This is a genomic window from Phytohabitans houttuyneae (assembly GCF_011764425.1).
GTDB classification, from domain to species: Bacteria; Actinomycetota; Actinomycetes; order Mycobacteriales; family Micromonosporaceae; genus Phytohabitans; species Phytohabitans houttuyneae.
Genome location: NZ_BLPF01000001.1, coordinates 1,305,214 through 1,766,586 on the forward strand (window position 1 = coordinate 1,305,214; position 461,373 = coordinate 1,766,586).

Genomic DNA, 461,373 nt, shown 5'->3' on the forward strand with positions numbered 1-461,373 from the left:
ACGACGCTACGTTACGCGGCCACCAGGACGGCCGGACGAGACGCCGGCGGCGCGGGCTGGCGTGCGGTGCGGGCGGCCCAGCCGGCGACGATCATGGCCTGGCCGAGCAGGTACGTGGCCATCACCAGTGCGGCGCGTCCCGGCACACCGGCGGCCCCGGCCAGGCCGACGCCGATCAGCGTGTCCGACACGAGAAGCAGGCCACCGCCGACGCCGACCCGCCGGCCCCACGCGGTCGAGGTGGCCGCCATCAGGGCCATCAGCGCGGCGTACCCGGCCATCGGCCAGGCCACCCCCTGCGCGTGCAGGCCCGGCCACAGCCAGGCGAGCGCGCCGGTGGCGGCGGCACCGTACCCGGCGAGGTAGAGCCACCGGCGACGGCGGCGGAAGGCGCCGGTGCGGATGAACTCGGCGGCGTAGATGCCGTACGCCACGGCGAAGAAGAGCATCCCGACGATCAGCGCGACCGTGCCACCCAGCTCGAGCGTCACGTCGCCGGCCCACGCGAACGCGAGCGACAGCAGCAGCCGCCGGTCGACCCGGGCACCGCGCTCCCGGTGTGCGGCCACCGCGTACAGGGCGAGCAGCGGCATCAACAACGGCTTGGTGAGGTCGTCGACAAGGTCGTTGTGCACGGCCGCGCCGGCCACGTGGACGGCGCCGGCCGCCGCGTAGAGCACCGCCGCGTGCCGGGAACGGAACATCACCACACTATGACAGCCGCGCGCCTGTGATCATGGTGCTTCGATCGCACCGTCCGGGCGGCGTACCCGCGCGGCCCACCGCTCGTGGCCGTACCGCTTCGGCGGATGCTTGGCGGCCTGCGCCTCGTCGAGGTCGATCCCCCAGCCGGGCGCGGCCGGCGGCTCGATGTACCCGTCGCGCGGCCGCGGCGTACCCGGGAAGACCTCGTGCACGACGTCCGGGTACACGTGGCCTTCCTGGATCCCGAACGCGGGGCTTGTCACGTCCAGCGCGAGGTTGGCGGCGAGCCCGATCGGCGACACGTCGGCCGGACCGTGCCACGCCGTCTGTACCCCGGTCAGCTCGCACAGTGCGGTCAGCTTGCGCGCCGGCGTGAGGCCGCCGACCGCGGACACGTGCAGCCGCAACAGGTCCACCCCGCCGCCGGTGACCAGGCGGGCCGACTCGGCGACCGAGCCGAGCTGCTCCCCCGCCGCGATCGGCACCGGCGACGCCGCGCGCACCTCGGGCAGCCGGTCGTAGTGCTCGGGCGCCACCGGGTCCTCGACGAAGAAGAGGCGGTACGGCTCCAGCGCGCGGCACAGCGCAATGGCCTGCTTCGGCGTGAGCCGGCTGTGCACGTCGTGCAGCAGCGACACCTCGGTGCCCAGCTCCTGCCTGGCGGTCGCGAAGAGCTCGGGCGTGACCGCCAGGTACCGCTGGACGTCCCAACCGTCGGGGTACGGCGCGCGCGGGTAGCCGCCGGGCGTGCCGGGTGCGCCGTACGTGCCGAGGCCGGGTCCGCCGGTCTGCAGCCGGATGTACCGGTAGCCCTGGTCGATCAGCGACCGCGCGTGCGCGATCGTCTCCTCGACGGTGGCGCCGGCCGCGTGCAGGTAGAGCGGCACCGCACCGCGCACGCGGCCGCCGAGCAGCTCGTACACCGGGACGCCGAGCCGCTTGCCGAGGATGTCCCACAGCGCCATGTCCAGGCCGGAGAGCGCGTTGTTGAGCACCGGCCCGTTCCGCCAGTACCCGGACAGGTGCACCATCCGCGTGATGTCCTCGATGTCGCCCGGATGCCGGCCCACGACAAGCTCGGCGAGGTGCTCGACGGCGGCGGCCACGGCGTCGAAGCGCTGGGTGAAGGTGGCGCAGCCCAGCCCGTACAGGCCGGGCTCGCTGGTGTCGACCCGCACGACGACGAGCGTCACGTCGGGCGCGGTCACGATCGGCCGGACGCCGGTGATGCGCAGGCCGTCACGCGGCGCCCACGGCGGGAGGAAGTCACCCATGTCGGCTCTCCAAAGGTGCAGGTCAGCGTGATGCAAATCGTTAAGAATCTACCCGCCGCGCCGACGAAGTCAAGGTCGTTTCTACGCCGACTGGCGGCGCACCAGGCGGGCCGGGATGATCACCTCGGTGGACGGCCCGGTGACCGTGCCGGAGATCCGCTCCAGCAGCAGGCGCGCGCAGGCCCGGCCGATCTCGCGGGCCGGGTTGGCCATCGTGGTGAGCTGGGGCGTGACAAGGCTGGCCGCCTCGATGTCGTCGAAGCCCATGACCGCCAGGTCCTCCGGCACCCGCAGGCCGCGCTCCCGGGCCGCGTCGACAGCGCCGATCGCCATCATGTCGTTGGCGCACATCACGGCGTCGGGCGGCTCGGGCAGCTCCAGCAGCCGCCCCACGCCCGCGGCGCCGCCCGCCCGGCTGAACTCGGTGTGCGAGATCAGCCGCGGGTCGACCTCCACCCCGGCCTCGGCCAGCGCGGCGCGGTAGCCCGCCACCCGCTCGGCCGCCGGCCCTTCCGCGGCCGGACCGCAGACGAAGGCGATCCGCCGGAAGCCGCCGCGCAGCAGGTACCGCGCGGCGTCCGCGGCACTGCCCTCGTCGTCGCTGTGCACGAGGTCGACGCCGGGCTGCGCCTGCCGGCCGCCGAGCCGCACGATCGGGATGCCGGCGTCGATGACCGGGCGCAGGTCGTCGGCGTGCGTGTGGAACACCGCGAACGCGATGCCGTCCACCTGCCGCGAAATCATCTTGTCCAGCGCGAGCCGCTCAAGCTCGCGCTCGCCGTTGGTGTTGGTGACGATCTCGTCGTAGCCGGCCGGCCCGAGCACGTCCTGCAGCCCGCGCGCCAGCACCGGGTAGAACGGGTTGGTGATGTCCGGGATGACGAGGCCGATCGTCAGGCTCCGCCCGGCGCGCAGCCCCGCGCGACGACGTTGGGCCGGTAGCCCAACTCCTCGATCGCGTCGAGCACGCGCCGGCGCGTGGCCTCGGAGACCGGACGCCTTCCGTTGAGCGCGTGCGAGACGGTCGTCGCGCTGACCCCGGCCAGCGCCGCGACCTGGCCGATCCGTGGCCGGCCGCCGCGAGACGCCACCTGCGCCCCCTCTCCCGGCGGGGTCGTCGGCCTGTCCCGGCCGCCCCGCTGAGCGGGATGCTACTCCTTCACCCCCAGCAACCCCACGGTGGTTGATCAGGGACCTTGTGGACGAACACGCCGCACGCCACGCCCACCAACTTCCCGATCAACGCGCAGAGGCGGTGGGCGTGCGTTGGCGGGAGAACAGGACCAGCGCGATGAGGAGGCCGAGGAGCACGGCCCCACCGGCCACCCACCAGCGCCACGCGCCGCCGCTGGCGTCCTGCGACGGGTCGGCCTCCGGCGGCGGGGCCGTTTGTGCCACCCGGGCCTCGACGGTCACCTCGGCCTTGCCGGGGTTGGGTTCGGGCGAGGTCACCGTGATCGTCCACTTGCCGGGGGTCAGGACGGCGCCGGTCGTGTAGAAGCCCTGGCCCTCGTTGGACGGGTTGAGCTGGACCGGGCCGACCTTGCGCCCGCCATCGGCGGTGGCGTTGAGCACCAGGCGCAGCACCTGGTCGTCGACCGGGTGACCGTCCTTTTTGTACGTCGCGCGCACCGTGACGCCACTCGCGCCGTCGCCGGCAGCGTCCAGCACCAGCGGGCCGCCGTGCGCGGCCGCCGGCGCCGCGGGCCAGAGCGCCAGCAGGGGTACCACCGCGAGTGCGGCCAGGATCCTGCCCACAAGCCGTCGTGCCATGTTCACTTTCCTTCCGGTGCGCCGTCGGCGGTCAGCGCCCCCTGCCCCGGCGCCGCCGGCAGGAAGACGTGGGCGTGGCCGTTGCCGGAGTCGACGTTCAGCACGTCCAGCTGGGTGGCCGCCGTGGACCAGGTGGCGACCGCGATGTCGCGCTGGCGCCCGGCGAGTTCGAACAGCGCGGCCCGGCCGGCCGCCGGCTGGGCCAGGGCCGCCGCGTACGTGTCCACGGCGGCATCCAGGGAGCGGACCGCCGCCGCGAGGCCGGACCGGGCGATGTTGACGCCGGTACCGCCGGACGGCGGGTTGGCGAAGTCTTCGACCGCCTTGCCGGTGACCGTCTGCCAACCGGCCACATCGGACTGACTGGCCGCGGGGCCGGCGGCCTTGCCCGGCGGTACCGCCGCTGCCAAGCCGTCGAGGACCGGTACCAGCGTCTGCTGTACCTGCCGCGCCTTGGCGGTCAGCTCGACGATCTGCGCGGAGTCCCGCTTGGCCTCCTCGGCCTGCAGCGCCGCGACGCGGTCGTCGGTGGACTGGGAGGTGGAGTCGCCGGCCGCGAAGGCGCCGATCGGGCCGGCGAGCAGCGCGCCGACCGCGAACGCGATCAGCACGGGGGCGATCCGGCGAGCGGGCGACGAGGCCGGCTGGACAGCGCGCGCTGATGGCCGTACCCGAGTCTTGTTGCTCATCGCGGATCGCCTCTTCCGAAGGTGGGGCCGTGGGGCCGGCAGCGAGGCCGGCCCCACGGCGGGTTGCGGTTAGAGCGTGCCGCCTTCCGGCACCCTTGTCGCGTCACCCTCGACGCGACCGGTACCGGCCAGCGACTTGTTCTCGTTGGCCTTCTTGCCGGCCGCCGACGCCTGGCCGCCCAACCGGACGATCATGGCGTTGGCGTCGCGGACCAGCACGCTGCGCACGTCCGCGTCGGTGACCAGCGCCGGATCCGACGCCAACGCGATGAACGCCTGCAGCTGCTGCACCGCGCGCTTGTCGTTGCCGGTCGCCTCGGACACCCGCGCCGCCTCCAGCTTGTTGGACAGCTGGCGGTGCGCCTTGGTGGACAGCTGGCTGGTCGCCTTGAACCGGTCGATCAGGCCCTGCATGTCGCGGAACGAGGTGGTGACGAAGAACCGCACGTTCGCCGTCGTCTCGTTGCCCGCCTTGTCGGTGGCCGTCACGACGAGCTCGTGCAGTCCGAGCGTCAGGTCGTACATGACCTGCAGCGTCCCGGACTGGTACGGCTTGCCGTCCAGCTTGCCCACCACCGACTGGATGCCGGAGGTCGGGTCGACCGCCTGGAACGTGACCCGCACGTCCTGGCTGTCGCCGTAGAGCTGGCCGTCGGCGAGACCCGAGACGAGGACCGTCGGCTTGTCACCGTCGATCCGCAGCACCGCCGACTTGAGCGTCTCGGCGTTGCCGGCCTTGTCCGTCGAGCGGTACAGCAGCTCGTGCTCGCCGTTGCCGGACACGTCCACCGGCTGGGTGTACGGCGTCCACAGGCCACCGTCGAGCGACCACTCCACCTTGTCGACGCCGGAGCCCGCGTCGGTCGAGGTCAGCGTCACCGGGATGACCCCGGCGTGCCAGCCACCGTCCGACGGCGGTGCGAACGTCGCCGTGGTCACCGGCGCGGTCGTGTCGATCTTCACCGTGGCCGTCTTGGTCGCCTCCACGTTGCCGGCCTCGTCGACCGAGCGGAAGCGGACCTCGTGCGTCCCGTCACCGGTCACCGCGATCGGCTCCGTGTACGCGGTCCAGGTCGTGGCACCGTCGAGCTGGTACTCGGTGCGGGCCACCCCGCTGCCGCCCTCGTTGTCCGTGGCGGCCAGCGCGACCGTCGCGGGGCCGGTGTACCAGCCCCCGACCGCCGTGCCGGACACCGTGGCCACCGTCACCGGCGCCGTCTCGTCTTCCTCTTCCTGCTCGGTGGTGAGCCGGAAGTAGTCGAACGAGACGGTCTTGCTGGCGGTCTGGTTGCCGCTCAGCGAGAACACGCCGACCTTGGGCTCCGCGCCCATCGCCGCGTTGGTCAGCGACTCGAGCGCGGTCCAGGTCTGCCCGTCCGCCGAGTACGAGGCGGTGTAGACGTCGCCGACCTTGGCCAGCCGCAGGTACCACACGGCTGTCGTCAGGCCGGTCGCGCCGGGCTGCGGGTTCTGGATCGTGCCGGCGATCTCGCTGCGAAGCTCGATCCGCCGCGACACCGCCGAACCGGGCGAGTTGTCCACGACGAAGTCGAACTTCAGGTAGTTGTCGTCGTCGCCGTACACGATCAGGCCGCCCTGCTGGTACTGCTCGTTCAGCAGGCTGCCGTCCACCTTCGTCTCCATGGTCCAGTCGCCGGACGGGGCGTTCTGGAGGATGAAGTTCGTCGGCCCGGAGTTCGGTGTGGTGTAGATGTCACCGTTCGGGACGTCGATGTACAGCTGACCGTTCTGCACCCGGTACGCGGCCGGGTCCTCACGGAGGATCGCGTCCCAGCGGCACTTGTCCAGGCTGGTGCCGTCGAACTCGTCGGACGGCGTGACGTCACCCGCCGGCTCGTCCGGCGAGATCTGGAACCAGTCGAACGTCGCGTCGACAACCGGTGCGGTGCCGCCACCCTGGAGGGCGAACAGGCCCACCTTCGGGTTGGTGATGCCGGCCAGGTCGGCCGCCCGGCCCACCGGCGTGAAGGTCTGGCCGTCGGCGGACATCGCCGCGGTCAGGTTGGTGCCGTCACTCGTCAGGCGCAGGTAGATCGTGTCCGAACCGGCCGGTGCGGCGGCGCTGTCGGCACCCTCGTTGCGGGGTGTGCCGGCCGTCTCCCGGATGAACTCGACCCGCCGGCTGCCCGAGTAGAGCACGTCGAGCTTGGCGTAGTTCTGGTCGTCGCCGTACACGATCAGGCCGGCCTGCTGGTAGTTGACCGCCGCCGCGAGCGACACCTTCGTGGTGGCCTGCCAGGCACCGCTCGGCGCCGGCTGGAGCACCAGATTCTCCGCGGTGTTGGTACCGCCGTAGAGGTCACCCACCGAGGTGGGCAGGACCAGCGACCCACCCTGCACCGAGTAGAGCTGGTTCTCACGGACCACGGTGGACCAACGGGTCCTGTCCAGGGTCGTGCCGAGGAAGTCGTCCGAGCGCGCCCCGAAGCAGGACGTGTTCGGCGCCGCCACCTTGATGGAGGCGGTCCCGTACGCCTTGGCGCCCCGGCTGTCGGTCACCGTCAGCGTGGCGGTGAACGTACCCGGCGCGTTGTACGTGTGAGTGGCGTTCAGCGTGTTCGCCGTGCCGCCGTCGCCGAAGTCCCACGCGTAGGTCAGCGGCGTGTCGCCCTCGGTGTCCGTGGCGGTACCGGTGAACTCGACGACGAGTGGCAGGGTGCCCGTGGTCGGGGTCGCCGACACGCTCACCACCGGCGGCGCGTTGTCCGTCACGCCCTTGCCGAGGAAGTCGACCCAGTTCACGTTGAACAGGCCGCCGCCGCCCATGTCGCCCGGGTTGTTGCGGGCCACGAAGTACAGCGGTCCGGTCGTGGTGTTCGGCGCCGGGAGGTTCACGGACACGTCCGTGTACGTCTGCCACGCCCCGGTCGTCGGCACTGTGGCGGTGAGCAGCAGCGGGCCGTCGACCGAGCCGGTGCGCACCTGGATCGTGCCGCCGTTGCCGCCGGAGGCGACCCGGAAGCGCAGGGTGTCGATGCCGGTGAGGTTGGTGGGGTCGAACGTCCACCAGTCGCCGTCCTCGATGAACCCGATGTTCTGGAAGCCGCCCGCGGTGTCGGTGGTGGCCTCCCGCACCACACCGGGGTCGCCGGTGCCCAGGCCGTCCGGCGCCTTGCCGGTCTCCGCGAAGTACTCGGCCTGCTTGCGCTTGGGCTGCAACTGCTCGATCGCCCGTCCGGTCAGCGCGTTGGAGCCGCCGGCACCGCCCTCGTCCGTGTACGAGGCCTCGAAGACAGCGAACACGTTCGCATCGGCGCCGTGGCCGGAGGCCAGCGACGTCTGCACGCTGCCCTCACAGCCGGTGTACGACTGCAGCGGGTGGGCGTGCTCGTCGTGCCCGAGGAAGTACTGCAGCGTCACCTTCGAGCAGTCGATCGTGCCGTCCTCGGGGTCGGTCACCTTGACCGTGTACTTGACCTGGTCGCCCCAGTCGAAGAAGCCGCCCTGCGGCGGGAACTCGATGGTCACGGTCGGCGCGGTGTTGCCGACGGTGATCGGCACGTTCGCGACGGCCGTGCGGCCCTTGGGGTTGGTCACGGTCAGCTGCGCGGTGTAGTTGCCGGCCGCCGTGTACTGGTGGGACGGGTTCTGCTGGTCCGAGGTGCCGCCGTCGCCGAACGTCCACGCGTACGTGAGCGCGCCGCCGTCCGGGTCACGCGAACCCTCGCTGGAGAACTGCACGGTCAGCGGTGGCTGGCCACTCGTCGGCTCGGCCGAGGCGACCGCGATCGGGGCCCGGTCGGCCGCGATGTAGTCGATCCGGTAGACGCCGGAGTTGTCGTTGTTGCCACCGAAGCCGGTGCCCCACTCGATCATGTAGAGCGCGCCGTCCGGGCCGAACTCGAAGTCCATCGGCCGCAGGAACGTCATGCCGGTCAGCAGCTGGTTGATGTCCACAAGGGACTTGCCGTCGTCGTCGAGCTGGAACGTGTACATCTTGTTCTGGTTCCACTCGCCGAACATCGCCTTGCCGTCGAAGTACGCCGGCCACTTGCGGTCCGAGGCGAGCGCCGCGTCGTACCGGTACACCGGGCCGCCCATCGGCGCGCCGCCGCCCCGATCTCGGGGAAGAGCGGGTTGCCGCTGTAGTCGTAGTCGACGGTGGCGGAGATCGCCGGCGGCAGGTTGGTCAGGCCGGTGTTGTTCGGCGAGTTGTTGACCGGCGCCGCGCAGTTGAACTTCGCGCCGCTCGGGCCGGACGGGAACGTGTAGTCGTTGTACGCGTAGTTCGCGCCGTGGCAGTACGGCCAGCCGTAGTTGCCGGGCGTGACCACGTTCCACTCCACCGTGCCCTCAGGCCCCCGGTCGGGGTTGGCAGCGCCGGCGTCGGGGCCGTAGTCGGCCACGTACAGCGTGTCGGTCTGCTTGTCGATGCCGATCCGGAACGGGTTCCGGAAGCCCATCGCGAAGATCTCCGGCCGGGTCTGCGCGGTGCCCTGCGGGAAGAGGTTGCCCGTCGGGATCGTGTACGTCCCGTCGTCCTCCGGGTGGATCCGGATCACCTTGCCGCGCAGGTCGTTCGTGTTGCCCGACGTGCGCTGCGCGTCGTAGTCCTGGCGGCCGGCCCGCTCGTCGATCGGGGTGAAGGAGTTGGACTCGAACGGGTTGGTGTTGTCACCCGTGGCCAGGTAGAGGTTGCCGGCGCTGTCGAAGACCATGCTGCCGCCCGCGTGGCAGCAGGTGTTGCGCTGGGTGGTCACCTCGATGACGACCTTCTCGGTGTTCAACGCGATCGAGTCGCCCGACACCGTGAAGCGGGCCACCCGGTTGCGGGCGATCCCGTCGTTGGGTGCGTAGTAGAGGTACACCCAGCCGTTTGTGGCGAAGTCCGGGTCGAGCCGGATGCCGATGAGACCGTCCTCGTTGCCGGTGAAGACGTCGAGGTCGACGGCGGTGACCGTGGTGCCGGTGTCCGGCTTCACGATCTGCACCCGGCCGTCGCGCTCGATGTAGAAGACCCGGCCGTCCGGCGCGATGTCCAGCTCCATCGGGTTCTGGGTGTTGCTGTCCAGCGTCACCTTCTCGAAGCTGCTGGTCTGCGAGGCAGCGCAGTCGGCGTCGACCGCGCCGGCCGCCGTCTGGATGCCGCCGAGCAGGTGCGCCAGGAAGTTGGCCTCCGAGTACGACTCGATGGTGTGGCCGCTGCCCGTGTACCAGGAGCGCCCGCCGTCGTAGTCGTGGCACCACGCGGTCGGGTGGTCGGCACCCATGGCGCCCGAGCCGGGCGTGTAGGTGCGCTCGTCCAGGCTGGCCAGCACGTGCACGTCGGCGCGCGGGTTGGTCTGGAAGTTGTACCACTCGTCGAAGCGGCTCCACTTGGCCGGCAGGTGCGCCGTGGAGGGGTGCGCCGGGTCCTCGACCTTGATGGTCGCGGTCTGGTTGGCCGGGTGCGCGGAGAAGTACGCGCCGACCAGGTCCCCGTACCAGGCCCACTGGTACTCGGTGTCGGAGGCGGCGTGGATGCCGGCGTAGCCGCCACCAGCGCGGATGTACCGCTCGAACGCGGCCTGCTGGTCGGCGTTGAGGACGTCGCCGGTGGTCGAGAGCCAGACCACCGCCGCGTACTTGTCGAGGTTGGCGTCGGTGAACGCGCCGGCGTCCTCGGTCGCGTCGACCGTGAAGCCGTTGTCTGCGCCGAGCTGCTCGATCGCGGCGATGCCCGCGGGGATCGAGTCGTGGCGGAAGCCCGCGGTCTTGGAGAAGACCAGGACGGAGAACGGCTCGGCCGCGGCGGCTTGCTGCGCCACTGGTGCGGCCTGGACCGGTGCCGGCCCCGCGACCAGCGCGGACGCGCCGGCGAGGAGGGTACTTGCGGCGAGAAACAAAGTGCGTCTGACAGCGCCGCGTATACCGCGGCGTCGGCGAACTGCTGGCACGAAGGAGCTCCTTCGCTGGATGGGAACAGCGGGAAGACTCGCATCGGCTCGCCGAAGATCCGGTGCGCGTGGGGGGGTAGGTACGGCACCGACCCGCCGAGGTCGCCGCCGTGATTTGTTATCTGACTGAACGAATTCAAGCCAAGGAGAACCTTCGATGGCAAGTCACGTTCAGGTAACACAGCCCGGCCGTTCGGACGAATCGCTCGTCGTCACGGCCGGGCTGTCCCCTGATTCACGCCTCGGGTCGGGTTCAGCAGAGCAGTTCGGCGACCGCCTCGTCGGCCCGGTGGTAGATGGCGAGCGCCTCCTCGTCACCGGCAACTCGCGTGTGGATGGCCAGCACGACCGCGCGCCTTCCGTCGCTGGTCACGCCGTTGACGGTGCTGGTGCCGGGCACGTCGCCGCCGTGGCTCCAGTAGCCGCCGCAGGAGGTGGGCGACCACATCACGCCGAGGCCGTACCGGGCGCCGGGGAAGGCGTCCTGGAACGTCACGGCCAGCACCGTGCGGCGCATCTCGGCCATCTGTGCCGGCCGGAGCAGGCGTCCGGCCTGCAGCGCCTGCCAGAAGCGCACCAGGTCGGTCGGCGTCGTGACGAGGTCGCCGGCGGTCCAGCCCCAGCTCAGGTTGAGCAGGGTGGTGTCCAGCAGCGGGCCGCCCGGCTCGAACTGCTGGTACGCCTTCGCGTGCGGCCGGGGCAGCGTGGGCACGTCACCCGGCGAGTAGGTGCGGGTCAGGCCGAGCGGCCGGGTGATCCGCTCGCGGACGACCGCCGTCCACGGCTTGCCGGTGATCTTCTCGACGACCATGCCGGCCAGGACGTAGTTCGTGTTCGAGTAGTCCCAGCTCGTGCCCGGTGCGAAGACGGGCTCGTGCTTCATCGCGACCGCCACGAGCTCCTCCGGGTCGAGGTGCGCGAAGCGGTGCTCCAGGTACCCTCGGGCGAGGCAAGCCCCGGCAGGTCGCTTGTGTAGTTGTAGATGCCGCTGGTGTGCTGCAGCAGCTGCCGCACGGTCACCCGCCGCCCGTCGTTGCCGTTGCCCGCGACGACGCCGGGCAGCCACCGCTCCACAGTGTCCTCCAGCGACAGCCGCCCCTCCCCACGAGCTGGAGCACGACCACCGCGGCGAACGTCTTCGTGTTGCTGCCCATCCGGAAATATCCGTCTTCGGGCACGGGCGCGCCGGTGCGGATGTCGGCAACACCGGAGCGCACCGTGCTCGTGCGGCGCCCGTCGGCGGCGATCCCCTGCACGCCGGTGATACCGAGCGCGAGAAGGTCATCGGCCGCGACCTGCAACAGCCGCCGATCGCCACCCGCCGGCACCGCCCCCGCGGCGGCGCCGGAGACGGGCGCGACGACCAGGGTCACGGCCAGCGCCGCCCCGACCACCGCCCGACCTAGCTGGAAACGCATACTTCCCCCTTCGTCGGGCCACATGTCCTATGTGCACCCTACGAAGCTGGTCTATGGCTGAACATCCGTGTTCGCCCCGACAACCACCCCTACGGGACGCCACTCCCCGCCGCGGTGGTGGGAGGCTCTCAAGCTGGGCGCAGCAATGCGCCCTGCGCCCGGGTTTGGCGCGACCGCGGCCGCGCGCCCGCACGCACGCCCAGGCCACCGCCCAACCGGCAAGGGCCGGCCCGAACGGCCGGGTCAGCCGTCAGTTGTCGCGCAGGGTGCCGGCCAGCACGCCGCGCAGGAAGAACCGCCCCAGCAGCAGGTAGATGGCGAGCGTGGGCAGGCTGGCCAGCAGCGCGCCGGCCATCGCCTGGCCGAAGGGGATCGACTGGCCGCCGGCGACGTTGTTGAGCGCGACCGTGATCGGCCAGGACTCGCGGGTGGTCATCATGGCGCCGAACATGAAGTCGTTCCAGGACGCGGTGAACTGCCAGATGATCGACACGGCGAACGCCGGGCGGGCCAGCGGTACCGCCACGTCCAGGAAGGTCTGCAGCACGCCGGCGCCGTCCAGGCGGGCTGACTCCATCAGGGAGTCGGGGAGGCCGACGAAGTAGTTCCGGAAGATGAGCGTGGTGATCGGCAGGCCGTAGATGATGTGGATCAGCGTGAGGCCGGCCAGGCCGCCGGTGCGGTCGGCGCCGCCGCGCAGGCCGAGGTCGGTCATGGTCTGCGCGAGCGGGATGACGATGGCCTGGTACGGCACGAAGATGCCGAAGAGGATCAGCGGGAAGACAACGTTGGCATAGCGGAAGCGGACCTTGGCGAGCACGAAGCCGTTGGCGCAGCCGAGCAGCGAGGAGAGCAGGCTGGCCGGGATCGACAGGCTCAGGCTGTTGCGGAAGCTGTTGGAGAGCTTGGGCCACACGTCGGTGAAGTTGTCCAGCGAAAAGCTGCTCGGCAGCGCGAAGATGCCGGTGACCGTCACGTCGCCCGGGTCCTTGAACGCGGTGACCAGCAGCACGTACACGGGCATGAGGAAGAACGCGACGAGCAGCCACAGCCCCACGTACCGCAGGGCCGTCAGCCAACTCGAGGTGCGCCGCGACTTGAGAGCCGCTCCCGGCGGCGTGGGCGCGGGCTGGTGCACCGGCCGCGGGATCGCCGTCCGCGCGGGTGCCGGTATGCCGGCGGTGCCACGTACCGTCATCGCCGCTCCGTCCGCAGCCAGTACCGGATGTACGGCCCGATGATCAGCGCGACGCCGATCAGCAGCACCGTCGCGATCGTCGCGCCCCGGTCGTAGAAGCCGCCGTCGAACGTGGTGAACCACATGTACAGCGACGGGGTGTCGATCTTCAGGTTGCCCTGGTCGAGCGCGTAGATGAGGTCGAACGTCTTCAGCGAGATGTGGATCAGGATGAGCACCGCGCTGAACGTGACGGGGCGCAGCGCCGGCCGCATCACGTACCAGAGCACCTGCCACTCGCTCGCGCCGTCGATCCGCGCCGACTCGCGGAACGTGTTCGGTATCGCCCGCATGCCGGCGAGGAAGAGCGCCATCACGTACCCGGAAAGCGCCCAGCCGGCGGGGAGCGCGACCGCCGCGATCGCCCACGACGAGTCGGACTTGTGCCAGTCGCTGCGCAGGAATCCCAGGCCCAGGTCGGCGAAGAGCTTGTTGAGGCCGGCGGTGTCGGCGCCCGAGCCGTTGTCCAGCAGCCACCGCCACACGATCGCGGTGGCGATGAACGAGATGGCCATCGGGAAGAGGAACACCCCGCGGTAGAAGGCCTCGCCCCGCGCGCCCTTCTCCAGCAGCAGCGCCATGAGGAAGCCGAGCGCGAGCGCGCCGACCACGAACACCGTCGTGAAGACGAGTATGTTGCGGGCGTCGGTGCGCCAGCGAGCGTCGTTCCACAGTGCGGTGTAGTTGTCGAGCCACACGAAGTCGTAGACCGGCCTGAGCCCCTGCCAGCTGGTGAACGAGACCCGCACGTTCCAGCCGATGAAGCCGTAGATGAAGACGCCGACGAGGATCAGCGACGGCGACATGAGGCCGAGCCCGGCCAGCCAGCCCGGCACCCGCCGCATCCGCGCGGAACGGCGCACCGGCTCCGGCGGCTGGTGCAGCCAGTCCCCCTCCACGCCGGCCTGCGCGTGGCGGGGGCGGTGCGCCGGCGTCGTACCGATCAGCTCGAGACCGTGCGGCCCTCAGCCGGGCTCACCGGGTTGCCTCATAGGTGCGGTCCAAGGTCACGGCCAGCCCGTTCAGGTCGCTGTTCTGGTTGAAGAGGCCGAGGGCCGAGTCGATCTCGGCGTTGTAGGCGTTGTTGGCGACGACGCCGTGGGCGAGCGAGCCGACGATCCGGGTGCGCGGGTTGCGCCACTGCCCCAGCGCCCACCCGAGGTACCCGTTGTAGAGCTTGGCGTCCGCGTCGACCCGCGCGGGGATCGAGCCCTTCTTGGGGTTGAAGAGGTTCTGCCCTTCGGTGGAGCCGCACTCGACGAGCCACTTCTCGGCCATCTCGGGGTTGCGGGCGCCGGTGGGCAGCGTGAACGCGTCGGACAGGAACGAGTAGACGCCGTCGCTGCCGGGCGAGGCGACCGCCGCGTACCCCTGCTGCCACCGCTGCTTCTTGGTGCCCTCCAGGTAGCTGGAGGCCCAGTCGCCCATCACCGCGTACACGGCGGTGCCGGCCACCACGCGGTCGATCTGCGGCTGCCAGTCACCCGACGCGGAGCGCAGGTCGGAGTAGGAGAGCACCTTCTGGTACGTGGCGAGCGCCGCCTCCACCTCCGGCGAGGACCAGCGCAGCGAGCCGGCGAAGAGCTGCTCGTACCGGTCGGCGCCCAGCTCGCCCAGCAGCACGGTCTCGAACAGGTGCTTCTGCGTCCACTGTGGACCGATGGCGAGCGCGGTGCGGCCGGCCTGCTTGATCCGCTCGGCCTGGTCGAGGAACTCGGCCCACGTCTTCGGCGGCCCGCCCAGTCCCAGCTCGTCGAGCGTCGCCGGGCGGTACCACATGAGGTTGGCGCGGTGGATGTTCACCGGCACGGCGTAGATGCGGCCGTCGATCGTGAGGTTGTCGAGCAGGCCCTCGGGCAGCACCTCGCGCCACCCCTCGCGGTCGTACAGCGCGCTCAGGTCCTGCACCTTGCCGGAGCGCACGTCGTCTTCGAGCTCCAGCCCGGCGTGCCGCTGGTACGAGTCGGGCGGGTCGTTGGCGAGCAGGCGGCTGGCGAGGATCGCCTTGGCGTTGGAGCCGGCGCCACCGGAGACGGCCGCGTTGACGAACGTGACGCCCGCGTTTTCGTCCTGGAACGCCTGGACCATCGCGGCCAGGCCCTCTTCCTCGCCGGGCCCGGTCCACCATGAGTAGACCTCGAGCTGGTTGTCACCGCCGCCACCGCCGGCGGCGCACATGGGTATGCCCGCGAGGATGGCGACGAATACCAGCGCCAGGACCCCAATCCGTCCTTGCCACATTCCGCTAAAGCCTCCCTCGCGTGCGGCATAACGTACGCCTCGATCACAGAGGGCGATTCGCCCAGTTGAGGGAGGCCACCCTGACCGGACAGTCACTGTCCGCATCCGCCGTAAAGCTATGGTCGCCTTGCGTAATCAGCCTTGGACAGGGCGTGGATTTGGGAGCGCTCCCGTTCTGGGGCGCTTCCGTTTTGTTACGGTGTCAACGTTGGCTCAGCTTCCGGAAATGTTGCGGAGAGTATCGACCATCGCCGCGGTCCGGGCGGCCGCCTCGAAGACCGCGTCCGGGCGGTGGCGGTCGCCGTCGAGGTGGCTGAGCGTCTCGATCCCCATGTAGTAGGCGACCGCCGCGGTGGCCAGCTCGCGCAGCGGCAGCAGCGACTCGATCGGCGTGCCCGCCACGTACCGGCGCAGCACCGCCGCCGCCAGCTCCTCCCACCGCTCCACCTCGACGAGCGTCTGCGCGGCGAGCTTCGGCGAGCCCTTGGCCCCGGCGACCATCGCCTGCACCGCCGCGATGTGGCCGGTGTCGGCGTCCTCCGCGTAGAGCTCGCGCAGGGTCGCCACGAGGTCGGCGAAGCCACCGACGGCCGAGGTCCGCTCCGTGTAGCGGGCGATGCGCTGCTCGCTCGTGTACCGCATGGTCGCGACGAGCAGGTCCTCCAGGTCGTCGAAGTGGTAGTAGATGACGCCCGGCGCGAAGCCTCCGGTGGTCGCGATCGCCCGTGCGGTGGTGGCGCCGAAGCCCTGCTCGGCCAGGGTCCGTACGGCGGCGCTGAGCACCCGGTCGCGGGTCTGCGTCTTCGGCGGCATGCCCCGATCAGATCACCCGGCGCGGCACCACGCCGGAGCGGGTGAGAAACGGGTCGAGCCGCCGCGAGAGCCGCGCCAGGTGGTGGCTGGGCACCTGCGGGTAGAGGTGGTGCTCCAGGTGGTAGGTCAGCTCCAGGAACACGGCCGGGATCACCCGCCCGCGCAGCGTGCGCGTCTGGTCGAGCGGGTCGTCGCCGTAGTGGCGGTGCGGCAGGTGGACGGTGAGCAGCGGGTACACCCAACTGCCCGCGATCGCCATCAGCACGTACCAGAGGACCGCCGGCGTGGCGGGCCACAGCGCGATGCCGGCGGCGACGGCCGCGAACGGCGCCGCGCCCTCCACCGCGAGCCACCCGCGGTCCCGCGGCGCCCGGCGCCACGCCCACCACCACAGCCGGGCCAGGAAGACCGGTCCGTAGGCGAGCGCGCCGAACGCGCTGAGGTTGGCCGGGTACCCCTCCGGGTCGTCCTCGTGCGGGAACAGGCGGTGGTGCTGCAGGTGGGTGGCGCGGTAGGCGTGGCCACTCTCCAGCAGCACCAGCCCGAGCGCGAACAGCGCCCACTCGCTGCGCCGCGCGCTCAGCCCGATCGCGCGGTGCACCACGTCGTGGGTCACCGTCACGACCGACACGAAGATCCCAAACATGATCACGGGGGTCACCCACCACCAGCCCATCCAGGCCGCGGTCGCGAAGGCCACCATTCCCAGGTACGGGCGGACGAGCGCGAGCCTCCGCTGCCGTGGGCTCGTCGTGAGCAGATCCGCGCCGAGCTCGGCGAGTGAGGGCTTCATGCGACCTTCTCCGCCACGATGCGGCTGCCGAGCACGCACGCGACGGTGCCCAGCCCCGGCCAGGTCGAGTCGCCGACCAGCCAGAAGCCGGGCACCCCGACGTCGTGCGGCACGGCGTGCTGGTTGGCGTTGCGCGTGGTCTGCCGCACCCCGCCGACCGCGCCGCGCGGGCGGAAGGCAAAGCGCTCGTACGCCCGCGGGGTGCCCACCTCGTACACGACGGGCCGCTCCCCCAGCCTCGGGTACGCGCGGCGGGCCAGCGCCACGAGCCGGTCGCCGAGCCACTTGGCGCGCGCGTCGTGCGCGGCGTCGTCGAGCCCTTCCCACGCCGCCAGCTCGGTGTGCGTCGAGAGCATCACCGCCCGGTGTCCCGCGGGTGCGCTGTCCAGGTCACCCGGCGCGGAGACGGAGACGAACATGTTGTTGCCCTCGCCCAGCGGCGCGCCGTAGTCCTCCAGGATCTGGTGGTGGGTGAGCCCCTGGCCGTCCACTTCGGACTCCGGCACGCCGAGGCAGACCACCACCGCCCCGCCGTGCGCGTCGCCGTCGCGCGCCAGATAGGGCGCCAGGCGCCGCCCGACCGCCGGGTGGAGCGCCGCGGTGGTCGCCGCCGGCAGCGCGCTGACGACCCGCCGCGCCGTGACGGTGCCCCGCTGGGTGTGCACGCCGAACGCGCCGGCGGACCCGGTCACCCGGGCGACCCGGTGCGCGGTGCGCAGGTGGCCGCCGAGGCCGCGGTAGTGCGCGACGAGCCGGCGCCAGAACCCGCGCATCCCCCGTGCGCCCGGGTCAGCCCGGCCCCCGGATCGTGATGCCCAGTGCGGCGTTGATGAGCGGCGCGCGGTCGATCGAGCTGTGCACGGTGTCCTCCACCAGCACCGAGAGCAGCGCCACGAGCGGCACGTCGCCGCGCAGCCCGTAGCGGCGCAGCGCACCGCCCATTGTCGCGTTGAGGTGGCGGGCGGCCGGCAGCCCGCGCAGCCCGACGGCGCGCAGGTCGTGCCACGCGTCCGCGGGCGTACGCACCGGGAGGCGCACCCCCGCCCGGCTGGCCCGCCAGAACGTGGCCGCCAGCCCGTCCAGCAACGCCCAGAACCGCAGGTGGCGGTCGCTGTCGCCGAGCACGCGCAGGCGCTCCGCGCGCCACGCCGCGGGGTCGCGGTGCAGGGTGACGGCGCGGTCCGGCAGCCACACCCGGTAACCCGGCAGGGCCTCGCCGGGGACGGCCGCCATGCCGGTCGCGTCGAGCAGCTCGGCGCCCACCCCGCCCGGCTCGAAGTCGACGAGCGTGGTGGCGCCCACGTCGAAGGAGAAGCCACGCCGCCGGTAGTAGCCCGCGCACCCGCCGGCGTGCCCGTGCGCCTCGAACACCACTGTGGACCGCCCCGCCGCCTGCAGCCGCATCGCGGTCGCCATGCCCGCGAGCCCGCCGCCGAGCACGGCCACGTCATAGTCCTGAACATCTGTTCTGAACACATGTTCAGACTAGGGCGTGACGGACCGCCGGTAAAGAGCGCCGTCGCTTCTTAGGCGGCCACCTCGGGTACCAGCTCTGCGGGGTGCGGCAGCGCGGCCATCTCGTCGCGGACCTCGCCCGCCGCGGCCGCGAGCTTGTCATCCGTGACGAGGCGGCGCAGCGCGGCCGCGTCGATCTGGCGGACCTGCACCGCCAGCCCGGCGCCGCGGGCGGCGACAAGCTCGGCGTTGCGGCGGCGGTCTCCCGGGCCGGGCACGACGATCTGCGGCACCCCGGCGGCCAGGGCGGCGAGCAGCGTGCCGGCACCGCCGTGGTGCACGACGCCGGCGCACGTGGACAGCGCCTCGGCGAGCGGCGTCCAGCCGACCGCCCGCACGTTTTCCGGCAGGTCGCGCGTGCCGTCCGGGCGTACCAGCACGACCTCGGCGTCCACACCGGACGCCGCCGCCACCGCGGCGCCGATCAGGTCGCCGCCGCCCGGGCCGGGCACCGTGCTGTGGGTGACGAGGATGCGCGGGCGGCCGCCCGCCGGTGGCTCGCGGAGCAGGTCGGGCAGGTCACCCTCGCCGCCGTACGAGACGAAGCGCATCGGGCGCACCGCGCGCTCGCCGACCAGGCTGGGCGGGGCCACGCTCAGCACGAGGCGGTCGGCCGGCAGCCCGCCCGGGTGCTTGTGCCGCATCGCGGCGGTCGTGACGCGCACCAGCTCGGCCTCGTCGAAGAGCGTGTTGCCGTGCAGCACGGCCGGCACGCCCACCTCGGCCGCCGCGTGCGCGCCGGCGCCGGCCAGCGGCTCGTACACGACGAGGTCGGGCGACCACTCGCGGGCGATCCGCAGCGTGCCGGGCAGCAGCTGGTCGTTGACCGCGCCGAAGAGCAGCGCCACGCCCCGGGTGCCCGCCTTGCCGGCCAGCTCGGCGCGGCCGATGAGCGGGTGGCGCAGCAGCACGCGGCGGGCGATGCGGCTGAAGTCGAAGCCGGGTACCACATCGTCGACCTCGAGTCCCGCGGGCCGCGCGGCGGCCGCGTCGCCGCCGGCCGCCACCCGCACGTCGTGCCCTGCCTCGCGCAGCGCGGCGGCGAGCGGCACCATCGGGAAGAGGTGCCCGATCAGCGGCGCCGATACGAAGAGAATGCGCATCAGGCGACCATAGCCCTGGTCAGGCGCGGTACCTGGCCTCGGGCGGGCCGGCGACCGGGCCCATCGTGCCGGCCAGCCAGCGGTTGTAAATTTCCATCCAGCCGCCGCCGGCGCGGAGGCGGTCGAAGACACCGTTGACGAAGCGGACGAGGTCGGTGGCGCCGCGGGCGAACGCCAGGCCGTGCGGCTCGTCGGAGAAGCGCGGCCCCACGATCTTCGTGGTGGGGTCTTGGGCCGCCAGGCCGGCCAGCACGTTGTCGGTGGTGGAGATGGCGTCGACCTGGCCCTGCTGGAGCAGCACGAGGCAGTCGGTCCAGTCGACGGCAGAGACCGCGACAGGATTCGACGGCGCATCGATGATCGCCTGGATCGACGTGGTGTTGGCCGCCGCGCAGACCCGCTTGCCGCCGAGGTCGCCGATCCCCTTGACCGGTGAGGTCTCCGGCACCAGCACCCGCTGCCCCGAGTCGAGGTAGTTGGTGGAGAACTCGACGAGCTCGCGCCGCCCGCACGTGATGGTCATCGAGTTGGCCACGAGGTCGACCTGCCCGTTGACGGCGGTGAGCCGCTGGGCCTGGGTGACCACCACGTACTGCACGCGCTCCGGGTCGCCGAAGATGGCCTTCGCCACCTCGCGCACCAGGTCGATGTCGAAGCCCTCCAGCCGCCCGGTGACAGGGTTGCGGAAGCCGAACAGGTAGTTGTTTTGGTCGATGCCGGCGATCAGCCGTCCGCGCTGGCGAATTTTGTCCATTGTGGAGCCCGGCGGCATCCGCCCCGGCTCGGGCAGCGCGGCGGGCGGGCGGAGGCTGGCACGCGGGTCACACACGGGCTCGACGGGCACCGCGCTCGGCGCCGCAGCCGGATCGTCGACACCCTGCGGCAGCGGCGCCTCGGCCCGCACCACGCCGTCGGCAGGATCGGGCAGGCCGGGCGAGCAGCCACCGAGCAGCAGCACGGCCATCGCCGCGACCGCGGCCCGCCCCCGCACCCGAAAGCCGCCCCGCATAAGTCCACACCCTAAAGTGCGCGGGCAAGTGGGCCCGGCCTGTGAAACGATCGCCTTCATGCCGATCGACCAGCAGCTGCTAGTGGCCTTCACGGTCACCACACTCGTGGCGATGGTGACCCCCGGCCCCGACATGCTCTTCGTGCTGGGCTGCGGGATGCGCGGCGGCCCCCGCGCCGGCCTGCTAGCCACGGCCGGGGTCGCCACAAGCGAGGCGGTGCACATCGTGGTGGCGGCGATCGGCCTGGCCGCACTCTTCGCCGCGGTTCCGGTCGCCTTCACGGTGGTACGCGTCCTCGGCGCCGCCTACCTCGTCTACCTGGGCGTGCAGATCATCCGCCGCCGCGGCGGCGGCCCCGGCGACATGCCCGTGCTCGGCGGCGGGATGTCCGGCCGCAGGGCCTACCTCAACGGCCTGGTGACCAACCTGCTCAACCCGAAGATGGTGACCTTCACGATCGCGTTCCTGCCCCAGTTCATCGACCCGGCGCTGGGGCAGGTGTGGCTCCAGTTCGCGATCCTGGGCGCCATCCTGGTCACGCTGGAGTTCATAGTGGACGGCACGGTCGGCGTGCTGGCCGGGCGCATCGGCGGCTGGCTACGCCGCCGCCACGCCGCCCGCCGCCGCGTCGACGTAGCGACGGGGGCATTTTCATCGGTCTCGGTGTTCGACTGGCCGTCGACCGCTGACGGCGCCCGGCGTCACTCGCCTGGCCTCGCCCGGCCCGCTCTCCCGGCCCAGCCCCGCCAGCCCGCTCGCCGCCAGGCCCGCGGGCCCCACCCGGTTCAGCCCCGCCCGATCCAGGCCCGCCCGATCCAGGCCCGCCCGATCCAGGCCCGCCCGATCCAGGCCCGCCCGATCCAGGCCCGCCCGATCCAGGCCCGCCAGCCAGGTCGCCCGCCCCGGGCCAGCCTTGGTCGCCCCGCCCGGGCCAGCCTTGGTTGCCCCACCCAGCCCAGCCTTGGTTGCCCCATTAGGCCCGCTCCTTCCGGCCCGCCGGCCACGCCCCACCTGGTCCGCCGCCCTCGCCCGGCCCAGCCTGGTCGCCCGCCAGCCCGGTCGCCCCGCGAGGCCCGCCCGGTTTCAGCGTGGTCGCCCACCAGGCCCGGCCGACTCGCTTTCGTCCGGCCCAGCCCGGTCGCCCCGCCCGACCCGGCCCAGCCCGACCCGGCCAGCCTGACCCAGCCCGGTTGCCCCACCAGGCGCGCCCGACCCCACCTGGCCCGTTGCGGTGATCATGGTTGGCGACGGTGACCATGGTTTGCGCAGCAGAATTCGGGCGATTTGTCACTGCTCGACTTTCGGAGTTTCGTCGTCTGATGAGAGCTGCCGCTGTACCCGCGGTGCCGCCTCACCCTCCGCGGTCGCCTGCTCAACCCAGGAGCCCGCTCCGGCAGATCTTGGCAAGTTAGCGTCGAAATAACGCGCAAACTCACCAAGATTCGAAGCTCACACCGCCGGCACCTGATCGACAGTCACAGACCGCGACGGCGGCGCCGGACTGCGGGCGGACTCGCGCGCAGACGCCGTGCTGGGAGGACACCGAAGCTGTCGCACGGGAAGGAACCCCGACTCCGAAAGTCGAGTCACAGCAAACAACCATGATCACACCGAAGGGCACGAGCGAGGCGCACTCGACGGTGTGGCGTGGCCCGTGGTCCGCGGGCCAAGGGTGGACAGCCGGCCGCCTTCGAACCTCTGGCCCCGCCCGGCGGCGTCCCAGTGATCTTCGGTTAGAGAGGAGCGCAGGGCTGGCCGTTCAGGCGGATCGCCGTCGGTGGCGCCGCCGGGCCGGACGTGATGATTTGGAACGTGCGGGTGCCGCGGCCCAGGCCGCCGGCCCAGCCTTCGTACCACAGCACGACCTCGTTGCCGACCTGGTGCCAGGCCAGGTCGAAGCTCAGCGTGAACGTCTGGCCCGGCGCCAGCGTGAACCTGATCGTGTAGACGTCGAGGCCCACGCCGGTGTTGCTGAGCGTGATGGTCGTGGCCGTGGAGCGAGCCGCGCAGGTGGTCAGGGGGTGCGGGGGTGTACGGAAGGTGACCGGCGGGGAGGGTGCCGACACGTTGCCGCTGTGGTCCTGCGCCACGATGTGGTACCGGTAGTCGAAGTCGGGCAGCAGCCGCTCGCGGGTCCACTGTGTCTCGGTGATCGTCCCACCGGCGCTCTCGACCCGGCCGTCCTGGCGCGTGCGGTAGACGTTGTACGCAGCGATGCCGAAGTTGTCCGTGGACGGTGACCAGGCGAGCGTGGCCCGGTTGGCCTCGACCGACGTCGCCCTGAACGCGCCGGGCGTGGTCGGCGGCGCGGTCTCGGCCGGCGCGCGCGGCGTGCGGAAGGTCAGGGCGGGCGAGCGGACCCCGTTGCTGGTCTGGTCGCCGGTCTCCACGAAGTACGTGTACTGCGTGTCGGGCGTGAGCAGCGCGAGCATGATGGACGTGCCGTAGCTGGCGTTGACGAAGGTCTCCTGCCCGCCGCTGACCCGGTAGATCCGGTAGTACGTCACGAGCGGGGTGGTGTTGGGCGGCTGCCAGGTGAGCGTCACCCGCGTCGGCCAGACGTCGACCACCGTGGGGGGACCGGGGAAAGTGACCGGCGACGCGGCGAGAGCCGGGGCCGGCACCGCGAGTGCGAGCGCGAGCGCGAGGAGCACGCTGAGACGGCGAGCCATGTCCACCATCATAGATGAGCATCAATGGGGCGGGACGGCCGCCGCGACACTGCGGCGGCCGTCCCGGGGTGGGGTGAGAAAGGTCAGCTCGGTATCGTCCACCGCTGGCTGGCGGCGGTACCGCAGGTCCACAGGTGCACGACCGTGCCGTCGGCCGAGCTGCCGCCGGCGATGTCGAGGCACTTGCTCGAGCTCGCGTTCACGAGCGTGCCGTTGGCCTGCGGCGCCCAGTTCTGCGCGCCGGTACCGTTGCACGTCCACAGCTGGATCTTCGTGCCATCGGCGGTGCCCGAGCCGGAGACGTCCAGGCACTTGCCCAGTGCCCGCAGCGTCTGCCCGTTCCGGGTGAACGCCTGCGCCGTCCCGCCGTTGCAGGTCAGGATCTGCATCTGGGTACCGTCGGCGGTGCCGCCACCCCGCACGTCGAGGCACTTGCCGCCCAGGCCGACCACCGCTCCGGTCCCGGGGTTGGGGTTGGCCGACTTGACGAACGTGAAGTCGTCGACGTCGAAGAGGCCGCCGCCCGCGCCGGTGAAGGTCAGGTACACGTTCGCGTTGCCGGTCGGCACGCCCGACAGCGACGTGCTCACCGTGGCGAACGTGTTCCACCCGCCAGTGTTCGGCACCGCGACCGACCCGAGGATCGGCCCGGTGGTCGAGCCGGTGCGCACCTGAAGGGCGCCGCCCGGCCCGCCGGACACCACGCGCGCCCGCAGCGAGGTGGCGCCGCCGACGTTCACGTTGTTGTACGCGGCCCAGTCGCCCTGCTCGATGTACCCGAGCGTCTGTCCGTTGTTGGCGCCCGTCTTGCCGACCGCCTGCACGCCGCTCTGTGAGCTGAACGACTCGGCCTGCACGGTCACGTCACCACCGACCGGAGGCGTGCCGAGGTCCTTGATCCGGATGTTGCGGAACGACACGTCGTCGCCGGTGCCGTGGTTCTGGATGCCGATGTAGCCGTCCAGGTTGCGGGTCGCGGTGGTGTTTGTGAAGTCGTTGACCAGCGTCCCGTTGAGGTACACCCGAAGGCGCTGCCCCTCGACGAGGATCTCGTACGTGTTCCACTCCCCCGCCCGGTTGAGCGCGGCGTCGCGGGCGGCGAGGTTTGCCGACTGGAAGCCGTAGATCGCGCCGGTCGTGCGGTCGGCGGCGTCGGTCGGGTCGATCTGGATCTCGTACCCGTTGTTGACCGCCGAGTTGGGGTCGGTGGAGGACGGGAAGCCGACGAAGATGCCGGAGTTGTCGTCACCGGCGAGCCGCCAGTCCAGCTTCAGCGAGTACGACGTGTACTGCCGCTGGCTGTACCAGAAAAGGCCCATGCCCCCGACGGAGGTCAGCGTGGCGTCGGAGTTGGTGAAGCTGCCCGGCCCGGCCTGCGACCACCCGGCCGTCGATCCATTGTAGAGGGTGGTGTAGCCGGTCTCCGGGCGGCAGTCGGCCTGCGAGCGGCCGGCCGCGTACCGGATGCCGCCGAGCAGATGTGCCCGGAAGTTGGCCTCCGCGTAGGAAGCCTGCGTGTGGCCGAGGCCGGTGTAGAAGGAGCGGCCGCCGCCGAACGTCTTGCACCAGGTGATCGGGTGGTCGGCGCCCATGCCGCCACCGGAGTACGAGGACTCGTCGAGGTTGGCGAGCACCTTCGCGCTGGTGCGGGGGTTGGTGCGGTAGTTGTACCACTCGTCGGTGCGGGTCCAGGTCTGCGGCAGGTGGCCGGTGGCCGCGTAGCCCCGGCTCTCCACCCGGATGTTGGCCTGCTGGATCGCCGGGTGGGAGGCGAAGTAGCCGCCCACGAGGTTGCCGTAGAACGGCCAGTCGTACTCGGTGTCGGCGGCCGCGTGGACGCCAACGTAGCCCTTGCTGGTGGCGATGTACTGCTCGAACGCCGTCTGCTGGGTGGCGTTGAGCACGTCGCCGGTCGTGGAGAGGAAGACGACCGCCTCGTACTGCGCGAGGTTGGCGGTGGTGAACGCCGCCGCGTCCTCGGTCGCGGTCACGCTGAAGTTGTTGGCCGCGCCCAGGTCCCGGATCGCCTGGATCCCCTGCGGGATCGAGTCGTGCCGGAAGCCGGCCGTCTTGGAGAAGACCAGCACGTCGTAGCGGGGGTCGGCCGGGTTGGCCACTCCCGGGGTCGCCGGGGTGGTGCAGGCGATGACCGCGAAGAGCGCGGTCGCCGCCCCGATGAACGTCTTACGCATCGCCACTCCTAAGAAGGCAGGGTCCACTGCTGGTTGGCCGCGCCGCTGCAGGTCCACAGGTGTACGACCGTGTTGTCCGCCGAACCGGTGCCGGAGATGGTCAGGCACTTGCTGGAGTTCGCGTTGACGAGCGTGCCGTTGGCCTGCGGTACCCAGTTCTGCGCGCCGGTGCCGTTGCAGGTCCAGAGCTGGATCTTCGTGCCGTCCGCCGTACCCGCGCCGGAGACATCCAGGCACTTGCCGAGCGCGCGCAGCGTCTGCGCGCTGCGGGTCCACGTCTGCGCCGCGCTGTTGTTGCAGGTCAAGATCTGGATTTGGGTACCGTCGGCGGTGGCGCCGCCGCGTACGTCCAGGCACTTGCCGCCGAGGCCCGTGATCCGTGAGCCGCCGGTGCTGCCGCCCGTCACGAACGTGAACGAGTCGACGTCGAACAGCGCGCCCGCCCCGCCGGCGAAGGTCAGGTACAGCGTGGTGGTACCGGCCGGCGGGTTGCTGATCGTGCCGCTGACGTTTGCGAACGTGTCCCAACTCCCCGTCGACGTCACCGTGGCGGAGCCGAGCACCGTGCCCGTCGGCGAGCCGGCCCGCACCTGCAACGTGCCCCCGGCGCCGGCGGAGGAAACCCGCGCGGTGAACGAGGTGGCGTTGCTGATCCGGTACGGGTCGAACGCGATCCAGTCGCCGTTTTCGATGCTGCCGACCGTGTACCCGCCCTCGGCCGTGGCCTTGGCGTGGGTACCGATGCCGGACATCGTCTTGAAGTGCTCCGCCTGCCGCTTGCGCGGCTGGAGGACGTGCTGGGTGTGCGTGGTGATCCCGCCGTTGTCGGTGTACTCGGCGTCGAAGATCCCGAAGATGTTGGCGGCGTCGTCGTGCTCGCCGTCGACCGGGATCGTGATCGAGCCGGTGCAGCCGGTCTGCGAGGTGATCTGGTGGCCATGGCTGTCGTGGCCGAGGACGTAGGTCATGCGCACCCGCGCGCAGTTGATCGTGCCGTCCTCGGTGTCGGCCACCGAGATCGTGAACGGCACCGTGTCGCCGAACGAGAAGAGCTGCCCGTTCGCCGGCGTGGAGATGGTGACCCGCGGCGCGGTGTTGCCCACGGAGATTGTCACGCTGTCCGAGCCGGTGGCGCCCTGCGGGTCACGGACGGTGAGCGTCGCCGTGTACGTGCCGTTCGTGCTGTAGGTCTTGCTCGGGTTCGCGGCCGTCGAGGTCGTGCCGTCGCCGAAGGCCCACGAGTACGTGATCGCGCTGCCGTCCGGGTCGGACGAGCCCGCCGACGAGAACTGCACGGTCAGCGGCGCCGCGCCCGAGGTGGGGTTGGCGGTGGCGTTCGCGATCGGCGCGCGGTTGCCGCCGGTACCCACGTAGTCGTAGCGGTACAGCGCCGAGTTGGCGTCGCCGCCGAACCAGCCGGTGCCGTAGTCGAGGACGTAGAGGGCGCCGTCCGGGCCGAACGCGGAGTCCATGATCTGGGTACCGGTCCACGGGAACGTCTCGATCCCCTGTATCGCGCCGGTGGAGCTCACGTGGATCGGCTTGATCCAGCGCCGCCCGAACTCGGTGGCGAAGAACTGCCCGTCGAACCCGGAGGGGAACTTGGTCGTGGACGGGTTGGCCGCGTCGTACCGGTAGACAGGTCCGGCCATCGGCGACTCGGAGCCACCGCCGAACTCGGGGGGCGTGCCGGCGTCACCCGCGTACCGGATCCAGGCCGCGCGGGCGGCCGGGAGCGTGCCCTGCCCGGTGTTGCGGAACGAGTTGTTGGTCGGGCCGCCGGTGCAGTTGAACTTGGGCCCCGTCGCGTTTGTCGCGAAGTTCCACTCGTTGTACGTCTCGGTGGACGTGTTCGTGCCGGTGCAGTAGGGCCAGCCGTAGTTGCCCGCCGAGGTGACCCGGTTGAACTCGACCTGGCCGCTCGGCCCGCGCGTGGCGCTCGTCGTGCCGGCGTCCGGACCGTAGTCGCCGACGTAGACCACGCCGGTCGCCTTGTCCACGCCGATCCGGAACGGGTTGCGGAAGCCCATCGCGTAGATCTCGGGACGCGTGTTGGGCGTGCCGGGCGCGAAGAGGTTTCCGGCCGGGATCGAGTACGAGCCGTTGGCGTTCACCTTGATCCGCAGGAGCTTGCCGCGCAGGTCGTTGGTGTTGCCCGCGGACCGCTGCGCGTCGAAGACCGGGTTGCGCTCGGTCCGCTCGTCAAGCGGCGCGTAGCCGGCCGAGTCGAACGGGTTGCTGTCGTCCCCCGTGGACAGGTAGAGGTTGCCCGCCGCGTCGAAGTCGATGTCGCCGCCCACGTGGCAGCACATGCCGCGGTCGGCGGCGACGTCCAGGATGTTCACCTGGCTCGCCATGTTGATCGTGTTGTTGCTGTTCAGCGTGAACCGCGACAGCCGGTTGACCCCCTGCCACGTCGCCCACGTCGCGGCGGTACCGCTCGCGGGCGCGTCGCCGGCCGGGGTGGACAGCGGCGGCGCGTAGTACAGATAGATGAACCGGTTGGTGGCGAAGCCGGGGTCGACGCCGACGCCCTGCAGCCCTTCCTCGTCGTGCGTGTACACGGGGATGGTGCCGATCACGCTGGTGTTGCCGGCCGCGTCGGTGCGCCGGACGGTGCCGTTGCGGGCGGTGTGGATGACCGAGCGGTCCGGGAGCACGGCGAGCGTCATGGGCTCGCCGACCTCACCGACGCCGCTGGCCAGCGTCACGCGCTGGAAGTCCGCCGCGTTGATCGGGTGCGCCTGCGCCGGGGCCGCGGTGGTCGCGACGGAGATCGCCGCGCCGGCGGCGACGAGAAGAGCGGCGGAGCCGGCCGCCTTGAGTCTGGTGGCCGTGCGCGCGCGGCGGTGCCTCCGGGCGCGCGGGATCGACGGCGCGGGGCGGCGCCGGAAGTCCAGGATGGACATGGTGGTGGGTTCCCTCTCCTGACGTTTGCCAGGCAAGGGCGCGCGCCGTCGCGCCGGATGCCGGTGGGGGCGGTGGGCCGACGCGAGCACGGTCGCTCGCGCCGTGAGGCTAACCGCGCCGTCGGTTACCTCGGCGAAACAGCTGTGTCGTGGTCGTCACATTAATTCGTAAACCTAGATGTGTCCATACTTTCCAGTGCCACGACCCATACTTTCGCTCGTACGGCGAAAAGTTCCGCTCCCAGCGGCGCTGATCTCGTCGGGCGCGGTGCCCGCACACAACGACGGGAGCCGCGCCTGGCAAGGCGCGGCTCCCGTTTACCCCCGATCGCTACCGGGCGTGCGCCGCCACGGGCTGCCCACGCACCGGCGCTTCCTGACGCGCGCGGCGGGCGCGGCGCGCCCGGCGGGCGGTGGCGAGCAGGCGCTCGCGGTCTGCCTCGGCGATCAGCTCACGCTGGCGGTCGTGGGCCTGGGCCAGGACGAGGTCCGGGTGCATCATCATCGCTCTGTCTCCCTTGTGTTCACTGCTTTCCGCTGATAGATCAATCTTCGGCGGACGAGGCAGCGGCCACATCGGGAGCGCTTACCTATCTTGAGCGGCCCGGGACCTTACGTACGCCCCGCAATGCCTTACGCACGTGCCCCGGACCACATAGGTATACCTACAGCCCACCCGCGATTGCACTCGAGCCGGACGTTTTGCCCAGCGCGCTCAGCGCCCGCGCGTCGCGTTCAGCCAGCAGGTGCCGACTCCTCGATCGACGTCAACCTCGGGCATCGGCGAGTCGACCGTGGCGTTTGTGAGCTGCCGCTGTGCCTGTTGCCGCTGTGCCCGCGGTTGCCGCCTCACGCTCCGCGGTCGCCCAGCAGGGCGCAGGCGAGGTTCGCGAAGGCTGGGAAGTGATCGGCTTTGCGGTCGTAGCGACCAGCAGCCGGATCAGGAGCTGGGAGTCGTGGGTGTCGCGGCGGAGATCAGGCAGGCCAGCGGCACAGCGCGGCGGTCACACAGTACGTGGATCTTGCTGCCGGATTTGCCACGGTCGACCGGGTTTGGCCCATTCAGATCCCTCTTTTGCGCCCGGACCGCGATCGAGTCCACGATCGCCCTGGACCAGTCAATCTCGCTGACCAAGCCCAACCTATGCAGAAACTGCTGATACAACTGTTCCCACAGCCCAGCGGCCGTCCACTCAGTGAACCGGCGGTGCGCCGTCGAACGGGAGATCCCGAACACCCGCGCAGGCAGCTTCCACCACGAACAGCCCGCCGCCACCCTGCCGACGCGGCGCCTTGACCGGGATCAACGGCTGCGCGACTTGCCAGAAGCATCCGGCGCCCAGGTACGGACCATCTCCTCCACCGTGGAAGGAAGATCATGCCGCAGGTCACACCACTATCCATCTAGGACTCGGTCTTAGATGTGAGCTATCGCCATGCTCGCGGTTTGCCGCCTCACCTTCCGCAGTCGCCCGGCTCAGGCCAGGAGCCAGTTCCGGCAGATCTTGGCAAGTTAGCGTCGAAATAGCGCGCTAACTCACCAAGATCTCGAAGCTCACACCGCCCGCACCTGATCGACAGTCACAGACCGCGACGACGGCGCCGAACTGCGGGCGGACTCGCCTTACCCCGTAAAGCCGGCCACTGCGGCGCGGACACCGTGAGGTGGGAAGACACCGGAAGCTGTCGCACGGGGAAGCAATCCAACTCCGAAAGTCGAGTTGCCCCTGGAAGGGCCAAAAGAGTCCACGATCGTCACGGATCAACTCGATCATGGGATGAGAACCGATTGGACCGGGCCTGCTGGGTGGTGAGGTGGTCGCGGCGGTCCGCGCCGAAGACGCGTTCCTTGATCACTGTCAAAGTAGCCAGTCATCCCGCTTGCACCTGGTGCATCGCACGCCCACGAGCACCCACCCGACGAGCGGTAGAGCTGGGCGCATTAGTGCGCCCAGCTTGAGAGGCTCCCGCGACCGCGGAGGGTGAGGCCGCGGGAGCAACGGTCCGGACCACCGCGGACATCGCGGTAGCTCAAAATCTGGTGAAAGCCCCCCGACGCCCGCGACGAAAAGCGGCGGTCAGTCGCGGTAGCGCGGTGTCGGGGCGGTCTCGGCGGTGCCGAACCAGCGGCGGTAGCTGGCCGTCCACGTGCCGTCGGCGCGCATGCGGTCGAGGACCGCGTTGACGAAGCGGACCAGGTCGTCTGCGCCCTGGGGCATCGCGATGCCGGCCGGGTCGTCGGTGATCCGGTCGCCGACGATCCGCGTGTTCGGGTCCTGTACCGCCAGCGTGGCCAGCAGCGTGTCGATGCTGGAGATGGCGTCCACCTGATGCTGCTGGAGCAGGACGAGGCAGTCGACAAGCAGCTGCGACGACACGGCGATGGGGCGGGACGGCGCGCGCTGGAGGTTGGGGATGCTGCTGCTGCCGCTTGTCGCGCAGACCTTGCGGCCGCCCAGGTCGGCCAGGCCGCGGATGCCCGAGCCCTCGCGCACGAGCAGGCGCTGGCCGGACGAGAGGTACTCGGTGGAGAAGGAGACCTGGCGCCAGCGCTCGCAGTTCATGGTCATGGTGCGGATGACCATGTCGACCTCGCCGCGCTGGAGGACGGGGACCCGGTCGGCGGTGGTGATCGCGCGGAAGTGGATCGCGTCCGGGTCGCCGAAGAGGGCGGCGGCGACTCGCCGGGCGATGTCGATCTCGAAGCCGACGAGGTTGCCGGTGATCGGGTCGCGGTAGCTGAACCGGTAGGCGTCCTGGTCGATGCCGACGACGAGCCGGCCGTCGCGCACGATCCGCGCCATCGTCGAGCCCGCCGGCATGCGACCGGGCGGCGGCAGCGCACCGCGCGGCCGGAGGCTGGCCCGCCGGTCGCAGCCGATCGTGGCGTCGGCGGCCGCGCTGGCCGGTGGGGCCGGGTCCTGGATGCCGACGGGGCGGGGCGCGCCGGCGTCGACCTCGGCCGACCGCGGGCCCGGTGCGGCCGCGCAGCCACCGAGCAGGGCGGCCACGAGCAGCGGTACCAACCCGGGGGCGCGCACGCCGACATCGTGCCAAAGGCGGTCCACTCCGGCCGCCCCCGTGGCGCGGCCGGAGTGGGGTCTCGGGAGGGTCAGCTCGCGTACGCCTCCAGCTCGAAGATGCGCGCCGCCCGGTCGCTGTCGTTGGTCGGCGTGATCACGTTGACCCGGATATGTCGCGCGCTCACCGGCGTGATCGTGTGCGTCGTGACGTTGGCGGTGTTGCCGCGCACGGTCGCCACCGTCGACCAGGTGTTGCCGTCCTGGCTGACCTGGATGTCGAAGTCGCGGGTGTTCCAGGCCGCCTTCTCACCGCCCGCGCCCGAGTGCCGCACCACGAACCGCCCCACCGTCTGCGCGGACTGCAGGTCGACCCGCAGCCACTTCGTCGCGCCCAGCGAGCACCACTTGTCGGCGGTGCCGCCGCTCCAGCTGCCGTTGACCGCCTTGGCCGGCGCCTCGGCCGTCGCGCACTGGCTGTCAGCGGTGGCCGGCCGGTTCAGCGCCAGGTTGGTGCCGCCGGACGGCGACGGGACGTACAGCCGCACGTCGGTGAGGCTCGCGCTGCCCTCGTACACGTTCGTGTAGAGGTCACCGATCACGAACCAGTCGGGGTACGCGGAGCCCGCCGGCCACTGGTTGGGCCACGTGGTGCTGCCGTTGTAGTCGTTCTGCACAAGGTTGCCGTTGAAGCGGCCGTCGTACTCGCTCGCCTTCACGTTGTAGTGCCAGATCGGCGCGTTGTTCACCACGAACGGGCGGTGGAAGCGGATGGTCTTCTGCCCCACGCGGGCGAAGTTGCCGCTCGCCTCCAGCACGTATCCGGTGGCGTCCCGCTCGATGGCGAACGTGTAGAACGTGTTCGGCATCAGCTCGGGCTGCAGCTCGGCCGCCGAGGAGAGCTGCTGCTCGGCGACGCCGCCCGAACAGTTGGTCATGAACCACTGGGAGTTGCCGGCGAGGCTGCCGCGGCCCGGGTTCCAGTTGGGCATGCCGCTGATCCACATGTTGAGCGTGTTGAAGTTGCTGTCGCGGTAGTTGTAGTACGTGTTCGCGTTGGAGTCGCACACGCGGCCGCCGGTGCCGCTGCCCACGCGGTCGGGGTGCTGGGAGAAGGAGTCCATCAGCACCTTGCGGCGGTAGTGCCAGAAGTGGTTGTTGCGCGGCGCCGGGTTGGCGAAGTCCACGATGGATAGGAAGTGGAAGCCGTTGTACCCGTACGTCCCGCGCCGCACGTCCTGCCACTCGCAGTACGGCACGGAGGCGTCGCCGCTCCACCCTGGACTGTCCGAGCCCTCACCCCACGGGTGCTGGGTCTTGCAGCCGGTGTTGGAGTAGCCGTTGGTCCGCCCGTTGTACTCGATCGTGCCGTTGCGCTTGCCGCCGAAGTCGAGCGTCTTGAGCTTGTACTCGACGCGGTAGTAGTCGGGCAGCTTCTGGGTGGGGCGCAGGATGACGCCGCCGGTGTGGTCGGGCACGTTCATGCGGGCCACGAACTCGCTGCCCAGCGCCTCCCGGGTCAGCGAGGGCGGCGACTCGATGACGCCGTCCTTGTTCCAGTCGCGCGCGGACAGCGAGGCGGTCAGCCACCCGTTCTGGCCGATCTGAAACTCCTTGCGGTACGTGTGGAACGAGTCGAACGCGGTCTGCCACGCCGGCCCGTAGTCGTTGCGGTACCACTGCCCGTTGTCGTCCATGACGGTGTCGAACGGGTTCGCGTACGTCTCGCGCACCCACGAGGAGCCGGTCGGCAGCGCGTTGGCGAAGTTCTCGCTGTACAGCAGCGTCCACCCTGGACGGACGGGGTCGTCGGCCGAGGCCGGTGTCGGCGCGAAGAGGCACGTGGCGAGCAGCAGGAAGACAGCCAGCCGGGCGCGCATCAGAAGGCACCGTTCGGGTCGAAGTACTGTGACGCGTTCTCCTTGGTGACGCGCGGCGACGGTACGACGGTGTCCTTCTCCACCTGCTTGCCGTCGAGGATCTCCACCGCCCGGTCCAGGCCCATGCTGCCGATCTGGTCGGCGTCGTTGAGGCCGGTGACGACGAAGTTGGTGCCGTCCATGATGGCCTTGAGCGCCTCGTTCTGGCCGTCCACGCCGGCGATGATGATCTGCTTCGCCTTGCCCGCGTCGGCGATCGCCCGCTGGGCGCCGAGGCACATCGCGTCGTTCTCGCAGAAGACGGCGGCCAGGTCGGGGTTGGTGGCGAGCAGGCTCTCCATCACGGTCAGCCCGCCGTCGGAGCCCCAGTTGCCGAAGTCGGGCGCCTCGACAAGCGTGATGCCGGCCTTGCCCTGCAGCACGCCCTTGACGCCGTTGGTGCGCGCGAGGCCGATGCTGTTGTCCGCCGGGCCGCCCTTGATGATGCCGACCTTGCCGCCACCTGCCAGCTTCTCGGCCAGAAACTCGCCGTCCTGCCGCCCGATCGCCTCGTTGTCCGGGCCGATCCAGCTCGTGTACTCGCCGGTCGCGAACTTGCGGTCCACGAGCACGGCCGGCTTGCCCGCCGCCTTGATGGAGTTGAGCACGGCCGGCGCGGACTCCAGGGGGCCGCCGGAGATGATGACCGCGTCGACGTTCTTGCTGAGCAGGTCCTCCACATTGGAGGCGAGCTTGGCCGCGTCACCGTTCGCGTCGGTGCTGATGATGTCGACGTTGCCCTTCTTGGCGGCCTGCGCGGCGATCGCCTTGTCCATGCCGCTGAAGTACGGGCCGCTGAGCATGTAGTTCGCGACGCCGATGGTGTAGCGGCCGTCGTCGCCTCCGCCTTCCGAATCGGACGTGCAGGCGCCGAGCACCAGCGCGCTGCTAACGAGCACCGCGCCGAGCCATTTGCGTGGTGTCATGTCAGGTTTCTCCCGGGGGTTCGTGACGTGCGCTGGACGAGAATCACGGCGATGATGATCAATCCCTTGAGAACCTGCTGCCAGAAGCTCTGCACGCCGTAGAGGTTGAGCAGGTTGTTGATCACCACCAGGACCAGGACGCCGCCGAGGGTCGCCTTCGCGGACCCGCGTCCACCGGCGAGGCTCGCCCCGCCGATCACGCACGCGGCGATCGCGTCGAGCTCGAACGCCACCCCCACGCTCGGCTGGGCGATGCCCACCCGGCTGGCGAGGATGACGCCGGCGAGCCCGGCGCAGGCGCCGCTGATGGTGTAGGCGAGGATCACGTACCGCCGAACGTTGATCCCCGCCAGCCGCACCGTCTCGGCGTTGCCGCCGATGGCGATGATCGAGCGGCCGGCCGGGGTGCGCCCGAGGAACACCCCGCCGGCCAGAAACACGGCCAGCATGATGAGCGTGCTGACCGGGATGGGGCCGAGCAGCGCCGAGCCGAGGCGGAAGAACGCCGGGTCCTCGGGCGCGATCGGCACCTCGGAGTAGACGAACGCGAGGCCCCGGATCGTGGTGAGCGCCGCCAGCGTCACCACGAACGGTGCCAGCCCGAAGCGGGCCACCAGCGTGCCGTTGATCAGTCCGAAGAGGATTCCGCTGGCGACGCCGACCGCCATCGCGGCCGGGATCGGCAGGCCCGACACGAGGCCGGCCGTGACGATGCCGGCGAACGCGACCACCGAGCCGACCGACAGGTCGATCCCGCCGGTCAGTATCACCACCAGCATGCCGAACGCCAGCAGCCCGGTCGTCACCATCTGCTTGAGCAGGTTGGTGAGGTTCGTCTGGGTGAAGAACGTGTCGGAGGTCAGGGCCGCGACCACGAGCAGGACCCCCACCAGCGCCGCGAAACCGGCCTCCGCGGTGACGTCACGGCCGCGGATCCTCAGGCGGGGCATCCGGTACGCGCGCCGCGGCTCGCCCTCCACGGACCGCGACTGCGCTGTCGGGGTGAGCTGGTCTGTCATGCGGCCTGTCCGATCGAGTACGCGAGGACCTCGTCCTCCGTGGTGCGGTCCGGGTCGAGCTCGCCGGTGATCCGGCCCTGGTTCATGACCAGCACGCGGTCGGTGGCGCCGAGCACCTCGGTGAGGTCGGAGGAGATGAGCAGCACCGCGAGGCCGGCGCGGGCCAGGCCGTCGACGATGCGGTACAGGTCGACGCGGGTGGCCATGTCGACGCCGCGGGTGGGCTCGTCGAGGATCAGCACCCTCGGCTCGCGCAGCAGCCACTTGGCGAGCACGGCCTTCTGCTGGTTGCCGCCGCTGAGCGTGGCGACCGGCATGGCCGCGCAGTGCGGCGGCTGGATGGCCAGCCGCTCGATCATGCCGGTGACCGCGCGCCGCCGCCGGCCTGCGTCGATGAGCCCCGCGCGTGTCGTGGTGTGCATGGTGGCGAGCGCGATGTTGTCGCGCACCGACATGCCGGGGACGAGGCCGGTGCGCTTGCGATCCTCGGTGACCAGCGCCATCCCGGCGGCGACTGCTCTCCTCGGATCGCGCAAGCGCACCGGGCGGCCCTCCAGCCGCACCTCCCCGGCGGCCGGCTGGGTCGCGCCGAACAGGCACTGGGCCAGTTCGCTGCGCCCCGAGCCGACCAGCCCGAAGAGGCCCACGATCTCCCCCGCCCGCAGGGTGAGCGACACCCCGCGGAACTCACCCGGCCTGCTCAGCCCGCTCACTTCCAGCCGGGCGGCGCCCGGTGCGGGCCGGCGGTCCGGGTAGATCTGCTCGAGCCGGCGGCCGGCCATCAGCCGGATCAGCTCGTCCTCGCTCGTCCGCGCCGGCACGGTGGTGGCCACCACCCGCCCGTCCTTGACGACCACCACCGACGTGGCCAGCTCAAGCACCTCGGCGAGCCGGTGCGAGACGTAGATGACGAGCGTGCCGCGCGCGGCCAGGTCGTGTACCAGGGCGTAGAGGCCGTCCAGGTCGCTGCCCGCGAGCATGGCGGACGGCTCGTCGAGGATCAGCACCTTAGGCTCGCTGACCAGGGCCTTCGCGATCTCGACCATCTGCTGGCGCGCGACGGTGAGGCGGCCGGCGGGCGTGCGCGGGTCGATCGCCCCGAAGCCGATCCGCGCCAGCAGCGCGCCCGCCCGCGCGTGTGCCGCCGCCCAGTCGATCAGGCCGGCGCGGCGCGGGAAGTCCCCCATCAGCAGGTTTTCCGTGACGGACAGCTCGGGCACCAGGCTCAGCTCCTGGTACACGGTGCGGATGCCGTGCGCGTGCGCGTCGTGCGGCGAGCGCAGCTCCACTGTGGAGCCGTCGAGCCGCAGCTCGCCGGCGTCCATCGACTCGGCCCCGGCGAGGATTCTGATGAGCGTGGACTTGCCCGCCCCGTTGGCGCCCACGACGGCGAGCACCTCGCCCGGCCGCCCGTCGAGGTCGACGCCGTGCAGCACCTCGACCTCGCCGAAGCTCTTGCGGACGCCCCGAAGCGACAGGCTCATGCGAACGCGTCCATCACGACGATGGTCTTCTGCCGGGTCAGGTCGAGGAGGGTGTCGTGCAGACCCTCGCGGTACCCGCCGGTGTCCTTGGTGCCGCCGAAGGGCAGGTTTTCCGCGCGGAGGGCGGTCGAGCCGTTGACGATCACGCCGCCCACGTCGAGCTGCCGGGCCAGCGTGAACGCGCGTGAGATGTCCCGGGTGAAGACGGCCGCCTGCAGCCCGTACGGCGACTCGTTGGCCATCCGCACCGCCTCGGCGGGGTCGGTGAAGCGGGCCACCGGCGCGACCGGCCCGAAGATCTCCTCGGCGAACGCGGGGCTGCGCGCGGGCACGTCCACCAGCACCACCGGGTCGACGAACGCGTCCCGCCGCCCGCCGCCGGCCACCAGCCGCGCCCCGTCGTCGACAAGGCGGCCGACCGCCACCGCCACCCGCTCGGCGGCCTCGGTGGCGATGAGCGGGCCGACGTCGGTGGACTCCAGCAGCTGGTCGCCGACGCTCAGCTTCGCGGCCTGGTCCACAAGGGACGCCACGAACGCGTCGTGCACGCCGTCCTGCGCGTACACGCGCTTGACGGCGCAGCAGATCTGGCCGTTGCCGCGCGCCAGCCGCCCGAGCACCACGGCCCGCGCGGCGGCGTCGACGTCCGCGTCGTCGCAGACGATGAGCGCGTCGTTGCCGCCCAGCTCCAGCAGCACCTTCTTGAGCGTGTCCGCACCCCGGCGGGCGATCTCCCGGCCGGCGGCGGTGCTGCCGGTGAGGCTGACCGCGGCGATGCCGGGCAGCTCGGCGAGGAGCTGGGAGACCTCGACGCCACCGGGCACCAGCTGGTGCGCACCCGCGGGCGCGCCGGCCTCGGCGACGATCGCGGCGATCCGCACCAGCGCGAGCGGGCAGCGGGCCGGCGGCTGCACGAGCACCGCGTTGCCGGCGGCGAGTGCGGCGGCGGCCTTGTGCGCGTACAGCTCGACCGGGTAGTTGAACGGGACGAGCGCGGCCACCACACCCAGCGGCTCCCGCACGGTCACGGCGAGATGGCGCTCCAGCCCGGGCACCGCGTCGAGCGGCACCTGCCGTCCGAAGACCCGGGTGGCTTCCCCCGCGTACCCCCGGAAGATCCGGATGGCCGCGTCCACCTCGCCGAGGGTCTGGAGGATGGGCTTGCCGTTTTCGGCGGCGAGCAGCCGCGCGAGGTTGTCCCGCTCCCCCTCGATGGCCGCGGCGATGCGGGTGAGCAGCGCGGACCGTTCGTGAGCGGGCAGCGCGCCCATCTCGCGCTGCCCGCGTCCCGCGGCCTGGACGGCGGCGGCGACCCGCGCGGCGTCGAAGGCCTCGATCTCACCCAGCACCTCCCCGGTGCCGGGATTGCGCACGGTGATGGTCTGCTCGGCAGGCATGGTGAACTCCTCGGCGTGATGGGGCGGTGGTGGCTCGTCAGCGACGGGCCGGGTACCCGATGCGTCGGCCGATCTCGGCCGCGATGGCCACCGCCCGAGGCACCAGGCGGTGACAGTCGTCGATGCTGAAGCGGTGTGCCGGCGCCGAGACGCTGAACGCGCCCACCGGCTGCCCGAGGGCGCTCAGGATCGGCAGGCCGACGCAGCGCACCCCCAGCTCGTTCTCCTCGTCGTCGATCGCGAAGCCCTGCTCGCGCACGCGGGCCAGCTCGGCGAGGAGCGCCGCACCGGTCAGCGTGTACGGCGTGTGCCGCTCCTGCGGGCCCGCGAGGATCTCGGTCCGGCGCCGCTCGTCGAGCACCGCGAGGACCGCTTTTCCCATCGAGGTGCTGTGCATCGACGCGCGGCTGCCGATCCGCGAGACGAGCCGCACCGACTTGGCGCTCTCCACCTTGTCCACGTAGACGATCTGGCCACCGACCGGGATGCCGAGGTGCACCGTCTCGCCGCTGATCTCGACGAGCTCGGCCAGGTAGGGCCGCGCCGCCGCGCGCAACCCGTCTTCGTGCAGGTGCTGGCCGGCGAGCGAGATCAGCGTGATGCCGAGGTGGAAGTTGCCGGCCGCGTCCCGCTCGAGCACGCCGAGCTCGAGCAGCGTGGTCGCGTACCGGTGGGTGGTGCTCACGGCGATGCCGGCACGCCCGGCCAGCTCGCCCAGGGTGACGCCGGCACGCCCCGCTTCGGAGACGGCGCCGATCAGCTCGAACGCCTTCTCCACACTGGACGATGTACGGCCGCTCTTCATCCGAGTAACTCGAATCCATTTCGATGCGTGCATGCGGGTACCGGCGATGTTGCGCCGCGCAAAACGATTTGTCAATCCATCCGATGTTTGGCAGAAATCCCGCGATCGTCGTCAGTCCTGCCACTGTCCCGAGGGCTCGACCGGGGCAGGCTTGACCCATGATCAGCGACCGCCCGCGAGCCGCCACGGCGAGCTGGACGGTGCTGCACACCGGGTACGGCGAGCGCGAAGTGGCCGCCACCGTCGGCTTCGTCCGGGACGGCGACACGCTCGTCGTGACCGACCCGGGCATGGTGCGGGACCGCCGGCTCATCCTCGACCCGCTCCGCGACCTCGGCGTGGCGCCCGAGGACGTGACGGACGTCGTGTTCAGCCACCACCACCCCGACCACACGCTCAACGCGGCGCTGTTTCCGGCCGCCCGCTTCCACGACCACTGGGCGATCTACGCCGGGGACCGGTGGGAGTGGCGGGACGCCGAGGGGTACGAGCTCACGCCGGCCGTCAAGCTGATCCGCACGCCCGGCCACACGCCGGAGGACATCACGACCCTGGTCGGCACCGCGGACGGCGTGGTCGCCTTCACCCATCTGTGGAACACCGCCGACTCGGCCGGCGACCGCCACGCCACGGACCTCACCGCCCTGCACGCCGGCCGGCGGCGCGTCCTGGGCGTGGCCGGCATCCTGGTGCCGGGCCACGGCCCGGCTTTCCAGATTGGACAGTCATGATCTACGAGTTGCGCCAGTACACCCTCTGGCCCGGCGAGCGGGAGACGCTGATCGAGCTGTTCGACCGCGAGTTCGTGGAGAGCCAGGAGGCCGCCGGAATACGGGTCGACGGCCAGTTCCTCGACGAGGACCGCCCGGACCACTTCGTGTGGGTGCGCAGCTTCCCCGACATGGGGCGGCGCACCGCCGCGCTGACCGCCTTCTACGGCGGCCCGGCGTGGCAGGCCCACCGCGACGCCGCCAACGCCACGATGGTCGACTCGGACGACGTGCTGCTGCTCAAGCCCGCCGGCCCGGTGTGGGAGCTGCCCGCCGAGCGCCGTCCACAAGGGACACCGGCGGTCCTCACCGCGTCGATCGCGCACCTGCCGTCGCCCGTGACCCAGGACTTCCGCGACTTCTTCGCGGCCGAGGTGGCACCGCTGGCGCCGGTCATCGCCCGCTTCGAAACCGAGTACGCCGAGAACACCTTCCCCGACCTGCCCGTGCGGACCGGCGAGCACGTCTGGGTCTGGTTTACCCGCGGCGACGTCTCACCGGGCGTGCCGGCGCTGGAGAAGTGGCTCACCGGGCCCGTGCAGACCCTCCGCCTGACCCCGACCGCCCGCTCACTGCTGCGCTAGGACGCGGTCGCGGGGCGGCGGGTGGCGGTGATGCGGGCCATGTGGCGGTCGCCCCAGTCGCCCAGCGGCAGAAGGGCCTTGTTGAGCGACTCGCCGAAGTCGGTCAGCGAGTACTCCACGCGGGGCGGGACCTCGCGGTAGATCTCGCGGTGGACGAGGCCGTCCGACTCCATCTCGCGCAGCTGCTGGATGAGCACCTTTTCGCTCACGCCCGGCAGCGACCGGCGCAGCTCGGCGAAGCGGTGCACGCCCGCGTGCAGCTCCCACAGGATCAGCGCCTTCCACTTGCCGCCGACCAGGTCGACGGCCGCATCGAGACCGCAGCTGTACGGCCCGCGCTCCTTCGCCACACTTACCTCCAGGTAAGTACCCCACAAATTTGTCAGTACTTGCGGATTCTACCGCCACGACGAAGCCTGGGTGGGTGACCAAAAACCTCACTCCCGTAACCGTGGTCGGGCTCGGCGACATGGGGCGCGCGCTCGCGGCGGCCTTCCTCGACGCCGGCCATCCGACCACCGTCTGGAACCGCACCCCGCACCGCGCCGACGACCTCGTCCGCCGGGGCGCCACCCGCGCGGCCACCGCCGCCGACGCGGTGCGGGCGAGCCGCGTCGTCGTGGTCTGCCTGCTGGACTACCCCACGGTCCGCGAGGTGCTCGCCCCAGCCGGTGGCGAGTTGGCCGGCCGCACGGTCGTCAACCTCACCAACGGCACCCCCGCACAGGCCGCCGAGGCCGGCGACTGGGTGCGCGGGCTCGGCGCCGACTACCTCGACGGCGGCATCATGGCGATCCCGCCGATGATCGGCCAGCCCGGCGCGCTGATCCTCTACAGTGGATCGAAGGGTGCCTACGAGGCCGAGCGCGAGCTGCTGGAGCGGCTGGGCGGAAGCCGCTTCCTCGGCACCGACCCGGGCGCGGCCGCGCTGCACGACCTGGCGCTGCTCGCCGGCATGTACGGGCTCTTCGGCGGCTTCCTCCACGCGGTGGCCATGGTGGACGGTCCGGCGCGCGGGTTCACCGACGAGCTGCTGGTGCCGTGGCTCACCGCGATGACCGGGGTGCTGCCCGAGCTGGCCGACCAGATCGACGCGGGGAAGTACACGGCGCAGAGCGCGAACCTCGCCATGCAGGCGGTGAGCCTCGCGAACATCACCACGGCCACGGTGGACCGCGGCGTCGACCCCGCGCTCCTCGCGCCACTGCGCGCGCTCGCCGACCGCCGCGTCTCCGAGGGCAGCGGCGGCGACGACATCTCCACGCTTGTCGAGGGCCTCAGGGTGGGTGCCCGATGACACGGTTCGAAGGGGTGCGGGCGGTCGTGACCGGCGGTACCCACGGCATGGGCCTGGGTGTCGCGGAGGCGCTGGCCGCCGGCGGCGCTCAGCTGGTGGTCACCGGGCGCGACGAGGCGAGGCTTGACGCGGCCCGCCGCTCGCTCGGCGGTGCCCACCTGGTGCGCAGCGACGCCGCCAGCCTGGCCGACATCGACGCGCTCCGCGAGACGGTGGCGCGGGCGCTCGGCCGGATCGACTTCCTCTTCGTCAACGCGGGGGTGGCGACGCTGGAGCCGTTCGAGGCGGTGAGCGAGGCGTCGTACGACCGGATGTTCGCCGTCAACGCCAAGGGCGCGTTCTTCACGGTGCAACGGCTCGCGCCGTTGCTGCGCGACGGCGGGTCCATCGTCTTAACCTCCTCGGTGGCGGACGAGGGCGGCGAGCCGGGCATGACCGTCTACTCAGGATCGAAGGCGGCGCTGCGCTCGTTCGCCTCTGGCTTCGCGGCCGAGCTGATGCCGCGCGGCATCCGGGTCAACGTGGTCAGCCCCGGCTTCATCGACACGCCGACGATGGGCGTGGCGTCGGCGACGCAGGAGGAACGGGAGGCGTTCCGCAAAATCGGCGACGAGGTGACGCCCATGCGCCGCCACGGCTCGGTCGCCGAGGTGGTGTCGGCGGTGCTGTTCCTCGCCTTCGACGCCACGTACACGACCGGCGCCAAGCTCCGCGTCAGCGGCGGCCTGGGCGAAGGCATCACCTAGAGACTTTCGCGGTCAGGGTGAGCTCTTCTGGAAAGTTCAACTCGAACGAGATGTGAGCTGCCGCGATGTCCGCGGTGGTCCGGACCGTTGCGCGGGGCCCCCGGGGAAACGTGGAGCGCAGCGGAGCGTTTTCTTGGGGTGCGTTCCCGCGGCCTCACCCTGCGCGGTCGCCAGGCTCAACCCAAGGGCCTGCTCCGCATCGACCGTCACGGACCGCCGCGCTGAGTCCGCCCACGATGCGGCGCCGTCCTGGAGGGCTTACTACCGTCAGTGACCATCCGTCGGACGCAAGCGGCGCCGCAGCCGAGACCTTGGTGAGTTGGCGCGTTATTTCGACGCTAACTTGCCAAGATCTGCCGAAGCGGGGCTCCTGGGTTGAGCTCGGCGACCGCGGAGGGTGAGGCCGCGGGAGCAACGGTCCGGACCACGGCGGACATCGCGGCAGCTCACATCTATCGTTTTGGGTTGGATCTTTTGAAGGCCGCCCCTGACCGCGAGAGACTCCCGCGCTAGCCGGCGGCGAAGGCGCGGCGGTACTCGCGGGGTGGCACGCCGCGGTGCTTGAGGAACTGCTCGCGGAGGACGGTCGCGCTCGCGTAGCCCACGCGGCGCGCGACCTCCTCTATGGACAGTGAGGTCTCCTCCAGCAGCTCCTCGGCCCGCGCGAGCCGCTGCCGCAACAGCCAGGCGTGCGGCGTGGTGCCGGTCGACGCCTTGAAGCGCCGCGCGAACGTGCGCGGGCTCATCAGCGCCCGCGCCGCCAGCTCCTCGACCGGCACCGTGCGGTGCAGGTTGTCCGCGGCCCACGCGAGGGCCGCCGCGAGCCGGGCGTCGTCGCCGCTCTCGGGGACGGGCGCCTGGATGTACTGCGCCTGGCCGCCGTCGCGGTGTGGCGGCACCACCATGTCGCGGGCGATCGCGTTGGCCAGGGCGGCGCCGTGCTCGCGGCGGATCAGGTGCAGGTAGAGGTCGGTGCCCGCGCCCGCGCCCGCGCCGGTGATCAGGCGGCCCTCGTCGACGTAGAGCATGCCCGGCTCGACGCGCACCTTCGGGTACCGCGCGGCGAACTCCCCCGCCAGCCGCCAGTGCGTGGTCGCCCGCAGCCCGTCGAGCAGGCCGGTGGCGGCGAGGATCCAGGAGCCGACGCAGTGGCTGGCGACGATGGCACCCCGCGCGTGTGCGGCGCGGACCGCGGCCTTCACCTCGGCGGACGGCTCGCCGCGGAACGAGTCACCCGGCAGCAGCAGCACCAGGTCGCCCGCGGCGAGCCGGTCGACGCCGTGCTCGACGGTTAGTCGCAGCCCGACGTCGGTGGTCACGCTACCCGGGCGGTCGGTGCAGAAGGTGAGGTCGAACGCCGGCAGCCCAAGGTGTGTGCGGTCGCCGAAGACGGCCGAGAGCAGGCCGAGCCCGAGCGTGCTGGCCTGCTCGGGCACGAACGCGGTGATCGACCGGAAGCCGCCCATCGGTCAGAGCGGCTGGTACAGCAGGTCGGCGACCTGGTCGGGCACGTCGATCACGATCGTGTGATAGGTCTCGATGCGCGAGACGACGTCTTCCCGCGGGCCCTTGTGCCACGCGTCGCCGCCGTAGAACGCGTCCTCCAGCGCCGCCCGCTCCTCGACCGAGGCGAAGCGCCGCACGAGGAACGCCTCCTCGTGCCCCTCCTCGTCGACGAGCGACGGCCCGAACCGGACCACGCTGATCCCGTGCTCGCCGAGCAGCGGCAACGCCACCTCCCGCATGACCCGCAGGAAGTCGTCGCGGGTGCCTGGGACGAGCCGGTAGGTACGGACCTCGATGATCGCCACGTCCCCGAGCGTAGGCCGCCCCGCCGACGAAAACCGGCCCGGCGCGGCGCAGATCACGCCCAGAGGTGTGGGGTGCGGGTCCGCGGGGTCGAAGCGGGGCCAGCCGGGGTCGCCGGCCGCGGCGAAGGACGTCCACGAGGCGCGCACGCGGGCCGACAGCTCGGCGAAGTCCGGGGGCGGCGGGGAGCCGATCAGCCGCGCGGCGTAGCGGTTGTCCGCGTCGGTCGCGCCGGGGCTGGCGGAGCGGTACGCGGCGCGACGGTACACCGGGGACCGGATGCCCCGGCTAGTCTTGGGGCCTGTGACGGCAGCGCGGTTGCACTACCGAAGCTGGGGTTCGCCCGAGAGCGAGCCGATCATCCTTCTCCACGGCGGCGCCACCGACTCCTCCACCTGGGGCGGCACGGCCGCGATCCTTTCCAAAACATGGCGGGTGTACGCGCCTGACCTGCGCGGCCACGGCAAGAGCGAGTGGCCCGGCGAGTACTCGCTGGAGCTGATGCGCGACGACGTGCTCGCGCTGATGGACGAGCTCGGGCTGGCGCGGGCCTCGTTCGTCGGGCACTCGATGGGCGGCGCGGTGGCGTACCTGATCACGCTGGACCGGCCCGAGCGGGTGAGCCGGCTTGTGCTGGAGGAGGCGCCGCCGCCGGTGCCGCTGGGTTTGCCCGTGCCTGCGCGGCCGGACGGCCCGCTGCCCTACGACTTCGCCGTGCGGCCCGCGATCATCGGCCAGCTCAACGCGCCGGACCCGGACTGGTGGACCCGGACCGAGGAGGTCACCACGCCCACGCTGGTCATCTCCGGCGGCCCGGCGAGCCACCTCCCGCACCGCACGATGTACGAGTTCGCCGCGCGGATGCCCGGCGGCCGCCTGGTCACGATCCCGGCCGGGCATCTGGTGCACGCGACCGAGCCGGACCGCTTCCTCGAAGCGGTGGCCGGGTTCTTCGACGGGTGAGGCGCGCGCTCGTGGCCGTGGCGGCGGCGGTGGCGCTGGCCGCCTGTGACCACACGCCCGCGGCCGCTCCCTCGCCCCGCGCCACCCCGCCACCCGCGTCCGGCGCCCAGCCCGCCACCGGCCCGATCACCCCGCAGCAGTTCCTGCAGCCCGAGGACATCGGCTCGGGGTACCGGATCGCGGCCGCCGCCGGCTCGGGTGACTGGACCGTGGAGGCGAGCGCGTCGCTGCTGCACTGCCCCGCCGGTGACGGCACGCCGGAGCCGGCCGACAAGCACCAGCGCAGCCTCGTGCGGGGCAGCCCGCAGGCCGGCGACAGCGTGCTCCAGTACGTGGCCCGCTACCGCCCCGGCGACGCGGCCCGCTACCTGCGCCGGCTGAGCGAGCGGATCGGGGCGTGCCGGCCGGCGACCGGGCGGTCGATCAGCGTGGCGCGGCACGGGTTCGCCGGCGACCAGGCGCTGCTCGTGGCGGCCTACTTCGGCGGCGGCTCGGCCGTGACGCACGTGCTGGTGCGGCAGGGTGACCTGGTCACCGAGTTCGTCGTGAAGGCGGGCCGGGGCCGCTCGATCCTCCAGCGCCTCGGCCGTACCGCCGCCGAGCGGCTCTGCGACGGCGGCCGCGCCTGCTGAAACGGCGGCCGGCCCCCGTGTCGTGATCAAGGCATGCGGGGTGGGCGGATCGCGGTGGCCTTGGTGGCGTGCGGCGCGGTGCTGGCGGGTGTGTTCGCGGTCCGTGCCGGGATGCCCGGGCGGGCGATACCGTCCGCGGCGCCGGCCACGCCGCCACCGCCCACGCACGCGCCGAGCCCGACCGGGTCGCCCTCACCGCCACCACCGCCGCCTGAGATCACCTACGTGGCGCGCGGCGAGGGGACGTGGCGCTTCGCCGCCGGCGGCGGCCCGGTCGCGGGGCGGTCCGGCCAGCTGATGCGGTACCGCGTGGCGGTGGAGCGGGGCATCCGGAACATCGAGCCGGACGCGTTCGCCGCCGAGGTGACGCGCACGCTCTCCGACCCGCGCAGCTGGACCGGAAACGGCCGGTGGCGGCTGCAGCGCGTGGGCAGCGGCTCGCCGTACGACTTCACCGTCTACCTCACCACACCCGGCACCCGCGACGCGCTGTGTCCCGGCGACGACGGGTACACCTCATGCCGCAACGGCGAGCGGGTGGTGCTCAACGTCGCGCGGTGGGTGCACGGCGTGCCCCGGTACGGCGCTCCCCTCGACGCGTACCGGCAGTACCTGGTCAACCACGAGGTGGGTCACCGGCTCGGCCACGGCCACGAGAAGTGCCCGGGGCCGGGGCGGCCCGCGCCGGTCATGCAGCAGCAGACGCTCGGCCTGCACGGCTGCGTCGCGTACGGGTGGCCGCTGCGCGCCGGGCGGCTCTACCAGGGCCCGGCGGGCTCGTACGACGACCCGATCCCCGAGGGACCGTAGTGCCCTTGACCTGCGGATTGAAACCGATCGGGCGCCCCGCCGCGTGTACCGGTGGGGAGGGCGATGATCTCGTTCGACGAATTCGTGACCGCACGCGGCCCGGCGCTGCTGCGGTTCGGCTACCTCATGTGCGGCGACCGGCACCTGGCCGAGGACATCCTCCAGGAGGTGCTGGCCAAGGTGTACCGCCGGTGGAGCCGGATCGCGCGCACCGAGCCGCCGGAGGCGTACGTGCGGCGCGCGATCCTGCACCAGTACCTGTCGTGGCGCCGCCGCCGGGCCAGCACCGAGGCCGTCGTCGCGGACGTGCCGGAGCACCCCGACCCGGGGCTGATGGCCGAGCACGTGGCGGTGCGCGACGAGATGTGGGCGCTGCTCGGCACGCTCCCCCGCGTGCAGCGGGCGGTACTCGTCCTGCGCTACTACCTCGACCTGCCCGACCCGGAGATCGCCGACCTGGTCGGCTGTGCCCCGGCGACCGTGCGCGTGCACGCGTTCCGCGCGCTCGGCGCGCTGCGGGCGCGGCTCTCCGAGCACCTGACCGCGGAGGATCGCAGTGGATGACATCGAGCACCTCGTCCGGGTGACGCTCACCGACCGGGCCGCCGCGGTCGCGCCCCCGACCGACCTGGTACGCACGGCACGCGGGCGGGCGCACCGGGGGCGCCGGCGCGCGCAGGCGGCCGGTGTGGCGGTGGCGGCCGCGGCGGTGCTGCTCGCGCTGCCCGCCGCCGCCCGGCTGTGGACGCCCGCGCCGCCGTCCGCTGTGGACGCCGGTGCACCCTCGGCCGTGGCGCCGGCGGTGCCGCCGTTCCCGTTCACCCCGGGGGTGTCGCTGCCCGGCTACGGCGCGCCGATCGCGGAGCTCTCCGCCGGCGTGCCCGGCCTGCGCTTCGACGGCGGCGCCGGGCGGTGGCTCACGGTCGCCGTCCACGACGAGCGCCCGGCTCCGCCCGAGTGGGACGTGCCGCCGAAGTTGTTCAACGTGGTCGTGGGCGACCGGAAGGCCACGCTGGAGCTGGGGCGCGGCGGCTGGACGGTCACCTGGCAGGCGGCGGGCGGGCGGTGGCTGCGCGTGGAGGCCGACGGGGAGGCGACCCGCGAGGAGGTGCTGCGGTTCGCGGCCGGTCTCGTGCCCGGCGAGGTGGCGGTCAGGTGGCCGTTCACGTTCGAGTCGGTGCCGCCCGGCCTGGTGCCCGACGTGGTGAGCCGCCCGGCGGTCTCGTTCCGCCCGGAGCGCGCCGCGCCGAGCCACGGCTTCGCCGGCAAGCTGACCGTGATGCTGTCGGACACCGCCGAGACGGCGGCCGGGGGTGGCCGGCAGGTGGCGGTGGGAGCGCGCCTCGGCCGGCTCGCGGTCGGGTCCGGCGCGTCGATCCTCACCGTCGACCTCGGCGACGGCCGCACGCTTGTCGTCCAGGCGGACGCCGCGCTCGGGCTGGGCGATGCGACGCTCGCCGCGTTCGCGGCCGGGGTGCGGGTGACCCCGGACGCGGTCGTCGGGCAGGGCTGAGGTCCCACGGTCGCCTCACCTCCCACGGCGGTGAGGCGACCCGGCACTTCCCGCGCGTCTATTCGATCTCAGGAATAGGACTTGGTCAATTGGTGAGGCTGCACACCGGTGCGGGCGCCGGCCGGCGGTGCGGGCTAGGCTGATGGACGGCGGCGCCATTTCGCGACCGTCCCGGACGAGAGCGCTGCCGTACCCGGCCCGGCAAAGACGGCGCGCACACGACTATGACTCTCATCGATCTGATCGAGATCGGCGGCTCGCTGCTGATCCTGACCGCGTTCGCCGGTGCGCAGATGGGTCGCCTCGACGGGCGCTCCCGGCCGTACGTCATCCTCAACCTCGCCGGCTCCGCCGTCCTCGCGGTGATCGCACTCAGCCACCAGTCCTGGGGTTTCCTCCTGCTGGAGGGCACCTGGGCGGTGGTTTCCGCGATCTCCCTGGCGGCGGTGCTGCGAAGGCCGGCTACCGCACCTCCGCGAGGGCATGCACACTGACCGCGGCCATCCGCGGGTTGTCCGCTGACTGCGCCCCGATCGCCGTGCCGAGGTTGAGCGCCCAGCCGCGGGCGCGTACCCACGTGTCCGGGTCCATGCCGGTCAGCGCGTCGTAGCGGGCGCGGAAGGCGGCCCGTCCGGCCGCGTCGAAGGCCAGCCACGCGACGGCCAGGTCGGTCGCCGGGTCGCCGGCGGTGAGGTCGCCGAAGTCGATAACCGCGGCGAGCCGGGCCGGCGCGGAGGGCGCCAGCACGAGGTTGCCCGGGTGCAGATCGCCGTGCAGCCAGTACGGCGGGCCGGCCCAAACCGGCGCGGACACGAGCCGCTCCCAGAGTGCGAGCAGGTCGGGCCGGCCGGCGAGGCGTTCGCGGACCGCCGGGTCGCGGGCGGCGAGTGGCACACCGCGCCACGGGTTGGCCGGCGCGCCGGCGGGCGCTGGCCCGTGCAGCCGGGCCAGGAACTCGGCCAGTTCGGCGGCGGCCGGCGCGCGCTCGGGCGGCGGCACGTCCACGGCCGGCCGCCCCTCGAACCACGGGCAGATCGACCACGGCCACGGGTACCCCTCGCCGGGCACGCCGGCCCGGACCGGTGCGGGTACGACCGTGCCGGTGCGCGCGGCGAGGGCGGGCAGCCAGCGCTGCTCGTGGCGGATCAGGTCGACGGCGACGGCCCGCCGCGGCAGCCGCACGCACAGGTCGGCGCCGAGCCGGTAGATGACGTTGTCCCACCCGTTCGCGACCAGTCGCAGCGGTCCGTCGAGGTCGGGATGCTGCGCTCGGACGAGCCTGTGCACGAGTGTTGCGTCGATGTCGACCTCAGCCGCCGGTGTGTCCACGCCCACATCCTGCCCTTAGCGCGGAAATCGGCGACAACCCGTCGGACGGGCTGGGGCGTCCATCAGAAAGACGGCAGGAGCACCTGTCCCCATAGACCCCACAAACCCCATAACGCCCGCCCGCTGCGCCAGATACCCCCCTGCGCGGCGCGGACAACTGCGGGCTGAATCAGGAAGGAGTCGACAGGATGCACAAGATGCATCGGTCGAAGCGCGCATTCGCGCTCACCGCCATCGCGACGGTGTCGCTTGTCGCGGCGGGCTGCAGCGGTGGTGGAGATGAGGATACCGGCAACGAGGACGCCACGGCCAACGCTTCCATCACCATCAACGGCACGCAGCCGGAGGTCGGTCTCGTGCCCGGCAACACCAGCGAAACCGGCGGTGGCAACATCGTCGACCACCTCTGGACCGGCCTGATCACGTACCCGCCGGGCGGGGGCGAGCCGGAGAACGCGGTGGCGGAGTCGATCGACACGACCGACTCCCAGAACTACACAGTGAAAATCAAGAAGGGCACCAAGTTCCACGACGGTACCGAGGTGAAGGCGAAGAACTTCGTCGACGCGTGGAACTACACCGCACTCTCCACAAACGGGCAGCAGCAGGCGAGCTTCTTCAGCGACATCGAGGGTTTCGCCGACGTGCACCCGGAGGACCCGGACGGCGAAGGGCCGCAGGAGGCGCCGGAACCGAAGGCGCAGACGATGTCCGGCCTCGCCGCGGTGGACGACTACACGTTCACCATCAAGCTCCAGGCACCGTTCTCCATCTTCAAGAGCAAGCTGGGCTTCGCGGCGTACTCGCCGATGCCAGACGTCTTCTTCCAGCAGGGGCCGGACACCTTCGGGCGCAATCCGATCGGCAACGGGCCGGTCAAGTTCGTCTCCTGGCAGGACGATGTGGACATCCGGCTGGCCCGGTTCGACGAGTACACGCTCGCCGACAAGGTCAAGGTCAAGGAGGTGACGGTCAAGCTCTACCAGGAGGACACCGCCGCCTACGCCGACCTGCAGTCCAACCACCTCGACTTCATGCAGCAGGTGCCCGTCGTGAGCCTCGCGGGTGAGAAGTGGAAGTCCGACCTCGGCGACCGGGCGATCGACATCGCGATCCCGGTGCAGCAGATGATCTCGTTCCCCATCTACGACGCCCGGTTCAAGAACCCCGACCTGCGCAAGGCCATCTCCCTCGCCATCAACCGCGAGGAGATCGCCTCCAAGGTCTTCTTCAACAGCCGCAAGCCGGCCACGAGCTGGGCCGCACCCGGCACTCCGGGCGCCGAGCAGTTCGCCTGCACCGCCTGCTCGTACAACAAGGAGGAGGCTGTGGCGCTGCTGCAGAAGGCGGGTGGCTTCAGCGGCCGGCTGGTGTTCTCCTACAACGCCGACGCCAGCCACAAGGACTGGATGGAGGCGGTCGCGCAGAGCGTGAAGAACACATTGGGCATCGACGCGGTGGCCCAGGGCGTACCGACGTTCAGCAACTTCCGCCAGCTGATCAACGCGCGCAAGATGACCGGGCCGTACCGCGCCGCCTGGCAGGCCGACTACCCGAGCGCGGAAAACTGGGTCGGCCCGCTCTACGTCAAGGGCGCCGCCTCCAACGACGGCCAGTACGACAACGCCGACGTCAACCGCCTGTACGGGGAGGGCACGAAGGCGGCGACGGTCGAGGAGGCGTACGCCAAGTTCGCCGAGGCCATCAAGATCGTGGACGCCGAGGTGCCGTCGATGCCGATCGTCGCGGTCTCCCAGCAGTCCGGCATCTCCGACCGGCTCAAGCCCATCAAGACCGACTGGGTCGGCGTCATCGACCTCTCCTCGGTCGAGCTGAAATAACCCAACGGGGGGTGGGCCGGGCCGTGCGGAAGCCTCCCCGCACGGCCCGGCCGTGCCGGCCGCCACCTTCTGGGATGATCGCGCCCGTGGACGCCCGCACCCTGCTCCTGGAGACTCTTGCCGGCCGCGTGCTCGCGGTGGCGCGGCCACATCCCGTGCGCGTGGCGGTCGACGGCTGCTCCGCCGCCGGCAAGACCACCCTCGCCGGTGAGCTTGCCGCCGCGCTGCGCACCCGCACGACCCGCCCGGTGCTGCGCGCCAGCGTCGACGACTTCACGAAACCGGCGGGCACGCGCACGGCGTACCCGCCGCACACGCCGGAGAGCTACTACCTGGACACCTGGGACCCCGCCCAGATCCGCGCCGACCTGCTGCTGCCGCTGGGCCCGGCCGGCGACGGCCAGTACCGCACCGCCCCCGGCGCACCCACGACCCGCGCGCCCGGCGGCGCGATCCTGCTCGCGGACGGCATCTTCCTGCAGCGCCCCGAGCTCGACCCGCACTGGGACCTGCGGATCTACCTGCACGTCGGCTTCGACGTGGTCCTCGAGCGCGGCGTGGCCCGCGACCACCAGCGGATGGGTGGCGCGGCCGAGGCGGAACGCCGCTACCGGACCAAGTACCTGCCCGCCGAGCGCCGCTACGTCACGGACGTCCGCCCGGCCGAACGCGCCGACGTTCTCGTCGACAACACCGACCCCGCGACGCCCGTACTGCTGCGCGACCGGCTATCTAGACACCGTTCGCGGTCAGGGTGACTGCGAACGTCAGGTTCACATTGAGATAGATCCGGGCTACCGCGATGTCCGCGGTAGCCCAAATCTCTTGGAATGACCGTCGAGATCTCGACGGTGAACGCCGCCCGCACCAGGCCGCGTCGGGCGGTGCCGCATTGAGGACGGACCTGCGCACCCCGACCCTGAAAGGTCTCTAGACTCGGCGGATGACCATCCGACCTGCTGAAGCCTGCGACGCGGGCGCCGTGGCCGAAATCTGGTACCACGGTTGGCGCGACGGCCACCTCGGGCACGTGCCCGCCGCGCTGGTCGCGATCCGCACGGAGGAGTCGTTTCACAAGCGGGCGGTGCAGCGCGTGGGCGACACGACCGTGGCGTTGCGCGGCGGTGAGGTGGCCGGCTTCGTGATGGTGGTGGGCGACGAGGTGGAGCAGGTGTACGTCTCCCGCGACCACCGTGGCAGCGGCGTCGCCGCCGACCTGCTCGGTGCGGCCGAGCGGCTCGTGGCGGCCGGTGGGCACGCGCGCGCCTGGCTCGCGGTGGCAACGGGCAACGCGCGTGCCCGGCGCTTCTACGAGCGGTGCGGCTGGACCGACGAGGGGGCGTTCGACTACCCGGCGGCGAGCGAGGACGGGCCGATTCCGGTGCCCTGCCACCGATACACGAGGGACGTGCGCGAAAAAGCCCGCTAGGCCGTTGCGTACGGCGGAAATTTTCACTGGGGGGCCTTGCCTCGTTCATCCATGCCAATCAAAGTCATGGCATGAGGAAGCTCTCCCGTCGCACCCTCGTCCTCAGTGGCCTCGCGGTCGCCAGCGCGACCACCCTCCCGACCCGATCGGCAGTCGCCGCCGTTCCGTACCCGTTCCGGCTCGGCATCGCGTCCGGCGAGCCGGCGCCCGACAGCGTCGTGCTCTGGACCCGGCTGGCCCCCGTCCCCCTCAACGCCGACGGGCAGGGAGGCATGGCCAACGCCGACGTGGTCGTCGACTGGCAGGTGTCGACCACTGACCGCTTCACCACGCTCGTGGCACAGGGCTCGGTGACCGCCCGTTACGCCGACGCCCACTCGGTCCACGTCGTCGCCGGTGGGCTGGCACCGGACGCCGACTACTTCTACCGCTTCCGGGCGCAGGGGCACGTCTCGCCGGTCGGTCGCACGCGCACCGCGCCGGCGGCCGGCACGTTCGGGCGTGACCTGGTGATGGCGTTCGCGTCCTGCGCGCACTACGAGTCCGGCTACTACACCGCGTACCGGCGGATGGCCGAGGACGCTCCCGGCCTGGTGCTGCACCTCGGCGACTACATCTACGAGGACGCCACCACGGCCGGCTCGATCCGCGAGCACGCCGGCGCGGAGACCGTGTCGCTGGCCGACTACCGGCGGCGGTACGCGCAGTACAAGTCCGACCCCGACCTGCAGGCCGCGCACGCGGCCGCGCCGTGGCTCGTCGTGCCCGACGACCACGAGGTGGAGAACAACTTCGCCACCAACACGCGCGCGGACAGCAGCCCGGCGCTCACCGCGGCACAGTGGACGGCACGGCGCACCGCCGCGTACCGCGCGTACTACGAGAACATGCCGCTGCGCCCGTCCGCGGCGCCGAGCGGCAACAGCATCCCGCTGTACCGGCGTGTCCACTGGGGACAGTTGGCGACGTTCCACATGCTCGACACCCGCCAGTTCCGCTCGGACCAGGCGTGCGGCGACGGGTGGAAGGTGTGCGCCGACGCCGACCTCGCCTCCCGCTCGCTGACCGGCTCGGCGCAGGAGACGTGGCTGCTGAACGGGTTGGCACAGCGCTCCGCCACCTGGGACGTGCTGGGACAGCAGGTCTTCTTCGCCCGCCGGTTCGACGCCGCGGGAGCGGCCAGCATGGACGGGTGGGACGGCTACCGGGCGTCCCGCTCGCGGATCCAGCAGGGCTGGGTGCAGCGCGGTGTGCGCAACCCGCTGGTGCTCACCGGCGACGTGCACCGGGCGTGGGCGAACGACCTCAAGGCCGACTACGCCAACCCGAGCTCGGCGACGGTCGGCACCGAGCTGGTGTGCACCTCCATCTCGTCGGGCGGCGACGGCTCCGGCAGCACCACGATCCCGGATGTGGCGACCAACCCGCACCTGCGCTTCTACTCCGACCGCCGCGGGTACACGCGCACGACCGTCTCCCGCACCCAGGTGCGGGCCGACTTCCGCACGGTGGGGAGCGTGACCGAGCACGGGGCCGCGGTCTCCACGCTGCGTTCGTTCGTCATCCTCGACGGCCAGCCCGGCCTGCAGGCGGTGTGAAATGTCGATCATCTCAGTCGCGACGGCGATCCTGATGCTCGGCGTGGAAAGCGTCACCTGGTCGGCGGCGAACAGCGTCGCCACCGGCGACCAGGACGTGCCCTCGATCGCGGCCAACCGCAACGGTCACGTGGCCGTGGTGTGGGAGGACGACCGCGACACCACGGCGCCCGCCGACGACGCGCACTCCGAGATCTTCCTGCGCCTGTACCGCAACGGCACGTCGGTGTACGAGCTCAAGCTCTCCGGCGGTGGCACGAGCGGCGTGGCGTGGAAGCACGTCACGCCCGACGTGGGCCTCGACGACCGGGGCAACGCGGTCGTGGTGTGGGCCGACGACCCGGACGGCAACGGCTACTACAACGTCCCGTACCGCGTGGTCTCCCCCACCGGCACCGTGCTCGCCTCCGGCCGCGCCAACGCCAACACCGACGGGCAGCAGGTCTTCCCGAAGGTCTCGGTCGACCCGGACGGGGTGCCGGGCAGCACGAGCGCGGTCGCGTTCACGGTCGTGTGGGAAGACATCCAGGGCACAAACCCGGCCACGGTACGCGCCGCGGGTTACACCGCCGCCGCGACGAAGGCGTACGAGGTGGTGGCCAGCCAGACCACGGGCGACCACCGGCGGCCGGACGTGGCCGCGCTCCCCTCGGGCGAGGCGCTGGTGGCGTGGGGCAACGCGGGCGACATCGGCCTGGTGAGGCTGGCGCGGGCCAACGGCGCCGTGACCCTGTCCCGGCGGCTGGCCAACGCACAGACCGCCGGCCAGCAGCAACGGCCCGCGGTGGCGGCCAACTACGCCGGCGACTTCGCGGTGGCGTGGGAGTCGGCCGGTGTGTGGGTGCGATCGTTCGCGGCGGCCGGGAGCCCGCGCCACACCGACCTGGAGGTGGCGTCGAGCGGGGTGGCGCCCGGCATCGGCATCGACGACCAGGGCAACGTCGCGCTGGCGTGGTCGGTCGGCGGCACCGACCCGCAGGTGTGGATCACCGGCCGCAACCCGGACGGCACCGGCACCGGCCGGCTGGGCGCGCAGGTGCTCAGCCAGGCCACCGCGGGCCGGCAGGAGCAGATCGCGGTCGCGGCCTCGCCGTGGTCCGAGGTGAGCGTCGCGTACACCGACGACAACGACGGCAACCAGTTCGACCAGATCATCTTCGGCACGGGCGTGACGAACTCGACCTGGTAAAAATCCAACCCAAACGAGACGTGAGCTACCGCGACGCCCGCGGTGGTCCGGACCTGCTTCGAATTGGACCTTCTGAAACGGCTAGCACGGTCGCACCTCGCCCCGACCGCGAAGATGGCTAGCCCGCGACCATCCGCAGCAGCTGCTGGATCTGCGCCCGCACCGTCTCGTCGGTGCGGGCGGCCAGCGCCTTGACCTGTGGGTTCTGCCCGCCGGTCACCTCCATGCGGGCCAGCTCGACGGCACCGTGCTGATGCCCGATCAGCATGTTCAGGAACGCGGTGTCGAAGTCGGCGCCGGGCATCGTGCCGAGTTCGGCGATCTCCTTGTCGCCGAGCGCGGGCAGCCCGCCGTGCGCCGCGTGCGCGTCGGCGTGGGCGGTCGAGACGAGCGGCTCGCCCCACGCCCGCAGCCACCCGGTGATCGTGCGGGCTTCGGCGGCTTGCGCGGCGGCGAGCTCGGTGGCCAGGCCGCGCACCTCGGGGCGGGTCGCCTTGCCCTTGCCGAGCGCGAGCAGCGCGGTGGCCGGCTCGTGATGCGCGAGCATCATCTGCAGGAACATCGTGTCGGTCGCGTTGTGCGCACCGTCCACAGTGGCCGGCAACGCGGCCGCGCTGGTGGCCGCCGGCGCGGGAGGCGTCGCCGCCCCACCGGTGGTGGCCTCCGCGCCACACCCGCCCACCGCCAGAACCACCACAAGCGCAAGCGCTCGCATCCCGCCTCCACTCGGCACCTGCGGTTGATCAGGGAGTTCGTGAGGCGGCGCGCCGGAAGACACGCCCACGAACTCCCTGGTCAACTCGGGGGAAGGGTCGTCAGCCGCAGGGGCCCTGGTCGCGCCAGACGCCCCACTGGCCGGTGGTGCCGGGCGTCTCGCCCTGCGTCCACCACTGCGCCTGCCAGCGGCGGCCGTTGTGCGAGACGATCGCGCCGCCGGTGTAGACCGCGCTGGCGCTCCACGGCGTGCCGCACGCGGGAGCGGGCGGCTGCGTGGTCGGCGGCGGGTTGCCGCCACCGCTGCCGACCTGCAGGTCGACGCAGGCGTAGAACGCCATGGCGGTGTCGGCGATGTTCCACCGGGCGAGCACCGTGATCCGGCCGGAACGCCCGCCCAGGCTCACGTTGTGCGAGACGTTCGCCGCAGGCTGGCGTCCACCGTCGTCGAACACGGCTATGCGCGTGCCGCCGACGAAGTACTCCCACGTGCTGGTGGCGTGCCGGGCGGTGAGCACCCAGCTGAACGTCACGCTCTGGCCCACGGACGTCGCCGGCCAGTTGCGGCTGTTGTCGTTCAGCACCGCAAACCGGCTGCCGCCGCCGTTGCACTGCATTGAGCCCTTGGGCGCCTCGACGCTCTGCGGCTCGTAGACGATGTCGCCGCAGTTCGCGACGCGGCCCTGGGCACACATCGCCTGCCGGCTGGGCGGCGAGGAGATGTACCCATGCGCCTGCGCCGGCGAGATGCCCACGAGGAGCGAGGCCACGATCGCGGCAACGGTGAGCAGGGGAGGGTGATGCGTCTTCGCATGAAATCCTCCTTGTTTCGGGGGATCCGCTCGGGTTGGTGCCCATCAACATAAGGTAAAGAAACCTTACAGTAAATAGGCTTAACCAAATCTTTCGATGGATGTGCTAAGCAGTCCCGGATCGACAGCCGTCAGCGGACCGCGTAGTCGCGGAGCCCCGTCTCCAGGAGCGCGAAGGCCGCTTCGCCGCGCGCGCGCACGTCGGCGGCTAAGCGCAGGACCTCGTCGTCGGCGAGCACGCGGCGGCGCACGTACTCGATCAGCGTGCGGTGGACGCCCACCAGCGCGTTGGCCACCACGCGCGCGGTGAGCTCGTCGCCGCCCTCCGCGGCCAGCACCTCGGCGAGCCCGTCGGCGATGGTCGCGAGCGCCTCCTGCTCACGGGCGCGCAGGCGCGGGCTGCCGGCGACCATCGCCATCACCGAGCGGGCGCGGGCCAGCGCCTCGGCGTCACCCTCGGCGACCCGCGCGAGCATGCCCTGCGCGCCGAGCACGAGGCGGCGGAACGCCACCAGCGCGGACTCCCCCGCCGCGCGGTCGCGCACCGCGTCGACGAGCTCGGCGCCGAACCCCTCCAGGCCGGAGTAGAAGAGGTCCTCCTTGGTCCGGAAGTAGTTGAACACCGTGGTCTCGGCGACCTGCGCCTCCCGGGCGACCTCCGCCACCGACACCTGGTCGAAGCCGCGGTCGGCGAAAAGGCGCCAGGCGGTCTCGGTGATCAGCCGCCGGGTCTGCTCCTTTTTCTGCTCGCGCAGTCCCATCGCCCTCGCCAAATCTTGAGGCAGCCCCAAATTTGGCGTCACTATAGCGCGGGAGCCAGACCGGATTCCGACCGATCCTAGAGTCCATCGAACTAGGCTCGTCGATCGCTGGGCGCGCACGGCTAGCGAGAGGGCGGGTGCACATGGGTGGGTTCCGGTTGAGCGTTGTCGTGCCGGCGTACGACAACGCTCCCCTGCTGGACCTGACGCTGGGCGGCCTGGCGCGGCAGACGATGCCCGCCGAGGACTTCGAGGTGATCGTCAACGACGACGGCTCACCGGTGCCGCTGGCGCCGGGCGTCGACAAGTACGCCGACCGGCTCAACGTGACCTGCGTGCGCGCCGAGCGCAACAGGGGCCGCTCGGCCGGGCGAAACGCCGGCGCGGCGCGGGCCACCGCTGACGTGGTCGTGTTCGTCGACGCGGACACTGTCGCCCATCCGGCGCTGCTGGAGCGGCACGCGGCGTACCACGACCGCCGCGGCGGCCGCCCCGGCGTGCTGCTCGGCGAGCGGTTCGACATCGACTGGGCAGGCGCGGGCGCGCTGCTGCGCGGCCAGACGCCCACCCCGGCGATGCTCGACGCGTACCGCGGCGACCCCCGCGACGGGCACACCGCGCACCCGCAGCACCGCCTCGACTTCGAGCGCGCGCCGTGGCTGCTCGGCTTCACCCACAACACCTCGCTCGACAAGGCCACGTTCGACGCGGTGGGGGCTTCGACGAGGCGATCGTCAAGTGGGGCCTGGAGGACAGCGAGCTGTTCTACCGCGTCTTCCACCACCACGGCTGCCCGCCCGACCTCTTCGCCCGCGACCCGCAGGCGATCGCGTACCACATGCCGCACTACCGGCCGACCGGCGAGCTGCTCGGCACGCTCGACAACATCCGGTACATCGCCCGCAAGCACCCCCGCTACGACCTCGAGGCGATGCACAGCCCCGCCACACTCGGCCAGGTCATGGGCAAGGTGCGGCTGTACTCGGACGCGGTGGCCGCCTGCCGGAGCGCGGGGCTGGGGCGCCCGGACGTGCTGCCGGCCGACGTCCGCACGGGCATCGGCGAGCGCGCTCTCGTCGCGGGGTACGGGGTGTCCCGCCTGCCGCTCGGCCCGGGCTCGCACACCTTCGACCACGACGCGCCGATCAGCGAGACCAACTGGCACCGGCTCGGGCTGATGCTCCAGGACTTCCGCACGGGGCAGTTCGCCCAGTTCGTCAACGTCGACCTGTGGCGCTTCCTCATGCCCGAAGACCTGAGCCTGCTGGTCACCAAGGGACTGCGCAAGGCCGACCGGATCGTGCTGGTCGCCTCGCACGCCGCGCCCGACGCGGCGTCGATGCTGCCGGTGCCCTTCGTCGACGACGTCGACTACGTGGCGCGGATGCTCGGGGCCCGCTTCGACGTGTCCACAGTGGTACACGAGGAGGCGACGGTGCTCACCGTCAGATGAGGCGCCGCGGCAGGCCGCCCGCGGGCTCCGAGCGCCGGTATGCTGTTACACCATGAAACAAAGCGGTGTAACGCGAGGCACCCGCGTCACGGTGCGGGACGTCGCGGCCGAGACCGGCCTGTCCATCGCCACGGTGTCCCGGGTGATGAACGGCCGGTCGAACGTCGCACCGCACACCCGTGACCTGGTGCTCCGCGCGATGGGGCGGCTCGGCCAGCACACGCCGCGCCGCCGCGCCGACGCCGAGCCCGCCGGCGGAGCCGTCTACGTGCGCTGCCCGTACGTGCTGACCGACTACTTCGGCATCATCGTCTCCTCGGTCGCCGAGACCCTCGAGGTGCACGGCCGGCCGCTGGTGCTCAACGCCGGCGAGGCGGCGCAGCACGCCGAGGTGCTGCCCGGCCTGACCGATCGCACGGGTGTCGGCGGCGCCATCCTGATCCTGCCGCCGGAGCCGGGCGAGGCGCTGGAGCGGCTGCGCGACCAGCGGTTCCCCTTCGTCGTCGTGGACCCGCGCACCCCGCCGCCGCGCGACGTGCCCGCGGTCTCCGCCGCACACTTCGCCGGCGCGCGCCGCCTGATGACGCACCTTGTCGAGCTGGGCCACCGCCGGGTCGGCATCATCGGCGGGCCACGGCACTGGCTGGTCACCGACCACCGGCAGGCGGGATACGTGGCGCCGCTCGCCGACGTCGGCGTGCTGCCCGCGCCGGAGCTGGTCAGGTTCGTGGTGGAGCCGACCACCGAGCACGGCTACCGGGCCGCGTGCGAGCTGCTCGACCTGGCGCGGCCGCCGACGGCGCTGGTCGCGTTCAACGACAAGATGGCGGTGGGCGCGCTGCGCGCGGCGGCCGAGCGTGGCCTGCGCGTGCCGGACGACCTGTCGGTGGCCGGCTTCGACGACATCGAGGTCAGCCGCGCCACCCAGCCGATGCTGACCACGGTCCGCCAGCCGCTGGAGGAGATGGGGCGGATGGCGGTCAACCTCCTGATCCGCCTGCTGGACGCGCACAAGCTCGACGCCCTGCATGTCGAGCTGGCGACCGAGCTGGTCGTCCGCGGCTCGACGGGCCCCGCGCCCGCGCCCGCGCGGAGTTGATCAGGGACTTGGTGGGCGCGGCGCGCCGGCGACACGCCCACCAAGTCCCTGATCGACAGCCGGCACCCCACGGCTGTTACATATTGACACTCATGCCACAGTAGGTGTTTCATTTCCGTTACCGCTGTCGCGTCACCGGGTTTTTCGCGGCAGCGGGCGCTGGACCCACCCGAGGCCATCGCCGCGCCGCTGCACCGGGCCGGTGAGGGGGTCTGACGCCGCACACCCATGTCCGGCGTCGCCTGGCGGGAGCGCCAGGCGAGACCATCCCTAGCGAGGGAGATCCCTTCATGCCCAGAGCAGGAGTCCGCGGGCGGCGGATGTTCGCCGCCGCCACCGGCGCGGCCACGCTCATCGCCGCCGTGGCCGGCACCGTCGTGCTGTCGCCGTCCGCGCACGCCGCAGGCGAGCAGGTGAACATCTGGTTGACCACCACCTCCGACGGAGGCGGCCGCAGCGTCACGCGCGGCCTGCAGCAGCAGGCGGCCATCGCGTTCGGGCCGGCCGGCGGTTCGGCCAACCAGACCATCACCGTGAACGAGAACGTGCGCTACCAGACCTTCGAGGGCGGCGGCGCGTCGATCACCGACACGACGGCGTACCTCTTCCGCGGCGGCCCGATCAGCGCGGCCACCCGTGACGCGGTCATGCGCCGCCTCTTCCACCCCACCGAGGGCATCGGGCTGTCGTTCGTCCGCAACCCGATCGGCGCCTCCGACCTGTCCCGCCCCGGCAACGTGTCGCTCGACGACACCTGCTGCGACCTGAACGACTTCGGCGCCAACGGCTACGACACCAACGTGCGGCTGCTCACCCAGCAGGCCAAGCAGCTGAACCCGGCGCTGCGGGTCAAGGGCGTGCCGTGGAGCGCACCCGGCTGGATGAAGGACAACGGCCGCATGGACCAGATGGGCTGGCTGCGCGCGGAGTACTACCCGATGTACGCCCAGTACTTCGTCAGGTACGTGCAGAGCTACCAGGCCGCCGGCATCCCGGTCGACTACGTCTCGGTGCAGAACGAGCCGAACTGCTGCCAGGCCGGCAACCCGACCGCCATGAACTACCCCGGCATGAGCTGGAACGCCTCCGGCCTCACCGAGTTCACCAAGAACCACCTCTACCCCGCGTTCCGCGCGGCCGGCATCACCACCAAAGTGCTGATCCACGACTGGAACTACGGCGACTACGGCCAGATCGGCTCCGGCATCCTCGCCGACGCGGCGGTCCGCAACGACCCGCTCTTCGGCGGCATCGCGTGGCACGGGTACTTCGGCGACCCCGCGGTCGGTACCCAGGTGCGCAACCAGTACCCGAACGTCCGCCAGTTCTCGACCGAGCACTCCGGCGGCACGTGGGTCGGCAACCAGCACAACGAGGACCTGAACGACATCGTCAACTACGCGCGTAACTGGAGCGGCAGCCTGGTCAAGTGGAGCCTGGCGCTCAACCAGAACATGGGCCCGCACAACGGCGGCTGCGGTACCTGCACCGGCCTCGTCACCGTCCAAGAGGGAGGGTCGCGGGCCGGACAGGTGGACAACACGATCGAGTACTACACGACCGGCCACCTGACCAAGTTCGTACGGCCGGGCGCGCAGCGGATCGACTCCAACAACACAGCCGTGCAGAACGTGGCGTGGCGCAACACCGACGGCTCCAAGGCGCTGATCGCGCACAACGGCGGCACCGGCTCGCAGTCGGTCCGGGTCAACTGGGGCAACCAGTCGTTCACGTACACGCTGCCCGCCCGCACCACCGCGACGTTCACCTGGACCGGCACCCAGTCCGGCGGCGGTGGCGGCGGTGGGAGCACCGGGCAGATCACCGGCCTGGCCGGCAAGTGCGTCGACGTGGCCGGCGCCTCGACCGCCAACGGCGCGGCGGTCCAGCTGTACACCTGCAACGGCACCGGCGCGCAGCAGTGGACCCGCGGCACCGACGGCACGATCCGCGCGCTGGGCAAGTGCCTGGACATCGCCGGCCCGAGCACGGCCGACGGGGCACAGACCCACCTGTGGGACTGCCACGGCGGCGCGTCGCAGCAGTGGACGTACACGGCGGGACGCGACCTGACCAGCGTGTACGCCGGCAAGTGTCTCGACGCCACCGGCAACAACTCGGCCGACGGCACCCGGCTGCAGATCTGGACCTGCACCGGCGCCGCCAACCAGAAGTGGAACGTACCCGCCTAACGAATGACGGCCGCCGCTACTCGGGCGGCGGCCCCGGGCGTACATCGGCGCGGCGACCGGCGCACGCCCACGGGAAGCCGGCACCACCCGGGGTGCCGGCTTCCTGCCGCTGCACGCGACCCGGGGTCAGGGCTCCGATCGTGCGGGACCGCAGCAGCCGGCCTGGTCTTCGGTGCTCGGCACGACGGCGAGGCCCTCGAACGGCAGCGGGCAGCCAGACGCCTCCGCGCAGGCGACCAGGTCGTCGCAGCCGGCCGTGACCGCCTCGCGGAGGGTGTCGCGGATGACGAGCAGCTCCGCGATCTTCCGCTCGACCTCGGCGAGCTTGACCTCCGCCCGGGCCCGCAACCCCGCCTCGGCCGGCGGCCGCGTGCCGGCCCTGGCCCGCGAACCGGAAACCGCGCGTGGCCGGTGGCCGTGGCGGTGGGTGGCGGCGTCGAGCAGCTCGGCCACCTCGTCGAGCGTGAAGCCGAGCCGCTGCGCCGTCTTGATGACCCGGAGCAACGTCACCGTCTGCGGCGGGTAGAGCCGGTGCCCGCCGTTGGTCCGGGCCGGCTCGGTGACCAGGCCGCGCCGCTCGTAGTACCGCAGCGTCTGCAGGTTGACCCCGGCCGCCGCCGCCACCTGTCCGGACCGCAGTCCCATGCTCATCCCCCGACCATAAACCTGTACCCGGGTACCGGCTGCAAGCGTGACCGCCGTCATGCCGCCGCGGTGCCGATCACCTCGATCGCCCGGCGCCGGGTGGCGGCGCGTGCGGTGACGGCCGTGACCGGACCGACGATGAGGAACGTGGCCGCCGCCACCGCCAGGTACACCCAGATCGGCCCGCGCGGGACCCAGGTGCCCAGCGCGACCGCCATGGGCAGCACCGTGAACGCCGAGATCACCGTGCCCAGCCCCACCGCGAGCGCCGCCAGCAGCGCGGCCTCGGCCAGGAGCATGCGGCGCACCTGGCGGTGGGTCGCGCCGGCCAGCCGCTGCACCGCCAGCTCGCCGCGCCTCGACAGCACCGCGACCGCGATGGTGTTGACGGCGGCGATGGCCGCGTACGCGATGGCGAGCAGCGCGACAAGGTAGCTGATCCAGCCTTGCACGTCGAGCCCGGCCTCGAAGGACGTACCGAGCGCGCCGCCATCGTCCACTGTGGTGCCCGGCCAGTCCGGAAGCGAACCGGGATCACCCTGGACGAGCAGCTGGCTCGGTGCGCCGGCCGTGGTGTGCGGGGCGAGCAGCTCGGGCGGCACCACCATGCCGGCGTAGTGCGACGGGCTGTCCAGCAGCGCGACCACCGTGACCGGCACGAGGGCGCCGTCGCCGAAGCGCATCGTCACCCGCTCGCCGACCGCGACGCCGAGGTCCTCGGCGCGCTTCTGGGGCAGCGCGACCACGTCACCGCCGAACCCGTCCAGGCTCCCGGCCACCACCGGCACGTCGAGCGCGGAGGGGCCGACGCCGAGGATGGTGGAGGGGTCGCTGCCCTTGCCGTCGTACGGCGCGTCGAGCCACCCTCGGCTGGTCACCAGCGGGGTCGCCGCCTCGACACCCGGCGTGCCGCGCACCTTGTCGACGAGGCCCGGTGCGATGCCGCCGGACGTGGAGGTGAGCACGGTGTCGGCGCGGAGCTGGTCGGTGTAGGCGGCGGTGGCGGCCGCCTCGTAGGTGGTCTGCGCGTACACGTTGCCGAGCGCGATCGACACGCCCACGACCAGCGGGGTGAGCACGGCGGTGAACTGGGCCGCCCGCGCGCGGAGGTTGATGGCGGCCAGCCCGCGGGGCAGCGGGAGCCGCGCGACGAGGCGGTCGATCAGCTCGGGGCCGAGCAGCGCGACCGCGATCGAGCCGGTGAGCACGGCGGGGCCGCCGATGGCCAGCGCGATCTCCGGGCCGAGGAACATCGTGGTCGCCGCCAGTGCCACAGTGCCACCCGCGAACACCAGCGCCAGGACCCGCCGGATCGGTGCCACCGTCGCCGCGGGGATGGCCGCCTCGGCGAGGGCCTGGATCGGCCGGGTGCGTGCGGCCGGCAGGGCGGCGAGGTGGGCGGTCACCCGGGCCATCACGAACGCCACGACCACGGCGCCGGCGAACGGGATCGGCCCCAGGCTGAACACCAGCGCCTCGGGCACCACGCCCCGCGCCTCGCTGGCCGCGAAGATCCGGCCGGCGAGGAGGGCGCCGAGGCCCGCGCCGCACGCGATGCCGAGGACCGCGACGGCCATCGTCTCGCGTACCACCATGCGGTGCACCTGCCGCGGCGTGGCACCACCGGCCCGCAGGAGCGCCAGCTCGCGGCGGCGCTGCCGCACGGTGAGGCTGATCGTGGCGGAGACGACGAGCGCCATCACCACGACCACCATGCCGCCGAAGATGGCCGCCACGAGGATCAGCGGCAGCCGGCTGGCGCCGATCCCCGCGAACTCGCCGGCGCCCCGGTCGGCGCCGGTCAGCACGGTCAGCTCCGGCGGCAGAGCCGCGTCCACCCGCTTGGCCACGTCGCCGGCCTCCGCACCCGGCGCGAGGAGCACTCCGATCGCGTCCACAGTGCCCGGTCGCGGCGCGAAGCGGGCGGCGTCGACGGTGGAAAAGAACAGCGCGGGCGCGTCGACAGCACGCTCGGACCGGGCCAGCCCGACGACGGCGAAGTCGTGTGGCGTACCGGCAATGGTGATTTTCATTCGCTGGCCCACGACGGCGCCGCCGGTTTCCAGCACGACCTCTCCCGTGGCGCTTGGCGCGCGACCGTCCACTATGGTGTATGGGGTGAGTGCCGCGGACGCCCAGTCGTGGCCGGCGAGGACCTCACCGGGCGTGAGCGCCGCGGGAAACGAGACGTCCGGGATCGCGCGGGCCACACCGGGCACGGCCGCGACGGCGGACACGAGGGTGGCGTCGACCCGGGAGCGCTCGGGGTACGCGACCCGCTCGTGCTCCTGGTCCGGCAGCTTGAAACCGGACTCCCCGGCGACGATGACCGGCGCGCCGGCCAGCCGCTGCGCGGTGGCGTCCAGGCGGATCGCGGTCTCGAAGAGGCCACCGCAGGTGACCAGCAGCGCGGTGCCGAGCAGCACCGCCGCGAACGTGGCCAGCGAGGCCGCCGCGCGGTGGCGGAGGCTCGCGAGCGCGAGACGGTTCACAGTGCACCCTCCACAGTGGTCCCCACACGCGCGAGGCGCTCCGCCACCGCTGCCGCCCGCGGCCGGGCGAGCTCGTCGACGATGCGGCCGTCGACGAGGAAGAGCACGTTGTCCGCGTACGAGGCGGCGACCGGGTCGTGCGTGACCATCACGATGGTCTGGCCGGTGTCGGCGAGGTGCCGCATCAGGCCGAGTACCTCGGCGGCGGTGCGCGTGTCGAGCGCGCCGGTCGGCTCGTCGGCGAACGTGACCGCCGGCCGCGCCGCGAGTGCCCGCGCGATGGCCACCCGCTGCTGCTGGCCTCCGGAGAGCTCGGCCGGGCGGTGCCGCAGCCGGTCGCGCAGCCCCACCCGCTCGATGACCTCCGTCGCCCACCGCTTGTCGGTGCGGCGGCCGGCGAGCAGGTCGGGGAGCGTGACGTTCTGCCACACGTTGAGCGCCGGCATCAGGTTGAAGGACTGGAAGACGAACGCGACGCGGTCGCGCCGCAGCACGGTCAGCCTCGTCTCGTCGAGGCCGGTGAGCGGGGTGCCGGCGAGGGCGACCTCGCCCGAGGTCGGTGCGTCGAGCCCGGCCGCGCAGTGCAGCAACGTGCTCTTCCCCGAGCCCGATGGCCCCATGACGGCGGTGAACGTACCGGCCGGGAAGTCGACGGTGACCCCGTCGAGCGCGGTGACCGCGCCGCCTCCCTTGCCGTAGGTCTTGCGGACCGCCGCCAGGCGCACCGGCGGCTGCGCGGATGCGGTCACGGCGTCCACCGGCTTTCCCGCGCCAGCGCGCGGCGGGCGGCGTGCAGCGCCCCGGTGACCCACCACACGGCGAGCACGACGGGCGCCCCGGTCAGTACGGTCCACAGCCACCACGGCGTGACCAGGTCGCCACCGATGACGACGATCATCGCCCACACGACGAACTGCACGGCGCTCGCGACGATCCACACGACGGCGGTGATGCGAGCGGCGAGCAGTGCGGCCGGCTTGTTCATTGTCTTCCCCTCCCACTGGCTGACTCCGCTTTCGAGCCTGCGGCCCGGGAAGGGGTCGGGGCAGTAGGGCTAAGCCCCCTATCGGGGTAGGGCTTGGGTAGGAGTTCGCACCGCGTCCGCGTCGCCGTGGGCACATGTCGCGCGTCAGACAGTGATGTGTCTGTTGCGATAGTGTGTGGCACACAGTATCGTGTGAGGCATGCTCGACGATGAACTGCTCATGACGCACCAGCAGGAGCTGCGTCGCGGCACCGTCGTGCTCGCCTGCCTGCTGATCCTGCGCAAGCCCAACTACGGCTACGCCCTGCTCGACCTGCTCGAGCGCAGCGGCTTCGCCGTCGACGCCAACACGCTGTATCCACTTCTGCGCCGGCTGGAAAAGCAGGGCCTGCTCACCAGCGACTGGAACACCGACGAGTCCCGGCCGCGCAAGTTCTACCGCACCAGTGACCTGGGCGAGGAGCTTGCCGAGACCCTGAGCCACGACTGGGACGAGCTGCACGCCGCGTTCCACACCCTGAAGGGCGAGTCATGACGACCACGACCACCTCTCTCACCGACCGCTATATCGAGGCCACCCTCCGCCGCGTGCCCGCCCGGCAGCGGCCCGACATCGAGCGCGAGTTGCGTACCTCCATCGCGGACGCGGTGGACGACCGGCTCGAAGCCGGCGACGAGCCCGCGGAGGCCGAGGTGGCGGTGCTCACCGACCTGGGCGACCCGACCCGCCTCGCCGCGGGTTACGCGGACCGCCCGCTCCACCTCATCGGCCCGGCGCTGTTCGTCGACTACACCCGCCTGCTCAGCGCGCTGCTCGTCACGGTGGTGCCCGCCGTGGCCGCGATCGTCGGCGTGGTGCAGGCGATCGACGGCGACAGCGCCTCCGGCATCGCCCGCGACGCGATCTACGCGGCGATCACCGCCGGCTTCCAGGTCGCCTTCTGGACGACGCTGGTCTTCGCGCTCCTCGAGCGCTTTCCGGGGCCGAAGCTGCCCACCCGGCAGTGGACGCCGGCCGCGCTGCCGGAGCCGGTGGGGCGCCGCACGCGGTACGCGGAGCTGATCGCCGAGACCGTGGCGATGGTGCTCTTCACCGCGCTCATCCTGCTCTCCCCCGTGCTGCCCATCCAGAAGGACGCGAACGGCGACCCGATCGGGGCGCTCGACCCGTGGCTGTGGGACAACGGCGTGATCTACGTCTTCGTCGGCCTGCTCATCACGAGCCTGAGTTTCGCCTTCGCCAAGTACTACGCGCGCCCCTCCGTCCCGTTCGCGATCGGGCGGGCGGCCGCCGACATCGCGACCGGGCTCACGCTGCTCTGGGTCGCGGCGAACGACCACATCCTCAACCCCGCCTTCGTCGAGGCGGCCGGCTGGTCGTCCACGACGCCCAAGTGGACCAACGGGATCGTGGTCGCCGTCTGCGTCGCCTCGCTGGTCAGCGCCGTCGTCAACGGCCTGCGCGACTACCGCCAGCGCTGAGCCACCCCTCACCGTCCGAAGGAGACAGTCATGAAGGCGATCGTCTACGACCGGTACGGCCCGCCCGACGTCCTGCGCTACGCGGACGTGGAGCGCCCCGCCTCCCCCGGCGCCGGCCAGGTGCTCGTCAAGGTGCACACCGCCTCCCTCAACTTCGGCGACCGCGCCGTGATGCGCGGCGAGCCCGGCGCGATCCGGCTCGGCATGGGGCTGCGCCGGCCGAGGGCAAAAATCCTCGGCAGAGCGGTCGCCGGCACCGTCGAGGCGGTCGGGCCGGGCGTCACCCGCTTCCAGCCGGGCGACGACGTGTTCGGTGAGGTCAGCCAGAACGGCTTCGCGGAGTACACGCTGGCCAAGCAGAAGCACCTGGCCGCCAAGCCGGCCGGCGTGACGTTCGAGCAGGCGGCCACGCTGCCGGTCGCGGCCAACACCGCACTGCAGGGCATCCGCCTGGGCGAGGTCGGCCCGGACACCCGCCTGCTGGTCAACGGCGCGTCGGGCGGGGTTGGCACGTTCGCGGTGCAGCTCGCCAAGGCGCTGGGCGCGCACGTCACCGCGACCTGCAGCGGACGCAACGCCGACCTGGTCCGCGCGATCGGCGCGGACGCGGTCATCGACTACACGACCGGTGACGTCACGAGCGGCGAGGCCCGCTTCGACGTGGTGTTCGACCTGGTCGGCGACAAGCCCTTAGCCGCCATGCGCCAGGTCCTCACGCCCCGCGGCATGTACATCGCGTCGTTCGGCGGCGGCGGCAAGGTGCTCGGCCCGATGCCCCGCCTGCTGGCCATGATGGTGAGGGCACCCTTCGCGTCACAGCGCCTGCGCCCCCTGGTCGCCACCCCCAAGGGCGCCGAGCTGGCCGAGCTCGCCGAGATGGTCGCGGCCGGCACGCTCGACCCGGTGATCGAGCGCTCCTGCCCCCTGAGCGAGACCGCGGACGCGATCCGCTTCATCGAGGAGCACCACGCGCAGGGCAAGTTCGTCCTCACGGTGTGAGCGCACCACCGTCCACCGAGGACACGGGCCCGCGAGGGCGAACCCCAATGAAGATGTGAGCTGCCGCGACGTCCGCGGTGGTCCGGACCGTTGCTCCCGCGGCCTCACCCTCCGCGGTTGGCGGGGAGCCTCCGGAGCTGGGCGCACCAATGCGCCCAGACTTCGGCCCGAGGACCGAGGTCGGGGTCGGGGTCGGAGGTCGGCTTTCACCCTCGCCCAGGTCGTCCCACAGCGCGGCGGCGGCGTCACCATCGCAGGACGGCAGAAGCGGGAAGCCGACAACCGGGCAAGGTCCGTCCGTGGAAGCGACCAAGCCGTCCTCAGGTCAAGGTCTCGCGCTGATGACGCTTGCGATCGTGGACGTGCGGTGCCCTCCATGGGGCAGCAAACGTCCACGATCGGCCGGCCGCCCAGCGTCCCTAACGCGACCGCCCCTGGATCGACCCAACCATGATCGCCTGGCTCGGTGTCCACACCGCCAGGCGGTTGTTTCTGCCGGTTCCCCGTCCCGGTGGGCACCGGGGCGCAGGCTGGATGCGTCTGACAGAGCGAGCAGTCCACGCTGACCGCCGCCGCGTCCCGGCCCGCACGCGCTGGCGGTTCCCGTCGATGATCTGCCGTTCGGGCACTCGGGCGGACGAGATTGGCGGGGTCAGTCCGTGATAAGGCGCCGTCGTGGTGTCACGTGGGGTCGATCATGGGGCGGGACATTCGTTGAACAGATGGGGCCGACCCGCACGTATCAGTGTTCAGGGAGTGTGAACCTGGTGACGATGACGACGACCGCGGCGGCGACCGCGCCGGAGCCCGCGCGGGAGCGGTGGGTGGTGCCGGCGCGTCTGCGGCGCTGGCTGTACCCGCTGGTCGTGGCCCTGCTCCTCGGGCAGATGGCGGTCGCGATGGTGACCGCGGCCGTCCAGCAGACGCCGACGATCGACGAGCCGGTTTACGTGGGCGCGGCCGTCTGGCAGACACAGGAGCACAGCCTCCGGTACAACCCGGAGCACCCGCCCCTCGGCAAGCTGCTCATCGGCGCGGGGCTGGCGTTTTCCGGCGCCGAGGTCGACCCCGGCTTCCAGGGCGACCAGACCGCGCTCGGCCGCCACCTGCTGTACGAGTCCGGTCACGACCCGTGGCGCCTCATGTTCCTCGCCCGGCTGCCGGTGATCCTGCTGACGCTGCTGTTCGGGCTGGTGGTGCTGGCGTTCGCGCGGGACGTGGCGGGGGCGGCGGGCGGGCTCGTGGCCCTCGCCCTGTACGCGTTCTCGCCGGACGTCATCGCGCACGGTTCGCTGGCGACGCTGGACGTTCCGGTGGTGGGGTTCCTGCTCACCTCGGTGTGGCTGGCGTGGAGGGCGCGGCAGCGCCCGCGGCTCTACGCGCCGCTGGCAGGGCTGGCACTCGGGGCGGCTCTGTCCGTGAAGATGAGCGCGCTGCCGGCCGTACCATTGCTGCTTTTATTGATCTTTTTGTCGGTGTGGGCGGCGGCCGGTCGGACCTGGCGTGCCGCGGCCTGGGGCCTGGCCGCCGCGGTGCTCGCGGTGGCCGTGGTGTGGGCGTCCTACCTGGCGGTCGACCCGCGGCTGGAGTGGGTGCCGCCGCCGGACGTGCCGGCCAGCGGCGGGTGGCGCGGGTTGGTGGCGCGGGTGCTGCCGTTCCCCGCGGCGTACGGCGACGGGCTGCGCATGCAGTTCGGCTTCGAGGGCGCGCGGTGGACCGGCTTCCTCTTCGGCGAGGTGTACACCGGCGGCCGCTGGTACTACCTGCCGGCCGCGCTGCTGGTGAAGTCGCCGCTTGGCGCGATGGCGCTGTGGCTGGCCGGCGCGGTCGCGCTGATCGCCACGCCGCGGCTGCGGGCGGCCGCGCCGTACGTGCTGGCGCCGGCCGCCCTGCTGCTCGCCGTCGCGATGACCGGGTCGCGCGACTTCGGCACCCGGTACGCGCTGGTGGTGCCGATCTTCCTCGCCGTCGCCGCGGCCGCGGTGATGACGGTGCGGTGGCGGGCGTTACGGATCGTGGCGGTGGTGCTCGTGGGTTTGGTGGCGGCGAGCTCGCTGCGCACGTTTCCGTACTACCTGCCGTACGCGAACGAGGCTTTCGGCGGGCCGGCCCGTACGCACGAGCACCTGCATGACTCCAATGTGGACTGGGGCCAGGATCTGGGGCGGCTGGCCGATCGGCTGCGGTCGCGCTACCCCGGTGAGCGGGTCTGGCTGGTTTACAAGGGCAGCGGAGTGCCGTCGTGGTACGGCATCGAGGCCTCGGACCCGCTCGCGCTGCCGGCGGGTGAGGTGCGCGGGCTGCTCGTCGTATCGGACAGTTCCGCGGCCAAGGCCACGGGCCCGCTGGCCGACCTGATCCGCACGAGCGACCCGATCGACACGGTGGGGCACTCCATCACGATCTACCGCCGGCCGTGAGTCCCGGTTTCGAAAACCGGGCGGGGCCGTGGAACCGATCGGTGGGCTGGCGCGACCAGGTAGCGTGACACGGACCGCGGTAGAGGAGCCCCAGACGGGCGGGAGCGCGTTGGACGACTTCGGCGCGGCGTATCGGGCGCACTACGACGGCATGATCCGGCTCGCCTTCGTTATCACCGACAGCATGGCGGCGGCCGAGGACATCGTGCAGGAGTCGTTCGTCGAGTTGTACCGGCGCTGGCCCACCGTCCGGGACCCGGAGAGCTGGCTGCACACCGTCGTGGTCAACCGGTCCCGGTCGTGGTGGCGGCGCCTGCTGGTGGCCCGCCGCCACGTGGCGCGCGGCTCACCGGCCGAGTCCACGCCGTCAACGGAGGACGGCACCGCCGTGCGGCAGGCGCTGCTGGCGCTGAGCCGCCGCCAGCGGGCCGCCGTCTTCCTCCGCTTCTATCTTGACCTGCCCGAGCTCGCCATCGCCGAAGCGCTCGGCTGCCGCCCCGGCACCGTGAAGTCGCTGCTCCACCGCGCGCTCGCGACCCTGAGGGAGCACCTCGATGAAGATTGAGTCACCCGGCGACCGGGACGAGCGGGTGCGTGCCGCCGTCCGGAGCCACATCGCGACACTGCCGGTACCCCCGCCTGACCTGGCCCGGATCGTGGCCCGCGCGGAAGGCGTGGCCCGGCCACGACGGCGGTCGGGATGGGTCGTCCACGCGGTGGCGGCCGCGGTGGCCGTGGTGGTCTGCGGCACGGTGACCGCCGTGGCCGTGAGCCGCGGGGAGACGCGGTACGACGTCGCGCCGGTGTTCTCGCCCGGCCGGATCCCGGACTTCGCATCGCTGCCGGGGCCGGAGGTGGTGTGGCCGCAGGCGGTCCGCGAGCTGCCGCGCAAGCTGCCCGACGACTCGTCGTACCGGATCGCGGACACCACGGACGGCGACGACCTGCTTGTCGTCTCGTCGGGTCGCGAGACGGGACCGCTGCTGTTCAACCCGGACAGCGGGTCGATACGCCCCGTCGCCACCGGGGCCATGAGCGACGGCCTGGCCGCGCCGAGGGTCTCGACGGCGCTGGTGGCCGGCGACCGCGTGGTCTGGTTCGTGTCGGGGCGGCGGCAGGGCAGGGCGGTCCGCGAGGCGTGGATCGCGCCGCTCGCGGGCGGTGACGCGACAAAGCTGGCCGACCTCCCGGCGAGCGCGGTCGACGGGCGGGGCGTGCTGGCGGGCGAGGCGGTGCTGTGGGAGCAGTACGGGCCGGGCGACGGCCAGGACGACGTGGTCGTCAAGCGGTTGTCACTTCGCGACGGGCGGATCGCGGACGTGCCGGGCTCGCGCGGGTACTGGCTTTCCACCGTCCCCGGCTGGATCACGTCGCAGTATGGCGGGACGCCGTTCGGGGAGCCGGAGCGGAGCGGAACGCTTGTCGAGGTAGCCACGGGGCGGAAGGCGCGGTGGTTGGCCAACGACGAGATGGAGGCGACCGTCGCGTGCGGGCCCGAGTGGTGCACCGGCTGGAACGTCGCCGGCGACGCCGCCATCCAGAACCTCGACGGCAGCGGTTACGTCGACCTGGGCCGGAACGGCGGCCTCTCGCCGCGCCTCGAGGGGCGGCTCGCGATCGGCAACCTCGACACGGCGAACGTCATCTGGGACCGGGGCAGCGGCCGCGCCGCGGTGATCGCGGCGCCGCCACCGCCCGCGCGTGAGGGCATCGACTCCGGCGACCCGACGGTCTTCCAGCTCGACCGCGACAACGAGGCGGCGGTGTACTCCTGGCGGGCCGCCGACGGCACCCGCATGATGCTCGACCTCAAGCGCCTGTGGTGAACCGTGTCTTCCGGCCCCAGGGGCCGGCGGGATCCGGTCCGAGGAGCGCAGCGACGAGGTCGGATGGCGGCGGCTTCCCGGGCCTCAGCGAGCGGGGCCTCAGCGAGCGGGGCCTTGGCGAGCGCAGCGAGCGCGGTTGGCAGGGCCCCGCCCGCGGGACCTCGGGCGGGGCCGGAACAGCGGCGGTCAGCGAGGGTTGGCGACCTCGATCTCGTTGACCTGCTCACCAGTGAGAACGTCGAAGGCGCGCACGACGGTACGGTCCTCGTACACGGCCACGGTCAGCACGGCCGGCGACTCGGGCCGGTCGGTGGCGGAGTCCTCGTCCCACGGGTCCTCGGGGCTCGGCGCGAACTCCATCGCCAGCGCACCCGTGTTGATCGCGGTGTAGCCGTCCCGGTGCCCGCCCGGCGTGACGACGCGGGCAGCCCAGTCGCGGCGGTACGGCGACCAGTGCGTGTGCCCGCTCAGGAAGATCACATTGGGGTACCGGCCGACGATCGCCTCGATCTCGAAGTCGCGGGGGCCGTTCTCGTAGAAGTTGCCGTAGGTGCCGGAGACCGTCCACTCGAACGGGTAGTGCCGCAGCACCAGCACCTGCTTGCCCTTGGTGGACCAGTACGCGAGCCGCTGCGTCAGGAACGCCAGCTGCGCGTCGCTGACGTCCTGCTTCTCGTCCTCCGGTACGCCACCCTCCTCGCCGAGCACGAGCAGCGGGACGCCGCCGACCACCTTCTCGTAGTACGGCTTGTCGATCCGCGCGCCCCACTGGTTGGCGAACGTGAGGAAGTTGGCGACCTGCTGCTCCTTGGTGAGTACCCGGCTGCGCACGTCGTGGTTACCGATGGCCGGGTACACGGGCGGGAGCCGGTGGCCGGCGAAGGCGGCGCTGACGTCCGCGTACTCCTGGACCTGCTGCTCCTGGGTCTGCTCGCGCGGCCCGCTGATGATGTCGCCGACGAGGAGCAGCCCCTTCGCGGCCGGTGCCTCGCGGCGCAGCAGGTCGAGCGCGCCACCGGTGTACGGCAGCCCTTCCACCTGGATGTCGCTCAGCACCTGGAACGTCACCGGCTTCGCACCGCGCGGCAGCGCCGGCAGCGGGGTGCGGACCACGACGTCGTCCACCGCCCAGAACAGCTGCGGCCGGCTGCTGGCGTACCCGAATCGGAACACGGCGGTGCGCGCCCGGGAGGGCACGTCGACGCGGATCACCTCCTGGCCGGAGATGACGTCGCCGCCGCCGTTGGCGCTGACGCGGGCGGCCGAGTAGCGCAGCAGCTCCCGCTCGGCGCCGCCGTCGAACGCCACCGTCACCCGGCCGACCGCCTTGTGCGCCTGGCGGTAGTGCGAGGAGAAGACGAGCTCGACCGCGCGCTTGCCGGCGACCGGCACGCCAGGGCTGGCCAGCGTGCTGTTGACCGGGTGGTCCCCGTCGACGACGGCGCCCTTGGCGGCCGCGACGCCGTTGTCGGCGACCGCGAGCACACCCCGCGAGCGGGAGAACTGCTGCCGCCCGTCGAGGAAGCAGCGCTGGTCGAGCGGCCGGTCGTGCTCCGGGTCGCAGCCGACTCCCGCGGGCGCGGCGGCCGCGAACCAGTCGTCCCGCTGCGTGAACGTCCAGCCACGCCAGCCGGCCGCCGCGCCCTCGGTCTGTACGGACCAGGCCGCGTGTGCACCGTCGAAGTCACCGCGCCACAGCGTCTGCTGCCCCGGCTGTCCGTGTCCGGAGCCGCCGGCCTGGGCGGCCGCGGTGGGCAGGAGCACGAGCGCCGCGGCGGCCGCGGCCAGCAGAAATCGGGTCCTGGGTACGAGGTTGGCCATCGCGTCTCCCTGACGGAGGGGAACAGGTAGGCACACCCTGGCCACGTTGATCAAATCCACGGTGAACGCCACGCCCCGGCCGGATGATCTCCGTACGTCGGGCACGATGGTGCGGTGGAGCTTGATGGGTTTCTCACCGCCGCCGAAGAGCTGCTCGCCGTGCCGTCGACCGCGGACCGGCCGGAGGAGCTGCGGCGGGCGCTGGAGCTGGTCGTCGACTTCGTCGGGCCGGGCTTCCGGGTCGAGTGGTTCGAGTCGAGCGGCGTGCCGAGCGCCCTGGTCCACCATGGACCCGAGGCGCGCGACTTCCGGGTGGTGCTCAACGCGCACCTCGACGTCGTGCCGGCGACGCCGGAGCAGTTCCGGCCGCGGCGGGACGGTGACCGGCTGTACGCGCGCGGCGCGCAGGACATGAAGATAACGGCGCTGGCGCAGGCGCTGGCGTTCCGGGAGACGGCGGCCGCCCTGCCGTACCCGCTGGCGCTCCAGCTCGTCGCCGACGAGGAGATCGGCGGGCGCAACGGCACGCGCCACCAGGTGGAGTGTGGCGTCACGGCCGGGTTCGTGGTGATCGGCGAGCACAGCCGCCTGGACATCGTCGCCGACTCCAAGGGCCTGGCGCACGCGCGGCTCCACGCGACCGGTCACAGCGGCCACGGCGCGTACCCGTGGCTCGGCGACAACGCGCTGCTCAAGCTCGTGCGCACGATCGGCCGCCTCACCGAGCGCTACCCGGTGCCGGCCGAGGAGGCGTGGCGCACGACGCTCAACCTGGCGAGGATCGAGACGCCCAACCGCGCGTACAACCAGATCCCGGCCGAGGCGGAGGCGTGGCTCGACATCCGCTTCCCCACCGAGGACGCCGACTGGGCCGGCGCCGACGCCGAGCGGATCACCGCGCACCTGGCCGCCTTCTGCGAACCCGGCGTGACCGTCACCGTCGACCACGTCGACGCGCCGCACCACGCCGACCACGACAGCCCGGAGATCGCGCACCTGCGCGCGGCCGCCCGCGAGCAGGGCTACGGCGGCGAGTTCCTCTACAAGCACGGCGCCGGCGACGGTCGCTTCTACTCAGCGCGCGGCATCCCGGCGGTCGCGTTCGGCGTGGGCGGCCACGGCCAGCACGGCCCGGAGGAGTACGCCGAGGTCTCCACGATCGCCCCGTACCACGCCGCCCTCGTCTCGTTCCTCCACCGCCTCGCGCCCTAGCCGCGCAAGGTGAGGCGCTGAGGGCGGCGGCCGCTGAGAGCGTCTTTACGTCGCCACCTGTCCGATCGGAGGGGTGCTCGTTCGTCGTGGTGGTATGGCAACCCCTTCACGTGCCCGCTGGGCGATCACGGCGGTCTTCGGCGGCAACGGCCTGCTCATCGCGAGCCTTGTGGTGCGTACCCCGCAGCTCAAGCTCGACCTCGATCTCTCCCCCGCCCAGCTCGGCCTGGTCAGCGCGGTGTTCGGCGTCTCGGCGGTACTCGCCATGCAGGTCGCCGGCGCGCTCGCCGCCCGGGTCGGCAGCGGGTGGGTGGTCCGCGCGGCGATCCTCGTGCTGCCGGTCGGGATCGCCGGGATCGGCGCCGCACCGACGCTGGCGGTGCTGCTGGCACTGCTGCTCGGCTTCGGCGCGGCGCACGGCCTGCTCGACGTCTCCATGAACGCACACGCCGTCGCCGTCGAACGCGCCCTCGGCCGCCCGATCATGAACGGCTGCCACGCCGCGTGGAGCATCGGCGCCGTCGTGGGCTCGCTGGCCGGCTCGGCGGCGGCCCAGGGCGGGATGTCGCGGCAGCTGCACTACGCGGTACTCGCCGTGGCGCTGCTGCCGGCCGCGCTGGCCTGCGGCCGCCTGCTCCTTCCCGGACACGCGGACCGCCGCGCCGCCTCACCCGCACGGGCCCGCGCGTCGTGGCGGGCCGGCTGGTCCCGGCGGATCGTCGCGTTCGGCGCGATGGGTGCCACGGTGCTCACGGTCGAGGCGGCGGTGGCCAACTGGAGCGGCGTCTACCTGCACGAAAACCTCGGCGCCTCGCTCGGCGCGGCCACGCTCGGGTACGTGGCGTTCACCGCCTGCCAGACCGCGGGCCGGCTGGTCGGCGACCGGATACAGGCCCGCGCCTCCGCGTCCCGCCTGGTGGCGGCCGGCACGCTGGTCGGGTCGGCCGGGCTGGCCGTCGTGGTCCTCAGCCCGTGGCCGGCGCTCGCGGTGGCCGGGTTCGCCGTGGTCGGCATCGGGCTGGCCACCCCGCTGCCGGTGCTCTTCGGCGTGGTCGGCCATCTGGGCGCCTCAGGCGCGGGCGCCGCCACGACGGTCGCCCGCTTCAGCACGATGACCTACACCGGCATCCTGATCGCGCCGGCCATCATCGGCTGGGTCACCGAGCTGATCGGTCTCACCTGGACACTCGCCACCCTGATCCCGCTGCTCGCGCTCGTCGCCCGCGCCGCCGCCCCGACCATCAGCCCCACGCCCGCCCGCGCCCCCGAGCCCGCGGTGGCGTAGCGCAAAGGACTCAAAACAGACAGATTTGAGCTACCGCGATGTCCGCGGTGGTCCGGACCGTTGCTCCCGCGGCCTCACCCTCCGCGGTGGGTGGGCCCGGACCATCGCGGGCGTCGCGCGCTCAACTCCTGGCCTTGAGGCCCCGGTAGTGGGCGCGGCGCTCGGGGTCCAGGCGCTCGATCGCGTAGCGCAGCATCGTGCGCGGCATCGTGGCCGCGTGCCGGTCGAGGAAAGCGGTCAGGCGCGCGGGGTCCTTCTTGCCGGCCTCCCGCACCCAGCCGCCGACCGCCTTGTGTATCAGGTCTTCCGGGTCGGCGACCAGCAGCTCGGCGATCCGGAACGTGTCGGCCGTCTCGCCCTGGCGGATGAAGTACGCGGTGGCGACGATAGCGGTGCGGCGCCGCCAGATGTCGTCCGAGCCGGCCAGCTCGTCGAGGATGTCGCGGGGCTTGCCGGCCAGGTGCGCGCCCACGACGTACGGCGCGGCCAGGTCGACGAGGTCCCAGTTGTCGATGCGGTCGTGACGGCGCAGGTAGAGCTCGTACAGCTCGGCCCGCCGCTCCGGCGGCGTCCGGCGGGCACGGCCCTGCTTGTCCATGATGCTCAGCGCGCCCGCGCGCACCTCGTGGATCGGGCTGTCGAGCAGCTTCCCGAGCTCAGCCGGCGCCATGCCCACGCACTCCTTGGCGAGCGCGAACACGTCGCCCATGCGCACGCCGGCGAACGTGTCGTCGCCAGGCTTGAAATAGCGCCGGTACTCCGCCCGCTGCTCCTCGGTGGCGAGGGCGAGCAGGCGCTCGGTGAACTCCTCCGCCGTACAGGTCACCGCCATTGGATCAGCTCCACCGCGTTGCCGTCCGGGTCGCGGACCAGAGCGGCTCGCACGCCCACGATGTCCAGGTCGGTCGGCGGGAAGAACGCCGGGACGCCGTCGGCCGCCAGCGCCGCGACGGCGGCGTCCACGTCGTCCACCTCCAGCGCGAAGTGGCGGTACCCGGTGATCTGGTACTCCTGCTTCGGATCCGCGGCGACCGCGTGCTCACCGGCCTTCTCGCCGTCGCCGATGATCTCCATGTGGAAGTCGCCTTTCCGCAGGTAGCACATCCGCGCGCCGGGCAGCATGTCCGGCGCGCTCCACTCCTGCGCGACCGCGAAGCCGAAGTGCTTGCAGTACCAGCTCACCGTCTCCTCGTAGCTCCTCGCGATGATCGCCAGGTGGTGAAACCGGAAGTCCTGCGCCACGCTTGCCTCCTCCGCGAACCGCCTGTCCAGGCTGGATACATTAAGTGATGATCCTGATTCCGCCCGGCACCGTCTCGCTGGCTGACCGGCGCACCCGGCAGAGGTGGGCCGTCGACGTGGCGCCTTTCCTGCTGGCGCCGGTGCCGGTGACCCAGGCCCAGTACGCGGGTGTCACCGGCGATCGGCCGAGTGCGGCCGGTACGGGCGAGCGGCTCCCCGTGGACAGCGTGTCGTGGTGGGACGCGGCACGGTTCTGCAACGCACTGTCCACACGGGACGGCCTCGCGCCGGCCTACCGCCTGCTGGCCGGCGACGAGGTCGAGTGGGACCGCGACGCGGCGGGATACCGGCTGCCGACCGAGGCCGAATGGGAGCACGCCTGCCGCGCCGGCACGACCGGCCCGCGCTACGGGGCGCTCGACGAGATCGCCTGGTACCGCGGCAACTCCGAGGGGCGGGCGCGCGAGGTGGGCGGCAAGCGCCCCAACCCGTGGGGCCTGCACGACATGCTCGGCGACGTCTGGGAGTGGTGCTGGGACGTGTACGACCCGGAGGTCTACGGCACGTACCGGGTGCTCAAGGGCGGCGGGTGGTTCGACGAGCACTGGAGCTGCCGGGTCTCGGTGCGCCGCCGCAGCCACCCCACGCTGCGGATCGAGGATGTCGGCTTCCGCGTCGCCCGCTCGCAGCCCGCGTAGGGCACTGCAACATTTCTGCACATCGATTTCTATTGACCTCAGGAAAGGGCTTTCCTAACGTAATCCCAAAGCGGTTGAGCCACGAGACAGGAGGCGCGCCCATGCCCAGAAAAGGTCGGAGGGCGCTGCTCGCCGCCGCCCTCGCCGGCGCGGTGGCCACCGCGCTCGTGTTCGTCGGTGTGCACTCGGCACAGGCCGCCACGCTCTTCAGCACCGACTTCTCGGCCGGCGCCGACGGCTGGACCCGCTCCGGCGGGAGCTGGGCGGTCGTCACCGACGGCTCGGCCGTCTACCGCCAGTCCGGCACCGGCAGTGACGCCCGCGCGCTGGCCGGCTCCACCTCGTGGGGCAACTACGCGGTCGAGGCACGGGTCAAGCCCACCGCCTTCAACGGCGCCGCCCGCCACGCCGGCATCATCGCCCGCGCGCAGAGCACGAGCAGCTACTACTACCTCGCGCTGACGAACACCGGTCAGGTGCAGCTCGGCCGCCGCGGCTCCGGCGGCCACACCGCGCTCGCGTCGGCGTCCGCGACGGTGTCGCTCAACACGTGGTACCAGCTGCGCCTGGAAGCCTCCGGCAGCACGCTGCGCGGCTTCCTCGGCGGGCAGCTCGTGGCGACCGCCACCGACAGCGCGTATACGTCCGGGCGGGTGGGCCTCGCCACGTACTACTCCAGCGCCTCCTTCGACGACGTGCTCGTCACCGACTCGGCGGGCCCGAGCCCGACGACGACCGCACCCACGCCCGGCGTCACCACCTCGCCGCCGTCCCAGCCGCTGCCCGGGCAGCCCGACGGCCACGCGACCGGCACGACCGGCGGCGCGGGTGGCCCCACCGTCACCGTGACGAGCGCGGCGGAGCTCGCCCAGTACGCGGGCGCCAACACCCCCTACACCATCCGGGTCTCCGGGCGGATCGCGGTCGACGACATGATCACGGTGGTGGCCAACAAGAGCATCGTCGGCGTGGGCTCCACCGCCGAGATCGTGGGCGGCGGCCTCCAGCTGGGCACCACCACGCGGCCCGGCAACAACGTCATCATCCGCAACATCACCTTCCGGGACGCGTCGGACGACTCGGTGAGCGTCCACAATGGATCGCACCATGTGTGGATCGACCACAACGACTTCCACCCCGGCTTCGACGGCTCGGTCGACGTCAAGCGCCAGTCGACGAACGTGACGGTCTCCTGGAACAGGTTTCACGCCACGGACAAGAGCATGCTGCTCGGCCACTCCGACTCGTTCCCGGACGACATCGGCTACCTGAAGGTCACGTACCACCACAACTACTTCGACGGCTCCAACCAGCGCCACCCGCGGGTGCGCTTCGGCGAGCCGGTCCACGTGTACAACAACTACTACCGCGGCATCGGCCTCTACGGCGTGGCCTCCACGGAGAACGCGGGCGTGCTCGTCGAGGCCAACTACTTCGAGGACGTCGCCTTCCCGTGCCACTCGGTCAGCGGGTACGCCGACTCGGCGCCCGGCCGACTCGCCGAGCGGGGCAACGTCTTCGTCCGCTCCGGCGTCTGCGAGAGCGGTGGCACGGTCGCCGACCCGCGGTCCTACTACTCGTACACGCCGGACAGCGCCGCCTCGGTACCGTCGCTGGTCACGGCCGGCGCCGGTGCGGGGCGCATCCCCGGCGCCTGATCCGGCGGCCGCCCCGGCCCGCGCTTTCCCACAGCGCGGGCCGGGCACGCGGTCGAGCCGGTTGACGCACGCCGGCTACGCGCGCGTGGCCTCCGGGTCCGGCAACCACGCGCCGTCCGGCCGGTGGAGCCAGCCTCCGGCGGCCGAGAGCTTGTCGACGGCGGCGTGCAGCGCGGGCAGGCCGGGATGGTCGAGGTCGGCGCGCCAGAGCATCGCCCAGGGATAGAGCGCCACCGGCCGTACCAGTGGGCGGCTCACCGCGCCCTCCACCGCCGGCTGCGTGCTCAACGTCAGGATGGGCGCGTCACGCAGGTGCAGGTGGTGGGCGAGCTCGTCCGCGCCGTGCACCGGCGGGTGGGCCAGTGCCGGGTCTATCCCCAGTGGACCGAGCAGCTGGTGCATCGCCTCGTCCCAGTCCTGCGTGACATGGTCGCCGGCGCGGAAGCACACGCCGCTGCCCTCCAGCTCGGCGACCGGGACCGCCGGCTGGGCGGCGAGCGGATGCGCCCGCGGCAGCAGCACCATGATGGGTTCGAGGCGGACCGTGCGGTGGCGCAGGCCGGCCGCCCGCGCGCCGGACGCGGTCCACCGGCCGAACGCCACGTCGATCCGCCCACCCCGCTCGGCCCGGCCGCTCAGCGTGGTGACGGCGCCGTCGAGGCCTTGGCGTTCGCGGGCGAAGAACTCGACGTCGCGCACGAGACCGCGGGCCTCCGCGAGCGCCAGCGACGGGGTCAGGCCCGGCCCCACCACATCGACAAGCAGCGGCTCCGGCTCGCCGCGCAGCGCGTGCAGGGCCTTGTCGTGGAGGGCGAGCAGGCGCCGCGCGTACCCCAGAAGCTCCTCACCGGCCGCGGTGAGCGCGACCTGCCGCGTCGTCCTGGTGAACAGCGGCCGGCCGACCCGGTCCTCCAGCCGCTGGATCTCGCGGCTCAGTGCCTGCTGCGCCACGAAGAGTCGCTGCGCCGCGCGGCTGAAGTGCAGCTCCTCGGCGACGACGACGAACGACCTCAGCATCCGGATCTCCAGGTCGCCGCCCACCCGTTCATTATTCACACGCCACCTGTGTAGATCATGGCGCAACCGCTGTTGGATCTCGCCGGGTGGCCGCCGCGAGCATCGAGGGACGGCGGCGAAAGGAAGACGAGGCCATGTTGCGGATCTGCGCCCTCTACGGCGCTGCCGGTGCCCTGACGGCCCTCTGGGGTGCCACCCTCCCGGCCACCGACGCCCGCCTCGACCTCGGCGCCGGCCGTCTGGGCGGCGTGCTCCTGCTGCTCGGCGCGGCGGCGCTCGTCGCGATGCCGGCCGCGGGCTGGTGGGCCGACCGGTGGGGCGCGGTGCGGCTGCTGCGCTGGGTGGCGCCCGGCTGCGCGCTCACGGCGGGGCTGGCGGTGCTCGCACCGACGTTCACCGTGCTCGCCTGCGCGGCCACCGCCCTGGGCCTGCTCATGGGCGCGCTCAACGTCGCGCTCACCGTCGCCGCCACCGCCGTGGAAGCCGGGGGCGGGCGGCCGGTCATGTCCACGGTCCACGGCACGTGGAGCCTCGGCGCCGTCATCGGCACCGCGGCCACCACCGGCGCGGTCGCCGCCGGGGCGCCGCTGCCGCCGGTGGTCGCGGCGCAGGCTCTCGCCCTCGCCGCGGCCTTCGCCCGGCTCTGCCGCGACCTGCCGGCCACGGCGCCGCGGGTTCCGCGGCTCCAGCCGCAAGCGGGGGCGGCCACACCGGCGATGGGGGTACTCGTCGTGCTCGGGCTGGTGGGCGGCGCCGCTTTCCTCGTCGAAGGGGCGGCCACCGACTGGGCCGGGGTGCACGCGCGGCGGGTGCTCGGCGCGGACACCTCGGCCGCCCCGCTGGTGTACGCCGCGTTCCTGGCCGCGATGACCGCCGCCCGCTTCGCCGGGGACCCGGTCCGGGCGCGGCTCGGCCCTGTCCGGACGCTGCGTGCCGCGGGTGTCACCGCGTCGGCCGGGTACGCGGTCGTGCTCGCGGCGCCGGCGCTCGGCCCGGCGGGATTCGCGGCGGCGGTGGCGGGGTGGCTGCTGACCGGGGGCGGCATGGCGCTCGTCTGGCCGGTCGTCGCGAGCGCCACCGGCTCCGCCACCGCGCAGAAGGCCAGGCGGCTGTCCGTCGTGGCGACCGTCAGCTACGCGGGCGCGCTCGCCGGGCCGGCCGTCATCGGGTACGCCGCCGAGGTCACCTCGCTCGCCGCCGCGATGGTCATCCCGGGGGTGTTCGCGCTCGCCGTCGCCGTACACGGCCCTCGGGCGGTCGCGGCGCTGCGCGCCGGCGCCACGCGCACCGATCAGGCGGCGACGGCCAGCGGGGTGTGCTCCACCGGCACCGTCTCGGTCTCGCTCAGCGGCCCGGGCTCGCACCCCTCGCCGAACGGCCGGCCGCCCAGCGCCTCGCGCCCGTGCGGGGTCAGCCACCCTGACAGGTCCGGGCCGGCGGGCACGATCCCGGTCGGGTTGATGTCGCGGTGGACCTCGTAGTAGTGGCGCTTGATGTGGTCGAAGTCGACCGTGTCGCCGAACCCGGGTGTCTGGAAGAGGTCCCGCGCGTACGCCCACAGGACCGGCATCTCGCTCAGCTTCTCCCGGTTGCACTTGAAATGCCCGTGGTACACCGGGTCGAAGCGCACCAGCGTCGTGAAGAGCCGCACGTCCGCCTCGGTGATGGTGTCACCGACCAGGTAGCGGCTCGCCGCCAGTCGCTCGGAGAGCCAGTCGAGCCGCGCGAAGAGGCGCCCGTACGCCTTCTCGTACGCCTCCTGGCCGCCGGCGAAGCCGCACCGGTACACCCCGTTGTTCACGTCGGCGAAGACCACCCGGTTGACCTGGTCGATCTCCGCGCGCAGGTCCTCCGGGTAGAGGTCGGGCGCACCCGGCCGGTGGTACGCCCGCCACTGCGTCGACATGTCCAGCGTGATCTGCGCGTAGTCGTTGGTCACCACCTGCCCGGTGCGCACGTCCACGATGGCCGGCACGGTGATGCCGCGGTCGTAGCCGGGGAAGCGGGCGAAGTACGCCTCCTGCAGCCGCTCGATACCCAGCACCGGGTCGCGACCGCCCGGGTCCAGGTCGAACGTCCAGCTCCGCTCGTCGTGCGTCGGCCCCGCGATCCCCATCGACAGCACCGTCTCGAGCCCGAGCAGCCGCCGCACCACGACGGCGCGGCTCGCCCACGGGCACGCGCGGCTGACGACGAGCCGGTAGCGGCCGGGCTCCACCACGAACCCGTCCCGCCCGTCCGCGGTGATCCGGGTGGCGATGTAACGCTGGTCGCGGGTGAACTCACCGGAGGAGCTGACGTAGGCCATTGCACCCTCCTTCCCCACCCGGCAGAAATCCACACACGTCGCGATCCGGCCAGGCCCTGTTTCGAAACGGCTTTCAGGCGCGCACAAGCGCGGACAGCAGAGTCGCGAGGGCCTCGACCTCACCGTGCAGGATGCTCCAGAAGTACTGCCAGCCGGCGATCTCGGCCTGGCGGTCGGTGTACGTGGAGCGGGCGTGCATCAGCACCCCGTCGGCCGCGGCGATGAAGCTGCGGGCGCGCAGCGAAAGGGCTGCCGCGTCCTCGGGCGTGACCGTGCCGGCCAGGCCGCTCAGCCCGCCGATGATCGCGCTGATCATGGACTCCAGCTCGACCGGGTCGGTGGCGGCCAGGGAGATCGGGCGTTCGCAGAGCACGCTCAGGGCTCGCAGGTTGACCGCCAGGCTCTCGACCGGGCCGTGTGGAGAGGCGGTGAGCAGGGAGATGCCGAGGTCGTCGACGAGGTGCGCGCGGCCGCGTGCCACTCCACCGGACCGCGGGTGCCCGCCGCGCGGTGCCAGTGGTGGGGTCTCGGCGAGCAGTCCGCGCAGGTACGCGGCGGCGGCCAGCGCGGCGTAGCGTCGCCACGTCGCCTCCGTGCCGCTGTCGCCGTGGTCGCTGATGCCGCGGATGACAAACCACTCCAGCCCGTTCAGCGAGCTGCTGCGGCCGATGCCTTTGCCCTCCATCTCCAGCGCCCGCAGGTTGTGCCGGGCCGCGAGCGCGTCGCGTACGCGGGCGTCGCGCAGGGACCGCTCGGAGCTGCCAATCAGTCCATAGTGGACTCGTGGCAGCGGCTGGCCGCCACGCCCGGCTGGCACCTCCAGGCGCGCCACCTCGCTGCCGGGGGCGCCGGCCAGCGCCACCGCGTTGTCGACCTCCGCCGGGCGGCCGTAGCCGGGCAGCGCGGGCGATCCGCCGAGGTCCAGCCACTGCGTCCAGGTGCCCCGACCGGTGTACTCCCGCGCCTCGATCAGCGCCGCCCGCTGCACGAGCAGCGGTGACGGCACCGGAAAGCCGTGGCGGAGCCGGGGACCGTCGGCGAGCTGGTCGACGTGGTCGAAGCCGATCACGCCCCAGGAGGCGACGACGACGTCACCCAGCCGCACGTGGCGCTCGGGCTGGTCCGGGCTCGGCACGCCCGCGGCGATGCCGACCATCACCACGATGTTGGTCGAGCGGAAGGTGCGGGCGAGGTTGGTACAGGCCGTGGCCGCGGCGTCGTTTCCCGCGTCGCCGATGATGGTCAACGCCACCTGATGTGGACGGCCGGGCACGAGGCTGGGCAGCTCCCCCGCGATGTACGGCGCGCGGTCGTCGTCGACGGCGACAGCGGCGGCCCCGTCCAGCAGCGCCTCCATCGCGGCGAACTCCTCGGGTAGCGCCGTGACTATGCCGATCGTGGGGGCGAACACCATCAGTCCTCGCTTCGGGCACGGGATACGGTCACGGCTCAGGCCGGCTCCACCGCGTACGTGCGAAGCAGCTGCCCGACAAGTTCGGTCAGCGCCGCCTGGGCCGCCCAGGCCCGTACCTCGGCGCGGCTGCCGTCCGGACCTTTGAGCGTGATCGCACGCGTGCCCGTGGCGTCGGCTATCCCGACGTGGAGCATCCCGACGGGATTGCCGTCCTGCTCCGTCGGACCGGCGACGCCCGTGGTGGCGAGCCCCATCGAGGCGCCGAACACGACGCGCACCCGCGCCGCCATCTGGCGTGCGACCTCCGGGCTCACCGGGCCTTGCTCGCGCAGCACGGCGGGATCGACACCCAGCACGCCGCTCTTCGCCTCGGTGGCATACGTGATCATGCCGCCGACGTAGAACGCCGACGCACCGGCGACGGACGTGACGAGCTGCCCGACCAGCCCACCGGTCAGCGATTCCGCGGTGGCCAGCGTCAGGCCGTACCGGCTCAGCAGGGTCGCCGCCGTCAGCGCCTGGCGGGCTCCCATCGTCTCTGGCGTCATTCGAAGATTCCCCTGCCGTTGTTTTGGATGAGCCGGACGAGGTCGGCGGTGTCCTTGTATTCGTACTTACTCGTGCGGGGCAGCTCCGGATTGGTCGAGTTGGCCGCGCCTTCGAGCGTGAAGGGCAGCTTGACACCCGGCCGCTTGAAATAAAGCGCCGGCTTGTTCAGCACGATCGCCATGCCGGCCTCGACGAGAACGCTCGACACCAGCGTCTCGGGAAATACGAGCAGGAAGTACCTGCTCTTCTTCAACGCCTCCATGTCATTGCGAAGTCCGACGTCGACGGCCTCGAAATGGTCCAGCGTCGGCCGGTTTCTTCCCGAGTAGTAGCACTTGAACTTGCAGCGCAGCTCGATCGTCCGGATGAACTTGAGGATGTCCTTGCGGTGCGCCTCGTAGGACTCCTGGGTCAGTGCGGTCATCGGCGAGGAGATGAACACGTCGTACTCGTACGCGACGGGCTTCGGATCGGGGGCGGCCACCGGCGCGAGCACCGGCGTCCGGTGGCTCACGCCGAGCAGTGCCGGCCGCACGATGGCGACGACGGTCGCGGCCAGGACGATGAAAGCGATAACGGCGACCAGGATGACGAACGCGCGGTCGGCGTCCTGCACCGCCCTCGCGAGGAGCAGCAACGCTCCCTCGATGACGAGCAGGGAAATCGTGAGAAATCCAAGGAGAGTCCGGACGCTGCGCACGGAGGATGCCCTACCAGCGATCTTTCTCACCGCCTTCGGTCTGCGCGGCCATTTCGCGCAAGCCCCCCGAAAATGCGCTGTCCGCTGTATTGCCGACGATTCTAGGTGCCGCCACGGCGGGCCGCCGATGCCTCGGGCTGTCATGTATCGGTCATTGCTTTCGGTGACAGCCGAAATGATTGAGCCGACCGGCCGGCGGAGCGCACCGTATCGGGCGAGAGCCGGTCCGCACGGGGGACCGGCCGTTCCTTCCGGAGGTACCCGATGAAAAGACGCACGATGCTGGCCGGCGCCGCGGGAATGACCGCCACGGCGGCAGTCGCCCTTCCCGGCCGCGCGGTGGCCGCCACCGACCCGGCCGCCCGGCGGGTCCTGCTGGTCGGCGCCAACCCCGGCGTCAGCCTTTTCACCGGCGAGCAGCTGACCGCGTTCGCGTCGGTGTGGATCGTGCGGTGGTCGGAGCGCGGCAGCGGCCGTGCCATCGTCGTGTGGCACGACGGTCGGGTGCGGGTGCTGGCGACCGACCGGGAGCTGGGTTACTGGCTATCGCAGTACTTCACCCGCAACTTTCCCGAGGTCGCGGGCGTGCCGTGGCCCGAGCCGGAGGTGCGGCGCGCGGACGTCGACGTCACGCTCGACCTCGCCACCGGTCTCGACGCGCGGGCGCGGGACGTGCGGGTACGGATGGAGGGCGTGCTGCACCGGCGCACGTTCAGCACGGACGAGTTCGACCTCGCCGGCACGCCGCACTCGCTGAGCCTTGTGCTCGCGCCCATGCGCACCGCGCGGATCACGGTCGGCGGGCTGGCGCTGCCGGGCGAGGTCCAGCTCGGCGGCACCCCGGAGCGTCCCGGCTCGTCGGCGTTCATGGCCGAGGCGGAGGTGTGGCGGGTCTGACCCGCCAGGGCCGCTGGGTCGGCCGCGGCGCGGGCGGTGTCATCGGGTGCGGGTGCGGTGCAGCAGCTGGGCGCCGAGCGGGGTGAGCCAGTGCTGGACGCCGCGGCCGGCGCGGGTGGTCGCGACGAGGCCGGCGGCGCGCAGCGCGGCGGCGTGCTCGGAGGCGGTGGCCGGGCTGGAGCTCACCCGCCGGGCCAGCTCGACGGTGCCGCATCCGGTGCCCACCGCGCGCAGGACGGCCGCCCGGGTGCCGCCGAGCAGCCGGGCGAGCGCGTCGTCCGGTGCCTCGCCGTCGCGGCTGGGCAGCGGGGTGCCGGTCGAGGCCGGCGGCCAGATCGCCACAGAGCGGCTGCACGAACGAGCAGGTCGGGCCGGACGGTGGGGTGAGCGCCAGCAGCGGCCCGGCGCGGTCGCCCAGTGCCGGCCGGGTGGCGGCGTGCCAGTGCGCGAGCGGCGCGGCGGGCGGGCGCCGCAGCGCGCGGGCGGCCAGGCCCGCGTCGGCCATCGGCCCGGGATCCGCCTCGAACCGCACGCTCGCGAGGTCAGCCGGGGTCAGCACGATCCGGAGCACCCTCACATCCTGCCCCGGAATCGCGCGCCACGCGCCCCGCGGACCGTGGCCGACGACATACTGTGGACGCGCCGGAGACCGCGACGAGAAGAGATGCGCCCGATGGAATCGACCGAATACGACCTCATCGTGCTGGGCGCCGGAGCGGTGGGCGAAAACGTCGCCGACCGCGCCGTCCAGGGCGGACTGACCGCCGTGCTCGTGGAGCACGAGCTCGTCGGCGGCGAGTGCTCGTACTGGGCCTGCATGCCGTCAAAGGCGCTGCTCCGCCCGGCACAGGCGCTGCGCGCCGCGCGCCAGGTGGACGGCGCGAAGGAGGCGGTGACCGGCGCGCTCGACGTGGCGGCGGTGCTGGCCCGGAGGGACTCGTTCACCCACAACTGGAACGACGAGAGCCAGGTCCAGTGGGCCGAGGGCACGGGCATCGCGGTCGTGCGCGGCCACGGCCGCCTCACCGCGCCCAAGGAGGTCACGGTCACCACGCCGGACGGCGGCGAGGTCGTGCTGCGCGCCCGGCACGCGGTGACCATCTCCACCGGCTCCGACCCGCTCATCCCGGACATCGACGGCCTCCACGACGCCGACCCGTGGACCAGCCGCGACGCCACCAGCGCCAAGGTCGCGCCGGAGAGCCTCGCGATCATCGGCGGCGGCGTGGTCGCCACCGAGATGGCCACGGCGTACGCGAGCTTCGGCACCCAGGTCACGCTGATCTCGCGCGGCGGGCTGCTGGCCGGCATGGAGCCGTTCGCCGGGGAGATGGTCGCAGAGGCGCTCCGCGACCTGGGCGTCAAGGTGCTGCTACAGACCGCGACGACCGGCGTGCACCGCACGGACGACGGCGTCACCGTGACGACCGGCGACGGTGGCACGGTGACCGCGCAGGAGGTGCTGGTCGCGACCGGCCGCACGCCGCGCACCACGGACATCGGCCTCGACGTGATCGGGCTGACACCGGGCGACTGGCTGGAGACCGACGACACGATGCTGGTCAAGGGCTTCGACTGGCTGTACGCGACCGGCGACGTCAACCACCGCGCGCTCCTCACCCACCAGGGCAAGTACCAGGCGCGGGCGGCCGGCGACGTGATCGCCGCCCGGGCCGCCGGCCGGCCGGTCTCGGACGGCCCGTGGGGCACGCACGCGGCGACGGCGGACCACGAGGCGGTACCGCAGGTGACGTTCACCGACCCGGAGGTGGCGTCGGTCGGCCTCACGCTGAAGGCGGCCACCGACGCCGGCTACCGGGTCCGCTCCGTCGACTACGAGATCGGAAACGTGGCCGGGGCGAGCGTCTACGCGGACGGGTACAAGGGCACCGCCCGCATGGTCGTCGACGAGGACCGCAAGGTGGTGCTCGGCGTGACGTTCGTGGGACCGGACGTGAGCGAGCTGCTGCAGGCCGCGACGGTCGCGGTGGTCGCCCAGGTGCCGATCGACCGGCTGTGGCACGCCGTGCCGGCGTACCCGACGATCAACGAGATCTGGCTGCGCCTGCTGGAGTCGTACGGCCGGCCCTAACCGCGCGTGATCGCGCCGTGCGGGAGTACCGCATGCGCGCCGACCACCTGGTTGACGATCTGGGTGACGCGCAGGTCGACCGCCACGCTGGCCAGCGCGATCGCGTCCCGGCGGGAGACGTCGAGCAGGCGCTGGAGCAGGGCGAACATGCCTTCAAGCGCCGCGTACGCCGCGTCGTCGAGCGTGTCGCCGAGCCCGAGCGTGAGCCAGTCGCCGGACGGCGTGCGCGCCGCCGGCGCGGCCAGCTCCCAGTCGTCCCGCAGCCCGAACGTCAGCTCGACCCGCTCCATCGGGCACTCGATGGCGGTACCGCTGACCTCGCCGTCACCCTGCGCGGCGTGCCCGTCACCCGCGGAGAAGAGCCCGCCCGCCACCGGTATCGGCAGGTAGAGCGTGCTGCCCGCGACGAGTTCCTTGCAGTCGAGGTTGCCGCCGTGCGCGCGGGGCGGCGTGGTCGAGTGCTCCCCCGGCTCGGCCGGCGGCATGCCCATCACGCCGAGGAACGGGCGCAGCGCCACCGTGTGCCCGTGCTGGTTGCGGCCGGTCATCGCCGTCGTGTCGAGGTCCCACGTCTGGCCGGTCATGCCTTCGACCTCGCCGTACCGCTCGTTGAACACGCTCGGCCACCCACCCGCCACGGTGGTGCCCCAGGGGCCGGGCACGACCGTGTCCACGCGCACCTCGAGCACCATGCCCGGCTCGGCGCCGCGGATGGCGATCGGGCCGGCGAGCGCGTGGCCGTACCCGTCGCGGTGGTGCTCGCTGCGCGGCCGGTCCTCCAGGCTCCCGCCCGTGTACGGCCCGGTGAACCAGAACGCGTCCAATGTGGAGAAGCGCACCGTGTCGCCGGGATCCACGGTGACGATGGGCGCGTAGTCACGGGAGAAGTAGCCGTGCGGGGTCGGTCCGCCGAGTTCGATCGCGTGCGATATCCCCATGGCCCGCACTATCGCCCACGCGCGGCGGCGGCGCAAAGCCTTATGCCGGTCAGGCGGCGTCGCGCTCCTAGACGATCTATTCCAAGGGGTCAGTGGTCGTAGGCGGTCAGTGAGCGCATGATCGGTTGGCCGGTGTGCCAGTTATGCCAGATGGCTGCGGTCAGGGCGAGGAGGCGTTGCAGGACGCGGATGGCGACGCCGGCGGGGGTTCGGCCGCCGTGGCGTTCGAGGTTGAGTTGGTCTTTGAGGGTGTCGTTGACCGACTCGATGTTCTGCCGGACGGCGCGGAGCAGGGTCTTTCCGGGTCGTGGCGGGTCGGTGCGGTACGCGGGCCGGATGACCTCGATGGTGGCTTCGTTGAGCCAGTCTTCGGTACGGCGGTCGCGGTAGCCCTTGTCCACGACCAGGATCAGACCGTCGGGGTGGTGGAACATGGCCGGTTGCAAACAGATCAGGTCGACCAGTACGTCACGCTCGTCGGCCTTCGGGTTGGTCAGGGCGAATGCGACGGGTAGGCCGTGCACGGTGGTGACCAGGTGTAGGCGCAGGCCCCAGAATCTGCGGGAGTGGGAGGCGCAGTAGCCGTATCCGGCCCAGCCGGCCAGGTCGGAGTTTTGGGTGGTGGTGCGGGAGGTGCCGCACTGCACTGGGGTGGAGTCGGCCAGGCGGATCGGGTGGTGCCACAGGTCGGTGTCGGCGGCCAGCAGCGCGATCAGGTGTGCCAGTTGGGTGGTCAGGGCACGTAGGCGTTTGTTGTAGCCGGGCTGTTTGGGCAGGTACGGGAACAGGTGCCCGATGTCCTTGCGGGCCCGGCGTAGCCACCGGGTCTCGTGGTGGTGGCCGAGCAGCACCTGCAGCACCGCGACGGTGATCAGTTCCGCATCGGTGATCTTCGGGTCGATGCCGACCGTAGGTCGGTACCGGTTGAGCTGCGGGGACGCCTTCAACTCGTCGTCGATCTTCACGTACAGTGCGGTGGCGAGGGTGTCCAGATCGACGTGCACGTGGCCTCCATGGTCATCGTTGCTCAGCAACGTCGATCATGGACGCCCTCGTCTTCGCTTGCTGCCCCGTACCCCCCTTGGAATAGATCGTCTAGGGTGCGAGCGTGGGCAGCACGCCCGTGACGTCGAGGACGCGGGCGACCGCGCCGTGCGGGTTTTCCACCCGGTACCTCAAGCCGGCGGCCGATGCCTCGCGAAAGCCGCCGACAAGCGCGCCGATGCCTGTCGAATCGAGGAACGTCACCCGATCGAGGTCGATGACCACACCGTGCAGCCGCTGGGTCGCGGCCCCGGCTAATGCCTCACCCTGGCCTTTGAGGAGCACGTCGATGCTGGACAGATCGATCTCACCGGCGAGCGCCAGCCGAACGTAGCCAGAGGCTACACGGACGGTGGTCGTCAGCTGAGTCATGTGAAGACCTCCAGCCCCTACCCTGCCACACACGCCACCGGGCCGGTATCCACCGCAGGACTAGGATCACCGTGACCGGGACTCGGCTTTACGCGGTGGGACGTGGGTGACTGGTGCGATGGAAGCGGCGCGGCTGACGCAGGTCGACCTCGGCGATCACGCCTGCCTCACGTTCACCGACGCGGAGGAGCGGCTCGACCTGCTCGCCGCGTTCGTCCGTGACGGGCTGCGTGCGGGTCAGCGAGTCCTGTGCTGGACCGACCAGCTGCCGCCGGCGGCGCTGGCCGCCGAGTTCAGCGCCCGCCACGTGCGGGGCGCGGCCGCGGGCCGCCGGGGCCAGCTCACGATCGCCTCGGTCGAGGCGGCGCTGCTCGGCGGGCGCGGGTCGGCCGCCGCGATGGTGGAGGCGGTCGCGGCGGAGGTCGACGAGGCGGCCCGCCAGGGGTACACCGGTCTGCGGCTGACCGCGGACATGTCGTGGGCGACCCGCCCGGCCGGCGCGGAGCAACTGCTCGGCTTCGAGACGGAGATGGCCGACCTGTTCAGCGACGGGCGCCTCTCGCTCATCTGCCAGTACGACCGGGACCGCTTCGACGCGGTCACGCTCGCTTTCGCCGCGACCGCGCACACCAAGACGGTCGCCGCGCAGGTCTACCACGACGGGCCGCTGCTGCGGATCTGCCGGCAGTACAGCCCGACCGGCGTGCGGGTCGCGGGTGAGCTGGACTTCCGCCACCAGGCCGTGCTGGAAAAGGCACTTGCCGAGTCGCGCCGGCTGGACCGCCACATGTCCGTCAACCTCTCCGCCCTGTCGTACATCGACGCCGCCTGTGCGACCGCGATCGTGCAGGCGGCGATGCGGCTGCCGGCCTCGCGCAGGATGACGGTCACGTGCCAAGGTCTTGTCGCGAAGATGCTGGATCTCGTCGGCGGGCGTGACACGCCACGGCTTCGGGTAGTACCCGGCGATGACCAGCGCTGACCTGCCCGCTCGGGACCGGGCCGGGCCGGCGCCGACAACGGTTCCCGAGGCGGTCGCCGTGGACCACCAGTTCGACGCGGACGGGCTGTACGCGTTGCGCGCCGCGCTGGCCGCGCACGCCGACCACCTGGGTGCCTCGCGCGAGCAGGTGGAGCGGCTGCTGATCGTCGGCGGTGAGCTCGCCACCAACGCGATCCGCCACGGCGGCGGCTCGGGCCGGCTGCGGCTGTGGCGCGACGGCGAGCTGCTGCGCTGCCAGATCAGCGACTGCGGCCAAGGCATGCGGGACACCGCGGCGGGCTCGCGCCAGCCGGAGCCGACCGCGCTCGGCGGGCGAGGGCTGTGGATCGTACGGCGGTTGTGCACGGACGTGGTGATCGAGACCAGCCCGAAGGGTACGACCGTCACCGCCGCGATCCCCCTCAACGGCGCCGCCACCGCGTAGCGCGGGATCGCCGCACACCGGTCGACCATCGCTCGTACGGCCGATTCATCCGACCCCGCGCGACCGTAGGGTGACCCGGTGACCGTCCCGCGGGCGAGCCGCCGCCGCGCACAGCCCCCGGCCGACCGGGAGCCGATCCTGCGCGCGGCGACACACCTCTTCCGCACGCACGGCTACGCCGCCACGTCGATCGCGCGGGTGGCCCAGGAGGCGGGCGTGTTGCCGCCGGCCGTGTTCGCGGCGTTCACGTCGAAGGCCGGCCTGCTGAGGGCGGCGGTCGAGGCCGCTGCCGCCTTCGACGACCGCACGGCGCTGAGCTGGGTGCACGACGCGCCCTCCGCCGCCGAGGCGCTGCGCCGCTACGCCGGCACGATCGCGGCGGTCGCCCAGCGGGCGTACCCGATCCACGCGGTCGCGCAGGCCGCGGCCGACGCCGACCCGAAGGTCGCCGAGCTGGTCGCCGACCTGGACCGGCAGCGGCTCACCGGTGCCGGCTACATCGCCACGGCGGTGGCGGCCAAGCGTGGCGACGCCGACCTGTCCCGGGTCGGCTTCCTGCGCGACACGATCTGGGCGCTCAACTCGCCGCTGCTCTACGGCCTTCTCGTGCACCAGCGCGGCTGGACCGTCGCGGCGTACCGGGACTGGATCGCCACCGCGTTGACCGCGCTGGCCGTACCGTCACCCCGTCAGTGAGCGGTCCGGCTGGTACGCGTACGCCGCCTCGCGCACGGTCTCGTCACTCTCCAGCCCCGCACCGAGCGCACCGCCCAATGTGGCCAGCGCGCTGACCAGCCAGGCCAGCTCCACCTGGTCGGAGAAGCCGGTGGGGTGGTCCAGCGCGGCGGCGTGCAGCCCCGGCGGCACCAGCAGCAGCACGCTGACCAGCGACAGGACGAACAGCGCGCAGTAGAGCGCCAGCACGCCGATCACCAGCGTTGTCACGGTGACGGCGTTGAGGAGGACGACCTGCTCGCGGGTGGCGCGCACGACTTCGGGGTCGCGCTGCGGCGGCGCGCGTTCCCACAGGTCGGCGCCGAGCAGCAGGGTGAGTACCACCGCGAGGACCGAGCCCGCGCCGACCAGCGTCTGCCGCAGCCAGCCGAGGTTGTCGGCGAGCAGCCAGATGTCGTTCGTGACGAGCGCGAAGACGCCGGCCGCGACCGCGGCGACAAGCGCCCGGGACAGCTCGACCGCCAGCCGCCACGGGCGGTTCGCGCGCAGCATGCCGATCAGCAGCCGCAGGTTGCCGGTGATGACGCCGGTGACAAGGCCGGCGCCACGGTCGTCGCCGGCCACGGTGCCGAGCTCGCGCAGGCGGCGCAGCAGCGCGTCGCGGTGCTTGCCGCCGCCGTCATCCCCGGAGGGCTTGACGTCGACCGGCGCGTCGCCGCCGCCGACCAGGACCGCCACCAGCCGGACGATCGCCTCGTCCGCCCGCCGCTCGACACCGACCGCGCCGAGCGCGGGCAACGAGAGCACGGCGACACCGTGCGCGCTGCTGGCGTGCGCGACGACCGGCCGCCGGGCGGTCTGCAGCGGCAGGTCGGTGAGGAACACGGCGAGCTGCCATCCCCCGTCCAGCAGGCGCCGCCGGGTGCGCGCGACAAGCTCGTGCAGCGGCGCCGGCCCGCCGACCAACCGGTCGGCCACCACGCGGACAGACCACCTGGCGCCGGGCAGCCGCTCGCCCATCTGCCTGGCCAGCCCGCCGACCAGCGCCTCGGCCATCTCCGCCGCCGGCCCCGGCGACGCGATGAGGCCGACCACGACCGTCGCTGGCTCCTCCCCCACCGCGAAATCCTTGGCCCGCACGGGGTGGCGCGCCATCACCAATTCCAGGTGACTTTGAGCTACCGCGACGTCCGTCGTGGTCCGGACCGTTGCTCCCGCGGCCTCACCGTCCGTCGTGGTCCCGCGCGGGTTGATCAGGGACTTCGTGGGTGGACACGCCGGCAGACACGCCCGCCAACTCCCTGATCAACGGGGAGAGGCGAGGGCTAGAGGGAGATCCAGCAGTAGAGCTGGTCGCCGGCGGCGCGGGCCCGGCGGGCCAGCGCCACGAGGCGGGTCATGCCGTCGCGGAGGATGTCGATGCCCTCCGGGTCGTCGATCGCCAGCTCCTCGATGGCGGCCCAGCGCTCGGCCAGCTCGGGCAGGCGGGCGTCGTCGACGCCGGCGAGCGCGTCGCGGGCCGAGGTGTGTATGGCCTGGACCCACGGGCCGGCGCCGGGGTCGCCGGGTGGCCACACGAGGTCGCCGCCGGAGATGTCGGTGTCCCACTCGACGTCGAGGATGAGGGCGACGAGCTTGCCCAGCGTGACGTTCGGCTCGATGCCCTTGGCGTCGACGCCGTCGGCGGCCGACGCGTCGCCGTGGACGATGACCGGGCCGCCGTCGGTCGCCTCCATCAGCTTGGCCACCGCGGTGTCGTCCGCGGCCCGGAAGTAGTCACACAAGACGCCCATTGCCACTCCCCTGTGTCCGCTCGAGCGGCGCACAGCCTAGCCGAGGCCGCGGACACCGTGCTTGCCAAGCGACGGCGCTCGATCGATACTGCTATCGGTTCAGAGCCGGACATGGTCGCGGGCAGGGCAACCTTCGACCGTTTACGACCGATGCGTCATGTCCACGGAGTGTCTGAACTATGAGATATCGCAGAGTCCGCCGCACGGCGTCCGCCGCTGCCCTCCTCCTCGCCACCGGCGTGCTCGCCGGCATCGGCCAGCCCGCCGCCCAGGCGGCCGCGACCCCCACCACCGTCACCGTCAACGCGCGGGCCGGCCTCGCCACCATGCCCGCGACCGGCCTCGGCATCAACGACGCCATCTGGGACCAGGAGCTCGGCACCAACGCGGTGGCCGACCTGCTCAAGTCGGCCGGCGTGACGATGCGCCGCTATCCCGGCGGCTCGTACGCGGACATCTACCACTGGGAAGACCACACCGCGCCCGGCGGCTACGTCGCGCCGAACACCGGCTTCGACACGTTCATGGCCGGCGTGCGGCGCACCGGCGCCACACCAATGATCATCGCGAACTACGGCACCGGCACCGCGGCGGAGGCCGCCGGCTGGGTCCGCCAGGCGAACGTCGTCAAGAAGTACGGCGTCAAGTACTGGACGGTCGGCAACGAAAACTACGGCAACGGCCACTACGGCGCGGCCTGGGAGGCGGACAACCACCCGGACAAGAGCCCGCGGCAGTACGCCACCGAGGTGGTCGCCTACGCCGACGCGATGAAGGCCGTCGACCCGACCATCAAGGTGGGCGCGGTGCTCACGATCCCGGCCGGCTGGCCGGACGCCGTGGTCGCCGAAGGTGACGCGGGCAGTTGGAACCAGGTGGTCCTCTCCATCGCCGGCCCGAAGATCGACTTTGTGGACGTGCACTGGTACCCGGGTGGGGCGACCGCCGCCGAAGGGCTGGCGAAGACCGCACACCTCCCCGACGCGCTCTACATCCTGCGGCAGCAGATCGCGAAGTACGCCGGCCCCGGCTCCGAGCGCATCGGCATCAGCCTGACGGAGACCAACGTCGACATCGGGCGCAACACGCAGCCGGGCGCCATCTTCCTCGCCGACACGTACGCGTCCCTGCTGGCGAACGGCGTCTTCACCGTGCAGTGGTGGAACGTCCACAATGGCATCGGCGACATCTCCACAGTGGCCGGGCAGACCGACTACGACGACTTCGGCATCCTCTCCAGCGGCAACTGCACGTCAGACGGCACGACCTGCCAGCCGGCGCTGAACACGCCGTTCGCGCCGTACCACGGCCTGTCCATGATGAACAAGCTGGCCCGCCCTGGTGACCAGTTCATCCGCGCGGCGGCCGACGACCCTCTCGTCACCGCGCACGCGGTGCGGCGGTCCAATGGGGACGTCAACGTGCTGCTGCTCAACAGCGACCCCGACAACGCCCGCGACGTCACCATCGACTACGCCGGCTTCGCACCGGCGGGCGGCGCGGTGACCGTCCACACGTACGCGAACGGCGCCACCGGCATCGCCACCGCCTCGGCGGGCACCGCGACGAGCCAGACGCTGCCGCCGTACTCGCTGACCGTCGTGCAGGCGCGCAACTCCCGGCCCATCGCCGGACTGCCCGCCGCGCCCGGCCAGCCCGCGGCGAGCGCGGTCACGGACCGTACCGCGACGATCAGCTGGCCGGCGGGCCGAGCCGGCGCGCACCCGATCGCCAAGTACGAGGTGTACCGCCAGCACGGCGCGGTCAGCGAGCAGCTCGGCGAGACGCCGGGCACCTCGCTCACCGTCAACAACCTGCGGCCGGGCAGCCGGTACACGGTGAACGTGCTCGCCCGCGACACCGCCGGCAACGTGTCCTGGGCGTCACCGCCACTCTCGTTCACGACCGGCACGCCGGCGCAGAGCGCGTGCACGGTCAAGTGGACGTACACGGCCGACTGGTCGAGTGGCTACGTGGCCTCGCTGGACATCGCGAACACCGGCACCCGCGCGCTCACCAGCTGGACGCTCACGTACGAGTGGCCGACCACCTGGCAGCAGATGAACGGCGGCTGGAACGCCAACTGGACCGCGACCGGCCGTACCGTGAAGGTGACCAACTTGGACGGTGCCGGACTCGACGTGGGCGCCACTGTCAACGTCGGCTTCGTCGGCGGCTACAGCGGGCCCAACGTGACGCCCGCCGTCTTCACGCTCAACGGCAACGTCTGCACGACGCTATGAGGCGCATCATGATCTCCGCGCTGGCGGCGTCGCTGGCGCTCGTGGCCGCGTTCGCCGTCGTGCAGCGCCCGGCCTCGGCCGCGGCGGCGGTGCGCGTCATGCCGCTCGGCGACTCCATCACGGCGGGGCCGGGCTGCTGGCGCGCCTACCTGTGGGACCGTCTACAGAGGAGCGGCTACACCGACGTCGACTTCGTCGGCACCCAGTCCGGCGGCGGCTGCGCGGTCCCGCTCGACCCCGACCACGAAGGCCACGGCGGCTTCTCGGCCACCGGCATCGCCGACCAGAACCAGCTGCCGCCGTGGCTGTCCGCCACCAACCCGGACGTCGTGCTCATGCACCTCGGCACGAACGACATGTGGGGCGGCTACATCCCGACCGACAACAAGATCACGGCGCTCACCAAGCTGGTCGGCCAGATGCGCGCAAACAACCCCAACATGAAGATCATCGTGGCGCAGATCATCCCGATGGGCGCCAACGCCTGCGCCACGTGCCCGGCCGACGTGATCGCGTACAACAACCGGATACCGGCCTGGGCGGCCGGCCTCACCACCGCCCAGTCGCCCATCACGGTCGTCGACCAGTGGACCGGCTTCAACACGGCCACGGACACCGGCGACGGCGTACACCCGAACGACGCCGGCTTCCAGAAGATGGCCGAGCGCTGGTACCCGGCCCTGGTGCGGGCGCTCGGCGGCACCACACCGACCACGCCGCCGGTCACCACACCGCCGGTCACCACGCCGCCGGTCACCACGCCGCCCGTCACCACACCGCCGCCCACGGGTGGCGCGTGCACGGCGACGTACCGGGTGGTGAGCCAGTGGACGGGTGGCTTCCAGGGCGAGGTCGCCGTCCGCAATACCGGCACCACCGCCAGGTCGGCCTGGACCGCCACGTTCAGCTTCGGCGGCGGCCAGCAGGTCACCCAGGCCTGGAACGCGACGGTCACCCAGACCGGCGCCGCGGTCACCGCGCGAAACCTCAACTGGAACGGCAGCCTGCCGGCCGGCGGGGGCACGACCTTCGGGTTCCTCGCCAACTGGACCGGCGGCAACCCCGCCCCGGCGGTCACCTGCACGGTCTCCTGACCGCGCGCCCGGCCGGCCACGCCCGCACTGTGGCCGGCCGGGCACGCACCCCCGACCCGGTTGATCAGGGACTTCGCGGGTGGACACGCCGGCTGAGACGCCCACCAACTCCCTGATCAACCGCGTGGGGGGTGGTGCGGATGGCGACGCCGCGGGGCGGGAGGACGTCGCCGCCGAGTAGGGGGTGCCAGGCACTCCGGACAGTTCGATGGGCTCGTCGGTGCGGTTGACCAGGAAGTGGTGCGTGCCGCGGATGGCCAGCTCGACGCGGCCGCGCAACGGATCGGGCAGTTCGCTGTGGACGCCGGCGGCGTCCGCTAGCTGGGCTAGCACGGGTGCCAGGCCGGCCGGGCCGAGCCGGGTGGAGACGTAGCTGGCCGATCCGGTGCCGGCGGGGCGGCGGGTGACGGCGGGACGGCCGGCGTACTCGCCGGTCTTGTACCTGGCGAGCACCTCCACCGCCGGGTCGGTGATGTCCACGCGGTCGGTCCAGAGCGTGCCGGTCACGCCGGTGTCCAGCGCCACGCTGTCGCCGTCGAGCAGCGGGCCGAACTCCTCGACGCGGATGCCGAGCAGCTCGCGCAGCGCGCCCGGATAGCCGCCCAGCCACACGTGGTCGTTTTCGTCGACGATCCCGGAGAAGTACGTGGTGACGAGGTGGCCGCCGCGCGCCACGTACTCCCCCAGCCGAGCGGCGAGCCGCGCCGGCACCACGTGCAGGATCGGCGCGACCACGAGCCCGTACCCGTCGAACGGCGCGGCGACGGGCAGCACGTCGGCGCGGATCCCGACGGCGAGGAACGCCGAGTACCAGTCGAGCGCCTCCTGCCGGTACCGCAGCCGCGACGTCGGGTGCGAGTCGAGCTCGCTGGCCCACCACGACTCCCAGTCGAAGAGGATCGCGGCGGGGGCCGGCAGCCGCGGCACCCCGGCGACCGGGGCGAGCCCGGCCAGCGTCCGCCCCAACTCGGACGCTGACCGGAAGACCTCGCTCCGCTCACCCGCGTGCGGCACCATCGCCGAGTGGTACTTCTCCGCGCCTGCCGCGGACTGCCGCCACTGGAAGAAGCAGACCGCGTCCGCGCCGTGCGCCACGTGGGTCAGCGAGTCGCGGGCCAGCTCCCCGTCGCGCTTGGCGAGGTTGACCGGCTGCCAGTTGACCGCGCTGGTGGAGTGCTCCATCAGGTACCACGGCCGCCCGCCGCCCAGGTTGCCGGTGAGGTTGGCCGAGAACGACAGCTCGTCAAGCCCTTGCGGGCCCGGCAGTACATAGTGGTCGTTGGCTACGAAGTCCACTTCGGACGCCCAGTCGGCGAAGTTCATGCCGGCCGTCTCGCCCATCACCATGAAGTTCGTGGTGACCGGCACGTCCGGCGTGGCCGCGCGCAGGATCTCGGCCTCCGCGCGCAGGTAGTCGCGGAGCGCGTCGGAGGAGAACCGCTTGAAGTCCAGCTGCTGGGTGGGGTTGGGATACGAGGCGGCCTGCCGGGGCGGGAGCACCTGGTCGAACTCGCCGTACCGCTGGGCCCAGAAGGCCGTGCCCCACGCGGCGTTGAGCCCTTCGACGGTGCCGTACCGGGCGCGCAGCCAGTCGCGGAAGGCGCGTGCGGCGTCGTCCGAGAAGTCGTACACGTTGTGGCAGCCGAGCTCGTTGTTGACGTGCCATGCTGCCAGCGCCGGGTGTGCGGCGTACCGGCCGGCCATCGCGCGCACGAGGCGCAGCGCGTGCGATCGGAAGACCGGCGAGGTGGGCCGCCAGTGCTGCCGGCCGCCGGGCCAGAGCGTGGCGCCGGTGCGGTCGACCGGCAGGATCTCGGGGTGTTTGGTGCTCAGCCAGGGTGGCGGCGAGGCGGTCGCGGTCGCCAGGTCGACGGCGATCCCGTTGCGGTGCAACAGGTCCATGACGTCGTCGAGCCAGGCGAAGTCGTACTCCCCCTCGGCCGGCTCGATCCGCGCCCAGGAGAAGATGGCGAGCGAGACGATGTTGACCCCCGCGCTCCGCATCGCCCGCACGTCCTCGTCCCACACGTGCCGCGGCCACTGCTCGGGGTTGTAGTCGGCGCCGTACGCCAGCCGCGGCCCGCCCCCGTCCGGCCACCGCAGCCAGCGGTGCGTGCGGCCCGGCACCGCGAGGGCGCCGGGCCGCGATGGCTCACTTGACACTGAATCCCTGGTCCGTTCCGTACTTGGCGCAGGTCTGCTGCCAGCTGTTCAGTCCATCTTGGAGCGTCGTGCCGGAGACGTACGCCTTGCCGACCGTGTCGTTGAAGACGCTGTTGGCGTACACCTGGAAGGGCAGGTAGGACCAGCCGGAGACGACCTGCTCGGCCGACTTCGCGAAGATCTCGTTGGCCTTCTGGCCGCCGAAGTACGGAAACTCGGTGCCCAGGAACTTTTCCGACTTCAGCTCCGCCGTCGTGGCCGGGAACGCGCCGCCGTCGAGGCGGATCTGCACGCCCTCACCGGCGTTGGCGTACTTGATGAAGCCGTACGCCAGCTCCTTGTTGCCGCCCTTGACCGGCATGGCGAGCGAGCTGCCGCCGTTTTCCGCACTGGCGTTGCCGCCCGCCTGCCACTGCGGCATCGGCGCGACCCGCCACTTGCCGGAGGCGCCCGGCACGCCGGTGACGAAGTTGGCCGGCATCCACGCGCCGGTCGCCAGCGTCGCGATCGTACCGTTGCCCAGCCCCTGGTACCACTGGTCGCTCCACCCGCTGATCGGCGCGAGCAGCTTCTCGTTGATCAGCTGCTGCCAGGTGGAGACGAACTCCTTGGAACCGGCGTCGGTGAAGTCGATGGTGACGTTGGTGCCGTCCACCTTGTAGGGCTTGCCGCCCGCCTGCCAGATGAGGCTCGTGGTGAAGCCCGCGTCGCCGGTGTCGCTGGTGATGTACGCCTTCGGGTCCGCCTGGTGCAGCTTGCGCGCCGCGTCAAGGTACTCCGCCCACGTGGTGGGCACCTTGATGCTGTGCTTGTCGAAGACTTCCTTGTTGTAGAACAGGGCCATCGGCCCGGAGTCCATCGGGATCCCGTAGATGCCGCCGGCCGGGCTCACCGAGGCCCACGGCCCGGGGGTGAACGTGCCGTTGAGGCTCTCCGCGCCGTACGCCTTCAGGTCGTCCACGGACTTGGCGAGGGCGAACTGGGGCAGCGCGTAGTACTCGATCTGCGCCACGTCCGGCACGCCGCTGCCGGCCGCGATGGCGTTCTGCAGCGCGGTGTACTGGTCGTTGCCGGTGCCGGCGTTGACCAGCTCGACCTTCACGTTCGGGTACTTCTGCTGGAACTTGGTCACGACCTCCTTGAGGGTCGGCTCCCAGGCCCAGACCTTGAGGTTGCCGCCCTTGTCCAGCGCGGCCTGCACGTCCGCGTCGGTGACGGTGCTGCCGCCGCCGCTGGCGCCGCCATCCGAGTCGTCGTCGCCGGAGCCGCAGGCGGCAAGGGCGACAAGGGCCGCGGTGGCGAGGGCGGCGAGCCGCAAGGGTCTTCTTCTCATGGGGGATCCCTTCGTAGGGCGTTATTGCTTGACGCTTCCGGCGGCCAGGCCCGACTGCCAGTAGCGCTGCAGCAGCAGGAACGCGGCCAGGAGCGGGAGGATCGTGAGCAGCGAGCCGGTGATGATCAGGTTGAAGACGGGTTCGCCGCCGGCGGTCTCGGCCTGTTCGTTCCAGCTGTTGAGGCCGACCGTGAGGGGGTACCAGTCGGGGTCCTTCAACATGATCAGCGGCAGGAAGTAGTTGTTCCACGTCGCGACCATGCTGAACAGCAGCACGGTGACGATCCCGGGCGCGAGCAGCGGCAGGCAGATCCGGAAGAACGTGCCCAGCTCGCTCGCCCCGTCGACGCGCGCCGCCTCGAGCAGCTCGTCCGGGATCGCCTCCGCCGCGAACGTCCACATCAGATAGAGGCCGAACGGCGTGACGAGCGACGGGATGATGACCGACCACGGCGTGTTGGTCAGCCCCATCCGGCTGAACATCAGGAACGTGGGCACGGCAAGCGCGGTGCCGGGCACGGCCACCGCGCCGATGACGACGGCGAAGACGGCCCGCTTGCCGGGGAAGTCGAACTTCGCCAGCCCGTACCCGCCGAGGACCGCGAGAAAGGTGGCGCCGCCGGCGCCGACCAGCACGTACAGCAGGGTGTTGCCGAGCCAGCGCAGGAAAATGCCGCCGTCGTAGGTGAGCGTGTCGGCGATGTTGCCGAACAGCGCGAAGTCGCCGTGGAACCACAGGCCGAAGGAGTCGAAGAGGCCGGCCTGCGTCTTTGTCGAGTTGATGAGCAGCCAGACGAGCGGGATGAGGCTGTACACCAGCATGACGCCGGTCAGGACGGTGAGCGTGACGCTGCGGCGGCGCCTCATCTGTCTTCGCTCCGCATCCCGCGCAGCTGCACGACGTACGCGATGACCATGGTGACCACGGCCATCACGATCGCGACGGCGGCCGAGTAGTTGTACTGCTGGCCGGAGAAGGACAGCGAGTACGCGTAGAGGTTGGGCGTGAAGTAGGTGGTGATCGCGTTCGGCGCGAGGTCCTGCAGGATGCTCGGCTCGTTGAAGAGCTGGAAGCTGCCGATCACCGAGAAGATGGTCGCGATCACCAGCGCGCCGCGGATGGCCGGCAGCTTGATGGCCCGGATGATGCGGAGCTGGCCGGCGCCGTCGATCTCGGCCGCCTCGTAGAGCGAGGCCGGCACGACCCGCAGGGCCGCATAAAAGATCAACATGTTGTACCCGACGAACTCCCAGGTCACGATGTTGCCGATCGAGGCGAGCACGAGGTCCGGGGAGAGCGGGTCGGGCAGCGTGACGCCGAGCGCCTCGTTGATGTTGCCGATCAGGCCGAAGCGCGTGCCGTACATGAAGCCCCACATCAGCGTGGCCACGACGGCCGGCACCGCGTACGGCAGGAAGATCGTCACGCGGAAGAAGCCCTTGCCGTACAGCCTGCCGCTGTCGATGGCGAGCGCGACAAGCAGCGCGAGGAACAACATGATCGGCACCTGGACGGCCAGGAAGAGCGTCACCCGGCCCAGCGCCGACCAGAAGTCACCGTCCTGCAGCGCCTGCGTGTAGTTGTCGAGCCCGACGAAAGAGTTGCCGCCGATGAGGCGGTTGCGGAAGAGGCTCAGATAGATCGCGTAGCCGATCGGGGCGAGGAACACGAGCGCGAAGACCGCCAGGAAGGGTGCGACGAAACCCCATCCCGCCAGCGACCTCCGCCGCGACCCGACCATCCGAACTCCTACGTCCGACGTCTATGTTTACGCAAACATGATGCTGGAATGTTTGCGTAAACATTTCGCGTGATACTGTCACCGCCGTCAACTGACCGTCAACCCCGGAGGCCTCGTCGGTGACGGAGGAGCCCTCGCGGCCGCGGCAGCGGCCCAAGCGCGGCGTGTCGATGGCCGACGTCGCGCGGCTCGCCGGCGTCTCCTCCCAGACGGTCTCCCGCGTCTCCACCGGACACCCCGGCGTGGTCGGCTCCACGCGCGAGCAGGTGCTCGCCGCGATGAAGCAGCTCGGCTACCGGCCCAACAGCGCGGCCCGGGCGCTCAAGCGGGGCGAGTTCCGGACCATCGGAGTCATCCTCTTCACGCTCGCCACCACCGGCAACAGCCGCACGGTCGAGGCGATCGCCAACCACGCCGCCGAGGAGGGGTACGCGATCACGCTGATCCCGGTCGCGTCCCCACGCAGGACGGCCTGCTCGGCGCGTTCACGAGGCTCGGCGAGCTGGCCGTCGACGGGGTCATCGTGATCATGGAAGTCCACCTCCTCGACGCCGCCACCGTGAGCCTGCCGCCCGGCGCCCAGGTGGTCGTCGTCGACTCGGACGCCGGCGACCGGTACACGGTCGTGGACACCGACCAGGCCGACGGCGCCCGCCAGGCGGTGCGGCACCTGCTCGACCTCGGCCACCGCACGGTGTGGCACCTGACCGGTCCGGCCGGTTCGTTCGCCAGCCAGCGCCGCGCGGACGCGTGGCGGGCCATCCTGACCGAGGCCGGCCGCCCCGTCCCCGAGCTGCGGCACGGCGACTGGTCCGCCGAGTCGGGCTACCGCGCCGGGCTGGAGCTAGCGGCCGAGCCCGAGTGCACCGCGGTCTTCGCCGCCAACGACCAGATGGCGCTCGGCCTGCTGCGCGCCTTTCACGAGCGCGGCCGCCGGGTGCCGGACGGCATCAGCGTCGTCGGCTTCGACGACATCCCGGACGCGGCCTCGTTCATCCCGCCCCTGACCACCGTCCACCAGGACTTCACCGCGGTGGGGCGGCTCTGCGTGCGGGCCGTCCTCCGCCAGATCCGCCACGAGATCACCGAGCCCGGCACGACGCTGGTGCCCACCCGGCTGGTGGTCCGCGCGAGCACGGCGCCGCCACCGCCCGCTTGACGCCGCGCGATCCCGAGCTTCGGCGGGTCGACGACTAGTGGCGCCCGGCCGGTCACGCGGCTTGATGTCCGACATCGGCCGGCCGGGTATCGGCCAGAGATCCGCGGCCGTGGCGACTCCTCGGCCGGCGTGGTTTCGTCCCGGGCTGAGGTGCGGCGGTTGGTTGCCCTGCATGGGCGCATCGGTGCGCCCAGCTTGAGAGCGCCCGGCAGCATGCCCGTCACCTAGTGAGTCCCCAGCCAGGGACTCCTTGGTCGCTCGGCCAGGGTGTCGCTTGCCGCCGATGATCCGGGTGTTGTCGCCGAACCGGCGGACCGCCGATAAGAGTGGGGTGCCTGCCGGCAGCCCGATGCTCAGACCGGCCGCCGAGGCGACAACGAGCCGGCCGCGGGCGAGCCGGACCCGCCAACAGCAGCCCACCGGCCAGCGCCACCCCGAACGTGACAAGCGGCCCCCCACCCACCGAGGCGACGGTGACCGACAGAGGGCCGCTATCTCTGTACGGTGTACGATATTCGGCATGAAGATCACCTCATCGGCTGTCTCGCTCAACGTCGACGACGTCGGCGCCTCCAGCGCGTTCCTCGTCGAGCACTTCGGTTTCCAGGAGGTGATGGCCGCCGACGGCTTCGCCTCACTCGCGCGTGACGACGCGGGGATGAACGTCGTCTTCCTCCGCCGCGGCCTCCCCTCCCTGCCCGCCGACCAGCGCGACGACCACGCGCGCGGGCTGATCCTCGCGTTCGTGGTCGACGATCTGGAGGGTGAGCTGGCCAGACTCCAGTCCGAAGGCGTCGCGATCACGATGCCGCTGACCGTCGAGGAGTGGGGCGAGCGGGCCTTTCAGGTGCGCGACCCCAACGGGGTGATCGTGCAGCTCGTTGACTGGAATGGGCCGGTCTGATCTGTCACATCGGCGGCGGGTAAGCGCGATCGCCGCCGAGCCGTTGTACCCGGTATGAAGATCGGCATCATCGGCTCCGGCAACATCGGCGGCACGCTCACCCGCCGCCTGCAAGCCATCGGCCACGACGTGACGGTCAGCAACTCGCGCGGCCCGGACACGCTCGCGCCCCTCGCCGCGGAGACCGGCGCGACCGCCGGCACCGCGCGGGAGGCGGCCGAGTCCGCCGACCTGGTGGTCGTCGCGACGCCGCTGCGTGCGGTGCCCGACCTGCCCGCGGACGCGATGCGGGGCAAGGTGGTCGTGGACGCCGACAACTACTACCCGCAGCGCGACGGGCAGATCGGCGCGATCGACGACGGCTCGGAGACGTCCAGCCGCTGGACGGCCGACCAGCTGCCAGGCGCGACCGTGGTGAAGGCGTTCAACACGATCCAAGCCGGCCACCTGCTCGCCGAGGGCCGGCCCGCCGGCGACCCCGCGCGCATCGCGCTGCCCGTCGCCTCCGACGACGCGGACGCCAAGCGGATCGTGATGGCGCTGATCGAGGAGCTCGGCTTCGACCCGGTCGACGGTGGCGGCCTCGACGACAGCTGGCGGCAGCAGCCAGGCACCCCCGTGTACGTGGCCGACCGCGACGCGGCCGGCGTACGCGACGGGCTGGACGCGGCACGCCGGTAGCGCCGGCTCAGGACCGCACGAACTCCTCGCCCAGCAGCGCGCGCAGCCGGGTCAGCGCGCGGGCGCTCTGCGTCTTCACCACCGAGGCGGAGACGTCGAGGATCTCGGCGACCGTCTCCACGCTGTGGTCCTCCCAGTAGCGGAGTACCACGATCGCCTGGTCGCGTACGGGCAGGGTGGCGAGCGCCCGCATCAGCGTGACGTGCAGCTCGGCCGCCTCCTCGGCGGGACGCTGCACCGTGTCGGGCAGCTCGGCGAGCACGACCTCACCACTGCTGCGGCGCTTGCGCTGGTCGAAGATCGCGTTCATGAGCACGCGGCGGCTGTACGCGTTGAGGTTTTCCGCGCGCCAGATACGGTTCCACGACGCGTACATGCGGGCGAGCGCCGTCTGCGTCAGGTCCTGGGCGAGGTGCCAGTCGCCGCACATGAGGTAGGCGGTGCGGCGCAGGCGGTGCGCTGTCGCCGCCACGAACGCGGTGAACTCCTCGTCCCGCTGCGCCCTCTGCCTGCGCCGCGCCTGGCTCCAGCGCGCGATCGGGCCGGGTGACGGCGTCACTCGCCCTCCCCGGGCGCTGGCCGTCGGGACACCCGCCGCCCGCGACGGACTCGACGCCGGCCCGCTTCTGCGTGTCCTCTTGCAGCGCGAGCCGCGGCGCGCCCGGTACGACGTCGACGTGAAACGCCTCGGGCAGCTGCCCCGGCTTCACGGCGGCGACAAGGTCGGGCGCGTCCCGGTACAGCTGCCGGAACTTCTCGTACGCCGCTTCCTTGCTCTCGTACCGCACCTGTTGAACGCGCGGATCGTGCCGCAGCCACTGGTCGAGCGCGGCGCGCTGCTCGTCGGTGATGTCGTTCTCGAGGAAGACCGCGAACGAGGTCTCCAGCAGGGGGCACTCGGGCCGGGTGGCGACCGACATCGCGGTCTGGTTGGCCGGCTCGGTGGCCGTGACGTTCAGGGCGAAGGTGGCGGCGAGCGCGGCGACCACGCCGGCCGCACCGCCGACCGCGAGGTGACGCCGCCGGCGGCTCCGGCGACCGCCGGCCATGGCCTGCCGCGCCAGGTCACCCGGCGGCGGCAAGGGCTCGTCACCGATCGCCCTCTCGAAGAGCACTTTCAGGCTCTGGTCCACGGCTCGCTCCTGTCATCTGAGTGGCTTCCCCCTCTATGACTGGGTGAGCCGGTGGTTCGGTCGCAGCCGCCCGCCCGAGCGCCCGCGGCACCGTGACGGCGACAGCGGCCGCCGCCGCGAACATGGCGGCCGCTCCCACCAGACCGGCACGGTACCCCGCCACCAGCGCCGACCCGCCGAATCCGCTGGCCACCGCCGCGAGCACCGAGAGGCCGACCGCGGCGCCGATCTCCTGCGCCGAGTTGACCAGCCCGGAGGCCGCACCCTGCTCGCCCCGCGCCACGCCGGTGGAGGCCGCGATGTAGGTGGGCGCGTAGGCAAGGCCGCTCCCCAGCGCCAGCAGGATCATGCCGGGCAGCACGTCGGTCCAGTAGTCGCCGCCCGCCGGAAGACGCGCGAGCAGCAGCGCGCCGGCCGCCAGCAGCGCGAGCCCGGTCGTGAGCAGGCGGCGTACGCCGAAGCGGGTGGTGAGCTTCGCCGCGCGCGGGGACAGCAGCAGGATCAGCAGCGTGACCGGCGCGAACGCGGCGCCCACCGCCAGCGGCGGATAGCCGAGCACCACCTGCAGGTAGAGCGTGAGGAAGAACAGCGTGGCGCCGAGCGCGCCCGCGTTGAGCAGGAGCGTGGCGTTCGCCGCCCGTACTCCCGGCAGGCGGAGCAACGCGAAGCGCAACACGGGCGCGGGCTGGCGGCGTTCCACGATGGCGAAGGCGGCGAGCAGCGCGGCCGCCGCGGTGGCCGCGGCGAGCGACCGCCCGCGCGCGCCGCCCTCCGCCAGCCAGCTCAGGGCGAGGATCGCGGCGGCCAACCCGGCGGCCAGGAGGAGGGCGCCGCCAAGGTCCATGCGGGGTCGTTCTCTTTCCCGGCGATGAGGTACGAGCCATGCCAGCGCGACCACCACGGACAGTCCAATGGGGACGTTGATGAAGAAGATCCATCGCCAGCCGAGAAACTGCGTGACGGCCCCACCGACGAGCTGGCCGGCGATCGCGCCCGCCGAGCCGACCCCGGCCCACAGCCCGAGCGCCCAGTTGCGCTCCGTCCCTTCGGCGAGGCTGGCGGTGATGGCGGCGAGCGCGTTCGCCGAGACCATGGCCGCGCCCACGCCCTGCAGCCCGCGCGCGGCGAAGAGCTGCCAGTCGCTCTGCGCGGCGCCGGCCACGATCGACGCGACGACGAAGACGCTCAGGCCGGCAAGCAGGAGCCGCCGGCGGCCGAGGATGTCGCCGGCGCGGCCGCAGACGATGAGGAGGCTGCCGAACGTCACCGTGTACGCGGCGGCGGTCAGCTGCACGCGGCTGTCGAGCAGCCCGAGGTCGCTCCGGATCGACGGGATGGCCACATTGATGATCACCACGTCGAGGATCAGCACGAACTGCGCCGCGCAGAGCGCGATCACGGTCCAACGGGCGCGCGTTCCCATGCAGGGTCCTCCAGTTTCCTACGCCGTAGGATTTAAACCCTACGCTGTAGGATGAGCGCGTGGCAACCGCACCCACCCGCCGCCCCGGCCGGCCCCGCCCGGGCGAGCCCGCCCTCACCCGGGACGCGATCCTGGCGGCCGCCCTGGCCCTCGTCGACGAGCAGGGCATCGAGGCGCTGAGCATGCGCAAGCTGGCCGCCCGCCTCCAGGTCGACCCGATGTCGATCTACCACCACGTGCCCAACAAGGCGGCGCTGGTCTCCGGCCTGGTGCACGCCGTCTTCGCCGAGATGGCGCCCTTCCCGGCCGCTGCCGGCCCGTGGCAGGAGCGGGTGCGCGCGTGGGCCCGCGCCTACCGCGACCTCGCCCTCGCCCACCCCAACCTGGTGCTCCAGATCGTCACCGACGCCGCGGCCGCCTCGGCGGCGGCGATCCAGGTCAGCGAGCCGCTCTACGCCGCGCTGGCCTCCGCCGGCCTGGAGCCCCGCGCCGTCGTGCACGCGGCCGGCACGCTTGTCGACTTCGTCAACGGCTACGCGCTGGGCGCCTCGGCCGCCACGCCCGCCGCCACGGGCGACCACCTCGCCGCGATGGACCCGGCCGTGGTGCCCACGATGCACAAGGTCCACGAGGCGGTCGCGGGCAAGCCGTCCGGCGGCGGCTTCGAGGCCGGCCTGGACATCATCGTGCGCGGCGTCGCCCGATGACGCCGGACGAGCTCGTGGCGGCCGCGCTGTCCGTCGCCGAGGAGGGCCTTGCCGCCGGCGAGCAGCCGATCGGCGCCGTGGTGGCACTGGGCGACGAGATCGTGGGCCGCGCGTACACCCAGGAGAAGGCCCTCGGCCGCCGCCTCGTCCACGCCGACCTGCTCGCGATGCTGGAGGCCGACGCCGCGCTGGGGTGGCGCTCCCGCCCCCATCCCCTGCGCCTCGCGGTCAACCTCGAGCCGTGCCTGATGTGCATGGGCACCGCGATGGCGTTGGGCGTGCGCGAGGTCTACTTCGGACTGGCGTCACCGTCCGACGGCGGCGCGGCCGCCATCGCGGCCTGGCACTCGGACCCGGCGACACCGTGGTTCGCGGCGCCGCTGGTGACCGGAGGCATCCGCCGCGACGAGAGCCGCGAGCTGTTTCGCCGCTGGTGCGCCACAGTCCCCGACTCCCCCGCCCGCCGCTGGGCCCAAACCCTGGCCGATCCCACCTGAGCCCGTGGCAGGTGCTTGAGCATTGTCCCGAAACCTGCGCGACACGCCGGCCGTAGCGCGGTTTTCGGGACAACGATCACCCCGCCTCGGGCTTGTCCCGCGGACGGTCAGTGCAGTGGGTTCCAGCCGTCGGTGCCGGCCAGGTAGCGCCGCGCGGTGTAGTCGGGGGCGGACTCGGGCGCGAGCTGGGGGCGGTCGGGCGTGAGCGTCGCGCCGGGGCCCTTGTTGCGGTATTCGGCGAAGCGGGCCTCGCGCCACGAGAAGCCGGACATGTCCGTCCAGGGGGCGTCCTTGATGTGCGGGCCCATCGCCGTGTCGCGGTAGAGGACCTGCGCGATCGCGTCGAGGGCGCCGCTCGGGTGCCACGGGCGTCCAAGGTGGACACTCTGGTCGGCCGTGCCCGGCGCGGCGGTCAGGCGGCAGCGGGTGAAGAGGTAGCCGTACGGGTTGGTGATCGTCGTGGAGGCGGCGGTGACGTAGCCGTTGTTCGTCGCCGAGCCGCGGTTGAGCGAGCGGATCTCGCACCGGTCGAAGACCGCCGTACCCCGCCCGAAGATGAAGTCGACGTCGCCCTCGATGTAGCAGTCGCGGTAGTAGGCGCGGCTGACCGTCGCCGCGTTCGGGCTGCTGGGCTGCAGGGTGTCCTGGTTGCCGAGGAACCTGACGTTGTCGAAGACCAGCCGGTCGCCGCGGGTGGTGACCGCGACCGCCTGCTCGGCGCTGTACTCGTGTGCCGCCTCGTCGAAGGAGTTGGCGAACGTGAGGTGCTTGGCCACGAAGTCGTTGCCGTCGACGAAGACGGACGAGCTGCCGGTCGTGCCGTAGTTGCCGGTGCCGTCGGGCTTGGGGGTGCCGCTCGCGTTGTCGTATGTGATGACGACGTCGGTCGCCCGCCCCGTGGTGCCCACCAGCGAGACGAAGGGCTTGGTGGCCGGCACCGTGACAAGCTCCCGGTAGGTGCCGGGGCGGACGCGGATGGTCACCCGCGACGTGTTGCCCACCGGCACCGCGTCGATCGCGGCCTGGACCGTCGCGTAGTCGCCGCTGCCGTCCTGCGCCACGACAAGCGTCGGCGGGCACGCGGCCGACGCCGGCGGGACCACGCCCACCGCCGCCACCACCGCACCGGCAGCCGCCGCGAGGCCGAGGCGCGCCCGATGGAGGACGGTGAACATAGAGGGTTGCCCAGGCATGAGCGTCACCGTCCTCCACAGAGCGAAACTGGCTCAACCTCCCCGGAGTCAGTCGGGCCAGCCATGCGCGGAAAGCACAGGAAAGCGCTTTCCGATGACGGACGCTACGCGACGCCGACGTACATGTCAATCAATGCGAGCCCGTCACAGCTCCCCGTTGAACGCCTTCCGCATCTTGGTGAAGAAGCCGTCCTCGACCTGGGTGGTCGGCGCCTCGCCGCGGAGCGCGGAAAAGTCGCGGAGCACCGCCTCCTGCGCGGGCGTGAGGTGGGACGGCACCGTGACACGGACCCGGACGTTCGCGTCGGCGGGGGTCCCGGCGCCGAGCCGCACGCGCTTGAGCCTGAGCGTCAGGCCGGGCTGGGCGCCCGCCGGCACGTCGACCTGCCGCGGTCCGTCCTTTGTGGGCAGAGTCAGCTTGGCGCCGAGCGCGGCGAGGGCCATCGGCACGGTGGCCACAAGCTCCAGGTCGGACCCCGGCGCGGCTTCGGACACCACCTCGACGCTGCCCAGGTCGGGTCGAAGCCGCTGGAACCGCTCCATCAGCTCCCGTTCGACCTTGTTCAGCTTGGCAGGCGTGCGCGCGTCGAGGTGGACGTAGAGGTCACCGCGACCCGTGCCGCGCAGGTGGTGCGCACCGAAACCACGCAGCCGGAGCTGGGCGCCGGGCTGCGTGCCGGGCTTGACGTCGATCTTCTTCTCACCGTCGAGCGTCTCGATCGTCAGGCGGGTGCCGAGCGCGGCGGCCGTCGTCGGCAACATGACGCGGCAGTGCAGATCGTCGCCCTTGCGGGAGAACACGTCGTGCGGCCGCTCGTGGATCTCCACGTAGAGGTCGCCGGCCGTGCCGCCGCCGGGGCCGACCTCACCCTGCTGGGCCAGGCGCACACGCGTGCCGTCCTCGACTCCGGGGGGCACCTTGACGGTCAGCGTGCGGCGGGTGCGGACCCGGCCGTCGCCGCCACAGGTGGCACAGCGGTGCGGGATGACGGTGCCGTACCCCTCGCAGGCGGTACAGCGGCGCGGCGTGACGATCTGGCCCAGGAAGCTGCGCTGCACCGACTGCACCTCGCCGCGCCCGTCGCACCGGTCGCAGCTGACGAGCTGGGTCCCCGGTGCGGCGCCGGCGCCGGCACAGGTGGTGCACAGGACTGCGGTGTCCACCGTGATCGGCACCTCGACCCCGAACACTGTCTCGTGCAGGTCGAGCTCCAGCCGCAGGATCGCGTCGGCTCCCGGCCGGGTGCGCTCGCGCGGCCCCTGGCTCTTGCTTCCGAAGAAGGCGTTCATGATCTCGTCGTGCGAAGCCTGCGAGCCGTCCGCGGGTGGAGCGTCGGGCACGGCGTGGCGCCCCACAAACCGTTCTTCCGGCTCCGGCTCGGCGGCGGCAGGCTCCGCCTGCTCCGGCGCGTCCGAGGGCGCGGAAGGCGGCTCGGGTTCGGCGGTCTTGTGTCCCAGCAGCAGGGCCTGGCCACCGGTGAGCACGAGGATGTCGCCGGCCGGCGTGGTCGCGACCCGCTCGACCGGCGCTGGCATCGGGATGGCCGCGACCAGCTGGCGGCTTGCCGCGTCCCACACCACAAGCTCGGGCTCCGCCGCCCCATCCAGAGTGGACGATGAGCCGTCCACGGCGAAGGTCGAACCGCCCAGCGTGAACGTCGAGCCGCCATCGGTGGCAGCCCCGGCCAACGAAACCAGGCGACCGTCCATGATGGCCATCTCCCCGGACGAACCACCGGGCAGATGCGCATCTTCGCCGGTCACCAGGTCGGTGAGGATCACCTGGTCGGCGTTGCCCGCGGCCACGAACACGCGGCCGGCGAAGGTGAGCAGCTCCAGCGAGGTGCAGGGCGCGGGACGCCCGGCCCAGGCAATGTGAAGGCAACGGCCGGTGGTGCCGTCCCAGAGGCGGAATCTTCCCTCGACGTCGCTGGACAGCAGCGCCAGCACGCCGCCTACCGTGCCGAAGGCGAGGCCGTCGATCGGCGCCTCGTGGCCGGCGAGCGGCGGCAGCAGCGCGGTGCCCCGGTAGCGGTCGTGCAGCACGATGCTCCCGGCCGCGTCGCCGGTCGCGACGACCTCGGGGCCGGCGGCGCAGGCGATCGCGCTGATCTCGCGGTCGGCACCCGCGGTGGACCACAGCGGCTGCCAGGGCAGGGCCGGCTGCCCGGGCGGGTTGGCCAGGCGGTAGGCGGTCCGGTGGTCGTGCTGCCGCGCCGCGTACAGGGCCAGCAACTGCCGCCTGCTCTGGCTGGAGCGGCCGACAAGCGCGGTGTATTCCGCGGCGCTCAGCGGCGGCCGCGCGGAGGCGTCGAGGAGCGGGGCGACGTAGGCGGGGTCGGCGTACACGAGGAACTCGGGGTCGGCGACCAGCTCACCGACCAGGCCGGCGTCGGCGGCGTGCTGCACCGCGTGCCGCAGCAGGTACGGCTCGGCGACATCCCACCGCCGGCCCGACCCGTCGGCGCTCTCCAGCGGTGCCACGAGCGCGGCCAGCACCGCTCGCGGGTCGATGCGGTCGCGGCGGGTGCGTTCGACGGGGTGCTCGACAAGGTAGTCGGCGAGGCCCTGGTGGAAGAGGCGGTAGAGGGTGGTGCCGTCGACGTCAGTGGTCTGGCGCAGGTAGAAGCGGGCCGCCTTCAACGCCTCGGCGACCTCGTGCCGCGCCGGGCCTCCGCCGGCGGTCTTGAGGCCGGTGAAGACGACCGACAGGTGCCCCGCCACGCGGGCCGGCATGCCGTCGCCGCGGGTGTGCGCCAGGGCGGCGAGCAGCGGCCGCAGCCAGTGGCTGCCGGTGCGGGCGGCGAGGTCGATCTCCAGCAGCTCGGGCAGCGTGCGCGGAGCGCGCCAACCCAGCTCCTTGGCGTCGCCGACGTCGCTGATCGGGCCGTGCGCCGTGACCAGGTGGTGCGCGTACAGGCCGGCGACGAGGAACTCGCCCCACGCCTTGCGGCCGGCGACCGCGCCCGGCTCCTGTCCCCCGCCGCTCAGTGAGCCCCCGGTCAGCGCGGTGGCGACCGCCGCGGCGAAGGTCTGCCGGGCGCCCGCGTACGCCACCTCATCGTACGGCGGGTGGCAGCGCACAAGATCGCTGACGTAGTTTTCCAGGTCGTAGCGGACCTGCGTGAGCGGCACGTAGTCGAGGTCGATGAGGCCACCCGCGGCTTCGGCGGCGGCGCGCAGGTGGTCGAACTCTTTCCAGGGCCGCATCGCCACCAGCAGCCGGCAGGCGGGCCGTCCGTCCGGGCGGCTGGCGGCCGCGAGCGGCAGGAGCAGCTCGGACACGATGCGGGCGGGATCCGCGGCCTCGTCCAGCGCGTCGACCACGAGGGTGGGCTGCCGCGAGCGGGCCGCGACAAGGTCCACAAGGCCGGAGCCGTCGATGCCGAGCTGCCGGCGCAGCGAGCCGACGATGTCGTCGAACGACCGCTGCCGCGCGTGCACGGCGACGAGGTCCGGATTGCGCTGCGGCCAGCGGTCGACGTGGTGCCAGATGGCCTCGGTCGGCTCGCGCAGCACGGGGTGCGCCGCGCAGATGAGCACGCCGAGCAGCGCGGACTTGCCCACGCCGGGACTGCCGGTCACCACGCGCAGCGGCACCTCGTCGTGGCCGTCCAGCCAGGCGGAGAGGACCTGCAGCTCCCGCCGCCGGCCGCTGAAGCAGCCAACGCCGGGCCCGCCGGCGAGCGAGCCGTGGCCGGACGCCCGCTCCATGAAATGGCGCGGGTCGAGGGTCTCGTCGACGTCGTCCAGGAAGGGGCGACGCCGACGTCGACCTGGGGCCGGACCCGCGTGCGCGGGCTCTCCAGGAAGCCGGGGTTGGGAAAGAACGGCAGGCTCGGCGGATCCACCGAGATGTCGACGAGGCTGCCGGTGACCTCCTGCGGGAGCGCGCCGTCGGCCTCGGCCAGGCGCTTGACCTCGCGGCGGATCTCCCGGGCGACCGTGGCCAGCGGGATGTGGCGGCGGGCCGGGTCGATCGCGATCTCGCGGTCGGCGAACGCGCGCAGCACGTTTACCACCGCCTCGCTGAACCGCCCGTTGAACGCGCCCTCGCTCGGCCCGCACGCGGCGATCACCCAGGCCCGGCCGGTGCCGTCGGCGAGCGCCGGCTGCCAGGGCAGGCGGGCGGCGGTGCCGGCGTGGCAGAGGTCGAGCAGGAACAGCGTGCGCGGGTGGTGCTCGAAGTCGGCTACGTCCTGCAGCCACCGCCCGACGTCGGTGAGCGGGTGGTGGCAGCCGTCGGCGCCGACCGCGAAGAGCGCACCGCTGCGGGTGACGATGCCGTGGCTGATCACGTGCACGACCAGGACGCCGTCCCGGCCGGCGGCGCGTGCGGCGTTCCAGATGCCGCCGGAGAGGCTCGCGGCGGCAAGCTCGTCGACCTTGTCAAGCGCCGCGCTGTCGTACCCGAAGCGCCCCATGATCTCGGCGACGGCACGCGCCCGGTCCGGCGCGAACGGCAGCGCGTCGAAGGCGGCGGGCAGCCCCTCCTCCTCCGGCTCGGCTCCGGGGCCGAAGCGGCTGACCCCGATGCTGAGCGCACGCCGGTCGCCCACCCCATGCATGGCCAGCAGACTAGCGGGTGGCCGGCAGAGATCGTGCCCCAGTCGCGTTGACGACTGCGCGGACGCCGTCCGGGCGGGAGGCTCCCCGCCCGGACGGGTCGTTCTCACCCCAATAGAGTGACCAGCGCGAGCGCCGGCCTGAGCACCGCGTCACGTGCCGCCCGGTCGGCCCGGATGTCCCTGTAGGACACGGCGACGACCAGCAGGAGGTGCACGGCCGCCGCCGCCTCGTTGCCCGCGACGCCGTGCCGCTCGGCGCGCAGGAGGCCGCGCGTGAGGTCCGCGCCGGTGCGGGCGGGAATGCGGCCGGCGGCCACGTAGTCCCCACCAGCTCCCGGATGTCCGAGTACCAGGCGGGGTCGCGGGTCACGTCCCGCGGCACGTAGCCGGCCCGGATCGCCGCGCGGGTGGCCGAGACCGACTTGTCCACATAGGAGGCGAGGTCGGGGTGGAGCGTGGCGAGCTGGGCGTCGGTCAGCGGCAGCGAGCTGCCGTCGAGGAAGCAGAAGCCCGGCCCGGTGTTGGTGCCGCTGTTGATCCGCAGCGGCGCCTCGTGCTGGGCCAGCCGGATGCCGCCGAGCGCGAGGCCCAGCCCGTCCCGCGCGATCGCCGGCGGTGTCGTGCCGGTCATCTGGATCTTCGGAGCGGTCGGCGGCTGCTTGCCGTACGCCACCCACTCGACCGTGTGGTCGTACACCGCGTTCTGCACCATGTGCTGCGGCACCCGCGACAGCGACGGCAGCGTGCAGATCTGCGGCTCACCCGGGTAGCCGCCCGGGTACGTGCCGATGTCCCGCTTGCGCAGCGGGCCGTAGTCGGTGATGAGCTTCCAGTCGCCGTGCGACGCGCCGGCCACCTCCCAGGCCCGCAGCACGGGCGATTCGGCCTGCGCGCGGGCCGCCGGGGGAGGATACTCGTGGCGATGTCACCCTCCGAGTTGATGCGGAAGACCGGCGTGGCCAGGTCCGTGCGGAGCACGCCACCGCCGCCGTGCAGAACGACGGCATCGAGTACGTTCGCCAGCGGCTGGATCCCGTTGTAGTAGTTGGCCAGCCGCCCCGCCGACTGCGAGTGGCCGGTCGCGATCACGTAGCTCGGCTCCGGCAGCGTGCCGAGCGGGTCGGCGCCGGCCGGCCGCCGCACCGCCTTGACGGCCTGGCTGAAGACGTCGTACGAGAGCGTGTCGTCGAGAATCGCGCCGCCGGCGGTGAGGTCGAGAGCGCCGTACCGCGCCGGGCTCCACGCCCTCAGTCCGGTGGCCGAGTGCAGGCCGGCGCGCTGCGCCGAGACGCCGACCCAGGCGTACCCCTCCTGGATCAGGTGCTCGTGCGTCTGAAACCAGTCGACCTCCTGGTCCCACTGGTTGCTGACGTTGTACCACTCGGCGATCACGACGCCGTTGAACTTCTTCGCCGAGGTCGGGCGGCGCACCACGACCCGCGTGCTGTACGGGTGCCCGGTGCTGGTCACGGTCGCGGTGCCGGTACCGCTTGTCGCGTAGCGGGTGGCGGTGCCGGAGATCGTGTACTCGTGCTCGACGTACCCGGCCGCGGCAAGGTCCACGTCGGTCGCGAGGAAGGGGTAGCCGTGGGCGGGGTCGCCCACCGGTGAGGTGCTGACGACCGGGCCGCTGACCACCGGGTCGGCGACGCTCGCGCCGGTGGCGGTCGACGGGCGGGGACGGTCACCCCCGGCGCTCGCGGGAGCGGCGAGCCCGAGGGGACGGTCAGGGCGCCGGCCAGGCCGAGCGCGACGAGGCGGCGATACGAGGGCAGGATGGACACGACTCACCTCAGGTGACGGGTCATGTCCCAGCGCCGCCGACACCGGGCCGGTGTGCAAACACTGCGTGCACCACACACTCAGGCGTGCGCACGGTGCCACGCGTGCCACGCCTGGGCATTGAGGTTACTAGATCGCCGCGGCCTTGGCGACCTTCCACTCGCCGCCGACCGGCACCATCGTGAGCACGACGCGGTTCTGGTCCACCTTCTCGCCCGCCGTGTTCACGTTGCGCCGGTACTGGTTGAGGTAGAGCAGCAGCTCGACCCGGTCGCCGCCGGCCTCCACCACGCCGGTCGCGGAGACCTCGGCCACGACGACGGCCTGCTCCTTGACGGCCGTCTCCTTGAGCGCCGACGTGGTCTGCGCGTACTCGTCGGCGAACGCCCCGGTGACGAAGAGTCGCCCGTTGGCGACGCTCGTGTCGAACGTGCGGTAGTCGTACGAGAAGATGGCCTTTGCCGCCGGCGTGGCGGCGGCGAGCGAGTGCCGCACCGCGGCCTCACGCTGGTCGGCCCGGTGATGGCTCCAGAAGGCGGCACCGGCGACACCGGCCGCGAGCGCGGCGGCGACGGCCAGCGCGGGGAGCAGCTTGAGTCTCATGTAGACCGTCCTCATCCGACGAACTGCAAGCGGGAGACGAGCCAGGCGCCGCCTTCGCGCGTGACGTCCACCTGGATGCGGTAGTGCGATGGCCGCCCGTCGGGCGCCTTGACGTTCTTCACGGTGGCATCGACCGCGACGAGCACCACCGCCGAGCGGCGGTCGCCCGAGACCAGGCCGGCGCGGAGCACGGTGCCGACCGACTCCACCTTGTTTTCCACGATCGCGGCCCGTACCTGCGCCTGGCCGCGCACGAACTCGTCCTTGAAGTCGCCGGTCGCCCCCGCCACGATCCGCTGGAGGTCACGGTCCACACTGGACGCGCTGACCGAAACGAAGTTGACGGCGGTCTGCCGGGCGGCGGCGAGCGCGCCTTCGTGGGCGCTGTCCAGCGCGCGGTCGCCGTACCACCGGTAGCCGCCCAACACGGCGGCGGCCAGGGCGGCGGCGAGCACGGCGGCCAGGGCGACGACCTTCCACCGTGGACGGCGATCGGCCGCCGGCTCCGCGCCCACCGGCTCCTCGTCCAGGCGGCCGAGCAGCTCGACCGGGTCCTCCTCCACCCGGGGCACCCGGCGCACCACGGCCCGCCGGCGGGTCACCGTGCCGCCGGTACCCTTCACCAGCTTGAGCGTGCGCTCTTCGCGCGTGGGCATGAGAGCCTCCCTGACGAGAAATGGCTACGGTGCGAGTCCCGCGAGCAGCAGCTGCTTCCAGGACTGTTCGCCGGCGAGCCGCCCCTGCCCGCCGGTCGTGCCGAACCGCAGCGGGCTGCCGTCCGCCGCGGTGACGAGCCCGGTGGCGGGGTCGTACCCGGCCGGGGTGCCGGTTCGGCGCCGCCCGGGCGCGGGGCGTTGGCGGTGCTGCGCACGCCCGAGCCGCGCGCCCGGTCGGCGGCGGTGCACTTCGTGGACGTGCCGTACTTGCAGGACGGCGGGTCGTCGACGTTGACGACCAGCCCGAGGTGCGCGGTGCCGTCGCCGGGCGTAACGGTGAAGCCGCCGGCGACCGCGAGCGGGTACACGACGAGGATCTGCTCGATGCCGGGCAGCCGGCGGGCGGCGACACCGTTCACCGAGACGAGGTTGCCCAGCAGCGTGCCGATCGCCGGCTCGAGGTCGCGCAGCAGCGTGACGAGCTCCGCGGCGGCCGGCGGGGTGACGGCGAGGAGCCGGCGCAGGTCGGCGTCGGAGTCGCGCAGCGTCTCAGCGAGCTTGGCCAGCCCGTCCGCCCACTCGCGGATGGCACCTGCCGAGTCGGCCTGCGCGGTGAGCGCCGTGCGACCGTCCCGGATCAGCGCGACGGTCTCCGGCAGGCTCGCGGCGGCGTCGGTCAGCAGCGCGTCGCCGGCGTCGAGGATCGTGCGCAGCGCGGTCTCGTTCCCCTCGAACGCGGTGCCCAGCTCGTCGATGACCACCGCGAGGTCGTCCGGGTCGACCGAGCGGACCAGCGCGTCGAGGTTGGCCAGCAGCGTCTCGGCGGCGATCGGGGTGCCGGTGCGGTCGCGCGGGATGACCGACCCGTCGGTCAGGTACGGGCCGGTGTCCCGCTCGGGGCGCAGGTCCAGGTACTGCTCGCCGACCGCGGAACGCTGCGTCACCACGGCCCGGAGCGCGTCCGGCACCCGCACGTCGCCGTCGAGCCGCATCCGCACGCGCACCCCGTCGCCGTGCAGCCGCACCGCGGTCACCCGGCCGGCCGGCGAGCCGCGGAAGGTGACCGGCGCGTTCGGGAAGATGCCGCCGGCCTCGGCGAAGTCGGCCTCCACGAGGTACCCGCGGCCGAGCAGCCGATCGCCGAGACCGACGTAGGTGACCGCGACGTACGCGATGCCGAGCACGCTCACGACGAGGAACGCGAGCACCTGGAGCTTCGTACCCGTCCGGATCATGGTCAGCCTCCCCCGCCGAGCAGGTCGCCGACGCCGCCGACGATGCCCTCGACGGCCCCGGTTACGGGGTTGAGCAGGCACTGCACGGTCAGGATCGTGCCCGCGGCGAGCTTGGTGCCGGCCGGGAAGACCGTGCCCTGCGGCAGCAGTCCGTCCTTCGGCACGACGAGCGCGCCGAGCGGCAGCGGCGAGCCCGGCTTGAGCAGCTTGCAGCCCTCCGGCAGCTCGCACTCCTTCGGCGGCACCCACTGCGGCGGCAGGATCCCGTCGAGCGGGAGGCACAGCGGCGGCAGCTGTCCAGGGAGCGCCGGCTTCGCGGGCGGCGCCTTCGACGGGCCGCCGCCGCCTGACGGCCCGGCCGATCCCGGAGCGGCGGGGCCGCGCGGGGCCACCGGTCGGGGCGCGGCCGCCACCAGGTTGGACAGGATCGTGGCGGCGTCGAGGTCGGCGGTGATGGAGAGGTTGACGAAGTCGCCGACGATCGCGCCGGTCACGTTCGGCGGAAACGGGTACGAGAGCATGAAGTCCAGCGACTTCGGCAGCGCGTCGCCGGCCTCGGCGAGCCGCTCGAGGATCGGCTGGAGCGCGCGGAGGCTGGCGACCGTGTCGTCCTTGCTCGCGGTAATCACGCGGCTGCCGACCTTGCCCAGCTCGCCCAACGCGTTCAGCGCGGCGGTGAGCTGCTCGCGCTGCTCGGCGAGGACCGTGATGCCGGGCGCGAGCACGTCGACCGCGTCGCCGATGACCGCCTTCTGCTTGTCGAGGCGGCCGGTGAGCCGGTCCAGCGCGTCGATCGCGCGCACCAGGTCGGCCTTCTGCGCGTCCAGGCCGCCGACGAACGCGTCGAGCTGCCGCAGCGCGTCCTTCGCCTCGGCCTCGCGGCCGTCGAGCGCGCCGCCAAGCTCCTGGCTGATGGTCTTGAGCTGGGCGAGGCCGCCGCCGTTGAGCAGCAGGCCGAGTGCGGCGAGGACCTCCTCGACCTCGGCGCCGCGCTTCGTCCGTACCAGCGGAATGGTGGCACCGTCGGTGAGCGTGCCCCGCGCCGCCTCGGTGACCGGCGCGGACACCGCGACGAACTTCTCCCCCAGCAGGCTTGTCTGCCGCACGGCGGCGGTCGCGTTGGCGGGAAGCCGCACGCCGCGGTCGAGGCGCAGCCGCACCTTGGCGGTCCAGCCGTCGAGCGAGATGTCCTCGACGCTGCCGACGGTGACGTCGTCGACCTTCACGGCGGCCCGCTCGACGAGGTCGAGCACGTCGACGAACTCGGCGGTGACGCGGTAGCCGGGGCCGGACGGCGCGCCGCCGGGCAGCGGGACGTCGGCGAGGCTGGGCAGGCCGCACCCGCCGGCCAGCAGGACCAGCGCGAGTGCCGCCGGGGTCAGGGTCGCGGGGGCCCCGGGAAAACGTGGAGCGCAGCGGAGCGTCTTCTTGGGCTGCTGTTTCATGAGGTACCTCGCAGGATCCCGCCGAGCGTGCGGTCCACTGTGTCCACGGGCTCCGGCTGGGGCGCCGGTGCCGGTGCGGGCGCGGGGGTCTTGGCCGCGGGCGGGAGCTTCAGCAGCTTGCGGAGCTGGTCGGTCATCGGCAGCTTCTTCGCCTGCAGCGTCTGCGCGAGCTGGAAGCACTTGCGCGCCACCTTCTGCGCCGGCAGCAGGTCGACCATCAGCGAGCAGACGAAGCTCGCCGGGTCGTACGGGCCGAGCAGGTTGTCGCGAGTGTCCAATGTGCCTGATCGCGGGTTGTACGCGAGGTTGAGATTGGACAGTGCGAGCGGCGCCACGTCCAGGATCTCGATGAGCGAGCGCTGCTGGCGCACGAGGATGCCGGTGACGTCGGCGAGCGCGTCCACGTTGGACGCCAGCGCGGTGCGGTTTTCCCTGACGAAGGTGGTCACGTCGGCCAGCGCCGTCGCCAGGTTCCGCAGCGCGGCGGCCAGTTCGTCGCGCTCGCCGGCGAGCTGCTGCGCCACCCCGGCGAGCTGCGCGTTGAACGAGCGGACCTGCTGGTCGCTGCGGGCCAGCGCGGTGGTGAACTCCTGGAGGTTGCCGACCGTGCCGAAAAGGTCCTGCCGCCCGTCCGAGAGCGTGTCGAGCGCGCGGGACAGCCCGTCGAGCGTCTCGCCGAGCGCTTCACCGTTGCCTTCCAGGTTGGCCCGGCCGGCGGCCAGCAGGTCGGTCAGCGCGCCGTCGGCGTTGGCGCCGCGCGGCCCCAGCGCGCGGTTGAAGTCGTCGAGCGCCCGGTAGATGTCGTCGACCTCCATGGGCGCGGCGGTGCGCTCCACCGGCAGCTCGGCGCCGTCGGCGAGGACCGGACCACCGCCGTACGCGGGGGTGAGCTGGACGTACCGGTCACTGACCACGCTGGGCGGGACGATGACCGCCTGCGCGCCCGCCGGCACCGGCCAGTCGCGGTCGTAGCGCATCTCGACCCGCACGGTGCGCCCTTCCGGCTCCACGGCGACCACCCGCCCGACGCGGACGCCGAGCACACGGACGTCGGAGCCGGGGTGCACGCCGACCACGCGGTCGAAGTGGGCGACGAGCCGCCGCTCCGGCTCGTCCCGCACGACCGCGCACGCCGCGACGGCGACCACTGTGGACACCGCGAGCGCCAGCGGGACACGCCACCGCATCAGCCACCCCCGACCGATGGCTGGTACGGCTGGAGAAGCCCGCGGACGTACGAGTCGAACCACCGACCGTTGCCCACCACGTTGGCGAACGCGTTGACGAACGGCGCCATCCCCTCGATGGTCGCGGTCAGGTTGTCCCGGTTGCGCTGGAGGGTCGCCACGACGCCACGCAGCTGGTCAAGGGCCGGGCGCAGCCGCTCACGGTTGTCGGTGACCAGGCCGGACAGCTCGGCGGCGAGCTGGTTGGTGCCGGCGAGCAGCTCGTGGATGGCGTCCCGGCGGCGGCTCACCTCGCGCAGCAGCGCGTCACCGTCGGCGACCAGCTTGCGAAACTCCTCGTCCCGCTCGGCCAGCACCGCGGTGACCGTGCGCGCGCGGCCGAGCAGCTCGCGCAGCTCGGCGTCGCGGCTGGCGACGGTCCGGGAGAGCCGGGACAGCCCGGACAGCGACGACTCGACACTCGCCGGCGTGTCCGCGAACGTCTGCGCCAGCGTGGTGAACGCCTCCCCCAGCTGCGCGGAGTCGATGTCGTCGACGGTCTCGGCCAGCCCGGTCACCGCCTGGATCACGTCGAACGGCGCGGCCGTGCGGTCGAGCGGGATCTCCGCGTCCTCGGGCAGCCGGCCCGGCCCTTCGGGCGCGAGCGCGAGGTACTTCTGGCCGAGCACCGTCTTGATGCGGATCGTGGCGCCGGTCCGCTCGCCCAGGCGCACGCCTTCGTCGTCGAGGCGGAAGCGCACCCGCACGTACGGGCCGGCTGGGCCGCGCGCGAGGCCGACCTCGGTCACCTTGCCGACGCGTACGCCCGCGACGCGCACCTCGTTGCCGGGCGCCAGGCCGCTCGCGTCGCGGAAGGCCGCCCGGTAGGCCGGGTCGCCGATCGAGGTGATGCCGTCGAGCCGGAACGCGGCGAGCACGAGCAGGGCCAGGATGGCGAGACTTACCGCGCCGGTGACGCGGGGGTGCCGCTTCATCGGGCGCCTCCCGAGGTGTCGCAGCGGGCCGCGGGCGAGTTGAGGCCGGCCGGGGTGACCGCGCCCGCGCCGGGCAGGGTGACCCGGCCGTCGAAGTCGCAGAGGAAGAAGTTGAACCACGAGCCGTACGACGCGACCCGGGTCAGCGACTCGTACCTCTCGGGAAGCGTGCCGAGCGTGCGGTCGATGACGTCCGAGTTGCGGTTGAGCGTGCCGGCGACCTCCTCCAGCGCGGCGACGTCGGAGCGGATGGCCGGGCGGGCGTCGGTCAGCAGGTCGGCTGTCGCGCCGGTCAGCTCGCCGAGGTTGGCGACGGCCTCGCCGATCGCCAACCGGTCGGTGGAGAGCCCGCTGACGAAGCTCTGCAGCTGGACGATCGTGGTGTCCAGGCTCTCGTCACGATCGGCCAGTGTGGACAGAACCCCGTTGAGGTTGGTGACCACCCGGCCGATGACCTCGTCGCGGTCGGCGAGCGTGTTGGTCAGGGAGGCGGTGCGCCGCAGCAGGCCGCTCACCGTCGGTCCCTCGCCCTGCAGCACCTGGATGATCTCGTACGCGAGCTTGTTGACGTCGTCCGGCGACAGCGCGGTGAACAGCGGCCGGAACCCGTTGAACAGCGTGGTCAGGTCGAGCGCCGGGGTCGTCTGCGCGAGCGGGATCAGGCCACCGGCGGGCAGCGGCCGGCTGTCGCCGGGGCCCTCGCTGAGCGCGACGTACCGCTGGCCGACGAGGTTGCGGTAGCGGATCTTCGCGCGGACGCCCGTCGCGAGCGGGATGTCGCCGTCCACGGTGAACGCCACCTCGGCGACCGTGTTGTCGACGACCTCGATGCCCTCGACCTGCCCCACCCGTACGCCGGCGATCCGCACGTCGTCGCCTTCGAGCAGGCCGGTCACGTCGGTGAACCGGGCCCGGTACTCGGTACCGCCGCCGGTGAACGAGCCGAGCGTCTGCGCCAGCATCGCGGTCAGCACCACCGTGACGGCGGCGAACGCGACAAGCTTGATCAACGGTCCACGCACGCTCATGGCCGTCCTCGCTTCGCTGCGGGCGGCCACGAGGCTCCAACCGCGCTGCGCCTACCGATTCGCTCGCTCCGCTCGCTCATGGCGCGTTCACCACCGCTCCGCGCAGCAGCGGTCCCCACAACAGCACCGCGATGTCGGGGACGGTGGCCGGCAGGACGCCGGTGACGGCACCGATGATCGGCTTGATCAGGTCGCGCTCCGCCGCGGTGCCGGCCGAGCCCATGTCGCCGGGTGCGTCCGGCGGTCGCGTGCCGGCCGCCGCCTGGGTCGTGGAGGGCAGGCCGATCGGCAGCTTGGGTGAGCTGCGGTCGGCGCCGTAGTCGTAGCCGTCGTTGATGGCGTGGCCGGGCGCGGGCACCCCCGGGCTGGGCAGGCCGCGGCACTGCGGACCGTCCTTCGCGCCGTACACCGGCTCGTCGCGGCCGCGCTCGTACTTGCCGCCGTCCTTCGTTATCTCCAGCGTGATGTGGAACTTCCCGCCTTCGAACGACTCCTCGACGCGTGGCTGGAGCGCCACGAGGCCGCGCATGAGGCACGGGTACTCCGGCGCGTAGGCGGCCAGCAGCTCGAGCACCGGCCGGCTCACGTCACCGAGCCGGATCAGCTGGTCGTCGTGGCGGTCGAGGAAGAGGCGGGTGGTGTCGGCGGCGCCGGTGGCACTCGCGAGGAACGCGGACAGCTCGGCCCGCTGGTCGACCACCGTACCGGCGGTGACCGTCACGTCGCGCAGGATCGAGAGCAGGTCGGGCAGGGCCGCGTCGTAGGCGCCGAGCACCGTGGACAGCTTGCGCACGTCCTCGGCGATGACCGGCATCTGCTTGTTCAGCTCGCCCAGGTACGCGGCGGTCAGCTCCAGGTTTCGGCCGAGCTGCTCGCCCCGCCCGTCGAGCGCGGCGGCGAGCGCGCCGAGCACCGCGGCGAGCCGGTCCGGCCGGATCGACTGCAGCAACGGCAGCGCCTCGTCGAGCACGCGTTCCAGCTCGACGCCGTTCTGGCTGCGGTCCTGTGTGATGACCGCGCCGTCGTGGATCGGCCGGCCGCTGGCGCCGGGCGGGGCGACGAGTGCCACGTACCGCTCGCCGAACAGCGTCTTGGGCAGCAGCCGCGCCGTGACGTCGCCGGGCACCTGGCGGGCCAGGTCCGGGTCCAGCGCGAGGCGCAGCCGCGCTCCCCCGCCGTCGCTGTCGACCGACCGCACGTCGCCGACGACCACGCCGCGCAGCTTGACGTCGGCGCCGGTGCTCAGCTGCATGCCCGCCCGCTCGGCGCGCAGCGTCACCCAGGTGACCGGCGTGAACGCCTTGCGGTACTGGAGCACGGAGGCGGCCAGCCCGGCGACGAGGATCAGCACGAACGCGATGCCCAGGACCCGGTGTCTCATGTGCGGCTCACCCCGCGATCCGCACGGTCGTGGTCGCGCCCCAGATGGCCAGCGACAGGAAGAAGTCGACGATGTTCACCGCGACGATGGACAGCCGCACCGCACGGCCCACCGCCACGCCCACGCCGGCCGGCCCGCCCGTGGCCGTGTAGCCGTAGTAGCAGTGCACGAGCACGACGATGACCGCGAAGACGAGCACCTTGGCAAAGGACCACAGCACGTCGACCGGGGGCAGGAAGAGGTCGAAGTAGTAGTCGTAGGTGCCCGCCGACTGTCCGAAGTAGAAGACCGCGATCGTGCGGGTGGCGAAGTAGCTGGAGAGCAGGCCGATCACGTACAGCGGGACGACGGCGACGAACGCGGCGATCATCCGGGTGGTGACCAGGAACGGCAGCGACGGCACCGCCATCACCTCGAGGGCGTCGACCTCCTCGGAGATGCGCATCGCGCCGAGCTGGGCGGTGAAGCCGCACCCGACGGTCGCGGAGAGCGCGAGGGCGGCCACGAGCGGGGCGATCTCGCGGGTGTTGAAGTACGCCGAGACGAAGCCGGTGAACGCGCTGCTGCCGATCTGGTTCAGCGCCTGGTAGCCCTGGAGCCCGACCTCGGTGCCCGTGAAGAAGGTGAGGAAGCAGATGACGCCGACGGTGCCGCCGGCGACGGCGATCGCGCCCTTGCCGAAGCTCACCTCCGCCAGCAGCCGCACTATCTCGCGCTTGTACCGGTGCAGCGTGCGCGGTGTCCAGGCGAAGGCCCGCAGGTAGAAGGCGAGCTGCGCGCCGAGCGTGTCCAGCATCTCAGGTCCCCTTCTGCGGGATGACCTGGAAGTAGATCGCGGTGATGACGAAGTTCAGCGCGAAGAGCAGCATGAACGTGATCACCACGCTCTGGTTGACGGCCTCGCCGACGCCTTTCGGGCCGCCCTTGGCCGTCATCCCCTTGTACGAGGCGACGAGCGCCGCCACCGCGCCGAAGACCAGCGCCTTGATCTCCCCCACGACGAGGTCGGGCAGCTGGCCCAGCGCCTGGAAGCTGGCCAGGTAGGCGCCCGGCGTGCCGCCCTGCAGCACGATGTTGAAGAAGTAGCCGCCGCCCACCCCGACGACGTTGACCAGCCCGTTGAGCAGCACCGCGACGAGCATCGAGGCGAGCACGCGGGGCACGACGAGCCGGTGGATCGGGTCGATGCCGAGCACCCGCATGGCGTCGAGCTCCTCGCGGATCTTCCGCGCGCCGAGGTCGGCGCAGATCGCGGAGCCGCCGGCGCCGGCGATGATGAGCGCGGTGACGATCGGTCCGGCCTCGCGCACCACGGCAAGCACCGAGGCGGCGCCGGTGAACGACTGGGCGCCGAGCTGGCGGACCAGCGAGCCGAGCTGCAGCGCGATCACCGCGCCGAACGGGATCGAGACCAGCGCGGCCGGCAGGATCGAGACCGAGCTGATGAACCACGCCTGCCGCACGAACTCGCGCACCTGGAACGGCCGCCGCGAGAGCCCGCGCAGCGTGTCGAGACCGAACGCGACGAAGTTGCCGGTGGCGGTGATCATCTGACGCCCACCGCCTGGAAGGAGCCGGCCGGCGGCTCCACGCCGTTGGCGATGCACCAGGCGCCCGGCGGGTGCTCCGCGGGGCGGGGCCGGCCGTCGGAGGGGCGCAGCTGGAACGGGATCGGCGGCAGCGGCGGCAGCTCGACGCCCGCCTCCGCCTCGGCGCGCAGCTCGTCGGCGTCCTTCTCCTCGGCCATGCCGATCGGCCCGACCCGCTGCGCGTTCAGAAACTGCCGCACCACCGGCTCGGTGCTGGACAGCAGCATCTCCCTCGGCCCGAACATGGCCAGGTGCCCGTGGTAGATCAGGCCGATGTTGTCCGGCACCGTGCGCGCGGTGTTGATGTCGTGCGTGACGATCAGGAACGTCGCGCCGGTCTGCTGGTTGAGGTCGATGATGAGCTGGTTGAGGTACGCCGTGCGGACCGGGTCGAGGCCGGAGTCCGGCTCGTCGAAGAGCACGATCTCCGGGTCGAGCACCAGCGCCCGCGCGAGCCCGGCCCGCTTGCGCATGCCGCCGGAGATCTCGCCGGGCAGCTTGTCCTCGGCACCGACGAGCCCGACCATCTCCAGCTTCTCCCGCACCACGTCCCGGATCTGCGACTCGGAGCGGCGGGTGTGCTCGCGCAGCGGGAAGGCCACGTTGTCGTAGATGCTCATCGAGCCGAAGAGCGCGCCGTCCTGGAAGAGCACGCCGAAGAGGCGGCGGACCTCGTAGAGCTTGCGCTCGGAGAGGCGGGTCAGGTCGTGGCCGGCGATCCAGATCGCGCCGCGGTCCGGGCGCAGCAGGCCCACAAGTGTCTTCAAAAAGACCGATTTGCCGGTACCGGACGGGCCGAGGAGCACCGAGATCTCGCCGGTGGGCAGGGTGAGGCTGACGTCCGACCAGACCGGCTGGCGGCCGAACGACTTGGTCAGGCCCTCGACCCGTACCTCGACTCCCACGTCTGTTGCATCGCTGCCGCCGGGCTCGGCGCAACAGCGAATTTCCTCAAGTGGCCATTTGGTCTGACCGCCGGTACGGTGCGTTAATCCCCGGTACCGAAGGTGTGTTCCCCCACGTCATGACGGCAACGATCGATCCGGAGCTCGTCGCTCGCGCCGCGAAGCGCGATTCCGCGGCGACGTCTGCGCTGCTGGCGCAGTTGCGCCCCGGGCTGGTCAGGTACTGCCGGGCGCGGCTGGGCCGGATCGGCGGCGCGTACACGACGGCCGACGACGTGGCACAGGAGGTCTGCCTCGGTGTGCTGCGCGCCCTGCCCCGTTACCGGGACGAGGGTCGCCCGTTCTCCGCTTTCGTGTACGCCATCGCGGCCAACAAGGTCGCCGACGCCCAGCGCGCCGCCATCCGCGACTCCTCCGCGGTGGCCACGTCCGACGAGGTGCTGGACCGGCCGGACGCCGCGCCGGGACCGGAGCAGCAAGCCGTCTCCACCGACCTGGCCCGCCGGCTCTCCGCGCTGCTCGACCGCCTTCCACAGGCCCAGCGCGAGATCATCCTGCTGCGCGTCGCGGTCGGGCTGCCCGCCGAGGAGGTCGGCGAGGTCATGGGCATGTCCGCGGCGGCGGTCCGGGTCGCGCAGTCCCGCGGGCTGGCCCGCCTGCGTACGCTGGCCGGGAGTGCGCTGGACGAGGTGAGCGCGGCATGAGCGACCAGCGGAATAATGCGGACAAGCCGGTCTCGGTGGCACAGATCGCCGCTGACGACCGGCTGCTGGACGCGCTCGGCCGCGGCGAGCCCTTCGACGTCGACACCTCGACCGATCCCGCCGCGGAGATGCTCGCGGCCTGGCGCGCCGACCTCGACGACGACGGCGCCGACGTCATGCTGGACGAAGCGTTCTGGGACGCGGTCGAGCAGGACGAGCCCGCGCCGGTGCCGGCCGGCGACCCGCGGCGCAAGCGCCGCCTGGTCCAGGCCATCCTGGGCGCGGCGGCAGCGGCGGTGGTGAGCGTCGGCCTCGGGGTCTCCGCACACCAGGCCCAGCCGGGCAGCATCCTGTGGCCTGTGTCCAAAGTGGTCTATCCACAGCGCGCCGAGGTAAAGGCGGCGGAGAAGGCCATCGCGGACGCGAAGGTCGCCTTCGCGGAGGGCCGGACCGCCGACGCGCAGGCGCTGCTGGCGACCGCGCTGGAGCACATCGCCCGCATCGACGACGAGGACACGGCCGCGCGGCTGCGTGCCGAGGTGGAGACGCTCCTGCGCACCCTGAGCGCCGCGACCACGCCGCCGCCGGCACCCACCCCGTCGGCACCGCCGCCGACCACCCCGGCGCCGCGCACCACCCGGTCCGCGCCCGGCGGTTCGTCCGGCTCGGATCCCGCGCCTCCGCCCGCGGGCGGCGATCCGGCGCCCGAGCCGTCGAAGTCGTCCGGCGGCCTGCTCCCCGACCTCCCGCTGCCGACGCCGCTGCTCCCGCTGCCTCCGCTCCCGCTGCCCACGCTTCCCCCGATCCTCCCGGGCGGCGACTGACCCCACGGGAGGGGTACCCGCGGCGTGACCTATCGGCCGCCTTCACCGTTTGGGTATCCGTGGAATCCGAGCGCACGCCCACGCCCTCCCCCGCGCGCGCCGGGAGCGTGTTCCTGCGGCACTACGACCGGCTGGCGCGGATCGCCTTCCTGGTCGGGCCGTCCGGCCGGGCACCGCAGGCCAGGCTCGTGCGCGCCCACCGGGACGTGCACCGCGCGCTGCCGTGGCGGTCCGGGCGCGAGCTCACGTACCCACAGATGCGCCGGCGCGTGCTGCGGGCGGCGACCCGGCGGCGGCTGGTGCGGCTGCCGGTCCTGATCACGTGGGCCTGGCACACGACGGTGGGTGGGAGTGCCGCGCACCGCACCGTGGCCGAGGGCCTCGCCGGGCTCGCACCGCACGCCCGCGCGGCATACGTCCTTGTCGTGGTCGAAGGCCTGACCCGGGCCGACGCCCTCGCGGTCATGCGGGACCTGGGCTGGGCCGACGCGGACGCCGCGATGGCCGCGGCGGCCAAGCTCGTGACCCGGCTGCGGGACGACCACCGCCTCAGCGGCGGGCAGCAGCGGGCGTTGCTGGCCGAGTCGCCGGCAGACCCGACCGTGGTACGCCTCCGCGCGCCCGACCCGCTCGGCGTGCGACTGCTGCGTACCGGCCGCGTCGCGCTCGTGGCCGCGGCGTTGTCGCTGGTCGCCGGCCTGCTCGTGGGCATGCCGGAGAGCGCGCCCGGCGGCGGGGGCACGGTCGGCGTACGGCTTGTGGGGCCCGCGAACGCGGTGGCCCGGGTGCCCGCCGACGCCTGGACCGGCACCAGCGAGCTCACTCTGTCGGCGTGGCCGAGTCGCGGCGCCCGGGCCGGTGACGACGCCCTCGTCGGTGCGGCCGCCTCGGCGTGGCAGGTGGGCGGGGCCGGCGACCGGGCCGTGACGGTCACCGCGCAGGGCGGTGCGGTGACCGACCCGCCGGTCGGTACGCCCGCGCTCCTGTTCGCCGGGACGGTCGACGGCGGGACGGTCGTGGTGCTGGCGGACGCCACGCGCGTCGCCACGTACGCCGAGCGGGCCGGCGAGCGCACGCTCATCGTCCAGCCGGCGCCGGAGCACGACGAGTACGCGACAAGTGCGCTGCGCGTCCCCGCCGGTGCCGGCAAGGCGCGCTACCTGCTGGCACCGTGGGCCGCCGCGCCGCAGACCCGCGCCCTGACCGGCTCGCGGTGGCGCGGGCTCGCCGTCCGGGACGGGCTCACCGAGGCGGTGGCCACGCCGGCGGGTGAGCGGTGCTGGAACGGGCCGCTGCTGCGCCTGGAGTCCACATTGGTCGGTCACGGGCTGCCGTACACGCTGGGCGACTTCGGAAACGCGGGCCTGGCGCACCTCATGTACATCCCGCCGCGCGTGCCCGGCCCGATCAGCCGGCCGCACGAGCTGGACGCCACCGGAGGTCCGGCCGCGTGGTCACGCCTCGGCTGCGCGCTCGCCGGCACCCGTGGCCGCAGCCCGGGTTCGGTGACGGCGTGGGAGCTGTGGCGCGGGCGGCTTCCACGGGGCGCGGCGAGCCTTGTGTGCCTGCGCACGGCCGAGCCGGGCAGCGCCAACCAGGTGGCCGCGGTCGCCACGGCGGGCGAGCCGGCGGTGGTGGCCACGGCGTCCGGGACGCGGCTGTGCAGCCGGTACGCCCAGGACGTCGTGGTGTCGTGGTGGACGAGCGACGCGCGCGGCCGGTGGTACCACGTCGCGGCGGGCAGCCACGCCGTGCGGCGGATCAGCGTGCGGACGCCGGCCGGCACGCGGCAGGGCACCTCGCCGGTGGTGTCCGGCCCATTCGCCCGGCGGCCGGCGGGCAAGGTCACCGTCACGGCGACAAACGACGACGGCGCACCGGTGCCCGTGCTGGGCTGACTCAGCGGGGAGCACCTCCGGCCGCGTCGCGTCGACGAGCGTGGCGTCGATCGTCCGCGAGAAGTCCGACCACTGCCGGGCCCAGCCCTCCAGCGCCTGGCGGCCGGCCCCGGTCAGCCGGTACACCTTTCGGGGCGGCCCGCTCGGGCTGGCCTGGACCTCGTCGGCGACGAGCCCGAGCCGCCGCATGCCTAGTAGGGCGACTTGATGGTCTTCATGGTGAAGTGCGAGTTGAGCCGGCCCACGCCTGGCGCGGCGAGGAGCACGCTGGTCAGCAGCCGCTCGTACGCCGCGAGGTCCGGCACCGCCACCTCCAGCACGTAGTCGGGTGAGCCGAACATCCGCCGCGCCTGCACGATCTCGTCCACCGTGCCGACCCACGCCTCGAAGCGCTCCACCGCCGCCCGGTCCTGCACGGCCAGGTCGACGAAGACCATCACCTCGAAGCTGCGCCCGACGGCGGCCGGGTCCACGCGGGCGTGGTACCCGCTGATCACGCCGGCCTCCTCCAGCCGCCGCACGCGGCGCAGGCACGGCGACGGGGTGAGCCCCACCCGGTCGGCCAGTTCGGTGTTCGTGAGGCGGGCGTCGCGCTGCAACTGCGCGATGATTGCGCGGTCAAGTCGGTCCACGGCACAATCGTCCAATCTGGCGCGCTCAGAGGCAACAAGTGGCAATCGCATTGCCGGGCGTCGTTGTTACGGTCAGGCCGTGACACTTTCGATATCCGCTCCCGCCGCGGACTTCTGGCGGGCCGCCGACCGGCACCTGATCCGCTACGGCGGGCCGTTCGTGCCCGCGATCGTCGAGCGGGCCGCCGGCTCGTACGTGTACGACAGCGACGGCCGCGCCATCCTCGACTTCACGTCGGGGCAGATGAGCGCGCTGCTCGGGCACAGCCATCCGGCCATCGTCGACGCGGTGCGCCACTCAGTCTCCACATTGGACCATCTCTTCAGCTGGATGCTCAGCCGCCCGGTGGTGGACCTCGCGTCGGCGCTCGCCGAGTCGCTTCCCGACCCACTGTCCAAAGTGCTCCTGCTGAGCACCGGCGGCGAGTCGAACGAGGCGGCCGTGCGGCTGGCCAAGCTCTACACCGGCGGGCACGAGGTGGTCGCGCTCAGCCAGTCGTACCACGGCGTCACGCACGCCTCCGCCGCCGCGTCGTACAGCGTGCCGCGCCGCGGGTACGGGCCGGTCATCCCCGGCAACCTCGTGATACCCGCGCCGGACGCCTACCGCCCGACGGTGGTGAAGGACGGGCGGTTGGACTGGCGGACGCAGCTCGACCAGGCGTTCGCGATGGTGGACGCGCAGTCGGTGGGCAGCCTCGCCGCCTGCATCGTCGAGCCGATCCTGAGCACCGGCGGCATCATCGAGCTGCCATCCGGCTACCTGGCCGCGCTCAAGGCCAAGTGCCACGAGCGGGGCATGCTGCTGATCCTGGACGAGGCGCAGACCGGTCTGTGCCGCACCGGCGACTGGTACGCGTTCCAGCGCGACGGCGTCACCCCGGACATCATCACGCTCTCCAAGACGCTCGGCGCCGGCCTGCCGCTCTCCGCCGTGGTCACCTCCGCCGAGATCGAGGAACGCTGCCACGAGCGCGGCTTCTTCTTCGCCACCACGCACACCTCCGACCCGCTCCCCGCCGCCGTCGGCCTGGCGGTGCTGGAGACGCTGCGCCGCGAGGCGCTCGACGAGGCCGCCCGCCGGCTCGGCGACCGGCTCCGCGCCGGCCTGCTCGACCTGCGGGGGCGGCACGAGGCGATCGGCGATGTACGCGGGCGCGGGCTCCTGCAGGGCATCGAGCTGGTCACCGACCGGCAGAGCCGGACGCCGGCGAACGCGCTCGGCACCGCGGTCACCCGCGCCTGCCTCGACCTCGGCCTGCACCTCAACATCGTGCAGCTGAGCTCGGTCAGCAGCGTCCTGCGCCTGGCCCCGCCGCTGACGATGAGCGACGCCGAGCTCGACCTCGGACTGTCCATCCTGGACGAGGCACTGGCGAAGACCCGTCCGCCCGCGTGACGCCGGGCCGCGAGGGGTAGAACCGACGCGTGGACGCGACGATCACCCCGGACCTGCGCTACGCCGCGCCCTGCCGATCGTCACGCTGCTGCTCGCGTCCGGTGTCCTGCTGGGCGGCGCCTCACCGGTCGAGGCCGGCGCGGCCCAGTTGCTCGTGCTGGTGGGCCTGCTCGCGGTCGAGGCGACCGCGGTGATCGTGGTCGTGGAGTTGGTCGCCCGCAGGCTCATCCCCTGGCCCGCCCGTTGACGCGGGCGGGAGGCTCAGCGCTTGGGCCACTGCCAGGCCGGCTGGTCGAAGCGGCCCTGCCCGGCCACCCGCGTCTCGCCGAGGTCCTTGACCAGCTCGATCCGGGTCAGGTCGGGCTCGTCGTGTGCGAGCGCGTCGATCAGCGGGCGGCTGTGGCTGACGACCACCACCTGGGTACGCGCCGCGCCGCCCGCGATCAGCGCGGCCAGCGGCCGGATCAGCTCGGGGTGCAGGCTTGTCTCCGGCTCGTTGAGCACCAGCAGCGCCGGTGGGCGGGGGCTGAGCAGCGCGGCTGTCCACAGTAGATAGCGCAGCGTGCCGTCGGACAGCTCGGCGGCACCGAGCCCGCGCAGGAGGCCGGGCTGGCGCAGCCGTACCTCGAAGCGCCCGCCCTCGACCGCGACCTCCAGCCGGCTGCCCGGAAACGCGGCGTCGATCGCGGCGTCCAGCGCGGCACCCTCGCCGATCTCCCGGATCGTCTGGAGGGCGGCGGCCAGGTCACCGCCGTCGTGGGCGAGCACCGGCGTGCGCGTGCCCACCCGCGCCTCGCGCGCCGGCGCCGCCGCGTCGGTGCGGAGCTGGTCGTAGAAGCGCCAGGACCGGACGCGCTCGCGGAGGGTCAGCAGCTCGGGGGCGCGCTGCGGGTCCGTGTACTCGCTCAGCATGCTGTCGAACGGCCCCACCGCGTCCGCGAACGCCGACCACGCGCGGTCCTCGCGGATCCGCAGCGCGGTGCCGCCGCGGTCGACCAGCGCCGTCGCCGGCCGCAGGATCGGCCCGGCCCAGACCACTTCCCGCTTGACCTGCGGATCGAGCTGGAAGGCGGACTCCTTCGGCTCGTTGGGCAGGCCGAAGTCGATCGCGTACCCGAGGTCGTCGCCTGCGAAACCGAGCTTCAGGCTGACCGGGCCGCGCCGGACCGTGCCCTGCACCGGGTACTCGCCGGCCCGCACCGCCTTGCCGATCGTCGCCGGCCCCGCCCACAGCGTGGAGGGAAGGCCGCCCTCGCGGGCGAGCGCGGCCACGGCACCGTTGCGCGCCGAGTCGGCGAGCAGGCGCAGCGCGCGGTACAGGCTGGACTTGCCGGTGCCGTTGGCCCCGGTGACCACGGTGAGCGGGCCGACCTCGACGACAAGGTCGCGCAGCGAGCGGTAGCTCTGCACGGCCAGCGTGGTGATCACCCTGGTCAGGCTACCGAACCAGGGACCCGCCGGGTGGGTGCCGGTGCGAGAGGGCGTCGCCGGCCGCGGTGCGCAGGTGCAGGACGGTGCGGCCGGCGCGGCTGGTGGTCACCAAACCGGCGTCGCGCAGGACCGCGAGGTGCTGGGAGACGGCGCCGGGCGTCACCGCGAGCCTGGTCGCCAGCTCACCGGTGGTGGCCGGCGCGGCGAGCGCGACGAGCAGTGCCGCCCGGGTGCGACCGATCAGCGCCGCCAGCGCGTCCGGTGCGGGGGTGCCCGGCTCCCAGATCGCGGCGACGCCGCGGACCGGGTAGCGGAGGATGCCGTCGGCGCGCGGGCGGACGTCGGTCCAGGTGCGCGGCCAGGCGAACGCGCTCGGCGACATGAGCAGCCCCCGGCCGGTCAGGTCCACTGTGGTCGGAGGGTGGGGGCGGTCGCGGCGCAGGAGCAGCTCGCCGTCGGCCCACGCGACCTCGGGGTGCAGGTCGGCGAAGACGCCTTCGATGCCGCCGCCGGCCAGGATCGCGGCCCGGTGCGCGATGTCGGCCTCCAGCACGCGGGCGACGCGCGGCCAGTACGGCGCGACCAGCACCTCGTGGCACGAACGGATCGCCGCCACCACCCGGGCCAGGCCGGCACGCGGGTCGGCGTGCAGCTCCCGCAGCTCGCGCGGGCGCCGGCCCTCCCGGCGGTCGAGGTCGGCGCGGACGGCCGCGGTGGTCGCCGCCCGCACGCGGCGCAGCTCGGCGGCGAGGTCGGGCATGCGGTCGTCGGGTACCGGCATGAGGTAGGCGGGCTTGATGTCCCCGTCGACAAGGGCCCGCAGCAGGGCCAGGTCCGCGATCCGGTGCAGCCGCGGCCGTGCCCACGAAACCCACGGCAGGTGTACGGCGTGTGCGCCCGGCCGGCACAGCACGTCCACTGCCATCACGGTCTCGAAGACCGGCGAGACCGCGAACCGCACGCGGGCCAGCGCCGTGCCGGCCAGCCGGATCCGGATCGCCATCCGCGCAGTTTAGCTCCAGTTAAATCCTGGACGCGGACACCCACCGGCCGCGACGGTGGTCCGCATGAGGATGATCCTGGGCGGGGACCTGCCCGTAAACCGGCTCGGCTTCGGCGCGCTGCGGCTCACCGACGGCTGGACCGGCGCGCCGCGCGGCGGGCGGGACCACGCCGTCGCGGTCCTGCGGCGGGCGGTGGAGCTGGGCGTGACGTTCATCGACACCGCGGACTCGTACGGGCTGGGCGCCAGCGAGGAGCTGATCGCCGAGGCGCTGCACCCGTACCCCGACGGGCTCGTCGTGGCCACCAAGGCGGGCCAGAGCCGTCCCGGCCCGGCGCTGTGGCAGCCGCTGGGCCGGCCGGAGTACCTCAAGCAGCAGGCCGAGCTGAGCCTGCGCCGGCTGCGGGTGGAGCGGCTCGACCTCTTCCAGCTGCACCGGGTCGACCCGCTGGTGCCGCTGGCCGATCAGGTCGGCGCGCTCAAGGAGCTGCAGGACGAGGGGAAGGTGCGCCACATCGGACTGTCCGAGGTGGACGCCGACCAGCTCGCGGCGGCGCGTGCGGTGGCCGGCGTCGCGAGCGTGCAGAACCTCTACCACCTCACCGACCGGCGCCACGAGGCGGTGCTGGAGCGGTGCGCCGCGCACGGGATCGCGTTCATTCCGTGGCTTCCGGTCGCCAGCGGCCGGCACGCGCGGCCCGGCGGCGTGCTCGCGGAGGTCGCCGCCGAGCTGGGCGCCAGCCCGGCGCAGGTGTCGCTCGCCTGGATCCTGCACCGCGCCCCGGTCACGCTGCCGATCCCGGGCACCGGCTCGCTGGAGCACCTGGCCGAAAACGTCGCGGCCGCCGGCCTGACACTGACCGGCGACCAGGTCAAGCGACTCGACGACGTTCAGCCGGCCTGAGCCAGCGCCAGGTAGCCGTCCTCCAGCGTGGGCGCCACCGGCTCGGCGCCGGGAGCCGGCGGGGTCGGCGCGACTACCCGGTACCGCAGCCCACCGTCGGCGGGCAGCGCGGACACGACCGTGCCGGCGGTCGGAGCCGGGCCGGCGGTGACGACCGACCACACTCGACTGTCGGCGCGGCGGGTGAGCTCGTCGACGGTGCCGCGGAAGACGAGCCGCCCCTTGGCCAGCACCGCCAGCTCCCTGCAGGTCTGCGCGATGTCGTCGACGATGTGCGTGCTGAGCAGCACGGTCCGCTCCCCCGCGAGCTGGGACAGCAGCGTGCGGAAGCGGATCCGCTCCTCCGGGTCCAGGCCGGCGGTCGGCTCGTCGACGATCAGCAGCTGCGGGTCGGCGAGCAGGGCCTGCGCGATGCCGACGCGGCGGCGCATCCCGCCCGAGTAGCCGCGCAGCCGCCGGTCGGCGTCGCCGGTGAGAGCGACCACCTCCAGCAGTTCGCCCACCCGGCGCCGGCGGGTGGCGCGGTCGTCGATGCCCTTGAGCAGGCCGACGTAGTCGAGGAACTCGCGGGCGCTCAGGTCCGGGTACACGCCGAGGTCCTGCGGCAGGTAGCCGAGCACGCGCTGCACCGCCTGCCGCCCGGAGCGCGCCGTCACGTCGTTCCCACCGATCCGCACCTGGCCAGCGGTCGGTCGCAGCAGGCCGGCGAGGATCCGCATCAGCGTGGTCTTGCCGGCGCCGTTGGCGCCGAGGAGGCCGAACATGCCGGTCGGCACGAGCAGGTCCAGGCCGTCGAGGGCCGGCCCTTTGCCCTTGTACGTCTTCGTGAGGCCGGAAATCTCGATCCGCAACGGACTCTCCTTATCGGATGGTGCGGGCGCGCAGCGCGGGCGCGGCGGTGAGGACGAGGGCGGCGATCGCGAGCAGGACGCCGATGGACAGCCACGCGGTGGCGGCGGTCGCCTCCGGGCGCAGGAAGTTGAGCGTGGCGCCGGGCGCCGGACCGGCGATCCGCACGCCGTCGTCCGGTGCGGGGTAACCGAACAGCTCCTGCAAGGGGTAGCTGCCGAGCGGCGTGACGAGGCTCTGCGAGAGCGTGGGCATCAGCGAAGGGCTGATGGCGTTGCCCCAGAACCAGTAGCCGACGAACAGCACGCGGAACAGCGGCGCCGGGATGAGCAGCGGTACGACGAGCGCGAACGCGCCGACGAACAGTACCGCCGGCGCGATGACCGTGGCGAAGAGCGCCGCCGCCCAGGCGAGCGCGACCGGCTGCCCGGACACGCCCGCGTAGAGCACCGCGAATCCAAAGTAGACGATCGCCGGGGTATCGTCGCGACGGCGCACGACCCGAGGTACTTGCCGGCCAGCCGGGCGGCGGCGGAGCCGGGCGTGGCGTCGAGGATCGCCGCGACGCCGAGCCGGTTGTCCCGGACCAACCGGTCGGCCAGGAAGCAGCCGTAGACGATCGGCAGGACCAGGTTTACCAGCACGGCGGTGGAGGCCATCGTCTCCCTGGCCGACGGGTCGTCCAGCACGTCGCCGAGCGAGCGGGCGCTGACAAGGCCGAGCAGCGCCACGATGACGCCGTTCGCTATCCACATCGAGCGCTTGCGCGCCTGCATGAGGAACTCGTACCGAAACGCCGCTCTCACTCCGCCTCCCCTGCCAGCAGTCGCTCGGTGCGCCCGAGCAGCAGCCAGCCCAGCGCGCCGAGCACGAGCGCGATCGCCACGAGCGTCAGGCGGTTGGCGGTCCAGGCCGCAGGATCGGCGCCGCGGGTGGTGGCGAAGAGGTACAGCAGCCGGGCCCAGGCGCTGTCCTGCACAAGGCCGGGGAAGACCTGCTGCACGATCCAGCAGGTGGCGACGATGCCGCCGGCCGCCGCGGGGCTGCGGAACGCCGCGCCGGCCAGGAACCCGAGGCCGCCGAGGGCCAGCGTCGGCGCCAGCCACACGAGCTGGCCGAGAAGCGGGCCGTGGCTCGCCGGCCACCGCTCCCACCACCCGGTGGCGACCAGGCCGGCGACCACGAGCACGGCGAGCAGCCCCGCCCAGCCGAACGTGACCGCCAGTCGGCGCAGCAGCGTCGACCGGTACGCGGTCGGCATGGTCAGCTGGAGCTCGACGGCCGGGTCGCGGCCCACCAGCGACGCGGCACCCACGCCGGCGGCGAGGGGCATCGCCATCTCCAGCGCGGCGAGCAGGTTTCGCGCTGTCGCGCGGTCGGTGGCGGTCCCGGCGTCGATCAGGGCGATGAGCACGAGGGCGGCGGTCGCGACGGGCGGGGTCAGCAGCGCCGTCCAGCCGGCGCGGCGCACCTCGTACCGCCAGAGGTCGATTGGTCTCACGTGGGGTGGGTAGCGCGGTGGCGGCGGATCGGTTCACCCCGGCCGGCGAGAAAAACCGCGAGCGCGGTGAGCGCGGCGGCGGCCAGCACGGTGCCCGCGTTCGTCGACCACACAAGCCCTACGGCGTCGAGCGCCCAGCCGGCGTCCTGGAAGAGCCCGCCGGCCAGGACGCGCAGCGACCACAGCACCACCGCCACGCCGGCCGCCGCGTCGGCGCCGATCCACACCGCGAGCACGAGGCTCAGCGCGGACAGCAGCGCCATCGGCCCGAGCCACGCGTCGACCAGCGCGAAGAGTCCGCCCGCATCACCGCCCAGCGCGGCTAGCACGCCCGAGGCGGCGAGCGCGAGCACCAGGTCGTACCCGAAGACGAGCGCGATCCGGGTGAGCAGGATCAGAGCCGGCGCGGTCGGCGTCGCGGCGACCACCTCGAAGGCCGGGTCACGCCTCGGCCCGTACATGCCGGCGATGCCGAGCGCCGCCACGACCGGCGCCACGAGCGCGAGCACCTGTCCGCCCGAACCCGCGGCGGTGGCGGCGACCACCACACCGAGCGCCATCACCAGCGCGGAGGCGATCGGCACCGCCGGGCGTACGAGCCGCGCCTCGGCCCGCAGCAGCGCGAGGGAAAACCACGCCGGCCGCCGGGTGGGCGGCGGCGGCCCGGAGAGCGCGCTGCGCAGCAGTACCCGGTGGACCATGTCCGGCCCGGGCGGGTCCGGATCGCGGCTTGTGTCGCCGAGCACGCGCCAGGCCGCCACGTCGGCACGGCACTGGGCGCACTCCGCCAGGTGCGTGTCGACCTCGGCGTGCTCGGTGGGGTCGAGCGCGCCGGTCGCGTACTCCAGAAGCCTGTCGTTCATTCCGGCACCCCCTGGGTGGCGAGCGTGCGGGCCAGCGCGGCCCGGGCGTGGTGCAGCCGGCTCTTGACCGTGCCCACCGGTACACCGAGGACGGCGGCCGCCTCGGCGAGTGGCAGCCCGGCGACGAAGACCAGCGCGACGACGTCCCGCTGGTGGTCCGGCAGGTCGCCGACGGCGCCGGCCAACGGGCTGCCACCGGCGGCGGCGATCGCCAGCTCTTCCGGCCCGGGTGCCGGGTCCGGACGGTCGACCGCCTCGTACGGCGCGGGTGGTGGCTGGCCGCGCAGCCGGTAGTACGCCTGGCGGCGGGCGATGCCGAACAGCCACGTCGAGACCGCCGACCCGCCCGCGAACCCGCCGGCCGAACGCCAGACCGCCAGCATCGTGTCCTGCAGGATCTCCTCCGCGACCATCCGGTCACCGGCCAGTCGCAGCAGGTAACCGAAGAGGCGGCCGGCGTACGCCTGGTACAGCCGCGCCAGCGCGCCACCGTCACCACGCGCCACCAGCGCGAGCAGGGCCGCGTCGTCGTCCATCGTCTGTTGGTAGCAGCGGGTGGGCGGAAAGGTTCACCGGCTCTAAGCGTGCTCACAGGGTCGGTTGAAGCCGGTTTGAAGTACCGCCGTGTTTTCATCCTGAACATGACGGACGTGGGTGCCCAGCGACAAGCCAGGCTGACCGACCGCTGGCCGACCGCGCTGGCACTGGTCACGGTGGCGTTCGCGATCGGGCTGATGGCGCTGGTGGACAACGAGGCCGAGCTCTTCGGCCCGAGCGTCTCGGTGATGGCCGGGATATACCTGCTGGCCTACGTGCTGGGCCGTCCGTGGACCGCCTGGGTGGCGTTCGCGGTGATGAGCGGCGTGATGTCGGTACTCCAGGTGCTGCACACGCTGGACGTCGGGTGGTCCGACCCGTTCATCGGGATCGTGGTCGTCGTGGCGGTGCTGTGGCTGGCGGCGGTCGCACGGCGGCGGTTCGCCGATATCGACACGTTTTCGCTGCAGACCGCCGGCATGGTGGTGTTCGGCGTAATCACACTGGTGTCCGCCGCGACCTCGCCGCGCCTGGGCGCCGCGGTGGCCGGCGCGGGCTTCCTGGCGCACGGCCTCTGGGACGCGTACCACTTCAAGATCAATAAGGTCGTGCACCGCTCGTGGTCGGAGTACTGCGCGGTCATCGACATTCCCACCGGTATCGCGCTGGTCGTCGTCGCGTTGGCCTAGGGTTTGGACCATGCCCGCCCCGCATCGGCAGACCGCCGACCTGAGCGGATACCCCGATCTCGTGGTGATCCTCCTCGGCATGCGCGCGCACACGCTGCGCGGCATGCGCACCCTCTTCAGGTACGGGCCGCGCATCCGCGCCTCGGTAGCGGCCAAGCCCGAGGGCCTGTTGTGCCACGAGATGGTGATGTGGGGCATGGACCCGCGGCACCCGGGCATGCGCCAGTACTGGCGGGACTTCGACTCCCTGGAGCGGTGGGCGCGCACCGACCCGCACGCCTCGTGGTGGCGCGACCTGCTGTCGGACATGGCCGGCACCGGCTTCTGGCACGAGACGTACTTCATCAGGGGCGGCATGGAGTCGGTGTTTCTGGACATGTCGTCCATCGGCTTCTCCGCGTTCGCGCCCGTGGTCGACGCCCGCACGTCGCTCTTCTCCGCCCGCCGCCGCATGCGCATGGCCGATACGCGAGACAGCCCGGCCCAGCCGGTGACCGAGGCCGAGCTGTATGGCGAGTAGCCGAAATGGCGAGTAGCCGGCCCGCGACGCCCGCCGACCTGCCGCTGCTGCGCGAGATCGAACGCGCCGCCGGTGAAGCCTTCCGCACGGCCGGCATGCCCGAGATCGCCGACGACGAGCCGCCCTCACTCGACACGCTCGCCGGCTACCAGCGGGCCGGCCGCGCCTGGGTGGTCGACGGCGACGAGGGCACGCCGGTCGCGTACCTCATCGCGGACGTGGTCGACGGCGACCTCCACATCGAGCAGGTCTCGGTCCACCCCGACTACGCCCGCCGCGGCCTCGGGCGCACGCTGATCGACGAGGCCGCCGCGCACGCCAAGGCCCGCGGGATGGCGGCACTGACGCTGACGACCTTCGCCGACGTGCCGTGGAACGCCCCGTACTACACCCGCCTGGGCTTCACGGTCGTCGAGGACCCGACCCCCGGCCTACGCGAGATCCGCCGCCGCGAGGCCGAACACGGCCTGGACCGCTGGCCCCGCGTCTCCATGCGCCGCCCCCTCTAGACACCTTTCGCGGTCAGGGTGAGTGCGAACGTCAGATTCACATTGAGATAGTTCCGGGCTACCGCGATGTCCGTGGTGGTCTGGACCGTTGCTCCCGCGGCCTCACCCTCCGCGTTCGGTTGCGGTCACCCCGAAGAGCCAGCTCCGGCAGACCGGTCCCATGGGGTTGCCGGGAGTGGCTCTGAAGCTGGGCGCACGAATGCGCCCAGGAACCAGCGGCGCGCCAACGGGCCAGCGCCGTTAGCCGCGCGCTGCCACGGGCTGGGTGTCTGAGGGGGCTTGGTCGCTACGGCTTTGCCGTGTCGCCGGGCTGTGCAGGGCCTGGCCCCGCGCGGGTTCGTCGCAGACCTGGGACCCCGGGCCTGCCATTGCCGGTCCTTGGTCCATGGGTAGCCGGTCCGTCCGTGGGCAGAAAGAGGGGTGCCCGCGAGGGCGAACCCGTGAGTGAGGCAGCACCGTGCTGGCGGTCCGTGACCATCGATCAAGGGCAGGCGATGTGAGGGTCGCAATTTAGGGGGGTTGGTGCACTATTACAGCACTAACTCCCGTAGGTCTGCGGGAGCACGCTTGTGGGGGTGAGCTGGGCGACTGCGGAGGGTGAGGCCGCGGGAGCAACGGTCTGGACCACCGCGGACGTCGCGGTAGCCCACATCTCTTGGGATGACCGTGGAGATCTCGACGGTGAGCGCCGCCCGCACCGGGCCGCGTCGGGCGGTGCTGCACTGTGGACGGACCTGCGCACCCCAACCGAGAAAGGTCTATAGCCCCGCCCCTCCCTCTCTTGTGCCGTTGATCAGGGAGTTGGTGGGCGTGGCGTGCGGCGTGTCGCCCCACGAACTCCCTGATCAACCACCGCCACCCGCGGTCCGTCTGCTAGTGCGGTGACCACTATGGTTCGCCGGGTTCCCCGGCGAACCAGGCCCTGCCGGGCGCAGGGTTTCGGGGTCCGCCCGCTGCGCGGGCGGACCCCGAAACGTCAGTGGTCACCGCACTAGCGCAGGTCGCCGCGGGCGCGGAGGTGGTCGAAGATGATCTGGTCGACGGGGGCGACGCGGTGGCGGTCTTCGTGCGTGAGCCACACGAGCTCGGCGATCTCGCTGCTCGCGCGCAGGACGCCGCGGTAGCCGGCCGAGTAGCACGTCATCCGCACCAGCGTGCCGGTGGCGTGCCCGTGTGCCTGCGCCTCGAAGGTCCCGACGTGCGTGGCGCTCGCCGCCTCGATCGCGACCTCCAGCTCCTCGCGGATCTCCCGGACCAGCGTGTCGACGTCGCTTTCGCCCGGCTCCCGCTTCCCGCCCGGGATGTAGTACACGTCCTTGCCTATCGAACGCGTGCTGAGGATCTCCCCCTCCACGAGATGGATCCAGGCGATCTTGTCGATGACGTCCATCCCCCATCCTCGCCCAGCCCCTGACCGCCGCCCGGGAGCTGCCCCTGGCCGCCGCCGAGCGGCGGCCGCGGCGTCACTCGCGGGCCGCCACGAGGCGGATCGCCGGTGTGCGGGTCGCCGAGAGCGTGGTGAGCACGCTCGCCGCGGCAACGATCAGCGTGGCGCCGGCGGCGACCGCGCCCAGCAGTGCCCACGGCGGGCTGGCCGCGCTGATCCCGATCATGTCCTTGATGGCGAACGCGATGCCGACGACCGTGCCGGCGGCCGCGAGCGTGCCCAGCAGCAGCCCGATGGCCACCACGCCGAGCGCCTCGCCGAGGGCCGTGCGCACCACCTGGCCGCGGGTCAGGCCGGTGACCCGGGCGGCCGCGAACTCGCCGCGACGGTCGGAGGCGGAGATCACCACGGCGTTGACCATCGCGATCACCGTGTACAGCATCGCCATGCCGAGGAGGGCGACCATCACGTCGACGCTCTGCCGCTGCTGCTCGTCGGCGTTCGCCTCGATCCACTGCCGCGCCGTGGTCACCTCGCCGAGCCGCCCGAGCCCGGCCGCGGCGGCCGCCGGGTCGGAGGCCTGCACCAGGTAGCGCGGCGGGCCCTGCTCCGCCGTCAGGTCCCGGGGCACCAGGAAGAACGGGCCGGCGAGCGTGTCCGGCAGCAGCGCCACGACACGAAGCCGCGCCGGGCCGCCCTCCATGCGCACCGGCAGCGTGTCACCGACCCGGAAGCGCAGCTCGGGCGCGTAGCTGGGGCTCACCGCGACCGCCGCGCCGCGCAGGTCGGCCAGGTCACCGGCGGTCGGCGCCAGCCGGTGGGTCCGCGCGTACCCGGCGGGGTCGACCGCGAGCGCGTCGACGCCCTCGTAGGTGAGCTCGCCGTCGCCGTAGTCCAGGCCCATGTCCACAGTGACCGGTGCCTCCTCGGAGACCGCGCCGACGCCCGGCACCGCCGCCACCTGGTCGCGGATCGGCCGTTCCGCGGTGAGTACCAGGTCGGCGCGGACGTCGCGGGCGACCTCCTGGCGGCTGGCCTCGGTGATGGTGGCCATCGTGCCGGCCATGCCCACCACGAACGCGACCAGCACCATGATCGGCGCGGCGGTGGAGGCGCTGCGCCGCACGCCGGCGCGCAGGTTGGCGTGGGCCAGCACGCCCAGCCGGCCGCGGAAGAGCAGCCCGAACGGCAGGCTCACCAGCGGCACGACAAGCGGGGCCAGTGCGGTGAACGCGATCACCAGCGTGAACGACACGAAGATGGACAGCGGCAGCGCGGCCTCGCCGCCCAGCACCGACACCAGGACGACCAGCGCGATGCTCCCGGCCAGGAAGAACATGCCGACCACCCACCGGGACGCGGTCATCACCCGCGCCGCGCCGCCGACCTCGCGGAGCGCCTCCAGCGGCCGCACCTTGGCCGCGCGGCGCGATGCGGCGAGCACGCCGAGCACGGAGATGCCGATGCCGGTACCCGCCGAGACGTACAGCACCCAGGACCGCCACTCGCCCACGAAGCCCGCCGGCACGAACCCGAAGCCGTCCAGCATCGCGCCCTGCAACCGCATCACCGGTACGCCGGCCAGCGCGCCGAGTGCGGAGCCGAGCGCGCCGAGTAGCAGCGCCTCGCCGACGAGCAGCGTGCGCACCTGCCGCCGCCCCGCGCCGGTGAGCCGCAGCAGCGCGAGGTCGCGGCGGCGCTGCGCGACCGTGAAGGCGAACGTCGAGCTGACGATGAAGATCGCGACGAACGCCGCGAGCCCCACCGTCATGCCGAGCAGCGCGACCGCCCCGTCGTACCCGTCGCGCAGCTCGCGCGCCTCGGTGGCACTGAGGCCCGCCGGGATGTCCGCGGTGGCCGCGGAGACGAGCGTGAGCAGCGACGACTGGACGAGCGCCACGCCGAGGCAGACCGTGACGATCGCGCCGACGAAGACCTGCCACCGGTCGCGGAACGTGCTCCATGACATGCGCAGCACGACCTACTCCTCCCACCGGGCCAGCAGGTCGGCGACCTGCCGCGTGGTGGGCCGCTCCAGCCGGTCGACCACCCGCCCGTCGCCGAGGAAGACCACCCGGTCGGCGCTCGCCGCGGCGGCCGGGTCGTGGGTGACCATGACGATCGTCTGCCCGCCGTTGTCGACCATCGCGCGGAGCAGGCCGAGCACGGTGCGCGCCGACTTGGTGTCCAGCGCGCCGGTCGGCTCGTCGGCGAAGAGCACGGCCGGCCGGGTGACCATCGCCCGCGCGATCGCCACCCGCTGCTGCTGGCCGCCGGAGAGCTCGCCGGGGCGGTGCCGGGCGCGGTCGGCGAGGCCCACGGAGGCCAGCACGTCGCGCACCACCCGCCGCGGCGGCCGCTGCCCGGCCAGGCGCAGCGGCATGGCCACGTTCTGCTCGGCGGTCAGCGAGCCGATCAGGTTGAAGCTCTGAAAAACAAAGCCCATCACGGTACGGCGCAGCCGCGTGAGCTCGGCGTCGGACGCGTCGGTGATGTCGCGCCCCGCGACCCGCACCCGGCCGGAGGTCACCTTCTCCAGGCCGGCGGCGCAGTGCAGCAGCGTCGACTTGCCCGAGCCGGACGGCCCCATCACCGCCGTCCACGAGCCGGCCGCGAAGGCGATGTCCACATTGTCCAGTGCGCGCACGGCGGCGCCGCGGGTCCCGTACACCCGGCTCACACCGCTCAGCTCCACCGCCGCGGCCGTCACCCCGGGCGCGTCCACAGGCTGTTGCGTGATCTGCGTGTCCACGTATTTCATTGCAGCCGCCACCGGCCCGCGGCACAGTAACGCCCTCTGGAGTCTTCGTGGTAGTGCTGGCGGTACCCCTAAGGCGAACCCGTCAGGGACGCCGACCAGGTCGCCGGCCGCTCGCGCTCGGCGCCGGGGACGCGGACCAGCCCGTCCGCGATCAGCTCGGCCTCCGCCCTGCCGTACCTGCCCCGCACGCTCACCCGCGCCCGGACACCGCCGAGGTCGTACACGACGAGGGTTTTCGCCCTGGCGGCCCAGGCGGTCCGGCCGCCTTCCATCGGCACGAGGTCCTCGGGGAAGGTGAGGGGCGCCGCGGGGTCGCCGCCCAGAAACAGGTCGATGCCGGAGGTGCCGTCGACGAACCGGAGCATCACGCCGGGCTGCCACTCCGGCTCGTACACCACGGACGGGCTCAGGCCGCAGCTGATCAGCTTCGCGCCGGGTGGCAGCGCCGTCACCCGTACCGGCGTGAGGCAGCGGGCACGGCGGTCGAAGCGGACCGCCTCGGCGACCGCGAGCGTGTCCGCCGCCGTGAGCCCGTCGCCGAGCACGGACGCCTCCATGCCCTCGGCCGGCGACCAGCGCGGCTCGTGGCTCCTGCCCTCGGCGTCGAGCGGGGTGAGCCAGCCGGGCCGGCCGTGGACGCTGGCGGCGGTCGGCGTGGCGACGTGGTCGCTCGGCGCCGCCACCACGAGTTGCGGGCGTTGACCAGCATGCGCCGCAGGTAGAGGTCCGGCTGGTCGGCGCGGCTGATCCGCGACCACCGCGGTACGCCCTGGCCAGCACGTCCTGGACCAGGTCCTCGGCCCGGTGCACGTCGCCGACGAGCAGCCGCGCCAGCCGGACCAGCGCAGGCCCGCGCGTGAGGACGTACTCCTCGAACGTCACACCCTGACAGACGCACCGGAACACCCCACCCGTTGACGCGGGGATGGGATCGGTCAGAAGGTCTTGGCAAGGTCGCGGGCGCGCGCGTGGGCGCTCCGCCGCCCGGGGTCGGCGTCGGCGACCGCCAGGTTGGGGCGGAAGAAGATCTCTTCGACGTCGGTGATGCCGGCCCAGCGCAGCCAGCCGCCGAAGTAGGGCGCCTGGAAGTCGTTTCCGAACGAGGGCGGGCGGCCCTCGCCGTACACCGCGCTGGTGTAGATGACCGCGGCCTTGCGCCCGGTCAGCAGCCCGGTGTAGCCGCGCTCGGGGTCGAACGAGAACACCATGCCGGGCTGGCTGACCACGTCGATGAGCTGCTTGAGGATGTACGGCACGCCGGCGTTCCACATCGGCACGCTGAAGAGGTAGCGGTCCGCGGCGGCGAAGCGCGCGAACGTCTCCCCGGCCCGCCGCCACGCGACGGCCTGGTCGCCTTCCGGGTCCGCGCCCGCGAAGACCGCCATCTTCGCGGCGGCGGCGTCGGGCCCGAAAGGCGGCAGGGCACCCTCGTCCCACAGGTTCCAGCTCTCGACGTGGTCGTCCGGGTGGCTTTCCCGGTACGTCTCGAGGAACGTCTCGGCGATCGCGAGGGACTCGGACCGGGCGCCACGGGGTGACGAGGAGATGTGCAGAAGGGTGGTCATCGCGCGTCCTCCACAGAATTGGACTACAGTCCGGTTATGGCTTCGGACGCTACCGGACCGCAGTCCGTTTCCGCCAGCGGCGTGGACGAGCTGCACGTGTTGCGCTCGTCACCGCCCCGCGAGCGGGCCGACGCTGCCCGCAACCGCGCGGCCGTGCTGGACGCCGCGGCGACGCTCTTCCGCGAGCACGGGGTGGCCGCGGTGTCGATGGACGCGGTCGCGGCGGCCGCGGGCGTGGGCAAGGGCACGCTGTTCCGGCGGTTCGGCGACAAGGCGGGCCTGGCCGTCGCCCTGCTCGACGCCCGCGAGCGGGAGCTGCAGGACGCGATCCTCACCGGCCCCGCCCCGCTCGGACCCGGCCGGCCCGGCGACGAGCCGGCGCGCGGCGAGCGGCTGGCCGCGTTCGTCGAGGCGTACCTCACGTACGCCTTGGACCACCTCGACCTGCTCCGGATGTCGGAGACCGGTTCGGCCGGCGCGCGCTACCGGATCGGGGCGTACCGCTTCTGGCACCGCCACGTGGCGCTGCTGCTGGCCCACCGCGCCGACCCGGACGCCGACGCCCACACGCTGCTCGCGCCGCTCGCCGCCGAGCACCTGCGCGCCGTCGTGGCCGAGGTGGGCGCCGAGCGGGTGCGCGGAGCGATGCGCGCCCTGGTCAGAGACATAGCCTGTGCCGCACCTGGGTAGTTGCTGGCCATGACCGCAAAGCAGAGGACAGACCTACCAAAGAGCGCGTACGCGTTTCCGCGCGTCCGCAAGGAGCCGCTCAACGACGCCTCACACGTCCGCAACGCGATCGCCCGCTTCGACCAGGTGCAGGACGTGACGGACGAGGAGCGCCGCGAGGCGTTCGAGCGGATCCAGCGAGCGGCGAAGAAGTTCGACATCGAGATGTCCGCGGAGCGCTGGCAAGAGCTCGGCAAGCCGTCAAAGAACTGATAATCACCGGACCACGCGGTACCGCAGGTGGGTGACGCCCGGCGCGTCGACGACCCGTACGAGGTCGAGCTCGACGCGCTCGGTGCCGAGGTGGTCGAAGAGGCGGACGCCGGCACCGAGCAGTACCGGCACGAGGTGGATCTGGATCTCGTCCAGCAAGCCCTCGCGCAGGCACGCCTGCGGCGCGGCCGCGCCCATCAGGCTCACGTGCCGGTCGCCGGCCACCGCCTTGGCCTGCTCGACCGCGCTGGCCACCCCGTCCGTGACGAACGTGTACGCGCTCTCCCCGCTGGGCACGCTGTCCGGCACGCGGTGGGTGACCACGAAGAGCGGCACGCCGGGCACCGGGCCGTTGCCGCCCCAGGCGCCGGCGATGTCGTACGTGCGGCGCCCCGTCACGACCGCGCCGCCGGACTCGGCCAGTTCTTCGAACACCTCGGCGCTGGCGGCGGAGAGCGCGAACGGCGGCACCCGCACTCCCCGCGCGGCCGCCTCCGCGTACGGGCGGATCGGCCGGTCACCGTCGAAGTACCAGTCGAACAGCCGCGCGCCGCCCTCGCCGAGCGGTAGGTCCTGCCCGTCGTTCGCGCCGGCGATGAAGCCGTCCACCGACATCGTCAGCGCGACGATCACCTTGGCCATCGTCTTCTCCTCTCGACCTCATCCTCACCCGGTACGTCGGAGCCGGCGGTGGGCAACGGACATCGCGGCGGGAGAAAATCGGCGGATGGCTGGCCGATCGTGCACGAGTTTCTGCGCCGCGCCGCGCCGCAGGGCGTCAGCGGCGCGCCACGAGGCTGAGTGAGCGGTCAGCCAGGCCGATCCGCAGGCGCTGCCCCCAGCCCAGCTCCAGATGGTCGCTCTCCAGGCCGTCGGCGAACGCGACGAGCCGCTCCGACTCGCTGGTCAGCTCCAGCCACTCCGGACCGGCAAGCAGCCCGCGGGTCAGCGTGGTGCCGGTGGCCGGCGAGGGCCACGCCTCGCGGATGAACCAGCACAGCGCGGTCTCGGTCGGCCCCGGCAGCGCGGGCGCCCCGGCCAGCGCACGCGCGATCGACGCGCACCACCCGGTGGCTCCCGTGCCCGTGCCGACGACGACGCCGGAGGAGGACTGCCGCTCGCAGTCGCCGCCGGCCGTGCCGAGCACGTAACGCGCGGACTGGTGGCTCGGGTGTCCGATGTAGACCTCGTTCAGCCCGTACAGCCGCTGGCCGTCGTCGAGCTCGGCGACCACCATGGCACGGTGCTCGACCGGCAGCTCGCGGCGCAGCAGCGCGGCCACGGCGGCCGGCGGGTGCTGGGCCAGCACGCCGGGGTTGCGCTCCGGCTCGGGGTTGACGCCGATGACGGGCTGGCCGTCCAGGTACTTGGCGACGTTGGCCACCAGGCCGTCCTGCCCCACGGCGAGCACCACGTCCTCCGGTCCGAAGAGGAAGCGCGGCAGGTCGTCGCGGTCGACGTGGCCGCGGCGCCAATCGGGTGGTACGGCCGCGCCGACCGTGGTCAGCGCGGCCGCCTGCGCCTCGTGCCGGCGCCGCACCTCGGCGAGGTCGCGGCCGCGCTGGCGCAGGAAGTACCCGGCCGCGCCGAGGGTGCCGTGACGGGCCAGCAGCTCGTCAAGCTCGCTGCGGCGCGTCACGGTCACCACCCGCGGCGGGAGCGTCATCGCTCGCCGTGCCCGTTGGCCAAGCGGCCGACCAGCTTCGTCACCACGTCCGGCGTGATGGTCAGCTCACCGATCTGCGGGAGCTGGCCGGCCAGCTTTTCCAGCGCGAGGGCGTAGAGGACCGACTCGGGGACGTCGCGGTAGGCGGCCAGCCGGGCGACCTCCGCCTCCGCCGAGGCGAGGCCGACCGCGCGGAGACCGTCGGCACGGGCCTGCTCGCGCACCCGCTCCGAGTCGGCCGCGAGCCGTGCGCGATCGGTCTGCCCCTGGCTGGTGACGAGCTTGGCCGCCGACTCCAGCTCGGCCGTGCGGCGGTCGTTGGCGCCGCGCTGCTCGACCAACTGCTGCTCGCGGCGGGCCAGCTCGATCTTGCTTTGCAGCTCGTTTTCCGCGATCGCCCGCTCCTGCTCGACGGCGATCGCGCGGCGCGCGTAGGTGGCCCGGTCGGCCTCCTGCTGCACCGACTCCCGGGTCGGCGTCTGCAGCGCCCGCTCGACGTCCGGCTCGGGGCGGATCGCGACCACCCGCGACGAGACCACGCTCGTGCCGATCTCGGCGAGCCGCTGGTCACCGGCGAGGGCCGACGCCACCGCCTCGCGGAGGGTGGCGATGTCAGCCAGCGCCTCGGTGAGCGGCACCCGGGCGAGCAGGTCGAGCGCGGGCTGCTGGGCCAACTCGGCCAGCAGCGTGGCGACCTGGTCGAGCGGCTGTCCGCGCCACCCGCCGCGGAGCGGGTCGATGGAGAAGTCGAGCCGGGTGGCGGCCAGCGCCGGGTCGCCCATCCGGTAGGTGACCGTGGCCTGCACGGTCACGTCCGCGAAGTCGGCCGTGCGGGCGTGGAACAGCAGCGGCAGCTCGCGGTCGTCGACCGGCACCTCGGAGATCACCGCGTTCAGCGGCCGGTACCAGAACGACGTGCCCACTCCCTCGTGCCGCACCCGCCCGCGGACGACGTGCCGCACGTAGGCCGTCGGCGCCCCGCGCAGGTGCCGCAGGAACAGTCTTCTCGTGATGTCGGCCATCCCGACCCTCCTCTTTATCGTCGCCATGACGATAAGCATCGAGGAGACTTTTCGTCAAGGTGGCGATAATCTCCATACGAAACTGGCCGGGCCTCTCTCCGGGGGGAGTGGAGAGGCCCGGCCAGGGGTCTGGTTATGCGGAGAGGGTCAGCTCTTCCAGTGCTCGGCCACGATCTTCGCGGCCTGCGACTCCCACTGCGCGTAGTGGAACGGGAACGCCGACACCTGCACCGCCTGCGCGGCGTCGGTCAGCGGCATGTCACGCCAACCGTCCACGTTCTTCAGCGCGGACAGGAACGCGATCGTCGCGTACTCCGGATCGGTGATCTGCGACACCGAACCCCAACCCGCCGACGGCCGCTGCTGGAACAGCCCCTGCGAGTCATGGTCGTTCAGCTCACCCAGATGACCCAGGTTCTCCAACTTGGACTCCTGCAACGCAGTGGCGATCGCCACCACAGCCGCACGCTCGTCCAAGCCAGCCTTCTTCGTCGCCGCCATAATCGCCTTCGCGTTCGTCACCTGCTCACCCGAAAGCCCGATGTACGACTGCTTGCCCTGCACACCGTGCGGGATCAGCTTCGCCATGCTCGGCTTGTCCGAACCGACCTGCGCCACCGCGACCATCGGCGACTTCGCCGCCTGAGCCGGCTGCGCCGGCGAAGCAAGCGCGGCCGTCGACGGACCGATCAGCACGCCACCGGCGAACGCGAAACCCGCGACCGCGGTAACCGTCTTACGCAGCATCGTGTTCATGCTCGACAACTCCAATCCAGGGGGATGCGCACACGCGCACAGCACCTTGTGGGTGCCTCGGGAAAAGGGGATGTGGACGCACATCGGCGCCGGGGATTGTCAACGACCCCTACTCGCGGGTAATTCCGCCGGATGGTGGCCGTCACATGACCGGGCGCCGCTCGTCCGTGAGCCGCCTGCATAACGACGCCGGGCCGCGCGCCATTCCGCCGGACAACCGGATTGTGGCCCCACGCAACGCTTTCACGCCGGAACCGGACGCCGGGCGCGCCGCGGACATCGGCCGCGTGACGTCAGCGCAGGGTCATGCGGAAGGCGGAGCCGTTGCCTTCCGGGCCGGGTGAGGTCACTGTGACATCACCGCCGTGCGCCCGCGCGATCTGGCTGGCTATCGGCAGTCCGAGGCCGGTGCCGGACTCGCCGCCGCTCCAGAACCGTTCGAAAATCCGCTCCTGCTCGGCGGCTGGTACGCCGGGGCCGCGGTCGGTGACGGTGACGGCCACCCGATCGGGTTCCTGCTCGATGTGGACGTCCACTGTGGAGCCGGCCGGTGCGTGGCGGGTCGCGTTGTCGAGGAGGTTGGAGATGGCACGCCGTACCGTCGGCTCGTCCACCCGGCACACGACGGCGGGCGGGCCGGCGACGGCGACCGTCACACCGCGGGCCGCCGCCACCGCGCCGGCGTCCACGACCACGCCGCGCACGACGGACATCAGGTCGACCGGCCGGCGGTCGAGGGTGCGCGCCCGACCGCGCGCGTCGACGAGCAGCTCCTCCACCGTCCGCTGTAGACGGTCGGCGGCCGCCTTGGCGCGTTCGAGCCCTTGGCGGTAGACCTCGACGGTGGGTGCCGGGTGGGCGAGCAGCACCTCCGCGTTCGTCATCAGGACCGACAGCGGCAGGCGCAGCTCGTGGCTTGTCTCCTCGACGAGGTGCCGCTGCACCCGCGCCGCGGCCTCGAGGCGGTCGAGCATCGCGTCGAAGGCGGCGGCGAGCGCGGTGACCTCGGCCGGGCCCTCGGCCAGGCCGATACGGCGGCTCAGGTCGGTGGCCTCGATGTCCTCGGCGACGGCCCGCACCCGGTGCAGCGGGCGCACGGCGCGACCGGCCCACCACCACGCCGTCGCGGCGGCCACCGGGCCGAGCGCGAGCAGCGTGGCGAGCGGCCAGCCGGCGAGGTGGCGGGTCGAGGTCGCCGGCTCACCGGTCTCCACCGTGACCTCGGTGTCGGTCGCCAGGATGACGCCGAAGAGCAGCAGCGCCGGCAGGTAGATGGCGAGGAAGCCGAGGGTCGCGAGCCGCACCCGCAGCGAACGCCACACCCGCGTCACGGCTCGTCCCGCAGCCGGTAGCCGGCGCCGGCGATCGTGACGATCAGCGGAGGATCGCCCAACTTGCGGCGCAGGCGGCTGAGGATCACCCGCACCGACGCGGTGAACGGGTTGGCGTGCGCGTCCCACACATGCTCCAGCAGTTCCTCGGCGGACAGGACGCGCCCAGGGTGGTGCATGAAGTATCGCAGCAGGGAGTACTCGCGGGCGGTCAGCTCCAGCTCGGCGCCGGCCCGCCACGCGCGGTGGGTCGCGAGGTCGAGCACGAGCTCGCCGACCCGCAGCGTGGTGCCGTGCTCGTCCACGCGGCGGGCCAGCGCGCGGAGCCGGGCGGTGAGCTCGGCGAAGTGGAACGGCTTGACGAGGTAGTCGTCCGCGCCCGCGTCGAGGCCGGCGACCCGGTCCGCGACGCCGTCCCGCGCGGTGAGCACCAGCAGACGGCGGGGGCGGTGCAGGTCCGGGTCCCGGCCGATGCGGCGCACGAGGTCGAGGCCGTCGCCGTCGGGCAGGCCGAGGTCGAGACACGCGACGTCGTACGCGGTCGTCCGGAGGTGCTCCTCCGCGCCGCCGCTGGTGCCGGCGACGTCGACCGCGTACGACTCGTTGCGCAGGCCGAGCGCCACGACCTCGGCGAGGTCGGCGTCGTCTTCCACCAGGAGGATGCGCACGTCAGCCCGCCCGCCGCGCGGTCGCCGCCCCGGCCGGCCCGGTCACCGTCATGCGGTCGCCGGCGAAGGCCACCGTCACCGCTGGGCCCGCGCCGGCCGGGTCGTCCGGGTGGTAGCGGCCCTCGCCGGACGGGAGCAGCTGGAGCGTCGGCGGCTCGCTGGCCGGCACCTCGGCCGCCTCGACGCCGCCCGCCTCGTTCAGCGCGTACCAGCCGAGCACCGGGCCGCGGCCGCCGGTGATCGTCACGTAGGTGCGCAGCTCGCCGCCGCTCGTGGTCGTGCCGGCCATCGCCACCCCCTCGATCGGCCCGAAAGCGGACTCGAACGCCTCCCGCTCCTGCCGCCCCTCCCGCGTGCGCCCGGCCAGCAGCTCGCGCACCGCCTCCTCGTGCCGGCGCAGGTCGCCGTCCGAGACTCCCTCGCGGGGCGGGAAGAGCGCGGCCACCGCGTCGGTGCCGGTCGCGACGACGGCGAGGCCGCCGTCGCGGGCGGAGACCCGGAAGGAGCCGCCGGTACCCAGCGTGTACGTGCCGGCGGCCGCGGTGAGGTCGCCCCGCACCGCCTCGGCGCTCGGCGTGGGCAGCGGCTTGCCCTTGACCAGCGCCGGGCCGATCGCCTCCAGCAGCCGCTCGGCGGAGACCTTCGGCTTGTTCGACGCGATCGCGATCGTGCGGCGCTGGCCGGGCAGCCACACGACGACGGCGTTGTGCCCGACGTCGCCGCCACCCCCGGCGGTGGCCAGGAACGGCTCGCCGTACCGCGAGGCGTCGAACGCCACCCAGCCCGGCGCCTCGCCGCGCCCGCCGCCCAGGTCGCGCCCCGGCTTCGCGATGGCCGCGGCGGAGCCGGCCGACACCACCGCGCCGGTGAAGAGCGCGTGCGTCCAGGTCGCGAGGTCTTTCATCGTCATCGCGAGGCCACCGTTGCCTTCCACCGCCCAGTGCGGGCCGGCGAAGTCGCCGCGCTCCCCCGTGCCGCCGCCGTCCAGGTAGCCCACCGCCCTCGGCCCGGGCGCCGCCGGCTTGCCGGCCCAGAATCCGCCCGCCCGCCGGCCGTCCGGCAGCGGGAGGATCCGCGACGCGATGTAGTCCCGATAGCTGGCACCCGACACCTTGTCCACGATCAGGGCCAACAGAGTGTAACCAGCGTTGGAGTACAGGTACCGCTTTCCGGGCGCGGCGACCAGCTCCAGCTCGCCGATCGCGGCGATGGCCGCCTCGCGGCTCAGCGGCTCGGTGTCGTTGCCGTGCGTGCCGTTCAGGCCGCTGGTGTGCAGCAACAGCTGCCGTACGGTCGCCTCGCGCACCGGCCCGCGCAGCTCGGGCAGTAGCGCGCCGGCCCGGTCGTCGAGCCTGAGCCGGCCGTCGTCGACGAGGTGGTAGATCGCCGCGGCCGTGAACGCCTTGGTGATCGAGCCGATGCTGAACACGGTCGCGTCGGTGTTGGGGGTGGCGGAGGCGTCGTCGGCCGAGCCGTACGCCGCGAGGCAGTCGAACCGCTCCCCCGTCGCGACCGCGATCGAGCCGCTGAACCCGGCGCCCGCCCACGCGCTGAACGCCGCGTCCAGCTCGCGCGGGCAGGCACCGCCACGGCTCGGCTCGCTCGGTTGTGGACTGTCCTCAGTGCACGCCGCGGGCAGTAGGAGCGCCACCGCGGCCAGGATCGCCAGATGCCTCTTCATGCCGCCGAAGCTAGGAGCGGCGTGGTGAACGAGCTGTAAACGAGCCCAGCGCGACCACGATGCCCAGGATGGCGAGCGCCGCGCCGAGCAGCAGCACCGCGTCGGCGCCGTGGGCGGAGAAGCCCGCGCTCTGCCCGTCCGGCAGCATGCTCGACGCCGCGGTGATGCTGGCGGCCACGCCGAGCGCGGCGCCGACGTACCGCGCGGTGTTGTTGGCGCCCGAGCCCATCGCGACCCGGTCCGCGGGCACGCTGGCGACGGCCATCCGGGCGAGGGCCGCGTTGAGCAGCCCGCTGCCCGCACCCGAGAGCAACAACCCCGGGATGGTACGCAGCCACGAGCGCGCGTCCGCGTACCCGAGCATCGTCACGTAGCCGACCGCGGTGAGCGCGAAGCCGAGCGCGAGCTGGCGGGCCGGCGCGACCCGCGTGCCGAGGCGGCGCATCTGGTTGCTGACCACGAACGAGGCGCCCGCCCACACGAAGGCCAAGCCGGCCGCGCCGAGCGCGCTCACCCCGATCAGCCGCTGCACCAGCGTCGGGAGCACGGTGCTGGGCCCGAGCGCGGCGAGCCCGGTGAAGAGCGCGCCCAGCGTGGCGATCCGGAAGTCCACCCGGCGGAAGAGCGCCAGGTCGAGCATCGGCGCCCGACCGCGCGCCTGCACCGCGACGAAGGCCGCCAGCAGCACCGCGGCCAGCGCCAGCGGTACCAGCGTCGCCGGCCGCAGCCAGCCGGTGCGCCCGGTGGTCACGGCGACGAGCAGCAGCGCCAGGCCGGCACCGAGGGTCAGCACGCCGGGCACGTCGACGCGGGCGGCTCGTGCGGCGCGTGACTCCTCGAGCAGCGGGCCGCCGGCCAACGCGAGCACCGCGGCGAGGGCCGCGAGGATGACGTAGAACCAGCGCCAGCTGCCGACCGCGGCGAGGGCGGCCGAGGCGAGCGGGCCGATCGCGATGCCGGCGCCGAGCATCGACGCCCAGCGGGCGGTGGCGTGCGCGCGCCCGGCCCCGGTGTGGAACGCGTGCCCCAGCAGCCCCAGCCCGGCGGCGAGGATGGCCGCGCCGGCCACACCCTGCACCACGCGGGCGGCGATGAAGGTACCGGCGTTCGGCGCGACCGCGGTGGCGGCCGTGCTCACCGCCAGCAGCGCGAGGCCGATCCGGAAGACGCGGCGGCGCCCGAAGTCGTCGCCCAGGCTGCCCGCCACGAGCAGGGTGGCGGCGAGGCCCAAGGTGATCGCGTTGATCAGCCAGGTCTGCGTGGTCAGGCCGGCACCGAGGCTGCGCGCGGTCTCCGGGAGCACGGCGACCGGCGCGGTGTAGTTCATGAGGACGAGCAGGGTCGCGGCGCAGACCACGAAGAGGGCGCGGGACCCGGACCGCGTCTCGTCCCGGGGCGGCGCCAGCACGGCTGTTGTCGACATGCGCGGATCTCCCAGCTTCGGTCACAAAGGTTCAATGAACGAACTGACCCTAGCAAGGTCGGTTCGTTGAATGAACTGAGCTGGGGGTAGGATCACACTCGTGGCGCTGGGCAAAAACTACGAAGGGCAGAACTGCTCACTGGCCAGAGCGCTGGAGCTGGTCGGCGAGCGCTGGACGCTGCTCATCGTCCGCGACGCCTTCTACGGCGTGCACCGCTACGGCGACCTGCTGGCCCACCTGGACATCCCGCGCGCCGTCCTGGCCGACCGCCTGGCCACGCTGGTCGAGGCCGGCATCCTCGAGCGCCACCGCTACCAGGACTCCCCGCCCCGCGACGAGTACAAGCTGACCGCCCGCGGCGTCGAGCTCTGGTCGGTGATCTTCCCGCTGATGTCCTGGGGCGAGCGCCACTTCGCCACCGGCAAGCCCTTGCGCACCTTCCGCCACGCGAAGTGCGGCACCGAGATCGACCCGGCCAGCCGCTGCCCCACCTGCGGAAACACCGACGTCCCGCCGGCCGACATCGAGTCACACCCCGGCCCCGGCAAGCCCACCCACCCGAGGCAGGACCCGGTCAGCGTCGCCCTCCGCGCCGGCCCGCACCGCTTGCTCCAGCCGGTGCTCTAGCTCGCCCTCGCGGGCCTCCAGCCCCGTTGATCAGGGACTTCGTGCCTGGAAACGCCGGCAGACACGCCCGCCAACTCCCTGATCAACTGCGATAGCTGCCGTCCCTGCTCAGGCGAGGGGGTACCGCGTCGGTTGGGTGGGTTGCCAGGTGCCGGCGTGTTCCTCGCGGGGGGTGACCTCTATCGTGCCGGCGTCTATGCGGATGAGGGTCCATGAGCGGGGAGTGCCGCGGACCCGGCGGCTCGTGGCGGTGCCCGCCACCACCTCGACCACGGCGTGCCCGCCGGCAAGCGGCACGCGCCTCGACCGTGGCACGTGCGTGTGGCCGGCCAGCACAAGGTCGACGCGGGCGGCGGCCAGCGCGTGTTCCAGGCGGTTGCGGCCCACGATGCCGGCGGCGCCGGTCGCGAACGGCGGGTGGTGCAGGGCCAGCAGCCGCACGCCGGGCGTTGCCGCGCCGAGGTGGTCGACAAGGGCACCGGCCTGGGTGCCGGTGACCGCGCCGTTCTTCCACCGCCAGCGTGGCATCGAGTTCAGGCCGAGGGCGGTCAGGCCGGGCGTGCGCACGAGCGGATCCAGGTCCGCGCAGATCGCGGCGCGATAGCGGGTGTACGGCCGTAGTGCGCGAGCCGGCACCGACAGCGGCACGTCGTGGTTGCCGGGCACGACGAGGCGCGGGGTGGGCAAGCGGTCGAGGAGGGCGGCCGCCGCCCTGAACTGGCTCGGGCGGGCGCGCATCGTGCAGTCGCCGGTGACCACGGTCAGCGTGGGCGTGGCGGCGGCCACGTCGGCGGCCAGGGTTCGCACCGCGAGCGGGTCGTCGGCGCCCAGGTGCAGGTCGGAGACGTGCGCGATGACAAGTGGCGGCACGGTCACCGGCCGGCGGGGAGGGCGAGCCGGCCGAGCCGGGCCCAGTCCACGGAGGGACGCGGCGGCGGCACGCCGGGGCGGTGTCGCGGCACCCGGACCCGCAGGGCCGCCCGCTGGATCGTGCACGACACCGGCGTCGGCAGCGATACGGCCTCGCCGTCGATGCCGACCGGGACCAGCGGCGTGTCGGCCTCGACGACCACCCGGTCGACGGTCGTGATCGTGAGCACCTTCGAGCGCAGCCCCCGCACCAGCCGGGTCGCGTCCATCGCGCCGCGCACCTTGACCGCGAGGACGCCGAGCACGCCACGGTCCAGCCGGGGGCGGCGGCCGAGGCCGGCGATGTCGTCCGCGTCGTACGGGTTGTTGCTGACCAGCACCGCCTGCGGTCCGGCGAGCTCGATGTCGCCGACCCGTACCCGCAGATGCGCCCCGCCCTCCTCGGCCAGCAGGTCCGGCAGCAGGTCCAGCGTGGTGCCGGCCTTGTCGTCGCGGTAGGCGGGGCTCTTGACCACGGCCGCGTACGCGCCGAACGAGGCGTTGTTGACGAACGTGCGGTCGCCGATCCGGCCGAGGTCGACCCGCACCTCGACCCCGTCGGTGAGCGCGTCGAGGCAGGTCGCCGGATCCTGGCGGTCGAGGCCGAGGTCGAGCGCGAAGTGGTTGCGGGTGCCGGCGGAGATCACCATGAACGGGACGCCACGCTCCGCCGCCACGCCCGCCACCAGCGCCTGCGTGCCGTCGCCGCCGGCCACGCCGAGCAGGTCGGCACCGCTGTCGAGGGCGCGCCGGGCGAGCGCGACGACGTCGGTCGGCCCGTTGAGGAGCGCGACGTCGGCGCCGAGCGCGCGGGCCCGGTCGGCGAGGTGGAAGCGCTCGACCTTCCCGCCGCCGGAGCGCGGGTTCATGATGAGGAACGGATGGCGCGGCGGCGGCGTCTCGTACTCGTGCGGCTTGATCGGCGCGACGAGCGCGGCGCGGCCGGCGGCGAGGGCGGCTGACCACAGCACCACGGTGACCACGACGACCCAGAGCAGGTGCGCGCGGAGGTACATCACGGCGACCGCGACCGGCGCGGCGACCAGCACCACCGCGGCGAGCCAGCGCACCAGCCCGCGGCGGGCGAGAAACCACCAGGCGGCCGCGAGTGCCACCGCGACGCCGGCGAAGCCCACGAGGATCAGCAGCAGGCTCCCGCGCAGGCCGGCGGCGGCGAGCGGAAACACCGCCGCGGCGAGCGCCAGGACGATCGCCAGCCGGGCCAGCCAGTTCGGCGTCACGCCTTCCTCGGACGGAACGTGCCGAGCTCGTCGGCACCCTTCTGCACGACCAGGTAGCTGGACTCGGGTATCGGCAGCCACGCGTCCCTCAGGTCGGCGATCGGCTCGGAGACGACGAGGCGGGTCTCGTCGGACACGCGCTGGAAGACCTCGTTCTCCGGGTACAGCTCGCGCAGCGCTCTGATCTCGGTGCTGTAGGACAGCGACCGGCTCTTGCCTTCGGTGGAGTACCGGAACGCCCACAGCCGGTTACCGTCGGTGGTCGCCACCGTCATCTGCATCGGCTGCGCCACGCCGTGCGCGCGCCCGACCTCCTCGACGAAGCCCACCATCCGCTCCACCGCCGCGACCGGCTCGTCCTTCAGCCCGAAGGTGAGCGCGAGGTAGAACATGACCTCCGAGTCGGTCGAGCCGGCGATGGACGGGTACAGGGCGGGGTCGACCGCGAACACGAGGTCGCGCTTGAGCTTCGCGAACTCGTGAATCGCTCCATTGTGGAGCCAAAGCCAGCGCCCGTCGCGGAACGGGTGGCAGTTGGTCTGCTGCACCGGCGTGCCGGTGCTCGCCCGGATGTGTGCCAGCAGGAGCGGCGAGGAGATCGCGTGGGACAGCTCGCGCAGGTTGTGGTCACCCCACGCGGGACCGATGCCGCGGAAGAGCGCCGGCGAGGGCGGACCGTCCACTCCGTACCATCCGATGCCGAAGCCGTCGCCGTTCGTCGTCTCCACGCCGAACTTGGCGTGCAGGCTCTGGTCGATGAGCGAGTGCTTCGGCTTGTAGAGCAGTTCCTCGAGCAGGATCGGCGTCCCCGAGTAGGCCAGCCAGCGACACATCGTGTCTCCCCTTCCCTTCAGATCCCGGTGATGACCGGAATCCGCCCCGCTCTGGCGGCCGCGGCGAGCGCCGTGTGGTCGTCCTCGCTCTGGTCTGCGTAGCGCTCGCTGAACTCCAGCAGCGCCCGGTCGAACGTGTCGTCCTCACCGAGGTACGCCGCGATGGCCACCCGGTCGCCGGTCCGCGCGTGTGCCCGGGCCAGCACCCACCCGCAGAGGTCGCCGTAGGCCCGCATCGTCGCCGCGTCCATGCCCTCGATGACGGCGGACTGCTTCCAGTCCCGCAGCTGCCGTACGTAGAAGTCGCGCACCTGGCCGTCGATGCCCTCGGCGGTCTGCCAGCCGAGGAAGATGTCGCTGACCGCCTGCATCAGCCGCTGCCCCGCGACCACCCGCTCGCCGCAGTGCCGCACGCACGGCAGCACACCACTGTCCATGATGTACGGTGCGAGGACGGATACCTGCGCCTCCTTGACCTGCAGCAGCAGCGCGTCGGAGTCGTCGCGGCCGCGCAGCAGCACGATCCAGCACCGGGTGCCGACGCTGCCCACACCGACCACCTTGCGGGCCATGTCGACGAACTCGAACGAGTCGAGCAGGTGCCGGCGGTCGTCCGGCAGCGTGCGCCGGTAGCCGCGCAGCAGGCCCCGCAGCTGCTCCTCGAGGAGCTTGCGCTCGATGTCGGGGAGCAGGTCGTGCACGGGTACCACGAGCGGCGGGTCGGCGATTATCCGCCGCTGCCCGTCGACGACGCCGGTCAGCTTGCGCAGGGCCTGGAGGCTGTCGTGGGTGCGCGCCTTCGCCTGCGCCCGCTGAAACCGCTTGAGGGTGCGCTTGGACGGTGTCGTGCTGATGATGCGGGAGACCGCGCTCGCGTCGGCGTGGGCGTACCAGACGGCCAGCTCCCCCATCCCCGCGAACGTCGCCATCGCGTTGCGGTAGCTGCTCAGTGTGGTCTTCACGATCGCGGCCCGCTCCTTGCGGCCGAAGCCGTTGTCGCGCGCGGCGATGACGAAGCTGGCGGCGAGCCGCTTCACGTCCCACTCCCACGGGCCCGGGAAGGTCTCGTCGAAGTCGTTGATGTCGAAGACGAGGTTGCGCTCCGGCGACGCGTACCCGCCGAAGTTGGTCAGGTGGGCATCCCCGCACAGTTGGGTGACGAAGCCGGACACCGGGGTCGAAGCGAGGTCACCCGCCATGACGGCCGCGGCGCCGCGGTAGTACGTGAACGGCGAGACGAGCATCCGGCCGTGTCGGATCGGTACCAGCTCCGGCAGGCGCGAGGCACCTTGCGCGATGAGCACGTCGACCGGGTCCGGCCGGTCCTTGGCCGGCCGCCACTCGGCGTGGCTCGCGTGGGGCACCTGTTTCCGGGCGGCCCGCCCTTCTTTCGCGCGCGCTTTCGGGTCACGTCGCTGCTCGCTGCCCGCCCCTATGAACGGCAGGTGTGCGGCCGTCGTCATCATGGCTCACCCCCGCTGATCATGTGATCGTATAGCGGTCCAGGTGCGGAATGAGCCGATTCGCCACCTTCGCTCAGCGGGCGGTGGCCGCCGGGTCCGCGTCGTACATGTCCTCGCGCAGCCGCTCCTCGGCGGTGTGCTCGACGCGCGCCATCGCGAGGCGGAGCACCGGCGGCGCCATCAGCGAGGTGACGACGGCGACGAGCACGATGACGGTGTACATGGCCGGGGTCAGCACACCGAGCCGCAGGCCCACCATCGCGATGATCACCTCGATGACGCCGCGGGCGTTCATGCCCGCGCCGAGGGCCAGCGCTTCCCAGCGCGAGAGGCGGCTCAGCCGCGCGCCGATGTACGCGCCGGCGAACTTGCCCAGGATCGCCGCGGCAAGGATGACGACCCCGGTGAGGAGCACCTCCGGGTCGGTGAGCGCGGTCAGGTCCATGCGCAGCCCGGCCGTGGCGAAGAACAGCGGCGCGAGTACCGCCATCACGGTGACGCGCAGCGGAGCCAGCCGGGACAGGTCGACCGCGCCGGTGCCGGTGACGAGCATCCCGGCGACGAGCGCGCCGAACACCGCCTCCAGCCGCAGTGCCTGCGTGGCGGCGGCACCGAGGATGACGAGGACGACCACCACGGCCAGCAGCGGCCCGTTGTCCGGCGTGCGGGAGGCGCGCCGCAGGACGGCACCCACGGGCCGGCGCAGCAGCCGGGCGAGCAGCATCACGCCGACCAGGCCGCCGACCGCGAGCAGGAGGTCGCCGCCGCGTACGCCGACGGTGGCCATGGCGGAGACGACCGAGAGCAGGATCCAGCCGATGAAGTCGTCGACGATCACGGCGGAGAGGATCAGCTGCCCGATGTTGCGGTGCAGCAGCCGCATCTCCAGCAGCGTCTTGGCGATCACGGGGATGGCGCTGACGCCCATGGCCACGCCCAGAAACAGTGCGAACGTCGTACGGTCCGCCGAGTCCGGCACCTGGCTGACCGGAAGCAGGAAGCCGATCCCCACGCCCAGGCCGAGCGGCACGGTGACACCGGCGATGCTGATCTTCGCGGCGGTGGTGCCGCGCCGGCGTACGAGGCCGAGGTCCATGTGCATCCCGGTGATGCCGATCAGCAGCAGGACGCCGAGCTGTCCCACCGCGTCGAGCATGTGGACCTGAGCGGGGTCGCGGGGAAACAGCCACGCCGAGACGCCGGGCAGCGCGTGCGCCAGTACGGACGGTCCAACGAGGACGCCGGCGGTCAGCTCGCCGACGATCGCCGGCATGCCGAGCCGGATGGCCAGCCGGCCGAGGGCGAGAGCGAGCAGCAGCAACAGTCCTATTTGGAGCAGCAGGACGAGCAGCGGATGGGCTCCGATGGGCGCGGTTGGGCTCACCGCCAGCGACATCGTTTCTCCTCCCACCGGGCGGATGATCGCTCTGGTGGAAGGCTATGACCGGAATGGTGCTGCGAGATCTCCCAGATTGCGGTGTTTCACGGCGAAGGGCCGGCACGCCGAGAGCCGGCCCTTCACCGCGTCCGCGCGTCAGCCGCCCGACGTGTAGAGCTGCGCGACCTCGGCCGCGGACAGCGCGCGGTCGTAGACGCGCACCTGGTCGAGCGCGCCGCGCCAGTGGTCGACCGGGTTGCCGTTGAACTTGCCCCGGCCGATGACCGTGTGGCCGCTGGACCGGTCGCCGAGGCAGGCGTTCGCGGTGCCGGCCCGCTGGCCGTCGACGTAGAGCGTCAGTGACCCGGTCGTCAGGTCACGTACCCCGGTGAGGTGGTACCAGCGCCCCGTCTCCGGCGCGGCGGGCGCGAGCGCGCGGATGCCGGCGAAGCTGAACGCGAACCGGTTGTCGGCGCCGGAGTACTGCAGGAAGAACGCGCTGTGGCTGTCGCCGTCCTGGCTGACCGCGGTGGCGAAGCCGCCGAGGCTGTCCAGCCGCACCCACGCCGACGCCGTGTAGCCGGCCGTCGTGTCGAGGATCGCGGCACCGGTGTCGACGTACTGGTTGGCGCCGTTGAACTGCAACGCGCTGCCGCTCCTGCCGGGTGTCCACGTAGGACCGTTGACGAGCGTGCCGTCGTGGTCGCCGGCCGCGTCCGCGGTGACCGTGCCGCTCCCCTCGTCCATCGGCCAGTAGCCGACGCCGGTGAGGCCGGGGGTGCCGGGTGGCGGCTGGGGCACGTTGGCACCCGAGCCGTCGACCGACCTGATGACCGCGAGGTTCACGTCGCGCACCCGGTCGAAGTCCATCTTCTCCACCTGCCGGTCGTAGGTGTAGAAGCCGTTGACCTCGTGCTCCACGTCGGTGATCTGGGTGTAGACGCCGGCGGAGAGGCCGCACCTGTTGGCGATCGTGAGCAGGTCCCGCTGGTTCTGGACGTAGCGGGCGGTCAGCGTGGCGCTGTCCGGCGTCATCTCGTACCCGTGGCCCTCGCCGAACCACATGTGCCCCTCGACCTCGAGGCCCAGGCCGCCGTGCTCGCCGTCGGCGGCCACCCGGTCGCCGCTGGGCACCGGTGACGCGGGTCCGAGGTACTGGTGGTAGTCGAGGATGTCGCCGCGGCCGGAGTCGCCGTGCGAGTTGCAGCAGTTGACGCCGCTGTGCGCGTTGACCAGGCGGCTCGGGTCCTGCGCCTTGACCGCGTCGGCGATGCGTCCGGTCGCGACCCGGTCCCACTCGCCCCAGCCCTCGTTGAACGGCACCCACACGGTGATCGACGTCCAGCTGCGGTGCTCCTCGACGATCTCGTGCAGCTGCCGCTCGAACTCCTGCCGCGCCTCCTCGGGCGGCGTACCGCCGGTGCGCATCGACGGCATGTCCTGCCACACCATGAGCCCGAGCTTGTCGGCCCAGTAGTACCAGCGGTCCGGCTCGACCTTGATGTGCTTGCGGATCGTGTTGAAGCCCAGCCGCTTGTGCTCGGCCACGTCGAAGCGCAGGGCCTCGTCGGTGGGCGCGGTGTAGATGCCGTCCGGCCAGAAGCCCTGGTCCAATGTGGACATGTTGAACAGGATGTCGCCGTTCAGCGTCATGTACGGCTTGCCGTCCGCGCCCCGCTTCGTGCCGACCTCGCGCATGCCGAAGTACGACGTGACGATGTCGACCCGGCGCGAGCCGTCGAAGAGCTTGACCGTGAGGTCGTAGAGGAACGGCGAGTCCGGCGACCACAGCTTCGGGTTGCGCACCGGCAGCCGCAGCTCCGCGCCGGCGGCACCGCTGACCCGGCCCACGACCCGCGAGCCGTTGTACGCAGCCGCCTCGACCCGCAGGTCGCTCCCGCCCTCGGCCAGCGCGGTGAGGCGGAGGCTGCCGTCAGCGAGGTCCGGCGTCAGCTGGAGCCGCTCGATGTGGCCGGCCGCGACCGGCTCCATCCACACGCTCTGCCAGATGCCGGATGCCGACGTGTAGAAGATCCCGCGGTCCGGCACGTTGCGCTGCTTGCCGACCGGCTGCCAGGTCTGGTCGGTCAGGTCGGTGACGCCGACGATCAGCTCCTGCTGCCCGGCGGGGCGCAGGGCGTCGGTGACGTCCACGCTGAAGCCGTCGAAGCCGCCGCGGTGTGTGGCCACGCGCGTGCCGTTGACCCACACGACGGCGTCGTGGTCGACGGCGCCGAAGTTGAGGCGGAGCCGCTGCTCGCCGCCGACCTGCCAGCGGGTCGGCACCCGGAACGCGCGCTTGTACCACATGCGGTCCTCGCGGCGCTGGATGCCGGAGAGCGCGGACTCGATCGGGTAGGGCACCAGGACGCGCTCGCTCAGCTCGTCGCCGAACGGGGGTGCCTCGCCCTCGGCGGCGCCGGCGAACTGCCACACGCCGTTGAGGCTCTGCCACTGGTTGCGGACGAGCTGGGGGCGCGGGTACTCGGGGAGAGCGTTGTCCGGGCCGACCTCGGCGGTCCACGGCGTGCTGATCGGGGGTGTGCCCGGCTGCCACTGGGCGGGGGCGCTGCCGGCGTGCGCCACACCGGGAGCGCTCGCAGTGGCGGCCACCAGGCTGAGCAGAGCGGTCAGGGCGGCGGTGCGTCTCATGGAACCCTCCTGAAATCCACCCGGAACTCCTCGGACCCAACCAAGCACTCGTCACGATCAAAGTCAATATCAACCGATCAGATTCGGTCTCGCATCCGATCAGAACCGGTCGCACCGCAGCCCAGTGGCGGGCGAGCGATGCGGAGAGCGCGATCAGATTCGTTCACCGACGCATTGACAAACGTCCACCCGAACAGTAAAGGTTCCTTCCAGAGAGCGCTCTCGCGCTCTGGGGAGGTTTCCGATGGTCCGACATGCCCGTGTACTCGTCCTCACTGCCGCGCTCGTCCTCAGCGCGGCCACCCCACCGGCGGTAGCCGCCGCCGCACCCGCCGCCGACCCCGCCGCGCCGTCGGCCACCGTCCGCACCGGCCTGCCGGCGGGCCAGCTCGCCGCCCTCCGCCGCGACCTCGGCCTCGACGACGCCGAGATCCACGAACGCCTCGTGGTCGAGGCGACCGCACCCTTCGTCGAACGCCGGCTCCGCACCGAGCTCGGCTCCACCTACGCCGGCGCCTGGGTCGCCCCGGACGGTGCCTCGCTCGTCGTCGGCGTCACTGACGAGGCGCAGGCTTCCCGGGTACGCGCTGCCGGCGCCCAGCCGCGGCGCGTCGACCGCAGCGCGGCCGAACTGGACCGCGCGAAGGCCGCCCTGGACAGCCGCACCTCCGCGGCGGGCAAGGCGGTCCACTCCTGGTACGTCGACCCCGCCACCAATAGCGTGGTCGTCGAAGCGTCCACCGTGGCCGCCGCGGAGAGCTTCGCCCGCGCGGCCGGCGTCACGGTCCGCGCCGTCGCGACCGCGAGCGCCTACCGTCCCGTGTACGACACGCGCGGCGGCGACGAGTACGTCATCGACAACCGTGTCCTGTGCTCGGTCGGCTTCGCCGTCTCCGGCGGCTTCGTGACCGCGGGCCACTGCGGCGGCGTGGGCAGCAACACCAGCGGCAGCGGGGTGGCCCAGGGCACGTTCCGCGGCTCGTCCTTCCCGAGCAACGACTACGCCTGGGTGCAGACCAACGCCAACTGGGTGTCCCGCCCGGTCGTCAACACCTGGAACGGCGGTACCACCGGCGTCGCAGGTTCGACCGAGGCCGCCGTGGGCAGCTCCGTCTGCCGCTCCGGCCGCACGACGGGCTGGCGCTGCGGCACCATCACCGCCAAGAACGTGACCGTCAACTACTCGGGCTCCTATGTGTACGGTCTCGTCTCCAGCTCGGCCTGCGCACAGCCCGGCGACTCCGGCGGCTCGTTCATCAGCGGCAACCAGGCGCAGGGCGTCACCTCCGGCGCCGGCGGCAACTGCAGCAGCGGCGGGACGACGGTGTACCAGCCGGTCAACGAGATCCTCGGCGCGTACGGCCTGTCCCTGACCACGTCCGGCGGCGGTGGCGGCACGAGCCGCATCATCGGCTACGCCGACAAGTGCATCGACGTGCCGAACAGCAACGGCGTCGACGGCCAGTACCTGCAGCTCTGGACCTGCAACGGCACGGCCGCGCAGAGCTGGACCTTCCCCGGCGACGGCACGATCCGCGCGCTCGGCCTGTGCATGGACGTCGCGTGGGGCTCGACAGCGCCCGGCGCCGTGATCCAGCTCGCCGGCTGCAGCGGCAACCCGGCACAGCAGTTCGTGCTGACCGCCGCCGGCGACCTGGTCAACCCCCAGGCCAACAAGTGCGTCGACGTCTCCGGCTGGAACTCCGCGGACGGCGCCCGCCTCATCACCTGGGACTGCCACGGCGGCGCCAACCAGAAGTGGCGCCGCGGCTGACCGTACGAGGGTGTGACGGGCGGGACGAGCCCGCCCGTCAGAACCCCCCCGCGCGGGCCATCATTCACGGATGTGAATTAATCAGTTAACATCATCGGCGGGAGCCACAAGCCGTACGCGCGGGCAGTCTTCCCTTGCCCGCTTCCTCGACGTCTCGTACGTCACCGTCGTGTGTCCTCGACGCGCCAGCGTGCGCGTCGGCGCCGCACGCCCGAGTTAGGAACGGCTGGAACTTCATGAAAGCCTCAAAGCGAGCCAAACAGCTGGTATTCGGCGCTGTAGCCCTCGTGGTAACCGCGGCCACGATGGTCGTCATCGGCCAGGCCACTCCCGCGTCCGCGCACGGTTCGGTCACCGACCCGCCGTCACGCAACTACGGATGTTGGGAGCGCTGGGGTGACGACCACCTGAACCCCAACATGGCGCAGACCGACCCGATGTGCGCCCAGGCATGGCAGGCCAACCCCAACACGATGTGGAACTGGAACGGCCTGTACCGCGAGAACGTGGGCGGCAACCACCAGGCCGCGGTGCCGGACGGCCAGCTCTGCAGCGGTGGCCGCACCCAGGGCGGGCTGTACGCGTCGCTCGACGCGGTCGGCGCGTGGGTCGCCAAGCCGATATCGAACAACTTCACGCTGACCATCACGGACGGCGCGCGGCACGGTGCCGACTACCTGCTGATCTACATCACCCGGCAGGGCTTCAACCCGGCTACCCAGCCGCTGACCTGGAGCAGCCTCGAGCTGATCCAGCGCACCGGCAGCTACCCGACCACCGGCCTCTACCAGGCCCAGGTCAACGCCGGTAACCGCACCGGCCGGCACGTCATCTACACGATCTGGCAGGCGAGCCACCTCGACCAGCCGTACTACCTCTGCAGCGACGTGATCTTCGGTGGCGGCGGCACCCCGCCGGTCACCACCGCGCCGCCCGTGACGACCCCGCCGGTGACCACGGCTCCCCCGGTGACGACGCCGCCGCCGGGCAACGGTGGCTGCACCGCGTCGTACGCCAAGAGCAGCGAGTGGAGCGGCGGCTTCAACGCCAACGTGACCGTGACCGCCGGCAGCAGCGCGATCAGCGGCTGGACGGTGCGGTGGACCTGGCCCAACGGGCAGAGCATCACAAGCTCGTGGAACGCGTCCGTGTCCGTGAGCGGCTCCGCCGTGACAGCCGCGAACGCGGCCTACAACGGCCGGTTGAACGCCGGCCAGAGCACCAGCTTCGGCTTCACCGGAAGCTGGAACGGTACCAACACCGTACCGACGCTGAGCTGCACGGCCAGCTGAGGTAACCAGCGGGGCGGCACCATGGCGGTGCCGCCCCCGCGCCGTGTCACCCCGGTGGTGCGGCCACGTAGGCGGTGGCCTGGATGGTGTAGAGGCCGGCGTACCGGCCGCCCGCCGGCGACCGGCGTTCTACCTCAGAACGCCACGCGGTCGCGGACGGCCGGTGACAGCTCGTCGGCCGAGATGACCACGACGAACGAGTGAGCGATGTCGCCGTCCGAGCCGTCGCCGTCGAAGTGCGGCACCGAGACCGGCTCGTGGTGCCCTGTGCGCAGGTCCACCGCGATGTACGTGGCCGGCTCTACGGTCGGCTCGTGCGCCGGCGGCGCCGTGCCGATCTGCGTCCTCGCATAGGGATCCGGACCGGTCTGTACGAGGATCTGGTCCTCACCCCGCCAACTCACGAACACCGCCCACGGTTTCCCGCACCTGTCGAGCTGCTTGCCCGTGTTCGGCTCGCACGTCCAGTCACCGGGGATCTTGCCGTACCGGATGGCGCCGGCGCTGTCCACCACCGCGTAGTCGGTGGCGGCGAACCCGGTCCGGATCAGGTTGCCGGCACCGCCCCGGTGGACGCTGACGATCGCCGTCTCATCGGGCCGCGCCAGGTCGCCGGTCCGCCGGCCGTCGAGGTCGGTGACGGCACCGCCGAAGACGAGATGGCGGCTGTCGGGGCTCCAGGCGATCTCCGGTGTCCGCTCGTCGAACATGGCGACGCCCAGGCGGGGCAGGGTGGGCTTGGTCCTGTCCGGCCCGGATGGAGGCTCGGCGGTCGCGTAGAGCTGCGCCGTGTCGAACCGCCGCACCTGGCCCGTGTCCAGGTCGACGACGGCGATGTCGGCCGCCTGCACGGCGTCGAGCCAGCCGCGCGCGGCGAGGTACCGCCCGTCGGGCGAGATCGTCACGAAGTCGGGCCGGAACGGGATGTCGTACCAGCGCAGGGCACCGGTCGTCGTCTCGTACCGGCCGACCTTGTTGGGCACCAGGTCGCCGTCACCCTTCGGGAGCACCGCGGCGTACCGCAGGTCCACCGTCGGCTCGGACACCATCTTCACCATCACGTCGCGGTACCGGCCGGTCTCGGGGTCGAGCACCTCCCACCGGTGCACGTCCGACTCCGCGGGCGACGGGGCCAGGTACTCCGTGTGGCGCACCGCGAAGAGCACGTTCTCCGGTCCGGAGGCACCCGGCGTGGGCGCCTCGCCGCCGCTCAACACCGCGAAGGGCACCACCAGCGCCGCGCCCGTGACCAGGGCGGCGGCCGCGACAAGCGCCGAGCGCCGCCGCCGGCGCCGCCTACCCGCCACCATCGCCCGCTCGCCGATCCCGGACGGCATCTGCGCCGTGTCCGTCAGGTCGGTCAGGCTGTCGCGTACCAGGTCTGGAAGGCTGTTCATCCGACACTCTCCCGAAAGGTGTGGAGCCCGGCGAGCTCCGGTGCGATCTCGCGGAGCCGGGCCAGCGCACGGTGGGTCTGGCTGCGCACCGTGCTGGCCGAACACCCCAGCACGTTGGCGGTCTCCACATCCGAAAGGTCCTCGAAGTAGCGGGCGACCAGCACCGCCCGCTGTCTCGGTCCCAGCCGCATCAGGGCCTGCCGCAGCTGCAGCCGGCTGTCGGTGGCGGCAGTCTCGTCCCGCGGGTCGGCCCGGTCCGGCACGTTGCCGGCGGGCACCTCCCGGAGCCGGCTGCGGCGGCGCCACACCGTCACCTGGCTGTGGTACATCGCCCGCCGCACGTACGCCTCCGGGTCGCCCCGCACGTGCCGCCACCTCGCGTACGTGCGCGCCAGCGCGTCCTGGAGCAGGTCCTCGGCCGCGTGGTGCCCGCCGGTCAGCGCCAGCGCGACCCGGAACATCCGGTCGCCGCAGCCGGCGACGAAGTGCTGGAACTGTTCAGTCTCGGAATCGCTCACGGTCCCTCGCCCTCACTCCGCTTCACCCTCAAAGACGAGTGGAGGGCGCGCACCGCTGCACCCAGCTTGACGCTTCCGCTACCAAGCGGCGACCGCCCGGCGGAGCCCACCAGCATGAACGGCCGGACCACCGTGGGCCTCAGTCGGGCTCGGCGCGGATCAGGGCGGCGGGGGTCAGGTCGGTGAGGCTGCCGCGGCCGAGGAGGGTGAGGATGGTCGTGATCTCGGCGCGGAGCAGCTCGAACACGCGGCACAGCCCGGCCTCGCCGCCCGCCGCGAGGCCGTACACCGCCAGGCGGCCGAGGACCACGGCGTCGGCGCCCAGCGCGATCGCCTTGACCACGTCGGCGCCGTTGCGGATGCCGCTGTCCAGCGCCAGCTCGACAGCGGGGCCGACGGCGTCGCGGATCTCGGGCAGCGCGTCGAGTGAGGCGCGCTGGCCGTCGAGCTGGCGGCCGCCGTGGTTGGAGACCACCAGCGCGCTCGCGCCGGCGGCGACCGCCGCGCGGGCGTCGTCGGCGGTCATGATGCCCTTCGCCATCCACGGCAGGCCGACCTGGGCGAGCAGCCCGCCCAGCCGGCTCCACGGCCAGACCGGGGTCTCCCGCTCGATGAGCTGGCCGAGCTGGCGGAACGCCTCGTCGATCGTCGCGTAGTTGCCACCGAACAGGGCGTAGTCCGGCAGGTACCGGTTGCGCAGGTCGCGCTCGCGCCGCCCCATGATGGGCACGTCGCAGGTGACACAGATCGCGCGGTAGCCGGCCTCCGCGTACCGGCGCACGATCCTCAGGAAGCCCTCGTCCGTCCCCAGTGGATGGACCTGCCCGAAGGCCGCCGCGCGGGGTGCGGCCGCGGCGATCCGTTCCAGCGAGTGGCTGCCGGCCTCGGGCACGATGCTCACCGTGCCGGTGGCCGCGTTGGCCCTGGCGACCGCGACGTGCCCGTCCGGGTGGAAGAGCCCGTCGGCGCCGAAGGGCGCGGTCAGGATCGGCAGCGCGAGCTCGACGCCGAGAAAGCGGCTCGCGGTCGCGGGGGTGGGCTGGCCGCTCATCACGCGCGGCACGAACGCCCACCGCTCGAAGGCCCGCCGGTTGCGCCGGAGCGTCGTCTCGTCGCCCGCCCCGCCCTCCAGGTAGTCGCTCGCGGCGTCCGAGAGCTTCCCGAGAGCCGCCTCGCGGATCTCGTCGAGCGTGGCGAACTCCGTCGCGCCGTTGTCGTCGCTTTGTCGCATGGTGGACAAGGTTGCGCCGACCCAGCGGGTCGCCGCATCGGGACATCGCCCAGGCATCGCGGGTCAAAACCTTAGAAACCCATCCGCGGGTACTTAGAGCCGCGCTTGACCGGAGCGATGGTGGGCGATTTGCTGGCGGCGTGGGGGTGAGACGTCTCGTCGGCCGGGAGGGTGAGCTGGCCCTGATCGCGGCCGCGGTCCGGCAGGCGCGCCGGCTGGTCCTGGTGACCGGCGACGTCGGCATCGGCAAGACGCGGCTGGTCACGGAGGCGGCGCGGGCGGTCCGGAGCGAGGGCGCGGTGGTGGTCGAGGCGGCGTGCCTGCCGCTGGACGTGCGCCTGCCGCTCCTGCCCGCGATCGACATGCTCCGCGGCCTCGACAAGGCACTGGGCCGCCAGGCGTTCGCCGAGGTCCTCGCGGCGCTCCCGCCGTACTCAGTGGATGAGCTGGCCCGGCTCGTGCCGGAGGTGGTCGGTCGCCAGGCCGGCCCCGACGCGGTCCCGGAGGGTGAGTGGAAGCGGCAGCGCATGTTCGCGGCCGTCGAGCAGGTGCTGGCCCGCGCCGCCCGTGGACGCCCCGTCGTGGTGGTGGTCGAAGACCTGCACTGGGTGGACGGGGCGACCCTTGACCTGCTGACCTACCTGCGGGCGTCGGCGAGCGGCCCGTTCAGCCTGGTCGTGACCTGCCGCAGCGACGAGGCCCACCTCGATCCGGCGGTCGCGCGCTGGGTCGAGCAGGCCCGCCGGCCCGAGACGGTGCGGCTGGAGCTGGCCGGGCTGTCCCGACCGGCGATGGCCGAGCTGGCCGGGCAGATCCTGGACGGGCCGCCGCCCGAGGCCATGGTCGACGGGCTGCACCGGCGGACGGAGGGCAACCCGTACTTCGCGGAGGAGCTGATCGCGGCCGCGGTCGCCGCCGGCGACGGGAGCCAGGAGGTGGCGCTGACCCGCGAGCCGCCCCGCGCGCTGGCCGAGCTGCTGGTGGCGCGTTCGCGGCGGGTCAGCGGGCCGGCGCGAGCGGCGCTGGCGGTGCTCGCCGTGGCCGCCCGGCCCGTCCCCGAGAGCGTGGTCGCCCAGGTCACCGGGATGGCGGCGGCAGACGTCGCCGCCGCGGTGCACGAGCTGGTCGACGCCAAGCTCGCGCTACCCGACCGCGCCCGCCCGGAGTCCGGCTGCCGGGCGCAGCACGCGTTGCTGGCCGAGGCGGTGGCCGGCGACCTGCTGGCCGACGAGCGCCGCGGCGTGCACGCCGGGATCGCCGCCGCGCTGGAGGCGATGGCGGACCCGGCGCTCTCGGCCGAGATCGCCGGTCACTGGTCCGCCGCCGGCCGCCCCGACGACGAGCTGCGGTGCCTGCTGGCGGCCGCGGAGCACAGCCACCGGATGCGCGCGTACTCGCCGGCCGCCGACCTCTGGCAGCGGGCGACCGCCATCCTGGAGCACCGCACCGGCGCAAACGGCGAGCCGGAGGTCGAGGCGGGCTGGCTGCGGGTCCGGACGATCGACGCGCTGCAGGCCTGCGGCCGTGACCTGGAGGCGGAGCTCCTCATCGAGGACGTCTACGCCCGGCACCGGGACACGACAAGCGGCGCGCTGCGCGCGGCCGTGCTGCACCGCACCGCCTGGAGCCGCGGCGTGGTCGGGCAGCGCGAGCCGCCGCCGAGCACCGCCTACGCCCTCTTCGAAGAGGCGACGCGCATCCACGAAGGGCTGCCGCCGTCGGCCGAGTACGCCCGCCTGCTCGCCGACTACGCGGCCTTCGTGTGGATGGACAGCTGCGACAGCCGCAGCGGAGCCATCTACCGCGACGCGCTCGACGCCGCCGAACGCTGCGGTGCCACGCTCGTGGCCGCCCAGGCGCTGATCGGACTCGCCGAGGTCACGCTCCTGCACGGCGCGCCGTCCGAGGGTTTCGCGCTGCTGGACCGCGCCCGCGAGCGCGCCCGGTCCGGGCCGCACGGCGAGCTCGGCTTCCGGGTGGGCTTCCTGACCGCTGAGTACCACAGCAACGCGCTGCTCAAGATGGGTCAGCTGGCGCAGGCAGAGCGGATCGCGCGGGACGGCCTCGACCGCACCCGCGAGGCCGGCGCGGTCCACGGCCACGGGGCGGCGGTGCTGCACCACAACGCGACCGAGTCCCTCCTGGAACGTGGCCTCGTCGACGACGCCGCCGCGCTCATCGCCGGGGCGGGCGACGGCGAGCCACGGCTGGACGACTGGAACCTGCACCTGTGGCGGGCACAGATCGAGATCTGCCGCGGTGACGTCGAGGCGGCCGCCACCCGTTCCGCCGCTGTCGCCGCGCTCGGGCTGGCCGGTCCCCGCCTGTGGCTGTACGAACGGCTCCGGCTCCTCCCCCGCGCCGCGCTGTGGGCCGGCGACCCCGCCACGGCGCTCGGCTACCTGGAGCCTGGGCTCGACGTGCTGGGCGGCTGCACGCTGGAGAGGTACTGCGGCGAGCTCCTCGCACTGGGCGCCCGCGCCGCCGCCGACCTGGCCGAGACCGCGCGGGCCCGCCGCGACCGCGACGCGGAGCTGGCCGCCGGCGCCGCCGTCGACCGCCTGCAGGCCGCTGTGGAACTGATGGACGGCCGCCCGTTCGTCGACCACCATTTTCTGGCGACCATCCCGGGCGACCGGGCCGACTGGCACGCCGAGCTGGGACGTGCCCGTGGCCGGCGCGACCCCGACGCGTGGGGCGAGGCGGCCGCCGCCTGGGAGCGCCTGGGCCGCCCGCACCGCCGGGCGTACGCGCTGCTGCGGCAGGCGGAGGCGCTGCTGGCCACGTCCCGCAACCCGCTGACCGCCGCCGAGCCGCTGCGCGCGGCGGCCGGAGCGGCGAGCGGGATGGCGCCCCTGACCATGGCGGTACACCGGCTCGCGAGCAGGTCCCGCATCCCGCTCGACGCGGCGCCCCCGCCGGCACCACCGCCTACAGTGGACCCTTACGGCCTGACCGACCGGGAGCGGCACGTGCTGCGGCTGCTCGCCAAGGGCTACACGAACGCGCAGATCGGTGCCGAGCTGCTGATGAGCCCGAAGACCGCGAGCGTGCACGTGAGCAACATCCTCCGCAAGCTCGACGTCACCAACCGCGCCGAGGCGGCGGCGGTCGGCGTGCGCGCCGGCCTGACCGACTCGTAAGCCAGGAGGTACCCGCCGTCATGCATCCCGGTCCCGGTCCTGGCCCTGGCCCTCACATGATGCGCGGGTTCGGGGCCGACCCGTCGGTGACCAAGCAGCGGGTGCGGCGGGGCACGATCGCCAGGATCGCGAGGTACGCGCGCCCCTACCGCTGGGACCTGGCGATCTTCCTGCTGGCCGCCGCGCTGTCCGCGCTGATCATTGTGGCGATCCCGGTGCTGCTCGGGGTCGTCATCGACCGCGGCGTCCTGCCGAAGCGGGTCGACGTCGTGGTCGGCATCGCCGCCCTCGTCGCCGGCCTCGCGATCCTCGACGCGTTCCTCAACTTCGTCCAGCGCTGGTACACCGCCCGCGTCGGCGAGGGCCTCATCTACGACCTGCGCACGCAGGTGTTCGCCCACGTGCAGCGGCAGCCGATCGCCTTCTTCACCCGGGCACACACCGGCTCGCTGGTCAGCCGGCTGAACGGCGACGTGATCGGCGCGCAGCAGGCGCTGACCACCACGCTCGTGTCCACAGTGTCCAGCGCGCTGCAGGTGATCCTCGTGCTTGTCGCGATGGTCTACTTCTCGTGGCTGGTCACGGTCGTCGCGCTCGTGCTGATCCCGCTGTTTCTGCTCCCGGCGCGCCTCGTCGGGCGCCGGCTGCAGCGGCTGAGCCGGGAGTCGATGCAGCTCGACGCGGCGATGGGGTCGACGATGACGGAGCGGTTCAACGTCGCGGGGGCGATGCTGGCGAAGCTGTTCGGCCGGCCGAGGGAGGAGCTGGGCCTCTTCGCCGGGCGGGCGGCCAAGGTGCGGGACGTGGGCGTGCAGCGGGCGATGTACGGCAGCTCGCTGTTCATCTCGCTGACCCTGCTCGCCACCCTGTCCACGGCGGTCATCTACGGCGCGGGCGGTGCGCTCGTCGTGCACGGCACCTTCCAGGTCGGCACCATGGTCACCCTTGCCCTGCTGGTCAACCGCCTGCACGGCCCGATCACCGCACTGTCCAATGTCCAGGTGGACGCGATGACGGCCCTGGTCAGCTTCGACCGGGTCTTCGAGGTGCTCGACCTGCGGCCGCTGATCGAGGACCGGCCGGGCGCGGTGCCGATGCGGCTCGCCGGGCAGGACGGCGGGGCGGCGGCGGACATCGTCTTCGACCACGTGACCTTCCACTACCCGGCCGCCTCCGAGGTCTCGCTCGCGTCGCTGGAGTCGATCGCCCTGCCAGTGCCCGAGCGCACCGGGGTGCGGATGAGCGTGCTGCACGACATCAGCTTCACGGCGCCGGCCCGGCAGCTCACCGCCCTCGTCGGCCCGTCGGGAGCGGGCAAGACGACGATCACCCACCTTGTGACCCGGCTGTACGACCCGAGCGAGGGCGTGGTGCGCGTCGGCGGGTACGACCTGCGGGACGTGACGCTGGAGTCGCTGCACGACGCGGTCGGGGTGGTGACCCAGGACGCGCACATGTACCACGACACGATCCGGGCCAACCTGGTGTACGCCCGTCCCGACGCGACCGAGGCCGAGCTGGTCGAGGCGTGCGAGGCCGCCCGCATCTGGGGCCTGATCTCGGAGCTGCCCGACGGCCTCGACACGATCGTGGGCGACCGCGGGTACCGGCTGTCCGGCGGCGAGAAACAGCGGATCGCCCTGGCCCGCCTGCTGCTGAAGGCGCCGGCGGTGGTGGTGCTCGACGAGGCCACCGCGCACCTGGACTCCGAGTCGGAGGCGGCCGTGCAGCGCGCGCTCAAGACCGCCCTGTCCGGCCGCACCTCGCTCGTCATCGCCCACCGCCTGTCCACCATCCGCGAGGCCGACCAGATCCTGGTCATCGACGAGGGCCGCATCCGCGAGCGCGGCCGGCACGACGAGCTGCTCGCAGCCGGCGGGCTGTACGCCGACCTGTACCGGACCCAGTTCGCCCGTCAGGAGCCGGTCGACGTGGGCCGGCGGCCGGGCCCGCCGGGCAGGCACCTCCCGCCGCCGCACGGGCATCGCCTGCCTCCGCCGGGAGGCCCCCGCCACGAACATCCCGGTCCCGCCTGGTAGTGCGCTTTCCCACCGCGAAGGGTGAGGCCGCGGGAGCAACGGTCCGGACCACGGCGGACGTCGCGGTAGCTCAAAGCCTTTGTTTTGTGGTGTCCTCGCGGTGCAGCCACTCCCGCATGCCGGGCGGGGCGAGGCGGGCGGCGCGTGCGTGGTAGGCGGCCAGCTCGCCGGCGCTGAGGATCTCGCGCGCGGCTCCCGACGTGCCCCGGCGGAAGAAGCGGGAGGGTTCGGGGACGATGCCCGGCGGCGGCGGGACGAGGATGTCCTTGCGCTCCCTCATCCGCGCGAACGTGGCCGCACCGGCGAGCGCCGGCCACGACCGCTCCGCGACGGCGGTGCCGAGCCTCGCGTCGAGCCGGCGCATCTGGCCTTCGAGGTCGGTGAGCAGGTCGTCGTAGTGCACCAGCACCACGTTCGGCTCGTCGCGCCTGCTCCACGCCTCGGTCAGGTGCCGCATCACGTCGGGCAGGGCGCCCGCGGGCGCGCGGGGGCGGTCCTCGCCGGCGATCCACGCGACGAGGGCCTCGTGCAACCGCTCGGGTGAGACCGCCTCCGGCCCGCGGGGCGTGGGCGGCGGCCCCGGGGGCGGCAAGAGCCACGGAGGTCCGGGCGCTTCGGGCTGGCCGGGCGGCGGCGGGCCCGGTGGGGGGCCGATCATCTGATCCTGGTGGTACAGCGACACGAACGCGTCGAGCGGGTGCCGCGCGGTCACGATGTAGGTGACCTCGGGGTGGGACGGGATCTCGCGCAGTGGAGCGTGTGTCTTGATGAAGCGCCGGTGCCGCTGCGCGGCCAGGTGGGCGTACACGTGCTCGCGCGGCGCGCCCGGACTGTCGAGCCACGGCGAGAGGCGCCACAGCGGCTCCGGCAGGTCGGGCGACTGAAAGATCAACAGCGCGCAGATCATCTGCATCCAGGTCGTCCCCGACTTGGGCGGCGTGCTGATCACGATGTCGCCGGCCCGGAAGCGGAAGCCGAGCCACCGCCCGCCGTCCTCGCCGGGTGGCTGAAAGCGGATCGGGGTCGAGGCCACGCGGTGAGCGTAGCGGGGTCCGTCACTGCCCAGGTGGCGAGACGATTGGCGTACAGCAATGGCCGAGCGGAGCATGTTGCCTCGGTCGACCGCATCGTACGCTGGCGCCGTCCGGGTGCCTGAGGCCCGGCCATCGACACGGGGGAAGACCTTTCCATGCTGACTCATGGCAGCACTCGTTACCCGCCTTCTCTGGGGGCGGGACAGCGGTTATCGCTGCCGTCGGGAGCGCATTTCCAGACCGATCCTATTCGCAGGAAGAGGTCGGCGAGCTGCTCGGCCTGGAAAACCGCGCCGTCAAAAAGCTCCTCGGTTCCGCACACATCCAGCGGCGGCATCTCTACCTTCCGGAAAAGGACCCGCGCACCGGTCGCGCGCGGGCCGAGTCCGCGGCTGAGCTGCACGCCAAGTTTCGCGACGGGTCGCTCGAGATCGGATCGCGGGCCATCCACGACGCGCTCGACGCGGCGTCGCTGTCGCCGGCCGACGTCGACTACCTGCTTTGCGTCACATCAAGCGGCTTCATGGTGCCCGGGCTCAGCTCGCTGTTTTCCCGGGAGCTCGGATTCAGGCGCGACCTGCACCGGGCGGACGTCGTCGGCATGGGTTGCAACGCCGGCCTGAATGGGATGAGCCCGCTCGTGCAGTGGGCGAGAAATCATCCGGGCCGGTCGGCACTCCTGGTCTGCTGCGAAGTCAACTCCGCGATTTACCTGGTCGACGAGACAGCGCGCACCGGCATTGTCAACAGTCTTTTCGGCGATGGCGCGGCAGCGGCGGTAATCACCGGACACCGCGGTGACGGCACCGTTCTCGCGGGCCCGCGCGTGGTCGATTTCGAAAGCTTCTGCATTCCGGAGCAGTGGGCGGCCATGCGTTTCGACTGGGAGGCCGGCCCCGGAAAGTGGAGCTTCTTTCTCGACCGTGACATTCCCTATGTCATCGGCTTCAACATCCGCGAGCCCGTGGAGACGCTGCTCAAGCGAAACGGGCTCGATCTCTCTTCGGTCGCGCACTGGGTGCTGCACACGGGCGGCGGCGTGGTGATCGATTCCGTCAAGCTCAGCCTCGGCCTCGACGAGCACGACGTCCGGCACACGCGCTCCGTGCTGCGCGACTACGGAAACATCTCCAGCGGCAGCTTTCTCGTCAGCCTCCAGCGCCTGCTCGCCGAGGGCCGCACATCGGCCGGTGACCTCGGCGTCATGGTCACGATGGGCCCCGGCGCCCAGATCGAAACCGCGCTCCTCGAATTCGGATAGCCTGCCAGAGGAGGGTAAATGTCCGAAACGATCACCCCCAGCTCAGACCGGAGTTCGCCCTACACCGGCACAGTCCTTCCGCAAGGCCGGCCGTTCTGGATCGTCGACGGACGCGCGTACGACTTCACCGAGTGGATGAGCCTTCACCCCGGTGGCGCGATGTGGTTCAGGCAGACCGAGGGCCGGGACATCAGCGCCCTCCTGCACACGTACCACCGAGATCCGGAGCGGGCGCGGCGATTCCTCGCGAAGTACGAGATCGCGGAGCTCGCCGGGAAAACCGTGCGGCCGAAGGTCATCGTGCCGCCCCGGGTCAGCGAAGGCGGCGCGCCACGGCCACCCGACGGACCACCGCCGATCTCCGAACACGACGTGCTCCCCAAGCTCGGCATTCCGCCTTTCCTGCTGGCGCCCGACTTCGACGCGCGCACAGATCTGCCAAAGCTCGACTACCGCGACCCGGGGAGCCTGCTCGCGCAGATCCGCACCAAGCTGAACGCGAGGTTCTCCAAGCGCGACCTGAAGCGGTACGACCGCGCGTTCGACGCCGTGACCTGGATTATCGGCGCCGCGCACGTCGCCGCGCTGGCGCTGCTGATCGCCGGTTTCCTGCCCGCCTGGGCATTCGTCGTCATCATGGTCGTCACGCGCACCTCGCTCGCCGGCTCGGGCCACTACCACCTGCACCGAAAGTGGAAAGACCAGCGCCGCTACACGATGCCGCTCGGCAAGGCGCTCTTCGACATCAACTACGTGGGCACGAGCCTCATCGGATCCGACGGCCACGTGCTCCTGCACCACCCTTATCTGGGCTCCGGCGCCGATGTGAAGAAGACGTTCTTCGACAGCATGCTGCAACTGCACCCGGCACTGCGCATCCCCGGCTACACGCTCCACAAGTTCGGCATCTGCCTGACCGGGCTGCCCTTCCGGGCGAGGGAGATCGCCAAGTTCGAGCGCCCCAGGCGCAACCGGCCGGAGGCCGCCTCCGCCACCCCGGACGCGATCCGCACCGACTTCTGGCTGATCCGCGCGTGGATCGTCGTCGAGTTCATCGCCTGCCTGGTCACCGGGCACATCCTGGCGTGGGTGGTGCAGTTCGTCATCACGCTGTGGTTCAACACGTTCCTCGTCGTCGCTAGCCACGACTTCGAGGAGACGACCACGGAGCAGGAGCTCGCCGCGATCCCCGAGCCGCTGCGCGAGGACTGGGCGGCACAGCAGATCTGCCTGAGCTACGACTTGACCGTCGTCGGCAACCGCTGGGTCGACCTTTTCCTGAGCGCCGGCTTGAGCCCCCACCGCGTACACCACGTGCTGCCGTGGCAAGGCTCCGGCTTCGCCAACCTCGCCAGCGAGAAGACCGTGAGGGAAGCCTGCGCCGAGGCCGGCATCCCCTGGGAACGGCCCCGCAGCCTGATCTTCAACCGCTTCCCCGCCGTCATGAAGCACTACCTGCTGTGCCCCGCCAAGCCAGCGCCGCCCCCGCCCCACCGTTCGCCCCGGCCAGCCTCCGCCCCCGCCGCCCCCGGAAGCCATGCTGGCGCCGCCGCCCGCGACGATCGGGGGCCAGGTGCGCACCCTCTTCCGATACTCAGTGGACGGCTGGCGGGGGGTCGGCGTCTGATCACATGCAGGGCCGCTCCCCCACCCGGCTGGGCTTGCGTTCAACAACGAGGCGGTCCTGTGCGGCGCGGCTACGCCTGACATCGGCGAGGCCTCGCCCGGCCGGGCCGCCTGCCTGATCCAGGTGGAGACGACGTTCACCCGTCCCGAACCATCCGGGTTAGCCGCGCACAGCGGCGCTCCAGCGTCGCCACCTGGCTGTCCCAGCCGGCCGCATGGGCTGGTCCCTACATCGGCCCTCTCCGCGCTCGTGGTGTACATAAAATCAAGCTAATTGACGAATCCCCACCTCACCTCAGGGCCAGGCGGCCAAGGACCCGCGTACTCGAACAATGACGGCGCGTCCGCTGCTCGAACCGCCTCTCGCCATGCCGGCTCGCCGGAGACAACGAAACTGAGTGGCGGCCCGTCATTAAGAATAAACACATAGTCCGTGTCCGGCTCAATACCATATTGATCGAAAATCAGTTGCCGTTCGTCCTCCGAGGCGCGCCTTATATTCATGCCCTCCAACAGAGGGCGCACTGCAAGGTACTCGACGTTGCCGAAGTAGACCTCGATGCGGGCTGTCGACCCGGGCCTATTCTCCGGGTCGCTCCTCAGCCAAAAGGGATTGTCCAGCTTGTATTTCTGACCCTGCCAGTACCAATCAATCGTCACCCAGTCACGTCTCCGAGCCGAACAGTACGTCCCACCGCAGCGAGTTCCCAAGCCGTCCCATTCCCCTGCCCTGCGCCGAGTCGCCAGTCCCCGGCCATCGGAAGCCCTCTCTCGTAGTTGACCTCGAAGGCTTCCTGGGGCGTCGTGGCGGCAGTTTCGCCATCACGCCCATACAAACAATCGAGCGTGAAGGATATAAGAGTACTGCGACTCTTTGCGGCCCCGCTTACACCGTCCATCCACAGTGGCCGACCGCCGATTGTTTGACGGCTTTCCCACTGCCCACGATTAAACGTGTGCCCACCGATTTTCTTGGCAAGCCTGGCGGAAAATTGCTGACACCAAGACAAACATGGTCGCAGCTCCGATGGATTGCCTTTGCGCCTCCCGATTCACCAACGTCACAGTTGTGTATCAGGACCGGCTCGGTGCCGGCGAGCACATAGTAGGTGTGGATGTCGGCGACCGTCAGGTCGTGCATCGACTCTTCGCCGACGTGGTTGTCAACCTTGACGACCGTCACCTCGACCGGTGGGCCACCGCCACCGCTGCCGGCACCCGAGCCGTCGCCCTACAGGCGCTGGTCGTCGTGCACCAGCAGGCGGTGACCCGGCTTCAGCTCACCCGCGTCGACCCAGCGGCCATCCGTCGCATCCCAGAACGGGTGGTGCTGCGTGGTCTCCAGCGTGATGGTCTGGCCGGTGTCGCTGACACGGACCGTGACGTTGGTCAGGTCGGCGTCCAGGTTGATGTGCAGGCGGGTCACCTGGCGCGGACCGCTCACCCCGGACCGCGGATCCGTCGCCACGACCTCATCGCCCAGCACGGTGTCCTCGATTGGCTTGGCGCTGCCGTCCGCCATCAGCACCAGCGTGGCCGGGTCGAAGCTGTGTCTACGCCCCCGTCCCGCGCAGCCCGGGTCGCCGCCACCACCGTCACGGCGCGGACCCACGGCCCGCAGGGCTCGGGTCGCCCCCACCGGAACGCGTGGCGCGTCATCAACGGTATGGAGCCATTTTCATCGTGGGTTGGGGCCGTTGGAGTCCTGGTAGCGAGGTGTGTCGGTGCTCCACATAGGACGAGACTCCCGGTAGGACAGCAGTCGACCAAGAACGACAGCCCTGTCCAGGAGTCTCGTTGCTCACGTATGTTGCCACCATCCCGTTGTCCACGCGTAGCCTGACGCGCCTTGCCGAGCTGATCCGAGCCCGACGTGTTGAGCTGGGTGGACGATGGCGGCGGCTGCCAGCGCATGAGCAGGCGTTGATGACGCTGGCCCACCTGCGCAACGGCGACACCCTGGTGAGGCTGGCGGTCGGGTTCGCGGTGTCGGTCAGCACCGTGTGGCGGTACCTGCGCGAAGCGATCGACCTACTCGCCGCCCTGGCCCCTGACCTGTCCCAGGCGGCCGATCGGGCCGGTCGGCTGGCGTACGCGATCATCGACGGCACACTGATCCCGATCGACCGAGTCGCCGACCAGCGGCCTTACTACTCGGGAAAGCACAAACGGCACGGTGTAAACGTGCAGGTCCTGGCCGACGCGGCCGGCCGGCTCGTGTGGGCCTCGCCAGCACTGCCCGGCGCGGTCCACGACCTGACCGCCGCCCGTACCCACGGCCTGATCAACGCCCTGACCAGGGTGAACGTGATGACGTTCGCGGACAAGGCGTACCAGGGCGCCGGCGGCACTATCTGGACGCCGTTCAAACGACAGCCGAACCGGCCGCGGCTGTCCAAGCGGCAAAGATCAGTCAACCGCCAGCACGCCAAGATCCGCGCGCTTGGCGAACGTGCGGTAGCCACCCTCAAGACCTGGAAAGTGCTGGCCAAGCTGCACTGCAGCCCACACCGCGCCACCGCCATCGTCCAAGCGATCCAGGTCCTCCAACACACCGAAGACGACCGCTACCCACGATGAAAATGGCTCAGTGCGGTTGCCGGCCTGCTGGGCTCCATCGTCACGGCCGTGGCAACGATCATCGCTAGCCGGTAGAGGCACCGTGGTTCGCACGGCAGTAGGCAGTGATGGCGTTGCGCTGCTCCTGGACCGTGTTGCGCCACTGCTCGTAGCGAGAGTGCCTGTTGTCCAAGAAGCCTTGAGGCGTTGCGTCGTACGCGGAGGACGCGGCGAGAGTTGCCCGTCTTCAACGACACAGGGCGCCTGTAGCTGTTCGGCATCCGCTATTCGGCAAATCCGTGCGTTGGTGTGGCGACGTGGCCGTGTTTGCGGATGAACGACCACGTCGCTGACCCATCAACCTACCGTCGTCGACACCAGCTGCGTGCATGCCGACCCGAGTACCACCAAGGGTCTACCGCTGTCCACGCTGCCCGGATGACCCGTCGCCACCTCCGCGGGATCGCGCCGCCCACCGCGCCAGTGCACCAGGGCGCCAGTCCCGTCGGCCAGATCGCCGGCACCATGCACCGCCACGTCGAGTTGCTGACCGAGGCGATGGACGGCGAGCGGGACGCATGCACCGACTTCCGCAAGCATGTGGCGTGGTACCTGGCGGGCTTTCCGGTTGGGGCCGACCTGCGCCGCCGGCTCGCCGTGATCAGCAGCCGGGTCGAGCTGGCCGCCCTGCTGGGCCAGCTCGATCCAGAGGGGCCCTTTCCTGTTGACACGCTCGGTGCGGCCGCGGGGCCGCACCGACTTGCCCGGCAAGGTGTTCCTGCCGGATGGGTGGCTGGCCGACCGGGGTGGCGAGGCCGTGCCCGAGGGAGGGGAGCTACCGGGTTCAGGAGGGTAGAAAGTGCCGCTTCTGGATCACGCCGTGTACGCCGACGGTCCGGTCGACCACTTGCGAGACCTCGAAGTCGGATGCCGCGGACAGGTACGCGTACGCCACCGCCCGGTCCATGCCGAGGTCGTGCTGTAGGAAGTCGAGGGCGTTGACCACCGCCCGCCGCATTGCGATGTCGAGGTCGTTGACCTGCCCGTTCTGGGCACCATCCGGGTCGGACAGGCCGATCGGCACCCACGCGTCGGGTGTCTCGGCGAACGGGTACCGGAACGCTACCGAGGGTGCGCCATCAGAGCCGGCCTTGCAGACGGTGAGCCGGAACGTTCCCCGTAGCGAGCCCTCCAAGGCGGTAAGCGCGACTTCACCGTCGCCCATCGCGAGGTGCGGATCGCCGACGTGGAACAGCGCGCCCTCGGCGAAGACCGGCAGGTAGAAGGTGGCACCCACGCCGAGCAGGTTTATGTCGATGTTGCCGCCGCCGAGCGTGGGCGGAATCGAGTTCAGCGCCGGGCCGGTGAGGCCGTCGCCGGCGGCGAAGGCAACTCCCATGATCCCCATGAACGGCCGCAGCGGAAACGCCACCGAGCCGCGCCGGCCGCGGGGAAGCACGCCGGTCAGCCCGCGCCGGCCCTGCCGTACCGGGGTGAAGATCGAGATGTTGCCGTACCGGATCGGGTCGCCAGTCGGCCTGCCGTCGGTGGCGACCGGCGGCATGATCTCGTCGACCGTGATGCCGGCGGGCGCGGCGCCACCGGCCAGTTGCGGCAGCGCGCCCTTGCCGTGCCGGCTGGAGATCACCCCGTATGGCACCCGGGGCAGCATCGACAGCATCTCGACCTTGAGTACGTCGCCCGGCTCCGCGCTGTCGACGTGGATCGGGCCGGTGACCACGTGCGGGCCGTCCACATCGAAGTTCCGGGTGGTCCGGTCGTACTCGCGGGCCACCGCGATCACGTCACTGAGCACCTGCTTGGCCGGTACGCCCTGCTTCGCGAAGTACGCCAGCGGGTCACGGCCCTGGTCCTCCAGGATGCCCTCGTGCGAGACCGTGTCGATGGTAACGGTCTCGCCGGACCGCACGCGCAGCACAGGCTCGCTGCGAAGCGACGGGAGATAGCCCCAGCGGACCTGATCGGGCAGCGACGGCAGGTAATGCCGGCCGTGGATCGGGCCCTTGCCAGGCTGGAGGATGCCCCGGCCCGCGGCGGATGCCCGGCCAGCCAGCAAGGGAGACGAGGCGCCCAACGCGAGGGCGGCGCCTAGAAACCGTCGACGTCCGTTCATGCGGGAAACGTGGACCGCCGGGATTTCGGGCCCGTCAATGCGACGTTAAATGATCAAATTTTGCGCGACTCCGCTACGGTGTCGCCGCGACGCTTCCCCAGGCGCTGACTGTCGCCGGCGTGACGATAATCCTGGCCACCCGCCGCTCCGCCACCCGTACGCTCGGTGGGGCCCGTGCCGCAGGCATCGCACGGCCACACCCCATGGTTGGGCGTCTTCCACCACGCCGGGTCCGTGTGCAGGCTGGCTCCATGAGCCTCGTTGACGCTCTCCGCGCGAGGGCGGTGTTCGCCCCGTGGATCGAGACGTGGCGGGCCTTGGAAGCGTGGCAGGACCGCGACCGGCGAGCGCACCTGGCGGTGCACCATCACTACGCCACCCTCGCCGCCGCTCCGTGCAGCTGACGCAACCGGCAACCGCGCCTTCGCTACGTGCCAGACATCCTTCACCCGCACAGCAGAGGCGCCGCTCACTCAGCGGCATGTGCGGGCGCCACGGGGCCGGAGGTGTGTCGTCGGCCGGAGGGCTGGCACGATGTTGCGGTGGGCCACCGGTTCAACCTTGACTCCGACGTCGAGCAACTCCTCGCCGACCTGTGCATCAGCTTGGGCTTCTGCCTGCCACCGGCCGAGATACGTCACCTATGTGAGGCGCCGCCGAAGACGGTGGACAGCTTCACCGACGCGGTCTTCGAAGCCGAAGGCATGGGCGACATGAGCTACACCGATCTTCGCCATCAAGTACGGGAAGTCGTCGCGCGGCATATGAGCGGCTGGGCCGGCGAAGGGATCGCCGAACGGTAGGCCCGTTGGCATCTACGGTCATGCCCATCCGCACAACCGGACTTCCCAGGGAGCCGGCGACCAGCATCGCGGCAGAGATCCGCGGAGCGCACGCAGCGCGGCAGTTGAGCGCACCCGATCAAGGAGCTCGGGTCCTCGTCGCAGTGCACGAACGCCGGCATGAGCGGATGTCGATTGATCTGTTGGCGATGAGGTCGCTGTCCGACGCCCCTTACAGATACGCGCACGGGTATACAACCCGGACCGATTCGCCCCCTGCACTCGACAACAGCCCTTGCGCGGCCTGCCGAAGTAGGTCACCCGACGGGTTGTGCCGGGTCCGTACTGTTCGCCGTAGGGTTTGGCAGATTGGCGGACAATGATCAAATCCATTGCGCGGGCGTCCGTTTTCGTCGCCTGCGCTGCGATCTGCGCGATCCTCACCTATCCCACCTGGCGCTCGATGCTGGCGCCGGCGCCGACCGAGTTGTCGCCGAGCGACAGCATCGTCTTCGTCTTCCCGCCGGACGGTCGCAGCGGCACGGCAAAGCTCACCATCCCCGGGGCGACCGGGGTGGTGGGCGCACGGCGGGAGTGGATCGGCGGCGAGAACGTCGACAGCGAACCCCACCTGTGGTTCGAGCGCCCAGCGACCCCCGCGTCCGCGGGCTTCGTGATCGCGTCGGGTCGCTTCGTGGCGCCGCTGGCCGAGTGCGCCGACGAGTCGGCGCGGAGCTTGTCGGTGGCCGGCGACATGCCCACCGTCGTCGCCGCCGTATCCGAGGAGATCTCGAAGGAGACCAGGAACGCGAAGGTCTTCGCGCTGTCACCGGTCGACGGGCACATGCGGATTTCGTGCCGACTGCCCCGCGAAACGCTCTGGACGCAAGTGCGCCAGAAACACTACCTGACCGTGCCGGACATCTACGTCGCACGATACTTCACCATCGAATCGGACGACGAGATAGCGATACACGAAGAAGTAGTGCGCATCCGTCGAAATGAGTCGTTGCGCGACTGCGTCAGCATCCAATACGTGACCGGACGGCGCGACCGGGTCGAGGTCACCGAGGCGTACGCGACCGAGGAACCGCCAGCGATGGCCGGCGCCCGGGAATGGAAATCGTGCGGCGACGGCCAGGGCAATCTGACGTCGATGAGCGCTTTTCGCATGCATATCTCGCCTACGCGCGGAACGGCGTGGGCCACATGATCGTCACCGATGTCCGGGCCGAAGGGCTAAACGAGCGGGACCTGTTCATCGGCGGTGCCGGGCTCGGGCTCGCTGGCGCGTTCGTCGTCGAAGCGGTGGGCGTGACGATTGGACTCGCGGAGCGGTTCCTCCGGAGCCGGGCGAGGCCGGTCCAGCAGCGCCACCCGGTCGTGCGGCGCCGGATCACCCGGCGACGCGTCTCCCCGCCTCCGCCCACCGGCCGGGAGACCAGCGAACCAGCCACAGGACCCACCAGGGATCCTCATCGAGACTGACCGTGGCAGGTGGTCAGCGGCTGGGTCTTGACCTCCACCAGCGGCGCACCAGCCAGACACCTCGATGGCCGACGGTCGGTCGTACCGGGTACTTTGAGGTACTGCCGCATCGGCCCGGACAGGTGCAGGCTATATCCCTTGGACGCCGGGATGCGCGGCCCGCGGACGGACTACTCCCGATGGTCCGATGAAGATCGGACTCGGTGTCGATCCTGGTCTGGCCGCGGCCAGATCCCGCCTCGGTCGCTGCCTGGTCTTCTCCGTCGCGGTGGCGGTCGTCGTCGCCGGCGTCAATGGACTTACGGGGCCGTCCGGGATGAGAGTTACGGAGTCCGCAGAGTGCGGTGCCGGACGTGTTCGTCCGGCACCGCATTCGGTGGTCAGTAGACGCAGTACCAGCTGTATGGGTTGTTGTAGTTGGTGAAGCCGCCGTAGGCATTCGGGTTGTTGTACTGGGTGCGGCACTGCCGCCACACGTCGATGTCGCCGTCGGCCACGGGCACGACGCCGGTCACGCATTTCCAGCCGTACACGTTGTTGGTCCTGACCCTGGCCACACGTCCCTGCCCCGGGTACTGGTTGTCGCACGCGGCCTGCATGCTGACAGACCCGGTCGCCGCCGATGCTGGGGCAGCGATGGCGCTAGCGCCGCCGAGGCCGATGAGCATGGCTGCTGTGATGGTCATGACTCGCGTTGTCTTCACGATGCTGTCCTCTCTGGAGGGTAATCACCCGCGGCGTTGCGCTGGCGGACTCCATGTCATCGAGGACGGCTTTTGGCCACAAGGTTGTCCACGTTGGCCAATGCGACTCCAGCCATTGTGCGGCGGTCAGCGATGGCATGCGGTCGTCGCGGTGCCATCGCCGTGCGGCGACTTGACCTCGACGGTGATCTCGACGCATCCGGCAGTGTCGAGCAGAATGTTGCCGAAGACCGGCTGCCCGTCGAACTCCGTCATGTACGGGGTGCCGACCGTTCCGGTTGCGGGACGATGCGCCGTGATCTTGACCGTGAACGGGCCCGGCAGGTATGTGAGGCGGTCGCTGGGCTCGAACCGACCCCACGACGCGTGACATTCTGCAGCATGCCGCAGCTGCGCGATGCCCAGCAGGTGTTCGTCAAGCGTGTTGACCTGGACCGCATCCAACGTGGTTACCTTCGCCGGATCTGCGGCGCAGCCGGACTTCTTCGGGTCGGCATTGTCAGCCAGCAACTCGGACCCACCGACAAACCGGGCCGGCGCCTCCGAGACCGGTCGGGACGCCGCCGGCGACGGTGACGTGGCTTCAGTGGCTGTCGGCTCGCTGGTGTACCAGAGCGCCCCACCGACCATGACGATGATCAGCACGACGGATCCGGCCCCGACCAACAACGGGCGCCGGCGTCGGCCGAGCACGGCGGTCAAACGCAGCGCTAATGAAGGAACCTCGGACGCCAGCTTGACGGCGATCGGCTCCTCCGACTGCTGCGTCGGTATCGGATACCCGGCTTTCTCGCGGGCGGTTGTCCAAAGCTGGTGCCACTCCTCGACATCTCCGCCGCAGACCTGGACGTACGCCCGGGTGACCTCCCAGGTTGGCAGGCGGTGTCCCGCAGCGGCGGCCGAAAGGCTGGCCTTGGATGTATGCGCGGCGCTGGCCATGGTTCGGTATGGCGGGTTGCCCGCCTCCGCGCGAAGCTTGCGCAATGCGGCCGCAAACTGCTGGACCGGCCCTGCAGCTGGATCGATAGGACGTTCAGGCCGTGGCATGGTCAGGATCTCCACTCATCTGTGATCTCACAGGGACTGCGGGCCACCGAATGACACCCATCAGACCCTCAAACTCACCCCAGGTCACTTCGAGTGTCAGAGGACAGACAATCGATGTGAATCCGACCAACATGATGGCCACGTTTAGGTTGGCCAACCCGGACAACGTGTCAGCCAATCGAACGGTTTTGGTACCTATCGGAGTACATCAATCGGATGGCGCCAGAGAGGAACTCTTAGAGCGTGTTTGAGAAGGTCCGATGTGGACCGGCGTGGCGGCGTTTGGCGGGGTGTTGAAGCGGCCAGTGTGGTCCGGTGCCGACGCCTCGACGTGGTTACCCGTCCGACTTGTCCGATACGCAGTGGGCGCTGATTGAGCCGTTGCTGCCCGATCCGAACACCGACGGGCGTCGGGAGAAACACCCGCGTCGGGAGATCGTCAACGCGATCTTGTACGTGGTGCGATCGGGGTGCCCGTGGCGTTACCTGCCCGCGGACCTACCGCCCTGGCAGACGGTGTACTGGTATTTCAGCCGGTGGGAAGAGGCTGGCGTGACCGAGCAACTGCTTGGCTCGCTGCGGATCAAGGCCCGGGTTCAGCAAGGACGAAGCCCGGATCCGTCGGCCGGGATCATCGATTCGCAGTCCGTCAAGGGGGCCGACACGGTAGGCCGGGACAGTCGCGGCTACGACGCCGGCAAGAAGATCAATGGCCGCAAGCGATTCATTGTCACCGACACTCTTGGGCTGCTGGTTACCGTGTGGGTGTTGGCAGCGTCCTGGCAGGACCGCGACGGCGCCAAGGGCGCCCTGGTCGCCGCGACGCTGGCCGTGCCGTCCATGCGGCACGTGTTCGCTGATCAAGGCTTCGCCGGCCGGCTGGTCGACTGGGCGCGCGACACGCTGCGTACCACGGTCGAGATCGTCCGTAAGCCACCGGACCAGCAGGGATTCGCGGTACACCCGCGCCGCTGGGTGGTCGAGCGGACCCTGGCCTGGCTGACCGCCTGCCGGCGCCTGGCTCGCGACTACGAACGCGTACTAGCGAACTCCGAGGCGATCATCCGCTGGGCCGCCATCGCCGGAACAGCTCGACGAATCACCCGCGGCGCCCCGACCCGACGACAAACCCGCCGAACCTTCACCTGGACCTGACCAACACCCTCTCAAACACGTTCTGAGATGTGTCGCCTCGCTGTCAGTGCTGGGGTGCCATCTCGATGTCAGCAGGACCCATCACAAAGGTGTCAGCGTCCGCCAAGGACGGCAGACCAGGACGCTGCGTTGCACCAGAGGTCGTCCCGTCGGGTACCCGGGCCTTCGGTGTTCCGCCGCTGGCGGCGTGGTGTACCGGCGTTGCCTCGGCACTGACGGAGCAGACGCGGTGCACCGGCTCGGAGGCAGCTGCGTGGCGGTGATACGCCCCGGTGGCTCTTGAGGGTGGGGACCCGCTATGGCCCGGTGATCGGCTCGACCCCGAACGCAGAGTTGGCCAAGCCGAACTGGGACCAGTAGAGCACCGGGCCCGTCCACCCGCTGATGATGCCAAGCGCGATAACGTTGTCGCCGCTGTAGATGAACACCGGACCGCCGCTGTCACCGTGGCGCGCTGCAGGGTCGGGCCCGTAAGAGGCGACGAGGTTGTGGTAGCACTCAGAGTTGCCGTACGCGTCGGGACCGCAGACGGAGTAGGTGCCGTCGACGACCAGCCCGCCGCACTGGCCGCCGGTGTATGCGCCGGACGAGCAGACGAACATCGTTGGGTACGCCCAGTTCCACCCGGCCACACGGCGGCTGATGGGGGCGTTCAGCGGTCCGTCGAACACGAAGCCGCCGGCGTTGGTCTCGATTAGCAACAGTTCCCAGTCGGGGCGTTCGTAGGCGGCCCATCCAATCCAGTGCGTGAAGTTGCCGTTGTACCAGGGGCTCCCCACCCGTCCACAGTGTCCGACGGTCAGCAGGTACTCGCGCCCGCCCGAGCGGACTCCGAACCCGGCCGAGCAACCGGCTGTTACCTCGCCGTTCTCGATCCGGGCGCCGCCCCAGAAGGGCGCGTAGTCATCGACCCGGCCTGCCGCCTTGAACCGTTCGCGCTGCCCGGTTTCCGTGGCGACGCCCACGTCGGGCAGGCCGGTGGCGGCGAAAGTGACGGCCCGGTCGGTCATGACGACCAAGCCGTGCCCATCGGTTGGGATCTTGACCGAATGCGCCGGCCCGGCAGGGTTACCCCGGATGTGTGCAATGAGCCGGTCAGAGGCGGTCTGTAACTCCGCGTTACTGTAGCGGGCCTCGGCGACCTCGACCTTCGTAATCTTGCGGGCACGCTCTACCGCCGCACTGACGGCCGTCGGGAGCGAGCCCTTGTACCAGAGGCGAACCGAGGTACCGACCAACTCGATGCCGCTATATCCACCGGGATCGCTGAGGTTGATGGCGCGGCGGATCTCGTTGGCCGCCGTGACCGCGGGCTGCTGGGCCTGCATTTTCGCAGCGACGTCTGGCGGCGCTGTCGATGGGCCCGGCGGCTTCGGCTTCGCGCCGGCCGTTCCCGGGATAGTTATGATGAGCGCGACGGCCACTGCCGTCAAGATCCGGGCCATCCTCATGGCACAGATCGTCCACCGGCTATGACGCCCCGGACAGTCACCGATCGGACACGGTCAGCTTTGCGTTGGCTACCCGCCGGTCGTGTTCACCACTGTGCCGAGCTAGAGGCACCTGCCTCCCGGACTCAGTACCAGATCTCACACCCTTGCCAGGATGCTCTGCCAATGCCGCGCGACACGGTACAGGCGGCAGGGCCGGTCAACGTGTTTCAATCCGGCTGAATCTGCCGAAAGTTGTTGGTAGCGGTCCACCACTCCGCAGTTTCAGCCGGATTGAACACGTTGACCGTATGTCCTCGCAGGTAGCCGTCGGAGTACCAATAGCCGCGGTATTCCCCTTTCATGCCGGTCGGCCAAGTGATAGTGAACTCGATCCGGTTGCCGTTGACAGAGCCGTCGAGTTCTCCCTGGCGCCCGTCCCATTTGGCGCCACCCTGGAACGTTCCGGTCCCGTCGGGGCTGAGGGCGCTGAGGGACACGAGGATCTGCACCTCTACATCGTTTTCCGGTCCCTCGCCGGGTTGACGTTGGCGGATTACCCAGTCACCGCGGGGATCGACCACGAGCGCCATCTGAGCCTCCATCGACAGCTACGTGCAAACGCAGGAAATTCACGATACCAGGGAGAGCATGCCCAGCGATTCGGCGGAAACATCCGGTTACCGAATCATTTGGGGCTCTGGCAGTTGTCCGCCACGGCGGGGCGGGGCGAGGTCGAGCAGCATGGTGGAGGGCGCTGCGCGCGTGGTTGCGGGTCAGCGCTCGTCGGAGCGGTCGGCACCGGCCAGGGCCGCGTTGATGTTCGGGGTTGGGGAAGATCGGAGCAGGATTGAACGTTGCGGATGATCTTGGTGCGGTGACGGCGGGTGGCGAGATCGTCTCGCGCCCGCAGGGTTGGTGGGTTGGTTCCGTCCCGTGGGGGTGTCTGGCGGTACCACCCTGGCGCGTCCCTGGTCAGGACGCCGAGTCAGCGGCGTCGGCCGATGAGCCAGCCCGCCACGGCGGCAGCCGCCATGGCGCCGACGAGAGTCGTCGCCGGGCGCCGTTGGGGCGGAGTGACAGCTTCCAAGGGATGCTGGATGGGCTCTGGTGTGGGCGGTCCGGACGCGACCGCCCTCCGGTACTCGTCGTTGACGATCGCCCCGAACCGCCGATAGATCGGCGGCTGATGCGCGAGCCAGTCTTGCGAGGCCGCCGCCCAGTGTTGTCGGCTGTCCGCTGCAGAGAAGTAGGCCGGGAGTACCTCGGCGCGAAGATTCTTCTCGTTAATGACCCCGCCTTCGTACCCGAGCCGGAAGTAGTTGAGCGCCATTACGCAAAACAAGCGCCGGCGTAGCTGGGTAGGTGGCATCGCAGCAAATGCTGACCCGAACATCGGGCCATACGTGTCGTGGTCGTTGATGGCCAGCGTCATCAGCTGTTCGTGTTTGTCACGGGCAACCTGGATGCGGACGAGCCTCAGCTGCCGCCCCTGGTAGATAAGGCCAGCCGCGACTCCAGCGACGGCGAGGGCGCTGAATACGGCGGACGCTGCCCCATATGCCTGCCCAATGTCGGCGAGGCGCCGCCAGTCGGGCTGCCACCATCGGTCGATGATCGCGAGAGCGAGCGGGAACCCAGCGGCGCAGGCGACGGCAAGGCCGGCCAGCGCCGCAGCTATAAGCGTGGTGCGGGTTGAGGTTGGCGTTCGCATGGCGGCTCCGGGGGCGTTGAGGTAGCCAGGATGCGTGCGGCCCGCTTGACCGGGAGCCGTTGTTCTACCGGTCGGTTGGGAGCAGTTCGACGGCGCGGCGCCGGTCGGCGGCTGTGGGCAGGGTGTACCGGCGAGTTTGGTCGAGGCGGGCGTGGCCGAGCAGGTCGGCGACGACGACCAGGTCGGCGCCGCCGCGGATCATGACGGTGGCAAAGGTGTGCCGTAGTACGTGCGCGGGGGCATCGTCGTCCAGGGCGGCGCGGTCGAGGATCGCGGCGAAGACGTCGCTGGCGCCCCGTACGGATAGTCGGCCGCCGCGGTGGTTGAAAAACAGCGCCGGCGTGGTGTCGGCGCCGGGTAGGCCGGCGCGTTCGTCCAGCCACGCCTGGTATGCCTCGCGCAGCTCGGCAGCCCACCGGCCGGCCCGTACGGCTCGTCGACGCCGATCGCCGCGCGCAGCGCGGCCAGGACGCTCTCCCGGCTTGGCGGACACGGCGTCACCGCCAACCCGAGCACCGCGTTTGTCGCGCAGTCGATGAACCAGGTCACCCACGGCTTCACCAACTGCCCGTCGACGTCGACCTCCACCGCAGCCTCGACGTGATCGCCTTCCCACGCCTCGTTGCGATACGACGGCGGCCGCTGCAGAAAGACGTCGTGTGCCCGAGCGGCGTACTCGCCCTTGCGTAGGCCAGCCAGCTCGCCCGGCGTCAGGGCCGCGCGGACCGCTCGCCGAAGCGTGGTCAGGCCCGGCGCAGGCGGGCCGCCCGCCGCCGCGGCGTCCACCAACTCCCGGTGCACCGCCGCGACGTTGCCCCGCCAGAACACCAGCCGGCCTCGCACCGGGTCCTCAAGAACCAGCCGCGCCCGCACCGCAAGCTCGGACCGACCCAACGCCCGAGCAACCCACCGCCACACCGTCCGGTCCGAGACCCTCAAGCCCTCCGCGACCAACGCAATCCGCTCGCGCGACAGGGGTCCAGCCTCGCTGAGCTCCACCAACCGGCGCACCGCAGCCTCACGCAACGCACGCTGATCGGCGCCGCGCTGCGCCACCGGTCGCCTCCCCTTTGATCGAGCGATGAGCGCGATCAATCTACGGGAAGAGCACCCTTGCTGACAGCCCCGTGGCCGATCCGCTGACAACAAAGCGGCCGACCGCTGACAACGAGGCGGCGGCTCTCAGTAACGCGGCACCTCTCAGCGTGAGATGTGCCGCGTCGATGTCAGCGCTGGGGTGCCGTCTCGATGTCAGCGAGATCGGCCACGAGGCTGTCAGCGGTGGCCGCGCGCAGTCGTGTCGCCGACTGAGGTGTGGGCCGATCCAGGCGGCCGGGGGCACCTTGGAAGGCGCGCGGGGTTGCGCGTCGCCTAGTAGGGGTAAACCTCGCGCTCGACGAGTCTTTGAAGTTGGTCGCGGGCCGCTTGAACATGCGAGCGAACCGTTGACTGGCTAACACCCATATAGTCTGCGATCTGGGTGGTTGTCCAGTCCTCCATGAAGTACAGGACGCTAACCGTGCGCCGATGCTGTGGCATGCGCCCGATGGCGTCGAGCACGACGCGGTGCAGGAGTGTCTGGTCGGCGGGAGCACCAGCGTGCCCCACAAACCCGAGATCGGAGGTCTCGTCGTCGAGGTCTCGGATCAACGAGGGAAGGTCGCGCAGCCACCTCCGTAGGTCCCGCGCTTCGGCGTCCCGCTTCTTTAGGAAGATCCGCATCGCGACCGTCCGCAGCCAGGCCCAGGGCTGCTCGACACTTGACCATTGGCGGGTCAGCAACATCATCGCGTCCTGCGCTACGTCTCGCGCTTCTTCCCACTCGGCCCCGGCAGAGCGCAAGTAGGCGCAGATCGCGCCGTACTCCCGGCGGTAGAAGTCGTCGAAGCCGCCCTCGGTGGGCACGTCTCGCGACGTGCCCACCGTGGTGACCTCGCGGCCGTCGCTGGACTCCTTGGTACCGACGGACACCGTCAACACCCGTCCGTTACCACTCCAGCACGAAGCCGAAGTGGCCTCGCTCGGGTTTCAGCGCGCGCAGGGCCGCCCCGGCGGCCCGCTTGACCGTGGAGCCTGCGCTGCTCACGAGGGCCGCTACGATCTGCAGGCTGAGGACGGCCACAGCAACATCGAGTGCTGCGCTCAAGTGCGGCCGGACCTCGGCCAACGCCGGGACCTTGATCGCCCAGACGATGATCACGATGATGATCGCGGGCACGCTGATTCTTCGTGGGGTCGATGGACTCGTGTCAATACACGGCCACCATCGACCCGGGGTTTTGATGAACACCCAGAGTCTCCTCGATATCCGAATGTCCCGCTCGCGCTCCTGCCTGAGTCAGAGACGGGTTGGGTGCAGTGTCCGCTTGGACTTCGGCCAGGTCAATCTCGCCGCAGCTTCGAGTGATCCCGGTCACTCGGCGTGTTTCGCGCTAGACACTGTGCCCGTGTGGCCTGCACTGATCGGTGTGGGCAGCCGTCTCAGTACCACTGCCCATGACGCGTTCCTCGCGTCCGAAGGGGTCCGCCGCTCGCGCTCCTGCCAAAGTAGTCAGAGACGGCGGGCCCCGCACGCCCCACCTCGAGCCGCTCCCGGTGCGTCGCGAGTACGTTGCCCCGCCAGAATGTCAACCGTTGCCGCAGCTCGTCGGTGAACTCAACCGGGGCCGGGCGGTCCGCTCTGCCCTACCCTGCGCCGCCGCGACCCAGCCGCCAGACCGTTCGGTCTGAACGCCCAGGCCCTGAGCGACCAGCGGGATCTGCTGCGGCGGCGTCCAGTAGCGACGTGACCGGTCAGAGCCGCCAGCCAGGAAGCCGGACGGGGAACTTCGATACGTGGATAGAGATGTCGACGTCGAGCGGGCCGCCGGCCACGCCGCCGGCAAGCATGGCGGTGTACTCGTGGTCGGGGGAGAAGAGCGTGAACCGGCGGCCGCGACGGTCGAAGACGAACAGCATTCCCCAGACAGCCGGCGGGGTGCCGACGTACGCGACGAGCCGCCGGGTGAGGTCATCGTTGAGTGAAGCGTGATTGATCTGTCCGTGCCCAGCGATGGTGATCGGTGGCAGGGGCGTGTCGGGCGAGCGGGTCCAGCGGATCAGACGTGCCACGGCTGCTCTCACCGACCGTTGTCGAAGTCGGGGCGCCCATCGACGAGCTCGTAGAAGGGAACAGTGGTCAAGGCGTCGGTCCTTTATTCGAAGATCCGCTCGACGACCTCGGCCTGTTCGGCTGGGCCGGCGCGGAAGTATCGGGCGCTGGACTCGATGGAGGCGTGGCCGAGCAGGGCCTGGACGTGGGCGGGGTCGGCGCCGCCTTGGCGTAGCCGGGTGGCGTAGGTGTGCCGGAGCCGGTGGGGTCGTAGGCCGGGGATGCCGGCAGCGTCGCCGACGGCGAGCACGACCTGGGTGATGCCTGAGATGGTCAGTGGGCCACGTTGCCCGGTCCACAGTGGTCCCGGCTGGTTGCCGCGGATGCGGATCCAGGCGCTGATCCGTTCTCGGGCGATCGCGGGCAGCGGCACCCAGCGGACTTCGTCGCCCTTGCCGTGCAGCCGGATCTTGCCGGTGCGGGCGGTGATGGCGACGTCTTCGAGGTCGAGGCGGGCGCATGCCTCCGCGCGTGCACCGGCGTACAGCAGCACGTCGACGATCGCGGCGTCGCGTTCGCCGCGGCGGGCGGCGGCCCGGTCGACCGCGCCCTGCTGCTGACGCGTGAGGGCGTCCGGCTCGCCGGGCCTCGGTACCTGGGCGCGCTTGACGTCGATGCGCAGCCTGGCGGCGTGGTCGTACATGAGGGTGACCGCGGCGAGCGCTTGGTTCACCTTCGCCGGGCTGGCCTTGGCGCGCAACAGGTGGCGGCGCCAGGCAGTGACGGCGGCCTCGGCGCCGACGACGTCGGCGAACGCGTCGGGGTGGGCGTCGGCGTGCCGGCCGAGCCAGGTGACGTAGGCGGTGCACTGCCGCCGGTACGCCTTGAGCGTGTTGGCGGCCAGCTTGCACCGGTCGAGGTAGCGCTCGATCGCGGTCAACGCCTCGCCGGCGGCCGCGGTGACCGGCGCGGCAGGGCGAAGGGGAACAACCTGCGCGGTCACTGGGTACCGCCGGCATGTCCTTCCACCGGGGTCGGTCGCCCCGTCCAGTACGAATCGTGGCCGGACTCCACGTATCGGCGGGTGGCATCGATTGCGTCGCTCGGGCTGAAGTAGGTGCGGAACAACTTCCACCACGCGTCGTACTGCGCTTGCTGTTTCGGCGTCAGGGCGCGTGGTGAGCGCTGGTGGTGCTCCACCGCCGCCGACGCGACGGCGAACAACTCGGCACGCGTCATGGCGGCGACCTGGCCCTCGGTAGGCGGCGCGCCGGGGCGTGGCGGCCGCGGGTGACCCCAGTCGACCTCGGTCATGCCGATGGCTCCTTGTTATCCGCTGAGTTTCGGCCCGGGTTTCGAGGCCGCTGGAACGACGTTATCCGCTGAGATCCAAGTCTCTCAGTGGATAAGAAGAGTTATCCGCTGAGTGTGGTTGGGCGGCGCCGAGGTGGCTTCGGCGGCCGCGGCCGGCATCCGGTGCGGACGCTTCCACGTCGAGGCGTCCGCGATGGCCCGTGCTCGGGCCTCGCGGACGTCACAGGGTTACAGCACGATGAGCAGGAACGTGAGCACGCTCATCACCATCAAGACGATGCCGCTATGGGCGATGGCATCCAAGACGGTGCTGATCGCCATGACGATCGGGCCGAGGATCTCGGCGAGCTTGCTCAAGCCGCGGGCGCGGTGGGAGGACACGGTGCCGGGCGCGACGCCCATCGCCTCTCCGACCTCGGCGCGCGAGTGCTCGCCGCTGAGGGTCAGCTCGATGGCCTGGCGCTGCAGATCGGACAGCGTCCGCAGGGCGTCGGGCAGGGCCGCGCGCAGCAGCTCGTCGATCTCCCGCTCCAGGATGAGGTCTTCCATGGTGGGGCCGGGCTCGGCCAGCTCGGGCGTGTCGTCGTCGCTGAGCGCCAGCGCGCCGCTGCGGTTCTTCAGCTCGGCCACCTGCTCGAAGATGTACGGCAGGAGCACGGCGCCGAGCGCGAACCTGCCTGGGTCCTCGACCGTCGGCCATTTCTCGCACAGTTTGGTGTAGACGTGTTGCGCGGCGTCGTCGACCGTGGCCAGGCTTGCCGGTACACGTGCGTTGCTCAGCCTGCTGCGGGCGACGCGCCGGATCAGCGGTTCCCAGTCGGCCCAGAACTGGTCGAGGTCGGCGGTGGTGCGGCCGGTGGGCACTGGGGGGAACTCGAGCCGCCTCGAGTTCCCCCTGCCCTGCTTGTCAGGCACCGTCGCCGGCCGTGATCGCCGGCGCTGCCGGCACCCGGATGTGCCAGTGGATGCCGCCGCGGCCGGTGCCGCTGATCTCGGTGCCGGGTGCCAGGGTGGCGACCGCCCGGGCCAACTCGGCTCGGGCTCGCAGAGTCTTGGTCTCGGCGTGCGCGGTCGCCAGCCGTGCGGCGCCGTACCCGGCACCCAGGACCGCCGCGGTCAAGGGGTCGATCATCTTCTGTGGCCTCTCGGTCGTGCCCGCCGCGTCACGTGCAACGAGCTCAACATGTTGGGGCCACAGCGGCACCGGCGTTACCTCCACCTCGAAAATCTTCGTGCCTTCTTCCGCAGCCCGGTCAGCGCGACGTCAGCGGGAAATCTGGCTCAGCGGGGGGCCATGGAACGATGCGGCCGTGTCGCGCAGCTGCTGCGCGCGTTCCCGCAGCCAATGGCCGATCTTGTCCGGGTCGTAGCTTTCCTGCGCCTGTCGGTCTGCGGCCTGGGCGAGGTTGTCGAAGAAGCGCGCCAGGTAGATCAGCGTGTCGGTCGCGCAGAGCATTGGTTCCTCAAGATTGATGCCGAGCGTGGCCGGCCGGTGCTCGGCTGTCGTCGCTTCGGCGAGCGCGGCCGCCGTCTGACTTAGGCCGTGTCTCACTTGGTCGCCTTGAGCAGGCGGCGATAGGTGAGCAGGGTGCAGGCAAGGTCGGCGAAGGCTTGGAAATGTTCGGCTTTGCGGTCGTAGCGGCGTACGAGGCGGCGGTTGCGTAGCAACCAGTTCAGGCATGCTTCGACGATCCAGCGGTGCCGGCCGAGGCGTTCGGAGGACTCGACGCCTTTGCGGGCGATCCGCACGACTATGCCACGGCGGCGGACCTCGGCGCGCAGGACCGGCTGGTCGTAGGCCTTGTCCGCGTGCAGCTTGTCCGGCCGCCATCGAGGCCGCCCCCGGCGTCCGCGGATCGGGGCGACAGAGTCCAGCAGCGGGATCAGCAACTGGGAGTCGTGGGTGTTCGCGGCGGAGATCAGGCAGGTCAGGGGTACACCACGGCGGTCACACAGTATGTGTATCTTGCTGCCTGGTTTGCCGCGGTCAACCGGATTTGGCCCGGTGAGGTCCCCCTTTTCTCGGCCCGTACCGAGATCGAGTCGACCACCGCCCGAGACCAGTCGATCTCGCTGATGACACCGAGTCCGTGCAGGAACTGCTGGTGCAGTTGCTCCCACAGCCCAGCGACGGTCCACTGCGTAAACCGGCGGTGTGCCGTGGACCGGCTGACGCCGAACAACTGGGCGGGCAGCTTCCACCACGAGCAACCGGCCTGAACCAGGTACACGATCGCCGCGAGCACGGCCCGATCGTCCGCACGACGCTTCCCGCCACCCTGCCGACGACGCGCCTGTACCGGGATCAACGGCTGCGCGACCTGCCAGAAGTCATCCGGCGCCCACGTCCGAATCATGTCCTCCACCACGAACGAGGATCATGCCGCAGCCCAGCGATCCTCCATCTAGGACACGCCCTTAGCAAGATCAGACTGTACGTGCGGGTGCGGGTGGCGTTGTTCATCAGCAAGCGGTACCGCCGCAGCCGGCACTTCGGCCGTCGGGCGTTGCTGCATTTCACGCCTAACGAGTTCGGTCTGATCAGCCTTTACGGGATCGTCGTGCAACCCAGGGCTGGCAAGCCCTGGCGGGACAAGCCGAATGCCGGCGGTGAACGACGTCGGTAAGCCGTGTGCGGGAGAACCGCACGCACGGTTTGACGGGCGGGAGCTGGAAACGGAGCACCACCGCGGTCACGGCCACGGCAGTGGGACAGCCTGATGGGGAAACCTCAGGAATCGTGAAGGCTGCCGGGCCTACCACCACGGACACGCCACCGCGCCAGTTCCCGACCCTCCATCGTGGGTTGGGGTCGTTGGAGTCCTGGTCAGCGGGGGCGTGTCGGTGCTCCACATAGGACGAGACTCCCAATAGGACAGCAGTCGACCAAAACGACAGCCCTGTCCCGGGAGTCTCGTTGCTCACGTATGTTGCCTGTGAGGATGATCGGGCGCCGCTTCGAGTCTGGGTTTGACCCGTATGTTGCCTGGCCTTGATGGCCTTGATGGTGATCCGTCGGCCCGGTCTTGAGGCGGTGTATGGCGTGGCTGACTCGGCTCGGAGCGTGTCCGGATAGGGGCTTGGCCCTGGTGACCCGTCACAGGTCTGACCGCTCACGGCCGACCGGCGCGCTGTCGACCCGTCGTCGTTCGGATCAGGAGCAGCCCTCGCCGTGACCAGCATGCCGTCGAAACCTGAGCAATACCCGTACGTTGTCGTAGGCGTCGACACGCACAAGGACGTGCACGTCGCCGCAGTGTTAAGCCCGCTGGGCGCGCTGCTGGGCACTATGTCCTTCCCGACCACTAGGGACGGCTACCTGGGGTTGGTCGAGTGGGCTACGGGTTTCGGGGTGGTGCGTCGGGCCGGCGTCGAGGGCACCGGCTCGTACGGAGCCGCGCTTGCCCGCGTGCTGCGCCAAGCCGGGATCGACGTTATCGAGATCAACCGGCCGGACCGGGCGGCGCGTCGCCGGCGTGGCAAGACCGACGCGGTCGACGCCGAGGCAGCAGCCCGATCAGTGCTGGCTGGTCAGGCGAGTGTCATACCGAAGACCGGCGAGGGACCTGTCGAGGCGATCCGCGTGTTGAAGCTCGCCAAGGACTCGGCGGTCAAGGCTCGGGTGCAGGCCATCAACCAGATCCACGCGGTACTGGTCAATGCCGAGGCGGCTATGCGGGAGCAGCTGTCCTCGCTGAGTAACCGACGGTTGGTCGAGGCCTGCGCCCGGCTGGATCCGGCAGTCCACGACGGCGCGACCGCCGTTGTGGTCTACGCCCTGACGCGGCTCGCGCAGCGCATCCAGTTCCTCATGCAAGAGATCCGCGAGGTGCAACGACGGCTCACCGCCGCTGTCAAGGCCACCGCGCCCCGGCTCCTGGAGGTAAGTGGCATCGGTCCCGATTGCGCCGCCACGCTGCTCGTGGCGGCCGGTGACAACCCGCACCGGTTGGCCAGCGAGGCCTCCTTCGCAGCGCTGTGCGGAGTGAGCCCGGTTGAGGCATCGTCAGGCAAGGTCCAACGCCACCGTCTCAACCGCGGCGGCCACCGCCAGGCGAACGCCGCTCTCTTCCGCGCCGTGCTGACCCGCCTGCGGTGGGACACGCGAACACGCGAATATTTGCAACGACGTACGACCGAAGGGCTCTCCAAACGAGAGATCATTCGCTGCTTGAAGCGATACCTCGCCCGCACCGTCTACAAGGTCATCTGCACCGCGATCCCCAACCCGACAACGGCCGCGACCACTTGACATCTATAGGGGCATCACCATCCCGTTGTCCACGCGCAGCCTGACGCGCCTTGCCGAGCTGATCCGAACCCGACGCGCCGAGTTGGGCGGCCGTTGGCGGCGGCTACCAGCACACGAGCAGGCATTGATGACGCTGGCCCACCTACGCAACGGCGACACCCTCACGAGGCTGGCGGTCGGGTTCGCCGTATCAGTCACCACCGCCTGGCGGTACCTGCGCGAGGCGATCGACCTGCTCGCCACCCTCGCCCCGGACCTGGCGCAGGCGGCAGCTAGGGCCGCCGCGCTGGCTTACGCGATCATCGACGGCACGCTGATCCCGATCGACCGGGTCGCCGACCAGCGGCCCTACTACTCAGGAAAGCACAAGCGGCACGGCGTGAACGTGCAGGTCCTGGCCGACCCAGCCGGCCTGCTGGTGTGGGCATCGCCCGCGTTGCCCGGCGCGGTCCACGACCTGACCGCCGCCCGTACTCACGGCCTGATCGACGCCCTGACCAGCGGCGAGGTGATGACGTTCGCGGACAAGGCGTATCAAGGCGCCGGCGGCACTATCTGGACGCCGTTCAAGCGACAGCCGAACCGCCGAGGCTGTCGAAGCGGCAACGATCAGTCAACCGGCAACACGCCAAGATCCGCGCCCTCGGCGAACGAGCCGTAGCCACCCTCAAGAACTGGAAACTGCTGGCCAAGCTGCACTGCAGCCCACACCGCGCCACCACGATCGTCCAAGCGATCCTCGTCCTCCAACACACCGAAGACGACCGCTACCCACGATGAAAACGGCTCAATATCAGGCGAGCACGTCAGTCAGCGTGTGGACTCTGTAAAGCAATGGGTCGTCTTAGTCCTTCTCGGAACACCTGCGGGTCGCCGAGCTCTGGAGGAGTGGATTCCAGCTGTATCTTGGAGAAGTCAACGGCGGCTCCGGCGAATAAGGCATTATCACATCGGACGCTTGTGCCCTTGAAGCGTGCGTTGCCGAAATCCACGACGCCGGAGTTGAACTCGGCATGGGTGAAGTCCACCTCGCCTCCTTGAAGGAGTGCGTCTCCGAAAAAGAGGTGGCCACCTGAAATTTCGGCTCCGTCCAGCTCTTCTCTACCGAACAGCAGCTTTCCATTGATGATCTCCGCGAGCCCAAAATCGACGCGACCGTCCGTGAACTTGGCGCCGCGAAAGTCAACGAGTCCCCCGGTGAACTTGGCGAAGCCAAAATGGACTACGGCACCCGAAAATATAGCCCCACGGAAGTCCACCCTACCTGCGGAAAATGTCGAGTAGCCGATACGCACTCGTCCTCCGGAGAAGATGGCGCCAGTAAAATCGCCACCATCAAATGCCACTCCGGTAAAGTCGAAGTCATGGCCCTGCCACGTAGACGTCGTCGACCGGAGATGCGCGGCGATCACTCGGATGACGGTGTGTCGCACTTCCCGATCATGGGCCCATGACAACGCCTCTTTCGCGTCCTCTGGTGGCTTGGTCGGGTATGGCATCCTGAGGTAGGCGCACAGCACGTCAATACAGGTTTGACGTTGCGCTGGCCAATCATCCGCTAAGCCCGCCATTGCGTAGACCCCCGCGAGGCGTACTGCGGCATTTTCGTCACCGAGCTGCGCAGATGCGGTGGCGAATCTTTCATTTAGCAAGCGGGTGCGCTCGCGATCCTCTTTTCGGTTTTCGAGAGTTGATGAAAATTCGGCTAGACGATTGCTTGCTTCAGCTACCCGTTGGCGGCGATACGCCACAACAAGGGCAACTATTCCGCCCGACCCTGCGATTGTTGCGAATACCACCTTGAGTAGATCGAATATCGTTGCAGCGCTTGCCTTATCGGTCGCCGCTACCCCCGATATTCCCAACGCGCGTAGGCCTATAACTATGAGAATTGCGGCGCTGCCCAAGACGCCGACGAACGCCAAGGCGATGACCACACCGATAGGCCATAGCCGGAGGGTGCTTAATGAGGGGGAGGGAGCGCTGCCTGTGTCGTCGAGGCTAGCCTCAGCGTCGCTGGTTCGTCCCGCTATCCGGCGGTCCATCGGCGAAGACATGACCTCCATTGTGGCCGCTGGCATCCACGGTGGTGCTTCACCTCGTCAGTGTGTTGAGGCATGTCTGTGGGCGATGCCGGCACCACGCGCGGCGGAACCCCAGGTTGCGGCGTTGCTCCTTCGTGATGCAACGCAGTCCGAGGTCGCCCTGGCATATGCCACATAAGATCTGCCACTCAAGATCCGCGCACTCAGCTGCCGGTGCGGGCGTGCTGGCGTTCATCGTCGCCGGCAACGCACGGTGTTGCATGGCTGCTTCTTCTGCTACTTCCGGCGTGACGCATCGCAGTGAGCTCGTTCTGCAGGTGGCGTCGGCTGCGTACCTGGGCCGCTACCGCGGCCAGACCCGGATCCACACCGAGTCCGATCTACGGGTCTTCCTACGCTGGTGCACCGCCATGGAGCTCGATCCGCTCGCTGCGGTCCGCGCTGACATCGAACGGTACGTGCGCTGGCTGCAGGATGTCCGCTCTACCAGCCCTCGACAGCGTCGCGGCGGCTGTCGGTCGTGGTCGGCTTCTACCGGGTCTGTCCTATGTGGCTTCGTTCGTGAGAACGAGCACCGAATGTTCGTGGGTTTCGGCGCCAGGTTTGGCCGGAAGCCGTGATCAATGTCGGTGAGTTTTCGGCGCCACCTGATGGTCTTGCCGATCGTTGCGCGTCGGTCCTTGTGGCCCCGTGACGACGGTTCAGAAGGGCGGATCGGTGGCGGAGCCTGCGGTGGGGAGGCCTTGGGGTTGTGGGATTGGCGGGATGTCCTGGCTGGTGGGGTGGGGTCCAGGCGCCGATTGGGCGAGGGCGTGTTCGTGCTGTGGCGTCGATGGTGCCGGCGGGCCAGGGCAGCTCGACGCCGCTGATCACGAAGGTGGTCCCGTTGTTGTCCTGTTTGATGGTCAGGTAGGGGATGGCGTCGGGTGGGGTGAGGACGGCGCCGACCGATGGAAGGTGGCGCATGTCGCCGTCCCAGCGGACCTGGGTGGCGGCGTCGGCGAGTGCGAGGACGGCTTGCAGCGCCCAGCGGGTGCGTGCGGCGGGGTCGGCGGCGATCCAGTCGGGTAGCGGGGTGAGGGCGTCGAAGTCGTCGATCGGCTGGGTGAGGGCGTAGACGAACATGATGCCGCCGGACGGGTGGCTCATTGGTTGGTGTTGGCGAGCTGGTTGCGGGTGCGGGCGAGCCGGTAGGAGTCGGAGCCGGTCTCGATGATGTTGCCGCCGAAGGTGAGCCGGTCGACGATTGCGGCGCAGAGCCGCGGGTCGGTGAAAGTCTTGGTCCAGCCGGAGAACGCCTCGTTGGAGGCGATCGCGACGGAGGCTTTCTCCTCGCGTTCGGTCAGGACTTGGAACAGCAGCTCTGCGCCGCGCCGGTCAAATTCCATGTAGCCGAGCTCGTCGATGCAGAGAAGATCGACGCGGCCGTAACGCGCGATGGTCTTGGTGAGGATCTTGTCGTCGGCAGCCTCGACGAGTTCGTTGACGAGTTTGGTGGCCAGCACGTAGCGGACCCGGAACCCGGCCATCGCGGCTTCGGTGCCCAGCCCGATGAGCAGATGGCTCTTGCCGGTGCCGGAGTCCCCGATCAGGCAGAGCGGTAGCCCTTTCTTGACCCAGCCGCAGGTGGCGAGGGTGTGGATGATGGCGGGGTCGACATTGAGCCATTTTCATCGTGGGTAGCGGTCGTCTTCGGTGTGTTGGAGGACCTGGATCGCTTGGACGATGGCGGTGGCGCGGTGTGGGCTGCAGTGCAGCTTGGCCAGCACTTTCCAGGTCTTGAGGGTGGCTACCGCACGTTCGCCAAGCGCGCGGATCTTGGCGTGCTGGCGGTTGACTGATCTTTGCCGCTTGGACAGCCGCGGCCGGTTCGGCTGTCGTTTGAACGGCGTCCAGATAGTGCCGCCGGCGCCCTGGTACGCCTTGTCCGCGAACGTCATCACGTTCACCCTGGTCAGGGCGTTGATCAGGCCGTGGGTACGGGCGGCGGTCAGGTCGTGGACCGCGCCGGGCAGTGCTGGCGAGGCCCACACGAGCCGGCCGGCCGCGTCGGCCAGGACCTGCACGTTTACACCGTGCCGTTTGTGCTTTCCCGAGTAGTAAGGCCGCTGGTCGGCGACTCGGTCGATCGGGATCAGTGTGCCGTCGATGATCGCGTACGCCAGCCGACCGGCCCGATCGGCCGCCTGGGACAGGTCAGGGGCCAGGGCGGCGAGTAGGTCGATCGCTTCGCGCAGGTACCGCCACACGGTGCTGACCGACACCGCGAACCCGACCGCCAGCCTCACCAGGGTGTCGCCGTTGCGCAGGTGGGCCAGCGTCATCAACGCCTGCTCATGCGCTGGCAGCCGCCGCCATCGTCCACCCAGCTCAACACGTCGGGCTCGGATCAGCTCGGCAAGGCGCGTCAGGCTACGCGTGGACAACGGGATGGTGGCAACATACGTGAGCAACGAGACTCCTGGACAGGGCTGTCGTTCTTGGTCGACTGCTGTCCTACCGGGAGTCTCGTCCTATGTGGAGCACCGACACACCTCGCTACCAGGACTCCAACGGCCCCAACCCACGATGGAGGGTCGGGAACTGGCGCGGTGGCGGTGTTCCAGCGGTAGGTCCGGCAGCCTTCCAGTTCCTGCGGTTTCCCGCCAGGGTGTCCCACTGCCGTGGCCGTGGCGTGGCCCCGCTCCGTTTCCAGTTCCCGCCCGTCAAACCGTGCATGCGGTTCTCCCGCACACGGCTTACCGACGTCGTTCACCGCCGGCATTCGGCTTGTCCCGCCAGGGCTTGCCAGCCCTGGGTTGCACGACGATCCCGTAAAGGCTGATCAGACCGAACTCGTTGGGCGTGAAATGCAGCAGCGCCCGACGGCCGAAGTGCCGGCTGCGGCGGTACCGCTTGCTGATGAACAACGCCACCCGCACCCGCAGGTAAAGTCTGATCTTGCTGAAGCGTTGGGCCGAGTGCCCGTATCGGAAGTATCCGGTCCAGCCACGCAGGAACACGTTGATGCCCTGCACGACCGCTTCAACAGGTAGCAGCAGCCTGCGGTGGGCCGTGAGGTCACGGATCCGGTCGCGGGCGTGCTGCATGGCCTTGTTCGCGGGCCAGCGGGCAAGGAAGGTGAACGGGCGTCGCCCATCGCGGGGCCGGGATCGCACCAGACGGTGGTGAAAGCCGAGGAAGTCCACGCCTTCCCCACCAACCTGCAGATGCACGATCCTGGTCTTGGCCTCCTTCGGCTGAAAACCGAGCTCGGCCAGCAGATCCCGAAGCCGTTGTAGAGCGGCCTCCGCCTGCTCGCGGGACTTGCACATCACCAGCACGTCGTCGGCATAACGGACCAGCACCCCGTGCTCACGCGTCGACCATTGCCGGTCCAGGCGGTGCAGGTAGACGTTACAGAGCAACGGCGAAATGACCCCGCCTTGTGGGCTGCCCGTTATCTCCCGACGGACCAGACCGTGCTCCATCACTCCCGCGCGCAGCATCACCCGCAGCAGCTTCAACACGGCCTGGTCGCAGACGCGTTCCTCAACCGCCTGCATCAACTCCTGATGCGGTATCGCCGAGAAGCAGTTGGCGATGTCCGTCTCGACCACCCACCGCCTACCCCGCGCGGACTCCTCGATGAGCACCTGCAGGGCATCGTGCGCCGAGCGTTTCGGGCGGAACCCGAAACTGCACGGCAGCATGTCCGCTTCGAAGACCGGCTCGAGCACGATCTTCACCGCGGCCTGCACGATGCGGTCACGCACCGAAGGGATCGACAGCGGCCTCAACTCGCTGCTGCCGGGCTTAGGGATGAACACCCGCCGCGCCGCAACGGCCGATACCTGCCGTCCGTCAGCTCGCTGGCCAGTTCGTCCAACAGCCGGGCGACGCCGTACTGCTCAACCTGGTCCAGGGTGGTCCTGTCGATGCCCGGGGCGCCGTCGTTACGGCGCACCGCGACCCACGCCCGCCACAAGACGTCTCTGTGACAGACCTTGTCTCGCAGCGCGTGGAACCGACGTCCGGGATCGGCCTTGGCCGCCCGGTACAGCGCATGCTGCAAGGCACGAACCGGATCAAAGATTGATCCACCAGCGGCGGGACTAGCCGAAACGGCACTCACCGGGCCCCTCCTCAACATCACACGCGTCGACGAAGCAGCGGCCCTTCCCTCACCGGCGGTTGTGTTGTCCGCTCGGCTCGATCGGTACTACGGCCGCCTCCGACTCCCTCCCGGCCGGTAATCCACTTCCCGAGGTCATCGGTTATAGGACACCACGCTTCCGGCAACAAACTCCGCAGGTTGCCGGGCCGGGGAGGGTCTCCTCAGTTCCCGCCGTCACTATCTGAACGTTCCGCGCCCCATACGCCGGAGAGTCCCTCGCGGCTGCAATCCAGGAGCTACACCGCTTCCATGGCCTTCACCCCGATTCCGAAGGGCTCGGCACTCCCCACGCCACCCTCACAGGCAGCTGAGTAACGACGCCGCAGGCTTCGCTTCACGCTACGGACCGCTCAGTCGCTCCCCCTATCACAGGGCCTTCGACACTGGGCTCCGACCCCGCCCGTTTCCAGACGAGACCGCCAGTCTGCTACCGGGCCTCCTGGCAGCTACCCGGACCGGACTTCCACCGGCAAGCGACGACGAGCTTACGAACGAAGATCAACCTCCTACACGATCAACCTCCGCTCTGCTGGGCGCACGAAAATGGCTCATTGGAGTTGGCGTCGAAGTCGAAGGCGCGCAGGGGCTTGTCCCGGGGGAACGCGGCAGCCTTGATCCGGCGTTCGGAGCGGCGGCGGGCCCGGTCGTCGCACTCGGCCATGAGCAGCTCGGCGAGGAACCCGCGGTAGGTCATCTGTTCGCGGCTGGCGGATTCGGCGAGGTCGGGGAACTGGGACCGGATCGTGGGTAGGCGCAGTAGCCGGCAGGCGGAGTCGATCGCGGCGTCGGCGGCTTGTTCGGTGAGTCCACGATGGCGGGTCATGGCCTGTTCCCCTCTGCGGTGCGGCGGTGGCGGAGCAGTTGGTCGTAGGCGGTGACGGTGGGCAGCGGCCGGGTGTCGGCGGGCAGCTGCGCGAGTCGGCGCTGGGTCAGCGACACGACGTTGCTGTGAAGAACCGGCACAGCACATCCAACCGCGCCTGCCCTTGCAGCTCACGGAGATCGACATCGAAGTCGATCTGCTCAGCCTCGTAAGGCCGAAAGATCGCAAGAACATCAGGCGTCGGCCAGACGTGCAACGCGATTCTCGCCTCGTCTCGACGGCTCAGCATGTCCTCGACCGCGGGAAGCTCGCCCGGCTCGCCGTCGACCCGGTACTCCCACTGCCAGCCCTCCGCCTGCACCAGGGCGATCAGCGTCCGCCAGTCCTCAACGGTCGTCTCCGGCACGTGCACGTCCGGCAGCGTCCCGTTCAGGACAAGATCGAACCACACCCGCACGTCCTCCCACCGCAACCCACTCACGTCGTCATGCTGCCGGAAGCCGATCTGTAAGAGCCTGGTAAATAAGGGTTTCAGGTGGGTTGGTGGCGGGCGAGGCGTCGGGTCATGATGATGATCATGGCCCATTGGACCATCGCGGCGTGGTGGGCGGGCAGCCGCTCGTAGTCGCGGACGGTGCGGCGGCAGCGGTTGATCCAGGAGAAGGTGCGCTCCACGCACCATCTGCGGGGTAGGACGACGAAGGTGGTCTGTCCGGCGAGTTTGGCGACGATCTGGACGCTCAACGCCAGACGGGTGGCGGCCCAGTGGACGAGTTTGCCGGCGTAGCCGCTATCGGCCCAGGCCAGGGTGATGGTGGGAAAGCAGGCGCGTAGGGACCAGAGCAGCGGTCGGGCGGCGTCGCGGTCCTGCACGTTGGCGGCGGTGACCAGGATCGCCAGTAGTAGTCCGCAGGTGTCCACGGCTATGTGTCGTTTGCGGCCGTTGATCTTCTTGCCGGCGTCGTAGCCGCGGCTGTCGCGGCTGACTGTCTCGGCGCCCCGGATGCTCTGGGAGTCGACTACGGCGGCGGTGGGCTGCTGGTTACGGCCCTCGACCTGGGTACGGACCTGTTCGCGCAGGCTGTTGTGCATTCGGTTGAGGGTGCCGTCGTCGGTCCAGGTCTTGAAGTAGTGGTAGACCAGCTTGTGGTGTGGGAAGTCGGCGGGCATGGCGTCCCATTGGCAGCCGGTGTGGTCCAGGTAGCGGATCGCGTCGACCACGTCCCGACGTGGGTAGATGATCGGCCGGCCACGGCCGGTCCCAGCTGGCACGTGCGCAGCCAGCACGGCCCATTCGGCGTCGCTGGTGTCCGAGCGGTAGCGGCGCGGACGCGTGGTGGGCAGGTGATCGGCAGTGCTGGCCGGCGTGGCGGGTGCGGCGACACCGGCGACAAGGTATACAGACAGGGTTGGGCCTTCGGTCGTGCTGGTTTAGTCGCCTTTGCTCGTACCCGAAGGCCCTTCTGCATGTCACGCCACCACGCCGCGACGGCCGTGATCATCGATCTCCACCCGGACCACCAACCACCCGGAACCACTTAGGGCGTGTCCTAGATGGAGGATCGCTGGGCTGCGGCATGATCCTCGTTCGTGGTGGAGGACATGATTCGGACGTGGGCGCCGGATGACTTCTGGCAGGTCGCGCAGCCGTTGATCCCGGTACAGGCGCGTCGTCGGCAGGGTGGCGGGAAGCGTCGTGCGGACGATCGGGCCGTGCTCGCGGCGATCGTGTACCTGGTTCAGGCCGGTTGCTCGTGGTGGAAGCTGCCCGCCCAGTTGTTCGGCGTCAGCCGGTCCACGGCACACCGCCGGTTTACGCAGTGGACCGTCGCTGGGCTGTGGGAGCAACTGCACCAGCAGTTCCTGCACGGACTCGGTGTCATCAGCGAGATCGACTGGTCTCGGGCGGTGGTCGACTCGATCTCGGTACGGGCCGAGAAAAGGGGGACCTCACCGGGCCAAATCCGGTTGACCGCGGCAAACCAGGCAGCAAGATACACATACTGTGTGACCGCCGTGGTGTACCCCTGACCTGCCTGATCTCCGCCGCGAACACCCACGACTCCCAGTTGCTGATCCCGCTGCTGGACTCTGTCGCCCCGATCCGCGGACGCCGGGGGCGGCCTCGATGGCGGCCGGACAAGCTGCACGCGGACAAGGCCTACGACCAGCCGGTCCTGCGCGCCGAGGTCCGCCGCCGTGGCATAGTCGTGCGGATCGCCCGCAAAGGCGTCGAGTCCTCCGAACGCCTCGGCCGGCACCGCTGGATCGTCGAAGCATGCCTGAACTGGTTGCTACGCAACCGCCGCCTCGTACGCCGCTACGACCGCAAAGCCGAACATTTCCAAGCCTTCGCCGACCTTGCCTGCACCCTGCTCACCTATCGCCGCCTGCTCAAGGCGACCAAGTGAGACACGGCCTAAGACGCTGAGCACCCGGACCCTGGGCGACCTTCTCGCCATCGGTAACCGCGCCACCAACCGCGCCATGGCACGCGACAAGGTAAGACGAAACGTCTTCGCGCTCTGCAAGGTCCCCAAAGGGCAACCCGGCCGGCCATCCAAGTCCCTCACCCTCGAACAGACCCGGGCTCTACTTACCGCCGCCGAGGGCGATCCGATGGAGGCGTACATAGCCGCATCGGTGTTGGTCGGTGCCCGGACTGAGGAGCTGCGCGCACTGGGCTGGGACCATACCGACCTAGACGGTCGGCCCGACGAACAGCCGCCCGCACCGCCGGCCGTGATGGTCTGGCATTCGGTCCGGGAGGGCGGCGACACCAAGACCAAGAAGTCGCGGCGGTCCCTCGCGCTTCCGCTCCGCTGCATCGCAGCTCTCCGACGTCGCCGGGAACAGCAGGATCGGGACCGCGACCGGGCGGGTGACCGGTGGCAGGAACACGGCCTTGTATTCACCACGCGGATCGGTACCCCGTTGGATGCGGCTAACGTCCGTCGCGGGTTCCGGCGGGTGGTCAAGAAGGCCGGGCTAGACGCCAAGGACTGGACCCCTCGCGAACTGCGCCACAGCTTCGTGTCCCTGCTCTCCGACAGCGGCGTCAGCATCGAAGACATCGCCGACCTGTGCGGGCACTCCGGCACGACCGTGACCGAGGCGGTGTACCGACACCAGCTCCGACCGATCCTGCTCCGCGGCGCGACCACCATGGACGCGATCTTCGGTCCCGGCGGGTCGTAGTCACTCAGATAGATACTCGGAGACGAAAAGAGGGCATATCCATCGATGGATAATGCCCTCTGACCTCGGTGGGCGATACTGGGATCGAACCAGTGACCTCTTCGGTGTGAACGAAGCGCTCTCCCGCTGAGCTAATCGCCCTCAGCGCGCACGACTGTACCCGATCCGCTCCCCGCCGCGCACCTCGGATCCCCCGCGCGTCGCGAACAACGCCGAGCACAAGCAAGGAGCAGCGCGGCAGAGGACCAGCAGAGGAGCAGGGACGGGCGACAGGAGCAGAGTCAGAGGCGGTTGAGGACCTCAGTCACCAGGTTGACGTCGAAGCTCAGCCACACCGACGCCCACACCACCGCGCTCACGAAGATCATGCCGAAGATGCCGATCGCGATGCGGACGGTCCACGACTGGCGGCCCACCCAGCGTGTCCACAAGCGAAGGTTGCGGCGGGTGAAGGTGAGCAGGCGCCGGGCCCAGGAGAACTCGATCGCCCAGATGCCGAGTCCACCCAGGACGATCAGCCAACCCGGGCCGGGCAAGGGGATCAGCAGCGCGCCCACCGCGACCACCATGAGGCCGGCCAGGCCGACCACGACCTTCAGCGCAACACGGCCGGTGGGGTTGGCGCGGATGACGTCGAGCGTCGTGCCCATGCGGTCGCGCCAGCGCGGCTTTCGAAGCAGGTCGGTGTCGGCGCCGGCTGCACCGTCCTCCTGTGGGTCGCCGCCCGAAGGTCGGCCCGCTCCTGTGGCGTCCACCACGTCTGTCCCCGTCATCGCCGGTCCACTCCCCGAAACCACGGCGGGGCGCCCCATACCGTCACCCAGTATGGCCTCTTTTGGGGCCATTTCGCCTCCGCAGTCTCGTCCCGCCCGTCACTCATCCGGACCACTGGACGTTACCGGAGTGAGTCGACGTCTGAGCCACACCCGACGCCGGGCGGCAACCACCACGAAAAAAGAACCGGACATCCTATCCGAAAGCGGTTCATTCTTGTGGCAAATCGGGGCCGTCTTCCCACTACTGGGTGAGATCAGCGTATGGCGGAGCGTAATCAGGAGTATCCACTGAGTATGGGAGACGCGGGGCAAATGCGTCCCGCAGCGGTGCCGGGGGGAGAACGTCCATGAGTGTCATCCGACCGACGACCGTAGAGGTCGAGACGTCGCTGCGGCTCGTCGCACCGGATGCGACGGCGCTGCCGGTACGGGCCAGCTTGCGCTACGACCCGGCCGATCCGTACGCGGTCCACGTTCTGTTCCACGCCGAGTCGGCGGGCGGTGAAGCGGTCAGCTGGTCCTTCGCCCGCGAGCTGCTCGTCACCGGGCTGGACGAGCCGGCCGGGATCGGCGACGTGCGGGTGTGGCCCTGGGCCACGCCGCGCGGGGACTTCGTCGCGCTCGCGCTGTCGTCACCAGACGGCAACGCGCTCTTCGAGGTGCCACGCAGTGTGCTGGTGCGGTTCCTGCGGCGGACCTACGTCGTGGTGCCGCGAGGCCGTGAAACCGACCACCTCGACGTCGACGCGGCGGTCAACCGCCTGTTGGCGGGGCGCTGACCGCGCCACAAACAGGCGCGACGCCGACCGCGCCACGGCCGGAACGCTGACCGCGCCACGGACCACCCACAGAACAAAAGCACCAAGACAACACCACAGCACCAACACAACACCACAAAACAAGCGCCGCGCGGAGCTGCCGTCTCCGCGCGGCGCACTTGCGTGCGGGCACAAGACATCGACACATCCCTCTTGTGAGCTGGTTAACACCTACGCTACCGTTCAGTAACATAATCGTGGTGGCGCCACCGCGGCTCGCTCGCCGGACCCGGCCGTCCTCCGGGTCCGGCCAGTCCCCCGCGAGGTCACCATGGCCCACTCCCGACACGAGCCCGCCACACCCCGGCGGGCAACCCCGGCATGGATCAAGCGGCTCCTCACGGCCGTACTCGGAATCCTCACCCTGCTCGCCGCGGCGCCGGCTCCCGCGCTCGCGGCGCCGACCACCGCGTTCCGTCTGGTCGACCTGCCCGCCCGCGACGGCGCGGTCCTCAAGGCGAACCTCATCTCTCCCACCACCCCGGCCCGCACCCGGCGATCGTCTTCATCTCCAGCTGGGGCCTGAACGACGCCGAGTACCTCGCACAGGCCCGCTCCCTCGCCACCGCCGGTTACGTGGTCCTCTCGTACACCGCGCGCGGCTTCTGGGCCTCCGGCGGCCAGATCGACACGGCCGGCCCGAAGGACATCGCCGACGTGTCCGCCGCGATCGACTGGCTCGACGCCAACACGACGGCCGACCCGGCGCGGGTGGGGCTGGGCGGCGTCTCGTACGGCGCGGGCATCTCCCTCATCGCCGCCGGCCAGGACCCCCGCGTGCGCGCGGTGGCCGCGCTGTCCGGGTGGAGCGACCTCGTCGAGTCGCTGTACGCGGGCCAGACCCGCCACCCGCAGGCGGTGTGGCTGCTCCAGGCGGCCGCGCGGCTGGTGGGGCGGCCGAGCGCCGAGTTCGAGCAGATCGTGTCCGACTACTTCGCCAACCGGAACATCGGCGGCATCACCGCGTGGGGGCAGCTGCGTTCGGCGGAGACGTACCTTGCGGGCCTGCGCGCCAACCAGCCGGCCATCCTGCTCGCCAACGCGTACGGCGACTCCATCTTCGGCCCCAACCAGCTTGTCGAGTTCTTCGGCGACCTGACGGGGCCCAAGCGGTTGGAGCTCTCGCCCGGCGACCACGCGATCCCCGAGCTGACCGGCCTCGCCGGCCTCCCCAACGAGGTGTGGGCGAGCACGCGGCAGTGGTTCGACCAGCACTTGCGGGGCGGGGCGGCGGGCGGGGCGCCGGTGGTGCTGCGCGTGCGGGGCGGCGGCGTCGAGTCGTACGCGGACTGGGCGGACGTGACCGGCACCTCCAACCGGTACCCGCTCTCCGCCGCCTCCTTCCGCGCCAACGGCGACACGGTCGCCAACGCCGGCGTCGTGCTGCTCACCAACGGACTGGAGGCGCTCACCGGCATCCCGCCGCTCGCGTGGCTCCCGGCCGTCGACCGCTCGCGGGCCGCGGTGTGGCAGACCGGGCTGCTGCCCGGCGGCGCGGCGGTGCGCGGCATCCCACGGGTACACCTCACCGTCACGCCGGGAGCCTCGACCGGCACGGTCGTCGCCTACCTGTACGACGTGGACCTGCTGGGCACGGGGCGGCTGGTGACGCACGCGCCGTACACGTGGCTGTCGGGCGGCCAGCAGGTGATCGACCTGGCGCTGCCGGCAACGGCGTGGAACGTGCCGGCCGGCCATCGGCTCGCGCTCGTACTCGACACGGAGGACCCGCTCTACCTCGACGCCAACCCGTACGGGGCGGCGGTCTCGGTCGGCGGGTCGAGCTGGGTGGACGTGCCGCTGCGCTGAGCGACCGGCAGCTTTGCGCCAGGGCGTGCGAGGTCACGCGGCTGCGGCTACGGTCGGTTGGATGGTCGGTTTCGGTCACTTCGCTGGTGGGACTGGTCCCGCCGGGATCGCCACCGCCACGCTGCGTGATCTCGCGCCACACAGTGCGTCCATCTTGGACCATCACCTGCTCATGCTGGTGACCAAGGGGCACGGGACGCACGAGGTCGACTTCGAGATGTTCCAGTGCCGGCCCGGCACGCTCGTCTGGGCGCGACCGGGCCAGCTGGTCCGCCCCGGCGGCCAGCCGGGCCTCGACGCCACGCTTGTCTGCTGGACGCCCAGCCCGTGGCCGGCGAGGGGCGGTGCGGCGAACGAGGGCGACGGCGTCCCCGACCTGCCGGACGGCGGCCCGACCCACCGCCAGCTCGCCGGCGAAGACGAGGACGCGGTCATCAACGAGGTGAGCCAGCTCGTCGTCGACTGCGAGCGGGAGCTGTCGCCGGAGCTGCTGCGGCAGCAGCTCGCCACCCTCCTGCTCCGCATCCGCCTGCTCGGGCCGCAGCCCACCGAGGGGCACGTCCCCGACCCCGACGGCGCGCTGCCCGCGGACGGCCCGCGGGGTCCGTGGCCGGTCGAGGGCCACGAGGACGACACGTTCGCCCGCTTCCACGCCGACCTCGAAGCCGGGTACGCGCGCTCCCGCCGGGTCGAGGAGTACGCCGACCGGCTCGGCTGCTGCGTGCGCACGCTCACCAGGGCCAGCCTCGCCGCCACCGGCCGCAGCGCGAAGCAGGTCATCGACGACCGGGTGACGCTCCAGGCGAAGCGGCTGCTGGCCGGCACGGACCTCCCGGTCGCGGAGATCGGGCGGCGGCTGGGCTTTCCGGAGCCGACAAACTTCGGCCGTTTCTTCCAGCGCGAGGCCGGTCACAGCCCCGGCGCGTTCCGCGCGTGGGCGGCCACCTCACCCACGAGTCACCCCGCCGACCCGATCAACGCCGGCGCCGCCGAGGCCGCCGAGGTCCCGCCACAGGGCGGCGAGCCGACCGCCGCCCGAGCGGGTGTGCCGGCGCCACGACCACCCCTCGACCCGGTAACTGGGTTCGTACAGGCATGATGTAAGCGTGCAAATCTCCGCCCGCGGTGATTACGCGGTGCGAGCCGCGCTCAGTCTCGCTGCCGCCTACCCGTCACTCATGTCCGCACAGGCGATCGCGCATGAGCAGGACATGCCACGCAAGTTCCTCGAGGCGGTCCTGGCCGACCTGCGCCGCGCCGGGATCGTGCGGGCCCAGCGGGGGGCCGAGGGCGGATACACGCTGGCCCACGCGCCGCGCGAGGTGACGATCGGCTCGATCCTGCGCGCGGTCGACGGCCCGCTCGCCGGGGTGCGCGGGCTGCGGCCGGAGGAGACCAAGTACGAGGGCGCGGCGGAAAACCTCCCCCGCCTGTGGGTCGCCGTCCGCGCCGCGGTGCGCGAGGTGGTCGACGAGGTGAGCCTCGCCGAGATGGTCAGCGGCAAGATGCCGGCCCACGTCCGCAAGCTGGTCACCCGCCCCGACGCCTGGGAGCCCCGCTGACGCAGGCCGGCGCCAGGAGATCCAAACCATAGATCCGGGCTACCGCGATGTCCGCGGTGGTCCGGACCGTTGCTCCCGCGGCCTCACCCTCCGCGGTGGCGCCGCCTACGGCAGCGCGATCACCACGTCGCCACCCAGGCGGCCGCGGTCCGGGTCGCGGGTCACAGTGCCGGCGGCGAGCAGCGCGTTGAGGACGCGGACCGTGTCGGAGGCGCGGTACACCGTCTGGGTCAGCGTGAACTCCCGCAGCTGCGTCACCGTCCGCGCGCCGGCCGAGCCCAGGTGGGCCAGGATCTCGCGGCGCAGCGGGCCGGGGTGCGGGCTGAGCGAGATGTCCAGCAGGTGGCCCTCGGGGTCGCGGGGGTCGCGGTAGCGGACACCCGCGTACTCGTCGACGGCCCACAGGGCGTTTTTGAACGCCTCCAGCCCCTTGCCCGCCGTCGTCGCGAACGTGACCAGGCGCGCGCCGCCGTCCCCCGCCACAAGGTCCACGTGTGCGGTCAGTGGCATCGGGGCGGCCGGCTGACCGCCGGTACCGGAAACGAGCAGGACCTCGGCGGGCTTGCCGGTGCCGGCGGCCGCGAGGGACGCGGGCCCGGCGCCGTCCAGGAAGGCCAGCAGCGGCGCGCCCGCCGCGCCCGCGGCCTTGAGCGCGGCGGGCAGGCGCTCGTCGAGCGGGCCCTCGACCGGGTAGACGCCCAGCTCGGGCGGCGTGCCCAGCTCGGCCTGCACCGCGTCGAGGCGGGCGGCGACTGCGGCGGTCGACGGGCCGACCAGCACGACCGCGAGGCGGCGGCCGCGGAGGCGGTCGGCAAACTCGGCGAACACCCGCAGCGCGGCCTCGGCCGTCGCCTCGTCGGGCGCGCCGGCCCAGCCATAGGCGAACGTGGCGCCGCGCGCCCCGTGCACCGCGCCCGGGGTCCAGGCGTCGAGGTAGCGCACCAGCAGCTCCCGCAGGGCGCCGGCGATCGCGGTCATGCGCTAAGTCTGACCCATCAGGCCGGCACGGAGATACCCACTCCGCCACGGGTGGTGGCGCCGTACCGCTCCTTTTCGCGGGCGATGTCGAGCGGGCGGATGCGCTTGCGGGCCTCCAGCGCGGCGGGGTCCAGCAGGTCGGCCGGGATCAGCCAGACGACCTCGAACTCCAGACCGTCCGGATCTTTGCCATAGAGGCTCTTCGTGGTCCCGTGGTCGGAGGTGCCGACCAGCGCGCCGGCCTCCGCCAGCTTGCCGGCGACCCGCTCGAGCTCGTCGAGCGTGTCGACCTCCCAGGCGAGGTGGTAGAGGCCGACCGTGCTCCGGCCGGCGGGTGAGGGTCCGGCGCCCTCGCCGATCTCGAAGAGGCCGAGGTCGTGGTCATTGGTGGAGTCGGGTGCCTGCAGGAAGGCGGCGCCCTTGAAACCGTCCGGGGTCATCGCGATCGGGCGAAAACCCAGGACGTCACGGTAGAAGGCGACGCTACGGTTGACGTCGCGGACGAAGAGGACGGCATGGTTGAGCCGATGTACACCCATGACCATCACGGTACCCGGATAGTTGAGCGCTCAACAGTATTGTTAGGCTTTCTCACATGACCCGGTGGCTGAACGACGAGGAGCAGCGCACCTGGCGCGCGTTCCTGCACGCCTCCCGGGCGCTGTGGGACACGCTCGACCGCGAGCTCCAGCGCGACGCCGGGATGCCACACGCGTACTACGAGATCCTCGTCCGGCTATCCGAAGCACCCAACCGCATGCTGCGGATGAGCGACCTCGCCGAAGCCACGTCATCGTCCCGCAGCCGCCTGTCGCACGCCGTGGCACGGCTGGAGGAGTACGGGTGGGTGCGGCGCGAGGACTGCCCCACCGACCGCCGCGGCCAGCTGGCCGTCCTCACCGACCAAGGCTTCTCCGTGCTCGCCGATGCCGCGCACGGGCACGTCGAGGGGGTGCGCACGCACCTGTTCGACCAGCTCACGCCCGAGCAGGTGGCCCAGCTCCGCCAGATCAGCGAGGCCATGTTGGACCATCTCGATCCAGGCAGGGCCTTGTACTGATCGTTGCCGGTCCAGCACGATGAGGCAGATGTCTACAGGGCTGGCCGAAGTGACCGCGCGGGCGTACGACCTCTTCGAGGCGGGCGATCTCTCCGCGGCACAGTTGCTGCTCGGCGATGCGCTCGCGGCGGCGGACACCGATCCCGACAACGCGACGTCCGCCCTCGCCGACGCCGCCAGCCTGCACTCGCGCGTGCTGGTGGGGCTCGGCGAGCCGCACTCGGCGCGGGCGTGGGCCACTTTCGCGTACGAGGCGGAGAGCCGCCTCTACGGCCCCACCCACGAGCGCACGATCCGCGCCGCGGCCACGCTCGCCTCGGTGCTGCACCGCATCGGCAACCACGCCGACTCGGCCAGCCTGTACAGCACGGTGATCGAGGGACTCACCGCGCTGGAGGGGCCGGAGTCGCCGCAGGTGCTCGCCGCGCACGCCGATCTGGCCACTGTGGAGTACGCGCGGGGCGAGTGCGACATCGCCCGCGCCCGCCTGGCCGAGGCGTGGGACATGACCCGCGAGGCGTACGGGGACGCCCACCCGGCCGGCATCCGCATGCTGGCCCGGCTCGGCGCGATGGAGCGCGACTGCGGCCGCTTCACCGAGGCCCACCAGCACCTCGCGCACGCGCGCGAGCTGACCCGCGCCTACCTGGAGCCGGACCACCCGCTCGTGGCACAGATAGCCGCGCTCTCCCGCGCCCCGGCCAACCCGCACCACAACTGCGGCGGTCCCGCGCTGCCGACCGCGCCCGCGGACGACGAGGCGTACCCGGGGCTGCAGGGCCTGGACGGCTCCCCTCTCGACCTGCCCCCGGCGCCCGGCGAGGCCCCGCCCAACCGCCCGCAGTCGCCGGTGCCGCCCGACGTCGCCGTGCACTGGCCCCCGGACGAGTCGTCCGGCAACCTGCCCGTACACGTCCCGCGCCAGCACGGCCGCCGCCGGCGCGGCCCGGCCCCGCTGGTCACCGGCGCGCTGGTCGCCGCCGTGATCGGCGCGGTGGCGGTCGTGGTGGGACTCGCCGCGATCGACCAGGGCCAGACGCCGGACGAGACCGCCCCACCCGCCGCGAGCTGGCCACCGCCCCCGGCGACGAGCGCACCCCAGACCACCGCGCCAGCCGCCACCACCAGGCCACCGGCAAGCCCCACCGGCCCGGCACGCGCCCGCCCCGGCACGCCCCCCAGCCGCGTGACGATCAAGGACGATGGGGAGAGCATCACGCTGCGCTGGGCGTACCCGCTCGGTGCCGACGGCAAGGTCCGCGTCTCCGGCGCGCCGGAGGGGCAGCAGCAGCGCCCCTTCGAGGACCTGCCCGCGGGCACCACCAGCTACGTCGTGCACGGGCTCAACCAGACCGACGACTTCTGCTTCGAGATCGCGGTGGTCTATCCCGGCAACCGGCTCGGCAAGGCCAAGCCCGTCTGCACGACGCGCCAGGGCTGAGATCTCTTTCGGCGAGTTTGAGCTACCGCGACGTCCGCGGTGGTCCGGACCGTCGCTCCCGCGGCCTCACCCTCCGCGGTGGCCAAGCTCCCGCGGGTGCGGGTAGGCCCCGACCCCTCACCGGCGACTCTGGTCACCCCCTTCTCCGGCGCCAATGGCCCGCTCGCGCTGACCCGGCCGGGCGCGCCGGCTAACGCGAGCTGCCGCACCCGCCTCGCCGCCCGCACCGATCCGGTGGCACTGGCCGCGCAGCTACGTGATCGCGCTGAAGGAGGAGTTCTCCACAAGATCGAAAGGCGAAGGGCGACGCGCGTGATCATGGCCTGAGCCAGTCCGCGGCCTCCCTCCACTTCCGGCAGGCCCACCCCAACAGCCGCCGCCACGCAGATCTAGGCGACTGACGGCTGCTATGGCCCACCTCGACCTTCGGAGTTTTCGTCGTCTGGAGTCCTCTCGCGGTCGGGGTGAGCCTTCTTGAAGTCCGACCCGAGTTGGATGTGTGCTGCCGCTGTGCCCGCAGTCTGGCGCCTCACCCTCTGCGGTCGCCCAGCTCAACCCAGGAGCCCGCTCCGGCAAGATCTTGGCAAGTTAGCGTCGAAATAACGCGCAAACTCACCAAGATCTCGAAGCTCGCACCTCGTGCACCTGATCGACAGTCACAGAGCGCGACGACGGCGCCAGACGGCGGGCGGACTCGCGCACTCCCGCCTCGAAAGAATTCGCTAGTGCGGTGACCACTAACGTTTCCGGGTCCGCCCGCTGCGCGGGCGGACCCGGAAACCCTGCGCCCGGCAGGGCCTGGTTCGCCGGGGAACCCGGCGAACCATAGTGGTCACCGCACTAGCTGGCGTCGTCGGGAGGGGGTGTCGCCGGGAGGCGGAGCTCGGCGCGCAAGCCGGGGCCTGGGCTGGCGTCGGCGAGGCGGACCGTGCCGCCGTGCTGGCGGACCAGCTCGCGGACGATGGCCAGCCCCAGGCCGGCGCCGCCGGCGTCGCGGGCGCGGGCGTCGTCCAGGCGGGTGAAGCGGTCGAAGACGCGCGCGCGGTCGGCGACCGGGATGCCGGGTCCGTCGTCGGTCACGGTCACCAGGTGGTGCTCGCCGTCGGCGCTCACCTCGACCTCGACGGTGGTGGCGGTGTGGCGCACGGCGTTGTCGACGAGGTTGGCCACCGCCCGGGCCAGCGCCTCCGGCTCGCCGGTGGTCCACAGTGGATCCTTGGGGACGGCGGCGGTGACCGGGGGTGAGGGGTAGCGCTCGACCAGCGCGGCGACCAGCTCGCCGAGCTCGACCGGTGCCGTACGCAGCGCGCGCTGGCCGGCGTCGTCCGCGCGTGCCAGCAGGAGCAGGTCGTCCACCAGGCGGCTGAGCCGCTGGGTGTCGATCAGCAGGTCGTCGGCGACGGCGGGCCAGTCGGTGCGGTCACCCAGGCGCTGGGCCACCTCGAGCTGGGTGCGCATGTTTGTCAGCGGGCTGCGCAGCTCGTGCGCCGCGTCCGCCACGAACGCACGCTGCCTCGCCCGCGCCGCCTCCAGGCGGTCGAGCATGCCGTTGAGCGTGACGGCCAAGCGGTGAATCTCGTCTTGCGAGTCGGGCAGCGGGAGCTGGCCGGGTCGGGCGCCGCCGGTGATCTCCTCGGCCCCGGTGCGCAGGGCCTCGACCGGTCGCAGGGTGAGGCCGATCACCCGCCAGGCGACCGCGGCGAGGGCGATGAGCAGCAGCGGGAAAGCGATCATCAGGATGTTGCGCAGGAGCCGCACGCTCTGCGCGAGGTCGGCCATGGACCTCGCCACCAGTACCGTCTGCGTGCCGACCGGCTCCGCGACCACCCGCACCGGTCCGCGGATGCCGAGCCGGTTGCCCTCGATGGTGAGGGTCTCCCCCTTCTGGGCGCGCGGCATCTCGTCCGGGTAGAGCACGGGCGTCATCCGGTCGGCGTCGATCGAGGCGAACAGGACCCGGTGCTGGTCGTCGACCACCTGCACCCGCACGTCGCCGATGACCGGCAGCGGCTCGGGGACGATGTCGTCCTTGACCAGCGCCGCCACGCCCTCGGCGCTCTCCCGGGCCTCGTTGTCCGCGGTCGCCTGGAGGGCCAGGCCGAGCGCGAAGACCATCACCACGCCGCCGGCCGCGAGGCCCACGGCCAGGCCGGCGGTGCCGATGAACATCAGCCGGGCACGCAGGCTGATGCGGCGCCACCACCTCATCGCACGCGCTCGGATCTCTTCACGAGCTCAGCCGGTACCCGGCGCCGCGCACCGTCTCCAGCACGTCGCGGCCCAGCTTGCGGCGCAGGTACCCCACGTAGACCTCCACGGCGTTCGGCGCGGTCTCGATGCTGGCGTCCCACACGTGGTCGAGCAGCTCGGTCTTCGATACCACCTCGCCGGCGCGGCGCATGAGGTACTCCAGCAGCGCGTACTCCCGGGCGGTGAGCGTGATCTCGGCGCCGTCGAGCGTCACCCGCCGCTCGGCCGGGTCGAGGCGGAGCGCGCCCACGGTGAGCACGGTCGGGCGCTGCGGCGCACCCCGGCGCAGCAGGGCGCGGAGGCGGGCCAGCAGCACCACGTACGAGAAGGGTTTGGTCAGGTAGTCGTCGGCGCCGCAGTCGAGGCCGTCGGCCTGGTCGTACTCCCCGTCCTTGGCGGAGAGCATGAGCACCGGCAGCCAGTGCTCCTCGGCCCGGAGCTGCCGCACGACCCGGTAACCGGACAGACCGGGCAGCATCACGTCGAGGATCATGGCGTCGTAGCCGCCGTGGCGGGCCATCTCCAGGCCGGTCGGGCCGTCGCCGGCCACGTCGACCGCGAAGCCCTCGCCCTGTAGCCCGCGCTGCAGGGCCGTGGCCAGCCGCGCCTCGTCCTCCACCACCAGCAACCGCACGCAGACAAGCGTGCCATCCTTGCTGAGTGAGGCCACAGGCACTCTCAGCGCACTCACAGGGCCAGTTGCGCACGATGAGTGCCAGGAGGTGCGAAACATGTCAGTTATGAAGGCCATGAGCACCCGCCCCGCGCTCCGGTGGCTGGTCCCGCGGCGGCGGTGGCGGTGGTGGTCGGCGGAGGGGCCGCCGTCGGCACACTCGCCGCTACGGCGGAGCCGAGCCTTCCACCACGGACGGCACAGCAGCTGCTGGTCGACCTGCAGACGGCGCGGCTCGAGGGGCTGTCCGGCACGGTGGTGCAGTCGGCCGACCTGGGCCTGCCCAACCTGCCCAGCCTGAGCGGCGGCGGCAGCGGGACGGCGGACATCGCGTCGCTGCTCACCGACACCAACACGCTGCGCGTCTGGTATTCCGGGCCGGACAAGACCCGGGTCGCGCTGATGGGCACGCTCGGCGAGACGGACGCCATCCGCAACGGCAAGGACGTGTGGCTGTGGTCGAGCCAGCAGAACAAGGCCACCCACCGCACGATCAGTGACGCCGACACAAAGTCACACGCGCTCCCCAACGACCTGCCGGTCACTCCGCAGGAGGCGGCCGACCGGGCGCTCGCCGCGGTCGACCCCACGACCGAGGTGACCGTCGGCCGGTCGGCGACGATCGCCGGGCGCGACGCGTACGAGCTGGTGCTCGCCCCGCGCGACAAGGCCTCGCTGGTGGGCCAGGTGCGGATCGCGATCGACGCCAAGGAGCACGTGCCGCTGCGGCTGGAGATCTACCCGAAGGGCAGCGACCAGACCGCGTTCCAGATCGCGTTCACCCAGGTCGACTTCGCCCGGCCGGACGACGCCCAGTTCCGCTTCAACCCGCCGCCGGGCGCGGTGGTCGAAGAGGCCACGGGCACCCCGGCCAAGCCGGACGCCAGCCACGGCAAGACGCCTGAGGACGCCGGCTTCACGACGGTCGGCGAGGGCTGGACGACGGTCGCGGTCGTCAAGGGCGGCAAGGACGACGCGGATGCCGGCAAGACCGAAGAGGGCGCACAGATCCTCAGCCTGCTGACGCCGGTGAGCGGCGCCTGGGGCAGCGGTCACCTGCTCAGCGGCCGGCTCTTCAGTGTCCTGCTGACCGACAACGGCACCATCTACGCGGGGCTCGTGGCGCCCGAGAGGTTGTACGAGGTAGCACTGGAGAACAAGTGACCGCGTTCGCGGTCGAGAGTTGCGGTCTCACCAAGCGGTTCGGACGCCAGGTCGCGGTCAACGCCGTCGACCTGGCGGTCCCGCGCGGGGCGGTCTACGGGTTCCTGGGTCCCAACGGCTCAGGCAAGACCACCACTATCCGCATGCTGCTCGGCCTGATCCGGCCCACTTCCGGTGGCCACGCCCTGCTCGGTGAGCGGATGCCCGGCGGCGCGGCGAGGGTGCTGCCCCGCGTGGGCGCGCTCGTCGAGGGGCCCGGCTTCCACCCGTACCTGTCCGGCATGGACAACCTGCGGCGGCTCGACGCGGCCGACCGCACCGCCCGACCGGCCACCGCGGACGTCCGGATCAGGGCGGCGCTGGACCGGGTGGGGCTGGGCGCCGCGGCGGGCAAGCGCTTCCGGGCGTACTCGCTGGGCATGCGGCAGCGGCTCGCGCTGGCCGCCGCCATGCTCGCCCCCCGCGACCTGCTGATCCTGGACGAGCCGACAAACGGGCTCGACCCGCAGGGCACCCGCGAGGTGCGGGCGCTGATCGGCACGCTCGCCGGCGAGGGGGCGACCGTGCTGCTCTCCACCCACCTGCTGTCCGAAGTGGAGCAGGTGTGCAGCCACGTCGGCGTCATGCACCAGGGCAACCTGGTGGCACAGTCCACACTGGAGGACCTGCGGGCCGAGGCGGCGCCGCGCGCGCAGGTGCGTACCGACCGCCCGGACGACGCGGCGCGGGTGCTGCGCGAGCTGGGCCTCACCGAGGTGACCCTCGGCGCCGACACCGCGACCGGCATGCTGGGCCCGGTGGCGCCGGAGAAGGTCGTCGCCGCGCTCGTGCACGACGGCGTGCCGGTGCGCGGCTTCGCGGTCGTCGCGGCCGACCTGGAGGAGCAGTTTGTGGCCTTGACCGGGGAGGGCTTCGATGTCAGCGGTTGACGTCACCGCGGCGCCATCGGCGACCGCCAAGGGCGCGCCACCGTTCCGCTTCCTCGCCTCGGAGCTGGGCCTGATCGCCCGCCGCCGGCGCAACCAGGCGGGACTCGCCGTCCTGGCAGCTGTCCCGATCATCATCGCGATCGCGGTGAAGGTGTCCAGCCCGACCTCGTCCGGCGGCGAGGAGGGCGCACCGCACTTCATCTCCTCGATCACCGGCAACGGCCTCTTCGTGGCGCTCGCCGCGCTGGCGCTGGAGATCCAGCTGTTCCTGCCGATCGCGGTGGCGGCCGTCGCGGGCGACGCGGTCGCCGGCGAGGCCAACGTGGGCACCCTCCGCTACCTGCTGACCGTGCCGGTGCACCGCACCCGCCTGCTCGCGGTGAAGTACGCGGGCATCGTGGTCGGCGCGTTCGTCGCGACGGTGACGGTGGCCGGTACCGGTGTGCTGGCGGGACTGCTGCTCTTCGGCGGCGGCGACGTGGTGCTGCTGTCGGGCACCACGATCGGGATGGGCGAGGGCCTGCTGCGGGTGCTGGCGATCTGCCTCTACCTGACCGCCTGCCTCTCCGCGCTCGGCGCGGTCGGGCTCTTCGTGTCCACGCTCACCGAGCAGCCGATGGGCGCCACGATCGCGATCGTCATGTTCACCATGGTCAGCTGGATCCTGGGTGTGATCCCGCAGGTCGACTGGCTGCACCCGTACCTGCTGACGCACTGGTGGAACAACTTCGGCGACCTGCTCCGCGACCCCGTGGCGTGGGACCCGCTGCGCAACGGGCTGCTGTCCGCCGCCATCTACGCGCTCATCTTCCTGAGCGCGGCCTGGGCGCGGTTCGGCACCCGCGACGTGACCTCCTGAAGCTGGCCCGGGCCCTCAAGGACCTGAGGGCCCCGGGCACCGGCTATCCGGAGCAGGCCGCGCCGTTCTGGCTGTGGCTGCCGGACCAGAGCTGGTTGATCCGCTGGGCGTTCGCGAACGACCAGCTCACCGACCACGCGCTGATCGCCAGGTTGGGCGCGATCTGCACCTCGCCCTGGAACCCGCCCGGCCACGACCCGACGATCCGGTACGTCACCCGGCACGAGCTCGGCGGCGGCGTGGTGGTGGGCGGCGGCGCGGAGGTCGGGTCTGACGTGGTGGGCACCACCGAGGGCGACGTGGTCGTGGCGGTCGGCGTCGCCTCGGTCTCGGAGGCCGACGGCCAGTCCACGTTGACGTGCATCTGGTGGCCGACACCGTCGATCGGCACACCCTCCGCCTCGAGCTGGCTCGCCAGGTTGTAGAGCTTGTCCCGCTTGGCGGCCACGTTGGTGTTGTAGTCGTTGATGTAGAGCTTCGCGGTCGGCGCGACCTCGCGGGTCACTCGGAAGGCGGTGCGGATGTAGTCGAGGCCGGCGATCTCGTACCAGCGGCTGCGGCGCAGCCCGTCCGCCTGGTTTTCGTCGATCACCTCGTTGACCACGTCCCAGGTCGCGATGTCGGTGCCGTAGTGACCGACCACGCCGCGGATGTGCGCCTCCAGCCGGGACAGCAGCAGCGCCTTGTTCGCGGCGGTGGCGGTCATCGGCTGGCCGCTCGCGTCCAGGAACACCCACGCCGGCGTCTGGTTGTGCCACACGAGCGTGTGCCCGCGCACCTCCATGCCGTTGGCCCGCGCGAAGTCGACCATCGCGTCGGCGTCGGTGAAGCGGAACGCGCCCTCGGCCGGCTCGGTCGCGTCCCACTTGAGCGCGTTGCCGGGCGTGACCGAGTTGAAGTGCTTGCTCAGCAGCCGCGCGTGCTCGCCCAGCGTCTGCGGCAGGCTGATCGCGGCGCCGATCGGGAAGTGGCCCGCGAGCACGGGCTTGACCGAGGGGATGTCGGTCTGGATCGGGGTGGCCGGCACGTACGACAGCTGGAAGTCGTCGATGTGCAGCGATGCCGTGCCGCTGGCCGTCTCCACGTACACGGTCAGCCACTCGACGTCCGTGGCGAGCGTGTACTGCCCCTGGAGGTTGACCCATGAGCCGTCGGAGATGTTGGTGTTGCCGACCACCTGGTCGTAGCTGGCCGTGCCCGCGGTGCGCCGCTCGACGCTCAGCCGCGCCTGGGTCGAGCCGGAGCCGGCGGCGAGGCGGACCTACACCGAGATGGTGTACCGGACGCCTTTGTCCATTGTGTCCAGCACGTCGAGGGTCGGCCCTCCCACATGCGCGTCCGTCCACTGGCGAGCAGACTGCCGGTACCCCATGTGCCACGGCCGTGCTCACCGCGACGGTCTCGTCGGCGCGCGGAGCCCAGCCATGGGTGTTGTTGTTCTCGAATGTGTGGTTGGCCACGACGACCGGCTCGGCGGCGCTCGCGGAGGGCGCCGTGGCCAGTGGCATCGCGACCGCGACGGACGCCGCTAGCGCGGCGAGTGCGAACGGGAGCCCGCGGCGCGTGATTGCGCGCATGGTGATTCCTCTCGTGGGTGCGCGCGCTGCCAGCCACGTCTGCCCAGTCCATGGGTGGCGGCGCGAAGGTCGGCCCACGACGCGCGCCGGCTCCCGGGACACGCTCGGCCTAGATGGCGATCGATGTTAGGGGCGCCGGGCACACCCGTCAACGCGGATCATGCACACTCAACCCCGTGACAGTCCCATCGGCCGTGGTGGTCAACCCGTCGAAGGTCCTCGACCTCGGCGAGCTCCGCCAGACAGTCAACGCACTGCTGGCCGAGGCCGGCTGGCCGGAGCCGGCGTGGTACGAGACGACCGTGGCGGACCCGGGTCGCGGCCAGGCGCGCAAGGCGGTGGAGAGCGGCGCGCGGGTGGTCTTCGCGTGTGGCGGCGACGGCACCGTGCGCTCGTGCGTCAGCGAGCTCGCCGGCACCGAGGTCGCGCTCGCGGTCCTGCCGACCGGCACCGGCAACCTGCTCGCCGCCAACCTCGGCCTCGACCACGACCTGATCGGCGGCGTCGAGGTCGCGCTGGCCGGCGGGATGCGCCGGATCGACGTGGGCGCGGTCGACGGCGAGTGCTTCGCGGTGATGGCCGGCATGGGCTTCGACGCGCAGATGCTCGCCGCCACCAAGGAGACGACGAAGGCGCGGATCGGCTGGCCGGCGTACGTCTTCGGCGCCATGCGCCACCTCCGCGACCGCCCGATGCGGGTCTCCATCCGGATCGACGACCAGCCACCCCTGCGCCGCCGCGCCCGCACGGTGCTGATCGCCAACGTGGGGCGGCTCAAGGGTGGGCTACGGCTGCTGCGGGACGCCGAGCCGGACGACGGCGCGTTCGACGTGGCGGTGCTCACCCCGCGCACGCTGGGCCATTGGGCCACGCTGGCCTGGGCGGTGGCCCGGCGCCGGCGGCGGGTGCCGCGGATGGAGGTCTTCCGCGCGCGGCGGATCCAGGTGACCAGCAACCGCGCCCAGCCGCGCCAGCTGGACGGCGACGTGATCGCGCCGGGGCGGGTGCTGCGGGCGGAGATGCGGCCCGAGGCGCTGTGGCTCTGCGTCCCCGCCCGTCCTCGTCGCCGGACCTCGCGGACTCCGCGTAATTCGGTGGCGGACGGCGGCGAGCCGGGTTAACGTGGCCGCATGATCTCCTGACGACTCCTTTGAGACCGCGTTCACCCGCCTCTGTCTCGGGCGTCGTCCCCCTGTGGTTTCGCGCAGCTGCCGTCTCGGTGTGCGCGCCCGGGACTCCTCTTCCGGAAGGAGACATCCCTTATGCCTGGCGAATTCTCCGTTCACGTCGATCCCGACGAGCTGGCCGCGCAGAGCGTCGCGGCCGCGTTCCAGCACACCGAGGACCAGAGCGGCGGCAAGGCCGCGAGGTCCGGCAGGACCGCGACGCGGTCCGGGGCGCCGCGCGCCAAGGCCGGCCCCGGTGGTGGGCAGAGCGCCGCGCAGCCGAAGCGTTACGCGTTCCGCCGCAGCTGAGGCGCCGCCTGGGCCGGGTGTCCCCGTTCGGGGCACCCGGCCTATCGGTTTGGCGCTGCTCTTCATCGTGTTCTGGGTGGCACAGACGGTCGACCTGGCGCGGGTGCCGCGCGCCGCGCCCGAGGCGGTGTGACCTCTCAGGTGCGCAGGCGCGGGAGCAGCTCGCGCTCAGCCCAGTCGAGGAAGTCGGGCTGGCTCTCGCCGCCGACCTGTACGAACGCGACGTGCGTGAAGCCGGCGTCGACGTACTTGTTGAACGCCTCGACGTGCTTGTCGACGTCCGGGCCGCACGGCACGGTGCGCACCAGGTCCTCTTCCCGCACGAACTGGGTCGCCGCCGCGAACGAGTCGGGCCCGGGCAGCTCCGCGTTGACCTTCCAGCCCAGCGGCGACCAGCGCCACTGGTCGAGCACCCGCTTTCGGCAGTCCGCCTCGTCCGGTCCCCAGCAGATCGCCACCTGCCCGAAGCGCGGCTTGCCACCGCCGCCGGCCTCGTCGAAGAGCTCCAGCACCTTGGCGTCCGGCTCGACGGCTATCACGCCGTCCGCGTACTCGCCGGCGAGCGCGCTGGAGGACGGGCCGGAGGCGGCCACCGCGATCGGTACGCCGCCGTCCGGCCGGTCCCACAGGTACGCCTCCGGCACGTCGTAGTACTCCCCGAGTACGTGACCGTCTCCCCGTCGAGCAGCGACCGCATGATCTGCAGCGCCTCCTCGAACATGTCGTGCCGCTGCTGCACGTGCGGCCAGGCGCCGACGACGTGCTCGTTGAGGTTTTCGCCCGCACCCACGCCGAGCGTGAACCGCCCGTCCGACATCAGCCCCACGGTGGCCGCCTTCTGCGCGACCACGGCCGGGTGGTAGCGCCGGATCGGGCAGGTCACGAACGACATCAGGTCGACCCGCGACGTGGTGTGCGCGACCGCGCCGAGCACCGACCACGCGTACGGCGAGTGGCCCTGGCTGTCGAGCCACGGATAGTAGTGGTCGGAGATGACCTCGAAGTCGAACCCGACGTCCTCGGCGCGCCGCGCGTAGTCGACGAGCTCCTTGGGACCGGTCTGCTCGCACATCAACGTGTAGCCAACGGCAACCATACCTACCCCGCTCCGTCGCTCGGCGCTCGTCCACCGTCGGGTCGAGGCCCGCAGCCTCGCGACTCCCGCTCATGACGGTGCCTTACCCCGCACTCACCCCGCTACACCCAGGGATCCCCGCTACACCCAGGGATCGTCGCCCGGGTCGGGCGCTCCCTCCGAGCCCGCCGCCGCGTCCCGCCCCGGCTCTGCGCCGCGGCGAGCGCGCCGACCGCCACCAGCATCACCAGGCCGGCGCCGGCGATGAACAGCATGTCTCCGTGCCCGCCCGAGGCGGGCGACGCCGTGCCCGGGACGGCCGCGGCGGCGGCCGCCGGCGGGGCGACGATCGCGAAGACCGCGATAGCCAGAACCGCCAGCCGCGATATCAGCCTGTTGCCCATGGTGTTGCCCCTCCCGTTCACCGTGCATGCCCGGCCGCCATTGGCCGGAAACACGAAGGTAGCGCCACCTTCCGGGAAAATCCGGATTATCGGGTTCGGCGAATCCGCCCGGCGTCGCCGCACCTGACGCCTTCCCTGGGCAGGGAATTAGTTCTATCCTTGCCGGAGCGCTCCCATTGACAAAGTCTTCCGACCGCCGTCGCAGCACCGTCGCGTCGGCGGTCGTCGCGTTTTCTCTCGACCTGTGTCCGGCGGGCGCGTACCATCCCGGATGCTTTACCGGTTCAGTAAATGACCTTACGAACTAGGCCCTGTTGAAAAGGATTGTCGAGGCGAGCCGGAGTCCAAGCGGCGTCCGGGCCCGGCGCAGCCCGGCAAGGATTTCCAAACAGGGCCCAATACACACACGGCGCTGGCCGCGCTTTCCGGACGGCTTTGAGTTGGGGGCTCCGTGACGCACTACGGGTTCAATCTGCAGTGGCTCTTCATGCGCCCGGCCGGAGCGGCCGAGCCCGATCCCCGCGTGCTCGACACGATCGCGGGCTGGGGATTCAACTTCGTACGCCTGCCGTGCGACTACCGGTTCTTCACCGCTCCCCGCTGTACCCCGCGGCCGCCGAGCACGCGCTCGCCCGCGTCGACCGGATCCTCGACGCCTGCCGGGCACGCGGCCTGCACCTCTCGCTCAACCTGCACCGCGCTCCCGGGTACGTGATCACCGGCTGGGAGAGCGAGCCGCACAACCTTTGGACCGACCCGCCGGCGCAGGACGCCTTCGCCGCGCTGTGGCGCGGGTTCGCCGCACGCTGGCGGGACGTGCCCGCCGGCGCGCTCTCCTTCGACCTGGTCAACGAGCCTCCCGCGCTCGGCCTGCGCGGCTTCACCCGGGAGGCGCACGAGGCCGTGATCCGCCGTACGGTGGCGGAGATCCGCGCGGTCGACCCGCACCGGCCGATCGTGATCGACGGCCTCGACGGCGGCAACCTCGCGATGCCCGAGCTCACCGACCTCGGGCTTCTCCACAGTGGACGCGGGTACCAGCCGATGTCGGTCACCCACTACCGGGCGAGCTGGTGGCCGGGACACGAGCACCTGCCCGACCCGGTGTACCCGTGCGACTACGACGGCCGCTGGTGGGACGCCGGTTCGCTGCGCGACTTCTACAAGCCGTGGCGCGAGATAGCGGCCGGCGGCACGCTCGTCCACATTGGCGAGTTCGGCTGCTACGAGTACACGCCCGATGACGTCGCGCTGCGGTGGTTCACCGACCTGCTCGAGGTTTTCGCGGAGCAGCGGTGGGGTTACGCGCTGTGGGAGTTCGCCGGCGCGTTCGGCGTGGTGGGCCACCACCGCCCGGGCGGCCGCTTCGAGGCGCGCGACGGCTGGATGGTGGACGTCCGCCTGCTCGAACTCCTCCAGGCATATCAGGTTTGAACCCTTGCTCGCCGGCATCCGTATCCACCGATGCCGGCAGGGCGGGCGTCCGGCGGAAGTCCTCTGTTCGTTGTCATGGAAGGGACGACCGTGAGAAACGCCCACCGGGCACAAGGAACGCCGTTGTTGAGCCGCCGGAATGTGCTGCTCGGCGCGGCCACCGTCGGAGTCGGCGGCGCCGTCGTCAGCGTGGCAAGCCTCAGCGAAGCGTTCGAGGAGGCCGGAGCGGCACCCGGCGAGAGCATCGTCGTGCAGGTCAAGGACCTGCGGACGGGCCGGCTCGACGTGTTCGCGGGAGAGCGGCGCATCGAGGTGCGCGACCGCGACCTGGCCGCACGCATGGCCAAGGCCGCTCGCCGCAAGTAGCGCTTTCTCCCTTTCCCCAGCCTTGTGAGGTGGTTTCCGCATGTCTTCTCATCGTGAGGCGCCGGAGATATCCAAGGATCCGGTGGCCGACAGCACCGACCTGTACGCGTTCGTCAGCCCCGACCGTCCCGACACGGTCACGCTGATCGCCAACTACGTGCCGCTGCAGATCCCGTCGGCCGGCCCCAACTTCTTCGAGTTCGGCGACGACGTGCTGTACGAGATCCACGTCGACAACAACGGTGACGGCCACGCCGACGTGACGTACCAGTTCCGCTTCCAGACGAAGCTGAACGACGACAACACGTTCCTCTACAACACCGGTCCTATCGAGGCGCTGGACAGCGAAAACTGGAACCGGCGGCAGTTCTACAGTGTGACGAAGGTGGACGGCAACGGCCACGCGCGGGTGCTCGCCCGCAACGTGCCCTGCCCGCCGGCGAATGTGGGCCCGCTGTCCATCCCGGACTACAAGGGGCTGGCGGCGGACGCCACGTTCAAGCTGAAGACCGGCGAGAGGGTCTTCGCGGGCCAGCGGGCCGAGGGCTTCTTCGTCGACCTCGGCTCGATCTTCGACCTCGGCACGCTGCGCCCGTTTCAAAACCTGCACCTGCTCGGCCAGAAGGCCTTCCAGAAGGCCGGTGACGCGGTAAACGCCACCGACAGGGTCAACGTGCACAGCATCGCGCTCCAGGTGCCCATCAAGGACCTGCGCGGCAAGTCAAGCCCGGTCATCGGCGTGTGGACGACCGCGAGCCGGCGGCAGGTGCGCGTGCTGCACGGACACAACCACGACGACGTGTACGTGGGGCCGAACGTGCAGGTGTCCCGGCTCGGCAACCCGCTCTTCAACGAGGTCATCGTGCCGATGTCCAAAAAGGACCTGTGGAACAGCCTCCCGCCGACCGAGGACAAGAACTTCGCCCAGTTCGTCGAGCAGCCCGAGCTGGCGCGGCTCCTGCCCGTGCTGTACCCAGGTGTCTTCGACAACCTGGAGGCGCTCAACAAGGCGAGGACGCCCCGCGCGGACCTCGTGGCGGTGCTGCTGACCGGCATCCCCGAAGGGCTGATCGACGGCTTCACCAACAGCACCGGCGAGATCCAGGCGGACATGCTGCGCCTCAACACGGACATCGCGCCGAGCAAGAAGGAAAACCGCCTAGGCGTGCTCGGCGGCGACCTCGCCGGCTTTCCCAACGGCCGGCGGGTGCGGGACGACGTGGTCTCGATCTCCCTCCGAGCGGTGGCGGGCGCCACGTTTGCCCTGGTGGACAAGGACTTCAAGCCCGACGACGCGGTGGCGATCCTGGAGCAGGGGCTGAGCGCGGACGACGTGACTGCACCCTTCCTGGCCCGCTTCCCGTACCTGGGCGTTCCCTACGACGGCTTCAACAACCCGTCATGAGCGCGCGGCATCTCCTCGGTCCGTCCGGTGTGGGCAGCGTCGTGCTCGACATCGGCGGCAACACAGGCGCGCTCGTCATCGTGACCGGGCCCGAGTGGCACGGCCGGGAAATCGAGATCAGCCCGAAGGACCAGGACCCGCCGACGCGGACACACGTGGCGGTCCGCGCGCGGCACGTCTCGAGCGGCGTCCGCTACAGCGCGGTGTTTCCCGCGCTGCCGGCCGGCCCGTACACCATCTGGCGCACGAAGACCGAGCCCGCCGGCACGGTCGTCGTGGCTGGCGCCGCGGTCACCGAGATCGAGTGGTGGCAGCAGCCGTAGGGCGCTGTCCACTATGGACCCCGATTGGGGGCAGGCACGCCTGCCCCCAATCAGCGCGGCACGTCAGGCGGTGAAGTCGAACTCCCCGTCCTTGACGCCCTCGACGAACGCCGCCCACTCACCGCGGGTGTAGACGATCGTGGCGCCATCGGGCGACTGACTGTGCCGCACCGCGACCCGGCCGCTGCCATCGGCCAGTGGACCGGCCTCGACGCAGTTGCCGCCGATGCCGTCGCTCCGGGTGCTGATGTGCCAGGCCACGCCCGGCAGTGACTCGCTCATGACAACTCCTCTGCGAGTGTTGCGATGAGCGCCATCGACTCAGCAGCGCTGAGTGCGACCTCCCGCAAGGCATCGTACGCCTTCGAGTAGCGGTACGCACGAGACGCTTCCATGAAAAGTCGCCCGCCGAGCTGCTCCACATAGGCCACCTCCGGGTATGGCCGCTGCATCTTGAAGAGCGTGAAGGCGCCGTTGAGCCCGCCGTGCAAACCGATCCCGGTGGGTATCACCCGCATCTCGACGTGGGGGCGCTCCACCGCCCGGGCGAGGTGCTCCAGTTGGGCGCGGAGCACCAGTCGACCGCCGACCGGCCGGTGCAGCACCGCCTCCTCCACGAGCGCCGCGAGGCGCTTCGGCGGCTTTTCGTCGAGGATGAGCTGCCGCTCCATGCGCAGCCGCACCCAACGGTCGATCTTCTGCTGGTTTGCCTGCGCACCCTCCGCGTACCGGATGACGGCCTCCGCGTAGTCACGCGTCTGCACGAGGCCGGGGAACACCATCGTGGAGTAGGTGCAGATCTCCTCCGACCGCGACTCCAGCCACGGGTAGTCCACGAACGTCTGGTCGTAGACGGTCCCCGCAGTGTATCTGCTTCATCCCAACGCCAGCGCGGGGCTGACCAGCACAAACGCGGAGAAGGGTGACCCAAGACACACCCACTCCCCCGCCGGCCGCACCTTCACACCGAGCGCGCCGGCACGAACGATCAACACTCGTCCACGAGACAACACGGTGCCACACCCGACCGCGACGAGTTCCTGGCGGCGTCAAACTGGGCCACTTCGCCACGCTTTGTAGCGAGCGGATCGCGGCATGAGCGGATATGCGATGGCAATTCCTGATGGGCCGCGCGCGCCGGTGCGGTCATGCCGCTGCAACCCGTCCGCCGAACCGCTTCATCCATTGCAGCAGGTCGTCGAATGCCCGCACCCCGCCCGATCGGCCGGCAGCGAGGTGCTGACCGCGGGCTCGGTGGAACCGCGCGGTAAGGGCCTCCACGATGGCTGCTGGTGTCACGTCTACGTATGCGTCGCACATCAGCCGTGTCTTGCGGACCTGCTCGGCCACTGCGACGTCTGCCTCGGTCAAGTCCGCGAAGCACCAGACCGCGTGCGCGAAATCGTCCAAACGCCGTCCGGGGCCCACATCCGCGTCGAAGTCAATGAGCGCGACCGCCTCCTCACCACGGAAGACGGTGTTATGCGGTCCAAGGTCGCCGTGACAGACAACCTCCAGACCTGCGCATAGCGGCGAGCCGGTTGTCGCGTCGTGGAAACCCCTGATGAGCGTCGTGGCGCTGAGAATCCGAGCGTCGGACAGCCGATAGGGCGCGGCATGCGGCACCTCACCGTCGACGAACGTCAGGATCTGCCGCCCATGGTGGTCATAGCCGAGCGGGTGGGGAGCACCGACGAAGCCGACCTCAGCCAGATGTAGCAGGAGCGCGTCGACATACAGCGAGCGGTGGTGCGGTGGCCGCCGCGTCGTGTCTCCTACGCGTACAAGCCCTTCGGTCTGAGCCCCACCCGCCAGCGGCCACTCGTCCTGTTCCTCCATTCGATCACCTTCACCCAACGGGGCGATCTCGAGCAACATCCGCTCATCGGCAGATCCGCATGCGGATCGAGCGATGCTCTCGCTGTCACTGCTGCGTGCGTGGTCGGCGAGTCGTCGACGCAGCCGGCGATATTCGTCGATGCCTCGCCCGGGGTGGCGCTGGTCGTCCACCACGACCTGTCCCAGTCGGACTGCCAGCAGACGATCGACTCGACCCAGCTTCACGAGTTTCATCGATCGGCGTTTGGGCAGACGTGTGGTCTTGATCGCTGTGTCTATGCCTCGATGCGGAACCATGCGTCGCCGGCGCGAAGCCACAGGGTGCCATCGCGGCCCTGGCCGCATCGTAGGACGACGGGACCCGGTACTTCCGTCTTCTGCCGATCCGTCGCGGTCCAGCACCCGTCGATCAGCTCGGCACGGGTCACTTCTGTTGATCGCTTGTTGTGGTACCTGCGGGTCAGGACGGCCCGGTGGCCACGGACCGCCAACCCGTCCGGAGACGAGACGGGACTCGGCCAGCTGGTCACCGCGCCTGTCTCCGGCTCGATTCGGGTCAAGAAGGTACCGCCCCGCCCGGGTCTGGAGTACCAGGCCAGCCACACGTGATCGCCGTCCGTCGCGGCGCTGAACCCCGCCAATGGCGATTTCGGAAGGCGACCGTCCGGCACCAAGGCGATCTCCCCTCGCTGGTTCCAACCGGCGAGCCCGGCCGCGGATTGCGGATGGCCGCCGTAGATGCCTTCATCGCCATAGGCGGTCCAAATCGACCCCTCACGGTCGGTGACCAGGACATCGACGTCATCACCGATACAGAAGCAGTCCTCCAGCGTGCCATCCGGGAGTACACAGAAGCGTTCGCTGTCCAAAGCCCGGCCGCCCCCATCCTGGCGCGGCCATTCACGATCAAAAGCCGACCGTCCGGCAGCAGGCCGATGTGGCTCGGGCACATCCCGACAGCCTCGATGGTTCGATGACGGACCGATCCATCGGCATGGCGGACAACCAGCACACCCTCAAACGGAACCTCCGGCGTCCAGCCCAGCCAACCCGCGGGGTAGGCAGCCCGGCTCAGGTGCCGTCGCGAGACGAACATGACCGCAAGCTCCCCCGACGGGCCAACCGTCCACCACAACGGGCATCCCCACACCCCGCCATCCGCGGCGGGCGGCTTCCATACCTCCTGCAACCCGACGGCCACTTACCAGACGCCTCCTACACATCGCCTCACGAACCCGAAACGGAGAGTAGGACAAACCCACGACCCCTACAACGAGACCCAGGACGTATCAAACGTCAACCTCCGCCAGCACCACGAACCACCCACGTGACCAAAACACCCGCGGACGACGAGCCACAGGACCTCGTCACCTTTCGATAGCGAGCAGATCACGGCTACTTGAAACCGTCAGGAGTTTGCTTTTCGGGACAGCGCCCACACGTAGTACCACTTGTTCTCCTTCAGCGATCGGGTGCTGTTCTCGGCGTACGCACTGATCACGCCCCACAGTCCACCGCTTGCGCCGATCGCCGCGATGGCCGTGGCCAGCGCCGGGCCGTAGACCGCCACCAGCGTCGTACTCACCGAGCCGACCACCGCGCCCGTCATCGCGACCGCGCGCCTGCGTCGCGCCTTCTCCATCTCGGCGCGCATCGACCGCAGACCGTCGTTGATCTGTAGGCCGAGCCTGACGATCGCGTGTTCTGACTGCACATCGTCCAGAGCCGGATCAAGGTCGAGCATGCTTTGGCGCATGAAGTCGCGAAACGACGCGAAGGCATCGAACTCTTCCACGGTGACCAGGCCGAAGTCGCGTAGCCCGACGCCGTCGACGAACGGCACCTCGGCGCGTAGCACCTCGCGTACGAGATGACTTTTCAGCGGCGGCTGCCCCGTCCCGTCCACCACCCGCCCGTTGCGCATCACGACATCGACCACCTCGATCTGGCGCGTCTTCTCATGCGGCCGATCGCGCCGCTCACCGTTCACGACCTGGTACTGCGACAGCGAGTAGCTAGGCAGGTACCAGGCCAGTCCCGCGGTCAGCAACGGCTCGGCGTCGAGGATCCACGCGCCCAAGCCTTCAAGGTCGGGGCAGCTCATGCCGAAGGTCTGGGTCGTGTTGTTGAGCTGCCGCGCCTCCGCCCGTGCTGAGCTATCGGCGGCGACGCCCGCAGAGAGTGTCCGCCAGTCACCGAATCCCCGCGACCTACTCCCGTACGACGTGTTCTCCGGGTCCAGCACGTAACGGATGCCGAGGTGGTGGTAGGAACCCTCCCAGTTATGCGACAGCAGCAGCGTATCCGAGATCAACATCGCTCGCCGAGTCAGCTGCGCGAACGCGCGCACGCCGTCGCCCGCCGCGATCCCGACGTAGAAGCGCGACCGCGACAACTTCTTGTCGTCGACGAGGGTGTGTCTTGTCGGCGCGAACAGATGCCGGCCATACCGCTCGGCCACCGTCACGGGGTCGCCTCGATGCTCATCGGTCAGCTCACGAAAGAACGCGAGCATGCGACGCGCCACGATGGGATTGCCAACCACGCGCCGGCGACCAAACATCCACCAACTTTAGTGGCTCGTGGACACCCACGGGCGGAACCACACGACGTCGTAACCTCACATCAAGCCAGAGTCACCGAGACCGCGGGCAGGATGACAAGACGACGCACTGTTCGTCTTGCCGCCACGGTCGCGCGCCCCTCATGCCGGAGAGCAGGTCGGCCATGTGCATGAACGCGAACAGCGGCGACGACACGATCACGACGAAGCGCTCGGCGTGGCCCGCGTCGCGCAGCATCTCGACGACGAGGCCGCAGGTGACCAGCTCCTCCGCTACGCCGACGCACGAGCCGGAGATCACCATCAACGCCTTCCCTCACGGCTCCAACTGTGCCAGCCCGGCGCCGCCAACATGTCCCGCGACTGCGGCGAAGGCCAGCCCCGGGCCGATCCACATCCCACCGCGGCCGCGGATCGGCCGCGCCCCGAAGATCTCCTTCAGCCCCACCCACCCACCAGGCGAACACCATCAACGCAGCGGCACCGATCGCGATCCGCGACAGATCAGCACCATCCACGTTCGAGCCGATAAAACGCTGCGTAGCGCCCGGATCGCGGCTAGATGCGGATGTCCGATCATGGTTGTCGGGGTGCCGGTATCATCGGTGACCATCGGTTCATCAAGGGGCCAACGGAGTCACCAGGGGATGACGCCGTCGTCGTTGAAGAATGAGCCGGTCGGGCCGCCGTCGGGCAGCGTGGCAAGACGAATCGCTGAGGCCGCGGCCTCCTGAGGGGGACGCCCTTGGAAACCGGTGAAATCTGTCGCGACCAGGCCCGGGCAGGCGGCGTTGATGAGGATGTCTGTGCCGGCGAACTGTCGCGCGTAGTGCACGGTGACGGCATTGAGATACGACTTCGTCGGCGAGTAGGCCGCCATGATCGGGCCGACCTCGATGTTCGGGTCCGCCTGCCAGGTGACCGAACCGACACTGCTGGAGATGTTGACGATGCGCGGCGACGTCGAGCGCCGCAACAACGCCAGCATCGCGTTGGTCACACGGATCACACCGAAGACGTTGGTGTCCACAACCTCGCGGACGACGTCGAGGTCGAGCGTTGTCGGATCCTGCACCCACCCCGGTCCCGTCTCTCCCGAGATGCCAGCGTTGTTGACGAGGACGTCCAGGCGTCCGCCTTGGCGTTCGATCAGTTCTGCGGCCTCGGTGACGCTGCGGTCATTGGTGACCTCCAGCGGGACCGCGAACGCGTCCACCCCGGCGGCGTGCAGCATCTTCACGGCCGCCTCACCCCGGACCTTGTCGCGGGCGCCGACCGCCACGCGATAGCCCATCGCGCCCAGCCCTGCCGCGATCTCGTATCCGAGTCCCTTGTTCGCGCCGGTTACCAGCGCGGTCTTCTTATCGCTCATGACGCCGATGCTGATTCGCCGGCAGTCGGTGTCCCAACACCGATTCGGTGCGCTGTTATACCCGACCGGTATAAGCGCAGTACGGTGGTGCGGTGGACACGCTGGAGACCCGCGAGCTCAAGTACTTCGTCACTGTTGCCGAGGAGCTGCACTTCAGCCGGGCAGCCGAGCGCCTCGGCATGGCTCAGCCGCCCCTGTCCCGGGCGATTCAGCAGCTCGAACGGCGCCTCGGTGTCACCCTGCTCGAACGCAACCGCCGCGGCGTCACCCTCACCGGCGCGTGTCAGGTGCTGCTCGACGAGGCCCGCGCCATCCTCGACGGAGCAGCCGCCGCCGCCCGCCGCACCCGCCGCGCCGCGTCCTCAACGAACCGCCTGACGCTGGCCACGAAGGCCGGCGCGAATCACGAACTGCTGCGCAAGCTTCTCGATGCCCACACCGCCGAACCTGATGCGGCCGAAATCGAGGTACTTCTGTGCGCAATGGGAGAACAAGCGCGGATGTTGCGCGACGGCCGCGCCGACGTGGCGTTCATGCAGCGGCCCTTCGACGCCCTCGCCGGGTTCGACACCGAAGACCTGCTGACCGAGCAGCAGGTCGCCGTCCTGCCCGCCGGGCATCCCCTCGCCGCGCGCACGTCTCTGACCATGGCTGATATCAGCGACGTACCAGATCTGCCGGTCGCCCGCTGGCCCCGCCAAGACGGCACCTACGAACCCGGCCCGGGCCCAGAGATCCACGACCTGTCGCAACTGGCCCAACTGATCGCCCTCGGGCATACCGTGGCCGTCATCTGCGCCTCTGCCCGATCGTGGCTGTGGAGCGCGCACGCTGCCATCCCCCTGACCGACTCACCTCACGTCACCACCGTTCTCGCCTGGCCCCCACACAGCCGCTCCCTGGCCGTCGCCGGGCTCGTCCGCACGGCAGCCCATCTGTAACAAGGACCGGTCACAACCCCGGACGCGGAGACGCAGAGGCGCCGGACCAGGCATCACGGGCCGTCGCAAGGCTTAGGGCGGTGCCCGCTCATCGGCATGGACCAACGGTGCGACGACGCCGACGGCCCGCGTACGCCACGGGGGGTGTCCCTATGGGTTTTGTCAGCCGCGAGGCGGGGTTCGTCCGCTGGTTTCGGTTGGTATGGGGTGTTGGTGCGGAGCATGGCGTGGAGGACGTCGACGCGTCTGCGGGCGAGGCAGATGAGGGCGGCGTTGTGTTTCTTGCCTTCGGCGCGTTTGCGGTCGTAGTAGGTGCGGCTGGCGGGGTCGGCCAGGGCGGCGAACGCGGACAGGAAGAAGGCGCGTTTGAGTTGTTTGTTGCCGCCTTTGGGTGGGTGTTCGCCGCGGATGCTGGTGCCGGAGCGACGGGTCACTGGGGCCAGGCCGGCGTAGGCGGCTAGGTGGCCGGGGGTGGGGAAGGTGCTGCCGTCGCCGACTTCGAGCAGGATGCGGGCTGCGGTCCTGACGCCGATGCCGGGCATCGAGGTCAGGACCTCGGCAAGAGGGTGCGCATCGAGCATCCCTTCGACCTGTTCGGCGAGCTGGTCGCGTTGGTGGAGCAGGTCTCGTAGGTTGTCGGCCAGGCGGGGCAGGATGGTCTCGGCGGCCGCGGTGCCGGGCACGACGACGGTCTGCGTGTCCAACGCGACCAGGATCTGCTCGACCAGGCGGGCGCCCATGCGCGGGGCGCGTTTCTTGACGAGCTCGAGGAGTTTGGTGCGGCCGGCCTTGCGGATCCCGGCTGGTCCGCCGCACCGCGACAGCAGTTCGAGGACGGCGGGATGCTGTATTTTCGGGCCCAGGACCCGCTCCAGCGGTGGGTGGATCTGGGTGAGCAGGCCACGGATGCGGTTGGAGATGCGGGTGACCTCGCCGGCGAGGTCGTCGTCGTAGCCGACCAGGATTTCCAGCTCTGCCAGGGCTTCGTCGCCGGTGTCGACCCGGCGCAGGGTGTGCGGCAACGTGCGTGCGGCATCGGCGATCACGTACGCGTCGCGGGCGTCGGTCTTCGCGGTGCCGGGGTGCAGATCGGCCAGCCGGCGCATGACCAGGCCGGGTAGATAGGCCACCTGGTGCCCACATGCCCGAGCCACCGCGACGGGCAGCGCGCCGATCGAGGCCGGCTGGTCAACCACCAGCAGGCTCCGGCCATGCCGGTCCAGTTTGTCCAACACCTTGCGCAGCCCGGCTCGGTGTTGGGCAGCGTGGCGTCGTGCAGCCGTTTCCCGTCCTGGTTAAGAGCGACCGCGTGGTGTCCCTTCTTACCGACATCGAGTCCTACAAAGACGCCGAACTGGTCGTGCACGCCTGGCCTCCCCACCGCCGTCCTGGGCGCTCGGCCGCCGGTAGGCGCCGGACTGCCGGCAGCCACGTTACGAGGAGACCTACCCCGACGATGGGGCGGCCGGGTCCCTATCAGCGGTCCGCCGACGCCACCCGGCCCGGCGACAACACCCCCGGATCATGCGAACGACAGGGGCGGTAAGTCATACCGAGCCGGGCGACCGAGCAGTCCCCGGCTGGGGACGATCAAAAAGGTAACGGGCCCACTGGTCGGGTGGCCGGGAGGAATTTCACCTCCCGGCTCCCACAGATCCGGGCGTGACAGTCTCCCGTCACCCGGCTCTTGTCACCCCTGGTCCCCAGAAGCCGCGGGTCCAGCGCCAGTGAGCGAACAGGCGGGGATACCTTTCGGTGATCCCCTCCCAGCAGGTCTTGGCCTTCTTGAACCCGCGTAACCGTTTGTACTTCTTGCGGATCCAGCGCATCAGGTAGGCGTTGATGCGTTGGAGGAGGGGATGCAGCGCGGAGCGGTAGAACGCTCCGTAGTACTGCATCCAGCCGCGCACGATCGGGTTGATCGCGGGCCATCTCGGCGAAGGTATGGCCGACCCGCCGGTGCAGCCGCCACGAGCGGACCGCTTGGCTGATCTTCTTTAGGGCGTCTTTGCTGATGGCCGGCAGGAACGCGGCGAAGTTCTTGCCGTGCCTGCTGCGGGCCTTGCGGGCGCGGAAGGTGAACCCGAGGAACGTGAACGACGTGTGCTCGTGCGAGCCGCGTCGGTTGCTGTCCTTGCAGTACACGATCCGGGTCTTGTCCGGGTGCAGTCGCAGCCCGACCTCGACCATCCTGTTCTCGATCGCCGCCCGTATCGCCTGCGCCTGCTGTTGGCTGACGCAATGCACGACCGCGTCGTCGGCGTAGCGCTCGAACGGGATGCCCGGGAAACGTTGGGCCATCCACGCGTCGAACGCGTAGTGCATGAACAGGTTTGCCAGCACCGGCGAGATTACGCCCCCAACGCAATGGATAACTTCTGCTTCGACGTGAACCTCGGCTACCGACGCCTGGAGCGTCCGCGGCGGCCCGGCAAGTCATAGAGGTCATCCACTATGGACTGATGTGGGCGTGACGGTAGAGGCCCACCCTTTCCGTTGTCAGGTCCAGGTTCCTGCTGTGCGAGAACTGAGTCGGGAGGTGCCGCACACCTTGTGCGACTTGAGCCTTGATCTACGTCTAACTGTCCGATCGATGAGCCCGAAACCGACAAACCGTACGAAAAGCGATGCGCGGCTGCCTTGACACCCGCGATCTGAGACGGCATCTTGCGAAGCAAGGCGAAGTCAGCCGTCCATCTCTCCTCAATGGAGGGGTGTGTCGACAGGAGGCTTCGCATGAACGACCCGGCGACCCGAGCGCTGTGGATGGCAATTGCAATCATCGTGGCCGCGTTCGTTGCCACGGCTGCTGGCGCGCTCACCTGGGTAGACGGCCGAAGGCTTCCCCGCGCAGTCCTGACCGGAGGAGCAGCATTCGCCGGAACGCTGCTCCTGCTCCTTGCCGCGATCATGTTCGTTGCTGACCAGGGGCCGGCCTAGGTCCAGGTACCTGGGGTGCCGTACACAGATGCCACACCCCAGCCGAGTCCAACGCCAGATCCCCCGCGTCCCACGTACCCGCGGTTGGCGCCCCTGCGCTGCCCTTGAACCCGCAAATCTTGATGTTCGTGAGGCCGTTCTTTTGACCCGAGGTGCGCGACACTGGTCAAGGCGTCGATCTGATGCACCACGGCGCCGAACACGTTCGTGGCGAACCAGCGCCACACCCCGGACGCCCGTACGAGCTGCTCGTCCTTCTCCATGAGCAGGTACGTCCGCTGTGTCCCGGTGAAGTCGGCGTTGGTGAACACGCTGATGAACGTCGACCGGCCCGCGAAGTCGATATCGAGGTCCGACTCGAGGGGTGCGGAACCGGTACTGCTTCGTCGGGGTGGCCGAGTCGCGGACCGTGAACGAACTCTGAGCGGTCAGGGCGCCGGTCATGGTGTCGCCGGTCTTGGCCACTTTCGAGCTGTCGGCGTAGGCCCGATCCCCTGCGGGTCAACAGCCGCCGTATGCGTGGCAACGGCGGCCGTGGTGAAAGCTCGATCCCCGTGCGGGTCCGTGTCCACCGTGTGTTCTGCTACCGCCCCGGCCTCTTCAGCGCCGACGTCCGCTGCGTCCAGGGACACAGCCGGCCCCACATCGCCGTTGACGGACTGGACGTGCACGACGGAGCCGGACGACGCCTGGACGGGTAGCAGGTCCGCCAGGTCCAGGGTTGCGCCCGCGCTGTCGTAGGGAAGCTCGATGCTGTACTGCCGAGTGCCGCCCTGTCGAGCTGCTGTGCGACCTGCCAGGTCTACCCCGAGGGCTGCCAGTCAGGGTCATCGGTGGCCGGGAGCACGGCAACGATCTGGCCGGCGTCGTTCAGCCGTGCCCGCACTGAGTACAGGGAAACGATCACGTTGTCGCCGGGCGACACCAGGGCCATGGCGTTGGAAAACTCGACGTACCCCGACTGCCGGGTACTCCTCCGGCAGTGCCCGCGGTGAACCCGACCGGCTATCGATGAAGCCGCCATCGACCGATGCCCCCACCGCTTCATGCCCGACGACCTGCGCCATAACTCCCCAACGCTCATGGCTGATGATCGTCGCCCGGACGGCCATGCCCACCACGAGGTCACAGCCAACGCTATCGAAACGCCGCACCGGTCGATCCTCGGGCACTGCCGTGTCGCAGCGCAGCCGAGGCATGCCCCACTCCCCTGAAGTGGCAACCAAAGACCAGACCACACGTCCCCACGGCGCGCATTACCTGCGGCAGATAAGTAAACGTGATCTTGGAAGGTGCCGAACGAGGCACACCATCACGATGTGCCGGCCGGGCGCTACGGCGTCACAACACGGTTTGGGCATGTTCCATGTCTTCAAGGGATGTGGATTACGGCGGTATCCGCTCTCACTGATATTTGGGTCCACAGTGGCGAAAGCGCGACCGGTAGGGCGACCCACTGAAGACGGAATGTCCTAGCGACGGCGCGCGGGGCCAGCAGCGGTTGGAGGATGCCATGTCGTGGGGTGGCTCTATGCTCTCCGAACGGAGACTGTGCCAACGGCAGCCCACACGGAGGCCGAAGAGTGTCATCTGGCCCCGTGTCCCCGTCGGCACCCCAACATCGGAACAGGTGATGCAGTGGCACGGCGACCTAAGCTGCGGTTCCTACCCTCCTATACCCTGACATTCCTCCTACTTGGAACTGTCGCCGCAGGCGGCGTCTTAATCGATCTTGCGATTGAGGCAACCGGTGACACCGCAGCGTGGCCGAGAGCCCTGGCTCCCGTTCGAAGCCACCCATTCATTGCGATAGCCGCGCTCGGGGCGATCCTACTGTTCCTGCCCATTATCAACACGCTGTACGCGAGGACGGGCCCTGAGCCGGCAACGTCAGACGATCTTGCCGACATGGAGGAACGCCTTCATGATCGCTTCGACTCGGCAGAGCTAGCGCGGGCTGGCGACGACGACAGGCTTCTCAGAAGGTTACCGCCGTATGCCCGCTACTTGCTGGAACAAGAGTGGGATCACGACGAGGTATGGCAGCTAGTCTCCGTCTTCGTTGACGAGAACACAGATCCGATCCGGGTGGCGCACGAGTGGGCGGCGCAGCCACCGGATGCCTTGGATCAGCTGTCAGGGAATGCCAATCTTGTCGTGGCCGAGGTTCTGATGGCGTACAAGCAGGCTGGCGCCGCCCTGATACGTTTCGAAGCCGCGTTGAGTCGGGGTGTTAGCCCGCGTCCATACTGGCTGTACCGCACTGCGCATGCCGCGTTGCATGCGCAAGGGCAGGACTCTCTCACTGCGACCGGCTACCTCCAAGCGGCTCAGGCAATCGACCCTGACTATCCCTTGGTCGTCGCGGCGCTCCTACATGAGGAGGGGCGGTTCGAAGATGCAAGGGCGGCGTTGGCTGGCTGGAAGGCCGCGACCCGTTGCGAACGGGACCAAGCAGCCCTCGTCCTGTCGGCCGCGCTCGCCGGTCACGATCGCGTCGACGCGGCTATAACCGCCCTTGAAGCAGTCGCCCATGACACCGAGGCACCTGCTCTGTTGCTCCGGCTGGCCGAGATGCTCCGGCATAGGTCGGTAGTTGGCAATGGGGACAGCCGTTGGAAGGACGCGTTCCGGGCCGTGGAGGTGGCGCTCCGCGCCCGCAATCTTCGTCGGGCCTGGCGTGGAGACAGCGCTGAGGCGGTCGTGGTGGCTGGTGAGGCGGCGGTCCTGGCGGACGATGCCCAGCAGGTGTGGTCGATCACGCGACCGCCTCCGGAAGGCACCGCCACCGAAGCCGAGGCTGCCGATGACCGCGTGTTGCCGCTCGCCGCCATGGGGGCTGCGCTGACCGGCCGGGTCGGCCAGGCCCGCGAGTTCGCCGCCTCGCTTCCCGAGGGACTCGTGAAATGGCGCATGGAAGCTGAGATCGCAGCCGGGCAAAGCGTCGGTGGCGACAACAGCGGCACCATCTCAGCGTGGCGTCGCGTCCTAGACGCGTCGACCACGGACGAGGACCGGCTGCACGCTCTGCGTGCGCTCGCGCTCGAGGGCGTTGCCGACTTTGACGTGACGGAGGCGCTCAGAGAGCGCCATCCCGAAGCCGTTACGGAAATCGAGACCACTCAGCGGGTCATGGCCGCGTCAGGGCCTGAAGGCGAGGAGATGCTGCGCCGGCTCGAGTCGGAGACAGCACTAGCGTCGGTACGACGTGCCGAGCTTTTGCGCGCCGCCGACGATCCGCTCGGCGCGGCTGAGGTACTAGTCGACGCAACCGATCGGTGGAAGAATCCCCGCCTACTCCTCATGGCTATCGATTCGTACATGGACGCTGGCGCCTGGGAACGAGCTGAAGCAGCCGCGCAGCGAGCCGTCGCCGAGGGAGGTATCTGGCCCGGAAGAGCTACGGTGTTACGCCGGCTCGTCACCATCCAAGCTACGTTGATGAACTGGGACGCTCTCGCTGCGGCGTGTCGAGCGCTACTGGAGTTGGATCCAAACGACGAGGATGCTCGCTGGAACCTAGCGCAGGCCGAATTCTCGGCAGGAGAGATCGAAAAGGCCTGGCGAACCATCCAGCGCGCCGGTGATACACAACCGACGATTCCCAGCAGGGCCGTGTTCCTACTGGAGCTCTCTCGCCGATTCGCGAAAGCTGAGGAGGTCGCCCAAACAGCGCTAGCTCTGCTGCAGGCTTTCCCTGACGACGAGCTCGTCCATGCGGCAGCCATCAACGCCGTAACCATGCGATTCGACAGCGCTGACATACCCGATCCCCTTGGCCAGACCATCACCGTCGCTTGGTCAGCGTTCATCGAACGTTACCCAGAAAGTAGGCTAATCAGGTCTTACAGCATTCGGGAAGGCGACAGCCCGCTAGCCGACATCGAGCCTATGCTCCGCCGCCAAGGAGACACGTACCGGGAAGCCCTGGGTCATGTTCGCGACCAACTCTTTCCTATCGGATTGCTTGACCGCGTCGTGGGCAAGCCGTACGCGGCGATCTTTCCCTTCCGCCCTCTCGGGTATCACCGCGCGGAGTCCGCTGCAACACGCGACAGGGTAGTAGAAATGGAGCACGCCCGCGATGCACTCGCGAAGGGTTGCATCATCGACGCAAGCGCGCTCTACACCTTGGCCCTGATACCCGATATCGCGCCCACACTGACAGCCATGCTCAGGCGTCCATCGACCACCGCAGCCAGCGTCGGCGACCTCGTCTCAGCAGATGACTTCTTCAGCATCCCTTCCTCGGGAACGATCGGCTTTGACCCTGACCGCGGACAAATCTTCCTCACCGATCCGAGCCCGGAGACGCAAGGACGGCAACAAGAGCTAGTACGGACAATGCTCCGTACTGCCCGGACCCTAAGACGTATCACGCACCCTGCTCTTGTCCACGTTCCCCGCGTCACGAAGGATCGCGATCCTGTCTGGCTCCTCAACCTCGACGCCGCGAAAGACTCGGGCGTCGCGCTATGGGCCGATGACCTCGGCCTTCGCCAATTGGCGCACACAAGCGGTATTAGGACTTTCGGAACCATCTCTCTCATCCGAGTAGCCAGGGAAAGGGGGCGAATCAGCGCAGACGAGGACCAAGATTCCATGCGCGCCCTTGTAAAGGAATACGTCGTCGACATCCCATTCGATGAGGAGATTCTTGTCGGTGTCGCTCAAGAGCAGCAGTGGCGACCCGAGGCCGTCGCGGCCGCCATGAGTAGAGCAGCGTCCTGGGTCGACATCGAGCCAGCTATCAACGTGATCAGATCGGCGCTGCGAAACGCAACGGACGATCATCTCGTTTCCTGGACGTCCGCCGCGCTATATGGCCTGAAGGCGGCCTCCCCCGCAGCCAACCTGTATCCGAATCTCACGGCAATAACAACGGCCCTACTATGCGAACGGTGGGCTCGTCCGACTCACGCCAGCGCATTGGCGGCCGCGCTGCGCTACCTCGAGCCAGAACAGATTGAAAGGGTCTTTCGTGAGGCGCTTGCAGAGGTGTGGCAGCACCTTACCAGCACATTCGATGTACGTGATGCACTTACAGTATATTTGTACCTTGTCAGCGAACTCGACGAGATCCACCGACAGTTCGCCGTACAGATTGTGCTCCAGCCCATCGAAGCATCTCGCAAGGCCGAGTATCTGGCTGGGGAGCCGGCCCTGTCAACCGTTTTCGTCCGAGACTGGCTCAGACGTCTCAGCGAGGCCGAGAATGAACGCGACGCAATCGCACACATTGAGGAACTGTTTGGCCAAACCGGCGCGACGACACGCCGCGCAGCCGGAGGCGGTGACTATGCCGACCTAGTTGTTTGGGAGGACGGCCTAGCGCCGAGGTTTGGCCTGCCCATCGTTGTAGAAGTCATATCTGGTTCTCGACGCCAACCCGCCATCATGCAGGATCGCCTCAACGGAATCGCCGCATCGAGCGGGAGCCGAACGCTTCTCGTACTCACATGGGACAGTCATACTCAGCCGGTCCGATGGACGGCCGAGCAGAACACAATTATCGTTGCTTCGGCCCGCGACCTCGCACAGATATTGACCACAGGCTCATTGGCAGCCTCGCTTGAGCGCCTCATAACCGCGGCGCGTCCCGTATGAGCCCGCTGCGTGTCCCTATTCCCTACGGCGACGATGCGACCTGGACCCAGCCGCTTGACACCACACTCCTCACAGAATACGTTGCCGCCTGCAAGGAACAAGCTCGGACAACGAAAGAGAAGGGCGACCGACTCGAGAGCCTCCTTTGCTGGCTACTACCACACATCCCTGGGTTTCGGGCACATACTGTCAACCAGTTTAGTGCTGACCACTCGCAAGAAATAGACATGCTAATTTGGAACGAACGGCACCCAACTGGCTTCCCATCATTTCGCGAAAAGATCATGGTCGAATGTAAGAACTGGATTCGTAAGGTGGACAGCAGCGACGTGGCCTGGTTCGACTGGAAAATGCGCTTAGGTGGTGTCACAGAAGGGTTACTCGTCGCCGCAAATGGAATAACCGGAGACTCGAGCCGCCGTCACGATGCGGAGTCAATTCTGGCCCACGCCAACGCCGAGCAACGCCGGATCCTAGTCATTACACTGGAAGAAATCGGGGCGATCACCTCTCGCTATAACTTGCGAGAACTTCTCATCGAGAAAGTGATGGGCCTCTCAGCGAGGGCGGGCCTGCCTTGACACCGTCTGCGGCAAGCAGCATCACCGCAGGAATGTAAACTCATGGTCTAGTCCACGGCTACGGACCGCGTCATTCCGGTTCCCCATCTTTCTCGCGCTGGCTTGCGATCCACTCCCGGAATTGCTCACTCTCTTCTCGTCGCTTGTACCATTCGACGAAACTGGCGACCCGCTCTAACTGCTTCACCAAATGTGCAACGCCCTTTTCTTCAAGGTATTCCGCGTCGTAAATGTTCAGGTCAATGTCATACTCCATCTGCGACACGGGCCCGAACGGGCCATCCGCGTCCACTGTTATCCGGTACTGCATTGGCAGGTCGCCATCGACGCGCGCGCCCCGCATGTCAAAGGGTAACTCAATGCGGCGCCCGGGAGGCAAGGTGGCGATCCCGTTCACGAGGATAGGCCAAGACATAATAGGCGTGGCCGGGCCTTCGGCCTTCTCATATGAGCGTTGAAGTGGAGGCTCTGACGCGATCCTCACATTACGCGCAACGCTCGGACCAATGTTTTCAATTGTAAGCATTAGAGCTTGTGGGCTACCTATCTTAGGAGCAATGTCTACAACTACATAGGGCTCCAGGGACTCGCGACGTGCGATCTCTGACGCGTTAAGCTGCTGTCGCGTCAGGTCGACCTGTTGAGTGGCTGCCGCAGCCTGGTCCTGCGCAGCTTCGGAGGCTCGATGATTAACATAGCCGACCAAGATCGCCGTCAGCAATGCTAGGGCAGCGATCACGAACGTTAGCGCCTCAATCGACAGCAACGGAATCACCCCCCGAGAAGGACGGAAGAATTGATTTCCTAGCTATATGCACACAAAACGGTAGCCCTACACGAGCTGACGGCAGAGCGGTGCCTGCATAGGAGCGCCGCGCCTTATAGGGCGAGTAGGGAGCGGGACGACAGGCCATACAGAGGAGGCTACGCGCGCGCTGTTAGGGAACGCTCCAGTGGTTGCCCATTACCTTTCAGGCGGCGTCGCGCGCCACGGCCCTCGTCAGAGGTGCTCTCATCGGCAAGGGCGCGCACTTGACGCGGCGCGCCGGGCAGGCCCGTGCCACCCCCCTTGACCCGGCCGGCGCTATCCGGAGGTCCTGGGACGCGCCCGTCACGCGCGTCGTTGGGGCACCCCGATCACGAGCCCGTTCTTGGCGCGGACTCCGGCCCGTACGGCCCTGAGGAGTCGCTGGTTCCGGCCGCACGTGCAGACGAGGGCTGACGCGCTCGCCGTCTTCGACGAAGGCTGAAGCCCGCAGGCGCTTGCCATCGACGGCCATAGTTGGAAGAGGTCGAAGGGGGTGCGCCTTGGCAGAGCCGCCAGCCGCCAGATCCTTCCGGGACTCCCACTGGTGGTACCAGCTGGGCGAGGTCGCCGACGGCCTGGGCAAGGTGCTGATCTTCGTGATTCTGTGGTACACGCCGGTCTTCCTGGCAGTCAACGCGCACACCCGCGGGATCGGGTTCGTGTCCGGCACAAGGCCGGTCATCGAGGGCTCGGAGTGCAGCGACATCGAGTCCCCCGGCTGTCTGTGGCGCCGCGAGGACTGGACCTGGACAGTGCCAGCCGGCGCGACGGCGGAGACGACCGTCAAGCCGCACAGCCCTGGCGCGGTCCGTGGCACGGCCGGCTACATGTCCGTCCGCGACGGCTGCGCCGGCGCCCGGGTGGCGTGGCAGATCTTCGTCGGCGACGACCCGGTGGCCTCCGGCACCGTCGAGTATGGACCGCCGCAGGAGGTGACCTCCGAGCCGGTCGCGCCGCCGATCCGGCAGGTGCGGATCACCGCGCGCCGCACGGACACCGCCTCCTGCGCTGCGGTCTTCGTCTGGGGCGACATGCAGATCGACGCCCCGTGGCGGGTATGGCCCTGGGAGCTATGGCCCAAGTGACCGCGACGGCACAGCGCGCGGCCAACTGCCGCGCGTCACCGGCCAGCGCCGCGGGCCCAGCACCGGTCGGGTGACCGCGGTGGCGGTGGGGCAACTGGATGGCCGTCCGATCATCGTCTCCGGCAGCGACGACTACACGGTGCGGGTATGGGACCAAGCCCGCGCAGGAACCAACGAGACACACGATCTGCAATTAACGTAGCCCAACAATCTACGGAACTGCTGTCCGCCATCCGGAGATCCTCGCTATCGCGACCGAACTCGGCGTAATAGTTATACGCCTTGAAGGCAATTGGGCTACAGCCAGCACTAATCCAGTCGACGAACTGTCATCGGCATGTCCGGATGGTTGTGCTCAGCGTGTCGGTACCCATCGGGGTTGACTGGAGGCTTGCGGTGACGAACCCGCGGGCTGTAGCGCCAGCGAGTGCCTGGCGCAGCACAGTCGTGGCCAGACCACGACGGCGCCGACTCGCTGGTGGTGACGAACGAAACGTCGACGTCTGTGTTGCCGGGATGGGCACGAGTTCCGATTCGAATCCCTTGGCGGCGAATCCTGGCACACCCCTGGGCCTGGCTAGCTCAGGCCACGGACTGCGCACTCCTGCTCGTACCGCTTGCTGTGCAGCACGCCCGGGTTGACGACCGCCCGACGGTAGAGCAGGTCGTCCGCTCGCCGGACGGTTATCGGCAGCCCGTACGCCTCGTACAGGTCCGCGACCGCGGCGAACCGGTCGTCCTTATATCCGGCGTAGTGGTAGATCACGGCCTCCACCAGCGATTCGCCGGGCTGGATGTCGAACTCGCCCTCGGTGCTGAAGGTGACGACCAGCGGTGGCTCGCCCACCGGTTCGTCGGGGTGCAGCCAGTAGCCGACCACGTCGCCGTCCACCAGTGTGCCGATCCACGCCGCGTGTGGGAGCACGGTATCGATCGCGGCGATGTTGGCCATGATGTCGGGGTCTGCGCGATCGTTGTCGTTGAGGTAGCTGTGATCGAGGAGGGCGTGGGACTCACCCGGTTCGAAGATCACCGTCCTGGTGTGTAGCAGCGGGTCCCGCGACCGCTCGGCGTCCGCGGGCCGGTCGGCCTGGATGGCCGTGAGCCGCCGCAGATCATCGGGTACGGGCCGGCCACGCAGCCGTTCGGCAATGGAGGCGAGGATCTGATCCACAGTCGCCACCCTGGAGCCTCCCGATCGCTTGAGGTCAACGCGGCACCACGGTAGCCCCCAGGACCAGCGGTCGCGGTCACCGCCGATGTCGATGAGAGAGCGGACGATCACGTCGCCAAACCTCGGCCCGGGTAGTGGCCGCGGGCCGTCCACCCTGCCGATACCCCCGTCACTTTTGGTGACGAGCTGATCGCGGCAGATCAGGACGCCGATCTCGCCCGGCAGTACGCTCGGGATCGTGCACTCCGCTTCCCGCCTGACGGGTCTACCTGAGCTGACCGAGGTCCGGAAAGTATGGTTCGGTGATTGGTACGACGGCCCCTTGACGGGCGTCGCCATGTATCAGGGTCGCGAATATTGGTTCGTCATGGTCACCAACGACGACGGCGGTGGCGGGCACTGGGACTTCGAGCCTCGCGTCTACGTTCTGCACCGCCTGACGGGCGAGCAGTTGGCGCACGCGTGGGATACGCATCGCAGTTTCGCGGCGGCAGGTCTTCCAGGGTGCCTGCACTCGCCGCCGTGCACCGTTGCCAGTGCTACCGGCGGCGAGATGTTGGAGGCTCTACGCGAGCGCTGGCCGCCCGAACATGAGGACGAGTACGTAAACGCTCCGGCAGTCGGGTGGTTCCGGGACGCGTAACGCCTGGCTGCGCGCACCTCGCGGCAGAAGAGAACGCCAAGATCGATTTGCTTGCGGTCTCGACCGCGCCGTCGGCGGACGCGCGATCGAGGGCATGAGCGGATGGCGATCCAGGCGCAGCGGTCAGCGCCGCGAGCGTTTGCCTGAGCCCTGGATTGTAATTAGCGCTTCAGCCAATGCCCTTTCGATAGTAAACGACTTTCGGAGTTCCTGAGCGCTTTGGCTGAGCAGTTGGTCCCACGAGCCAGGGCCGCCTATGCTGATGTCGCCGTGTTGGCATGAGATATCTGACATCGGTATCCAGGATCCGTCGTCGAGAATCACGATCGAGCCAACGCAATCGCCGTCAGCGTAGTAACGCCATAGATCTACGTCCCAACCGTATTGGATAGCAAGGTACCGAGCCGCGACCTGATTCCGAGATTGACGCATTCGCCGATGCCTTGATGCCGAGAACCATCCGTGCGTTCGCAGTTGGTAGTCCGAAGGCTCGGCGCCCCGGACGTTGGTCTTTATTGCCTCCGTAGCAGAAGCGTATCGGGTAAGGCGGTACTGACCAAACGGATCGAGGCAAAGTAGCCGCGCGCTTCCGCCACGGTGCCGCGCTCTACTGATAAATTCCGGAACGGCCGGGTTGTCAATTGGTGGACAAACGACCGGCGAAGTATGGTCGACAAAACGCACTTCATCCCAGGCGCGGCGAGTGTCGGCGAGCGCCCGCCGCTCATCTGCGATCGACTTCATTTCATCGTCGAGAGCGCTCAGCCTCGCCACCCCTCACCGCTTCCAGTTCGGCCATCACTTCCACCACTGGCGGTTGACCAGTGTCAGGTTCGACGCAGGATAGTTGAGAATACGATAGCCGGCCAGTGATCTATCAGATACCCGACGAGCGGCCGGCTCCGCGCTCGACCAGCGGCATGAGCGTGTACCTGATCGTGGCTGTCGCGCTGCAGATCCGAATGGAATGCCATCATCGCGAGCGATAATAGCCGCGCCGACGCACGTAGGGAATCGATACGGCGGTCAGCGAGCCGGAAATGTTGCCGTGCCGAGGGTGCTCAGCCAGCTACTGAGGCTCGCGCCATCCAGGTACGACCTAGGTCGTACCCATACCTTGGTCCTCGGGTCGCGCTGAACGCATTCACGCCGAACGTTGCCTATCGGCAATGTAAACAGGCTTGCCCCGGTCCCGAGGAGGTCTACCTCGTAGCAGGACAGAGTGCAAGGCAATCTCAAAGTCCTCTACCGCGTCGTAGTACTCCCTCTTCACCAATAGCCAGCTACCCTCGTCTTCGCAATACGCGTTTCGTACAGCTTGGTGGGCGATCTGTACGCGGCCCAACTCCGTTCGAAGTGATCTACTGCCGGGGAGGGCGTAGAACCTGGTAGACGCCTGAAGGCGAGCGGCCCGTCCGATATGCGGATCAGGCACAACCTCCTTCGCCTCCCTCATATCTATAAGGTCGCCTATCCAGCCATGAAGCAAGACGATGAGGTCAGTTCCTGTATCAACCAAACGCGTTGCCTGTTGACGACGCCACTCAACACGGCGGCGAACGAAATCGCCTAGCAGAACTAGGAGGCCGCCAGCCATAACACCGCCGAGGGTCGAAATCGTTTCCATACCCTCAATAGTCGGCGACCCAGTCAAGCGCACCACAGCGAGGCATTATCGTCGGCACGACTGTGTATCGGCGGCTCTGCGCACCGTCATGCTGCGTGGCTGGTTGGTCGGGGTGTGTTCCGTTGTCGAGGACCGCCGTGCGGCTGTTGTCCTGGGCCGGGATGGGCTCGGTTTAGGTCGAGCTGCTCATGGGTGGTGGGTTGTCAGGCTGGTTTAGGCGGGTGCGGACCACCAGGTCGTGCAGGGTGTCGACGGCGGCGGGGTCGGGGTGCTCGGGCAGCGGTGACCCGTCGCGGGCGGCTTCCAGTACGGCGCGCAGTCGGGGAATGTCGGTGGCCAGGTGCCGGGCCGCCCCGGCGGGTAGCGGTCCGTGTTCGGCTTGTTGTTTGGCGGCGATCAGGTCCGGCAGGTACGCCAGGTCGGTGCCGAGAACGCGTAGGTCGGTCTCGACATGTCCGGTGTGCATCAGGTGGATCCCGGTCAGCAGCACCCGCAGCGTGTACAGGGCCGGTTTGAGCTGCCCGGTCTTGGCGTACAGCTTCTGATCCTGGGCGTACCGGCCGTAGGTGTCAGCCACCCGCCGCGACAAGAACGCCCGCCGGACGGCCAGCAGCTGCCGGCCGTCATCGGTGACCTGCTCGACCAGCGGCGACCACAACACCTCCAGCACCGTCGGGTTGGCCTGCAGGGCGAGCGTGCAGAACCGCTCGATCTCCCACGAGAACTGCTCGCCGGCCGGCCCGTCCAGATGGGTGGGCGGCTTGTCCAAACGCCAGAACCAGCGAGTCGGCGCCGCGTACACACCCCGCCGGTCATGATCCGAGTCAGGGCCATCCAACCCGTAAGCCCGCGACCCGACCACCACCGCCAGGATCGTGTGCCGCTCCACCAACTCGATCATGACCGGCAACGCTACCGAACCCCGCAGGCCACACCCGACCATTTTTCCCGCGGGCGAGGCCGCCGGCCCCGACATCGCGACCCCGCCAGCCGAAGCAATGGAGGTAACGCTACGTAACAACCCGTATCGCGGCATGAGCGGACGTCGACTGATCTTCACAAGGAGCCCGAGTTCATCCTCGCCGTAGGCGCTTGTCCTCCACATGAACGACCTCGATCTGTGACCGGGTCGGCGGGGGCGCCCGTCGTCGGCGAGACCCGGGAGCAGCCAGGCGACGCGCCGGCGAAAGCGCCTCAGACCGGTTTGGTGATCACGGTCGTGCTGTCCGATTGGGGATAGCGTTGATCATATCTTGACGGTGATAATGCGGCGGTGCCGATCGTCTTCGCCTTGTGGGCAGTCGCGATCGCGCTTGCCACTGCGGCGATGTCCGCAGCCCAGGTGAAGTTGCCGTCAGAGGAGTTCTGGGCCGGTCGGTCAGCCGTTCTCTGGGTATCCATCTTGATCCTTTCCGGCTTTTCGGTACACAGTGTGGCGGCGAGGTACGCCCGTAGTCGACCTTCCGAGGCGTTTCACGATAGGGAAAAGAACGTCCGGGCCGTTTTGAGTGCCGCGCTGAGCTCGACTGCAGAGTGCTTAGGTGTCGATTGGAAAGAGGTTGGAGTTCACGCGTTTAGAGCCGCCGGCGCAGGACCTTTTCTTCGGCTCGTGCACGTTGGTGGTCTCAGGTTGGGCGCTAACCCGTCCATGTCTAGACCGCTGTGGCGTCCTGGGAAAGGCGTTGTGGGTGCGGCGTTTATCTCTCAGAAAGTGGTCGCGGAGGATTGGCAGAGTGTTTATCGGGCCGGGAATGGCGATGGGCCGGAGAAGTGGATGGCGCGTCCAAGATCTGAGCGCTATGACTTGTCGTGGGGTGAGCTACAGCTGACGGCCGAGTACGCCGGCATCGTCGCCTGTCCGGTGTTCCACCCGGGGAACGGGAAGATCATCGGCTGTGTTGCCGTCACCGCGCCAACGACGCGGCGGCGTTTGGTTGAGCGGTCGATGCTGACGATCCTGCGGAATCTGGCTCATAGCGTCGCTCTGCTCGAGGTGTCGCGATGACCCCGGACGCCGCGGTTGAGCCGGTGCTCGCCGAGCCTCTGCCCCAGGACGAGGTGTCGTCAGAATTTGTCGTTCTCGTCGACACCTACGGAGGTAGCTCCGCCTATGTCCGCTCGCTACGCAGGGCAACCTCGCCTCCCGGGCCTGCCGGCATCCTAACTACGCCCCCCTACGACCTTTACCTGGCGAGGCCGGCGCATAACCTATGGCGTTTGCGCGTCTACCTTCGCCCCTATGCCGCACGGCTGGTGGCGCTCATGCTAGCCGCGTTGGCGGCCACCGGCGCAGGCGTCGCGGTTCCGCTGGTGGTCGAGCGGGTGGTTGATGGACCGGTAGCTGCCCGTGACCCGATGGGGCTGGTCCTACTCGGCGGTTTCGTCCTAGCGTTTGGTCTCATCGAGGCGGCGCTCATCTTCATCCGCCGGTGGACTCAGGCAGCCTCGGCGTTGGGCCTGGAGTCCACAATCCGCGATGAGATCTACCGGCACGTGCAGCGGCTCCAGATGTCCTTCCACGATCGGTGGCGATCGGGCCAGTTGCTGTCTCACGTGACGTCGGACCTGAGTGTGATCCGGCGGTTCCTGTCCTTCGGGCTCGTGTTCCTTGTCGTCAACGCCCTGACCTTCATCGCGGTGGTGGCCCTCCTCATCCGCCTGCACTGGCCGCTAGGTGTGCTCGTTGCGGTGAGCCATATCCCCCTGTTCCTGTTCAGCTTCCGCTTCTCCCGGGCATACATGGCTGCCTCTCGCCGTGTCCAAGACGAGCAAGGCGACCTAGCGACGACCATCGAGGAGTCGACGCAAGGGCTGCGCACGGTTAAGGCGTTCGGCCGACAAGGCTTAATGACCGATCGGTTCGGACGTCAGGCCCGGCAGCTGCACAACTCCGCGATCGGCAAGGGCAGGTTGCTGGCCCTCAGCTCGGCCCGCTTCGACCTGGTGCCCAACCTGACGCTCGCGGTGGTGCTGGTCGCCGGTGCCGCCACCGTCGCAACCGACGGGATGACGCTGGGCCAGCTCGTCGCGTTCGTGACGCTGCAGTGGATGCTGATCTGGCCGGTCGAGTCGCTCGGCTGGATCATCGCGAACGCGCAGGAGGCGATGACCGCCGCCGACCGCATCTACGAAGTGCTCGACACCCGACCATCCATCATCGACCGCCCCACTGCAGTCGCAGTCGCTAATGATCAGGTCCAAGGCCGTCTGCGGTTCGAGGCCGTCGCGTTCACCTATCCCGGCACCGACACACCAGTGCTGCGCCGGATCGACCTCGACGTACGGCCCGGCGAGACGCTCGCGATCGTCGGCGCCACCGGATCCGGCAAAACCACCCTCATCTCCCTCCTGCCCCGCTTCTACGAAGCCACCGGCGGCGCGATCACCATCGACGGCCGCGAGATCCGCGACATCCAACTGAACTCGCTACGCGGCCTCATGGGGGTCACGTTCGAAGACCCGACGCTCTTTTCGATGTCGGTGCGGGAAAACCTGACCCTCGGCCGCCGCGAGACCACCGACGACGAGATCTACGAGGCGCTGCGGGTGGCGCAGGCCGAATTTGTGTACGAGCTGCCCTGGGCCCTCGACACCCGCATCGGCGAGCAGGGCCTCTCCCTGTCCGGCGGGCAGCGGCAGCGGCTCGCCTTGGCCCGCGCCATCATTGGCCGGCCAAAGATCCTCGTCCTCGACGACCCCCTCTCATCCGTTGACGTGCACACCGAGGCGCTCGTCGAAGACGCGCTGGCCCGCGTGCTGCACGGCACCACCGCGCTGCTCGTCGTGCACCGACCGTCCACAGTGGCCCTCGCCGACCGGGTGGCCCTGCTCGCCGACGGCGAGATCACCGCCGTCGGCACCCACTCGGAGCTGCTCGCCACCGTGCCCGCCTACCGAGACCTCCTATCCGGCTGGTCAGGCGACTCCGAAGCAGCCCACCATGCCCAGTAACTCAAGCGACTGGCGCGGCCGGGCGGCGGACCAGGCCGCCGATCAGACCCTCGCGGAGACCGGCTCGGTGGTCCGGCTCCGCGCCCGCAGCCGGGTCCTGCTCGCCTCGCTGATCCGCCCGCACCGCCGCGCGCTCGCGCTCGCCGTCGGGCTCCTGCTCCTGCAAAACGCCGCGGGCATGGCCGGACCCTTCCTAGTCATGCTCGGCATCGACAAGGGCATCCCACCCCTGCGCGACAGCGGCGACCCCACCGTGCTCATCGTGATCGCCACCGCGTTCCTGGCCGCCGCAATCGGCGAATACCTCGGCAAGCGCGGCTTCCTCATCCTCTCCGCCCGCATCGGCCAGGCCGTCCTGCTCGACCTGCGCCAGCGCGTGTACGACCACTTCCAGCGCCTCTCCATCGACTTCCACGAGCGCTACACATCCGGCCGCGTCGTCGCCCGCCTCACCAGCGACATGGACTCCATCGCCGAGCTCGTCGACGGCGGCATCGACGACCTCGTCCTCGCCGGCCTCTCCGTGCTCTCCGTCGCCGGCATCCTGCTCTGGCTCGACGCCCCGCTCGCCGCCGTCACGCTCATGGCCTTCCCGTTTCTGCTGTGGCTCTCCCGCTGGTTCGCCCGCGCCTCCGCCCGCGCGTACCGCCGCACCCGCGAAGCCGTCGCCCTCGTCATCGTCCACTTCGTCGAGTCGCTCGGCGGCATCCGCGCCGTGCAAGCCTTCCGCCGCGAGCCGCGCAACCAACAGATCTTCGAAGACCTCAACGACGACTACCGCCGCGCCAACCTGCACGCCTTCCGCCTCATCGCCATCTACTCCCCCGGCATCAAGGTCATCGGCAACATCGCCATCGCCGTCGTGCTCACCTACGGCGGCTGGCAGGTCATGCAAGGCCACACCGAAATCGGGGTACTCGCCGCATTCCTGCTCTACCTGCGCCGCTTCTTCGAGCCCATGCAGGAGCTCAGCCAGTTCTACAACGCGCTCCAGTCAGCCACCGCCGCGCTGGAAAAGCTCGCCGGTGTACTCGACGAAAAGCCCTCGGTCCCCCACCCTCCACCCCGACCCCGCTGCCGGCCGACGCGGGTGGCGCGGTCGAGTTCCGCGCCGTGACCTTCCACTACCGCGCCGACAAACCGATCCTGCCCGCCCTCGACCTGGACATCCCAGCCGGCCAGACCGTCGCCCTCGTCGGCGCCACCGGCGCCGGCAAGTCCACCATCGCCAAGCTCGTCGCCCGCTTCTACGACCCCGTCGACGGCACCGTCACCCTCGACGGCGTCGACCTGCGCGACGTCAACGACACCGACCTGCGCCGCGCCGTCGTCATGGTCACCCAGGAAAACCACCTCTTCTCCGGCACCGTCGCCGACAACATCCGCTTCGGCCGACCCACCGCCACCGACGACGAAGTGGCCGACGCCGCCCGCGCGATCGGCGCGCACGCCTTCATCGACGCCCTCCCGCACGGCTACGACACCGACGTACACCGCCGCGGCGGCCGCCTCTCCGCCGGCCAACGCCAACTCGTCGCGTTCGCCCGCGCCTTCCTCGCCGACCCCACCGTCCTCATCCTCGACGAGGCCACCTCATCCCTCGACGTCCCCAGCGAACGCCTCGTCCAGCACGCCCTCCGCACCATCCTCCGCGAACGCACCGCCCTCGTCATCGCCCACCGCCTGTCCACAGTGGAAATCGCCGACCGCGTCCTCGTCCTCGAAGCCGGCCGCATCGTCGAAGACGGCCCCCCAGCCACCCTCATCACCAGCGGCGGGCGCTACGCCCGACTTCACACCCTCTGGCACGATAGCCTCATCTAATCCACCACCGCGGCGAGCCGGCACCCGCGCCTCCGCGCCTTGTCTGCGGCATGACAGTGCGTCTGATCATGCGGTTCGGCGCCGCTGTACTCTTTGCCGGTGACGTTGCCGAGCGACGAACGCGAGCGGTTACTCTCGCTTTACCGACATCGGGTGGATACGTACCTCGACGTCGACCCGGAGTTTGGACAACGTTGGCGGAGCTGGTGCAGGACGCTGTTGTCGTACGGGGGCTTATTGGTCGTTGCGCCGGCCGCCCCCGAGTCGGACCTTGAGAGGTTGCTCTCCAGCGCGGTTGCGTTCGGACCGGAAGCGCGATCCATCCAAGCAGATGTCGGGGAATGTCATCGGAACGTCGCGGAACTCTGGATCGACGGAGCGATCGAGGCAATCGGCACCGGCTATGCGCTGTCCGCCGACGAACTCTGGCGTCAGCACTCGTGGGGCGTGGATGTCGGAGGTGTGCTGGTAGAGACCACCGATGAACGGTGCGCCTACATGGGTATCGTGCTACCCGCGCGGGCGCCGAGCATGCAGTTCGCCGGGAGCAACGCCCAAGAGCACCTCAAGACGGTGCTACGGCAACGTGGTCCTCGAGCCGCAGAGCTGATCGGCATGATCCGAGAGCTTACGAGCTTGGGTCAGGCCCGACCCACCTGAGACTCATCCAGGCCGCCACGGCCCCTACACCAGGTGCACCAGCTCTGCGCCCCGCGAGACGAGCACAGAGAGCAAGGCGGGCGGCAGCACGCACGGTCGGCGGCTACTTCCGGGCATCGCGTGAGGCGGATGGAGTGCTCGTCGTGCTGGAGATTGATTTCCTGGCCGAAGCGCTCAACCCGGAGCCCGAACAACCTGCTCCAGGCTGGCGGCCTGCGCGAACCACATGTTCGGTGCATCCACCCTCTACAAGCCCACCGTCACCTCAGTCCCGCCGCCGGGCTGTACGCATCGAGGCGCGTCGCGGCACCCGTCTTGCGTCGAGGGGATCCGGCCAGACACCTCACTTGGCTTGTGTGCGGTATTCGCGGCGGATGACCAGCCGCAGGCCCGACCAGATCTCGTCGATCGCACATACCTTGTTGTCGACCAACCCGGTCGGCAGCGCGACTTCACGGACGACGTCCTCGGTAACGTCCGTGGGCACCTTCGACGCTCGTTTCGGCCAGGCGACCCAGAAGCCGCCGTCCTGGGCCATGCCGCGTCTGACCTCGTCGAGGCGGGCCTGCAACTCGTGGCGTCCGGTCACGAACAGCACGATCACGTCGGTCGGCGCGTCGGCAGCCAGGCCGTACCGGATGACGACCCCGTCGGGCAGGCCATCGAATTTGGCCTCGAAACCAGTCGGCGCGTCCAACAGTGCGACTCGGTGACCCGGCTTGATGCCGAGCTTGCGGTGCAGCGGCGTGCCCGAGTAACCAGCCATGTCACCCCATCGCCCCGCGTTGCCGGACACTCGTGGATCGTAGTGGTGCGGCCGAGGCTTACGCATCCGCCGAGCCACCGAGCAGGCCGTCCCACTCTGTACGCGCGGTTCGCGGCAGAAGAGTGCGCCACACCGGTACGGTGTCGACGTGATACGAGGGTGCCCAGAGTGCGGGGCCCACTGGTGCGCCGCTGCTGTTCGGTCTCCCCGTCGGGAAGCCCGTGAGGTAGCCGCAAAGGCGAATTGCGCTCGGCGGTTGCTCGCCGACGGCGAGCACCTAATCTTGCGGCTAGCACCATGTATCTGGCATGGAGTGAGTCTCTGGATTGGACGGCTCTGCGATCACTTGGAGGGCGTCCACGGCAGGTTGAGGCCATAAGTCAGGGCATTGTGAAGCAAGAATGGCCCTCGGAGGTCGAGCTCGGCATGAGAACGTCGGTGATAGAACTTGACATACTCCTCCCGCCGCCTGAAGGCTTATAATTCGCAATTGCGCCAACAAGATACAATTGCCGAAGGATAGTGTCCGCCTCTAAGGCGGAAGGCCCATCCTGGTTCGAAAATAGGTCGAGAAAGTCCTCACGCGAAAAGCGACGCGCTGGAAGCCGCGTCATCGCGCTGATTACGCCTTGAGCAATGGAGGCGTCGACCATCCCGATGAGTTCGTTGATCACCTCGCCGGTGAAGTAGTACTTGCAGTAGGAATTTGCACCGGCACGAATTCGGTCGATGTCGAGCCCTTGTTGAGGATTTAGCTCATCCTGGATGTATCGCATAAGCATGACCATGTCGCGAGGAGTGGATCTAGTTAGTTCTAAGAGATAGCGTGGCATCGGAATTCGCCGAGGCCGTGTTCGTTTGCCCACCTCCATATACGAAGGAAAGTAAGTCTCTAAGAGATCCCCAGTCGATGCCCCGCGGGCGGCTACCTTCTTCTCCAGCATTTCCCAAAGTATTGAATCCTTCGGCGTCTCAAGCCCATAATCCCACTTAAGCTCGACACCCCAAGCATGTCGAATCTTGTTGGAGTCAGGAATAGGGATCTTTAAAAACACATCACTCCGACATAGGAGGCATATACGCACTCGGGACTCAGCACTCCGCAGTTGTTGATGCGCCCGCGTGGATGCCCTAAGCAACGCGGCTAACTGTTTCCAATACGAGTCGGTGCCTATCTCTGCGCTGTCGAGACCGTCGAGTGCCAGTACATGCGTGCTCGAAGTCCTTGCTTTACACACTATGTCGGCCAAGAGATCCCTTAATTGGCCAATGTTGACGCGGGTCTCGTGTCCACTCGCCGATGTAAACTCGTAAATCCTCGGCACCGCAAACTTGTGCTGCTTGCGTCTAATCTCACGCAAAACTGTCCGGAAGTCACCGGTCGCGACGCCAGCCATCCTCAGCTCGGCATGCAGACTCACGGTCTCAGGGTCCAACTGGGGTGAGGCGCCGTTGTCCGCCATAAGACTATCGAATAGGTGAGTCCAAATCCAAGTTGACCATGCAAGTTCAGTCAACTCAGCCCCAGATTCGGACAGGCTTAGGTCAGTTTTCAGCGCTCCACGGAGCTCGCCCAGATCTTCGCGCCGAATGAAGAATTGACTGGCTTCTGGTGCCTGGAGCCGGAGATACTCCACATAGCTCGACTTGCCCGCCCCCTTGGGGCCTATTAGAAGGTATGCGTCCCCTCACATATCCGCTTTGCAACCCCACTGTGATCAAGAAAGCTGTTAACAAAGTACAGAGGCCACTTCTCGGCCTCAGCCTCTGCCGACGCCTCTCCGAAATAGAGGCTCTTGAAAAACCTAGGCTCGGCGGACACGTCGCACCACCGCCCTCCGCTAGGGAGTTTTTGGCCGAGTTCGTATCGACCCGTCCGAGCGTAACCCTCGTCGCGATGTCCGTGCGGGAAACTGGCGAACGCAGCAGGATGTTCTGCTACTCGCGTCACCAGCAGGTACTGTCCGTCGGCAAATGAACGCATGGCCACACTGCGCAGCGAGTCCCCTTCGGGCACGCGAACTATCAAGCCACTCAACCGTTGCCGATTTGAACCTTTCGATCGCCTAATTCATCACGTCGCGCCTGCCTCACGATCACACCTCGTCACTCCATCGCAGAAGTACCGCCGGCAGCAGCTGCCCTGCGATCATCGCCGGCTTACTTGGCGGCCGACTCGGAGACTTCGGGGTCGTCTTCGGTATCCTGCCCCCTCACGCTGACCCTCAAGCGTCAGCCGACCCAGCGCACCACTTTCGGCATGAGCGGATGTTGGTCGGGGTGGGGCCGCGGCGTCCGCCTGTGGTGAGGGCGCTGTTGGGCGTGACACCGCCACGATTGGCGGCGCCGGCCTCCACCCCGACACGGAGCCAAGTCAGGGGTGAGGCCTTGACCTGGCTCCGTGCGTTGTCCGAGGACCGACCTGCGGTCAGGTGGTGGAGGTGTGGATCAGAAGTACAGGGTCCTGGACTTCGTATACGTCGTGTACTGGTTGCCCGGGTAGAACGTCGACCCGGACACGGTGATCTGAGCGGTGGTGAACCCGTAGCTGGAGTTCAGGTTGCCGCTGAAGATCTGGCAGTTCTGGTAGTAGACCGTGTGAAGGGCGATGGCGCTTCCCGCCGCGATGGTGACTGAGGAGCTCGGGTAGGTGCTTTCCCCGCACAGCGTCACCGAGTAGCTCGCCTGGGTGCTCCCCGTCGTCGCGGTCACGCTGCCGGTGGCGGTGCCGAGCGACTGGGTGTTGTTGTAGCCGCCCTTGACGGAGACGGTGAACGGGGCCGTAGCCGCCTGGGCGCTGGTCGCGGGAACCAGGGCCACCGCAACCAAGCCGACGGCGGTCGCGACCAACAGGCGGATGGAGCGGAAGCGACGAATTTTGGGCATGCTGACTCCTGATGTGGCGGGGAAAGCGCAGGAACAAAACGCAAGGAAATCGACCGGATTCGTCTGCGGTCGATCGCGCCGCAGCGCCGACTACATCGGCGTCAGTAAATATTATGGCCGGCTACCTCTGCATGTCCAGCCCTCGCCAGACAGACGGGGGCCTTCGTGAGCCCTCTGGGCTACGCCGCCTTCTGCGAACGCCTGGACGAAGGCCCCAAATTCGCGTCATGGCTCACCCGGCTACGTGACGAGATCAGTGACATACGCACCGAAGCACCCGCCAACAAGCGGGTCATACGACTCCAACACGACCTGGTCGACCTGATCGAAATCCTCGACCCGAAGCAGCAACGCCTCCGCCGTCGCCCCCGACGACCACCCGCACCAGCCCACGACCAGCAGCCCACGCGATAGGCCCCCGCCTGCTGCCCAGGGCCTGCGAGCTGTAGGGCGACTTCCGCGGGATGACGTGGTGGCCAGCATCAGGGCGTCTGCGGCGGATCGAATGGCTGGCTTCATGTCGATGCACGATCTGGCCGTTACCACGACGCCGGTCCCGGACGCTGGCCCGATAGACGTCATTTGGGTCCGGCCGCAGCCATCCGAGGATCCCGACTCCCAGGACGTCCTGATCGAGCATCGCGCTCCAACCAGCTGGGACGACCGGATCGTGCGCCCCGCTCCAGAAGCTGTCTCGCTGTTCTGGCGGTTCGTCCGCGAGAAGTGGGGCATCGAAGCCCTCGAACGATAAAGCTCCAACGCACTCAACTCGGCCACGAGCGGACGTCAACGATCCAGTACCGCTACGCTCGGTAGCGTCCGGATCGCGGCAAATGAGCACGCCCCGGACCTGGCCAGGATACTCGCGCTTTGGTCGCTATGGCGCCCGAGACGCGTTCGCTCGCTCCTACACACCGCAAGCAGCATGATGGGATTTCAATAAAGCCCGCGCCGACCGTGCCCCCGCCTGTAAAGCCGTTCAGTGGCGGCGTTAATATCAACCCCTTTTACCTTTTTCACAAACACCTCGTAGGAATTCAGAAAAGAGTTTTGCGATCCCCTGTACTGCCGCTCCGCGTCGACATGCGCCTTAATGCAGTCCCAAGTTCGCACCAGCCGATATGTAGTCTGCACTGCGATGAAGTCCCAATCGGCTAGACCGTACTCCGCGAGATAGCTCAGGTGCTGATAATAGCAACTTACTTCGAAGGCTCGACCTCTAAGCGGCTCAGGGAGCCTGGTGAAGCCCAGGGCCGCATCGTGCTTCGGCAGCTCCTCCCATAGTTCCGCCTCCCTGAGGGTGAATTCCGGCAGTCGTTGAGCTCTAAGCGCGTCGAGGACTACGGGTAGGTGGTTGGCGTTCTGGTTCAAGCGAAGCGCGCGTCCGGCCAAGAACGAAGACGTGATAACGGCGGCTAACGCAACTGCAAGGGCTAAGACATTGATCAGCTGCGGGACATCCATTGCACCCCCAAGAGACTGTTTCCCTCAGGGTACGTGGGTCTGGCAAAGGGCTGAGGCGGCTAGGTAACACCGCGATACAGCTCATGCTGTCCTCTATCTAATCCTGATTCTGTTCTGTCAATGTGATCTAGCGTGAACCAGAAGATTAATTAGGCTGAACACACTCATCGGCATGAGCGTGAGTTCGCCTGCGTTGTGAGTCGCACAGGCGAGCGTCTGGCGGGGTCGGGGGTGTGCAAGTGCTGGTCTTGTGTACCATGCGCGGCATGTCTGTCATCTTGATGGATCTTGTTCGTTCCGACCGCACCGTTGATCTGCGTGCCCACCTCGGTGGGGACGCGCCGCTGCCCTTTACCGGCCGTCGCTTCGAGGCCGCCAGTGACCTGATCGACCTGACACCCGCGATGGAACCAATGGCAGCAAATTCGCTGCTGCGCAGATGATCGGTCAAATTTTCTGCCGAGGTCGTGATCGACTGCTCGCGGTGCTCTTGGCCGGCAGATGATTCGCCTGCTAATGAGGATTCCATCGTTGACATCACCAGATTCCGTCGTTCTTGCCGTAGCTGGGAGGTGAAGGTCGAGGTGGGTGTGGTCGAGACGGCGCTGCTGCGTGCGGCGGGTTCGGTGGTGACCAGGGCAGGAAAGTTGTGGCTGGGCCGCCGCAGGGAACAGCGAGAACGCGAGACTTCGTTGATCGAGTTGATTGGCGCGGGGATCACCGACGACCTCGGCTTGCGGCGGGCGGCGCGGCGGCGAGATGACATCGTCGACATCGTCTACGAGCGGCTAAAACCGTTGGTCCGCCGCCGCGACGGTCGACTGCCAGACAACGAGATCGCTGCGGCCCTGAACGCGGTCGCTGACACCCTGGACGCTGCGGACCTGTCCGATGAGGCACTGTTCGCCGACGACGTCGACCCGGCGCTGCTGGCTACCCGGCTACGCCGGGAATTGCCCGATGTCCCCAGCCAGGCCGGACTAAACGAGGCAGCTGTCCACCTGTACGGCCGAGTCCTGGACGACTGCTGTGTCTGCGTAACCCAACTCGTGGTCCAACTAGGCCCGTTCCAGGCCCGCGCGGCGGTGCGCATGCTGGAACGGCTCACCACAGTGGCTGACAGCCTCGCCCAGGTCCTTGCCCGAGTGCCGGTGACCAGCCTGGACGCGCCCTCCGGCGACCGTCACGACGACGAGTTCCGTACCCGCTATCTAAGCCACGTGCTCGACAAGCTGGACCTACTGGAGTTGTTCGGCGTCAATGTGCACCGCTATCAGCTGCGCACCCCGTTGAGCATCGCCTACATCAGCCTGGCCGTCACCGGGACGAGCGCTCGCGGTCCGCGGCGCGGGTTCCGCTGGGATCCCGGCCGCTTCCGGCACGACAACGCAGGTGGCGATGCCTCGGTTCGTGCCGAACAGGCCCTGGGTAACGCCGACCGGATCCTCCTGCGCGGCGACGCCGGCTCCGGCAAGACCACCCTGCTGCAATGGATCGCGATCACCGCGGCCCGCCATGGCTTCACCGGCGACCTGGAACCCTGGAACGGGCGCACGCCGTTCCTGATCCGCCTGCGTGACTACGTCAAGCAGGCGCTGCCGCCACCGGAACGGTTCCTCGACAAGCTCGCCGCCACGATCGCCGGACGTATGCCAGCACTATGGGTACACCGTCGGCTGACCGCCGGCGCCATCCTGCTCGTCGACGGCGTCGACGAGGTTCCCGAGAGCCAGCGGCGTGAAGTCCGCGAATGGCTCCGCGGCCTGCTCCGGGAGTACCCGGACCTGCGGGTCGTGGTGACGTCGCGGCCCGCCGCCGCCTCCGCCCGCTGGCTCAACACGGAGGGATTCACCTCGATCATCCTGGAACGGATGAGCCCGGCCGACATCAAAGCGCTGATCCGCCACTGGCACGATGCTGTCCGCCGCGCCGGCGACCTGCCCTGCGAACCACACCGCCTACCCGGCTACGAGCAACGCCTGCTCGTCCAGCTCGACAGCAGCGCACACCTGCAGAACCTCGCCGCCAGCCCATTGCTGTGCGCAATGCTGTGTGCACTGAACCTCGACCGCGACAGCAACCTGCCCCGCAACCGAATGGACATCTACCAAGCCGCCGTCGACATGCTCCTGCACAAACGCGACGACAAGCGGGGCGTCCACAACGAACTACCGGAACTCACCAGCAGCGACCAAGCTCTGCTCCTTCAGGAGATCGCCTGGTGGCTGACCGAAAACGGCCGCACCGAACTGTCCCGCGAGGAAGCCGCAAAGCGGCTCGAGCAGCGGCTGGCCGGAATCAGGCACATCACCGCGCCCGCCACCGCCGTACTCGAGCACATGATCCAGCGCAGCGGCATCCTGCGCGAACCGATACCCGACCGCATCGACTTCGTCCACCGCACCTTCCAGGAATACCTCGCCGCCCGCGAAGCCGCCGACCAAGGACGCGCCGGCGCGCTGCTCATGCACGCTCACCTCGACACCTGGCGCGAAACCATCATCCTTGCCGCCGGCCACGCCCACACACCCGTCCGCAAAGAACTCCTCGCCGGCCTGCTCACCCTCGCCGATCGACAACCCCAGCACACCCGGAAACTGCGCCTACTCGCCGCAGCCTGCCTCGAAACTGCACCGGCAGTCGACCCGGAAATCCTCGCCCGAATCCGTGCGTTCCTTCGCGGGCTCATGCCTCGATCCCTGGCCGAGGCACGATCCCTGGCCTCAGTCGGAGAACCACTACTCGTCGAGCTCCCCAAGGACTTGAGCACCCTGAGCGAAGCCCAGGCAGCAGCCACGGTCCAGACCGCAGCCTTGGTCAACGGTCCCACCGCACTCAATACACTCGCCCGATACGCCACCGACCCACGCCCACGCGTCCAGCGACAGCTCGTCACGGCCTGGGACTACTTCGATCCCAGCGACTACGCCGACCACGTCCTCGCCGACGCACCTCTGGACAACGGCTCGGTGACGATCCGCAGCGCAACACTGCTTCCGGCGCTGCCCCGGCTACGACACCTCACCGACACACACATCGTCCTCCAGGCCCAGAAACTCGATCTCGATCTGCTCGCGGACGTCCCTCACCTGACCAGGGCGAGCTTCTTCGCAGGATTCACCGGAAACATCCAGGAACTCGCCAAGCATCCCGACCTCGACTACCTCGCGATCGACGTTGACCGTCAGAGGCAGAACCTCTCAGTGCTGCAAGAGCTGCCGAATCTGGCAGACCTAGGCCTGTACAGCCTGGCACCCAGTCAAGACCTCGCCGTGCTCACCCGCCTACAGAAGCTGTCAGGCCTCAGCCTCGCTGGTGTTCTGGTCAGCGACGAGTTCCTCGCCGGACTCCCCGTACTCGAATACCTCTGGCTCGCACCGCCGGCGGCGTGGGACCCGGGGAACCTGAGCCCACTCACCAACCTGCCGTCCTTGTCGCTGGACTTGCCAGATGAGCCCCCGGAGGCATCTCCCGGCTGATTGACCAGCTCCATCAACTCAGAAACCTTAAACAGCTGCTTCTTACCGGGTGCACGTGGCTGACGGACCTGGCAACACTCGCCTCACTGGATACCTTGAGTGCCCTTTCGATCGACGGCGCTTCCGCTGGCGATCTGAGCCCACTGGCTGGACTCACCCGCCTGCAATGGCTGAGCATCGGCAATGAGGAACATCAGTTCGACCTCACGCCGCTCGCCGGACTGACGCAGCTAAAGACCTTCTGGATTGCGGAATCGGCGCCAGGCCTCGACCTCACACCACTACACGGGAAACGCATGACCGTTCACGTGTCACGCAAAGTGAAGCTTGCCGACGCGGTAATCCCCACGGGCATACGTATCCTTCGCTTCTGACCAAACTGTCCGGGCGTACACTTTACGAGGAAAGAATCAAACTCCGCGATAGGCTTCACCAAACGCAGGCCCTAGATCGCAGCGAGAGGATCGGGTATCGACCAGTGGCAGCGTGAGCCCTGCCGTGCTCGGCCACCTCCACGTCGCCGTCAATAGCTCGGTCGAGAACTCGACGACTTCGCTGAGACGCCGCTCGAGACAGCGCTCGGATCCGACACCCAGCCGGCCAGCAGTCCCCATCTGGCCGAACCCATCCAGCGCTGCCCGACTCTGCGGCCGGACTATGGCGAAGGTTTAGCGAAACGCAAGGGTGCGGCGCACGACCATCCAAGCACCGCTTGCCGGCGCCTATACACAGCAGTTCTCGGCCAACTCGCATCCCTCGATCGCTGATAAAAATTTCGGGAGCGGGCGACAATACGAGGACAATAGATCACCACGGTTGCGCGATGTACAGTGACCAACTCGCCGCGTCGGCTCCGTGACGTACTCAATTCGGCAAATCAGTGCTGGGGAGGGTCGCCGTCGTCAACCCGATCTTGATCGGCGTTGGCCGCCCCGCGCCGCAGACAGCGTCGGGGTTCGGAGTGGTGCCGACGTCCAGCGTCGGTCGTCGGGCCAGGCTGCGCCGTATTCCATGGTCAGACCACTGTGCCGGCGAGGGCCCAGCGGCTGCATCCGCAGCCTCCGCACGGCCTGTGTGCTTGTCCTGGTTGATTGTGTGTTTGTGCCGGAAGCGGGCGGCGGCGGTACGGCGCCTGGCGCCGCGAGCTAGCCGCGTTCCTGCGCGTCCGCCGCGCCGCAGTCCGGCCCGCAGCCGTTGCCTTGCCCGAGGGTGCTGGCCGGCGCCAGATGCTGTCGCGGTGACCCGCTCTGCCGGCTCCGGCGCCAGCCGTGCACATGGAGAGGATCATCCGGTGGAACGCCTGCCGTACGTCGACGAACACAGCGTCCGCACGAGCCCACCCCGCGACGAGGTGGTCCGCGCTGACGCACGTCCTCGGCCGCACGATGACCGGCGCCACGCGGTTCGCGCGTGTGCTCGGCACCGATCCGGCATCCGCCACGCCGTCCTTCCAGGGGCGCCCCGACCAGACCGTGCCCGGGTTTCGCGTCGGCCAGCGACGGGCTCGACACGCTGCGCGCGGTCACCGCCCTGATCGGGCAGCCACGCCGCGCCATCGCGCTCGGCACGTCGTTCGGCGGCATGGTCACCGGGCTGCTCGCCGAACGCGGCGGCCGGCAGCTTGATGGCGCGATCGCCACCTGCGGCCTGATGGGTGGCGGGATCGACCTGCACAACTACCAGCTGGACGGTTCACACGCGCTCGCGCAGCTGCTGCTCGCCGGGGAGCAGGTAAAACTCGTTCGCTTCACCGATACCGCTGAGGCCTTCGCCACGGCGGGTCGGATGGTCGCGGCTTTGGATCAGGCGCAGGCCAGCCCGCAAGGCCGCGCCCGGACTGCCTTGATCACGGCCTTGTACCAGGAGCCGGCGTGGGTGCCCGGGCAGCTGAAGCCGGCGCCCGCCGACATCGAGGCGCAGGCGGCGGGCCAGTACCAGAACCTGCGTGCGATTCTGCCGTTCATCGTGGCGGGCCGCGCCGACATGGAGCGCAGCGCCGGCGGCAACCCGACCTGGAACAAGGGCGTCGACGACTATGGACAGCAACTGGCCGAGTCGGGGCGCTTCGCCGACGTGGCGCAGATGTACCGGCGCGCCGGTATCGATCTGCGCGCGGATCTGAAGCTGTTGACGCGTACCGCCACCGTGACGGCCGATCCCGCGGCGTACCGCTGGATGCGCAACTCCACGCTGACCGGACGGTTGGCCATGCCTGTCCTCACGCTGCACACCACCGACGACGGCCTCGTCCCGGTGCAGCATGTGGAGGAGTACGCCGACGACGTCCACGACAGCCGCTCGGCCGCGCTGCTGCGGCAGGCGTACGCCGATCACGCCGGGCACTGCGCCTTCACGACCGCTGAACTGGTCGCGGCGGTGCTCACCATGGACAAGCGCATCCACACCGGGCGCTGGGACGGACTGGCCGAACCGCACCGGATGCAGGCGCTCGCCGACACGCTCGGGCTCGACTCAGCCGCCTTCACAAGGTTCCGCGTGCCGGAGTTCCTCGGCGACCGTCCCACACCGCCGCGGTTCAGCTAGCACGATCCGTACTACCTGCCCGAGCGTTCGACAGGTTCGGTATATCGGACACACAGCCGGACCGGCCCGCCACCGGGACCACGGCCTCACGCACCTCACTGCCATGCGCCGCCGCGAAGGCGGCGATCACACCCTGGCCGCGCTCAAGACGATCCAGGCTGCCGCCCGGAAGATCAGCAACTACGGCACCATCCCAAGCTGCGGGCTGCTCGCACCACACGCCGACGACAGCGAGCCACGCAGCTTCGTCGCCCGTCGTAGCGAGCGGATCCAGCGACATGAGCGGAAAGCCGATCAAGCAGCCGGATGGGCAAGCGCCACAGCCGATCGGCGGTATCGCAGTGTGCGAGCACCGGCGCCTGGTCCGTGAAGTCCTACGAGCAGCTCCATCGCTGGACAAGTTTTACGTCGTGGCGCGAGGGGATTCGCGTCGGTCTGCGTTACTCGTCGGCCGACGCGTAGAAGCCAGCCTCGTTGATCTCCCCTTCATCGACGTACTCCTGCCAGCCTGCGTAGCGGTCTTCTGACCTAGCCTCCTGGTACAACTTCGGCAAGCCAGCAGCTGTGACTTGCGCAGTGTCCGTCAGCTGCAATCCGCAGACTTGGCACTCGAGTGACTTTGCCACGTATACGACGACGTGAACAAAGCTATTCTCTTCGGGCACGAACTTGCTCTTCGTCGTTCTTCCGGGGGTCATATCCAGATCGGCGATAGATCCGCAAGCCGGGCACTCGACCGCCTTTTGGCGGTAGCCATGCTGGACGGCAAAAATAGCCGAGGCTCGTCTTTTTTGTCGCTCCTCGGCCGTCAGATTGCCGAAGAAGTATCTCGACCTGGAAATCGCCTGCTGGACGTCTCGCTCGAGCGCCCGGTCTACCTCGATCCGCAACGCCCTCGCTTGCGCAACTATGTCACTATTAAGGACATCTTCGGCCTGTAGCTCGAGAAATTGACACAAAACCTCAACCACAGAAATGAGCCGAGGCATCCAATGCTCTTCCGAAACCTCCTTCAGTGCTGCATTCGCTGTATGCAGCTCCTCGTTCCGGAGATTCGCCAAGTATAGCGCGTCGCTCACTCGGTCTTGCCCAAAGTCGGGAACGACATACTTTAAGCGGTCCAGCACCGTTTTCGTCGTGATAGATTTTGGACGAGCGTCCGACCTAACAATTCCGACGGCATGCAGAACGCTCTCGCCTTCGGGCGACGCGAGGAGTGATGGATGCACACGAGCCAACGGTGCACGCAAAAGGAATTCGAGCCCAAGCAACAGCCAAAGGGTAAATTCGTCATCCATTTCGTCGTGTTCGCTCGCCCGCGAGAAGTAGAGTCTGGCCTTCTTTAGGAATTCGCTATATGACCACATTGTCACGCTGCCCTCGAAATGAAATCCCCAGGAATCCAGAAGTCATGGCAGAATCGTGTTTGACGTCGACATCGTCGGCCTCGTCACCTGCGATGACCCGTTCGTCGCGGTCTGTGGACACAAGAGCGGACTGTACCTACTCAAAGTCGTTCGCGGCAGGCACAGTCTTGTCGTCTATCCGACGCCGAGTTGGACAGCGGAAAACCCTGGTCAACAAGATCGGGTGCATTGTTCTCGGCAGATCCGCATGCGGGTTCGAGCGATGCTCTCGCTGTCATTGCTGCGTGCGTGGTCGTCGAGTCGTCGACGCAGCCGGCGATAATCGTCGATGCCTCGCCCAGCGTGGCGCTGGTCGTCCACCACGACCTGTCCCAGTCGGACTGCCAAAAGACCATCGACTCAACCCAGTTTCACACTGACGCCATCGTCTGGACACCCACCTCGGTCAAGTGGTCCGTCGACGCCGAACTGGTGTGCATGATCAACTCCTCCGTTACGGCCTGGGACAGCAACGGCGGTGCCCCCGAGCTGCCTCACGTCCTCACGCCGAACGACGCGCAACATGCGTACGCGACGAACGGCCCTCGCTGGAGCTCAACCGAGCTACGAGTTTCATCGATCGGCGTTTGGGCAGACGTGTGGTCTGGATCGCTGTGTCTATGCCTCGAAGCGGAACCATGCGTCGCCGGCGCGAAGCCACAGGGTGCCATCGCAGCCCTGGCCGCATCGTAGGACGACGGGACCCCGGTAGTGGAGCCTCAGCGAATGAGGGTGGCGGCCACGCCCAGCGCCGGCGCGGAGGCAAAGAAGGCGTACAGGCCCCGGCGGAAGAAGGTGTACTTCGTCGCCGCGATAAGTGCCAACGACCGGGCTTGGGTCCACGCTTCGGCACGCTGCTGGTCGGCGTCCAGTGGGGGAACAAAACCGGCCGGCTGGGCCGCCAGCGATGGGAACGCGTAGCGGCTGAAAGTCGTCGGCGGCGCCGTACGCGGGTTCAGCGCGGACACCAGGAAGAACGCGCCGGCCCCAATGCCGACCAGCGCCGCCGCGAGGAAGACTCCAGCGAATAGGTCTCGCCACCCGGCGGACGGGGTGCCCGCCAGGAATGCGCTCAGCTGGGCGAACGCCGCGGCGCCGAGCACCGTCAGGCCGGCGGAAAGGAAGCCGCTCTTGGTGTCGGCGTTCACGATCCAGCTGCCGTAGAAGGTGATCGCAGACAGGCCGTCGGCGCGGTCCGGCTGCGGCGTTTGCGTCATGCGGCTGAACTTCACTGTGCTCATACCTTCCGTGTGCGGACGTGGTTCTGGCCGGCTCATCCGTCGCCGAGACTGCGGAGGAGATCCTGGAGTCGGCGGGCGTTGTCCGCATGGCTCTGCTCTTGATAGAGCCGCAACGACCGTTGCCAGGCCGCGGCCGCCTGCTCACGGTCGCCGGACGCAGCATGGGTCTGACCGACACGCCGCCAGATGTCGGCCTCGTGGAACTGGTTCCGCAGCTCCTGGGTGGTGGCGAGGGCCTGGTCGTAGTAGCTCAGCGCTGCGGGGTAGTCGCCGGTCAGGTGGGCGAGATAGCCGAGGTTAGCGGTCGCGGCTGCCTCGCCGTCGCGGTGCCGGTCGGCACGGAAGATTTCCAGGGCGGCGGTCAGCGTCACCCTCGACCGTTCGTGATCACCCGCCAGCAGTGAGTAGAACCCCACGTCATTGAGCGCGTCCGCGCGCCACACCCGGGCCGGTTCGTCGAGGCTTTCGTAGAGATCCAGGGCCCGAATGGCGTACTGCAGCGACCGACCGGGATCACCCCGCTGCTCGGACGCACAAGCGAGGTTGTGGTGCGCGTGGGCCTGCTCGGCGACGTCGCCGCGCCCTTCGGCCAACGCCAACGACCGGCCGAGGTGATCCTGCGCCTCGGCGTGTCGGCCGGTGTGGGCGTAGGCGTGCCCGAGGTTGCGGTGCGTCATACTGAGCACGGCCGCGTCGCCGTCACGCTCCGCCGCGTCCACGGCGTTCTGCCAGGCCACGACCATGTCGTAGTGGTGCCCACGGCGCCACTGGAACGTGTCCAGCGTCCAGGCCAGTTGCCACACAGCACGGTTCCAGCCCAGCCGGCCGGCCCGGTCCTGCATGGCGATCAGGACAGCGTGCTCGGCGTTGAGCCAGTCCAGGGCGGCGGCGTAGTCGGGGAAGGTACGAGGGTGGCAGTCCGGTCGCGGCGCGTCCAGCTCGATCGGTGGGCGATGTGGGTGCAGCATCCGGTCGGCGGCGAAGGCGGTGTGCAGCAGGAAGTCCAGCAGCCGACGCAACCCGTCGGTGCGCTTCCCGGCTGATAGGTCCTCGTCTGCCCGGTCCCGGGCGTACAGGGTGATCAGGTCATGCATGCGGTAGCGGCCCGGCTGGTGCTGGTCGAGCAGGTGAGCGTGCTCTAGCCCGCGCAGTAGCGCCCGCGTCCTTGTGGGCGGCTCGCCAATAAGATCTGAGGCGGCGGCCAGACCGATCACCGGTAGGGGTGAGACCCCGAGGAAGCTCAGCGCCTGCGCCTGGTCGCCGGGCAGGGCCGTGTAGGACCACGACAAGATCGCTGGAAGGCTCGCAGTCGGGTCCTCGTCGTCCAGCACGCCGATGCGGGTCGTGGCTTCCCGCAGCTCCGCGGCGAGGTCCGCCAGCGCGAACGCCGAGTAGGTCTGCGCCCGGCCGGCGACGATTCCAAGCGCCAGCGGGAAGCCGCCGCAGTACCCCAGTAGCTCGGCGGCTGCCTCCGGCTCCGCATCTACCCGCGCGGCGCCCAGCCGGTTGACCAGTAGCTCGCGCGCATCGGCGTCCTTGAGGGCCTCCACGATCAGCGGGCGGGCACCGTGCGCGAGGAGCAGGCCGGGCAGGCGGTTGCGACTGGTGATCACAACAGTGCAGGTCGAGCTCGCCGGCAGCAGGGGCGCGACCTGGGCGGTGTCGCGGGCGTTGTCGAGCAGGATCAGCATCTGCCGCTGGTTCACCAGTCGGCTGTACAGCGAGAGCTGCGCGTTGAAGTCGGCCGGTAGGCTGCCCGCTGGTACGCCCATAGCCTCCAGGAACCGGCGGATTGCTTGAGCCGGGGCCACCGGGACGCCACTCGGCGCGAACCCGTTTAGATCGATGTAGAGCTGGCCGTCGGGGAACTTGCGACTGTGCTGGTGCGCCCACCGCAGCGCCAGCCATGTTTTTCCAATCCCGCCCATGCCAGCGATGGTCGCAATCGCCATCGCGGGGTCCTGGCCGTGCCCCGGTTGGGTCAGCATGGCGGTGAGCTGGTCCAGCTCCTTGGCGCGGCCGGTGAACCCGTTCGGTGCTGCAGGCAGCTGCGCGGGGACCGACGGGCTGGGCCAGCCTGGCGCGACGTCCAGGAAGGTACGGTCCGGCCGGTACGGAGAGTCGGGCAGGCACAGCCAGCCCATCGCGTTGGTCTCCTTGACGGTCACCGCGACCGGGCGCCACGTGGCGGCGTCGAGCCGGGAGCTGTTGCGGACCACCTCCTCAAAGAACCATGCGGACGTGATCAGCGCCAGCACACCGGGTGACCCGGCGAGAGCCGCCTTCAGCGGAGCCGCGTCCAGCAGCCGGAACGCCAAGTTGATCGAGCCGGCGGTGACGCCGTTCTCGTCGAAGTTAACCTCACCAGCGTGCAGGACCATGCGCACCCGCACCCGCGAAGACGGTTCATGACTTCGGTTGTGCTCCCGCAGAGCTGCGGCCAGCGCATCCGGCAGCAACTCCACGAACGGCGCCTTGGGCAGCTCTGCGGTTGCCAGGACGAGGATGCCGTCGCCGCGGTCCTCCGTGTGGCAGTCGGCCCACGACATGCCCAACGCGGAGAAGGCCCCACGCAGCGCCGCGTACAGCCCGGCCCGCACCTCGAGCTGATGCACGGAGGTGCGGTTGTGGTTGCCGAAGCCCTCGACGTCCACGGCCATGATGATGCGATGAACCGCGGTCATAGGGCCCTCCCCTCACTGCCACGCTGGACGTCGCTCCATGGCACCTACCCCGCCTCGAACGACAGCCGCCCCGCAATCGCCGCGTGCCGCATGGCGGTCGCCAGCTTCACCCGGTCGTTCGCCTGCTGCAGTGCGGTGTTGACGAGCACCGCTGCGGCTCCCAGCTCCAGCGCCTGCGCGACGTGCGCCGCCGAGCCAATTCCTCCTTCGACGATCACCGGCACGCTCACCAACCGAATAATCTCGCGAACGGCATCGACGTCAAGGATTCCGCGCCCAGACCCCACCGGTGACGCCATTACCCGAATCGCGGCGCAGCCCGCGCGCTCAAGCTCCTGGGCAGCCAGCACGTCGGGACGGATGAAGGGCAACAGCTCCATGGTCCCCCGTGCGAGCAGTTCGTCGGCCGCCGCCACGGTGAGCTCGTTGTCGGGCATATTGTCCTGGTCGCGGACGTCCAGCTTGATGATCTTGATGCCAAGCGAGCTGTTCAGGACGTGGGCGGTCCACACCGCCGCCTCCACCGACCGGGCGAACGAAGTGGTGCCGATCCAGACAAAGTTGCTGAGCGGTAGGGCGTCGGCCAGATCCGCCAGCAGGATGCTCGGCCGGTCGTTGTCCGTGTCGACCGTCATGATGAGAACGTCCGCACCGGCTGCGGTTAACACCTCGCCGACCACCTGCGCCGAGTCGTACTGCTCGATACCGATGATGAGACGCGACTGCAGCCGGTGACCGGCGACGTCCAACCAGGTGGTCAGGGTGCCTTCCTCTGACGATTCATCCGTCACCGGCTGCCTCCAAGGCGAGTCCGCGAGCGTCCGAACTTCATTGAATCAGTTGGGGTGGCATCGCGGCATGACGCGTTTACGGAATGCCAACCGGCGGGTTAGGGAGTGTCTCAGTTGGAGCGTGGGGTAGCCGCGGCATGATCTTTGTTCCGTGAGTGATGACATGATCCGTACCTGGGCACGGACGACTTCTGGCAGGCAACCGGGCCGTTGATCCCCATCCCGGCGGCAAACGCCATGCGGATGACCGTGCGGTGCTGGCGGCCATCGTGTACTTGGTCCAGGCGGCTACTCCTGGCGCACAAGCTACCGGCGCAGTTGTTCGACATCAGCCGGGCCACCGCGCATCGCCGGTTCTCGCAGTGGACCAGGTCCGGGCTCTAGTCCGCCAGGGTGCGTCCGGAGGAACCTGGTCACGCACTTCGCCGCCAGTTGAGCCTGTTGCTCACCGACTTGCCTGTTGGTTTGACCCGGCATTCGGACCCCCTCCCTCGTCTATTGCGGCCACATCCTTGCCGCGGCTGCCGCTTGATCACAATGGAGTTGACGTATGGCCGTCCCAAGGCGTGGGGCCGGCTCCTCTTCTCACGGCCGGTTCTCCCGCGATCGCACCCTAACTCTGCGGCCCGCGTCTGCCCATAGTCTCGCCTCCGATTACCGGTGAGCAGACTCGATCCCGAGCCGTCCGTGGAAGTCATGGACCCGTCGCGACGTGGTTGCTCGACTGGGCCACAGCCGGGGACTTAAGGGCATCACATCAAGATCGCAGAGATGACTGCACCGACAGCAGTCAGCGTGGTGCCGCAAGCCGTTGCTACAGCGACGATCGCGGCGCACATAACGGTCACAACTAGAACCGTTCGATGCGGCTGAGGGGAGGGTGTTGCGAGCGGACACGCGAAAATGACTCTGTGGACGATCTTGTGACCATGGCCTAGCCCTGGCTCTTCATTGAGAGCCGCCCACATGGTGGATCAAGACAAGAGAGGTGCCTTCTGAGCTGGCAAGATAGGACTTGCTGAGGGTCTTATCCATCCCGGACGGAAGGCATCTGCGTGGTGAAGGCTACCGGAACACGTCCGAAGATCATTGTGAATGCCGACGGGCGTGGCGTGGTTGGCCATGCCGGCGCCCGGCTGCTGGCTGACGTCGCCGAGGTGACCGTGTTGACCGAGGCGTGCAGCGACGCGCTGGCTGGGTTGCGGCAACGGCGCGGTGTGCACGACCCGGGCCGGGTCGCGGTCGACCTGGCGGTGATGCTCGCCGACGGCGGTGAGGCCATCTCGGATCTGGCCGTGCTGCGCGACCAGGCCGCGCTGGTCGGTCCAGTCGTGTCGGACCCCACCGCCTGGCGCCTTCTATCCGATGTGGACAACGGGATGCTCGATCGGCTGCGCGACGCTCGGGCCCAGGCTCGGGAACTGGCGTGGGCACAGGTGATGGAGACTCGCGGCGGCCTGCCGCCGCGGCCTCAAACTTGACAGCCTACGTTCGAAGCCGACCTGGCTACTACTCCCGGTCGAAGTGGGCGCCGGGCCTGGGGTAGTGAGCAGCTCGACCACCGCCGCAAAGCGCCAAGAACCGGTGAGGCGGCGATGGCCGTGATGCCGGTAGCAACGGCGGTCACGCCGTACACGAGGAAAACGGCCACTCCCCGGATTCGTTGCGCCAAATAGTGAGCGCTGCTACCGCCGCGACTGTCACTCCTGCCGCTGCCGATGCCGCCACCAGCGCGGCCCGCTGCAGCGACCCGCGCTCTCCGACATCAGGAGCTAGTCAAGCCCTGGCTCCGTCACGCCCGGGTGCATGGGCGCCGTCAAGGGCTGAGCGGTTCTCGGTAGCCGAGTTGTGTGAACGCTTCGATAAACCCGGTCGTGTTGAGTTTGAACTCGGTGAGCTGCTTCTCGACTTCTGCCGGAGTGCGGTAGCGGTCGCCGTCCGCAACTGCTCGCATGAACTGGTAGACCGCTGCCTTCAGGCCCTTGAGCTTTTGGACGTTGATGACCCGGGCGCTCGGGGGTGGTGTGCCTTCGCGACTGATGATGTGACTTTGGTGGACGATGATCGGTACGACGGTCGCGTCCGTGCCGTACTCGGTTCGGCACCAGTTCGTCGAACCAGCGAGTTGGTTGATGTCGTGCTTGCCGATCGCCGCGGTCTTGGATCCGGTCTTCGCCTCGATCACCCAGTAGGTGTGGCTCCCGACGCTCCATAGGACGTCGCTGCCGATCTTGAAGTCCCGTTCAGGCATTTGCGCGGTGAATCCGAGATGGCGGCCGAGGTCGGCCAGACTGGCCTCGGCCTCAGGTGTGCGTGTGGCATCCCAATCGATATCTGCCAGCACGACTGCCAGACCGAGGGTCAGCTCCTGTCCGGTCGAATATCGAGCGGTGAGATAGTCGACCGCTTGCTGTGCCTGGTACGACGGTGGGGTTATGCGGTTGTACTCAACGCCGGCGCGCGGCTTCAGCACGGCGTTGTTAAGTCGTCCAGCGTCCGTGAGTGCCTGCTGGGCGGCGAGTGGGTCGACTGCGTGTAGATAGGTCGCGTATGTTTCTCCGAGCCAACCGGCGAGCGCCGCGTCTCGGTCGTTACGCGCGGCCTCCACGGCGGTCTGCGCTTGGCCAGCTGCTTCGCGGGGTCGGCCGGCGACCGCGTGGTTGTAGGCGCTTCGCAGGTGGGCGGCGGTCTCAGAGACGGACGCAGGGCTATAGGTGACGCCGGTAAGCTTCTGGCGAGTCAGCTTGCGGAAGCCGACGTCGTTGCCGATGACCTGGGCGATGACGGGCCGTAGCTCTTCAGCGGTCTTGCCCTCTAGGCGGCTGGCGACCACGCGAGACACGTCGAGCTGAGCGTGGGTGGCGCCGGACAGACGATCGGAATAGGCCGGGTGGGAAAGCAGCTGGATCAGTTGCTCGCCAAGCAGCAGGACGACACAGCGATCGTCGCGGCTCCGGACGCCGCGGCCCATGCCCTGCTCCAATCGCTGGAGCTGGCGTGTGACCATTGCATCACTGTCTCGTAGGGCGACCGCCTCGCGCCGCTCAAGGCCGTTGTACGCGAACGGCAGGCTGTCGATGACCAGTAGCCTGCATGCCTCGTCAGGCAGGTCGATCCCGTCGTAGCGGTTGATGATCACGACGAGGCCGACTCGGCCGCGGGTCAACCTAGCAACCGCAGCGGTGATGTCGTCAGCTTTGCTGACCGTAAGGTTCGCCTCGGGAGCCCACACCTCAGCCTGCCGCTTGCTGGGCACTAGGACGACGACGTTGTGCTCATCGGCGATCGACCGGACCAAGGCGCGCACCTGGTCGTGGGTGATCTGCGGATTGAGATCTTGGGGGCGAGGATGAGCCGATCGCCGAGGTCAGCGGCGCTAGGCGGCACGATCGAACTCGCCACACTTGTCGGGTCAGCGTCGAAGTGGGTAACCAGGACACTGTCGTCGGCGAGTGTCGCGGTCAGGTAGACGCGGCGGCCAGCATCGGCAAAGCTCGGGATCTTTTCGATCGGCGGACAGGGCGGCATGATCTCAAATGCACCCGCCGTCACCACGACCTGGCACCAGGGCAGCAGATCGCCAACCAGCGGCCAGGACCACTCGAACGCATCTGTCTGGCGATATGGATGCAGGATCTGCAGGGCATTCTCCTGCTTGTCCTGCCAGGCCCAGAACGGAACTGCAGCGACCGCCGTATAGTCGCCATCTTCGATATCGAGCACAGCCTTAAGGTTCTGGGTACGCAGGTCCTCCTCGAACAGGTCAAGAAGCTTGCCGTACGCCTCATGATCATTGGGGATGACCAGGCGGGTCTTCTCTTCCGTCATGGCCAACGCCGCATGGGCGTCGTCAACGACCACCGATCCGACCGGGACCGGTCGATGGCGGCTGCCAGAGACTGTGAGCCCGAAGCGGGTCTTCCCGTTGACGAGGACGTTCATCGTGGTCACGCAGATAGCTTCGCTACGCAAGAACTTCGTCGCTTGGGGGTCGTCGACCGTTGCAATCCCGAGGTTGGCGGCTTCCTCAAGAACTCGCAGCGCTAGATCCGGGGTCGGTGCCAGATAGAGTGCCGGCCCTTTGCCTTCATTAAGGCAGCACTGCAAGATGATCAGGCCCACGACGGTCTTGCCGCCACCGGTATTGGTCTTGATCACGACATCCCGGACGCCGCGCCGATCCGACCACTGCTCGAGTACTGCTTGCTGTACAGCACGCAGGTAGCCGTAACCTGGCCTCTTGTTGGGTAGCGAATCGAACAAGGTAACCGGATCGATAATCGTCGAGAGTGTGTCCCCGACTGACAGGCTCTCAAAGTCAAACGCCATGCCGACCACTCCCCATCACGAGATACATGGTGATCCTTCCACCGGCGGACTCTACGGGCGAGCGTTTTTCGCAACGCACCTCTTCGCTGCGCCGCCGGTACAGTGACGCCTCACGTTCCGGCATAGTTTGAGAACATCTATCTCAAGGAGTTGTCTCTTCGGTCGAGCTCATTCCGCTTACTCGGCGCACGCGACTTCATCGAGGCCTCCCACAGGGGTACGGCACCGACACACACCGCCGGGGTGGGTGCCTCTCGGCTGGGCAGCGGCTGCTCGTCCGGGCCTGCCCCGCGCCCGCAACAGTGAACAGTCGTCGACCATCTCGGCGACCTCCAACACGATCTCTCACGCAACGGCAGCTTCCGCGACCTGTGGTCACACGACGGCAAGACGCTCGGCAGCGAAGACGACATCACCGACTGGATACGACGTCGGTTAACGGATCGACTTGGCAAGGACCGCGTCATCCTCAGCCGAGAGAACCAAGTCGAACGCATCAAGGTCAGTGGCATCGGCACGCGCATCGACCTAACCATGAATACTCCGACTCTCACAGCGCCCACAGGCACCGCCACCGTGATCATCGAAGCGAAGCTAGTGCGCTGACCACAAACGTTCACCGGGTTGCTGACACGCCGGGCGTGGTCGGTCGGTTTCGGCAGGATGGTCGGCACGCTCGATAGCGATCACATCGCTGTCGAGAGGTGGGTGGATGGCTGAGCCGGTACGAGCGCGGCGGCTGACCGATGAGGAAGGCCGCCGGCTGCAACAGATTGTGCGGCGGGGCAAGCACGGGACCATCCGGGTCCGCCGCGCCATGATCATCATGGCGTCGGCGTCCGGCACGCCGACGCCGGCGATCGCACGCCTGGTCGCCGCGCACGAGGACACCGTCCGGGACGTGATCCACGCCTTCAACGAGATCGGGCTACGCGCACTGGACCCTAACTGGGCGGGCGGCCGTCCCCGCCGAATCAGCACAGACGACGAGCAGTTCGTCGTCGCGACGGCCACCGGGCGGCCCACCAAGGTGGGCCGCCCGTTCACCCGCTGGAGCATCCGCAAGCTCGCCGACTACCTGGCCAACAACCCCGTCCGCCGGGTCATCGTCGGCCGGGAACGGCTGCGGCAACTGCTGCGCGACAACAGCGTCACGTTCCAACGCACCCGCACCTGGAAAGAATCATCAGATCCGAACAAGGAAGCCAAGCTGGACCGGATCGAGCAGGTCACTTCGCAGTTCCCGGACCGGTGTTTCGCCTTCGACCAGTTCGGGCCGTTGTCGATCCGCCCGCACCACGGCTCGTCGTGGTCGCCGAAGACCCGTCCGGACCGGCTGCCAGCCACCTACACCCGCACGCACGGGATCCGCTACTTCCATGGCTGCTACAGCCTCGGCGACGACCAACTCTGGGGCGTGATGCGCCGCCGTAAAGGCGGCGACCACACCCTGGCCGCGCTCAAAACGATCCGGGCCGCCCGCCCAGACGGCGCACCCATCTACGTGATCCTGGACAACTTGTCCGCCAACAAGACCCCGGCGATCCGGGCCTGGTGCGCGCGGAACAAGGTCGAATTGGTCCTGACCCCGACCAGCGCCTCGTGGGCCAACCCGATCGAGGCCCAGTTCGGACCACTACGCGCCTTCACCATGGCCAACTCCAACTACCCCAACCACACCGTCCTAGCCCGCGCCCTGCACGCCTACCTACGCTGGCGCAACGCCAACGCCCGCCATCCCGACGTCCTCACCGCACAACGCCGCGAACGCGCCCGCATCCGCAGCGAACGCCAACAACGCTGGGGCCGACCCCGCACCAAGGCCGCCTGACGACCAAACCCGGTGAACGTTTCTGGTCACCGCACTAGTAGTGCTTTGTCACTTTCGGGTGGTTGATGGTGACTTCGAGTGCTCGGGCTGTTGTCGTTGAGGCGTGAACGTTGTCGAGGTGGAGCGTCTGCGTGAGGATCTGGCTGGTTTCGTTGCTGAGGTGTTCGCGTCGCTGACGCGTAGTGGTTGGCGGCAACGAGCGGCCTGGTATCTGCAAGGGCTGATGCTTGATGGGCGGCGTAAGTCGATCCAGCCGATGGCGAGCCGGCTCGGTGGGGTGCATGAGCAGGCGTTGAACCATTTCGTGACCAACAGCCCGTGGGACGTGGCACCGGTACGGGCCCGGATCGCCGAGTTGGTCGAGCAGGCCGTGGGTCCGGTGGCGTGGGCGGTTGATGACACCGGGCTACTCAAGTACGGAACCGCGTCGCCGTGCGTGGCCCGCCAGTACACCGGTACCGCGGGCAAGGTGACCAACTGCCAGGTCGCGGTGTCGGTCAGCATGGTCACAGACACCGCGTCGTGCCCGGTCGACTGGCGGTTGTTCGTGCCCGAGTCCTGGGATCCGACCTCGCCGAACGCGGCCGAAGATGTGCACGACCGGCGTCGTAAGGCCGGTATCGGCCACGACATCGGGCACCGCGAGAAGTGGCGTCTGGCGTTGGACATGATCGACGAGCTGATCGGGTGGGGACACCAGAGCCCGCTGATCGTCGCGGACTGCGGTTACGGTGACAACGCACAGTTCCGGCACGAACTGGCGCAGCGCGGACTGTCCTATGTGGTGCAGGTCAGCGGTGATCTCAACGCCTACCCGGTCGAGGCCATCCGCACCACGATCCCGCGAAGCTGGACCGGGCGTCCGCCGCAACCACGCTACCGAGATCCGGTATCCACGCTGGCCAAGCTGGTCACCGCCGCCGGTGCCGGCGCGGCCCGCCGAGTGACCTGGCGGCAAGGATCACGCCACCGGGCCGGCCGGCCGCAGATGATGTCATCCCGGTTCGTGTTCCTGCGTGTGCGACCCGCCGGCCGTGTCCTGCGGGACGCGCACCGCGGCCACGACCTGCCCGAAGCCTGGCTGATTGCCCAATGGCCACCCGGCGCCGCGGAGCCCATCAAGTACTGGCTGTCCAACCTGCCCAAACACATCAGCAAACGCACCCTGGTCCGATGGGCCAAACTACGCTGGCGGATCGAGCATGACTACCGCGAAGCCAAGACCGGTCTCGGCCTGGACCACTACGAAGGCCGCACCTGGCAAGGCTGGCACCACCACGTCACCCTCGTCTCCGCCGCGCACGCCTTCCTCACCCTGCAACGCCTGAACCCAAAAACCCAAGCGCCGGAATGACCCTCTACGCCGTACTCCGACGCCTCCAACACCTACTCGCCTACCTCATCGGCACCTGCCCCACCTGCAGGACCCGCTTCCCCCACAAAAACGGCACGACCGCCGAAGACCATGACAAAGCACTACTAGCCACCAACAGAGACCTGCTCACGTCCCTGCACGATCAGCTCGTACAGCGCTACCTCGTCGCGACCGGGCAACGGCATGGGATCTACCTGGTGTACTGGGTCTCCCCCGACCAACGCCCATCCGGCTCCCCCAAGACCCACGGCGACAAAGACGAGCTCCTCAAACACCTGCGAAGCCTGTCCGCGGAAGTAGCCCCGCAGTACGACATACACCCATACGTGCTTGACGTCAGCTGGCCATCTCTTGACCAGTGACGAGATGGCCCGGTCGCCAACAATCAGCATCACATCGTGACTACTCGAACGAGCGGATTGCGACACAAAGAGTAAACGTGATCTTACGAGCAACGGACGCACGGTTCGCGGCTAGATGTGCACACGACCCAAGCTTGACGGGCGATCGCGTTGATTGGCCGTGCACTGGAGCCAGCGTAGGCCAACGCGCCTGCGTGGGACCGGAAACGGATCATCGCAACGACTGCCTCCGTCCGCTACGACGAGCACCGGCTCAACTATGCTGCAGACGTGGTTGCCGGGCCTCAGGACGCTCAAGATCGAGTCATTGTCAGCTCGCGCCGTTTCGTACCTCTCGCCTACGTCACGCCCGGCGACGGTTCAGATACTTCGTTAGTTCCGGAGCTTGCACCGTCGGGCTTGCGCGGTGACAGTTCGACGGTAGGTGCACCGTACGCCAGCCTTCTTTCGAAGTACTCCAGTAGTTGGCCGGCGCACCGCCCAGCCTGCTCCGTCGACTCGGAATCCAGTCCGAGCATTTCAGGCGTCTCCTACGCCGTTCGGCTCCCGCCCCAAACTACCCTCGCTCGCAAATCGGCGAACCTATAAACAAACCTGGAGTTGTTCCGACGTGTCCGACCTTTTCGAAACCGTGGAAAATGGACGGCCGACGACTGGTCTGCCGCCGCAAGCCTTGCGACTTTCTTCATTGCACTTGCCGCATTGCTGCTCAGCATCATTCCAATCCGTCAGGCGAGACGCGTTCGCGAAGAACAAGCGCAGCCGTCCGTGATGGCTTGCTTCGAGCCTAGCGAGGTAAGCAACCACCTGATCGATTTGGTGGTAAAGAACTTCGGTACGACTGGCGCGCGGGACGTCATGCCCACGTCAAATCCGAAGCTCAAGCACAGCATCGGAACCGGTAAAGAGACGGAAGACGTATGGATGTTCGATCGGCTGCCGCTGCTCGCACCGGGACAGGAATGGAGGACGTTCTTCGACTCAGGGCTCTCGCGTAAGGAAACAGATCTTCCGGCCCGTTACGAGCTAGCACTGAACTTCAATGACATGCGCGGCCGGAAGGTCGACCCCGTCGAGTCCGTTCTCGATCTGTCGATGTATACGGGCCGGATGTGGACTGAGATCTACACGATCCATCACGCCGCGAAGGCACTCCGCGAGATCGAAAAGTCAGTCAAGCAGTGGGGCGAGAGAACCGGCAGCGGGCTCAAGGTCGTCGTCCGGGACGGCGATGCAATAGACGAACGGCGGCGGCAAGAGTTAGCCAACCACCGTGCGCGACTCGACGCACTGCGGCAGCAAGGGCTCGCCGGACAATCCAATGGCGAGAACGGCAAGAGGTCGGACGACTCGGAGTCGGCCGTCGATACCGGCCCCGGTACCGCTTCGGATTGAGCGCCGCCGGCAGGACAGCTGGCACGTCGTTGGGCAGTACAGCCCCGCAGTTCACCGCCATCGGCCTGCGCCTGCAACAGATCGGTTGATTGGTGTCTACCAGCGTAGCGTGAACCGACGGCGTCGACCCCGATAGACGCCTAACGGCCTCCCGCCGCCGCACGGCTTCATGCCTAGTCTGCTTAACGCCTGCTTGATACAGATAGCACTATTGGCATCAGCTTGACGCCCCAGTTAGCACTTACGGGCGCCCTGCCCAGCCGAGCAGCGTCGAGGTTGGGGCATGAACCCCCGGGCGCCCCAAGAAGCGATTATCAACGCCTATGGAACGCTTTGCCTACTGGCGCGCTAACTCGCCTCGGCGCCAAAGTAGATGGATCTATCCGAAAATTTTGTAACCACCTCTCCCTGCTGAAGGCGCATTATTCGACGATCAAAGCGCTCTGGCGACTGGACGGGTCTACCCCCAAAGTAGTCGGCGTCGTCGGTTCGCCAGACGAATGCCTCCGCTTGGCCATATTGGTAGATCCGAATAACTTGCGGTGTACCGCCAACTGTTCGAGCTTCTTCGTCCTGTGCCATCTCCACAATGACTTCTAGCGGTTCCCATTGCAAGAATGCGTCATGTGCCACTTGGGACGATTCAGGGTCGCCTCTCATCGGTCGAGGGAGTTCCCGAACCTTCATCAACTGATGTATGCGACGGCGAGCGTCAGACGCGGCGTCACCCATAAGATGCAGCGGATAGGCAGCTTCGCGCCGAAGGCTGGGGATGTTGTGCATCCGGAGAACGCCCTCCGGGTCGTACGAAAAGGAGTATCCCTCGAATCTAAGATCGCGCCACGACCATCCGAAAACCGCGACATCCAATTTCGGCGTGTCCGCCTTTTTCTGTCCGAACGGCAGATCGGAAACGTGATTCCGTAGATCAGCGTAGGCATCGCGAAGTTTCTTGGCGAAGTAGCGCAGTCCCGTCCGGCCAGTCAGGTTGCCGTCTAAGAGATTGCAAGTATTGATCGCCTGGAGAAGGAAAGTATATGCTTCGGCTGCGTCGCCCGACATGGCCATAACAGTGCCGGGTCGTGGGAGTGCCATAACCTTCGGGCAAGCGTCCCACGACTCCCCACCGCTGATGCGCGAGTCGGAGGCGACTACGAGCTCGTAGAGAGAATCGTTCTTGCGCAACCATGCAACAACAAGCGTCATTCTGGGCAGTCCTCTCACTGTCAGCCTTCCCACAACCATGATAAGCGGTTCCGAAGCTCCCAACTCGGATCACCGATTGCACTCATCTCGGCATGATAGTGACTGACGATCCGAGCTGACAGGTCTCTCATGACCGTATCGGTGGTCCTGGAACGGTCTTAGCCTCCGACCGACCAATTTCACTGTCTGAGGTACCGCAGGCCGCGCTTGAGGTACGCCCGTGGGTTGGTGTCCAGGTATCTGCTCCAGGCGGGGTCGGTCTCGCCGCGCAGCCAGGCATATCGGGCCAGCGCGTACCCGTACATCGGCTCGGTCAGATAGCCCAGGCGGCTGCTGCTGGTGTAGGAGTACTCGCCCCAGCTTTCCCGCCCGTACTCGAATGCGGCGTTCGCGGCGAAGATGCCCAGGCCGAAGAAGGTCCGTCAGCGGCTCGTGGTCCTCACGCTGGGGTGAGACACGGCCATCGGCCAGCAACAGCACATGCCCCAACTCATGGGCGACGGTCGCCACCAGCGCCATCGGCTGGCGCGCCTGATCGTCCCGGATCCCGATCACCGACCGGCCGCCCCGGACCCGGTGATGCCCAGCCGCACCGCTCCACTGTGTATGGATCGGCACCCGCCCGGACAGACCCGGATCCTCCTCGACGACCTCGAACTCCAGCTCCACCCGAGCCGGATCCACGTCCATGTGCCTACAGAGCCGTTCCAGCACTACCCGCACATCGTCACGGCTGCCCTCATAGGCGCCAGGAAAGTAGTCGTCTGTCGGCAGCACGACCTCGCCATGCAGCCGCTGCTGGCCAAACTCCGCAACGAACCAGTCCATCGACCGCTCGATCCAGCCCTGCTCAACCGGCCGCACCGGACACGAGCGTCGCCACCACACCACGGCGACGATTGTGCGCCACCCAGACAACGCCCCACACCCACCAGCCGCACACCCCACCAGACGACGTCCGAGCCACCGCGGCAGCACCGGCACGCACCACACACGGCCGCGCGGCAACCCACCGCCACCTCGTTCGCCGCGGACGCCCCACATGAGCGCCAAAGCCCCCAGCGGCCCACATCACCACAATCGGCCGCCAACATCGCCGACTGCTGCCCAGGCCATCACCACGCCGGGACGCGGCATGAGCGGATGTCACTCGGCAGGCTGCTGGGCGGCGTCCGACTGATCTGCGAGCGTTCGAAGTCGTCTGACTTCATCATCAACTCGCGATCGGATGGCACGTCGAGAAGGGTGAGGCCAGCGGGCCCGGCGTGCGCTCCACCATGCGAGCGCCACCGCAGCCATGCGCGGAGATCAGCGAGCTCACGTGCTACGCCGTCACGCTTTGATCGTGCCATGGCGCTGCGGCAAGCCGCACCCGCGTCGTGAGCCTGAGCGCGGCCGATCGGTCTCCACGGCAGGTTTGGTCGCACCATCAGAACGCCTCGTCCGTCACGACGCCGTGACCGTGCAACCGGTAGTCACGGGCTGACGCTGAGGCCGTGGCATCAGCTCTCCCCTTGGTCCGTACGCTTGCGTGGACATACGAAACGTCATGTGGGAGGACTGAGTGACGGTCGCGGTGCAACAGGTCTGGCAGCTAGCCGCAGCTGACATTCAGCTACGGGGACGCCCGCTGTGGTGGACCGTGAGCCCGTCACAGCAGCTCGCAGTACTGTTCGTCAATCAACGGCAACTGAGCCATGCTTCGTCGCCCGCTGGATGGCTGGGCTGGATGCCCGAGGTGCCCTTCAACGGCGTGCTGACGATCCGGCAAACCGACGGGACAATAGACCACCGCACCATTACATCGATCCCAATACGGCCCAGCCATATCGCCCTCCTACCAGACGGCCGGCTCCTCATCGTAAGTGGCCGAGCCCAAACGGACGAGAAAGGATCTTGGAAGCCGAACGCACTCCTGTATTCCACCGAGGGTGCGGTCGAAGACTCCTTCTGCATCGGTGATGACGTCGATGTTCTGGTGTCGGGCAAAGACGGATCGGTCTGGACGGCCTACGGTGACGAAGGCATCTACGGCAGCCACGCGCAATCCGCGGCAGGCCTCGCCGGTTGGGACAGTCAAGGTCAGACCCCTGTGGGCGCCGAACGGACGCCTTCCACAGTGGCCGTTGGCAGGCTTCAGCGCCGCCACAGAAGGTGACCAAGTGTGGTTAGCCTGGTACTCGCGACCCGGGGCCAGGGGCACCTTCCTGACCCGGATCACCCCCGCGACCGGCGAGGTGACCACCTGGCCCTGTCCGGTCGAGGCCCCCGACGGTTTGGCCGTACGTGGCCATCACGCCATTTTGACCCAGCGAGCCCACAACAAGAACTCCATCGCGGTGACCCGCGCCGAGTTGATCGACGGCTCATTGACGACGACGCAACACAAGATCCTTGAAACACCAGGTCCCGTGGTAAAACGATGCGGTCAAGGCCGCGACGGCATCCTATGGCTTCGCGCCGGCGACATCTGGATGCGCATCGACGCGTGACGTTGCCATCCCCCTGACGCCTCACCGAACCACCGAGCTCCCGGCACCCTTCAGGCAGCTCACCTGGATCAGAAGCGAAGCAGAATGCTCCCCGGGCGCGACTGCCTCAACCTCAACGCCAGTCGGCACCACGGATTGTCGACCGTTGACCCGGTCGGATGCGAGCACACTACTTTCGGCAGAAGAGTATTGCGGTGAGGCGACGTGGCCGTGTTTGCGATGGCCGGCCACGTCGCTGGCTGTTAAACCTACCGCCCATCCGAAGGTTCTCGGCGCAGCCAAGCGTGCGCAGAGAGCCGGTCGATCATCAGGCAGTCCGCAGTCGCGGCTGAACTCACCGCTGGGTGCAGGGGCGGGAAGGGGGATATCGGTGCTCCAGGAGCGCCTTGAACAGGAGCGCGGCAAGAGCCGCGACCGCTGTCACTGCCTCTCGGAGGCGAGCCCATCGTCCGGGGACGGCCGACGAGTGCACGGCCGCAGCAGCCGGCGCCGCGCTTCGGAGCCCACGGCTCGGACAGCGGTCACCAGGCGGGAGGTGTACGCGAGCGGCCAGATCCTGAACGCCAACCCGCCGCAGCACCCGCAACGCGTTCACGGGACGACAGCATGCCCCATTGGACTACGGTAGTTCTCATCCGACTACCGGGGCAGGTACCCGACGACAACAGCAGACATCCGGCTGGCTGTTGCCTGGAATCGGACGGCGATAGCCGGCGGCCCCAGGGCGCCCCGCCCACGATGCGGTCGTTTCAATGCCAGAGCCGTTCGTTCCAGTCTCGCTCGTCTTGGTTGGATACCGCGTCGTCGCTCTTCGCCGCAGCGGTCTTCAGGCGTAGCCGAGTTCCTGCCGCAGCGTGTGTGCCAGTCGCTGAAGTTCGCTTGGCGTGGTGCCATAGTGCGCCAGACCATTCGCGGATGTGGGGAGCCGGCCTAGGTCAACGAAGTGAGCGCGTAGGCCCCGGCTGACGAGGTACAGGTACTCGTCGTGCCGCCAGTGGTTGGCGACGTAGTGAGCGGTTGAGATGACGAGGACCAAGCGGCTCGCGACACCATGGAGATTCGGCAGCAGCCGCTGATCGTCGCTGCGCCGGGCGTCTACGGTGGACTCTGGTGCGAAGTAGGTCCGTGCGTCGTCAGGCAGGTGAGCCCGGATGGTACGGGCCTTTTCCTCGTCCTGCGGGGCGAACGCGATTGCTATGTCCCACCGGATCGCGTCCGGGTCCTGGTGGTCGAGCCAGTCGAAGAATATCCGCGGCCCACGGCAGAGTCGGCCGTGCTCCTGGCGCAGCACACCGACGCATCGGGCGAACCGCGCCGACTCCCGGCTTGACGCCCAGTTAGGGTCGGTCGGCCGCAGTCCCTGCGGCGGAAAGGTGCGCAGGAACTCGAGCGCCCGCGGGCCGAGCTGGTGCTGCCAGGAATGGAAGGTCGAGGCCGCCCGCTCGTGGATCGGCTCGGCTGCTTCGTCCAGCGATCGGCCTTGCCAGACCTCGGCCAGTAGGCGGGTGGTCAGCCATGCGTGGCCGCCCGCGAGCGTCATTACCTCTTCGGTGGGAACGGTGCCGCCGGCCAAGTGGACGAGCTCAGCCACCGCGTCGCGGTCGAGCGACTCAAGGTAGCGTTGCTCGGCTGTGTTGAGCGGTGGCGAGCCGCCCTGCTCCTGATCTTGGAAGAGCACCAACGCCGGCCCGCCGATGAGAAGGATGGCCAGCTCGCTGCGAAGGTGCGTGTCGTCGAGCCAGCGCAGGAAGGTGAAAAAGCCCGGCCCCCACGCTGGCTGGAGGATACGGTCAGCCTCGTCGATCACCAGTGCCAGGGGGCGGTGCTGCTCGAGCACCTCGACGATGTCGTCCCAGGTCGCCTGTGAGTGCTCAGTCTCCCGTTGCCCTCTCACGACACTTAGCAGTGCCCCCAGCGCTGAGGCCTCGGTTTTTAGGCCCCAGCCGGCCGCGTCGGTCCGCACGATTGTGCGTCCGACCAGTGTGGAGGTGAGTTCCCGTGCCAGCGTGGTTTTTCCCATCCGCCGTCCGCCCAAAAGCAATGTGGACTGTCCCTGGTCGAGCAGTTCCGCGACCTCGGCGAGAAGCTGTTGCCGGCCGACGAAGAGGTCGGTAGCGCGCAGCGGGTTCGGCATCGTCACCGGTCCAGGGGTTGGGTGTTGCGGATCCAGCGCTCGAGCAGCCCGATCCGGGGGCGTCCGCCGTCGAGCAGTCCTTGGGCACGCAATCGTGCCTCGGCCGCCCCACGCTCACCAGAGTGCACCGGTGCGCCCCGCATCAACTGGCGCTCCGGGAACGTCATGAGCTGCCAGATGTTTCCCTCCAGGAACCGACCGATCGTGTAGTCCTGCTCCAGCCGTTCCGCTGCCTGGTGCAGGTCGGCGGCGCCGAGGCGGGATGGATGGTAGCGGGTCCGGTACGCCTCGGCGGCGATCGTGCGGGCCAGGAAGGGGTGACCGCCCGTCATCTCGAAGAGTCCTTCGACAAAGCTCGGAGCCGTTGTGTCGACGCCCATCTCGCCCGCCAGTGTGTACACCATGTCAGCCAGCGCAGGCCGGTCCAGCAGGGGCAGGGGCAGCTCCTGGAAGAGCCCGAAGAAGGGGTTCAGGCGCGCATCGCCGAGTTCGTTAGCGTAAACGGCGTCGGGCCGGAGACCAGCGCCGACCACGACCACGCGACGGTCATCCTGCGACAGAGCGCGCAGGGCACCCATAGCATCGACCCACCGCCCCGCCGCGACCGGCTCGTCCCGCCGCGGAAAAACGATCTCCACCTCGTCCAGCATCACGACTAGGCGGGCCGGTGAATCCGGGTGAGCAAACCGCAGGTCAAGCTCCCGCTTCAGGTCACTCCCGGTGGCTGGCGCGATGGTCACGAACGGCCACCGCTGCCCGCCTGCCCCACCCCACCTGTCGAACGCCTGAACCATCAGCCGGAACAGCACGCCCGGCCAGTACTCGTCAGGGCTACGGCGGTTGAACTGCTGCAGGTCCACCTTGCACACCGGGAGGCCGACGAGGTGCTGCCGGAGCACGTTGAGCACGCTGGTCTTACCTACCTTGCGCAGTCCCGTGATCAAGACGTGCTCGCCGCGGTCAACGACGGTGCCGACGGTGTTGAGGATGGCGTCGCGGCCGAACAGAAACCGCCCTTCCGTGAGAGCTGTCTTGTGGTCGAAGAGGTTGACCCGGCTGCCGGAACCGCGGTCGAGCTCGCTGAGGAAGAACCCGGCCCGCCCGTCCTCCAGCGCGGCGTGCAGCTCACGGAGCGGTACGCTGACGACCGCTCGTCCGCTCATCCGGAGCCGGTCGAGAAACTCCTCCAATGGACGATCCAGATCCTCGGCGTGGACGAAGTAACCAGTGCGGCCCACCGAAAGCTCGTCCTGGAAACGGGTCAGCTCGCCGGGATCCGGCTGTGAAGCGGTGCAAACCCAGACCGGGCCAGGCACCAACAGCTCGGCCACCTCCGTCGGCTGGATCGGCCGGCTGGCGGCGGCAAACGCCTCCAGCACGATCGCCCTGGCCTCCGACGCTCGCGCAGCGGCATCATCGGTCGCAGCCGGGGGCGACCAGACCGCGAAGACCTCGAATGCCTCGTCGAATTGGGGGCGTGGGATCGACTCCGGCATCGGGTACGAGCTGGCCGTCGACACGATGCGCTGCGCCAGCGCGGTAACTGTCTCGAGGTAGTCGTCACGGTCGGCCTGCGAACGCGCGACGGCGCGCAGCCCGATCTTTGGGTACGCCGGCCCGAACTGCAGATCGGTGTAGGGGCCAAGGCCGACCGGTGGGAACGAGGTTGGCGCCCACAGCACCGGCAGTAGAGCCGGCGCGGGCTGGTGATATGCCCGCTGGTAGGCGCCCAGCCGTGCGGCGAAGACCCCCCACTCCTTCCCGCACACCGGCTGGCGGAAATACTCAGGTGAGCACAACGCAACGAAGACCGCGCACGTGGAGAGCGCCTCCACCGCCGGCTCTGACCAGCTCGCCCCGCGTCCGATGTCGACGAACCCGACCTCGGCGTCCTCAGCCTCTCCGGTAAATAGGCGCACCTCCGCACTGAGATCGGCGAAGAACCGCAGGACATCACCATCAGGCGTCGCGGTTCGTGCGTAGCTGAGGAAGAAGAGCACCTAGCCTCCAGTCGGCTAACTAGCCGTGTCCACTCCTACCAGATGCCCGATACGCTGAGCCACGGCCCTGCCGTCAGGCCGGTCTCTGACTACTCTTGACCAGGGAGGGCCGGACGTGCCAACCCCGTTGACGGACAACCCGGTGTCCAGGATCGACGACGACGCGTTCGGGTTCCGGCCGTACATCGAGGAGCTCCACGCGGCGGTGGCGGCCGCCATATCGCTGCCGATGACCGTCGGCGTGTTTGGGCCCTGGGGCTCCGGCAAGTCGAGCTTCCTCAAGATGTGGGAAGACCTGCTCTCGTTCGCGCCGACCACCCGGACGCTCTGGTTCAACCCTTGGAAATACGACCAGAAAGTGGAGGTGTGGGCGGCGCTGATCCAGTCCCTCCTGGCCGAGATCCGCACTACCGAGGACGAGACGCTGCGTATCAAGGCGGGACGGCTGGCCCGGGCGGCGACCTGGCTGGGCGTTCGGGGTGTCGCCGGTTCTCTGGTCGGCGGGCTTACCGGCGGCCTGGTGAGTGCCGCTGCCATGGACCAGCTCTGGACCGAACTCGGCGAGCGGGAGTCCGACTACTACCGTCAGCTGAACCGATTCGAGGTCGACTTCGCCGAGACAGTGGAGCAATTCGTTGGAGAGCAGGGACGGCTCGTGGTCTTCGTTGACGACCTCGACCGCTGCACCCCGGCGGCCGCCCTCAACGTCATGGAGGCGCTAAAGCTGTTCATCGGCGACGCGCGCTGCGTCTTCGTCCTGGCCATGGACTTCGACCTGCTCGCCGCCGCGGCCGGAACACGGTTTGGCGAGCTAGCGCCCGGCAGTGGTGCGGCGTACCTGGAGAAGATCGTCCAGCTGCCTTTCTTCTTGCCCGACGTCGGCTTCGAGACGTTGCGCTACGCGGTCGGTCCGAGCGCCGGACCGCTCGCCGACAGCGAAGCATTCTGGGAGCTGGTACGCCTGGGCTTCGGCACCAACCCGCGTCGGGTGAAGCGGTACCTCAACGTGCTCAACCTGGCGACCACCATCGCCGCGCGGGAGGGCGGCAATGAACTCTCCACTGACCAACGCCTACAGCTCGCAGAACTGTTGATCATACGCAGCGAGCATCGGGCTTTCTTCCGGCACTTACTGGTCGACCCCGGCGCCTGGCAGAGGCTGGAGCAGTCACCGGCATTGCCGCCTCCCGGCAGCGCCGACCCGGTCGAGTTGGTGCGGAACACGGACGCGACGCTCACACCATTTCTGGATAACCAGAGCCTAACCGGGCTGCTACGAACCCGGCCTGGTGCGTACAACGACCACCCATCCGCCCCTGCCGGCAGGGACGTCGAGCGGATGATCCGCACCGTCCGCCTGGCCGCCGGGTTGCCCGACCACCGGCCCGGCGAAACCGAAAGCGCAGGCCGGAGCAGCGGCTAGCCGGGCAATATACTCGGCGGGACAGCGGGCACGACCGGCGGACGGCCGGGCCCAGGCGAAGAACGAGGTCGGTTTGCTGTACTTCTTCCTCAGCTATGCCCGGGGTGACGACGACGTCTCCGTCCAGAGGTTTTTCCACGACCTGTCGGCCGAGGTGCGCGCGCACGCCGGTCTGGCGTCTGGGGAGGAGGTCGGCTTCTTCGACGTACACAGCCTCGAGGTCGGCGCGACCTGGTCGCCGCGGCTGGTAGAGGCGCTGTCCAGGTGCCGGTCGTTCATCGCGCTGGTGTCGCCACGTTATCTGCTGAGTGAACCCTGCGGTCGAGAGTGGGCCATCTTCGCCGACCGGGTCCGGCAATACGAGCGCGACGCGGGCGTCAACCCGTCCGCGCTGTTACCTCTGATATGGCTGCCCCCGCCACAGCTGCCCGACGCGGTGGCCGCCCTGCAGTACCACAACGACATCCTCACCGAGGCGTACACGCGCACCGGCTTGCGCCAGCTAATGCGGCTACAGCGCAACCAGGACAGCTACTACGACCTGATCGTGGAACTGGCCCGGCAGATCGTGCAGACCGCCCACTCGCACGACGTGCCGAACGCCAACGCAGGCATCGACTTCAAGGAGGTGCCGAGCGCGTTCCACACCCGCACGACCAGCCAGGCTGCCGTACCGAGCGAGCCGGGCCTGGCCCGCAATGTGCAGTTCGTCGTGGCCGCGCCGGCGCGGGGAGAGCTCACCGCCAACGGCCTCGGCGGGCTCGACCGCGACAGCCAATACTACGGCGCCACGTCAGTGGAGTGGGCGCCATATCGGCCGACGTTGCCCGGCCCGATCGTCGATTACGCCCGCACAGTAGCCGAGCGACGCGGCTTCCGCTCTGAGGTCGCCGGCACCGACGGGCTGGTGCAGCGGATCGGCGAGGCGCGGCGCACCAACCAGATCGTGGTGCTGCTGGTCGACGTGTGGTCGACGATGCTCGGCGAGTACCGGCAGGCGCTGGCCGAGTGCAACCAGCTCGACCAGAACGCGGAGGATCCGGTCACGGCGGTCATGGTGCCGCTCAGCCACGACGACCAGCAGGCACAGTTTCACCGACGGCAGCTCACCGACTCGCTCCGGGCGATCTTCTTCCGCCGCAGCATCCACGGCGACGACGTGATGTTCCGGTCGAGCATCCTTACCTACCAGGCCTTCGACGCCGATCTCCAGGTCGTGCTCGAAGCCGCCCGCAACCGCGCCTTCACAAGCGGCACCGTACACAACCGCCCAACCGGCCCGAGTGTCTCCCGCCCAATTCTGCAGGAGCAAAGGCAGCACCCTGCGCCTCCGGCATGAACCTGCTTAGGGACGACGACTACCTACTGCACGCCGACGTGCTACGCCCACAACCCCAGCTAGCCGAGCCAAACCCCAGCCGGTCACGCGCGCTGCAGCAGGCCCGCCGAGCGGCTGCCGAGGAACTCCGGTAGAACGTCGCCCGCCGCGCTGGGGAGCTGGCCGCCGAGCCCGCCCAGCCGCGGATCCCTCGGCAGCAATTGGGGTGGCTGGTACCAACCTTCGACCAGCGACAGGCTGGGCCCCGGGGTGGCATTGACCCAGCGGCCGAGTCCACGGGGTGTGAGCGGCACATCCCGCCGATCGTTGCTGTCGTCGATCATCGCGAACAGCCGGTAGTCGACATCAACGTAGAGCTCGGTGTGCTCAAGCAGCGCCGCCATGCCGTCCCTTCCCCGTTTGAACAAGACCGCATTTTCCCAGTTCAGGCGCCGTGGTTGTGACGGTCATTGGTGGCCCCGTCGGGGCAGTGGTGGGTGGCCCCGGTGGTCGTGGACGGTTGGTGCGAGGTGACGGTGCGCGCGTTCCGGGTGTTGTGATGAAGGCTGATATGTGGGGCGGTTGATTTTGGCCCCGGGTGGGGGTTAGGAGGGTTGTTTTCGGGGTTTCTGGGTGGCGGGTTCGCTGGTTTCGGGGTGCCAGTGATCGATGTCTTCGGGCCAGGGGCGGGTCGGCCGTGGTCGTCCCAGAAGCCGGTCTCGGTGCCGTTGGCGGCGAGGGCGGCGTTGCGCCTCGCGCGTTCGGCTGGGCCGGGGATGGTGAGGTCGCCGGGTGTGTCACTCATGCTGCGGTCCGCGGCCAGGGGTGGTGCTGTTGTCAGTGGCGAGGCTGGGTCTGTTCGACGATGGTGGTTCTGGTGCGGGCGAGGCGGTAGGACTCGGTGCCGGTCTGGATGATGTTGCCGCCGAAGGTCAACCGGTCAACGATCGCGGCGCAGAGCCTTGGGTCGGTGAAGGTTTTGGTCCAGCCGGAGAACGCCTCGTTGGACGCGATCGCGACGGAGGCCTTTTCCTCGCGTTCGGTGAGAACCTGGAAGAGCAGTTCGGCGCCGCGTTTGTCGAGTTATGCCGCTGCTTGCGCGGCGCATCAAGATCGACCCGGAGCATTCCGTCAATCACCGACCGGACCGGATCAAGCTTCGGCGCCTGAGCCACCCGAGGCTTCCGCGGCGCCGGAACCGCCGACCGCAAAGCCTCCCGCACGGTACGCCGATGCACCCCATGCCGCTCAGCCAGCGCACGGATCGACAGATCCTCCCGACGTGCGTCACGCCGATCGCCTCGAACAGCTCCACCCGGGATCTCACCAGGCCCCCAACCACCAACCGACACGAAATCGCAGACACTCAGCCTGACGGTGGGGCCAGGATCAACTGTCACGAAACAGCGCCCATGTCACCCGGGTGGGGCCAAACATGACCGTCACGAGTTACCAGCAGACCAGGACCGGGCCAACAAAGACCGTCACACCAATAGATAGCCATCAACAAAACCGGGGCCAAACATCAACGTCCCGGTGGGGCCAACGAACTCGGTCAGAACCAGGCGCCGGATGCGATGGTCGCGCCAGTGCGGCAGCGGACCACACGCTAACCTGCGGCCGACCCAACGCGACCACGGCGCGCAGCCGCACAACGCGGCGCAGGCAATGCTTCCACCACTAAGCAGCGTCCATCACCCAGCGTGAGTCGCCTTCGCGCCTCCGCGCGCATTGTCTGCGGCAGATCCGTACGCCTCGCCCGCGCTACGCAGGTTCCCGTACCCCACCCTCCTCACCGTCATCCGGCAGCGGCTCGACCGGCACGGCCGGCAGCTCATCCGGCGTATCCGGCAACAACTCGCCGGCATCATCCGGCACGGGCTCGCCGGGATCGATCGGCGGATACTCATTAGGTTCCAGCCCCGGCAACGACATGACCCCATCATCGATCATGCAGAGTTCAAACGCTCCCCGGGAGCACCGGCAAAGGCGCCGACGACTCCAGGCCGCTGCCCACGCCGACACGCGCACGCTCGGCCGCATGAGCGTGCGCCGCGAGTGGCGCGCGGCCCCGGGCGGATTTCGGCGCGCTGGCTGTGCCCGCTTCGCCGCTGCCCAAGGAAAAGTTGCCGGGTCGACCCGCACACGTCGGCCGGGTCACCAGCCGGGCGGGTTAGGAAGTGGCCCTGTGCACCGCACCGCCAGCTGGCCACGCCGCCTTGCTCCAAGGCCACAGCTGCGAGAGGGATCGTGACGGCCGGCCCGACCGAGTTGGTGGCGAAGGCGACGATCAACCATGTCTTGGGGCCGCGAGAGACCGACTGCAGCGTGTTCACGTGTAGCGCGGACGACCCGATGCCGGGCGGGCAGGGGGACGGGAGCGCAGTGGCCGGATAGAGCGAGAGCGCGCCGCAGTTCACCACCGGGCGGAATGACCCGCGGCCTATGCCGCGGCCATCGGGCCTCGTATTGCGGACTGCGGGACTCACTGAGTGTGATGCTTGGCCTACTCTTCGGTTCAGACCCGAGGTAATGGTCACCTGCATACACCGCGATGGGCCTCCACCGGACCAGTGTCGGCGACATCAACCATCGTCGCGCCGCCCCAACACGCTCCCCAACGACCTCATCACCGCCGCGACCAGCAGCACCAGTAAATACAACGCCCTGACCGCAACGGCGCCACAGGGGCACTGGTGTAGGGATGATCGTTTCTTCTTGGCCACGATAGTCGTTGACTCCTTGTCGGCTGACGGCAAAGGCCGCGTGCGCCTTTCCATCTGAATCCAATCGCCCACAGCGGAGACACCTTGAAATCCAGCGACCCTCCACCGAGGCCAACTCACAACCGCGCTTGGGGGCGCAAGGTTAAACGCATGGCGGGCGCTGTAACTGCCGTTCTGGCCGCTGTGGCAGCCGTTGCCACCATCGTCAGCACTTTTGTCACATGCTCCGGCGATCCGCCGGTGGAGCCATCAACCGCCCCACCGTCCTCAAGCGCGGCGTCGGACCCCGGTTCGCCGAAATCACCAGAATCCCCAAGCCCGACGGCCACCAGCGTGACAGATACACCACCAAAACCATTATATCTTGCAGACATTCCATGGGAAGATTTCAGGGAACATTCAAATTTCCCAGAGCATAGCAGTGTCTCAATTGACGGAATCGACTACCCTCGGGTTACTGGTACCGGTTCACTAATTGTAACGGCTGCACCAATGTTGAAGAGGTAAGAATTGAGCCGGCATACCGACGATTCATTGGGACGTTTGGCCTAGCGGATAAAACGCCCCAGAACGATGTGATTGATGGCATCGTGTATTTCTGGATCGAAGCTAACTACAAGCCACCTTCTAAGCCTATTCGGGTGAAGTATCCTGCCGCTATCAATTTCGACGTCGACGTGACCGGGGCAAACCTCATCAAACTCGTCGTCTCAGACGGCGATAACGGCGAGTCCCCCTGCTGGTGTAATGCATATTTTGAGTAGGTAGCATCGGGCCACCCCGCCAGTCTGCACAGCGAGCGCAGTAACAGACATTGCAAAGCTGAGTCCTTCGATTTGGCGGCGTCGAGGGCACCTCTCATCGGCAATTGAGTGAATCGATCCAGGACTTGTGCGCCGGCCAGTGACGGCCAGCGGTACTGGTCCGCTCGACCAGCGCCGCCGTCGAGAACATCGCCGTCCGCGACAACACCATCACCGCCAAGGACGCCGGCCGCTGGGAAACCGGCGTCATCTCGCCGCTCAGAACCCATTCGGACAAGTCTCGGTCACCGGCAACACCATCGCTGCCGCTACCCGGGCAGTGCGCTTCACCGGCCAAGCATTCCAACGGGTACCCGTATGCGGGCTCAACCGAATCGAACCAGACCTCGACGAGGCGGTCCACGCCCCTGCCAGAGCACTCCATCGTCATCTCCGCCGCCGCCAACGGCGGTCTCGCCAGCACTGGCCGCCTGGTCACCGGCCTCGACCACCCCCGAGGGCCGCGTCACCGGCACGTTCGGCGACATCTACCAGTGCATCGGCCCGACCTCCAGCCCTCGCCTATTCGTCAAGGAAGCCGTCCCTTCCCTCGCCACCAGCTGGACCGTCAAATAGCCGAACACCCCAGCGCCAATTCGCGTCCCTCGGCGATAGAACCCGCGCAGATCGTGGTATGGAACTGCGCCACGAAGCGCGAGCTGAATGACGGCAGACGACAGGAAGAAAGGCTCTGTCAGTCACCTGTGCACCGAGATAAGCGCGGTGTCGCACCTATCGGCGTACGTTGCTTGTCACGCGACCGCCGTGGGCGACACTCTTCGGCGACCGCCGCAGCCGTCAACGAACTCGTTCGTTGAACAGTACATGTCAAATGCAAATCGCATACGGTCACGCTCTCCGCTCACTCTCGGCGGAAATCGGTTACCGAATCGTCCGACCAAAACTGGCGCGCCGGCCGATCAGACGGATTTTACTACCTTGGCCACGATCCTCGGCCTTGCCGCTACCCTGGTGGTTGGTGTGTTTGCGGCGCTCGGAGTTTCAGGCAATCTTCTCGCAAGGATGGTACGTAACCATCCCACCCAAAGCCAACTCGTACTGACGGCCGCTATCGTTGTAATTGTCATGGCGGCGATCATCACTGCTATCCGATGGATCGACAACCGCTGGCTCGTCGTTCCGGTCGCAATGCTAGGCATCACCCTCGGCCTAGCGGCTCACGTCGCTGCAGATAGTCACCGAGAACGAGAAATGCCTTCCATCACGCTCACCATCTCCCGAGCCGATGACGGCCTGACCTTAACGGGCAAGTCGCGTGGCTCCGGCCTGCGGTCCAACGAACGAATGCTCACCCGAATCGTGGCCATCTTTCGCCCACTCGCGGTCGCTGAACAGCTAGACCCACACCCGCGGGCTGATGGTCGACCCACGTCTGAGCTCTGGGAGGTCACCGGCCAGCAGTGCAGACGGCCGCAGCCCTACCTGGCTGATCCCAGTAGCGCACGGCTGCTGTCATGGACCGAAACCGGTCCGACAGCCGGCGGTGAGTCCGCTGCCGAACATACTATGCCGATCCCGCCAACCGCACATTACGTCTGTGCCTACGTCATTCTTAGCGATGTTCGAGACAAGAACGGCGACTACAGCCGACCGATCGCGAGTAATTTCGCGATGGTGGATCTCGCCGACCTAGCTACCTCCTAGACCCGGTAACATCAGCCCACACAGGGCCAACCACACCGAGCACAATTCGGCTGATGGGTGCACTATTCTCGGCATGAGCGCGTGTTCGGCCCGGTTTAAGATTTGCCGCTCAAAGACTGGCCCCCTGGGACGCCACCCGGATGTCGGCAATGATGGATGGGTGTCTAGCGATCTTGACTTAGCGGTCGACGCGACGGTGAACGCTGCCGGGCTGGCGATGGGGTACTTCACGCGTGTCACTCGGATCCGTCGCGAGCGGAAGCAGGACGGCAGCATCGTGACCGAGGCTGACCGTGCCGTGGAGGCCGCCATCCGGCAGACGCTGGCGGCGGCCCGGCCCCGAGACGCGGTCCTTGGCGAGGAGGAGGGCCAACGTGGGGACAGCGGCCGGCGCTGGATCATCGACCCGATCGACGGCACCGCGATGTTCGCCGAAGGCGACGACCGATGGTCAGTCCTGCTCGCGTTGGAGGTCGACGGCCAAATCGTCGCCGGCGTAGCGGCGGTCCCAGCCCAACGACGGATATGGTGGGCCGAGCGAGCTGCGGGCGCGTTCGTCGCTGACCTCACCGGCGCAGGCCCCATCCACGAACGGCACATCGTGGCCCATGGCCAGGCAACATCCGATGTGACGGCCAGCCGCTTCGCCGTCGTGCCCGATCCGGCCGCACTGCCACAGGACAACTGGCTCTTCGCCGAACTCGCGGCGCTGACCACTCCGCTGCCGTGGACCGCACATCCGGCCCTGCTCGTAGCCGCCGGCGAACTGGACCTCGCCGTGCAAACCCGCGGGCAGGTATGGGATTTCGCGACCACCTCGCTGATCGTCACCGAGGCCGGCGGCCAGTTCAGCGGCTTCTCCGGTCGAGGCCACCCACACACAGGGCCCGCCCTGTACTCCGCCAGCCACTCCCTCCACCAAGCCGCACTCGACCACCTCGGCAAGGGCCACAGCGAGATCCACCGAGCTCTTTGAAGATTGGGCACCCAACCACGAACGGAGCCACACCACATACCACCGCGCCCACCGACCCAACCGGGACGTGTACCTCATAGTCGGTGCCCGCAAAGTTCTCCCGGCCCGGTCCCACCGGGACCGAGCCACACCTCGATCCGTACCAACCCAGAGATCAACAATCCGGGCACCGCGCGGCGAGCTGCTACGCCGACCGCGACCAGCTCCGAGTCGGCGACCAACCCAGCCTCGTCACCCCAGGTAACGAGCGGATCGCGGCAGATCCGGACGCGGTCTTTCCTCCCCACGACCACGTCCGTGGCTGCCCTGCCATTGTGCGAGAACGCTGACCCTGTCGACATGCGCCGGGTCGAAACGGTGCGCGCCGACCACTCACCGCACCGCGAATAGCTGGTCACGAGACGCGCACTGACTCGCTCACTACATCTGTAAAGCCGATGTCACCCCGCTTCGCCGAAAACAGACTTCAGAGATGACCACATCGATGAACAGTGGGGCCCAATCCGTCTATGTCAGCCGTGCAGCTTCGGCGCTTCGTCCACTCAACCCAGCACAACCTAGTTGAGCCAATATTCGGCGGCCACGGAGAGTAACCGTCCCTACCTGGACCGCGGCATGCGAGTCCCCGTTCCTAAATGCGTTTACCACTTCACCAAGACTCCGCTGAAGCAACTGCATCTGCCAGCGACTGCGCCGCATCCTCCATGCTGTAATCGTCGAGGTTGTATCCCCGCCTAAGCCGAACCGGCTTGGGCTCCAGCGGCCTGAGTAGCATCTCATCGGGGATCGAGGGATCAAAATGGACCGGCTCGTAGGGATGCTCGGAGTATGGGTCACTACTTCTTCTTGAGAAGAAGACCGACGGGTAGTGACTCGAACTACCGGCGAGGTCGAGCAGCTGATTGCTATTAAATCCGTACCAAAGAAGCCATCTCGCCCGACCATCACTGTCCACGATCTTCAAATACCAGGAGTTTCCATCCGCATCTCTGTCTTTGAGGAGAGCGAACGATGAAAGGTCAGGATAGCCTTGAACTTCTGCGCGGAACCCATGCGGCGCAAGCCTTTCGCTGAGCGCGGACGAAAACGAGGCAGGCAATCTGCACCATAGAGTGTATTGGTCACGCAGTGAAGTCAGGAGACGATTCTGAACCACCGCGCGAACGTAACCCGGCGCAGCCATAGTCTTGACCGTTCGGCGCAGCACGCTTACAAATAGTTCGTAAAGCGGCAGAATGTCTCCATCATCGCTTCTCGCGAGTGCGTCATAGTATTGGCCTCGATCGGCGCCCGATCTGATGAGAAGCGGCGGGAAGCCGTTGCGAATTAGGGCAAAATTTGCCAGTATTCGCGCCATCCGCCCATTTCCGTCCTCAAACGGATGCACGTGCGTGAGCCATGCATGAACCACGGTTGCCTCAAGGGCTGGATCAATCGAGGACTCAAACCACCATGACGAAAGCTCGCCCATGGACCTAGGAACGTCCCAGGGCTCAGTCGTGCGATGGGCGCTTCCGCCGATTGCATTGCTCTTTGTCTTGTATTTCCCTGCGTAATCCTCGCCGGCGCAAACTAGACCATGTAGGCCCCGAATTTCGAACTCGCGGAGCCGCTCGTTTGACTCAGCCCATTCGTCCGCTAGCTGATGAGCGCGGTAGAGCCCTAGGGCCTGATAGACTCTTTCGTCACTGCGCAGGGCGGTCATAAATGACCCAACTGAGGAATTGATTAGCTCTTTATGCGCGACTACCAACTCTTGCACTTGACTGGGCGACCAATCGTAACCCTCGATTCTGTTGCTTTCTGCTACGAGGTCGCTGCGCAATGCCACTAGGTACGGACCAAGGATCTCGCTGGCTTCTAGCTTTATCTTTTCATGGACCGCCAGCGCGCGGCTGCGAATATCTGCGGCCCTGTTCAGAATTCTTGCGACACGAGACTCTGCGACCGGGTCGCCTGCGGTCATGTAAGGCGTACCGGCAAGCAGCGTCTCCGACGAGGGCTCCATATTTTCATATTACATGAGGCAGGCGATCGACCCGACTTCTTTTCCCTGTCCCAAGCAGACTCGGTTCTTGAATCGCAAGTGGTTCCGAATCACCCTGAAGGTAGAGGGTTGTCGCTTATCGAGCGAAGCGGGGTTCCGCAATCTGGACGTCCTCACATCGGCAGATCCGTTCACGTGCCGGGTGGTAGCGAGGCCGACCGGCGTGTACGAAGAGTCATTGAGGTCGATCAAGCGCCAGCGCCAGATCCATCGGGCGAGATCATGCACCGGTTCGCGTGCCGTGTAGCTCCTACGACCGTCCGTTGCCGAGCGTGACGGATACAGTGAGGGTGCTGCGGGAGGTGGGAGCCGTGACAGGTGTCGAGGTGATCCTTGCCGCGTTGGCCGCCGGAACCGGTGTAGGGGTCAGCGACGCCGCCAAGGCCGCTGTGTTGGACGCCTATACCGGGCTGCGCGACGTGCTGCGGCGTCGGCTGGCCAGCCGGGAGGGGCCCCAGGAGATGGTGGATGTCGCGCCGGACGAGACTGGGGCCTGGAAAGCGGACCTGGCCGCTGAGTTGGAGCGGTCGGCCGCCGCCGAGGACGCGGCGATCCTGGATGCGGCGCGGCGGGTGCTGACACTGGCCGACCCGGCCGGTATTGCGGCGGGAAAATACCGCGTTGACGTTCGTGATGCGAAGGGTGTGCAGGTCGGTGACCACAACACCCAGCACAACACCTTCTCCTGATCGGTCGGCCCCAGCCACGGGCGAGGTGACTGGCATCGACGCCTCGGCGGGAGGTGGTCGCCCGGCGGTGGATGCCCGACAGGCACGAGGCGTGCAGGTCGGCGACGGTACCGTTCAGCACAACTACTTCGCCGGCCGGGTGCCGGTGTCGTGGCCGCATAGGGTCGGCGTGGTGCCGGCGTTGGCCGACGGGTACCAGGGCCGGCAGGCTCTTGCCGAGCTGGACCGGCCACCCTGCGGGGGGACGGCGGTGTTGACGCAGGTGCTGTCCGGGTTTGGCGGTGTGGGCAAGACCCAACTGGCCGCGGCGTACGCCCACCACGTCTGGACCAGGCGGGCGGTGGATCTGCTGGTGTGGATCACAGCGACGTCGCGGGAGGCGGTTGTCGCCGGGTACGCCCAGGCCGCCGCCGACGTCCTGGCGGTCGAGGATGGCGACGCGGAGCGGGCCGCCGTCCGGTTCCTGGCCTGGCTGGCCGCCACGGACAGGCGGTGGCTGATCGTCCTGGATGACCTGCAGGCGCCGGCCGATCTGACCGGCCTGTGGCCGCCAACCACCGGGTCGGGGACGGTGGTGGTGACCACCCGCCGCCGCGACGCCGCCCTGGCCGGCGCCGGCCGCCGTTTGATCGACGTTGGGTTGTTCACCCCGGGTGAGGCGGTGGGGTATCTGCGGCACAAGCTTCCCCACGAGCCGCTGGACCAGCTCGCGCATCTCACCGCCGACCTTGGCCACCTTCCGCTGGCGTTGGCCCAGGCCACGGCTTACATGCTCGACCGGGCGTTGGACTGTGCCGGCTACCGCCGGCGGCTGACCGACCGGCGCCGCAGCCTTGCCCATCTGTTTCCGGAGCCTGACGCATTGCCCGACCAGCACCGGGCCACGGTCGACGCGACCTGGTCGCTGTCGGTCGACGCTGCCGACCGGCTCCATCCGGCAGGGGTGGCTCGCCTGGTGCTGGATCTGGTTGCCCTGCTCGACCCGAACGGCGTCCCGAGCGGCCTGTTCGCCACTGCAGCCGTCCTGGACTACCTCCGCGCTAGCCGGGCGGTCGAGGTGGCGGAGCCGGTCGACGTGGAGACGGCTGCCGATGCGGTGCACAACCTGCACCGGCTCAGCCTCGCTACCGTCGACCCCGCCGCCGGCCGGCTCCGCGTGCATTCCCTGGTCCAACGCGCCACCCGCGACCGGTTCACCCCCGACCGGCGGCACACCGCCGCCCACGCCGCTGCCGACGCACTCATGCAGATCTGGCCCGACCCAGAGCGCGACCCCACCGACAGCCAGGCGCTGCGGGCCAACGCCGCCGCCCTGCACCAGCACAGCGGCGACGCCCTGCTCCTTCCCACCGTGCATGCCGTCCTGTTCCGTACCGGGCAAAGCCTCGGCGACACCGGCCAGGTGAGCGGCGCCGTCGCCCACTTCACCCAGCTCGTCACAGACTGCCTGCGGGTACTGAGCTCCGACCACCCGGACACCCTCGCCGCCCGCAGCCACCTCGCCTGGTGGCAGCGCGAAGCCGGTGACCCGACCGGCGCCGCCCAAGCCGCTGAACAGCTGCTCGCCGACCGGTTGCGGATTCTCGGCCCGGACCACCCCGATACGCTGACCACGCGCAACACCATCGCCTACTGCCGGGGTGAGGCCGGCGATCCTGCCGGCGCGGCCACCGCGTTCGCCGAACTGCTCGCCGACCGGTTGCGGGTGCTCGGCCCGGAGCATCCAGACACCTTTCACACCCGCGCTAACCTCGCCTGGTGGCGGGGCGAGGCGGGCGACCTGGTCGGAGCCGCCCAGGCCGCCCAGCAGCTGCTCGCCGACCGGTTGCGGGTCCTCGGACCCGACCACCCCGACACCCTGGCCACCCGCGGCAACCTCGCCCGCTGGCAAGGGCTAGCCGGCGATCCGGCCGGCGCCGTGACAGCGGTGCAGCAGCTGCTCACTGACCGGTCGCGGATCCTCGGACCCGACCACCCCGCCACGCTGGACACGCGTAGTCAACTCGCCCGCTGGCGCGGCCAGGACGGCGACCCAGCCGGCGCCATTGAAGCCCTTGAGCAAGTGCTGGCCGACCGGTTGCGGATCCTCGGACCCGACCACCCCGACACGCTCGACACCCGCAGACAGCTCGCCCGCTGGATCGCAGAAGCGGGCGATCCCGCAGGCGCAGTAGCAGCGCTCACCGACCTTCTCGGCACTGGGCTACGGGTCTTCGGGCCTGACCACCCCGACACGCTCGCCACCCGTAGCCAGCTTGCATTTTGGCGCGGTGCGGCCGGCGACTTCACAGCAGCCGCGGCTGCCGCAGAGGAGGTGCTGGCGCACCAGTTGCGTTTGCTCGGCCCAAACCACCCCGACACCCTGTCTACTCGCCACCAGCTCTCCCATTGGCGTGGAAGGGCCGGCAACCCCGCAGACGCGGCGACGGCACTCGTTGACCTGCTCGCCGATTGCCTGCGGGTTCTGGGCCCCGACCACCTCGACACCCTCGTCATCCGCCACGACTACGCCTACTGGCTCGGCCAAGCTGGCCAGGCAGCTGCAGCCGCAGCCGCCTTCGAGGAGCTGCTGCCCAATCAGCAGCGGGTACTCGGATCCGACCACCCCTACACCGTCGCCACACAGCACGCCCTCGTGTACTGGCAGGAACGCTCGACGGAAACGGGCACCGAGCGCTGAGCTATACAGCTACCGGGTTCAGGAGGGTAGGAAGTGCCGCTTCTGGATCACGCCGTGTACGCCGACGGTCCGGTCGACCACTTGCGAGACCTCGAAGTCGGATGCCGCGGACAGGTACGCGTACGCCACCGCCCGGTCCATGCCGAGGTCGTGCTGTAGGAAGTCGAGGGCGTTGACCACCGCCCGCCGCATTGCGATGTCGAGGTCGTTGACCTGCCCGTTCTGGGCACCATCCGGGTCGGACAGGCCGATCGGCACCCACGCGTCGGGTGTCTCGGCGAACGGGTACCGGAACGCTACCGAGGGTGCGCCATCAGAGCCGGCCTTGCAGACGGTGAGCCGGAACGTTCCCCGTAGCGAGCCCTCCAAGGCGGTAAGCGCGACTTCACCGTCGCCCATCGCGAGGTGCGGATCGCCGACGTGGAACAGCGCGCCCTCGGCGAAGACCGGCAGGTAGAAGGTGGCACCCACGCCGAGCAGGTTTATGTCGATGTTGCCGCCGCCGAGCGTGGGCGGAATCGAGTTCAGCGCCGGGCCGGTGAGGCCGTCGCCGGCGGCGAAGGCAACTCCCATGATCCCCATGAACGGCCGCAGCGGAAACGCCACCGAGCCGCGCCGGCCGCGGGGAAGCACGCCGGTCAGCCCGCGCCGGCCCTGCCGTACCGGGGTGAAGATCGAGATGTTGCCGTACCGGATCGGGTCGCCAGTCGGCCTGCCGTCGGTGGCGACCGGCGGCATGATCTCGTCGACCGTGATGCCGGCGGGCGCGGCGCCACCGGCCAGTTGCGGCAGCGCGCCCTTGCCGTGCCGGCTGGAGATCACCCCGTATGGCACCCGGGGCAGCATCGACAGCATCTCGACCTTGAGTACGTCGCCCGGCTCCGCGCTGTCGACGTGGATCGGGCCGGTGACCACGTGCGGGCCGTCCACATCGAAGTTCCGGGTGGTCCGGTCGTACTCGCGGGCCACCGCGATCACGTCACTGAGCACCTGCTTGGCCGGTACGCCCTGCTTCGCGAAGTACGCCAGCGGGTCACGGCCCTGGTCCTCCAGGATGCCCTCGTGCGAGACCGTGTCGATGGTAACGGTCTCGCCGGACCGCACGCGCAGCACAGGCTCGCTGCGAAGCGACGGGAGATAGCCCCAGCGGACCTGATCGGGCAGCGACGGCAGGTAATGCCGGCCGTGGATCGGGCCCTTGCCAGGCTGGAGGATGCCCCGGCCCGCGGCGGATGCCCGGCCAGCCAGCAAGGGAGACGAGGCGCCCAACGCGAGGGCGGCGCCTAGAAACCGTCGACGTCCGTTCATGCGGGAAACGTGGACCGCCGGGATTTCGGGCCCGTCAATGCGACGTTAAATGATCAAATTTTGCGCGACTCCGCTACGGTGTCGCCGCGACGCTTCCCCAGGCGCTGACTGTCGCCGGCGTGACGATAATCCTGGCCACCCGCCGCTCCGCCACCCGTACGCTCGGTGGGGCCCGTGCCGCAGGCATCGCACGGCCACACCCCATGGTTGGGCGTCTTCCACCACGCCGGGTCCGTGTGCAGGCTGGCTCCATGAGCCTCGTTGACGCTCTCCGCGCGAGGGCGGTGTTCGCCCCGTGGATCGAGACGTGGCGGGCCTTGGAAGCGTGGCAGGACCGCGACCGGCGAGCGCACCTGGCGGTGCACCATCACTACGCCACCCTCGCCGCCGCTCCGTGCAGCTGACGCAACCGGCAACCGCGCCTTCGCTACGTGCCAGACATCCTTCACCCGCACAGCAGAGGCGCCGCTCACTCAGCGGCATGTGCGGGCGCCACGGGGCCGGAGGTGTGTCGTCGGCCGGAGGGCTGGCACGATGTTGCGGTGGGCCACCGGTTCAACCTTGACTCCGACGTCGAGCAACTCCTCGCCGACCTGTGCATCAGCTTGGGCTTCTGCCTGCCACCGGCCGAGATACGTCACCTATGTGAGGCGCCGCCGAAGACGGTGGACAGCTTCACCGACGCGGTCTTCGAAGCCGAAGGCATGGGCGACATGAGCTACACCGATCTTCGCCATCAAGTACGGGAAGTCGTCGCGCGGCATATGAGCGGCTGGGCCGGCGAAGGGATCGCCGAACGGTAGGCCCGTTGGCATCTACGGTCATGCCCATCCGCACAACCGGACTTCCCAGGGAGCCGGCGACCAGCATCGCGGCAGAGATCCGCGGAGCGCACGCAGCGCGGCAAATCCGGATGCCTCGGGCTTCGAGACCACCGGCGTTCTTGACGTTCTATAGACGAGCTACCGTCCCGGTGCGCGTACTTGCCGCACTCGCCGTGGTATAGCTCTACGCAGCGCGCGGCGGGTTGACCATCGTGCGCCAATAGAACCGGTTCGCAACAGCCTGCTATACCAACGGACGCGCCGTGCCCGCCCCCCGTGCTCGGGCCGTATCATCCATCTGCGTCCAGCATTGTCGACAACGACAATGTGGTGGATTATGCAGCGGAAGGCACTGCCCCCGCCAAGAACGGTGTCGGGAGCTGGCTTGCGAGGCTCCAGAGAGACGATGTAGGGGGAATTCTTCTCCGTTTCCTGTGGCGGAAGCCGCCTGTCGGTGATTAACCACTCTTGCATGAATAGAACAGTTTCCGCTGGTTCAAAGAAGATCCCTGAGTAGCCCTCCGGAAGAGGTTGACGCGACGGTGTCATCCATTTAACCTCGTGCTGCCATTTCATGCGCTCTATTTGGAGAGGAAGGTCGCTCGCATTTCGAAGGAACCACTCAACGGAGACGGTTAGATCGTCTCCTGGTTGGAGCATCTTCTTACCGGCATCGGTCTTCCACCATACGCCGAGCTTGTCTACCTGCGCGCGATCCGCCGTCGTTCTGTCGCGAAGGAATATGCGGAAGGCGAGAAGGAGCGAACCGGCAGCTAACCACGCGGGCACGCTTCCCCAATCGAGGGATCGCATGGCGCGGTAGACTACCACCCCTAATCAAGTCAAGCCACGCGCACTGTTGGGCGACACGTGAGCACGGCGCCAACTCGAAACTGACATCGGGAATGATCACAGATCAAGGACAAGCACCGTCGTGTCCAGCGTCCCTGGCAGTAGTTTGCCACCTTGCTCGCCTCCAGCGCCATCGCGCACAACATCAAGCAGCAAGATCAGATGCGCGCTCATCGGCAGATCCGTGCGTTGGTGGGTGACGTGGCTGTGTTCGCGGTGGCAGGCCACGTCGCTGGCCTCATCAACATAACGCCGCCGCCCGCGGCCGGGCGGGTACTGAACCGACGGCTGCCGGGCCTATGCCCGCCCTTCGGAACACGCGGCCAAGAGACTTCAATACTTGCGCCGATCACGTTTTTGCCGCGCACGCCGCGGCAAGAACGTGATTTTGTGGGCCCTGTCAGGGCCGCAGGGGTGCTTGAGCGCGGTGCCGTACCCTGCCGGTGGGACTGGGTGTGGAGGTGCGATGCGGCGGGCGCGGCTGGTGTTTCTGGCCATCGCGTCCGGGCTGTTGTCGGTGCTGCTCGCGGTGGCGGTGAACGTGGCGACCGGAGGTTCGTTGCCGCCGCCGTTGCGCGGATTTTCTTTCTTGGCATGGCCGGCGGTGGCCGTTTTTGGTGCCGTGGTCGTGGGGATGGCGATCTGGCAGCAGCGGCTGGCTGAGCCGCCGGGTTTGTGGGTCATGGCGCGGCAGGAGCCAGCCGCTCCGCCGGCGGAGCTTCCCGCGGTTCCGGCGTCTTTTGCAGGCAGGGCCGAGGACGTGGTCGCTATCGATCGGCTGATTCAGCGTGAGCACCGCGTCATTGCCATCACGGGCCCGCCTGGCGTGGGCAAGTCGTCCTTGGCGGTTTGGGTCGCCCACGCCTGGGCCGCCGACTACCCCGATGGGCAGCTATTCGTCCCGCTGGGCGGTGCCAGCGGCGAACCGGCACGCCCCGGGGCCGTTCTGGCCCGATTGCTGGGTGCGCTCGGCGCAGCGGGCGACGAGCGGCGCGGGGATGTGGACGAGTTGAGCGCTCGGTTCCGGTCGGTGTCTGCCCGGCGCCGAGTTCTTATGGTGCTTGACGATGCACGCGCCGCCGATCAGGTACGGCCCCTGCTCCCCGGCGGCGCGAGCTGCCTGGTCCTGATCACCAGTCGCTGGCTACTCGTTGAGCTTGCGCCGGCTGTGTCACATCCGATCAGCGGGTTGGGCGACGAGGAATGCCTCGCTCTGCTGGCCAACGCAGCTGGGGCAGACCGGATCGTCGCAGATCGTGCCGGTGCGACCCGGCTCGTGCGGTTGTGCGGTGGATTCCCGCTGGCGGTGGGCATCGCCGGTGCGCGGTTGCGGGCCCGGCCCACCTGGACGCCTGGTCAACTGGCGGAACGGCTGGACGATGAGCGTGGCCGGTTGGATGAGCTGAAGCAGGGAGATCTGGCCGTTCGATCCGCGTTCGAGGCTTCGTACGCGGAGCTGTCGGAACTGGACCGGCTGGTGTTCCGGCGGGTCGGGGCGCACCCGGGCCGGACGTTTGGTCTCGGGGCTGGGGCTGCCATGGTGGGAGCTGGGGCAACCGCGCACCGAGACGTTGCCGGGGTCTTGGAGCGGCTGGTGGATTCGCATCTGATCGAATCGCTGGAGCCGGGCCGGTACCGGCTGCACGATCTACTCCGGTTGTTCGCGGCCGAACGGCTGGCTGCCGAAGAGCCGCCAGAGGAGCGGCTGGCTGTCCTGACCCGGCTACTTGAGCGGCTGGCGACCGAGGCGTCGGCGGGTGCCTGGCTGCTGCGCGAGCGGGAGACTGTTGTGACGGCCGTACACGACGGGGTCGCGGCCGGCGCGCACGAGGCCGTGTGGCAGCTGGTGTCGGCCGTGTCTCCGCTTTTGGACGGGGCCGGCGACCACCCGGACCGGCTAGCGCTGTGGAGCGATGCCGCGACTGCCGCGGCCGCCTTGGGCGAGGGCGGGCGGCGGTGTCAGGCTCTGTGTGGGGTCTGCCACGCATATCACGAAGCCGGCGACGTCCGCCGGTCGCTGGAGCCAGCGGCCGAGGCGGTGGCGATCGCAACCAGTCTGGGTGACCGCCGGCTGCGCGCCGAGGCGCTCTATGCGTACGGCGAGACATTGGCCGAGTTAAGCCAGTTCGCAGCGGCCGAGGAGCCACTGCTTCAGTCGGTTGCCCTGTTTGCTGAGCTGAGCGACCGGCGCGCCGAGATCCGCAGCCGCGTCGTGCTCGGCGAGCTCTACAACGAATCGCGACGCCCGGAGCACGCCGTCAAGGTGTTGGAGCGCGCGCTCGCATTGCTTACTGATCTCGCGGACGAGCGGATGCGCGCCGCGGCGCTGCGCACACTCGCGGCGGCTAACCGCCTCATCGGCCGCCGGGCCGAGGCGTTGTCGGCGATCTCGGAGGCGATGCTGGTCGGCCGACGGCTCGGCGACCAGAGGGCGCTCGGGCTCGCGTTGGCCGAGCGGGGTCAGCTTGCGCTGGATGACGATCGCCACGACGACGCGGTGGGCGACTTCCGTGAGATGTTGGAGATGTTCCGAAACGTCCGCGACGGCCTCGGCATAGGTTCTGCTCAGGAACTGATCGGCGATGCGCTTGCCGCCGCTGGACGACCGGTCGAGGCGCTGTCCGCATACGACGCGTCGATCGCTGAATTCGACCGGCTTCACGACCACGTGCGCGTCGGATTGGCCCTGCTCCGCAGGGCAGCGGCACAGCGCGCATCCGACCGCCCGGCGAGCGGGTTGGCCGACCGTGCACGCGCCGACGAGTTGTTAGGCGTTCTGGACCTGCCGGTCGCCAACCTGCTGCGCGAACGGCTGGACGATGAGCCCGGCTAGGTCGCGAGCCGGCACAAGGCAGAATTGCGACCTCTTCATACGCCAGCCGCTAGCAGAGTCATCGCGTAACGTAGCGACCGCATCGCGGCATGAGCGGATGCCTGGCTCCTCCGGTGGGTGGCTGCCGCAGAACTCTATTTGCTCAGAATGGAATCGACGTGGCGATGCACGGATCGTCGCCTATCACCTCTACGACAAGCTCGACGTCAGCGGTCGACCCGTCTGCGAACAGCATTCGAACGAGGTAACCCGTACCGTGGCCGTCTATCACCGACGACCAATCCCAGCTGTCGACGATCGCGAAGGACTCCATTACTGGTGCGTGCCCATCCTCGAGGTAACCGACAGGCAGATCGGCGGGGCCCGAGTCATCTCCGCCGCAGAGCATCGCGTCAGCACCCGTACGGTCGCGCCGCTGGACGAGACTCAGGTACTGATTAATCTCGCCGGCCGACTCCCGCGATTCCTTGTCGTCATGGGAGTTCCGAATGAACCCGATCGACAGCCCGCACGCGAGGATCAGGGCGGCCACCACCACAAGCGTCCACCTGAGCAGGCCACCCTTGCGGCTCAGCTCCGATCGGGGCAGCGGACTGGACATGGTGGACGATCATATCTTGGCGGGCCTGCCGCGAATCACGACCGCCGAGGCCTGGATCCCTACCAGATCTCCGTCCAAGAGAGCGGACCATCGTCCGGACCTCCGCAGGACCGAGAGTCGGCCGGCTCGGGCCAACGCTACGCTACGTAGCGCCCGGTCGGCGGCAGAGAGTGCACGTAATTCGAAGGCGGTCCGCAGGTCGGTGCCCGACGATTGGTGTCGTGGTGGACACTGCGCGGCTGTCGGACCTATGGGAGCGACAGTGGCCCGGATGCTCGAAGCTGCCGTACTTGCTACGAGAAGAGCTGCAGGACAGGTGGGTGCGGTTTCACACCTTGCCGGACTCCAAGCGCTATCCGGGCACCGAAGCTGAATACGACATCATCCTGGCCCGGCACCACACCGTCCTGACGGAGCTCGTCACCACCCGCACCGTGCTGGTCGTATCCGCTGGATACTCCGACCGACCTGTACCGCCAGAGTTGGCCGGACGGCCCTGACCGCCACCGTGCAACCCGCCGCAACGTACTGGACGAGCCTCTGCATCGACGACGAGCCGGACTGGACGAGCTGGATGCACCTCTACGTCAACGAGACACCATGGGCCGTGGGCTGCCTCGACCCACTACTACGCCACATCGCTGACGACGAGATCGGCAACGTTCTCATCACCGATGTAGCCGTGCGCTGGCTCTACCATCCGTACGACGGCGGCATGGACATCATCCTACCCACCACCGCCGAGCGCGACGCCCTTCGCAGCCGACACCGTGACTGGCTTTCCACACACCCGTCCGGGCTCTAACCGCGCCAGCGGGTCGTACTGCTCGCCAGCAGCCAGTGAGTGCCACGCAACGTGGCCAGCGGTCAGCGGCAGACATCCCAGGTTTTTTGTTGTCAAGCGGTTGGCTGTAGGTTGCCCCACGCCGTGGTCTCGTCGTAGCAGACGGCATACCTCGGTCGTGACGGGGCCAGGCGGGTGCAGGATCAGGACCGCTGCTCGATGGCACCACGCATGGTGACGAACTCACGCTGCAAGTCGGCGGCCGGGTGGAAATAGTACGTGATCATCCCGAAGCTGCCCTTGTCCATCCACACGCAGATCGCCATCTCGACCTGCCCCACCTTGTTGTCACCACAGCGGGCGTGGCCACCCAACGGGCCCGGGTCGACCGGCGTCAAGCCGTCCGTCTGCATACCGCCGGCTTGCATCCCGCGCAGAGCCTCGTTGAGCTCCTTCTCCGGGTCAAGGGCGACATTCGAGACGGCCAATACCAGGAACAACTCCTCGTACTGGCCTTCCGCGTCCTTCTCGCCGTAAGCCTGTCCAACGCTGCTCGTCGCCGCCGGCAACGCCTTACGCATACCGGCCAGACTGGCATCGACCTGGCTCCGCATCTGCGGGTCGGAAACCTGAGGCCGCCCGTTCAACGTCTCCGGCGCCACTACCCGCGTCTGGGTCGCCTCGACAACCTCCCCAACGTCATCCTTCAGCAACAGGTAGGCCGTAAGCGGACCACCGACACACAGCAACAACGCCGCCCCCACCACGACAGCCATGATCATCCCCACCCGGGACCTTCGAGGCGAAGGCGGCGGGACAGCCGCGACCTGGATTGGCGACAGCGCGGGCAAACCCGGGAAACCAGCGGTAGAAGGCGGCGCTGGCACAGACGGCTCGGACATCATGCTCCGTTCTAGGCTGCAGGCGCGCTGATCCTAGTAGTAGCCGGAAACGACCCGGTCCTGCCCGGCCCGCCCCGACGGGGCGGTGGGCAGGCAGGCACAGCCAACCAAGTCAGCTGAAACGACCAGCGAGCGCGCCCGCGCGTCAACAACCCTTGCGGCCCATCGACCAGTCCCCGTGCCACTCCATCAGCGGCAGATCCGTGCACGTAGGCCTGGGTTCGGTCAGGTGTCGAAGTAATATAGCCAATACGCAGCATGGTTGCTGGACGCGGGTATTCGGAGGGATGTCATCCGCAGGGCTTACCAGAGTCAGCTCTGATGTCGGTGCACATCAGACGCAATAAATCATCAAATGCTTTCGTGAAGGCGACCCCATCGATCTTGCGAAGTCCGCCGCTGACGTCTTGGTAGATTAGTCTCGGGAGAAGTGCAATCAAGACTTCAGCAGCACGAATAGCATCGTTTGATGCATATGCACGCAGTTTGGCGAGGGAAATACGAGCTTGGTCGAATGCGACGAATAGCTCGGACATTGGCGAACATTTACCGGCAGCCGGCGGCGTAGGGCGGCCGAGGCATTGATCCACAGCTGCATCGTTCTTGGCGCGGGCCGTGCTCACTGCCTCCGTAAAGCCGGAGTACGCCTGCTCCTTCTTTGTTGCGGTGTTCTCGCCGCGCTCCACAAGAGGAGGGACTAATGCGGCACCTATCGAGCACGACGCGACCATCAGGCTTGCAGACACAGATACTAGAACTATTAGGAGATTCACTGGAGTGGACAACAACCATGAGAAGAAGTGTGCACGCTCTTCTTTGTCCAGTTTGGCCCGCACTTGCCTATAGAGAAGCACCCCAAGATCAAGGTAGTCGGGAGGCGTTGCATTCTCGTCGCTTTTCTTCTTCTCTAGCTCGCTCGTGTCGTCAGCATCCACAATTCGCACCTTCCGTGTGTACGTCCGCCGTACGAGGCGAGTAAAGGTCTAACCTGCCGAGCTGCTGCAGTGCCAGTTGGGGAGGAGGCTACACATACTGATTGACCCCGCAGCATACCGCCTGTCTGGCCAAGTCAATCTGAGAGGCGCGTCCGCAAGGTCGGGAAACTGACACCGATATGCCAAAGTGGACCGCTCGGCGATTGAGCGAGCACACTGTCATCGGCAGATCAGTTTGTCTTGGCGCTCGATTCGGGTTCGGCTGCTCTTGTTGAGCGGTGTCGTCGGCTGAGGCGGCTGCACGACGCGACGCTGCCCAACACCGAGGCCGGACTGCGCAAGCTGTTCGACAAACTCGCCCGACAGGGTCGGATCCTGCTGGTGGTCGACCAGCCCGCCTCGATCGGTGCGCTACCCGTCGCCGTGGCCCGTGCGTGCGGACACCAGGTAGCCTATCTGCCCGGCCTGGTCATCGCCGGCTGGCCGACCTACACCCGGGCACGGCCAAGATCGACGCCCGCGACGCCTACGTGATCGCGGACGCCGCCCGCACGTTGCCGCACACCCTGCGCCGGGTCGACAACGGCGACGAAGCCCTGGCAGAGCTGGAGGTCCTGGTCGCGCTACGACGACCTCGCCGGCGAGGTCAGCCGCATCTCCAACCGCATCCGCGGCCTGCTCACTCAAGTCCACCCACCACTGGAGCGGGTCCTGGGCCCGAAAATCCAACATCCCGCCGTGCTCGAACTGCTCTCGCGGTGCGGCGGACCAGCCGGGCTACGCAAGGCCAGCCGGACCAAATTTGTCGAGATCACCAAGCAACGCGCACCGCGCATGGGCACCCGCCTCGTTGATCAGATCCTCACCGCGCTCGACGCGCAGACCGTCGTAGTGCCAGGCACCACGACGGCCGAGACCGTCCTGCCCCGACTGGCCGACAGCATGCGTGACCGGCTGCGCCAACGCGGCCAGACCGCCGCACAGGTCGAGGGGATGCTTGATGCGCACCCTCTGACCTCGATGCCCGGCATCGGCGTCAGGACCGCAGCCCGCATCCTGCTCGAAGTCGGCGACGGCACCTCGTTGCCCACCCCCCGGCCACCTAGCCGCCTACGCCGGCCTGGCCCCGGTCACCCGTCGCTCCGACACCAGCATCCGCGGCGAACCCCCACCAAGAGGCGGCAACAAACAACTCAAGCGCGCGTCTTCCTGGCCGCGTTCGCTGCTCTAGCCGACCCGACCAGCCGCACCTGCCGTGAACACCGTTGGCCGGGCCTACCGGGAACCGGAGGAGGCCGTGCTGGTCGAGACCCGCGGACGCCGGCTCGTACGTCTCAATCACCGTCGAGCAACCCCTCCGCCGCCCACGACTATGCGGCGGTCATCACCGACCTCCGCATCGACACGACCGACGCGATCCGGATCGACCCGGATGAGGCGATCCCACTGACGTGAAGCCGATAGTCACGTCGGTGACTTACCGCTAGGGTGGCGCTACCTACGGCGATTGGAGAGGGGACAGTCGCGTGGCGGACCAGTCTAATGGCGTTGGCTTGTCTAATGGCGTTGGCTTGGCGGAGGCGATTTCGGCCCTCCGGGACGATCTCTTGCGGGCGCGGGCTGCCGGTGCCGGTGCCGAGATACAGCTGCCTATCGAGTCGATGACGGTCGAGCTGACGGTGACGGCGACGCGCTCGGCCGACGGGCGGGCGGGCTTCAAGGTGCCGCTGGTTCCGGTAGAGCTGGGTGGTGGCGGCAGCCGGCAGCGCGCCAATGAGCAAAAGGTGACCGTGGTGTTCGGTGGTCCCGTCGACCGGTCCGGGCTTCCGGTCAAGGTCGCCGGGATGGACGACGAGCTCAAGGACTAGCGATGCCGGCGCCCTTGCCGCGTCGCTTGGTCGAGGTCATCGCCGTGGCTGCGGTTGGCTCCCGCCACAGGCACGGGTCAGGTTGCATCGTGAACGGCCGGACGGTGCTCACCGCGGCTCACGTTGTGGCGGACGCGGTCGAGGTGCTCGTGCGTAGCTCGACCAAGCATCGCTGGCCGGCAACACTTGATCCGCGGTTCGTGGGCGAGCTGAGCGGACCACGCCCGGACTTGGCACTAGTCGAGATCGAGGACCCATCTTTTGAGCCTCTCCCCCGATGCCGCTCGCACGAGTCGATCGCAGCAGTACGGAAATGATCGAATGTAATGCTTTTGGATACCCGCTCCATGGGGAATCGCCGTCGGCGCAACGGGACACCGTCCAGGCCGCCGGTGTAGTGCTACCCGGATCACACCTGGTGACCGGGCTCCTGAGCGTCTACGTCCGCAACACGCCACGAGAGTTGCTCGAACACGGCCATTCCGCGAGTTCGCCATGGTCAGGGATGTCCGGCGGACCCGTCGTCACCTCGGATGGACTGTTGCTCGGCGTTGTGTTCGAGCACAGGCCGCGAGAAGGACAGTCGACGATCAAGGCGGTCCCGATTACCGCGATCGAACCCGATTTGGAGTACCCGCGCTGGGGAGCCGGCGTCATCGACGCCGCCGCTTGGTGGTCGCGGCTCGGCGTGACCGGCATTGCGGACCTCAGTGCCGTGCCCACCGCCGGCTCTCGCCAGGTTGTGGCCGGCCTGCCCGACTACGTTCCGAGCCGGGTGCGAGACCGCGAAGGCGAACGAGGTGCCCTTCGGGCGTTGGTCACCGGGCAGGAATCGGTCCTGAGCGAGCTGCGTGGTCCCGCTGGCGTCGGCAAGACAGCGCTCGCGGCGGAAGTCGCTCGCGAGTTCCCCGGCCGGGCCGCTTTCCTGACCGCAACCGGCTACAGCGGCGTCACCGTGACCACGGTCCTCGACGCCTTGGCCGAGATGGTCGCTGACGGAACGAAGCGGGAGCTGCTCAAGGCACAGCTGCGTGTGCCGCAGGCGGATCCGCTCACCAGGCTCGACGACGTGCTCGTCGCGTTGGCTGCTGGCCCGGTGCTGCTTGTCGTCGACGAGGCGCAGGAACTGTTGAAGCCGGATGGCCAGCTACACGACGAGGGCATCGCAGCGATGTTCACCGAGATCGCTCACTCTCGCGGCCGCAGTGTCCGGGTCCTGTTCGTCACTACCTCGCCGGTGGGAACGAGGACGACGCCACGGATCCGGCTGCCGAGCGCCGACCCCGTGCGTCTCGACGGCGGATTGCCGCCCCAGGAGTACAACGGTTTCGTCAGCGATCTCATAAGCGCAAGACGCGACCAGGTCCAGGCCCTTCCAATTCCAGAGCTGGAAAGGATGACCGGCCGCCACCCCCGGCGCACAGAGATTCTCGTTGGCATTCCGCACGGACCCGACCTCGATCGTGCCGCCGACGCACACCGCCTCGCCGACGTCGTCATGGCGAGTCTCGTTCCCGATCAGGCGCGGACTGTTGAGGCATTGGCGGTGTGCCGTCGCCCGGTCGACGCGAAGGCCGCAGCTCACTTGGCGGGTCTGACCCGCGACGACGCCCGGCAGATCCTTGACGAACTGGCGAACCGGCGGATCGTGCGGGAGCACGGGGGGCTGTACCACGTACCGAACGACGAGGCGCGCAGCGTGCTCCGGAGGCTCGGCCCCGCTGTCGTCGCCGGGCATACCAAGCGCGCCGCATCGTACTTCGAGGCGGAGGCCCGGCGCGCGCACCCAGCCAGCCTTGATGACTGCGTCGACTGGTTCAACGCGATCGCCCTGCACATCGCCGCCGGAGACCCGGAGCGCGCGCTGTCGGTCATCGAGGATGTCGACGAGCGCCACCTCCGTGAATGGGGTCACAGTGATGCCCTACTGCCGTGGCTGCGGGAAGTGTCGAACAAGCTGACCGACACCCGTGACAAGGTGTGTCACGGGTCCCTTCTGGCGCGGGCGTTGGCCCAGTACGGCAGGCTCGACGACGGCATCGCCGAGGTGATCAAGGCCGGCCGCCTCAACGTCGAGATGAAGGACTCCCAACGGCAGGTCGCATTGCTCCTGCAACTGGCGGGCTACCTCTTCCGGGCGGGCCGGATCCGCCTCGCGGCCCAGCAGTACAAGGATGCGGCCGGTCGTGCGTGCGACGACCACCGCCCAGGAAACGCCGAATCGATCGCGGGCCTCGCCCTTTGTGACGCACAGACCGGAAGGTTCGATGCGGCGCTGCGCCACATCGACGCGGCCCGGCATAACCTCGCCATCCGCCGCCAGCACGACCATGACATCCAGCTGCTCCACGTACGCCTGGACTACAACCAGGCGCTCGTTGAGCTCGAACTCGGTGATGACACACGCAGCTCCGAGTCGGTCGGCCGGGCGCGGGCGGCCGCCGACGGCTTGGACGCGACACCGCTTCTCGCCCGTTGCGACGACCTTGAGGCACGGATAATGCTCTACCGGCAACAGCCGGAGGACGCGTTGCCGTTGGCGACCGCGGCATGCGAGATCGCTGCCCGGATCGGTGGCCCTGAGCTTGCCCGCATCGCCGGCGCGACCTATGCCACCGTCCTGTTGCGACTGCGGAGGTTCCCCGAGGCGCTGATCGCGAGCCACTCAGCCGCGCGGTTCAAGCGCAGTTTCTTCGTCGCTGAAGCGCTGGCGATTGAGGGAGTCGCGGCGTTTCGCATCGACAACACCGGCGATCGGGCACGGGCCGCGTTCACCCAGGCGATCGGTTTCGCCGAAAAGCTCCTGCAACAGGAATGGCACAACTACCGGGCATGGGAAGCCGCCGCGATCGCGCAGGTAGGTCTAGCGCTGATGGATGAGGCCACCGACTCATGGCAAGCGGAACACGCCTACCAGCGCGCCATCGAGGGAAGTAGCAACAAATTGGGTGGCCGGCACCGGCGGCGGGAGCTGTTCGACATCCTTACCGCCGGGCGACCGGCCACCATCCTGACACGGATACGTCAACTGCTCGCCTAACGGCTCCTCGCTCGTTGGACGCACTACAGCCAGCCTCGCGCCTGAGCCTTGATCAGGGCATCGGTCCGGTTGTCCGCGCCCAGACGCGTATACAGCCCGCGCAGTAGCCGGAACATCATCCGTTCCGAATATCCGGCGTCAACGGCCAACCTGCCCACAGTCATACCCTGAGCAAGGCCCCGCAGCCAATCACGCTCCTGTGACGAGGGCTGGTCGACAGGCGGCTTTTCCACCGGGTCAATCAGCGCTCGCAGGACCTCCACCGGAACGAGGCTCTGCCCCCGCACGGCCGCACTGAACGCCTCACGAAGCGAGGACGGGCTAACGTCACGCGCAATCACACACGCCGCCCCTGCCCGCAGCGCACGTACGGACGCGTCCACCGACAACTGGTCGAGAAGCGCGACCACGACGACATCCGCCGTGGCACGGTGCAGCGCATCCAGCAGGTTCCAGTCCGCATCGGAACGGACGGTGATGACGATCGCCTTCCTCTCCTCGTCGCGGATCCAGGCGAGCAGGTCCTCGGGCGCCTCCGGTTCGTAGCCAGCCTCACGCAGGATCGCCATTACGCCCCGGCGGAACACCGGTAGAGGGTCGGCGACGGCGATCCGCACCTGCATGAACCCATGACCTCCAGACCATCGGACGAACTGCCTGCCGATCCTTGCCGACGGCCAGCCGATCGCGCCACCACGTCAACCAACGGCAGGACTCCGCCATCCCAATGGCGTCATGGACCTGTACGCTTTCGATCACCTAGCGTGAATGTATGTCGACTCCCGGTGATGCCTACGATCCGCCACTGCCCCGTACCGGCGCGCCGGATTTCCACTTCACCGCGGCCGGAATGTTCGGCACCGCGGAACAGATCGCCGACCACGTCGATGCCTGCATGGACTACGTCGCCCAGGTATGCGGCGGCATGACGAACAGCGTTGCCGCGGTAGAGGCCGTTGCCGCCGAGCTTCAGAAGACCTCGTTGGGCACCGAGAACAGCGACCTCGATGCGGCCCAGAGCGCACTGTCGGCGAGTGGGCTCCACATGCGACAAGCCCACGCGGCGGCACTCATGGCCTACGAGCGGGGAACGACCTACGCCAAGACCCTACGCGGCCAGAGATGACTACAGTCGTTACCACACAGTCGCCGGGCGCAGCGACGGCGACACCTCTTCGGCATCCCGATGGGACCCCAGTCGCCATCCTCGTCGGGCGCGGTGGCCGGGCGCAGCCACCGCGTTGACGGTGCCGCCGGCGAGCCGCTCCATGTTCAGCCGCCCTCTCCGTCGTCGAATCGAGCGGCGTCGTAGTTGCCATCCTCGCCCGGCACGGTGGCCGGGCGCAGCACCGCAGCAGAGCCCCGTAGCGAGCCCAGAACGAGTAGAGGTTAATGAGAGCATCGTGCCATGCCGCATGATTACGGTATCTTCGCCGGTTCGGGCTCGGGGCACTCAGGGTTAGACACCGATACCATCCCTCTCGGTGAACGCGCTCTTCGTGGCGTCCTTGACCACGTGATCGCTGTCGGAGACGAGGCTGAGTCGACCTACCTCGAGGTCAAGAGCACTCTCGACATGAACGGCAAGGCCGCCGCAGCCAAGATCGCGAAGTTCCTTCTGGGCGCAGCCAATCGGCGTCCGCACGAAGCCGCCAGGCACTTCCGTGGGTACGCGGTGCTGGTGATCGGTGCGCAGAAGGACGGCGCATCAGGCGTACCACGCGGGGCGGAGGCACACGAACTCGAAGATCGTCTTCGTGCCTACCTCGGGCCGCAGTTCCCGGCGTTCGAGTTCGGAAGGATCGGTGTAGACGCCGAGCACGAGGTGCTGTTCGTTATCGCACAGCCACCGCAGGAAGGGCAGACGATCTTCGCGTGCCACAAGAGCTTTCAGGGAGACGACCGCCGCGACAACCTGGAAGACGGCGCGATCTACGTACGGGGCACCAGCAACACCAGGCCGGCTCGCTCCGGAGAGGTCCAGGCACTCGTCGAACGAGCGCGCGGTGGCAGGAAGCCGCCGATCGCACTTGAGGTGGAAGTGCTTGGCCCGATCAGCCGAGTTGACCGTGTGGAAGAGGTTCTGGAGAGTCTCCGCGGTTACGAAGAAGAGCAGTTCGGCAAAGAACCAGCCTTCGCGAAGGACGCGTTCGCGGCAACGTCGATTCGGCTGGCCTCGAGCGTCTTCGGCGGCACAGCGCACCTGACCACAGAAGACCGTGAGCGTGCATTAGCCACATGGCGAAGAGGGAAAGCCCAGCATATCGCGAGAGGCCGCGAGCACTTCTTGGGCGTCGCGCTCACAGGTGTTTGCGTTCGCGTCGTCAGCCGGGACAGGTTCGTCGCCAAGCCGCACCTCATCGTGACCTTCCACGGCTGCGAGCTGCTCGACTACCACGACCCTGATGACGCGGACTACACGACGGCGGTCGAACCCATTCTTCCCGAAAGTCACGCGCTCGGAGCATCCATCGACTTCGCCGCCCTGCGAGCCCACTCCCACAATTACCCCGTGGCATGGCGCAATCGCGGCGACGACGCCGAAGTCGTGCTGACACCGGAGTCGTTTCGTCCGAACGTGCCCTGGACGAGCGACCAAGACGACTACGTGATCGTCACGAGGGATCCCCAGACCACCTCGGTCGACATCACTTGGGTACTCACCGAGGACGGCAATGATGAGGTGACCAGTGGCGCTCTCGAGCTGCCGACCGACGAACTCATCGACGCAGCCGACCTATTTAGCTCGGCGTTCCTCAGGGAAGACTGACGCGGCGGATCCAGTGTCAGTCCGCCGCGAATGGGGGCGCGTGTCGGCGAGAGCAGGTCCGCCATTCAAGATCAGGTGCTCGCTCTTCGGCATGAGCGGGTGCCACGGACGCTTCGTGTCATCGAGTGTTGCGGTGCCATACGGGGCGGCGGCCCTCGATGCAGGCTGGCGAACTGACAGCCGGCGGGTGTCGTTCGTGAGACTTGCCTCCTGATCTTGGACACCTCACGCTCGGACCGTTGAGGTCGGGGCGGATGCGGCGCACACGCTGTCCGCAGGAATTGTGCTGCGCCGATTCATTCTGTTGGCAGGGACTTGCGGATCGACGTCTTGGAGAACCCCCTTGAGCGCGGATCAGGGTCTTGGCGGCGGAGCTCCCGACCACACTGGCGCCGGCGGCACGAGGCCACCAGCGCGGCGGAGGGTGTCGCAGAGACGGGCCGCGTTTCTGAGCGCTGCGTTCGCCGTGTTCGGTGCGATCGCGAGCGTTGCCCAGTTGGTCTCCTCAACGTGGCGGACGCTGCTCGTGACGCTGCTCATCGTCCTGGCGGTCGGGCTGGTTGTGTTCGGCGTTTGGTGGACGACCAGCCGCGGGCGGCAGATCGCCTCTGTGTCGTTTCGCCTGCTCGCGGCCTTGATAGTGGGGGCGCTTCTGCTGGGCGCGGGTGGCACCGCAGGAGCCCGGTGGATCCTCGACAGCCGAACCGTCAGGTCGCAATCCGGCCCAGGCACGGGTACGCCCTGGCCGCCCACCGCGGGACCGCAAAGCCAGACACCTGCATCGACTGCACCGACGTCCACGGCACCGTCGATGTCGCCGACATCGACGCCCGAGCCGCCGACGTCGTCACCTTCGACAGCCCTTTCTGCCACCGTCGGGTCGCCAGCGCCGTTGAAGATCTGCTCTGGCTTGTTCCGGGCGGAGGTGAGGATCGAGCCGACGCAGGAGGCGTTCGATGTTGTGGCGTCCTACGGCTGCCGCGCACCAGACAACGACCATCCCTGGGTCTTCGTGCGGCTCAGCGGCGTCGGTGAACACGAGACGACGAACTACTACGCCCTCGAAGAGTTCACCGGCCAGCCAAGCCCGTACAGGTTCCACAGCAAGCCGGTAGACCGAAACCCGTCCAAGTGTTACCTCGTCGTCGTGTTCAACGGGGCCAACCCGACCAAGAAGGAGTTCGTCGACCGGCTACCGAGCAACGCGCGACAGGCCTCGTCCTGCATGCAGTAGTCGACCATCTCGGCCTACAGCCGCCACTCGCACCGAGCAGGGACAACGAACAGCAGCCGCTACTCTGGCGGCTCGCGTGACCACATCGCACGGCCACAATGATGATCTTGCCGGCGACGGGACGGCGACGGCGACCGTGGACAGACAAGGGTGCGGGCCCTGGCCTTACTCCTGGAGGCCGGGGCCCGCGTCGAACTGCCGCCGTCGATCAGGTACGAGCCGAGCGCCCCCTCATGCACCCACAGAGAATGGCGGCGCCGGCGCACGTTTCCGGCGGCGGATCTCATCCACACCTAGCGACCTAGCGGTTAGCCGCCCAAAACTCCTCCACGATGGCGGCGGGGATCCTGCCACGCTCGGACAGTTCTTTGCCCTGCTTGGCAGCCCACTCCCGGATGGCCCTGTTCTCCCCGCGGCCACCGGCCCGACGGCCAGCAACCGTTTCACGGCGCCCGTGACCAGACAACGTCGACCGGCCCAAACGGGTGCCGGCGTCCTGATAGGCAGACAGCAGCGAGCGGAGCTTGCTCGCGTTACGGCCCGACAGATCGATGGAGTAGTCAACCCCGTCGATACCGAACCTGACCGTCTCTTCGGCAGCCTTACCGTCGATGTCATCAATCAAAGTCTCGATAACCTGACGCGCCACGACACAAACCTCCACACACAACGGTTTCCGCGAACACTACCCCGATCTGGTCCTCCCTATCACCAATAGCAGCAGCCCACGATCGGTGCCGGATCGGCACGCCTGCGATGGCGCACCCGGCCGCTTCGGACACGAACTGGCCGCCCGAACTCGGCTCGGTCAACCCTCGCGCAACCGCCACATGACCATCACGACCGCCACACACGCGGCCCAAGGCTCGACGTGCCGTGGCCCGTCGTATGGACGGCAGCCGCCCTCACGACTACCCCATCGGCGGCACAACCACAGCCCCGCACCCGCCTCGCGGCCCAGGACCCCACCGCCTTGATCGCGTGGGATGAGGAGTTCGCCACCGGCAAGAGCTCGACGACGCGGCGCTGACGTTCAGATCACGGCGACGCGCTGAACATTCTCCCGCGTCCGGCCTGCTACTCATCGAGGTAGCGCCGCTACAGTGCCCGGATGCCGATCGTGGAGATCTCGGATCTGATCGTCCGTCATGACACCGCTACAGGTGCGAGGCTGCCGGTACGCCGTGACGACGTGGTCTCCGTCTTGCATGCGGCCGGTGATTGGCGCGGAGCCCGGATCGCGGCATCGCTACCGCACCATAACGGAGTGCTTGACGAGTCCGCGGTCGGACGCCTGCTCGTGCGTACGCACACCGAACTGCAGCGTCTGAATGAGGAGTTGCGGATCGCCGAGCAGTTGGCCGAGGTGTTGGGGCCGCTGCTGGCCGCGGTGGTCCGCGATGGTGAGCGGCCACGGGTCGTCGATGTCGGCTGCGGTATCGGATACGCCATCCGTTGGCTCGCGGTCACCGGCATTCTCGGCGACGTGGAACTGTGCGGCGTCGACGTCAACGCCGCGCTCGTAGCCGAGGCGAACCGGCTGGCCGTCGCCGAAGGGCTGTCATGTCAGTTCGTGCACGGTGACGCCTTCGCGCTGCCCAGCGCGGCCACCGTCTACATCTCCACCGGTCTGCTGCATCACCTGCACGACGGTGACCTCGGCGCGTTCTTCCGGGCACAGGCCGACTCCGGCGCCCAGGCATACTGCCATTTCGACATCGCCGCGACCCGGCTGGCGCCGCTGGGCGCCTGGATGTTCCACCGCGCGCGGATGCGCGAACCGCTAGGCCGCCACGACGGGGTCGCCTCCGCCCGCCGCGCCCATACCGATCATGAACTGCTGACCGCCGCCCGGTCCGCACCCGACCTCATGCCACTGCTGTATCGACCGCTGCGCCACAGCAACCCGTTCTGCGCATCGGTCCGGCCCATCCTCGGCATACGCCCCAGTACCTCCCGGCATTGCGAACCGCGCTCGGCAAATCCGCGCGTCACCTGACCACACAAAGCCAACCCACCCGCCGGCCATGGTGAGCGCAGCCATCACGGTACCCGCGACACTCGCGTCAATCGCGCTGATCGACGCGGCGCTCGCCGGGTTCCGCGCGGCGACCGGACGCAACGGACGCATCCGCAAACACGGCTACTACCTCGCCGCGATACGACGCGGACTCATCGCCGGCACGGCGGTGCTGACCTGCCTTGCCCTCGTCCTCACCATCGTCCTGGCCACCGCACCAGATCCGTCGACCCGGTACACCGATCTCACCCACGCCGGCATCACCATGCTCTGGATCATCGGCCCCTACACCGCTATCGCCCTGGCATCCCTGGCCGGCTACGCCGTCCTACCCCGACGCCCAGCCACGTTCCTCATCCTGCTCGGCCTCGGCCCGTTGACGCTCATCCGCCCACTCGTAACCATCGCCGCCGGGCTCGCCGCAGCATCGACGGCACCCAACCCACCAACCGCCGCCTGCGCGATACTAGCCGCAACCAGCGTGCTCACCGTCGAACCCTGGCTACACCAACGCTGGTACACCAAACCCGCATGACACCGACCGCAGCCGAAACAGCGACTCCCGACCACCGGCACCAACTACATCCGCGCGAAAAAACTCGCCGACGAACACCCCTTCGATCCAAGGCCCGGCCGAACCGACCAGCCCAGCCACCCGCGCAGCGACCCCCTCCGGACGCTGACAACCGAAGAGCCTGGGCTCGGCAAACGGGCCTCCCCGCCATCCGTCCCTTGCCACGCCGCCACGCAGCGTGCCACGGCTCAGGCCAACATCGCGGCGCCGCCAACAGCGGTGAGAGAAGACGCCCAGCGCGCCAAACGCTCGGAAACGGCCAGCTCAAAGAGCCCGGGCCGCCACCGCAGCGCACTATCGGCGGCAAATCCGTGCAGGCGATCCTCTGCTATCCGTCCGAGCGAAGGATGGTTGCCGCTTTCACGACTTCGGTCGGCGCTGCGGATCTCGAGGTCCCTTCACCGCCATGCAGGACACCACCCGCAGCTCCAACCACGCTCACAGAGCTCGTGGCCACGACGAAACGCGCACCATGAGCCTGGGACGGCGGCCAGGACAGCTTCGGGTCGTGACGTACCCGGTTCCGGGGCGGGTACCCGACGCCGCCGCTGGCGGGGCGGGTCTATTTGTAGGCGTTGCTCGGCATGGCGTTGTTCGGGCAACTCGACTCCTCGACGGTCGCAGCACAGGCTGCCGAAGGCCGACGTCGCGGGTTCGTGCCTGGCCGCAAGGGCGCCCGCGCGAGTCCGGTGCGGCGGACTGCGGAGCTACTGAGCCATTTTCATCGTGGGTAGCGGTCGTCTTCGGTGTGTTGGAGGACGAGGATCGCTCGGACGATGGCGGTGGCGCGGTGCGGGCTGCAGTGCAGTTTGGCCAGCACTTTCCAGGTCTTGAGGGTGGCTACCGCACGTTCGCCGAGGGCGCGGATCTTGGCGTGTTGCCGGTTGACCGACCTTTGCCGCTTGGACAGCCGCGGCCGCTTCGGCTGTCGTTTGAACGGCGTCCAGATGGTGCCGCCAGCGCCTTGGTACGCCTTGTCCGCGAACGTCATCACCTCGCCGCTGGTCAGGGCGTCGATCAGGCCGTGGGTACGGGCGGCGGTCAGGTCGTGGACCGCGCCGGGCAACGCGGGTGATGCCCATACGAGCCGGCCGGCTGGGTCGGCCAGGATCTGCACGTTCACGCCGTGCCGTTTGTGCTTTCCCGAGTAGTAAGGCCGCTGGTCGGCAACCCGGTCGATCGGGATCAGCGTGCCGTCGATGATCGCGTAAGCCAGCCGCCTGGCGCGGACGGCCGCCTGGGTAAGGTCCGGGGCAATGGCGGCGAGCAGGTCGATCGCCTCGCGTAGGTACCGCCACACGGTGCTGACCGATACCGCGAACCCAACCGCTAACCGGGCGAGCGTGTCGCCGTTGCGTAGGTGGGCGAGCGTCATCAGCGCCTGCTCGTGTGCTGGCAGCCGCCGCCAACGGCCGCCCAGCTCGACGCGTCGGGCTCGGATCAGCTCGGCAAGGCGCGTCAGGCTGCGTGTGGACAACGGGATGGTGGCAACATACGTGAGCAACGAGACTCCTGGACAGGGCTGTCGTTCTTGGTCGACTGCTGTCCTACCGGGAGTCTCGTCCTATGTGGAGCACCGACACACCCTCGCTGACCAGGACCCGAGGTGGCCCACCCCCGCGATGAAAATGGCTCACTGCAACAGGAACATATGTTTCGGGGCGCGCGTTGCAAGGTCCGGAACAACCGTTTTGAGCAATTCCGTCGCGAGACTGAGGCATTCGTGAGCGGTTTCGGCGCTCGGCTCCGCGCCTTGATGAAGCAGTGCGTTGCGCTCTTCCCTTACCTGGTCGAGCCGATCCTTGACGCCAGCCGGCAGGAGCACACGCTGGTCCAATTTCCTCATGACTTCGCTGACCGCGGCCCGCGCTCTGACGTTTAGGTGGTGCTCGGCCGCCAGTTTGTGCAGCCGAGATTCGCAGATCTGCCACAACGCGTCGAGCGCTGTGCTGAAGTCCTGCGTGCCAAGCGCGTCCTGCCCCTGGTTCAGGCGGGCGAAGTCAACCAGCGCGTCCCTTGCCACAACGACGTCGAGCCAGTCGAGCGCGGCCTCGGCGACAGCAAGAGGCAATGCGTCGTTGATACGCATGCCGTCGGCCGGGCCGATAAGTGACGGCTCCGACCGGCCCTGCCCAACCCACCACCCGTCCGTGCCGTCCTCGCTGGGCTCGTAGCGGTACAGGTCGCTGCTGCGTACTCGCAGGACCGGGGGTGATTGGTTGTCATGGTGCATCGCCGCGCAGTGCAAGAGCGCTATGTGAGCATTGACGAGCCGCAGCCGTTGGACGAGGGCGGGCAGTTCAGCCGCGGCGGCCTGGCCGACGGTGCGGTACCAGCCCCCGCCGTAGTTGGGCATGCCAGGCGGCCAGCCGCGCACGTTGTAGACGGTGAACCCTCGTTGCTGCATCGTCACATTGACACCGCAGACCAGCTTCCGATCGACGACCACGCGCTGCCACAAGCTCGGAGTATTGGCCCCGACCTGTCCGGCGACGCCATAGTCAGCCGGTCGATCACCGATCCAGCCCATCGGCAAGACCTGCTCATAGATTCCAAACTCGTGCGTCACAACCTGATCGTTGTCCGGCTCAGTTCAAGACTCAACAGACTTTCGTTCGATGCAGGCGCCTCGGCTCCTGCCGATCAACCCGACGTGGCCGGTCCGGGGCAGCAAGTCCAACGTCACCGCCACACATCCGCATCTGACCACCGAGCGTGCACAGCGGACTCGATGTGGGACGTGTACTTCGTAGTACGAGCCCGCAGTGTATCTGCTTCATCCCAACGCAGCGCGGGGCTGACCAGCACAAACGCGAAGAAGGGTGACCCAAGACACAGCCACTCCCCCGCCGGCCGCACCTTCACGCCGAACGCGCCGGCACGAACGATCAACACTCGTCCACGAGACAACACGGTGCCACACCGGACCGCGACGAGTTCCTGCCGGCGTCAAATCTGGGCCGCTTCGTCACACTTTGTAGCGAGCGGATCGCGGCAGTTGAGTGCGCGTTGCTACACCGGGTCTGGTAGCGACTATTCAGGATGCCGTTCGTACATCACGCGCACGACAGTCCCGTCCGTCGTCTCGTACAGCTACCGGTTTGGCCTGCGGCCTCGGGCACCCCGGTGTGCCTGTTGTCGGGACAACAAGATCATGGCACGTGGCCGCTGGGCATCGACAGCCAGTTACGGGCGTTCGCCCTGCTGCAGAGCGCGTTGTCTGCGGCAGAGGATGTGCAATGGTGCAACTCGGTCGGCTACCGGCCCGTCAAAAGCCCTTGCGCCGAATTGTCTGCCATGTCCGCTGGTAGCAGCCGATTTGCGCTTGAGTGAACAATAGGTTGATGCGTCTGGGGCGAAGCTCGCGTTGGATTCGATCTTTGATCGTGCTCGCGGCTGTTCTCGTTGTTACGGCAGTTGGCCTTTGGATCTTTGTGCCCCAGTTAGAGCGCGCCAGCCAGTTGATGGGCATCGTCGGTGGATTCGCCGGGTTACTCGCCCTCGTGGTGGAACTGCTGCAATTGCGGGCCGAGAGCGTTCCGGTCAGGAGAGGTTCGGCCGTCCTCTTTGATCTTGTCGATTACGCCGTTCCGGTAGACGCCGCGCTGGACCAGATTCGCCTCGGCGTCAAACCCGCTGTCGGCTCCAGGTTGGGGGCCGCGTCCGCGCTACCAACCTACGTCGAGCGCGATTTTGACGGCGATCTGAGGTGGCTCATCGCCCAGGGTGGCTTCGTGTGCCTCCATGGACCGGCTGCTTCGGGCAAGACCCGCAGTGCCGTGGAGGCGGTTCGCAGCCTCCGTCGGGGCCATCGGCTATTTGCGCCGGACGGCCCCGCAGCGTTGCGCACCTTCGCTGAGGTCCGTCCTTCGAATGCCGTGGTGTGGCTCGACGACCTCGAACGCTTCTTGGGCCCGGGCGGCCTGGACACGCCGCTTTTCCAGCGTCTGTGCTCACCTTCCCACCACGATGTGGTAGTAATCGCCACAATCCGCGACGCCGAGCTCAGCCGACGCGCGGAGGTTCCGCGGTTGCGGGACCACGACGCTCCAGAGGCCGCGGACATGGGAGCTCGGCTACTGGCGCAGATCGACCGGCGTCGGTTGATTGCCGTTTCGTCGCATCTGACCGAGGCGGAACGCGACCGGGCACGATCGGTCGCCGACGACGCCGTGCGCGACGCGCTCGGCGGAGAGTACGGATTCGGCGAGAGCCTGGCGGCCGGGCCGGCCCTGTTGGAGCGCTGGTCGTTCGGCGAGGGCGCGCTATTCGAAGTCGGACGGGCCGTGATCAGCGCCGCCGTCGACTGCCGGCGGGCGGGTTGGGTCGACCCGGTGCCCTCGTCGGTACTCGAAGCCCTGCACAGTGGGTACCTTCACCAATCCTGGCGGAAACGCGGCGACCTTCCGAGTCTCGACGCCGCGCTGGAGTGGGCCTCCCGGCCTGTAATGGGCGCGAGCTCCTGCCTGCTGCCCCTGGTCGGGCGTACCTACCAGGCGTCCGACTACCTGCACGATCGGACTGCTGTCGGCGATGGGCCTATCGGCTCAGCCCAGGTGCCAGACGAGGTCTGGCGTGTCCTGTCCGAGGTCGCCGATGACGATCAGCTGGTGCGCATCGGACTGGCGGCGGACCAGGCTCAACGGCCCGATATCGGCGAGCGCACCTGGCGCATCGGCGCGGACCGAGGCCATCCATGGGCGATGATGAAGCTTGGTATGCGGCTCGCCAGCATCGGGCGTGTGGACGAGGGTGAGCAGTGGCTGCGGCGTTCGGTGGACGCCGGTTGTACGCCTACGTTAGGTCCGCTCGGCTACCTGCTAATGAGCCGTGGGGAGACAGGCGAGGCCGAGCTATTGCTGCGGCAGGGAGCGGCCGCAGGTGACGTCGGGTCGATGACCACTCTGGCGCTGCTGCAGCGCCGTACCGGGGCCGACAGCGAAGCGGAGCACTGGCTGCGGCAGGCCGCGAACACAGGTTACCCGATGGCTATGGTGCGGCTCGCCTCGTTGCTCAGCGAGCGCGATGCGGTCGACGAAGCCGCTCAGTGGGCGAAACGTGCCTCCGACGCCGGCGACCCTGAAGGTCTCACGATGCTTGCCATCTCGCAGCGGGAACCCGATCGGGCAGAGCCGCTGTTACGCCGCGCCGCCGACACTGGACAGGCGCGCGCGTCCCTGGGGTTGGCTGCCATCTACGCCGACCGCGGCGAATTCCCTCGCGCCGAGCGGATCGCGCGCAAGGTGGCTGACACCGGAGATGTGATGGGGATGTGGATGTTGCACCGCCTGCTACTGCACCGTGGAGAGACCGCGGAGGCTGAGCGGTGGCTGCAACGGGCCGCGCAGTACGATCCGGCCGCTATGACCGCCCTAGGGCGACGATTTGGCGACCAAGGCGACTTTCATCATGCTGAGGTGTGGATGCGGCGTGCGGCCGATGCCCAGTACGGTACCGCGATGGTATTTCTCAGTGCCATTCTAATCAGCCTGGGGAAAATTGAAGAAGCCGATCAGTGGCTTCGGCGCGCGGAATCGGCCGGTATTCCGGACGCCACCAGCTTGTTCGCGACGTATCGCAAGGCGGTATCAAAACCGACCGACCGCCAATGACGGAGTTCGCTTTACCGCCACCCGCCGACGACACCGCGGATGCCGCCGACCGTCACGTAGCACTCGTGAGTGATCAGCAAATGGCGTCGGCCGCGTGCACTGTTACCCGCCCAATATCCGGCACACCGGATTGACAACGGAGGTGCACGCTCATCGGCATGAGAGTGCGTTCTCGGGTGATCCTTTCTTGGGTGGGTCCCAGGGCGGACGGCCTGGTAGGCATGCGGTAGTTCCTGCGTGTTCGCAACAGCGCCTGCTTCCATGAGGCTGGGCGGCTGGCGGGGTTGTGGTCCGCCGATGAGGTCGCAGGCGTGCGAAGGCGGCGCAGCCGTGTTTGCGGATGGGGCGACTACGCCGCCATGTCCAATGCTACGACGCGAGACGAGATCGCTTCTCTGTCAGCGCAACTCCGATAGTAGGGACGCTCGACGGTCTGACGATGTGGTCCGGTAAGGCTTGTGGACCTTGTCAGGCGACTAGGCCCGCACGAAAACCGGCGGCCACCGCGTGGGCGCGGTCGCGAGCGCCCAGCTTGCGAAATAGGCGCCGGATGTGGGTCTTGATCGTATCTTCAGAGACGAAGAGTTCGCGGCCGATCTCGGCGTTGCTCTTGCCGTCGGCCATGCCGCGCAGCACTTGCATCTCGCGTTCCGTGAGCGTCATGCGCCTCGCCACTACCTCGGGCCGGTCGCCGGCGCGTGGGCCGACCCGCCAACTTGGGCCGGTGTTGGGTTCGGCATTGGGTGGGCGGCCAGGCCCGCCTGGGCCGACGTCGACGTGGTCACCGCGCTGTACCGGCACCAACGAGGGCGGTTGGGTGCGGGAGAGCGGCGGGGTGGACTGGCCGGCGGCGATCGCGATGGCTCCGCTGGTCCGGGAGATTGCTGGCTCCGGGACAGTTGGTTGGGCCGGTGTGGGCAGGCAGAGCAGCAGCGCCTTGGCGACGATGCTCACCAGGTCGTGATCACCACCGCCGCGGAGCACGCCACGCGCACCGGCGGCGATCGCGGCGGCCGCCACACGCGGGTCTTCGGCGCCGAAGAGGATGAGCACCGCCCTGGGCGCCCGCGCTAGGGCCCGCCGGGTGAAGCCGACGCTGTCCCGCCTGGTGAGGGCGGTATCGGCGAGGATTATGTCGGCGGGGCGCTCGGCCAGCCGGAGCAAGGCCTCGGTCTCGGACACGGCGGTACGCACGATACTGCTCATCCCGAGACGGGCGGCGGCGGATGCGACGGTCTGCGCCGCGAGCGGCGTCCGGACACACACTAGGACGGTACGGAGACTGGACTGCTGAGCGTCCTGCCGGCGGAGTGGGTTGGCGTCTGAGGTCGGTTCGGCCGCCGTGACGCTTCTCGCTGCCTGGTCGACGCTGGGCGCCGTGTCCGGCTCGGAGATCGCATCTGTTTGCAGGTCGCTGATGGTCATGCCTGCCGGGGTGCTTGATGTCCCCGCCCGCCGCAGCACGTCGGCGAGGCCGACCTCAACGTCAAAGTCGATCGGGTCCGCGTTCGCTTCGTATGCCCGCCGCAGGAGGTCCCGGGCGGCGTCGTCCTCGGTAGTCACGACAGCTCGCCTCCTTCATGGCTGCGGGTTGACCCGGCCTGGACGTATGGGCTGAGAACCTTGCGTATGCGTTGGATGTGCGTGCGGACGGTCGACGAAGCGATACCAAGCGTGCGCGCGATCTCGGCGGCGGTGCAACCATCCATCAGGTACATGTTGGCCACGGCCCGCATGACAGGCGCCATGCCCTCGACGATCGTGCGTACCGTCTGGAGGATCGCGATCTCATCTTCGACCTGGGTGAAGCCGGTGTCCTCGGTGCCGAATGTGTGATCCCCGTCTAAAGACGCGACCGGCTGATGACTTCGATACCAGTCGATCGCCTTGCGAGCTGCGATCCCTTTGAGGTAACGAACGTTTTCTTCGGCTGTTCGATCCCTCCGAGTGGGCCATATTTTCCACATCGCGAGGTAGGAGTCCTGGGTCACGTCCTTCGCAGCTTCGGGCTGTTTGGGCATGTTTCGACGAACGCTTCGTAACGTCTCAATCGCGGTTTGTCTATAGAAGGCCGCAAAAGTCTCGGCGTCTGGGTTATGTCCCCGCCGTCGCGACCTTCCTGCTGCACAGGAGTCATGCTGCCGGCTCGCCTTGGCCCGTGTCCGTTGACGCTGTCGTCGGATTGCCGACAACGATTCGGATCTCAGCGTCGCCGTCCTTCTCAAGGATATATGTGCCCGGAGGGACCTTGCCTGCTAGTCGCTCAACCGATGCATGACGGTTCCGACTGCGATAGAGAGCTACAAGATCGCGCACGACGGCGATCGCCAAGGCGGCGGTGGTAGCGGCCAAACCCCATCCGGCGGACATCGGCACCTCCTGTATGCGTTCTGTTGCTACTCGGCTTCTGGGCAGGAGGCGTCTACACGATTGCAAGATCGGTTTGCTGTGCTCGTTTGTCCGGTTCGGGCGGGCCGCGGGGTTGATGAACAGCGAAACGACCGGCTTCGGGTCTCAGCCTTTTCGACGCGTCGACGGAATAACGCCGAAAAGCCCAAAACACCAATGCTGGGCTTTTGTCTCAGACTAAGACATTCCGCGCGCAGATGGGGGCGGGAGTGCTGCCGACGCCCAGCGGTCGAGTTCGACGACGCGGCGGGGAATGTGGATCCCCGCCGAAGATCGGTGCACTCTCGTGTCGCCGTCCGTGCGGGTCGGCTGATCGTGCGGATCGGCGAGCTCGGCCATCCGGCTGGAGTATGCGGACGACACCCTGCGCTCCGTGACCCTGCAGCGCTCAAGCCTCGGGCCAACGACTGGTGTCGATCCGCTCAAACAGGGCACGGAGGGTCTCGAGCTCTTCCGCGTCACAGAACGCGTAGTGCTTGGGGCGGTGGCGTCGACGGGGCCGTTGCTGCCCACAGGATGTACTCGCACTCGGCTTTGAAGCCGCCCATAAGTGGCATTTTATGATGCGCGCGTAGAGCCGTCTCATCGTGGGAGTCACGCACCTGGAAGCGGCGCTTCCTCGGCCAGCCGCCAGCCGTAGCGCCGGCGTGGTGTAGTGCGAGGGCGCTGGGCCTCAAAGTCGATGAGGAACTGGCGCAGCTCACGGATCGTGGATGGCGGCAGGCCAGCCGGCACAGCCGTGGCGACCAGGAGCTGCTCGCGCTCGCCGGGCTGCCACGGAGCGCCGTCGGTGGCGGCGACAGCGGCTGGGTCGACCGGCACGTCGTGCGGCCGCAGCACACCCCAGGACCAGCCGCCCAGCCCGAACGGCTCGATCACTTCCCGCTCCAGCCCGCGGTCGCCGGCGTCGACGACCGCCGCGGTGATCCGGCCATCCGGGTCGCGGAGGAACACGACGAACCCGGCGGATTCGACCAGCCGGGAGACCCAGCACTTTTCCCCGCTGACCCTCCACCGGCCGTCGCGGTGCAGCCTCGCTCGGGTGGTGATCTCCTGGACCCGGGAACCGCCGTGCCGTTCGGTCGCGGCAATGCCCACCAGGTCGCCACGGACAAACCGTGCCCGCCAGGTCGCAGCGGTCGTCTCGGTGGCGTCGGCGAGAATCATCGCGCCGTGGCCAGGTCCGGTGGCGTCGCGCAGGTCCAGGTCGTGGAACCCGGCGCAGAACTGGGCGAGGGTCTGCCAGACCAGCCCGCTGGGACCAGAAGCCGTGTGGTGGCCGTGTCCGGCCAAGCGGCGACGCAGATCCAGCAGCCACCGCGTGCGCGCCGGCCGGTCGCCGACCTGTGGCGCGCCGCTAACCTGTTCCGCGAGATGCTCGGCCAGCCGCCGCAAGCGATCCCACGCCGCGTGGTCCAGCTCCGGGGTGCTGGAGCGCAACGGCTCCAGCCACGCAAGGGCGGTGGTCATGGTGTCACCTGGCCATGCTGGCGTGCCGGTACCCCATAGACGATCGCGTCCGGGGCGACGTCGCGGGTGACCACCGAGCCGGCGCCGACCAGCGCCCGCGTCCCGATCCTGATCCCGGCGAGTAGGACGGCGCCGGAGCCGACCTTACAGCCGTACTCGAACACCGGTGGATCGAGAGGCTGCTCGTTGTCCGGGTCACGCCAGATCAGCTGCTTGTCGTTGACGGTACGGACCCGGCGCCAAGGAAAACCTTGTCCGCCACGATCGTGTCCGCGGTCAAATGCGAACCCGGGGAGCAGCGCACTCCGTCACCGATGCAGGCGCCGCGCTCCACAGTGAGGTTCGCGGCAAGCTGCGTGCCCGAGCCGACGACCACGTTGGTGCGCAGCAGCGTGTTATGCCCAATCGTGGAATCCTCACCAACCTGGACGTCGGCGTAGAGGGCGGCGCCGGCCCGGACGACCGCGCCTGCCCCGATCGTGGTGGTGTCGCCGACGCCCTGGTAGACCTGCCCCATCGCATACCCGTACTCCGGCTCGCCGACGATCACCCGGTGGCCGAGCTTGACGTCGCCACTGACCCGGGCGCCGCCGTGGATCACCGCGAACGCACCCACGGTGACCCGGGCGCCCAGCACGATGTGCCGCAGGGTGCCGAGCATGTCGGCCGGCACGAACACGGCGCTCGGGTGGAGGCGGGCATTATCGCCAATCGCCAGCAGACCCGCCCGGACCAGGTCCGTCGCGGTAACGGCTGGCGGATCAGCACGCCGTGCAGCCGGACCTCAGCGGCGGCTGGCCCCTCGCTGATCGTGGTGAATGAACTCGTATTTCCCGGGCGGACGTCACCGTTGCGTTCCAGTCGCTGGTTCTCTCCGGGGCTGTCGTTGATCCGACGGCTTTTCCTGGTCCGCCTCCCTAGCGTTGGCGCATGAGGATGGCCGGTGCGCGGATGGTGTGTGTCTTCTTCGCCGCGATGCTCGCGGTTCCCGCTGCGGCGGCGCCTGCCTCCGCGGCGTCGGCGCCGGGGTTTGTGGCGGCGATTCGTAACGCTGTGCCGGACAGCTATGTCGTGGTCCTGAAGCCGTCGTCGCCCGGTGCGGCTGAGGCGACGCGAGCTCGGTTGATGGCGCGATTCCCGGGCACGGTTACCTACGTCTACCGGGCGGTGCTGGAGGGCTTCGCGGTGCGGATGGCGGAGGCCCGTGCCCGCGAGTTGAGCCGTGACCCAGCCGTGCGCCTCGTCGTGCAGGACATCGTGGGCGGCGCGGACATCGTCCAGAGCAGTCCGCCGTCGTGGGGTCTGGACCGTGTCGATCAGCGTGCCCGGCCGCTCAACTACAAGTACGCCTACTGGGCTGGTGGCACTGGCGTGCACGCGTACGTGCTGGACACCGGGATCAGGCGGACGCACGTCGACTTCGGCGGTCGAGCCTCGGTCGCGGCGGATTTCGTCGGGGACGGCCGCAACGGCGCGGACTGTACCGGGCATGGCACGCACGTGGCTGGCACGCTCGGCGGGACGACGTACGGCGTGGCCAAGACCGTGACGATCCACGCGGTGCGGGTCCTGGACTGCAACGGCAAGGCGCCGCCGTCGCGGGTCGCGGCGGGTCTGGACTGGGTGCGGTTGCACGCTCAGCGTCCCGCGGTGGTAAACCTGAGCGCGGGGTGGGATCCGCGCGACTATCCCGACTCGATCGCCACGTTGGTGATCGACACGGCGGTGCGCAACCTGATCGCGGCGGGCATTCAGATCGTGGCGTCCGCGGGAAACAACAACGACGACGCCTGCCACAAGACGCCGGCCGCGATTCCCGCGGTGATCACCGTGGCGAACTCGGACGTCACCGACACGCGATCCGGCACGTCGAACTTCGGGCCGTGCGTTGACCTGTTCGCGCCGGGGACGAACATCACGTCAGCGGTCTGGACCAGTGACACGGCTTCCGGCCTCGGCAGTGGTACGTCGATGGCGGCACCGCACGTCGCCGGAGCCGTCGCCAAGTACCTGCAGCAGAATCCGACCGCCACGCCGGCCACGGTCGCCAACGCCATCGTGAGCCGGGCGAGCACCGGCGTTATCGCCAACGCCGGTGCCGGCACGCCCAACCGGCTACTTTTCGCCGACCTGCCGACCAGCGGCCAGCAGATCGTGACGGCGTCGTCAACGGGCCAACCTCGTACCGGCTGGGACACCGTCGCCCGCTGTCCAGCCGGGACGGTCGTTACCGGCGGCGGCTACATCGGTGACGGCAACCCGTACCACGACATCGACACCTCCGCTCCGTACCAGTTTCAGCAGGGCTGGATCGTGCACGTGAGCAACGGGACAGCCGAGGCCCGTACCGTCTACGCCTTCGCCGTGTGCGCCAACACTCCCGGGCAGCGGACAGTGAGCTTCACCTTCACCATCGCGCCGGGCGGGCAAGGCGGAGCGGCCGCGGTCTGTCCGGTGGGGTCGGTGGTCACCGGCGGCGGCTACCGCGTCGACGCGTTCGCGGAGCGGGTCGTCTACTCCGGACCCGGTGCCGCACCGGAGTCCTGGCAGGTGCATGCGGCCAACGACGACCCGTTCGCCTGTCCCGTCACCGTCTTCGCGGTGTGCGCCAACATGCCGGGGCAGCAGGTGATCACGCGTTCGTTCACGGTGCAACCGTACGAGGGTTGGGACACCTTCGCCGTGTGTCCTTCGGGGACGGTCGTTACCGGCGGCGGGTCCTCCCGCTCCAGCGGCACGACCGCGGATGCCTTCCAACTCTTCTACACCGACTCGCGTCCGAGCCCTCAAGGCTGGTACGTGCATGCCACGAACCTCGGGCCGTCGGTCAGGACCGTCGGTTCCATCGCCGTGTGTGCCGCGGCGTGATGGAGGCCGTGTTCCGGTACGACGCTTTCATCTCGTACAGCCACGCCGCGGATGACCTGCTGGCACCGGCCATCCATCGGGCACTGCACCAGATCGCCCGGCCCCGCTACCGGATCCGGGCGCTGCGCGTCTACCGCGACAAGACGACCTTGGAGATCACCGCGTCGCTCTGGCCGACGATCGAACGGGCCTTGGCCGACTCCCGCTACCTGATCCTGCTCGCCTCACCGGACGCGGCCGCCTCGCCATGGGTCACGAAAGAGGTGCAGTGGTGGCTGGATCACCGGTCCATCGACACGTTGCTGATCGCGGTGACCGATGGGCAGTTCGCCTGGGACGCGGCCGGCGGCGATTTCGACTGGGACGCCACCACCGCGCTGCCTACGATCCTGGCCGGCCGGTTTCCACATGAGCCACTGTGCGCCGACTTCCGGTTTGCCCGCACCACGGACCAGCTGTCTCAGCGCCACGGTCACTTTCGCACGGAGGCGGTGCGGTTGGCGTCGGCGGTGCACGGCCGCCCGATGGACGACCTCGAAAGCGAGGACATCCGCCTGGACCGCGCCAGAAGGCGGCGCAGGCGCGTCGTGCGTTTCATCCTCGCCATGCTCACGGTCACGGTCACGGTACTCGGCGGGGTGGCCTGGGTGCAGAGAGACTCGGCGCGACGCAACGCCAATCTGGCCTACGACCGGCTCGCCAGCCTTCTGGCGTCGCAGAGCACCACCTCAACGGCCAGCCTTCGTGATCCGCAGCGGGCCCTGCTGCTCGCCCTCACCGCCGCGGACATGCGTGCGACCGAGGCGACCCGCACCGCCCTGTACGAGGCACTGCAGGCCCAGCCCTACCTGGACCGTATCCTCACCGGCCACTCCGCCGACAAGTTCTTCTCCTCCTCGCCCTCGGCCTCGTCCGGCATCAGCGACCTGGAGTACGACAAGGAAACGGGCGACCTCTTCTCGGCCGGCGACGACGGCAAGATCATCCGGTGGAAGCCGGCCACCGGACGCCGGCAGGTGCTCGGCACCCCGCACTACCTCAACCGGGGGGGTATCCAGGATCTCGCGCTCAGCCGCGACGGTGCCCGCCTGGCCTCCACCGGGGTGGGAAACAGTGCTGTGTGGGACCTGGCCACCGGCATGCCTTCCCTCGGCCCAGGCGGGCGCCTCGACGGACAACTCGTTGCCTTCGACGCCAGCGGCCGGCTCGGTTTGTTGACCTGCCCGACGTCCTGCGTGTCGGGCGGCGTCGAGTTCACTGTGTGGGATCCGGCCACCTGGCGACGCGTCTGGTCGCTGCGGTATCCCCGGTACGTCATGGCGACCACGATGAGCGGGACAGTCCTGGCCGGAAGCGGTTGCCTGCAAGACGGGGCGATCGGAAACGACACCTGCGCGCAAGGGTTCATCCAGCTGTGGGACACCAGCACCGGCAAGGCCATCGGCGGTCCGCTCGTCGCCGGCGGCAAGGAGATCATGGCGGTCGACTTCAGCGCGGACGGCTCCCGGATACTCGCCGGCACCCGCGGCGGCCAGATCCAGCTATGGGACGTCGCCAACCGTCGCCTGTCGGCGTCCTGGCAGGGCCATCGAGGGATGGTCCGCGCCGTCCGGTTCAGCCCGGACGGCGCACACGTCGCCACCGCCGGCCAAGACGGTCGTGCCACCGTGTGGAACGCCAGCGACCTCCGCGCCAGGCCGCGCACGTTCTCGGCGTACGACTCCCCGGTCACGGCGTTGGCGTTCAGCCCCGACGGCCAGCAACTCGCGACCGGCAACCAGCTCAACGTCATCACGCTCTGGTCGCTCGGTATCGACACGCACACCGGCTCGTCGTTTCACGTCGCGGACTCCGAGCCGCGCAGTGTCGCCGTCAGCCCGGACGGCAAGAACATCGTCCTCGGCGGCGGGGACGGCATCGTCACCGTCGTCGACCGGCAGACCCGCCAAACCACCAAGCGGTTCGCGGTGGCACCGGTGTGCCCGCACAGCCTCGAGCAATTCAAAGGCCCCTACCACCCGTGCTACCTCAACGTCCTCAAATTCAGCCCCGACGGCCGGGTCCTGCTGGCCGCCTCCTCGTCCGGAAACATCGCCCGATGGGACACCAGCACGTGGACCGCCCTCGGCGACCCTTTGGACGCCGCCGTCCCGTGCCGATCCCTGATCTGTGACGGGCGAACGTTGACCGCCAAGGGTCTCGCGTTCAGCCCCGACCTCGGCACCGTCGCCGTGGGCGCCAACGGGCAGATCTGGGTGTGGGACCTCAACGCCCGCAAGCTGCGACACACACTCCCGGCACACGACGACGTGACCACTCTCGCGGTCAGCTCCGACGGGCAACTACTCGCCGCCGGCGGCAAGGACAAGACCATCCTGCTGTGGGACCTGCGCGACGGGCACCGCGTCGGCGATCCGATGCGGCACGAAGGCGAAATCACCGCCCTGGCATTTCAGCCCAAGCACCATCGCCTGGCCTCGAACGGCACCGACAACACCGTGCGCCTCTGGAACACCGACGCCCAGCGGCAGGTCGCCGCGCTCCGCAACGACAGCGCCAACTACGAGCCCGGCCTGGCGTTCAGCCCCGATGGAACCTACCTCGCGACGACCACGACCAACTACCGCCTCGCACTCTGGGACGCCGCGACCCTGGCCGCCTTCCCCCGCTTCACGGAACCGGCCAGCATCATGGCGATCACCTTCGACCCGGTCCGGCCGGAGCTGATATCGGTGGCGAAGGGAAGCGGCTCCCACGCACCCACGAGCGTCACCACCCGCGGCTACGACCTGGCCGAGTGGCAACACCGCGCCTGTCACATCGTGCCGCGCAACCTGGACTACCACCTGATCGAGACGTACACGCTCGGCAAGACTCAGGTCTGTCCCGACGTCGCGGTCGACGGATCCGTTGTCCGGCACTGGCTCGACGTCGCACAGTCCCGCCTCAACACCAAAGACGCGTCCGGCACCTCGTCGGCCTACCGGGAAGCGACCCGACTGGCCCGCCTCGACGACAACGACGACCCCGAACTCGCCAACCTCGTCTGCTTGCACGGCGCGGTCAGCCGCTACCCACGGGAGGTGCTACCCGCCTGCGACCACGCGGTAGCGCTGTCCCCAGACTCCGGCCCCATCCGCAACAGCCGCGCCATCGCCCGGTCCCTAGCCGGCGACCGGACCGGCGCCGTCGCGGACCTCGAATTCTTCCTCGACTGGGCAAACAACTCCGGCCTGTTCAACCCCACCACCATCCGCTTCAGCGTCGGGACACTGGACGACCAAGCGGTGCCGAAACGCCAGGCCTGGATCGCCGAGCTACGCCGCGACGCCAACCCTTTCACCGCCACCGAGCTCGCCGCCGCATGGATGGAATACCTTCAAGACCAGGGCGGCAACACCTACCAGACCTGCCCGGTCGAGGTCGGTGGCCGGGTCGAATGGGTCCAACGCCCCACCGGATGCTGAGCCGCTTGCACGCCAACCACCGTCGTTGACCTACGCCCCGGCGCCGCCCGATGCTGGCGGCCCGACCGTCCTTGAGCCGGTGCCGGATCAACTCGGTCTAGCCTGGGCCGTCTGCTCGCTGGCTTGGCGGGCGGCGAGGATTTCGGTCGCGAGGGCGACGCAGGGGCGGCAGATGGCAATGCCGGGCCCGTTGACGAGTTGGTCGGGTGTGCTGGGTCGTCCGCAGAATGAGCAGGCGTGGCCGGTTGACCGGCGTTTCCACCAGCGGGCCGGGCGGGTGAGGTTGACGCTGATGTGACATTGCAGCTCGCGTTTGATGGCGGCGATGTCGACGTGCAGTTCGTTGAGGACGCGGCGGGCGCGGCCGCCGGGGTCCAGCGCGAGCGCGGCGAGCAGGTGTTCGGTGCGAACCTCGGGTGGGGTGGTGCCGGTGGTGTTGGCGGCGGCGTGCTGCGCGGCGATGTCGAGGGCGCAGGTCGCCTCGGTCGACATCCGTGGGGTGTTGTCGCTGGGCGTGGGGGTGGGTGGGCCGAACAGGTTGTGTGCCGCGGTGCGGATCTGTTCGGCGTGAACGCCGAGGCGTTCGAGGATGGCCGCGGCGACGCCTTCGGTGAGCAGGCCCGCGAGCAAGTGGTGGGTGCCGATCTCGTCGGTGCCGTGGGCGCGGGCTTCCTGAGCGGCCTGGTCGAGGCAGGCTTGCAGCCGGGGTGCGGGGTGGGCGGCGAACGGCATGGCGACGGCCGGCGTGGGGGTGAAGCGTTGCCGGGCGGCCTGTTTGGTGACACCGAGGCGGGCGCCGATGTCGGTCCATGACATGCCGGAGCCACGGGCGTGCGCGACGAAGTGGTCCAAGAGCCGGTCGGCGTCGGCGGCGTGCTCGGCGCTGACCGCGGCGGCGGCGTCGAGCAGCGCAGCCGGTTCCGCGGTGGCCGCCCGCTGCTGAACCTCCGCGACGAGCTGGTCGAAGCCCTCGGGCCGGTCGATGGCCATGCGACAAAGTTATGTTGTCGCGCCGACCCGTGACAAGGTTATGTTGTCGCACTGTTCGATGGCGGAGGTCTAGGGTGAGCGGCGTGGGAGCCGACGTGCTCGTTCTCGACACCGAAGATCCGCTCGCGGTCGCGGCGGTGGCGGGCTATCCACACCGGTGATGTCGCGGCGTTGCGGCGGCTGCTGGCCGAGCGGCCGGACCTGGCCACGGCCCGGCTCGGCGACTACGACCGCCGACCCGACGGTGACATGTCCCGGACCTTGCTGCACGTGGTCACGGACTGGCCCGGGCATTACCCGAATGGGTCGGCGACGGTGGCGGCGCTGGTCGAGGCGGGCGCGGACGTGAACGCCCGGTTCACAGGCCCGCACACCGAGACGCCGCTGCACTGGGCCGCCAGCAGCGACGACGTTCCCGTGCTGGACGCGCTGCTGGACGCGGGTGCGCAGATCGACGCGCCGGGTGCGGGATCGGTGGTGGCACACCTTTGGACGACGCGACCGCGTTCACGCAGTGGCGGGCCGCGCGTCGGCTGGTCGAACGCGGCGCGCACTCGACGTTGCGGCACGCCGCGACGCTCGGCATCCTCGACCAACTCCACGGGTCTTTCGCCGGGCCTGCCCGGCCGGAGCCTGCCGAGGTCGGTGACCTGTTCTGGGGCGCCTGCCACGGCGGCCAGTTGCAGGCCGCCCGGTTCCTGCTCGGGCAGGGCGCCGACCTCGACTGGATCCCCGGTTGGGAAAACCTGACCCGCTGGACGCCGCCGTCCGCAGCGGCGCCACCGACGTGATCGCCTGGCTGCGCGAGCGTGGCGCGAAGAGCGCCGCCGAACTCGACCGGAAAACCGACTCCTGAACACCGGGCATGATGGCGGGCGTGACCGGCTTCGTGCTGCCGGAGAATCTGGTCGACAGCGTCCGCTCGGACCGGTCGCCGCAGCGGGACGCCTGGCTGGCCGGGCTGCCCCGGTTGGTCGACGAGGTCGCCGGACGCTGGTCGTTGACGGTCGGGCCGCCGTTCCAGCCGGGCGGTCGCAGCGCGTGGGTGGCCCCGGCCCGCGACCGCGACGGCCGGGATCTGGTGCTCAAGCTGGCCTGGCGGCACGACGAGGCCCGCGACGAAGCCGCCGGGCTACGCGCTTGGGACGGCGGCGGCGTGGTGCGCCTGTACGCGGACGCGACCATCGCCGGCACGTCGGTGCTGCTGCTCGAACGCTGCCGTCCCGGCATCGCCCTGGGCGAGACGCTGCCCGAGGTCGAACAGGACCGGGTCGTCGCCGGGCTGCTGAAACAGCTCTGGCAGGCGCCCGCCGACCCCGGGACGTTCCGGCCATTGCAGGTCATGGCCGACAGCTGGGCCGCTGAGTTCCAGCAGCGCCTGGCCGACACACCCGGCCGGGTCGATCCCGGGCTGGCCCGCGCCGCGTTCGAACGGTGGCGCACCCTGCCGGCCACCGCCGACCGGCAGGTGCTGCTGGCTACCGACCTGCACGCCGGGAACATCCTCGCCGCCGATCGCGAACCCTGGCTGGTCATCGACCCGAAGCCCTACCTCGGCGATCCCACCTACGATCCGGTGCAACACCTGCTCAACTGCGAGCAGCGCCTGACCGCTGACCCGGTCGGCCTGACCTGCAGGATGGCCGGCCTGCTCGACCTCGACCCCGACCGGCTGCGCCAGTGGCTGTTCGCCCGTTGCGTGCAGGAATCCCTCGACGAACCCGGCTTGCTCGAGGTCGCCGCCGAACTGGCTGCCCGGTGACCCGCCGCCGGGCCGACGGCCCGTGCTGGCGGTCCACCTTTGAGCCGCGAGCGACAATATGGCCATGCTCGTGCAACTGCTGACGGTGCCCCACTGCCCGCACGCGGAGCCGGCCGCGGCGGTCCTCCGGCAGGCGCTGGACGAGGCCGGCCTGACCGACGTTCCAGTCACCACCGTCACGGTCGACACCGACGAGGACGCCACCCGGCTCAGGTTCCTCGGCTCACCCACCATCCTGATCAACGGCCGTGATCCGTTTCCGGGCGCCGGGCAGCCGCCGGGTCTTGCCTGCCGCCTCTACCCGCATCCGAGCGGGCTGAGCGGGATTCCGCCGATCAACCCGATCCGGCAGGCACTCCGCGACGCCCCAGGAACCGCGCCCGAGGTCTGAGCTGGGGTTTGTTTGTTCGTCTCTTCGGGGCACCACCCCGATCGTCTCCTCGATCGGGTCAATTAGATGTCTGGCAGTTTCGGCGCCACCTGATCCGATGCGAGCATCGGCGGGTCGGACGCGAGCCGGTCGAGGTCGAGGTCGAGGTAGATGTCGATGTCGATGTCGATGATTGACCTGCATGTGGCGATCCGGCGTGACGCGCGCACCGGCATGTCCATCCGTGCTATCGCCCGCAGGTATCAAGTCAGCCGCCGCACGGTCACCGCCGCGCTAACCTCGGCTTGGCCCCGCCCGCGCCAGCCGATGCCGCCCTGCGGGCCGGAGGGTGCCCCACTGAGCCTTGTTGTCAGATCATTGAGTTGCCGCTGAGGGTCTGGTTGGCGGGTACTTCTTCCTGTACCACGTCCCAGTGTTCGACGATGTGGCTTTGGAGGTCTCCACCAGCACCGCTTGTAGGTCAGTGCTGACACCACCCGGACCAGGAGAGCAGCCTAGCCTCAGCCCTTCATTAGGGCCGCTCACATAGTGGATCAAGATAGAAGAGGTGCCTTCTGAGCTGGGAAGATAGGACTTGCTGAGGGTCTTATCCATCCCGGACGGAAGGCACCTGCGTGGTGAAGGCTACCGGAACGCGTCCGAAGATCATTGTGAGTGCCGACGGGCGTGGCGTGGTTGGCCACGCCGGCGCCCGGCTGCTGGCAGACGTCGCCGAGGTGACCGGCTTGACCGAGGCGTGCAGCGACGCGCTGGCTGGGTTGCGGCAACGGCGCGGTGTGCACGACCCGGGCCGGGTCGCGGTCGACCTGGCGGTAATGCTCGCCGACGGCGGTGAGGCCATCTCGGATCTGGCCGTGCTGCGTGACCAGGCTGCGCTGTTCGGTCCAGTCGCGTCGGATCCCACCGCCTGGCGACCCCACCGCGTTAGCGCCCGGCCTGCCCGCCGGTACCGCACGACGCCTTCCGGCCCACCCGTGTCGATCTCCAGTTGACCGTCGGCTGGCATGAGTGGTGCCTCGACCACCGCCGTCGGGTTGTCCGGAAAGTAGCGCAGGCCGGCGAAGGTGGCACGGTCGTCTGCCGGAATAGGTGACTGTGGGTGTTCGGCGAACAGCCGGTCCCTGGCCACACGAAATTCTGCTAGGTCGAGCCCGGACAGGTACATGCGCGTAACCCGCTCGCGCCAGTCGGCTAGTTCCAGTGCCTCCACGCTTTCGAACCCTAACCGAGCGAGGCGTCCATGATTCGCCTGTCATCGCTCCTCGGTGGTCCGGCGAGCGACGGAGCGAGTGTCGGCGTGCGAGCTTCGGCGCGGGCGCGCTTGTGATTGCGAGCTGCGGTACGGCTCGGCTGCGAGCGCTGGCATTGTGCACGCACAGTGGGTCCCACCACCATCGATCGAGCGTCGCCACCGATGTATGCGGTATGCGCACCCGGCGCGATTGCTGTCGGGGCGCCTCGAGGCGTTCACGCCCGAACCAGGATGCCCAACCATCCCAAAGCCGCCTTCAACCGCTCAAAAGTAGCAAAGAGCCGGTGGTCGGTGACAGATTGCGCATCTGCGGTGAAGTTGATGTTGGTTTCGGGACTTCGAGGAGGCGCTGGCGCACTCCGCTGGTGATGTCCGAGCCCGTCGTTGTAATGCCTGGGGTTTCCGTCCCCGTGGGCGCGGTTGCTGAGGACTCCTTTGATCGGCGGACCCCCTTGGTCGGCCCCACATCCTTGGCGCCAGGCAGGCCTGGTCTCGTACGCAGTGGGTGGAACGGAACAGGCGAAACCGCTGGAGAATGCGACGGATTATGCGGACGTTCGCGTTCCCGGCTGCGCGATGCGACGAATTTGGGAGTGATCATTTCTGGCAGATGCTGTGGCCTGGCTGCGCAGCCGCTTGGCCATCTGGCGAGGGCGCGGCGAGGTGGAGCGGACGCGCTCGGCGACCGGGGTGATCGTGCCGATATGGCGTTGATTGCCTACGGGGCTCCGCAAGAACGCCGTGGCACCAAGGAGGACAAGCGATATCCGCGTTTTGCGCCCTGTTGAAGCGGCTATGGTTACCCGCCGCTGGTACGCCAGGTCGAGGGTCGCAGGCGACTTGTTTGGTGACAACATCCACCTGCTTGAGCCGTGCTGCTGCGTGCACGGATGCCTCGGCGTAGTGATCACTTTCGTCTTCATCGGGTATTGCGCCGACTTCAGTAAGGTTTCCGACTTGGGCATGTGTTGACGTTGATTACATTCTGTACCGTCAAAGACACCCTGGGTATGGAGCGCCAAATGCTCCGCTGTCGACGGTGATCTCGTAATCGGTTGACAGGAGGATCGAGGTGCCGGTCAAGGTAAGGACGATTGTCGTCGCGGTTGCTGTGGTGATGTCTGCGGTTGGGTTGCCGCAGGCGGCTGCGGCGTCGCCTGCGGGTGGGAGTCGGCCGGGGATGGCGACTTTTCAGGGGCGTGTGATCGACCTTTCGAAGGGGTGGCAGGGGGCGCAGTCCTGTCTGGTGTACGCGGCTTTGGACACGCGGTGTTTTGCCACGCGCGCGGAGGCTGAAGTCGCGCTCGGTTACACGCGGGAGCGCGATCCTCTCTACCAGTCGACGTGGGGGTCGGCGGGTCCGCTGGGTGTGCTGGCGGCGCCGTCGTGCCCGGGTGGTTGGTTGTGCCTGTACGAGCACACCAACGGCGAAGGGCGGGCGTTGCAATTCCGGGACGAGTACTGGCAGTACTTGTCCAACTGGAACTTCGCGGGTCGTACCTCATCGTGGCGCAACGCGCAGGCAGGGGGCGATACGGGCTACCTGGCCATGTACAACCGGTCGACTGCCTATGTGTGTACTGCCGGCAGCTACGCGAACAGCATGGGCTCGTTGAACGACCAGGCGTTCATGGTCAATGGTTGACCGTGAACGGGTTGGGCCAGGGGGTGGCGGCCGCTATCCGCCACCCCCTGGGGCCGCCACCATACAACGATCATGACATTCGCGCGGTGAACCGCGTTTCGACGAAGACCAGGTAGCTGATTACGGCCGGTACCCGAACGTTGTACTGACCGGCTTCGGTGGTCAGCGTTTGCTCGAACGCCAGAAACGAACCGGCGTCGACGTCCACGATCACGGTGTACCGGGTCGGAAGGCCGCTGTAGTCAGAGGTGACCGAAAATGCCTCTCCCGGCCTTCCGGCGCGGTCCACGACGGTGCCGGTGTATTCGAGATCCGGCAATTCGGCCAGCAGCCTGAGGACCGCGGCCGCCTCCGGGCCGGTCAGCACGCGTTCGTTCAGCAGGTCGGCGATCGCCATCAGCAGTGGGCCGCTGGTGGTTACGTCGTGACCCTGGCCAAGCCAGTCTCGTAGGCGCCCGTCGCGGGTAGGTGGTCGGTCCGGCCACAGGAAGGGATAGTCGCCGGCGGAATGGTCGACGCGGATGGGCCGGGAGTTGGCGCCCGGTGAACCGTTGGCTTCCCACGCCGCCCTGGAGTCCTGGTCGGGGAAGGTCGGCTGACCGTACTGCCGCACAGTCACTGCGGCGCCGCCCGGTCCGCGCCACAGTTGCTTGTTCAGCGGCACGACGGCTGTGGTCACCTTGCGGCCATCGACCCGGCTATTGAGGTCCCAACTGCTGGTCCGGATGAAGTCAACGCTGCCAGCGCCGCCGACCTTCGACGCCAGGGCCGCCTTGGCGGCTTGCCGGAGCAAGTCGGTAGCAGTGACAGCCGCGCCGGGGTGGTATACCAGCGCGTCCGGTGTGGCGGCGTAGCTCGGTTGTGGGCCGGACCCGATCACTGAGCCGATCACCACGACCGTCACCACGGCAGCGGCGATAGAAGCCACCGTCAGGGTGAGACGCTGTTTGCGGGACGACCTCCGGGGAAGCCGAGCCTGTTCCCCGGCCGCCATCTGACGGTCGCGGGAAAGCTCTGCTAGGCGGGCTAGGGAATTGGCCTGAACCCGCGGGTCCGGGTTCCAGCCGCGCGGCGAGGCCGCCGCTCGGGGCTCCCACTCTTCGCGTAGCTGTCGCAGGACGTCGTCGTCGCTCACGGCTTCCTCCCTTCCACGGACCGGACCTCCGGATCCTCGTCGTCATCGGGTGACTTCTCGCCGTACCAGGCGGCAAGCTTGGCCTGCAGCCGGGTGATCCGCATACTCGCGGTGGTTCGCTTGCAGCCCAAGATGTCGGCGATCTCAGTGGTGCTGAACTCCAGGACCACCAGTACCAAGAGTTTGCGTTCGTTGTCCTTGAGCCTGCGCAGAGCGTCCTCGTAGATGACCGGTGCCAGTGAGCCGCGCTCCATCGCCAGGTGCGCCGCCTCCGGGTCGATCGTTTCGCGGACCGCGGCGACGCTCTTGGCATGCTTTTGCTTGCTCCGGACCGCGTTGCGGACCTTCCATTCGGCTACCGTGATTAGCCAGGCCAGCTCGGCGCCGGCCGGAATTCTCTCCGGATGCTGCCATGCCGTGACGAACACGTCCGCTGCGATCGTTTCGGTGTCCACGCCATCTACTCGGTGCTTCACATACCTCCAGATCGTGACGTAGTACTTTCGGTGCAGCTCCTGTACACCCTCCGCGGCAGGATCCATCGCAGCCCTCCGCTTGCTATGTGTGCAGCGCACCCGTATACGTCACATCGCCACCTCAACATCTTTCGCGTGACCATGCCGAATGGCCGATACCTTGTGCGGCCGTGACTTTGCGTAGACCTATCTTGCGGGTGGTTACGGCTTTCTTTAGCTGCCATCGGGATCGAAGCCAGCAAACGTCAAGCTAGGCGTGATCAGCCTGGCCTGTTGTTCGCCGATCTAGCAACTCGAGGCCGACGCCCACCATCCGAAAGCCATTCACATTCAATGACGTTGTGCGGAATGTAATATACCTACTCGCACATAAGGCGACTGAGCTGGCCTTATCTGGGTTCGCCAGATTTGTTGTCCCAATCTTTGAGATGCCTGCGGCGACCGCGTGACGATCTCCCGTTTGCCGACACTCCCGAGTTGATCGCCATTGAAGTGATCGTGACACCACGTGAGTCGAGGAACACGGGGAGGTGGCAGGAGGCACGTCGAGGCCAGCGCAGGTTCGAAGACACCAACCCGCGGCCACCACTCGGCGTAACCAGAACCCGAACGAGGAGTCCGGTTCCCGTCACACCTCGCATCGGCACCGCGCCCGGTGCGACGGCATGCCTCCACTCAGCTCGCTGTGCGCAAACCGTCAACATCAATAGGGAGAACAGTGACAACACCCCCAGTGCCGCGAGTCGAGCGCCTCAGTGGCGCCGCCGTACGATCCGGTACGGTCTCGCGGTCTTCTTCCCGGTCGCGGTAGCGACGGCCACAACAGTGGCCGCCGCCAGCCACGGATCGATCAAGGCGTTCTGGGCGATCACCGCGATCGTCGCCACTGCCGCGAGCGCCACCTTCACGGTGGTGAAAGAGCGTCAAGCCCGTGCCGCCACCCGTACTGCGAGCCAGGCCCGAGCCCAGCTCGCCGCCGGTCTCAATCGCGCCGGCGCCCCACTGCTTACCGTCCTTGGCAACGTGACCACCGCCAAGACACCCGAAGACATGCGCGCCGCCATCGAGGTCCTGACCGCGCGCGTCATCGACATCGCCCACTCTCAATGCGGTCGCAGCCGCCGCCCAGGCGCCAACCTCCGCGCTGTCTACTACTCCTACGTGGACAACCGGCTCGAACGACGCGACTGGACGGGACGCCTCACCAGCAGTCCCCCACGCAGTGCCTTCACCTCCGGCGCCAACCTGCACGACACCGAAGTGGTCCGGTTCGCCGCCAGCGACGAGCGGCTCCTCATCGTCGACGACCTCTACTACAACGCTCCCGCCCACTTCATCGACGCCAAGGGCCGGACCTACCGCTCCTTCATCGCCGTCCCCGTTCGGGCTGGCGAAACCAGCTTCGGGCTGCTGACCCTCGACTCCGACCTTGGCGGCTCACTCACCGAGACCGACGCCGGTCACCTCATCCTGCTCGCCGGCGTACTCGCGGCAGGCCTCGCCCATTTGGCCAGCCGCCAGACCGTCGGTATGCCACGCGGGCAGGAGTGCTGAACGATGTCAAGCCGCGCATCCAGCAGCACGATCCGCACCACACCACTCCTCACAGACGAGGAACGGCGGTTCCTCGCCGGCGACCTCACCGCCGCCATTTTCCTCGAAACAGCGCGGCGCCGCGCCGCTGCCCAAACCCGCAAAGAACTCGGCCGCTACACCTGCACAGGCACCGTCGCCGCCACCGTCACCGGCGTATTCCTCCTCGTCGGAGCGAACTTGCTGGCACCCAACACGAAGGCGGCCATCACCACCACGGCCATCACCCTTGCCATGCTGGCCGCGTTCACCGCCGCTGCGGCATACCATCGGTCACGCAAGGCACCGCGCATCAGATGAGACCCGGTTCGGCGGGCCACCACCTCAACCGGTCGCCTGCCGAACCGGCCACGACGCCCGAAGCGGGGACATAGGCGGGGTCCTCTCACACCAGGCCGTCCTCATGCTCAACGCCGCGTTCGTGCTCATCATCAATGCCGCGCAACATCGTGCTGCGCCTCCCCCGGGCTTCGACTGTGCCCTGCGCCCGGGCCCCCGTCGGCTTTCAGGGGGTGGCTGGCTTCTGCATCGGTTTCACCGTATGGGAGGTCTCATCGTCTGGGTCGGTGTGCGTTAACAGAGCGGTCAGGAATTCTCTGATCCTCTCCTCGACGTGGATTGCGTTACGGAGGTCGGCTGACTGGACCTCGACGCTGATCTTCAGCGTCGGCGAGGACAGTTCCGCTCTTATCGTGGCCATTGCAGGCCCCGTTGTGGGCTTGTGGGGCGGCCGCGGGTCGTTGTTTCGGGGTTACCGTGCCGGTCGTCGCCGGGTGCCCGGTGGCGTAGCGGTTCGGCCGGCCGGGCCGGCCGCAGGGCGCTGAGCAAGCTCACGGGGGGTCCTGCGTGGAGGTGTGGCGGCGGAGCCGTTGGATCGCAAGGTCGTGGTAGGCGGCTTTGATGTCAATACCCCAGTACTGGCGGCCTTGTTGGAGGGCTGCTACGCCGGTGGTGGCGGCGCCGCTGAACGGGTCGAGCACCCGTCCGCCGGGTGGGCAGCCGGCCGCGACGGCCGCGGCTGGCAGGTCCAGTGGGTAGACGGCGAAGTGTGCGCCGGAGTAGGGCCGGGTGGGGATGCTCCACACGGATCCGGGGTTGCGGCCCTTGGCGTGGGCGGTGGTGTGCTGGGTTCCGGTGGCCAGCAGGTGGCGCCGGCCGGCTTGGCCGGGTGAGGCGGCCGGGTCGGACAGGTATTTCGCGGGGTTGGTGCCGTAGGCGGTGGCTCCCCGCCGGCGGTCGGTCGGGCCGACTCCGCCGGTTGAGCCCTTGTTCCGGCCGCCGATGACACGGCTTCCGTCTCGGGCGTCCGGCTGGGCCAGCGGCACTCTGATGGCGTCGAGGTTGAAGTGGTAGACGCGGCTCTTGGCCAGCAGGAAAACGTACTCGTGGGAGCACGACGGCCGATCTTGAACGGATTCGGGTGTGGCGTTGGGTTTGTGCCAGATGATCGCCTGCCGCAGGTACCACAGTCGGGTGTCCTGCAGGGCGAACGCGACCCGCCAGGGGATGCCGATCAGGTTCTTGGCGGGTAGGACGTCTTGGGTTCGGGGTCGGATCAGGCCGGGGTTGGCGGTCGCGGCGCCGCGGTAGCCGGCGTAGGTGCCGCTGCGTGGTGCGCCGCCGGAGTTGAGGCTGTACGAGTCGCCGAGCACCAGCCATGCCGTGCCGTGGTCGCGTAGGACGCGGTGGATTTGGGTGAAGACCTGGACCATGGTGTTGACGTAGTCGGTGGGTGTGGATTCGAGGCCGTACTGGCCGGGCACGTCGTAGTTGCGCAAGCCGTAGTACGGCGGCGAGGTGACGACGGTGTCGACGCTGGCGGCGGCCAGTGCGGACAGCACGGTGTGAGCGTCGCCGTGGTACAAGGTGACCGGGCCGTCGCGGTGGTAGATGAACTGGTCGGCGGGTTCCGGGGCGGCCAGCGCGGTGCGGGTCATGGTCGCCTCCGCGCCTGGTCGGGGCGGGTGTGGGCGCTGGCGTCAGCGTCGGGTGGCCGGGCGTCCCAGTCGTGGGTGGTGACCTGCCAGCGGGTGCGGGCGGTGTGGTCGGCGCCGTGTGCGGTGCGGGGGCGGCTGGTCCGGTTCCAGCCGTTGCTGGCGGGGATGTCGGCGACGGCGCGCCAGCCGGCAGCGCGCAGGCTGGTGCCGGGCTCGTCCTGACGGGTGTAGGTGATCATCCGCTGGTAGCCCATGCTTCGGGCGACCCGCCAGGCGGCGGCCAGCAGGGCGGAGCAGGCGTTGCGGGACCCGTCGGTGGCCAGCCGAGTCACTTCCGCGGTGAGTCCGTCGTCGTGGTGGCGGGCGATCGGCCGGCCGACCATGGCGACGCCGATGAGTTGACCGGTTGGGATCGTCAGGCCGATGGAGTACCGGTGGCCCTGCGGCGGTCGTAGGTGACGGTGATGGACGCGGATGAACTCGCAGGCCTGTCGGTAGCTGATCGGCCGGACTCGGGGACGGTCCGCGCGACGGGCACGGTCGGTAGCGCGACGGGAACTGTGTCGGGTCATCGCCGGTCCCCCAATGCCCGGCGTTGGGCGGTGGTCGGATTGTTGGCCTGCGCACCGCCGGTGTGGATCGCGCGCCGGTGATGGGCACGCCGGTCGGAACGCGAGCCGGTACCGGTCGCTGCGGCCGGCCCGGTGGCGACGTGTTCGCCGGTCGGTCGCGGCAGGCGCGGCGCTTCGACCGCAGTGGAACGGCCTGCTCCACGGCAGACCCCACCGAGCCCGTTGGCCGAGTTGACCGACGGCCGGCGCCGGGCTCGCGGCCGCAATGCCGCAGATCGAGCACCGGCTAGCTGCTGGATCGGAACACGTACGCCGTCCGATTGCCGCGACCGCCACTGCCGCCCAGCCGGCCGCGGAAGCAGAGCATCGGCGTTGCGGGCAGCTTGCGGTGCCGGGACGCAGGTCGGCAGCCCACGAGTCGCGCAGCGACGCAGGCCCAACGCGCGGGTGGCGGTGCACGGTTCCCGCTGCTCGCCGCGGTCGGCGATGTCGGCGCCACGATTGGCATGGGTGGACGGCCAATGCCCGGCGGGCGGATTAATGCCGCCGCGGCCGGCCAGCGCGAACCGCCGGTTCGCGGCCGGCCAGCGACCGACGTTGTCCTTGTTGACGGTCAGCGGACCGTCGAGAGGCCAGCCGGTTGTTGTGACGTGAGAAGTGGGCTCAGGTCCGATGGCTTTGTTCGGGGTTTCGGTCATTCATGGGTCGCTCCCGCGGCGGGCCGGTCGTGTTCACATCATTGGAAGGCCCAACAGACGCGTTCGATGGCGGCCTTCACCCGCCGCTGTCACCCAACAACGTCCAACACCCTCGCCAACAGCCGTCAACACGGTCAACAGCGTTGGCCGGTGCGAGCGCTGTCGGTCAGCGGACGGGTGAGGCTGGCGACAGGGTCAGCCGCGTTTAGCCGGCTACGTGGCCGGACAGGGTTTCTCGAGGTGGATGGTGGTCAGGTTCAACCAGCCATGCTGCACCATCAGTTGCAGGTAGTGGTTCTCGTCGCCGGCTGACTGTTCCCACAACACCTGCGGTGTGGGCCGCGGCCGCGTCCACGGTGATGGTGTAAGAGACGATCACCGGGAAGATCCGGGTTGATGTTACGCGGCGATCGCCGTTGCGGTGGCCGGGGTGTCGTCCTGTGTGTCGATGAGTGTCAGCCGGGCCTTGGCAAGGATTTCGATGCCCATGTACCGGCGTTGTTCGGTCCACTCGTCGGTCTGCTCGGCCAGGACGGCGCCGACGAGGCGGATGATCGAGGCCCGGTTGGGGAAGATCCCGACCACGTCGGTGCGGCGGCGGATTTCCTTGTTCAGCCGCTCTTGTGGGTTGTTGGACCAGATCTGCCGCCAGATCTCGTGCGGGAACGCCGCGAACGCCAGCAGATCCTCCTGGGCGTCATCCAGATGTGTTGCCGCGTCAGGGAACTTCGCTTCGATCGCCTCGACGACGCGGCCGAACTGGGCCCGCGCTGAGGCGGCATCGGGTTGGTCGAAGATGGTCCGCACCATGGTGGCCACCCACGGCTGCGCCGACTTGGGCACCTTGCCCAGCAGGTTGCGCAGATAGTGGGTGCGGCACCGCTGCCAGGCGGCGCCCGGCAGGGCGGCGCCGATCGCGTCGACCAGGCCGCGGTGGGCATCGGAGATCACCAGCTTCACGCCGGCCAGCCCTCGTGCGGTCAGGCCGCGTAGAAACCCCAACCAGCCCGCGCCGTCTTCCTGCGAGGCGATGTCCAGGCCCAACACTTCCCGGCCGCCGTCGCCGTTGACGCCAACCGCGATCAGGGCGTGCACGTTGACCGTGCGGCCGGCCTCACGGACCTTGACCGTCAGGGCGTCCATCCACACGAACGTGTACGGGCCGGCGTCCAGCGGCCGGCTGCGGAACGCTTCGACCTGCGCGTCCAAGTGTTCGGCCATCTCCGACACCTGCGACTTGGACAGCTGCGCCACCCCCAACTGCTCGACCAGCTTCTCCACCCGGCGGGTCGACACACCCAGCAGATACGAGGTGGCCACCACCGACACCAGAGCCCGCTCAGCTCGCCGGCGGTAGGTCAGCAGCCAGTCCGGGAAGTAGCTGCCCTGCCGCAGCTTGGGGATCGCCAGCTCCACCGTGCCGGCCCGGGTGTCCCACTCCCGCTGTCGGTAACCGTTACGCGAGTTGACTCGCTGCTCGCTGCGTTCGCCATAGCCGGCGCCGCACACCGCGTCGGCCTCGGCCGACATCAACGCCTCGGCAAACGTCTTCACCATCGCCCGCAGAAGATCCGGGCTCGCCGACTCCAGCTGCTCGCGCAGAAAGCCGGCAGGGTCCACACTCTTGGGTGCGGTCATCGCGTTGGTCTCCTTTGATCATGACTTAGCCGTCTCAAAGGATCTCCGCGATGACCGTCTCTCACCTCACGACACGCCCACTACCAGGCCCGCCGTACACCACCTCCGTGGACGCGGCCTGGGCCGCAGGAGGGTAGGTGCCGCCTGCTCTGGCGGGCGCCGGGCGCGAAGGACCTCATCGACGAGGTGCGCGTCGAGCAGGAGCGGTGCGGCGGCTTGGACCGCGACGTGCGCCAAGCGGTACGGGTCGGCGCCACTGGCCAGCGCCTGGCTGATAGCAGCGGCGGCGTGGTCGGCCGCGGCCGAGCGGAGGTCGTCTGCGAGGCTCATGGCGGCAGCCTGCCGGCCAACGCCATGTGGTGGAAGCGGCAGCCTGCCGGCCAACGCCATGTGGTGGAAGTCGCCCAACGTCACCGAGTCCGGCCCTGTCGTGCCGCGTTGGGCCCGCAGCGTCGGCGGTGCAGGCGTGCGGATACGGCATTGTCGCCGTGCTGTTGGCCCGCGTCGTGCCCGGTTGGGCGAGCCGGTGGTCGACAGTGGCGACGACCTGCGCGTTCGCCGCCTGGCAGCGCCACGGCCCGGCACTCGGCGCCTTCGGCGACAACGGCGGACGCGGTGCCCACGAGTCGCTGAGCTGGCCCAACCGCCAGATGCGCCGCCGGCGGGCGGGGTGCGGCCGTGGCGGCTGTTGGCGCCGGTTGTCGGATTTCTGTTGGGTTCACGTGGCTCGATATAGGCCGCGGCGCTTCCGGGTGCGATGGCTTCGGGCGCCGCCTCTTCCCTGTTGCTGCTCTGTGTCGGGAGCGAAGCCATGTCCTCAATCCGAACGTCCACCGGGTGCTTGACGCTGCCGGCGTTGCAGCGCGCCGATTCAGCCTCGCACTTGGTGGCCAGCTCGCCTGTCTTGTTGGTGTTGGACGGAACAGTTGATCGGCGCGGCCGCAGTTCATCCCTCGGCGGGCTCGAGCCGATCCCACCGGTCACCAGGACCCTGCACCCGCGGGAGCCGGTGCGGCCCGAAGCGTGGATGCCGGCTCGCTGCGCCGGCGTGGGACAGCCTTGTCGCCGAAATCGGCTGTCGGCCCCCCGCCCGCGCCGGCGGGCGCGATGGTGGGTCGATCAACGCAACGCCCGGTGCAGGTGGGGCAATGCCGTGCTGGTCCGGTTGTTGTCCACCACCACGCTGGCCGGACCTGCGAGCCCACCGCGTTGGCGAGGCACGAACGTGTTCTGTGTGCTGCCCTGCGACGGCTGGCTGGCCGCTGACGCCTCCCGCGCCCGGCGTGGCCGGCGCGGGCTGCTGCGCCGGCAGCGGTCGGGGCGGTGACCGGGATGGCATCGTCATGGCCCGCGTCTTCGCTGGCTGCCGCTGACCGGGCGTTCGCGCTGTTGACCTGTCCGCCGGCCCCGCTGGCCTTTGATGGCCGGGGCTTCGAGGGTCTGCCGGACCGCTTGCTCGCCTTGGACGAGCTGAAGTCGGTTCTGCTCAGCCGGGGCCTGTCCCGGCAGGAGCAGGATGTGGTGTGGCGGGAACTGGTCGAACGTGCCCGCCGGGACGGCCCGGCCTGGGTGATCGCCTGCGTTGGTGTGGCCATGCCTGGCCTGCGCCGCGCCGCTCGCCGCTTGGCCGCGGACTGGATGTCGCCGACCGTGGATCTGCATGCCGAGGTGCTGGAAGGGTTTCTCATCCACCTGAGGAAGGTCGACCTTTCCGACGACCGGATCGTGGGGAAGCTGGTCGACGCCGGTAAACGGCGGGCGCGTAAGGCCCGCGACGCGGATGCGGATGCTTCCGCGATCCATGTGAACCGGCCCTGGTCCCGGGCTCCGCTGAGCCCGTGGGATCACCCGGATTGGATCCTGACCCGGGCGGTCGCTGCCGGCGTCATCGACGTGGACGAACACGCGTTGATCGCCAAGACCAGGCTGGAAGGCTGCACCTTAGCCACGGTGGCCGCCGAACTGGGCATCAGCGCCTCGCTGGCCGGGGACTGGCGGCGCAAGGCGCAGCTGCGACTGGCCGACGCCATCCGCGCCGGCGAACTTGACCACGTCCGCCTCGACGCGTACCTGGTCCGTCATCGCCGGCGGCTACGCGCGGTGTTGGGTGTCGTCCCGGTCGCCGCGTAGTTGCGGTGTTGGTTGCCGTTGGTTCCCGAACGGGCGGTCGGCTGCCGGATCGGCTGGCCAACGCGAGCCCTTGATGGGCAAGGAGTCGCCGTGACCGGACGCGGTCCCCGGCGGCCCCTTCTGCGCCACCAAGGGGCTCGATGCGTGTGGTGACGGGCTGGCCGACCCGGCTCGTGTTCACACCTCGTCCGCCATTCGGCAGTAAGGAGCGACGCTCCCACCCCTCGCCGCACAGCCTCGCAGCCCTTTGGTGGCGCTTTTCGCAGCCGTTCTCGTGCACGCCCCTTGCTGGGGCGGGAGGTGCCCAGTCATGAACCGTATGGTCCGTACCAGTGCCCGTATCCGGGCCACAATCTCATCCGCGGCCACGGTGCCAGCGGTCCTGGCGGCGCCTGATCCCGCCGGGGACCCGACCGCCGACCTCAAGGTGGTTATCGACAACGCGGTGGGCTGGATCGCCGGGATCGCGTTCGCGATCGCGACCCTGTTCGCCACCGCCGGGTTCGCCCTGTACATGATGGCCGGTGGTGACACCACCCAGATCGAACGCGCCAAGACGGCGTGGAAGGCGGCCGCTGTCGGCTACGCCGGGGTGATCCTGGCCCCGGTATTGCTGGGGATCCTCAGCGGCATTCTCGGGAACTGACATGGGTGATTGGAGCCCGTGGGGCGTCACGGTCGATGCGCTGATGGATCAGGTCGCCAGGTGGCTGGGCGGTTTCGCCGCCAGCGTCATCAACACGGTGTGGGGTTGGCTGTCGGCGACGGTGCTGCTGGTCCCTAACGTGACCGTCCTGCCCCAGGTCCAGGCCATCCATGACCGGTCCCTGGCGATCGTCAACGTCTGCTTCATCCTGGCGATCGTCGCGGTCGCGGTGGCGGTGATGGCCCGCGGCACGATCCAGCTGCGCTACGGCGTGGCCGATCTGGTTCCCCAGCTGGTGTTCGGGTTCGTGGCCGCCAACTTCGCGATCCCGTTGTGCCAGGCGTTGATCCGGTTTACCAACGCGGTCACACATGCGGTCACTGGGCAGGACGTTGCCTCTGACGCCTCGCTCGGGCAGATGCGGCGGATTGTGGAGGGCTCCCTGAGCAACCCCGCGCTGGGCCTGTTGACCACGCTCGTTTCGCTGACCATCGCCGCCCTGGTGGTGTGGATCATCGTCGGTTGGATCGTCCGGCTCGGTCTGCTCATCGTGCTGGTCGGCATCGCACCGATCGCCTTGGCCTGCCACGCCACCCCGTGGACCGACCCGGCCGCCCGGCTGTGGTGGCGGGCGTTTCTCGGCGCGTTGGGCACCGTGGCCGCGCAGGCGGTCGCGTTGCACACCGCCGCGGTCATCTACCTGTCCCCGGACGCGCAGGTCGAGCAGTTGGGGCTGCCGACCGACCCGACCGAGGTGTTCAACCTGTTCGTCATCGCCTGCATCCTGTTCGCGGTGGCGAAAGTCCCGGGCCTGATCCGCCAGTACGTCACGCACAACCGCGGCAACAACATGCTGGGCATGATCCTTCGAGTGGCTGTGGTCCAGCAGGTGGCCAGGGCGGTGACCGGCGGGCTGTGGCGCGGCGGCCGGGCCGGCACAGTGGCAGCCGCCGCGGGTCGGGGCGCCGGGTTTGCCCGCGGCGGGACCGGCCGGCTGCCCCGCCCCACGCTCGCCCCGCTCCGGCCGAGCCTTCGCCGCCGGCCCGGCGGCATGCCTGTCCCGGCGCCGAGCTCCGCACCGGTCGCCGGCGCCTCATCCGCTGGTGTCGTCTCCACCTCAAGGGTGGCCGCGGACGGCGGTGTCGGCGCGGCGCACACGCGGCCGCGTCCGGTGGTGCCCTCGCATGTCACGCCGGGCACCGCGATGCCGCGCAAGGCGGCCCGGTGGCCGCGGCCGTGGGCGCACACCGACTCGGGCACCGGCTGGCCGGCCGACCTGGCCCAGGGGCCGCAGCCGTCTACCGCGCTGGCCTACCAGCGGGCTGTTCCGGCCGCACTAGCCGCCTCCACCCACGGGTCGGCTCTGCTGACGATGCGCGAACCCATCGCCGGCGCTGCGGCTGCGACGCCGGCCGGGGTGGTGCCGGCGGGGCGGCGGGCGACCGGGACCGGCTGGCCGGTGCTGCCGGACCGGGCGGCCCGGACCCGGCCGCGGGACCAACCCCAGCTGTGGCCGGACACCCAACCCAAGTGGCCTCGCCCGGCCGGCTGGCGCGCGCCGCCACCATCCGCTACCCCGCCCTCCCGCACCCGTTGAAGGGACAGCTGACATGCCAAACACACCCCCGTCCACCGACCCCACCCGCGTCGCCGACACCGGGCGGGCCTCCGCCGGGACCGGCTGGCCCGCCGACCCACCCGCCGCGCCGCGACCAGGCCGGCCGACCGGGCCCGGCTGGCCCAACCCCAGCAACGGCGAGGGCAAGGATGACGGCGATGTCTGAGCCGGAGATCCGCGCGAAGATCCACGCCGACGTCGAAGCCCCCGACAAGATCCTTCTGGGGTTGACTGCCCGGCAGGTGGGCATCCTTGCCGCGGCCGGCCTGCTGGCCTACCTGCTGTGGCGGGCAGGGGCCAGCCGGCTACCGACACCTGTTCTGGCCTTCGGGCTCGTGCCGTTGACCGCGGTGGCGGTCGTGCTGGCGCTGGGCCGCCGGGACGGGCTCAGTTTCGACCGGTGGCTGGTGGCCGCGCTGCGCGCCGCCCGCCACCCGCGCCGGCTGGTGCCCGCCGGCGACGCGGTGGTGGCCCCGCCGCGGTGGGCGCCAGCCGCACCCGGTACCGGACCCACGGTTGCCGGGCTACGGCTACCTGTCCACGCGATCACCGACGCTGGGGCGATCGTGGTGGGCGCCCACACCTCCACCGCGTTGGTGGCCGTGTCCACAGTGAACATCGGGCTGCGCACGGGTCAGGAGCAGGCGGCGATGATCGGCGGGTTCGCCCGCTGGCTGCACGCCCTGTCCGGGCCGACACAGATCGTGGTCTCCACCCGCCGCGTCGACCTGGCCGTCCACGCCGACCGGATCCTGGACACCGCCCAGCCGAACCCGGCGCTGGCCGAGGCCGCCTACGCCTACGCCGGTTTCCTGCTCGATGTGGCCGAGCAGCGGGACCCGCTGTGGCGCACCGTCACCATCGCCCACACCGCGACCGGCCGCCACGCGCCGGTCGAGGCGATGCGGCAGGCCGAACACACCGCCGGTGCGCTGGCCGCGCTCGGCGCCGCCACCCGGGTGCTGGACGGCCGCACCGTCGTCGGTGTCCTGGCGGCCGCGGCGGACCCGTACGCCGGCACCGACCCGCACCCCGGGCGGGCGCTGCCCGATCAGCCGATCACCACGGCTGGCAGGTGGGGGCCGTGATCCGGATCCCGCGGCGCACCCGCCCCGGCTCGGCTACCACCGCACCGCAGCAGGCCGGCGGGGCCGCGGCGCTCGGCCCGGCCTCGGTCGAGGTCGCCGCACGCCACCTGCAGGTCGGGGACGGCTACGCCGCCGTCCTGATCGTCACCCACTACCCCGCCGAGGTGTCCACCGCCTGGCTGGAGCCGCTGCTGTCCTGGCCGGGCCGGCTGGACCTGACCCTGCACATCGAACCGGTCCCGGCCGTGGTGGCGGCGAGCCGGCTGCGGGCGCAGCGGGCCCGGCTGGAAACGGTGCGCCGCTCCGACGCCGACCGGGGGCGGCTGGACGACCCGAACACGGACGCCGCCGCCGGCGACGCCGCGGAACTGGCCGACCGGGTCGCCCGCGGCGCGGCCCGGCTGTACCGGGTCGGGATCTACCTGACCGTCCACTGCCCCAGCCTCGACGAACTCGTCGAGGCCGTCGCCGAGGTCCGGGCCACCGCCGCGTCGGTGCTGTTGGACACCGTCCCGGCGACCTGGCGGCAGCTGCAGGGCTGGACGTCCGGGCTGCCGCTCGGGGTGGACAGCCTCGGCATGCGCCGGGTCTTCGACTCCGACTCCCTGGCCTGCGCGTTCCCGCTGGCCTGCGCGGACCTGCCGGCGCCGCTGCCCGGCGACCCACCCCAACCCGGCGGTGTCCTGTATGGACTGAACACCGCCACTGCCGGAGTGGTGTGGTGGGACCGGTGGACGGCGCACAACTACAACAGCATCGTGTTGGCCCGAAGCGGCGCCGGCAAAAGCTACTTCATCAAGCTGGAAATCGTGCGGTCGTTGCTCGACGGCGTCGTGGTGCAGGTGGTCGACCCGGAGGATGAGTACATCCGCCTGGCCACCGCGGTCGGCGGCACCGTCGTGCAGTTGGGCGCGGCCGGGGTGCGCATCAACCCACTCGACATCCCGACAGGCGACTGCCACCCGGAGGCGTTCAACCGGCGGGTCCAGTTCATCCGCACCCTGGTCGCCGTGATGCTTGGCACCGACCTTGCCGCGCCGGAACGCGCCGCCGTCGAAACGGCCGTGCTGACCGCCTACGAGCAGGCCGGCATCGACCTTGACCCGGCCAGCTGGTCCCGGCCCGCCCCGCTGCTGCGGGACGTGGCCGCCGCCCTGCACACCGGCGACCCGGTGGCGCGGGCGCTGGCCGGGCAGCTGGCCCCGTGGACGTCCGGCAGCCTCAAGGACGTCTTCGACGGCCCGTCGACCACCGTGCCGACCGGGCAGCTGGTCGTTTGGTCCACCCGACAGCTGTCCGATGAGCTACGCCCGGCGGCGATGCTGCTGGCCCTGGATGCGATCTGGCGGCAGGTCGAGGCCCCCGCCCCGCACGTCGCCGCCCGGTTTCCGCGCCAACTGGTCATCGTCGACGAAGCCTGGAAACTGCTCGGCGAGGGCGCCGGGGCGAAGTTCCTGGCCACCTTGGCCAAGTCCGCCCGCAAACGCCGCGCTGGCCTGTCCGTGGTCACCCAGGACGCCGCCGACGTCCTCGCCACCACCCCGGGCCGCACGGTGCTGGCCAACTGCGCCACCCAAATCCTGATGCGTCAAGACGCCTCGGCGATCGGCGAGATCGGCAGAGAGTTCGGCCTGACCAGCGGCGAGGCCCGACTGCTGCTGTCCGCCCGCCGCGGCGAAGGACTGCTGCTGTCCGGCGGACATCGGGTCGGTTTTCAGGTGGTCAGTTCCAGCGCCGAACACGTCGTGTGTACCGATGGGGACCGTGACGTCGACGGCGGCCAGCCATGAGCGTGGCGCAGCGTGGCCGGGTTCCCGCGCCGGCCGTGGCATCGAACGACGCTACCGGGATGAGTGATCCCGGCGCGGCACCCCCGGCGCTGCTGGAGTCGGCCGGGCAGGCGGCGCAGTGGCTACGGGACCGGCCGTGGTTGCTGGCCGTCGCCGCCGCGGCGGTCCTGGTCACGGTGGTCGCGCACGGATCGGTGCAGATGTGGCGGCACCGGCGGTGGACCCGACACGCCCGTCAGGTCACCATCACCCCGCCGCCTGAGGTGGCCGTCGACGGCGCCGCCGTGTGGTGGGCGACCCTGGCCGAAATCCTGCGGCCCGTCTGGTGGCGCCGCCTGATCTTCGGCACACCGCATGTGGCAATGGAGTACCGGTGGGCCGGCCGGCACCTGTCGATCGTGATCTGGGTGCCCGGCACCATCCCCACGAACCCGGTCGCGGCGGCGGCCTCCGGTGCCTGGCCGGGCGCGTCCTGCATCGTCGACGACCCCGCCGCGCCGGTGCCGCTGCCGCCGGCCGCGGCGGCCTCGTCACCGGCGCCGGACAACACCTCGCGCCGCCCGGCCGGGCTTCGCCCCACAGTCCGGGCGTTGCGGGCCGCGGCCCACCGGCTGCAGCCCCACCACGACCGGCTGTCGCCGGCTGCGGTAGGCGGGGCGCTGCTGCCGACCTTGCCGGACTGGCACCCGCTACGAACAGAACACGACGCCGACCCGCTGCGGCCGCTGCTGTCGGCCGCCGCCGGGCTCGGCGACCACCAGCACGCCTGCGTGCAAATCCTGGCCCGGCCCGCCCCACCATCACAGGTGCGCCGGCTACGCCGCAGCGTCGGAGCGCAACGCGCCGGCAGCCCGTACCCGGGTCCGCTCCACCCCGGCCGGTGGCTGGGCGCCCTGCTCGACACCCTGCTGCCCACCCCCGCCCGACAAACCCCCACCACCGGCAACCGGATCGTCAGCACGCGGCATCCGGAACGGGACCGGGACCTGCGCGCGGCCGTCGACAAGCTCGTCGACGGCCCGCTGTGGCAGACCGCGATCCGGTACGCCGTCGTGCACACCAACCCCGCCGGGTACCCGCCGCCAACCTGCAGGCCCAGGTCACCACCCTCGCGCACGGCATCGCAGCGTCCTTCGGTGTTTACAGCGGCGCCCGGCAACGGCTGCGCCGCCTGCCGATGCCAAACCCGGCCCGGGTGTTGGCGGGGCGGCCGCTGCGCGGCGGGTTCCTGCTGTCCACCGACGAGCTCGCCGTACTGGCCGGCCTGCCCCTCGACCTTGCGGTGCCAGGGCTGCTGCGGGCCCGGGCCAAGCCGATGCCGGCACCGATCGACGTCCCGGACAGCGGCCGCAACATCAAAATCTTGGGCCGGGCCGAGGTCGGCGGCCACACCGTCGGACTCGCGGTCGCGGACGCCCGCCACCACCTGCACGTCATCGGGTCCACCGGCACCGGCAAATCCACCCTCCTGGTGCGGATGATCGTCGCCGACATCCTGGCCGGCCGCGCGGTGGTCGTTATCGACCCGAAAGGCGACCTGGTCACCGACGTCCTCGACCGAATCCCCGCTGCCATGGCGGACCGGGTGATCCTGATCGACCCCAACCAGCCCGGCGGTGACCGGCTCAACCCATTGCTGGGCGACGACCCCGACCTGACCGTGGACAACATCGTGTCGATCTTCGCGAAGATCTTCCAACGGTTCTGGGGGCCGCGGATGGACGACATCTTCCGGATGGCCGGGCTCACCCTGATACGGCACGCCAACCCGGTGCTGACCAACATCTCCCCGCTGCTGCTGCAACGACAGTTCCGCTCGCAGCTGACCGTCGACCTTGACGACCCGGAAGGGCTGCGCGGGTTCTGGGACTCGTTCGAAACCACACCGCACGCCCAACGCGCCCAAATGATCGCCCCGGTGCTGTCCCGGCTGCGGCTGATCCTGACCCGCCCGTTCCCCAAGTACACCCTCGGCGCCGCCACCTCCACATTCGACATGGGCAAAGCCCTCAACACCGGTGGGATCGTGTTGGCTCGGCTGCCGAAAGGGCAGCTGGGTGAGGACACCGCCCGGGTGATGGGCTCGTTCGTGCTGTCCACCGCATGGCAGGCCGCCACCGCCCGCGCCCGCAAACCCGAGGACCAGCGCCGGGACGCCACCGTGTTCGTCGACGAGGCGCACAACTTCCTCAACCTGCCCGGCTCCGTCGACGACATGCTCGCCGAAGCCCGCGGCTACCACCTGGCCTTGGTTCTGGCCCATCAGAACCTGGCACAGCTACCGACCGAAACCCAGCGGGCGCTGTCCGCGAACGCCCGCAACAAGATCTTCTTCGACGTGGCCCCAGAAGACGCCGTCGACCTGGCCAAACACACCCTGCCCGAGCTCGACGCCCACGACCTGTCCCACATGGACGTCTACCGCGCCGCCGCCCGCCTGGTCGCCGGCGGCCGCCCATCCCCCGCCTTCACGTTGCGCACACTGCCGCCGGCCGAACCGGTCGGAGAGGCCACCGCGATCCGGCAGGCCTGCGCGGCCCGCGTCGCAGGCACCGACCCGGACGAGCCCGCCGTGCGGCAGCTGGCCCGCCGCACCCGACGGCCCTAACCCAGGCTGCCCGGTCGCTGGTCGTCACCCCGGTCACCGGCCCGGCCTGGGCCCGGCTCATCCGTGGTCACCGAACTGCCGACCCTACGCCGGCCCTCACCTACCCAACACCGCAGCTAGGAGGCGGTCATGACCCCAGCCACCAAATCCCAACAGTCCCCACAGGGGACTCTCCGCCACCGGGGAATCCGCCCGTACCCCACGACGCCCCCAACCACGCTCCAGCCGCCGCGCCCTGGTCGACATCTCCACCCGGCTGCGGCCACGCGACTACGTCATCGCCGAACTCCTCGTCGACCACCAGGTCCTGACCACCGGCCAACTAACCGCGATGCTGTTCACCTCACCGACCACCTGCCTGCACCGCCTGCATGCGCTGCGACAGCTCGGCGTCGTGGACCGGTTTCTGCGCCACCGCCCCGGCCTGCCCGAACCCCTGCACTGGGTGCCCGGCCTCCTCGCCACCCGCCTGGTCGCGTTGGCCCGCAACGAGAAACCACCCACCCCTGCCGTCGTCTACGAACGCAAAGACCGCACCATGATGCGCCCCGACCTGGGCCATCTGATCGGCGTCAACCAGTTCTTCACCGACCTGATCGGCTACACCCGCAGCCATCCGCAGTACCGGCTCGCCCGGTGGTGGCCCGAACCCCGCACCGCCGACGCCTACGGCCGCCGTGTCCACCCCGACGGCCACGGCGTCTGGAACACCCCCGCCGGCAGCGTCGGCTTCTTCCTCGAGCACGACACCGGCCTGGAGAAGCTGCCCGTGCTGACCGGAAAGCTCGACGGATACCGGCGGCTACGCCGCGAAGGCGGACCCCACTACCCGGTGCTGTTCTGGCTGCCCACCCGCGCCCGGGAACAGAACCTGCACCGCCGGCTCGCCGACGGCCCCACTCCCGGCCTCGTCGTCGCCACCGCCGCCCGCGACACCATCAACGGACACAGCCCAGCCGGGCCAATCTGGCGTCTATACGGCAACGGCCGACACCGCCTCCACCTAGCCGACATCCCCTCCCACCACGCCACACCCGGCCCGCTCAACCCCGCCGCACCCACACCAGAGCAAGACCCGCTCGCGGCGCTCGCTGAGAAATAGCCCCGCCCGACGGCAATTGCTGAAAACGCACGATCGGCGGCAATGAGTACGCGCACTGCGGTCGTTGGGTTCAATACTCACCCGCTATGACGCACCTCGGCAACGAGGTCGAACAGGCACAGTTCGCCGTCGCCGAGCTGTTCCTTCCGATTCGTTGAAGTACATCTAGATCAAGCCTGCGGTGTAGTCGAGGGCCTGTAAAACGAGGTTGGAGACCTCTCTGGTCCCGATGCCTTGACACAGAGAGGTGCCGTTCGTTTGACACACCCCGGTGGTCCCGGGCCACGGCTGATCGCTGCCGGCAACGCGTGGGGTTTCAGCAGGTTGGGTCGAGGATTCTGGCCCAGTACACGAGTTCGGCGGCTTGTGCGGCGGTCAGCGTGGGGTTGGGGCCGGTCGCCTCTTTGTTGACCTTGAGGATGTATTGGCAGATCTTCCCGTGTTCGAGCTTGTTCGTCAGGTCCTGAATGACCCCTTGGGCGTTCGGTGACCCACTGTTCGACACGTACACGGTCGTGATTGTGGCCAATGCCTCGCCGGTGGGCGCCACCGTGTAGGTGACCGTGATAGCGGGGGCGGTGTTTCCGGCATGGTCGGTGGCGCCGGTGCAGGTGGCCGTGTAGTGACCGGTCGCGTCGCGGTCGAGGTTCGGGGACGCGTCGGTGGCCACTCCTGAGCCCGTGTCGGTGGTGGTGCAGCCGACGGTGGGTAGCTCGTCGAGCGGGTAGGTGGTGCCGTTGACTACGCCGGTGACGGTGACGGCCGGTGGTGAGTAGTCGATGTCGAGGTCGGTGGTTTCCGCCGTCGCGGTGTTGCCTGCCTTGTCGAGGGCGACGCCGGTGACTGTGAGGTCGGCGCCTTCGCGATGGACGGTTACGTCGGCGGGGCAGACCGCGATGCCGGACAGGGTGTCGGCGCAGGTGAAGTGGATCGTTGGTGGCGACTGGTACCAGCCGGCCGAGTTCTTGACGCCGACGACGGTCGCGGTGATCTGCGGCGCGGTGCGGTCGATGTTGATGTCGTCGATGGTGGTGCTGGCGGAGGAGCCGGCGTGGTTGGTTGTTGTGCCGCTGACTGACTGATCTGCCCCGTCCTGGTCCAGCGTCGCCGGGTTTGGGCAGCTGGCGATGCCGGACTGGGCGTCGGTACAGGTGAAGGTGACAGTGACGGGGGTGTTGTTCCAGCCGTCGGCGTTGGCGGGGGTGCGGGTGGCGACGATCAGGGGATTTGTCCGGTCGATGCTGACCGTGATCGTTGCGACGGTTGTGTTGCCGGCCTTGTCGACGGCGGTGCCGCTGACCTCCCGGTTTGGGCCGTCTTCGGTCAGGGTCACTGGCGGGGAGCAGTTGGCGATGCCGGACAGGATGTCGGTGCAGGAGAAGGAGACCGTGACGTCGCCGTTGTTCCAGCCCTCGCTGTTGGGTGCTTGGGAGACGGTCGGTGTGATTGTCGGCGCGGCGGTGTCCAGGTTGACGATGACGGTCCGGGTGGCGGTGTTGCCGGCACGGTCGGTCGCGGTGCCGGTGACGACCTGGCCGGCGCCGTCCTGGTCGACGGTGACCGGTGCAGGGCAGGTGGCTACACCGGCGAGGGGGTCTTCGCAGGTGAACGTCACGGTCATCTGGTTGTTGTGCCAGCCGTGGTCGTTGGCGGCTGGGGCGACGTCCGCGGTGATAGTCGGCGGCGTGCGGTCGATCGAGAGCCGGATGGAGCCGGTGGCGCAGTTGCCCGCCGGGTCGCAGGAAGGCTCGGAGGTGACCAGCTGGTCGGCGCCCTCGGTGGAGACCGTGATCGGGTCGGGGCGGGTAGGGGTGCCGGAGGAAGGTCTCGGGTCGACGCTCTTCCAGGTGACGGTGACCGGGGTGTTGTACCAGCCGTTGGTGGCCTCGGCGTCGACTTCGGGGATGACGGTTGGAGGCTGGTCATCGAGGTAGAGCGCGCCGGTGGTGCGGTCGAAGATGTAGAACAGCCGCCGGTCGCCGTTGATGGCGGGCAGGGTGATGGGGATGTTGAGGCCGCCGGGCAGCCTGATCGAGGTTGATTGTTGCGGCAGACCAATCAGCACTGGGGCGGTGAGGTTGCCGCTGGTATCGGTGTTGCCGCTGCCGTAGGTGCGCCCGGAGTAGTCCGCCGTGTCGACATTGGTGAAGTTGTAGTTCATCGACGCGCCGCTGACCGGAGTGCCATCGGCGTTGCGGACCGCGACGGTCAAGGTCGCGATGGGTGCGATGACGTCGCGGGTCAGATCATGATCGATCTCGACCGGAGCGTTGAGCGTGACGTACGTGTAGAAGTTGGTCCCGCGGCACCCACCACAGTCGACGCTGTACCGATAAGTACCAGCCAACACATCGAGGGCATAGTGGCCGTTGACGTCAGCCTGGACAAAGCCGTTAGACCCACCAGGGCTGGTGGACGAGAGAATCACGGTCGCGTTGCGAAGCGGGCTACCCGCAGCATCACGCACCGTCCCCTGCACACGCACCGATGCCGGGACTGTCACCGTGGTACTGGTGTCGCCGTTGATGGCGGGCAGGGTGATGGGGATGTTGAGGCCGCCGGGCAGCCTGATCGAGGTTGATTGTTGCGGCAGACCAATCAGCACTGGGGCGGTGAGGTTGCCGCTGGTATCGGTGTTGCCGCTGCCGTAGGTGCGCCCGGAGTAGTCCGCCGTGTCGACATTGGTGAAGTTGTAGTTCATCGACGCGCCGCTGACCGGAGTGCCATCGGCGTTGCGGACCGCGACGGTCAAGGTCGCGATGGGTGCGATGACGTCGCGGGTCAGATCATGATCGATCTCGACCGGAGCGTTGAGCGTGACGTACGTGTAGAAGTTGGTCCCGCGGCACCCACCACAGTCGACGCTGTACCGATAAGTACCAGCCAACACATCGAGGGCATAGTGGCCGTTGACGTCAGCCTGGACAAAGCCGTTAGACCCACCAGGGCTGGTGGACGAGAGAATCACGGTCGCGTTGCGAAGCGGGCTACCCGCAGCATCACGCACCGTCCCCTGCACACGCACCGATGCCGGGACTGTCACCGTGGTACTGGTGTCGCCGTTGATGGCGGGCAGGGTGATGGGGATGTTGAGGCCGCCGGGCAGCCTGATCGAGGTTGATTGTTGCGGCAGACCAATCAGCACTGGGGCGGTGAGGTTGCCGCTGGTATCGGTGTTGCCGCTGCCGTAGGTGCGCCCGGAGTAGTCCGCCGTGTCGACATTGGTGAAGTTGTAGTTCATCGACGCGCCGCTGACCGGAGTGCCATCGGCGTTGCGGACCGCGACGGTCAAGGTCGCGATGGGTGCGATGACGTCGCGGGTCAGATCATGATCGATCTCGACCGGAGCGTTGAGCGTGACGTACGTGTAGAAGTTGGTCCCGCGGCACCCACCACAGTCGACGCTGTACCGATAAGTACCAGCCAACACATCGAGGGCATAGTGGCCGTTGACGTCAGCCTGGACAAAGCCGTTAGACCCACCAGGGCTGGTGGACGAGAGAATCACGGTCGCGTTGCGAAGCGGGCTACCCGCAGCATCACGCACCGTCCCCTGCACGTGGGCCACCGCCATCGACTTCAGCACCACAGTGAGCGGCGTCGTGGAGTCCGCGCTCACCCCGGTAGCCAGGTAGCTGCGCAGCCCTGAGTCGGCTGGTGGTGTGAACCGTATGTCATACGTTCCGGACGGCACGCTCAGATCGAACTGCCCGAAATCGTCCGTCGTATCGCTCGCCACCACGGCCGACCCACCAGCGGGGAGCACTTCGACCAGCACGTCCGGCTGTTCCACGTCGCCGGTGTCTTTCACCACCCCGACAGCCCTGGAGTGCTCGCCAACGCTGCCGGTGCCCATAAGGGACTAAGTGCGAAAGCGACGGCGAGGAGGATAGCGAGGAGGCAGCGGGACGACGATCGGACCATGATTTACTCCCGAGGACTGCTGCGCTGACAGGTGCCGACCCACGGACCCACCACTACCAGTGGCAACGAGCCGGCCACAGCACGCTAAGCCTCCTGACCCAGGGTTTAATAGAGTCGCGCCGGCAATCCGTGAGCCTGGCTCGGAATTCGAACCGACCGACCCGACGGGCGGCTCCGAACCAGGCCGAAACCGCGACCTACTCGTCGATTCAACAATCCGATCGACGTCCCCCATTGGAGGGAGGACGCCTATGTGGTCGGAACCGGGCGTGACGTCCGAGTCGCACCAACTGCGCGGCAAATGCCGGCGTGGAACCGTGAGCGACTGATCAAACGGGTACGGTGATTGCCGCGCCCATTCGGTGACCGCGTACCGACTGGCACCAGCCAGTGAGAAATAGCGCACGGTTGTGGGTGTACCTCAGTAACGATGGGACTCTGCGTCGCGGGCGCACGCGGCTGGAGCACTCTCACCTTGACAACGAGCGCCGGCCCGCCCGACATGGCGGTGGCCAAGCGGGTTGACATCTACGCGACCGCACCACGTTCGCCGGCACGCTGGCGGCGCAGATCAAGCTGGCGCCGCCGCGGGACCCGGAGTACAAGGGCATGGTCGAACGGTTTCTGGAGACCTCGTTCCTGCCCGGCCACACGTTCTACGATGTGATCCCGGGCAGTCCGTTGAGCGCGGAACGGACCGGGCGGTCTCGCTTGCCCGCCACCTCTCGGTGGACCGTTGGCGACACTCGATGCGGGCCGTTGGCGGCCAAACTGCCGCCGCAACTCAACGGTTTCCAACGCTTCCGCGACGGAAGCCTGCCGGCCTGGCCAACAGTGCAGGTCAGCGTGCGTCTTCAGCGTTGGTACGACCACCAGGGCTGTTGGGTTGGCCCGGTACGGTCGTGGTTCAACTGATTGATAGCACCACCTCGGGCGTTGCCCGCTCGCGGTCGCAGCCGCATCAACCCACCCGCCGCACGGCCGGTCGGTCGCGGGTCTGCTCCGTGCAGCCAACGTCCAACCGCACCAACCGCTTCTCGGCCGTTTGACGGTCGACGCCGGCCCAGCTCAGCTTTCTGGGTTTTCGCGGCGGCAATGCCGGCACCCGTTGAGGTTCGTCCGGCCTTTTCATTGATCACCTTTGCGCGCGCACCGGTGTCTGCCGCTTGCGGCCCGGTGCTCTTCTCGCGCATTGCGACCACCCCGGCTGCTGTAGAGGAGTCCTCGCATGCCGATCGCCATGCCCTCGGGCGTCATGGTCCGCGCCGTCACGTTCTGGTACCCGTCCAACCACCTGGGTATCGACGACTGGACGGTGCCGCTGTCGACGTACTTCAACGACGAGGTCCGGCCGGACCGGCGGCTGCTGGCCGCGGTTGCTCAGCCGCGTCCCGAAAGGTTGCTGCTTGCCGCCCCGTTGAGCGGACCTCGGATCCGGTGTGCTGGTGGACACCTGAGCCTGCTGGATCTGGCCGGAACCGGTGCGGTGGCCGCCGCGCAGGCCCGCTCCCGCCACCACCGGTGGACACAGATGGGAACGGTGGGCGCGCGGCGCCCGGGCCGGGCCGAGGTCGCGCTGTTGCGCGCCGGGGAGCAGTCCTACGTCGCCTATCACCGCCTACGCCGGGTCGTCGGTGACGTGCTGGTGGTGATGCATGACGGGCGGCGGGTGCGGCAGCCCGACGGTTGCTCACCCGATGCCCTGCTCGCGTTCGTCCAGGAGGCCATCGGCCGACTGGCGCAGGCCGACCCGGACGACGTCATCGTCACCGTCGCCGTTTGAACTTTTGCTCGGTTCAGGCCATCGGCGCCGATTGCCCTGCCCGGCCGACGCCGCCCGACCCGGGGTGTGACAGCAATGCGACTGGCCCCGGCTGCCGAACAGGTTACGGCGCTCGACACCCATTACCCACCGACCAGAGTCTGGAGGATTTCCTGTGTCCGACAATGATGTGCGCACCGTCGTGGTGTGCGTACCTGCCGCCGCCGCGGCGCCGGACCTGCTTGAGGTCGCCGACGCCCGGCTGGCCGCGCTCGGCCTGTGCACCCAAGGCCCCGTGGACCACTTCGTCACCCTGCCCGCGCCCGTCCGGCGTGGACTCGTTCGCCGGTCGCGGCGCCGGTCCCCCGCTCTGACCTTCGGCGGGCCGATCCGGCAGCTCGACCTGGCCGGCATGCGCGATGCCGCTGCCGCTGGCGCCGCCGGGCGGTGGCAGCTGTGGCAGCGTGTGGTCGCCAGGACCGCGCCTGCCCGGCCGTACTGGTTTTTCGAGGACAAGCACTGGGAGGACGCCGAGCGTTGGCCGCTGGGCAAGGTCAGGGACGCGTTCGCCGGCCAGCCTCGATGCCAGGCGATGGCGGTGTACAACGCCACTGTGGACCCGGCGGCTGGGCTGCCGGTGGAGTACCTGGAGGCGTTCCAGGCCGGTGAGGACGCCTACATGCGGCTGGGTGGCCTCGCCGCTGTGCCCGGCGACGCGTTCGCAGCCATGGTGCCTGACCCGGTCGCGGTCACCGCCGGGACATCCGGCTGGTACACGCCCGCCTCCGGACGCCTCAACGACCTGGTCGCCTACCTGACCGCGACCAACCGGCTCCTCAACAGCCTGCACCCGGACACCCAACTGGCGGCGGTCACCGCCAGCTGAGCGCAGTCCAGGGTCGGCCACGGGTCACCGGACTGGCACCTGGGTTCAAACCCATCCCCAGTAGCACGGGCTCAGGCCACCGCCGAGCCCACCGTCACCCTTCGGGAGAAGACCATGACCATCCCCAATCTTTCACCGCGCGACCGGCTCGACAGCGACCGGATCCGTGCCCTGCTGACCGACGTCTGGGTCGAACGGACTTCCGGTCCCGTCCCGGAGGCGGTCCTGATCGGCGTGTTGTCCCACCTGGCGGCTGCTGCCCGGCAAGGCGACGAAGCCTGGCCGGCGTCCGCGGCGCACGAGCACACCGGCGACGCGCTTGACGCGTGCGTCGCCCACCTCATCGACGAGGCACATGGCAGCCTGTTTCGGCTCGGTGCTGAGCGGAACTTGGCCGACCACCACCAGCGGGCGTTGCGGCAGCTGCAGTGGGATGTTCGGGCGGCCGGGCTGGGTGCGCTGGCCGGGCAGCCCCAGCTTGCGCAGACGCTGGGGCCGGCACTGGAGGCGTGGGGTCTGCCGCCCATCCCGCATCCGTACACGGTGACCTTGCAGGTGCCGATCACCGTTGAGGTCGATGCGTCCGGAGCCGAGGAAGCCGCGGATCTGGCGACCAGCCGGCTGCGGCGCGAGCTCCGCCTGCCGTACGGGATGGATGCCGCCATCGGTGAGGCGGTCTGCACCCACCTCGCCGCCGAATGACCTCCCGCAACAACACCCTGATCGCGTGGCTGCTCCGACAACGCCACCCCGGCATCGGCTCGGGGTGGCGTTCTTCATTTCTCCTGCACCTGAGTATGAAAGGGCATCTCGATGACCGACGTGACATCTTCGCCTGTCCCGACTACCCCCGCTGACGCCGACGCCGTGCCGGCAACGGCGCACGACGCCGAACCCGCCGTTCAGGGAAGCGTCGTCGAGCTCATCCTGGCCAGTGCCTGGTTCGCCGTCGACGGCCAGGCTGCGCCGCCGCCGGCGTGGCTGCGGGACATCGCAGCCCGCATGATCGGCGACGTAGGCCCGCTTGCCGGCATCGACACCCCGGCTGGCATGCATCGTTGGCTTGTCGGCTTCGTCGACCGCAGCCGCGCCGACGCCGACGCCGCCCATGCGGATGCTGAACAGGCCCGGCAGGCCGTCGACGACTTCCACGCCGACGTGCGCCGCCGCGCCGCCCAAGCGATCCACGCCGGCCAGGTCTGCCTGACCGGCACGAACCATGTGCTGGACGAGCTCGGCGTCGAGGAACTGGCCGAGCGATATCGGGTCAGCCTGCTGGTTCCCGTCACGGTCAGCGTCTACGCCCACGACGTGGACGAGGCGTACCACCTGGCCGAACAGGTTGTTCGTGACGATCTGTCCGGGGCGGTGGTCGACATCGCAACCGGTGCAATGCGGCAGGCAGGTGCCGAAGCCAGCGGACACGTCGATCCCGCCTTCCTCCCTCAGAGCGGCACCAACGCCACGACCGACCTGACGCCCGCTTTTTGATCCCTGGGCCGGGCCCGGCAACCCGTCGCTTCGCGACGAAACCCGGCGGGCGCTTTCGGCGCAGCTGACAGCGCCCACCGACGCGGGCGGGACAGCCGAGGTTCTCGGCGGCGACCTGGTCAGCCTCGACCACATCGGCGCGCCGCCGTGCCGTCCGGCCACCCCACTCCCCCGCTGCATGCCTGCGGCGTGGCAGCCACGGCCGGGCCCGACTGGCGGCGGCGCCGTCTGGCGAAGCGAGCCGCCAAAGGCTGCGCGCCGGCCGCGCCCAATTGGGTTCACGCCTCCGCGCGCCCGGCGAGGCCGGGCGCAGCCACCTTTCGAGGAGAAACGATGACGAACTGCGTCAACACCACGGCTTCAACGGCCGCGTCGACCATAACGTGGTACCGGGTCGCGGGCACCGCGCCGGTGACCGTCACCGTCACCGCCGAACACGCGAACCAGGCACGCCTTGCCGCCCTCGCCGCGATCGCGGCCGCGCTGGCCCCGCACGCCGATCTGCGCATCGACCTGATCGTCCACCCCCAGGCGCCGTACCCGTTGGGCACGCCAGGGCAGGAACGCGACTGCTCCGGCGAACCGGCATGCCAGCGGTGGCGGGTACCGGTTACGGTGGCCGGCTACATCGACGTCGCGGCAGGCGACCCGGGTACCGCGCAACTGCTGGCCCTGGAAACCATTCGCGCCCGGGTGGAATCCCGCCCCGACATGCACGTCGAGGCCGCCGCAGCGTCCTGCGCCAACACCGCGCCGATCCCTGCACCGGGCGGCTAACCCGATAGCCCGGACAGACCTGTCTGTCCACAAAGCAGTGGCGACCCGAGCCGTCATCGTGCCGCGTCCCGGCGGCTTACGCCTTTGTCGCCGGTCACCGCCAGGGCCAGTTAGCTCGGTGGTCGGCTACGCCAGCAGCTGCCACTGCCCGGGCGGCCGCCTCGCGTCGTTCCGAGCCCGACCACGACGGCACCAGTCGTTGCAGTGGCCGGCGACAGCAGCCTGCCGCGTCTGAACGGGCCGCCGCGGGTCGAACCGTGCTGGGTGCGTCGGAGCACGGTTCGACCGCCCGACGGGCGGGACGTGTCCCGGTGGCGTGGCAGGGCCGCCGGACGGCACAACGCCAATGCAGGACCTTGATCGGATCCATCGCTGTTGTTCAAGAAGAGGTTGCCCCATGTCTGAATTCGACTCCACACCGAGCTCCGGGCCGACACGGATCGCCGCCAGGAACGCCGGCGACGTTGTAGCCCTGGTCCCGTATCTGCTCGGTTTCCACCCCGAGTCCAGCATCGTCGTGCTTGGACTACGCGCTACAACCGTGGACTTCGCTACCCGGATGGATCTTCCGGAAGGCGACCTCCCACGTGACGTGCTCCGCCATCTGGCCAGCATCCTGGCGGAGATGGTCGCCCGCCAGGGCGGCGACGCCGCCGTCGTGATCGGGTACGGCGCGGCCAGTCAGGTCGATCCACTCCTGGACTTCGTTGGATCCGCCCTTGCTGGCCGGCATGTCGAGCTGATCGAGCGGGTGCGGGTCACCGACGGGCGCTACTACACCGTCCACTGCGACGACCCGCGCTGCTGCCCTGCGGCCGGCACCGAACTGCCGATCCACGGCGTGGCGGTGGCACAGGCGGTCTTCGCCGGCCACACCGCCCTGCCTAACCGTGCCGCCTTCGCCGCGCAGCTGGCCGCCGAAAGCGGACAGGCCCGGCAGGTCATGCTCGACGCGCTGGGATCTGCCGCGGCGAGCCTGCTCGCCATGGTCGAGGCGCCGACGACGGTGCCGGCGGAGGGCACCGCGGGTTCGGCGGCCGAGGACGCCATCCGCGAGATGGGTTACCAGGCTGTTCGGGAAGCCTTGCGCCGGTACGAGCACGGCGGCCGGCTCGACGATGACGAGGCCGCCCGGCTGCTGCTGCTACTCCAGCGCACCGATGTGCTGGTAGCCGCGTGGAAGCGCAGCCGGCCTCGGGACGCGCATCAGCGGCTGTGGACAGACTTGACCCGCCGCGCCCCCGAGGACCTGCTACCGGAACCAGCGTGCCTGCTGGCCTTCACCGCGTGGCGGTGCGGCAGCGGCGCCCTCGCCCGGGTGGCCCTCGACCGTGCTTTGGCCGCGAATCCCGACCACGACGCAGCCAGGATCATGTCGCAGCTGCTTGACTCGGGTGTGTCGCCGACCACATGGGTTGACGGCGAACCCGGAGACGGTGACCCCAATCCCGAACACGGCAGCACCTAGCCGCGCGGACGGACATCCCCGTGGACTCTTTCCTGACATCGTTGGCTGGCTGGCGTCGGCACCGCGTCCGCCTGCTGGCCGCCGCCGGCATCCTCGCCGCGGCCGGCTGCATGCTTCTGCTGCTCACCGGTGACCCGCCGATGGTCACCGTGGCGTGCGCCGGCGCCGCGGCGGTGTTCGTGGCCGGCTACCGCAGCGCCGCGGTGGGAACACGTGCCTTGCTCGCCGCCGCCTACACCGACCCGCTGACCGGTCTGCCCACCCGCGCTGTTGCCGACCATCTGATGGCAGAAGCCGACCGGGCCGGTGGCTGGTTGGGTGTCGTGGTGGCCGACGTGGACAACCTGAACGACATCAACGTCGCCGGGCATGCCGAAGGCGACCGCTACCTTGCCACGATCGCGCGGCGCCTCACCGAGGCAGTCGGCCACCGCGGCACCGCGGTGCGGCTCGGCGGGGACGAATTCGCGGTGTTCAGCACCGACCTGTCCGCCGACCAGCTCCGGACCGCGGTGCGGGCGTGCCTGGCCGATCCGACCGTGGTCGCCGGGATATCGGTGCGGCCGAGGGTCAGCGTCGGCGTCGCCGCCCGAATCACCGGCCGTGCCGGCTATGCGTTGGCGTGCGCGGACGCGGCGATGCGCACCGTCAAGGCGGCCGGCGGTGACAACATCGCCGTCTACCGCCCCGACCGTGACGGCGTCCCGCCGCGCGAGGGCCTGCGGCCGCAGTTGCGCCGCCGCGACCACCCGCCGGGCCGGCAACCGCTGGCCGGTCCCGTTGATCGGCTGCTGCGCCTGTACCTCACCGCGGCCGAAGCACACGGTGTCCACTACGCGCTGCAGAACCTGCACGATCGGTGGGCGCAGGCCAGCCGCGCCGGCGGCGCGGATGTCCGCCCACCCGGCATGGCCGGCACCGCTTCGCCGGGGTTGGCCAGCGTCCACGCCGCGGCCTGGCAGGCCAGCATCGGCCGCCTCTGCCAGGTCGAGGCCGACCGCTACGGCCGTCTGGCCCAGCGAGTGCTCCAGATCATCGACCGCGCAAACGCGCTGCCCTGACCGCCGCCCTGCGAACAGCCAGCCTGCCGGCGGTCCACGGCCAAGGGCCAAGCAGGGCAACCACTTGTGCCCCCGAGATGTGGCACGCGCGGCCGCTTGCGTAACGCCGGCCTGACCCCCGGACGCTCCGGCCCGAAAGCTCGGTCCACAAGGGACCATCGGGGCGCCGCCGGCGTTACGGGCGACCGCCGTGGCCACGCGCCATACCAGCTACCACAGCCTGCGGAGACAACCAGATGCCTGACACAGTGCGCCACCCATACACCCCGGCCGACAACCGGCCACCGCCGACCGGAACAACACTCGACGCGGTCGCTGGTGTGCTTGGCCCGACCGACAACCCGTTGAGTGCCGCGGCGACGCCAGGGCGAGGGCTGTTATGACCCGCCGTGGTCCGATCCGCCTGCACCATTCGCGACTAGCGGCCGCAGCGGCCGCCCGGTACCTGCTGCTGCCCGAACCGGAACGCGAGGCAGTACGCGCCGCGGCCCGGCAGGCAGCCGTCCGCGCGGACATCGCCTACGCCGACCTGCTGGCCGCTGAGGCGGCGCTCGCGGCCCGCCGCGAGCAGCCGGAGGCCGCGCGGCTGCTGTTCAGCCTGAGCGAGGACGCCTTCGGCGCGTCCGCAACCCTGGTCGTTGTCTACGACCGGTCGGGGCGGCAGCTGTGGCACGTCGACGTCGACGAGGAGTGGCCCGACGAGTCGCTGGTGACCGACCTGCTCGCCGACGCGTGGGACTGGTTCCGCGGTGACCTGTTCCCCGTCGCGGCGCAGGACGGCGATCTGTTCGAGTTCGTCCTTCCCGACGCTGTCCCGGCCCGTGTCCGCGGCACGCTAACCCGTCGTGTGCAGGCCGGGACGCCGGCCGGATGCGTGTGCCGAAGCATGCGGGACGGCGGCAATCCCGCCAGCCACGACAACCAGATCCGGGCCCACGGGCACTGCTGGTGCCTATGCCACGGCGGCCCCTGACCTCCTGAGCAGCGAAGCCCTCACGGGCGGAGCAGACCCAACGTACTCGGTCAACACGCGGGTTGGTCGTTGCCGACCACAAGCGTCGCCGCCGTCAACTCCCTGCCGGCCTTACGGTCCGCGTTGACCCTGCCGATGGGCTGCGACGCGTGATCGACGGTCGCGACAAGCCTCGAGTTTCCACGGCGCCGGTCGCGACGCGCCCGCCCCTGTCGCGACGGCCGTCGTGGGGCGGGCTGGGTTCGTCGTGAACGCGGGTGCGGGTCGCCTGCCGACGCCTCGCCTGTCGACGCCTTTGCGACGGAACGCGAACCGAGTCGTGGCCGTCGTCATCGCGGCACGACATGCCCATGGCCTGTCGCGACGGTGGCGCTTCAACCTCGACAACCCCGAGGCTTGGCCTCGGGCATCGCCGAAGCGCCCGGCGCCGCCGCTTGTACGGCAGCTAAACCCGAAAGGCTGCCGCCCCGGCCCGCTGGGCGCTAGCCCACCCGGTCGCGGTCACCCGATCGCCCCGCCCTGACGCCGCGACCCCCATCCGGGACTGCAGGCGCCGACCCTCGCCCTTTTCTTCGCGTGTGTGTGCCCACGCCCGCGGGGGCCGGGCACACCGCGCCCTTGCACCCACGGGAGCGCTGCCGTGAACCAGTACCACACACCGGCCGTCCCTGCTGTCGGCCGACCACTGATCGCCACCACACTCACGCGTCGCCGAGCACCGTACGGCGCATCGACGGAACCTGGTCCGCCGGGCCGCACCGCCGGGCGGCGCCCCCACCGGTGTCGCCCGCGATGGACGGATGCACCGCCAGTTCGGCAGGGCGGTGGCTGCCGTGCCGGTGACCGACGTCCACGACCAGCAACCGCCCGCCACCGCGACGCACCTCACCGACAGCCCGGTCGCGCCGCCACCGCGGTGGTCGCCGGCGCGGCTGGCGTACTGGTTCTACGCCGCCGCCGGTGCGGTGATCGGCCAAACCTGGGTCGCGGTCACCCATGTCCCCTGGGCGGCCGGGCTGCCCGCACCAGTGCGGGTGGTGGCCGTGCTGCCGTTCGCGCTCTGCCTTGAACTGCTGGCCATGACCCTAGCGGCGATGGCCGACGAACGGATGCGGCTCGGTGAACGGGCATACGGGTTCCGGGTCTTCTCCGCGGCGGTAGCGGCGGTAGCGGTCGGCATCCTGGTGGTCGGGCACCTACCGGACCTGTACTGGTCGGCCGGTTTCGGTTTGCTGTCCGCTGCGGCGTACCTGCTGTGGCTGCTGCACGCCGCCGCCCGCCGACGCGATGCGTTACGCCGCGCCGGCAAGCTCGCCGACACCGCCCCGGATTATGGGCTGTGGCGGCGGCTGCGGCACCCGTTGTGGTCAGCCCGCGCCGCCGAACTCGCCCGCGCCGGCAGCCTCGACCCGCTGTCCGGCCGGTGGCAGCCGTTGAGCCTGCACGAATCGTTGGAAGCGGCGCGGCAGTCGATCCGGGCGGACAAACGGCGGCCGGCGATCGCCCGCGCCGTGGAACGGGTCGTACGGGCCGATCAGGCCGATCCGCTGATGGCCGAAATCGCGGTCCGGACCCTCGATTTGGATCGGCTCGCCGCTGGCCTGGCCCAGCAGGTGAACTACTCCAGCTGGGTTGCCCGCCTGGCCCCTGCCGTCACCGCACTACCGGCAACAGGTCAGGCCAGGCGAACCTGGGGGCGGTCCGGGATCGGCGACGACCCGGCCGGCACGGACAGCGGGGAGCCGGACCCGCTGGCGCCCGCCGGCGACGAGGCAGCTCGTAGCCGGCAACCCCCGGTCGACCTGATGCGCCACATCCCGATCCAGGACGAGCCCTACCAGAGGTGGCGGACCGTCTGGGCGGACCTGACCGCACATCCGGACGCTGCCCTGGACCTGGTGGCGGGCCGCCACCAGATCAGCCGCCGGCAGGTCGAACGGATCCGGGCCGCCGGCGAGTACGGCCTACTCACCTCGCCTATCCCGCCCGCCCTGTTGATGGCCGCGATGCTCGGCACCGACCCGCCAGCCGGCCAACCCGATCCGGGCGAAGGGCCGCGACCGCCGGCGGTCGACCCATCAACCCCCGATCGCGCAACCACGCCAGCCGCCGACGACAGCGACCAGAGCGCCCCGTTGGCGCCGGGCCGGGCCGGCTCAGCGCCGTGAATCCCCGCCCATGACGTCGGGCGTGCGGGCCGTCATGCACCTCGACAAGCCCGTACATGGCCGAACTCCGCACTGCGGACGCCTCGACGACGGACGGTCGTCGACTCGGACATACCACCGTCCAGCCTGAGACATGAAACCGCCGGCGCCGTAGCACCCGCACACCGCCCACCCCATTCCACCGCAGGGAGTCCTCATGCCACCCGCCACGCGTGACACCGCACATCCGACCCTGATGGTTGCCCCTGAGCGCCGGGAGCGGCCGTGACCGGCCGCTCGACCAGCCTCATCGGTGGGATCGTCGCCGCCGTCGTTCTGCTCTGCGTCGCGGCGCCGGCGGTGCTCGTCAGCGGCGCCGTCGCCACCGACGCCTGTCCACGCACTACGGCAACACTAAAAGCCGCGCACAGTGCCAGCCCGGCGGGGTGGGACGACGACCAGATCGCCAACGCCCGCACCATCGTCGGCGTAGGCGTCTTACGCAAGGTTCCGGTGCGCGGCCGCGTCATCGCGATCGCTGCCGCGATACAGGAAAGCCGGCTACGGAACCTGCCCGGCGGCGACCGCGACTCGGTCGGCCTGTTCCAGCAACGCCCCAGCCAAGGCTGGGGAACCCCACCGAACTACGCGACCCCGCCTACACGGCCGGCAGGTTCTACGACACGCTCCTGACCATCCCCGGCTGGCAGCGGATGACCCTGACCGACGCCGCTCAAGCGGTCCAACGATCCGCCTACCCGAACGCCTACGCCCAGTGGGAAGACGACGCCACCGCCCTGTACCACCACCTGGTCGCCGACACCGTCACCTGCCCGCCGACCACCGTCGACGGATGGGCGATCCCCGTCGACGGCCTTGTCGTGTCCGGCTTCCGCACCACCGACCGGCCCGGCCATGACGGCATCGACATCGCCGCCCCGAAGGGCACCACCATCCGCGCGGCTCGCGGCGGTGTTGTCACCGGCATCCGCTGCAACGCCTCGCTCGACGGCAACCCCTACCCGTGTGACATCGACGGATCGCCCGCGGTCCGCGGCTGCGGCTGGTATCTGGAACTGCGGCATCCACCAGACCTCACCACCAGGTACTGCCACCTGCTCACCCACCCACCGGTCGCCATCGGACAAACCGTCGCCGTCGGCCAGCCCATCGGCATCGTCGGAACCTCCGGCCACTCCACCGGCCCACATCTGCACTTCGAGCTCCACAACGGCCACCCCGCGACAGAGTCCAACGCCGTAGACCCCGCACCCGTCCTCCGCAATGCCGGCAACCCAGCCGACGACTGACAGCGCGCACTGTAGGTTCTCAAAGAGCTGACCCATTCTCAAAAGAGATGTCCATGTTTTGTCCCATGGGACACTTCGGTGAGAACGAGATCGGCGTGTCGTGGCAGTTGGCCTCGTGGAACATCACGCATACTCCTGTTCCAGGGTGGCCAGGTCGCGGTTGGCGAATTGCGCGTGTGCCCACTGGTCATTGACGATGACTTGCAGGCACTTGATCGCGGTACGTTCGGCGGGCGGCGGGCAGCCGATCGTGGTGTTCGGCCCGCGCACCCGGTCCAGTTCCTCCTGCGTGACCCGCGCCAGGTACGCGCGCAGATCGGCGATTCGCTCGGCGCGCACGGCGAGGATGTCGTCGAGGGTGGGCTTGGCCGAGGCGTCGATGCCGAACTCGGCACCGTTGGTGGTGAACGATGCGGGCACGCCGATCGGATGGAACGGGTTCGGGCGAAGGGCTGTCGCGTGGCCATACCAGGCGTCCACGACGAAGATCGTGTGGCGCAGGGTTTGGGCGAGTGACCATTCGCCGTGGACTGATCGGAAGACCGCTTCTTCCGGCAGCGCGCTCGCGCGTCGGACCGTCGCGTGCCACAGCTCCTCGATGGCATCCACCGCGTCGCGCGCCGTCTCGGGTGTGCTCGGCCGCAGTCGCAGCCGTTCGGGGTGCAGGCGATCCAGCTCGGCTTCGACCAACGGCATGATCTCCACCCCGTTGATGCGTAGCCCGTTGATCGCCCCGTCGATGTCGGCGTTGAACAGGAGTACGCCGCGCATCCGCGCGCCGGTGAGATCCACCTCGCGGAAGGTTGCGCCGGCCATTGACAGGTCGATGAACTCTGCGCCCGTGTAGTCGGGCTGCTGTACGAATTGCGTCACCGGCGCAGTGTAGGAGCCCGGTACGACAAGACCACCAAAATCAAGATCATCAAGATGATGCCAGATCGGTGAGAAGAATCCGCCGACAATCGATGAGAAAGCCTGAGCGAACGCCAGGTCAACGGCACCGGCTTCCGACATATCTGACGCGAACCTACAGCGCACAGCAGTACTACCAACGCAAGCAACGAAGAGTTTCGGTATGAGAAAGGACAGACCTACGGGTCGATGTGGTCGCGGCGAACTGGAGGTGAGCGCCGGTCCCGGTGAACCAAACGGCGATGCGCCACCGGCCCGGCGCGTTTCGCAAACCCCGGCGTGCCGCAACGCGACAGGCGTAATGCAAGAAGCCCGTTGCTCGGCGTACGCCAGTTGTCTTCCACAGTGCAGCACACCCGACAGCGTTCCGGTTCGGCACCACACCCGGGACGCCGCCAGGGCGCCCGGGGAATCGCATAACCCGGGAAGGAGCACCATCCGATGTCCGACACCGCACGACCAGCGGACCTCAACGCGGCGTTCGCCGCCGAACGGTCCGGCCAGATCGAGGCCGCTGCCGCCCGGCAGGCGGACTTCGACGCCCGTATCGCCAGCGGCAAGCTCATCGCCGTGGGCGGCGGCCGGTTCCGGGTCAACGACCCGGACAGCTGGGATCACGACGAAATCCTGATCCAGCAGCAGGATGGGCAGATCCTGCCACAGCACGGCCTGGACACCAGCCGCGGCCAGGTCGCCCTGTACAGCAGCGTGCCGGCCTGGCACGCGTTGGGCAGCGTCGTACCCGGTGGCACCAGCGACGTCGAGGACGTGCTCAGGCTCGGTGGTATCGACTTCGACGTGGCCCGCCGACCGGTCGAGTTCCGCAATAGCCTCGACGGCCCGACCCGGGTGCTGTCGGAGCAGTTCGTCACCGTACGCGGCGACACCGGTGCCGGTCTCGGTGTCGTGGGAAGCAAGTACGAGGTGCTGCAGAACCGCGACGCGTTCGCGTTCCTGCAAGACCTCGTGGACCGGGACGACGTGGTTTGGGAGTCGGCTGGCGCGGTCCGCGGCGGGCGGAAGGTGTTCGTCTGCCTGCGCCTGCCCGACACGGTCACCATCGACGCGGCCGGGATCGCTGACCCGATCGTTCCGTTCATCGTGGCGCTCAACAGCCACGACGGTTCCAGCCTGTTCCACGTGGTCGTCACGCCGTGGCGGCCGGTGTGCGCGAACACCGAGCGGTTCGCGCTCCGCGATGCCGTCACCCGTTGGGGGTGCGGCACACCCGCAGCGGCCGTGACCGCATCGCCGAAGCCCGCCGCACGCTGGGGCTGTCGGTCAGCTACTTCGACCGGTTCGCCGTCGAGCAGGAGGCGTTGGCCCGCACTGATCTGGCGTTGGCTGAGTACCGGCGGGTGGTCGATGACCTGTGGCCGGCGCCGGCCGATGATGCCTCCACCCGCGCCAAGAACTGGCACCAGCGCCGTACTGACGAACTGGTTGGCCTCTACGCCGCCAACGCCGCGCGGCTGGGAGCCACGGCCTACGCCGCCGAACGGGCGCTGACCGAGTACGCCGACTGGCGGCAGGTGATCCGCCCGACCGGGTCGTTGCGGGGCAACAATTTGGCCGCTCGCGCGACCGCTGTCCTGGAAGGCGGCAACGACGCCGTCAAGAGCCGCGCACACCAGCGTTTGCTCACGCTGGTCCGTCGCTAAGGAGAACCATGCGAACCCTGTGTAGTACACGACACGTCACCGCTCCGCCCGCTATCCGGCGGCCGGAATGTCCAGCGGTGCAACGGCTAGCCGGGCCGAACCTCCGGCCGATGGCCTGGTCCGGGCCCGCGGCGATAACTGATGGACGCCGTCCACAGTGAACGGAGCGTCCGGGCCGCGCTCGGCTGGCTCGCTGAGCCCGGCGACCAGCGCCTGCAGCAGGTGCTGCAGGTGCACGGCCCGGCCGAGGTAGGGCATCTGCTGTCCCGCGGGCAGGTGCCGGTCGCCGTGCGGGCGGAGCTACGGAACCTGCCGCGGCCCCTTCTGTGGGAGCAGGCCAGCGCCGCGCTGGCCCGGGCTGAGCGCACCGGCTGGCGGGTCGTCATCCCCTCGGACGAGCAGTGGCCAGCCGGGCTGTCGACGGTGGTTGACGGCTGGCAGCCGATCTGCCTGTGGGCGTGTGGACCCGGCCAGCTGCCGCAGCTGACCACGTCGGTCACGGTGGTCGGGTCCCGGGCCGCGACCAGCTACGGCCAGCACCTGGCCGCCGGCCTGGCCGGCGAGCTCGCCGCCCGGGGGTGGACAGTGGTGTCCACCCCCGCGTTCGGCGTCGACGGTTGTGCGCTGCGCGGTGCGCTCGTCGCCGATCCCGCTCGCGCGGTCGCGGTGGTGCCGCACGGCGGGGACCAGATCCATCCACCGCAGCAGCGGACGTTGCTGGGTCAGCTGGCCGAGCGGGGACTGCTGGTCAGCGCGTGGCCGGCTGGGGCCCGACCGAACCACGAACGCCGCCGTGTCAACCTGACCCTGCTCGCGGCCATGTCCGCCGGCACGGTGGTGGTCGAGGCGTCCCTGCGCAGCGCCGCGGTGCAGGTCGCCCGCCGGGCGGCCGCCGCGGGCCGGCTGGGCATGGTCGTGCCCGGCCCGGTCACCTCGGCGATGTCGGCCGGCTGCCACCACCTGCTACGCACCGATGGGCGCATCCGCCTGGTCACCGACGTCGACGACATCGTCGCCGACCTGCCGCACCGCGGTGACCAGCCCCGGCCGGGGGTCTGGGATGACCGACACGCCTGACATCCCCGTGCACCTGGTGGGGCGGGCACGCTCCGGTGGCCTGGTCGTGCCGCGGATCACGCCGGTTACCCGCACCGGTGTGGCCCTGTTCGGCAACGTCGTCGAGCAGATGCAGCGCGAATGTTTGCACGGCCGCACCTGCCAGGTCTGCGGCCGGCCGTTCGGGCAGCGGGCGGTGTTGTTCGCCCGCGGATCCGACCTGCCCTACCAGTGCACCGCCGAGCCGGCCACCTGCCCGCCATGCGCCGCGTACAGCGTGCGGGCGTGCCCGATGCTCGCCGGCCGACGCGACCGGCACCGGGCCGGGCAACATCCGGCGCTGGCGGGCTTCCCGGCCAGCGCCGACCAACTGCTACGGATGGGTGCGCCGGCCGAAGCCTGGTACGCGGTCTGGGTCACCGGCTACGACGTAGTCACCCACCCCGCCCAACCCGACACGGCTGCGGCGTTGTGGCGGCGGATCCCGCCGTTGCGGATCCGGCCGCTGCCAGCAGCCGCCTAAGGCTCCAGACCGCCCGGTGTTCTCCACCCGATCCGGTCCGCTGATGGCCGCAACGCGCGGCGCCCGGGTTCCCACTGGCGGCGCCGACGGCGCTGCCAGCAGGGCCCGCCGGTCGTGCGGCGTCAGCTACCGCCACCCGACGATTTTGACCCATCCCCCGGGGATCGTGCCGCCCGCGTGCCGCTACCTCGGGGGCGCCCCCGGGTGATGGCTGCGCGTGGCGGTGCGATGTCCCAGCCTGGAAGGAACCGTTTCATGCTCGTGGCATCCACACAGATCCAAGCCCTGATCGCCGCCGTCGCGGCGATGCCGTCCGCGTCCCAAGGGATGCGGGCCATGATGGAACGTGCATCCGAGTTCGACAGCCCGGTACGGGCGATGCTCACCGGCATCGCACTGGACCCGCAAGGCCGACCGTTCGCCGACCAGGTGCTGCAGGACTACTGGGCCGACGAAGCCCGTCAACAGCAGTTGCTGAGCTCCGGCAGCCTTGGGCGGGAAGTCATCATCGGTGGCGGCTTCCACGCCGCGGTCTACGCCGCCGCGCGGGTGCTCAGTGGATATCCCAAGCCGCTGGTGGTGGAGCGAACCGATCGGGTCGGTGGCAGCTTCGCGATGACCAGCCGGCCGGTGTTCTTTCTCAACTCCCGCAACCGGGCCGGGACCCTCGGGCCGGCCGGCGACCAGGGTGCGAGCCTCAACTACCTGCCCGGTGCGCCGATCCAGGCCTCGGCGACGTCCATGACGGCGTACCAGACGAACGCCGACATGGCGTTCGTCATCCGGTTGGCGTTGGCGCAGTACGCCGATGTGGTGCCGGAGGCCACAGTGCTGTCCGCCTCCGACGCCAGCGACGGCGTCACCGTCGAGGTCGACGGCCTTGCCTTGCTGCGCGTGGGTCGGGTCATCGACGCGCGTGGGCTCGGTGACCCCATCGACCAGCCGTTGGCCAACGGCGGCAACATCGTCACCTTCCCCGAGTTCATGCAGCGGATGGCTTCCCGGTGGCCGTTGCGGCAGGTGCGCCGGGTCGCGGTCATCGGTGGCGGCGATGCCGGCAAATGCGCGGTGGAGTCGCTGCTGGGTTTGGCACCGCAACCGTTCATGGCCGCCGCCGCGCTGGACACCGTCGACCGCATCGACTGGTACGCCCAGACGCTGCCGGCCAGGTGCGAGGACTGGCAGCAGCAGATCCGCGGCCGATACCAGGCCATCGGCCGCTACCTGCGCCCGGACCGGTCCGGTCTGCAACGCCTGACCGTGAAACCACGCCAGGCCCGCCCGGTCGCCCTGCCCGACGTCTGCCTCGTCGAGGGCCGCAGCTACGACCTGGTCGTCCTGGCCACCGGCAACCGGGTCGACGCCATCGACGGCCTGGAACTGGACAGCTTCGAGGAATACGCGACCGATTTCGGCGTCGTGGCCCGCAGACACTTCACCATGCCGGTGTTCCGGATCGGCCCGCACGCCCAGCTGCCGTTCACCGAACGGGAACGCCAGGACGGCGTCGCGGACATCGCCGAGAACGCGGTCGCGATGTTCCGGACCGCCGCCAAGACCGCCGCCTTGGCTGCGGTGCTGCCCGGCCTGGCCGACGGCTGAGCAACACCCCCGGCCGGCCGTCGCCGCGCAAACCCCGCGGCGGGGAGCTCGGAAACTGACGCTGCCCCGCAGCGCACCGCCACGGTCAGGTCATCGGCTAGCGCCGCCTGAGGTGCGCCCTGTGCTGCTGGGTGTCCGAAGCGACGCGACCCTGACGACTGCCGCCGCGTACTGAACCACCCCCTTTTGTTCCGGCCGATGCCCGGCCACCCCTGTGCGGTCTTCGCACAACCCGGGCGCGGCCGCTGGGCCGTGCCCGGGTTCCCACCGCTGCCCCGTTTGCAGGAGGAACCCGACCATGCGCAGCCCTCACCACCCCACGCCCGACAGCCGGCGCGGCCCGACACACCGGTTGCGGATCGCCGTTGTCGGCGCGTCGTTGACCGGCCCGTGCCTGGCGCTGCTGCTCACCCGGGCCGGCTACGGCCAGGTCACCGTCTACGAAGCCCTGCCCGCCGGCGCCCCGCACGGCGGCGGGCTGCTGTCCCTGGAGCACACCAGCCTCGACATCCTCGACCGGCTCGGTGTCCCCCGGACCGCGTACGTGCACCTGCCCTCCGAGACGATCTGGCGGGCCCCGGTCCGCGACCACGTCGTCGGTGACCCCACCAGGTACGGGTATCCGGGGCAGTTCACCACCTGGACCCGCCTGCACCGGGCGCTGATCAGCCGGTTGCCGGCCGGCACCGTCCGGCACAGCGCACCGGTGGCCGGGCTGACCGAGCACCAGCGGCGCCCGTTGCTGCACCTGGCCGACGGCCGGACCGCGGCAGCCGACCTGGTGGTGTTCGCCGACGGCCGCGGCTCGACCGGCCGGGCCCTGCTGGCACCACACCGGCGGCTGCGGTACGCCGGCTACGTCGGCCACCGCGGCACGGCCAAGGCCAACCCGGCCGGGCTGCGCGACTTGTGGCGGCTGGAACCCTGCCCGGGCATCCAGTTCGTCGTGGCCCCAGTCCCCGACGGTGTCGACTGGACCTTCTACCTCAACGCCACCACCGGCCAGTACACGAGCATGTTCGGCGCACCGCCGCACCGGCGGCTGTACGCCCACCCCCGCCACCTGACCGACATCGCCTACCGGCACGTTGACAGCAACGCCGCCTGGCACCTGCCCGCAGCGTTTGCCGCCGCCGTGCACACCAGCACCGCCCGGGCCGGGTTCGCGGTCATGGACATCGACCCACCCGACCAGATGGTGTGGCCGGTCGGTGACGGCTTCGCGATCCTGCTCGGCGACGCCCTCGCCCCGGTACGCGCCCACACCGGCCGCGGCGCCAACAACGGCCTGGAACAAGCCGACGGCCTCGCCACCGCTCTACGGCAGCACCACCGGCACGGCGCCGACCTGCGTACCGCCCTGACCGGCTGGCAGCGCCGCCACCTGCCCGCGGCGGCGGCCGCGGTCGCTCTCGGCCCGAGCATCGGCGCCAAACTCGGACTCGGCACCCGGCCGACGCCCGACACCGCGCCGACGCCTGCCGCCCACCCCGACCGTCGGCAGCCCGCCATGCCCTCACCGACCACCACCTTCGCAGCGGACAACACCTCGACGAATCCTGGCTGGCCGCGCTGCACCATCCGCCGTCGCTGTCCTGGCTCGGCCGGCTCGTAGTCATCGACAGCCGCGTCGTCCACGCCGACCCACCGCGGTGCAGATCGTCGCCCCGGCCGGTTCCGGCCGCTACCGCGTCGGCTACGGCTGGTGTTGGGAACCCGTCCACCCCGCCGACATCCACACCATCCACAATGGATCGTCCGGAGGTCGGCTCGGCGACCACCCGGGGACGGCCCCGCCACCGGCGGCCCACCCTCATGCGCCGGGCCGTCTCAAACGCTGAGAGCGCGGTAACTGTCCGCCAACAGCGGTAGATACGTCGTTGGCGCCCAGGGCTGGCCCACCACACTGCCGTGTCCAACGGGGAGTGGGCACGCGGTTCACCAGCCACCAACACATCGAACGGCACCTGCTCGCCGAGCGACCCGGCAGCCGCATCCACCGGCAGGTCCACGTCGTCGACGAAACCGGTCGGCCGCTGTACCACGGCCTGCGCACCGGAACCATCCGAAACGGACACGGGAGTTGGCAGCGGCCCTCCTGACCCCGCGTCCCCGACGCCGCGCGGCAGCCACAACCGTCGGTCCAGCCCGGTCGCGCACCATCCACCCGGGTTGGACCGACGGTGACCCGGGCTGAGGGCCGGCCCTGCGCAGCAGTCGCGCGGCGACTCGGCCACGCCGCGGGCAGATCTCGAGCCCCAGCCAATCGGACAACAGACGTCGGTACCCGGCTGAACGCGCCTGGCCAGCACCACCGGGCCGGGCGAAGCCCCGCGCACCGCCGACCCACACTCCACCGGCACACAGAACGGACCAACCATGACCGCGCACAGCTCCACACCGGCGAAGTCGAGAACCTACCTCGCGCAAGACGTGGCCGACGGCCTCAACCAAGCCGCCGACGACATCTTCGATGCCGTCAACGCCGGCGACAGCGGTCTGAGGGACGCCCTGAACCTGATGGTCAACGCGACCATGGCGTACCTGCGTGGCCAGGCAGACGATCTGCGGCAGGTAGTCGAGGCCAACTACAGCGCCCCCCACGACGACGTCCGCAGCTGGACATCCGAGGCAACCTCATGACCTGGTGGGATAGGCAAACCGCACACCAACAGCTCCCGATCGCGGCTGGGCTGGCCTCGAAACGTGGCAGCCAGTTCATGCGCTACGCGGGCAACGACCACGGATTCGCCGCATGGCTGCTCGTCGCGGACACCCTTGCCCTGCGGCACCCCGGTGTGTCGATCCTTGATCTGTCCGACTGGAACTGGCGCGAGGCCTACGACCGCGGTGAAACACCGGGCAGTGCACTACGCCAAGCGATGGCGTGCAACGACACCTTCGGCTTGTGGCCTGGACGCGACACGTGACCCTGCACGTCGTCCAATATTCTGGCGGCATCGGCAGCTGGGCCGCCGCCCAACGCGTCATCGCCGCCCACGGCACCACCGACCTGGTTCTGCTAGTCGCCGACAACACCGGCGTCGAAGATGAGACCTGTGGCGTTTCGTCAAGGACAGCACGGACATGATCGGTGTGCCGCCGACGGTGGTAGCTGACGGTCGCACACCGTTTCAGGTGTTCCGGGACCACCGATTCTCGGCAACAGCCGCCTCGCACCGTGTTCAGCCGTGCTCAAGCAGAAGCCGTGCCGCGCCTGGCTCACCGCGAACGCCGACCCCGCCGACACCATCGTGTATGTCGGCATCGACCCGTCCGAGACCCGTCGGATACCGGCGATCGAGCATGGGTGGGCGCCGTGGACGGTCCGGTTCCCGCTCTGCGACCCGCCGCTGCTGTCCAAACAGGACATGCTCGACCTGGCTCGCGCCCACGGTCTGCGGCCGCCGCGGCTGTACGAGCTCGGTTAAGGGGGTGTGGCGGGGTGTGCGTCCGGGCCGGGCAGAAACACCGGCTGCACCTGCTGCAGGTATTCCCGGACCGCTACGCCCAGGCGGAGGAGCAGGAACGGCAGCTACGTGCGGCACTCGGCGACGTGGCGATTCTGCGGGATCGTCGCGGTGGGGTGTCCCGGCCGCTGACACTGTCTGAACTGCGCCGCCGACACACCCAGCGCCCCGCACCGCCGGTCTGATCCGGCCGCAACGGACGGGTCCGCCCCCGTCGCGGGGGTGCCGTCCGGAGGCGGCTCCGCCCGGCACAGGGTGGCCGGTACCGGTCCGTGCATCAGTAGGCCACGCAAGGCTGCCCAGCGCAGATCGGCGAGCACCACCACACCGCCGCCGACGACGCGGCAAAGCCCGCTTCGGGACGTGCCGAGTGGGCCTCGAACTGACTCTGTATGAACGGCATCGAGCTCGATGGGAACATTTTGATGATCTTGCATCGTTTCGCCCTCATCCTCGACCGGCCGGCGGACCGACGCCAGGCCCGGGCCGTGACCGCGGCACATCCCGACCTACACCTCCGGCCGCATGAGCGGGACGTCGCCGTGGCGCGGCGCGCCAGCAGCCTCGCGGCAGCCGTGGTGTCGGCGATCTACGACCTGGAGGCCCTTGACCTGTTTCCGGTTCGTGTGGGTGCGTACGATTGGGTCACCCTGGCCGATATCGGCGATCGGATCGGTCGGTCCCGGGAACTTGTGCGGTTGTGGTCGATCGGCCGCCAGGGACCTGGTGGTTTCCCGCCGCCGGTCAACCCCGGCCGTGACACACGGTTCTACTCCTGGACCGAGGTGACGCTCTGGCTGCGGCAGAGCATGGGCTTCGGCCTGGCCCGGCCTGACGCCGTCCTCGTCGTGGCCAACCTTCTGCTGCAGGTACGCAGGCTCGCGCCGCTGGTCCGGGACAAGCAACTGCTGAGCAGCCTGCTGCCCGCACAGCCCACGCGTTAGCGGCGACCGCCACCTACCACCTCACACAACATCTTCTAGCGCCACCCGACCTCGGGTGGCGTTTCGCATGTCTGGACAGGAGTCCTTATGTCCGCCAACCCAACTGATGACCGCGGCTTGCGACGCCAGCTACAGCGACACGTCGACACGCTCGCCGACACGGTCACGCTGCGACCAAACCTGGCCGCCGCATCGCCGAAGACTCGAAGCGACGATGCGGCGCTGGCGCGGCGCGCGGTCGCCACCGCCTGGGTTTACATGTCGTGCGTCGTGGCCTGGGCCGAGGACCACGATCTGGTTCGGCCGCTGCTGCGCCGCAGTCCCCCAGGGTTGAGCCGCACACCAGAAAGCGGCGCCATCTGGCTGGTCCGCGCCTTCCAGCAACTGGGCGCACATCCCAGCACACTGTGGCTGATCCACCCTGGCTACCAGCCGGCCCTGTGGGCGGGTGCGCCGAGCGCGGCGGCCAGCAACGACCTGATCGACTGGTGGGCAGCCGAGGCGCCCAGCCTCGCCTACCCGGCCACGAGCACCGCACCCGGTTCGATCAGCGGCTGGCCGATCGGCGACCTACTGCCGGTTGTGCACGACAACCTGCGCGCCGGCAACGCCCTGGTGCAGACCCCGCACTGGGTCGCGGACCTGATCCTGGACCTGACCCTGATCCCCACCGTCGACGAGTTCCGCGACGAACACCTGATCCGCACCATCGACCCGGCCTGCGGCACCGGACACTTCCTGATCCGAGCGATCGACTACCTGTGGCAGTGGTGGACCACCGGCACCCTACCCAGCCGCAGCGTCACCGGCCGTCCGCCGCTGGCCGCCGGCGCCGTCCTGACCCCGGTCGAGGCCGCCCGGCGGATCCTGGCCAGCATCGACGGCGTCGAACTAGACCCACTCACCGCCGCCGTCGCCCGCCTGCGCAGCACCATCTACATCGGACACCTGCTCGCCGCCGCCGGGGTTCTGCCGGCTCCGCTGCGACTGCAGGCGATCCCGGCCACGGTCGCTCCACGGATCGCGGTCGGTGACTCGCTGCTGCTGGGCCGAATCAGCCGCCGCCAGTACGAGGCGGTCCATCCACGCCTGGCCGCTCTACCCGGGGCGGCGTACCCGCTGGACGACTTCGCCTGGCCGCCCGAGCCCGACCCGGCCCGCCCGAATGACCCGCGATGACCGAACCGCAGTTTGCCGGCCGACCACGGAGGCATGGCCGCGCCGGCGGGTCGGCCGGCGCGATGCCGACGACGGTGATCGTCCGCGGCGACCGGGGATGGGCCGCCCTCACCTACCGGGTCAGTGACCGGGCCGGTCTGGGCCGGCTCCGGGCAGCGTGCCTGGCCGAGATCCTCGCCGCTTGCGGCTGCACGGTCCAGGCCCGCCGTGGCCGAGCCGGAACCGGTTTGCACGTCTACGGTCCCGGCCCGCTGGTGGAGCACCTTGCCGAAACCGTCGAGCAGATCGCGGCCACGATGGACATTGCGGCGCTGTCCGCCACGGCGCAGTACGGGCGGTGGCTTCGCACACAGAACCCGCTGGACCACATGCCCGCGGAGCGGCGGAACCTGCGCCGCGCCTACCGGCGTGACTACCTGCGCGGATGGGCCAACGCCCACACTCACCGGCTGCTGAGCACGGCGACCGGCCGGCCACAGCCGGCCGACACCAGGCCGCCGCCGATCGGCCACGCCAGCGCCTGGCCGCAGGCGCGACACGACGTAGCCGCCTCGGACCCGGCGCTGTTTGAGGACACCGCCGCCCTTCTGGGACACCAGGCCCGGCGCCTCACTCCCGGCGGCAACGGCCCACCCGCCGACCCACGTTCGTCCACAAGCGAGGGTGCAGCATCGGGGACGGCCGCGGCCGAAGGGCCTGGACGTCTGGCCCCTGGCCTGACGCTGTCCTGCCTGCCCGGCGCGCTGCCCGACGATCGCGGGCAGCCCGTCGCGCAGCTCATCCGGATCGGCGCGACCAGCAGCACGGTGCGGCTGTACGGCGAACAGCGGCAGCGACGCATCCCGAACCATCTGCTGCGACCCACCTGGGCGCCACGGATCGCCGCCGAGGTCCGCAACCGCGGGCTACCGGTCAGCTACCCATCCGGCCGGCGGCTGCTACCCGGCTGGCAATGGCTGACCTGGACCATCGCCGAACACCTCGAATACCAACAAGGAACACGGCAGCTGAGCCTGCCCGCGGCTCCGCAGCTGCTGGTCATCGTCGCCTGCGGCGCCCGCAAACGACCAGAACAGTGCGAACACCCCGCCGGGCAGCTGTACACCGGCTCCTACCACACCGCTGCCCGCCGTGCCGCCGACACCATCGCCGCACCCGGCGGCCAGGTGATGATCCTGTCCGCCCGCTACGGGCTGCTCGACCTGGACGAACCGGTGCCGCCCTACCAGCTACGGCTCGGACAGCCGGGCGCGGTCACCGCCGCATTCCTGCGCGAACAGGCTCGCCAACTGGGTTTGCTGCCCACCGGCCAGGTCGTCGCCCTGGCGCCACGCGGCTACGCCGCCCTGATCACCGCAGTTTGGCCGCACGCCCTGCGCCCACTGGCCGGGACCAGAGGCATCGGTGACCAACGCGCCCGGCTCGCCGCCGCCCTGGCCACCGGCCGGGTCACCACCACCGACCTGGCACCACCGCTCTAGCGCAGCCAAGGCGCCGGCTGCGCCACCGCTGGCAGGCCCCGGGGCACCCATGCGACGGCCGGCGCAGCCGACCCAGCCGATCGAACGCGCCGGCCGTCACCGTTGCCGGCCCGCCCGGTCTGCCACCGCAGCCATGTCTCGCACCCATCCGGAAGGGACGGACCATGTTGGTCTACAACGAACACGACAACGACATCGGCGAGGTGTGCCCGCACTCCGGGCAACCCGCGCCGGGCGGCCACGACACGGACCGTTGTCCGGCCCGCTGCCGGGACAGCCGCGTCATCTACACCGCCCCAGACGACGACGAAGCCGACCTCGAACTCCGGCGGGAGATGGCCGTCCTGGGCGAGCTCACCTACCCCATCTCCCCCAACTATGTGAAGTCGTGGACCGCGGTACGAGCGATCGCCGAACTCATCGCCAACGCCCTCGACGAAGACCCGCAACCACACGTCGCCTGGGCCGACGGGACCTTGACCATCGCCGACAACGGACCCGGCATCCCCGAGGAAGGACTCATCCTCGGCGAATCCACCAAAACCGCACAGCAGATCGGCCAGTTCGGCGAAGGCAAGAAGATCGCCTGCCTCGTGCTGGCCCGCCATCCCGACATCCGCGCGGTCCAGATCGACACCGCCGGCTACGGCATCCTGCCCACCGTGCAACGCGGCCGGCTCCTGGGCGGTCAACTACCGTCCCGCAACGAACAGGGCGCGGAGATGCTCACCTACCAGGTGTACGGCAACACCCGCGGCCACGGCACGACCGTCACCATCGAGTGCCCGCAACACCTCGCCGTCGAGGCCATCGGCCGGTTCCGGGCCCTGACCGAGCCGCACTACACGCCACCAGCAGCGCCCGGCGCCTGTGTCCTGGCCGCCGAACCCGGCCAGGTGTGGATCGGCGGCGTGCTGGTCAACACGATCCCCGGCCTGCTGGCCTCCTATGACCTTCCGCTGACCGGCAAGCACCTGCAAAACCGGGACCGCACCGTCATCGACGCCGGCAGCCTGCGCGACGCCGTCCGCGACATCCTCGCCACCAGCCAGGACCAAACCGTGATCGGCCGGTTCGCCCAGCACGTCCTGGCCGGCAACGGGCTGCGCGAACCCGAACAGTTCTTCGCCCACGTCACCCGGCCGCGGGTGCGGGCCGCGTGGCGGACCTGGGCCCGCGCCAACCTGCCGACCAAAACCTTCTACACCAGGTCCGGCGACGAAGAGGCGACCCTGGACCTGCAAGACCAAGGCTTCACCCACGTGAGCGCCCGCGGGCTGCCGGCCCATCAGCAGCGGGCCCTGATGGACCTGCTTGGTGTCGACGTGGCCCGCACCCGGCAGCGCCGCCACTACGACAAGACCCGAAACAAGACCACCTGGGTGGCCGAACACGACCTCACCGTCGCCCAACGTGCCCTGCTGCACCAGTCACAGCAGTTGGTGCGGGCGGCCATCGGCGCGTTCGCCCTGGGCCGGGTTCGGGTGTTCTCGGCCAGCGAGGAACTGCCGTGCGCGCTGGGCATCTACCACCCGCGCACCGGTGACGTGGCCATCCACATCGACGCGCTTGCCGACCGGCACCTGACGTTGACGGCGCTGGTCCATGAGGCCGGGCACCGGGTCGGGCACCGCGGCGGCGGCCGGTGGACACCGATCCCCGACTTCCAGGACCGGTCGCGAGGATTCGAGCAACTGCTCAGCGAGTTCGCCGGGATCCTGCTGCACCACCTGGCCGACGCCGGCACCCTGGCAGCCATAGCGCCGACGACGCAGCCGGATGCCGGCGGCGGCGCGCCTGATGCCGACGCGGCTGCCGCCCCGGCAAGCCGCCGGGAACTGGCCCGCCTGCTCACCGACCGGCTCCCCCACGCGCTGGCGGACAAGGCATTCGCCAGCGAGAAGGACCTCGTCGCCTCGACCGGGGTGCATCCGGAGGTTTGGCGCACCCTGGTCAAGCCCCGTGCGGCCGGCTACCGGCGGATGTGGGGTGCCGGCGGCCGCGCCTGGGACTACGACAAGGTGGCCCTGCTCGCCGAAGCGGTCGGCGTCGCCGCCCCCGTGGTGTGGCTGGGCTACAACCTGTGCGAAGGCCCGATCTACGGCCGCCAACGCCAACACTGGAACCGGCCCGGCCCATGGTCGAAGAGGATGCGCGAGGCGACGTTGCGGGCCTGCGCCGACCTGCAAACCCTCGGCGGCGCCTACGCCGCACAGGTCCCCGCCCTGCACGCTTTGGTGGACGGACGGACCCCGGCCGTCCTCGGCGACGACAGCTGGCAAGCACCCGCCCGGACACTCATCGCCCTCGAGCGCGAACGCCTACGCCTCGACACCCCCGGCCCCCGTCCCGCCTCACCTGACCGACGCCAGGGTCAGCGCAAACACAGGGATGCCACACCACCACCGAAGTAGCGTCAACGGGACTTTCGCCGCCAGGTCAACGGGGCCCGCCGCAACGCGGGACCGTCGGCCTGGCAACCCCCGTCAACGTCACGAGTGTGTGGTCGGGAGCCTGCTCCCGACCACACAACGATGACCCGGGCTTTCTTTTTGCCCGTTTAGGTCCTATTTGCGGCTTATCGGCGGCTGTCGGTGGTCGTGTGGTCTGGCGGATCGCGCGACGGTCGCAGGTCAGGCCGGCGTTTCAGGACCTGTTGTCTTGGCCTGGCGGGTCTTTTGCGGACGCGTTGTTGGCTGCCGGCAAAGCTCCGCTGCCAGGGCGGCGGTGTCGTCGCCGGGTTCCTGGCCGTGATCCTGAAGCGCAACGGTCAGCGCCGTGAACCGGGCACGGACCGCGTCCACGTCGCCGACGGCAGCGTGTGCACGCATCGCCGCGACAGCGACGGGTTCGTTGATCGGGTCAACGTCGGCGGCGATCTTCAGGTAGCGGGCCGCCTGGTCGGGCTGCTCGGCGCCGATCAGGTCCGCCAGCTGGGTGTGCGCGGTGACCGCGTGTCGGCGCGTGACTTCCACGTCGAGGGTGGCCCAGTCGTAGCGGCCGTCCGCGTCGTAAAGCAAACCGTTGAAAGCCTGGACAGCCTGCTGCAGGGCGGTGATGCGCCCGGCGGTGTCCGGGGCGGTGGCCGCCCTGGTGACAGCGTCCTGAACCTGCCACCAGTCGACAGAGACCAGGTCGGCGGCCAAGAGGTAGCGGCCACCGGTGTTGACGACGAACGCGGGACCGGTGGACCCAGCGCGGCGGCCTCCGGCGCCGGCAGCAGCATCGCTTTGGTTCTGGTCACCCGGGATGATGCCGGCGCCGGTGCGCAGGCATGCCCGAAGGTTCGCCACGTCGGTGGCCAGGCGCTGCTTGGCACGGCTGACCGGTGCGTCCGGCCACAGGGCTTCCTTGACGTCATCGATGCTCACGCCGCCGCGACGGGTAGCCAGGAACGCGAGAAGCTCCCCAGCCTTGCGCCGCAGCCCAGGAACCGGCGAGCCGGCCGGGGTGTAAATGGCGACCTTGCCGAGTATCTGGACCCGCACCGGGAGCGTAGCTTCACCGTCGTCGTTGGCGGTGTCAGCCGTAGGTGGGGCGGCTGCGGACGGCTGCTTCGCGGTGACCGCGACCGGTCCGACGGTGGCTGCACCGGATGCGGTCTGCGGCGCTGCTTGGTCGGTGACGGCGCGACGGTCCGCTTGGTCTTCGTCGGCGGGCTGCACCACGTCGTCTTCCGGCAGGTCGCTGCTGACCGTGGCCTGGTCCGGCGGGGCCGCCGCCGCCAGTGTGGGCTGCCCGGTGTGGGCCTCGCGCAGCACGGCAAGCAACTGCTGGGCCGCTTCGCTGTCCAGTACGGACAGTCGTTGGTGGTCGGGGCCGGTGCTGGTTCCGTCGGTGTCGACGTGGACAGTGGTGCCGTCCGGCCAGTCGCCGAGCACGACCGCCCCGATGTCCATCTGCTCGCCGAGTCTCAGGATGGCCGACAGGCGCGGCCGCATGCCCGCATCGGGTGCGTCGGTGATGAGCAGCATCGGCGACAGCGGCTCGGCGTAGGGATGCTGTTGACGCAGCTGGGTGATGGTCGTCGCATCGGCGTCCTCGAGCACGTCGGCGCGGCGCAGGCTTTCCTGGTGCAACCGGGCCAGCGCCTGCGGCAGGTCCGCGGCGACGATCAGCCGCGGCATCGCGCCGGCCAGGTCGCTGCTGGTCCCGATCAACGCGGTCAGGGTCCCGGTGGGGATGACCACCGTGGCGCAGGCGTCGAGGTCGTGCGGGTGGCCGGCGCTGAGCGCGGCGACCAGCATGGCACGGGCGGCGTCTGTCGCCCCCGGCCCGGTCAGGCCCAGGCCGTCCGGTGGCAGCGGGCCCCAGCCGGCCAGTTCCGGGCCACCCGGGCCGGGCGGCGGGATCGGCGGCTTGGGATCCATCTGCGCGTACTCCCGCACAGTGGGGCCGGGATCCGGTGGTTGCAGCAACTGTGGTGCCTGACGATCGACGGCGCGACGCAACAGCGACACGGTCGGCGGCAGCGGCTGCAGGGCTGCGTCGTCCGGGTCTGGGCGCACGGCGGGGTCGTAGTGGATGCGGCGCCGGGCCCACACCGTAGCTGCGGCTGCGCACAACGCGGCGGCAAAGCCGATAGTCAACCAACCGGCCGGCACGGGCACGCCGGCGACGTCGCTGCCCGTGCTGTCCGTGTCGTCGCCGTCTGCCGTGGAACTGGGGGTGGTGGGAGATTGCGGCGCTGCAGGTTCGACGACCCCATCCGGGTCCAGTTGGGACGGTGACGGTTCGGCGACTTCGGGCGGCGTCGGCGGCCGGTGGGCCGGCGACGGGGTAAGGCTGAGCGTGCCCCGCGCGTGCCGGCGCGGTCCATCATCGTGGGCGTCGGACGGCAGGCGAAGCCGGTCACCGGGCTCCACATGGTCGGGAAACTCCGAGTGTTTGGCAGCCAAATGCGGATTGAGAGCGGCAAGGTCCTGGTAGCGGTGCGGGTCGCCAAGGAACCGGTCGGCCACATGCCACAACCAGTCACCTTCGGCCACCGTGTAGGTCATGGTCACGGAGCTCGTGCCCGTCACGGCTCGCAGTGTCGGGGCTTCGGCCGGCCGATCGTGCACGCGGCCAGCTAGCGTGTAGACAGTCCGCCGGCCGCCAGCGGCCTGATCGAATGCCGGCGGCCGCTGTGGGAGGACGGAAGCGGCAACCAACGATGTCGTTGCCACCGGTCGCGACGACGCACCCGCCGGCTCACCCGGCGGATCGGTGGTAGCGGCCAACCGGTCAGGGAAGCTGGCCCACGTGGGAGTGCGCTCGAATCCCTCCGCGGCCGTCGCGTCACCGCTCGCGCCCACATCCGCGGCGGCGCCGGCGGCATTGCCGACCGCGGTCGCGCCGAGCAGGGCCGCAGTGAATGCCTGCACTGGCCCCGGCATCCGCAGGCGCGGCAGCCGAAGCCGGCCAGCGGCCCAGCGGTAGCCCTGCAGCACCGCCGCACCCGCCAAGGCGACCCAGGTCAGCCACAAGAAGCCGATGAACCCTGCCGTGACGGTCCCCGGGGTCATCGGCTCGCGAAGCCACCCGGTGATCTCGATACGGGTGGGTAATGCGGTCGGCAGCGGCCAGCCGCCGTATCGGACCAGAGCGATCGGGCCACCGATCACCAGCAAGATGGCGAACACATCGACTGAATCGAAGCGGGGGCGCACCTTTCCCTCCCATCCCTAGAGTGTGAACGCTCCGCGACCGCTGCTGATTCAGCCGCCAACGGCAACGCGAAGTCCGGCCTGCTGAACGTAGGAGGCGACCGCCCCACGACGACAGGGGTACGGTTCTGACAAAAACTCACACAGCTCCCACGCAGTCTTACAACCACAGGTCAGGCACCTCAAACGCGCCGCACACCGGGTTCCGAACCGCCCAGCCGAGCCGGACATCACCGCCGTCGCCGCCACCAAACCCGAACGGTCAAACGGACATCAGAAACCTAAATTGTCGGTATTTCGGTTAGGGTCTGCGAAAGCCGGTCGCTCGGCCGTCGCTGGGAGTTTGATTCAGCCACCGTTAACCCTCGAGGACCCCGCCAGCCGTTGACAAACGATGAAAGGTCAGCGATTCGTATCGAGTCGTTTCGCAGTCAACGCAGATAAGCGACAGACACCAAAGACTCGCGTCAATGTTGGCAGCGAGGGCCGTGGGTTCAAATCCCGCTACCCGACTTGATCGGCCTAAACCTGCAGTAACGCAAGCCAGAGGCTCATGCTCTTCGATGGAGATTCGAGTCGCCCCCGCGTACCCGGCGACCGGCCGAAGGCCCTTGGATCCCTCCGCGTCGGGCGGTAGGGCGAGCGGTAGGCTCGACTGCCCGCAGTCCCAACGAGTAGACGGTGCGCTGACGGTGGCGAACAGACTGCGCACCTGGGGGGACGTCGGCGCTCCCGGGCGCCATCCCGTACCCACGGGTGGCGATGACGGAGTGTTGCGGCCCGGGAAGGCCGGGATTGCCGCCTCAGCAACGGATCGAGGCCCGACTGACGGCCTTTCCAGGACCATGACAACGTCACGCCGCAGCGCGCGCTCGACGCAGAAGACGTCACCCTCCACGCCGGCCATGGCCCCCGACCCGGGCGCCATCAGACGGACGATGATCCTCGTATTTGATCACGCCGAGCCCCATCAGCCGATCGACCCCGAAATCACGAGCCTGGTCGGCAGGCATCCGGTCGACTGGAATCCGGCGACCGGTTCTTGGTCACACTTCCCCTCAGCGAAACGCGGTAGCAAACGCGGCCCCAAACGCGGAGTCAATACCGCCAATGACCTGGCAGAACGTAGCGCCCCGAGCCGGAGAAGCTACGGACGGCAGGACGCGAGCCTCGTCCGTAGCCACGGCGGTCTGAACCCTCGCAACCCCCACCAGCCGGAGCCGCCAGCCCCGAGCCAACACCGGCACCGCACTCTGCCGGCGGCGAACGAGAGGAACCACCTTCAGGGAAGCGGGCACCCGAGCCTCGTTCATCGATCTCACAGACGCCGCGCACTCGGGGGCATGAGCGTGCACCCGATCTTGCGACCGGCACCCCACGGGTCGCGGCGGATGGGGCGTTGCCGCTCTGCCGCACAATGTTGCTCATGCAGGATGGTGAAATGTTAGGAGTCGCCGCACTCGCGGTATCGTTCTTCGCTGTTGCTTTGTCAGCCGGATTCGCCGCAAGGCAGATTCTGCTGATGCGCAACGCCAACTACGTTCCCGTGCTGGTTGATCTGCTCGGCCAATTCCGGTCGATGGAATTTAACGACAACTACCTCTACGTCTGTACGCGCCTCCAACACGAGCAAGATCCCGCGAAGGGAATCTCCGGACTGCCCGCAGATGTCCGGGCAAAGATCTATGACGTGGCCTACTTCTATCAGCTCTTCGCTGCCCTCGTCGCCCTGAAGGTCGTGAAAGAGCAGGATATCGTCGCCGTACTACGCGATCGAATCGTGCACGTCTGGCAGGCGGTGGAGCCGTTCGTACACACGGAGCGGAGTTCCACCGTACCCACAGGCCCCTTCCTGATGCGTAACCTCGAGGAATTCGCCAAGCGGGCACAGACAATGCCTGCAACCACGATCGAACAATTCATGCGAGGGAACCTGCCCGCCAGCGGCGGCTTACATTTCTCACTCACAACCAAAAAGCGGACTTAGCGCCACGACGAAAGACAGCGAACTGCTGAAGCCGCTCCCGCACCCGCACCAGCCCACGCCCATCCACGCCCGCAGCCAAGCACGAGCCACAACCATCTACAAGCGACACACCACAACAAGCTAAACAAAGTACTACTAATACTCCAGCTGCACTTCCAGGACAGCAAGGCCGATACCCAATACCGCTCGAAAAGTGACGACGGATCAGTCGAATAGAAGGCAGCCCGCCGGCTACCTAGAGTAGATCCATCCACCAGGGAAGCAACGCGCCTCGTGTGTTGCCGCGCCTCTTTCCGCCGAATAGTCACACTTTTGACGTCCTCTTGAGAGGCGCAGACGGACTCCCTCGACGTTTGGGAGGGCTTACCACTTGGATCACCCATCACACCGCTCGCGATGCCGCGTCCGTCAACACCCCCAGCGTTTCGCTAAGTCCTTCAGCGAACCAACCTCGCCGTCGATCAGCACCTCCCTGTCGCCGAGACTCGCGACGCGAGTTTTGTCAAAATGTGACGTAGCCAGACGGCGGGTGGTTTCAATCGACAGCATGTAGCTGTTGGGCAACTCTCCATTCAATGCTGTCGACTCGGTGCGCCAAGGGCTGGTGTCGCCGATGACGAACGGACCCGTGGAGCGCGGCTGCCGGGGATCGGAGACCTTCCACAACGTGTCGCTCTCCGGTTTCAGGCTGCCGGCCTCATCGTAGGGATCGTCGTCGACAGCCAGGCTGAGGACATCCTCGTCGGCGCACGCGGGGATGACGGCCGCGGCCTGGCCACCCGTGTTCACAAAGCCGACAGGCGACGCCTCCGGATCTCCGAAGCACGCGGCCAGCGGCGCTACCAGGCACATCAGCACCAATGTGCGGGCAAGGCGCCTGGACCCCCTCAGCACCGGTAACCTCCGTCTCGCAGACCCGCCTGACGCTCGTACCGATTCTTGCACGCCTTACTTCCACCGAGGAAATACATGGGGCCGAAGGCAAGGCCCCATTTACGCCACTGCCGCCGATGAATGCGTTCGTGCCTGATGCGCTCGCGAGTGACCGCCTTACGGCTTCGACCCGTTATGTAGGTGTCGCCGACGGTGAAGCCCTGCCGCGGGTACATCCAGGAAGACACGTTCGTGCAGGTACGCAGCCCGTACCGGTTAGAGCAGCGACCTCCGCCGAGCTTCGCGTAGCCGTGAGCCGCTTTGCCGATACCCCAGGAGTGCAGGCCGCACGACCAGCTGCAAGCGAGAGCTGGAGCATACTTGCGCGCCCCGCAGAACTTCCAACACCACTTACGGCCATCAAGGTCGAATTTGTTGATGGGGTCGGCGCAGGTGTACTCGTATGCGTTGCAGCTGCCGCCGTCGACTGGGTCGGTTTGGAGGAACCGGCCGAGGGCTGGTGCGTAGAGGCGGACGCCCATGAGGGTGAGGCCGGCGAGGTCTTCGGTGGAGCGTTGTTTGCCGCCGAGCCATCCGTAGCGGGTGGGTGCTGGGCCGATCGGTGTGCCGTACTCGTCGGCGAGGTAGTAGGTGTTGGGGTCGGTGGCGGTGGCTGGTGCGGTGCCGATGACGTCGCCGTGGATGTTCGTCACTTGCCAGGTTAGACCGCCGGTTTGGTCGAGGGTGGCGGCGAGGCTGCCGGCGAGGTCGGTGATGTTGCGGGTCCACTGTGTGTGGTCGGTGGTCTCGGAGATCCAGTCGGGTGAGTCGCTGCTGCTGTCGCTGTAGTGGTTGGTCTTGGTGACGGTGTTGGTGCTGTTGGTCCAGCTTCGTAGGCGGCCGTTGGCGTCGAGGCCGTTGGTGAGGGTGGTCCCGTTTTGGGTTTGGGTGCGGACGAGGTCGTTGGCGTAATACGCGACGGTAAGGTTGCCGGTGCCGGCGGTTGTGTCGGCGGCGGGCAGTGTGGTGGTGCGGCCGAAGGCGTCGTAGGTCAGGCCGGCGTGGCTGCCGGTTGGTAGGAGCCGGTCGGCGGTGTCGTAGCTGTAGGCGGTCGCGGTGCCGGTCGTGGTTTGGCAGGCACCGTTCGTTGTTGGTGGGTATGAGGTCCGGTTGGTGCGGTTGGTGTTTGCGTTGAACGCGTAGGTCCGGGTGGTGCAGCCAGCGCTAGTGGAGTCGGCGGCCTGGGTGAGGCGGCCGAGCGCGTCGTAGGTGTAGCTGTGTATGCCGGCGTAGTCGGCGGCACCGGTGTAGGTGTGCGTGCGGGTCTGGCCGTGGATGCTAACGGTGGTGGCCTCGGAGAGCCAGATGGAGTCCTCGCGGGCTTGCAGCCGGCTGGTTTGCTCGCCGGCGGGGTCGTATTCGTTGAGCTGCCGCAGGCCGTTGGGCCAGTCCTGCTGGGCCAGGCGGCCGTCGGGGTCATACCTGGCGGTGAAGGTGCCGGTGACGCCGGTGACGGTCATCGAGGTCGGGTTGTCACGGCGGTCTCCGCCGCCTCCGTAGCCGTAGGTGACGGTGCCTTTGGCGTCGGTGGTGGTGGCGATGCGGCCGGCGTTGTCGTAGGTGGTGGTGGTTTGGTTTGCGGCGTTGCCGGTGGCTTCGTCGGCGTCCTTGTAGGTGGTGACGCGGCCGAAGTCGTCGTAGCCGGTGGTCGCCGAGGTGCTGCCGGAGGTGACCGTGGTGGTCAGGCCGGTGTTCGGGTCGTAGGCGGTCACGGTTGCCGGCACCGCGGTGCCGAGCCCGCCGGTGGTTTCGGTGCGCCGTACCCGTGGGCTGAAGCCGGTGTTGTCGTAGTCGGTGGTGGTGGTCCGGGTGCGGGTGGTGCCAGCGGCGTCGATGACGGTCTCGTCGACGACCCGGGCGCGGTTGAGGTAGTCGTAGTCGGTGGTCCGGGTGACGACGAGTTGGGGTAGGCCTGCGGTGCCGGGGTTGGTGCTGGCTGGTTTGGTGACGCAGACCAGGTTGGCCCAGCGGGGCTTGTTGCCGCAGGCGGCGTCAGCAGCGTTGGTGCCACTGGTGTAGTAGATGGTGATCGTGGTGCCCGGGCCGCCGCCGCCCGGCTCGGACGGCAGACGGCTCTCGATAGCCAGGCCGCTGTCCGGGTCGTAACGGGTGATCGTGGTCGAGTCGAGGCCGCCGGGGTCGGTGACGACCTTCATCGGCTGCCGGAAGGTCCACCCTGTCGCGTCAGTCGTGGACAGTGCGTACTCGTTACGGGTGGTGCGGGTGTCCTGCTCGTCGGTGGGAACCGGGTCGGCGGACAGGCTGGCCGCAACCGTGGTTTGGATCGGCAGGTGCAGCAGCGGCCCGGCGGGGTGACCGGTTTCGGTGCCAACGTCATAGGTGATGCGGTTGTGGGCCCGGGCGCCGAGGGTGCGGCCGTCGGAGAGGGTGACCAGGTGGTACGGGCTGTAGGTGTCGGTCGGGTCCTGCCCATCCGCGGTGTAGATGTTCACCGTCGACAGCGCGAGTGCCTTGGCGGCCGGGTCGGGTGCGGTGATCGCGTCCAGCACCGGCGCGGAGGTGTTACCGAGCACCAGGTCCCGGTTCGCGGCGCTGAGGGTGCGCACGGTGTTGCCGTGCTCGTCGTACTCGCTGGTGGTGATGGCCCAGGCCGAGCCGGTGTACTCGGCGGTGTTCGTGGCGCGGCCGTCCGGGTTGATGTAGGTGACGGCGGCGCCGCGCAGGTCGGTACGGCTCGCGGTCTGGCCCGGTCCGAAGACCGCGGCGACGGTCACCGGCACGTCCTGCTGCCCCCAAGCACCGACCGCGGCCGTGGTGGACAGGTCGGGACGCCATGACGGGTTGCCGCTGTCACTGTCGCGGGGCACCTCGTACTCCACCCTGCTGGTCTCTGTGCCGCCGCCGTTGGCGCTGTTGTGCGTGCGGGACACGGTGGAGAGCCGGCCCGAACTGTCGTAGCCGATGCTCCATGCGGCCAGTCCGGCTGGCGTGATCGTGGCGAGCCGACCGGCGGTGTCGTAGGTGTAGGCGGTGGGCAGCACTAGGCTGGCCGGGTTGCAGGCGATCGGCTGGACACCACTACCAGCGGTGGAGCCGAGCCGCGGGTCCCAGGTTTGCAGCAGGCGGCCAGTGGCGGGGTCATAGGTGTAGCAGGCGACGTCGACCTTGAGTTCGGTGCCGGTGGAGTAGGTGGTGCGGAACGTGACCGCGGTCAGCTGCCCGCCGCTGTTGTAGACGAACTGCAGCGCTTTGCAGCCGGCCTGCCAGGTGGTGCACGAGCTCACTCCCGGTGGCAGGGGGGCGAGGACCTGGGTGAGGCGGCCTTCGGCGTCGTGGCCGTAGGTGGTGTTCTGGTTGGATCCGGGCTGCGAGACCCGCGCCACCCGGTAGGCGTGGGGGCCGGTGGTCGTGGCGGCGCTGGTGTAGGTCTTGGCCGGGGTGAACAAGGTGGAGTTGCCGTCCAGGTCGGCGACGGTGAAGTCGGCCGGGCCGCCCGCGCCGGAGGTGCCGGCGGTGAGGGTGAGGCCGCTGGTGGCGTCCTCGCCCGTCGGTTTGTAGCCGCCGCCGGTCTTCTTGGCGAAGGTGACCGGGATCCCGTCGGGGTCGGTGACGGTTACCGCGCTGCCTCGGTCGGTCAGGCCGGTCCAGGCCGCGTTGGCTTCCTCGACCGGTGTGCTGGCTACCCAGCCGGGTCCGAAGATGCCTTCCTCGGTCAGGGAGGAGTGGTCGTAGGCGACCCACTTGGCCGATTCGGTGGTGGGGTTGCCGTTGTGCAGCAGCAGGATCGCCTCGGTCGTGCCGGCCGGCAGGGTGACCCGTAGCCGCAGCTGCTGCCAGGTGTCCGTCGCGGTCGCCGGGTTCGACCGTACTTCGGTCCAGGCGCCGGCACCGGTCCGGTGGTACGCCACCGCACGCAACCCGCGCGGGGTGGACGCGGCGGACAAGCCGGTGCCGGCGGGCACATAGATCCAGGTGGAGAAGGTGTAGGTGTGGCCAGCCTTCATCCCCAGCTGTAGACCGTTGCCCTCGTCGTAGCCGACCACCGCCGCGGTGTCGGTGTTCGTGGGTGAGGTGCCGGACGGGCTGATCTTCAGACCGGTGGCGCCGGTCCGCGCCGGCGCCGACGCCGCAACGGTCGCACCGCGGGTGGTGAACCCGCTGGTGCCGGACTCGACCTCGGTTTGGTTGGCGTCCAGTTGCTGCGGTGCCGCGGCCGGGCCGGCGTGCGGGTCCATCGTGTTGAACGTACGCGACAGGGTCAGGTCGGAGCCGTACGAGTCGACGGACACGTCGCTGCCGCTGACCGTGTAGTTGCCGGACAGCAGCGACACACTGCCCGGACCCACCTCGTCACTGGCCGCCGAGCCGACATCGTTCTGGTCCAGCGTCACCGTCACGGGAACCGTCGAGCACGCCGTGCCGCTCGTGTCGGTGAAGCACACCTGCACCTGCACCGTCCCATCCGCGCGGTACACGGTGCGGGGCACGTCCCAGGACAGCTCCGGCGGGTTCGAGTTCGCCCCACCGGACGGCACCGTCACCGGCCACGCCGTAACCGCGGCGCCGCCGACTGTCACGTCCGTCGTCGGGATGTTGGTCCAGGCGTCCGTCTCGGCGAGGCGGTACTTCCAGGTGACGCCGGTGTAGCCGGGTCGCGCCAGGCCGTCCAGACGCAGGAACCTCTGTGTTCGGGCGTCCTTCTTCGGCGTCGTGATCCCTGGTGTGGTGCCGAACGGATAGGTCTGCACCGGGGACAGGTTGTTGGCGAAGTCGACTGCCCGCACGTACAGGGTGTGCCAGCCGTCCCCCGGGGTGACCGTCACGGTGGCCGGGGCGCCGCTGCTGGTCTGCACCGAGGAGGCGGTGGCGAACGTCGCGTCGTCGACCGCGTACAGGTACCGGGTCACCGTCGAGGAGGAGGTGGTGAAGGTGAACGACCCGGACGCCGCGCCCGGTGTCCACACCGAACTCGGATAGGTCGAGCTCGTCACCGTCGGGGCGGCCGGGGTCCCGGACGGCATCGACTGGAAGTAGCCCTGCACGTCCACGATCAGACCGGGCGTGCCGAAGTTCGCGTACACGGCCACCCGGCCACCGGCGCCGACCTTCGCGATCACCGTCCCGGTGACGTGGTTGCCGCCGCCGTTGTAGTTCAACGCCGAGGAACCTGACCGCACCATGCCGTCCGGGAACACATCCAGGTAGCCGGCCGCGTTCGGCGACACCGCGGTCACCGACAACACCACCGCTGTCACACCTGCCGACGGCACCACCACACCACCGGTCGTGATGTTTTTGCCACCGGCGGCCTGCACGGCTCGGGTTGTCGAGTTCGGCATGCCGGTCCGGTTGTCGAAGATCCGTTGCGGGCTGATCGGCACATACAGGTCCCGACCCGCCTGCGTGGAGTCCAGGTAGTAGCCCTGCACGTCGATGAACAGGTCCAGCGAGCCGGCCAGGTTATACACGCTGATCTGCCCGCCGGTGCCCACCTTCACCTGCGCCAGCGTCGCGATCTCCACACCCGGCGTGGTGTTCAACGTCGACAACCCCGCCGGCCGCGTCGTACCAGCCGCGAACGCGGTGATGTAGCCACTCGAGGTCGGCTCGCGCACCGTCAGGTTCACCGCCACCGCCGACACATTCGCCGTCGGCACCCCACCCACGCCGGTCACCGTGAACGACCGCGTCTCCCCCGCCCCAATCTGGGTAGCCGGCGACCCCAACCCGGACATCGTGTTCACGATCCGCACCGGCGACAACGGCACGAACGTGCCACCCGCGGTCGTCACCGTGTTGTCCGTGAAATACCCCTGCACATCTACCAGCACATGCGTGGCACCGGCGTTGTTGTAGATCCGGACCTGCCCACCCGTGCCCAGCTTCGCGATCACCGTGTTCGCGATGTTCTGCCCCGCCGTCACACTCACCTGCGACGCCGTCGGCCGCGACTCCCCTTCCGGGTACACCGTCAAGAACGTGTTCGCGGTCGGCGACACCGCTGTTACAGAGACCACCACCGCCGACACCCCCGACGATGGCACCCCGCCGACGCCAGTCAAGGTAAACGTCCGCGTCACACCGACGCCTAACGTTCCGGTATGACCACCCAACCCCGAACGCGTATCCACCACCCGGGCCTGCGTCAACGGAACATACTCACCAGCCCCCGGCGCTACCGCCGCAGCGGCCTGAGCCGCCGCCGGCTTGGACACAACCACCCCGGTGGACGCAGCAACCGTCAGGAAACCTGCGGCTAGCACCAACACCAGCAACGAGAACAGCCGCCGCTGTATCCAGGCGAAACGGCGACCAAGGAACGAACGAGAGAAAGGCCCACGATCCACGACATGCCCCCGACTTCAGCCACGCCGCGGCCCGCGCGGTCGCCATCTTTACTTGATCACCAACAGTTGCAGGCAAGGTTTTAACCCAGCGGCATCCGCGTACACAACCAACATCACCTTCCGTAGGGCCGGCCACAAACTTAACTGCATCACTTCGAACCGGGGCAGGTCGGACGCTTCGACGGAATCGATGGCACTTCCGACAACAAGCCCTCGCGCAACACCAACTCCCAAAGCCAACGACCACCACGAACTCAAAAGCCAAAGTGGACAGCCCAACGTCGATTCCACGCCATCTCGCTACCCACCAGACGACTCAAGTACTGCACTGTCCAAATGGGACCAACGTCGCCAGGTCGCCGAGCTCACGTCCACGTATGGGCAGATATCTCGACCATCCGTAGTCTCATCTGGGGTCAAGTAGCCGTCGTGCCACCGAATCAGACCGAAAGGCTGAGGCACTGGCAACCTCGAATATCACTGTGTGTCGCGACACTTAATGCATGCCAGCCGCCCAATCGCTTGAACGACTGAGAGCACGAACAGCGCTGGAGGCCCGTCGGACAGTCAGCGCCGTGGTCGCCCACGCTGACCAGCATGTCGCTCAGAGAAGAGCTAAGACCGCGTTGACCCGTCTCCATACCGGCGGCACGCCGGGTCAAGGTCAACTCCTACACCACCCGCCGGGACGCGACCAACCGACACAGCCCGGCAAGCAAGAACATCACCCAACTAACCGCGAACCCAGCCCACTGCCAGCAACACGAAATCGGTTCTTGGTTCGACACGCTTCCCCTCGGCGAAACGCGGGAGCAAACGCGGCCCGAAACGCGGAGTCAATACCGCTAATGACCTGGCAGAATCGTAGCGCCGAGTCGGAGAAGCACGGACGGCAGGACGCGAGCCTCGTCCGTAGCCACCGCGGTCTGGACCCTCCCCGCCCCCACCAGCGGAGCCGCCAGTCCAAGCCAACCCCGCACTCTGCCGGCGGCGAACGAGAGGAACCTCTCAGGGAAGCGGGCACCCGAGCATCTCGCCGGTGCCGCGCGCGGACGCGTCGGCGGCCACGCGGTGGCGGGGCCGGCGTGGGTGTGATGCGAGAGATGTTCCGCACGGGGGTGGACATCGAGCGGTTGCCCGCCCGGCGCAAGGGGGGCCGGACGCTGTTCGGCAGGCACCGCCTGGATTGGAAGTGGACGGTTGGCCTCGAGTCCGACGAGGGCGGCGCCGCCTAGCCGTAGATGACTGGGCGCCGGGCGTCGTCATCGTCGACGTCAAATGTGTCCGTCGGTGTGTCGGTACGGCAACGTGCCGAGCCGACGAAGATTGCCTGTCCACTATGGACACAAGAACATGGCCTGCCAACGTGGCCCGCGGACGCAGAGGCAGGCGCGTGGTTGCACCGTTCGGGTGTTCGTCCGATCATTCGGGCGGGTTGCGTCCTTGCCGGGTGTGGGCCCGGTCATGCGTGGAGCGGGTACCGGGTTGGGTGCGCTTACAGTGGGGTGCTCTGCCAGGCGGGTGGAGGTCTTGGGTCGGGGCGGTGGCGAGTTGGACGCGGACGGTGCGGTGCGCTGGCTGCTGCGGGAGGCGCCGACCGTCGGTGTGCACGAGCTGCCGGAGTTGGTGGCGGCGTTGGCGCCGTTGTTGGACGCGACCGCGGTGATCGTCTACGTGGTGGACTACACCCAGAGCCGGCTGGTTGCGCTGCCGACACTGGGTGGCCCGGATCGGGAGCCGCTATCGGTGGACGGCACCCTTGCCGGGCGGGCCTTCACCACGGAGCAGGTTCAGGAGCAGACCGCCGCGGGAGGTCGGCTGTGGGTGCCGCTGGTGCACGGCTGCGACCGGCTCGGCGTCCTGGAGGTCGAGGCGGCGGCCACCGGGCCCGCCTCGGCGGATGTCCGCGACGCGGGCGAACTGGTGGCGGCGGCGGTGACCCAGCTGTTGATCAGCCGGCGCCGTTACAGCGACCTGTTGGAACAACGTCGCCGGCGGGAGCCGATGCAAGTCGCCGCGGAGATCATGTGGGGGTTGCTTCCGCCGTTGAGTTTCGCCACCGACCAGGTGTTGGTCGCCGGTGTCCTGGAGCCGTGTTTCGACATCGGTGGGGACGCCTTCGACTACGCCCTCAACCGCCAGCTGCTGTCCGTGGCGGTGTTCGACGCGGTCGGGCACGGTACCCCGGCCAGTCTGTTGGCCACCCTGGCGATCGGCGCGTACCGCAACGCCCGCCGCTGCGGCCTGGATCTGGCCGGCACGGCCCGGAGCGTGGACAAGCACCTGCGTGCGCACCAGCCCGGCGCGATGGTTTCCGCCGTGCTGGCCGAGTTGGACTGTGGCACCGGCGAGCTGCGGCTGATCGTCGCCGGCCATCCGGCGCCGCTGCTGCTGCGCGACGGGCGGATGATCAAAACGTTGCCGGGGCCGACCGCGTTGCCGCTGGGCTTGTGGCACATGTCCAGCGATGGCCCCCGCGTCGAGGTGGAGGGGCTGCATCCGGGTGATCAGGTGTTGTTTTACACCGATGGGGTGATCGAGGCCCGCACCGCGCAAGGCGAGTGGTTCGGCGTTGACCGGCTGGTGGACTTCGTCACCCGCGCCTTGGCCGACCAGCTTCCGCTTCCGGAGACGATGCGCCGACTGGTCCACGCCATCCTGGCCTACCAGGACGACCAGCTCCAGGACGACGCCAGCGCGGTCATGCTGCAATGGCGGGCGGCCAAACCCCCGCCCCGCCAGTAGCCCACCGTTCGCGCACGGCGACCCGCGAACCGGTGACGCCGGCGGGGACGACGAGCACCCTGCTTGGCGCGGGTCAGAGCCTGCACGTCACCTGCGGTCCGATGGCTACGCCGACCATATGATCAACCATGCTGGCGGGTTAGGACTGGCCATGCACCGGGAACGATGACTGGGCAGGCAGGGCCTGCCGGCAGCGGCGCTGGCGGGGTGGGAGGAGGCACGCATGCGCGCGGCCGGTTTCCACGCCACCTTGGTGCTGGGCCTGCCGCGTGAGGTCGCTGGCGTACGCCTGATCCGCCAGGTGATGGACACCGTCCTGGCCGCCCTCAAGGTTACCGCCGCCTGTCGTCATGAGATCGCGGTCGCGCTGACCGAGGCGTGCAGCAACGTCGTCGCGCACGCCCAGCACACCGACGAGTACGGGGTCACCGTCACCATCGCTGACCACCGGTGCGTGATCGAGGTGACCGACTCCGGCACCGGGTTCACCCCACCGGACCGGCTCACCCGGCCCGCGCACACCGCCCAGTCCGGTCGCGGCCTTTTCATGATCGCGCAGCTCAGCGACCAGTTCGAGCTGGATAGCGACCCCCGCCGAGGAACCAGCGTCCGGTTCGCCAAACACCTCGTCTACACCGACTGACCCGGCCCGATCCCGCGGGGACCGCCGGCTCTCATCGACGTTCGCAACGATGGCCACGCCCCGTACCACCACCGCCGAGAACGTGGGTCCTGCCGGATCTGCCGGGGTCGAGTTCAGTTGGTGGGTGTGGCTTGGTCGCGTTGGTGGCGGGCGTTGATTTCGAGGGCTTCGGCGAGTTGGTCTTCGAGGATGACGATGCGGCAGGCGGCTTCGATGCCGGTGCCCTGGTCGGCGATCTCACGAACCCGGGCGGCCAGGCGCAGCTGGTAGCGGCTGTAGCGGCGGTGTCCGCCATCGGAGCGGATGGCCTCGAACAGGCGGGCCTGCTCCACCGCGCGCAGGAAACCGGGGGTGGCGCCGATCATCTCGGCGGCCCGGCCCATGGTGTAGGCGGGGTAGTGCTCGTCTTCGAACTTGTCGCTCGAACCGTTATGGCCAGGGGTCATAGACACCTTTCCGGTAAACGCGGGCGAGGATCCCGGCGCCGTGGGGACGCCGGGATCCTCGGGGAGAGTGTTTTTGTTGCATACCATCACCGGCTGGTTGCCGGTTCATCGTCGTCCCGCCCGCCCGCGTAATGGGGAGGGTGCGGGCCGGCGGGATTCGGCTGGATGTGACCGTGGACCACCTTCCGTTCTTGGGGGTCTGCGGCTCCTGCCGGGCATCGTCACGCCGGGCAGGGATCCGATGGCATTCACTCCTCTCGTCGTACACACCGTTTCAAACTGGGTCTTGCTGATCCTGCGTGAACCTGTGGTGCTCGGTGGTGCATGACGCCCGCGATAGTCCGGGTCGGGCGTTGAGCCCGGGTCCGGCCCCGTTACGCCGGCTCACCTTCGTGAGCGGGTCGGGACCGGACCGCGCGGGCCGTTTACCTCTGTGCGCCAGGTCGGCTGTCGCACTGGATCTCTCTTCGCAACACCTGGAACCATACACACGCCCACACCGCATGTCTACCTTCGCCGAAGAAGATTTCCTCGTTTCGGATCTGGCGGATTAGCGGGGCCCGGCGGCCGGTGCCGGTGTGTACCGTGTTGGCTCAGCAATCGTGATACGCGGCTCCGGCAACTGGAGGTGGCGTCATGATCAAACAGTTGGATCGACTTCCCGCCCATTATTCGCAGCGCGCCGCACCGAACTGTCCGCGGCGTGGGAGCACCTGTTGACCGCCGCTTCCGAGGCCGCCCGGCAGGTCGGCGACACATCCCGCACCCCGGGATCGGTGGCCCGGCAGCGGGCCGTGCTGGCCCGGCTCGCCCTACGCGGACAGCTGCCGACCTCGCGGTGGCGGTGGGCCGGCGCCGGCCTTGCCGCCGGGTGGTCATCGGCGCGGTCGTAGCGGTGGTGCTGACCCGACGCCAACCCCCGGCGGACCCCGACGCACCGCATCAGCCCGACGACGCGCCCTCACCGGCGGCGAACCAGGCGCGCACCGCTGCCGCAGTGGTCGAAGAACCGGCCGGCAGGGCCTCGCACAACGCCGCGGCGGCCGGCCTGGACGCGGCAGACAAGACCCGGGATTGGGTGGCCGGTCGGGAACCAGCGGCCGAGTCCTCCCCGCCACCGACCGGACCCGCAGCCCACAGCCACGACTGGCCGGGCAACGAGCCCGCAGCCGTCAGGCGTCGGCGAGGGGCGGTTGTCCACCCGTCGGCGTCCCCGACCTCTGACCCGTGGGTGAGGCGATGGAGTGCGACCTTCCGGAATGTGTGGGCTGCGGCGGCCAAGTCGCAGCCGAGCGGAGTTCCTGTCATCCCAGCGGCGTGAGTGTCGAGTACGGCCGCTGCCTGCACTGTGGTGCCGTCCTACGCCGCTTACGGCGTCCCAGCGCTGACGCAGCAGAAGACCACGTCGGACCCTGGACCGCCGTCTCCATCAACCTCCCAGCCGCACGCCCGGCCCCGGCCCCGGCACCGGCGCGACGGCGGGCGCGCTCGGACTCGACCGGACCGCCGCAACGAAACGGCCTGCGACGGCCGAACCAGTGACCGGCCAGCAAACCGGACTGGCCCCGACGGGATGCCGCCAGCCAGACCCGGGCCCGCCTTCCTGATCAAAGCGCAGCGCCCCGAGCGTCGTGCCACCCGGTAGACAGCGCGAAGTCACACGCCGACGACCGCCGGGCACGAGCTGACACACCACCAACGCACTCGAGGAAGTGACGGGCAACACAAGGGCGTCTTCTTCGGGTACACGTACGCCGAACCGACCGCGCGGTAGCCTCACAAACCCCTAGGATCAACAGCCCGGACCGGCGAGAACAACTCCGACGCTGCAATGAAGACACGTCCACCGCCCACGTCATCGGCCCCAACAGCCGATGGACGCCGCCGAACAGCGCGTCCGACCACAGTGATGGCCGCCGGGTCGCCGGGCGGGACTGGATCGACGCAACTCGGTGCCGTCTTGAACGGCGCGATGAGTATGTCGGGTGTACGGTGAGGCGGTCACCCCGGCCCCTGGTGGCGGACTCCCGCTGTTAGCCACGGATGTTTTGCCACCCGGAGGGGTGTGATGACCGGGACTTCGACACCTGCGCCCACCGTGCTGGTGCGGCCGCTGACCTGGTCCGACGATCACGGACCGCCCACCACGAGGACGCCCGGTAACTATGCAAGTCGCCTGCTGCGGCGAGTGAGCCGGTGTCGGCAGCGTTCGCATGGGCCGGCCGGCCTACCCCTCGGCGGGCATGGCGCACATCGCCACGACGGTCGCCCGCTGACCGGCGGGCGGGCCGGTGTGTTGCCGGGCTCGGGCGCGCGGATGCCAGGCCTCTGGGACCCCGAGAGAGCATCGCGTGGGTGCGGGAAAGACAGACAGCGCAGTCTGTCTTTGACGGTGCCGCGACGGCACGCATAGATCGGTTCAGGTCCGGGCGGTTCGGTGACCGTTCACCGGTGTGCCTGCTGGATACCTTGCCGGGGGTTGGGGAAAGGTGAGGGGTTCCGGGCGGCTCCGCCTGGAACTCCTCACCACGACCGCCTGTCCCCGGACTGGCCCGGATGTTGGGCCTGGTCCCCGCCCTCCAAGGCCGCGTCCACGGAGGTGGTGTACGGCGGGCCTGGTAGTGGGCGTGTCGTGAGGTGAGAGACGGTCATCGCGGAGATCCTTTGAGACGGCTAAGTCATGATCAAAGGAGACCAACGCGATGACCGCACCCAAGAGTGTGGACCCTGCCGGCTTTCTGCGCGAGCAGCTGGAGTCGGCGAGCCCGGATCTTCTGCGGGCGATGGTGAAGACGTTTGCCGAGGCGTTGATGTCGGCCGAGGCCGACGCGGTGTGCGGCGCCGGCTATGGCGAACGCAGCGAGCAGCGAGTCAACTCGCGTAACGGTTACCGACAGCGGGAGTGGGACACCCGGGCCGGCACGGTGGAGCTGGCGATCCCCAAGCTGCGGCAGGGCAGCTACTTCCCGGACTGGCTGCTGACCTACCGCCGGCGAGCTGAGCGGGCTCTGGTGTCGGTGGTGGCCACCTCGTATCTGCTGGGTGTGTCGACCCGCCGGGTGGAGAAGCTGGTCGAGCAGTTGGGGGTGGCGCAGCTGTCCAAGTCGCAGGTGTCGGAGATGGCCGAACACTTGGACGCGCAGGTCGAAGCGTTCCGCAGCCGGCCGCTGGACGCCGGCCCGTACACGTTCGTGTGGATGGACGCCCTGACGGTCAAGGTCCGTGAGGCCGGCCGCACGGTCAACGTGCACGCCCTGATCGCGGTTGGCGTCAACGGCGACGGCGGCCGGGAAGTGTTGGGCCTGGACATCGCCTCGCAGGAAGACGGCGCGGGCTGGTTGGGGTTTCTACGCGGCCTGACCACACGAGGGCTGGCCGGCGTGAAGCTGGTGATCTCCGATGCCCACCGCGGCCTGGTCGACGCGATCGGCGCCGCCCTGCCGGGCGCCGCCTGGCAGCGGTGCCGCACCCACTATCTGCGCAACCTGCTGGGCAAGGTGCCCAAGTCGGCGCAGCCGTGGGTGGCCACCATGGTGCGGACCATCTTCGACCAACCCGATGCCGCCTCAGCGCGGGCCCAGTTCGGCCGCGTCGTCGAGGCGATCGAAGCGAAGTTCCCTGACGCGGCAACACATCTGGATGACGCCCAGGAGGATCTGCTGGCGTTCGCGGCGTTCCCGCACGAGATCTGGCGGCAGATCTGGTCCAACAACCCACAAGAGCGGCTGAACAAGGAAATCCGCCGCCGCACCGACGTGGTCGGGATCTTCCCCAACCGGGCCTCGATCATCCGCCTCGTCGGCGCCGTCCTGGCCGAGCAGACCGACGAGTGGACCGAACAACGCCGGTACATGGGCATCGAAATCCTTGCCAAGGCCCGGCTGACACTCATCGACACACAGGACGACACCCCGGCCACCGCAACGGCGATCGCCGCGTAACATCAACCCGGATCTTCCCGGTGATCGTCTCTTACACCATCACCGTGGACGCGGCCCCCTCCAATCGCATTCCCGCGTACTACTTGCTGGGATTGGAGTAACGCGTGATACCACAACTCGCATCGCCAGTCATTGATGTTGCCTACCTGCGCCTTATGACCCGCTTCACCGCCTCGGGGACGGTCGTGGTGGCCGTTTGCGGAGAGGTCGACATGGCCACCGGGCCAGCGCTTCACGCGCGGCGCATGCGGCAACGACGCGACCACGGTGAAGCGACCGCCGGTATCGTCGCGATGATCGGGGCCGACGACCAGAGTGCGCACGTCAGCCCGCCGGCCCTCGTCAGGTCATCACCGCGCCGCCCTACCGGCCGGGCCAGCGCGCCGGCCGGTCCTATCGAGCCGAGTCGGCCAACCACGACCAGTGCACCTAGCCATTACACCGCGCCCTTCAAAGGTGCAGAGGCGACGCCGTCCCCCGTCGGCGTCGCCTCTGCCATTGCCGCGGGGGCCCGTTTCAACGCCCAGCGTGCGGCACCTCGCGCCGGTCGCGGGCCGCGGGGGCCTGTAAAACGAACGGCACCTCTCTGGTCCCGATGCCTTGACACAGAGAGGTGCCGTTCGTTTGACAGACCCAGACGAGGCATGTGGACAGACCCGCCAACCCTAGACAACAGGTAGCACTACCCAGTGGCGGCGCTGGCCAATGTGGACACGCAGCCGTTGCCTGCGGCCTCGACGTCGACGATCGCGCTGAGTGCAGCGAGAAGGCTGTGTCATCGGCGATGGCGGTCCAGGTCATGATTGGGTGTCGCTTGCGGATACGCGAGCGAGTCGTATCGAGGGTTTACTTCGGTGCTCTTCGGCTGGAGATCGCCGTTGACTGGGTCGACTTGCCTGGCGTGGTGCAGCAGTGCGGCAGCTTCGTGCGGGTGGGTAGCGGCCAGGGTGGTGTAGGCGTCCAGGATTCGGCGGCGGATGGCTTCGCGGTGTGCTGCCAGCCACGGCCAGTGGTGTCCGGCGGCGAGTTCTGCTGGGTGGCCGTTGATGATGGCTCGTAGTGCTGGTTCTCGGTTCTGCGGCTGGGTGGCGGTCGCTGCGGCGTGGACTGCTGCGGCGTGCTGGGCGATGTCGGTGTCGGTGTGGTCCGGATCGAGGCGGTAGAGCTCTGCGTCGCGTAGTACGACCTCGTGTCCGCCGGTGGCTTCGCGCAGCGTGGCGCGTAGGGCGTGCATGGTGGTGTGGAAGCGGTCGCTGCTGGCGTGGGGGCGCACGTTGGGCCACACCGCGGTGGCGATCTGCCGGCTGGTGGCTCCGGCGGGGTGTAAGGCGAGGAAGGCAAGGATCTGTACGCCTGCGGTCCGGTTGATGACGACCGGTCGTCCGCGGCAGGACACGGTGATCGTGCCGAGCAGGGTAATCCGAACCGGGTTGGTTGTTGGCGTCCCGCTACCTGGTCTGGCAGGTGTGTGGTGGCTGTGGATGCCGGGTGTGGGGACACCCGTGGCCACGGGTCGGTCGGTGTTTCGTAGGTCGAGTAGGTCTAGCAGATCTGCGGCGGCGGCCGGGGAAGCATGCAGAACCGGACCTGTTCGGTGTGGTTGTCGGATCGGGTGGCGGTGCCGTCGGCGGTGACGGTGAGGAGGGTGCCGGTTGGCCAGTGGCCGAGGATGGCGGCGGTGACGCCGTGCCGGTGGCCGAGGCTCGCAAGCACAGCGAGGCGACGGGCCGTGTCCGGGTCGGCGGGGGCCGTCGCGAGCAGGGCCAGGGTGTGTGCGGCGTACTGGTCGCTGGCCGGGTCACGCCGATCAGGCTCCGCCTTCAGCAGGATCTGTTCCAGTTGCTGCACCGTGCCGCCCAGGTCCTCGGTTACCTGTAGACCCGGCAGGTGCCGGCGGTCCGTGGCGGCGGAGCCGAGCAGCGTGTGCAGGTCAGCGGCGGTGATGACGACGGCCGGCCGGGCCGCTGGTTCGCGGTGGGTCAGCAGCGCGGTGGTCAGGATGCCGCGGGCCGCGTCGGCTGCGCCTGCCCCGACCAGCCTTACTGCCCCGCCGGGCAGGTCACCGGGCCAGCTGGCCGCCTGCCACCCCAGCCGGCCGGCGTCGTCCGGTGGACCGGCCGGATCGGTCGCCGCGGCCGGCGGGCGCTCCAGCCCGGGAAGCGGCTGCTGTACGTAGGGCAGGGCCGCTTGGACGACTTGGACCGTCGGTGGCAGCGGCACCAGGTCGGGGTCGTCGCGGTCGAGTCGGATCGGGCCGGGTTGGTAGTCGCGGCGGCGACGCCACCACACAGCGGCCCCAGCGGCCGTGACTAGCTCCGCGACCGCCCGGGGCAACCATCCCCCGTCGGGCAGCATGATCCGGTCGCTCGTCGAGGTGAGCGCGGCAGGATCGGGGTCGGCCTCCTGGTGGACGGTGGATGCGTCCGGCGCGTCGCTGACATTGGCCGCGGCGACCGGTAGCCGGTCGGCGGTGGACACCACCGCGAGGTCCGCCGCTTCTGGGATAGTCGAGGCGGAGGTGTGGGCGGTGCTGATGGCGGCGGCGCCGAGCATGCCACCGACCAGCCCTTGTAGCGGTGTGGGAACGGGGATCCGGGGAAGCCAGCGCGCGAAGCGGCCCAGCCGGGTTGCTGCCTCGGCCAGGACTGCGTAGACCAGGGTCAGCCACAGCAGCCAGCCCGCGAGGGCGGTGGCGGCGACGATGGTGGGCCAGGTCAACGGTTCGGCCAGGAAGTTGTGGATCTGAGTTTCGGTGGGCCAGTGCGGCACCGGCCGGCCGGCCCACCAGATCAGACCAGCCGGCAACCCGACCAGCATCGCCAACAGCCCGGCCAGGGACCAGACCGCCTCGACGGTACGCCGCAACCGACGATGCGGCCGGATAAGGATCGTCCAGACCAGCAGCGCCCAACCCAGCCAACCGGTCACGGCGGCCGCGTCGGCGGTCAGCGGATGCGCCAGCCATGCCTCCGCCTGGACGCGGTCCGGCCACCGTGTTGGCAGCGGCCACCGCGCCCACACGACGAGCCCAGCGGGCGGGCCGACCAGCAGGACGGTCCACCACAGCGCGATGACAAGGCGTCGGAGCATGCTCACCGCCCCGGCGGTGTGGGCAGACGGCCGCGTACCAGGGCTGGGTCAGGCATGGCTGGTCCAGGGGTCCGGGTGGAACAGCAGCTGCCATAGCCGTTGCAGCCACCAGCAGGTGACCGCCGCGGCGTAGATCGCCGCGAGGATGCCGGAGGTGTGGATGTCCACAATGGCCATCGTGACCGCCGCTAGCGGGGGCACCACCACCAGCCGATAGACCAGCGGTCCGACCAGTGCCAGCCCGGCGCCGACACCGATCAGGAACCCACCCGTGCGCTGAACGGTGTCGGCCGGCCCGGTATCGGCCGCCATGTAGCCGTAGACGACAGCCAGCAGCAACATCCCCACCGCCGCCGGCACCACCGACAGGATCGGAAACCTCAGCCAGTTGTGCCAGCCGACGGCCGGACTTCGGCCCCGGACCGCCGCCACCACCCCGGTACATGCGGCGACCAGCGCCAACGGCAGTGTGCACAGCATCGCCCACCGCAGAAACGAGCCCAGCGGCGCGGCCAGATACACCGACGCGCCAACCCCGTACAGGGCGGCCACGCACCAGCCCAGGACTGCGGCGACGACCAACCCGCCACCCATCCGGACCGCGTCCGAACTGGCCGCCCGCGGCAGGCCGGCGTTGGCCGGCAGGACCGCGCCCAGCACCGCCGCCCCGCACAGGCAGGCCAGCAACGCCAGCAGGCTGGCCACACCCAACTGTCCCCAGGTCAACACCAGGTTCGGCATGTCCGGCTCGTCGTTACCGACCGGACGGACGAACTGACCGGGGTGGCGGGCCTTGACCATCAGGAACTCCACGAACAGCGCCGCGGAAGCCACCGCCGGGACCAGCACACCCAACAGCCGCCGCACCGGCAGGTCCGGCAACCGCGGCATCACCGGCCACCAACCCGCCGCACCAGCGGGCGGGCCCACCGCCCGGGCGGCGCCGCGCACCGCCGCGAACTGAGGATCCGGGACCACATCCACCGGCCGGCCCACCATCTGCTCCACCACCTGCGCGGCCTGGAGCGCTGCGGCGCCGCCACCGGTCAAAAACACCGCGGACAGCTCGGCGGGCTGCAGGTTGGCGGCCTCAACCGCCTCGACGGTCAGCTGGGCGGCCTGTTCCCACAACGGCGATGCCTGCGCCTGCACCTGCTGCCCGGTCAACACCACCGGCGGGTGCGGCGGCGGCAGACTCACTGTCACGACCGGCTGCGTCGACAACTGTTCCTTGGCGCTGCGGGCGGCGGCCACCACCTGCCACCACACCTGCGTGCCCATCGACGGCGGTGTGTGGCCGTTCAGGCTCACCGCCAGCTGTTCGTCCAGCCGCAATCCGCCACCTTCGGCGTCGTCGCGGACGGACACCACCTCGAACCCGTCCGCCCTGCGCAGCAAAACGGTGGCCTCCACGCCACCGCCGAGGTCGCACACCGCGACATGCCCGCCGACCGGCACCACCGCGCCGGCCGCGACCATCAGATCGGCTACCGCGACCGGCGCCGGCACCACCGCCACGGCGGGCAGGCCAGCGCGGTGAGCCGCCTGGCGCAGCAGCATCGACCTGCGTGGCCCCCAAGTCGCCGGCACCACCAACCGCACATCCGCCACCGGGCCGCCGACGATCTGGCCTACCATCTCGGCGACCCGCCGCAGCGGCTCCGCCGCCACCTCTAGCCCGGTGGTCGTCACCCCGCCGCCGCTGATCACGTCATCGCGGATCCGCCGGGACGGCGACGGCACGAACAACCCCTCGCCCGCCCCCGCGGCGGCCTGCCACGCCTCCACCCCGGCCGACATCCGACCGGTCGAGCTCACAAACACCGCGCTGAGCAGCATCGGCTGGTCATCGAACCGCAACAGCCGCCACTGACCATCCGGCCACACCAACACCGCGGCCGTGCTCACGCTGCCGCAGTCAACGGCAAGCCGTACCTCCCCAGGTGGCATAGACCACAGTCATACCATCAACCGCAACCCAGCGTCACCCCACCAACCGAATCAGTAACCACGAATTGTGTGGCAACGAATGACGAACATCGCCGGGTAAGAAGCTCGAGCAACCGGGTTACTGCCGGCCGATGGTGTGTCCCTGTGAGCGCAGCCGGCGGGCCCAGCCGGCGACCGTGTGGCGGGGCACGCCGAAGTGCTCGGCGACCGCGGTGATCGAGCCGGTCTGCCGGTACACGTCCATGACCTCGTCGGCTTCGGGCATCCGCCGGTACGCGCGGGTGCCGGTGCTTTCGGCGCCGCGTTTCGTGGTTTTCTTCGCGGCGGACCGGGTGGTGGCTTTGGCCGTCGCCTTCTTGGCCGCGGTCTTGCGGGCGCGGCGGCGCGGCGCCGGTGCGGCCTGTTCGGCGAAGGTCTCGGCGACCGGTGGCAGCGCGGGTGGTGGTGCGGGTGCGGCGAGCGCGCGGACCAGCAGGTCGAGGTCGACCGGTGGCAGGTCGGCGGGGGCGAGGCCGCCGCCGCTGGCCGCGCGCACGGTGAGCTCGGTGATTCGCGTCTGTCCGGTGGAGATGTCCACTCGCACGGTGGTGTGTGCCGCGGCGCCGGTGGCCGAGCCGCCGTCGTCGGGCGTGATGGTGATGACGAACCTGCTCACGTGCTGCTCTCCGTCCAATCAGCGCGTCCACGCGCGGTGTCCAAGCATTGTGTCCCTTGCTGGCCTTCCTGCCCGCCGCCGAGCCGGACGTCGCTCGCGCGAAAGCGGTCAGTAGAACGTGCTGTCTCGTCGCTGCCGGTAGTCCTGAACCATCACTCGTCCGAACCGGGTGGTCCGACGTCCGTCGAAGGCAGTGGATGCTGCTGACCAACTACATCGGCTCTGCCGACCGTGCCGGCCGACGCCGATCGGCGGCTGGTGTGCGGTCAGCGCGGGGGCTGCCATGCTGCCGGCGGTCGGTAGGCCAGTTGCCACAGCCGTTGTGCCCACCACACGGTGACCGCGAGCACGTAGATCACGCCCAGGACGCCGGTGCTGTCCGGGCTGGTCAGCAGAGCGGTCGCAGCGCCGAGCGGAGCGGCCACCACAACCCGGTAGGGCAGCGGCTGCGCCAGCGCCAGCGCCGCCCCGACCCCGATCAGCAGGCCACCAAACCGTGCCGCTGTTTCGATGAGCGGGGTGTCGGTCCAGTGCCAGAAGGTGTAGTGGACCAGCAGCATGCCGGCGGTAGCCGCGATCACCGAGCTGATCGGGAACCGGAGCCACACATGCCAGCCCACCGCGGGTCGCCGTCCCCACCGCGCTACTGCGATCGCTGCCACCGCTACCACAACCGCCAGCGGCAGCAGCGGGACTATCGCCCACTTCAGGAACGGGGCGGCCGGCGCCGCGATGTACCCGGCCGCGCCCACCGCATACAGGCCCGCGCCCGCCAAGCCGATCACCAGGGAAGCCAGCAGCCCGCCGCCCATCTGCACCCCGTCGGAGCCGGACGGCGTGCGCATCCCCGCATTTACCGGCAGCACCGAGGCCAGCAGCGCAGCCGCGCACAAGCACGCCACCACGGCCAGCGACCCGGCGATCGCCAACTCACCCCAGTTGATTTTGTAGTGGAAGTCGCCCGGCCCGAAACCCCCCACACCGGGGCTGTAGTCGCGGTACCGGTAAACCTCGTTGTCACGGCCACCGGCCCGGGCCTTGATCGCGGCGAAGTCAACGAACAAGGCCAACGAGGCGGCAGCCGGCACAGCCAGCGCAACGAACCGTCGAAACGGCGGCACCGGCGGCCCGATATCCGGCATCGCCTGGTCCGGGCCGACGGCCGCCGGACCGACGGCTGCCGCAGCGCCGCGCACCGCCGCCACGCCAGGCTCCCCGGTCACCAACGGTTCCCGGCCCACAACTTCGCCCACCGCCCGCGCCGCGGCCGGCATCGCCGCACCGCCACCGGCCAACACCACGCTCACCTGATCCACGGCCAGCTCGGCAGCGGCGACCGCGTCCAGCACCAGCCGTCCGGCCCGCTGCAGCACCGGGCCGGCGAGCGTCTCCACCTGCCCGGCGGTCACCACCATCGGCGGATACGGCGCCGGCCGCTGCACGGTCACCGCAGCCTGCGTCGACACGGTTGCCTTCGCCGCCCGCGCCGCCGCCAGCAACTGCCACCGCACGCCCGCGGCCACGCCAGCGTCCGTACCACCCGGCCGACCATCCAGGCTCGCGGCCAACAGTTCATCGATCTGCAGCCCGCCGGCATCCTGGTCGGTCAACGTGGACAACACCTCAAAGCCGGCCGACCCGCGGCGCAGCACCGTCACCTCGGCGCCGCCGCCAATGTCACACACCGCCAGGTAGGAGCCCACCGGAAAGCTGTGGCCGGAGGCCAGCAGGTGCTCGGCGACCGCGACCGGCGCCGCCACCAAACTCACCTCCCCCAGACCCGCTCGCCGGGCAGCCCGCCGCAACCAGGTGCACCGCACCGGCCCCCAAGATGCCGGCACCGCCAGCCGAGACTGCTGCACCGCAACCCCAGCTATCCGGGCCGCCTCCCCCGCCATCCGCGCCAACGTCGCCGCGACCAAGTCCACGACCGGCACCTGACGACCGGCCAACAGCGCATGTTCCTGCCCCACCAGCCGAAGCGGACACGGCTCGAAACCGTCCGGCGTGATGGCGGCCGCCTGCCAGGCCTGTTCACCGGTCGAGATCGTCCCATCCGCGGAGACGTGCACCGCGCTGGACAACCACGGAACCCCGTCAGGATGCAGCGGCAGCCACCCACCGTTCGGCCACGCCACCACACCAACCGTCGTCACACGTCCACAGTCGACTGCCAGCCGCAGCCCGTCAGCACGCATAGATACCAGTCATACCACTCTGGCTGACCGAACCGTCGCTGCGATGCCCCAATCCACAGGCTTGCCGGGAATCCGTCCTCGCCTTGCCGTGGGTGCTCACCGCCGCGGTCTGTGCGGCGATCGTCGGCCACCGCTTCCCACCGCGATCGGCAAATGGGTCGACGATCCTCAGTGAGCCGGCCTGGATCCCCCAACGCGTCGGCCAGTCGGGCACTTGGCGCGACCAGCCAGCGCGACCGCGATCGAGACAGGGCCGCGCGCAACAGCGGGCGGCGGCGTGGTCAACCCGTCGATCTGCCCAGTCGCAACCGGGTCCAGGGCTCCGGCAAAGTCGCGACGGTCTGGTTTAGACAGTTGATGTAGACACGCCCTGTTCGTGGATGACGGGGCGGGCATGGCCGTTCAGAAGATCATCGAGGTTCCTACGCCTTGTGATCGGTCTGAAAGAGAGCCATGCCCGCGTTGCCATCATCGCTGATCTCGTCGCTGTCCACCGCGTCGGCCTCCTACCGCGGGCAGATGCCGCCGGTAGGTCTGCTGGCAGCGCTGGGGCACGTGCCTGATCCGCGGGCTCGTCGTGGCATCCGGCATCGGCTGGGCACGGTTATCGCCATGGCGGTGTGCGCGGTGATAGCCGGGTACCGTTCGTACACCGCGATCGGTGAGTGGGTCGCGGACCTGCCAGCTGAGTCGGCTGCCCGGTTGGGAATCGATCCGCGACGGCGGCCGTCTGAGGCGATGATCCGCCGACTGTTGCAGGCACTGGACGCGGACCGGCTCACCACAGTGATCGCCGGCTGCCTCGTCCAACACCGCCCTCAACCCGCCGCGGGGACGCTGCCGGCGCTCGCGGTGGACGGTAAGACCATCCGTGGCTCCGGCGATGGCGACAACACGGCCAAGCATGTGCTCGCCGCTGCCGATCACACCACCGGCGCGGTACTGGCCAGCACGGACGTCGACGCGTCCACCAACGAGATCACCCGGCTCAGGCCGCTGCTGGACCAAATCCCCGACCTGGCCGGTGTAGTCGTCACCGCGGACGCCTTGCACTGCCAACGCGACCACGTCACCTACCTGACCGGGCGCGGCGCGCACTGGATCCTCACCGTGAAGGGCAACCAGCCGCATCTGCACACCCAACTATCGGCCCTACCCTGGCGGGCGGTCCCGGACGCCGACCGAACCGCCGACCGCGGTCACGGCCGCCGCGAGATCCGCACCAGCAAAGTGCTCACCCTCGCCAGCGGGATTGACTTCCCGCACGCCGCGCAAGCCCTCCGGATCAGGCGCCGCCGTCACGCCCTGGACCAGCCCAGGCGGTGGACCACCGAGACCATCTACGCCATCACCGACCTACACGTGCACCAGGCCAAGCCCGCCCAACTGGCCGCCACCATCCGCGGCCATTGGTCGATCGAGAACAAAGTCCACTGGGTCCGCGACGTCACCTACGACGAAGACCGATCCCAGATCCGTACCGGCACCGGCCCCCAGGTGATGGCCGTCCTCCGCAACGCCGCTATCAGCATCCTCCGCCAGGCCGGCCTCACCAACATCGCCGCCGCCAACCGACACCACGCCCGCGACAGCCGCCGCCCGCTCGACCTCCTCAGGATCAGCTAACGACTTTGCCGGAGCCCTGCAACCGGGTCGGAGCCCGCTGAGCGCGCGATGATTCGGGTACCGTCGCGCAGTCGCAGTCCGTTGACGGCGTCGCCCGTGGCTGTAGGCGCCCCATGGCCACGCCAATCTAGGGCAAGCCGCGCCTCGGCCAACGTCAATCGGCTGAGGCGCTGACCTCATCAGGTCATTCCGGTCCCTCGTCGTTGCTCTCCATTGCCACGCGGTACTCCTCCTCAAAATCGTCGGCCGCTGGGGTGCCGCGGTACTCGCCGAGGAGCCGTCGCAGGGTCTGGACGCGTCCGTCCGCGCGCACTGACCCAGCCCGGAGTGAGAGCCCCAGCGCCCGCGACGCTGTCTCGGCTGAGCGCTCGATCTCACCAGCCTGCAACAGCGACTCAGCCAGCCACGTCAAATACAGTGACGTCTCCCGGGCCGCACTATCGTCGTAGCCGGCCGTCGCGCGTTCCAAGATCGGCACGGCCCTAAGCGGACGCCGTAGCTCCGTCCACACCCGGCCGGCCATTATCTCGACCTCTTCCAAGGACAACCAATAGGTCCACGGCGGATCATCTGCTGCCTTCCGGTCTGAGTAAGCGCCGTCGGCAGCGTCCAACGACCGCTCTGCCTGACCCGCCTCGCGAGCACGCGCATGCGCCCATGACAACCGATCCAGCAACAGGGCTCGCGTCGTCGCGGTGGCGGCACGCCCAGCGCCACGTACGGCGGACCGCGCCAGTATCACTGCATCTCGCGGATCTCCAATGTTGGCTACCTGATATGACAACGACGACAGATTGTTGGCCGCCCCGGGCGCGTCGCCACCGGCATGCGCCGCCCGCACGCCCGTCAGGTAAAGCCTTTGCGCGTCGGCATGCTGGCCAGCATCGGACGCGACCCACCCGGCGAGCTGGCACAGTTCCGCGATCGCGACCAGCAGCCGCTGCCCGATGGCTTCAGTGTAGGAAGCATCCCGCAATAGACCGGCCGTCGCGACAAGTTCGGCCGTGACGACCTGATAGGTGCCCGTGCCGCCCAAGTGGTCGTCAAGCAGGCGAAGCTGCTGAACGCGCTCAATTACTCGTTCTACAGTGGACTGGCCGATCCGCCGGCCGGCGCGTACCTCGTACACCTGCGGGGGATCGGCGATCAGCCATTCATGCGCTAGGCGCAACGCGTTGCCTGCGCTGGGCGTCTCCGCGAGCAGCATCGCCGCGAGTCCTTCAGAGTCGCGACGCCGCCATGCCTCGCCGTCGATCGTCCACTCACCGACCGAGCTGCCACCGATCATCGCCACAAGTTCGTCAGTGCCGAACGCCTCATCAAGCGCCGATGCGTAGAGGTGCGTCGGTGGCCGGATGCCGCGCACAATCCGGGACAGGTGTGCTGCGTCGAGGTGGGCCCGGCGGGCAACACTCCGCAGGCTCTCCGACCCACTGAGCCGCCTGACTGCATCCCCGAACGTCTCCACGCCCTCTCCCGGATCACATGTGGGTGTTGCCAAGTGTTGCCAGCCGATCCGGCCGCACGTGCCACCTATTGCGCGTACCGGGCAATGGCAAGACTACGGGGCACGCGGGTGCGATGTCTCGACGCACCTACAAGTAGTCCCGCTTTGCTGTGATCCGAACCACCGGAACGGGCGACATATCAAGCGTCGCGTTGCCATAAAGCCCGAACAGGAGGAGGCGCCGTGAACGGTCGCCCGTGTTCGCTGCCCAGACGGGCCGCGTTTTCGCAAGCGGGTGCTAGGTGCAAGGCGAGCGGCAGGTGCAGCTGCCCGCCCCGGGGCAGCGTTTATCAGTCGCCGTCCGAATTGCCGACTGCGGCCAGATGACGCCGCGACGGTCGAGCACGTCGACCTACGGCGCGTTGGCCCAGCGTGCGCTGGTCCAGCCGACGGAGCACTCGCTCTATATGGCCGCGGTGATCGGACGAAGCACACGTGAACAGGCTCGACGAAAGCGCCGGACGAGTTGGCATTCATCCGGCGCACCTCAGGGTTCTGGCCGCTGTCGCTGCCAGGGGCGCGGCGGCGGTCAGCACCCACTCCATCTTCAAGATCTGCATTCCGTCGGCTCCGGGAGGGACTGGTCTGCGATGCAGGCGCGCATTACTGCCTCGATCGCGGATGACTTCTTCCGTCTGGCCCATGATGACTCGTCTGGTCGCCCGTTGCTGCATCCGCGGGCGACCACGGTTGGTCTCGCGGCTGGTTTGCTTGCCGAGTTGCTGTACCTGCAAAAGATCGTCGTGCAGGCCGGCCGCGTCTACGTCGTCACGACGAGTGCTCCGGGGGATGCGCTTGCGCACAGGGTGCTGGCCGAGGTTGCCGCCGAGCGTGGTGCTGTTGCTGTGGGGACGTGGCTGACTGTCCTGGGTCAGGACTCGTACGAGCAGGTTGCGGAGCGGCTGGAGCGTAACGGTCGCGTCCGGGCGCAGGTGTCCCGCCGCCGGTTGGTCATGGCGCAGACCAGGTATGTGCCCACGGATGTCAACGAGGCGGGTTGGCCGGCGGCCCGGCTGTCGCTGGCGCTGCGTCAGCGTCGCCGGCTGGCGGCGCAGGATGAGGCGCTCGCGGCGTTGATGTGGGCGACAGGCCTTGACCGGTATGTGCTGGACGGCGCTCCAGCGCACGCGTACACGCAGTTGCGGGCGTTGGTCAGTCACCACTTGTGGCCGCCGATGGCCGAGCTGGCGCAGCACACGCACGCGGCGGTCGGCAAGGCCGTTGCCGCGCACCGCAGCTAGATCCTTCAAGTCCCTGACCTTGCGATGTGGAGTTATAGAATGCCACGTACAGGCCCTTCCGGTCCGCCGGGCCAGCCGAGCCGCGTGGAGTTGGCGTTGGCGCGCACCCGGATGGGTGTCCCGTCGGTGATGGCGTTCGTGCTGGCCGCTGCCGCACCGCTGACTGTCATTGCGGGCTCTGCGTCGACGGGTTACGCGGTGACCGGCTATGTCGGCGTGCCGGTCGCCTATCTGACGGTCGGCCTGGTGTTGGCGGTGTTCTCGGTTGGCTATGTGGCGATGGCTCGCCGGGTGCGGCAGGCCGGCGGCTTCTACACGTACGTGAGTCTCGGCCTGGGCCGGGTGCCCGGGGTGGGGGCGGCGATGGTCAGCCAGCTGGGCTACAACGCGTTGCAGATCAGCTTGTACGGGGCGTTCGGTGTGGTCGCTGCCGCTGTGGCGCAGGCCCAGTTCGGGTGGCGGCTGGGCTGGTGGGTGTACGCGGTTGCCGGGTGGGCGCTGGTCGCGATGCTCGGGTTGCGCAGTGTGAAGGTCAACGGCCGGGTCCTGGCTGCCCTGCTGGTGTTGGAGCTCGCCGTGGTGGTGGTCTTCGACCTTGCGTTGATCGCGCATCCCGCCGGCGGTCAGGTCAGCTTCGCGGCGTTGTCGCCGACCCAGCTGAGCGAGGCGGGGGCGGCAGCGATCCTGGTCGGTGGGATCGCCGGGTTCGTCGGCTACGAGGCCGCCGTCGTGTTCTCCGAGGAGGTCAAAGACCCGCGCCGCACGGTCGCCCGGGCCACCTACCTGGCCTTGGCGTTGATCGCCGGACTGTACGGGTTGTCGACCTGGGCGATGACAGTCGCCACCGGCCCGACCAACATTGTGGCCGCCGCGCAGCGGGACGGCACGGACCTGTTCTTCTACCTCGCCGCCCCGTACCTGCCCGCCCCGCTGGTCGACGCTGGCCGGATTCTGCTGCTGACCAGTTTGGGCGCGGCGTTGCTCGCCTTTCACAACATGATCGCCCGTTACACGTTCTGCCTGTCCCGCGAGGGTGTCCTCCCCCAGTCCTGGGGGAGGACCAGCCGCCGCACCGGCGCACCCGTCTACGGCTCCGCCCTGCAGTCCCTGCTCGCCGTCGGGGTGCTCGTCGTCTACATCGGCCAAGGGCTGGACCCGATGCGGCACCTGTTCTTCTACGGCGGTGTCACCGGCGGCCTCGGCGTGCTGATCCTGATGACCGCCACCAGCGTCGCGGTGGTCGGCTACTTCGCCCGACACCGGCATGCTGAAACGGTGTGGCGGCGGCTGGTCGCGCCGGTGTTCTCGGCGCTGGTCCTGCTCGGCATCCTGGCCGCCACCGTGTCCGGGTTCGGTGAGCTGCTTGACGTGTCCGGGCATTCACCGCTGCGGTGGCTGCTGCCGGCCAGTTTCCTGGCCGCCGCCGTGGCAGGTGTGGTGTGGGCGCTGATCCTGCGCCGGGTGCGCCCAACGGTGTACGCGGTGATCGGGCTCGGCCCGGACAGCCTGACCGTCACCAGCGCCCCACCGCAGGCCAGCCACAGCCTGCCCGTGGCCGGGGCCAGTCATGCCTGAGCAGCCGGCGGGCTCCGCCAACGCAGGCGGACATCCGACCAGTCCGCTGCGTCCGAGGACGCTCAGCCGCGCGCGCCAGATCTCCCGCAGCGCTACCTTTGCCGGCGGTGGAGGGCTGGTTGCCAGGGTGCGACGGATCGGTAGCAGCATGGTCGACGCCTTCGCCGTGGTCGTGTTCTTGCTGTTCGCAGGGCGTGCCCGCCGGGAGGCGTTGTACGCCGACGCGGACCGGATCGTCGAGCAGCTGCGCATCGTATGGGGCCCGTTGGCGGCGAAGTCTCTTGCCGCTGGCCATCCGGATCCGACCGTGCGGGAGCGGAGCCTTCAGCAGATGCTGGCCACTCCCCGCCCGGCACCGTCCCGGTCGTCGTCGCCGCGGCGGTGCAGCCGCCCGGCGACGGCGCCCGCGGGTGGGAAGGACGGCACGCGATGACCGCCCTCGAACTCGCCCGGGTGGAAGAGCCTGCGGCCCTCACCGCCGCCCTCGGCCACCATCCGCGGTGCGATCCAGCAGAGCACACCACAGCGAATCCCACGAACGCACCGCCGTCCACGTCGAGCGGAACCAAGGCCCGGCGTGGGACCCAGCCCGTCGCGCTACGCAGGCCCGCCGCTGTGCCCGAGTCGACCGGTTGGGGTGCGGCGTCGGCAGGCCAGCCAATTGCCGCCGGGCGGCGGTGGGGTGCCGCCCTATCCGATCTGTTGCCGGTATCGGCCGGCATGAACACCGTCCATTGTGAAGGAACTCGTGTGATGACCGATGAGAAGCAGACCGGGCGGCCTTGGGTGCCGGCGATCCGGGATGCCCAGCCAGGCGACGTGGACAAGATCACGAACGTGTTGGTGGAGGCGTTTATGGCCACTCCGGACGCGGTGTGGCTGATCCCGGACGAGCAGGAGCGCCGCATCGTGTATGGCCGATACAGCCGGGCGCTGTTGGAGGCGGCGCTGTCGGAGGAGTCGGACGGGTGGTTCATCCACGTCACCGATGATGTGGATGCGGTCGCGGTGTGGCAGGACTATGTGGAGTTCGAAACCCCGGCCCCGGATCTGTACAACGAGATCCTGAACGCGACGTGTGGCCGGTACGCGGACCGGTTCCGGCTGCTGGACTCGGTGCTGGCCCGACATCATCCGACCGCCCCGCATCACCATCTGGCGTGGTTGGGAGTCCGCCCGGACGGGCAGGGACACGGGTTGGGCAGCGCGCTGCTGCGGCACGCCCAGCAGTCCATGGACGCCACCGACGACAGCGAAGGGGTGCCCACCTACCTGGTCGCGGTGTCCGCGCAGGCTCGGGACTTCTACGAGCGGCGCGGCTACTGGCTCTACCACCCGGCGCCGATGTTCCTGCCCGACTCAGGGCCGCCGTTGTGGGCGATGTGGCGCGACCCCGCCCCCGCCGCAGCAGCAGGCACCGCCGAGGAGACGCGATGAACCGCCAGGACCGCGACATCAACGAACCGTCGCATGCGTCGCCGGGCGATGCGGTGAACCTGCCGGGCGCGTCGAGGAAACGCTGGTCGCGCGGCGGCCGGTGGCTGCTGGCGGCGTTTCTGGTGCTGATGCTGCTCGGCCCGGCCGCGGCCAGCGTGACGTTCCATGCGCCCTCCGGGCAGCCGGTCACGGCGGCGGCTGATGACGGTGCGACATTGGGTCCATCGGATTCGATGCAGCTGTCGGCGCGGGAGCGGCTGCTGCGGCTGGCCGACACGATCACCGCCACCCCCGCCGACACCGCTCGCGGCTACGCCTACCATCACCAGCGGCGTTGGATCCTCGATACCACTGGCAGAAGGGACGGGCGCGGCCCTACCCGGCCGCCGGGCTGGCGAGAGCACACCCCGGCCGTGCTCGCGGTCGACATCCGCCGGTGGGAAGCCAACAACGGCTCCGGCCGCGATATCACCGTCGAGGTCGGCCCGGACTACACCCTGACCGGCGCCGACCCCCACCATCGCAGCACCAACGCCGAGTTCACCCGCGGCCGCACCACCGCCAGCAGGTACCCGGCCGGGCACCAGCGGAGCATCATCGCCGGGCCGCCCGCCGCCGACCCCGACCAGCTGGCCCGACAGCTCGCGTTCGACCCGCTGCCGGACGGCCCGCCAGCCACCCTACGCGCCGTGGACGAGCTGTTCACGTCCTTCTACGTCGACCTGCCGGTCCGCAAAGCCGCCCTGCGCGTGCTCGCCGACGTAAACCCGATCAGCTACCGCCCGGGTGTGACCGACCGGCTCGGCCGCACCGGCGTCGCGGTCACCCACACCAGCAACCGTGTCACCCACGCCCTGCTCTTCGACCCGGCCACCGGGCTGCTGCTGGCCTCCGAACAACGGTCCGTCGGCGCCCACGAGTACCTCGACGTGCCCCCCGGCCTGGTCCGCACCTACACCCTGTTCCTCACCCAAACCCGCCGTCCCGGGCTGCGCTGAAGGCCACCCGCTGATGACCGCCACAGCCATCCCCGACGGCCACGCCCTCCCCGCCCGGCTGCCCGCCCCACTCCCCTCGCCGGCGGGCGGCCGGCGCCGCCCGGCAGTGACAGATTCGGTCCCTGTCCCGTCCCCGCGGCGCCCGGTGGTGTGCCGCCGCCTGACCTCCGCAGGCGGCGGCACACCCGCCACCGCCGAGAACCCGCCCGGCCCGCCGACGATGCAGAAGTCCCAGCCGCAGCGGCCGCCATGGCGCGCCCGCCCGGGGACGAGGTCGACGTCGATCGGCCGAACGTCGCGCGGATCTACGACTACCTGCTCGGCGGCGCGCACAACTTCCACGCCGACCGGGCCGCCGCCAAGCACGCCCTCGCTATCGCACCAGCAATGGTGGACGCGGCCCGCGGCAACCGGGCATTCCTACGCCGCGCCGTCCAGCACGCCCTCGATGACGGCGTGCGCCAGTTCCTCGACCTCGGCTCAGGCATCTCGACCGTCGGCAACCTGCGCCGCATCGTCCACGCCGCCGACCCGCACGCCACCGTCCTGCACGTCGACCACGACCCAGTCGTGGCCGCACACACCCGCGCCCTACTCGACGACACCAACACGGCCGGCATCATCCACGCCGACCTGCGTGACACCGACACCATCCTCGACCACCCCGAAACCGCCCGGCTGATCGACTTCCACCGACCGGTCGCCGTCCTGCTCGTCTACGTACTGCATTTCCTGCCCGACGACCCCACCAGCCCGGTCGCCGCCCTCTGCCAGCCGCTGACCACTGGCAGCCACCTCGTCATCAGCCACGCCACCACGACCACGCCGCACGCGGGGAGCGACGCCGTCCAGGGGTTGTACGCCGGCACCCCGACACCGCTACAGCCACGCAGCCGGCGACAGATCCGGGCACTGTTCACCGGCTTCGACCTCATCCACCCGCACCCGGACTCGACCACACCAGCCGACCTGGTGCCCGCCGCCGCGTGGCGACCCGACCCCGCAGACACCCCACCACCCACCCAGAGCCCGTACCTGTCCGGCCTGCTCGCCGCAGCCGCCCGCAAACCCTCCACCGCAGCCGCGGTGCCCACCGGCAGTCGGATGCCAGCGGCCGGGGCCAGCACCTGCACCCCACCGCCAGATCCAACCGCCGCCGACCGGCAACAGCCAGACCCGAGGACCAGCCACCGATGACCAGACGACCCGGCACCCCCGCCGCCAGCACTTCACCCGCCGCAGCCGTGACCGGCAGCGGTCACCAGCCGATCGACACCTCCCGGCCGCACCCGGCCCGCCGCTACGACTACTGGCTCGGCGGCAAAGACAACGTCGCCGCCGACCGCGAATCCGCCGACCAAATCGCCGAAGCCTTCCCACACATCCGCACCGCCGCCCAGGAAAACCGACGCTTCATGCACCGGACCGTCGCCTACCTGGCCGCGCACGCCGGAATCCACCAATACCTCGACATCGGCACCGGGTTTCCCACCTCCCCCAACGTCCACGAACTCGCCCAGGCGACCGCCCCCGGCTCCCGAGTCGTCTACGTGGACAACGATCCCGTGGTGGTGGTCCACGCCCGCGCGCTGATGACCAGCACCCGGAAGGCGCCACCGCCTACATCCACGCCGACCTGCGCCAGCCGAACACGATCCTTAACGACCCGGCGCTCACCGCCACCCTCGACTTCACCCAACCGGTCGCGCTGCTACTCATCGCCGTCCTGCACTTCCTCGACAACGCCAGCAACCCCTACGCCGCCGTCGCCCGACTGCTCGACGCCCTCCCATCGGGCAGCTACCTGGCCGTCTCGCACGCCACGTTCGACCCCCTTCCCGCCGACACCGTCGAGCGGCTCACCGCGCTGTCCACGCCCGGCGCCGGCCACGGCACCTTCCGACCCCGCACCCGAGCCGAGGTCAACCAGTTCCTGCATGGGTTGGAGCTGGTCGAGCCCGGCCTGGTCCCGATCGTGCACTGGCGGCCCGACAGCGCCCCCAAACCCACCGCCTCGGTGCAGGAAACCGCCGTCTACGGCGCCGTCGCCCGACTGCCATGAACCACACCACCCTGATCAGGGAGGCCAACGCATGACCCGCATCGCTGTTGCGCTGTTCAACTACCAGGACGGCGGCCGCCAACCCGACGGCACCTACGACTTCACCAAACTGCAGCGGGCCTTCGCCGACGTCGACGAACCGCCCGCGCTGATCCTGTTCTGCGAAGCCAAGAACTACCGCGACCACGCCGGCCAACCCAAGTACACCGCAGCCGAAACCCTGTCCGACGAACTCGGCGTGCCATACACGGTCGAGCTGGGCAGCAACGACCGCTCCCCCATGCCACCAGCAATCTTCTACAACCCCGACACCCTGATCCTGCGCAGCTGGTGGAACCAACACGACCCCGGCATCTACCAGGACCAGCGCAACGTCGCCCGGTTCGCCATCCGCGGCAACGCACCCAACCAAGAAGGCCGCACCGAGTTCCTGGCGTTCGTGCACCACTGGTCCCCGCTGTCCGGCGACAACCGGCTCGAAGAGGCCAGACGCGCCAGCCGGTACGGCGACGCCCAACCCGTCCCGGTGATCGGTGGTGGCGACCTGAACGCCACCGCATCCGGCAAACACCTGCCGCAGCGCGACTGGATGGCCGCGCACTTCAGCGCCCGCACCCACAAAGGCGTCCGCGGACCGGACGGCCAGTGGGGACCGGACACCCGCGCCCTGGACCACCTCATCGGCGTCTGGGACGAGACCACCCACCAACGCGAAGACGGATGCGGCCTGCACGCCATCGCCGAGATCGCCTGGCGCACCGATCCCACGCAACCGATCCTGCCCACCGTCAACGACGGCGTCGATGCCGGCGGCGGCCTGCTCATCGACTGGCTCCTGGTCAACGACGCCATGACACCGCACGTCATCCCCGACAGCTACAAGGTCCACATTCCCGAGGCGGGCCAGCAGCACCCTCCGACCACAGGCTCGTCACCGTCGCCCTCGATCTGTGACCGCGCCCACGGATCCGCGCGGCCGCAGCAGGACGGCACCCACCACTCGAACACAGTCACGCTCGGGAGACGCAGGCATGATCACGATCGAGACGGTTTGTCGACATCGAAGAAGTCGTACCAGGCGACACCTGTGAACTCGCCGCCCGCCGGCCAGGCAGCGGGACGCCCCGGCCCGATGCCTCACCAGGCGCCAGTTCCAGCCCGTGCCGCCCGACGCAAACGCGATGACCGCCGCTCGGGAACCCCACGTTTCAGCGCGGGACCTGCTGCGCCCCCGTGTCCCTTTTGGACTTGCCGCCCCGATGGCGGCAAACCCCGCCGCAACCCCGTGGCGGGAGCCATTCCCTTGTCCTTCAACCGAAAGCAGGATCGTGAACAGGAAACTTCTCAGCATGCTCGCCGCCGCAGTGGCAGCGGTGCTGCTGTCCGGCACCGCCGCCTCGGCCGCCTCGGCCGTCGACGACCCGCCACCGATCGCACCGGCGGCCGTCACTGCAGCCGGTGAGCAGCCGGAACCGGACGGGACCATGTCCCCGATGATCATCGGTGGGCGGCCGGCCAGTCAGCGGTATCCGGGGCTCGGGTCGCTGCAATACGTGCGCGGCGACGACCCGCACTGGCACACCTGCGCGGTGAACCTGTGGGACCCCTGGCACGCGATCACCAACGCCCACTGCGTGACCAACTTCCCAGACGCCTCCACGAAGGACCCGAGCATTTACACCATCCGTTTCAACAGCAGCGACCGGCTGGCAGGCGGGGTGCTCACCGGGGTGAAGAAGATCGCCGCGTACCCGACCTGGGCGTGGGGCGCCGACCCGACCGTCGTGCAAGGCGACATCGCCGTGCTGTGGCTAACCAAACCGGTCTGGACCGTGCCAGCGGCGCTGCCGCCGGTCCTCGCCCCGTGGCCGGTCCGCCAATGGGCGGCGCGGATCGTCGGCTGGGGCTTCACCGCCCAGCCGTTCGCCGGCGCGACGCCGCAGCACCTGGCCGAAGCCGACACCCAGATCGTCGACCCCACGCACTGCGCGGCAGCCGCCATCGACGCCAACGAGGTATGTGTCCTCAACGTCGCCAACCCGACCATCTCGGCCTGCTACGGCGACAGCGGCGGCCCGGTCATGACCCCGACCCGGCTACGGCACACCTGGCTTCTGATCGGCACCGCATCCCGCGCCACCAGCAGCGACTGCACCGGCGCAGCGGTCTACACCTCGGTCAACGCCTACCGCGACTGGATCAACCAGACCATCGCCGGCACCTACACCACACCGAAGCCGAAGCGGCCCGGACTCAACCGCCCACCCGTGTACCGGTGGGCAGGCTGCCCGACAACCTGCCAGTAGCCCTCCTGTAACACCGCAAGACCGTTCTGGCTCCGGCGGCCGGCCGCGAATACGGCGGCTCACGCCGCCGGAGCCAGAACCCCATGTGAATTACTCAACGGCAGCGAACCGGCCGAAGGGGAAACGATGACGGCAACCGAGCCCAAGGACGACGTGTCGGTAGTGCCGGGCAACGCGCTGAGGCGACTACGGCATGACTGGCTCACGCCGGTGCTGAGGCTTGGCTGCGACCGGGACCTCAAACAGGTGGTGCGCGAAACCGTTACCACCGCCGGCCGGCGACCACCGCAGCTCCGCAGCGCGGTGGAGCGCCGATGAGCAACGTCGTCGACTTCGTGATGACCGACCACCCGGCGTGGATACCAGCCGGCAACGGCCGAGGCAAGCTGCGGGTGCTGGTGGCGTTCGGGCGCCGGTGGCTCATCCGTACCGGCGGGCCAACCGGTTTCACCCTCCACGAGCTCGCGCCCGCCGCGTCCAAGCCGATCCACGATGTGTTCCACCTCCCGCCGGGCGCCCTAGCCGAGCTGCCGCAGCTGGCCGGCAGCCTCGCCGGCCTCGGCACCGTTGCGCGGTTTCGGGCCGGCAACCTGTGGGACGCCCTCGCCACGGCAGCCGTCCGGCAAATGCTGCGCGGAGTCCACGCCACCAACGTGTATCGCCAGTTCTGCCACGCCCACGGCGAGCGGATACAGCTACCCACAGGCGAGCACTATTGGCTGTTCCCAACCCCCGAAGCCGTCCTCGACCTCACCCCCGACCAGTTCGCCGACGTCGGCCTGGCCTCCAAGCGAGCAGCTTTGCGGGACGCCGCCAACGGCTACCTACGCGACGGACATGGGTGGCAAAGCCTGCCGCCGCTACGGATGATCGAGCAGCTGCGCCGCATTCCGCGCGTAGGTCGCTGGACCGCGCACGCCGCCGCCGCGGACTGGAGCAACGAGTGGGCGCTCTACGCCGCCGGTGACCTGAACCTGCGCACCTGGGCCCGCCGGGCCGCTCCGGCCTACCCCTGGCCCCCGATCAGCGGACCTTCGCCAACTCCTGGCGCATGCTCACCGGCCACGACCTCGCCACCGCCACCGTCCTGACCCTGGCCTGGGGGAGCCGCCATGCCGACACCACCTGAAACGGCACCCTCGGCCGGACCATGGACCGGCCCCGCCCGTAGCGCCACTCATGGCCTGAACGCAGGGGCCTTCGCCGAAGGCGAAGAGCGAGGTTTGGGTCAAGGGCGATGCCGCGGCTCGGATCGGCTGGGAAACACCGCGCCCTTTGCACCCGGATGGGCCGACGGGTGACCAGCCGAGAGGTGCTTGCGTATCTCGCAGCCAAGTGGGTTCGACGACGCAGTGTTGCACGGCGAGTTCATCGGCATGTGGCGACAGATCAAGCGGTGATGCGCTACCGGAATATCGCTGAGGTGCTGGTGGATGATTGTCTATCGGGTTGAGGTAGTGGTGCGGCCCGCGGAACTGCCGCGGGCGCGGCTGATGTTCGCCGCGGTGGTGGAACAGAGCAGGCAGCTTCCTGGCGTCCACCACTTCGACATTCTTCAAGATCCAGCTAACGAGTGCCGATTCGTGTCGGTCGAGGTCTTCGAGGATCAGGCTGCGGTGGATCGGCAGGCTGAGCTGCCGGTGGTGGCCGAGGTTCTCGCCGCCTTCGACGGGCTGCTGGTGGACCGGCCGCGCGGCGCGATCTTTCACGTGTCGGCGACGCAGCCGTGGCCGGCAACAGCGACCACAGCGGGCTCGGCCGGACAGAGCCCGCATGCGACTGCGGCCTCACCCGCGCAGACCCTCACGGACGCTACCCAGGCCGACCATCTGCGCCCGGACGGTGCCGCATGACCACGCCGCACCACGCGTATACCGGCCTCGCCGACGAGTACAACGAGCTGCTCGGCGCGCAGGCAGAAGCTACCTGGAGGCGCGGGGTTATGGCTGATCTGGTGCGAGTCGGGGTACCGCAGTACGCGACTGTGCTGGATCTGGCCGCCGGCACCGGCATCGGCGGGCGCCTGCTGCGCGAGGTGGAGCCGACGCTTATCGTCTTGGGCCTGGACCACAGCCGGGCGATGCTGCGCCAGGCCGGCACGTGGTACCAGCGGACGATCGAGGCCGACCTGTGCCAGATCCCGTTGCCAGAGAAGTCCGTCGACTTGGCGGTGTCCGGGTTCGACAGCCTCAACTACCTAGACGAAGTCCGGCTTGGACAGTGCCTGGCCGAGGTCGCGCGGGTTTTAAGGCCCGCAGGCCACCTGGTCTTTGACTACTCCTCGCCATTCCTGCTGGTCGAGCAGTGGCGCGACCACAACCAGGCCGAGCGGCTGCCGGACGGCTGGCTGCGCTGGCGGCACCGTTACGACAGCAGCGCCGATCGGTGCGTGAGCACCCTGACCCGGTTCCACGCCGCCACGATCCGATGGTCAGAAACCCACGTCCAATACGCCCTGGACACCTTCCAACTGCACCAGCTTGCCAGCTCCGTCGGCCTGCACGTCGAACGGGTCCGCGACCTGCACCGCGCAGAGTTCAGCCCGGCCTGCCGCACGCATGTATGGACCCTACGGCGGGTGATATAGATGCCAGACCTGGCACGGATGTTGCGTGGACGACGCAGCTTCGCGGTCGCGGAGCTGGCCGAGCCCAACCGTGCCGACCTGCTGCCCACCTGGCTGCAGGACGACGCGGACGTGCACGGCAGTCACGGGCTGTTCTACTGGCTGCGCGCCCGTGGCCGGGGCCTGGTCGTGTCCGCCGGGGACGCGGCGACGGTGCTGACCTGGCGGCCCGACGTCGATCGGCTGGTCGCGGTACGTCCGGTCGGCGCGACCGCCGCGGTGGTGACGCTCCTGGAAGAGGTGGGCGAGGTGGCCGCCGCCGCCGCACCGAACCGCCCGTTCGTGGCCCGCTACTGCACCCCGGCAGTCGCGGCCGGGCTGGCAGAGCTCGGCTGGGGGCCGATGGCCGCCCCGTGGCACCCGGCGGCGCCGCACGACGACGAAACCCACCCGGAGGTTGTCGTCACCGCGCCGGTGGCCGAGATCCCGGCCGGGCAGCGGTACAAGCCGATCCGGGAGGCGATCTTCCGGCACGCCGCCCGGTACACCTACCTGTCCTCGCCGGTGCCGCTCGGCCTGGCAGAGGCCGCGTTCGTCGAGCGCGGCACCGCCCGCGCCGGCGGCTACGACGGGCACGAACGGGGCTTCAACACTGCGGTGCTGGCCAGCTTCGCCGGCCGGCGGCACGACTGGTTGACCTACCACTACCTGATCCGCGACGGCCTGGCCGGGCTCGCCGTGACCGGGAACGTCACCGGCATCGCGCACGGCTACTACCTGGCCACCCGGAACGTTCCTCGGCTGACCACCTACCTGTTGTGGCTGATCTACCTCCAGCAACGCCGCGCCGGCGCCGCCGCGCTCAACCTCGGCGGCTCCGAAACGCGAACCTTGCACGCCTTTAAGGTCCGCACGTTCCCGGGCCACGACCTGCAGCCGACCGTCGCGCTGCAACGCCACCTCGTCCCCACGTCCCGGTAGGAGCGGCCATGACCGTCACGTACACCATTCACAGCGCGGTCGACCAGCCACAGCGCACGTGCACCAGCATCCTCACACCAGACGAGCAGCGGGACTTCCTTCGCGACGGCATGGTGCTGGCCGAGCGGCGGATGCCGGCCGCCGCCGTCGCCGAGCTCCGCGCCGCCGTGGACGAGCTGGTCGCCGCCCGGTTCCCGGACGGCGAAACACGCACCTACCGCGAAGACTTCGCCGGCCAATACGTGCGCGACGGACACAAGCAGGACCCGCGCATCCTCACCGCGGCGCTGCTGGACTTCCCGCTCGCCGACACCATCCGGTGCCTGCTCGGCCCCCGGATCGTGCTGCGCAACACCAACATCCGCCTCACCCTGCCGGGCAGTGGCGACGACACGATCTGGCACACCGACTACCGGCCGCACACCACCCCAACGCCGCCGCTGCCGTCCGCTCCCCCGGTGATCACCGTCCTGATCTACCTCGACGCCGTCAACGCGCAGACCGGCCCGCTCTACCTGGTGCCGGGCAGCCACGACCGGCCCGAACAGCCACCGCCCAGCCACGACCATCTTCCCGGACAGGTCGCGGTATGCGTCCAGCCCGGCCAGGTCGTGCTGATGAACGCGGCCCTGTGGCATCGCGGCGGCGCCAACCACAGCCCCACCAGCCGCCGACGGCTGCTCACCGTCCAACTGTCCGGCATCTTCACCACGCCGTTCAACTTCGAGCCCGCACTACCCTCGCCCGCGTTCCAGCGCCTCGTCGAGCAAGCCAAGGCCCGCCGCGACGAGCCGCTGCTGGAACTGCTCGGCCTCGGCGGCATCAACCCCACCACCGGCCGCTACTGACCACCCCTCGAGCGAAAGGGGAAAGCCGTGACCGCTCCCCACTCCACCACGACCAACCTTCGTATCGACCCCGTCGCCGGCCACATCGGCGCCGACGTGTCCGGACTCGACCTGACCCAACCGCTGCCACCGGCGACTGTCGCCGCCCTGAAAGCCGCGCTGCTGACCCACAAGGTGCTGTTCTTCCACAACCAGCACCTCGACCACGCCACGCACCTCGCCTTCGCCCGCCAGATGGGCGAGCCGACCGCCGCGGACCCGCACGAGCCCGGGATCGAGCCGCAGTATCCGCAGATCCTGACCGTCGACCCGCGCGTGGACGAGCACCGCTACGGCAAGGACTTCGAGGAACGGTTCCGGCGATGCCGCCGGCACTACCTGTCCGGCTGGCACATCGACAACTCGGCGACCGTCAACCCGCCCGCCGCCTCCATCCTGCGCGCCGACGTGGTGCCCGCCTACGGCGGCGACACCCACTGGACCAACCTCGTGGCCGCCTACGAAGGACTCTCCCCACCGCTGCGGCAGCTGTCCGACGGACTGTGGGCACAGCACCAGTTCCTCGCCGGCTTCCACCTGAGCCCGCACGACCCGCAGGCCGCACCAATCCTCGCCGTGATCAACGCCCGGCCGCACGTCGCCGAACACCCCGTGGTCCGACTCATCGGCGAAACCGGCCAGAAGGCACTGTTCCTCAGCCCGTCCACCACCAGCCACATCGTCGGCCTGACCGCCGCCGAAAGCACCCACCTCCTCGACCTGCTCTACGAACAACTCGCCCGCGACGAGTACCGAGTCCGGCTACGCTGGCGGCCCGGCACCGTCGCCATCTGGGACAACCGCACCACCGCCCACCTCGCCGCGCTCGACCACGCCCACCTGGACGTCGACCGGCGCCTGTACCGCATCACCCTGGCCGGTGACGTCCCCATCAGCGCGAACGGCAGCCCGTCCCGTGCACTGACCGGACAGCCGTTCACCGGCCCGGACAGCGTGGGCAACCGGCCAACGCAACCATGAGGGCGTCGGCGTGCTTACACCCGGCGAGCACACCGGACGCTGATAGCATCCCGGCAGGGCCGTGACTGGCGCGTTCAGATGGATCACCATCGTGGAGCGGCCCCGCAAAAGCGACGTTGGCCGCGCGCCTGGGCCCTTCCATCCATCCAGGAAGGCCCACCATGAGCACGAACATCAGTCCCGAGGCGCTCGCTGCCCGCGCCGCCCTGGACGTGATCGGCACGGTCGAACCCCGTATCGCCGCGGCGATCCGCGCCGAGCTGGACGATCAGCGCAGCGCGTTGAAACTCATCGCGAGCGAAAACTACGCATCCCCAGCCGTGCTCCTGGCCATGGGCAACTGGTTCTCCGACAAATACGCCGAAGGGACCGTCGGGCGCCGCTTCTACGCCGGCTGCGCCAACGTGGACACCGTGGAAGCCATCGCGGCCGAACACGCCCGCACCGTATTCGGCGCCGCGCACGCCTACGTCCAGCCACACTCCGGCATCGACGCCAACCTGGTCGCGTTCTGGGCCATCCTCGCCGACCGGGTAGAAGCGCCCGCGCTGCGCCGCGCCCAGGCCCGCCACGTCAACGACCTCAACGACGACGACTGGGCGGCGCTGCGCCGCGAACTGGGCGACCAACGACTGCTCGGCATGTCGCTGGACGCCGGCGGTCACCTCACTCACGGGTTCCGACCCAACATCTCCGGCAAAATGTTCCAGCAACGCGCCTACGGCGTCGACCCAAACACTGGAAGGATCGACTACGCCGCCCTGCGGCAGACGGCGCGCGAGTTCCGGCCGCTGATCCTGCTCGCCGGCTACTCCGCCTACCCCCGCCGGATCAACTTCGCCACCATGCGAGAAATCGCCGACGAGGTCGGCGCGGTCCTCATGGTCGACATGGCCCATTTCGCCGGCCTGGTCGCCGGACAGGTACTCACCGGCGACGACGACCCGGTGCCGCACGCGCACATCGTCAGCACCACCACCCACAAAACGCTGCGCGGCCCCCGCGGCGGCATGGTCCTGTGCCAACCCGAACTCGCCGACCAGGTCGACCGCGGCTGCCCCATGGTCCTCGGCGGCCCACTACCCCACGTCATCGCCGCCAAAGCCGTCGCCCTCGCCGAAGCCGGCACAGCCGACTTCCGCACCTACGCACAACAGGTCGTCGACAACGCCACCGCACTCGCCGACGGCCTAAAACGCCGCGGCGTCACCCTCGTCACCGGCGGCACCGACAACCACCTCGCCCTCATCGACGTATCCGCCCACGGACTCACCGGACGCCAAGCCGAAGCCGCACTCCTCAACGCCGGCATCGTCACCAACCGCAACGCCATCCCCCAAGACCCCAACGGCGCCTGGTACACCTCCGGCATCCGCATCGGCACCCCCGCACTAACCACCCGCGGCCTCGGCACCAACGAGATGGACCACATCGCCGACCTCATCCACACCGTGCTGGCCAACACCCAGCCAACCGCCGACTCCAAAGCCAAGTACACCCTCGACCCAGCACTCGCCGCCAAGCTCGCCAGCCGCGCCGCCGAACTGCTCACGCCGTACCCGCTGTACCCCACAATCAACCTGAACACCGACGCCGACGCCCACCCACAGAACCACCCTCGCGGCGACGCCACGGAAGCGTGAACAGACAACTATCGCTATCTGTTTGTCCAGGTCGGCCACCTACTTGCAAGCTGGCACCTCGGCTTCATCCCGCCGCGCCCGTGTGTCCGGTCGCGGCGGGCGCTCGGCGCCGGCGACCTGCCTGGGCAACCATCGCGCCTGCCGGCTCCGTCATCGCAGCAGGCGAGAGACGCCGCACCGCGACATCTAAACCGGCCGAGCCCTTGCCCAAACTAGCTCCCACGAGGTATGCGAACACTCAGCCCATGCTCCCGAAAGACTGCGACGCGGGAAGTGGGGCGACGAGGTGCCCAACCGCTCCAGGTCGCCGTAGGAGGGCGGCTACCCGCCGCCGTGGCTGGTGATCCAGCGAGCGTCGCTGACCAAAGTCGTCTTGTGCATGGCGACCCGACGAAGCCGCTCCACGGCCTCGTGCAGCGCCGCCGCTGCCTCGGGCCGCTCCGGCCACCACCCGTTCAGGATCGGACCGACCGCCACCGTCACTGCAGACAGCGGCGTGCCGCTGGGCAGGGCGGCCAGGGACTTAGCCGCAACTGTCGCGGTGGCGTACGCGTCGCGGTCCATCGGGCCGTGTGGCCAGCCCGGCCCGCCGCGCCACACCTCAGCCAGCCTCAGTACCACGTCCGCCGCCGCCCGGATCTCCTCGACCAACTGGGCGTCCGTGGTCGCCGCCAACTCGCGGACGAACTCGGCCGCCCGCCGCGGGTCGTAGACGTTTCGGTCCACCTGATCATCGTAGAGGCCTGCCATCAGGGTTGCCGGGCTCGATCGAACGATCGACCTCGACGGCTGATGACCGGCGCGACTTCCCCTGCCTGATCCCGAAGCGCCCCGGCCCGGCGCACACCTGCATCCGCGGAGCCGGCACGTCGCTCCGTCTCGGCCAGCGCCGACCTGTTAGGCTCAACCCCTCTTGTTCGTACACCTGTACGGGGGTAGCGCATGTCGGAGCCGTACGAGACGACCTGGGTCTACCACCCAGCGACCAGTTCGACCTCATCACCAGGCCGCGACCGTCACGGTGTGCCGGTACACGGGGTAAGCGCACCCGCGAGCGACGGACGGATGCAGGTCGTTCTCGCCAACGGTGATCGCATCTGGGCAAGCCCACGAGAGCTCGTACTGGTGTTGCCGTCAACACCGGGCGACGGCCCCGTCGGTCCGGCCCGACCAGGTCGCGGACGACCGCCAGGCTGACATCCAAGACCAGCCCCGTCAGACGCCTGTGTTGTTAACGCCAAGACTCTGTCGCAAGTGCCCGCCCCTGGCCACCACCGCAGCGACGAACTCCATTGTGAGTCCGATCCCGTCAGCGGGCCAGCCTGGCCATCCATACGGCAGATGTCGCGGCGCTCGGATGATCCCGTACCCGGGCCTGCTCATGGGAACGTCGAGCGGGACGCCCAACGCGCCAGCCGGTCGCGTCGGCAAGATGCCGGATCGCCGCCTCCGGGGCGACGTCGACGGCGGCGACGCGGAGATCGTCAGCGAGGGACATGGCCTGAGCCTGCCGGAGTCTGTGCGTGTGGTGGAAGACGCCCAACGATTCACGCCGGCGGCTGATGCGCTCGCCTGGCCGCCCGTCGCGCGAAGCCCTCCTGAAGCGCCTCCTCCGGCGTCAAGGAACGCACTGGCGGCGTGTAGTCGTCGAGTGTTGCCAGGACGGCAGGCGGGCGCGTCGCCCGCTCCGCCGCCCTCGCGGCGTCCTCGGCGGTGTCGCCAAGCCAGCCCGGCTCGTCCACCGTCACACCGCACAGCACCTTGCCGCCGGAATCCGGAAACGCAACGACCGGGTAGCAGGCCATGCTGTCCGGGCGCCAGGCGACGACCCGGCCAACCCTGACGACACCGTCGGTGACGGCAGCGAACCATAGCGGATACGGCTGGGCGATCATGCGGCCGCCTCAGCTGCCAGCCCGCGTGGCCAACCCAGCGTGACCCGAACGACCGGGTCACCGTCCACGTTGACCCGGTTCCGTCGGGCCGTATCGCGGACGGCCCGGAGAACAGTGCCGGGAGATTGGCGTACCCGCCACCACAGCACGGCGATCGTCACCTCGTCGGCACTCTGCGTACCCATACACCCATCGTGGGGCATGGGTACGACGGTTGTCGATCGCGATCACTCGGCCAGCGGCTCAACCGGCGGATACAGGCGCCCGCCTCGCCTGCCGTACTTGTGGAGCGCACCTATTCCGACCGTGCGGTATTCCCCGATCACAGCCACAGAAAGGGCCCGACCGATTGGGCCGGGCCCTCTTCGGCCCTCAGGCCGTCCCTGCAGCTGACCGTCGCCGCTGCTCGCCCGCCCGCGCCGGAACTCCGCTGTTGACGCACCCGCGGCGGGTCAGCGCGTCAGCAGCCGCCGCACGGACACCCGAACTGCCCGACCCGATCGACGGCTGGGCGCCGGTCGAGTCCGACGACGCGCGGCGCCCGACGGTCCGGACCGTGTTGGCCGGGAAGGAACCGACGGCCAGAAAGGCATCGAGGTCGGCGCGTCGAACATCCATAAGGGCGATGAACTCCGGATCGGTCGCCGCCGCCCGGCGTCCCTCGATCGACGCGTACATCGCCCGCGAATTAGCGCGAATCCATGCCGGGTAGTAGGCGATCCGCACCTGGTCCTCGAACTGGTACTCGCCAGCCGGAATGCGCTCGATCGCACGGCCCGGAACGAGCGGCCACCCCGGCCGAGCGTGCCGCCGCAGGTACGCGTTGTACCAGCGGAACTGGCGAACCGATGTACGTGCTGTCAGGCACAGCTCGTAGAAACCGAGCAGGCCGTTGCAGCCGCCGCACAGCAGACCGCGGACGCATTCGCCGCAGGATCGCTGCCGCTCGGGGCAACAGCGGTGGTCGTGGTCGACGGCAAACGCCTTCCCATCGCACGAGGCGGTGAGCGTGCCGCAGATTCCGCAGCCGCCGCCCTGCTCAGCGAGGATCTCGTCATACCGTGACAGCGTCAGGCGGTAGAGACGCCAGAGCCGGCGGACTCGTTCTTCTGCCACGAGGCGGCACGGTAGCGACGGGCTACGACACTTCGCACACGATGGTCAGCCCGCGGCCTCACGCTCGCCGCTGCGGCCATCCGGTGGTGACTCGCTCACGCCATCACCGCGGGCAGGTGTCCGTTCCACGGCTCGCAAGGCGCACCTCGCCGAAGACCTGGGTCAGCGTTCGGCAAACTCGCGGCCACGCTGCCGGGATCGAGCGGCCGGGTGGTCGTCACGGGTCACGCTACCGCCGCCTACCCGGCAGGCAGCGAGCGTTAGCCAGCCGTGCTGTTCGGCGAGTTCGAGGTAGCGGTGCTCGTCGCCGGCGGCGCGACCACCTGACCGAGCGCCAGGTCAGGACGGAGCTGCGAAGCCTGCCAGCGGTGATAACGTTCGACGAGATCAGCCATCGGGTGGAACGGATCCGTACCGACCGCACACTCCGCGAGGTCGTCAAGGCATTCAGGCGTACGGCGAGGCTTTCCTCGTCACCTGTCGCGGTGCGATTTCTGTCGGATCTGGCGGCGACGGCGGAGCAGTCCGACTCGCATACGCCCGCCGCGGGAAGCTCCTCGGAGTTCACCGCCTGGCTACGACGCAGTGGTTCCAACAAGGTCCCCAGGTGCTCGGATCTGGTTCCCTGGCGGAGCCAGCATGCTGGCCAACGGCGTGACGCAGGTTGTTCCATCCGGGCCCGCAACGAGACATGGGCGGGAGGCCCTTTCGCCCGGAGGGGCGTATCAACTCTGCGTCGCATGCGGTTCCGGAACGAGACGTGCCGCGTCGCACCGATCCCGATCCGGCCCCTGGCCGAGCAGCGAGATGCTTCTCGGCCGGGCACCTTGTACGGGTGCGGAGCTGGCTGCCTCAGCGCGCCACCGCGATCGTCCAAGCGATCTGGTCCTCTAGCACACCGAAGAGAACCGCTGCCCACGATGAAAATTGGTCTCATGATCCATACTGAGTTACTGCGTGTGAAGCTGCTACGGTCGCAAGGATGGAACTGCTGGGTGCGCGGATTCGCCGGGAACGCGTTCGTCTCGGGTGGGACCAGGCTGAGTTTGCGCAGCGGATGGGTGTTGGCCAGCAGGCGGTTAGCGGGTGGGAGCGTGGAGCGTCGCGTCCGCGCCGTGCGATGGTCGGGCTGTTGGCAGATCTCTTCGGGATCGATGTCGATGTCCTGATCCGGGAGGCAGGGTACGTCGCTGCGACCGCCGATACACCGACCGAGGGGGTTCGACCTGTTCGGCCGCGGTTGACATTGCTACCTCTCCAGTCCCTTCCGCCGGAGCAGTTCGAAAGCTTTTCAGCTGATTTGGCCCGGCTGTTGCATCCTGACGCGGCTGTGCATCGAGTGGGTGGGCAGGGCCACAAGCAGTACGGCCTTGATGTGGTCGTCAACCATCCGCGCGGCAAGCCGACTGGGATCCAGTGCAAGCGTGAACGTCAGTTCGGCCCGCAGAAGGTGAAGGATGCGGTAGCGGCGCTGACGACACCGGTGAGGCGCTGTTACATCTTCCTCGCCCGGATCGCGTCGCCATCTGCTCGTGCCGAGATCAAGAAACATCCTCGGTGGAAGCTGTGGGACGCGGACGACATCTCCCGCACGGTTCGACGGCTACCGCTGGACGATGCGCTTCAGCTCGTGGACACCTACTTCGGGGGGTGGCGAGAAGCGTTTCTCGGCGTCGCCCAACCCAGCCCATGGCTTACCACAAGGGACTTCTTCCTGCCCTACAGCGGCATCGTCAGCTACGACGGCCAGCTCGTCGGTCGCGATGACGAGCTGGCCAGCCTCCTGAGCCTGACGGAATCCGCCGGCGACCTTGGTGTGCTGTTCGGTCGCGGCGGCCTAGGCAAGACCCGACTTCTCCGCGCCTTCGCCGAACTCGCCGAGCAGCACAGGCATGCCACCGTCCGGTTTCTCGCCCCTCAGACGCCGCCGGGTCCGGCCGACTTCGAGCTACTGCCCACCGGCGACCACCTCGTCGTGATCGTTGACGACGCTCACGACCGCCCCGACCTGGCAGCGGTACTTCTGGCTATAAGGCGGACCCGACCTCAGGCCAAGGTGCTGCTGGCCATGCGACCGTATGGCGAAGCGCAACTGTCCGCCGACCTCCGGCAGGTCGGCCTTCACCCGTCGGAGATCGCCATTGGCGGCTCAACGACTTGGATAGGCAGGAGGCAGCGGAGCTTGCACGGACGGCATTGCCGCCTGGGACCTCCTCCGCGGTTGTCGAGCGATTGGCCGGCGTCGGCATTGACTGCCCGCTGCTGATCGTGGTGGCCGGCAACCTGTTCGGCCGAGGTCAGCTTGATCCGAACATGCTCGAAGGCAGCGGTCCTCTGCGCGACGAGATCTTGACGGCTTTCCGCGACGCGATGGCCGGCGACCGGGCCTTCGGCGACCCGGAGTTGAGACGCGAGGTGCTGAAGGCGGTAGCGATCTTGCAGCCGTTTCGGACCGGTGACGACGAGTTCCACGCCGCCATGGCCGGTCTGACTGGCCAGCCGTACGACCGAATCGTGCATCACCTCAGGAGCCTTGAGGACGGCGGGATACTTCTGCGCCGGGGTCAGTCGCTGCGGGTGGTCCCCGACCTGCTCGGGGATGTGGTCCTCGCAGAGGCGATGGCAGATACCGCATCGGGCCGGCCAACGGGATACCTCGAACGAGTGTGGCAAACGGTCAGCGGCCAGCCTCTGTTACACGTGTTCGTGAACGGTGCCCGAGTTGACTGGCAGGTCCGGCAGGGCACGCACAACGCGTCCTCACTCGTAGGGCCGCTCTGGCGCTGGTTCGAGCAGCAGTTCCGCGACGCAGGGCCGAGCGCCCGGCTTGCCCTGCTGGAGATGCTCCGGAAGGTGGCCTACTTCCAGCCGCAGCGCGCCTTGGCGATGGCCCGATGGGCCCACGAGAACCCAAGCGAGAACCCATCGGCAGACGGGAACCCTGAAAGCCTGCTGTACCTCTACCCGACAAACGAGAACGTGGTCCACGGCCTGCCGGCGGTGATCGAGAACGCCGCTTACAACGCGGACTTCCTGCCCGAAGCGTTGGACCTGCTCTGGCAGTTGGCCTCCAGTGATGAGCGACCGACGAACCAGTACCCGGAGCACCCAATCCGGGTACTGTGCACCCTCGCGGAATATGAAGTTGGCAAACCCCTCCTCTACAACGAGGCGGCGGTCGACGCGGCCAAGCGCTGGCTCGCACCGCCGGACGTGGGCGACCTGCCGCACTCACCGTTCGACGTCCTAGAAGTGCTGCTCGCAAGCGAGCTCGAGGAACGCATCCCCAGGGACCACAGTTTATTGCTGCGCTCGCGGTCGTTGAACGTCGACGCGGTCGCCGACGTACGGGCCTCTGTCATCGACCTTGCCATGTCCGAGGTGCGGTCGGCCGATCCACGTCGTGCTGTGAACGCGATAGAGGCAATCGCCAGGGGTCTGCATTTTCCACGCGGCCTGTTCGGCAGGCAGGTCACTGACACGGAGTGGT

The 461,373-nt window shown here is 69.6% G+C and carries 393 protein-coding genes, 1 tRNA gene, 27 pseudogenes and 2 riboswitches (2 of these 423 cut by a window edge); of the genes and pseudogenes, 201 read left to right on the plus strand and 220 right to left on the minus strand.

What is annotated here, in order from left to right; translation table 11 throughout:
* The 21 genes and pseudogenes from Phou_RS06065 to Phou_RS06150 all read right to left on the minus strand — a co-directional run.
* A protein-coding gene (locus Phou_RS06065; protein WP_173054293.1) for a nucleoside/nucleotide kinase family protein crosses the window boundary here: on the minus strand, positions 1 to 2 show a 2-nt sliver of it. Its footprint begins 661 nt before the window's first position; just 2 of its 663 coding nucleotides fall inside the window; the start codon is cut by the window's left edge — 2 of its three bases fall inside, at positions 1 to 2; its stop codon lies beyond the left edge, outside the window.
* Positions 3 to 11: 9 nt separating this feature from the next.
* Entirely contained in the window at positions 12 to 704 is a 693-nt protein-coding gene (locus tag Phou_RS06070) for a lysoplasmalogenase family protein (protein WP_173054295.1), read from the minus strand.
* A gap of 30 nt (positions 705 to 734) precedes the next feature.
* Positions 735 to 1,979 carry an enolase C-terminal domain-like protein gene (locus tag Phou_RS06075; protein ID WP_173054297.1) on the minus strand — a complete coding sequence of 415 codons (1,245 nt, stop codon included), beginning with the start codon at positions 1,977 to 1,979 and terminating at the stop codon, positions 735 to 737.
* An 81-nt stretch (positions 1,980 to 2,060) separates the two neighbouring features.
* On the minus strand, positions 2,061 to 2,894 hold the full coding sequence (locus Phou_RS06080) for a substrate-binding domain-containing protein (RefSeq protein WP_218579101.1): 834 nt from the start codon (positions 2,892 to 2,894) through the stop codon (positions 2,061 to 2,063).
* Entirely contained in the window at positions 2,873 to 3,070 is a 198-nt protein-coding gene (locus Phou_RS50935) for a LacI family DNA-binding transcriptional regulator (protein WP_218578797.1), read from the minus strand. Before Phou_RS50935 ends, Phou_RS06080 begins: the two co-directional genes overlap by 22 nt.
* Positions 3,071 to 3,218: 148 nt before the next feature.
* Complete coding sequence (locus Phou_RS06085) at positions 3,219 to 3,752, minus strand: hypothetical protein (protein WP_173054299.1); 534 nt, start codon at positions 3,750 to 3,752, stop codon at positions 3,219 to 3,221.
* Between the two features lie 2 nt (positions 3,753 to 3,754).
* Positions 3,755 to 4,363 (minus strand): PilN family protein, encoded by a 609-nt coding sequence (locus Phou_RS06090; RefSeq protein WP_173054301.1) that lies wholly within the window; start codon positions 4,361 to 4,363, stop codon positions 3,755 to 3,757.
* A 147-nt stretch (positions 4,364 to 4,510) separates the two neighbouring features.
* The gene (locus tag Phou_RS06095; protein WP_308784480.1) at positions 4,511 to 8,425 is read right to left on the minus strand and encodes an OmpL47-type beta-barrel domain-containing protein; all 3,915 of its coding nucleotides are present in this window, start codon (positions 8,423 to 8,425) and stop codon (positions 4,511 to 4,513) included.
* On the minus strand, positions 8,338 to 10,209 hold the full coding sequence (locus tag Phou_RS56020; protein ID WP_308784411.1) for a ThuA domain-containing protein: 1,872 nt from the start codon (positions 10,207 to 10,209) through the stop codon (positions 8,338 to 8,340). Before Phou_RS56020 ends, Phou_RS06095 begins: the two co-directional genes overlap by 88 nt.
* A gap of 382 nt (positions 10,210 to 10,591) precedes the next feature.
* Complete coding sequence (locus Phou_RS06100; protein ID WP_173054303.1) at positions 10,592 to 11,221, minus strand: serine hydrolase domain-containing protein; 630 nt, start codon at positions 11,219 to 11,221, stop codon at positions 10,592 to 10,594.
* The gene (locus Phou_RS06105) at positions 11,218 to 11,358 is read right to left on the minus strand and encodes a hypothetical protein (RefSeq protein WP_173054305.1); all 141 of its coding nucleotides are present in this window, start codon (positions 11,356 to 11,358) and stop codon (positions 11,218 to 11,220) included. Before Phou_RS06105 ends, Phou_RS06100 begins: the two co-directional genes overlap by 4 nt.
* Positions 11,359 to 11,361: 3 nt before the next feature.
* Positions 11,362 to 11,780: pseudogene (locus tag Phou_RS06110) on the minus strand (serine hydrolase); the annotation flags it as partial.
* A 226-nt stretch (positions 11,781 to 12,006) separates the two neighbouring features.
* Complete coding sequence (locus tag Phou_RS06115; protein WP_173054309.1) at positions 12,007 to 12,954, minus strand: carbohydrate ABC transporter permease; 948 nt, start codon at positions 12,952 to 12,954, stop codon at positions 12,007 to 12,009.
* On the minus strand, positions 12,951 to 13,892 hold the full coding sequence (locus Phou_RS06120) for a carbohydrate ABC transporter permease (protein WP_246273299.1): 942 nt from the start codon (positions 13,890 to 13,892) through the stop codon (positions 12,951 to 12,953). The genes Phou_RS06115 and Phou_RS06120 overlap by 4 nt, the downstream gene beginning before the upstream one ends.
* Before the next feature lie 76 nt (positions 13,893 to 13,968).
* A complete protein-coding gene (locus Phou_RS06125; protein ID WP_218578799.1) occupies positions 13,969 to 15,234 on the minus strand; it encodes an ABC transporter substrate-binding protein in 1,266 nt (421 codons plus the stop codon).
* Between the two features lie 213 nt (positions 15,235 to 15,447).
* Positions 15,448 to 16,047 carry a TetR/AcrR family transcriptional regulator gene (locus Phou_RS06130; RefSeq protein WP_173054311.1) on the minus strand — a complete coding sequence of 200 codons (600 nt, stop codon included), beginning with the start codon at positions 16,045 to 16,047 and terminating at the stop codon, positions 15,448 to 15,450.
* A gap of 7 nt (positions 16,048 to 16,054) precedes the next feature.
* Entirely contained in the window at positions 16,055 to 16,840 is a 786-nt protein-coding gene (locus tag Phou_RS06135) for a fatty acid desaturase (protein ID WP_173054313.1), read from the minus strand.
* On the minus strand, positions 16,837 to 17,613 hold the full coding sequence (locus tag Phou_RS50940; protein ID WP_218578800.1) for a phytoene desaturase family protein: 777 nt from the start codon (positions 17,611 to 17,613) through the stop codon (positions 16,837 to 16,839). The genes Phou_RS06135 and Phou_RS50940 overlap by 4 nt, the downstream gene beginning before the upstream one ends.
* Positions 17,614 to 17,629: 16 nt before the next feature.
* Entirely contained in the window at positions 17,630 to 18,316 is a 687-nt protein-coding gene (locus Phou_RS50945; protein ID WP_218578801.1) for a phytoene desaturase family protein, read from the minus strand.
* A gap of 50 nt (positions 18,317 to 18,366) precedes the next feature.
* Positions 18,367 to 19,458: a glycosyltransferase gene (locus Phou_RS06145; protein ID WP_173054315.1), complete on the minus strand. Its 1,092-nt coding sequence runs from the start codon at positions 19,456 to 19,458 to the stop codon at positions 18,367 to 18,369.
* Between the two features lie 19 nt (positions 19,459 to 19,477).
* Positions 19,478 to 20,467, minus strand: a complete 990-nt coding sequence (locus tag Phou_RS06150; RefSeq protein WP_173054317.1) for a glutamate ABC transporter substrate-binding protein — start codon at positions 20,465 to 20,467, stop codon at positions 19,478 to 19,480.
* Positions 20,468 to 20,525: 58 nt separating this feature from the next.
* Between Phou_RS06150 and Phou_RS54315 the strand changes: the two genes are divergently transcribed.
* Entirely contained in the window at positions 20,526 to 21,722 is a 1,197-nt protein-coding gene (locus tag Phou_RS54315) for a LysE family translocator (RefSeq protein WP_281365003.1), read from the plus strand.
* A 479-nt stretch (positions 21,723 to 22,201) separates the two neighbouring features.
* Here Phou_RS54315 and Phou_RS06165 read toward each other — a convergent pair whose 3' ends face one another.
* From Phou_RS06165 to Phou_RS06215, 11 genes are all read right to left on the minus strand, one after another.
* A complete protein-coding gene (locus Phou_RS06165) occupies positions 22,202 to 23,140 on the minus strand; it encodes a fibronectin type III domain-containing protein (RefSeq protein WP_173054321.1) in 939 nt (312 codons plus the stop codon).
* 83 nt (positions 23,141 to 23,223) lie between these two features.
* Positions 23,224 to 25,332, minus strand: coding sequence for a ThuA domain-containing protein (locus Phou_RS06170; RefSeq protein WP_173054323.1), 2,109 nt, complete (start codon positions 25,330 to 25,332; stop codon positions 23,224 to 23,226).
* Between the two features lie 8 nt (positions 25,333 to 25,340).
* The gene (locus Phou_RS06175) at positions 25,341 to 28,241 is read right to left on the minus strand and encodes a carbohydrate-binding protein (RefSeq protein ID WP_173054325.1); all 2,901 of its coding nucleotides are present in this window, start codon (positions 28,239 to 28,241) and stop codon (positions 25,341 to 25,343) included.
* A gap of 331 nt (positions 28,242 to 28,572) precedes the next feature.
* On the minus strand, positions 28,573 to 28,746 hold the full coding sequence (locus Phou_RS06180) for a hypothetical protein (RefSeq protein ID WP_173054327.1): 174 nt from the start codon (positions 28,744 to 28,746) through the stop codon (positions 28,573 to 28,575).
* Positions 28,747 to 30,319: 1,573 nt separating this feature from the next.
* Entirely contained in the window at positions 30,320 to 31,282 is a 963-nt protein-coding gene (locus Phou_RS06185; protein ID WP_173054329.1) for a glutamate ABC transporter substrate-binding protein, read from the minus strand.
* Between the two features lie 71 nt (positions 31,283 to 31,353).
* Entirely contained in the window at positions 31,354 to 33,141 is a 1,788-nt protein-coding gene (locus tag Phou_RS06190; protein ID WP_218578803.1) for a discoidin domain-containing protein, read from the minus strand.
* Positions 33,141 to 34,106, minus strand: coding sequence for a substrate-binding domain-containing protein (locus Phou_RS06195; protein ID WP_173054331.1), 966 nt, complete (start codon positions 34,104 to 34,106; stop codon positions 33,141 to 33,143). The genes Phou_RS06190 and Phou_RS06195 overlap by 1 nt, the downstream gene beginning before the upstream one ends.
* Positions 34,103 to 35,125 (minus strand): ABC transporter permease, encoded by a 1,023-nt coding sequence (locus Phou_RS06200; protein ID WP_173054333.1) that lies wholly within the window; start codon positions 35,123 to 35,125, stop codon positions 34,103 to 34,105. The genes Phou_RS06195 and Phou_RS06200 overlap by 4 nt, the downstream gene beginning before the upstream one ends.
* A complete protein-coding gene (locus Phou_RS06205) occupies positions 35,122 to 36,609 on the minus strand; it encodes a sugar ABC transporter ATP-binding protein (RefSeq protein WP_173054335.1) in 1,488 nt (495 codons plus the stop codon). Before Phou_RS06205 ends, Phou_RS06200 begins: the two co-directional genes overlap by 4 nt.
* Complete coding sequence (locus Phou_RS06210; RefSeq protein WP_173054337.1) at positions 36,606 to 38,006, minus strand: aldehyde dehydrogenase family protein; 1,401 nt, start codon at positions 38,004 to 38,006, stop codon at positions 36,606 to 36,608. The genes Phou_RS06205 and Phou_RS06210 overlap by 4 nt, the downstream gene beginning before the upstream one ends.
* 37 nt (positions 38,007 to 38,043) lie before the next feature.
* The gene (locus Phou_RS06215; protein ID WP_173054339.1) at positions 38,044 to 38,811 is read right to left on the minus strand and encodes an IclR family transcriptional regulator; all 768 of its coding nucleotides are present in this window, start codon (positions 38,809 to 38,811) and stop codon (positions 38,044 to 38,046) included.
* 158 nt (positions 38,812 to 38,969) lie between these two features.
* Here Phou_RS06215 and Phou_RS06220 point away from each other — a divergent pair, with 158 nt between their 5' ends.
* Positions 38,970 to 39,542, plus strand: coding sequence for an MBL fold metallo-hydrolase (locus tag Phou_RS06220; RefSeq protein WP_173054341.1), 573 nt, complete (start codon positions 38,970 to 38,972; stop codon positions 39,540 to 39,542).
* Positions 39,539 to 40,165 carry an NIPSNAP family protein gene (locus Phou_RS06225; RefSeq protein WP_173054343.1) on the plus strand — a complete coding sequence of 209 codons (627 nt, stop codon included), beginning with the start codon at positions 39,539 to 39,541 and terminating at the stop codon, positions 40,163 to 40,165. Before Phou_RS06220 ends, Phou_RS06225 begins: the two co-directional genes overlap by 4 nt.
* Here Phou_RS06225 and Phou_RS06230 read toward each other — a convergent pair.
* Complete coding sequence (locus Phou_RS06230; RefSeq protein ID WP_173054345.1) at positions 40,162 to 40,515, minus strand: winged helix-turn-helix transcriptional regulator; 354 nt, start codon at positions 40,513 to 40,515, stop codon at positions 40,162 to 40,164. The two genes, Phou_RS06225 and Phou_RS06230, sit on opposite strands and share 4 nt — an antisense overlap.
* Before the next feature lie 74 nt (positions 40,516 to 40,589).
* On the opposite strand from Phou_RS06230, the gene Phou_RS06235 reads away from it, so the two are divergent.
* Together Phou_RS06235 and Phou_RS06240 are read left to right on the plus strand one after the other, a co-directional pair.
* Entirely contained in the window at positions 40,590 to 41,462 is an 873-nt protein-coding gene (locus Phou_RS06235; protein ID WP_246273300.1) for an imine reductase family protein, read from the plus strand.
* Positions 41,459 to 42,208, plus strand: coding sequence for an SDR family oxidoreductase (locus tag Phou_RS06240; RefSeq protein WP_173054347.1), 750 nt, complete (start codon positions 41,459 to 41,461; stop codon positions 42,206 to 42,208). Before Phou_RS06235 ends, Phou_RS06240 begins: the two co-directional genes overlap by 4 nt.
* Positions 42,209 to 42,717: 509 nt before the next feature.
* Here the strand turns inward: Phou_RS06240 and Phou_RS06245 are convergent.
* A complete protein-coding gene (locus Phou_RS06245) occupies positions 42,718 to 43,674 on the minus strand; it encodes a GlxA family transcriptional regulator (protein WP_173054349.1) in 957 nt (318 codons plus the stop codon).
* A gap of 3 nt (positions 43,675 to 43,677) precedes the next feature.
* The gene (locus Phou_RS52230) at positions 43,678 to 44,286 is read right to left on the minus strand and encodes a hypothetical protein (protein WP_246273301.1); all 609 of its coding nucleotides are present in this window, start codon (positions 44,284 to 44,286) and stop codon (positions 43,678 to 43,680) included.
* Positions 44,287 to 44,320: 34 nt separating this feature from the next.
* Between Phou_RS52230 and Phou_RS06255 the strand changes: the two genes are divergently transcribed.
* The 6 genes from Phou_RS06255 to Phou_RS06280 all read left to right on the plus strand — a co-directional run bounded on the left by Phou_RS06255 (position 44,321) and on the right by Phou_RS06280 (position 48,429).
* Positions 44,321 to 44,980 (plus strand): alpha/beta fold hydrolase, encoded by a 660-nt coding sequence (locus tag Phou_RS06255; protein ID WP_218578805.1) that lies wholly within the window; start codon positions 44,321 to 44,323, stop codon positions 44,978 to 44,980.
* Positions 44,977 to 45,612: a hypothetical protein gene (locus Phou_RS06260; protein WP_173054353.1), complete on the plus strand. Its 636-nt coding sequence runs from the start codon at positions 44,977 to 44,979 to the stop codon at positions 45,610 to 45,612. The genes Phou_RS06255 and Phou_RS06260 overlap by 4 nt, the downstream gene beginning before the upstream one ends.
* Before the next feature lie 33 nt (positions 45,613 to 45,645).
* Positions 45,646 to 46,422, plus strand: a complete 777-nt coding sequence (locus tag Phou_RS06265) for a DUF3152 domain-containing protein (protein ID WP_246273302.1) — start codon at positions 45,646 to 45,648, stop codon at positions 46,420 to 46,422.
* Between the two features lie 63 nt (positions 46,423 to 46,485).
* Entirely contained in the window at positions 46,486 to 46,986 is a 501-nt protein-coding gene (locus Phou_RS06270; RefSeq protein ID WP_173054355.1) for a SigE family RNA polymerase sigma factor, read from the plus strand.
* A complete protein-coding gene (locus Phou_RS06275; protein ID WP_173054357.1) occupies positions 46,979 to 47,935 on the plus strand; it encodes a hypothetical protein in 957 nt (318 codons plus the stop codon). The genes Phou_RS06270 and Phou_RS06275 overlap by 8 nt, the downstream gene beginning before the upstream one ends.
* 146 nt (positions 47,936 to 48,081) lie before the next feature.
* Positions 48,082 to 48,152: riboswitch (guanidine-III (ykkC-III) riboswitch) on the plus strand.
* 7 nt (positions 48,153 to 48,159) lie between these two features.
* Positions 48,160 to 48,429: a CBU_0592 family membrane protein gene (locus tag Phou_RS06280; RefSeq protein WP_173054359.1), complete on the plus strand. Its 270-nt coding sequence runs from the start codon at positions 48,160 to 48,162 to the stop codon at positions 48,427 to 48,429.
* On the opposite strand, the gene Phou_RS06285 is transcribed toward Phou_RS06280, so the two are convergent.
* Positions 48,398 to 49,264 carry an aminoglycoside phosphotransferase family protein gene (locus tag Phou_RS06285; RefSeq protein ID WP_173054361.1) on the minus strand — a complete coding sequence of 289 codons (867 nt, stop codon included), beginning with the start codon at positions 49,262 to 49,264 and terminating at the stop codon, positions 48,398 to 48,400. The two genes, Phou_RS06280 and Phou_RS06285, sit on opposite strands and share 32 nt — an antisense overlap.
* Before the next feature lie 188 nt (positions 49,265 to 49,452).
* On the opposite strand from Phou_RS06285, the gene Phou_RS06290 reads away from it, so the two are divergent.
* The 5 genes from Phou_RS06290 (at position 49,453) to Phou_RS06310 (ending at position 55,321) form a co-directional block, all read left to right on the plus strand.
* The gene (locus Phou_RS06290; RefSeq protein WP_246273303.1) at positions 49,453 to 51,105 is read left to right on the plus strand and encodes a peptide ABC transporter substrate-binding protein; all 1,653 of its coding nucleotides are present in this window, start codon (positions 49,453 to 49,455) and stop codon (positions 51,103 to 51,105) included.
* A gap of 86 nt (positions 51,106 to 51,191) precedes the next feature.
* Positions 51,192 to 51,863, plus strand: a complete 672-nt coding sequence (locus Phou_RS06295; RefSeq protein WP_218578808.1) for a nucleoside/nucleotide kinase family protein — start codon at positions 51,192 to 51,194, stop codon at positions 51,861 to 51,863.
* A gap of 185 nt (positions 51,864 to 52,048) precedes the next feature.
* Positions 52,049 to 52,534, plus strand: a complete 486-nt coding sequence (locus Phou_RS06300) for a GNAT family N-acetyltransferase (protein WP_173054365.1) — start codon at positions 52,049 to 52,051, stop codon at positions 52,532 to 52,534.
* Between the two features lie 71 nt (positions 52,535 to 52,605).
* On the plus strand, positions 52,606 to 54,132 hold the full coding sequence (locus Phou_RS06305) for an alkaline phosphatase D family protein (protein WP_173054367.1): 1,527 nt from the start codon (positions 52,606 to 52,608) through the stop codon (positions 54,130 to 54,132).
* Between the two features lies 1 nt (position 54,133).
* On the plus strand, positions 54,134 to 55,321 hold the full coding sequence (locus Phou_RS06310; protein ID WP_246273304.1) for a hypothetical protein: 1,188 nt from the start codon (positions 54,134 to 54,136) through the stop codon (positions 55,319 to 55,321).
* Between the two features lie 118 nt (positions 55,322 to 55,439).
* Here the strand turns inward: Phou_RS06310 and Phou_RS06315 are convergent, their stop codons facing one another.
* The 3 genes and pseudogenes from Phou_RS06315 to Phou_RS06325 all read right to left on the minus strand — a co-directional run bounded on the left by Phou_RS06315 (position 55,440) and on the right by Phou_RS06325 (position 57,608).
* On the minus strand, positions 55,440 to 56,036 hold the full coding sequence (locus Phou_RS06315) for a DUF305 domain-containing protein (RefSeq protein WP_173054369.1): 597 nt from the start codon (positions 56,034 to 56,036) through the stop codon (positions 55,440 to 55,442).
* Between the two features lie 100 nt (positions 56,037 to 56,136).
* Positions 56,137 to 56,849, minus strand: a pseudogene (locus Phou_RS06320) (lytic polysaccharide monooxygenase).
* Between the two features lie 129 nt (positions 56,850 to 56,978).
* Complete coding sequence (locus tag Phou_RS06325) at positions 56,979 to 57,608, minus strand: TetR/AcrR family transcriptional regulator (RefSeq protein ID WP_173054372.1); 630 nt, start codon at positions 57,606 to 57,608, stop codon at positions 56,979 to 56,981.
* Positions 57,609 to 57,751: 143 nt separating this feature from the next.
* Between Phou_RS06325 and Phou_RS52235 the strand changes: the two are divergent.
* The 4 genes and pseudogenes from Phou_RS52235 to Phou_RS06340 form a co-directional block, all read left to right on the plus strand.
* Positions 57,752 to 58,027 (plus strand): annotated as a pseudogene (locus Phou_RS52235) (glycosyltransferase family 2 protein); the annotation flags it as partial.
* A gap of 236 nt (positions 58,028 to 58,263) precedes the next feature.
* Positions 58,264 to 59,061 carry a glycosyltransferase family protein gene (locus tag Phou_RS52240; RefSeq protein ID WP_246273311.1) on the plus strand — a complete coding sequence of 266 codons (798 nt, stop codon included), beginning with the start codon at positions 58,264 to 58,266 and terminating at the stop codon, positions 59,059 to 59,061.
* A 52-nt stretch (positions 59,062 to 59,113) separates the two neighbouring features.
* On the plus strand, positions 59,114 to 60,160 hold the full coding sequence (locus Phou_RS06335) for a LacI family DNA-binding transcriptional regulator (protein WP_173054374.1): 1,047 nt from the start codon (positions 59,114 to 59,116) through the stop codon (positions 60,158 to 60,160).
* Positions 60,161 to 60,450: 290 nt separating this feature from the next.
* Positions 60,451 to 62,352 (plus strand): ricin-type beta-trefoil lectin domain protein, encoded by a 1,902-nt coding sequence (locus Phou_RS06340; RefSeq protein ID WP_173054376.1) that lies wholly within the window; start codon positions 60,451 to 60,453, stop codon positions 62,350 to 62,352.
* Positions 62,353 to 62,478: 126 nt separating this feature from the next.
* On the opposite strand, the gene Phou_RS06345 is transcribed toward Phou_RS06340, so the two are convergent.
* The 4 genes from Phou_RS06345 to Phou_RS52245 are packed head-to-tail and all read right to left on the minus strand — an operon-like array spanning position 62,479 to position 66,474.
* Entirely contained in the window at positions 62,479 to 63,003 is a 525-nt protein-coding gene (locus Phou_RS06345; RefSeq protein ID WP_173054378.1) for a MerR family transcriptional regulator, read from the minus strand.
* Between the two features lie 50 nt (positions 63,004 to 63,053).
* The gene (locus tag Phou_RS06350; protein ID WP_173054380.1) at positions 63,054 to 65,489 is read right to left on the minus strand and encodes an FtsX-like permease family protein; all 2,436 of its coding nucleotides are present in this window, start codon (positions 65,487 to 65,489) and stop codon (positions 63,054 to 63,056) included.
* On the minus strand, positions 65,486 to 66,247 hold the full coding sequence (locus tag Phou_RS06355) for an ABC transporter ATP-binding protein (protein ID WP_371872084.1): 762 nt from the start codon (positions 66,245 to 66,247) through the stop codon (positions 65,486 to 65,488). The genes Phou_RS06350 and Phou_RS06355 overlap by 4 nt, the downstream gene beginning before the upstream one ends.
* Positions 66,235 to 66,474 (minus strand): hypothetical protein, encoded by a 240-nt coding sequence (locus Phou_RS52245; protein WP_246273313.1) that lies wholly within the window; start codon positions 66,472 to 66,474, stop codon positions 66,235 to 66,237. Before Phou_RS52245 ends, Phou_RS06355 begins: the two co-directional genes overlap by 13 nt.
* Before the next feature lie 199 nt (positions 66,475 to 66,673).
* Here Phou_RS52245 and Phou_RS06360 point away from each other — a divergent pair, with 199 nt between their 5' ends.
* The 6 genes from Phou_RS06360 (at position 66,674) to Phou_RS06385 (ending at position 73,201) form a co-directional block, all read left to right on the plus strand.
* Positions 66,674 to 67,009, plus strand: a complete 336-nt coding sequence (locus Phou_RS06360; RefSeq protein WP_173054384.1) for a PadR family transcriptional regulator — start codon at positions 66,674 to 66,676, stop codon at positions 67,007 to 67,009.
* Positions 67,006 to 67,956, plus strand: a complete 951-nt coding sequence (locus Phou_RS06365; RefSeq protein ID WP_173054386.1) for a permease prefix domain 1-containing protein — start codon at positions 67,006 to 67,008, stop codon at positions 67,954 to 67,956. Before Phou_RS06360 ends, Phou_RS06365 begins: the two co-directional genes overlap by 4 nt.
* Positions 67,957 to 67,986: 30 nt before the next feature.
* On the plus strand, positions 67,987 to 68,955 hold the full coding sequence (locus Phou_RS06370) for an NAD(P)-dependent alcohol dehydrogenase (protein ID WP_173054388.1): 969 nt from the start codon (positions 67,987 to 67,989) through the stop codon (positions 68,953 to 68,955).
* A gap of 773 nt (positions 68,956 to 69,728) precedes the next feature.
* The gene (locus Phou_RS06375) at positions 69,729 to 71,375 is read left to right on the plus strand and encodes an ArnT family glycosyltransferase (protein WP_173054396.1); all 1,647 of its coding nucleotides are present in this window, start codon (positions 69,729 to 69,731) and stop codon (positions 71,373 to 71,375) included.
* Positions 71,376 to 71,439: 64 nt separating this feature from the next.
* Positions 71,440 to 71,940, plus strand: coding sequence for a SigE family RNA polymerase sigma factor (locus Phou_RS06380; RefSeq protein ID WP_246273314.1), 501 nt, complete (start codon positions 71,440 to 71,442; stop codon positions 71,938 to 71,940).
* Positions 71,930 to 73,201 (plus strand): hypothetical protein, encoded by a 1,272-nt coding sequence (locus Phou_RS06385; protein ID WP_173054398.1) that lies wholly within the window; start codon positions 71,930 to 71,932, stop codon positions 73,199 to 73,201. Before Phou_RS06380 ends, Phou_RS06385 begins: the two co-directional genes overlap by 11 nt.
* Positions 73,202 to 73,387: 186 nt before the next feature.
* Here Phou_RS06385 and Phou_RS06390 read toward each other — a convergent pair whose 3' ends face one another.
* Positions 73,388 to 75,022: a metallophosphoesterase family protein gene (locus tag Phou_RS06390; RefSeq protein ID WP_173054400.1), complete on the minus strand. Its 1,635-nt coding sequence runs from the start codon at positions 75,020 to 75,022 to the stop codon at positions 73,388 to 73,390.
* Positions 75,023 to 75,136: 114 nt separating this feature from the next.
* Here Phou_RS06390 and Phou_RS06395 point away from each other — a divergent pair, with 114 nt between their 5' ends.
* Both Phou_RS06395 and Phou_RS06400 read left to right on the plus strand, forming a co-directional pair.
* A complete protein-coding gene (locus Phou_RS06395) occupies positions 75,137 to 76,234 on the plus strand; it encodes a M20 family metallopeptidase (RefSeq protein ID WP_173054402.1) in 1,098 nt (365 codons plus the stop codon).
* 94 nt (positions 76,235 to 76,328) lie between these two features.
* Positions 76,329 to 77,519: an MFS transporter gene (locus Phou_RS06400; RefSeq protein ID WP_173054404.1), complete on the plus strand. Its 1,191-nt coding sequence runs from the start codon at positions 76,329 to 76,331 to the stop codon at positions 77,517 to 77,519.
* Between the two features lie 121 nt (positions 77,520 to 77,640).
* On the opposite strand, the gene Phou_RS06405 is transcribed toward Phou_RS06400, so the two are convergent.
* Entirely contained in the window at positions 77,641 to 78,351 is a 711-nt protein-coding gene (locus tag Phou_RS06405; RefSeq protein ID WP_173054406.1) for a DNA alkylation repair protein, read from the minus strand.
* Positions 78,342 to 78,761: a VOC family protein gene (locus Phou_RS06410; protein ID WP_173054407.1), complete on the minus strand. Its 420-nt coding sequence runs from the start codon at positions 78,759 to 78,761 to the stop codon at positions 78,342 to 78,344. The genes Phou_RS06405 and Phou_RS06410 overlap by 10 nt, the downstream gene beginning before the upstream one ends.
* Positions 78,762 to 78,808: 47 nt before the next feature.
* Between Phou_RS06410 and Phou_RS06415 the strand changes: the two genes are divergently transcribed.
* Positions 78,809 to 79,459, plus strand: coding sequence for a formylglycine-generating enzyme family protein (locus tag Phou_RS06415; RefSeq protein ID WP_173054409.1), 651 nt, complete (start codon positions 78,809 to 78,811; stop codon positions 79,457 to 79,459).
* 101 nt (positions 79,460 to 79,560) lie between these two features.
* Positions 79,561 to 81,117, plus strand: a complete 1,557-nt coding sequence (locus Phou_RS06420) for a pectate lyase family protein (protein ID WP_173054411.1) — start codon at positions 79,561 to 79,563, stop codon at positions 81,115 to 81,117.
* Between the two features lie 75 nt (positions 81,118 to 81,192).
* Here the strand turns inward: Phou_RS06420 and Phou_RS06425 are convergent, their stop codons facing one another.
* The 5 genes from Phou_RS06425 to Phou_RS06445 all read right to left on the minus strand — a co-directional run bounded on the left by Phou_RS06425 (position 81,193) and on the right by Phou_RS06445 (position 87,105).
* Complete coding sequence (locus Phou_RS06425; protein ID WP_173054413.1) at positions 81,193 to 82,158, minus strand: LysR family transcriptional regulator; 966 nt, start codon at positions 82,156 to 82,158, stop codon at positions 81,193 to 81,195.
* A gap of 1,267 nt (positions 82,159 to 83,425) precedes the next feature.
* On the minus strand, positions 83,426 to 84,442 hold the full coding sequence (locus Phou_RS06430) for a glutathione S-transferase family protein (protein WP_173054415.1): 1,017 nt from the start codon (positions 84,440 to 84,442) through the stop codon (positions 83,426 to 83,428).
* Positions 84,443 to 84,515: 73 nt separating this feature from the next.
* Positions 84,516 to 85,856: a 5'-methylthioadenosine/S-adenosylhomocysteine nucleosidase family protein gene (locus Phou_RS06435; RefSeq protein WP_173054417.1), complete on the minus strand. Its 1,341-nt coding sequence runs from the start codon at positions 85,854 to 85,856 to the stop codon at positions 84,516 to 84,518.
* A gap of 35 nt (positions 85,857 to 85,891) precedes the next feature.
* Entirely contained in the window at positions 85,892 to 86,404 is a 513-nt protein-coding gene (locus Phou_RS06440; RefSeq protein ID WP_246273315.1) for a CinA family protein, read from the minus strand.
* The gene (locus Phou_RS06445) at positions 86,401 to 87,105 is read right to left on the minus strand and encodes a hypothetical protein (RefSeq protein WP_173054419.1); all 705 of its coding nucleotides are present in this window, start codon (positions 87,103 to 87,105) and stop codon (positions 86,401 to 86,403) included. Before Phou_RS06445 ends, Phou_RS06440 begins: the two co-directional genes overlap by 4 nt.
* A gap of 264 nt (positions 87,106 to 87,369) precedes the next feature.
* On the opposite strand from Phou_RS06445, the gene Phou_RS06450 reads away from it, so the two are divergent.
* The gene (locus Phou_RS06450; RefSeq protein WP_218578810.1) at positions 87,370 to 88,002 is read left to right on the plus strand and encodes a hypothetical protein; all 633 of its coding nucleotides are present in this window, start codon (positions 87,370 to 87,372) and stop codon (positions 88,000 to 88,002) included.
* A gap of 39 nt (positions 88,003 to 88,041) precedes the next feature.
* Here the strand turns inward: Phou_RS06450 and Phou_RS06455 are convergent, their stop codons facing one another.
* Positions 88,042 to 88,344, minus strand: a complete 303-nt coding sequence (locus Phou_RS06455; protein WP_173054421.1) for an ArsR/SmtB family transcription factor — start codon at positions 88,342 to 88,344, stop codon at positions 88,042 to 88,044.
* Positions 88,345 to 88,675: 331 nt separating this feature from the next.
* Between Phou_RS06455 and Phou_RS06460 the strand changes: the two genes are divergently transcribed.
* On the plus strand, positions 88,676 to 90,094 hold the full coding sequence (locus Phou_RS06460; protein WP_173054423.1) for a dihydrolipoyl dehydrogenase family protein: 1,419 nt from the start codon (positions 88,676 to 88,678) through the stop codon (positions 90,092 to 90,094).
* Here the strand turns inward: Phou_RS06460 and Phou_RS06465 are convergent.
* The 3 genes from Phou_RS06465 to Phou_RS06475 form a co-directional block, all read right to left on the minus strand.
* On the minus strand, positions 90,091 to 91,032 hold the full coding sequence (locus tag Phou_RS06465; protein ID WP_173054425.1) for an acetamidase/formamidase family protein: 942 nt from the start codon (positions 91,030 to 91,032) through the stop codon (positions 90,091 to 90,093). The genes Phou_RS06460 and Phou_RS06465 overlap by 4 nt on opposite strands.
* Before the next feature lie 89 nt (positions 91,033 to 91,121).
* The gene (locus Phou_RS06470; RefSeq protein ID WP_173054427.1) at positions 91,122 to 92,036 is read right to left on the minus strand and encodes an IS982 family transposase; all 915 of its coding nucleotides are present in this window, start codon (positions 92,034 to 92,036) and stop codon (positions 91,122 to 91,124) included.
* A gap of 91 nt (positions 92,037 to 92,127) precedes the next feature.
* Complete coding sequence (locus Phou_RS06475; protein ID WP_173054429.1) at positions 92,128 to 92,448, minus strand: STAS domain-containing protein; 321 nt, start codon at positions 92,446 to 92,448, stop codon at positions 92,128 to 92,130.
* 106 nt (positions 92,449 to 92,554) lie between these two features.
* Here Phou_RS06475 and Phou_RS06480 point away from each other — a divergent pair, with 106 nt between their 5' ends.
* The 3 genes from Phou_RS06480 (at position 92,555) to Phou_RS06490 (ending at position 94,571) form a co-directional block, all read left to right on the plus strand.
* Positions 92,555 to 93,430 (plus strand): MEDS domain-containing protein, encoded by an 876-nt coding sequence (locus Phou_RS06480; protein WP_173054431.1) that lies wholly within the window; start codon positions 92,555 to 92,557, stop codon positions 93,428 to 93,430.
* Positions 93,417 to 93,875, plus strand: a complete 459-nt coding sequence (locus tag Phou_RS06485; protein ID WP_173054433.1) for an ATP-binding protein — start codon at positions 93,417 to 93,419, stop codon at positions 93,873 to 93,875. Before Phou_RS06480 ends, Phou_RS06485 begins: the two co-directional genes overlap by 14 nt.
* Before the next feature lie 78 nt (positions 93,876 to 93,953).
* On the plus strand, positions 93,954 to 94,571 hold the full coding sequence (locus tag Phou_RS06490; RefSeq protein WP_173054435.1) for a TetR/AcrR family transcriptional regulator: 618 nt from the start codon (positions 93,954 to 93,956) through the stop codon (positions 94,569 to 94,571).
* Here the strand turns inward: Phou_RS06490 and Phou_RS06495 are convergent.
* Both Phou_RS06495 and Phou_RS06500 read right to left on the minus strand, forming a co-directional pair.
* The gene (locus tag Phou_RS06495) at positions 94,557 to 95,669 is read right to left on the minus strand and encodes a hypothetical protein (protein WP_246273316.1); all 1,113 of its coding nucleotides are present in this window, start codon (positions 95,667 to 95,669) and stop codon (positions 94,557 to 94,559) included. The genes Phou_RS06490 and Phou_RS06495 overlap by 15 nt on opposite strands.
* Before the next feature lie 206 nt (positions 95,670 to 95,875).
* Positions 95,876 to 96,343 carry a hypothetical protein gene (locus Phou_RS06500; protein ID WP_173054439.1) on the minus strand — a complete coding sequence of 156 codons (468 nt, stop codon included), beginning with the start codon at positions 96,341 to 96,343 and terminating at the stop codon, positions 95,876 to 95,878.
* 179 nt (positions 96,344 to 96,522) lie between these two features.
* Here Phou_RS06500 and Phou_RS06505 point away from each other — a divergent pair, with 179 nt between their 5' ends.
* Entirely contained in the window at positions 96,523 to 98,586 is a 2,064-nt protein-coding gene (locus Phou_RS06505; RefSeq protein ID WP_173054441.1) for a cellulose binding domain-containing protein, read from the plus strand.
* A gap of 98 nt (positions 98,587 to 98,684) precedes the next feature.
* On the plus strand, positions 98,685 to 99,680 hold the full coding sequence (locus tag Phou_RS06510; protein ID WP_246273731.1) for a cellulose binding domain-containing protein: 996 nt from the start codon (positions 98,685 to 98,687) through the stop codon (positions 99,678 to 99,680).
* A 360-nt stretch (positions 99,681 to 100,040) separates the two neighbouring features.
* Here Phou_RS06510 and Phou_RS06515 read toward each other — a convergent pair.
* The 4 genes and pseudogenes from Phou_RS06515 to Phou_RS06530 all read right to left on the minus strand — a co-directional run.
* Positions 100,041 to 101,684, minus strand: a pseudogene (locus Phou_RS06515) (beta-galactosidase); the annotation flags it as partial.
* 148 nt (positions 101,685 to 101,832) lie between these two features.
* On the minus strand, positions 101,833 to 103,176 hold the full coding sequence (locus Phou_RS06520; protein ID WP_173054443.1) for an ABC transporter substrate-binding protein: 1,344 nt from the start codon (positions 103,174 to 103,176) through the stop codon (positions 101,833 to 101,835).
* Between the two features lie 21 nt (positions 103,177 to 103,197).
* A complete protein-coding gene (locus tag Phou_RS06525) occupies positions 103,198 to 104,043 on the minus strand; it encodes a carbohydrate ABC transporter permease (RefSeq protein WP_173054445.1) in 846 nt (281 codons plus the stop codon).
* Positions 104,040 to 104,918 carry a carbohydrate ABC transporter permease gene (locus tag Phou_RS06530; protein ID WP_173054447.1) on the minus strand — a complete coding sequence of 293 codons (879 nt, stop codon included), beginning with the start codon at positions 104,916 to 104,918 and terminating at the stop codon, positions 104,040 to 104,042. Before Phou_RS06530 ends, Phou_RS06525 begins: the two co-directional genes overlap by 4 nt.
* A gap of 119 nt (positions 104,919 to 105,037) precedes the next feature.
* Between Phou_RS06530 and Phou_RS52250 the strand changes: the two genes are divergently transcribed.
* From Phou_RS52250 to Phou_RS06545, 4 genes and pseudogenes are all read left to right on the plus strand, one after another.
* Entirely contained in the window at positions 105,038 to 105,445 is a 408-nt protein-coding gene (locus Phou_RS52250; RefSeq protein ID WP_246273318.1) for a LacI family DNA-binding transcriptional regulator, read from the plus strand.
* Between the two features lie 2 nt (positions 105,446 to 105,447).
* Positions 105,448 to 106,077, plus strand: coding sequence for a substrate-binding domain-containing protein (locus Phou_RS52255; RefSeq protein ID WP_246273321.1), 630 nt, complete (start codon positions 105,448 to 105,450; stop codon positions 106,075 to 106,077).
* Positions 106,078 to 106,597: 520 nt separating this feature from the next.
* A complete protein-coding gene (locus Phou_RS06540) occupies positions 106,598 to 106,981 on the plus strand; it encodes a VOC family protein (RefSeq protein ID WP_173054449.1) in 384 nt (127 codons plus the stop codon).
* 51 nt (positions 106,982 to 107,032) lie between these two features.
* Positions 107,033 to 107,662, plus strand: a pseudogene (locus tag Phou_RS06545) (NADPH-dependent F420 reductase); the annotation flags it as partial.
* Between the two features lie 7 nt (positions 107,663 to 107,669).
* Here Phou_RS06545 and Phou_RS06550 read toward each other — a convergent pair.
* From Phou_RS06550 to Phou_RS06560, 3 genes and pseudogenes are all read right to left on the minus strand, one after another.
* On the minus strand, positions 107,670 to 108,221 hold the full coding sequence (locus Phou_RS06550; protein ID WP_173054453.1) for a SigE family RNA polymerase sigma factor: 552 nt from the start codon (positions 108,219 to 108,221) through the stop codon (positions 107,670 to 107,672).
* Between the two features lie 100 nt (positions 108,222 to 108,321).
* Positions 108,322 to 108,711, minus strand: a pseudogene (locus tag Phou_RS55320) (permease-like cell division protein FtsX); the annotation flags it as partial.
* A gap of 130 nt (positions 108,712 to 108,841) precedes the next feature.
* Positions 108,842 to 110,218 (minus strand): annotated as a pseudogene (locus Phou_RS06560) (MFS transporter); the annotation flags it as partial.
* 59 nt (positions 110,219 to 110,277) lie between these two features.
* Between Phou_RS06560 and Phou_RS06565 the strand changes: the two are divergent.
* Together Phou_RS06565 and Phou_RS06570 are read left to right on the plus strand one after the other, a co-directional pair.
* Positions 110,278 to 110,925: a TetR/AcrR family transcriptional regulator gene (locus Phou_RS06565; protein ID WP_246273329.1), complete on the plus strand. Its 648-nt coding sequence runs from the start codon at positions 110,278 to 110,280 to the stop codon at positions 110,923 to 110,925.
* Positions 110,922 to 111,422 (plus strand): nucleoside deaminase, encoded by a 501-nt coding sequence (locus Phou_RS06570; RefSeq protein WP_173054457.1) that lies wholly within the window; start codon positions 110,922 to 110,924, stop codon positions 111,420 to 111,422. The genes Phou_RS06565 and Phou_RS06570 overlap by 4 nt, the downstream gene beginning before the upstream one ends.
* Before the next feature lie 107 nt (positions 111,423 to 111,529).
* Here Phou_RS06570 and Phou_RS06575 read toward each other — a convergent pair whose 3' ends face one another.
* The 16 genes and pseudogenes from Phou_RS06575 to Phou_RS06650 all read right to left on the minus strand — a co-directional run bounded on the left by Phou_RS06575 (position 111,530) and on the right by Phou_RS06650 (position 129,968).
* Entirely contained in the window at positions 111,530 to 112,615 is a 1,086-nt protein-coding gene (locus tag Phou_RS06575) for a pectinesterase family protein (protein ID WP_246273330.1), read from the minus strand.
* 144 nt (positions 112,616 to 112,759) lie between these two features.
* Positions 112,760 to 113,158, minus strand: coding sequence for a DnaJ C-terminal domain-containing protein (locus Phou_RS56145; protein WP_503827003.1), 399 nt, complete (start codon positions 113,156 to 113,158; stop codon positions 112,760 to 112,762).
* Positions 113,135 to 113,953: pseudogene (locus Phou_RS06580) on the minus strand (DnaJ C-terminal domain-containing protein); the annotation flags it as partial. The pseudogene Phou_RS06580 and the gene Phou_RS56145, both read right to left, overlap by 24 nt.
* A 2,243-nt stretch (positions 113,954 to 116,196) precedes the next feature.
* Entirely contained in the window at positions 116,197 to 117,183 is a 987-nt protein-coding gene (locus Phou_RS06585) for a caspase family protein (protein ID WP_173054459.1), read from the minus strand.
* A 10-nt stretch (positions 117,184 to 117,193) separates the two neighbouring features.
* Positions 117,194 to 119,076, minus strand: a pseudogene (locus Phou_RS55325) (alpha/beta hydrolase domain-containing protein).
* A gap of 18 nt (positions 119,077 to 119,094) precedes the next feature.
* The gene (locus Phou_RS06600; RefSeq protein ID WP_173054465.1) at positions 119,095 to 119,568 is read right to left on the minus strand and encodes a hypothetical protein; all 474 of its coding nucleotides are present in this window, start codon (positions 119,566 to 119,568) and stop codon (positions 119,095 to 119,097) included.
* 11 nt (positions 119,569 to 119,579) lie between these two features.
* A complete protein-coding gene (locus Phou_RS06605) occupies positions 119,580 to 120,224 on the minus strand; it encodes an Rv1363c family protein (RefSeq protein ID WP_173054467.1) in 645 nt (214 codons plus the stop codon).
* Positions 120,188 to 121,459, minus strand: a complete 1,272-nt coding sequence (locus Phou_RS06610; protein WP_173054469.1) for an MCE family protein — start codon at positions 121,457 to 121,459, stop codon at positions 120,188 to 120,190. The genes Phou_RS06605 and Phou_RS06610 overlap by 37 nt, the downstream gene beginning before the upstream one ends.
* A gap of 2 nt (positions 121,460 to 121,461) precedes the next feature.
* Positions 121,462 to 122,904: an MCE family protein gene (locus tag Phou_RS06615; RefSeq protein ID WP_173054471.1), complete on the minus strand. Its 1,443-nt coding sequence runs from the start codon at positions 122,902 to 122,904 to the stop codon at positions 121,462 to 121,464.
* Positions 122,901 to 124,091: an MCE family protein gene (locus Phou_RS06620; RefSeq protein ID WP_173054473.1), complete on the minus strand. Its 1,191-nt coding sequence runs from the start codon at positions 124,089 to 124,091 to the stop codon at positions 122,901 to 122,903. The genes Phou_RS06615 and Phou_RS06620 overlap by 4 nt, the downstream gene beginning before the upstream one ends.
* Entirely contained in the window at positions 124,091 to 125,065 is a 975-nt protein-coding gene (locus tag Phou_RS06625) for an MCE family protein (RefSeq protein ID WP_173054475.1), read from the minus strand. The genes Phou_RS06620 and Phou_RS06625 overlap by 1 nt, the downstream gene beginning before the upstream one ends.
* Positions 125,062 to 126,093 carry an MCE family protein gene (locus Phou_RS06630; RefSeq protein ID WP_173054477.1) on the minus strand — a complete coding sequence of 344 codons (1,032 nt, stop codon included), beginning with the start codon at positions 126,091 to 126,093 and terminating at the stop codon, positions 125,062 to 125,064. The genes Phou_RS06625 and Phou_RS06630 overlap by 4 nt, the downstream gene beginning before the upstream one ends.
* 76 nt (positions 126,094 to 126,169) lie before the next feature.
* Positions 126,170 to 127,474 (minus strand): MCE family protein, encoded by a 1,305-nt coding sequence (locus tag Phou_RS06635; protein WP_173054479.1) that lies wholly within the window; start codon positions 127,472 to 127,474, stop codon positions 126,170 to 126,172.
* A 7-nt stretch (positions 127,475 to 127,481) separates the two neighbouring features.
* Positions 127,482 to 128,270, minus strand: a complete 789-nt coding sequence (locus Phou_RS06640) for an MlaE family ABC transporter permease (RefSeq protein ID WP_173054481.1) — start codon at positions 128,268 to 128,270, stop codon at positions 127,482 to 127,484.
* A 1-nt stretch (position 128,271) separates the two neighbouring features.
* Positions 128,272 to 129,024: an MlaE family ABC transporter permease gene (locus Phou_RS06645; RefSeq protein WP_173054483.1), complete on the minus strand. Its 753-nt coding sequence runs from the start codon at positions 129,022 to 129,024 to the stop codon at positions 128,272 to 128,274.
* Complete coding sequence (locus Phou_RS06650) at positions 129,021 to 129,968, minus strand: ABC transporter ATP-binding protein (protein ID WP_173054485.1); 948 nt, start codon at positions 129,966 to 129,968, stop codon at positions 129,021 to 129,023. Before Phou_RS06650 ends, Phou_RS06645 begins: the two co-directional genes overlap by 4 nt.
* Positions 129,969 to 130,087: 119 nt before the next feature.
* Between Phou_RS06650 and shbA the strand changes: the two genes are divergently transcribed.
* The 3 genes from shbA to Phou_RS52265 are packed head-to-tail and all read left to right on the plus strand — an operon-like array spanning position 130,088 to position 133,394.
* A complete protein-coding gene (gene shbA / locus Phou_RS06655; protein ID WP_173054501.1) occupies positions 130,088 to 130,672 on the plus strand; it encodes an RNA polymerase sigma factor ShbA in 585 nt (194 codons plus the stop codon).
* The gene (locus Phou_RS06660; RefSeq protein WP_173054503.1) at positions 130,669 to 131,496 is read left to right on the plus strand and encodes an anti-sigma-D factor RsdA; all 828 of its coding nucleotides are present in this window, start codon (positions 130,669 to 130,671) and stop codon (positions 131,494 to 131,496) included. Before shbA ends, Phou_RS06660 begins: the two co-directional genes overlap by 4 nt.
* Before the next feature lie 59 nt (positions 131,497 to 131,555).
* The gene (locus tag Phou_RS52265) at positions 131,556 to 133,394 is read left to right on the plus strand and encodes a hypothetical protein (RefSeq protein ID WP_246273333.1); all 1,839 of its coding nucleotides are present in this window, start codon (positions 131,556 to 131,558) and stop codon (positions 133,392 to 133,394) included.
* Positions 133,395 to 133,585: 191 nt separating this feature from the next.
* Here Phou_RS52265 and Phou_RS06670 read toward each other — a convergent pair whose 3' ends face one another.
* Positions 133,586 to 134,026: an Lrp/AsnC family transcriptional regulator gene (locus Phou_RS06670; protein WP_173054505.1), complete on the minus strand. Its 441-nt coding sequence runs from the start codon at positions 134,024 to 134,026 to the stop codon at positions 133,586 to 133,588.
* Between the two features lie 79 nt (positions 134,027 to 134,105).
* Here Phou_RS06670 and Phou_RS06675 point away from each other — a divergent pair, with 79 nt between their 5' ends.
* Together Phou_RS06675 and Phou_RS52270 are read left to right on the plus strand one after the other, a co-directional pair.
* Positions 134,106 to 135,425, plus strand: a complete 1,320-nt coding sequence (locus Phou_RS06675) for an aspartate aminotransferase family protein (RefSeq protein ID WP_246273334.1) — start codon at positions 134,106 to 134,108, stop codon at positions 135,423 to 135,425.
* Between the two features lie 109 nt (positions 135,426 to 135,534).
* Positions 135,535 to 135,672: an ABC transporter permease gene (locus tag Phou_RS52270; RefSeq protein ID WP_371872171.1), complete on the plus strand. Its 138-nt coding sequence runs from the start codon at positions 135,535 to 135,537 to the stop codon at positions 135,670 to 135,672.
* Positions 135,673 to 135,686: 14 nt separating this feature from the next.
* On the opposite strand, the gene Phou_RS06685 is transcribed toward Phou_RS52270, so the two are convergent.
* The gene (locus tag Phou_RS06685) at positions 135,687 to 136,853 is read right to left on the minus strand and encodes an AAA family ATPase (RefSeq protein WP_173054509.1); all 1,167 of its coding nucleotides are present in this window, start codon (positions 136,851 to 136,853) and stop codon (positions 135,687 to 135,689) included.
* Between the two features lie 10 nt (positions 136,854 to 136,863).
* The gene (locus Phou_RS06690) at positions 136,864 to 137,859 is read right to left on the minus strand and encodes an ArsR/SmtB family transcription factor (protein ID WP_173054511.1); all 996 of its coding nucleotides are present in this window, start codon (positions 137,857 to 137,859) and stop codon (positions 136,864 to 136,866) included.
* 64 nt (positions 137,860 to 137,923) lie between these two features.
* Here Phou_RS06690 and Phou_RS06695 point away from each other — a divergent pair, with 64 nt between their 5' ends.
* On the plus strand, positions 137,924 to 138,763 hold the full coding sequence (locus tag Phou_RS06695; RefSeq protein ID WP_173054513.1) for an aldo/keto reductase: 840 nt from the start codon (positions 137,924 to 137,926) through the stop codon (positions 138,761 to 138,763).
* Here Phou_RS06695 and Phou_RS06700 read toward each other — a convergent pair.
* From Phou_RS06700 to Phou_RS06720, 5 genes are all read right to left on the minus strand, one after another.
* Positions 138,751 to 139,614 (minus strand): ABC transporter ATP-binding protein, encoded by an 864-nt coding sequence (locus Phou_RS06700; RefSeq protein ID WP_173054515.1) that lies wholly within the window; start codon positions 139,612 to 139,614, stop codon positions 138,751 to 138,753. The genes Phou_RS06695 and Phou_RS06700 overlap by 13 nt on opposite strands.
* A gap of 10 nt (positions 139,615 to 139,624) precedes the next feature.
* The gene (locus Phou_RS06705; protein WP_173054517.1) at positions 139,625 to 140,110 is read right to left on the minus strand and encodes a hypothetical protein; all 486 of its coding nucleotides are present in this window, start codon (positions 140,108 to 140,110) and stop codon (positions 139,625 to 139,627) included.
* A gap of 304 nt (positions 140,111 to 140,414) precedes the next feature.
* A complete protein-coding gene (locus Phou_RS06710) occupies positions 140,415 to 141,113 on the minus strand; it encodes a hypothetical protein (protein ID WP_173054519.1) in 699 nt (232 codons plus the stop codon).
* Complete coding sequence (locus Phou_RS06715; RefSeq protein WP_173054521.1) at positions 141,110 to 141,976, minus strand: zf-HC2 domain-containing protein; 867 nt, start codon at positions 141,974 to 141,976, stop codon at positions 141,110 to 141,112. The genes Phou_RS06710 and Phou_RS06715 overlap by 4 nt, the downstream gene beginning before the upstream one ends.
* Positions 141,973 to 142,512 carry an RNA polymerase sigma factor gene (locus tag Phou_RS06720; RefSeq protein WP_173054523.1) on the minus strand — a complete coding sequence of 180 codons (540 nt, stop codon included), beginning with the start codon at positions 142,510 to 142,512 and terminating at the stop codon, positions 141,973 to 141,975. Before Phou_RS06720 ends, Phou_RS06715 begins: the two co-directional genes overlap by 4 nt.
* Positions 142,513 to 142,617: 105 nt before the next feature.
* Between Phou_RS06720 and Phou_RS06725 the strand changes: the two genes are divergently transcribed.
* The 3 genes from Phou_RS06725 to Phou_RS06735 are packed head-to-tail and all read left to right on the plus strand — an operon-like array spanning position 142,618 to position 144,231.
* Positions 142,618 to 143,202, plus strand: a complete 585-nt coding sequence (locus tag Phou_RS06725) for a hypothetical protein (protein ID WP_173054525.1) — start codon at positions 142,618 to 142,620, stop codon at positions 143,200 to 143,202.
* A 10-nt stretch (positions 143,203 to 143,212) separates the two neighbouring features.
* Positions 143,213 to 143,722: a phenylacetaldoxime dehydratase family protein gene (locus tag Phou_RS06730; RefSeq protein ID WP_173054533.1), complete on the plus strand. Its 510-nt coding sequence runs from the start codon at positions 143,213 to 143,215 to the stop codon at positions 143,720 to 143,722.
* 5 nt (positions 143,723 to 143,727) lie between these two features.
* Positions 143,728 to 144,231 (plus strand): GNAT family N-acetyltransferase, encoded by a 504-nt coding sequence (locus tag Phou_RS06735; protein ID WP_173054535.1) that lies wholly within the window; start codon positions 143,728 to 143,730, stop codon positions 144,229 to 144,231.
* A gap of 991 nt (positions 144,232 to 145,222) precedes the next feature.
* Here Phou_RS06735 and Phou_RS06740 read toward each other — a convergent pair.
* The 5 genes from Phou_RS06740 to Phou_RS06765 all read right to left on the minus strand — a co-directional run bounded on the left by Phou_RS06740 (position 145,223) and on the right by Phou_RS06765 (position 149,944).
* The gene (locus tag Phou_RS06740) at positions 145,223 to 145,621 is read right to left on the minus strand and encodes an NUDIX hydrolase (protein ID WP_173054537.1); all 399 of its coding nucleotides are present in this window, start codon (positions 145,619 to 145,621) and stop codon (positions 145,223 to 145,225) included.
* Positions 145,622 to 145,694: 73 nt separating this feature from the next.
* Complete coding sequence (locus Phou_RS06745; protein WP_308784481.1) at positions 145,695 to 147,587, minus strand: FtsX-like permease family protein; 1,893 nt, start codon at positions 147,585 to 147,587, stop codon at positions 145,695 to 145,697.
* Between the two features lie 12 nt (positions 147,588 to 147,599).
* Complete coding sequence (locus tag Phou_RS06750; RefSeq protein ID WP_246273335.1) at positions 147,600 to 148,370, minus strand: ABC transporter ATP-binding protein; 771 nt, start codon at positions 148,368 to 148,370, stop codon at positions 147,600 to 147,602.
* Positions 148,371 to 148,447: 77 nt separating this feature from the next.
* On the minus strand, positions 148,448 to 149,065 hold the full coding sequence (locus Phou_RS06755; RefSeq protein WP_246273336.1) for a hypothetical protein: 618 nt from the start codon (positions 149,063 to 149,065) through the stop codon (positions 148,448 to 148,450).
* Between the two features lie 249 nt (positions 149,066 to 149,314).
* A complete protein-coding gene (locus Phou_RS06765) occupies positions 149,315 to 149,944 on the minus strand; it encodes an FMN-dependent NADH-azoreductase (RefSeq protein WP_173054545.1) in 630 nt (209 codons plus the stop codon).
* 36 nt (positions 149,945 to 149,980) lie between these two features.
* Here Phou_RS06765 and Phou_RS06770 point away from each other — a divergent pair, with 36 nt between their 5' ends.
* Complete coding sequence (locus Phou_RS06770; protein ID WP_173054547.1) at positions 149,981 to 150,634, plus strand: TetR/AcrR family transcriptional regulator; 654 nt, start codon at positions 149,981 to 149,983, stop codon at positions 150,632 to 150,634.
* A 9-nt stretch (positions 150,635 to 150,643) separates the two neighbouring features.
* On the plus strand, positions 150,644 to 150,886 hold the full coding sequence (locus tag Phou_RS06775; protein WP_173054549.1) for a DUF6582 domain-containing protein: 243 nt from the start codon (positions 150,644 to 150,646) through the stop codon (positions 150,884 to 150,886).
* A 3-nt stretch (positions 150,887 to 150,889) separates the two neighbouring features.
* Here Phou_RS06775 and Phou_RS06780 read toward each other — a convergent pair whose 3' ends face one another.
* The 8 genes from Phou_RS06780 to Phou_RS06815 all read right to left on the minus strand — a co-directional run bounded on the left by Phou_RS06780 (position 150,890) and on the right by Phou_RS06815 (position 159,433).
* Positions 150,890 to 151,528 carry a dihydrofolate reductase family protein gene (locus tag Phou_RS06780; RefSeq protein ID WP_173054551.1) on the minus strand — a complete coding sequence of 213 codons (639 nt, stop codon included), beginning with the start codon at positions 151,526 to 151,528 and terminating at the stop codon, positions 150,890 to 150,892.
* A 136-nt stretch (positions 151,529 to 151,664) separates the two neighbouring features.
* Complete coding sequence (locus Phou_RS06785; protein ID WP_246273337.1) at positions 151,665 to 152,525, minus strand: diacylglycerol kinase catalytic domain-containing protein; 861 nt, start codon at positions 152,523 to 152,525, stop codon at positions 151,665 to 151,667.
* A 23-nt stretch (positions 152,526 to 152,548) separates the two neighbouring features.
* Positions 152,549 to 153,574 carry an SPFH domain-containing protein gene (locus tag Phou_RS06790; protein WP_173054555.1) on the minus strand — a complete coding sequence of 342 codons (1,026 nt, stop codon included), beginning with the start codon at positions 153,572 to 153,574 and terminating at the stop codon, positions 152,549 to 152,551.
* Positions 153,575 to 153,721: 147 nt separating this feature from the next.
* On the minus strand, positions 153,722 to 154,330 hold the full coding sequence (locus tag Phou_RS06795; protein WP_173054557.1) for a hypothetical protein: 609 nt from the start codon (positions 154,328 to 154,330) through the stop codon (positions 153,722 to 153,724).
* 293 nt (positions 154,331 to 154,623) lie between these two features.
* Positions 154,624 to 155,661 (minus strand): HAMP domain-containing sensor histidine kinase, encoded by a 1,038-nt coding sequence (locus tag Phou_RS06800; protein ID WP_173054559.1) that lies wholly within the window; start codon positions 155,659 to 155,661, stop codon positions 154,624 to 154,626.
* Positions 155,658 to 156,329 (minus strand): response regulator transcription factor, encoded by a 672-nt coding sequence (locus Phou_RS06805; RefSeq protein WP_173054561.1) that lies wholly within the window; start codon positions 156,327 to 156,329, stop codon positions 155,658 to 155,660. The genes Phou_RS06800 and Phou_RS06805 overlap by 4 nt, the downstream gene beginning before the upstream one ends.
* A gap of 1 nt (position 156,330) precedes the next feature.
* Complete coding sequence (locus Phou_RS06810; RefSeq protein ID WP_173054563.1) at positions 156,331 to 158,010, minus strand: serine hydrolase domain-containing protein; 1,680 nt, start codon at positions 158,008 to 158,010, stop codon at positions 156,331 to 156,333.
* Positions 158,011 to 158,020: 10 nt separating this feature from the next.
* Positions 158,021 to 159,433, minus strand: coding sequence for an MFS transporter (locus Phou_RS06815; RefSeq protein WP_173054565.1), 1,413 nt, complete (start codon positions 159,431 to 159,433; stop codon positions 158,021 to 158,023).
* A 100-nt stretch (positions 159,434 to 159,533) separates the two neighbouring features.
* Between Phou_RS06815 and Phou_RS06820 the strand changes: the two genes are divergently transcribed.
* Positions 159,534 to 160,061, plus strand: a complete 528-nt coding sequence (locus Phou_RS06820) for a winged helix-turn-helix transcriptional regulator (protein WP_173054567.1) — start codon at positions 159,534 to 159,536, stop codon at positions 160,059 to 160,061.
* Positions 160,062 to 160,169: 108 nt separating this feature from the next.
* Here the strand turns inward: Phou_RS06820 and Phou_RS06825 are convergent, their stop codons facing one another.
* The 6 genes from Phou_RS06825 to Phou_RS06850 all read right to left on the minus strand — a co-directional run bounded on the left by Phou_RS06825 (position 160,170) and on the right by Phou_RS06850 (position 168,537).
* Complete coding sequence (locus Phou_RS06825) at positions 160,170 to 160,937, minus strand: metallophosphoesterase family protein (protein WP_173054569.1); 768 nt, start codon at positions 160,935 to 160,937, stop codon at positions 160,170 to 160,172.
* Positions 160,934 to 162,211 carry a diacylglycerol/lipid kinase family protein gene (locus tag Phou_RS06830; protein ID WP_173054571.1) on the minus strand — a complete coding sequence of 426 codons (1,278 nt, stop codon included), beginning with the start codon at positions 162,209 to 162,211 and terminating at the stop codon, positions 160,934 to 160,936. Before Phou_RS06830 ends, Phou_RS06825 begins: the two co-directional genes overlap by 4 nt.
* The gene (locus tag Phou_RS06835; RefSeq protein ID WP_173054573.1) at positions 162,208 to 163,044 is read right to left on the minus strand and encodes a class II glutamine amidotransferase; all 837 of its coding nucleotides are present in this window, start codon (positions 163,042 to 163,044) and stop codon (positions 162,208 to 162,210) included. The genes Phou_RS06830 and Phou_RS06835 overlap by 4 nt, the downstream gene beginning before the upstream one ends.
* Before the next feature lie 17 nt (positions 163,045 to 163,061).
* Positions 163,062 to 164,507: a DUF2252 domain-containing protein gene (locus tag Phou_RS06840; protein WP_173054575.1), complete on the minus strand. Its 1,446-nt coding sequence runs from the start codon at positions 164,505 to 164,507 to the stop codon at positions 163,062 to 163,064.
* Between the two features lie 73 nt (positions 164,508 to 164,580).
* Positions 164,581 to 165,903, minus strand: coding sequence for a cation:proton antiporter (locus Phou_RS06845; RefSeq protein ID WP_173054577.1), 1,323 nt, complete (start codon positions 165,901 to 165,903; stop codon positions 164,581 to 164,583).
* 138 nt (positions 165,904 to 166,041) lie between these two features.
* A complete protein-coding gene (locus Phou_RS06850; protein WP_173054579.1) occupies positions 166,042 to 168,537 on the minus strand; it encodes a LamG-like jellyroll fold domain-containing protein in 2,496 nt (831 codons plus the stop codon).
* Between the two features lie 244 nt (positions 168,538 to 168,781).
* Here Phou_RS06850 and Phou_RS06855 point away from each other — a divergent pair, with 244 nt between their 5' ends.
* Together Phou_RS06855 and Phou_RS06860 are read left to right on the plus strand one after the other, a co-directional pair.
* Entirely contained in the window at positions 168,782 to 170,311 is a 1,530-nt protein-coding gene (locus Phou_RS06855) for a ricin-type beta-trefoil lectin domain protein (RefSeq protein ID WP_173054581.1), read from the plus strand.
* A gap of 305 nt (positions 170,312 to 170,616) precedes the next feature.
* Positions 170,617 to 171,603 (plus strand): lytic polysaccharide monooxygenase auxiliary activity family 9 protein, encoded by a 987-nt coding sequence (locus Phou_RS06860; RefSeq protein ID WP_246273343.1) that lies wholly within the window; start codon positions 170,617 to 170,619, stop codon positions 171,601 to 171,603.
* A 134-nt stretch (positions 171,604 to 171,737) separates the two neighbouring features.
* Here the strand turns inward: Phou_RS06860 and Phou_RS06865 are convergent, their stop codons facing one another.
* The 3 genes from Phou_RS06865 to Phou_RS06875 all read right to left on the minus strand — a co-directional run bounded on the left by Phou_RS06865 (position 171,738) and on the right by Phou_RS06875 (position 174,749).
* The gene (locus Phou_RS06865) at positions 171,738 to 173,000 is read right to left on the minus strand and encodes a TolB-like translocation protein (RefSeq protein ID WP_173054585.1); all 1,263 of its coding nucleotides are present in this window, start codon (positions 172,998 to 173,000) and stop codon (positions 171,738 to 171,740) included.
* Complete coding sequence (locus Phou_RS06870) at positions 172,997 to 173,518, minus strand: SigE family RNA polymerase sigma factor (protein ID WP_173054587.1); 522 nt, start codon at positions 173,516 to 173,518, stop codon at positions 172,997 to 172,999. The genes Phou_RS06865 and Phou_RS06870 overlap by 4 nt, the downstream gene beginning before the upstream one ends.
* 139 nt (positions 173,519 to 173,657) lie before the next feature.
* Entirely contained in the window at positions 173,658 to 174,749 is a 1,092-nt protein-coding gene (locus Phou_RS06875) for an alpha-hydroxy acid oxidase (protein ID WP_173054589.1), read from the minus strand.
* 140 nt (positions 174,750 to 174,889) lie between these two features.
* On the opposite strand from Phou_RS06875, the gene Phou_RS54330 reads away from it, so the two are divergent.
* Both Phou_RS54330 and Phou_RS06885 read left to right on the plus strand, forming a co-directional pair.
* A complete protein-coding gene (locus tag Phou_RS54330) occupies positions 174,890 to 177,892 on the plus strand; it encodes a helix-turn-helix transcriptional regulator (RefSeq protein WP_173054591.1) in 3,003 nt (1,000 codons plus the stop codon).
* Between the two features lie 59 nt (positions 177,893 to 177,951).
* On the plus strand, positions 177,952 to 179,931 hold the full coding sequence (locus tag Phou_RS06885) for an ABC transporter ATP-binding protein (protein WP_173054593.1): 1,980 nt from the start codon (positions 177,952 to 177,954) through the stop codon (positions 179,929 to 179,931).
* 70 nt (positions 179,932 to 180,001) lie between these two features.
* Here Phou_RS06885 and Phou_RS06890 read toward each other — a convergent pair whose 3' ends face one another.
* Positions 180,002 to 180,964, minus strand: a complete 963-nt coding sequence (locus Phou_RS06890) for a sulfotransferase domain-containing protein (RefSeq protein ID WP_246273345.1) — start codon at positions 180,962 to 180,964, stop codon at positions 180,002 to 180,004.
* Here Phou_RS06890 and Phou_RS06895 point away from each other — a divergent pair.
* Positions 180,934 to 182,226 (plus strand): type III polyketide synthase, encoded by a 1,293-nt coding sequence (locus Phou_RS06895; RefSeq protein ID WP_218578814.1) that lies wholly within the window; start codon positions 180,934 to 180,936, stop codon positions 182,224 to 182,226. The genes Phou_RS06890 and Phou_RS06895 overlap by 31 nt on opposite strands.
* Positions 182,227 to 182,244: 18 nt before the next feature.
* Positions 182,245 to 183,933, plus strand: coding sequence for a fatty acid desaturase (locus Phou_RS06900; RefSeq protein ID WP_173054597.1), 1,689 nt, complete (start codon positions 182,245 to 182,247; stop codon positions 183,931 to 183,933).
* 189 nt (positions 183,934 to 184,122) lie between these two features.
* Here the strand turns inward: Phou_RS06900 and Phou_RS06905 are convergent, their stop codons facing one another.
* The 4 genes from Phou_RS06905 to Phou_RS06915 are packed head-to-tail and all read right to left on the minus strand — an operon-like array spanning position 184,123 to position 185,464.
* Entirely contained in the window at positions 184,123 to 184,512 is a 390-nt protein-coding gene (locus tag Phou_RS06905; RefSeq protein WP_173054599.1) for a hypothetical protein, read from the minus strand.
* Positions 184,509 to 184,820 (minus strand): polymorphic toxin type 27 domain-containing protein, encoded by a 312-nt coding sequence (locus Phou_RS55330; RefSeq protein WP_371872172.1) that lies wholly within the window; start codon positions 184,818 to 184,820, stop codon positions 184,509 to 184,511. Before Phou_RS55330 ends, Phou_RS06905 begins: the two co-directional genes overlap by 4 nt.
* Positions 184,739 to 185,035 carry a hypothetical protein gene (locus tag Phou_RS52285; protein WP_246273346.1) on the minus strand — a complete coding sequence of 99 codons (297 nt, stop codon included), beginning with the start codon at positions 185,033 to 185,035 and terminating at the stop codon, positions 184,739 to 184,741. Before Phou_RS52285 ends, Phou_RS55330 begins: the two co-directional genes overlap by 82 nt.
* Before the next feature lie 48 nt (positions 185,036 to 185,083).
* Positions 185,084 to 185,464 (minus strand): polymorphic toxin-type HINT domain-containing protein, encoded by a 381-nt coding sequence (locus tag Phou_RS06915; protein WP_173054603.1) that lies wholly within the window; start codon positions 185,462 to 185,464, stop codon positions 185,084 to 185,086.
* Positions 185,465 to 185,649: 185 nt separating this feature from the next.
* On the opposite strand from Phou_RS06915, the gene Phou_RS06920 reads away from it, so the two are divergent.
* Together Phou_RS06920 and Phou_RS52290 are read left to right on the plus strand one after the other, a co-directional pair.
* Positions 185,650 to 186,432 carry a transposase family protein gene (locus Phou_RS06920; protein WP_173054605.1) on the plus strand — a complete coding sequence of 261 codons (783 nt, stop codon included), beginning with the start codon at positions 185,650 to 185,652 and terminating at the stop codon, positions 186,430 to 186,432.
* A gap of 483 nt (positions 186,433 to 186,915) precedes the next feature.
* Positions 186,916 to 187,267 (plus strand): annotated as a pseudogene (locus tag Phou_RS52290) (tRNA dihydrouridine synthase DusB); the annotation flags it as partial.
* Here Phou_RS52290 and Phou_RS06930 read toward each other — a convergent pair.
* Complete coding sequence (locus tag Phou_RS06930) at positions 187,256 to 188,545, minus strand: acetamidase/formamidase family protein (RefSeq protein ID WP_173054609.1); 1,290 nt, start codon at positions 188,543 to 188,545, stop codon at positions 187,256 to 187,258. The pseudogene Phou_RS52290 and the gene Phou_RS06930 overlap by 12 nt on opposite strands.
* Positions 188,546 to 188,796: 251 nt before the next feature.
* Between Phou_RS06930 and Phou_RS06935 the strand changes: the two genes are divergently transcribed.
* The 4 genes from Phou_RS06935 to Phou_RS06950 all read left to right on the plus strand — a co-directional run bounded on the left by Phou_RS06935 (position 188,797) and on the right by Phou_RS06950 (position 190,815).
* Positions 188,797 to 188,949: a hypothetical protein gene (locus Phou_RS06935; RefSeq protein WP_173054611.1), complete on the plus strand. Its 153-nt coding sequence runs from the start codon at positions 188,797 to 188,799 to the stop codon at positions 188,947 to 188,949.
* Between the two features lie 138 nt (positions 188,950 to 189,087).
* Entirely contained in the window at positions 189,088 to 189,348 is a 261-nt protein-coding gene (locus Phou_RS06940) for a hypothetical protein (protein WP_173054612.1), read from the plus strand.
* 358 nt (positions 189,349 to 189,706) lie between these two features.
* Entirely contained in the window at positions 189,707 to 190,540 is an 834-nt protein-coding gene (locus Phou_RS06945) for a hypothetical protein (RefSeq protein ID WP_173054614.1), read from the plus strand.
* The gene (locus Phou_RS06950; protein ID WP_173054616.1) at positions 190,537 to 190,815 is read left to right on the plus strand and encodes a hypothetical protein; all 279 of its coding nucleotides are present in this window, start codon (positions 190,537 to 190,539) and stop codon (positions 190,813 to 190,815) included. Before Phou_RS06945 ends, Phou_RS06950 begins: the two co-directional genes overlap by 4 nt.
* 380 nt (positions 190,816 to 191,195) lie before the next feature.
* Here the strand turns inward: Phou_RS06950 and Phou_RS06955 are convergent, their stop codons facing one another.
* The gene (locus tag Phou_RS06955) at positions 191,196 to 191,501 is read right to left on the minus strand and encodes a hypothetical protein (protein ID WP_173054618.1); all 306 of its coding nucleotides are present in this window, start codon (positions 191,499 to 191,501) and stop codon (positions 191,196 to 191,198) included.
* 144 nt (positions 191,502 to 191,645) lie between these two features.
* Entirely contained in the window at positions 191,646 to 192,581 is a 936-nt protein-coding gene (locus Phou_RS06960) for a helix-turn-helix domain-containing protein (RefSeq protein ID WP_246273347.1), read from the minus strand.
* A 300-nt stretch (positions 192,582 to 192,881) separates the two neighbouring features.
* On the opposite strand from Phou_RS06960, the gene Phou_RS06965 reads away from it, so the two are divergent.
* Entirely contained in the window at positions 192,882 to 193,721 is an 840-nt protein-coding gene (locus Phou_RS06965; RefSeq protein WP_173054620.1) for an IS5 family transposase, read from the plus strand.
* Positions 193,722 to 194,017: 296 nt separating this feature from the next.
* Here the strand turns inward: Phou_RS06965 and Phou_RS06970 are convergent, their stop codons facing one another.
* The 14 genes and pseudogenes from Phou_RS06970 to Phou_RS07035 all read right to left on the minus strand — a co-directional run bounded on the left by Phou_RS06970 (position 194,018) and on the right by Phou_RS07035 (position 203,627).
* Positions 194,018 to 195,172 (minus strand): chymotrypsin family serine protease, encoded by a 1,155-nt coding sequence (locus Phou_RS06970; protein ID WP_173054622.1) that lies wholly within the window; start codon positions 195,170 to 195,172, stop codon positions 194,018 to 194,020.
* Positions 195,173 to 195,381: 209 nt separating this feature from the next.
* Positions 195,382 to 195,744: a hypothetical protein gene (locus Phou_RS06975; RefSeq protein ID WP_173054624.1), complete on the minus strand. Its 363-nt coding sequence runs from the start codon at positions 195,742 to 195,744 to the stop codon at positions 195,382 to 195,384.
* Between the two features lie 395 nt (positions 195,745 to 196,139).
* Entirely contained in the window at positions 196,140 to 196,865 is a 726-nt protein-coding gene (locus Phou_RS52295) for a DUF6082 family protein (protein ID WP_246273348.1), read from the minus strand.
* 64 nt (positions 196,866 to 196,929) lie between these two features.
* Positions 196,930 to 197,358 carry a tyrosine-type recombinase/integrase gene (locus Phou_RS50950; protein ID WP_218578816.1) on the minus strand — a complete coding sequence of 143 codons (429 nt, stop codon included), beginning with the start codon at positions 197,356 to 197,358 and terminating at the stop codon, positions 196,930 to 196,932.
* Positions 197,250 to 197,876 (minus strand): annotated as a pseudogene (locus Phou_RS52300) (ISNCY family transposase); the annotation flags it as partial. The pseudogene Phou_RS52300 and the gene Phou_RS50950, both read right to left, overlap by 109 nt.
* A 360-nt stretch (positions 197,877 to 198,236) precedes the next feature.
* Positions 198,237 to 198,836, minus strand: a complete 600-nt coding sequence (locus Phou_RS06995) for an RNA polymerase sigma factor (RefSeq protein WP_173054630.1) — start codon at positions 198,834 to 198,836, stop codon at positions 198,237 to 198,239.
* Positions 198,837 to 198,852: 16 nt separating this feature from the next.
* Complete coding sequence (locus Phou_RS07000) at positions 198,853 to 199,083, minus strand: hypothetical protein (protein WP_173054632.1); 231 nt, start codon at positions 199,081 to 199,083, stop codon at positions 198,853 to 198,855.
* 575 nt (positions 199,084 to 199,658) lie between these two features.
* The gene (locus Phou_RS07005; RefSeq protein ID WP_173052330.1) at positions 199,659 to 199,976 is read right to left on the minus strand and encodes a hypothetical protein; all 318 of its coding nucleotides are present in this window, start codon (positions 199,974 to 199,976) and stop codon (positions 199,659 to 199,661) included.
* A gap of 83 nt (positions 199,977 to 200,059) precedes the next feature.
* Positions 200,060 to 200,959 (minus strand): tyrosine-type recombinase/integrase, encoded by a 900-nt coding sequence (locus Phou_RS07010; RefSeq protein ID WP_173054634.1) that lies wholly within the window; start codon positions 200,957 to 200,959, stop codon positions 200,060 to 200,062.
* A complete protein-coding gene (locus Phou_RS07015) occupies positions 200,956 to 201,270 on the minus strand; it encodes a hypothetical protein (RefSeq protein WP_173054636.1) in 315 nt (104 codons plus the stop codon). Before Phou_RS07015 ends, Phou_RS07010 begins: the two co-directional genes overlap by 4 nt.
* Before the next feature lie 228 nt (positions 201,271 to 201,498).
* The gene (locus Phou_RS07020; protein ID WP_173054637.1) at positions 201,499 to 202,134 is read right to left on the minus strand and encodes an RNA polymerase sigma factor; all 636 of its coding nucleotides are present in this window, start codon (positions 202,132 to 202,134) and stop codon (positions 201,499 to 201,501) included.
* A gap of 43 nt (positions 202,135 to 202,177) precedes the next feature.
* Complete coding sequence (locus Phou_RS07025) at positions 202,178 to 202,390, minus strand: hypothetical protein (RefSeq protein WP_218578818.1); 213 nt, start codon at positions 202,388 to 202,390, stop codon at positions 202,178 to 202,180.
* A gap of 144 nt (positions 202,391 to 202,534) precedes the next feature.
* Entirely contained in the window at positions 202,535 to 202,822 is a 288-nt protein-coding gene (locus Phou_RS07030) for a hypothetical protein (protein WP_173054639.1), read from the minus strand.
* A protein-coding gene (locus Phou_RS07035; protein ID WP_173058171.1) for an IS5 family transposase occupies positions 202,819 to 203,627 on the minus strand; the annotation gives its coding sequence in 2 pieces (ribosomal slippage) (positions 202,819 to 203,288 and positions 203,288 to 203,627; 810 coding nt in all). Before Phou_RS07035 ends, Phou_RS07030 begins: the two co-directional genes overlap by 4 nt.
* A gap of 824 nt (positions 203,628 to 204,451) precedes the next feature.
* Here Phou_RS07035 and Phou_RS07040 point away from each other — a divergent pair.
* Together Phou_RS07040 and Phou_RS07045 are read left to right on the plus strand one after the other, a co-directional pair.
* Positions 204,452 to 205,522 carry an IS110 family RNA-guided transposase gene (locus Phou_RS07040; RefSeq protein WP_173058172.1) on the plus strand — a complete coding sequence of 357 codons (1,071 nt, stop codon included), beginning with the start codon at positions 204,452 to 204,454 and terminating at the stop codon, positions 205,520 to 205,522.
* A gap of 1 nt (position 205,523) precedes the next feature.
* Positions 205,524 to 206,302 (plus strand): annotated as a pseudogene (locus Phou_RS07045) (transposase family protein).
* Between the two features lie 26 nt (positions 206,303 to 206,328).
* Here Phou_RS07045 and Phou_RS07050 read toward each other — a convergent pair.
* The 8 genes and pseudogenes from Phou_RS07050 to Phou_RS07080 all read right to left on the minus strand — a co-directional run bounded on the left by Phou_RS07050 (position 206,329) and on the right by Phou_RS07080 (position 213,953).
* Positions 206,329 to 207,459: a pentapeptide repeat-containing protein gene (locus Phou_RS07050; protein ID WP_173054640.1), complete on the minus strand. Its 1,131-nt coding sequence runs from the start codon at positions 207,457 to 207,459 to the stop codon at positions 206,329 to 206,331.
* Between the two features lie 1,253 nt (positions 207,460 to 208,712).
* Positions 208,713 to 209,213: an ATP-binding protein gene (locus Phou_RS07055; RefSeq protein ID WP_281365060.1), complete on the minus strand. Its 501-nt coding sequence runs from the start codon at positions 209,211 to 209,213 to the stop codon at positions 208,713 to 208,715.
* A 24-nt stretch (positions 209,214 to 209,237) separates the two neighbouring features.
* Positions 209,238 to 210,020, minus strand: a complete 783-nt coding sequence (locus tag Phou_RS07060) for a transposase family protein (RefSeq protein ID WP_173054605.1) — start codon at positions 210,018 to 210,020, stop codon at positions 209,238 to 209,240.
* 285 nt (positions 210,021 to 210,305) lie between these two features.
* Positions 210,306 to 211,376, minus strand: coding sequence for a group II intron reverse transcriptase/maturase (gene ltrA / locus Phou_RS07065; RefSeq protein WP_218578820.1), 1,071 nt, complete (start codon positions 211,374 to 211,376; stop codon positions 210,306 to 210,308).
* 861 nt (positions 211,377 to 212,237) lie between these two features.
* A complete protein-coding gene (locus Phou_RS07070; protein ID WP_218578822.1) occupies positions 212,238 to 212,546 on the minus strand; it encodes an ATP-binding protein in 309 nt (102 codons plus the stop codon).
* Positions 212,543 to 212,677, minus strand: a pseudogene (locus tag Phou_RS55335) (transposase); the annotation flags it as partial. The gene Phou_RS07070 and the pseudogene Phou_RS55335, both read right to left, overlap by 4 nt.
* Positions 212,653 to 213,027: a hypothetical protein gene (locus Phou_RS07075; protein WP_173054641.1), complete on the minus strand. Its 375-nt coding sequence runs from the start codon at positions 213,025 to 213,027 to the stop codon at positions 212,653 to 212,655. The gene Phou_RS07075 and the pseudogene Phou_RS55335, both read right to left, overlap by 25 nt.
* Before the next feature lie 50 nt (positions 213,028 to 213,077).
* On the minus strand, positions 213,078 to 213,953 hold the full coding sequence (locus tag Phou_RS07080) for an IS5 family transposase (RefSeq protein WP_308784482.1): 876 nt from the start codon (positions 213,951 to 213,953) through the stop codon (positions 213,078 to 213,080).
* A 195-nt stretch (positions 213,954 to 214,148) separates the two neighbouring features.
* Here Phou_RS07080 and Phou_RS07085 point away from each other — a divergent pair.
* Positions 214,149 to 214,957 (plus strand): IS5 family transposase gene (locus tag Phou_RS07085; protein ID WP_173058171.1). Its coding sequence is split into 2 segments (ribosomal slippage): positions 214,149 to 214,488 and positions 214,488 to 214,957, totalling 810 coding nucleotides; the frame shifts between segments, so codons are not numbered across the junction.
* 16 nt (positions 214,958 to 214,973) lie between these two features.
* Positions 214,974 to 215,744 (plus strand): annotated as a pseudogene (locus Phou_RS07090) (site-specific integrase); the annotation flags it as partial.
* A 69-nt stretch (positions 215,745 to 215,813) separates the two neighbouring features.
* On the opposite strand, the gene Phou_RS07095 reads toward Phou_RS07090, so the two are convergent.
* Together Phou_RS07095 and Phou_RS07100 are read right to left on the minus strand one after the other, a co-directional pair.
* Positions 215,814 to 215,885 (minus strand) — tRNA-Val (locus Phou_RS07095).
* 140 nt (positions 215,886 to 216,025) lie between these two features.
* Positions 216,026 to 216,517, minus strand: a complete 492-nt coding sequence (locus Phou_RS07100) for a TIGR02611 family protein (RefSeq protein WP_246273351.1) — start codon at positions 216,515 to 216,517, stop codon at positions 216,026 to 216,028.
* A 350-nt stretch (positions 216,518 to 216,867) separates the two neighbouring features.
* On the opposite strand from Phou_RS07100, the gene Phou_RS07105 reads away from it, so the two are divergent.
* The 5 genes from Phou_RS07105 (at position 216,868) to Phou_RS07120 (ending at position 220,709) form a co-directional block, all read left to right on the plus strand.
* Positions 216,868 to 217,299: an SsgA family sporulation/cell division regulator gene (locus Phou_RS07105; protein WP_173054647.1), complete on the plus strand. Its 432-nt coding sequence runs from the start codon at positions 216,868 to 216,870 to the stop codon at positions 217,297 to 217,299.
* Positions 217,300 to 217,609: 310 nt separating this feature from the next.
* Positions 217,610 to 217,864, plus strand: a complete 255-nt coding sequence (locus tag Phou_RS52305; protein ID WP_246273828.1) for a hypothetical protein — start codon at positions 217,610 to 217,612, stop codon at positions 217,862 to 217,864.
* Positions 217,861 to 219,147, plus strand: coding sequence for a CocE/NonD family hydrolase (locus Phou_RS07110; protein ID WP_246273734.1), 1,287 nt, complete (start codon positions 217,861 to 217,863; stop codon positions 219,145 to 219,147). The genes Phou_RS52305 and Phou_RS07110 overlap by 4 nt, the downstream gene beginning before the upstream one ends.
* Positions 219,148 to 219,208: 61 nt before the next feature.
* Entirely contained in the window at positions 219,209 to 220,246 is a 1,038-nt protein-coding gene (locus Phou_RS07115; RefSeq protein ID WP_173054649.1) for an AraC family transcriptional regulator, read from the plus strand.
* Between the two features lie 7 nt (positions 220,247 to 220,253).
* On the plus strand, positions 220,254 to 220,709 hold the full coding sequence (locus Phou_RS07120; protein WP_173054651.1) for an RrF2 family transcriptional regulator: 456 nt from the start codon (positions 220,254 to 220,256) through the stop codon (positions 220,707 to 220,709).
* 105 nt (positions 220,710 to 220,814) lie between these two features.
* On the opposite strand, the gene Phou_RS07125 is transcribed toward Phou_RS07120, so the two are convergent.
* Both Phou_RS07125 and Phou_RS07130 read right to left on the minus strand, forming a co-directional pair.
* A complete protein-coding gene (locus Phou_RS07125; protein ID WP_173054653.1) occupies positions 220,815 to 221,687 on the minus strand; it encodes a hypothetical protein in 873 nt (290 codons plus the stop codon).
* A 17-nt stretch (positions 221,688 to 221,704) separates the two neighbouring features.
* Entirely contained in the window at positions 221,705 to 222,226 is a 522-nt protein-coding gene (locus Phou_RS07130) for a VOC family protein (RefSeq protein WP_173054655.1), read from the minus strand.
* A 56-nt stretch (positions 222,227 to 222,282) separates the two neighbouring features.
* On the opposite strand from Phou_RS07130, the gene Phou_RS07135 reads away from it, so the two are divergent.
* Positions 222,283 to 222,747 (plus strand): MarR family winged helix-turn-helix transcriptional regulator, encoded by a 465-nt coding sequence (locus Phou_RS07135; protein WP_173054657.1) that lies wholly within the window; start codon positions 222,283 to 222,285, stop codon positions 222,745 to 222,747.
* Positions 222,748 to 222,775: 28 nt separating this feature from the next.
* Entirely contained in the window at positions 222,776 to 224,188 is a 1,413-nt protein-coding gene (locus Phou_RS07140) for a tetratricopeptide repeat protein (protein WP_173054659.1), read from the plus strand.
* Between the two features lie 840 nt (positions 224,189 to 225,028).
* On the opposite strand, the gene Phou_RS07145 is transcribed toward Phou_RS07140, so the two are convergent.
* A complete protein-coding gene (locus Phou_RS07145; RefSeq protein ID WP_173058174.1) occupies positions 225,029 to 226,357 on the minus strand; it encodes a sensor histidine kinase in 1,329 nt (442 codons plus the stop codon).
* A 58-nt stretch (positions 226,358 to 226,415) separates the two neighbouring features.
* Entirely contained in the window at positions 226,416 to 227,072 is a 657-nt protein-coding gene (locus Phou_RS07150) for a response regulator transcription factor (protein ID WP_173054661.1), read from the minus strand.
* A 106-nt stretch (positions 227,073 to 227,178) separates the two neighbouring features.
* Here Phou_RS07150 and Phou_RS07155 point away from each other — a divergent pair.
* From Phou_RS07155 to Phou_RS07165, 3 genes and pseudogenes are all read left to right on the plus strand, one after another.
* A pseudogene (locus Phou_RS07155) lies at positions 227,179 to 228,275 on the plus strand (LolA family protein).
* On the plus strand, positions 228,272 to 229,204 hold the full coding sequence (locus Phou_RS07160) for an ABC transporter ATP-binding protein (RefSeq protein ID WP_173054663.1): 933 nt from the start codon (positions 228,272 to 228,274) through the stop codon (positions 229,202 to 229,204). The pseudogene Phou_RS07155 and the gene Phou_RS07160 overlap by 4 nt, the downstream one beginning before the upstream one ends.
* Positions 229,191 to 230,063, plus strand: coding sequence for a DUF2705 family protein (locus Phou_RS07165; protein ID WP_173054665.1), 873 nt, complete (start codon positions 229,191 to 229,193; stop codon positions 230,061 to 230,063). Before Phou_RS07160 ends, Phou_RS07165 begins: the two co-directional genes overlap by 14 nt.
* 43 nt (positions 230,064 to 230,106) lie before the next feature.
* Here the strand turns inward: Phou_RS07165 and Phou_RS07170 are convergent, their stop codons facing one another.
* Positions 230,107 to 231,285, minus strand: a complete 1,179-nt coding sequence (locus Phou_RS07170; RefSeq protein ID WP_371872173.1) for an endo-1,4-beta-xylanase — start codon at positions 231,283 to 231,285, stop codon at positions 230,107 to 230,109.
* A gap of 531 nt (positions 231,286 to 231,816) precedes the next feature.
* Between Phou_RS07170 and Phou_RS07175 the strand changes: the two genes are divergently transcribed.
* Together Phou_RS07175 and Phou_RS07180 are read left to right on the plus strand one after the other, a co-directional pair.
* Positions 231,817 to 232,761, plus strand: coding sequence for a diacylglycerol/lipid kinase family protein (locus Phou_RS07175; RefSeq protein WP_246273356.1), 945 nt, complete (start codon positions 231,817 to 231,819; stop codon positions 232,759 to 232,761).
* 141 nt (positions 232,762 to 232,902) lie between these two features.
* Positions 232,903 to 233,115: a hypothetical protein gene (locus Phou_RS07180; protein WP_173054669.1), complete on the plus strand. Its 213-nt coding sequence runs from the start codon at positions 232,903 to 232,905 to the stop codon at positions 233,113 to 233,115.
* Positions 233,116 to 233,399: 284 nt separating this feature from the next.
* Here the strand turns inward: Phou_RS07180 and Phou_RS54935 are convergent.
* Together Phou_RS54935 and Phou_RS07190 are read right to left on the minus strand one after the other, a co-directional pair.
* Positions 233,400 to 234,211 (minus strand): annotated as a pseudogene (locus tag Phou_RS54935) (TIGR03557 family F420-dependent LLM class oxidoreductase); the annotation flags it as partial.
* Positions 234,212 to 234,312: 101 nt separating this feature from the next.
* Entirely contained in the window at positions 234,313 to 234,594 is a 282-nt protein-coding gene (locus Phou_RS07190; RefSeq protein ID WP_173054671.1) for a hypothetical protein, read from the minus strand.
* 570 nt (positions 234,595 to 235,164) lie between these two features.
* On the opposite strand from Phou_RS07190, the gene Phou_RS07195 reads away from it, so the two are divergent.
* The 4 genes from Phou_RS07195 (at position 235,165) to Phou_RS07210 (ending at position 238,122) form a co-directional block, all read left to right on the plus strand.
* Positions 235,165 to 236,028 (plus strand): glycoside hydrolase family 5 protein, encoded by an 864-nt coding sequence (locus Phou_RS07195; RefSeq protein ID WP_218578825.1) that lies wholly within the window; start codon positions 235,165 to 235,167, stop codon positions 236,026 to 236,028.
* Positions 236,029 to 236,154: 126 nt separating this feature from the next.
* Positions 236,155 to 236,394 carry a hypothetical protein gene (locus Phou_RS07200; RefSeq protein ID WP_173054673.1) on the plus strand — a complete coding sequence of 80 codons (240 nt, stop codon included), beginning with the start codon at positions 236,155 to 236,157 and terminating at the stop codon, positions 236,392 to 236,394.
* Between the two features lie 40 nt (positions 236,395 to 236,434).
* Positions 236,435 to 237,799 carry a DUF4331 domain-containing protein gene (locus Phou_RS07205; protein WP_173054675.1) on the plus strand — a complete coding sequence of 455 codons (1,365 nt, stop codon included), beginning with the start codon at positions 236,435 to 236,437 and terminating at the stop codon, positions 237,797 to 237,799.
* On the plus strand, positions 237,796 to 238,122 hold the full coding sequence (locus Phou_RS07210) for a phospholipase (protein WP_173054677.1): 327 nt from the start codon (positions 237,796 to 237,798) through the stop codon (positions 238,120 to 238,122). Before Phou_RS07205 ends, Phou_RS07210 begins: the two co-directional genes overlap by 4 nt.
* Positions 238,123 to 238,185: 63 nt before the next feature.
* Here Phou_RS07210 and Phou_RS07215 read toward each other — a convergent pair whose 3' ends face one another.
* The 7 genes from Phou_RS07215 to Phou_RS07245 form a co-directional block, all read right to left on the minus strand.
* Positions 238,186 to 238,404, minus strand: a complete 219-nt coding sequence (locus Phou_RS07215) for a DUF397 domain-containing protein (RefSeq protein WP_173054679.1) — start codon at positions 238,402 to 238,404, stop codon at positions 238,186 to 238,188.
* Complete coding sequence (locus Phou_RS07220; RefSeq protein WP_173054681.1) at positions 238,401 to 238,958, minus strand: DUF5753 domain-containing protein; 558 nt, start codon at positions 238,956 to 238,958, stop codon at positions 238,401 to 238,403. The genes Phou_RS07215 and Phou_RS07220 overlap by 4 nt, the downstream gene beginning before the upstream one ends.
* Positions 238,959 to 239,268: 310 nt before the next feature.
* Complete coding sequence (locus tag Phou_RS07225; protein ID WP_173054683.1) at positions 239,269 to 240,195, minus strand: phosphotransferase; 927 nt, start codon at positions 240,193 to 240,195, stop codon at positions 239,269 to 239,271.
* Positions 240,196 to 240,236: 41 nt separating this feature from the next.
* Positions 240,237 to 240,830 (minus strand): hypothetical protein, encoded by a 594-nt coding sequence (locus Phou_RS07230; protein WP_218578827.1) that lies wholly within the window; start codon positions 240,828 to 240,830, stop codon positions 240,237 to 240,239.
* 539 nt (positions 240,831 to 241,369) lie between these two features.
* Positions 241,370 to 242,524 carry a hypothetical protein gene (locus Phou_RS07235; RefSeq protein WP_173054685.1) on the minus strand — a complete coding sequence of 385 codons (1,155 nt, stop codon included), beginning with the start codon at positions 242,522 to 242,524 and terminating at the stop codon, positions 241,370 to 241,372.
* 73 nt (positions 242,525 to 242,597) lie between these two features.
* The gene (locus Phou_RS07240) at positions 242,598 to 242,828 is read right to left on the minus strand and encodes a CPBP family glutamic-type intramembrane protease (protein WP_173054687.1); all 231 of its coding nucleotides are present in this window, start codon (positions 242,826 to 242,828) and stop codon (positions 242,598 to 242,600) included.
* Between the two features lie 333 nt (positions 242,829 to 243,161).
* Positions 243,162 to 243,896 (minus strand): SDR family oxidoreductase, encoded by a 735-nt coding sequence (locus Phou_RS07245; protein ID WP_173054689.1) that lies wholly within the window; start codon positions 243,894 to 243,896, stop codon positions 243,162 to 243,164.
* Between the two features lie 101 nt (positions 243,897 to 243,997).
* Between Phou_RS07245 and Phou_RS07250 the strand changes: the two genes are divergently transcribed.
* Entirely contained in the window at positions 243,998 to 244,837 is an 840-nt protein-coding gene (locus Phou_RS07250) for a LysR family transcriptional regulator (RefSeq protein WP_218579108.1), read from the plus strand.
* 53 nt (positions 244,838 to 244,890) lie between these two features.
* On the opposite strand, the pseudogene Phou_RS07255 reads toward Phou_RS07250, so the two are convergent.
* Positions 244,891 to 246,269, minus strand: a pseudogene (locus Phou_RS07255) (IS110 family RNA-guided transposase).
* Positions 246,270 to 246,427: 158 nt separating this feature from the next.
* Positions 246,428 to 247,210, minus strand: coding sequence for a reverse transcriptase domain-containing protein (locus tag Phou_RS56025; RefSeq protein ID WP_308784483.1), 783 nt, complete (start codon positions 247,208 to 247,210; stop codon positions 246,428 to 246,430).
* Positions 247,211 to 247,573: 363 nt separating this feature from the next.
* Between Phou_RS56025 and Phou_RS07265 the strand changes: the two genes are divergently transcribed.
* From Phou_RS07265 to Phou_RS07275, 3 genes are all read left to right on the plus strand, one after another.
* A complete protein-coding gene (locus Phou_RS07265) occupies positions 247,574 to 247,777 on the plus strand; it encodes a hypothetical protein (RefSeq protein ID WP_173052332.1) in 204 nt (67 codons plus the stop codon).
* A gap of 1,638 nt (positions 247,778 to 249,415) precedes the next feature.
* Positions 249,416 to 253,384, plus strand: coding sequence for a tetratricopeptide repeat protein (locus Phou_RS07270; protein ID WP_173054693.1), 3,969 nt, complete (start codon positions 249,416 to 249,418; stop codon positions 253,382 to 253,384).
* The gene (locus Phou_RS07275; RefSeq protein ID WP_173054695.1) at positions 253,381 to 253,965 is read left to right on the plus strand and encodes a restriction endonuclease; all 585 of its coding nucleotides are present in this window, start codon (positions 253,381 to 253,383) and stop codon (positions 253,963 to 253,965) included. Before Phou_RS07270 ends, Phou_RS07275 begins: the two co-directional genes overlap by 4 nt.
* 70 nt (positions 253,966 to 254,035) lie before the next feature.
* Here Phou_RS07275 and Phou_RS07280 read toward each other — a convergent pair whose 3' ends face one another.
* The gene (locus Phou_RS07280; protein ID WP_173054697.1) at positions 254,036 to 254,740 is read right to left on the minus strand and encodes a DUF8453 domain-containing protein; all 705 of its coding nucleotides are present in this window, start codon (positions 254,738 to 254,740) and stop codon (positions 254,036 to 254,038) included.
* Positions 254,741 to 255,273: 533 nt separating this feature from the next.
* On the opposite strand from Phou_RS07280, the gene Phou_RS07285 reads away from it, so the two are divergent.
* Together Phou_RS07285 and Phou_RS54335 are read left to right on the plus strand one after the other, a co-directional pair.
* Positions 255,274 to 255,858, plus strand: coding sequence for a hypothetical protein (locus Phou_RS07285; RefSeq protein ID WP_173054699.1), 585 nt, complete (start codon positions 255,274 to 255,276; stop codon positions 255,856 to 255,858).
* A 70-nt stretch (positions 255,859 to 255,928) separates the two neighbouring features.
* Positions 255,929 to 256,060, plus strand: coding sequence for a hypothetical protein (locus Phou_RS54335; RefSeq protein WP_281365007.1), 132 nt, complete (start codon positions 255,929 to 255,931; stop codon positions 256,058 to 256,060).
* Between the two features lie 375 nt (positions 256,061 to 256,435).
* On the opposite strand, the gene Phou_RS07290 is transcribed toward Phou_RS54335, so the two are convergent.
* Positions 256,436 to 257,032, minus strand: a complete 597-nt coding sequence (locus tag Phou_RS07290) for a hypothetical protein (protein ID WP_173054701.1) — start codon at positions 257,030 to 257,032, stop codon at positions 256,436 to 256,438.
* 238 nt (positions 257,033 to 257,270) lie between these two features.
* On the opposite strand from Phou_RS07290, the gene Phou_RS07295 reads away from it, so the two are divergent.
* Positions 257,271 to 257,675, plus strand: a complete 405-nt coding sequence (locus Phou_RS07295; protein WP_173054703.1) for a hypothetical protein — start codon at positions 257,271 to 257,273, stop codon at positions 257,673 to 257,675.
* A 1,799-nt stretch (positions 257,676 to 259,474) separates the two neighbouring features.
* Here Phou_RS07295 and Phou_RS07300 read toward each other — a convergent pair.
* Positions 259,475 to 260,203 (minus strand): nucleotidyltransferase domain-containing protein, encoded by a 729-nt coding sequence (locus tag Phou_RS07300; RefSeq protein WP_173054705.1) that lies wholly within the window; start codon positions 260,201 to 260,203, stop codon positions 259,475 to 259,477.
* A 372-nt stretch (positions 260,204 to 260,575) separates the two neighbouring features.
* Here Phou_RS07300 and Phou_RS07305 point away from each other — a divergent pair, with 372 nt between their 5' ends.
* From Phou_RS07305 to Phou_RS07320, 4 genes and pseudogenes are all read left to right on the plus strand, one after another.
* Positions 260,576 to 261,307, plus strand: coding sequence for a hypothetical protein (locus Phou_RS07305; protein WP_173054707.1), 732 nt, complete (start codon positions 260,576 to 260,578; stop codon positions 261,305 to 261,307).
* Positions 261,304 to 263,253, plus strand: a complete 1,950-nt coding sequence (locus Phou_RS07310; protein WP_371872086.1) for an ABC transporter ATP-binding protein — start codon at positions 261,304 to 261,306, stop codon at positions 263,251 to 263,253. Before Phou_RS07305 ends, Phou_RS07310 begins: the two co-directional genes overlap by 4 nt.
* Positions 263,243 to 265,077, plus strand: a pseudogene (locus Phou_RS07315) (ABC transporter ATP-binding protein). Before Phou_RS07310 ends, Phou_RS07315 begins: the two are co-directional and overlap by 11 nt.
* Positions 265,078 to 265,176: 99 nt before the next feature.
* Entirely contained in the window at positions 265,177 to 265,737 is a 561-nt protein-coding gene (locus tag Phou_RS07320) for a hypothetical protein (protein ID WP_173054709.1), read from the plus strand.
* A 343-nt stretch (positions 265,738 to 266,080) separates the two neighbouring features.
* Here Phou_RS07320 and Phou_RS07325 read toward each other — a convergent pair whose 3' ends face one another.
* The 3 genes and pseudogenes from Phou_RS07325 to Phou_RS07335 all read right to left on the minus strand — a co-directional run bounded on the left by Phou_RS07325 (position 266,081) and on the right by Phou_RS07335 (position 269,389).
* Positions 266,081 to 266,533: a DUF3052 family protein gene (locus tag Phou_RS07325; protein WP_246273366.1), complete on the minus strand. Its 453-nt coding sequence runs from the start codon at positions 266,531 to 266,533 to the stop codon at positions 266,081 to 266,083.
* A gap of 350 nt (positions 266,534 to 266,883) precedes the next feature.
* Positions 266,884 to 268,179: pseudogene (locus Phou_RS55350) on the minus strand (P-loop ATPase, Sll1717 family); the annotation flags it as partial.
* A gap of 772 nt (positions 268,180 to 268,951) precedes the next feature.
* Positions 268,952 to 269,389: a hypothetical protein gene (locus Phou_RS07335; RefSeq protein WP_173054713.1), complete on the minus strand. Its 438-nt coding sequence runs from the start codon at positions 269,387 to 269,389 to the stop codon at positions 268,952 to 268,954.
* A 472-nt stretch (positions 269,390 to 269,861) separates the two neighbouring features.
* Here Phou_RS07335 and Phou_RS07340 point away from each other — a divergent pair, with 472 nt between their 5' ends.
* Positions 269,862 to 270,140, plus strand: a complete 279-nt coding sequence (locus Phou_RS07340) for a hypothetical protein (protein WP_173054715.1) — start codon at positions 269,862 to 269,864, stop codon at positions 270,138 to 270,140.
* Between the two features lie 185 nt (positions 270,141 to 270,325).
* On the opposite strand, the gene Phou_RS07345 is transcribed toward Phou_RS07340, so the two are convergent.
* The gene (locus tag Phou_RS07345) at positions 270,326 to 270,853 is read right to left on the minus strand and encodes a hypothetical protein (RefSeq protein ID WP_173054717.1); all 528 of its coding nucleotides are present in this window, start codon (positions 270,851 to 270,853) and stop codon (positions 270,326 to 270,328) included.
* A gap of 266 nt (positions 270,854 to 271,119) precedes the next feature.
* Between Phou_RS07345 and Phou_RS07350 the strand changes: the two genes are divergently transcribed.
* The 5 genes from Phou_RS07350 (at position 271,120) to Phou_RS07370 (ending at position 277,246) form a co-directional block, all read left to right on the plus strand.
* Positions 271,120 to 271,296, plus strand: a complete 177-nt coding sequence (locus tag Phou_RS07350; protein WP_173054719.1) for a hypothetical protein — start codon at positions 271,120 to 271,122, stop codon at positions 271,294 to 271,296.
* A 129-nt stretch (positions 271,297 to 271,425) separates the two neighbouring features.
* Positions 271,426 to 274,332, plus strand: a complete 2,907-nt coding sequence (locus tag Phou_RS07355) for an NACHT domain-containing protein (protein WP_173054721.1) — start codon at positions 271,426 to 271,428, stop codon at positions 274,330 to 274,332.
* 95 nt (positions 274,333 to 274,427) lie between these two features.
* On the plus strand, positions 274,428 to 274,706 hold the full coding sequence (locus tag Phou_RS07360; protein WP_173054723.1) for a hypothetical protein: 279 nt from the start codon (positions 274,428 to 274,430) through the stop codon (positions 274,704 to 274,706).
* A gap of 1,036 nt (positions 274,707 to 275,742) precedes the next feature.
* Complete coding sequence (locus Phou_RS07365; protein ID WP_173054725.1) at positions 275,743 to 276,876, plus strand: alpha/beta fold hydrolase; 1,134 nt, start codon at positions 275,743 to 275,745, stop codon at positions 276,874 to 276,876.
* 103 nt (positions 276,877 to 276,979) lie between these two features.
* Positions 276,980 to 277,246: a hypothetical protein gene (locus Phou_RS07370; protein WP_173054727.1), complete on the plus strand. Its 267-nt coding sequence runs from the start codon at positions 276,980 to 276,982 to the stop codon at positions 277,244 to 277,246.
* 70 nt (positions 277,247 to 277,316) lie between these two features.
* Here the strand turns inward: Phou_RS07370 and Phou_RS07375 are convergent, their stop codons facing one another.
* Positions 277,317 to 278,174 (minus strand): hypothetical protein, encoded by an 858-nt coding sequence (locus tag Phou_RS07375; protein ID WP_173054729.1) that lies wholly within the window; start codon positions 278,172 to 278,174, stop codon positions 277,317 to 277,319.
* 357 nt (positions 278,175 to 278,531) lie between these two features.
* Between Phou_RS07375 and Phou_RS07380 the strand changes: the two genes are divergently transcribed.
* Positions 278,532 to 278,975 carry a family 16 glycosylhydrolase gene (locus Phou_RS07380; protein ID WP_173054731.1) on the plus strand — a complete coding sequence of 148 codons (444 nt, stop codon included), beginning with the start codon at positions 278,532 to 278,534 and terminating at the stop codon, positions 278,973 to 278,975.
* Positions 278,976 to 279,001: 26 nt separating this feature from the next.
* Here the strand turns inward: Phou_RS07380 and Phou_RS07385 are convergent, their stop codons facing one another.
* From Phou_RS07385 to Phou_RS07395, 3 genes are read right to left on the minus strand one after another with little or no spacing between them, the layout of a single operon-like run.
* Positions 279,002 to 279,514 (minus strand): Pycsar system effector family protein, encoded by a 513-nt coding sequence (locus Phou_RS07385; RefSeq protein ID WP_173054733.1) that lies wholly within the window; start codon positions 279,512 to 279,514, stop codon positions 279,002 to 279,004.
* A gap of 41 nt (positions 279,515 to 279,555) precedes the next feature.
* Positions 279,556 to 282,207 (minus strand): ATP-binding protein, encoded by a 2,652-nt coding sequence (locus Phou_RS07390; protein WP_173054735.1) that lies wholly within the window; start codon positions 282,205 to 282,207, stop codon positions 279,556 to 279,558.
* A gap of 44 nt (positions 282,208 to 282,251) precedes the next feature.
* Entirely contained in the window at positions 282,252 to 282,998 is a 747-nt protein-coding gene (locus Phou_RS07395; protein ID WP_173054737.1) for a HisA/HisF-related TIM barrel protein, read from the minus strand.
* 1,058 nt (positions 282,999 to 284,056) lie between these two features.
* Here Phou_RS07395 and Phou_RS07400 point away from each other — a divergent pair.
* Positions 284,057 to 284,461 (plus strand): annotated as a pseudogene (locus Phou_RS07400) (transposase); the annotation flags it as partial.
* A 353-nt stretch (positions 284,462 to 284,814) separates the two neighbouring features.
* Here Phou_RS07400 and Phou_RS07405 read toward each other — a convergent pair.
* Complete coding sequence (locus tag Phou_RS07405; RefSeq protein ID WP_173054739.1) at positions 284,815 to 286,296, minus strand: helicase C-terminal domain-containing protein; 1,482 nt, start codon at positions 286,294 to 286,296, stop codon at positions 284,815 to 284,817.
* Positions 286,254 to 287,327 (minus strand): DEAD/DEAH box helicase, encoded by a 1,074-nt coding sequence (locus Phou_RS07410; protein ID WP_173054741.1) that lies wholly within the window; start codon positions 287,325 to 287,327, stop codon positions 286,254 to 286,256. The genes Phou_RS07405 and Phou_RS07410 overlap by 43 nt, the downstream gene beginning before the upstream one ends.
* A gap of 712 nt (positions 287,328 to 288,039) precedes the next feature.
* Between Phou_RS07410 and Phou_RS07415 the strand changes: the two genes are divergently transcribed.
* The 3 genes from Phou_RS07415 (at position 288,040) to Phou_RS07425 (ending at position 292,290) form a co-directional block, all read left to right on the plus strand.
* The gene (locus tag Phou_RS07415) at positions 288,040 to 289,158 is read left to right on the plus strand and encodes an IS630 family transposase (protein WP_173054743.1); all 1,119 of its coding nucleotides are present in this window, start codon (positions 288,040 to 288,042) and stop codon (positions 289,156 to 289,158) included.
* Between the two features lie 103 nt (positions 289,159 to 289,261).
* Positions 289,262 to 290,512 carry an IS701 family transposase gene (locus Phou_RS07420; protein ID WP_173054745.1) on the plus strand — a complete coding sequence of 417 codons (1,251 nt, stop codon included), beginning with the start codon at positions 289,262 to 289,264 and terminating at the stop codon, positions 290,510 to 290,512.
* 983 nt (positions 290,513 to 291,495) lie between these two features.
* Positions 291,496 to 292,290 carry a DUF8453 domain-containing protein gene (locus tag Phou_RS07425; RefSeq protein ID WP_503827001.1) on the plus strand — a complete coding sequence of 265 codons (795 nt, stop codon included), beginning with the start codon at positions 291,496 to 291,498 and terminating at the stop codon, positions 292,288 to 292,290.
* 348 nt (positions 292,291 to 292,638) lie between these two features.
* On the opposite strand, the gene Phou_RS07430 is transcribed toward Phou_RS07425, so the two are convergent.
* Positions 292,639 to 293,496, minus strand: coding sequence for a hypothetical protein (locus Phou_RS07430; RefSeq protein WP_173054749.1), 858 nt, complete (start codon positions 293,494 to 293,496; stop codon positions 292,639 to 292,641).
* A gap of 179 nt (positions 293,497 to 293,675) precedes the next feature.
* Entirely contained in the window at positions 293,676 to 293,801 is a 126-nt protein-coding gene (locus Phou_RS54340) for a hypothetical protein (RefSeq protein ID WP_281365008.1), read from the minus strand.
* A gap of 1,259 nt (positions 293,802 to 295,060) precedes the next feature.
* Here Phou_RS54340 and Phou_RS50955 point away from each other — a divergent pair.
* On the plus strand, positions 295,061 to 295,654 hold the full coding sequence (locus tag Phou_RS50955; protein ID WP_218578839.1) for a hypothetical protein: 594 nt from the start codon (positions 295,061 to 295,063) through the stop codon (positions 295,652 to 295,654).
* Between the two features lie 4 nt (positions 295,655 to 295,658).
* Positions 295,659 to 295,988, plus strand: a complete 330-nt coding sequence (locus tag Phou_RS50960) for a hypothetical protein (protein WP_218578840.1) — start codon at positions 295,659 to 295,661, stop codon at positions 295,986 to 295,988.
* 826 nt (positions 295,989 to 296,814) lie between these two features.
* On the opposite strand, the gene Phou_RS07440 is transcribed toward Phou_RS50960, so the two are convergent.
* Together Phou_RS07440 and Phou_RS07445 are read right to left on the minus strand one after the other, a co-directional pair.
* Entirely contained in the window at positions 296,815 to 298,122 is a 1,308-nt protein-coding gene (locus Phou_RS07440; protein ID WP_246273736.1) for an AAA family ATPase, read from the minus strand.
* A 2-nt stretch (positions 298,123 to 298,124) separates the two neighbouring features.
* Complete coding sequence (locus Phou_RS07445; protein WP_173054754.1) at positions 298,125 to 300,122, minus strand: TIR-like protein FxsC; 1,998 nt, start codon at positions 300,120 to 300,122, stop codon at positions 298,125 to 298,127.
* A gap of 142 nt (positions 300,123 to 300,264) precedes the next feature.
* Between Phou_RS07445 and Phou_RS07450 the strand changes: the two genes are divergently transcribed.
* Together Phou_RS07450 and Phou_RS07455 are read left to right on the plus strand one after the other, a co-directional pair.
* Positions 300,265 to 301,545 (plus strand): KAP family P-loop NTPase fold protein, encoded by a 1,281-nt coding sequence (locus Phou_RS07450; RefSeq protein ID WP_173054756.1) that lies wholly within the window; start codon positions 300,265 to 300,267, stop codon positions 301,543 to 301,545.
* 73 nt (positions 301,546 to 301,618) lie between these two features.
* Positions 301,619 to 302,884, plus strand: a complete 1,266-nt coding sequence (locus Phou_RS07455) for a TIR-like protein FxsC (protein WP_173054758.1) — start codon at positions 301,619 to 301,621, stop codon at positions 302,882 to 302,884.
* Positions 302,885 to 302,967: 83 nt separating this feature from the next.
* Here Phou_RS07455 and Phou_RS07460 read toward each other — a convergent pair whose 3' ends face one another.
* The 3 genes and pseudogenes from Phou_RS07460 to Phou_RS07470 all read right to left on the minus strand — a co-directional run bounded on the left by Phou_RS07460 (position 302,968) and on the right by Phou_RS07470 (position 304,816).
* Entirely contained in the window at positions 302,968 to 303,267 is a 300-nt protein-coding gene (locus Phou_RS07460) for a hypothetical protein (protein WP_173054760.1), read from the minus strand.
* Positions 303,268 to 303,700: 433 nt separating this feature from the next.
* Positions 303,701 to 303,946: pseudogene (locus Phou_RS07465) on the minus strand (ATP-binding protein); the annotation flags it as partial.
* 681 nt (positions 303,947 to 304,627) lie between these two features.
* Positions 304,628 to 304,816: a hypothetical protein gene (locus tag Phou_RS07470; protein ID WP_173052334.1), complete on the minus strand. Its 189-nt coding sequence runs from the start codon at positions 304,814 to 304,816 to the stop codon at positions 304,628 to 304,630.
* Between the two features lie 1,282 nt (positions 304,817 to 306,098).
* On the opposite strand from Phou_RS07470, the gene Phou_RS55355 reads away from it, so the two are divergent.
* Complete coding sequence (locus tag Phou_RS55355) at positions 306,099 to 306,353, plus strand: NPCBM/NEW2 domain-containing protein (RefSeq protein WP_173058178.1); 255 nt, start codon at positions 306,099 to 306,101, stop codon at positions 306,351 to 306,353.
* A 94-nt stretch (positions 306,354 to 306,447) separates the two neighbouring features.
* Here Phou_RS55355 and Phou_RS07480 read toward each other — a convergent pair whose 3' ends face one another.
* Positions 306,448 to 306,756, minus strand: coding sequence for a hypothetical protein (locus Phou_RS07480; RefSeq protein WP_173054762.1), 309 nt, complete (start codon positions 306,754 to 306,756; stop codon positions 306,448 to 306,450).
* 575 nt (positions 306,757 to 307,331) lie between these two features.
* Here Phou_RS07480 and Phou_RS07485 point away from each other — a divergent pair.
* Complete coding sequence (locus Phou_RS07485) at positions 307,332 to 308,057, plus strand: hypothetical protein (RefSeq protein ID WP_173054764.1); 726 nt, start codon at positions 307,332 to 307,334, stop codon at positions 308,055 to 308,057.
* 73 nt (positions 308,058 to 308,130) lie between these two features.
* Entirely contained in the window at positions 308,131 to 309,033 is a 903-nt protein-coding gene (locus Phou_RS07490; protein WP_173054766.1) for an inositol monophosphatase family protein, read from the plus strand.
* Positions 309,034 to 309,682: 649 nt separating this feature from the next.
* Here the strand turns inward: Phou_RS07490 and Phou_RS07495 are convergent.
* Positions 309,683 to 311,041 (minus strand): Fic family protein, encoded by a 1,359-nt coding sequence (locus Phou_RS07495; protein ID WP_173054768.1) that lies wholly within the window; start codon positions 311,039 to 311,041, stop codon positions 309,683 to 309,685.
* A 350-nt stretch (positions 311,042 to 311,391) separates the two neighbouring features.
* On the opposite strand from Phou_RS07495, the gene Phou_RS07500 reads away from it, so the two are divergent.
* On the plus strand, positions 311,392 to 311,769 hold the full coding sequence (locus Phou_RS07500) for a Het-E N-terminal domain-containing protein (protein ID WP_173054770.1): 378 nt from the start codon (positions 311,392 to 311,394) through the stop codon (positions 311,767 to 311,769).
* Between the two features lie 67 nt (positions 311,770 to 311,836).
* Positions 311,837 to 314,449 carry a tetratricopeptide repeat protein gene (locus tag Phou_RS07505; protein WP_246273367.1) on the plus strand — a complete coding sequence of 871 codons (2,613 nt, stop codon included), beginning with the start codon at positions 311,837 to 311,839 and terminating at the stop codon, positions 314,447 to 314,449.
* An 18-nt stretch (positions 314,450 to 314,467) separates the two neighbouring features.
* Here the strand turns inward: Phou_RS07505 and Phou_RS07510 are convergent, their stop codons facing one another.
* A complete protein-coding gene (locus Phou_RS07510; RefSeq protein WP_173054609.1) occupies positions 314,468 to 315,757 on the minus strand; it encodes an acetamidase/formamidase family protein in 1,290 nt (429 codons plus the stop codon).
* Positions 315,758 to 316,008: 251 nt separating this feature from the next.
* On the opposite strand from Phou_RS07510, the gene Phou_RS07515 reads away from it, so the two are divergent.
* From Phou_RS07515 to Phou_RS07525, 3 genes are all read left to right on the plus strand, one after another.
* Entirely contained in the window at positions 316,009 to 316,161 is a 153-nt protein-coding gene (locus tag Phou_RS07515) for a hypothetical protein (RefSeq protein WP_173054611.1), read from the plus strand.
* Positions 316,162 to 316,299: 138 nt separating this feature from the next.
* The gene (locus Phou_RS07520) at positions 316,300 to 316,560 is read left to right on the plus strand and encodes a hypothetical protein (protein ID WP_173054612.1); all 261 of its coding nucleotides are present in this window, start codon (positions 316,300 to 316,302) and stop codon (positions 316,558 to 316,560) included.
* A 1,339-nt stretch (positions 316,561 to 317,899) separates the two neighbouring features.
* Positions 317,900 to 320,266, plus strand: coding sequence for an ATP-binding protein (locus Phou_RS07525; protein ID WP_173054772.1), 2,367 nt, complete (start codon positions 317,900 to 317,902; stop codon positions 320,264 to 320,266).
* Positions 320,267 to 320,408: 142 nt separating this feature from the next.
* On the opposite strand, the gene Phou_RS07530 is transcribed toward Phou_RS07525, so the two are convergent.
* On the minus strand, positions 320,409 to 320,867 hold the full coding sequence (locus tag Phou_RS07530) for a hypothetical protein (RefSeq protein ID WP_173054774.1): 459 nt from the start codon (positions 320,865 to 320,867) through the stop codon (positions 320,409 to 320,411).
* A 320-nt stretch (positions 320,868 to 321,187) separates the two neighbouring features.
* Between Phou_RS07530 and Phou_RS52320 the strand changes: the two genes are divergently transcribed.
* Positions 321,188 to 321,367 carry a DUF3885 domain-containing protein gene (locus tag Phou_RS52320; protein ID WP_246273368.1) on the plus strand — a complete coding sequence of 60 codons (180 nt, stop codon included), beginning with the start codon at positions 321,188 to 321,190 and terminating at the stop codon, positions 321,365 to 321,367.
* Positions 321,368 to 321,375: 8 nt separating this feature from the next.
* The gene (locus Phou_RS52325) at positions 321,376 to 321,672 is read left to right on the plus strand and encodes a DUF3885 domain-containing protein (RefSeq protein WP_246273369.1); all 297 of its coding nucleotides are present in this window, start codon (positions 321,376 to 321,378) and stop codon (positions 321,670 to 321,672) included.
* Positions 321,673 to 321,854: 182 nt separating this feature from the next.
* On the opposite strand, the gene Phou_RS07540 is transcribed toward Phou_RS52325, so the two are convergent.
* Together Phou_RS07540 and Phou_RS07545 are read right to left on the minus strand one after the other, a co-directional pair.
* Positions 321,855 to 322,427, minus strand: a complete 573-nt coding sequence (locus Phou_RS07540) for a hypothetical protein (RefSeq protein ID WP_173054776.1) — start codon at positions 322,425 to 322,427, stop codon at positions 321,855 to 321,857.
* A 416-nt stretch (positions 322,428 to 322,843) separates the two neighbouring features.
* A complete protein-coding gene (locus Phou_RS07545) occupies positions 322,844 to 323,488 on the minus strand; it encodes a hypothetical protein (protein WP_173054778.1) in 645 nt (214 codons plus the stop codon).
* A 240-nt stretch (positions 323,489 to 323,728) separates the two neighbouring features.
* Here Phou_RS07545 and Phou_RS07550 point away from each other — a divergent pair.
* The 4 genes and pseudogenes from Phou_RS07550 to Phou_RS07565 all read left to right on the plus strand — a co-directional run.
* Positions 323,729 to 324,736 (plus strand): annotated as a pseudogene (locus Phou_RS07550) (IS110 family transposase); the annotation flags it as partial.
* Between the two features lie 323 nt (positions 324,737 to 325,059).
* Positions 325,060 to 325,356, plus strand: coding sequence for a trypco2 family protein (locus Phou_RS07555; RefSeq protein ID WP_173054780.1), 297 nt, complete (start codon positions 325,060 to 325,062; stop codon positions 325,354 to 325,356).
* 2 nt (positions 325,357 to 325,358) lie between these two features.
* Complete coding sequence (locus Phou_RS55360; RefSeq protein ID WP_371872087.1) at positions 325,359 to 325,673, plus strand: trypsin-like peptidase domain-containing protein; 315 nt, start codon at positions 325,359 to 325,361, stop codon at positions 325,671 to 325,673.
* Between the two features lie 101 nt (positions 325,674 to 325,774).
* Positions 325,775 to 328,396, plus strand: a complete 2,622-nt coding sequence (locus tag Phou_RS07565) for an ATP-binding protein (RefSeq protein WP_173054784.1) — start codon at positions 325,775 to 325,777, stop codon at positions 328,394 to 328,396.
* A gap of 23 nt (positions 328,397 to 328,419) precedes the next feature.
* On the opposite strand, the gene Phou_RS07570 is transcribed toward Phou_RS07565, so the two are convergent.
* A complete protein-coding gene (locus Phou_RS07570) occupies positions 328,420 to 329,019 on the minus strand; it encodes a helix-turn-helix domain-containing protein (protein WP_173054786.1) in 600 nt (199 codons plus the stop codon).
* A 149-nt stretch (positions 329,020 to 329,168) separates the two neighbouring features.
* Here Phou_RS07570 and Phou_RS07575 point away from each other — a divergent pair, with 149 nt between their 5' ends.
* The 3 genes from Phou_RS07575 to Phou_RS07585 all read left to right on the plus strand — a co-directional run bounded on the left by Phou_RS07575 (position 329,169) and on the right by Phou_RS07585 (position 332,400).
* Positions 329,169 to 329,522 carry a hypothetical protein gene (locus tag Phou_RS07575; RefSeq protein ID WP_173054789.1) on the plus strand — a complete coding sequence of 118 codons (354 nt, stop codon included), beginning with the start codon at positions 329,169 to 329,171 and terminating at the stop codon, positions 329,520 to 329,522.
* Positions 329,523 to 329,804: 282 nt separating this feature from the next.
* Complete coding sequence (locus Phou_RS07580; RefSeq protein WP_173054791.1) at positions 329,805 to 331,166, plus strand: hypothetical protein; 1,362 nt, start codon at positions 329,805 to 329,807, stop codon at positions 331,164 to 331,166.
* Between the two features lie 466 nt (positions 331,167 to 331,632).
* Positions 331,633 to 332,400, plus strand: coding sequence for a hypothetical protein (locus Phou_RS07585; protein WP_173054793.1), 768 nt, complete (start codon positions 331,633 to 331,635; stop codon positions 332,398 to 332,400).
* A 301-nt stretch (positions 332,401 to 332,701) separates the two neighbouring features.
* Here the strand turns inward: Phou_RS07585 and Phou_RS07590 are convergent, their stop codons facing one another.
* Positions 332,702 to 333,049, minus strand: coding sequence for a histone-like nucleoid-structuring protein Lsr2 (locus tag Phou_RS07590; protein ID WP_173054794.1), 348 nt, complete (start codon positions 333,047 to 333,049; stop codon positions 332,702 to 332,704).
* Between the two features lie 462 nt (positions 333,050 to 333,511).
* Between Phou_RS07590 and Phou_RS07595 the strand changes: the two genes are divergently transcribed.
* Positions 333,512 to 334,399 carry a class I SAM-dependent methyltransferase gene (locus Phou_RS07595; protein WP_218578844.1) on the plus strand — a complete coding sequence of 296 codons (888 nt, stop codon included), beginning with the start codon at positions 333,512 to 333,514 and terminating at the stop codon, positions 334,397 to 334,399.
* A gap of 28 nt (positions 334,400 to 334,427) precedes the next feature.
* The gene (locus tag Phou_RS07600; RefSeq protein WP_173054796.1) at positions 334,428 to 334,955 is read left to right on the plus strand and encodes an oxidoreductase; all 528 of its coding nucleotides are present in this window, start codon (positions 334,428 to 334,430) and stop codon (positions 334,953 to 334,955) included.
* Positions 334,956 to 335,715: 760 nt separating this feature from the next.
* Here the strand turns inward: Phou_RS07600 and Phou_RS07605 are convergent.
* Positions 335,716 to 336,498, minus strand: coding sequence for a transposase family protein (locus tag Phou_RS07605; protein ID WP_173054798.1), 783 nt, complete (start codon positions 336,496 to 336,498; stop codon positions 335,716 to 335,718).
* Positions 336,499 to 336,627: 129 nt separating this feature from the next.
* On the minus strand, positions 336,628 to 337,563 hold the full coding sequence (locus Phou_RS07610) for a hypothetical protein (RefSeq protein ID WP_173054800.1): 936 nt from the start codon (positions 337,561 to 337,563) through the stop codon (positions 336,628 to 336,630).
* An 811-nt stretch (positions 337,564 to 338,374) separates the two neighbouring features.
* Here Phou_RS07610 and Phou_RS07615 point away from each other — a divergent pair.
* Entirely contained in the window at positions 338,375 to 340,606 is a 2,232-nt protein-coding gene (locus Phou_RS07615; RefSeq protein ID WP_173054802.1) for a tetratricopeptide repeat protein, read from the plus strand.
* A gap of 468 nt (positions 340,607 to 341,074) precedes the next feature.
* Here the strand turns inward: Phou_RS07615 and Phou_RS07620 are convergent, their stop codons facing one another.
* From Phou_RS07620 to Phou_RS54350, 5 genes are all read right to left on the minus strand, one after another.
* Positions 341,075 to 341,872 carry a response regulator transcription factor gene (locus Phou_RS07620; RefSeq protein ID WP_246273738.1) on the minus strand — a complete coding sequence of 266 codons (798 nt, stop codon included), beginning with the start codon at positions 341,870 to 341,872 and terminating at the stop codon, positions 341,075 to 341,077.
* A gap of 293 nt (positions 341,873 to 342,165) precedes the next feature.
* Positions 342,166 to 342,831, minus strand: a complete 666-nt coding sequence (locus tag Phou_RS07625; RefSeq protein ID WP_308784421.1) for an RNA polymerase sigma factor — start codon at positions 342,829 to 342,831, stop codon at positions 342,166 to 342,168.
* A 778-nt stretch (positions 342,832 to 343,609) separates the two neighbouring features.
* Positions 343,610 to 344,485, minus strand: coding sequence for an acyl-CoA dehydrogenase family protein (locus tag Phou_RS07630; RefSeq protein WP_173054806.1), 876 nt, complete (start codon positions 344,483 to 344,485; stop codon positions 343,610 to 343,612).
* Positions 344,482 to 344,649: an LbetaH domain-containing protein gene (locus tag Phou_RS54345; protein WP_281365009.1), complete on the minus strand. Its 168-nt coding sequence runs from the start codon at positions 344,647 to 344,649 to the stop codon at positions 344,482 to 344,484. The genes Phou_RS07630 and Phou_RS54345 overlap by 4 nt, the downstream gene beginning before the upstream one ends.
* Positions 344,650 to 344,690: 41 nt before the next feature.
* Positions 344,691 to 345,164, minus strand: a complete 474-nt coding sequence (locus Phou_RS54350) for a hypothetical protein (protein ID WP_173054808.1) — start codon at positions 345,162 to 345,164, stop codon at positions 344,691 to 344,693.
* Between the two features lie 296 nt (positions 345,165 to 345,460).
* Here Phou_RS54350 and Phou_RS07645 point away from each other — a divergent pair, with 296 nt between their 5' ends.
* Together Phou_RS07645 and Phou_RS07650 are read left to right on the plus strand one after the other, a co-directional pair.
* Complete coding sequence (locus Phou_RS07645) at positions 345,461 to 347,353, plus strand: S8 family peptidase (protein ID WP_281365062.1); 1,893 nt, start codon at positions 345,461 to 345,463, stop codon at positions 347,351 to 347,353.
* A complete protein-coding gene (locus Phou_RS07650; RefSeq protein ID WP_173054812.1) occupies positions 347,353 to 350,820 on the plus strand; it encodes a TIR domain-containing protein in 3,468 nt (1,155 codons plus the stop codon). The genes Phou_RS07645 and Phou_RS07650 overlap by 1 nt, the downstream gene beginning before the upstream one ends.
* Before the next feature lie 87 nt (positions 350,821 to 350,907).
* Here Phou_RS07650 and Phou_RS07655 read toward each other — a convergent pair whose 3' ends face one another.
* Positions 350,908 to 351,810, minus strand: coding sequence for a ClpX C4-type zinc finger protein (locus tag Phou_RS07655; RefSeq protein WP_173054814.1), 903 nt, complete (start codon positions 351,808 to 351,810; stop codon positions 350,908 to 350,910).
* 249 nt (positions 351,811 to 352,059) lie between these two features.
* Between Phou_RS07655 and Phou_RS55365 the strand changes: the two are divergent.
* From Phou_RS55365 to Phou_RS07670, 4 genes and pseudogenes are all read left to right on the plus strand, one after another.
* Positions 352,060 to 352,233, plus strand: a pseudogene (locus Phou_RS55365) (ankyrin repeat domain-containing protein); the annotation flags it as partial.
* Positions 352,234 to 352,298: 65 nt separating this feature from the next.
* Positions 352,299 to 352,601 (plus strand): hypothetical protein, encoded by a 303-nt coding sequence (locus Phou_RS52335; RefSeq protein ID WP_246273373.1) that lies wholly within the window; start codon positions 352,299 to 352,301, stop codon positions 352,599 to 352,601.
* Between the two features lie 86 nt (positions 352,602 to 352,687).
* Positions 352,688 to 353,572, plus strand: a complete 885-nt coding sequence (locus Phou_RS07665) for an aminoglycoside phosphotransferase family protein (protein ID WP_218578848.1) — start codon at positions 352,688 to 352,690, stop codon at positions 353,570 to 353,572.
* Between the two features lie 64 nt (positions 353,573 to 353,636).
* A complete protein-coding gene (locus tag Phou_RS07670; protein WP_173054816.1) occupies positions 353,637 to 353,963 on the plus strand; it encodes a DF family (seleno)protein in 327 nt (108 codons plus the stop codon).
* 62 nt (positions 353,964 to 354,025) lie between these two features.
* Here Phou_RS07670 and Phou_RS07675 read toward each other — a convergent pair whose 3' ends face one another.
* Complete coding sequence (locus tag Phou_RS07675) at positions 354,026 to 354,184, minus strand: hypothetical protein (protein ID WP_173054818.1); 159 nt, start codon at positions 354,182 to 354,184, stop codon at positions 354,026 to 354,028.
* Positions 354,185 to 354,580: 396 nt separating this feature from the next.
* Between Phou_RS07675 and Phou_RS07680 the strand changes: the two are divergent.
* Together Phou_RS07680 and Phou_RS07685 are read left to right on the plus strand one after the other, a co-directional pair.
* A pseudogene (locus Phou_RS07680) lies at positions 354,581 to 354,877 on the plus strand (transposase); the annotation flags it as partial.
* A 1,410-nt stretch (positions 354,878 to 356,287) separates the two neighbouring features.
* Positions 356,288 to 356,860, plus strand: a complete 573-nt coding sequence (locus Phou_RS07685; protein ID WP_173054820.1) for a peptidase inhibitor family I36 protein — start codon at positions 356,288 to 356,290, stop codon at positions 356,858 to 356,860.
* A gap of 70 nt (positions 356,861 to 356,930) precedes the next feature.
* Here Phou_RS07685 and Phou_RS07690 read toward each other — a convergent pair whose 3' ends face one another.
* Together Phou_RS07690 and Phou_RS07695 are read right to left on the minus strand one after the other, a co-directional pair.
* A complete protein-coding gene (locus Phou_RS07690) occupies positions 356,931 to 357,995 on the minus strand; it encodes a CU044_5270 family protein (RefSeq protein WP_173054822.1) in 1,065 nt (354 codons plus the stop codon).
* Positions 357,992 to 358,537: an RNA polymerase sigma factor gene (locus Phou_RS07695; protein WP_173054824.1), complete on the minus strand. Its 546-nt coding sequence runs from the start codon at positions 358,535 to 358,537 to the stop codon at positions 357,992 to 357,994. The genes Phou_RS07690 and Phou_RS07695 overlap by 4 nt, the downstream gene beginning before the upstream one ends.
* A 759-nt stretch (positions 358,538 to 359,296) precedes the next feature.
* Between Phou_RS07695 and Phou_RS07700 the strand changes: the two genes are divergently transcribed.
* A complete protein-coding gene (locus tag Phou_RS07700; RefSeq protein WP_173054826.1) occupies positions 359,297 to 360,025 on the plus strand; it encodes a GAF domain-containing protein in 729 nt (242 codons plus the stop codon).
* A gap of 3 nt (positions 360,026 to 360,028) precedes the next feature.
* The gene (locus Phou_RS07705) at positions 360,029 to 360,364 is read left to right on the plus strand and encodes a hypothetical protein (protein ID WP_173054828.1); all 336 of its coding nucleotides are present in this window, start codon (positions 360,029 to 360,031) and stop codon (positions 360,362 to 360,364) included.
* A gap of 530 nt (positions 360,365 to 360,894) precedes the next feature.
* Here Phou_RS07705 and Phou_RS07710 read toward each other — a convergent pair.
* The 5 genes from Phou_RS07710 to Phou_RS07730 all read right to left on the minus strand — a co-directional run bounded on the left by Phou_RS07710 (position 360,895) and on the right by Phou_RS07730 (position 365,239).
* Complete coding sequence (locus tag Phou_RS07710; protein WP_173054830.1) at positions 360,895 to 362,001, minus strand: DNA-methyltransferase; 1,107 nt, start codon at positions 361,999 to 362,001, stop codon at positions 360,895 to 360,897.
* On the minus strand, positions 361,998 to 362,573 hold the full coding sequence (locus tag Phou_RS07715) for an XF1762 family protein (RefSeq protein ID WP_345516187.1): 576 nt from the start codon (positions 362,571 to 362,573) through the stop codon (positions 361,998 to 362,000). The genes Phou_RS07710 and Phou_RS07715 overlap by 4 nt, the downstream gene beginning before the upstream one ends.
* Positions 362,570 to 363,271, minus strand: coding sequence for a hypothetical protein (locus tag Phou_RS07720; RefSeq protein ID WP_173054832.1), 702 nt, complete (start codon positions 363,269 to 363,271; stop codon positions 362,570 to 362,572). The genes Phou_RS07715 and Phou_RS07720 overlap by 4 nt, the downstream gene beginning before the upstream one ends.
* 399 nt (positions 363,272 to 363,670) lie before the next feature.
* Positions 363,671 to 364,909, minus strand: a complete 1,239-nt coding sequence (locus tag Phou_RS07725) for an IS256 family transposase (protein WP_173054834.1) — start codon at positions 364,907 to 364,909, stop codon at positions 363,671 to 363,673.
* Positions 364,910 to 364,975: 66 nt separating this feature from the next.
* Positions 364,976 to 365,239: a hypothetical protein gene (locus Phou_RS07730; protein WP_173054836.1), complete on the minus strand. Its 264-nt coding sequence runs from the start codon at positions 365,237 to 365,239 to the stop codon at positions 364,976 to 364,978.
* 993 nt (positions 365,240 to 366,232) lie between these two features.
* On the opposite strand from Phou_RS07730, the gene Phou_RS07735 reads away from it, so the two are divergent.
* From Phou_RS07735 to Phou_RS07760, 6 genes are all read left to right on the plus strand, one after another.
* Positions 366,233 to 367,039 carry a hypothetical protein gene (locus Phou_RS07735; protein ID WP_173054838.1) on the plus strand — a complete coding sequence of 269 codons (807 nt, stop codon included), beginning with the start codon at positions 366,233 to 366,235 and terminating at the stop codon, positions 367,037 to 367,039.
* A gap of 310 nt (positions 367,040 to 367,349) precedes the next feature.
* Positions 367,350 to 367,685 carry a pilin gene (locus Phou_RS07740; protein WP_173054840.1) on the plus strand — a complete coding sequence of 112 codons (336 nt, stop codon included), beginning with the start codon at positions 367,350 to 367,352 and terminating at the stop codon, positions 367,683 to 367,685.
* Position 367,686: 1 nt separating this feature from the next.
* Positions 367,687 to 369,282, plus strand: a complete 1,596-nt coding sequence (locus tag Phou_RS07745; protein WP_173054842.1) for a hypothetical protein — start codon at positions 367,687 to 367,689, stop codon at positions 369,280 to 369,282.
* 13 nt (positions 369,283 to 369,295) lie between these two features.
* Positions 369,296 to 369,469 (plus strand): hypothetical protein, encoded by a 174-nt coding sequence (locus Phou_RS07750; protein ID WP_173054844.1) that lies wholly within the window; start codon positions 369,296 to 369,298, stop codon positions 369,467 to 369,469.
* Positions 369,462 to 370,391, plus strand: a complete 930-nt coding sequence (locus tag Phou_RS07755) for a PrgI family protein (RefSeq protein ID WP_173054846.1) — start codon at positions 369,462 to 369,464, stop codon at positions 370,389 to 370,391. The genes Phou_RS07750 and Phou_RS07755 overlap by 8 nt, the downstream gene beginning before the upstream one ends.
* A gap of 5 nt (positions 370,392 to 370,396) precedes the next feature.
* Positions 370,397 to 372,181, plus strand: a complete 1,785-nt coding sequence (locus tag Phou_RS07760) for a VirB4 family type IV secretion system protein (RefSeq protein ID WP_173058183.1) — start codon at positions 370,397 to 370,399, stop codon at positions 372,179 to 372,181.
* A 235-nt stretch (positions 372,182 to 372,416) separates the two neighbouring features.
* Here Phou_RS07760 and Phou_RS07765 read toward each other — a convergent pair whose 3' ends face one another.
* Complete coding sequence (locus tag Phou_RS07765; RefSeq protein WP_173054848.1) at positions 372,417 to 372,761, minus strand: hypothetical protein; 345 nt, start codon at positions 372,759 to 372,761, stop codon at positions 372,417 to 372,419.
* 444 nt (positions 372,762 to 373,205) lie between these two features.
* Between Phou_RS07765 and Phou_RS07770 the strand changes: the two genes are divergently transcribed.
* Together Phou_RS07770 and Phou_RS07775 are read left to right on the plus strand one after the other, a co-directional pair.
* Entirely contained in the window at positions 373,206 to 374,789 is a 1,584-nt protein-coding gene (locus Phou_RS07770; protein ID WP_173054850.1) for a type IV secretory system conjugative DNA transfer family protein, read from the plus strand.
* Positions 374,790 to 375,066: 277 nt separating this feature from the next.
* On the plus strand, positions 375,067 to 375,891 hold the full coding sequence (locus Phou_RS07775) for a replication-relaxation family protein (protein ID WP_281365063.1): 825 nt from the start codon (positions 375,067 to 375,069) through the stop codon (positions 375,889 to 375,891).
* A gap of 316 nt (positions 375,892 to 376,207) precedes the next feature.
* Here the strand turns inward: Phou_RS07775 and Phou_RS07780 are convergent, their stop codons facing one another.
* Complete coding sequence (locus tag Phou_RS07780) at positions 376,208 to 379,705, minus strand: carboxypeptidase regulatory-like domain-containing protein (protein ID WP_173054852.1); 3,498 nt, start codon at positions 379,703 to 379,705, stop codon at positions 376,208 to 376,210.
* A gap of 1,338 nt (positions 379,706 to 381,043) precedes the next feature.
* On the opposite strand from Phou_RS07780, the gene Phou_RS07785 reads away from it, so the two are divergent.
* From Phou_RS07785 to Phou_RS56030, 10 genes and pseudogenes are all read left to right on the plus strand, one after another.
* On the plus strand, positions 381,044 to 381,598 hold the full coding sequence (locus Phou_RS07785) for a hypothetical protein (protein WP_173054854.1): 555 nt from the start codon (positions 381,044 to 381,046) through the stop codon (positions 381,596 to 381,598).
* Between the two features lie 154 nt (positions 381,599 to 381,752).
* Positions 381,753 to 382,463, plus strand: coding sequence for a hypothetical protein (locus tag Phou_RS07790; RefSeq protein ID WP_173054856.1), 711 nt, complete (start codon positions 381,753 to 381,755; stop codon positions 382,461 to 382,463).
* A gap of 114 nt (positions 382,464 to 382,577) precedes the next feature.
* Positions 382,578 to 383,165: a hypothetical protein gene (locus Phou_RS07795; RefSeq protein ID WP_173054858.1), complete on the plus strand. Its 588-nt coding sequence runs from the start codon at positions 382,578 to 382,580 to the stop codon at positions 383,163 to 383,165.
* A gap of 111 nt (positions 383,166 to 383,276) precedes the next feature.
* Entirely contained in the window at positions 383,277 to 383,954 is a 678-nt protein-coding gene (locus tag Phou_RS07800) for a hypothetical protein (RefSeq protein WP_173054860.1), read from the plus strand.
* A 333-nt stretch (positions 383,955 to 384,287) separates the two neighbouring features.
* On the plus strand, positions 384,288 to 384,731 hold the full coding sequence (locus tag Phou_RS07805; protein ID WP_173054861.1) for a hypothetical protein: 444 nt from the start codon (positions 384,288 to 384,290) through the stop codon (positions 384,729 to 384,731).
* Between the two features lie 397 nt (positions 384,732 to 385,128).
* Positions 385,129 to 386,199, plus strand: coding sequence for a DUF4192 domain-containing protein (locus Phou_RS07810; RefSeq protein ID WP_173054863.1), 1,071 nt, complete (start codon positions 385,129 to 385,131; stop codon positions 386,197 to 386,199).
* A gap of 41 nt (positions 386,200 to 386,240) precedes the next feature.
* Positions 386,241 to 387,260: a GGDEF domain-containing protein gene (locus Phou_RS07815; protein WP_173054865.1), complete on the plus strand. Its 1,020-nt coding sequence runs from the start codon at positions 386,241 to 386,243 to the stop codon at positions 387,258 to 387,260.
* 379 nt (positions 387,261 to 387,639) lie between these two features.
* Positions 387,640 to 388,233: a hypothetical protein gene (locus tag Phou_RS07820; RefSeq protein ID WP_173054867.1), complete on the plus strand. Its 594-nt coding sequence runs from the start codon at positions 387,640 to 387,642 to the stop codon at positions 388,231 to 388,233.
* A gap of 800 nt (positions 388,234 to 389,033) precedes the next feature.
* A complete protein-coding gene (locus Phou_RS52340; RefSeq protein WP_246273375.1) occupies positions 389,034 to 390,401 on the plus strand; it encodes a hypothetical protein in 1,368 nt (455 codons plus the stop codon).
* Between the two features lie 264 nt (positions 390,402 to 390,665).
* Positions 390,666 to 391,690 (plus strand): annotated as a pseudogene (locus Phou_RS56030) (M23 family metallopeptidase).
* A gap of 123 nt (positions 391,691 to 391,813) precedes the next feature.
* Here the strand turns inward: Phou_RS56030 and Phou_RS07835 are convergent.
* Entirely contained in the window at positions 391,814 to 392,704 is an 891-nt protein-coding gene (locus Phou_RS07835; protein WP_173054868.1) for a DinB family protein, read from the minus strand.
* Positions 392,705 to 393,043: 339 nt separating this feature from the next.
* Here Phou_RS07835 and Phou_RS07840 point away from each other — a divergent pair.
* The 15 genes and pseudogenes from Phou_RS07840 to Phou_RS07895 all read left to right on the plus strand — a co-directional run.
* A pseudogene (locus Phou_RS07840) lies at positions 393,044 to 393,805 on the plus strand (DUF932 domain-containing protein); the annotation flags it as partial.
* Between the two features lie 14 nt (positions 393,806 to 393,819).
* Entirely contained in the window at positions 393,820 to 394,263 is a 444-nt protein-coding gene (locus Phou_RS55370) for a DUF932 domain-containing protein (RefSeq protein ID WP_371872088.1), read from the plus strand.
* A gap of 141 nt (positions 394,264 to 394,404) precedes the next feature.
* On the plus strand, positions 394,405 to 395,340 hold the full coding sequence (locus Phou_RS07845) for a DNA-processing protein DprA (protein ID WP_173054872.1): 936 nt from the start codon (positions 394,405 to 394,407) through the stop codon (positions 395,338 to 395,340).
* Entirely contained in the window at positions 395,324 to 395,842 is a 519-nt protein-coding gene (locus tag Phou_RS07850; RefSeq protein WP_173054874.1) for a hypothetical protein, read from the plus strand. The genes Phou_RS07845 and Phou_RS07850 overlap by 17 nt, the downstream gene beginning before the upstream one ends.
* A gap of 255 nt (positions 395,843 to 396,097) precedes the next feature.
* A complete protein-coding gene (locus Phou_RS07855) occupies positions 396,098 to 397,444 on the plus strand; it encodes a hypothetical protein (RefSeq protein ID WP_173054876.1) in 1,347 nt (448 codons plus the stop codon).
* Between the two features lie 298 nt (positions 397,445 to 397,742).
* Positions 397,743 to 399,059, plus strand: coding sequence for an FAD-dependent monooxygenase (locus Phou_RS07860; protein ID WP_246273378.1), 1,317 nt, complete (start codon positions 397,743 to 397,745; stop codon positions 399,057 to 399,059).
* Positions 399,060 to 399,823: 764 nt separating this feature from the next.
* Positions 399,824 to 400,087 carry a hypothetical protein gene (locus tag Phou_RS07865; RefSeq protein ID WP_173054878.1) on the plus strand — a complete coding sequence of 88 codons (264 nt, stop codon included), beginning with the start codon at positions 399,824 to 399,826 and terminating at the stop codon, positions 400,085 to 400,087.
* Positions 400,088 to 400,164: 77 nt separating this feature from the next.
* The gene (locus tag Phou_RS07870; RefSeq protein WP_173054880.1) at positions 400,165 to 400,374 is read left to right on the plus strand and encodes a hypothetical protein; all 210 of its coding nucleotides are present in this window, start codon (positions 400,165 to 400,167) and stop codon (positions 400,372 to 400,374) included.
* Entirely contained in the window at positions 400,371 to 400,535 is a 165-nt protein-coding gene (locus Phou_RS50965) for a hypothetical protein (protein WP_218578851.1), read from the plus strand. The genes Phou_RS07870 and Phou_RS50965 overlap by 4 nt, the downstream gene beginning before the upstream one ends.
* A 100-nt stretch (positions 400,536 to 400,635) precedes the next feature.
* Entirely contained in the window at positions 400,636 to 400,875 is a 240-nt protein-coding gene (locus Phou_RS50970; protein WP_218578853.1) for a hypothetical protein, read from the plus strand.
* 14 nt (positions 400,876 to 400,889) lie between these two features.
* On the plus strand, positions 400,890 to 401,099 hold the full coding sequence (locus Phou_RS50975; protein ID WP_218578854.1) for a hypothetical protein: 210 nt from the start codon (positions 400,890 to 400,892) through the stop codon (positions 401,097 to 401,099).
* 207 nt (positions 401,100 to 401,306) lie between these two features.
* On the plus strand, positions 401,307 to 401,858 hold the full coding sequence (locus tag Phou_RS07880; protein WP_173054882.1) for a hypothetical protein: 552 nt from the start codon (positions 401,307 to 401,309) through the stop codon (positions 401,856 to 401,858).
* 117 nt (positions 401,859 to 401,975) lie between these two features.
* A complete protein-coding gene (locus Phou_RS07885) occupies positions 401,976 to 403,037 on the plus strand; it encodes a DNA methyltransferase family protein (protein WP_173054884.1) in 1,062 nt (353 codons plus the stop codon).
* Positions 403,034 to 404,518 carry a DUF6884 domain-containing protein gene (locus tag Phou_RS50980; protein WP_218578855.1) on the plus strand — a complete coding sequence of 495 codons (1,485 nt, stop codon included), beginning with the start codon at positions 403,034 to 403,036 and terminating at the stop codon, positions 404,516 to 404,518. Before Phou_RS07885 ends, Phou_RS50980 begins: the two co-directional genes overlap by 4 nt.
* A 164-nt stretch (positions 404,519 to 404,682) precedes the next feature.
* Positions 404,683 to 406,932, plus strand: coding sequence for an ATP-binding protein (locus Phou_RS07895; RefSeq protein WP_173054886.1), 2,250 nt, complete (start codon positions 404,683 to 404,685; stop codon positions 406,930 to 406,932).
* Between the two features lie 219 nt (positions 406,933 to 407,151).
* On the opposite strand, the gene Phou_RS07900 is transcribed toward Phou_RS07895, so the two are convergent.
* Complete coding sequence (locus Phou_RS07900) at positions 407,152 to 410,169, minus strand: BTAD domain-containing putative transcriptional regulator (RefSeq protein WP_173054888.1); 3,018 nt, start codon at positions 410,167 to 410,169, stop codon at positions 407,152 to 407,154.
* 1,423 nt (positions 410,170 to 411,592) lie between these two features.
* On the opposite strand from Phou_RS07900, the gene Phou_RS07905 reads away from it, so the two are divergent.
* Positions 411,593 to 412,153 carry a DUF4760 domain-containing protein gene (locus tag Phou_RS07905; protein WP_173054890.1) on the plus strand — a complete coding sequence of 187 codons (561 nt, stop codon included), beginning with the start codon at positions 411,593 to 411,595 and terminating at the stop codon, positions 412,151 to 412,153.
* A 408-nt stretch (positions 412,154 to 412,561) separates the two neighbouring features.
* On the opposite strand, the gene Phou_RS07910 is transcribed toward Phou_RS07905, so the two are convergent.
* Both Phou_RS07910 and Phou_RS07915 read right to left on the minus strand, forming a co-directional pair.
* On the minus strand, positions 412,562 to 413,005 hold the full coding sequence (locus Phou_RS07910; protein WP_173054892.1) for a hypothetical protein: 444 nt from the start codon (positions 413,003 to 413,005) through the stop codon (positions 412,562 to 412,564).
* A gap of 35 nt (positions 413,006 to 413,040) precedes the next feature.
* Positions 413,041 to 419,067, minus strand: a complete 6,027-nt coding sequence (locus Phou_RS07915) for an RHS repeat domain-containing protein (RefSeq protein WP_173054894.1) — start codon at positions 419,065 to 419,067, stop codon at positions 413,041 to 413,043.
* Between the two features lie 1,878 nt (positions 419,068 to 420,945).
* Between Phou_RS07915 and Phou_RS07920 the strand changes: the two genes are divergently transcribed.
* Both Phou_RS07920 and Phou_RS07925 read left to right on the plus strand, forming a co-directional pair.
* The gene (locus tag Phou_RS07920) at positions 420,946 to 422,139 is read left to right on the plus strand and encodes a PP2C family protein-serine/threonine phosphatase (protein ID WP_173054896.1); all 1,194 of its coding nucleotides are present in this window, start codon (positions 420,946 to 420,948) and stop codon (positions 422,137 to 422,139) included.
* A gap of 223 nt (positions 422,140 to 422,362) precedes the next feature.
* On the plus strand, positions 422,363 to 422,782 hold the full coding sequence (locus tag Phou_RS07925) for an ATP-binding protein (protein WP_173054898.1): 420 nt from the start codon (positions 422,363 to 422,365) through the stop codon (positions 422,780 to 422,782).
* A 113-nt stretch (positions 422,783 to 422,895) separates the two neighbouring features.
* Here the strand turns inward: Phou_RS07925 and Phou_RS07930 are convergent, their stop codons facing one another.
* Positions 422,896 to 423,228: a helix-turn-helix domain-containing protein gene (locus tag Phou_RS07930; RefSeq protein WP_173054900.1), complete on the minus strand. Its 333-nt coding sequence runs from the start codon at positions 423,226 to 423,228 to the stop codon at positions 422,896 to 422,898.
* A gap of 716 nt (positions 423,229 to 423,944) precedes the next feature.
* Between Phou_RS07930 and Phou_RS07935 the strand changes: the two genes are divergently transcribed.
* The gene (locus Phou_RS07935) at positions 423,945 to 424,121 is read left to right on the plus strand and encodes a hypothetical protein (protein ID WP_173054902.1); all 177 of its coding nucleotides are present in this window, start codon (positions 423,945 to 423,947) and stop codon (positions 424,119 to 424,121) included.
* Positions 424,122 to 425,930: 1,809 nt separating this feature from the next.
* Positions 425,931 to 427,169 (plus strand): IS256 family transposase, encoded by a 1,239-nt coding sequence (locus tag Phou_RS07940; RefSeq protein ID WP_173054904.1) that lies wholly within the window; start codon positions 425,931 to 425,933, stop codon positions 427,167 to 427,169.
* A gap of 775 nt (positions 427,170 to 427,944) precedes the next feature.
* Here Phou_RS07940 and Phou_RS07945 read toward each other — a convergent pair.
* From Phou_RS07945 to Phou_RS07965, 5 genes are all read right to left on the minus strand, one after another.
* Complete coding sequence (locus Phou_RS07945; protein ID WP_173054906.1) at positions 427,945 to 428,679, minus strand: AfsR/SARP family transcriptional regulator; 735 nt, start codon at positions 428,677 to 428,679, stop codon at positions 427,945 to 427,947.
* 32 nt (positions 428,680 to 428,711) lie between these two features.
* Positions 428,712 to 430,265 carry a hypothetical protein gene (locus Phou_RS07950; RefSeq protein WP_173054908.1) on the minus strand — a complete coding sequence of 518 codons (1,554 nt, stop codon included), beginning with the start codon at positions 430,263 to 430,265 and terminating at the stop codon, positions 428,712 to 428,714.
* Between the two features lie 42 nt (positions 430,266 to 430,307).
* On the minus strand, positions 430,308 to 432,167 hold the full coding sequence (locus Phou_RS07955; RefSeq protein WP_173054910.1) for an Hsp70 family protein: 1,860 nt from the start codon (positions 432,165 to 432,167) through the stop codon (positions 430,308 to 430,310).
* 160 nt (positions 432,168 to 432,327) lie between these two features.
* The gene (locus tag Phou_RS07960) at positions 432,328 to 432,864 is read right to left on the minus strand and encodes a helix-turn-helix domain-containing protein (protein ID WP_173054912.1); all 537 of its coding nucleotides are present in this window, start codon (positions 432,862 to 432,864) and stop codon (positions 432,328 to 432,330) included.
* A 266-nt stretch (positions 432,865 to 433,130) separates the two neighbouring features.
* Positions 433,131 to 435,002: an Hsp70 family protein gene (locus Phou_RS07965; protein ID WP_218578857.1), complete on the minus strand. Its 1,872-nt coding sequence runs from the start codon at positions 435,000 to 435,002 to the stop codon at positions 433,131 to 433,133.
* Positions 435,003 to 435,581: 579 nt separating this feature from the next.
* Here Phou_RS07965 and Phou_RS07970 point away from each other — a divergent pair.
* Positions 435,582 to 436,688 carry an ISAs1 family transposase gene (locus Phou_RS07970; RefSeq protein ID WP_173058186.1) on the plus strand — a complete coding sequence of 369 codons (1,107 nt, stop codon included), beginning with the start codon at positions 435,582 to 435,584 and terminating at the stop codon, positions 436,686 to 436,688.
* A gap of 184 nt (positions 436,689 to 436,872) precedes the next feature.
* Here the strand turns inward: Phou_RS07970 and Phou_RS07975 are convergent, their stop codons facing one another.
* Complete coding sequence (locus Phou_RS07975) at positions 436,873 to 438,156, minus strand: NsdA family TPR-like regulatory protein (RefSeq protein WP_173054916.1); 1,284 nt, start codon at positions 438,154 to 438,156, stop codon at positions 436,873 to 436,875.
* A gap of 629 nt (positions 438,157 to 438,785) precedes the next feature.
* Between Phou_RS07975 and Phou_RS07980 the strand changes: the two genes are divergently transcribed.
* The gene (locus Phou_RS07980) at positions 438,786 to 439,436 is read left to right on the plus strand and encodes a GOLPH3/VPS74 family protein (RefSeq protein ID WP_173054918.1); all 651 of its coding nucleotides are present in this window, start codon (positions 438,786 to 438,788) and stop codon (positions 439,434 to 439,436) included.
* Between the two features lie 39 nt (positions 439,437 to 439,475).
* On the plus strand, positions 439,476 to 441,011 hold the full coding sequence (locus tag Phou_RS07985; protein ID WP_246273379.1) for an APC family permease: 1,536 nt from the start codon (positions 439,476 to 439,478) through the stop codon (positions 441,009 to 441,011).
* Between the two features lie 324 nt (positions 441,012 to 441,335).
* Here the strand turns inward: Phou_RS07985 and Phou_RS07990 are convergent, their stop codons facing one another.
* Complete coding sequence (locus tag Phou_RS07990; protein ID WP_173054920.1) at positions 441,336 to 441,530, minus strand: hypothetical protein; 195 nt, start codon at positions 441,528 to 441,530, stop codon at positions 441,336 to 441,338.
* Positions 441,531 to 441,764: 234 nt separating this feature from the next.
* On the opposite strand from Phou_RS07990, the gene Phou_RS07995 reads away from it, so the two are divergent.
* From Phou_RS07995 to Phou_RS08060, 14 genes and pseudogenes are all read left to right on the plus strand, one after another.
* Complete coding sequence (locus Phou_RS07995) at positions 441,765 to 442,448, plus strand: GNAT family N-acetyltransferase (RefSeq protein ID WP_173054923.1); 684 nt, start codon at positions 441,765 to 441,767, stop codon at positions 442,446 to 442,448.
* Complete coding sequence (locus Phou_RS08000; RefSeq protein ID WP_173054925.1) at positions 442,445 to 443,446, plus strand: hypothetical protein; 1,002 nt, start codon at positions 442,445 to 442,447, stop codon at positions 443,444 to 443,446. The genes Phou_RS07995 and Phou_RS08000 overlap by 4 nt, the downstream gene beginning before the upstream one ends.
* Before the next feature lie 249 nt (positions 443,447 to 443,695).
* Positions 443,696 to 444,643: an SAM-dependent methyltransferase gene (locus tag Phou_RS08005; RefSeq protein ID WP_173054927.1), complete on the plus strand. Its 948-nt coding sequence runs from the start codon at positions 443,696 to 443,698 to the stop codon at positions 444,641 to 444,643.
* Positions 444,640 to 445,508 (plus strand): annotated as a pseudogene (locus tag Phou_RS08010) (SAM-dependent methyltransferase). The gene Phou_RS08005 and the pseudogene Phou_RS08010 overlap by 4 nt, the downstream one beginning before the upstream one ends.
* 31 nt (positions 445,509 to 445,539) lie before the next feature.
* Positions 445,540 to 446,970, plus strand: a complete 1,431-nt coding sequence (locus Phou_RS08015; protein WP_173054929.1) for a hypothetical protein — start codon at positions 445,540 to 445,542, stop codon at positions 446,968 to 446,970.
* Positions 446,858 to 447,814 (plus strand): S1 family peptidase, encoded by a 957-nt coding sequence (locus Phou_RS08020; protein ID WP_173054931.1) that lies wholly within the window; start codon positions 446,858 to 446,860, stop codon positions 447,812 to 447,814. The genes Phou_RS08015 and Phou_RS08020 overlap by 113 nt, the downstream gene beginning before the upstream one ends.
* Positions 447,815 to 447,940: 126 nt before the next feature.
* Positions 447,941 to 448,132, plus strand: a complete 192-nt coding sequence (locus tag Phou_RS08025; protein WP_173054933.1) for a hypothetical protein — start codon at positions 447,941 to 447,943, stop codon at positions 448,130 to 448,132.
* Positions 448,129 to 448,905, plus strand: a complete 777-nt coding sequence (locus tag Phou_RS08030; protein ID WP_173054935.1) for a DNA glycosylase family protein — start codon at positions 448,129 to 448,131, stop codon at positions 448,903 to 448,905. Before Phou_RS08025 ends, Phou_RS08030 begins: the two co-directional genes overlap by 4 nt.
* Before the next feature lie 342 nt (positions 448,906 to 449,247).
* Positions 449,248 to 449,667 (plus strand): putative quinol monooxygenase, encoded by a 420-nt coding sequence (locus tag Phou_RS08035; RefSeq protein WP_173054937.1) that lies wholly within the window; start codon positions 449,248 to 449,250, stop codon positions 449,665 to 449,667.
* The gene (locus tag Phou_RS08040; protein ID WP_173054938.1) at positions 449,664 to 450,401 is read left to right on the plus strand and encodes a class I SAM-dependent DNA methyltransferase; all 738 of its coding nucleotides are present in this window, start codon (positions 449,664 to 449,666) and stop codon (positions 450,399 to 450,401) included. The genes Phou_RS08035 and Phou_RS08040 overlap by 4 nt, the downstream gene beginning before the upstream one ends.
* Entirely contained in the window at positions 450,402 to 451,361 is a 960-nt protein-coding gene (locus tag Phou_RS08045; RefSeq protein WP_173054939.1) for a hypothetical protein, read from the plus strand.
* 8 nt (positions 451,362 to 451,369) lie between these two features.
* Complete coding sequence (locus Phou_RS08050) at positions 451,370 to 452,209, plus strand: phytanoyl-CoA dioxygenase family protein (RefSeq protein WP_173054940.1); 840 nt, start codon at positions 451,370 to 451,372, stop codon at positions 452,207 to 452,209.
* A gap of 27 nt (positions 452,210 to 452,236) precedes the next feature.
* The gene (locus Phou_RS08055) at positions 452,237 to 453,229 is read left to right on the plus strand and encodes a TauD/TfdA dioxygenase family protein (RefSeq protein ID WP_173054941.1); all 993 of its coding nucleotides are present in this window, start codon (positions 452,237 to 452,239) and stop codon (positions 453,227 to 453,229) included.
* Positions 453,230 to 453,280: 51 nt separating this feature from the next.
* Positions 453,281 to 453,370: riboswitch (ZMP/ZTP riboswitch) on the plus strand.
* A 20-nt stretch (positions 453,371 to 453,390) separates the two neighbouring features.
* Complete coding sequence (locus Phou_RS08060; protein ID WP_173054942.1) at positions 453,391 to 454,872, plus strand: glycine hydroxymethyltransferase; 1,482 nt, start codon at positions 453,391 to 453,393, stop codon at positions 454,870 to 454,872.
* A 321-nt stretch (positions 454,873 to 455,193) separates the two neighbouring features.
* On the opposite strand, the gene Phou_RS08065 is transcribed toward Phou_RS08060, so the two are convergent.
* From Phou_RS08065 to Phou_RS08080, 4 genes are all read right to left on the minus strand, one after another.
* The gene (locus Phou_RS08065; RefSeq protein WP_173054943.1) at positions 455,194 to 455,598 is read right to left on the minus strand and encodes a hypothetical protein; all 405 of its coding nucleotides are present in this window, start codon (positions 455,596 to 455,598) and stop codon (positions 455,194 to 455,196) included.
* An 821-nt stretch (positions 455,599 to 456,419) separates the two neighbouring features.
* A complete protein-coding gene (locus Phou_RS08070; RefSeq protein WP_173054944.1) occupies positions 456,420 to 456,767 on the minus strand; it encodes a hypothetical protein in 348 nt (115 codons plus the stop codon).
* The gene (locus tag Phou_RS08075) at positions 456,764 to 456,952 is read right to left on the minus strand and encodes a hypothetical protein (RefSeq protein WP_173054945.1); all 189 of its coding nucleotides are present in this window, start codon (positions 456,950 to 456,952) and stop codon (positions 456,764 to 456,766) included. The genes Phou_RS08070 and Phou_RS08075 overlap by 4 nt, the downstream gene beginning before the upstream one ends.
* Positions 456,953 to 457,139: 187 nt before the next feature.
* A complete protein-coding gene (locus tag Phou_RS08080) occupies positions 457,140 to 457,883 on the minus strand; it encodes an endonuclease VII domain-containing protein (RefSeq protein ID WP_173054946.1) in 744 nt (247 codons plus the stop codon).
* A 982-nt stretch (positions 457,884 to 458,865) separates the two neighbouring features.
* Here Phou_RS08080 and Phou_RS08085 point away from each other — a divergent pair.
* A complete protein-coding gene (locus tag Phou_RS08085; RefSeq protein ID WP_173054947.1) occupies positions 458,866 to 460,149 on the plus strand; it encodes a helix-turn-helix domain-containing protein in 1,284 nt (427 codons plus the stop codon).
* Positions 460,116 to 461,373, plus strand: the 5' end (the start) of a protein-coding gene (locus tag Phou_RS08090) for a hypothetical protein (RefSeq protein ID WP_173054948.1). Its footprint extends 1,598 nt past the window's final position; only the first 1,258 of its 2,856 coding nucleotides appear in the window; it begins with the start codon at positions 460,116 to 460,118; its stop codon lies beyond the right edge, outside the window. The genes Phou_RS08085 and Phou_RS08090 overlap by 34 nt, the downstream gene beginning before the upstream one ends.

Bases quoted from the DNA above. Each gene is read 5' to 3' on its own strand.
- Phou_RS06730 (WP_173054533.1), top strand. From the start codon at position 143,213: ATGCCCGCCCCGCATCGGCAGACCGCCGACCTGAGCGGATACCCCGAT.
- Phou_RS06200 (WP_173054333.1), bottom strand. From the start codon at position 35,125: ATGACAGACCAGCTCACCCCGACAGCGCAGTCGCGGTCCGTGGAGGGC.
- Phou_RS07125 (WP_173054653.1), bottom strand. From the start codon at position 221,687: ATGACCGCGATCGCCGGCGCCCTGCGGGAGCTGCTGGTGCGCTACCTC.
- Phou_RS06165 (WP_173054321.1), bottom strand. From the start codon at position 23,140: ATGGCTCGCCGTCTCAGCGTGCTCCTCGCGCTCGCGCTCGCACTCGCG.
- Phou_RS07390 (WP_173054735.1), bottom strand. From the start codon at position 282,207: ATGACCGCGGTTCATCGCATCATCATGGCCGTGGACGTCGAGGGCTTC.
- Phou_RS06290 (WP_246273303.1), top strand. From the start codon at position 49,453: ATGCACAAGATGCATCGGTCGAAGCGCGCATTCGCGCTCACCGCCATC.
- Phou_RS07930 (WP_173054900.1), bottom strand. From the start codon at position 423,228: ATGACCCCTGGCCATAACGGTTCGAGCGACAAGTTCGAAGACGAGCAC.
- Phou_RS07905 (WP_173054890.1), top strand. From the start codon at position 411,593: ATGCAGGATGGTGAAATGTTAGGAGTCGCCGCACTCGCGGTATCGTTC.
- Phou_RS07265 (WP_173052332.1), top strand. From the start codon at position 247,574: ATGAACGACCCGGCGACCCGAGCGCTGTGGATGGCAATTGCAATCATC.
- Phou_RS06300 (WP_173054365.1), top strand. From the start codon at position 52,049: ATGACCATCCGACCTGCTGAAGCCTGCGACGCGGGCGCCGTGGCCGAA.
- Phou_RS07575 (WP_173054789.1), top strand. From the start codon at position 329,169: ATGTCGACTCCCGGTGATGCCTACGATCCGCCACTGCCCCGTACCGGC.
- Phou_RS07015 (WP_173054636.1), bottom strand. From the start codon at position 201,270: ATGACCGAGGTCGACTGGGGTCACCCGCGGCCGCCACGCCCCGGCGCG.
- Phou_RS06660 (WP_173054503.1), top strand. From the start codon at position 130,669: ATGAGCGACCAGCGGAATAATGCGGACAAGCCGGTCTCGGTGGCACAG.
- Phou_RS07860 (WP_246273378.1), top strand. From the start codon at position 397,743: ATGCGCAGCCCTCACCACCCCACGCCCGACAGCCGGCGCGGCCCGACA.
- Phou_RS06365 (WP_173054386.1), top strand. From the start codon at position 67,006: ATGACGACCACGACCACCTCTCTCACCGACCGCTATATCGAGGCCACC.
- Phou_RS07135 (WP_173054657.1), top strand. From the start codon at position 222,283: ATGACCCGGTGGCTGAACGACGAGGAGCAGCGCACCTGGCGCGCGTTC.
- Phou_RS06465 (WP_173054425.1), bottom strand. From the start codon at position 91,032: ATGGGGATATCGCACGCGATCGAACTCGGCGGACCGACCCCGCACGGC.
- Phou_RS06570 (WP_173054457.1), top strand. From the start codon at position 110,922: ATGACGCCGGACGAGCTCGTGGCGGCCGCGCTGTCCGTCGCCGAGGAG.
- Phou_RS52305 (WP_246273828.1), top strand. From the start codon at position 217,610: ATGGCCCACTCCCGACACGAGCCCGCCACACCCCGGCGGGCAACCCCG.
- Phou_RS06865 (WP_173054585.1), bottom strand. From the start codon at position 173,000: ATGAACAGCCTTCCAGACCTGGTACGCGACAGCCTGACCGACCTGACG.
- Phou_RS07655 (WP_173054814.1), bottom strand. From the start codon at position 351,810: ATGGCCATCGACCGGCCCGAGGGCTTCGACCAGCTCGTCGCGGAGGTT.
- Phou_RS06430 (WP_173054415.1), bottom strand. From the start codon at position 84,442: ATGGCCTACGTCAGCTCCTCCGGTGAGTTCACCCGCGACCAGCGTTAC.
- Phou_RS06525 (WP_173054445.1), bottom strand. From the start codon at position 104,043: ATGAGGCGCCGCCGCAGCGTCACGCTCACCGTCCTGACCGGCGTCATG.
- Phou_RS07115 (WP_173054649.1), top strand. From the start codon at position 219,209: ATGGTCGGTTTCGGTCACTTCGCTGGTGGGACTGGTCCCGCCGGGATC.
- Phou_RS06245 (WP_173054349.1), bottom strand. From the start codon at position 43,674: ATGGGCGGCTTCCGGTCGATCACCGCGTTCGTGCCCGAGCAGGCCAGC.
- Phou_RS52340 (WP_246273375.1), top strand. From the start codon at position 389,034: ATGCACCGCCAGTTCGGCAGGGCGGTGGCTGCCGTGCCGGTGACCGAC.
- Phou_RS07040 (WP_173058172.1), top strand. From the start codon at position 204,452: ATGCCGTCGAAACCTGAGCAATACCCGTACGTTGTCGTAGGCGTCGAC.
- Phou_RS06310 (WP_246273304.1), top strand. From the start codon at position 54,134: ATGTCGATCATCTCAGTCGCGACGGCGATCCTGATGCTCGGCGTGGAA.
- Phou_RS07940 (WP_173054904.1), top strand. From the start codon at position 425,931: ATGACCGCACCCAAGAGTGTGGACCCTGCCGGCTTTCTGCGCGAGCAG.
- Phou_RS07745 (WP_173054842.1), top strand. From the start codon at position 367,687: ATGGGTGATTGGAGCCCGTGGGGCGTCACGGTCGATGCGCTGATGGAT.
- Phou_RS06630 (WP_173054477.1), bottom strand. From the start codon at position 126,093: ATGAGCGTGCGTGGACCGTTGATCAAGCTTGTCGCGTTCGCCGCCGTC.
- Phou_RS06620 (WP_173054473.1), bottom strand. From the start codon at position 124,091: ATGCGGTGGCGTGTCCCGCTGGCGCTCGCGGTGTCCACAGTGGTCGCC.
- Phou_RS07470 (WP_173052334.1), bottom strand. From the start codon at position 304,816: ATGATCGATGATGGGGTCATGTCGTTGCCGGGGCTGGAACCTAATGAG.
- Phou_RS06855 (WP_173054581.1), top strand. From the start codon at position 168,782: ATGGTCCGACATGCCCGTGTACTCGTCCTCACTGCCGCGCTCGTCCTC.
- Phou_RS06530 (WP_173054447.1), bottom strand. From the start codon at position 104,918: ATGGTCGGGTCGCGGCGGAGGTCGCTGGCGGGATGGGGTTTCGTCGCA.
- Phou_RS06860 (WP_246273343.1), top strand. From the start codon at position 170,617: ATGGTCGTCATCGGCCAGGCCACTCCCGCGTCCGCGCACGGTTCGGTC.
- Phou_RS07225 (WP_173054683.1), bottom strand. From the start codon at position 240,195: ATGAAACTCGTGAAGCTGGGTCGAGTCGATCGTCTGCTGGCAGTCCGA.
- Phou_RS06150 (WP_173054317.1), bottom strand. From the start codon at position 20,467: ATGCGGGGCGGCTTTCGGGTGCGGGGGCGGGCCGCGGTCGCGGCGATG.
- Phou_RS06835 (WP_173054573.1), bottom strand. From the start codon at position 163,044: ATGTGTCGCTGGCTGGCCTACTCGGGGACGCCGATCCTGCTCGAGGAA.
- Phou_RS06375 (WP_173054396.1), top strand. From the start codon at position 69,729: ATGACGACGACCGCGGCGGCGACCGCGCCGGAGCCCGCGCGGGAGCGG.
- Phou_RS07710 (WP_173054830.1), bottom strand. From the start codon at position 362,001: ATGACCCGCACCGCGCTGGCCGCCCCGGAACCCGCCGACCAGTTCATC.
- Phou_RS06070 (WP_173054295.1), bottom strand. From the start codon at position 704: ATGTTCCGTTCCCGGCACGCGGCGGTGCTCTACGCGGCGGCCGGCGCC.
- Phou_RS07880 (WP_173054882.1), top strand. From the start codon at position 401,307: ATGAACGGCATCGAGCTCGATGGGAACATTTTGATGATCTTGCATCGT.
- Phou_RS07810 (WP_173054863.1), top strand. From the start codon at position 385,129: ATGTCTGAATTCGACTCCACACCGAGCTCCGGGCCGACACGGATCGCC.
- Phou_RS07070 (WP_218578822.1), bottom strand. From the start codon at position 212,546: ATGACCCGCCATCGTGGACTCACCGAACAAGCCGCCGACGCCGCGATC.
- Phou_RS07600 (WP_173054796.1), top strand. From the start codon at position 334,428: ATGGTGAGCGCAGCCATCACGGTACCCGCGACACTCGCGTCAATCGCG.
- shbA (WP_173054501.1), top strand. From the start codon at position 130,088: ATGACGGCAACGATCGATCCGGAGCTCGTCGCTCGCGCCGCGAAGCGC.
- Phou_RS07800 (WP_173054860.1), top strand. From the start codon at position 383,277: ATGACCGACGTGACATCTTCGCCTGTCCCGACTACCCCCGCTGACGCC.
- Phou_RS07105 (WP_173054647.1), top strand. From the start codon at position 216,868: ATGAGTGTCATCCGACCGACGACCGTAGAGGTCGAGACGTCGCTGCGG.
- Phou_RS07750 (WP_173054844.1), top strand. From the start codon at position 369,296: ATGCCAAACACACCCCCGTCCACCGACCCCACCCGCGTCGCCGACACC.
- Phou_RS07850 (WP_173054874.1), top strand. From the start codon at position 395,324: ATGACCGACACGCCTGACATCCCCGTGCACCTGGTGGGGCGGGCACGC.
- Phou_RS07510 (WP_173054609.1), bottom strand. From the start codon at position 315,757: ATGAACGGACGTCGACGGTTTCTAGGCGCCGCCCTCGCGTTGGGCGCC.
- Phou_RS52255 (WP_246273321.1), top strand. From the start codon at position 105,448: ATGGAAGTCCACCTCCTCGACGCCGCCACCGTGAGCCTGCCGCCCGGC.
- Phou_RS07675 (WP_173054818.1), bottom strand. From the start codon at position 354,184: ATGGACATGCCGGTGCGCGCGTCACGCCGGATCGCCACATGCAGGTCA.
- Phou_RS06970 (WP_173054622.1), bottom strand. From the start codon at position 195,172: ATGAGGATGGCCCGGATCTTGACGGCAGTGGCCGTCGCGCTCATCATA.
- Phou_RS07300 (WP_173054705.1), bottom strand. From the start codon at position 260,203: ATGATCGAGTTGGTGGAGCGGCACACGATCCTGGCGGTGGTGGTCGGG.
- Phou_RS06935 (WP_173054611.1), top strand. From the start codon at position 188,797: ATGAGCCTCGTTGACGCTCTCCGCGCGAGGGCGGTGTTCGCCCCGTGG.
- Phou_RS06900 (WP_173054597.1), top strand. From the start codon at position 182,245: ATGTCCGAAACGATCACCCCCAGCTCAGACCGGAGTTCGCCCTACACC.
- Phou_RS06225 (WP_173054343.1), top strand. From the start codon at position 39,539: ATGATCTACGAGTTGCGCCAGTACACCCTCTGGCCCGGCGAGCGGGAG.
- Phou_RS06780 (WP_173054551.1), bottom strand. From the start codon at position 151,528: ATGGCCAAGGTGATCGTCGCGCTGACGATGTCGGTGGACGGCTTCATC.
- Phou_RS07430 (WP_173054749.1), bottom strand. From the start codon at position 293,496: ATGACGCTTGTTGTTGCATGGTTGCGCAAGAACGATTCTCTCTACGAG.
- Phou_RS06170 (WP_173054323.1), bottom strand. From the start codon at position 25,332: ATGCGTAAGACGTTCATCGGGGCGGCGACCGCGCTCTTCGCGGTCATC.
- Phou_RS07715 (WP_345516187.1), bottom strand. From the start codon at position 362,573: ATGACCCGACACAGTTCCCGTCGCGCTACCGACCGTGCCCGTCGCGCG.
- Phou_RS06270 (WP_173054355.1), top strand. From the start codon at position 46,486: ATGATCTCGTTCGACGAATTCGTGACCGCACGCGGCCCGGCGCTGCTG.
- Phou_RS07165 (WP_173054665.1), top strand. From the start codon at position 229,191: ATGTCAGCGGTTGACGTCACCGCGGCGCCATCGGCGACCGCCAAGGGC.
- Phou_RS07755 (WP_173054846.1), top strand. From the start codon at position 369,462: ATGTCTGAGCCGGAGATCCGCGCGAAGATCCACGCCGACGTCGAAGCC.
- Phou_RS50980 (WP_218578855.1), top strand. From the start codon at position 403,034: ATGACCGAACCGCAGTTTGCCGGCCGACCACGGAGGCATGGCCGCGCC.
- Phou_RS08000 (WP_173054925.1), top strand. From the start codon at position 442,445: ATGAACCGCCAGGACCGCGACATCAACGAACCGTCGCATGCGTCGCCG.
- Phou_RS07670 (WP_173054816.1), top strand. From the start codon at position 353,637: ATGCTCGTGCAACTGCTGACGGTGCCCCACTGCCCGCACGCGGAGCCG.
- Phou_RS07805 (WP_173054861.1), top strand. From the start codon at position 384,288: ATGACGAACTGCGTCAACACCACGGCTTCAACGGCCGCGTCGACCATA.
- Phou_RS06840 (WP_173054575.1), bottom strand. From the start codon at position 164,507: ATGACGACGGCCGCACACCTGCCGTTCATAGGGGCGGGCAGCGAGCAG.
- Phou_RS07375 (WP_173054729.1), bottom strand. From the start codon at position 278,174: ATGGATGACGAATTTACCCTTTGGCTGTTGCTTGGGCTCGAATTCCTT.
- Phou_RS06510 (WP_246273731.1), top strand. From the start codon at position 98,685: ATGCCGCTCGGCGACTCCATCACGGCGGGGCCGGGCTGCTGGCGCGCC.
- Phou_RS06420 (WP_173054411.1), top strand. From the start codon at position 79,561: ATGCCCAGAAAAGGTCGGAGGGCGCTGCTCGCCGCCGCCCTCGCCGGC.
- Phou_RS06325 (WP_173054372.1), bottom strand. From the start codon at position 57,608: ATGGGACTGCGCGAGCAGAAAAAGGAGCAGACCCGGCGGCTGATCACC.
- Phou_RS06640 (WP_173054481.1), bottom strand. From the start codon at position 128,270: ATGCTGGACACGCTCGGCGCGCAGCTCGCCTTCTACCTGCGGGCCTTC.
- Phou_RS07275 (WP_173054695.1), top strand. From the start codon at position 253,381: ATGAGCCCGCTGCGTGTCCCTATTCCCTACGGCGACGATGCGACCTGG.
- Phou_RS07240 (WP_173054687.1), bottom strand. From the start codon at position 242,828: ATGGTGATCTCCGGCTCGTGCGTCGGCGTAGCGGAGGAGCTGGTCACC.
- Phou_RS56145 (WP_503827003.1), bottom strand. From the start codon at position 113,158: ATGGAGCGGTTCCAGCGGCTTCGACCCGACCTGGGCAGCGTCGAGGTG.
- Phou_RS07140 (WP_173054659.1), top strand. From the start codon at position 222,776: ATGTCTACAGGGCTGGCCGAAGTGACCGCGCGGGCGTACGACCTCTTC.
- Phou_RS08020 (WP_173054931.1), top strand. From the start codon at position 446,858: ATGCTCGCCGCCGCAGTGGCAGCGGTGCTGCTGTCCGGCACCGCCGCC.
- Phou_RS07740 (WP_173054840.1), top strand. From the start codon at position 367,350: ATGAACCGTATGGTCCGTACCAGTGCCCGTATCCGGGCCACAATCTCA.
- Phou_RS07845 (WP_173054872.1), top strand. From the start codon at position 394,405: ATGGACGCCGTCCACAGTGAACGGAGCGTCCGGGCCGCGCTCGGCTGG.
- Phou_RS07205 (WP_173054675.1), top strand. From the start codon at position 236,435: ATGTCTTCTCATCGTGAGGCGCCGGAGATATCCAAGGATCCGGTGGCC.
- Phou_RS07865 (WP_173054878.1), top strand. From the start codon at position 399,824: ATGACCGCGCACAGCTCCACACCGGCGAAGTCGAGAACCTACCTCGCG.
- Phou_RS06625 (WP_173054475.1), bottom strand. From the start codon at position 125,065: ATGAAGCGGCACCCCCGCGTCACCGGCGCGGTAAGTCTCGCCATCCTG.
- Phou_RS06085 (WP_173054299.1), bottom strand. From the start codon at position 3,752: ATGGCACGACGGCTTGTGGGCAGGATCCTGGCCGCACTCGCGGTGGTA.
- Phou_RS07410 (WP_173054741.1), bottom strand. From the start codon at position 287,327: ATGGCGTTTGACTTTGAGAGCCTGTCAGTCGGGGACACACTCTCGACG.
- Phou_RS07525 (WP_173054772.1), top strand. From the start codon at position 317,900: ATGCGGCGGGCGCGGCTGGTGTTTCTGGCCATCGCGTCCGGGCTGTTG.
- Phou_RS06765 (WP_173054545.1), bottom strand. From the start codon at position 149,944: ATGACCACCCTTCTGCACATCTCCTCGTCACCCCGTGGCGCCCGGTCC.
- Phou_RS07495 (WP_173054768.1), bottom strand. From the start codon at position 311,041: ATGGAGCCCTCGTCGGAGACGCTGCTTGCCGGTACGCCTTACATGACC.
- Phou_RS06095 (WP_308784480.1), bottom strand. From the start codon at position 8,425: ATGTTCGGCGAGTGGAACCAGAACAAGATGTACACGTTCCAGCTCGAC.
- Phou_RS06385 (WP_173054398.1), top strand. From the start codon at position 71,930: ATGAAGATTGAGTCACCCGGCGACCGGGACGAGCGGGTGCGTGCCGCC.
- Phou_RS06600 (WP_173054465.1), bottom strand. From the start codon at position 119,568: ATGAGACTCAAGCTGCTCCCCGCGCTGGCCGTCGCCGCCGCGCTCGCG.
- Phou_RS06575 (WP_246273330.1), bottom strand. From the start codon at position 112,615: ATGCCTGGGCAACCCTCTATGTTCACCGTCCTCCATCGGGCGCGCCTC.
- Phou_RS06885 (WP_173054593.1), top strand. From the start codon at position 177,952: ATGCGCGGGTTCGGGGCCGACCCGTCGGTGACCAAGCAGCGGGTGCGG.
- Phou_RS07180 (WP_173054669.1), top strand. From the start codon at position 232,903: ATGCCTGGCGAATTCTCCGTTCACGTCGATCCCGACGAGCTGGCCGCG.
- Phou_RS07245 (WP_173054689.1), bottom strand. From the start codon at position 243,896: ATGAGCGATAAGAAGACCGCGCTGGTAACCGGCGCGAACAAGGGACTC.
- Phou_RS06540 (WP_173054449.1), top strand. From the start codon at position 106,598: ATGAAGATCACCTCATCGGCTGTCTCGCTCAACGTCGACGACGTCGGC.
- Phou_RS06605 (WP_173054467.1), bottom strand. From the start codon at position 120,224: ATGCCCACGCGCGAAGAGCGCACGCTCAAGCTGGTGAAGGGTACCGGC.
- Phou_RS07350 (WP_173054719.1), top strand. From the start codon at position 271,120: ATGTCTGTCATCTTGATGGATCTTGTTCGTTCCGACCGCACCGTTGAT.
- Phou_RS06145 (WP_173054315.1), bottom strand. From the start codon at position 19,458: ATGCGCATTCTCTTCGTATCGGCGCCGCTGATCGGGCACCTCTTCCCG.
- Phou_RS07630 (WP_173054806.1), bottom strand. From the start codon at position 344,485: ATGACCACCGCCCTTGCGTGGCTGGAGCCGTTGCGCTCCAGCACCCCG.
- Phou_RS06520 (WP_173054443.1), bottom strand. From the start codon at position 103,176: ATGAGAAGAAGACCCTTGCGGCTCGCCGCCCTCGCCACCGCGGCCCTT.
- Phou_RS07870 (WP_173054880.1), top strand. From the start codon at position 400,165: ATGCGCTACGCGGGCAACGACCACGGATTCGCCGCATGGCTGCTCGTC.
- Phou_RS07460 (WP_173054760.1), bottom strand. From the start codon at position 303,267: ATGGCGGCGCTGCTTGAGCACACCGAGCTCTACGTTGATGTCGACTAC.
- Phou_RS06930 (WP_173054609.1), bottom strand. From the start codon at position 188,545: ATGAACGGACGTCGACGGTTTCTAGGCGCCGCCCTCGCGTTGGGCGCC.
- Phou_RS07580 (WP_173054791.1), top strand. From the start codon at position 329,805: ATGCCGCATGATTACGGTATCTTCGCCGGTTCGGGCTCGGGGCACTCA.
- Phou_RS06945 (WP_173054614.1), top strand. From the start codon at position 189,707: ATGATCAAATCCATTGCGCGGGCGTCCGTTTTCGTCGCCTGCGCTGCG.
- Phou_RS06440 (WP_246273315.1), bottom strand. From the start codon at position 86,404: ATGACGCCAGAGACGATGGGAGCCCGCCAGGCGCTGACGGCGGCGACC.
- Phou_RS07490 (WP_173054766.1), top strand. From the start codon at position 308,131: ATGAGCGCGTGTTCGGCCCGGTTTAAGATTTGCCGCTCAAAGACTGGC.
- Phou_RS08060 (WP_173054942.1), top strand. From the start codon at position 453,391: ATGAGCACGAACATCAGTCCCGAGGCGCTCGCTGCCCGCGCCGCCCTG.
- Phou_RS06975 (WP_173054624.1), bottom strand. From the start codon at position 195,744: ATGGCGCTCGTGGTCGATCCCCGCGGTGACTGGGTAATCCGCCAACGT.
- Phou_RS07440 (WP_246273736.1), bottom strand. From the start codon at position 298,122: ATGCCGAACCCGCTGCGCGCTACCGACCTCTTCGTCGGCCGGCAACAG.
- Phou_RS07820 (WP_173054867.1), top strand. From the start codon at position 387,640: ATGACCCGCCGTGGTCCGATCCGCCTGCACCATTCGCGACTAGCGGCC.
- Phou_RS06460 (WP_173054423.1), top strand. From the start codon at position 88,676: ATGGAATCGACCGAATACGACCTCATCGTGCTGGGCGCCGGAGCGGTG.
- Phou_RS08030 (WP_173054935.1), top strand. From the start codon at position 448,129: ATGAGCAACGTCGTCGACTTCGTGATGACCGACCACCCGGCGTGGATA.
- Phou_RS08015 (WP_173054929.1), top strand. From the start codon at position 445,540: ATGACCCGCATCGCTGTTGCGCTGTTCAACTACCAGGACGGCGGCCGC.
- Phou_RS07725 (WP_173054834.1), bottom strand. From the start codon at position 364,909: ATGACCGCACCCAAGAGTGTGGACCCTGCCGGCTTTCTGCGCGAGCAG.
- Phou_RS06845 (WP_173054577.1), bottom strand. From the start codon at position 165,903: ATGTCGCTGGCGGTGAGCCCAACCGCGCCCATCGGAGCCCATCCGCTG.
- Phou_RS52295 (WP_246273348.1), bottom strand. From the start codon at position 196,865: ATGCGAACGCCAACCTCAACCCGCACCACGCTTATAGCTGCGGCGCTG.
- Phou_RS06175 (WP_173054325.1), bottom strand. From the start codon at position 28,241: ATGTCCATCCTGGACTTCCGGCGCCGCCCCGCGCCGTCGATCCCGCGC.
- Phou_RS07980 (WP_173054918.1), top strand. From the start codon at position 438,786: ATGCAGGCGCGCATTACTGCCTCGATCGCGGATGACTTCTTCCGTCTG.
- Phou_RS07650 (WP_173054812.1), top strand. From the start codon at position 347,353: ATGGAGGCCGTGTTCCGGTACGACGCTTTCATCTCGTACAGCCACGCC.
- Phou_RS07130 (WP_173054655.1), bottom strand. From the start codon at position 222,226: ATGGGTGTACATCGGCTCAACCATGCCGTCCTCTTCGTCCGCGACGTC.
- Phou_RS07910 (WP_173054892.1), bottom strand. From the start codon at position 413,005: ATGTGCCTGGTAGCGCCGCTGGCCGCGTGCTTCGGAGATCCGGAGGCG.
- Phou_RS08025 (WP_173054933.1), top strand. From the start codon at position 447,941: ATGACGGCAACCGAGCCCAAGGACGACGTGTCGGTAGTGCCGGGCAAC.
- Phou_RS06315 (WP_173054369.1), bottom strand. From the start codon at position 56,036: ATGCGAGCGCTTGCGCTTGTGGTGGTTCTGGCGGTGGGCGGGTGTGGC.
- Phou_RS50940 (WP_218578800.1), bottom strand. From the start codon at position 17,613: ATGCGCGGGTTCTGGCGCCGGCTCGTCGCGCACTACCGCGGCCTCGGC.
- Phou_RS06505 (WP_173054441.1), top strand. From the start codon at position 96,523: ATGAGATATCGCAGAGTCCGCCGCACGGCGTCCGCCGCTGCCCTCCTC.
- Phou_RS07795 (WP_173054858.1), top strand. From the start codon at position 382,578: ATGACCATCCCCAATCTTTCACCGCGCGACCGGCTCGACAGCGACCGG.
- Phou_RS07785 (WP_173054854.1), top strand. From the start codon at position 381,044: ATGCCGATCGCCATGCCCTCGGGCGTCATGGTCCGCGCCGTCACGTTC.
- Phou_RS06735 (WP_173054535.1), top strand. From the start codon at position 143,728: ATGGCGAGTAGCCGGCCCGCGACGCCCGCCGACCTGCCGCTGCTGCGC.
- Phou_RS06740 (WP_173054537.1), bottom strand. From the start codon at position 145,621: ATGGACGTCATCGACAAGATCGCCTGGATCCATCTCGTGGAGGGGGAG.
- Phou_RS06745 (WP_308784481.1), bottom strand. From the start codon at position 147,587: ATGTCATGGAGCACGTTCCGCGACCGGTGGCAGGTCTTCGTCGGCGCG.
- Phou_RS55360 (WP_371872087.1), top strand. From the start codon at position 325,359: ATGCCGGCGCCCTTGCCGCGTCGCTTGGTCGAGGTCATCGCCGTGGCT.
- Phou_RS07210 (WP_173054677.1), top strand. From the start codon at position 237,796: ATGAGCGCGCGGCATCTCCTCGGTCCGTCCGGTGTGGGCAGCGTCGTG.
- Phou_RS06775 (WP_173054549.1), top strand. From the start codon at position 150,644: ATGACCGCAAAGCAGAGGACAGACCTACCAAAGAGCGCGTACGCGTTT.
- Phou_RS07645 (WP_281365062.1), top strand. From the start codon at position 345,461: ATGCTCGCGGTTCCCGCTGCGGCGGCGCCTGCCTCCGCGGCGTCGGCG.
- Phou_RS06265 (WP_246273302.1), top strand. From the start codon at position 45,646: ATGCGGGGTGGGCGGATCGCGGTGGCCTTGGTGGCGTGCGGCGCGGTG.
- Phou_RS06635 (WP_173054479.1), bottom strand. From the start codon at position 127,474: ATGAGACACCGGGTCCTGGGCATCGCGTTCGTGCTGATCCTCGTCGCC.
- Phou_RS06610 (WP_173054469.1), bottom strand. From the start codon at position 121,459: ATGATCCGGACGGGTACGAAGCTCCAGGTGCTCGCGTTCCTCGTCGTG.
- Phou_RS06450 (WP_218578810.1), top strand. From the start codon at position 87,370: ATGAAAAGACGCACGATGCTGGCCGGCGCCGCGGGAATGACCGCCACG.
- Phou_RS06205 (WP_173054335.1), bottom strand. From the start codon at position 36,609: ATGAGCCTGTCGCTTCGGGGCGTCCGCAAGAGCTTCGGCGAGGTCGAG.
- Phou_RS52245 (WP_246273313.1), bottom strand. From the start codon at position 66,474: ATGAACAAGCCGGCCGCACTGCTCGCCGCTCGCATCACCGCCGTCGTG.
- Phou_RS06220 (WP_173054341.1), top strand. From the start codon at position 38,970: ATGATCAGCGACCGCCCGCGAGCCGCCACGGCGAGCTGGACGGTGCTG.
- Phou_RS06405 (WP_173054406.1), bottom strand. From the start codon at position 78,351: ATGGCGGTGACCTGTACGGCGGAGGAGTTCACCGAGCGCCTGCTCGCC.
- Phou_RS06695 (WP_173054513.1), top strand. From the start codon at position 137,924: ATGAGGATGATCCTGGGCGGGGACCTGCCCGTAAACCGGCTCGGCTTC.
- Phou_RS07335 (WP_173054713.1), bottom strand. From the start codon at position 269,389: ATGCCCAAAATTCGTCGCTTCCGCTCCATCCGCCTGTTGGTCGCGACC.
- Phou_RS06815 (WP_173054565.1), bottom strand. From the start codon at position 159,433: ATGTCGACAACAGCCGTGCTGGCGCCGCCCCGGGACGAGACGCGGTCC.
- Phou_RS06790 (WP_173054555.1), bottom strand. From the start codon at position 153,574: ATGGCCGACATCACGAGAAGACTGTTCCTGCGGCACCTGCGCGGGGCG.
- Phou_RS06075 (WP_173054297.1), bottom strand. From the start codon at position 1,979: ATGGGTGACTTCCTCCCGCCGTGGGCGCCGCGTGACGGCCTGCGCATC.
- Phou_RS08050 (WP_173054940.1), top strand. From the start codon at position 451,370: ATGACCGTCACGTACACCATTCACAGCGCGGTCGACCAGCCACAGCGC.
- Phou_RS08045 (WP_173054939.1), top strand. From the start codon at position 450,402: ATGCCAGACCTGGCACGGATGTTGCGTGGACGACGCAGCTTCGCGGTC.
- Phou_RS07895 (WP_173054886.1), top strand. From the start codon at position 404,683: ATGTTGGTCTACAACGAACACGACAACGACATCGGCGAGGTGTGCCCG.
- Phou_RS06115 (WP_173054309.1), bottom strand. From the start codon at position 12,954: ATGACGGTACGTGGCACCGCCGGCATACCGGCACCCGCGCGGACGGCG.
- Phou_RS06100 (WP_173054303.1), bottom strand. From the start codon at position 11,221: ATGAAGCACGAGCCCGTCTTCGCACCGGGCACGAGCTGGGACTACTCG.
- Phou_RS06400 (WP_173054404.1), top strand. From the start codon at position 76,329: ATGGCAACCCCTTCACGTGCCCGCTGGGCGATCACGGCGGTCTTCGGC.
- Phou_RS07540 (WP_173054776.1), bottom strand. From the start codon at position 322,427: ATGGCTGTCGTGGTGGGGGCGGCGTTGTTGCTGTGTGTCGGTGGTCCG.
- Phou_RS07345 (WP_173054717.1), bottom strand. From the start codon at position 270,853: ATGGATGTCCCGCAGCTGATCAATGTCTTAGCCCTTGCAGTTGCGTTA.
- Phou_RS06340 (WP_173054376.1), top strand. From the start codon at position 60,451: ATGCCCAGAGCAGGAGTCCGCGGGCGGCGGATGTTCGCCGCCGCCACC.
- Phou_RS54315 (WP_281365003.1), top strand. From the start codon at position 20,526: ATGCCGATCGACCAGCAGCTGCTAGTGGCCTTCACGGTCACCACACTC.
- Phou_RS06485 (WP_173054433.1), top strand. From the start codon at position 93,417: ATGACCAGCGCTGACCTGCCCGCTCGGGACCGGGCCGGGCCGGCGCCG.
- Phou_RS07970 (WP_173058186.1), top strand. From the start codon at position 435,582: ATGCCGCCGGTAGGTCTGCTGGCAGCGCTGGGGCACGTGCCTGATCCG.
- Phou_RS08070 (WP_173054944.1), bottom strand. From the start codon at position 456,767: ATGATCGCCCAGCCGTATCCGCTATGGTTCGCTGCCGTCACCGACGGT.
- Phou_RS07705 (WP_173054828.1), top strand. From the start codon at position 360,029: ATGTCAAGCCGCGCATCCAGCAGCACGATCCGCACCACACCACTCCTC.
- Phou_RS06210 (WP_173054337.1), bottom strand. From the start codon at position 38,006: ATGCCTGCCGAGCAGACCATCACCGTGCGCAATCCCGGCACCGGGGAG.
- Phou_RS06850 (WP_173054579.1), bottom strand. From the start codon at position 168,537: ATGAGACGCACCGCCGCCCTGACCGCTCTGCTCAGCCTGGTGGCCGCC.
- Phou_RS06335 (WP_173054374.1), top strand. From the start codon at position 59,114: ATGAAACAAAGCGGTGTAACGCGAGGCACCCGCGTCACGGTGCGGGAC.
- Phou_RS07215 (WP_173054679.1), bottom strand. From the start codon at position 238,404: ATGAGCGAGTCACTGCCGGGCGTGGCCTGGCACATCAGCACCCGGAGC.
- Phou_RS08075 (WP_173054945.1), bottom strand. From the start codon at position 456,952: ATGGGTACGCAGAGTGCCGACGAGGTGACGATCGCCGTGCTGTGGTGG.
- Phou_RS06615 (WP_173054471.1), bottom strand. From the start codon at position 122,904: ATGAAACAGCAGCCCAAGAAGACGCTCCGCTGCGCTCCACGTTTTCCC.
- Phou_RS07855 (WP_173054876.1), top strand. From the start codon at position 396,098: ATGCTCGTGGCATCCACACAGATCCAAGCCCTGATCGCCGCCGTCGCG.
- Phou_RS06950 (WP_173054616.1), top strand. From the start codon at position 190,537: ATGATCGTCACCGATGTCCGGGCCGAAGGGCTAAACGAGCGGGACCTG.
- Phou_RS06345 (WP_173054378.1), bottom strand. From the start codon at position 63,003: ATGAGCATGGGACTGCGGTCCGGACAGGTGGCGGCGGCGGCCGGGGTC.
- Phou_RS07720 (WP_173054832.1), bottom strand. From the start codon at position 363,271: ATGACCGAAACCCCGAACAAAGCCATCGGACCTGAGCCCACTTCTCAC.
- Phou_RS07235 (WP_173054685.1), bottom strand. From the start codon at position 242,524: ATGTTTGGTCGCCGGCGCGTGGTTGGCAATCCCATCGTGGCGCGTCGC.
- Phou_RS07595 (WP_218578844.1), top strand. From the start codon at position 333,512: ATGCCGATCGTGGAGATCTCGGATCTGATCGTCCGTCATGACACCGCT.
- Phou_RS06875 (WP_173054589.1), bottom strand. From the start codon at position 174,749: ATGCGACAAAGCGACGACAACGGCGCGACGGAGTTCGCCACGCTCGAC.
- Phou_RS06215 (WP_173054339.1), bottom strand. From the start codon at position 38,811: ATGAAGAGCGGCCGTACATCGTCCAGTGTGGAGAAGGCGTTCGAGCTG.
- Phou_RS06715 (WP_173054521.1), bottom strand. From the start codon at position 141,976: ATGAACGACAGGCTTCTGGAGTACGCGACCGGCGCGCTCGACCCCACC.
- Phou_RS06725 (WP_173054525.1), top strand. From the start codon at position 142,618: ATGACGGACGTGGGTGCCCAGCGACAAGCCAGGCTGACCGACCGCTGG.
- Phou_RS06125 (WP_218578799.1), bottom strand. From the start codon at position 15,234: ATGTGGCAAGGACGGATTGGGGTCCTGGCGCTGGTATTCGTCGCCATC.
- Phou_RS06690 (WP_173054511.1), bottom strand. From the start codon at position 137,859: ATGGCGATCCGGATCCGGCTGGCCGGCACGGCGCTGGCCCGCGTGCGG.
- Phou_RS07145 (WP_173058174.1), bottom strand. From the start codon at position 226,357: ATGTTCATCGGCACCGCCGGCCTGGCCGTGGGCCTCGCGGCCGGCGGC.
- Phou_RS07190 (WP_173054671.1), bottom strand. From the start codon at position 234,594: ATGGGCAACAGGCTGATATCGCGGCTGGCGGTTCTGGCTATCGCGGTC.
- Phou_RS07310 (WP_371872086.1), top strand. From the start codon at position 261,304: ATGACCCCGGACGCCGCGGTTGAGCCGGTGCTCGCCGAGCCTCTGCCC.
- Phou_RS08040 (WP_173054938.1), top strand. From the start codon at position 449,664: ATGACCACGCCGCACCACGCGTATACCGGCCTCGCCGACGAGTACAAC.
- Phou_RS08085 (WP_173054947.1), top strand. From the start codon at position 458,866: ATGGAACTGCTGGGTGCGCGGATTCGCCGGGAACGCGTTCGTCTCGGG.
- Phou_RS06130 (WP_173054311.1), bottom strand. From the start codon at position 16,047: ATGCCGCCGAAGACGCAGACCCGCGACCGGGTGCTCAGCGCCGCCGTA.
- Phou_RS06370 (WP_173054388.1), top strand. From the start codon at position 67,987: ATGAAGGCGATCGTCTACGACCGGTACGGCCCGCCCGACGTCCTGCGC.
- Phou_RS07530 (WP_173054774.1), bottom strand. From the start codon at position 320,867: ATGTCCAGTCCGCTGCCCCGATCGGAGCTGAGCCGCAAGGGTGGCCTG.
- Phou_RS06280 (WP_173054359.1), top strand. From the start codon at position 48,160: ATGACTCTCATCGATCTGATCGAGATCGGCGGCTCGCTGCTGATCCTG.
- Phou_RS07995 (WP_173054923.1), top strand. From the start codon at position 441,765: ATGACCGATGAGAAGCAGACCGGGCGGCCTTGGGTGCCGGCGATCCGG.
- Phou_RS06720 (WP_173054523.1), bottom strand. From the start codon at position 142,512: ATGGACGACGACGCGGCCCTGCTCGCGCTGGTGGCGCGTGGTGACGGT.
- Phou_RS06180 (WP_173054327.1), bottom strand. From the start codon at position 28,746: ATGATGATGCACCCGGACCTCGTCCTGGCCCAGGCCCACGACCGCCAG.
- Phou_RS07695 (WP_173054824.1), bottom strand. From the start codon at position 358,537: ATGGATCCTGCCGCGGAGGGTGTACAGGAGCTGCACCGAAAGTACTAC.
- Phou_RS07730 (WP_173054836.1), bottom strand. From the start codon at position 365,239: ATGAGCCTCGCAGACGACCTCCGCTCGGCCGCGGCCGACCACGCCGCC.
- Phou_RS08005 (WP_173054927.1), top strand. From the start codon at position 443,696: ATGGCGCGCCCGCCCGGGGACGAGGTCGACGTCGATCGGCCGAACGTC.
- Phou_RS06135 (WP_173054313.1), bottom strand. From the start codon at position 16,840: ATGAAGCCCTCACTCGCCGAGCTCGGCGCGGATCTGCTCACGACGAGC.
- Phou_RS06810 (WP_173054563.1), bottom strand. From the start codon at position 158,010: ATGAAGAGGCATCTGGCGATCCTGGCCGCGGTGGCGCTCCTACTGCCC.
- Phou_RS07515 (WP_173054611.1), top strand. From the start codon at position 316,009: ATGAGCCTCGTTGACGCTCTCCGCGCGAGGGCGGTGTTCGCCCCGTGG.
- Phou_RS06475 (WP_173054429.1), bottom strand. From the start codon at position 92,448: ATGACTCAGCTGACGACCACCGTCCGTGTAGCCTCTGGCTACGTTCGG.
- Phou_RS06500 (WP_173054439.1), bottom strand. From the start codon at position 96,343: ATGGGCGTCTTGTGTGACTACTTCCGGGCCGCGGACGACACCGCGGTG.
- Phou_RS06435 (WP_173054417.1), bottom strand. From the start codon at position 85,856: ATGGTGTTCGCCCCCACGATCGGCATAGTCACGGCGCTACCCGAGGAG.
- Phou_RS06195 (WP_173054331.1), bottom strand. From the start codon at position 34,106: ATGACACCACGCAAATGGCTCGGCGCGGTGCTCGTTAGCAGCGCGCTG.
- Phou_RS06585 (WP_173054459.1), bottom strand. From the start codon at position 117,183: ATGCATGGGGTGGGCGACCGGCGTGCGCTCAGCATCGGGGTCAGCCGC.
- Phou_RS07925 (WP_173054898.1), top strand. From the start codon at position 422,363: ATGCGCGCGGCCGGTTTCCACGCCACCTTGGTGCTGGGCCTGCCGCGT.
- Phou_RS06955 (WP_173054618.1), bottom strand. From the start codon at position 191,501: ATGACCATCACAGCAGCCATGCTCATCGGCCTCGGCGGCGCTAGCGCC.
- Phou_RS07100 (WP_246273351.1), bottom strand. From the start codon at position 216,517: ATGACGGGGACAGACGTGGTGGACGCCACAGGAGCGGGCCGACCTTCG.
- Phou_RS06305 (WP_173054367.1), top strand. From the start codon at position 52,606: ATGAGGAAGCTCTCCCGTCGCACCCTCGTCCTCAGTGGCCTCGCGGTC.
- Phou_RS06770 (WP_173054547.1), top strand. From the start codon at position 149,981: ATGGCTTCGGACGCTACCGGACCGCAGTCCGTTTCCGCCAGCGGCGTG.
- Phou_RS06390 (WP_173054400.1), bottom strand. From the start codon at position 75,022: ATGGCCAACCTCGTACCCAGGACCCGATTTCTGCTGGCCGCGGCCGCC.
- Phou_RS07570 (WP_173054786.1), bottom strand. From the start codon at position 329,019: ATGCAGGTGCGGATCGCCGTCGCCGACCCTCTACCGGTGTTCCGCCGG.
- Phou_RS06795 (WP_173054557.1), bottom strand. From the start codon at position 154,330: ATGAACACGATGCTGCGTAAGACGGTTACCGCGGTCGCGGGTTTCGCG.
- Phou_RS07985 (WP_246273379.1), top strand. From the start codon at position 439,476: ATGCCACGTACAGGCCCTTCCGGTCCGCCGGGCCAGCCGAGCCGCGTG.
- Phou_RS07835 (WP_173054868.1), bottom strand. From the start codon at position 392,704: ATGTCGGAAGCCGGTGCCGTTGACCTGGCGTTCGCTCAGGCTTTCTCA.
- Phou_RS06240 (WP_173054347.1), top strand. From the start codon at position 41,459: ATGACACGGTTCGAAGGGGTGCGGGCGGTCGTGACCGGCGGTACCCAC.
- Phou_RS06190 (WP_218578803.1), bottom strand. From the start codon at position 33,141: ATGCGCGCCCGGCTGGCTGTCTTCCTGCTGCTCGCCACGTGCCTCTTC.
- Phou_RS54340 (WP_281365008.1), bottom strand. From the start codon at position 293,801: ATGTACGGGTACGCGCTGGCCCGATATGCCTGGCTGCGCGGCGAGACC.
- Phou_RS06415 (WP_173054409.1), top strand. From the start codon at position 78,809: ATGATCCTGATTCCGCCCGGCACCGTCTCGCTGGCTGACCGGCGCACC.
- Phou_RS07370 (WP_173054727.1), top strand. From the start codon at position 276,980: ATGCGCCGCCGCGAAGGCGGCGATCACACCCTGGCCGCGCTCAAGACG.
- Phou_RS08035 (WP_173054937.1), top strand. From the start codon at position 449,248: ATGATTGTCTATCGGGTTGAGGTAGTGGTGCGGCCCGCGGAACTGCCG.
- Phou_RS07415 (WP_173054743.1), top strand. From the start codon at position 288,040: ATGGCTGAGCCGGTACGAGCGCGGCGGCTGACCGATGAGGAAGGCCGC.
- Phou_RS06360 (WP_173054384.1), top strand. From the start codon at position 66,674: ATGCTCGACGATGAACTGCTCATGACGCACCAGCAGGAGCTGCGTCGC.
- Phou_RS06645 (WP_173054483.1), bottom strand. From the start codon at position 129,024: ATGATCACCGCCACCGGCAACTTCGTCGCGTTCGGTCTCGACACGCTG.